This window comes from Rubrobacter sp. M3-4, assembly GCF_059772285.1.
Map to the genome: position 1 here is coordinate 114,317 of NZ_JCBAJP010000001.1, position 356,318 is coordinate 470,634.

At 66.4% G+C, this 356,318-nt stretch carries 349 protein-coding genes, 2 tRNA genes, 1 other RNA gene, 3 pseudogenes and 3 riboswitches (1 of these 358 cut by a window edge); of the genes and pseudogenes, 172 read left to right on the forward strand and 183 right to left on the reverse strand.

What is annotated here, in order from left to right:
- Positions 1 to 12: the 5' portion of a phosphodiester glycosidase family protein gene (locus AC6EKW_RS00515; protein ID WP_498513375.1), read on the reverse strand. 1,134 nt of this gene lie to the left of the window's left edge; only the first 12 of its 1,146 coding nucleotides appear in the window; its start codon is at positions 10 to 12; its stop codon lies beyond the left edge, outside the window.
- Positions 13 to 182: 170 nt separating this feature from the next.
- Between AC6EKW_RS00515 and AC6EKW_RS00520 the strand changes: the two genes are divergently transcribed.
- Positions 183 to 1,145 carry a cation diffusion facilitator family transporter gene (locus tag AC6EKW_RS00520; RefSeq protein ID WP_273888124.1) on the forward strand — a complete coding sequence of 321 codons (963 nt, stop codon included), beginning with the start codon at positions 183 to 185 and terminating at the stop codon, positions 1,143 to 1,145.
- Here the strand turns inward: AC6EKW_RS00520 and AC6EKW_RS00525 are convergent.
- The 3 genes from AC6EKW_RS00525 to AC6EKW_RS00535 are packed head-to-tail and all read right to left on the reverse strand — an operon-like array spanning position 1,142 to position 5,446.
- A complete protein-coding gene (locus tag AC6EKW_RS00525) occupies positions 1,142 to 2,743 on the reverse strand; it encodes a glycoside hydrolase family 10-like protein (RefSeq protein ID WP_498513376.1) in 1,602 nt (533 codons plus the stop codon). The genes AC6EKW_RS00520 and AC6EKW_RS00525 overlap by 4 nt on opposite strands.
- Positions 2,744 to 2,799: 56 nt before the next feature.
- Positions 2,800 to 3,975, reverse strand: a complete 1,176-nt coding sequence (locus AC6EKW_RS00530) for an acetyl-CoA C-acetyltransferase (RefSeq protein WP_273888126.1) — start codon at positions 3,973 to 3,975, stop codon at positions 2,800 to 2,802.
- A 31-nt stretch (positions 3,976 to 4,006) separates the two neighbouring features.
- Positions 4,007 to 5,446: a phytoene desaturase family protein gene (locus AC6EKW_RS00535; protein ID WP_498513572.1), complete on the reverse strand. Its 1,440-nt coding sequence runs from the start codon at positions 5,444 to 5,446 to the stop codon at positions 4,007 to 4,009.
- Between the two features lie 108 nt (positions 5,447 to 5,554).
- On the opposite strand from AC6EKW_RS00535, the gene AC6EKW_RS00540 reads away from it, so the two are divergent.
- The 3 genes from AC6EKW_RS00540 to AC6EKW_RS00550 all read left to right on the forward strand — a co-directional run bounded on the left by AC6EKW_RS00540 (position 5,555) and on the right by AC6EKW_RS00550 (position 8,707).
- Entirely contained in the window at positions 5,555 to 6,115 is a 561-nt protein-coding gene (locus tag AC6EKW_RS00540; protein ID WP_498513377.1) for a DUF421 domain-containing protein, read from the forward strand.
- Positions 6,116 to 6,187: 72 nt separating this feature from the next.
- Positions 6,188 to 7,798 (forward strand): acetate--CoA ligase, encoded by a 1,611-nt coding sequence (locus AC6EKW_RS00545; protein ID WP_498513378.1) that lies wholly within the window; start codon positions 6,188 to 6,190, stop codon positions 7,796 to 7,798.
- A 3-nt stretch (positions 7,799 to 7,801) separates the two neighbouring features.
- Entirely contained in the window at positions 7,802 to 8,707 is a 906-nt protein-coding gene (locus tag AC6EKW_RS00550) for a CoA transferase (RefSeq protein WP_498513379.1), read from the forward strand.
- On the opposite strand, the gene AC6EKW_RS00555 is transcribed toward AC6EKW_RS00550, so the two are convergent.
- From AC6EKW_RS00555 to AC6EKW_RS00575, 5 genes are all read right to left on the reverse strand, one after another.
- Positions 8,643 to 9,377, reverse strand: coding sequence for a helical backbone metal receptor (locus AC6EKW_RS00555; RefSeq protein ID WP_498513380.1), 735 nt, complete (start codon positions 9,375 to 9,377; stop codon positions 8,643 to 8,645). The genes AC6EKW_RS00550 and AC6EKW_RS00555 overlap by 65 nt on opposite strands.
- 23 nt (positions 9,378 to 9,400) lie before the next feature.
- Positions 9,401 to 10,357 carry a methylmalonyl Co-A mutase-associated GTPase MeaB gene (meaB, locus tag AC6EKW_RS00560; RefSeq protein WP_498513381.1) on the reverse strand — a complete coding sequence of 319 codons (957 nt, stop codon included), beginning with the start codon at positions 10,355 to 10,357 and terminating at the stop codon, positions 9,401 to 9,403.
- Entirely contained in the window at positions 10,348 to 10,845 is a 498-nt protein-coding gene (locus tag AC6EKW_RS00565; RefSeq protein ID WP_273888133.1) for an OsmC family protein, read from the reverse strand. The genes meaB and AC6EKW_RS00565 overlap by 10 nt, the downstream gene beginning before the upstream one ends.
- 79 nt (positions 10,846 to 10,924) lie before the next feature.
- Positions 10,925 to 12,199, reverse strand: coding sequence for a 2-oxoglutarate dehydrogenase complex dihydrolipoyllysine-residue succinyltransferase (odhB, locus tag AC6EKW_RS00570; protein ID WP_498513382.1), 1,275 nt, complete (start codon positions 12,197 to 12,199; stop codon positions 10,925 to 10,927).
- Between the two features lie 52 nt (positions 12,200 to 12,251).
- Positions 12,252 to 15,089, reverse strand: a complete 2,838-nt coding sequence (locus tag AC6EKW_RS00575) for a 2-oxoglutarate dehydrogenase E1 component (RefSeq protein ID WP_273888135.1) — start codon at positions 15,087 to 15,089, stop codon at positions 12,252 to 12,254.
- A gap of 288 nt (positions 15,090 to 15,377) precedes the next feature.
- Here AC6EKW_RS00575 and AC6EKW_RS00580 point away from each other — a divergent pair, with 288 nt between their 5' ends.
- The 3 genes from AC6EKW_RS00580 to AC6EKW_RS00590 are packed head-to-tail and all read left to right on the forward strand — an operon-like array spanning position 15,378 to position 20,869.
- Positions 15,378 to 17,540: a DUF6077 domain-containing protein gene (locus AC6EKW_RS00580; RefSeq protein WP_273888136.1), complete on the forward strand. Its 2,163-nt coding sequence runs from the start codon at positions 15,378 to 15,380 to the stop codon at positions 17,538 to 17,540.
- 21 nt (positions 17,541 to 17,561) lie between these two features.
- Positions 17,562 to 19,613 carry a hypothetical protein gene (locus tag AC6EKW_RS00585; RefSeq protein ID WP_273888137.1) on the forward strand — a complete coding sequence of 684 codons (2,052 nt, stop codon included), beginning with the start codon at positions 17,562 to 17,564 and terminating at the stop codon, positions 19,611 to 19,613.
- 50 nt (positions 19,614 to 19,663) lie between these two features.
- Complete coding sequence (locus tag AC6EKW_RS00590; RefSeq protein ID WP_273888138.1) at positions 19,664 to 20,869, forward strand: trans-sulfuration enzyme family protein; 1,206 nt, start codon at positions 19,664 to 19,666, stop codon at positions 20,867 to 20,869.
- Positions 20,870 to 20,879: 10 nt separating this feature from the next.
- On the opposite strand, the gene AC6EKW_RS00595 is transcribed toward AC6EKW_RS00590, so the two are convergent.
- Positions 20,880 to 22,931, reverse strand: coding sequence for a thioredoxin domain-containing protein (locus AC6EKW_RS00595; protein WP_273888139.1), 2,052 nt, complete (start codon positions 22,929 to 22,931; stop codon positions 20,880 to 20,882).
- A 174-nt stretch (positions 22,932 to 23,105) separates the two neighbouring features.
- On the opposite strand from AC6EKW_RS00595, the gene AC6EKW_RS00600 reads away from it, so the two are divergent.
- From AC6EKW_RS00600 to AC6EKW_RS00615, 4 genes are all read left to right on the forward strand, one after another.
- Complete coding sequence (locus AC6EKW_RS00600) at positions 23,106 to 24,134, forward strand: class I fructose-bisphosphate aldolase (protein ID WP_273888140.1); 1,029 nt, start codon at positions 23,106 to 23,108, stop codon at positions 24,132 to 24,134.
- Between the two features lie 204 nt (positions 24,135 to 24,338).
- Positions 24,339 to 27,077 carry a bifunctional acetate--CoA ligase family protein/GNAT family N-acetyltransferase gene (locus tag AC6EKW_RS00605; protein ID WP_273888141.1) on the forward strand — a complete coding sequence of 913 codons (2,739 nt, stop codon included), beginning with the start codon at positions 24,339 to 24,341 and terminating at the stop codon, positions 27,075 to 27,077.
- 93 nt (positions 27,078 to 27,170) lie between these two features.
- Positions 27,171 to 27,431, forward strand: coding sequence for a GlsB/YeaQ/YmgE family stress response membrane protein (locus tag AC6EKW_RS00610; RefSeq protein WP_273888142.1), 261 nt, complete (start codon positions 27,171 to 27,173; stop codon positions 27,429 to 27,431).
- Positions 27,432 to 27,543: 112 nt separating this feature from the next.
- Positions 27,544 to 28,068: a VIT1/CCC1 transporter family protein gene (locus AC6EKW_RS00615; RefSeq protein ID WP_273888143.1), complete on the forward strand. Its 525-nt coding sequence runs from the start codon at positions 27,544 to 27,546 to the stop codon at positions 28,066 to 28,068.
- Here AC6EKW_RS00615 and lipB read toward each other — a convergent pair.
- The 6 genes from lipB to AC6EKW_RS00645 form a co-directional block, all read right to left on the reverse strand.
- On the reverse strand, positions 28,065 to 28,721 hold the full coding sequence (lipB, locus tag AC6EKW_RS00620; protein WP_498513573.1) for a lipoyl(octanoyl) transferase LipB: 657 nt from the start codon (positions 28,719 to 28,721) through the stop codon (positions 28,065 to 28,067). The genes AC6EKW_RS00615 and lipB overlap by 4 nt on opposite strands.
- A 4-nt stretch (positions 28,722 to 28,725) precedes the next feature.
- Positions 28,726 to 29,694, reverse strand: a complete 969-nt coding sequence (gene lipA / locus AC6EKW_RS00625) for a lipoyl synthase (protein WP_498513574.1) — start codon at positions 29,692 to 29,694, stop codon at positions 28,726 to 28,728.
- Positions 29,695 to 29,799: 105 nt separating this feature from the next.
- Complete coding sequence (locus AC6EKW_RS00630) at positions 29,800 to 30,468, reverse strand: hypothetical protein (RefSeq protein WP_498513383.1); 669 nt, start codon at positions 30,466 to 30,468, stop codon at positions 29,800 to 29,802.
- Positions 30,425 to 31,840: a dihydrolipoyl dehydrogenase gene (gene lpdA, locus AC6EKW_RS00635; RefSeq protein ID WP_273888147.1), complete on the reverse strand. Its 1,416-nt coding sequence runs from the start codon at positions 31,838 to 31,840 to the stop codon at positions 30,425 to 30,427. Before lpdA ends, AC6EKW_RS00630 begins: the two co-directional genes overlap by 44 nt.
- Positions 31,841 to 32,722, reverse strand: coding sequence for a bifunctional DNA-formamidopyrimidine glycosylase/DNA-(apurinic or apyrimidinic site) lyase (gene mutM, locus AC6EKW_RS00640; protein WP_498513384.1), 882 nt, complete (start codon positions 32,720 to 32,722; stop codon positions 31,841 to 31,843).
- A gap of 2 nt (positions 32,723 to 32,724) precedes the next feature.
- Positions 32,725 to 33,453 (reverse strand): iron-containing redox enzyme family protein, encoded by a 729-nt coding sequence (locus AC6EKW_RS00645; protein ID WP_273888149.1) that lies wholly within the window; start codon positions 33,451 to 33,453, stop codon positions 32,725 to 32,727.
- Positions 33,454 to 33,586: 133 nt separating this feature from the next.
- Between AC6EKW_RS00645 and AC6EKW_RS00650 the strand changes: the two genes are divergently transcribed.
- The 3 genes from AC6EKW_RS00650 to AC6EKW_RS00660 are packed head-to-tail and all read left to right on the forward strand — an operon-like array spanning position 33,587 to position 34,842.
- Entirely contained in the window at positions 33,587 to 34,126 is a 540-nt protein-coding gene (locus AC6EKW_RS00650; protein WP_273888150.1) for a hypothetical protein, read from the forward strand.
- Positions 34,127 to 34,152: 26 nt separating this feature from the next.
- A complete protein-coding gene (moaD, locus tag AC6EKW_RS00655) occupies positions 34,153 to 34,401 on the forward strand; it encodes a molybdopterin converting factor subunit 1 (protein WP_273888151.1) in 249 nt (82 codons plus the stop codon).
- A 3-nt stretch (positions 34,402 to 34,404) separates the two neighbouring features.
- Positions 34,405 to 34,842, forward strand: coding sequence for a molybdenum cofactor biosynthesis protein MoaE (locus AC6EKW_RS00660; protein WP_273888152.1), 438 nt, complete (start codon positions 34,405 to 34,407; stop codon positions 34,840 to 34,842).
- 22 nt (positions 34,843 to 34,864) lie between these two features.
- Here AC6EKW_RS00660 and trxB read toward each other — a convergent pair whose 3' ends face one another.
- The 4 genes from trxB to AC6EKW_RS00680 all read right to left on the reverse strand — a co-directional run bounded on the left by trxB (position 34,865) and on the right by AC6EKW_RS00680 (position 38,965).
- On the reverse strand, positions 34,865 to 35,863 hold the full coding sequence (trxB, locus tag AC6EKW_RS00665) for a thioredoxin-disulfide reductase (protein WP_498513385.1): 999 nt from the start codon (positions 35,861 to 35,863) through the stop codon (positions 34,865 to 34,867).
- Positions 35,864 to 35,938: 75 nt separating this feature from the next.
- On the reverse strand, positions 35,939 to 37,198 hold the full coding sequence (locus AC6EKW_RS00670) for an adenosylhomocysteinase (RefSeq protein WP_498513386.1): 1,260 nt from the start codon (positions 37,196 to 37,198) through the stop codon (positions 35,939 to 35,941).
- 63 nt (positions 37,199 to 37,261) lie between these two features.
- Entirely contained in the window at positions 37,262 to 37,942 is a 681-nt protein-coding gene (locus AC6EKW_RS00675) for a TerC family protein (RefSeq protein WP_273888155.1), read from the reverse strand.
- Positions 37,943 to 37,945: 3 nt separating this feature from the next.
- A complete protein-coding gene (locus AC6EKW_RS00680; RefSeq protein ID WP_498513387.1) occupies positions 37,946 to 38,965 on the reverse strand; it encodes a sodium:calcium antiporter in 1,020 nt (339 codons plus the stop codon).
- A gap of 92 nt (positions 38,966 to 39,057) precedes the next feature.
- Here AC6EKW_RS00680 and larB point away from each other — a divergent pair, with 92 nt between their 5' ends.
- Together larB and thpR are read left to right on the forward strand one after the other, a co-directional pair.
- Positions 39,058 to 39,837 carry a nickel pincer cofactor biosynthesis protein LarB gene (gene larB, locus AC6EKW_RS00685; protein WP_273888157.1) on the forward strand — a complete coding sequence of 260 codons (780 nt, stop codon included), beginning with the start codon at positions 39,058 to 39,060 and terminating at the stop codon, positions 39,835 to 39,837.
- A gap of 2 nt (positions 39,838 to 39,839) precedes the next feature.
- A complete protein-coding gene (gene thpR, locus AC6EKW_RS00690; protein ID WP_273888158.1) occupies positions 39,840 to 40,394 on the forward strand; it encodes an RNA 2',3'-cyclic phosphodiesterase in 555 nt (184 codons plus the stop codon).
- Here the strand turns inward: thpR and AC6EKW_RS00695 are convergent.
- Together AC6EKW_RS00695 and AC6EKW_RS00700 are read right to left on the reverse strand one after the other, a co-directional pair.
- Positions 40,377 to 40,499, reverse strand: a complete 123-nt coding sequence (locus tag AC6EKW_RS00695) for a hypothetical protein (RefSeq protein WP_498513388.1) — start codon at positions 40,497 to 40,499, stop codon at positions 40,377 to 40,379. The two genes, thpR and AC6EKW_RS00695, sit on opposite strands and share 18 nt — an antisense overlap.
- A gap of 49 nt (positions 40,500 to 40,548) precedes the next feature.
- Positions 40,549 to 41,091: a hypothetical protein gene (locus AC6EKW_RS00700; RefSeq protein ID WP_273888159.1), complete on the reverse strand. Its 543-nt coding sequence runs from the start codon at positions 41,089 to 41,091 to the stop codon at positions 40,549 to 40,551.
- A gap of 60 nt (positions 41,092 to 41,151) precedes the next feature.
- Between AC6EKW_RS00700 and AC6EKW_RS00705 the strand changes: the two genes are divergently transcribed.
- From AC6EKW_RS00705 to AC6EKW_RS00720, 4 genes are all read left to right on the forward strand, one after another.
- Positions 41,152 to 42,033 (forward strand): diacylglycerol/lipid kinase family protein, encoded by an 882-nt coding sequence (locus AC6EKW_RS00705; RefSeq protein WP_498513389.1) that lies wholly within the window; start codon positions 41,152 to 41,154, stop codon positions 42,031 to 42,033.
- Between the two features lie 104 nt (positions 42,034 to 42,137).
- Positions 42,138 to 43,013: an ACP S-malonyltransferase gene (locus tag AC6EKW_RS00710; protein ID WP_273888161.1), complete on the forward strand. Its 876-nt coding sequence runs from the start codon at positions 42,138 to 42,140 to the stop codon at positions 43,011 to 43,013.
- Entirely contained in the window at positions 43,010 to 43,354 is a 345-nt protein-coding gene (locus tag AC6EKW_RS00715) for a hypothetical protein (RefSeq protein WP_273888162.1), read from the forward strand. Before AC6EKW_RS00710 ends, AC6EKW_RS00715 begins: the two co-directional genes overlap by 4 nt.
- Before the next feature lie 18 nt (positions 43,355 to 43,372).
- Entirely contained in the window at positions 43,373 to 44,071 is a 699-nt protein-coding gene (locus AC6EKW_RS00720; RefSeq protein ID WP_273888163.1) for an MgtC/SapB family protein, read from the forward strand.
- Positions 44,072 to 44,123: 52 nt separating this feature from the next.
- Here the strand turns inward: AC6EKW_RS00720 and AC6EKW_RS00725 are convergent, their stop codons facing one another.
- A complete protein-coding gene (locus AC6EKW_RS00725) occupies positions 44,124 to 45,227 on the reverse strand; it encodes a proton-conducting membrane transporter (protein ID WP_273888164.1) in 1,104 nt (367 codons plus the stop codon).
- A gap of 124 nt (positions 45,228 to 45,351) precedes the next feature.
- The gene (locus tag AC6EKW_RS00730; protein ID WP_498513390.1) at positions 45,352 to 46,398 is read right to left on the reverse strand and encodes an FAD-binding oxidoreductase; all 1,047 of its coding nucleotides are present in this window, start codon (positions 46,396 to 46,398) and stop codon (positions 45,352 to 45,354) included.
- Between the two features lie 254 nt (positions 46,399 to 46,652).
- Between AC6EKW_RS00730 and AC6EKW_RS00735 the strand changes: the two genes are divergently transcribed.
- The 6 genes from AC6EKW_RS00735 (at position 46,653) to AC6EKW_RS00760 (ending at position 52,633) form a co-directional block, all read left to right on the forward strand.
- Positions 46,653 to 47,285, forward strand: a complete 633-nt coding sequence (locus AC6EKW_RS00735) for a DoxX family protein (protein WP_273888166.1) — start codon at positions 46,653 to 46,655, stop codon at positions 47,283 to 47,285.
- A complete protein-coding gene (locus AC6EKW_RS00740; RefSeq protein WP_273888167.1) occupies positions 47,282 to 47,653 on the forward strand; it encodes a hypothetical protein in 372 nt (123 codons plus the stop codon). The genes AC6EKW_RS00735 and AC6EKW_RS00740 overlap by 4 nt, the downstream gene beginning before the upstream one ends.
- A 67-nt stretch (positions 47,654 to 47,720) precedes the next feature.
- Positions 47,721 to 48,962, forward strand: coding sequence for a glycosyltransferase (locus AC6EKW_RS00745; protein ID WP_498513575.1), 1,242 nt, complete (start codon positions 47,721 to 47,723; stop codon positions 48,960 to 48,962).
- 21 nt (positions 48,963 to 48,983) lie between these two features.
- Positions 48,984 to 49,865 carry a universal stress protein gene (locus AC6EKW_RS00750; protein ID WP_498513391.1) on the forward strand — a complete coding sequence of 294 codons (882 nt, stop codon included), beginning with the start codon at positions 48,984 to 48,986 and terminating at the stop codon, positions 49,863 to 49,865.
- Between the two features lie 18 nt (positions 49,866 to 49,883).
- Positions 49,884 to 50,741: a universal stress protein gene (locus AC6EKW_RS00755; protein WP_498513576.1), complete on the forward strand. Its 858-nt coding sequence runs from the start codon at positions 49,884 to 49,886 to the stop codon at positions 50,739 to 50,741.
- An 11-nt stretch (positions 50,742 to 50,752) separates the two neighbouring features.
- Positions 50,753 to 52,633: a heavy metal translocating P-type ATPase gene (locus AC6EKW_RS00760; protein ID WP_498513392.1), complete on the forward strand. Its 1,881-nt coding sequence runs from the start codon at positions 50,753 to 50,755 to the stop codon at positions 52,631 to 52,633.
- On the opposite strand, the gene AC6EKW_RS00765 is transcribed toward AC6EKW_RS00760, so the two are convergent.
- Both AC6EKW_RS00765 and AC6EKW_RS00770 read right to left on the reverse strand, forming a co-directional pair.
- Positions 52,602 to 53,861, reverse strand: a complete 1,260-nt coding sequence (locus AC6EKW_RS00765; protein WP_498513393.1) for a sensor histidine kinase — start codon at positions 53,859 to 53,861, stop codon at positions 52,602 to 52,604. The two genes, AC6EKW_RS00760 and AC6EKW_RS00765, sit on opposite strands and share 32 nt — an antisense overlap.
- Positions 53,862 to 53,882: 21 nt before the next feature.
- A complete protein-coding gene (locus AC6EKW_RS00770) occupies positions 53,883 to 54,560 on the reverse strand; it encodes a response regulator transcription factor (protein ID WP_498513394.1) in 678 nt (225 codons plus the stop codon).
- Between the two features lie 140 nt (positions 54,561 to 54,700).
- Here AC6EKW_RS00770 and AC6EKW_RS00775 point away from each other — a divergent pair, with 140 nt between their 5' ends.
- Genes AC6EKW_RS00775 through AC6EKW_RS00790 form a run of 4 tightly spaced genes read left to right on the forward strand, consistent with a single transcriptional unit; the run spans position 54,701 to position 57,902 of the window.
- Entirely contained in the window at positions 54,701 to 55,039 is a 339-nt protein-coding gene (locus AC6EKW_RS00775) for a hypothetical protein (protein WP_498513395.1), read from the forward strand.
- A gap of 42 nt (positions 55,040 to 55,081) precedes the next feature.
- Positions 55,082 to 55,948, forward strand: a complete 867-nt coding sequence (locus AC6EKW_RS00780; RefSeq protein WP_498513396.1) for an FAD:protein FMN transferase — start codon at positions 55,082 to 55,084, stop codon at positions 55,946 to 55,948.
- On the forward strand, positions 55,945 to 56,916 hold the full coding sequence (locus AC6EKW_RS00785) for a ferric reductase-like transmembrane domain-containing protein (protein WP_498513397.1): 972 nt from the start codon (positions 55,945 to 55,947) through the stop codon (positions 56,914 to 56,916). Before AC6EKW_RS00780 ends, AC6EKW_RS00785 begins: the two co-directional genes overlap by 4 nt.
- A complete protein-coding gene (locus tag AC6EKW_RS00790; RefSeq protein ID WP_498513398.1) occupies positions 56,913 to 57,902 on the forward strand; it encodes an alkaline phosphatase family protein in 990 nt (329 codons plus the stop codon). Before AC6EKW_RS00785 ends, AC6EKW_RS00790 begins: the two co-directional genes overlap by 4 nt.
- A gap of 4 nt (positions 57,903 to 57,906) precedes the next feature.
- Here the strand turns inward: AC6EKW_RS00790 and AC6EKW_RS00795 are convergent, their stop codons facing one another.
- The 16 genes and pseudogenes from AC6EKW_RS00795 to AC6EKW_RS00870 form a co-directional block, all read right to left on the reverse strand.
- On the reverse strand, positions 57,907 to 59,322 hold the full coding sequence (locus AC6EKW_RS00795; RefSeq protein WP_498513399.1) for a GAF domain-containing protein: 1,416 nt from the start codon (positions 59,320 to 59,322) through the stop codon (positions 57,907 to 57,909).
- A gap of 97 nt (positions 59,323 to 59,419) precedes the next feature.
- Positions 59,420 to 60,286, reverse strand: coding sequence for a universal stress protein (locus AC6EKW_RS00800; RefSeq protein WP_498513400.1), 867 nt, complete (start codon positions 60,284 to 60,286; stop codon positions 59,420 to 59,422).
- A gap of 23 nt (positions 60,287 to 60,309) precedes the next feature.
- Complete coding sequence (locus AC6EKW_RS00805) at positions 60,310 to 61,203, reverse strand: universal stress protein (protein ID WP_498513577.1); 894 nt, start codon at positions 61,201 to 61,203, stop codon at positions 60,310 to 60,312.
- Positions 61,204 to 61,221: 18 nt separating this feature from the next.
- On the reverse strand, positions 61,222 to 62,121 hold the full coding sequence (locus AC6EKW_RS00810; protein ID WP_498513401.1) for a universal stress protein: 900 nt from the start codon (positions 62,119 to 62,121) through the stop codon (positions 61,222 to 61,224).
- A gap of 256 nt (positions 62,122 to 62,377) precedes the next feature.
- Entirely contained in the window at positions 62,378 to 64,783 is a 2,406-nt protein-coding gene (gene ppsA / locus AC6EKW_RS00815; protein ID WP_498513578.1) for a phosphoenolpyruvate synthase, read from the reverse strand.
- 89 nt (positions 64,784 to 64,872) lie between these two features.
- A complete protein-coding gene (locus AC6EKW_RS00820) occupies positions 64,873 to 65,916 on the reverse strand; it encodes a zinc-dependent alcohol dehydrogenase family protein (RefSeq protein WP_498513402.1) in 1,044 nt (347 codons plus the stop codon).
- 127 nt (positions 65,917 to 66,043) lie between these two features.
- On the reverse strand, positions 66,044 to 67,051 hold the full coding sequence (locus tag AC6EKW_RS00825; RefSeq protein WP_498513403.1) for a hypothetical protein: 1,008 nt from the start codon (positions 67,049 to 67,051) through the stop codon (positions 66,044 to 66,046).
- Entirely contained in the window at positions 67,048 to 67,680 is a 633-nt protein-coding gene (locus tag AC6EKW_RS00830) for a cytochrome b N-terminal domain-containing protein (RefSeq protein ID WP_273888185.1), read from the reverse strand. Before AC6EKW_RS00830 ends, AC6EKW_RS00825 begins: the two co-directional genes overlap by 4 nt.
- Positions 67,677 to 67,859: a hypothetical protein gene (locus tag AC6EKW_RS00835; protein WP_498513404.1), complete on the reverse strand. Its 183-nt coding sequence runs from the start codon at positions 67,857 to 67,859 to the stop codon at positions 67,677 to 67,679. The genes AC6EKW_RS00830 and AC6EKW_RS00835 overlap by 4 nt, the downstream gene beginning before the upstream one ends.
- A 94-nt stretch (positions 67,860 to 67,953) precedes the next feature.
- Positions 67,954 to 68,532 (reverse strand): GNAT family N-acetyltransferase, encoded by a 579-nt coding sequence (locus AC6EKW_RS00840; RefSeq protein ID WP_498513405.1) that lies wholly within the window; start codon positions 68,530 to 68,532, stop codon positions 67,954 to 67,956.
- Entirely contained in the window at positions 68,516 to 69,040 is a 525-nt protein-coding gene (locus tag AC6EKW_RS00845; protein WP_273888188.1) for a pyridoxamine 5'-phosphate oxidase family protein, read from the reverse strand. The genes AC6EKW_RS00840 and AC6EKW_RS00845 overlap by 17 nt, the downstream gene beginning before the upstream one ends.
- A 192-nt stretch (positions 69,041 to 69,232) precedes the next feature.
- A complete protein-coding gene (locus AC6EKW_RS00850) occupies positions 69,233 to 69,622 on the reverse strand; it encodes an SHOCT domain-containing protein (RefSeq protein WP_498513406.1) in 390 nt (129 codons plus the stop codon).
- A 339-nt stretch (positions 69,623 to 69,961) separates the two neighbouring features.
- The gene (locus tag AC6EKW_RS00855) at positions 69,962 to 70,861 is read right to left on the reverse strand and encodes a universal stress protein (RefSeq protein WP_498513407.1); all 900 of its coding nucleotides are present in this window, start codon (positions 70,859 to 70,861) and stop codon (positions 69,962 to 69,964) included.
- Between the two features lie 172 nt (positions 70,862 to 71,033).
- Positions 71,034 to 72,317 (reverse strand): APC family permease, encoded by a 1,284-nt coding sequence (locus AC6EKW_RS00860; protein WP_498513408.1) that lies wholly within the window; start codon positions 72,315 to 72,317, stop codon positions 71,034 to 71,036.
- A gap of 56 nt (positions 72,318 to 72,373) precedes the next feature.
- Positions 72,374 to 74,823 (reverse strand): annotated as a pseudogene (locus AC6EKW_RS00865) (phosphoketolase family protein).
- A 2-nt stretch (positions 74,824 to 74,825) separates the two neighbouring features.
- Entirely contained in the window at positions 74,826 to 76,028 is a 1,203-nt protein-coding gene (locus tag AC6EKW_RS00870) for an acetate/propionate family kinase (protein WP_273888195.1), read from the reverse strand.
- Positions 76,029 to 76,383: 355 nt separating this feature from the next.
- On the opposite strand from AC6EKW_RS00870, the gene AC6EKW_RS00875 reads away from it, so the two are divergent.
- From AC6EKW_RS00875 to cydB, 3 genes are all read left to right on the forward strand, one after another.
- The gene (locus tag AC6EKW_RS00875; protein ID WP_273888196.1) at positions 76,384 to 78,921 is read left to right on the forward strand and encodes a plasma-membrane proton-efflux P-type ATPase; all 2,538 of its coding nucleotides are present in this window, start codon (positions 76,384 to 76,386) and stop codon (positions 78,919 to 78,921) included.
- Positions 78,922 to 79,048: 127 nt separating this feature from the next.
- Complete coding sequence (locus tag AC6EKW_RS00880) at positions 79,049 to 80,407, forward strand: cytochrome ubiquinol oxidase subunit I (protein WP_273888197.1); 1,359 nt, start codon at positions 79,049 to 79,051, stop codon at positions 80,405 to 80,407.
- 18 nt (positions 80,408 to 80,425) lie between these two features.
- The gene (gene cydB, locus AC6EKW_RS00885; RefSeq protein ID WP_498513409.1) at positions 80,426 to 81,478 is read left to right on the forward strand and encodes a cytochrome d ubiquinol oxidase subunit II; all 1,053 of its coding nucleotides are present in this window, start codon (positions 80,426 to 80,428) and stop codon (positions 81,476 to 81,478) included.
- Here cydB and AC6EKW_RS00890 read toward each other — a convergent pair.
- From AC6EKW_RS00890 to AC6EKW_RS00930, 9 genes are all read right to left on the reverse strand, one after another.
- A complete protein-coding gene (locus AC6EKW_RS00890) occupies positions 81,453 to 82,064 on the reverse strand; it encodes a hypothetical protein (RefSeq protein WP_498513410.1) in 612 nt (203 codons plus the stop codon). The genes cydB and AC6EKW_RS00890 overlap by 26 nt on opposite strands.
- 189 nt (positions 82,065 to 82,253) lie before the next feature.
- Complete coding sequence (locus AC6EKW_RS00895; RefSeq protein ID WP_498513411.1) at positions 82,254 to 82,655, reverse strand: hypothetical protein; 402 nt, start codon at positions 82,653 to 82,655, stop codon at positions 82,254 to 82,256.
- Positions 82,656 to 83,443: 788 nt separating this feature from the next.
- A complete protein-coding gene (locus AC6EKW_RS00900; protein WP_337958755.1) occupies positions 83,444 to 83,632 on the reverse strand; it encodes a response regulator transcription factor in 189 nt (62 codons plus the stop codon).
- 48 nt (positions 83,633 to 83,680) lie between these two features.
- The gene (locus tag AC6EKW_RS00905; protein ID WP_273888201.1) at positions 83,681 to 84,073 is read right to left on the reverse strand and encodes a response regulator; all 393 of its coding nucleotides are present in this window, start codon (positions 84,071 to 84,073) and stop codon (positions 83,681 to 83,683) included.
- Between the two features lie 76 nt (positions 84,074 to 84,149).
- A complete protein-coding gene (locus AC6EKW_RS00910; RefSeq protein ID WP_498513412.1) occupies positions 84,150 to 84,542 on the reverse strand; it encodes a hypothetical protein in 393 nt (130 codons plus the stop codon).
- Between the two features lie 15 nt (positions 84,543 to 84,557).
- On the reverse strand, positions 84,558 to 85,289 hold the full coding sequence (locus AC6EKW_RS00915) for an SDR family oxidoreductase (RefSeq protein WP_273888203.1): 732 nt from the start codon (positions 85,287 to 85,289) through the stop codon (positions 84,558 to 84,560).
- Positions 85,290 to 85,334: 45 nt separating this feature from the next.
- The gene (locus AC6EKW_RS00920; RefSeq protein WP_498513413.1) at positions 85,335 to 86,501 is read right to left on the reverse strand and encodes an FUSC family protein; all 1,167 of its coding nucleotides are present in this window, start codon (positions 86,499 to 86,501) and stop codon (positions 85,335 to 85,337) included.
- Between the two features lie 231 nt (positions 86,502 to 86,732).
- Complete coding sequence (locus AC6EKW_RS00925; RefSeq protein ID WP_273888205.1) at positions 86,733 to 87,563, reverse strand: PhzF family phenazine biosynthesis protein; 831 nt, start codon at positions 87,561 to 87,563, stop codon at positions 86,733 to 86,735.
- Between the two features lie 7 nt (positions 87,564 to 87,570).
- Positions 87,571 to 88,398, reverse strand: a complete 828-nt coding sequence (locus AC6EKW_RS00930) for a M55 family metallopeptidase (protein ID WP_498513414.1) — start codon at positions 88,396 to 88,398, stop codon at positions 87,571 to 87,573.
- A 94-nt stretch (positions 88,399 to 88,492) separates the two neighbouring features.
- On the opposite strand from AC6EKW_RS00930, the gene AC6EKW_RS00935 reads away from it, so the two are divergent.
- Entirely contained in the window at positions 88,493 to 88,741 is a 249-nt protein-coding gene (locus AC6EKW_RS00935; RefSeq protein WP_273888207.1) for a hypothetical protein, read from the forward strand.
- On the opposite strand, the gene AC6EKW_RS00940 is transcribed toward AC6EKW_RS00935, so the two are convergent.
- Both AC6EKW_RS00940 and AC6EKW_RS00945 read right to left on the reverse strand, forming a co-directional pair.
- A complete protein-coding gene (locus AC6EKW_RS00940; RefSeq protein WP_273888208.1) occupies positions 88,738 to 89,298 on the reverse strand; it encodes a hypothetical protein in 561 nt (186 codons plus the stop codon). The two genes, AC6EKW_RS00935 and AC6EKW_RS00940, sit on opposite strands and share 4 nt — an antisense overlap.
- Positions 89,299 to 89,387: 89 nt before the next feature.
- On the reverse strand, positions 89,388 to 90,779 hold the full coding sequence (locus AC6EKW_RS00945; protein WP_498513415.1) for an NAD-dependent succinate-semialdehyde dehydrogenase: 1,392 nt from the start codon (positions 90,777 to 90,779) through the stop codon (positions 89,388 to 89,390).
- Positions 90,780 to 90,910: 131 nt separating this feature from the next.
- On the opposite strand from AC6EKW_RS00945, the gene AC6EKW_RS00950 reads away from it, so the two are divergent.
- Complete coding sequence (locus AC6EKW_RS00950) at positions 90,911 to 92,620, forward strand: sialidase family protein (RefSeq protein WP_498513416.1); 1,710 nt, start codon at positions 90,911 to 90,913, stop codon at positions 92,618 to 92,620.
- Here AC6EKW_RS00950 and AC6EKW_RS00955 read toward each other — a convergent pair.
- From AC6EKW_RS00955 to nadA, 4 genes are read right to left on the reverse strand one after another with little or no spacing between them, the layout of a single operon-like run.
- Positions 92,587 to 93,774 carry a cysteine desulfurase family protein gene (locus tag AC6EKW_RS00955; RefSeq protein ID WP_498513417.1) on the reverse strand — a complete coding sequence of 396 codons (1,188 nt, stop codon included), beginning with the start codon at positions 93,772 to 93,774 and terminating at the stop codon, positions 92,587 to 92,589. The two genes, AC6EKW_RS00950 and AC6EKW_RS00955, sit on opposite strands and share 34 nt — an antisense overlap.
- Positions 93,767 to 95,239 carry an L-aspartate oxidase gene (gene nadB, locus AC6EKW_RS00960; RefSeq protein WP_273888212.1) on the reverse strand — a complete coding sequence of 491 codons (1,473 nt, stop codon included), beginning with the start codon at positions 95,237 to 95,239 and terminating at the stop codon, positions 93,767 to 93,769. The genes AC6EKW_RS00955 and nadB overlap by 8 nt, the downstream gene beginning before the upstream one ends.
- A complete protein-coding gene (gene nadC / locus AC6EKW_RS00965) occupies positions 95,233 to 96,105 on the reverse strand; it encodes a carboxylating nicotinate-nucleotide diphosphorylase (RefSeq protein ID WP_498513418.1) in 873 nt (290 codons plus the stop codon). Before nadC ends, nadB begins: the two co-directional genes overlap by 7 nt.
- Positions 96,102 to 97,043 carry a quinolinate synthase NadA gene (gene nadA / locus AC6EKW_RS00970; protein ID WP_498513419.1) on the reverse strand — a complete coding sequence of 314 codons (942 nt, stop codon included), beginning with the start codon at positions 97,041 to 97,043 and terminating at the stop codon, positions 96,102 to 96,104. The genes nadC and nadA overlap by 4 nt, the downstream gene beginning before the upstream one ends.
- Positions 97,044 to 97,169: 126 nt before the next feature.
- Between nadA and queG the strand changes: the two genes are divergently transcribed.
- Genes queG through AC6EKW_RS00990 form a run of 4 tightly spaced genes read left to right on the forward strand, consistent with a single transcriptional unit; the run spans position 97,170 to position 101,219 of the window.
- Positions 97,170 to 98,318, forward strand: coding sequence for a tRNA epoxyqueuosine(34) reductase QueG (gene queG / locus AC6EKW_RS00975; protein ID WP_498513420.1), 1,149 nt, complete (start codon positions 97,170 to 97,172; stop codon positions 98,316 to 98,318).
- Positions 98,319 to 98,331: 13 nt separating this feature from the next.
- Entirely contained in the window at positions 98,332 to 99,096 is a 765-nt protein-coding gene (locus tag AC6EKW_RS00980) for a J domain-containing protein (protein WP_273887338.1), read from the forward strand.
- A gap of 28 nt (positions 99,097 to 99,124) precedes the next feature.
- Complete coding sequence (locus tag AC6EKW_RS00985; protein WP_498513579.1) at positions 99,125 to 100,699, forward strand: M2 family metallopeptidase; 1,575 nt, start codon at positions 99,125 to 99,127, stop codon at positions 100,697 to 100,699.
- 1 nt (position 100,700) lies between these two features.
- On the forward strand, positions 100,701 to 101,219 hold the full coding sequence (locus AC6EKW_RS00990; RefSeq protein ID WP_498513421.1) for a cupin domain-containing protein: 519 nt from the start codon (positions 100,701 to 100,703) through the stop codon (positions 101,217 to 101,219).
- 60 nt (positions 101,220 to 101,279) lie between these two features.
- On the opposite strand, the gene AC6EKW_RS00995 is transcribed toward AC6EKW_RS00990, so the two are convergent.
- The 4 genes and pseudogenes from AC6EKW_RS00995 to AC6EKW_RS01010 form a co-directional block, all read right to left on the reverse strand.
- A complete protein-coding gene (locus AC6EKW_RS00995) occupies positions 101,280 to 102,713 on the reverse strand; it encodes a hypothetical protein (RefSeq protein ID WP_498513422.1) in 1,434 nt (477 codons plus the stop codon).
- A 101-nt stretch (positions 102,714 to 102,814) separates the two neighbouring features.
- Positions 102,815 to 103,186: pseudogene (locus tag AC6EKW_RS01000) on the reverse strand (permease); the annotation flags it as partial.
- Between the two features lie 126 nt (positions 103,187 to 103,312).
- Positions 103,313 to 104,161: a GNAT family N-acetyltransferase gene (locus tag AC6EKW_RS01005; RefSeq protein WP_498513423.1), complete on the reverse strand. Its 849-nt coding sequence runs from the start codon at positions 104,159 to 104,161 to the stop codon at positions 103,313 to 103,315.
- Between the two features lie 243 nt (positions 104,162 to 104,404).
- Positions 104,405 to 104,899, reverse strand: coding sequence for a quercetin 2,3-dioxygenase (locus AC6EKW_RS01010; RefSeq protein WP_273887331.1), 495 nt, complete (start codon positions 104,897 to 104,899; stop codon positions 104,405 to 104,407).
- A 108-nt stretch (positions 104,900 to 105,007) separates the two neighbouring features.
- Here AC6EKW_RS01010 and AC6EKW_RS01015 point away from each other — a divergent pair, with 108 nt between their 5' ends.
- Complete coding sequence (locus tag AC6EKW_RS01015) at positions 105,008 to 106,099, forward strand: LuxR C-terminal-related transcriptional regulator (RefSeq protein WP_273887330.1); 1,092 nt, start codon at positions 105,008 to 105,010, stop codon at positions 106,097 to 106,099.
- Here the strand turns inward: AC6EKW_RS01015 and AC6EKW_RS01020 are convergent.
- The gene (locus tag AC6EKW_RS01020; RefSeq protein WP_498513424.1) at positions 106,096 to 107,064 is read right to left on the reverse strand and encodes an aldo/keto reductase family protein; all 969 of its coding nucleotides are present in this window, start codon (positions 107,062 to 107,064) and stop codon (positions 106,096 to 106,098) included. The two genes, AC6EKW_RS01015 and AC6EKW_RS01020, sit on opposite strands and share 4 nt — an antisense overlap.
- A 205-nt stretch (positions 107,065 to 107,269) precedes the next feature.
- Between AC6EKW_RS01020 and AC6EKW_RS01025 the strand changes: the two genes are divergently transcribed.
- Positions 107,270 to 107,893: a redox-sensing transcriptional repressor Rex gene (locus AC6EKW_RS01025; RefSeq protein ID WP_273887328.1), complete on the forward strand. Its 624-nt coding sequence runs from the start codon at positions 107,270 to 107,272 to the stop codon at positions 107,891 to 107,893.
- A gap of 471 nt (positions 107,894 to 108,364) precedes the next feature.
- Here the strand turns inward: AC6EKW_RS01025 and gcvH are convergent, their stop codons facing one another.
- From gcvH to gcvPA, 4 genes are read right to left on the reverse strand one after another with little or no spacing between them, the layout of a single operon-like run.
- Positions 108,365 to 108,742: a glycine cleavage system protein GcvH gene (gene gcvH / locus AC6EKW_RS01030; protein WP_273887327.1), complete on the reverse strand. Its 378-nt coding sequence runs from the start codon at positions 108,740 to 108,742 to the stop codon at positions 108,365 to 108,367.
- A 12-nt stretch (positions 108,743 to 108,754) separates the two neighbouring features.
- Complete coding sequence (gcvT, locus tag AC6EKW_RS01035; RefSeq protein ID WP_273887326.1) at positions 108,755 to 109,831, reverse strand: glycine cleavage system aminomethyltransferase GcvT; 1,077 nt, start codon at positions 109,829 to 109,831, stop codon at positions 108,755 to 108,757.
- 2 nt (positions 109,832 to 109,833) lie between these two features.
- Positions 109,834 to 111,243, reverse strand: coding sequence for an aminomethyl-transferring glycine dehydrogenase subunit GcvPB (gene gcvPB, locus AC6EKW_RS01040; protein ID WP_273887325.1), 1,410 nt, complete (start codon positions 111,241 to 111,243; stop codon positions 109,834 to 109,836).
- The gene (gcvPA, locus tag AC6EKW_RS01045; protein WP_498513425.1) at positions 111,233 to 112,522 is read right to left on the reverse strand and encodes an aminomethyl-transferring glycine dehydrogenase subunit GcvPA; all 1,290 of its coding nucleotides are present in this window, start codon (positions 112,520 to 112,522) and stop codon (positions 111,233 to 111,235) included. The genes gcvPB and gcvPA overlap by 11 nt, the downstream gene beginning before the upstream one ends.
- Before the next feature lie 40 nt (positions 112,523 to 112,562).
- Positions 112,563 to 112,641, reverse strand: a riboswitch (glycine riboswitch).
- Positions 112,642 to 112,743: riboswitch (glycine riboswitch) on the reverse strand. It lies immediately after the preceding riboswitch.
- Between the two features lie 120 nt (positions 112,744 to 112,863).
- Between gcvPA and AC6EKW_RS01050 the strand changes: the two genes are divergently transcribed.
- Positions 112,864 to 113,505, forward strand: a complete 642-nt coding sequence (locus AC6EKW_RS01050; RefSeq protein WP_498513426.1) for a hypothetical protein — start codon at positions 112,864 to 112,866, stop codon at positions 113,503 to 113,505.
- Between the two features lie 85 nt (positions 113,506 to 113,590).
- Positions 113,591 to 113,932, forward strand: a complete 342-nt coding sequence (locus AC6EKW_RS01055) for a tRNA-binding protein (protein WP_420542027.1) — start codon at positions 113,591 to 113,593, stop codon at positions 113,930 to 113,932.
- Positions 113,933 to 114,118: 186 nt separating this feature from the next.
- Here AC6EKW_RS01055 and AC6EKW_RS01060 read toward each other — a convergent pair whose 3' ends face one another.
- The 26 genes from AC6EKW_RS01060 to AC6EKW_RS01185 form a co-directional block, all read right to left on the reverse strand.
- Positions 114,119 to 115,540: an NCS1 family nucleobase:cation symporter-1 gene (locus AC6EKW_RS01060; RefSeq protein ID WP_498513427.1), complete on the reverse strand. Its 1,422-nt coding sequence runs from the start codon at positions 115,538 to 115,540 to the stop codon at positions 114,119 to 114,121.
- Between the two features lie 66 nt (positions 115,541 to 115,606).
- The gene (locus AC6EKW_RS01065; RefSeq protein ID WP_498513428.1) at positions 115,607 to 116,896 is read right to left on the reverse strand and encodes a glycerate kinase type-2 family protein; all 1,290 of its coding nucleotides are present in this window, start codon (positions 116,894 to 116,896) and stop codon (positions 115,607 to 115,609) included.
- Complete coding sequence (gene gcl, locus AC6EKW_RS01070) at positions 116,896 to 118,650, reverse strand: glyoxylate carboligase (RefSeq protein WP_498513429.1); 1,755 nt, start codon at positions 118,648 to 118,650, stop codon at positions 116,896 to 116,898. The genes AC6EKW_RS01065 and gcl overlap by 1 nt, the downstream gene beginning before the upstream one ends.
- Before the next feature lie 11 nt (positions 118,651 to 118,661).
- Positions 118,662 to 119,555: a 2-hydroxy-3-oxopropionate reductase gene (locus AC6EKW_RS01075; RefSeq protein ID WP_498513430.1), complete on the reverse strand. Its 894-nt coding sequence runs from the start codon at positions 119,553 to 119,555 to the stop codon at positions 118,662 to 118,664.
- A 16-nt stretch (positions 119,556 to 119,571) separates the two neighbouring features.
- Positions 119,572 to 120,384 (reverse strand): hydroxypyruvate isomerase family protein, encoded by an 813-nt coding sequence (locus tag AC6EKW_RS01080; protein ID WP_498513431.1) that lies wholly within the window; start codon positions 120,382 to 120,384, stop codon positions 119,572 to 119,574.
- Between the two features lie 174 nt (positions 120,385 to 120,558).
- On the reverse strand, positions 120,559 to 121,332 hold the full coding sequence (locus AC6EKW_RS01085; protein ID WP_498513432.1) for an IclR family transcriptional regulator: 774 nt from the start codon (positions 121,330 to 121,332) through the stop codon (positions 120,559 to 120,561).
- Positions 121,333 to 121,399: 67 nt separating this feature from the next.
- Positions 121,400 to 122,386 (reverse strand): asparaginase, encoded by a 987-nt coding sequence (locus tag AC6EKW_RS01090; protein ID WP_498513433.1) that lies wholly within the window; start codon positions 122,384 to 122,386, stop codon positions 121,400 to 121,402.
- The gene (gene arcC / locus AC6EKW_RS01095) at positions 122,383 to 123,324 is read right to left on the reverse strand and encodes a carbamate kinase (protein WP_498513434.1); all 942 of its coding nucleotides are present in this window, start codon (positions 123,322 to 123,324) and stop codon (positions 122,383 to 122,385) included. The genes AC6EKW_RS01090 and arcC overlap by 4 nt, the downstream gene beginning before the upstream one ends.
- Positions 123,325 to 123,327: 3 nt before the next feature.
- Positions 123,328 to 124,347: an aspartate/ornithine carbamoyltransferase family protein gene (locus AC6EKW_RS01100; protein WP_498513435.1), complete on the reverse strand. Its 1,020-nt coding sequence runs from the start codon at positions 124,345 to 124,347 to the stop codon at positions 123,328 to 123,330.
- Positions 124,348 to 124,363: 16 nt separating this feature from the next.
- On the reverse strand, positions 124,364 to 124,777 hold the full coding sequence (locus tag AC6EKW_RS01105; protein ID WP_273887312.1) for a DUF3830 family protein: 414 nt from the start codon (positions 124,775 to 124,777) through the stop codon (positions 124,364 to 124,366).
- Positions 124,774 to 126,141, reverse strand: coding sequence for an allantoinase AllB (allB, locus tag AC6EKW_RS01110; RefSeq protein WP_498513436.1), 1,368 nt, complete (start codon positions 126,139 to 126,141; stop codon positions 124,774 to 124,776). Before allB ends, AC6EKW_RS01105 begins: the two co-directional genes overlap by 4 nt.
- Positions 126,142 to 126,143: 2 nt before the next feature.
- Positions 126,144 to 126,479, reverse strand: a complete 336-nt coding sequence (uraH, locus tag AC6EKW_RS01115) for a hydroxyisourate hydrolase (protein ID WP_273887310.1) — start codon at positions 126,477 to 126,479, stop codon at positions 126,144 to 126,146.
- Positions 126,476 to 127,348: a factor-independent urate hydroxylase gene (pucL, locus tag AC6EKW_RS01120; RefSeq protein ID WP_498513437.1), complete on the reverse strand. Its 873-nt coding sequence runs from the start codon at positions 127,346 to 127,348 to the stop codon at positions 126,476 to 126,478. Before pucL ends, uraH begins: the two co-directional genes overlap by 4 nt.
- Positions 127,345 to 127,866, reverse strand: coding sequence for a 2-oxo-4-hydroxy-4-carboxy-5-ureidoimidazoline decarboxylase (gene uraD / locus AC6EKW_RS01125; protein ID WP_498513438.1), 522 nt, complete (start codon positions 127,864 to 127,866; stop codon positions 127,345 to 127,347). The genes pucL and uraD overlap by 4 nt, the downstream gene beginning before the upstream one ends.
- A 109-nt stretch (positions 127,867 to 127,975) precedes the next feature.
- Entirely contained in the window at positions 127,976 to 128,545 is a 570-nt protein-coding gene (locus AC6EKW_RS01130; RefSeq protein WP_498513439.1) for a nucleoside deaminase, read from the reverse strand.
- Positions 128,542 to 130,521, reverse strand: coding sequence for a solute carrier family 23 protein (locus tag AC6EKW_RS01135; protein ID WP_273887305.1), 1,980 nt, complete (start codon positions 130,519 to 130,521; stop codon positions 128,542 to 128,544). Before AC6EKW_RS01135 ends, AC6EKW_RS01130 begins: the two co-directional genes overlap by 4 nt.
- 138 nt (positions 130,522 to 130,659) lie before the next feature.
- Positions 130,660 to 132,978: a xanthine dehydrogenase subunit D gene (gene pucD / locus AC6EKW_RS01140; protein ID WP_273887304.1), complete on the reverse strand. Its 2,319-nt coding sequence runs from the start codon at positions 132,976 to 132,978 to the stop codon at positions 130,660 to 130,662.
- Complete coding sequence (locus AC6EKW_RS01145; RefSeq protein WP_498513580.1) at positions 132,975 to 134,354, reverse strand: 8-oxoguanine deaminase; 1,380 nt, start codon at positions 134,352 to 134,354, stop codon at positions 132,975 to 132,977. The genes pucD and AC6EKW_RS01145 overlap by 4 nt, the downstream gene beginning before the upstream one ends.
- The gene (locus AC6EKW_RS01150; protein ID WP_498513440.1) at positions 134,354 to 134,821 is read right to left on the reverse strand and encodes a (2Fe-2S)-binding protein; all 468 of its coding nucleotides are present in this window, start codon (positions 134,819 to 134,821) and stop codon (positions 134,354 to 134,356) included. The genes AC6EKW_RS01145 and AC6EKW_RS01150 overlap by 1 nt, the downstream gene beginning before the upstream one ends.
- Positions 134,818 to 135,693 carry an FAD binding domain-containing protein gene (locus AC6EKW_RS01155; RefSeq protein ID WP_498513441.1) on the reverse strand — a complete coding sequence of 292 codons (876 nt, stop codon included), beginning with the start codon at positions 135,691 to 135,693 and terminating at the stop codon, positions 134,818 to 134,820. Before AC6EKW_RS01155 ends, AC6EKW_RS01150 begins: the two co-directional genes overlap by 4 nt.
- 137 nt (positions 135,694 to 135,830) lie before the next feature.
- Complete coding sequence (hpt, locus tag AC6EKW_RS01160; RefSeq protein WP_498513442.1) at positions 135,831 to 136,367, reverse strand: hypoxanthine phosphoribosyltransferase; 537 nt, start codon at positions 136,365 to 136,367, stop codon at positions 135,831 to 135,833.
- Between the two features lie 4 nt (positions 136,368 to 136,371).
- The gene (locus tag AC6EKW_RS01165; protein ID WP_498513581.1) at positions 136,372 to 138,198 is read right to left on the reverse strand and encodes an adenine deaminase; all 1,827 of its coding nucleotides are present in this window, start codon (positions 138,196 to 138,198) and stop codon (positions 136,372 to 136,374) included.
- A gap of 112 nt (positions 138,199 to 138,310) precedes the next feature.
- Complete coding sequence (leuS, locus tag AC6EKW_RS01170; RefSeq protein WP_498513582.1) at positions 138,311 to 140,743, reverse strand: leucine--tRNA ligase; 2,433 nt, start codon at positions 140,741 to 140,743, stop codon at positions 138,311 to 138,313.
- Positions 140,744 to 140,889: 146 nt separating this feature from the next.
- Positions 140,890 to 141,594: a DUF92 domain-containing protein gene (locus tag AC6EKW_RS01175; protein ID WP_498513443.1), complete on the reverse strand. Its 705-nt coding sequence runs from the start codon at positions 141,592 to 141,594 to the stop codon at positions 140,890 to 140,892.
- Positions 141,595 to 141,679: 85 nt separating this feature from the next.
- Entirely contained in the window at positions 141,680 to 142,132 is a 453-nt protein-coding gene (locus tag AC6EKW_RS01180; RefSeq protein ID WP_273887298.1) for a hypothetical protein, read from the reverse strand.
- Positions 142,133 to 142,144: 12 nt separating this feature from the next.
- The gene (locus AC6EKW_RS01185) at positions 142,145 to 142,483 is read right to left on the reverse strand and encodes a tetratricopeptide repeat protein (protein ID WP_498513444.1); all 339 of its coding nucleotides are present in this window, start codon (positions 142,481 to 142,483) and stop codon (positions 142,145 to 142,147) included.
- Positions 142,484 to 142,740: 257 nt separating this feature from the next.
- Here AC6EKW_RS01185 and AC6EKW_RS01190 point away from each other — a divergent pair, with 257 nt between their 5' ends.
- The gene (locus AC6EKW_RS01190) at positions 142,741 to 145,068 is read left to right on the forward strand and encodes an acyltransferase family protein (RefSeq protein ID WP_498513445.1); all 2,328 of its coding nucleotides are present in this window, start codon (positions 142,741 to 142,743) and stop codon (positions 145,066 to 145,068) included.
- Here AC6EKW_RS01190 and AC6EKW_RS01195 read toward each other — a convergent pair.
- The 3 genes from AC6EKW_RS01195 to AC6EKW_RS01205 form a co-directional block, all read right to left on the reverse strand.
- Positions 145,025 to 145,855 carry an ABC transporter permease gene (locus tag AC6EKW_RS01195; protein WP_498513446.1) on the reverse strand — a complete coding sequence of 277 codons (831 nt, stop codon included), beginning with the start codon at positions 145,853 to 145,855 and terminating at the stop codon, positions 145,025 to 145,027. The genes AC6EKW_RS01190 and AC6EKW_RS01195 overlap by 44 nt on opposite strands.
- Positions 145,855 to 146,649: a molybdate ABC transporter substrate-binding protein gene (gene modA, locus AC6EKW_RS01200; protein WP_498513447.1), complete on the reverse strand. Its 795-nt coding sequence runs from the start codon at positions 146,647 to 146,649 to the stop codon at positions 145,855 to 145,857. The genes AC6EKW_RS01195 and modA overlap by 1 nt, the downstream gene beginning before the upstream one ends.
- Before the next feature lie 157 nt (positions 146,650 to 146,806).
- Complete coding sequence (locus AC6EKW_RS01205; protein WP_273887293.1) at positions 146,807 to 147,217, reverse strand: hypothetical protein; 411 nt, start codon at positions 147,215 to 147,217, stop codon at positions 146,807 to 146,809.
- A gap of 210 nt (positions 147,218 to 147,427) precedes the next feature.
- Here AC6EKW_RS01205 and AC6EKW_RS01210 point away from each other — a divergent pair, with 210 nt between their 5' ends.
- From AC6EKW_RS01210 to dapB, 6 genes and pseudogenes are all read left to right on the forward strand, one after another.
- Positions 147,428 to 147,559: a thioredoxin domain-containing protein gene (locus AC6EKW_RS01210; protein ID WP_337958729.1), complete on the forward strand. Its 132-nt coding sequence runs from the start codon at positions 147,428 to 147,430 to the stop codon at positions 147,557 to 147,559.
- Between the two features lie 12 nt (positions 147,560 to 147,571).
- Positions 147,572 to 148,165 (forward strand): annotated as a pseudogene (locus AC6EKW_RS01215) (redoxin domain-containing protein); the annotation flags it as partial.
- 6 nt (positions 148,166 to 148,171) lie between these two features.
- Positions 148,172 to 149,158, forward strand: coding sequence for a CPBP family intramembrane glutamic endopeptidase (locus tag AC6EKW_RS01220; RefSeq protein WP_498513448.1), 987 nt, complete (start codon positions 148,172 to 148,174; stop codon positions 149,156 to 149,158).
- A gap of 45 nt (positions 149,159 to 149,203) precedes the next feature.
- The gene (locus tag AC6EKW_RS01225) at positions 149,204 to 150,433 is read left to right on the forward strand and encodes an aspartate kinase (RefSeq protein WP_273887290.1); all 1,230 of its coding nucleotides are present in this window, start codon (positions 149,204 to 149,206) and stop codon (positions 150,431 to 150,433) included.
- Positions 150,426 to 151,319, forward strand: a complete 894-nt coding sequence (gene dapA / locus AC6EKW_RS01230; RefSeq protein WP_273844532.1) for a 4-hydroxy-tetrahydrodipicolinate synthase — start codon at positions 150,426 to 150,428, stop codon at positions 151,317 to 151,319. Before AC6EKW_RS01225 ends, dapA begins: the two co-directional genes overlap by 8 nt.
- Positions 151,316 to 152,089 (forward strand): 4-hydroxy-tetrahydrodipicolinate reductase, encoded by a 774-nt coding sequence (gene dapB, locus AC6EKW_RS01235; protein WP_498513449.1) that lies wholly within the window; start codon positions 151,316 to 151,318, stop codon positions 152,087 to 152,089. The genes dapA and dapB overlap by 4 nt, the downstream gene beginning before the upstream one ends.
- 30 nt (positions 152,090 to 152,119) lie before the next feature.
- Here dapB and AC6EKW_RS01240 read toward each other — a convergent pair whose 3' ends face one another.
- The 4 genes from AC6EKW_RS01240 to AC6EKW_RS01255 form a co-directional block, all read right to left on the reverse strand.
- Positions 152,120 to 152,515, reverse strand: coding sequence for a hypothetical protein (locus AC6EKW_RS01240; protein ID WP_498513450.1), 396 nt, complete (start codon positions 152,513 to 152,515; stop codon positions 152,120 to 152,122).
- A gap of 22 nt (positions 152,516 to 152,537) precedes the next feature.
- Positions 152,538 to 153,818 (reverse strand): ArsB/NhaD family transporter, encoded by a 1,281-nt coding sequence (locus AC6EKW_RS01245; protein ID WP_273887350.1) that lies wholly within the window; start codon positions 153,816 to 153,818, stop codon positions 152,538 to 152,540.
- 132 nt (positions 153,819 to 153,950) lie between these two features.
- Entirely contained in the window at positions 153,951 to 154,277 is a 327-nt protein-coding gene (locus AC6EKW_RS01250) for a DMT family transporter (protein ID WP_273887287.1), read from the reverse strand.
- Positions 154,277 to 154,597 (reverse strand): DMT family transporter, encoded by a 321-nt coding sequence (locus AC6EKW_RS01255; RefSeq protein WP_273887286.1) that lies wholly within the window; start codon positions 154,595 to 154,597, stop codon positions 154,277 to 154,279. Before AC6EKW_RS01255 ends, AC6EKW_RS01250 begins: the two co-directional genes overlap by 1 nt.
- 82 nt (positions 154,598 to 154,679) lie before the next feature.
- Between AC6EKW_RS01255 and AC6EKW_RS01260 the strand changes: the two genes are divergently transcribed.
- The 3 genes from AC6EKW_RS01260 to AC6EKW_RS01270 all read left to right on the forward strand — a co-directional run bounded on the left by AC6EKW_RS01260 (position 154,680) and on the right by AC6EKW_RS01270 (position 158,684).
- Complete coding sequence (locus AC6EKW_RS01260) at positions 154,680 to 155,270, forward strand: TetR/AcrR family transcriptional regulator (protein ID WP_273887349.1); 591 nt, start codon at positions 154,680 to 154,682, stop codon at positions 155,268 to 155,270.
- Positions 155,271 to 155,378: 108 nt separating this feature from the next.
- Positions 155,379 to 156,785: an MFS transporter gene (locus AC6EKW_RS01265; RefSeq protein WP_273887285.1), complete on the forward strand. Its 1,407-nt coding sequence runs from the start codon at positions 155,379 to 155,381 to the stop codon at positions 156,783 to 156,785.
- 36 nt (positions 156,786 to 156,821) lie between these two features.
- Positions 156,822 to 158,684, forward strand: coding sequence for a S9 family peptidase (locus AC6EKW_RS01270; RefSeq protein WP_498513451.1), 1,863 nt, complete (start codon positions 156,822 to 156,824; stop codon positions 158,682 to 158,684).
- Here AC6EKW_RS01270 and AC6EKW_RS01275 read toward each other — a convergent pair.
- The gene (locus AC6EKW_RS01275) at positions 158,672 to 158,833 is read right to left on the reverse strand and encodes a hypothetical protein (RefSeq protein ID WP_273887283.1); all 162 of its coding nucleotides are present in this window, start codon (positions 158,831 to 158,833) and stop codon (positions 158,672 to 158,674) included. The genes AC6EKW_RS01270 and AC6EKW_RS01275 overlap by 13 nt on opposite strands.
- Before the next feature lie 46 nt (positions 158,834 to 158,879).
- Between AC6EKW_RS01275 and dapF the strand changes: the two genes are divergently transcribed.
- Positions 158,880 to 159,659, forward strand: a complete 780-nt coding sequence (dapF, locus tag AC6EKW_RS01280) for a diaminopimelate epimerase (protein WP_498513452.1) — start codon at positions 158,880 to 158,882, stop codon at positions 159,657 to 159,659.
- On the opposite strand, the gene AC6EKW_RS01285 is transcribed toward dapF, so the two are convergent.
- The 8 genes from AC6EKW_RS01285 to lysA all read right to left on the reverse strand — a co-directional run bounded on the left by AC6EKW_RS01285 (position 159,656) and on the right by lysA (position 166,870).
- A complete protein-coding gene (locus AC6EKW_RS01285) occupies positions 159,656 to 160,948 on the reverse strand; it encodes an ATP-binding protein (RefSeq protein WP_498513453.1) in 1,293 nt (430 codons plus the stop codon). The two genes, dapF and AC6EKW_RS01285, sit on opposite strands and share 4 nt — an antisense overlap.
- A gap of 35 nt (positions 160,949 to 160,983) precedes the next feature.
- Positions 160,984 to 161,817: an ABC transporter permease subunit gene (locus AC6EKW_RS01290; RefSeq protein WP_273887280.1), complete on the reverse strand. Its 834-nt coding sequence runs from the start codon at positions 161,815 to 161,817 to the stop codon at positions 160,984 to 160,986.
- Entirely contained in the window at positions 161,814 to 162,713 is a 900-nt protein-coding gene (locus AC6EKW_RS01295; protein WP_498513454.1) for an ABC transporter ATP-binding protein, read from the reverse strand. Before AC6EKW_RS01295 ends, AC6EKW_RS01290 begins: the two co-directional genes overlap by 4 nt.
- Positions 162,710 to 163,183: a GbsR/MarR family transcriptional regulator gene (locus AC6EKW_RS01300; protein ID WP_498513455.1), complete on the reverse strand. Its 474-nt coding sequence runs from the start codon at positions 163,181 to 163,183 to the stop codon at positions 162,710 to 162,712. The genes AC6EKW_RS01295 and AC6EKW_RS01300 overlap by 4 nt, the downstream gene beginning before the upstream one ends.
- A gap of 110 nt (positions 163,184 to 163,293) precedes the next feature.
- A complete protein-coding gene (locus tag AC6EKW_RS01305) occupies positions 163,294 to 164,310 on the reverse strand; it encodes an FTR1 family iron permease (protein ID WP_273887277.1) in 1,017 nt (338 codons plus the stop codon).
- Between the two features lie 137 nt (positions 164,311 to 164,447).
- The gene (locus AC6EKW_RS01310; RefSeq protein ID WP_273845058.1) at positions 164,448 to 165,056 is read right to left on the reverse strand and encodes a MerR family transcriptional regulator; all 609 of its coding nucleotides are present in this window, start codon (positions 165,054 to 165,056) and stop codon (positions 164,448 to 164,450) included.
- Positions 165,057 to 165,093: 37 nt separating this feature from the next.
- Entirely contained in the window at positions 165,094 to 165,522 is a 429-nt protein-coding gene (locus tag AC6EKW_RS01315; RefSeq protein WP_498513583.1) for a QcrA and Rieske domain-containing protein, read from the reverse strand.
- 91 nt (positions 165,523 to 165,613) lie between these two features.
- Positions 165,614 to 166,870: a diaminopimelate decarboxylase gene (gene lysA, locus AC6EKW_RS01320; RefSeq protein ID WP_273887276.1), complete on the reverse strand. Its 1,257-nt coding sequence runs from the start codon at positions 166,868 to 166,870 to the stop codon at positions 165,614 to 165,616.
- Between the two features lie 115 nt (positions 166,871 to 166,985).
- Between lysA and dapC the strand changes: the two genes are divergently transcribed.
- A complete protein-coding gene (gene dapC, locus AC6EKW_RS01325) occupies positions 166,986 to 168,149 on the forward strand; it encodes a succinyldiaminopimelate transaminase (protein WP_498513456.1) in 1,164 nt (387 codons plus the stop codon).
- Here the strand turns inward: dapC and AC6EKW_RS01330 are convergent.
- Positions 168,146 to 168,547 (reverse strand): hypothetical protein, encoded by a 402-nt coding sequence (locus AC6EKW_RS01330; protein ID WP_498513457.1) that lies wholly within the window; start codon positions 168,545 to 168,547, stop codon positions 168,146 to 168,148. The two genes, dapC and AC6EKW_RS01330, sit on opposite strands and share 4 nt — an antisense overlap.
- A 384-nt stretch (positions 168,548 to 168,931) precedes the next feature.
- Positions 168,932 to 169,264: a hypothetical protein gene (locus AC6EKW_RS01335; RefSeq protein WP_498513458.1), complete on the reverse strand. Its 333-nt coding sequence runs from the start codon at positions 169,262 to 169,264 to the stop codon at positions 168,932 to 168,934.
- Positions 169,265 to 169,490: 226 nt separating this feature from the next.
- On the opposite strand from AC6EKW_RS01335, the gene AC6EKW_RS01340 reads away from it, so the two are divergent.
- Both AC6EKW_RS01340 and dapE read left to right on the forward strand, forming a co-directional pair.
- Positions 169,491 to 170,297 carry a 2,3,4,5-tetrahydropyridine-2,6-dicarboxylate N-succinyltransferase gene (locus AC6EKW_RS01340; protein ID WP_498513459.1) on the forward strand — a complete coding sequence of 269 codons (807 nt, stop codon included), beginning with the start codon at positions 169,491 to 169,493 and terminating at the stop codon, positions 170,295 to 170,297.
- A complete protein-coding gene (gene dapE / locus AC6EKW_RS01345; protein WP_498513460.1) occupies positions 170,294 to 171,370 on the forward strand; it encodes a succinyl-diaminopimelate desuccinylase in 1,077 nt (358 codons plus the stop codon). The genes AC6EKW_RS01340 and dapE overlap by 4 nt, the downstream gene beginning before the upstream one ends.
- 269 nt (positions 171,371 to 171,639) lie before the next feature.
- Here dapE and AC6EKW_RS01350 read toward each other — a convergent pair whose 3' ends face one another.
- From AC6EKW_RS01350 to AC6EKW_RS01395, 10 genes are all read right to left on the reverse strand, one after another.
- Positions 171,640 to 172,506: an ABC transporter permease subunit gene (locus tag AC6EKW_RS01350; protein ID WP_498513461.1), complete on the reverse strand. Its 867-nt coding sequence runs from the start codon at positions 172,504 to 172,506 to the stop codon at positions 171,640 to 171,642.
- On the reverse strand, positions 172,506 to 173,408 hold the full coding sequence (locus tag AC6EKW_RS01355; protein ID WP_498513462.1) for an ABC transporter ATP-binding protein: 903 nt from the start codon (positions 173,406 to 173,408) through the stop codon (positions 172,506 to 172,508). The genes AC6EKW_RS01350 and AC6EKW_RS01355 overlap by 1 nt, the downstream gene beginning before the upstream one ends.
- A 6-nt stretch (positions 173,409 to 173,414) precedes the next feature.
- Positions 173,415 to 173,666 (reverse strand): hypothetical protein, encoded by a 252-nt coding sequence (locus AC6EKW_RS01360; protein ID WP_498513463.1) that lies wholly within the window; start codon positions 173,664 to 173,666, stop codon positions 173,415 to 173,417.
- Positions 173,667 to 173,679: 13 nt separating this feature from the next.
- Positions 173,680 to 174,294 (reverse strand): stage II sporulation protein M, encoded by a 615-nt coding sequence (locus AC6EKW_RS01365; protein ID WP_498513464.1) that lies wholly within the window; start codon positions 174,292 to 174,294, stop codon positions 173,680 to 173,682.
- A complete protein-coding gene (locus AC6EKW_RS01370; RefSeq protein WP_498513465.1) occupies positions 174,291 to 175,013 on the reverse strand; it encodes an ABC transporter ATP-binding protein in 723 nt (240 codons plus the stop codon). Before AC6EKW_RS01370 ends, AC6EKW_RS01365 begins: the two co-directional genes overlap by 4 nt.
- A 3-nt stretch (positions 175,014 to 175,016) precedes the next feature.
- Positions 175,017 to 176,606, reverse strand: a complete 1,590-nt coding sequence (locus AC6EKW_RS01375) for a hypothetical protein (RefSeq protein WP_273887268.1) — start codon at positions 176,604 to 176,606, stop codon at positions 175,017 to 175,019.
- Positions 176,607 to 176,976: 370 nt separating this feature from the next.
- Positions 176,977 to 177,324, reverse strand: coding sequence for an uberolysin/carnocyclin family circular bacteriocin (locus AC6EKW_RS01380; RefSeq protein WP_498513466.1), 348 nt, complete (start codon positions 177,322 to 177,324; stop codon positions 176,977 to 176,979).
- Positions 177,325 to 177,448: 124 nt separating this feature from the next.
- The gene (locus AC6EKW_RS01385; RefSeq protein ID WP_143528435.1) at positions 177,449 to 178,129 is read right to left on the reverse strand and encodes a YIP1 family protein; all 681 of its coding nucleotides are present in this window, start codon (positions 178,127 to 178,129) and stop codon (positions 177,449 to 177,451) included.
- 293 nt (positions 178,130 to 178,422) lie between these two features.
- Positions 178,423 to 179,016, reverse strand: a complete 594-nt coding sequence (locus AC6EKW_RS01390) for a response regulator (protein WP_498513584.1) — start codon at positions 179,014 to 179,016, stop codon at positions 178,423 to 178,425.
- A gap of 2 nt (positions 179,017 to 179,018) precedes the next feature.
- Positions 179,019 to 180,590 (reverse strand): sensor histidine kinase, encoded by a 1,572-nt coding sequence (locus AC6EKW_RS01395; protein WP_498513467.1) that lies wholly within the window; start codon positions 180,588 to 180,590, stop codon positions 179,019 to 179,021.
- A gap of 133 nt (positions 180,591 to 180,723) precedes the next feature.
- Between AC6EKW_RS01395 and AC6EKW_RS01400 the strand changes: the two genes are divergently transcribed.
- From AC6EKW_RS01400 to AC6EKW_RS01430, 7 genes are all read left to right on the forward strand, one after another.
- A complete protein-coding gene (locus tag AC6EKW_RS01400) occupies positions 180,724 to 181,209 on the forward strand; it encodes a nitroreductase/quinone reductase family protein (protein ID WP_498513468.1) in 486 nt (161 codons plus the stop codon).
- 60 nt (positions 181,210 to 181,269) lie between these two features.
- The gene (locus AC6EKW_RS01405; RefSeq protein WP_498513469.1) at positions 181,270 to 184,068 is read left to right on the forward strand and encodes an alpha-mannosidase; all 2,799 of its coding nucleotides are present in this window, start codon (positions 181,270 to 181,272) and stop codon (positions 184,066 to 184,068) included.
- Between the two features lie 2 nt (positions 184,069 to 184,070).
- On the forward strand, positions 184,071 to 185,372 hold the full coding sequence (locus AC6EKW_RS01410; RefSeq protein ID WP_273887260.1) for an extracellular solute-binding protein: 1,302 nt from the start codon (positions 184,071 to 184,073) through the stop codon (positions 185,370 to 185,372).
- 10 nt (positions 185,373 to 185,382) lie between these two features.
- Complete coding sequence (locus AC6EKW_RS01415; RefSeq protein ID WP_273887259.1) at positions 185,383 to 186,300, forward strand: carbohydrate ABC transporter permease; 918 nt, start codon at positions 185,383 to 185,385, stop codon at positions 186,298 to 186,300.
- Complete coding sequence (locus tag AC6EKW_RS01420; protein WP_273887258.1) at positions 186,297 to 187,163, forward strand: carbohydrate ABC transporter permease; 867 nt, start codon at positions 186,297 to 186,299, stop codon at positions 187,161 to 187,163. Before AC6EKW_RS01415 ends, AC6EKW_RS01420 begins: the two co-directional genes overlap by 4 nt.
- 2 nt (positions 187,164 to 187,165) lie before the next feature.
- Complete coding sequence (locus tag AC6EKW_RS01425; protein ID WP_273887257.1) at positions 187,166 to 187,795, forward strand: response regulator transcription factor; 630 nt, start codon at positions 187,166 to 187,168, stop codon at positions 187,793 to 187,795.
- A 92-nt stretch (positions 187,796 to 187,887) separates the two neighbouring features.
- Positions 187,888 to 189,348, forward strand: coding sequence for a pyridoxal phosphate-dependent decarboxylase family protein (locus AC6EKW_RS01430; protein WP_498513470.1), 1,461 nt, complete (start codon positions 187,888 to 187,890; stop codon positions 189,346 to 189,348).
- A gap of 13 nt (positions 189,349 to 189,361) precedes the next feature.
- Here the strand turns inward: AC6EKW_RS01430 and AC6EKW_RS01435 are convergent, their stop codons facing one another.
- The gene (locus tag AC6EKW_RS01435) at positions 189,362 to 190,480 is read right to left on the reverse strand and encodes an AI-2E family transporter (RefSeq protein WP_273887255.1); all 1,119 of its coding nucleotides are present in this window, start codon (positions 190,478 to 190,480) and stop codon (positions 189,362 to 189,364) included.
- A gap of 219 nt (positions 190,481 to 190,699) precedes the next feature.
- Between AC6EKW_RS01435 and AC6EKW_RS01440 the strand changes: the two genes are divergently transcribed.
- The 9 genes from AC6EKW_RS01440 (at position 190,700) to AC6EKW_RS01480 (ending at position 197,589) form a co-directional block, all read left to right on the forward strand.
- Positions 190,700 to 191,752, forward strand: coding sequence for an NAD-dependent epimerase/dehydratase family protein (locus AC6EKW_RS01440; RefSeq protein ID WP_273887254.1), 1,053 nt, complete (start codon positions 190,700 to 190,702; stop codon positions 191,750 to 191,752).
- A 164-nt stretch (positions 191,753 to 191,916) separates the two neighbouring features.
- Positions 191,917 to 192,594, forward strand: a complete 678-nt coding sequence (gene trmB, locus AC6EKW_RS01445) for a tRNA (guanine(46)-N(7))-methyltransferase TrmB (RefSeq protein ID WP_498513471.1) — start codon at positions 191,917 to 191,919, stop codon at positions 192,592 to 192,594.
- 79 nt (positions 192,595 to 192,673) lie between these two features.
- A complete protein-coding gene (locus AC6EKW_RS01450; protein ID WP_273887252.1) occupies positions 192,674 to 193,132 on the forward strand; it encodes a MarR family winged helix-turn-helix transcriptional regulator in 459 nt (152 codons plus the stop codon).
- Positions 193,133 to 193,179: 47 nt separating this feature from the next.
- Complete coding sequence (locus AC6EKW_RS01455; RefSeq protein WP_498513585.1) at positions 193,180 to 195,012, forward strand: MDR family MFS transporter; 1,833 nt, start codon at positions 193,180 to 193,182, stop codon at positions 195,010 to 195,012.
- 73 nt (positions 195,013 to 195,085) lie between these two features.
- Positions 195,086 to 195,535, forward strand: a complete 450-nt coding sequence (locus tag AC6EKW_RS01460) for a hypothetical protein (RefSeq protein ID WP_273887251.1) — start codon at positions 195,086 to 195,088, stop codon at positions 195,533 to 195,535.
- On the forward strand, positions 195,532 to 195,825 hold the full coding sequence (locus tag AC6EKW_RS01465; protein ID WP_273887250.1) for a hypothetical protein: 294 nt from the start codon (positions 195,532 to 195,534) through the stop codon (positions 195,823 to 195,825). The genes AC6EKW_RS01460 and AC6EKW_RS01465 overlap by 4 nt, the downstream gene beginning before the upstream one ends.
- Before the next feature lie 27 nt (positions 195,826 to 195,852).
- On the forward strand, positions 195,853 to 196,962 hold the full coding sequence (locus AC6EKW_RS01470) for an NAD(P)/FAD-dependent oxidoreductase (RefSeq protein ID WP_273887249.1): 1,110 nt from the start codon (positions 195,853 to 195,855) through the stop codon (positions 196,960 to 196,962).
- Positions 196,963 to 197,066: 104 nt separating this feature from the next.
- Entirely contained in the window at positions 197,067 to 197,267 is a 201-nt protein-coding gene (locus tag AC6EKW_RS01475; RefSeq protein ID WP_498513472.1) for a hypothetical protein, read from the forward strand.
- Between the two features lie 88 nt (positions 197,268 to 197,355).
- Positions 197,356 to 197,589 (forward strand): hypothetical protein, encoded by a 234-nt coding sequence (locus tag AC6EKW_RS01480; protein WP_498513473.1) that lies wholly within the window; start codon positions 197,356 to 197,358, stop codon positions 197,587 to 197,589.
- A gap of 5 nt (positions 197,590 to 197,594) precedes the next feature.
- Here AC6EKW_RS01480 and pgl read toward each other — a convergent pair whose 3' ends face one another.
- From pgl to AC6EKW_RS01520, 8 genes are all read right to left on the reverse strand, one after another.
- A complete protein-coding gene (gene pgl, locus AC6EKW_RS01485; RefSeq protein WP_498513474.1) occupies positions 197,595 to 198,323 on the reverse strand; it encodes a 6-phosphogluconolactonase in 729 nt (242 codons plus the stop codon).
- Positions 198,320 to 199,366 (reverse strand): glucose-6-phosphate dehydrogenase assembly protein OpcA, encoded by a 1,047-nt coding sequence (locus tag AC6EKW_RS01490; protein ID WP_498513475.1) that lies wholly within the window; start codon positions 199,364 to 199,366, stop codon positions 198,320 to 198,322. Before AC6EKW_RS01490 ends, pgl begins: the two co-directional genes overlap by 4 nt.
- On the reverse strand, positions 199,363 to 200,904 hold the full coding sequence (zwf, locus tag AC6EKW_RS01495) for a glucose-6-phosphate dehydrogenase (protein WP_498513476.1): 1,542 nt from the start codon (positions 200,902 to 200,904) through the stop codon (positions 199,363 to 199,365). The genes AC6EKW_RS01490 and zwf overlap by 4 nt, the downstream gene beginning before the upstream one ends.
- Before the next feature lie 10 nt (positions 200,905 to 200,914).
- A complete protein-coding gene (gene gnd, locus AC6EKW_RS01500; protein WP_273887243.1) occupies positions 200,915 to 201,835 on the reverse strand; it encodes a phosphogluconate dehydrogenase (NAD(+)-dependent, decarboxylating) in 921 nt (306 codons plus the stop codon).
- Positions 201,836 to 201,883: 48 nt separating this feature from the next.
- Positions 201,884 to 202,981 carry a transaldolase gene (gene tal, locus AC6EKW_RS01505; RefSeq protein WP_498513477.1) on the reverse strand — a complete coding sequence of 366 codons (1,098 nt, stop codon included), beginning with the start codon at positions 202,979 to 202,981 and terminating at the stop codon, positions 201,884 to 201,886.
- 355 nt (positions 202,982 to 203,336) lie between these two features.
- Entirely contained in the window at positions 203,337 to 203,891 is a 555-nt protein-coding gene (locus AC6EKW_RS01510) for a gamma-glutamylcyclotransferase (protein WP_273887240.1), read from the reverse strand.
- Positions 203,892 to 204,458: 567 nt separating this feature from the next.
- Entirely contained in the window at positions 204,459 to 205,103 is a 645-nt protein-coding gene (locus AC6EKW_RS01515; RefSeq protein WP_273887236.1) for a B3/B4 domain-containing protein, read from the reverse strand.
- Between the two features lie 288 nt (positions 205,104 to 205,391).
- Entirely contained in the window at positions 205,392 to 205,862 is a 471-nt protein-coding gene (locus AC6EKW_RS01520) for an Lrp/AsnC family transcriptional regulator (protein ID WP_498513478.1), read from the reverse strand.
- A 150-nt stretch (positions 205,863 to 206,012) separates the two neighbouring features.
- Here AC6EKW_RS01520 and AC6EKW_RS01525 point away from each other — a divergent pair, with 150 nt between their 5' ends.
- On the forward strand, positions 206,013 to 206,642 hold the full coding sequence (locus AC6EKW_RS01525; protein ID WP_498513479.1) for a LysE family translocator: 630 nt from the start codon (positions 206,013 to 206,015) through the stop codon (positions 206,640 to 206,642).
- 185 nt (positions 206,643 to 206,827) lie between these two features.
- Complete coding sequence (locus AC6EKW_RS01530; RefSeq protein WP_498513480.1) at positions 206,828 to 207,334, forward strand: GNAT family N-acetyltransferase; 507 nt, start codon at positions 206,828 to 206,830, stop codon at positions 207,332 to 207,334.
- Positions 207,335 to 207,441: 107 nt separating this feature from the next.
- On the opposite strand, the gene AC6EKW_RS01535 is transcribed toward AC6EKW_RS01530, so the two are convergent.
- The 6 genes from AC6EKW_RS01535 to AC6EKW_RS01560 are packed head-to-tail and all read right to left on the reverse strand — an operon-like array spanning position 207,442 to position 211,341.
- On the reverse strand, positions 207,442 to 207,846 hold the full coding sequence (locus tag AC6EKW_RS01535; protein WP_273844970.1) for a single-stranded DNA-binding protein: 405 nt from the start codon (positions 207,844 to 207,846) through the stop codon (positions 207,442 to 207,444).
- A 60-nt stretch (positions 207,847 to 207,906) separates the two neighbouring features.
- On the reverse strand, positions 207,907 to 208,821 hold the full coding sequence (locus tag AC6EKW_RS01540; protein ID WP_498513481.1) for a ComEC/Rec2 family competence protein: 915 nt from the start codon (positions 208,819 to 208,821) through the stop codon (positions 207,907 to 207,909).
- A gap of 45 nt (positions 208,822 to 208,866) precedes the next feature.
- On the reverse strand, positions 208,867 to 209,502 hold the full coding sequence (locus AC6EKW_RS01545) for a hypothetical protein (RefSeq protein ID WP_273887231.1): 636 nt from the start codon (positions 209,500 to 209,502) through the stop codon (positions 208,867 to 208,869).
- Entirely contained in the window at positions 209,499 to 210,320 is an 822-nt protein-coding gene (locus AC6EKW_RS01550) for an ATP-binding protein (RefSeq protein WP_498513482.1), read from the reverse strand. Before AC6EKW_RS01550 ends, AC6EKW_RS01545 begins: the two co-directional genes overlap by 4 nt.
- Positions 210,292 to 210,975: a DnaD domain-containing protein gene (locus AC6EKW_RS01555; protein WP_498513483.1), complete on the reverse strand. Its 684-nt coding sequence runs from the start codon at positions 210,973 to 210,975 to the stop codon at positions 210,292 to 210,294. Before AC6EKW_RS01555 ends, AC6EKW_RS01550 begins: the two co-directional genes overlap by 29 nt.
- 51 nt (positions 210,976 to 211,026) lie before the next feature.
- Positions 211,027 to 211,341, reverse strand: a complete 315-nt coding sequence (locus AC6EKW_RS01560) for a hypothetical protein (RefSeq protein WP_273887228.1) — start codon at positions 211,339 to 211,341, stop codon at positions 211,027 to 211,029.
- A 58-nt stretch (positions 211,342 to 211,399) separates the two neighbouring features.
- On the opposite strand from AC6EKW_RS01560, the gene AC6EKW_RS01565 reads away from it, so the two are divergent.
- Both AC6EKW_RS01565 and AC6EKW_RS01570 read left to right on the forward strand, forming a co-directional pair.
- Entirely contained in the window at positions 211,400 to 212,791 is a 1,392-nt protein-coding gene (locus tag AC6EKW_RS01565) for a circularly permuted type 2 ATP-grasp protein (protein ID WP_498513484.1), read from the forward strand.
- Positions 212,792 to 212,814: 23 nt separating this feature from the next.
- Positions 212,815 to 213,561 carry an SDR family NAD(P)-dependent oxidoreductase gene (locus tag AC6EKW_RS01570; RefSeq protein ID WP_273887226.1) on the forward strand — a complete coding sequence of 249 codons (747 nt, stop codon included), beginning with the start codon at positions 212,815 to 212,817 and terminating at the stop codon, positions 213,559 to 213,561.
- A gap of 46 nt (positions 213,562 to 213,607) precedes the next feature.
- Here AC6EKW_RS01570 and AC6EKW_RS01575 read toward each other — a convergent pair whose 3' ends face one another.
- The 4 genes from AC6EKW_RS01575 to accB form a co-directional block, all read right to left on the reverse strand.
- Positions 213,608 to 213,922 carry a rhodanese-like domain-containing protein gene (locus AC6EKW_RS01575; RefSeq protein ID WP_273887225.1) on the reverse strand — a complete coding sequence of 105 codons (315 nt, stop codon included), beginning with the start codon at positions 213,920 to 213,922 and terminating at the stop codon, positions 213,608 to 213,610.
- Between the two features lie 78 nt (positions 213,923 to 214,000).
- Entirely contained in the window at positions 214,001 to 214,834 is an 834-nt protein-coding gene (locus AC6EKW_RS01580; protein ID WP_498513485.1) for a DUF1385 domain-containing protein, read from the reverse strand.
- A gap of 59 nt (positions 214,835 to 214,893) precedes the next feature.
- Positions 214,894 to 216,270, reverse strand: coding sequence for an acetyl-CoA carboxylase biotin carboxylase subunit (gene accC, locus AC6EKW_RS01585; RefSeq protein ID WP_273887223.1), 1,377 nt, complete (start codon positions 216,268 to 216,270; stop codon positions 214,894 to 214,896).
- A 2-nt stretch (positions 216,271 to 216,272) separates the two neighbouring features.
- Positions 216,273 to 216,776 (reverse strand): acetyl-CoA carboxylase biotin carboxyl carrier protein, encoded by a 504-nt coding sequence (accB, locus tag AC6EKW_RS01590; RefSeq protein WP_498513486.1) that lies wholly within the window; start codon positions 216,774 to 216,776, stop codon positions 216,273 to 216,275.
- Positions 216,777 to 216,841: 65 nt separating this feature from the next.
- Between accB and mutL the strand changes: the two genes are divergently transcribed.
- The 3 genes from mutL to AC6EKW_RS01605 all read left to right on the forward strand — a co-directional run bounded on the left by mutL (position 216,842) and on the right by AC6EKW_RS01605 (position 221,050).
- Positions 216,842 to 218,647 (forward strand): DNA mismatch repair endonuclease MutL, encoded by a 1,806-nt coding sequence (gene mutL, locus AC6EKW_RS01595; protein ID WP_498513487.1) that lies wholly within the window; start codon positions 216,842 to 216,844, stop codon positions 218,645 to 218,647.
- A gap of 293 nt (positions 218,648 to 218,940) precedes the next feature.
- Positions 218,941 to 220,068: a glutamate--cysteine ligase gene (locus AC6EKW_RS01600; RefSeq protein ID WP_273887220.1), complete on the forward strand. Its 1,128-nt coding sequence runs from the start codon at positions 218,941 to 218,943 to the stop codon at positions 220,066 to 220,068.
- 253 nt (positions 220,069 to 220,321) lie between these two features.
- Positions 220,322 to 221,050: a DedA family protein gene (locus AC6EKW_RS01605; protein WP_498513488.1), complete on the forward strand. Its 729-nt coding sequence runs from the start codon at positions 220,322 to 220,324 to the stop codon at positions 221,048 to 221,050.
- Between the two features lie 13 nt (positions 221,051 to 221,063).
- On the opposite strand, the gene AC6EKW_RS01610 is transcribed toward AC6EKW_RS01605, so the two are convergent.
- The 3 genes from AC6EKW_RS01610 to AC6EKW_RS01620 form a co-directional block, all read right to left on the reverse strand.
- Positions 221,064 to 221,348 carry an Lrp/AsnC family transcriptional regulator gene (locus tag AC6EKW_RS01610; RefSeq protein ID WP_273887219.1) on the reverse strand — a complete coding sequence of 95 codons (285 nt, stop codon included), beginning with the start codon at positions 221,346 to 221,348 and terminating at the stop codon, positions 221,064 to 221,066.
- An 8-nt stretch (positions 221,349 to 221,356) separates the two neighbouring features.
- Complete coding sequence (locus AC6EKW_RS01615; RefSeq protein ID WP_498513489.1) at positions 221,357 to 222,433, reverse strand: hypothetical protein; 1,077 nt, start codon at positions 222,431 to 222,433, stop codon at positions 221,357 to 221,359.
- Positions 222,393 to 222,476, reverse strand: a tRNA-Leu gene (locus tag AC6EKW_RS01620). The genes AC6EKW_RS01615 and AC6EKW_RS01620 overlap by 41 nt, the downstream gene beginning before the upstream one ends.
- Positions 222,477 to 222,585: 109 nt before the next feature.
- Between AC6EKW_RS01620 and AC6EKW_RS01625 the strand changes: the two genes are divergently transcribed.
- The 7 genes from AC6EKW_RS01625 to pknB are packed head-to-tail and all read left to right on the forward strand — an operon-like array spanning position 222,586 to position 231,500.
- Entirely contained in the window at positions 222,586 to 224,148 is a 1,563-nt protein-coding gene (locus AC6EKW_RS01625) for a serine/threonine-protein kinase (protein WP_498513490.1), read from the forward strand.
- Positions 224,149 to 224,154: 6 nt separating this feature from the next.
- A complete protein-coding gene (locus AC6EKW_RS01630; RefSeq protein WP_273887216.1) occupies positions 224,155 to 225,003 on the forward strand; it encodes an FHA domain-containing protein in 849 nt (282 codons plus the stop codon).
- 2 nt (positions 225,004 to 225,005) lie between these two features.
- Entirely contained in the window at positions 225,006 to 225,491 is a 486-nt protein-coding gene (locus tag AC6EKW_RS01635) for an FHA domain-containing protein (RefSeq protein ID WP_498513491.1), read from the forward strand.
- 18 nt (positions 225,492 to 225,509) lie between these two features.
- Entirely contained in the window at positions 225,510 to 226,679 is a 1,170-nt protein-coding gene (locus AC6EKW_RS01640) for a Stp1/IreP family PP2C-type Ser/Thr phosphatase (RefSeq protein WP_498513492.1), read from the forward strand.
- A 3-nt stretch (positions 226,680 to 226,682) separates the two neighbouring features.
- Positions 226,683 to 228,005, forward strand: a complete 1,323-nt coding sequence (locus AC6EKW_RS01645; RefSeq protein ID WP_498513493.1) for an FtsW/RodA/SpoVE family cell cycle protein — start codon at positions 226,683 to 226,685, stop codon at positions 228,003 to 228,005.
- The gene (locus AC6EKW_RS01650) at positions 228,002 to 229,426 is read left to right on the forward strand and encodes a peptidoglycan D,D-transpeptidase FtsI family protein (RefSeq protein WP_273887212.1); all 1,425 of its coding nucleotides are present in this window, start codon (positions 228,002 to 228,004) and stop codon (positions 229,424 to 229,426) included. The genes AC6EKW_RS01645 and AC6EKW_RS01650 overlap by 4 nt, the downstream gene beginning before the upstream one ends.
- A 40-nt stretch (positions 229,427 to 229,466) precedes the next feature.
- Positions 229,467 to 231,500, forward strand: a complete 2,034-nt coding sequence (gene pknB, locus AC6EKW_RS01655) for a Stk1 family PASTA domain-containing Ser/Thr kinase (RefSeq protein ID WP_498513494.1) — start codon at positions 229,467 to 229,469, stop codon at positions 231,498 to 231,500.
- A gap of 12 nt (positions 231,501 to 231,512) precedes the next feature.
- On the opposite strand, the gene AC6EKW_RS01660 is transcribed toward pknB, so the two are convergent.
- A complete protein-coding gene (locus tag AC6EKW_RS01660) occupies positions 231,513 to 231,785 on the reverse strand; it encodes a hypothetical protein (RefSeq protein WP_273887210.1) in 273 nt (90 codons plus the stop codon).
- A gap of 122 nt (positions 231,786 to 231,907) precedes the next feature.
- On the opposite strand from AC6EKW_RS01660, the gene AC6EKW_RS01665 reads away from it, so the two are divergent.
- On the forward strand, positions 231,908 to 234,346 hold the full coding sequence (locus AC6EKW_RS01665; RefSeq protein ID WP_498513495.1) for an MBL fold metallo-hydrolase: 2,439 nt from the start codon (positions 231,908 to 231,910) through the stop codon (positions 234,344 to 234,346).
- Entirely contained in the window at positions 234,343 to 234,666 is a 324-nt protein-coding gene (locus tag AC6EKW_RS01670) for a hypothetical protein (RefSeq protein WP_498513496.1), read from the forward strand. The genes AC6EKW_RS01665 and AC6EKW_RS01670 overlap by 4 nt, the downstream gene beginning before the upstream one ends.
- Before the next feature lie 3 nt (positions 234,667 to 234,669).
- On the opposite strand, the gene AC6EKW_RS01675 is transcribed toward AC6EKW_RS01670, so the two are convergent.
- Positions 234,670 to 235,320 carry a hypothetical protein gene (locus tag AC6EKW_RS01675; RefSeq protein WP_273887207.1) on the reverse strand — a complete coding sequence of 217 codons (651 nt, stop codon included), beginning with the start codon at positions 235,318 to 235,320 and terminating at the stop codon, positions 234,670 to 234,672.
- A gap of 7 nt (positions 235,321 to 235,327) precedes the next feature.
- Positions 235,328 to 236,107 carry an SDR family NAD(P)-dependent oxidoreductase gene (locus AC6EKW_RS01680; RefSeq protein ID WP_498513497.1) on the reverse strand — a complete coding sequence of 260 codons (780 nt, stop codon included), beginning with the start codon at positions 236,105 to 236,107 and terminating at the stop codon, positions 235,328 to 235,330.
- 32 nt (positions 236,108 to 236,139) lie between these two features.
- Here AC6EKW_RS01680 and AC6EKW_RS01685 point away from each other — a divergent pair, with 32 nt between their 5' ends.
- Together AC6EKW_RS01685 and AC6EKW_RS01690 are read left to right on the forward strand one after the other, a co-directional pair.
- Positions 236,140 to 236,721: a flavoprotein gene (locus tag AC6EKW_RS01685; RefSeq protein ID WP_498513498.1), complete on the forward strand. Its 582-nt coding sequence runs from the start codon at positions 236,140 to 236,142 to the stop codon at positions 236,719 to 236,721.
- Between the two features lie 9 nt (positions 236,722 to 236,730).
- Positions 236,731 to 238,749, forward strand: a complete 2,019-nt coding sequence (locus AC6EKW_RS01690) for a S9 family peptidase (protein WP_498513499.1) — start codon at positions 236,731 to 236,733, stop codon at positions 238,747 to 238,749.
- Here AC6EKW_RS01690 and AC6EKW_RS01695 read toward each other — a convergent pair.
- Positions 238,738 to 239,238: an NUDIX hydrolase gene (locus AC6EKW_RS01695; RefSeq protein WP_498513500.1), complete on the reverse strand. Its 501-nt coding sequence runs from the start codon at positions 239,236 to 239,238 to the stop codon at positions 238,738 to 238,740. The genes AC6EKW_RS01690 and AC6EKW_RS01695 overlap by 12 nt on opposite strands.
- A gap of 149 nt (positions 239,239 to 239,387) precedes the next feature.
- On the opposite strand from AC6EKW_RS01695, the gene AC6EKW_RS01700 reads away from it, so the two are divergent.
- From AC6EKW_RS01700 to AC6EKW_RS01750, 11 genes are all read left to right on the forward strand, one after another.
- Positions 239,388 to 240,005, forward strand: a complete 618-nt coding sequence (locus tag AC6EKW_RS01700; RefSeq protein WP_498513501.1) for a response regulator transcription factor — start codon at positions 239,388 to 239,390, stop codon at positions 240,003 to 240,005.
- A 760-nt stretch (positions 240,006 to 240,765) separates the two neighbouring features.
- Positions 240,766 to 241,473, forward strand: coding sequence for a DUF2705 family protein (locus tag AC6EKW_RS01705; protein WP_498513502.1), 708 nt, complete (start codon positions 240,766 to 240,768; stop codon positions 241,471 to 241,473).
- Complete coding sequence (locus AC6EKW_RS01710; RefSeq protein WP_498513503.1) at positions 241,470 to 242,324, forward strand: hypothetical protein; 855 nt, start codon at positions 241,470 to 241,472, stop codon at positions 242,322 to 242,324. Before AC6EKW_RS01705 ends, AC6EKW_RS01710 begins: the two co-directional genes overlap by 4 nt.
- A 13-nt stretch (positions 242,325 to 242,337) precedes the next feature.
- On the forward strand, positions 242,338 to 243,279 hold the full coding sequence (locus AC6EKW_RS01715) for an ABC transporter ATP-binding protein (RefSeq protein WP_498513504.1): 942 nt from the start codon (positions 242,338 to 242,340) through the stop codon (positions 243,277 to 243,279).
- A 65-nt stretch (positions 243,280 to 243,344) separates the two neighbouring features.
- A complete protein-coding gene (locus AC6EKW_RS01720) occupies positions 243,345 to 244,115 on the forward strand; it encodes a hypothetical protein (protein WP_498513505.1) in 771 nt (256 codons plus the stop codon).
- A 568-nt stretch (positions 244,116 to 244,683) separates the two neighbouring features.
- The gene (locus AC6EKW_RS01725; RefSeq protein WP_498513506.1) at positions 244,684 to 244,917 is read left to right on the forward strand and encodes a response regulator transcription factor; all 234 of its coding nucleotides are present in this window, start codon (positions 244,684 to 244,686) and stop codon (positions 244,915 to 244,917) included.
- A 97-nt stretch (positions 244,918 to 245,014) separates the two neighbouring features.
- Entirely contained in the window at positions 245,015 to 245,632 is a 618-nt protein-coding gene (locus AC6EKW_RS01730) for a MauE/DoxX family redox-associated membrane protein (protein WP_498513507.1), read from the forward strand.
- Positions 245,629 to 246,234, forward strand: a complete 606-nt coding sequence (locus tag AC6EKW_RS01735) for a hypothetical protein (protein WP_498513508.1) — start codon at positions 245,629 to 245,631, stop codon at positions 246,232 to 246,234. The genes AC6EKW_RS01730 and AC6EKW_RS01735 overlap by 4 nt, the downstream gene beginning before the upstream one ends.
- A gap of 698 nt (positions 246,235 to 246,932) precedes the next feature.
- Positions 246,933 to 247,502, forward strand: a complete 570-nt coding sequence (locus AC6EKW_RS01740) for a hypothetical protein (protein WP_498513509.1) — start codon at positions 246,933 to 246,935, stop codon at positions 247,500 to 247,502.
- A gap of 15 nt (positions 247,503 to 247,517) precedes the next feature.
- Positions 247,518 to 248,306 carry a hypothetical protein gene (locus tag AC6EKW_RS01745; protein WP_498513510.1) on the forward strand — a complete coding sequence of 263 codons (789 nt, stop codon included), beginning with the start codon at positions 247,518 to 247,520 and terminating at the stop codon, positions 248,304 to 248,306.
- 378 nt (positions 248,307 to 248,684) lie between these two features.
- Complete coding sequence (locus AC6EKW_RS01750; RefSeq protein WP_273844893.1) at positions 248,685 to 249,173, forward strand: hypothetical protein; 489 nt, start codon at positions 248,685 to 248,687, stop codon at positions 249,171 to 249,173.
- 411 nt (positions 249,174 to 249,584) lie between these two features.
- On the opposite strand, the gene AC6EKW_RS01755 is transcribed toward AC6EKW_RS01750, so the two are convergent.
- A complete protein-coding gene (locus AC6EKW_RS01755) occupies positions 249,585 to 249,908 on the reverse strand; it encodes a DUF8011 family protein (RefSeq protein WP_498513511.1) in 324 nt (107 codons plus the stop codon).
- A gap of 80 nt (positions 249,909 to 249,988) precedes the next feature.
- Here AC6EKW_RS01755 and AC6EKW_RS01760 point away from each other — a divergent pair.
- Positions 249,989 to 250,061: transfer RNA gene (locus AC6EKW_RS01760), tRNA-Gly, on the forward strand.
- Between the two features lie 70 nt (positions 250,062 to 250,131).
- Here AC6EKW_RS01760 and AC6EKW_RS01765 read toward each other — a convergent pair.
- The 5 genes from AC6EKW_RS01765 to AC6EKW_RS01785 form a co-directional block, all read right to left on the reverse strand.
- Positions 250,132 to 250,950, reverse strand: a complete 819-nt coding sequence (locus tag AC6EKW_RS01765) for a succinate dehydrogenase/fumarate reductase iron-sulfur subunit (RefSeq protein WP_498513512.1) — start codon at positions 250,948 to 250,950, stop codon at positions 250,132 to 250,134.
- The gene (locus AC6EKW_RS01770; RefSeq protein WP_273887199.1) at positions 250,947 to 252,722 is read right to left on the reverse strand and encodes an FAD-binding protein; all 1,776 of its coding nucleotides are present in this window, start codon (positions 252,720 to 252,722) and stop codon (positions 250,947 to 250,949) included. The genes AC6EKW_RS01765 and AC6EKW_RS01770 overlap by 4 nt, the downstream gene beginning before the upstream one ends.
- A 16-nt stretch (positions 252,723 to 252,738) precedes the next feature.
- Positions 252,739 to 253,470: a succinate dehydrogenase subunit SdhC gene (sdhC, locus tag AC6EKW_RS01775; protein WP_498513513.1), complete on the reverse strand. Its 732-nt coding sequence runs from the start codon at positions 253,468 to 253,470 to the stop codon at positions 252,739 to 252,741.
- Positions 253,471 to 253,623: 153 nt separating this feature from the next.
- An RNA gene (gene rnpB / locus AC6EKW_RS01780) (RNase P RNA component class A) lies at positions 253,624 to 254,014 on the reverse strand.
- 24 nt (positions 254,015 to 254,038) lie between these two features.
- On the reverse strand, positions 254,039 to 254,422 hold the full coding sequence (locus AC6EKW_RS01785) for a hypothetical protein (RefSeq protein WP_273887197.1): 384 nt from the start codon (positions 254,420 to 254,422) through the stop codon (positions 254,039 to 254,041).
- Between the two features lie 120 nt (positions 254,423 to 254,542).
- Here AC6EKW_RS01785 and AC6EKW_RS01790 point away from each other — a divergent pair, with 120 nt between their 5' ends.
- Positions 254,543 to 254,830: a hypothetical protein gene (locus AC6EKW_RS01790; protein WP_273887196.1), complete on the forward strand. Its 288-nt coding sequence runs from the start codon at positions 254,543 to 254,545 to the stop codon at positions 254,828 to 254,830.
- Positions 254,831 to 254,847: 17 nt separating this feature from the next.
- Here the strand turns inward: AC6EKW_RS01790 and AC6EKW_RS01795 are convergent, their stop codons facing one another.
- The 9 genes from AC6EKW_RS01795 to AC6EKW_RS01835 form a co-directional block, all read right to left on the reverse strand.
- The gene (locus AC6EKW_RS01795) at positions 254,848 to 255,999 is read right to left on the reverse strand and encodes an NYN domain-containing protein (RefSeq protein WP_273887195.1); all 1,152 of its coding nucleotides are present in this window, start codon (positions 255,997 to 255,999) and stop codon (positions 254,848 to 254,850) included.
- A gap of 61 nt (positions 256,000 to 256,060) precedes the next feature.
- Entirely contained in the window at positions 256,061 to 256,471 is a 411-nt protein-coding gene (locus AC6EKW_RS01800; protein ID WP_273887194.1) for a hypothetical protein, read from the reverse strand.
- 4 nt (positions 256,472 to 256,475) lie between these two features.
- Entirely contained in the window at positions 256,476 to 259,034 is a 2,559-nt protein-coding gene (gyrA, locus tag AC6EKW_RS01805; protein WP_273887193.1) for a DNA gyrase subunit A, read from the reverse strand.
- On the reverse strand, positions 259,027 to 260,964 hold the full coding sequence (gene gyrB, locus AC6EKW_RS01810; RefSeq protein WP_498513514.1) for a DNA topoisomerase (ATP-hydrolyzing) subunit B: 1,938 nt from the start codon (positions 260,962 to 260,964) through the stop codon (positions 259,027 to 259,029). Before gyrB ends, gyrA begins: the two co-directional genes overlap by 8 nt.
- Positions 260,965 to 261,131: 167 nt before the next feature.
- The gene (recF, locus tag AC6EKW_RS01815; RefSeq protein ID WP_498513515.1) at positions 261,132 to 262,250 is read right to left on the reverse strand and encodes a DNA replication/repair protein RecF; all 1,119 of its coding nucleotides are present in this window, start codon (positions 262,248 to 262,250) and stop codon (positions 261,132 to 261,134) included.
- A 1-nt stretch (position 262,251) separates the two neighbouring features.
- Entirely contained in the window at positions 262,252 to 262,446 is a 195-nt protein-coding gene (locus AC6EKW_RS01820) for an RNA-binding S4 domain-containing protein (protein ID WP_498513516.1), read from the reverse strand.
- A gap of 14 nt (positions 262,447 to 262,460) precedes the next feature.
- Entirely contained in the window at positions 262,461 to 263,591 is a 1,131-nt protein-coding gene (gene dnaN, locus AC6EKW_RS01825) for a DNA polymerase III subunit beta (RefSeq protein WP_498513517.1), read from the reverse strand.
- Between the two features lie 544 nt (positions 263,592 to 264,135).
- Entirely contained in the window at positions 264,136 to 265,479 is a 1,344-nt protein-coding gene (gene dnaA / locus AC6EKW_RS01830; protein WP_273887188.1) for a chromosomal replication initiator protein DnaA, read from the reverse strand.
- 13 nt (positions 265,480 to 265,492) lie between these two features.
- On the reverse strand, positions 265,493 to 266,263 hold the full coding sequence (locus tag AC6EKW_RS01835; protein ID WP_273887187.1) for an ATP-binding protein: 771 nt from the start codon (positions 266,261 to 266,263) through the stop codon (positions 265,493 to 265,495).
- A 334-nt stretch (positions 266,264 to 266,597) separates the two neighbouring features.
- On the opposite strand from AC6EKW_RS01835, the gene rpmH reads away from it, so the two are divergent.
- The 7 genes from rpmH (at position 266,598) to AC6EKW_RS01870 (ending at position 271,333) form a co-directional block, all read left to right on the forward strand.
- The gene (gene rpmH / locus AC6EKW_RS01840; protein ID WP_273844858.1) at positions 266,598 to 266,732 is read left to right on the forward strand and encodes a 50S ribosomal protein L34; all 135 of its coding nucleotides are present in this window, start codon (positions 266,598 to 266,600) and stop codon (positions 266,730 to 266,732) included.
- Between the two features lie 32 nt (positions 266,733 to 266,764).
- Positions 266,765 to 267,130: a ribonuclease P protein component gene (rnpA, locus tag AC6EKW_RS01845; RefSeq protein WP_273887186.1), complete on the forward strand. Its 366-nt coding sequence runs from the start codon at positions 266,765 to 266,767 to the stop codon at positions 267,128 to 267,130.
- A 108-nt stretch (positions 267,131 to 267,238) separates the two neighbouring features.
- A complete protein-coding gene (locus tag AC6EKW_RS01850) occupies positions 267,239 to 268,081 on the forward strand; it encodes a YidC/Oxa1 family membrane protein insertase (protein ID WP_273887185.1) in 843 nt (280 codons plus the stop codon).
- Positions 268,078 to 268,857 (forward strand): RNA-binding cell elongation regulator Jag/EloR, encoded by a 780-nt coding sequence (jag, locus tag AC6EKW_RS01855; RefSeq protein WP_273887184.1) that lies wholly within the window; start codon positions 268,078 to 268,080, stop codon positions 268,855 to 268,857. Before AC6EKW_RS01850 ends, jag begins: the two co-directional genes overlap by 4 nt.
- Before the next feature lie 56 nt (positions 268,858 to 268,913).
- Positions 268,914 to 269,669: a 16S rRNA (guanine(527)-N(7))-methyltransferase RsmG gene (gene rsmG, locus AC6EKW_RS01860; RefSeq protein WP_498513518.1), complete on the forward strand. Its 756-nt coding sequence runs from the start codon at positions 268,914 to 268,916 to the stop codon at positions 269,667 to 269,669.
- Positions 269,670 to 269,700: 31 nt separating this feature from the next.
- Positions 269,701 to 270,462, forward strand: a complete 762-nt coding sequence (locus AC6EKW_RS01865) for a ParA family protein (RefSeq protein WP_273887182.1) — start codon at positions 269,701 to 269,703, stop codon at positions 270,460 to 270,462.
- Positions 270,455 to 271,333 (forward strand): ParB/RepB/Spo0J family partition protein, encoded by an 879-nt coding sequence (locus AC6EKW_RS01870; protein WP_498513519.1) that lies wholly within the window; start codon positions 270,455 to 270,457, stop codon positions 271,331 to 271,333. Before AC6EKW_RS01865 ends, AC6EKW_RS01870 begins: the two co-directional genes overlap by 8 nt.
- A gap of 3 nt (positions 271,334 to 271,336) precedes the next feature.
- On the opposite strand, the gene AC6EKW_RS01875 is transcribed toward AC6EKW_RS01870, so the two are convergent.
- The gene (locus AC6EKW_RS01875; RefSeq protein ID WP_498513520.1) at positions 271,337 to 271,561 is read right to left on the reverse strand and encodes a TOBE domain-containing protein; all 225 of its coding nucleotides are present in this window, start codon (positions 271,559 to 271,561) and stop codon (positions 271,337 to 271,339) included.
- Positions 271,558 to 271,884, reverse strand: a complete 327-nt coding sequence (locus AC6EKW_RS01880; RefSeq protein ID WP_273887179.1) for a PucR family transcriptional regulator — start codon at positions 271,882 to 271,884, stop codon at positions 271,558 to 271,560. The genes AC6EKW_RS01875 and AC6EKW_RS01880 overlap by 4 nt, the downstream gene beginning before the upstream one ends.
- A gap of 241 nt (positions 271,885 to 272,125) precedes the next feature.
- Between AC6EKW_RS01880 and AC6EKW_RS01885 the strand changes: the two genes are divergently transcribed.
- From AC6EKW_RS01885 to AC6EKW_RS02030, 30 genes are all read left to right on the forward strand, one after another.
- Entirely contained in the window at positions 272,126 to 272,590 is a 465-nt protein-coding gene (locus tag AC6EKW_RS01885; protein WP_420542029.1) for a (2Fe-2S)-binding protein, read from the forward strand.
- Between the two features lie 31 nt (positions 272,591 to 272,621).
- Positions 272,622 to 275,051, forward strand: coding sequence for a xanthine dehydrogenase family protein molybdopterin-binding subunit (locus AC6EKW_RS01890; protein WP_273887177.1), 2,430 nt, complete (start codon positions 272,622 to 272,624; stop codon positions 275,049 to 275,051).
- Positions 275,051 to 275,902 (forward strand): FAD binding domain-containing protein, encoded by an 852-nt coding sequence (locus AC6EKW_RS01895; protein WP_498513521.1) that lies wholly within the window; start codon positions 275,051 to 275,053, stop codon positions 275,900 to 275,902. Before AC6EKW_RS01890 ends, AC6EKW_RS01895 begins: the two co-directional genes overlap by 1 nt.
- On the forward strand, positions 275,899 to 276,828 hold the full coding sequence (locus tag AC6EKW_RS01900; RefSeq protein ID WP_498513522.1) for an AAA family ATPase: 930 nt from the start codon (positions 275,899 to 275,901) through the stop codon (positions 276,826 to 276,828). The genes AC6EKW_RS01895 and AC6EKW_RS01900 overlap by 4 nt, the downstream gene beginning before the upstream one ends.
- Before the next feature lie 10 nt (positions 276,829 to 276,838).
- Entirely contained in the window at positions 276,839 to 277,954 is a 1,116-nt protein-coding gene (locus tag AC6EKW_RS01905; protein ID WP_498513523.1) for a vWA domain-containing protein, read from the forward strand.
- Between the two features lie 102 nt (positions 277,955 to 278,056).
- Complete coding sequence (locus AC6EKW_RS01910) at positions 278,057 to 278,374, forward strand: XdhC family protein (RefSeq protein WP_498513524.1); 318 nt, start codon at positions 278,057 to 278,059, stop codon at positions 278,372 to 278,374.
- Complete coding sequence (locus AC6EKW_RS01915) at positions 278,374 to 279,192, forward strand: XdhC family protein (RefSeq protein WP_498513525.1); 819 nt, start codon at positions 278,374 to 278,376, stop codon at positions 279,190 to 279,192. The genes AC6EKW_RS01910 and AC6EKW_RS01915 overlap by 1 nt, the downstream gene beginning before the upstream one ends.
- A complete protein-coding gene (locus tag AC6EKW_RS01920) occupies positions 279,182 to 279,787 on the forward strand; it encodes a nucleotidyltransferase family protein (protein WP_498513526.1) in 606 nt (201 codons plus the stop codon). The genes AC6EKW_RS01915 and AC6EKW_RS01920 overlap by 11 nt, the downstream gene beginning before the upstream one ends.
- On the forward strand, positions 279,784 to 280,635 hold the full coding sequence (locus AC6EKW_RS01925) for an SRPBCC family protein (protein ID WP_498513527.1): 852 nt from the start codon (positions 279,784 to 279,786) through the stop codon (positions 280,633 to 280,635). The genes AC6EKW_RS01920 and AC6EKW_RS01925 overlap by 4 nt, the downstream gene beginning before the upstream one ends.
- A gap of 150 nt (positions 280,636 to 280,785) precedes the next feature.
- Entirely contained in the window at positions 280,786 to 282,705 is a 1,920-nt protein-coding gene (locus AC6EKW_RS01930; protein ID WP_498513528.1) for a PAS domain S-box protein, read from the forward strand.
- Positions 282,706 to 282,762: 57 nt separating this feature from the next.
- Positions 282,763 to 283,461 carry a response regulator transcription factor gene (locus tag AC6EKW_RS01935; protein ID WP_273887168.1) on the forward strand — a complete coding sequence of 233 codons (699 nt, stop codon included), beginning with the start codon at positions 282,763 to 282,765 and terminating at the stop codon, positions 283,459 to 283,461.
- Between the two features lie 106 nt (positions 283,462 to 283,567).
- Positions 283,568 to 284,032, forward strand: coding sequence for a response regulator (locus tag AC6EKW_RS01940; protein WP_498513529.1), 465 nt, complete (start codon positions 283,568 to 283,570; stop codon positions 284,030 to 284,032).
- Between the two features lie 18 nt (positions 284,033 to 284,050).
- Positions 284,051 to 284,305 carry a hypothetical protein gene (locus AC6EKW_RS01945; RefSeq protein WP_498513530.1) on the forward strand — a complete coding sequence of 85 codons (255 nt, stop codon included), beginning with the start codon at positions 284,051 to 284,053 and terminating at the stop codon, positions 284,303 to 284,305.
- Entirely contained in the window at positions 284,302 to 284,604 is a 303-nt protein-coding gene (locus AC6EKW_RS01950; RefSeq protein WP_273887165.1) for a PqqD family protein, read from the forward strand. Before AC6EKW_RS01945 ends, AC6EKW_RS01950 begins: the two co-directional genes overlap by 4 nt.
- 46 nt (positions 284,605 to 284,650) lie before the next feature.
- Positions 284,651 to 285,028, forward strand: a complete 378-nt coding sequence (locus AC6EKW_RS01955; RefSeq protein WP_273887164.1) for a lasso peptide biosynthesis B2 protein — start codon at positions 284,651 to 284,653, stop codon at positions 285,026 to 285,028.
- A 110-nt stretch (positions 285,029 to 285,138) separates the two neighbouring features.
- Entirely contained in the window at positions 285,139 to 285,333 is a 195-nt protein-coding gene (locus AC6EKW_RS01960) for a lasso RiPP family leader peptide-containing protein (protein ID WP_498513531.1), read from the forward strand.
- Positions 285,334 to 285,462: 129 nt separating this feature from the next.
- Positions 285,463 to 286,293 carry a hypothetical protein gene (locus AC6EKW_RS01965; RefSeq protein ID WP_498513532.1) on the forward strand — a complete coding sequence of 277 codons (831 nt, stop codon included), beginning with the start codon at positions 285,463 to 285,465 and terminating at the stop codon, positions 286,291 to 286,293.
- Complete coding sequence (locus AC6EKW_RS01970) at positions 286,290 to 287,465, forward strand: nucleotidyltransferase domain-containing protein (protein WP_498513533.1); 1,176 nt, start codon at positions 286,290 to 286,292, stop codon at positions 287,463 to 287,465. Before AC6EKW_RS01965 ends, AC6EKW_RS01970 begins: the two co-directional genes overlap by 4 nt.
- A gap of 62 nt (positions 287,466 to 287,527) precedes the next feature.
- A complete protein-coding gene (locus AC6EKW_RS01975; RefSeq protein WP_498513534.1) occupies positions 287,528 to 289,324 on the forward strand; it encodes an ABC transporter ATP-binding protein in 1,797 nt (598 codons plus the stop codon).
- 219 nt (positions 289,325 to 289,543) lie between these two features.
- On the forward strand, positions 289,544 to 290,086 hold the full coding sequence (locus tag AC6EKW_RS01980) for an LPXTG cell wall anchor domain-containing protein (protein WP_498513535.1): 543 nt from the start codon (positions 289,544 to 289,546) through the stop codon (positions 290,084 to 290,086).
- Between the two features lie 114 nt (positions 290,087 to 290,200).
- Positions 290,201 to 292,126 carry an O-antigen ligase family protein gene (locus AC6EKW_RS01985; RefSeq protein WP_498513536.1) on the forward strand — a complete coding sequence of 642 codons (1,926 nt, stop codon included), beginning with the start codon at positions 290,201 to 290,203 and terminating at the stop codon, positions 292,124 to 292,126.
- 93 nt (positions 292,127 to 292,219) lie between these two features.
- A complete protein-coding gene (locus tag AC6EKW_RS01990; protein ID WP_273887157.1) occupies positions 292,220 to 292,999 on the forward strand; it encodes a YveK family protein in 780 nt (259 codons plus the stop codon).
- A gap of 65 nt (positions 293,000 to 293,064) precedes the next feature.
- Positions 293,065 to 293,718 carry a CpsD/CapB family tyrosine-protein kinase gene (locus AC6EKW_RS01995; RefSeq protein WP_498513586.1) on the forward strand — a complete coding sequence of 218 codons (654 nt, stop codon included), beginning with the start codon at positions 293,065 to 293,067 and terminating at the stop codon, positions 293,716 to 293,718.
- A 91-nt stretch (positions 293,719 to 293,809) separates the two neighbouring features.
- Positions 293,810 to 295,141: an MATE family efflux transporter gene (locus AC6EKW_RS02000; protein ID WP_498513537.1), complete on the forward strand. Its 1,332-nt coding sequence runs from the start codon at positions 293,810 to 293,812 to the stop codon at positions 295,139 to 295,141.
- Complete coding sequence (locus tag AC6EKW_RS02005; protein ID WP_498513538.1) at positions 295,141 to 296,184, forward strand: phosphotransferase family protein; 1,044 nt, start codon at positions 295,141 to 295,143, stop codon at positions 296,182 to 296,184. The genes AC6EKW_RS02000 and AC6EKW_RS02005 overlap by 1 nt, the downstream gene beginning before the upstream one ends.
- On the forward strand, positions 296,181 to 297,413 hold the full coding sequence (locus AC6EKW_RS02010; RefSeq protein ID WP_498513539.1) for a glycosyltransferase: 1,233 nt from the start codon (positions 296,181 to 296,183) through the stop codon (positions 297,411 to 297,413). Before AC6EKW_RS02005 ends, AC6EKW_RS02010 begins: the two co-directional genes overlap by 4 nt.
- On the forward strand, positions 297,410 to 298,867 hold the full coding sequence (locus AC6EKW_RS02015; RefSeq protein ID WP_498513540.1) for an O-antigen ligase family protein: 1,458 nt from the start codon (positions 297,410 to 297,412) through the stop codon (positions 298,865 to 298,867). The genes AC6EKW_RS02010 and AC6EKW_RS02015 overlap by 4 nt, the downstream gene beginning before the upstream one ends.
- Positions 298,800 to 299,957, forward strand: a complete 1,158-nt coding sequence (locus AC6EKW_RS02020) for a glycosyltransferase (RefSeq protein WP_498513541.1) — start codon at positions 298,800 to 298,802, stop codon at positions 299,955 to 299,957. Before AC6EKW_RS02015 ends, AC6EKW_RS02020 begins: the two co-directional genes overlap by 68 nt.
- A 39-nt stretch (positions 299,958 to 299,996) precedes the next feature.
- Complete coding sequence (locus AC6EKW_RS02025) at positions 299,997 to 300,896, forward strand: sulfotransferase family protein (RefSeq protein WP_273887149.1); 900 nt, start codon at positions 299,997 to 299,999, stop codon at positions 300,894 to 300,896.
- Between the two features lie 121 nt (positions 300,897 to 301,017).
- Positions 301,018 to 301,854, forward strand: a complete 837-nt coding sequence (locus AC6EKW_RS02030) for a WecB/TagA/CpsF family glycosyltransferase (protein ID WP_273887148.1) — start codon at positions 301,018 to 301,020, stop codon at positions 301,852 to 301,854.
- Between the two features lie 5 nt (positions 301,855 to 301,859).
- Here AC6EKW_RS02030 and AC6EKW_RS02035 read toward each other — a convergent pair whose 3' ends face one another.
- On the reverse strand, positions 301,860 to 303,419 hold the full coding sequence (locus tag AC6EKW_RS02035; protein ID WP_498513542.1) for a right-handed parallel beta-helix repeat-containing protein: 1,560 nt from the start codon (positions 303,417 to 303,419) through the stop codon (positions 301,860 to 301,862).
- Between the two features lie 62 nt (positions 303,420 to 303,481).
- Positions 303,482 to 303,565, reverse strand: a riboswitch (cyclic di-GMP riboswitch).
- Positions 303,566 to 303,714: 149 nt separating this feature from the next.
- On the opposite strand from AC6EKW_RS02035, the gene AC6EKW_RS02040 reads away from it, so the two are divergent.
- The 8 genes from AC6EKW_RS02040 (at position 303,715) to AC6EKW_RS02075 (ending at position 314,202) form a co-directional block, all read left to right on the forward strand.
- Positions 303,715 to 304,710 carry an NAD-dependent epimerase/dehydratase family protein gene (locus AC6EKW_RS02040; RefSeq protein ID WP_498513543.1) on the forward strand — a complete coding sequence of 332 codons (996 nt, stop codon included), beginning with the start codon at positions 303,715 to 303,717 and terminating at the stop codon, positions 304,708 to 304,710.
- A 56-nt stretch (positions 304,711 to 304,766) separates the two neighbouring features.
- Positions 304,767 to 305,708 (forward strand): sulfotransferase, encoded by a 942-nt coding sequence (locus AC6EKW_RS02045; protein ID WP_273887342.1) that lies wholly within the window; start codon positions 304,767 to 304,769, stop codon positions 305,706 to 305,708.
- Positions 305,696 to 306,433, forward strand: coding sequence for a hypothetical protein (locus AC6EKW_RS02050; RefSeq protein ID WP_498513544.1), 738 nt, complete (start codon positions 305,696 to 305,698; stop codon positions 306,431 to 306,433). Before AC6EKW_RS02045 ends, AC6EKW_RS02050 begins: the two co-directional genes overlap by 13 nt.
- 166 nt (positions 306,434 to 306,599) lie before the next feature.
- Complete coding sequence (locus tag AC6EKW_RS02055; RefSeq protein WP_498513545.1) at positions 306,600 to 308,009, forward strand: right-handed parallel beta-helix repeat-containing protein; 1,410 nt, start codon at positions 306,600 to 306,602, stop codon at positions 308,007 to 308,009.
- Between the two features lie 71 nt (positions 308,010 to 308,080).
- Positions 308,081 to 310,966, forward strand: coding sequence for an Ig-like domain-containing protein (locus tag AC6EKW_RS02060; protein ID WP_498513546.1), 2,886 nt, complete (start codon positions 308,081 to 308,083; stop codon positions 310,964 to 310,966).
- A 265-nt stretch (positions 310,967 to 311,231) separates the two neighbouring features.
- Entirely contained in the window at positions 311,232 to 312,674 is a 1,443-nt protein-coding gene (wbaP, locus tag AC6EKW_RS02065; RefSeq protein WP_498513547.1) for an undecaprenyl-phosphate galactose phosphotransferase WbaP, read from the forward strand.
- Positions 312,675 to 312,686: 12 nt separating this feature from the next.
- Positions 312,687 to 313,685 carry a diguanylate cyclase domain-containing protein gene (locus tag AC6EKW_RS02070; protein ID WP_498513548.1) on the forward strand — a complete coding sequence of 333 codons (999 nt, stop codon included), beginning with the start codon at positions 312,687 to 312,689 and terminating at the stop codon, positions 313,683 to 313,685.
- Positions 313,686 to 313,728: 43 nt separating this feature from the next.
- Positions 313,729 to 314,202 carry a low molecular weight protein arginine phosphatase gene (locus tag AC6EKW_RS02075; protein WP_498513549.1) on the forward strand — a complete coding sequence of 158 codons (474 nt, stop codon included), beginning with the start codon at positions 313,729 to 313,731 and terminating at the stop codon, positions 314,200 to 314,202.
- Here the strand turns inward: AC6EKW_RS02075 and AC6EKW_RS02080 are convergent.
- Both AC6EKW_RS02080 and AC6EKW_RS02085 read right to left on the reverse strand, forming a co-directional pair.
- Positions 314,180 to 314,395 (reverse strand): hypothetical protein, encoded by a 216-nt coding sequence (locus AC6EKW_RS02080; protein WP_498513550.1) that lies wholly within the window; start codon positions 314,393 to 314,395, stop codon positions 314,180 to 314,182. The two genes, AC6EKW_RS02075 and AC6EKW_RS02080, sit on opposite strands and share 23 nt — an antisense overlap.
- Before the next feature lie 68 nt (positions 314,396 to 314,463).
- Entirely contained in the window at positions 314,464 to 315,330 is an 867-nt protein-coding gene (locus tag AC6EKW_RS02085) for a metallophosphoesterase family protein (RefSeq protein WP_498513551.1), read from the reverse strand.
- Positions 315,331 to 315,388: 58 nt separating this feature from the next.
- Here AC6EKW_RS02085 and AC6EKW_RS02090 point away from each other — a divergent pair, with 58 nt between their 5' ends.
- From AC6EKW_RS02090 to acs, 5 genes are all read left to right on the forward strand, one after another.
- Positions 315,389 to 316,267: a DMT family transporter gene (locus AC6EKW_RS02090; RefSeq protein ID WP_498513552.1), complete on the forward strand. Its 879-nt coding sequence runs from the start codon at positions 315,389 to 315,391 to the stop codon at positions 316,265 to 316,267.
- A 47-nt stretch (positions 316,268 to 316,314) separates the two neighbouring features.
- Entirely contained in the window at positions 316,315 to 316,920 is a 606-nt protein-coding gene (locus AC6EKW_RS02095) for a cysteine hydrolase family protein (protein ID WP_498513553.1), read from the forward strand.
- Between the two features lie 83 nt (positions 316,921 to 317,003).
- Positions 317,004 to 317,441 (forward strand): OsmC family peroxiredoxin, encoded by a 438-nt coding sequence (locus AC6EKW_RS02100; protein WP_498513554.1) that lies wholly within the window; start codon positions 317,004 to 317,006, stop codon positions 317,439 to 317,441.
- A 287-nt stretch (positions 317,442 to 317,728) separates the two neighbouring features.
- Positions 317,729 to 318,343, forward strand: coding sequence for an acetate uptake transporter (locus AC6EKW_RS02105; protein WP_420542028.1), 615 nt, complete (start codon positions 317,729 to 317,731; stop codon positions 318,341 to 318,343).
- A 69-nt stretch (positions 318,344 to 318,412) separates the two neighbouring features.
- Positions 318,413 to 320,371 carry an acetate--CoA ligase gene (acs, locus tag AC6EKW_RS02110; RefSeq protein WP_273887133.1) on the forward strand — a complete coding sequence of 653 codons (1,959 nt, stop codon included), beginning with the start codon at positions 318,413 to 318,415 and terminating at the stop codon, positions 320,369 to 320,371.
- A gap of 65 nt (positions 320,372 to 320,436) precedes the next feature.
- Here acs and fdhF read toward each other — a convergent pair whose 3' ends face one another.
- The 3 genes from fdhF to AC6EKW_RS02125 form a co-directional block, all read right to left on the reverse strand.
- On the reverse strand, positions 320,437 to 322,542 hold the full coding sequence (gene fdhF, locus AC6EKW_RS02115) for a formate dehydrogenase subunit alpha (RefSeq protein ID WP_498513555.1): 2,106 nt from the start codon (positions 322,540 to 322,542) through the stop codon (positions 320,437 to 320,439).
- Positions 322,543 to 322,634: 92 nt separating this feature from the next.
- Entirely contained in the window at positions 322,635 to 323,495 is an 861-nt protein-coding gene (gene fdhD, locus AC6EKW_RS02120) for a formate dehydrogenase accessory sulfurtransferase FdhD (protein WP_498513556.1), read from the reverse strand.
- A 249-nt stretch (positions 323,496 to 323,744) separates the two neighbouring features.
- The gene (locus AC6EKW_RS02125) at positions 323,745 to 324,569 is read right to left on the reverse strand and encodes a hypothetical protein (protein ID WP_273887131.1); all 825 of its coding nucleotides are present in this window, start codon (positions 324,567 to 324,569) and stop codon (positions 323,745 to 323,747) included.
- A 79-nt stretch (positions 324,570 to 324,648) separates the two neighbouring features.
- Between AC6EKW_RS02125 and AC6EKW_RS02130 the strand changes: the two genes are divergently transcribed.
- A complete protein-coding gene (locus tag AC6EKW_RS02130; protein ID WP_273887130.1) occupies positions 324,649 to 325,491 on the forward strand; it encodes an LCP family protein in 843 nt (280 codons plus the stop codon).
- Between the two features lie 3 nt (positions 325,492 to 325,494).
- Here AC6EKW_RS02130 and AC6EKW_RS02135 read toward each other — a convergent pair whose 3' ends face one another.
- A complete protein-coding gene (locus AC6EKW_RS02135) occupies positions 325,495 to 326,169 on the reverse strand; it encodes a DUF2225 domain-containing protein (RefSeq protein ID WP_273887129.1) in 675 nt (224 codons plus the stop codon).
- A gap of 132 nt (positions 326,170 to 326,301) precedes the next feature.
- Between AC6EKW_RS02135 and AC6EKW_RS02140 the strand changes: the two genes are divergently transcribed.
- From AC6EKW_RS02140 to AC6EKW_RS02150, 3 genes are all read left to right on the forward strand, one after another.
- Positions 326,302 to 326,502, forward strand: coding sequence for a hypothetical protein (locus AC6EKW_RS02140; RefSeq protein WP_273846964.1), 201 nt, complete (start codon positions 326,302 to 326,304; stop codon positions 326,500 to 326,502).
- A gap of 90 nt (positions 326,503 to 326,592) precedes the next feature.
- Positions 326,593 to 327,957 carry a UDP-glucose dehydrogenase family protein gene (locus tag AC6EKW_RS02145; protein WP_273887128.1) on the forward strand — a complete coding sequence of 455 codons (1,365 nt, stop codon included), beginning with the start codon at positions 326,593 to 326,595 and terminating at the stop codon, positions 327,955 to 327,957.
- Positions 327,950 to 328,909, forward strand: a complete 960-nt coding sequence (locus tag AC6EKW_RS02150; RefSeq protein WP_273887127.1) for a UDP-glucuronic acid decarboxylase family protein — start codon at positions 327,950 to 327,952, stop codon at positions 328,907 to 328,909. The genes AC6EKW_RS02145 and AC6EKW_RS02150 overlap by 8 nt, the downstream gene beginning before the upstream one ends.
- A gap of 1 nt (position 328,910) precedes the next feature.
- Here AC6EKW_RS02150 and AC6EKW_RS02155 read toward each other — a convergent pair whose 3' ends face one another.
- Positions 328,911 to 330,419, reverse strand: a complete 1,509-nt coding sequence (locus AC6EKW_RS02155; protein WP_273887126.1) for an N-acetylmuramoyl-L-alanine amidase — start codon at positions 330,417 to 330,419, stop codon at positions 328,911 to 328,913.
- A 161-nt stretch (positions 330,420 to 330,580) separates the two neighbouring features.
- Between AC6EKW_RS02155 and AC6EKW_RS02160 the strand changes: the two genes are divergently transcribed.
- Genes AC6EKW_RS02160 through rfbD form a run of 3 tightly spaced genes read left to right on the forward strand, consistent with a single transcriptional unit; the run spans position 330,581 to position 333,678 of the window.
- Complete coding sequence (locus tag AC6EKW_RS02160) at positions 330,581 to 331,507, forward strand: glycosyltransferase family 2 protein (RefSeq protein ID WP_273887125.1); 927 nt, start codon at positions 330,581 to 330,583, stop codon at positions 331,505 to 331,507.
- Positions 331,504 to 332,838 (forward strand): glycosyltransferase family 4 protein, encoded by a 1,335-nt coding sequence (locus AC6EKW_RS02165; protein WP_273887124.1) that lies wholly within the window; start codon positions 331,504 to 331,506, stop codon positions 332,836 to 332,838. The genes AC6EKW_RS02160 and AC6EKW_RS02165 overlap by 4 nt, the downstream gene beginning before the upstream one ends.
- A 15-nt stretch (positions 332,839 to 332,853) precedes the next feature.
- Entirely contained in the window at positions 332,854 to 333,678 is an 825-nt protein-coding gene (gene rfbD, locus AC6EKW_RS02170) for a dTDP-4-dehydrorhamnose reductase (protein ID WP_273887123.1), read from the forward strand.
- Here rfbD and AC6EKW_RS02175 read toward each other — a convergent pair.
- Genes AC6EKW_RS02175 through AC6EKW_RS02190 form a run of 4 tightly spaced genes read right to left on the reverse strand, consistent with a single transcriptional unit; the run spans position 333,675 to position 337,570 of the window.
- Positions 333,675 to 334,163, reverse strand: a complete 489-nt coding sequence (locus AC6EKW_RS02175) for a GtrA family protein (RefSeq protein ID WP_273887340.1) — start codon at positions 334,161 to 334,163, stop codon at positions 333,675 to 333,677. The two genes, rfbD and AC6EKW_RS02175, sit on opposite strands and share 4 nt — an antisense overlap.
- A 58-nt stretch (positions 334,164 to 334,221) precedes the next feature.
- Positions 334,222 to 335,109 carry a hypothetical protein gene (locus AC6EKW_RS02180; protein ID WP_273887122.1) on the reverse strand — a complete coding sequence of 296 codons (888 nt, stop codon included), beginning with the start codon at positions 335,107 to 335,109 and terminating at the stop codon, positions 334,222 to 334,224.
- Positions 335,109 to 335,807 carry a polysaccharide deacetylase family protein gene (locus AC6EKW_RS02185; protein WP_273887121.1) on the reverse strand — a complete coding sequence of 233 codons (699 nt, stop codon included), beginning with the start codon at positions 335,805 to 335,807 and terminating at the stop codon, positions 335,109 to 335,111. Before AC6EKW_RS02185 ends, AC6EKW_RS02180 begins: the two co-directional genes overlap by 1 nt.
- Positions 335,783 to 337,570 (reverse strand): MGDG synthase family glycosyltransferase, encoded by a 1,788-nt coding sequence (locus AC6EKW_RS02190; protein ID WP_273887120.1) that lies wholly within the window; start codon positions 337,568 to 337,570, stop codon positions 335,783 to 335,785. Before AC6EKW_RS02190 ends, AC6EKW_RS02185 begins: the two co-directional genes overlap by 25 nt.
- Before the next feature lie 161 nt (positions 337,571 to 337,731).
- On the opposite strand from AC6EKW_RS02190, the gene AC6EKW_RS02195 reads away from it, so the two are divergent.
- From AC6EKW_RS02195 to AC6EKW_RS02205, 3 genes are all read left to right on the forward strand, one after another.
- Complete coding sequence (locus AC6EKW_RS02195) at positions 337,732 to 338,352, forward strand: undecaprenyl-diphosphatase (RefSeq protein WP_273887119.1); 621 nt, start codon at positions 337,732 to 337,734, stop codon at positions 338,350 to 338,352.
- 124 nt (positions 338,353 to 338,476) lie between these two features.
- A complete protein-coding gene (locus AC6EKW_RS02200; RefSeq protein WP_273887118.1) occupies positions 338,477 to 339,571 on the forward strand; it encodes a sensor histidine kinase in 1,095 nt (364 codons plus the stop codon).
- Positions 339,549 to 340,247, forward strand: a complete 699-nt coding sequence (locus tag AC6EKW_RS02205; RefSeq protein ID WP_498513557.1) for a response regulator transcription factor — start codon at positions 339,549 to 339,551, stop codon at positions 340,245 to 340,247. Before AC6EKW_RS02200 ends, AC6EKW_RS02205 begins: the two co-directional genes overlap by 23 nt.
- A gap of 52 nt (positions 340,248 to 340,299) precedes the next feature.
- Here the strand turns inward: AC6EKW_RS02205 and AC6EKW_RS02210 are convergent, their stop codons facing one another.
- Positions 340,300 to 341,019, reverse strand: coding sequence for an acetate uptake transporter family protein (locus tag AC6EKW_RS02210; RefSeq protein WP_273887116.1), 720 nt, complete (start codon positions 341,017 to 341,019; stop codon positions 340,300 to 340,302).
- Between the two features lie 292 nt (positions 341,020 to 341,311).
- Between AC6EKW_RS02210 and AC6EKW_RS02215 the strand changes: the two genes are divergently transcribed.
- Positions 341,312 to 342,184, forward strand: a complete 873-nt coding sequence (locus AC6EKW_RS02215; RefSeq protein ID WP_498513558.1) for a sigma-70 family RNA polymerase sigma factor — start codon at positions 341,312 to 341,314, stop codon at positions 342,182 to 342,184.
- Between the two features lie 57 nt (positions 342,185 to 342,241).
- Positions 342,242 to 342,649, forward strand: a complete 408-nt coding sequence (locus AC6EKW_RS02220; RefSeq protein WP_498513559.1) for a hypothetical protein — start codon at positions 342,242 to 342,244, stop codon at positions 342,647 to 342,649.
- 8 nt (positions 342,650 to 342,657) lie between these two features.
- Here AC6EKW_RS02220 and AC6EKW_RS02225 read toward each other — a convergent pair whose 3' ends face one another.
- Genes AC6EKW_RS02225 through AC6EKW_RS02235 form a run of 3 tightly spaced genes read right to left on the reverse strand, consistent with a single transcriptional unit; the run spans position 342,658 to position 344,912 of the window.
- The gene (locus tag AC6EKW_RS02225; protein ID WP_498513560.1) at positions 342,658 to 342,891 is read right to left on the reverse strand and encodes a lipoyl domain-containing protein; all 234 of its coding nucleotides are present in this window, start codon (positions 342,889 to 342,891) and stop codon (positions 342,658 to 342,660) included.
- Positions 342,888 to 343,916, reverse strand: a complete 1,029-nt coding sequence (locus tag AC6EKW_RS02230) for an alpha-ketoacid dehydrogenase subunit beta (protein ID WP_273887112.1) — start codon at positions 343,914 to 343,916, stop codon at positions 342,888 to 342,890. Before AC6EKW_RS02230 ends, AC6EKW_RS02225 begins: the two co-directional genes overlap by 4 nt.
- 18 nt (positions 343,917 to 343,934) lie before the next feature.
- Positions 343,935 to 344,912 (reverse strand): thiamine pyrophosphate-dependent dehydrogenase E1 component subunit alpha, encoded by a 978-nt coding sequence (locus tag AC6EKW_RS02235; protein ID WP_498513561.1) that lies wholly within the window; start codon positions 344,910 to 344,912, stop codon positions 343,935 to 343,937.
- A 106-nt stretch (positions 344,913 to 345,018) separates the two neighbouring features.
- On the opposite strand from AC6EKW_RS02235, the gene AC6EKW_RS02240 reads away from it, so the two are divergent.
- Positions 345,019 to 345,189 (forward strand): hypothetical protein, encoded by a 171-nt coding sequence (locus AC6EKW_RS02240; RefSeq protein WP_498513562.1) that lies wholly within the window; start codon positions 345,019 to 345,021, stop codon positions 345,187 to 345,189.
- Here the strand turns inward: AC6EKW_RS02240 and AC6EKW_RS02245 are convergent.
- Positions 345,186 to 345,860 carry an undecaprenyl diphosphate synthase family protein gene (locus tag AC6EKW_RS02245; protein WP_498513563.1) on the reverse strand — a complete coding sequence of 225 codons (675 nt, stop codon included), beginning with the start codon at positions 345,858 to 345,860 and terminating at the stop codon, positions 345,186 to 345,188. The two genes, AC6EKW_RS02240 and AC6EKW_RS02245, sit on opposite strands and share 4 nt — an antisense overlap.
- Before the next feature lie 238 nt (positions 345,861 to 346,098).
- On the opposite strand from AC6EKW_RS02245, the gene AC6EKW_RS02250 reads away from it, so the two are divergent.
- Positions 346,099 to 346,506, forward strand: a complete 408-nt coding sequence (locus AC6EKW_RS02250; RefSeq protein ID WP_498513564.1) for an NUDIX domain-containing protein — start codon at positions 346,099 to 346,101, stop codon at positions 346,504 to 346,506.
- A gap of 59 nt (positions 346,507 to 346,565) precedes the next feature.
- The gene (locus AC6EKW_RS02255; RefSeq protein WP_498513565.1) at positions 346,566 to 347,552 is read left to right on the forward strand and encodes an NAD-dependent epimerase/dehydratase family protein; all 987 of its coding nucleotides are present in this window, start codon (positions 346,566 to 346,568) and stop codon (positions 347,550 to 347,552) included.
- Here AC6EKW_RS02255 and AC6EKW_RS02260 read toward each other — a convergent pair.
- From AC6EKW_RS02260 to AC6EKW_RS02270, 3 genes are all read right to left on the reverse strand, one after another.
- The gene (locus tag AC6EKW_RS02260) at positions 347,533 to 348,783 is read right to left on the reverse strand and encodes a lipopolysaccharide biosynthesis protein (RefSeq protein ID WP_498513566.1); all 1,251 of its coding nucleotides are present in this window, start codon (positions 348,781 to 348,783) and stop codon (positions 347,533 to 347,535) included. The two genes, AC6EKW_RS02255 and AC6EKW_RS02260, sit on opposite strands and share 20 nt — an antisense overlap.
- Positions 348,784 to 348,844: 61 nt before the next feature.
- Positions 348,845 to 349,900, reverse strand: a complete 1,056-nt coding sequence (locus AC6EKW_RS02265; RefSeq protein WP_273887105.1) for a glycosyltransferase family 2 protein — start codon at positions 349,898 to 349,900, stop codon at positions 348,845 to 348,847.
- A complete protein-coding gene (locus AC6EKW_RS02270; RefSeq protein WP_273887104.1) occupies positions 349,897 to 351,084 on the reverse strand; it encodes a UDP-sulfoquinovose synthase in 1,188 nt (395 codons plus the stop codon). The genes AC6EKW_RS02265 and AC6EKW_RS02270 overlap by 4 nt, the downstream gene beginning before the upstream one ends.
- A gap of 234 nt (positions 351,085 to 351,318) precedes the next feature.
- Here AC6EKW_RS02270 and AC6EKW_RS02275 point away from each other — a divergent pair, with 234 nt between their 5' ends.
- The 3 genes from AC6EKW_RS02275 to AC6EKW_RS02285 all read left to right on the forward strand — a co-directional run bounded on the left by AC6EKW_RS02275 (position 351,319) and on the right by AC6EKW_RS02285 (position 356,178).
- Positions 351,319 to 353,499: a DUF6541 family protein gene (locus tag AC6EKW_RS02275; protein WP_498513567.1), complete on the forward strand. Its 2,181-nt coding sequence runs from the start codon at positions 351,319 to 351,321 to the stop codon at positions 353,497 to 353,499.
- A 1-nt stretch (position 353,500) separates the two neighbouring features.
- On the forward strand, positions 353,501 to 354,703 hold the full coding sequence (locus tag AC6EKW_RS02280) for a mannosyltransferase family protein (protein WP_498513568.1): 1,203 nt from the start codon (positions 353,501 to 353,503) through the stop codon (positions 354,701 to 354,703).
- A gap of 230 nt (positions 354,704 to 354,933) precedes the next feature.
- Positions 354,934 to 356,178: an ROK family transcriptional regulator gene (locus AC6EKW_RS02285; RefSeq protein WP_498513569.1), complete on the forward strand. Its 1,245-nt coding sequence runs from the start codon at positions 354,934 to 354,936 to the stop codon at positions 356,176 to 356,178.
- Positions 356,179 to 356,318: the final 140 nt, after the last annotated feature.

Genomic DNA, 356,318 nt, shown 5'->3' on the forward strand with positions numbered 1-356,318 from the left:
TCCCCTCCGCAAAGCCTCCTCCCATCCGGGAATCGCTCGAACACCGAAGATGCTACCCGGCCGGGGTGAGATACCGCTGAGACGACGCTGAGAGATCGATGAGACACCCGACGGCGTGAAATCTTCGACCGATGTCCCGGACGTCCCCCCAGGATCGATTATCATTGTGTTTGGAGGACAGATTGCACGAAGAAAACGAAAACCACGGCGGCCACGAAGGCCATTCCCACACGATAGGACCCCAGGCGGACCGGCGCTACCTGACCATAGCGCTCTTCCTGATCGGGGGCTTCATGCTCGCCGAGGGCGTGCTGGGCTTCGTAGCCTCCTCCCTCGCGCTGCTCTCCGACGCCGGGCACATGCTCACCGACGCCGGAGCCCTCGCGCTCGCGCTCGTCACGATGCGCCTCGCGCAGAGGCCTGCCCACGGCATCATGACCTACGGCCTCAAGCGCTCGGAGATAATGAGCGCCCAGATAAACGGCGTCACCCTCCTGGTGCTCTCGGCGCTCTTCTACTACGAGGGGATAGTCCGCCTGCTGCACCCGCCGCGGGTCGAGGGCGGGCTGGTCCTCGTCGTCGGGCTCGCCGGCATCGGGGTCAACCTGCTCGCCACCTTCACGCTCGCGAAGGCGAACAGGGAGAGCCTCAACGTCGAGGGCTCCTTCCAGCACATCCTGACCGACCTCTACTCGTTCATCGCGACGACGATCGCGGGCGGCATCATCTACTTCACCGGCGGTTACTACCGCGCCGACGCGCTGGCCGCGCTCGTCATCGCCACGATAATGCTCCGGGCGGGCTTCGGGCTGGTGCGCGACTCGGGACGCATCTTCATGGAGGCCGCCCCCAAAGGCCTCGACCCCGACGAGATAGGGCACGTCATGATCTCACACCCGGGCATAGTCAACGTCCACGACCTGCACGTCTGGGAGGTCACCTCCGGCTTTCCGGCCCTCTCGGCCCACGTGCTGGTCGGACGCGACGAGGACTGCCACAGGCGACGCCGCGAGCTCGAAGAGCTGCTCGAGGAGAGCTTCGGGATAAGCCACACCACGCTGCAGGTCGACCACGAGACCCCGGAGCTCCTGGACATCCCCACGCAGGACGAGACCGAAGGAGCGCGCTTCACCCGCCCCCACTAACGCACCGTGATGACGGCCCGTCCGCCCGGCGGGCTCTCGTGGTGGAGCCGGTCCACCGCGCTCACGCAGTAGGTGTAGCGGCGCCCGGGGCGGGCCGTCCGGTCGAAGCAGGAACGCGTCCCGGAGCGGCCGGCCGGGACGACCTTGAGGATGTTGCGCCCGTCCCGCAGGTCGCAGGCTCCGGGCCTCCTCGCCCCACCGAAGCGGTAGACGACGTAGAGCGCATCATCCGGCCTCCCCCGGGCGTGCCACTCGAGCAGTACGCCCCGCCTGGTGTTCCTCGCCCGCAGCAGCACCGGGTGAGGCGGAGCACCGCCGGGCCGGCGCATCGCCGGGATCAGCGCGGGGTGCCGGTAGAGGTCGCGCGCGAGGCGGCCGCGGAATCCGAGCGGGTTCTTGAGCACGTCGCTCACGCTGAAGTAGACGTCGCCCCTCACCCCCGGATGGCGGCGGTCGAAGCGCACGTGCGAGGGCATCTCGTTTGGGTCGTCCCAGGCGCCGCCGCTCCCGATCTTGTACGCCGCCTGCCCGATGTACAGCTCCACCCCGCGACCCCGCACCTGCTCCGCCCACCACCGCACCAGCACCTCGTAGGGGGCGGGCCCGTAGCCGAAGTTCCAGTAGACCTGCGGGACGACGTAGTCGAGCCAGCCCCGCCGCACCCACCCGCGGCTGTCGGCGTAGAGGTCGTCGTAGGAGGAGAGGCCGCTGGTCGCCGAGCCCCGCGGGTCCTCCGAGCGGTTGCGCCAGATGCCAAAAGGGCTGATCCCGAACTTCACGTACCGCTTTTTGCGCTTTATCTGGCGGGAGAGCCCGCCCACGAGCAGGTCCACGTTGTTCCGCCGCCAGGCGGCCTTGCTCCGGAAACGCCCCCCGTAGCGGCGGAAGGTGCCGCCGTCGGGGAAGCCCTCCCCGGAGACCGGATAGGGGTAGAAGTAATCGTCGAGGTGGACGGCGTCCACGTCGTACCTCCCGACCACCTCCATCACCGAACGTTCGATGAGACGCCGCACACCGGGGATCCCCGGGTCGAAGTAGAGCCGGCCGCCGTAGCGGACGACCCAGCCGGGATGCTCACGCGCCGGGCTGCGCGGCGAGAGGCCGCGCAGGCTCGACCCGGTGCTCACCCGGTAGGGGTTGAACCAGGCGTGCAGCTCCAGCCCCCTGCGGTGGGCCTCCTCAACCGCGAAGGCGAGAGGATCGTAGCCGGGGCTCCTCCCCTGCCGACCCGTCAGGTAAGAGGACCACGGCGCGTACCTGGAAGGATAGAGCGCGTCCGCCGCCGGGCGCACCTGCAGGATGACGGCGTTCATCCCGAGCGAGCGCACGGCATCGAGGATATCGAGGAGCTCCCGCTTCTGACGGCGCGCCGGAAGCCCGGGACGTGAGGGCCAGTCTATGTTGGAGACGCTCGCGACCCAGACCGCCCGAAACTCCCGTTTGGGAACTTCAGGCCTGCCGCAGCGCTCCGGAGAAGCACTTCCCCCGCTCGCGGCTTCCACCGGCTTCTGCCACGCAGCCAGGTCGTAGAGCGCGAGACCGGCCACCCCGCCGCCCGCGAGCCCCAGGAAGCCCCGGCGCGAGATCGCATCCTGCATGGATTACCCCCTCCCTACGGTTGCAGGCTCATTGTGCCAGAGGGAGGGGGGCGGCGCTAGACCTCGACCAGCACGGCGTCCCCCTGGCCGCCGCCGGAGCAGATCGCGGCGAGCCCCCGCCCGCCGCCCCGGCGGCGCAGCTCGTAGAGGAGCGTCATCAGGATGCGCGCCCCGGAGGCGCCTATCGGGTGGCCGAGCGCGAGCGCCCCGCCGTTGACGTTGACGATCTCCGGGTCCACCCCGAGGATGCGCGCGGAGTGGATCGCGACGCCGGCGAACGCCTCGTTGATCTCGACGAGGTCGAGATCCTCCGCCCTCCAGCCGGCCTTCCTGAGGGCGAGCCTCGCGGCGTTCCCGGGCGCCGTCAGGAGGTCCGGCGGGCCCTCGGCGACCTTGGCGTGGGCGACGATCGTCCCGAGCGGCTCCAGGCCACGCTCCCTGGCGAACGTCTCGCTCGAGAGCACCAGGGCCCCCGCTCCGTCGGTGACGCCCGGGGCGTTCCCCGCGGTAACGGTCCCACCCTCCTCGAGCGGCGGCAGCTTCGCCAGCTTCTCGAGGGTGGTGTCGCGTCGGATCGGCTCGTCATGCTCCACGAACGTGGTCTGACCCTTTCTGCCGGGCACCTTCACCCCGACGATCTCCTCCGCGAGGCGGCCCTCGTCGGTCGCGGCGGCCGCCCTGCGGTGCGAGCGCAGCGCCCACTCGTCCTGCTCCTCGCGCGAGAGGCCGTAACGCCTCGCCCCTTCGGCTCCGAACCGGATCATCTGCACGTGCTCGAAGGCGTCGAGGAGCCCATCGTGGATCATCGCGTCCACCGCCTCGAAGTCGCCCATCCGCGCCCCCCAGCGCGCCTTCTCGAGCAGATACGGGGCGTTCGACATGCTCTCCATCCCGCCCGCCAGGACCACCCGGTAGTCCCCGACCCGGATCATGGTCTCCGCCAGGACCGCGCTCCTCAGGCCCGAGGCGCACACCTGGTTCAGCGTCTCGGTCGTGAGCGAGAAGGGGAGCCCCGCGTGCCGGTTGGCCTGCCGCGAAGGGATCTGGCCGACGCCAGCCTGCACCACGATGCCGAAGACCGAGTGCTCTATCTCTTCGTCCTCGACCCCTGCACGGTCGACGGCCTCCCTTATCGCCGCGCCGCCCAGCTCCGGCGCGCTCAGTGCAGATAGCGCACCACCGAGCTTGCCGAACGGGGTTCTCGCCGCCCCCAGGACCACGGCTCTCTCCACTTCGACACCTCCAGAGCGCCGCCAGCTACACCTACAGTCTACCCCGCCGCAGGTCTCGCAGCGCGGCGCGGGCGGCGAAGTAGCCGCACATACCGTGCACCCCGCCCCCCGGCGGGGTCGAGGAGGAGCAGATGTAGAGTCCCTCGGCCGGCGTGGCATACGGCACGGGGCTCGCCACGGGGCGGGTGAAGAGCTGCCCCAGGTCCATCAGACCCCCGTTTATGTCCCCGCCGACCAGGTTGGCATCCCAGCGTTCGAGCTCCGCGGCGTTCATCGTCGAGCGGGCGAGGATGCGTTCCATGAAGCCGGGGGCGAAGCGTTCCAGCTGCGCCTCCATCCTCTCCGTCATGTCGAAGGTCGAGCCGTTGGGGACGTGGCAGTATGCCCAGAGGGTGTGGTGCCCCTCCGGCGCCCGCGAGGGGTCGAAGAGGCTCGGCTGGGCGACGAGGACGAACGGCCTCTCCGGATGCTCCCCCCGCGCCACCGCGCCCTCGGCCCCGGCTATCTCCTCCAGCGTCCCCCCGACGTGTACGGTCGCCGCGAGGGCGCACTCCCGCGCCTCCCACGGCACCGGCCCCTCCAGCGCGTAGTCGACCTTGAAGACGCCCGGCCCGTAACGGTAGCGGGCGAGGCGCGCGCGGTAGCGGGCGGGCAGGCGCTCACCGGCCACCCCGAGCACCTGCCTCGGGGTCAGATCCAGCAGGACGACCTTCGCCGCCGGAAGCTCCGCCACGGAGCTCACGGGGCTTCCGACGTGGACCTCCCCGCCCAGGGAACGCAGGCAGGAGACGAGGGCGTCGGTGATCCTCTGCGCCCCACCCTTCGGGAACGGCCAGCCCGCCGCGTGCCCGAGCGCCGCGAGCACGAGCCCGAAGGCGGCCGAAGGCCTCTGCTCCAGCGGGAGGAACGAGTGGGCGGCGCAACCGGCGAAGAGGGCCCGGGCCCTCTCTCCGCGGAAGAGACCCTCCGCGAGAGCGCGCGCGGACCTCATGGCGTACATCCCGAAGGCGCCGAGCGCGAGCGGGTGCCGGGGTATTCGCGGCGGACCGAGGACGGCGCCCGCTATCTTCTCCCAGTCGTCGGCGATTGGGCCCATGATCTCGCGATAGGCTGCGGCGTCCTCCCCGAGGTTGCGGGCGGTCTCATCCACCGAGCGCCAGAGCAGCACGGCCTCCCCGCCCTCGAGCGGGTGGGCGAGGGGGACCGGAGGGTGGACCCACTCGAGACCGTGCTCCCCGAGCGGCAGCGTCCGGAAGAAAGGAGAGGAGTACCCGAGCGGGTGGATCGCGGACCCGAGATCGTGCACGAAGCCCGGGAGCGTCACCTCCCGCGAGCGGCAGCCCCCTCCAGGAACCTCCGCAGCCTCGAAGACCGCGACCGAGAGCCCCCGCCGCGCCAGCTCGACGGCCGCCGCGAGCCCGTTCGGCCCCGCCCCCACGATAACCGCGTCGCGGGATGCTCCGGCGCCCATTCCCCGGGCGGACCGCGTGGAGGAGTAGACACAAGTTCCGGGTGAGCCCATGACCCGCGTCATTATCCCAGAGTACCCCTGGCGTAGAATGAGCCACTGGAGCGTATGATGAGCACCCCCGCAGCCGCACTGATGGTGACCGGATCCCTCTCCGGCCACCTCTCGCAGATGCTCGGCGATCCGGCGACGATCCTCTTCACCGCCATCCGGGTTATCATCGTCTACCTGTTCCTGCTCCTGCTCCTCTACCTGGCCGGCAGGCGCACCCTGGGCCAGATGACGCCCTTCGACCTGGTCGTACTGCTCCTCGTCTCCAACGTAGTGCAGAACGCCATGATAGGACCGGACACCAGCCTGACGGGCGGCCTCCTCGGCGCGGCCACGCTCATCGGCCTCAACCACCTCGTGGCCCGCAACGCCTGGCTGAGGAGGCACCTGGAGCGCCAGCCGGTCATGCTCGTCTACCGGGGTCGGGTGCTCGAAGATCACCTGCGGCGGGAGGACGTGAGCCTGGCGGACCTGGAGGAGGCGATCCGGGAACACGGGATCGGCTCCACCTCCGACGTCGAGACCGCCGTACTGGAGATGGACGGGACGATCTCGATCATCGGCAAGCATCAGACAACCCCGAAGAGGGTCCGCCGGGTCAAATCCAGCCGCAACCGCTGATCCTTCGGCCGAGTCCATACGCCTCCCCTGCAGGTATAGAATGTCGCCAGGGGAAAGAGAGAAGGAGGAGCCGTGGCCAACATCGGTGATTACGCGAAAACCCGTGCAGGCTTCGCGTGGGAGACCCCCGAGCGCTTCAACTTCGGGCGCGACGTGGTCGACCGCTGGGCCGAGGACGAAGGACGCCCGGCTATGCTCTGGCTGGGCACGAGCGGCGGGGAGCGCCATCTCACCTTCGCCGACTTCGCCCGCCTCTCGAACCGCTTCGCCAACGCCGCCCGCGAGCTCGGCGTGAAGAGGGGCGACCGGGTGATGGTCGTGCTCGGCAAGGTCCCGGAGTGGCACGCGGTGCTCGTCGGGCTGCTGAAGCTCGGGGCGGTGGCCATCCCCTGCTCCCCGATGCTCCGGGCGGGGGATCTCGCCTACCGCGCCTCCCATTCGGAGGCGGTGATGATCGTCTCGGACGACGACGGCGCCGCGGAGGTGGAGAGGATGCGCCAGGATGCGCCCTCGATCCGGAACCTCGTGCTTCTCGGGGAAGGCCGCGAGGGCTGGGAGAGCTTCGCGGAGATCACCGGGGCCGCCTCCAAGGAGTTCTCCGCCGAGGACACCGCCGCGGGCGATCCGGCGTTCCTGCTCTACACCTCGGGCACCACCAGGCATCCCAAGGGCGTGCTGCACACCCACGGCTACACCCACGCCAAGCGGATGCAGTCCCGCTACTGGCTCGACCTGCAGGAGGACGACCGCCTGTGGTGCACCTCCGGGACCGGCTGGGCCAAGAGCATCTGGAACGTCATCCTCGGCCCCTGGAGCTGGGGCACCGAGATCTTCTTCCACGAAGGCCCCTTCGACCCGAAGGAGCGGATCGAACTGCTGCAGCGCCACGACATCACCGTCCTCTGCCAGGCCCCGACCGAGTACCGGCTTCTGGCGAAGACGAAGGAGCTGGAGGAGGCCGACCTCTCGAAGATCCGACACGCGGTCTCGGCGGGGGAGCCGCTGAACCCGGCCGTCATAGAGCGCTGGCGCGCGCTGCACGGGATCACGATCTACGACGGCTACGGGCAGACGGAGAACACGCTCATCGTCGGCAACTTCCCCGGCGTGGAGGTGAGACCCGGCTCGATGGGTTTGCCCTCCCCCGGCTGCGACGTGAGGGTCATAGACGAGGACGGGAACGAGTGCGCGCCAGGGGAGCCGGGGGACATCGCTTTGCGCCGGGGGATGCCCGCGCTCTTCAAAGAGTACTACCGCCAGCCGGAGGAGACGGCCGCCTCCTACAGGGGTGACTACTACATAACCGGCGACCGGGCCTACCGCGACGAGGACGGGTACTTCTGGTTCGTCGGCAGGGCGGACGACGTGATCATCTCGGCCGGCTACACGATCGGGCCGTTCGAGGTGGAGAGCACCCTGATCGAACACCCGGCGGTGGTGGAGAGCGGGGTCGTCGCCTCCCCCGACGAAGATCGCGGGAGCGTGGTGAAGGCTTTCGTGGTGCTCGGGGAGGGGTACGAGCCCTCCGAGGAGCTCGCCCGCGACATCCAGGAGTTCTGCAAACGCCAGAGCGCCCCGTACAAGTACCCGCGCAGGATAGAGTTCGTCGACGAGCTGCCCAAGACCGCGAGCGGCAAGATCCGCCGCGTCGTGCTCCGCCAGCGGGAGTACGCCGGGGCCTGAGACATGGAGGAGACGCTGAGGGGCACCACCCTCCTCACCCTGGCCACGAACGTGCCGGGGCCTGTCGCCGCGGCCCGTCTGCGCGACCTGGGCGCGCGCGTCATCAAGGTCGAGCCCCCGGGAGGCGACCCACTGGGGCTCTTCTGCTCGTCCTGGTACGAAGAGCTCGTCCGGGGAGAGGAAGTACTCCAGCTGGACCTGAAGCGGCGGGAGGACAGGGAGAGGCTCGAAGGGTTGCTCGCCGGGGCGGACCTCCTCCTCACCTCGAGCCGGCCCCCCGCGCTGCGGCGTCTCGGGCTCGGGTGGGAGGATCTGCACGCCCGACACCCGCGCCTCTCGCACGTCGCGATAACCGGCCACCCGCCCCCGGAGGAGGACCGCCCCGGCCACGACCTCACCTACCAGGCCTCCCTCGGGCTCCTCGATCCGCCGCACCTCCCGCGCACCCTGCTCGCCGACCTCGCCGGCGCCGAGAGGGCGGTGAGCGCGGCTCTCGCGCTGCTTCTCGAACGAGAGCGCGGCGGAGAAGGCGCGTTCTCCACCGTCCCGCTGCAGGAGGCGGCCGCCTCCTGCGCCGCACCGCTGCGCTACGGCCTGACCGCCCCCGGCGGGCTCCTCGGGGGAGCCTTCGCAGGGTACGGGCTCTACCGTGCGCAGGATGGGTGGGTCGCCCTCGCCGCACTCGAGCCCCATTTCCAGAGCCGCCTCGCAGGAGAACTCGGCCTCGAGGAACTGAGCCACGAAGCCCTGCAGGAAATCTTCTCCCGCAGAAGCGCCCGGGAGTGGGAGCGGTGGGCCGAGGAGCGCGACCTGCCGCTCTCCAGGGTGAGGGATGCTCCCGGCCTCATCGGCACAGTATCGCGGAGAGCTGCATCAGGGCCGGAGCCATCCGGGGACCGTACCAGGTGAGGAGCTTGCCGTCGAGCAGGTAGACGCGCCCCGAGCGGGCGGCGGGGACGTCCAGCGCGTAGAACTCCGGCAGGTCCGCGGCGGAGAAGGGATAGGGCTCGTCGGGGAGCAGTATCACCTCGGGTGAGGTCTCCTCTATCTCCTCCGGCGTCACCCGCGGGTAGCGCCCACGCCCGGCGAAGACGTTCTCGCCGCCGCACACCCGGATCACATCCCCCGCGTAGGTGTCGCCCCCCACGCTCATGTACGGGTTCTTCCAGATCGGGGCGAAGACCCGCCTGGGGCGCTCCGGGCGCGAGGATTCGAGCTTCTGGATTACGCGCTCAGTACGCTCCAGGAAGACGTCCGCGCGCGGGGCCTCCACCCGCCGCGCGAGCTCCCGCAGCATCGCGAGCGCCTCCGCGGCGGTCGCGGGTTCGCCCAGGAAGACCTCGACGCCGGCCTCCACGATCGCCTCGACGTCCTCCCGGCGGTTCTCCTCCCTCACCGCGACGACGAGGTCCGGCTCGAGCGAGAGGAGGCGGTCGAGGTCCACCCTTTTGGTCCCTCCGACCTTCTCCACCCGGCCGACCTCGCGCGGCGGCTGGGTGCAGTAGCGGGTGCGCCCGACGACCCGCCCGCCGGCGCCGAAGGCGAAGAGCGCCTCGGTCAGCGATGGGACCAGGCTCACTATCCGCCGGGGCGTCAGGGCCTCTAGACCTCCCGGAAGATCCGCTCGGAAGCCGAGATCGGATCGAGCCTGCGGGCGTAGACCTCCTCCATTATCTTTGCGTCCTCGCGGGCGAGCCGTTCTTTGACCTCCCTCTCCAGTCGTCCGGTAGCCCAGGAGACGACGAACTCCCGCAGCGAGGCACGCCTCCGCTTCTCCAGCTCCCCGCTATCCTCGAGGCGCCTCCGGTGCCCCTCTATCTCGGATTTGAGCTCCTCGATCCCCTCGCCGGTGTCCCCGCGGGTCATGACGATCGGCGGGATCGGGGCCTCCGGGTCGAGCTCGTGCCCGATCTCGAGCATCTGGCGCAGCTCGCGCTTGGCGAGGGTGGCCTGCGGGTGGTCCGCCTTGTTCACGCAGAAGACGTCCGCTATCTCCATGACGCCGGCCTTGAGCGCCTGCACCGCGTCCCCGGCGCCCGGCTGGATCGCGAGGACCACCGTCTCCGCGGCCGAGGCGACCTCGACCTCTCCCTGGCCGACGCCCACCGTCTCGTAGAGGACCACGTCGCAGCCGTAGGCCTCCATCGCCATCCCGGCGAGCCTCGAACCGGCGGCGAGTCCGCCCAGATGCCCCCGGCTCCCCATCGAGCGGATGAACACCCCGGGGTCGAGGAAGTGGTCCGAGAGCCGGATGCGGTCGCCCAGGATCGCCCCGTGCGAGAAGGGGCTCGAGGGGTCGACGGAGACCACCCCGACCTTCTTCCCCTCGGCGCGGTAGAGCTTTATCAGGCGGGCGAGCAGGCTGCTCTTGCCCACGCCCGGGGGCCCGGTGAACCCCACCGTCACCGCCCCCCCGGTATACGGGAAGATCTCGGAGAAGATCCCCGGCACCTCCGGGTCCCCGCGCTCTATCTTCGAGATCACCCGCGCCAGCGCCCGCCTGTCCCCGGCGAGCAACCTCCCGGCCAGGGTCTTCGTCCCGGCCCCCCCTACCCCCATCGGGTCTCTATACGGGGCGGATCGAGGAGCGTCTGCATCACCACGCAGTAGCGCTCGGTCTTCTCCCGGAGGGCGGCGAGCTCCTCCTCGGTCGCCCCCGGCGCGTCGATCTCGAAGCCGACCCGGATGCGCTCGAAGCCCACCGGCACCTCCTCCGAGATCCCCATCGTCCCGGCGAGGTCGAGGTCACCCTCCACCCCGACCTCTATGCGCCTGGCGTCGAGACCCATGTTCTCCGCGACCATCTGGCAGGTGAGCTGCGCGCAGGCCGCGAGCGCCCCGAGCAAAAGATCACCCGAGCAGGCGGCCTGCCCGCTCCCGCCCACCCCGGCGTGAGCCTCCGCCGCGTAGACCGCCCGGCCTATGTCCACCGAGCAGGAGACCGGCGTCTCCTGCCGGCTCGCCCTGGCCGAGAGCGTCACCTTCGAGGAGCCCGGCTCCTCGCGGTAGCGCTTCTTCAACGGCCTCTGCACCGACCTCAGGTCCATTCTCTTCTCCTCCTCTCCCAGAAAGGCGAGAGGGGCCCGGAGGGCCCTCTCGCCGCACCCCTCTGCAAACCCGTTCTCCCTACCCTTCCAGCAGCAGCGCCTCCGGATCCTCGATGAGCTCCTTGATCCTGACCAGGAAGCTCACCGCCTCCGCCCCGTCGATCACCCGGTGGTCGTAGGAGAGCGCCAGGTACATCATCGGGCGCACCACGACCTCCCCGTCGACGACGACCGGGCGCTCCTGGATCTTGTGCATCCCCAGGATCGCCACCTGCGGGGTGGTGAGGATCGGGGTGGACATCAGCGAGCCGAAGATGCCGCCGTTGGTGATCGTGAACGTCCCGCCGCGCAGATCCTCGAGCGTGAGCCTTCCCTCCCGCGCCTTCGTCGCGAGCTCCGCGATCTCCTGCTCTATCTCGGCGAAGTTCTTGCGGTCGGCATCGCGCACGACCGGCACCACGAGGCCCTCGTCGGTCGAGACGGCGACCCCGATGTCGTAGTACTTCTTGAGGACGAGCTCGTTGCCGTCGAGCTCGGCGTTGACCTGCGGGAACGCCTTGAGCGCCGCGACCGAAGCCTTGGTGAAGAAGCTCATGAACCCGAGCCGCGCCCCGGTGCGCTCCTGGAACGACTCCCGCCTCCTGCGCCTGAGCTCCATCACCGCCGTCATGTCCACCTCGTTGAACGTGGTGAGCATCGCGGCCTCGTGCTGCGACTGCACGAGCCGCTGGGCGATCGTGAGCCTCCTGCGCGAGAGACGCACCCGCTCCTCGGGGCGTCCCTCCGCGGCGGCAGGGGCCGGACGCGGCGCGGGGGCGGGCTCGGCGTGTCCATCGGCCCGCGGCGCCTCCTCCGGAGCGGGACGCGCCTGCTCCCGGATCACCCGCTCCACGTCCTCCCGGGTGATGCGCCCGCCGGAGCCCGAGCCCTCGATCTCCGAGAGGTCGACCCCGTACTCCCGGGCGAGCTTCCTCACCGCCGGAGAGGCCCGCCGGGCCCCCTCCTCGGCCTCCCGGTGGCCGTTGGTCGCCTCCTCTGTTTCGGCCGGCGCGGCCTCCGGCTCCTCCCGTTCCTGAGCTTCGGCGGTCTTTTCCTCGGCCGCGGGCTGAGCCCCGTCGCCCTCGGCGATCGTCCCGATAACCTCGCCGACGTTCACCGTCTCGCCCTCGCCCTTGGCGATCTTCTGCAGGACCCCGTCCTGCTCCGCCTCGACCTCGAAGTTGATCTTGTCGGTCTCGAGCTCCACCAGGGGTTCCCCGGCCTTCACCGCCTCGCCCTCCTTCTTCAGCCAGCGGCCGACGGTGGCGTCGGTGACCGATTCTCCGAGCTCGGGCACGTGTATATCAGCGGGCAATTCTCACCTCTCCTAGACTCTCGCTACCAAAAGACTCTCCGCCACGGGCCCCTCAGGCCCCCTGGGTGGTGCGGGCCTGGACGCCCCTGACCGCTGCCTCGGCCTTCCTTCCACCGTCCTCGCCCCGGAAAGCCCGGCTCACGATCTCGGCGTGCTCCCGGCGGTGGAAGTTCGCCGAGCCCTGCGCCGGACTCGGGCGGGCCGGCTTGCCGACGTAGATTATCGGGAGCTCCCCAGAGACCAGCTCGCGCAGCCTGGGCTCCATGAAGCTCCAGGCACCCATGTTCTTCGGCTCCTCCTGCACCCAGAGTACCTCGCGCAGGTTCGGGTACCCGCCGATCACCTCCCGCAGCTGCTCCTCCGGGAACGGGTAGAGCAGCTCCACCCGCGCGACCGCCGTGTCCTCGGCCTCGTCCCTGTACTCGCTCCCGACGAGCTCCGTGTAGAACTTGCCCGAGCAGAGGATGAGGCGCTCGATCGAGTCCGACCTCTCCCGCGCCTCCGCGTCGTCCAGCACCGGCTGGAACCTGCCGCTCGCGAGCTCCTCCAGCGTCGAGGCGGCCATCGGGTGGCGCAGGAGGCTCTTCGGCGTCATGAGGATGAGCGGCCTGCGGTTGTCGGTGAGCATCGCCTGCGCCCGCAGGATGTGGAAGTACTGCGCGGCTGTGGTGCAGTTGGCGACCCGGATGTTCTCCTGCGCGGCGAGCTGCAGGTATCGCTCGAGCCGGGCCGAGGAGTGCTCGGGCCCCTGCCCCTCGTACCCGTGCGGCAGCAGCATCACCAGCCCGGATGACTGCCCCCACTTGGCCTGCCCGCTGACGACGAACTGGTCTATCATCGCCTGCCCGACGTTGGCGAAGTCCCCGTACTGCGCCTCCCAGAGCACGAGCGCGTCCCGGGCGTAGACCGAATATCCGTACTCGAATCCCATCGTCGCGACCTCCGAGAGCGGGCTGTTGTACACCGCGAAGGAGGCCTTCGCCTGCGGGATGTTCTGCAGCGGCACGTAGCGCTCGCCGGTCTCCACGTCGTGGAGCACCGCGTGGCGCTGCGAGAAGGTGCCCCTCTCGGTATCTTCGCCCGTCAGCCGGATCGGCACGCCCTCCTCTACGAGCGAGGCGAAGGCCAGCGCCTCGGCGTGGGCCCAGTCTATCTTCTCCAGGCTGCCCCGGTTGCGCCGGAAGAGCCGCTCGAGCTTGGGGTTTGGGTTGAACCCCTCCGGCCTCTCGAGCATCGCCTCGTTGAGGGCCTCGAGCCTCTCGGCCGGGACGGCGGTCTCGGGGATCTCCACCAGCGGCGTGCGCGGAGCATCCCCCATCCCCTCTTCCTCGACCTTCTTCGCAGCAGGGCTCCTGTGTATCTCCTGCATCTTCGCGTAGACTTCCTCGACCAGCCGCTCGGCCTCGCCCTCCTCGATGATGCCCCGCTCTTCGAGCTCCTTCGCCCAGATCTCGCGCACCGAGGGGTGGTTCCTTATCTTCTCGTACATCAGCGGCTGGGTGTAGGAGGGCTCGTCCCCCTCGTTGTGCCCGTAGCGCCGGTAGCCCACCAGGTCGATCAGGAAGTCCTTGTGGAACCTCTGCCGGTAGGCATACGCCATGCTCACCGCCGCCAGGCACGCCTCCGGGTCGTCGGCGTTGACGTGGACGACCGGGATCTCGAAACCCTTGGCCAGATCGCTGGCGTAGGTCGTCGAGTAGGCGTCCTCCTTCTCGGTGGTGAAGCCGAGCTGGTTGTTGGTGATGATGTGGATCGTGCCGCCCGTCGCATACCCCCTCAGGCGCGAGAGGTTCAGCGTCTCGGCGGCCACCCCCTCGCCGGGGAACGCCGCGTCGCCGTGCAGCAGGATCGGCAGCGCGGCGTCCACGTCCTGCTCCGGGGCTCCGGGGTTCCCGCGATCCTCCTGCGCCGCGCGGGCCATCCCCTCGACGACCGGGTTGACGTGCTCGAGGTGGCTCGGGTTGGGGGCGAGCGTGACCTCGACCCGGGTGTCCTCCTCGCCCTCTTCGAGGTGGTAGCCCCGGATGCCGAGGTGGTACTTCACGTCCCCGACCCAGCCCTCTCCCGGGCTCTCGGCCACGGAGGGCTGCTCACCCTTCTCCGGCTGCTGGAACTCGGCGAAGATCTTCTCGTAAGGCTTGCCAAGGACGTGGGCGAGCACGTTGAGCCTGCCGCGGTGGGCCATCCCGAGGACCGCCCCCGGTATGCCGGAGTCGGCCGCGAGCTCGAGCAGCCGGTCGAGCATCGGCACGACCATGTCGTTGCCTTCGACCGAGAAGCGCTTCTGCCCGAGGAACGTCCGGTGCAGAAACTTCTCGAAGGTGTCCACCCGCGTCAGGCGCTTCAGGAGCCGCTTCGCCTCCCCGGCATCCAGCTTCCCGCCGAAGCGCTCGCTCTCGACCGCCTCGCGCAACCAGAAGCGCTCCTCGGGATCGTGGACGTGCCCGAAATCGTACCCGGTGGTCGAGCAGTAGAGCCGGCGCAGCTCGTCCGCGGCCTCCTTCGCCGTCGAGGTCCTCCCGGCGACCGGCCCGTCGACGATCGAGGAGGGCAGCTCCGCGAGATCCTCCTCGCTTATCCTGTAGAAGGACGGGTCGAGCGTGGGATCGCCGGGCGGCTCGCTCCCGAGCGGGTCCAGGTGCGCGGCCATGTGCCCGAAGTCCCTTATGTGCCGGATGAACTTGGTCGCCCCGACGATCTTCTCGACGTCCGCCGGAGCCGCGGCGACTCCGCCTCGTCCATCGAGCGAGACCTCGCGCGGCCTCCAGTGCTCGAACAGCCTGCGGGTCTCCTCGTCGACGGAGTCGGGATCTTCCCTGAACCGCTCGTAGAGCTCGAGCACGTATCCCAGGTTCGGCCCGTAGAACTCTCTCTCGGATATCTCAGACAAAGCGGATCACACCCTCACACGTCGTAAGATCTCTATGTTGTGCGGCATGAACTCTCGCCTAGCCCCGGCCGGGGCGCGAAGCCCATCCCGCGCCGTCTCGCAACCGCCCCGTTTCTCGAGGTAGACAGACAACAATTTGAACCTTCTTAATGATAACTCACATCCATGGTACGGTCTTTCGTCCGTAACGCACGCTCTCTCACATCGTATTATTACCCGGATGCGGTTCCTCCATCCCGGCTGGCCGTGCGATGGCGGCCGTGCGATGCTCCAGAGAGGCTTGCGAGGGTGAAGAAGGCTGTGGGCGAATCCAAGAAACATGGCGGAACCTGGCGGCTCCTGAACCTCTTCCTGCTGCCGCTCGCGGTGGCGTCCTGGGCGGTCGTGGGCCCGCTCCAGCAGACGCTGCACGAGCTGCCGATGCTCCGTTTCGGCGCCGCCCTGCTGCTGTTTTTGATTCCGGGGTACGTCATCTACGAGAGGTGGTTCTCGCAGGCGTTCGGCGGAGCAGGGGCCATCCCGGCCTCCTTCGCCTTCAGCGTCTCGCTCTTCGGCGTGCTCGGGGTCCCCTTCCTCATCCTGCACGAGAGCCTCTCCGCCTACCTCACCCTCTGCGGCGGGGTGGTGGCGCTCTCGCTCGCCGTCTCGCTGTTGGGGACCATTCTGGGCCGGCACCGTCCAGAGCCCGCGCAGAGGAGGCCCGAGGAGGACATCTCGGGTGCCGCACGGTGGCTCTGGGTCCCGCTCGCCGGCGGGGCCGCCGTGCTGGGGTACGCTGCCCACGTCAGATACCCCATGGTGGACGGGGACACCTGGGATTATCTGGCCTGGATCCGGGAGTACCTGAACACCCCGCACCTGGCCCTCTACGACCCGTATTTCGGGGAGAGGATCGCGGCCATCTCCCGGGTGAAGATAAACGGATGGCTCCTGGAGCAGGCGGCCCTCTCGCGGGTCGCCGGCATAGATCCGGTCACGCTGGTGTTGCACTATCTGGAGCCGACGCTCGTCGTGGTCGCCCTCCTGGCGTTCTACGCCCTGGGGGTCACCCTCTTCGGCAGCCCCCGGACTGCGCTCCTCGCCGCCACCCTCTACGTCCTGTTCCTGCTCGGACACCTCGAGCCCACCCCACAGAGCCTCGGAGGCGAGATAGTGGCGCGTGTCGTGCAGGACAAGTTCCTGACCCGTTACCTCTTCCTGCCGGTCGCGCTCGCGCTGGCCCTCTGGTTCGTCCGGACCCGGCGGGCTCGCTACCTCCTGGGCTTCGCGTTCCTGTGCTGGGCCGTCGTCACGGTGCACCCGGTCGGCCTCGCCGTGATAGCCATCTCGGTCGGCGGCTTCGGCATCGTCCACCTTCTGTACGGGTTGAGGGAGAGAAGGGCCTGGCTGGAGACCGCAGGCCTCGCGCTGCCTTTCGCGAGCATAGCGATCGGCCCCCTCCTCTACGCCATCTTCAAGGGCATCCCGCCGACGGCCAAGCTCTACGACGCCGACATAGGCGGTACTCCGCCGGAGGTGCTGGCGAACATGGTCTTCGTCCGCCCCGAGTGGCGGCACATCTTCCGGCTCGGCGACGGCCTCTACATCATGCACCCGTACCTGCTGCTCGTCCCGGCCATCGCGCTGGGCTACATAGCCGGCGTGCCCTTCCTCGTCCTCCGGCTCCGCCGGAGCCTCCCGGCCCGACTCCTCCTCGGCACCCTCGCCGTCTCGACGCTGGTGTGCTACCTGCCCCCCCTGGCCACCTTCGTCGGCAACGAGGTGATAGCCCCCGGCCAGCTCTACCGGATGGCCTGGCCGATCCCGCTGGCCACCGTGATGACCGACGCCTGGATGGCGGCCGTGCTCGTCCGGCGCCTCGCGGACAGCCTCACGCGGAGAGGCCTGCGCGGCATCTCGAGCGGTCTGCTCGCGCTGGTCTTCGTCATCGTCCTCGCCGGCTTCGCCGCTCCCCAGGCCTCAAGCGGCATCCGCACGCTGGACGACGGCCCGCCTCCGCTCGACCGTTCCTTCTTCTTCGACCCTATCTTCCGCTGGATGGGAACCCACATCCGCCGGCCGGCGGTCATAATGGCCCCCGACCACGACAACATCGCCATCCCGGCCTACTCCGCCCACCTGAACGTGGTCAGCTTCCGGGGCGACCCGATCCTGGAGCACCTGGATCAGCTCGAAAAGCTCTCCGATGACAGGATCAAGGTGCCCCAGCGCGACCTCGACGTGCACAAGTTCTATTCGGGCCCGACGATGCTCGAAGCCTACAAGATACTGCGCCGCTACCACGTGCAGTACGTCCTGGTCTACACCCAGACCCCCCTGAACGGGCAGCTGATGCACCTGCCGGGCTTCGTCCACATCCCCACCCCGAGCCAGCGGTACAGCCTCTTCAAGGTGGACTACCAGGAGTTCGCCCGCTACATAGGGATAAGGCCTCCGGCAGGAGGATCCTGATCCCCAACCCGGGAGGCTGGTTTGGTTGAGGATCTCACAAAGGCCATCCTGGCGGCGGTGCTGGTCGGGGTACTGCCGGGGTATTTCTGGGAGCGGCTCCTCTCCGGCAGCCGCGACGTCCCCGAACGCCTGGCCTACTCGGCGGCCCTCTCCTCCCTGCTCGTCCCCGCCGCGGCCCTCGCCCTCTCCTGGACCACGGGCGGCGGCGTGACGCTGCAGGTGGCCCTCGCGGCGGTCCTCTCCGTCTTCCTCTGCGGGCTCGGGGCGCGGCTGCTCCTGGGCCCGGCCATTTCGGAGGATACGCCGCTCCTCTCACCGCCACCGCCGTTCGGCCGGCTCTCCCTGACGGTCGCGGGGCTGGCGCTGGCGCTCGTCGCCACCTCCATGCTGGGCTTCCTCTCCCCAGCGACCTCGGCGCTACCCATCGTAGTGCTGCTGGTCGTCGCAGGGGTAGCAGCGAGCGGGGCTCTCGGTGGCGGACAGCCCGCTGGAACCTTCGAGAGCCCGCGGAAGCCGCTGCTCTCCGCGGGGCTCCTCTCGGCGGCGCTGCTCGTGACGCTCGCGCGCGGCTACTGGGGACCCGTGGTCCACGACTGGCCCTACCTGCGCGGCGGCGACCAGTTCTCCCACGCGGTGATGGCCGAGCAGATGCTCTGGCACGGCTCCTACTCCTCCTACCTCATCTACCCGCCCGGCTTCCCGACGCTGGTCGCGGTGATCTGCCGCATCGGCGGGCTCACCCCCCTCGAGTTCTTCCCGGTGCTCGCCCCGGCGCTCCCGGCGCTCGGATCGCTCGCCGCCTACGCGCTGGCCCGTCGTCTGTGGGGCTGGGAGTTCGGGGTGGCGGCGGCTTTTCTCTCGGGGGCCGTCGCGAGCAGCTCCTACGACGATTTCGCCCAGGCCCGCTACCCGAACTTCTTCTCGGCCTACTTCCTGATGGTGATGGGGGCCGCGGCCCTCCTCACGCTCTACCGGAAGCCTTCGATCCGCCAGGGAATGCTCTTCGCCGCCCTCGGCTCCTCTGTCGTCCTCTACCACCCGGTCGGGACGCTCTACACCGCCCTCCTCCTGGCCTGCGTCTCGGTGCTGATCGTGCCGTACCTGTTCCTCACCCGCCAGCGCAGGGAGGGCACCGCTCTATTCCTCTCCCTCTCGCTCACGGCCGCGCTCTCGGTGATCTGGGCCTGGAGGACTTATGGACTTCCGCACCTCCTGTTCGGCGGGAGCAAACCCGGCGGCACGGAGCAGGCCGTCGCCGTGACGATCGGCAGCCAGAGCCCGCCGCCTCCAGCCAGCATGCTCGCGGAGCTCTCACCCCCCGTCCTCTGGCTCGGCCTGCTCGGTCTGCTGCTCCTCGCGCTGCACGTGCCTTCCCGCAAGGAGATCCCCGCGCGGGCCACGCTGTTGTTGTGGGCCATGATCCTCTTCGCCGGCAGCCGGACCTCCCTCTCCGGGTTCCCGGAGCGCTTCGCCCGCGACCTCAGCATCCCGCTCGTCGCGGCGGCGTCCCTCGCTTCGGTCTCGCTCGTACGCCCGGTCTGGCGGGCCGGTCTACCCCGGCTGCTCCCGAAGACCGCCCTCGTCCTGCTCTGCACCGTCGTGGTGATCCAGGCCGCGCTCGACCTGGATGCCGCGCGGCTGCCGGGGCAGGCGGTATTGAGCCCCTCCCTGGCCCGCGCCGGCGCGTGGCTGCGGGAACACAACCGCGGAGGCAACATAATCTCGACCCCGTACCTGGGGCGGGGGATCTCCAACCGGGCGGTCCTCGCGCTGGGCGGCTACACCGGTCTGCAGTCCTACCGCGAGCACCGCATAGAGCACCCCCGCTCCCTGCCGACCGCCGGCAAGAGGCCCCTCCTCGTCTCGCAGTGGGTGCTGCACCACCCCAGGGGCGGGCGCACCGCGAGGCTCCTGCGGGAAAACGACGTGCGGTACATCGTCATATACAAGCGATACCCCGGCGTCAACTGGCGCGCCTTCGCGGACGCCCCGGATTACCGCAGAGTGTACGAGAACCGGGCCATCGTGATCTTCGCTCCGAAGAATGCCCAAACGCCAGGCGGCGTGGTTTAACATACGAATCCCCTGTCCGGAGCAGCATCGCGAGAGGAGAGTGACCCTTTTTGAGACGCTTCGAGACCAGAGCCGTCCACGCCGGCGAGCGGCGCGGCGGTGGTGGGCGGGAGCCCGCCACCAGCAACCCCATCTCGACGCCCATCTACGCCTCGACCACCTTCTGGCACCCGGACGTGCAGACCACCGACCGGGTGCTCGGCGGCGAGGAGGCGGGTTACAGCTACACCCGCTACGGCAACCCGACCGTCACCGCCTTCGAGGAGGCCGTCGCCGCCCTGGAGAGCCCACGGGGCGGGGCGCGCTCCTTCGCCTTCGCCTCGGGCATGGCCGCGCTGCACGCGGCGCTTCTCGCGGCCGAGCTCTCTCCCGGGGGACGCGTGCTGGCCGCCGAACAGCTCTACGGCTCGACCGCGACGCTCCTGGTACAGATCTTCGGTTCGAGCGGGGTCGAGGTGCGCTTCGCCGACTTCTACGATCTGAAGAGCCTGCAGAGGCAGGTCGAGGAGCTCACCCCCCGCGCGCTGGTCGTAGAGTCGATCTCGAACCCCCTGCTGCGGGTCGCCGACGTGCCACGCCTGGCGGAGCTCTCACGCTCCGCCGGAGCCGCCCTGATCGTGGACAACACCTTCGGAACCCCTTACCTGCAGCGCCCGCTGGAGCTCGGCGCGGACATCGTCGTCCACAGCGCGACCAAGTATCTCTCGGGGCACGGGGATCTGACGGCCGGTGTGGTCACCGCCGGCCCCCCCTACGACGCGGCCCTCGACCAGGTGCGCAAGCTCACCGGGGGCATCCTCGGCCCGTTCGAGGCCTGGCTCGCCCTGCGGGGGCTCAAGACGCTGCCGCTGCGCGTGGAGCGCCAGTGCGAGAACTCCCGCAGGCTGGCCAGCTTCCTCGCGGAGCACCCGAAGGTGCGCCGGGTGAACCACCTCTCGATGGAGGACCACCCGGACCGCGAGGTCGCCCGGCGTACCCTCTCGGGGCCGAGCGGGTTGCTCTCCTTCGAGCTGGACACCGAAGGGCGCGAGGGGGTCTTCCGGTTCCTGAACGCGCTCGAGGTGTGCGTGCGCACCCCGAGCCTGGGGGACGTCTACACGCTGGCCACCCATCCGGCCACCTCCTCCCACCGGGACCTCCCACCCTCGCGCCGGGAGCGCCTCGGTGTCGGCGAGAACCTGGTGCGCGTCTCGGTCGGCATAGAGCACCCGGAGGACATAAAAGAGGACATCGCCCGGGCCCTGGAGAGGGTCTGAGGCCGCCCGCCTACCCCCCGAGCTGCCGCAGGAGCTCGTCGGGATCGGTCGTCGGGCTCTGGCAGGCGTAGTTCCTGCAGACGTAGGCGGTGGCCCGCCCGCCGCGCGCCTCTCTCCCTTCGAGGAGCGGGCTGAGCGCGGCGGCTCGCTCGTCGCGGGGGGAGCGCCCGGCGACGACCCTGTGCGGCAGGTAGCGTGAGCCCATCGCCCGCAGAAGCTCCCTGGTGTCCTCCGCCCCTGGCTCCCCGATCACGGCGACCTCGTAGGGACCTGCCAGGTAGAAGTCCAGCACCGAGAGCAGCCACCCGAAGGCCCCGGGCACCTTCTCCATCGCGCCGCTCGTGGAGGAGAGGACCTTCTCCGCCTTCTCGCGATAATCCGGACGATCGAGGAGCAGGGAGAGCTCGAGGAGCACGCCGGTCGCGACCGAGTTGCCCGAGGGGGTGGCGTCGTCGTAGAGGTCGCGCGGGCGGGCTATGAGCTCCTGGTGGCCGGCGTGTGCGTCGTAGAAGCGGCCTTCGTCCTCCTCCCAGAAGAGCGCGACCATCTCCTCGGCGAGATCTCTGGCCTCGACGAGCCAGCGGGGCTCGAGCGTCGCCTCGTGCAGCGCCAGGAGTCCTTCCACGAGGCAGGCGTAGTCTTCCAGGTAGCCGGGCACCTCTCCCGCACGCCCGTCCTTGTACGAGCGACGCAGCCTGCCGTCCGGGCGCGTCTTTTCCAGCAGGAAGGCGGCGTTTCTCCGTGCGATCTCCAGGTAGTCCTCCCGACCCGATACCATCGAGGCCAGCGCGAACGAACGCAGCATGAGCCCGTTCCAGGCGACGAGGATCTTCTCGTCGCGCCCCGGCCGCACCCTCCGCCCGCGCGCGGCGAGGAGCTTCTCCCGGATTTCCTCCACGCGCCGCCCGAGCTCCTCCGGGGAGATCCCGAGCTCGCGCGCGACCTCCTCGGGGGGACGGGGCACGTGCAGGATGTTTTTGCCCTCGAAGTTGCCCCGCTCGCTCACGCCCCAGTAGACCTCGGCCAGACGTGCCTCCCCTGGGGGAAGGGCGTCGCGGATCTCGCGCACGCTCCAGACGTAGAACCTCCCCTCCTCGCCCTCGGAGTCCGCATCCTCGCTCGAGTAGAAACCGCCCTCGGGCGAGGTCATCTCGCGCGCGACGTAATCCAGGGTCTCTCCGGCCACGCGGCGGTAGAGGTCACGCCCGGTGAGCCGGTAGGCATCCAAATACAGCCGGGAGAGGAGCGCGTTGTCGTAGAGCATCTTCTCGAAGTGCGGCACGAGCCAGCGGGCGTCGACCGAGTAGCGGTGGAACCCGCCGCCGAGCTGGTCGTAGATCCCACCGCGCGCCATCGCCTCCAGCGTGAGCTCGACGCCGGAGAGCGCCTCCTCGCTCCCGGTGCGCAGGTGATATCGCAGCAGGAACTCCAGGTTCATCGGCTGGGGGAACTTCGGCGCGCCACCGAAGCCCCCGAGACGCCGGTCTATCTCGGAGGTGAGCTCCTCTCCCGCCCTCTCGAGCAGAGAAACCCCGGGAGTTCCCTCCGGCATCGCGACCTCGACGGACCGGCGCAGGTAGTCGCGGACGCTCCCGGCGCTCCTGAGGACCTCCTCGCGGCGGTTCTCGTAGGCGTCGGCGACGCTCGCCAGAACCTGCAGGAAGCCCGGCATCCCGCCCCGGGGTTCGCGCGGGAAGTAGGTCCCGGCGTAGAACGGCGCCCCCTCCGGCGTCAGGAAGACCGTCATCGGCCAGCCGCCGCTGCCGGTCATCGCCTGCACGGCGGACATGTAGAGCGAGTCGACGTCCGGGCGCTCCTCCCGGTCCACCTTGACGTTGACGAAGTGTTCGTTCATGAAGGCCGCGGTCGCGTCGTCCTCGAACGATTCGCGCTCCATGACGTGGCACCAGTGGCAGGCCGAGTAACCCACGGAGAGGAGTATGGGCTTGTCTTCCTCCCGCGCCTTCCTGAAGGCCTCCTCCCCCCAGGGGTACCAGTCCACCGGGTTGTCCTTGTGCTGGAGCAGATACGGGCTGCTCTCGCGGGCCAAACGGTTCGCCACTGTGCGCCTCTCCTGTGCTCGCCTGGGACTCTCCTCCAAAACGTATCACACGGTCGTGTATTGTCCCCGCGGAGAGTTTGGGATTGGAGTTTTGCCGGGGAATAAAATAGATTAGTCTATGAATTGCTTGGGCCTTCGAAGAGAAAGCGTTAGCCAGAAGAGAAGGAGGCGAGAGTGAACCTGCAGGAACTGGAGAAGACCGCCCGGGCCCTGGTGGCGCCGGGCAAGGGCATCCTCGCGGCCGACGAGAGCTTCGGTACGATCGAGAAGCGCTTCAAGGCGGTCGGCATCGAGTCGACCGAGGAGACCCGCCGCGCCTACCGCGAGATGCTGTTCACCACCGAGGGCATCGGGGAGTACCTCTCCGGCGTGATCCTCTTCGACGAGACGATCCGCCAGAAGGCCTCCGACGGTACCCCGCTGCCGAAGGTGCTCGAGAACCAGGGGATAATCCCGGGCATCAAGGTGGACAAGGGCGCGAAGGACATGGCGCTATCCCCGGGAGAGAAGGTGACCGAGGGCCTGGACGGCCTCAGAGACCGCCTCGCCGAGTACCGGGGGATGGGCGCGCGCTTCGCCAAGTGGCGCGCGGTCATCGCGATCGGCGACGGCATCCCGACCCGCCGCTGCATCGAGGCCAACGCCCACGCCCTGGCCCGCTACGCGGCGCTCTGCCAGGAGGCGGGCCTGGTGCCGATCGTCGAGCCGGAGGTCCTCATCGACGGCGACCACTCGATCGAGCAGTGCTTCGAGGTGACCGAGTGGATGCTCAAGACGACCTACCAGCAGCTCTACGAGCAGCGGGTCGAGCTCACCGGTACGCTCCTCAAGCCGAACATGGTCATCTCGGGCAAGGAGGCCCCGGTCCAGTCCGGCGTGGAGGAGGTGGCCCGCGCCACGGTGGAGTGCCTGCTCCGCAGCGTCCCGGCGGCGGTGCCCGGCGTCGTCTTCCTCTCCGGCGGCCAGGGTGACATCCAGGCGACCGAGCACCTCAACGCGATGAACCGCATCTACAAAGGCCGCCTGCCGTGGGAGCTCTCCTTCTCCTACGCCCGCGCCCTCCAGCAGCAGCCGATGGAGATCTGGGCCGGCAAGCCCGAGAACGTCGAGAAGGCCCAGAAGATCTTCCGCCACCGGGCGAAGATGAACAGCGCCGCCCGCTCCGGCAGCTACACCGAGGAGCTGGAGAAGGAGGCCGCCTAGAAAACACGTTCCATCGTCCGCGAGGAGGCGCCGGAGGGTTTCCGGCGCCTCCTCCCTTCCTGCCCGTTGAACGGTTCACGTCCCTCCCGAATAGTATGTATTAAGAATATAGGTGCAATCTGAAGATATAGTGTTCGTAGAGGAGGGTGCGTGCAGGAGTTAAATTTCAAGGGCTCGGGATCGGCACGAGACGGGAGAGAAGAGATGAGCAGGACGAAGAGTGGAGATCCGGCGCACGACGTACTCGGGTACGAGCGGCAACCGCTGGATGCGATCTTCCGTCCCGAGACCGTGGCGGTGATAGGGGCCACGGAGCGGGTGGGGAGCGTGGGGCGGACGCTGATGTGGAATCTGATCAGCAACCCCTTCGGGGGTACGGTCTTTCCGGTGAACCCACACCGGGAGAACGTGCTCGGGATAAAGGCCTATCCGAGCATCTCCGAGGTACCGGCACGGGTGGATCTCGCGGTCGTGGTCACACCTGCGCCCTCGGTCCCGGGGGTCATCCGGGAGTGTGCCGAGGCCGGGGTCGGCGGGGCGATCGTGATCTCCGCCGGGTTCAAAGAGATCGGACCGGAGGGAGCCGAGCTCGAGCGTCGGGTCATGGAGGAGGCCCGCAGGGGCCGCATGCGCGTCATCGGGCCCAACTGTCTCGGGGTCATGAACCCGCACACCGGGCTCAACGCCACCTTCGCCAAGGGGATGGCCCGTCCCGGCAACGTCGGGCTTTTGAGCCAGAGCGGGGCGCTCATGACCGCGATTCTGGACCGCAGCTTCCAGGAGAACGTGGGGTTCTCGGCCTTCGTCTCCGTCGGCTCGATGATGGACGTGAGCTGGGGAGACCTCATCCAGTACCTCGGGGACGATCCCCACACCCAGAGCATCGTCATCTACATGGAGAGCGTCGGGGACGCCCGTTCTTTCCTCTCCGCGGCGCGCGAGGTCGCGATGACCAAGCCCATCATCATAATAAAGCCCGGCCGTACGGCCGCCGCCGGGAGGGCCGCTGCCTCGCACACCGGCTCCCTCACCGGATCCGACGAGGTGCTCGACGCCGCCTTCCGGCGCAGCGGCGTGCTCCGGGTGAACGAGATCTCCGAGCTGTTCTCGATGGCCGAGGTGCTCGGCAAGCAGCCGCGCCCGAAGGGACCGAACCTCACGGTGCTCACCAACGCCGGGGGTCCAGGCGTGCTCGCCGCCGACGCCCTCATCGCCGGGGGCGGCAGGCTCACCGAGCTCTCCCCGGAGGCCAGAGAGGCACTCGACAGGGTGCTCCCCGCGGCCTGGAGTCACAACAACCCGGTGGACATCCTGGGAGACGCCGACCCCGAGCGCTACGCCCGGGCGCTCGAGATAGCCGCCGACGACCCGAACAGCGACGGCCTGCTCGTCATCCTCACCCCGCAGGACATGACCGACCCCACCGGCACCGCCGAAAAGCTCGCGCCGTACGCCAGAAAGACCGGCAAGCCTATCCTGGCGAGCTGGATGGGCGGCATCGACGTCGCCGCCGGCACCTCCATCCTCAACGGCGCAGGCATCCCCACCTTCGAATTTCCGGACTCAGCCGCCCAGGCCTTCACCAACATGTGGCGCTACACCTACAACCTGCGCGGCATCTACGAGACCCCGGAGCTCGCCGTGGATGTGGCGGGCGAAGAGATAGACCGTGAGCGGGTGCGTGAGGTGATCGAGGGCGTAAGGAGCCGGGGCAGGACGCTCCTCACCGAGTACGAGGCCAAGGAGATCCTCGCAGCCTACGGCATCCCCGTGGTGGAGACCCGTCTCGCCAGGAGCGCCGGAGAGGCGGCAGAGTACGCCGAGAGGATGGGGTATCCGGTCGTGCTCAAGCTCAACTCCGAGACGATAACCCACAAGACCGACGTGGGCGGTGTACGCCTGGACCTGCGCAACGCCGACGAGGTGCGCCGGGCGTACGAGGAGATGGAGCGGAGCATCCCCGAAGGCTTCGACGGCGCCACGGTGCAGAGGATGGTCGAGACCGACGGCTACGAGCTGATCGTCGGCAGCAGCATCGACCCCCAGTTCGGGCCCGTCCTGCTCTTCGGATCGGGCGGCTCTCTGGTCGAGGTCTACCGCGACCGGGCGCTCGCCCTCCCGCCGCTCACCACCACCCTGGCCCGACGCACGATGGAGAGGACCAGGATCTACCGGGCGCTCAAGGGCGTGCGCGGACGGGACCCGGTGGACCTGCCGGCGCTCGAGCGGCTGCTGGTGCGCTTCTCCCACCTCATCGTCGAACAACCCTGGATCCGGGAGCTGGACATAAACCCGCTGCTGGTCTCCTCCGAGATCCAGATAGCCCTCGACGCCCGCATCGTGCTGCACGACCCCGACACCGCCGAGGAGGACCTCCCGCACCCGGCGATCCGCCCCTACCCCACCCACTACGTCTTCCACGAGCAGACCAGGGACGGCGAGCCGGTGACCATACGCCCCATACGCCCCGAAGACGAGCCGCTCATGGTCAAATTTCACGAGACCCTCTCGGAAGAGAGCGTCTACATGCGCTACTTCCACATGCTCGGCCTCAACCAGCGCATAGCCCACGAACGCCTCACCCGCATCTGCTTCATCGACTACGACAAGGAAATGGCCCTCGTCGCCGAACGCCGCAACCCCGCGACCGGCGAGCGCGAGATCATGGGCGTCGGACGCCTGAGCCGCAGACCCTTCGCCCCTGAGGAAGCCGAGTTCTCGATCCTCATAAGCGACCGCTTCCAGCGCCGCGGCCTCGGCCGACTCCTGCTGCAGAAGCTCCTCGAAGTCGGCCGCGAAGAAGGCCTCGAGCACATCACCGCCGACATCCTCTTCGACAACCGCCCGATGCAGCGCCTCAGCAGAGACCTCGGCTTCAGACTGCACCGCGATACCCGGGAGATGGTCATGAAGGCCGACCTCGATCTGCGCCAGACCGTCTGACCCCGGCGGGCGCCCCGCCACGGGCGCCCGCCATACCCCCATATCCGGGCTATCATATGGCCTCATGCCCAAAACTACCCGAGGAGGAGACGGATGAGCATCGTCGCCTGGATAGTCTTCGGCTTCATCGTCGGCGTCATCGCCAAACTCCTCACCCCAGGCCGCGACCCCGGCGGCTGTATCCTTACCACCCTCATCGGTATAGCCGGCGCCATCATCGGCGGCTACGCCTACAGCCACTTCATAAACCCCGCCTACACCACCCGCTTCGACGCCGGCAGCATCGCCGTCTCCGTCCTCGGCGCCATCTTCCTCCTCGTCCTCTACCGACTGCTCTCCGGCCGCCGTCTCTGATCCTTACTGCAAACGATTCTCATAAACAAGAATAAGAACTGTTCTTGATTTTTCCCGAATCCCGGTTAGAATTGCTGCGTAGCGAGCCGAAGGAGAGAGCAGGAGGCGTCGGATGGCACCGATACTGGAGAGATTGGGTTTTGGCAGCAAGGAGATGACCACATCGGGGCACAACAAGGACTTCGTGCTGAAGGTGGTGCAGCCTTCGCTGGTTGGCCTGATGGACGGTTCGGTCTCGACGCTGGCTCCGATCTTCGCTGCGGCCTTCGCCACGCACGACAGCCGGTACACGCTCCTGGTGGGTCTGGCGGCGGCCGTGGGGGCGGGGATAAGCATGGCGTTCTCCGAGGGTCTCTCCGACGACGGTTCGCTGACCGGGCGGGGCAACCCGATGCTACGCGGGGTGATCACCGGCGTTGCGACCTTCATCGGGGGCATCTTCCACACGCTGCCGTTCCTGATTCCGCACGTGACGCTCGCGCTCTACGTGGCCTTCGGTGTCGTCGGTGCCGAGCTGCTCGTCATCTCGCTCATCCGCTACCGCTACTTCAGCATGAGCTTCTGGATGAGCGCGTTGCAGGTGATGGTCGGCGGTGGGCTGGTCTTCGCCTCGGGCGTCTTGATCGGGAACGCCTAGCGCAGGCCGAAGACCTCCCGGAAGCGAAGGACGATCTCCCGCTCGACCTCCGAGAGCGGGAGATCTCGTCCGAGCTCCCGCGCCAGGCTCGTCACGCCGTACTCGCGGATGCCGCAGGGGGTTATGCGGTCGAACCAGGAGAGATCCGTGTTCACGTTCAGCGCGAAGCCGTGAGAGGTGATCCAGCCGGAGGAGAACTTCACCCCGATCGCGCAGATCTTGCTCTCCCCCACCCAGACCCCGGTGTACTCCGGGTGCCGCCAGCCCGAAAGCCCGTAGCGGGCTATCGTGCGGATCACGACCTCCTCCAGGTCCCTCAGGTAGCGGTGGGTGTCGTGCACCTTCAGCCGGATTATGGGGTACCCGACGATCTGGCCCGGACCGTGGAAGGTCGCGTCCCCGCCGCGGTCGATCCAGAATACCTCCGCCCCTAAAGAGCGCAGGTATTCCTCCCCGGCCCCCAGGTTCGAGGCGTCCTTCGCCGCCCGGCCCACCGTGTAGACCGGCGGGTGCTCCAGCAGGAGGAGGGTGTCCGGGATCTCGTCCGCCCTCCTCTTCTTCACCAGCTCCCGCTGCAGCTCCCACGCCCCGGCGTAGGGCGTCAACCCCGGAAGCCGCCGGACCTCGAGCGCTTCCTCCCTGCTCTCGAGCACGGTCTCAGGCGCGGGCACCGAGCGCGCCGCGGCGCGCCCCCTCGGTCTGCTCGTGGGCGTGGTAGGAGCTCCTCACGAGAGGACCGCTCTCGACGTGCTTGAAGCCGAGCACGTCGAGCCCGTAACGTCTGAGCAGCGCGAACTCCCTCGGCTCGTAGTAGCGGGCCATCGGCAGGTGGTTCTCGGTCGGTCTGAGGTACTGGCCGATCGTGAGGATGTCCACCCCGTGCTCCCTGAGGTCGCTCATCGTCTGGTGGATCTCCTCCTCGACCTCGCCGAGGCCCACCATGAACCCGCTCTTGGTCAGGACGTCCGGGTCGAGCTCCTTCGCGTAGCGCAACACCTCGAGCGAGCGCTCGTACTTCGCCTGCGGGCGCACCGCCGGGTAGAGGCGCGGGACGGTCTCGATGTTGTGGTTGAAGGTGTCGGGCTTCGCGTCTATGACGGTCTTTATCGCGTCGCGGTCGCCCTTGAAGTCCGGCGTGAGAACCTCCACGGCACACCCGGGGATGGCCTTGCGGATCTCGCGGATCGTCGCCGCGAAGACCGACGCCCCACCGTCGGGCAGCTCGTCGCGGTTCACGCTGGTGATCACCGCGTGTTTGAGCCCCATCACCTTCGCCGCGTGGGCGACCCTTTTTGGCTCCTCCAGGTCGAGCGCCTGCGGTTTGCCGGTGAGCACCGCGCAGAAGCCGCACGAGCGGGTGCAGACGTTGCCCAGGATCATGAACGTCGCCGTGCGGTTGTTCCAGCACTCGCCGATGTTCGGGCAGCGGGCCTCCTCGCAGACGGTGTGCAGCGAGAGACCGCGCATGGTCTGCCTGATGTCCCGGTAGCCCGGGCCGTCCGGGACGCGCGCCTTGAGCCAGGCGGGACGTCCGTGCGCCCCCTTCTCCTGTCGGAACGGCAGGTACTCGGTGGGACGCCCGTCGGGCGGCGGTGCGACGGGGCGGTCCTCCCAGCGGTGGCGCACGGTGTAGGTGCGGGTCCCGTCCTCCAGGACCTTCAGCTCGACCTTTCTCCTTCGGACCACGGCTCTCCTATCCTCGCTTCGCCCTGCCTCTCTGCATATACTATCTCAGAGCTCCGGCCACAGGGTACAGGTCAGGGCGGACGAGAGCGGCAGGGGTACGATCCCCCACCCCTCCCGGCTGTCGAACCGGCCGTAGCGAAAGCGCCCGAAACTTTCCCCGCCCGTGCGCCGGAATACGATCTTCCTCTTTCGATCCTTCGGGAACTCCGGATCGTAGACGTAGACTAAAAGCTCACCTTCCGCCTCCTCCAGCCGGTACGGCACGACGGCGTGTGCCAGCGCGAGCCGCCCGAAGAAACCCCGCCCGGCGCGCGGCCCGAAACAGAGGATGTGCGGGTCGGGGTCCCCGGCGACCCTGATGCGCCCGGCCACGCGTTCGGGACGGCCGCCGCGCGTACGCACCCACCCCCGCACCACCCGCAGGACCGTCCGCGGGCGGAACTGCAGCAGGTGGTAGCGCCTGAGATCCCCGATCAGAGCAGGGTCCGGAGAGAGCCGGGAGAGCGGCCGAAGCCACCGGCGCTCCACACCGCAGAAGGCCGCGAGCGAGGCGGCGGACATCCCGAAGCACAGCCCCCGCCCGTACAGCAAAGACCCCAGCCGGCCCCCGGAGGACCCGGACGGGTTGGCGAAGCCGAACCCGTCGCGGGCCGGGTCGAAGGAGCAAGCGCTAGAAGTGGATCGCGTGTCCGTCGACCGCGAGAGCCGCCTCACCCATCACCTCGGCGAGCGTCGGGTGGGCGTGGACGGCCATCCCGATCTCCTGCGGGGTACCCTCGACCAGCTTGGCGAAGACCCCCTCCGCGATCAGCTCGGTCACGTGCGGCCCGATGGCGTGCATCCCCAGGATCAGATCGGTCTCCGCGTCGGCGACCACCTTGACGAACCCGTTGGGCTCGCCCTCGATGAGGGCCTTCCCGATCGCGCGGAAGGGGAACTTACCCTCCTTGACCTCGTAACCCTGCTCCTCGGCCTGCTCGCGGGTGAGACCGAAGGAAGCTATCTCCGGGCGGCAGAAGGTCACCCGCGGGATCATGTCCTGATCGAGCGGCATCGGATCCTCCCCGGCCATGTGCTCCACCGCGACGATCCCTTCGTGCCCGGCGGCGTGGGCGAGCCAGTAGCCCCCGATCACGTCCCCCGCCGCGTACACGCCGTCCTCGGCGGTGCGGTAGAACTCGTCGACCTGGATGATGCCCCGGTCGCTCACCTCGACCTTCGTGGCGTCGAGGTTGAGCTCTTCGATCGCGGTCTTGCGCCCGACGGCGACGAGGAGCTTCTCCGCCTCGAGCGTCTGTTCGCCGTCCTTGCCCTCGACCTTTATCTTCACCCCGTCGCCGCTCTTGTCCAGGCTACCTATGTCCGCCTTGGTCCCGGCGAGCACCCGGATACCCCGTCCCTCGAACTCTTTCTGGAGCTGGGCGGAGACCTCCGGGTCCTCGAGCGGGACGATCCTCTCGAGCACCTCGACTATCGTCACCTCGGTGCCGAAGTCGTTGAACATGCTCGCGAACTCCACGCCCACGGCCCCGCTGCCGAGGATGATGATCGAGGAGGGTACGCTCTCGTTCTCGGTCACCACGTCGTCGCTGGAGATTACCTTCTCGTGGTCTATCTCGAGGCCGGGCAGCGTGTTGACCTCGGATCCGGAGGCTATCAGGACGAACCTGCCCTCGAGTTCCTCCTCGCCGCCGTCGTTCAGAGCGACCTTTATCTTCTTCGGTTCGACGAAGCTGCCGACGCCGTTGTAGACGCGGACCTTGTTCTTCTTCATCAGGCCGGCGACCCCGCGCCGCAGCTGGTTGACCACCGCATCGCGCCGCTTGGCCACCTGCGGGTAGTCGAACTCCACCTTGCCGGCCTTTATCCCGAACTCCTCGCCGTTTTTGAAGTCGCTCAGCATGGAGGCCGTCTGGAGAAGGGCCTTGGTCGGGATGCACCCTACGTTCAGGCAGGTACCCCCGAGGTGTCCCCCCTCACGCTTCTCGACGAGCGCGACGCTCATCCCTAGCTGGCTGGCCCGGATCGCGGGTATGTAGCCCGCGTTTCCTCCGCCGATGATCACGAGGTCGAAGCTCTCTGCCACTTATCCCTCTCCTTCTCTCGACTCCACTTCCAATGGTAAACTCTGATCCCCCTTACCACCATCCTCCGGCTGACAGACGGGGCACAGGTACGTCCCCCGCCCCCCGACCCGCTCCCGCACGACCCTTCCCCCGCATCCCGGGCACTCCTCCCCCTCACGCTCGAAGACCCGCAGGTGGTTCTGGTGCTCCCCGGGACGCCCGAGCACGTCCCGGTAGAGCCGGACCGTCGTCCCCCGGTGCTCGATGCCGGCCGCCAGGTTCCTCCTTATCGCGGCGTGGAGCCTCGCCCACTCCTCCGCCGAGAGCGTGCTCGCCCTGCGTCGCGGGTGGATCCGGGCGTCGAAGAGGATCTCGTCGACGTAGATGTTCCCGATGCCCGCGACGACCTTCTGGTCGAGCAGAAGAGGTTTTATCTGCGCCCGGCGCGTCCCTATCCTCTCCCGCAGGTAGCCCACCGTGAACTCCTCCGAGAAGGGCTCGGGTCCGAGGCCGGCGAGCCGGCCCTCGAGCCCTTCGGGCCCGAGCAGCCGCGCCCGGCTGAACTCGGTCTGGTCGCGCAGGAAGAGGCGGCGCCCGTCGTCCAGATACAGCACGAGCATGACGTTCCTCGTCGGCTCCTCGACCGGCGGGACGAGCAAGAGCTGCCCCCCGATCTTGAGCTGGAAGACGAGAGCCTCCCCCGACGAGAGCTCGACGACGAGGTGCTTGGCCCGGCGTCTGGCGCCGGTGATCCGGACGCCCCCGAGCCCGCGGACGAAATCCTCCGGCGAGGGCTCCTCGACGAGCCGCTCGTCTCTCAGCTCCGCCCGCTCTATCCCCGCCCCGACGACGAGCCCGCGCAGGTCGTTCTTTATCGTCTCTACCTCGGGAAGCTCGGGCATCTCTACCCGGCCGCGCCCCTCGCCGTCCCGGTGAGGGGCACGGGCTCGCCGTAGACGGCCTTGTAGAGGCCGTCGAGCATCACCGACCGGGCGTCGAGCGAGCGCATCGTCCCCTCGCGCACCCGCCGCTGGCCCTCCTCGTCCTCCGCGTAGGGGGCCACGGCCTCCATCATGATCCTGGCGTGCTCGACGTCCATCGTGACGTGGGAGGTGAACATCTCGAGCGCCTCGTCGTCGAGACCGGCGGCCTTCTTGAGACCTTCGGCGATCCTGGCGTAGATCGGCGGGACCGGCCACTCGCTCGCCGGTCCCATCGCCCCGAGCCCCAGCCGGATGTCCGGGTTGCGGCACAAGTCGTAGTGGGCGCTTATGTAGAGCTCTATCTCGGGCAGGGTCGGCGGAGTCTCCCACTCCTCCTCGCTGATCTCCAGCGCCCGCATGAACCTGCGGTAGAGCGCGGGATGGGTCTCCTCGGGATCGAGGTTGCCGTACTCGTCGAAGAGCACCGAGGCCAGCGCGAGCTGCAGCGGCTCGTCGTCGCGGCAGTTCGAGATCAGAGCCGCGAGGTACAGCCGGCTCACCCGGACGTGACGGTAGTACTGGATCGCGAACGTCCTCACCCCCTCGGCGCTCACCTCCCCCTCCCCGAACCGCTCCAGGAACGGGTGCGTGAGCGCCGGGTGTCCTATGACCTCCCGCTTCAGACGCTCAAGAAACTCTCCCGAGTCCAACTCGACCTCCTGAAAGCCTACGCCAGCAAAAGTTTACTCCACCAGCCCACACCGGGGGCTCTAGCCACGCGAAGAGCCGTTTTTGCAGGACATTCACCGCTGTGATCCACTCCTCTGGAGGTATAATCTTTTTGTGAGAGAGAACACGGAAACCAAAGAACGCCAGGGTTGGCTCTCCGTCCCGCGCCGCAGCGAGGACGAGAAGCTAGACCCGCACGTCTACGAACGGGGTATGAACGGGCTGACGGTGGCGGAGGCGACCGAGCGGGCCTTCCCCCGCGTGATGGAAATCCTCCGCCGCAGCGGGGAGAGCTACTCGGAGTTCGAGGAGCAACTCGTCAGGCAGACGATCAGGGCCGCCCTGATCTCGCAGGTCAGCCGGGCGAACCTCTACCGCATCGCGGGCATCCTCGTCGCCGACCGCCGCGACGAGGGGGCCCACCGCGACACCTCGCTCGCCCTCGCCTACGTGAAGGCGCTGCGGGAGGCCTTCCTGCCCCGGCTCTCCGTCGGGGAGAGCGTCGAGACCCCGGCCGGGAGCGGCGAGGTATGCTACGTCTCCGGGGACGGCGCGAACGCGGTCGTGAGGCTCTTCTCGAACGGAAGGGAGCTGTGGCTGCCCGCATCGTGGCTCTCGCGTCCGGACCACGCGCCGGAGGCGAGGGCTTCCTGATCCTCACGTGCTAGCATTTGACGACCATGGGTGAGATAAGAGTGCTTCTGTTCGGTGCGGCGGCCGACCGGGCGGGGACGAGGGAGGTGCATCTCGAGACGCCGGAAGGGACCACGCTCGGCGAGGTCTGGGAACTTCTGGCCGGGCGCCATCCCTCCCTCTCCGAGATGGGTGAGACCCTCGCCTTCGCCGTAAACGGGGAGTACGCGGGCATGGACGAGGTCCTCTCACCCGGAGACGAGCTCGCCGTGCTCCCGCCCGTCTCCGGCGGATAGGCGATGATCGAGATCACCGAAGATCCCATAGACGTCGGGGGGGTCATCGACGCGGTGCGGCGCCCCGACTGCGGGGCGGTCTCGGTCTTCCTGGGCACCACCCGGGTCGACGAATCCGGGGGCGCGTGCGTCGAATACCTGGAGTACGAAGCCTACCGACCGATGGCCGACCGCAAGCTAGAAGAGATAGCCGAAGAGGTAAAAGAGCGCTGGGACGTGCGCGCGGTCTCCATCGTACACCGCCTCGGGCGGGTGGAGCCCGCCGAGCCCAGCGTCGCGATAGCCGTCTGCGCCCCCCGGCGCAGGGATGCCTTCGCGGCGAGCAGGTACGCGATAGAGAGGATCAAGGAGATCGTCCCGATCTGGAAGCGTGAGGTCTGGTCCGACGGCTACGTCTGGGTCGGGAGCCAGACCGGGACGCGCCCCTCCCCGAATGGATGAGGGGAGGGGCGCAAAAACTCGCTCAGAGGTTCGCCGGGTCCCTGTCCTTGGCCGAGTTCCACACGCCGGGATCCTCGGCCCCCTCGGCCTCGCCCTGCTCGGCGAGCCACCTCTCGGCGTCTATCGCGGCCCGGCAGCCGTCGCCGGCGGCGGTCACGGCCTGCCGGTAGCGCCGGTCGGCCACATCCCCCGCGGCGAAGACGCCGGGCACGCTCGTCATCGTGTGTTCCTTCTGCAGGATGTAGCCGCCCTCGTCCATCTCCACGCTGCCCTTGAAGAGCGCGGTGGCCGGGTCGTGGCCTATGGCGACGAAGAGGCCGTCGACGGTGAGCTCGCTCTCCTCGCCGCTCTTGACGTTCCTGAGCCTCAGGCCTTCGACGGAGTCCTTGCCGAGGACGTCGACGACGACCGTGTCGGTGATGAACGAGATCTTCTCGTTCTTCCTCGCCCGTGCGAGCATTATCCTCGAGGCCCTGAACTCGTCCCGGCGGTGGATGATCACGACCTCGGAGGCGTGGTTGGTGAGGTAGAGCGCCTCCTCCATCGCGGTGTCCCCGCCCCCCACGACGGCGACCTTCTTGTCTTTGAAGAAGAACCCGTCGCAGGTGGCGCAGCCGCTCACCCCCCGGCCCATCAGGCGCTGCTCGTTCTCGAGCCCGAGCCAGCGGGCCCTCGCCCCGGTGGCGATTATCACCGCCCTGGCGAGGACGGGCTCCTCCTCGCCCTCGGGCCACAGCCTGAAGGGCCTCTCGGAGAAGTCGACCCGCTCTATCTCGTCCGGGCGCATCTCGGCCCCGAAGCGGGAGGCCTGCTTCTCGAAGTCCTCCATCATCTGCGGGCCCATCACCCCCTCCGGGTAGCCGGGGAAGTTCTCGACCTCGGTCGTGAGCATGAGCTGCCCCCCGGCCTCGTATCCCTGGAAGACCACCGTCCGGAGGCTGGCCCTCGAGGCGTAGAGCGCCGCCGTGTACCCGGCGGGCCCGGATCCTATTACGGCCACGTCGTAGATCACATCCGCCACGATATAAAAACTCCCTCTCTCGCTTGACGCGTTCCCCCCTATTCTATACCCGCCCCGAAAGCGGCAACCCGCGCCCTATTCCCTCCAGCTCTCGAGGAAGTCCCGCTGCTCCGGGGTGATCTCGTCGATCCCCATCCCGACGGCTTCGAGCTTGATGCGGGCGACCTCGTCGTCTATCTCGCGCGGCAGCAGGTGCACGGAGGGGGAGAGGGACGTCCCCTCGTTGGCCAGGCGATGCGCGCAGAGCGCCTGTATGGCGAAGGTGAGGTCCATGATCTCGACCGGGTGCCCGTCCCCGGCGGTCAGGTTCACGACCATCCCCCGCCCGACGAGGAAGAGGCTCCTGCCGTCGGGCATGACGAACTCCTCGACGTCGCGGCGCGCCCGGCGGACCTCCGAGGCCGAAGCCCTCAGCGCCTCGACGTCTATCTCCACGTCCACCCCTCCGGCGTTCGCCAGGATCGCACCGTCGCGCATCCGCGCGAAGTGCTCACGCCCCAGCACCCCCCTGTTCCCGGTCGCGGTGACGAAGATCTCACCCGTCCCGGCGGCCTCCAGCGCCGGCAGCACCTCGAACCCGTCGGCGTACGCCTCGAGCCCGCGCACCGGATCGACCTCGCAGACTACGACCCGCGCCCCGAGCCCGGCCGCGTACCGGGCGATACCCCTCCCGCACCAGCCGTAACCCGCGACGACCATCCGCTTGCCCCCGAACATCAGGTTCGTCGCGTGCATGATCGCCTCGAGCGCGGACTGTCCGGTGCCGTAGCGGTTGTCGAAGAGGTGCTTGCACCTGGCGTCGTTCGCGGCGATGCAGGGAAACCGGAGCTCACCCCCGCGCTCCATCGCCCGGAGCTTCGCGACCCCGCTCGTCGTCTCTTCGGAGGCACCGCGTATGCGCGGCAGCAGCCCCCGGCGGGTGGTGTGCGCGATGCGCACCAGCGCCGCCCGGTCGTCTATCAGGAGCGCCTCGCCATCCGCCGTGGCGGCATCGAGCGCCCGTTCGAGGTCCCGGTCCGCCTCCTCCGGTGGGCTCTCGGAGGAGGCGAAGACCGTCACCCCGCGCTCCACGAGCGCCGCCGCCACGTCGTCCTGCACGACGAAGGGCAGCGGGGCGGCCACGGCCACCCGGGCTCCGGCCCCGGCGAGCACATCGGCCAGGCGGGCGGTCTTGGCCTCTATCGGCAGACAGATGGCGACCCCGAGATCCCTCAGCGATCCGTCCTCGAGGTAGCGCCCCCGCACGGCGTCCAGCACCGGGGAGTGCCGGGCGGCCCAGTCCATCTTCCTGTGCCCCTCGGGGGCCAGCGAAGGGTCTCTGATCGAGGACTCCATCAGCGATGATGTTACACGAACTTCCAGACCCGGGACCAGAGAACGGATCCCGCCGGCATTCCACTACCCGCCGTGCACCCTCTGCCGGAGCAGGACGATCCCGACGAAGAGCGCACCCGCGGCGACCGAGGCCGGCGTCTCGAGACCCTGCGAGAGCGCTCCGGCGTACCGCCGGACGATCTCGTCGCCCAGGATCATCTCCGCGGCCACGTAAGCCAGCAGCCCGGCGCCCGCGTAAGCCAGCCAGGGGAAGCGATCGAGGAGGGAGCTCAGGAGCGTTGCGCCCCACACCACGAGCGGGATCGTGAGAAAAAGTCCGAAACCCAGGATGAACAGGTGTCCGCCCGAAACCCCCACCAGCGCGATCACGTTGTCCAGCGACATCACCACGTCGGCGATGATGATGATCCTCACCGCCTGCCAGAGCCCGCCGCCGGCCCTGACGTGCTCGCCGGCTGCTTCCTGATCTCCCAGCGCGAGTTGCCAGGCGATCCAGAACAGGAGCAGCCCGCCCACCGCCTGCAGCAGCGGGATCTCGAGCAGGAAAGTCACCGCGACGGCGAAGACGATCCGCAGCGCCACCGCCCCGCCCGCACCGAGCAGCACCGCCCGCCGGCGGGTCGCGCCTTTGAGCCTCCGCACGGCGAGCGCTATCACCACGGCGTTGTCCCCGGAGAGCAGCAGGTTGACGGCGAGCACGCCGGCGAGCCGGGCCAGGGCCTCGCTGCTCGGCAGATCCGGCAAGGCTCAGAGCAGGGCCACGGAGACCACCGCCGCGGCGACGAAGATCGCGTACATCGCCCCGCCGCCGAGCAGCGGCCAGGCCCGCAGCGGCCGTTTGGTCGAGAGCAGCACGTAGAGCATCAGCCCCGAGAAGAGCGCGAGAACGACCGAGATGGTGCCGAGCAAACCGAGATCCCACTCGGTCAACACGAGCCCGATGGAGACGGGAACCGTGCTCTGGAAGACCATCGCGCCGGTTATGTTGCCGAGCGCCAGGGTGTCCTTGTCCTCGCGAACCCACAGGATGGAGTTGAACTTCTCGGGCAGTTCGGTCGCGAGCGGGGCGAGCACGAGCGCTATGAGCCCGGCCGGGATGCCCAGGGCGTGCGAGGCGCGCTCCATACCCTCGACGAAGAAGTGGGCCCCGAGCGCCATCACGACGAGCGAGCCGAAAAGCTGCACCGCCGCGGCCCACGTGGGCGGTCTGGAACCCCGTCGCCAGAGGGTGAGCCGCTCTGGGACCTCCTCCAGCATCGCTCCTCCAGAACGCAGGACGCGCTGCACGTAGAACGCGTAGGCGCCGACGAGCAGGACGGCCAGGACGACCTTCGCGTAGAGCGGAAGCGGTACCACGCCGGCGCCGGCGGCCAGGGCGAAGCAGACGAGGAAGAAGCCGAGATCCCTGCGCGTCGTGACCCGGTCTATCTCCAACCCCATCCCGTTCCCCCGGCGCCCCCTGAAGGCGATGACCGAAGCCCCGACGACGAACATCGCGAGCGTGGCGAGCAGGAAAGGGGCACCTAGGATGGCGCCTATGCCTATCTCCCCCGACGTGGCTGCATTCTCACCGGTGACGAAGGCCCCGAGGAGCGCGACGATCGGGATCATCGTCTCCGGCAGCGCCGTGCCGACCGCGGCGAGCACGCTCCCCACGGCCCCCTGTCCCATGTTGAGCCTCGACCCGACGATCTCCACGGCGTTGGTGAACAGGGAAGCCGCGAACAGAATCGCGACGAGAGAGAGTACGAGCTCCAAAGCGGTCATCCGGGAATGGTTCTCCTTCCTGTACCTGCACAAAAGACCCCGCCGGCCCGTGGTCGTGGTAGATTCTACATGCTTATGAGAGGAGAAGAGCTTTGAGCAGAGACGGGAGGATCACCGGAATCCTCTCCGCCGTGGCCCGTGGGGAGCTCTCTCCGGAGGCGGCGGAGAAAGAACTCGGCAAGTTCGAGGTGCGCTACCTGGACCCGTTCGCCGTGCTCGACGCCGGCCGCGCGTCCCGCAAGGGCGTCCCGGAGATCGTTTACGCGGCGGGCAAGCCCCCCCGGCAGACCTCCGCGATCTGCGCCGAGATCCTGCGCGCCCACGACCGGGTGCTGGTGAGCGCCGCCTCCCCGGAGCACGAGGAGAGGATCCGGCACGACCTCCCCGACACCCCACTGCGCCGGGCGGGCAGAGCCCTCGTCGTCGGCGACGGGGAGCCGGAGCCCACCGGAGGGCGGGTGGCCGCGATAAGCGCCGGGACCTCGGACATCCCGGTCCTGGAGGAGGCCGTGGCCGTGGCCCGGGAGATGGGGGTCGCGGTCAAGACCTTCAACGACGTCGGCGTTGCGGGGATACACCGCCTCGCCGGCCCCCTGGAGGATATCGAACGCCTGGATCCCGACTGCGTCATCGTCGCCGCCGGGATGGAGGGGGCGCTCCCGAGCGTGGTGAGCGCGCTGGTTTCGGTGCCGGTGGTGGGCCTTCCCACCTCGACGGGCTACGGGCTCGGAGGGGACGGCACCGCCGCGATAATGAGCATGCTGCAGAGCTGCTCGCCGGGCCTCTCGGTGGTCAACGTGGACAACGGTGTGGGCGCCGGCGTGGTGGCGGCGATGATCGCAAACCGGGCCGCGAGAAGGAGTCGCCGCTAGGGATGCGCCTGTTCGTGGCCGTCTTCCCGCCTGAGGAGGTGCGGCGCGACCTGATCGAGGCGGCCCGCACGCTGGAGGTCGCCGGGGACGTCCGCTGGATGAGGCCGGAGGGAGTCCACCTCACGCTGAAGTTTCTGGGAGATGTGCCGGAGGAGAGGGTGGACGAGGTGCGCCGCGCCATCGAGAAGATCGGCGGACGCCACGAGAGCTTCGGCGTGGAGATAAGCGGCTTCGGTGCGTTCCCCTCGCGCAGGCGGGCCCGGGTCGTCTGGGCCGGGGTGAGCGAGGGCGTGAAAGAGCTTGCGGAGCTGGCCGGGGACGTCGAGCACGCGATGCAAGGTCTGGGCTTCGCCCGAGAGCGGCGGCCCTACAGGCCGCACCTCACGCTCGGGCGTGCGCGCAAGAGACCGGTCTCGCTGGGACCCCAGGAGCAAGATCCGCCAGGAGAACGGCGTTTCACGGCTCGCAGAGTCGAGCTCGTCCAGAGCGTCCTGGGTCCGGAAGGGGCCACCTACCTCACCCTCGCGGCGGCGAGGCTCTCAGAAGACGGCGAGTAGAGGCCCCACGGACACGATGATGAAGAGGATCGTAAGGATCACGACCACGATCATTACGAAGTTGCTGGAGCTCATCTCACCACGCCTTTCAACCGAGTAGGCCACCAGTGAACTTTATTCTAGCCTCCACGAGGGGCGTCCGGGAAGCGGTCTCCTACAGCTCATCCGCGTAGAACACCCGGCGGAACGGGACGTGGGTTCCGGCCTCCAGAGCCTTCCGCCTCGCGGCCCCGAACTCTTCGACCTTGCCGGCCGCCATCCTCACCCCGGGATCCGGATCGGCCCGGAGCTTGAGGAGATCTTCGGAGGAAGCCCTCACGTTCACGCTCTCGACGATGTTTGAAGGCCGGGGCTCCCTGTAGAAGATCCGGCAGCGGTAGACGTCCTCCACCGCGTCGTAGAGCACGAGCAGCATCTCCGGCTTGACCGCCGACGGCGGGGTCTCTCTGGCCTCATAGAGCAGACGCCGCCGGCGATAGACCTCCTTCTGCCAGCGCTCACGGTCGGCGCGGGCGAAAGGACCGCTCCGGGAGCAGGCCTCGTCCCGCCGGCGCTCGGCGTCCGCCAACCACTCCGAGAGCCCATCCAGGTCCATACACGCGCCGCAGAGCGGGCACCTGAACCCGACCCCGGCCACCGGCCGCAGTCCCTCCAGATGCTGGCATCCCCCTCCAGATCCCTCCATGGCGGAGGCCATTTTACATCCTGGTGCCCCCCGGGCGCCAGCGGCAGCAGGATGCTATCCTCCGCAGACAGCGTGAACCGACAGGAAGTACATCTCGTACTGAACCCGGCGGCGGGGCGCGGGAAGGCATCCTCCTGCAGGGGGGAGGTCTCGCGCTTCCTCTCTTCCAGAGGGCTGCGGCCCGTCTGGCACGTGAGCGGCTTCCCCGGCGAGGCGACGAGCATCGCCGCGGGGCTGCCGGATCGTTCGTTGGTGGTCGCGGTGGGCGGGGACGGGACTGTGCGCGAGGTTGCCTCGGCGTGCGTCGGCACCGGTAAGGTACTCGGGGTCCTCCCGGCCGGGAGCGGAAACGACTACGTGAAGGCCCTCGGCGTGGGCACCGGGATGAGACGCGCGCTCGAGACCATAGTCGCCGGCAGGGTGAGCCCGGTGGACGCGGGCGAGGTCAACGGGGCCGTCTTCATCAACGGCGTCGGCATCGGCTTCGACGCCGAGGTCGCCGCCGGGGTGGTCAAGGCCCCCGGCTGGCTCGGCGGTTCCGGCCGCTACGCCTACTCCGTCCTCAGGCTGCTCACCGGGTTCACCTGCCACGAGGTCACGCTGCGCCTCGACGGCGAGCGAGAGATACGGACCAAGACCATACTCGTCGCCATCGCCCTCGGGACCACCTACGGGGCGCGTTTCCGCCTCGCTCCCCTGGCCCGCCTCGACGACGGGCTCTTCGACGTGGTCTTCTCCAGCGAGATAAGCCGCGGCGAGGTGTTGAGGCTCGTCCCCTCCGCGCTGCGCGGCACCTTCCTCAAACACCCCAAGGCGCACCTGGAGAGGGCACGCGAGGTGGAGGTGGAGATGCAGCATTACGTCCCGGCCCACGCCGACGGGGAGCTCCTCGACCCCACCCTCGCCTACCGCATCCGCATCCTGCCGGACGCCCTGCAAGTCCTCCGCCCGTAACACAAGCGCGGCGCATTTTGTGGTAGAAATATATTCTTAGGTTTCTCTCGGTGAGCGTCCCTGCAATCCAGAGAGAGGAAGAGCAAGACGGTTTCCGGAGGAAGATGAGAGCGTTCGTATTTCCCGGTCAGGGCGGCAGCGTGAGCGAACCGGCACGGGAGCTTCTGCCCAGGATACGCGAGATAGTCGGGGATCGGATACCCGATCAGGTCAAGCACTTCGTACGCGCCGCCCAGGACGCGGACGAGAGCCGCAGGCTAAACCTCGTCCCCGACGTGGTGGCCGGACACTCCCTGGGCGAGTACGCGGCGGCCTACGCCGCGGGTTGCTTCGACTTCGAGACCGGCCTGTGGCTCGTGGCCCAGAGGGATAGGTTCCTGGCCGAGGCCGCGCGGAAAACACCGGGAGGCATGATCGCGATCCTCAAGGCTCCTCCGGAAGAGGTCGAGCGAGCGCTGAAGGACACGCCGGGCTCGGTCGTCGCCAACTACAACTCCCCGCGCCAGACGGTCGTCTCCGGCCTCAAAGAGGCGCTCGGGGACGCGGTGGAGAAGATCCGGGGCCGCAAGGTGCGCCTGAACGTCTCCTTCCCCGCGCACTCGCCTTACATCGCCGCGGCGGGTGAGAGGATGCGCGAGGTGCTCGACTCGATCGAGTTCCGGAAGCCGGAGGTACCCATGGTCAGCGCCGTCGACGGCTCGGTCTTGACGAGCGCGCAGGCGGTCAGGGAAGCGCTCAAGGAGCAGATGGTCGCCCCGGTCCGGTGGGTGAAGGTCGTAGAGACGCTCACCCGCATGCGGGTCGAGGAGTGGGTCGAGCTGGGCGGCAGCGGCGTGCTGACCAGGATGCTCCGGGATTTCGACCTGCCCTCTCTGAAGGGCATCACATTCGAAGACCTCCGGGCCCGGCTCGGCCGGCAGGCCCAGAACCTGTTCCCGGGCGGCCCGCGGCAGGAAGACCCCGGCGACGAACGGCCGTGAACGTCTTCTTCGACGTGCAGGGCACCCTGATCTCGGAGGGCGGAGTCCGTCCGCACGTCAGGGAGGTCTTCCACAGGCTCGTGGAGGCCGGGCACAACGTCTACGTCTGGTCCGCAGGAGGAGCCCCCTATGCGGCGGCGGCCGCCGAACGCCTGGGGATCTCCGATCTGGTGAGCGGATGCTGCGACAAGAGCTTCCCCCCGGTCGAGGTGGACTTCACCGTGGACGACAGCCCGATCGTGGAAGGCGAGGTGGGCTACTTCACGATCCCTCCCTACCGGGGTGACCCGGATGACGACGCCCTCTACCTCGCCCTGGACGAGATACTGAGCCACGCCTAGAGGGGCGGGGCGAAGGATATGAACGCCACCATCTCCCACGCAGAGATCCTCCTGCGCCTGGTGGTGACGGTCGTCCTCTGCGGGGCCATCGGGTTCGAGCGCGAGGTGCGCGACCAGCCGGCGGGCTTCCGGACCCACATCATCCTCGGGCTGGGCTCGGCTCTCTTCACGATGGTCTCGGCCTACGGCTTTCAGGAGTTCTTCGGCGAGAAGACCGTGCGCTTCGACCCTTCCAGGATAGCCGCCCAGATCGTCTCCGGCATCGGGTTTCTCGGGGCCGGGGCCATACTGCGCCAGGGCATAACGGTCCGGGGCCTGACGACCGCGGCGAGCCTGTGGACGACCGCCGCGATAGGTATGGCCGTCGGGGCCGGATACCTCTTCGGGGCCACGGCGGCGACCGCCGGTGTGCTTGCGACCCTGCTCGCGCTCAGACGCTTCCGCTCAGCCTTCATCTCCCGGCTACGCCTGGAGGTCTCCGACCTCGAAGTCTCCTTCTCCCGTCCGGACGCCGACCCGTCACCGCTCATCTCCGTCCTCGAAGCGCACCACGCCACCGTGCGTACGCTGGACGCCGAGATAGAGGGCGGGAGGGCGACCTACCACCTGCAGGTGCGGGTGCGCCCGCCGCACGACCTGCACGCGGCGCTCGGCGAGATCGCGCGCCAGAGCGGCGTCGAGCGCGTGGCGGCCACCGGCCTCAGAGATCTGGAATAGCGAAACGGGGGCCTAGAGGCCCCCGCTCCCTTCTTTACCCGGAAGACGAAGCCTACCTGGCCGCCTCCGCCTTCGCCTCGGCCTCGGCGGCTTCCCTGGCCGCCGAACCACAGGAGATCGAAACCACCTCGTCCTCGACCGCGGTGACCTCCCCCTCGGCGCTCGCCCAGACGCCGATCGAGAAGCCCTCGTCGACCGGCTCGCCGATCTTCTGCTCGTAGGAGACGTGCTCGCCCTTGGAGACGAGCGGGGTGGCGGGCTTGAGGAACCGCCCCCCGAGCGGCACGTTCACCCCGCTGACCTTGCCGACCAGCGAGACCACACCGTTCTCCGGGGGCTTCGTCTCTATGTCGGCGAACTCCTTGCTCGGCACGCCCTTGGGGATCAGGAGGAACCCGTTCGTCGTGCGCCGGACGAAGCAGTCGCCCTTGCCGAGCTCCTCGATGCCCATCTCGTTGAGGTACGGGCCGCCGTCGATGACCGACAGATGCGAGGAGTTCTCCACGTCCACCCCGGCGATCTTCAGGATCTCCGTCGCGGAGGCCCCGAGCGGCGCCTCGAAGACCTTAAGCTCGAACTCCGGTCCGAAGACCTGCAAAAACTTCGTGGTCACCGGCTTGCCGAGGAAGAGCGCGTTGTAGATGTTGTGCAGCGTCTCGGTGTTGTTGACGATGATCCCCGCATCCAGCGGCAAACCCGGCCGCTTGGAGCCGTCCGGCATCTCGACCCGCCGCGGCACCTTCTTGTCCGTGGCGTGCTTGATCAGGGTCTTCTCCTCGCCCAGAGAGTACTTGTCCGGGACGTAGGCGATGTCGAAGAGACCGTCGGCGTGCTCCGCGTAGTCGGAGTACCACTCCCGGTCCTTCTCGTGCACCCCCATCCGGATCTGCTCGAACCCGAAGATCGCCTTCATTGCCTCGTACAGCTTCAGGAAATCCTCGATGTAGATCCGGTGGATCAGCTTGTCCGCCCAGTAGCCCGGCTCGCTCTCGGTGGAGTTGACCAGCAGCATCGGCTGCGGGTTCTTGTACTTGAAGTACGTCGGGAATCCTCCTCCCCCCGCCCCGACGATGCCGGCCTGGCGCATGATCTCGACCGCTTCGTCTTTGCTTAGCGCCTTTACTTCCTCGAGACTGCGCCGCTTCAACTCGACCACGACTTTTCCTCCGTGAGCTCCCCAGGTGCTTACAGTTACAATCTTCGCCTAAGCATTACAGGCAGTATACACTTTGATCCTTTGTGTGGCCAGTGGCGCGGCCACCGCTCCCGTGGAGTCGCCTTCAGGCGTAGTGGGTTCGCCCTCGCGAAGACTGGTGGCTCTGGAGGGCGAGCAGGAGGGCTTCTCCGGAGCGGGAGAAGGTGACCTGATAGGGATGCTCCTCCCTCTGCGGGAGCTTCTCTTCGAGTCGTGGGAGGGGCACGAACTCGCGGATCACGCTGGGAACAGGGGACGCGGGGGCGGCGGGGAAGAAGCGCTCACCCCACACCCGATGAGCCTCCGATGCTCCGAGCACCCTCCCCCCGCGCCGGGCGAGGCTCGCGAGCCAGGCTTCGACCTCCTCGCACGGGGCCTGGTACGCTCCGAAGAGCAGGTACGCCCCGCCGAGCTCGCGGGCTTCGGACATCCGCGGGTTGATGAGGACGAGGTGCCAGAGCGGAAGATCCTCCTCCAGCGCGCCGGCGGCGGCCTCGAGCGCCGGTCCGGCACCGTCGAAGGCCACCGCGAAAGGAACGTCGGCATCGGCCCGGCGGGTCCGGAGGCGGGCCCTGACTATGATCCCAGAGCTCCCGTCCTCGGAGCCCAGGATCTCGCCCAGCCGCTCCCCGGGGACCTCCCGCAGCTCGCCGCCGGGCATGACGACGTCGACCGAGGGAACGTTCTGGCGCAGCCTGCCGTAGCGGAAGGAGCCAACACCCACGCCGTCGGTCGCAAGCCACCCCCCCACCGTGGCCCGGGGGGCGCTGGTGGGGTAGACGGCGAGCCCCCTGCCGCGCAGGCGCAGCTCGTTGTCCAGCGTGAGCCACAATGCGCCGGGCTCCGCCTCGGCCCAGTCTTCGTCGCCCTCCGGTATGCGGGTGTTGCGCATCAGATCGAAGCGGATCACTATGCCCTCCGCCGGGTCGTCCGCGAGGGAGAGCCCGGCCCCGCGGGGTGCGAGCGGCACACCGTATTCACGCGCCAGCCTCGCCAGGTAACGCACGTCATCGGATCCTCCGGGCCAGACGGAGACGAGCAACGCAGACCCCGCAGCAGAACGGAGTTTGAGGCGGTCCCCGAACCGCTCGCTCAACGCCCTCACGAACTCTTCGCGACCCTTCTCCGTCATTTCCCGCGCACTCCAGACATCGGCCATTTTCAACTATAGCAGGATACGGATGCAGGAGGAGGACGGATTGATCCATTTTGCCCAAGATCTGGTCCAGATTGACCAACGTACAAGCAGCCTCCAGACGAAGATATGACCCCGCCTCTTCTTTGGTCAATCTTGCTCATCGGTATGGGCCATCTTGCTCAGGGCACGAGCGGTCCCCGCGGATACATTTCCTACCGTAGAGTACCAGAGCGGATCGGAGGGAAGAGATGAGCGCCGGAACGCTGGGCAGGGCCGCAGGGAACGAGATCCCCGAACCGAAGATCTCCCGCCTGCTCTTCTCGGACCGCAGGCTGGCTCCGGTGTGGCTTGGGATCCGGCTGTACGTCGGGGGGGAATGGCTGCGCGCCGGGTGGGAAAAGCTCACCGACCCCTCCGGCGTGTGGGTCGGGAGCAAGGCCGGGGCGGCGGTCACGGGCTTCGTGCAGGGGGCGCTCGCCAAGACCACCGGGGAGCACCCGGACGTCAGCGGGTGGTACGCGTCCTTCCTGAAGGACCTCGTGCTGCCCAACGCCGCCGCCTTCTCCTACGTGGTCACCTTCGGGGAGATACTGGTGGGGCTCGGCCTGATCTTCGGTCTCTTCACCGGGATAGCCGCCTTCTTCGGTGGCTTCATGAACGCCAACTACCTGCTCGCCGGCACCGTCTCGACCAACCCCGTCCTGTTCATCCTGGCGACCTGGCTGGTGCTCGCCTGGCGGGTCGCGGGGTACTGGGGACTCGATCGCTGGGTGCTGCCGCTGGTGGGGGTGCCCGGAGCGCCGGGGAAGCTCTTCGAGGGCCGCGCCGCCAGGAGGCCTGCAGAGGACCGACCGAGGGAGGAAAGGAGGAGCAGAAGATGACCGAGCGACATCTCCCCGGCGTAGGCTGGATACTGAAGAGCGTCGAAGGACGCATAGAGCAGTGGCGCAGAGAGGTAGCCGCCCGCGAGGCCGAGGTCGAAGCCAACAGGGAGAGGCTGTGGGAGGAAGCCATGAAGCGGGAGCGTCTGTTCGCGAGCGCCTCCAGGGAAGAGAGCGGACAGTCCCCCTCTGAGGCAGCCGAAGAAAGGAAGGTGGTCTTCGTAATCCACACCGCGGAGATGGCGAAGGCCCTCGACGCGCTCGCGCGAGAGAAGGCCACGCTCACAGAAGTGGTCCCCGCAGGAGGTGGCTTCGGGGCCAGCAGCGAAGTAGACGGCTCCTGGCTCGTCTTCGAGGCCGGAGAGTGAACCGCCGGAGCCTCCGGGAACGCGAAGCCGGCGGGACGCTTCCGGCGGATGGAGAGGGTGATCGGTGATGCTCGACTCAGTCTACGTCGGCAGACAGGAGATCGAGGCTTACGTCCCGATCACCGGCGAAGAGGCTATAGAAGAGGTGAGGAAGCTGGCGGCTGCCCTGCGAGGCAGCCGCATCCTGCACCTCAACGCCACCCCCTACGGCGGTGGTGTGGCGGAGATCCTGCGCTCCGAAGTGCCGCTGCTGCGCGACCTCGGGATCTCGGCCGACTGGAAGACCATAACCGGAGACAAGGAGTTCTTCGGGGTGACCAAGGCCATGCACAACGCCCTGCAGGGAGCCGAACGGGGCCTCACGGAGCACGAGAAAGAGATCTATCTGACCTACTCTACCCGCAACGCCCGCCTCCTGGAGGAAGAGTACGACCTCATCGTCGCGCACGACCCCCAGCCGCTCGCGATCCCCAGGTTCCACGGCCGCGGTGAGACGCGCTGGATCTGGAGGTGCCACATAGACACCTCCGAACCCCACCCCGGCCTCTGGGAGTTCCTCAGGCCCTTCCTCGACGACTACGATGCGGCCGTGTTCACCATGCCCGGCTTCGTCCCCCCGAGGTTCCCGATCGAGAGGACCGAGATCATCCCGCCCGCCATAGACCCACAGAGCCCCAAGAACTTCGAGCTCGGGACCGCGACCGCCTCCAGGGTGCTGAGGTGGATGGGCGTGGATACCGAGAGGCCACTTTTGACGCAGGTCTCGCGGTTCGATCCCTGGAAGGATCCCCTCGGCGTCATCGCGGCCTACCGCCTCGTCCGGGAGGAGGTCCCGGGGACGCAGCTCGCGCTGGTCGGATCGATGGCCCTGGACGATCCCGAAGGGTGGGAGGTCTACCGCCGGATAAGGGACGAGACCGCGAAAGAACCCGACATACACCTCTTCACCAACCTCACCGGCGTCTCAAACGTGGAGGTCAACGCCTTCCAGCGGCTCTCGGACGTCGTGATCCAGAAGTCCATCCGCGAGGGGTTCGGGCTGGTCGTCTCCGAGACGCTCTGGAAACGGACGCCGGTGGTGGCGGGCAGGGCCGGCGGCATCCCCCTGCAGATGGAGGGTGGTGCGGGGGGCTTCCTGATCGAGAGCGTCGAAGAGTGCGCGCGGCGGGCGCTGGAGCTGCTGCGCGACCCCGACAGAGGCAGAGAGCTCGCGAGCAGGGGACACGACCTGGTGCGCGAGCGGTTCCTCATAACCCGGCTCCTGAAGGACGAGCTCGCGCTCTACGCCTCCCTGCTCGACGCGGCGTAGAGGACAAGGAGGTTACGAGGCATGCAGCTGCAAAGAGTGCTCCTGGCGACCGACGGCTCCCAGGACTCCCGGCTCGCCGCGAGGGCCGCGGCGGACCTGTGCAAGAAGTCCGGGGCGGAACTGCACCTGGTGCACGCCTACCGCTACCCGCAGGACTACGGCTACCCCGGCGTGCTGAGCGAAGACTACGTCGAGGCGTGCGAGGAGAGCGCCCGCATGGTCGCCGAAGACGAGAAGCAGGCTATAGAGAAGCGGGGCTGCCCCGTCGCAGGAGTCCACGTGGAGGCCGGCCCCGCCATCGAGGTCATACTGGACGCCGCCGACGGGCTGAAGACGGACCTGATCGTCATGGGCAGCCGCGGGCGAGGGCCGATCCGGCGGCTCGTCGTAGGCAGCGTCTCCGAAGGGGTGGTACACCACGCAGACCATCCGGTGCTGGTCATGCGCGGCGGGGAGGAGGCCTGGCCCCTGCGGTGGGTCGTCATCGGCGACGACGGCTCGGAGGCCGCCCGCGGTGCCGGTGAGCTCGCCGCCACCATCGGGGGACACTTCGACGCCCGGGGAGAACTCGTCAGGGTCTTCCCAGAACTCCCCGAGCAGGATACGAAAGGCCGGGCCTTCAACCCCAGGCTCGTCGAGGACGCACTGCGCAGGGCGGAGCGGGCGCTGGGGGAGAGGGCAGGCGAGCTGGAACGTCCCCTCGGGAGACGGCCCGCCATCGTCGTCGCGACCGGAGACCCGGCGGAGAAGCTCGTACGTCTCGCGGCGGAGAAAGAAGCCCCCCTCGTGGCGGTGGGGAGCAGGAGGCTCGGCGCGATGCAGCGCCTGAGGCTCGGCAGCGTCTCGACGAACGTACTCCGGGCCGCGGAGGGGCCGGTCCTCGTCCATCCAGCCCGACGCTAAAGGGGCGGTCCCGTGTCCATGCCAGGCAGGATAGTCCTCGCCACCGACGGTTCCCGGCAGGCCTCCCTCGCCGCCAGGGCCGCCACCGACGTCGCGCGCCACTCGGGCGCGCAGCTGCACGTGATCCACGCCTGGAAGCCGGTGCCCGTGGCACACTTCAAGGCTCTAGTACGCGACGAGATGGAACGGGAGGCCAGGGAGATACTGGAAGGACAGCTCGCGGAGATAGAGAGGCTCGGTGGACGGGTCGCCGGGAGCCACCTGAAGATGGAAGCCCCGGTGGACGCCATCCTGGACCTGGCCGGAGAGCTGGGAGCCGGGCTGGTGATCATGGGCAGCAGGGGGATGGGAGCCGTCGGACGCCTCACGCTCGGCAGCGTCTCAGAAGGCGTGGTCTACGACGCCTCCATACCGGTGCTGGTCGTGCGCGGCGGGGAGGAGGCCTGGCCCCCGCGAAGGCTCGTCGTGGGCGATGACGGCTCGGAAGCCGCCCGCCAGGCCGGGGAGCTCGCGGCCTCGATCTGCTCACCCTTCGGCGCCTCCGGGCTCCTGCTACGGGCCTACCCGGAGCCCCCGGGAGGCGAAGAGCCGGCCAGGGTTCTCCGGGAGGAGATGCGTCGGGGCGCCGCAGAGCTCGACCGGCGCGCCGCAGAGATGGAGCGCCTGCTCGGCGGCAGACCAGAGATCCGGGTCGTCTCGGCCGACCCGACGCAGGCCATCCTCGACGCCGCGGAGGAAGGGGGCCGGTCGGCGCTGGTGGCGATGGGGCACCGGGGGCTGGGCGTCGTGCGCAGGGTGATGGTGGGTAGCGTCTCGGCAAAGGTGCTGAAGACCTTCGAGGGGCCCGTCTTGATCCACCCGCAGCCCGAACGATGAACCCGTCCAGGATGCGCGTCCTTCGCGAGCGGACGAAGTCTTTTGGGGCGTACGTGGGTCGGCGCCGGGAACGGCTGCTGGCGATCCTCATCCTCGGCGCGGTGCTCGTCGGCAGCATTCTCTACGTGACGGCTTCGCCGGAATCCGGCAGGCTCATCTGGGCCCTCGGCCTCGTCGCAGGACTCGTCCCACTCTCCTACTCGGTGGCTCGCAGCCTGCTGCGGGGCGACGTCGGGGTGGACCTCATCGCGCTGGTGGCGATGGCCGGCTCCCTACTTCTCGGGGAATACCTGGCCGGGGTCGTGATAGCGCTGATGCTGAGCGGCGGAGGCGCCCTGGAGACGGTCGCCGTGAGCCGGGCGAGGAAGGAGCTCACCACGCTGCTCGAACGCGCCCCGAAGGTCGCACACCGACGGCGCGGCGAGGACCTCGAGGAGGTGCCGGTCGAGGAGCTCGAAACCGGAGACGTCGTCGTCGTACGCGCCGGGGAGGTCATCCCGGTGGACGGCATCCTGCTCTCAAGGACGGCGGTGGTAGACGAGTCTGCACTCACCGGCGAACCGCTCCCCGTCTCCCTCGCCGCGGGGAGCACGCTCCGAAGCGGCGCGGCCAACGCCGGGGACGCGTTCGACATGAGGACGACACGTCCCGCGGCGGAGAGCGCCTACGCGCAGATAGTGAAGCTCGTGCGCGAGGCCGAACGGCAAAAGGCACCCTTCGTCCGGCTCGCGGACCGCTACGCGCTGTTCTTCCTGCCGCTCACCGCCGCGGTCGCAGGAGGCGCCTGGCTCATGAGCGGGGAACCGGTGCGAGCGCTCGCCGTCTTCGTCGTGGCGACCCCCTGCCCCCTGATCCTGGCCGCCCCCATCGCGCTCATCTCGGGGCTCTCACGGGCGGCGCACCACGGGATCATCCTCAAAGGCGCCTCCGCCATAGAGAAGCTGGGCAGGGCCCGCACGGTGATCCTCGACAAGACGGGCACGGTCACGCTGGGAACCCCGGAGATCGAGGACATAACCCCGCTCGACGGAACCTCCCCGCTGGAGCTCCTGCGGCTCGCCGCCTCCGTCGACCAGCTCTCGGCCCACGTCCTGGCGGAGGCGATCGTGCACGGAGCGAAGCGGCGCGGGCTGCGGCTCACACTCCCCGAGGAGGTGATCGAAGACCCCGGACAGGGCATCGAAGGCTACTTGGAAGGACACCGGGTCGCGGTAGGGAGCCCGGCCTGGCTGCGCGAGAGAGGCTACGGGGGAGGGCAGATCCCACACCCGTCTGCGGACGACGCCCCCGGAAGATCCAGGATACTCGTCGGGATGGACGGGCGGGTGGCCGGGAGCATAACCATGGGCGATCGTCTGCGAGAGGACGCCAAGGGGCTCGTCGGGCGGTTGCACGCGGCGGGGATCGAGCACGTGGTGCTGGCCACCGGTGACTCGCGGGAGGTCGCCGCGGAAGTGGGCGAGCGCCTCGGCGTGGACGAAATCCACGCCGGTCTCTCTCCGGAGGACAAGCTGAAGGTGGTGCGGGAGGCGCAGGAATCCCCCTCCCTCAGACCGGTGGTGATGGTCGGTGACGGGGTGAACGACGCGCCGGCGCTCGCGCTCGCGGACGTAGGCGTAGCAATGGGCTCGGCCGGGAGCACGGTCTCCTCGGAGACCGCCGACGCCGTGATCACCGTCGACCGCATAGACCGGGTGGTGGACGCGATCCTGATAGGCCGGCGCTCGTTCGGCATCGCCCGCCAGAGCGTGGTGGCCGGGATGGGGATGAGCCTCGCGGCCATGGTCTTCGCCGCCTTCGGCTACATCGAACCCGTCGAGGGAGCCCTGCTGCAAGAGGGAATAGACCTCGTCGTGATCCTCAACGCCCTGCGCGCGCTGCGGGCAGCCTGAGGCGGAAGATCGCGCCTTTGCCCGCCGCATCGTTTCCGGCGATGAGCTCCCCGCCCTGGGCGCGGGCGAGATCCCTCGCTATGGCGAGGCCGAGCCCCGCCCCGCCTCCCTCCCCGCCGCGGGAGCCCTCGGGACGGTAGAACCGGTCGAAGATGTGGGGCAGATGCTCTTCGGGGATACCACCGCCCGTGTCGGCGACGCTCACCTCGGCCTTCCCGTGACAGTGTGCCCCGCCGAAGATGATGCTGCCCCCGGGAGGCGTGTGTCTGAGAGCGTTGTCCACCAGGGCCGCGAGTATCTGCGAGGTCCTCGCTCGGTCTCCGACCGCCGGGAGCCCGCCGGGATCGCCGACGTCCAGCTCGATGCCCGCGGAGAGCGCCCGCGGCGCGAAGCGCTCGGCCGTCTCGTGCAGAACCTCCGAGAGGTCGAAGGGTTCGCGGGAGATCTCCAGCTTGCCGGCGTCGAGGCGAGCCAGAAGCAGCAGATCGGAGATAAGGTTCTTCATACGCTCGGTCTCGGAGACCAGGTGCTCCAGCGGCTCCAGGACCTTCCGATCGGTCGCGACGCGGCTCGCCAGCTCGGCGTCGACCCGGATGACGGTGAGCGGGGTCTTGAGCTCGTGGGAGGCGTCGGCCACGAAGGTACGCTGGCGCTCGAAGGCCTCCCTGACGGGACGCATCGCCCTCCCGGACATGTACAGCCCGCCCACGGTGGCGAGCACGAGCGAGAAGATCCCGATCGGGACGAGGACTTCCACGAGCTTCCCGACGGTGTTACCGATGGTCTCGCGCGACTGGGCGACCTGCACGACGCCCGCCACCCTCCCCGAGCGCACGACGGGCATGCTCACCACCCTGACGTCCCCTGCGGGGGTCTCTATGGTGGCCGCCAGCGGACGGTCCATCCTGACGGCCTCCCTGAACTGTCCCAGAGCAGGCAGACCCAGCGACGAGGCGTTGCCGGACCGGGCCGTGACCTCGCCGTCGTGGGTGAGGCGGGCCCACGCGAAACCCTCGACCCTCTCTCGCTTCCGCAGCGTCCCGCCCTCCTCACCACCCGCGGGGACACCCCTCTGCTCGCTCCTCGCCTCCCGCTGGAGCAGCTGGTCCTGACGGTACGTGAGCTGCCGGGAGAAGCCGAGCACCACGACCGCGCCAAAGATGGTGAGGATGAGGGCGAGTATCGCCACGTACCCGAGGGTGAGCTTCAGCCGGATCCTTCCGAACACCGAAAACGCCCCCTGGCCCCGCTACCGCTCTTCGAAGGCGTAGCCGACGCCGCGGACCGTACGTATGTGCGAGGGTTCCCCCTCCCGGTCGAGCTTGTTCCTGAGGTGCGAGACGTAGAGATCCACCACGTTGGCATACACCTTCGCGTCGGCATCCCACACGGTCTCCAGCAACACCGGGCGGGTAAAAACCTGCCCGGGGCGGCGCATCAGGGTGGCGAGCAGCGCGAATTCCTTGGCCGTGAGCTCGATGCGCTCTTTGCCCCGCCACACCGCGTGCCGCGCCGAGTCCAGCACGACGTCCCCGACCCGCAGCAGCGGCTCGGAGGGCTGGCTCCGCTGGCGACGGGTGAGCGCCCGCACCCGCGCCAGAAGCTCGGCGAAGGCGAAGGGCTTGGGCAGGTAGTCGTCGGCGCCCGCGTCGAGCCCCTCGACGCGGTCCTCTATCTGGTCGCGCGCGGTGAGCAAGAGCACGGGGGTCGCGACCTCCGCCGCCCTCAGGCGCCGGACGAGCTCCACACCGTCGAGCTCGGGGAGCATCCAGTCGACGATCAAAAGATCGAACTCCTCCGAGAGCGCCGCCTTCAGGGCTTCTCTGCCGGCGGCGGCGGTCTCGGCCGCATACCCTTCTTCCTCGAGCACCTGCGCGAGGCGGGAGGCGAGGTACGCTTCGTCTTCTACCACCAGGATCCGCTTCATCCACCCGGTAATGCTAGCGCACGCCGTAGATACAGAGGAGCTTTTCTGTCGAAAAGCTCATGCAGCGTACACACGGGCGAAAGGCTCGCGGTCCACACTACCCCTGCACCACGAAAACGACTTCGAAAGGAGCCTGGGAGATGACCGGGACGAGCAGCACAGCAGGTTCCGGCCGAGCCGGTGGCCGGGGGAGGGTCTCGCACCGCAGGGAGCTGGCGGTGGTCACCTTCACCGCGGTGGCCTCGATAGCCGGCATCGGGGGGTTCCTGGCGGCGCACCAGCCCGTCGCGTACACCCCGCAGACCGCCGTCCGCCAGACCCCGGCCGACCAGACGGCCCAGAACGCGGAGACCGGCGGAGGGGACGAGGGTCGGGCAGCCCTCGTGCAAAGGTCCCCGGGAGCGTCTCCCTCTTTCTCGAACGTATCCCGGGCCGCTCCCTCCGCCGTCAGCCAGGGGTCGGTCCCTGCGGGACAGTGATCGGCGGTGGCGCTCCACAGACGAACCCGGCAAGGACGGGCTTTGGGCACCGAGATCCGGCTGGTGGTCGTGACGGACGATCCCGGGACCGGTGACGAGGCGCTCCGGCGCGCGGTCGACGATCTGGAGAGCACCGAGCAGGCGCTCTCCCGCTTCCGTCCCGAAAGCGAACTCTCCCGGCTCAACCGGGAGGGGACGATGATCGCCGGCGGCCGGCTCCGTGCTGCGATCGAAACCTCCGTGCAGGCCTACGAGTGGTCGGGCGGGCTGCTCGACCCGCGTGTGATCTCCTCGCTCGAAGCCTTCGGCTACGCATCCTCCCTGCCCCGCAGCGACGTCGGCGTCGTCACCGCCCCGGGTGGCCTCGAGCCGGTGGAGATGCGGCGCTGGATCGAGGAGGACACCGGCAGGGTAACCCTCCCTCCGGGCGTCCGGCTGGACCTCGCAGGGGTCGGGAAGGCGCTCGCGATCGGGTGGGCGGCGATGCAGCTCGCCGGGCACGCCGGGCTGCTGGTGGACGTGGGGGGAGATATCGTGGCACTGGGCCGCGACGAGCGTGGAGACCCCTGGCGCGTCGCGGTGAAGCACGATAAGGTGGTGGGAGAGTTCTCGGGCGACTCTCTGGCCGTCGCGACCTCCACCACGACCCTGCGGGCGTGGAAGGCGGGCGGGCGCCGGGCCCACCACCTGATCGACCCGCGCACCGGCGCCCCGGTGGAGAGCGATCTGCTCTTCGCCACCGTCGCCGCACCCACGATCATCGAGGCGGACCTGGGCGCGAAGCTCCTCATCCTCGGCGGCATAGAGGCCGCGGCGGCGCTGGACGAGAGGTGCCGGGCGGTCGTCACCGACCGGCGGGGCCGGACCATCTCCCTCACCGGCCGACGGAGCGCGGAGCGAGCCTCGTGACGTTCGCCATACTCTCCGGGCTCTCGCTGGTGATGGCGATCACGTCCGCCGTGAGCGCGCTGTCGAACCTCAAGGGCGAGTCCCAGGTGCAGGGCTGGACGACCGCCGGGGCCGGGACGCTGGCGCTCGTCTTCGCGCTGCTCGGACGCTCCACCCGGCCCCTGGACCTCGCCACGGTCCTCGGCGTGCTCCTCTTCGGCGGCATCGCGGGCGCCGGGTGGGCCCCGAAGGGCAAGCGACACCTCCTCGCCGCGGGGGCGGCCGCCCTCTCGCTGGGTGTCGTCCCGCGCCTGCTCGCCACCCTCTCCGCACCCACGGGCGCACCCTCCTTCACCGGCCTCAGCCTGCCGTGGGCGGTGGCGCGGGCCGCGGGCTTCGTCGCCTTCGCGTGCGCCACCGGAGCCGTGCTCCTGGGTACCAGGCGCTCCGCCAGGCTCCCGGTCGGGGGCCTCCCCGCCCGGCTGCATTCGATGCACCGGGCTCTCGGCGCGGCGGCGCTCGTGGCGCTCTCCGTACACCTCTTCGCGCTGTGGACGGACAGCTTCGTCAGCTTCAGCTGGGCGCAGCTCCTGCTCGTTCCCTGGACCTCGAGCTACCGACCTCTCGCCGTAACGCTCGGGTTTCTGGCGATGGTCGCCATGGTCCTCACCGCCTCGAGCGGCCTCCTGAGGAGGCACCTTTCCGGCTGGAGGACGGTACATCTCCTCGCCTGGGCGACGTTCGCGCTGGGGCTCGTACACGGCATCCTCGCCGGGAGCGACACCGGTTCGCTCCCGGCTATCGGCTTCTACCTGGCCGCGCTGGTCGCGGTCGGCATCACCTGGCTGAGGCGGTTCGGGGAGAGACCGGCCGGGAGGGAAGACCCCTCGCCGAAAGACGCTCCCCCGGGGAGGTTGCCCGGTCACACCCGGACGGTTAGTATCCGGGAGATCCCGGAGAGGAGCAGGAAGAGCGGACGACACCGGTGAGAGAGAAGAAACCCCTGCTGACCTTCACCCTGCTGACGCTCCTGGCGGCCCTCGCCCTGGGGGCATGCTCTTCGGCCTCCGGCCCATCGCAGGCACACTCGCGGGCACCGTCCACCTCCCTCCTCGCGCGGCAGAAGATCTGCGGTACGCGCTCGTCCCCGCCCCGGACCTACCGGCACGTTATATGGATCTGGCTGGAGAACAGAAGCTACGATCAGGTGGTGGGGAGCGGGTCCGCACCTTACATGAACCGTGTCCTGATCCCCGACTGCGGCCTGGCTACCGACTACCACAACGTAACCCATCCCAGCCTGCCGAACTACATCGCGGCCACCTCGGGGCTGGGATACTCCTCGCTCAAGCGGTTCTCTTCCGACTGCGAGCCGCGCGGTTCCTGTACGACGAGCGCCCCCTCCATCTTCTCCCAGGTACGCTCGTGGAAGGCCTACGAGGAGTCCATGCCCACGAACTGCGCGAAGAGCAACTCCGGCGAGTACGCCGCCAAGCACAACCCTCCCCCCTACTACACCAGCCTCACCGGCTGCGCCTCGAGGGACGTTCCCTACGCCAGACTCGGGCACGACCTCAGGACGAACACCCTGCCAGCCTTCTCCTTCATCACACCCAACCTGTGCCACGATGCCCACAGCTGCCCCCTCTCCGCGGCCGATTCGTGGCTGCGCACTCAGATCCCGAAGATCGTACGTAGCAGGGCCTACAGGAGCGGAGAGACGGTTGTTTTCATCACCTTCGACGAGGGAGCCGAAGGGTTCGGCTCCAGCGACCGGTGCGCCTCGAACGCTGGCGACCCGGGCTGCCGGGTGGCGACCATCGTGATCAGCCCGTACACCCGGCCCGGGACCCGTTCGGGGGAGCCGTTCAACCATTACTCGCTCCTGCGCACCACCGAACAGTTGCTCGGCGAACACCGCTTCCTGGGAGAGGCCGCCCACGCCAGGAGCATGCGCGGCGCGTTCGGTCTGTGAACGTCTAGTCGGGGACGAGCCCGAGCCTGCGGGCGACGGCGAGGGCCTCGAGCTGCGAGTGTGCCCCGAGCGCCTGCAACAAAGAGCGGATGTGGTTCCTCACGGTGGCCTGAGAGAGGTAGAGCTCCTCCCCTATCTCCCTCGCGTTCTTGCCCTGCGCGAGCAGCCTCAACACCTCCAGCTGCCGTTGCGTGAGCTCGGGGGCTCCTTTCTGGTACGAGGCGGAGACCGCCGGCGACTTGCGGGCGCGCTCGATGATCTCGCGCACAAGCTCGGACTCCGGCAGGCGCAGCCGGCTGTTCTCCAGGGCCAGCGCCGTCACGTACGCCAGCCCCTCGGCCAGCGCGAGATCCTCCTCCCCGTAGCGGCGCTCTGGGCTGGACGAGGCCATCCCCAGGGCCCCCAGGATGCGCCCCCTCACCCTGAGCGGCACGCACAGGTAAGAGACCGGCTCCAGACGCCGCAGGATCTCGAGCTGCTCTCCGCTGCGCGCTACGTCCCTCAGGAGAGCGTCGTTCACCCGAGGGATCAACTCCGAACGCCCGCTCCTGAAGACCTCGGGCGTACCGTGGGAGACGCCGGCGCCGAAGGGGTAGTCGAACTCGTAACGTCTTGCGTCCTCCCCCTCGGGTCCGCCGGAGCGGACCAGCACCAGCCTGTGTATCCTCGCTTCGTCCTCCTCTACCACGTCGACGAAGCACCAGTCGGCCAGGTCCGGCACGACCAGGCCCGCCGCGCCGGTGAGCACGGCCCGGTCATCGGTTAGAGAGGAGAGCCGCGAGTTGGCATCGGCGAGGAACTCGAAGCGCCGCTCGGAGGCACGGGCCCTGGCGGCGCGCTCCTCGAACTCACGCTCGGTCTGTGAACGCTCCAGCGCAGCGCCGATGATGGTCGCGACCTCCTGCAGGAACCCGACTTCCTCCTCGCTGAAGGTGCGTCTGGTGGTGGTGTGGGCCCCGAGCACGCCCCAGGGCAGCTCGCCGAGGTAGATGGGGGTCGTGATGCCGCTCTTGGCCCCGTGCTCGGTCAGCAGCGGCGAGGCCCTGAAACGCACCTCGTTCTCCAAATCCTCGGACACGACGGGGCCTCTGGAGATCAGGGTGTAACCGGCCTGGGAACCGAGTCCGACCTCCACCACGGCCTCCCCCACATACCCCTCCCGCCAACCGTCCCCGGCCCACAGCAGCAGCCGGTCCCCCTCGGGTATGAGATGGACGATCTCGCAGTACTCGACGCGCAGCACCCTGGTGACGGTGCGTGCCGCCTGACTCAGGAGGTCGTCCACGGTGTCCCCGCTGGAGAGCGCCTGGAAGGCGAGCGCGCCCAGCGCCTCCTGCATCTCGAGCCGCCTCCGAAGGTCCCCGCCCGACGCGGGGTCGGGTGGAGGACCCTGTTCGTGCCGGTCGTCCGTCGTGCCCATAGCGATGAGTCCCCTCTTCTTCCAGGGGCCTTCCGCCCCCGCGAGAACGGGGATCTCATCTTATACCGGCCAGCGGGGCTCCGCAATCCGGTGAGCGTTACCGGTGGACCACCAGCACGGAACCGTGGGCGTGACGGACGACCGGGCCGGAGACGCTGCCGAGGAGGGCCCGGCGCACCCCTCCCAGCCCCCGACTCCCCACGACGATCAGGTCCGCCCCCAGGCTCTCCTCCAGCTCCGTTATCCCGGCATCCGCCCTCCCGAACTCCAGGTGCACCCGGGGCACCACCTTCTCCCCGGCTGGCCCCATCTGACCCTCCAGGAATGCGAGGATGCGACGTCGAACCCTCGCCTCGTCCACGTCCCACGCCATGGGCCCCAGACGCATCCCCTCCACGACGTAGACGGCGTGCAGCTCGCCGCCGGAGGCGGCACAGATCTCCGCCGCCATGCGGGCCGCTGCGGCAGATTCTCTGGAGCCGTCGACGGCGAGCAGGACCTTCTCGGGGAGGGAGTCGCCCCGCGCCACCAGCACCGAGCAACGCGCGTTGCGCACCACGCCCTCGGAGACGCTCCCGAGCAGGGTGCGGCGGAGCGCGCCGAGGCCGCGGCTGCCGACGACGATGAGCCCGGCTCCGATCTCCTCCGCGAGCGCCACGATCCCGGACTCGGGGTCCCCCGTCCCGACATGCACCCCGATCACGGCGAATCCCGCCTCCTCGAGCCTCAGGGCCTCCTCCCTGGCCCGCTCCTCCGCCTCCCGCCGCGCGAGCGCGACGGCTTCGAACTCCGGGTTCGGGTGCGGCGGTCCCCAGCCCGGCGACCCGTAACCTGCCGGCAGCCGGCCGACGCTCGCCACGTGCAGCTCCGAGCCGAGCGCCGCGGCGAGTCGGGCACCGAGCATCGCGGCGCGGCGTGCCCCCTCCGACCCGTCCACCGCCACCAGCATCCTGACAGGAAACATCCCGCTCCTTTACGAATAGAAGATCAACGTCTCCCCGGGCAGATCAGCACCGGTCCCTCGGCCGCCCGCAGGACCCTGGTAGAGACGCTTCCGAGCGCGATCCGTCCCAGGACCCCGAGCCTCCGGCTACCCACCGCCACGAGCGCCTTCTCTCCACCCCCGATCTCGGCGGCCACCCGCAGGATCTCCTCCGCCGCATTCCCCTCGATCAGCCGGGCCTCGGGACGTCGACCGAGCAACCCTCCAAGCTTCCATGCCCGCCCTTCGAGGGCCTGCTTCTCCCAGTAGAGGGCCTCCTCCCGTTCTGGGACCCGACCTTCTCTCCAGCCCCCTTCTGGCTCCGGAGGCCACCAGAAGGCACGAACCACGACCCCATCGGCGCCGAACAGGCCACCGATGCGCGCAGCGAGCTCACCGGCCATCGCGGCGGCGTCCGAACCATCGTCTCCGACGACCACCCGCTGTGGAGGCCAGGCCCCTTCCCCACCGCGTACGACCAGCACCGGGCAGGGGGCCTGGTGTATCACCTCTTCGGAGACGCTGCCGAGCGCGAGGCGTCCGAAGGCCCCGAGCCCCCTGCTGCCCATGACCAACAGGTCGGGCCCGAGCTCCCCGCAGATCTCGAGTATCCCGCCGACAGGAGAGCCCTGCACGAGGTGCGTCCCCGCCACCCCGCCGCCGGCTTTCTCCACCGCCGCGGCCGCTCTCTCGAGAACCTCATTCGCCTCCCTCTCGTAGAGGTAGGAGTAGTCGGTCCACGTCACGCCCGGGTAGGCGACGTGGGTGGGGACCGGGCGCCAAGCGTGCACCAGATGGAGGTCCGCCCCCGTACCCTTTGCTATACCGGCGGCCGCACGGGCGGCGAGCTCCGCGTCCTCGGAACCGTCGGTCGCCAGGAGTATCCTGTTCACGAGCACGTCCAACGACCGCCGACCTCAGCGTACGACGAGCACGGAGCAGTGGGCATGGCGCACGACCGAGTCCGAGACGCTCCCCACCAGGGCCCGCCTGAGCCCCTTCAGCCCTCGACTCCCCACGACGATCAGATCCGCCCCGATCTTTTCGGCGAAGCCGACGATCTCGTGGTCCGGACGGCCCAGGAGGAGGTGGGCCTCCGCCTCGACACCCCCTGACTCCGCCAGCTCTTTCGCCCGATCCTCGACGAACTTCCGCACCTCATCCTTCTCCCGCTCCAGGCTCCACTCGAACCTCTCGCCGATGAGCGGGTGTGTGTAAGGAAGCTGAGGATCGAGCGGCAGCGCACAGGCCACGTGCAGCTTCGAACCGGTCGCCCCGGCCACCTCGGCGGCCACCCGGCTCGCCGCGGCGGCCGCCTCGGACCCGTCCACCGCCGCCAGGATCTCACCCCCTGAGAACACCCTCTCCTCCCGTGCCCCGGGACGGACGACCAGCACCGGGCAGTGTGCGTGCCTCACCACGCCCAGCGAAACGCTCCCTATGAGCACCCGCTTGAGCGGTCCGAGGCCGCGGCTGCCGACGACGATGAGCCCGGCTCCGATCTCCTCGGCCAGATCCACGATCTCGTGGATCTCGGCCCCCAGCCTTATGTGGGTCTCGGCTTCGTCGGCGAGCCCCTGCTTTCGGAGTTTCTCCACCTCTTCCCGCAAGAGCTCGCCGGCCTCCCGACGGGCCTGTTCGTTCCATTCAGCGGCCCCCAGGTCCCGATAGGGGTACATGGCGGGCACGAAGCCCACGGTGGCGACGTGCAGCTCGCTGCCGGTAGCCTTCGCCAGCCTGGCGGCGGCGGTCGCGGCTCGCCTCGCGCTCTCCGACCCGTCCACCGCGGCCAGTATCTTCGTCGGGAACATGCTCATTCAAAGACCTCCTTCGATCCGGACTCCACGCGGTCCTTCCCGCTTCCTTCCTCGACGTCCGCCCCGGCTCTCCGGGGACCTTCGCCGCCACCTCGGACCTCCTCTTCCGCCCCTCCTCCCCATCGCTCACGCCGGTATTCTCCCCGCGAACGGACCTTTGGCCCTGAGCAAGTTTGACCGTCGTCATGGTCAAGATTGATCACGAACGACGATCGCCGGACGGGTAGAGGCTTTGCCGATCGAAGTCCGTCACCGCTCATCCCGCGCCCTTCCTCGCGGACCGCTCCACATCGAGCACCCGGAGCACCGTCGGGACCACCGCGTCGGGGCTCAGGCTGATCGAATCTATACCCCTCTCGACCAGGTAGGCCGCGAGCTCCGGGTAGTACGAGGGGGCCGGCCCGCAGATGCCGACCTTCCTGCCCGCCCGGTGAGCCTCCTCTATGAGCATCGCGCACATCTTCATGACCGCCTCGTCGCGCTCGTCGAAGAGCGAAGAGATCCGCTCGGAACCCCCATCCACCCCGAGAACGAGCCGGGTGAGATCGCTGGAGCCGATGCAGAAACCGTCGAAAAGAAGGGCGAACTCCCGGGCCAGGACGAAGTTGGAGGGGATCTCGGCCATCACGTAGACCTCCAGGCCGTCGTCCCCGCGCCTCAGCCCCCCTTCTTCCATTACCCTCAGCACCCGCTCGCCCTCTTCGGGAGTGCGGCAGAAGGGAACCATGACCTTGAGGTTCTTGAGGCCGAAGAGCTCCCTCACGCGCCGGACGGCCGCGACCTCGAGCATGAAGCCCTCCCGGTAGTCCGGGTGGTAGTAGCGGCTCGCCCCGCGCCAGCCGAGCATGGGGTTCTCCTCTCGCGGCTCGAAGAGTTCGCCGCCGAGGAGGCCGGCGTACTCGTTGGTCTTGAAGTCGGAGAAGCGCAGGATCACGGGCTTCGGCCAGAACGCCGCGGCGAGCGTCCCTATGCCCTGCGAGAGCCTGTCCACGAAGAACTCCCGCCTGTCCTCGCAGCCCTGGGTGCGGCGGGAGACCTCCAGCTTCACCCTCGGCGGCAGCGAATCGAAGCGGGTGAGGGCCAGCGGGTGTACACCGACCCAGGAGGCGAGCACGGACTCCATCCGCGCCAGCCCGACGCCGTCGTTCGGAAGCCTCGCGAGCCCGAAGGCCCGCTCGGGGTCGCCGACCTCCAGCATGATCCTGGTCTCGGGGCGTCCGATGGAGGCAGGGTCCACCTCCGTCTCCTCGTAGCGCAGGGCTCCCCGGTAGACCCTGCCCGTCTCGCCTTCCGCGCACGAGACGGTGACGGGCTCGCCGCCGGGCACCTTCCGGGTGGCGTCCTGCGCGCCCACCACGGCGGGGAGGCCGAGCTCGCGGGCGACGATCGCCGCGTGCGAGGCGCGGCCGCCCCGGTCGGTTACTACGGCCGCGGCGGTCTTCATGATCGGCTCCCAGTCCGGGTCGGTCATCCCGGTCACGAGGACCTCGCCGGGGCGGAAGCTCGCGATCTCACCCGGGTCCTGGAGCACCCGCGCCTCGCCGGAGACCACGGCATTCCCGACCGCGAGCCCCTCGGCCAGCACTTCCCCCTTCTCTTTGAGAGAGTAGAGCTTCACCTTCGGAGCCTCGCGGGCACCGTGCACCGTCTCCGGCCGCGCCTGGATCATGAAGAGGTCTCCGGTGAGGCCGTCTTTGGCCCACTCGATGGCCAGGAAGGTGCGCCTGCCGTGCTTCGCGCCGTAGTGGTCCTCGATCAGGACCGCCCATCGGGCGAGCTGCAGCACCTCCTCGTCGGGGAGGGAGAAGGTTTTTCTCTCCTCTACGGAGGTGGGCACGTTCTCCACCGCGCGGTGGCCGCTCTCGTCGTAGGTAAGGCGGGACTCCTTCGTCCCGAGCCGCCGGCGCACGAGCGGCGCGTAGCCCTCTCTCAGGGTCGGCTTGTGCACGTAGAACCCGTCGGGGACGACCCGGCCCCGCACCACGTTCTCCCCCAGCCCCCAGGTCGAGGCGACGTAGATCACATCGGGGAATCCGGACTCAGGATCGAGGGTGAAGATCACGCCGGAGGAGGCCAGATCGGCGCGGACCATCTTCTGTACCCCGACCGAGAGGCCCACGCCGAAGTGGCCGAAGCCCATGTCCTCCCGGTAGCCGATGGCCCGGGGGGTGAACAGGCTCGCGAAGCACCGTTTGATCGCCTCCAGAAGCTGTACCTCGCCGCGCACGTTCAGGAAGCTTTCCTGCTGGCCGGCGAAGCTGGCGGTGGAGACGTCCTTCGCGGTGGCCGAGGAGCGCACCGCGACGTCGGCGTGCTCCTCGCCGCAGGCGGCCGAGAGCTCGCGGTAGCAACGCAGGACCTCGACCTCCACGTCGTCCGGGAAGATGCCACCGAGGATCGCATCCTGTATCCTGCGGCTGCGGCGGACGAGATCCTCCACGTCCTCGCACCTCGACCCGGAGAGCGCCTCGCGTACGGGCCCTTCCAGATCGTTCTCCCGCAGAAAACGTCGGTAAGCCCCGGCCGTGATCGCGAACCCTTCCGGCACCCGGATCCCAAGGTTCCCGAGCCCGCGCATCATCTCTCCCAGAGAGGCGTTCTTCTCCCCGACCAGCGGCACGTCCTCAAGACCTATCTCCGAGAACCGGCGCACCCAGCGCAGCCGCGCCTCCATCGCCCGATCCCTCTATCGCTCCATCTTCCACACCCCCGGAAGAGCCGGCCGGCCTCTACCAAACCTCCATCCCGCGCTCAGCCGGCCGAGAGGACAACCTTCAACGCCTGCGTATGCGCGGCATCGGCGAAGGTGTCGTAGGCGTCCATGATCTCTTCCAGCGCGAAGCGGTGGGTGGCGAAGGGGGTCGGGTCCACCCGGCCCTCGGACACGAGCCGCAGCAGGGTCGGGGTGGAGAACGTGTCGACCAAGCCGGTGGTGATGGTTACGTCCCTGGTCCAGAGCTTCTCCAGATGCAGCGTCGCCGGGGCGCCATGCACGCCCACGTTGGCCACGTGCCCGCCGGGACGGACGAGCTCGGTGCACAGCTCGAAGGTCTCCGGGACGCCGACGGCCTCCACGGCGACGTTGGCCCCGAGGCCGCCGGTCAGCTCCATGACCCTCTCGACCGCGTCCTCCGTGGAGTCGTTGATCGTCACGTCCGCACCGAAGCGCCGGGCCTGCTCGAGGCGGGACTCGGCGAGGTCTATGGTGATGATCCTGCTCGGCCCGTAGAGCCTCGCGGTCAGCACCGCGGCGAGCCCTATGGGGCCGGCCCCCACGATCGCGACCGTATCACCGGGCTCCACGTTCCCGTTCAGCACCCCCACCTCGTAGCCGGTGGGGAGGATGTCCGAGAGGAAGACGACCTGCTCGTCGGAGAGCCCCTCCGGAACCCGGTAGAGGCTGTTGTCCGCGAAGGGGATCCGGACGTACTCGGCCTGGGTCCCGTCCACGAGGTGCCCCAGGATCCAACCGCCTCCCTGCAGGCACTGGCCGTACATCCCCCGCCGGCAGTACTCGCAGCGCCCGCAGGCCGAGATGCAAGATACGAGGACCTTATCCCCTTCCCGGAAGTTCTCCACCCCCGTCCCGGCGTCGACGACCGTGCCGACCGCCTCATGGCCCAGCGTGCGCCCCTCGGCGACCTCGGGGACATCACCCTTGAGGATATGCAGGTCCGTCCCGCAGATGGTCGTGGTGTCTATCCTCACGATCGCGTCCGTCGGACGCTCGATGGCGGGATCCGGCTTCGACTCCCAGCTCTTCTTCCCCGGACCGTGGTAGACGAGCGCTTTCACGTTTGTCCTCCTCTCCGTATCTTTTGCGCCCCAGTCTCGCTCCAGGGTGGAGGGGAGACATGATCAATCGTGACCATCTCGATGAGCCAGGTTGATCATGTTTCGCCTCCCTCCGGGAAAAGAGGGCTCATCCCCGACGGGCGGGTTCATCCTGCGCCCGGCTCCCCCTCTCCACGTCCCGGTAATATTCGCGCCAGATGATCCTGTAGATGCGCACAAGCCGCGGCAGGTCCCTCAGGCCCGGTATCCAGGGGACGAGCAGCAGGACCAGCGAGAGCGCGCCGATGGTGAGCATCGCCGCCAGGTCGGCGCTCGCGGCCCAGACGGTGGTGTACGGTGGTATCTGGTAGAGCAGGGTGTAGAGCCACAGCCACGCCTGACCTGGCCAGTTCCCCGTCTCGTTCATGACACCCCACTGGTTGCCCTGGAGGTTGTAGTGGGTGGCAAGGTCGTTGAGCGTCTGTGAGGCGGAGATGAAGAGCAGCGGCCGGGTGTAGTCGGCCTGGTAGAACCTGCCTCCCTCGCTGCCGACGAGACCGTCCAGAGCCCCGCTCATCCCCAGCTTGAGCTCCGCCTCCATCATCGCGAGGACGGGTCCGTAGTCACCGGGAGAGACGTGTATCCTCCCACCGGCGACGCGCGCCCCTTTCGCTGAGAGAGCCCTCTGCAGATTCCTCTCCCACGCACGCCGCTGAGATGGGCTCGCCGCGTCGTAGGCTTTGATGGCGCGCTCGAGCCGGGGGTTCGTGCGAGCGGCGGTCTTCAGGGGAGAGAGCACGAAGTCGCGCGCCGGGTTGATGGGCACCACGACGCCCGCCCACTTCTGAGGTGAGATGGGACCGAGGGCCTGAACCGAACCCGTACCGTGGTTGTAGGGTGGGCCGTAGGTGGAGATGTCGCTCGTACCGTCGAGGTAGCCGAGCGTGGTTTTGGTGAAGGAGAGCGGGTGCTGCTGGGCGGTACGCTTTATGGTTATCGCCCGCTCGTCCGGCGAGGAGAAGACGATGGCCAGGACGGTCGCCAGGGCGAGGACGCCCAAAACGGCGAAGAAGAACTCCTTGATCAGGTCGGACTCGATCATCGGGTAGCCGCGGTAGTACTCCTGCGGGCTCTGATGTCTTGCGGTCCCCCTCATCTCTCGTCCTCCTTCCGCTCCGCCCGCTGCGACTCCGAAAAGTTCGGCGGGTAAGGATGCACGACCCCGCGCATGCGCACCTGCAGCACATGCCCCGCGACGAGCAACACGATGATCAGCGGGAAGAAGAGGATGTGCAACCCGAGCATCTGCCCGAGGTCGAGCACGTTGAAGAGGCCGCCGAGCCCCACGGCGTTGAACGCGTCCTTCGCGGAGAGCCCGATCCACTGCGCGTCGAAGTTGGTCTGGCTGAGGTAGCCGGTGAAAGCAGCGGGGACCGAGACCAGAAACGCGAGCACGCCGGAGACCCAGGTCCACGCCCGCCCGTCGCGCCAGGCGCCCATGAAGTACTGCGCCCACAGGTGCAAGACCATGCAGAAGAAGAAGAGCTGCACACCCCAGAAGTGCAGGCTGTTGAAGAAGTGCCCGAGCGGGCTCGTGTGCCACCACTGCACCCCTCCGATCACCAGCACTATCCCGGAGAAGAAGATCACGACCAGCGAGGAGAGGGTCAGCACCCCGAGCAGGTAGACCGCCGAGCGGACGTAGGCCGGGAGCCGGTCCGGCAGGAGCTCCTCCGCGGGCAGCCGCTCGCCGAGCACCTGACGGGTGCGCCGGGTCCAGTTCACGGGCGCTCCTCCCGCCGCACGTCCTCATCGCCCTGCACGGGACGCCCGGACCCAGGATACGGGAGCACGAGCGCCGCGACGAAGGCCAGCACCATCAAGGCTATGACGATCGCGTTCGCCCAGGTGATGACGAGGAAGTGCCAGTGGATATAGTGCTGGGCCCCACCGAGGCTTACCAACCCCTCACCTCCTCGACGACGAGAGCTTTTCCTTCGCTCATGTATACGGCCGGGACGGCCGGCATCGCCTGGTCAAAATCGACCATCGAGCTGATCAAGATTGACCATCGACCAAAGGGGGAGTCTGAGAGGAGCGCCCTGGGGCCAGCTCTATCTCGACGTGCTCCACTCCGTCCTCGACCCACAGCCGCTCGGGCAACCCCAGGTCTCTGAGGAGGTTGAGCATGCGAGCGTTCTCGGGGAGCACGAGCCCCCAGAACCGATCGACACCCCTCTCGAGGGCAGCCTCGATGAGCCTGCGGGTGAGGCCGAGCCCGAGCCCCTTGCCCTGCCAGCGGTCCTCCACCAGAGCCGCGTACTCGGCCCGGCCGGTCCCGCCCTCCCTGACGTAGAGCACGACCGCCACTATCTCGTTCTGGTCCCCGGGGTCCAGGGCCACGAGAGCGAGCCCCGGTTCACCGTCCAGCCGGACGAAGCTGCGGGCCATCTTCTCGGAGAGTTCGGTCACGGCGCCGAAGTAACGCAGGTAGATCGAGTGCTTGCTCAGCCTGCGGTGAAAGCGTTTCAGCGCCGGAACATCCCCCACCCGGATGGGACGGAACGCCACGAGCGTCCCGTCATCGAGCGCCAGGTAGCCGACACCCAGATCCTGCCTCTCACCTGAAGCGTTCACCTCTCTCCTCCCCCGGCGGCTGCCACTCTTCCACCTCCCACGCACCGCCTCCCCCGCGAACGAGCACCGCAGGCCGAAGACCATAGGGCTCCGGGGCGATCTCCCGGGTCAGGTTCATCAGCTCGATCCTCTCGGGAACGAACCGTACGAGCACGTAGTCCTCGCTCTCGGGGCCCTCGGACCAGAAGGCCTCCCACTCGTCTCGCCAGTACCGCCTGCGCAGACGCACGTCCTCTTCCAGAGAGGCTGGACCGTAGAGCGCGACGTAGGCCATCTCCACCGAATCCAGGAAACCGAGCACGACCCCGGGGTTCTTTCGGATCTCGCGCACCTTGCGCGACCCCCTGCTGGTGCCGAAGCGGATCGTCAGGTCGTCCTCGGCTGTGAAGGGCTGCATGGTCCTAAGGTGGGGTGCGCCCTCCTCGCCCACCGTGGCCAGGAAGCAGTAACGCGTCCCCTCTATGGTGGACCTCACGACCTCCAACAACCCCCGTGCCGACGCCTTCAAAGCTCTCCTCCCTCGCTAGCGGGCTCGCTGGTGATGCTGTTCTTCGTAGCCCTCCATGGCTATGAAACGCCCGTGCCAGCCGTGGTACCAGACGCTACCCGCATCCCCGTGATCCTGCCGTCTTTCTTGTGACGACCGCCACCCCGAGCCAGGGGAGCCACCGTGCGCGGCGCCTGCCTTTAGAGCAGGCGTTCACCCGGGGATCTCCTTCCGGGGGTCCTCCTCCAGCAGGCGCAGGCGCTCCTCGTACTCTTCGGCGTCGATCTCACCCCGGGCGAAGCGGCGCCGCAGTATCTCCTCGGCGGATTCCTCCGGGGCATCCCGCCCGGCGTCACCGGGACCGGGCGACAAGAGTCTCAGCACGGCCCACACCAGCAGCACGAAGAGCCCGGCCGCGAACAGGAACGGCACCAGCATCCGCACGAAGGCCCACGCGCCGAAGCCGCTCCCCATCATGCCACCGGGCCCCCACCAGCCCATCATGCCGCCGTATCCCATGGCGGGCACGAAGAAGAGGCCGCCGAGCAAAGCCAGGACGAGTATGCCCAGAATACCGGTCAGGATCTTGCCTTCCCTTCTCATCTTTCGAACCTCCTCGTGAAATCGGGACCTGTCGACGTAGCACGCTCGAACCCGAGAAAACAGACCTCGCTGCGCTCAGGGCTTCTGCGGTGCGGACGGCCGCGGTAGCCGCATTTCATCCGACATCCCCATGCCTCTTCGCCTCCGCTCGGGTTCTCACCCGGTCAGAAGATAGAACGGCCGGGCATACTGTCCATGGTCAATTTGTCTCATTCGTCTGGGCACGATTGACCAAAACCCTCGACGGGATCCGATGCCCAAAATCGGCCACTTTTCGCATCCTCATGGGCGTAGAGTCGGGGTACGGACACCACGGTCCCCCGGCAGGCAAAGGAGCCCTCAGGCTCGAGCCCGCGGGATGCGCACGACGAGCACGGAGCAGTGGGCGTGCCGGACGACCGAGTCCGAGACGCTCCCCATGAGGGCCCGTCGCAACCCTCCCAAGCCCCGGCTGCCCACGACCACCAGGTCTGCCCCGATCTCTTCGGCGACCGCGACTATCTCCACATCCGGCCTTCCCAGGACGGGGTGAGTCCCCGCGACCTTCGCTCCCATCCCTTCGAGCCTCTGCGCCTGCTCGTCGACGAACGTTCGGGCGTTCTTCCTGGCCAGCTGGAGGATCGGAGGCAGCTCCTCCTCCTGCGGTACGTCGTAGGGCAGGACCAGAGGCTCCGGGGCAACGTGGATGAGGTGCAACTCAGAGTCGACCACCTTCGCGATCCCGGCGGCTATGCGACCCGCCTCGTCCGACCCTCTCGATCCATCCACCGCCAGCAGGATACTCCCGACCCGAGGAGCCTCGTCCCCTTCCCCACCCCTCACCACCAGGACGGAGCAGTGGGCGTGCCGGACGACGCTCAGGGAGACGCTGCCGACCAGAGCGCGGCGCAGCCCGCCGAGCCCCCGGCTGCCCACGACCACCAGGTCCGCCCCGATCTCTTCGGCGACCGCGACTATCTTCGCATCCGGCCTCCCGGCACCCGCGTGCGCCCCGGCCACCGTGCCGCCGGCCTGTTCGATCCTCCGGACCTCTGTCCGAAGCTTCTCGCCGGCCTCCTTCTCCGCCCGCTCGAAGACACCGTATCCCACGCCGTAGATACTCTCCGGGGCGGGCTCCACCAAAACCACGTGCAGCTCAGCCTCCATCCCCCTGGAAAGCTCCACCGCGAGACGCCCCGCACGATGCGCCTCCGAAGAGCCGTCCGTAGCCAGCAAGATCCTCTTTGGCTCTCCGATCACCGCCCGTCCTCCTCTCTCGAAGCCTTCGGACTCCGGCGTCATGGTGGGCCGGCCGTCCCCCTCACACCTGAGCAGAGAAGATCATCTACCTGATCAATATTGACCATCCCGGCACTCGGAGAGCCGGAAAACCGTGAAAAACCGCTTCAGAGCATGGTCAGAGGCTCCACCCTCACCGACCTCCTTCCCCCGCACGTATCTCGCCGCGGCCGGAGAACCTGCGGTAACCGGATTCGATCCCGAAGGCCAGCCCCACCAGAACGACCAGAACCACGAGCTGCCCCGGTGAATTCACAAATGTCTGCCACAGCAACGCGGCGAGCGCCAGACCGCAAGCCGCCACACCCGCCGCCGAGATCCAACGTCGTCCGCCGACCGAATCCGCGAGCCTGACGCCGGCACCGTTGACCGCTCCGAAGATGATCAGGAAACCGGAGCTGCCCATCGTAGAGATGCTCGATACATCGAAAAAGTTGGCGACCACGAGCGTCGCGCCCGAAGTCAGGAACAGCCCCGAGAGCGGCCTGTTCCAGATCTTCCGCTCCAGGAACGCCGGGAGCTCCCCGTCCTTTGCGATGATGTAGCTGAAACGGGCCGCGCCGTAGAGGGTCGCGTTGATCGCAGAGACGGTGGAGAGCATGGCGGCGACGGCTATCAACATGAACCCGAAATCCCCGAGAAAAGGTCGGGCGGCGGCTGCCAGAGCGTAATCTTTGGCCGCGACGATCCGGCTCACCGGCAGGTTCCCGACCGCGACCAGCGCCACCAGCACGTAGAGCACGATGACGAATCCCACTGCCGAGTAGAAAGCCTTCGGCAACGTCCGTGATGGGTCCCCGACATCCCGGGCGGTGTTGGCTATAAGCTCGAATCCCTCGTAGGCGAGGAAGATGATCATGCCACCCGCCACCAGCCGCAGCGGGGACTCCCATCCCGCTGGCGTCACCCGGTGGAAGTCCACTCCCCCAAGTCCCACCGCCACGAAGAAGAGCAAGATCGCCAGCTTCAGACCGACCACCCAGCTCTCGGCACGGCCGATGACGTCGGCAGAGAACATGTTCAGGGTAGTGATGGCGAGGATGGCGGCGCTCAACAGGACGTGTCTGCCCAGAGGTTGCAGCGCTTCCGGCAGGAAGGTGGCGCTGTAGCTGCCGAAAGCAGAGGAGTAAAGCGAGAGCATCACGATGTAACTCAGCCACAACAGGACGTTCAGGCCGCCGGTGAGGAGTCCGGGGCCGTAAGCCCGGTTCAGGAAAGCGACGGTTCCTCCCCTGCTCGGGTACCCGACGGAGAGCCGGGCGTAGGAGTAGGCGCTGAGCAACGCCACGAGGCCTGCGATCGCGAAAGCCACCGGCGCGCCACCCCCGGCCAGCTGGGTCGCCAGGCCGAGCACGGCGAAGATCCCTCCACCGACCATGCCACCGATGCCGATGGAGACCACGCCGAGATAACCCATCTTTCCTGCGGGCGCTCCGGAGTACGTGCGTCCCCGGCCCCCTTCCCCCGGTTGGTTCATGCGCTCCAGCGCCACCCGCTGATCTCGGGCATATCCTCCAGATGCTCCTGCGAGTAGGCGGTCGCCCGGTCGATCAGGTTCCGCAGTTCGGCGATGAGGGTGGGAGCGCGATCCCGCAGGCGGACACCCGGAGATTCCGCCACACGCCTCAACGCCTCGATCGCTAGGTGATAGCGGCTCATGCCGTTCATGACGACCATCTCGAAAGGCGTGGTGGTGGTTCCCTGCTCGCTGAAACCCCGCACGTGGAAGCGCTCGGCGTTGACGTGCCCGTGGATTATCTCGTGGATGGCGCGCTGGTAACCGTGGAAGGCGAAGACGACCGGCCTGTCCGCCGTGAAGAGCTCTACGAAACGCGAGGCGGTCATACCATGTGGATGGAACTCCCGCGGGAAGAGGGACATGAGATCCACCACGTTGACCACGCGCACCTTCAGCTGCGGAGCGTGCCGACGCAGCCAGTGGGCCGCCGCGATCGTCTCCAGGGTCGGGATGTCCCCGGCGCATCCCAGAACGACGTCGGGTTCCTCGCCCTCCGGAACATTGGACGCCCACTCCCAGACGGAGGCACCCCGGGCGCAGTGCTCGACGGCGGCATCGATATCCAGCCACTGCAGCTGGGGCTGCTTGTCTATGACGATCAGGTTGACATAGTTGCGGCTGCGGAGGCAATGGTCGGCCACCGAGAGCAGACAGTTCGCATCCGGGGGGAGATAGATGCGGGCCACCGTGCCCCGCTTCGAGAGCATCACGTCTATCAGCCCGGGCCCCTGGTGCGAGAAACCGTTGTGATCCTGGCGCCAGCAGGTCGAGGTCAGCAGGACGTTGAGCGAGGCGATGGGCTCCCGCCAGGGCAGCGTCACAGCCCTCTCGAGCCACTTGGTGTGCTGGACGATCATGGAGGCGCAGACCATCGCGAACGCCTCGTAGGTGGCGAACAGCCCGTGACGTCCGGTGAGCAAGTAACCCTCGAGCCAGCCCTCGCACAGGTGCTCGGAGAGCACCTCCATGACCCGACCATCGGGGGAGAGGTGGTCGTCCACGTCCACTCTCCTGCCGACGAAGCAACGGTCCTCGACCTCGAAGACGGCGCCGAGGCGGTTTGAGTTGGTCTCGTCGGGACAGAACAGACGGAAGTTGGCCTCCCGCTCGTTCCCGACGAAGGTGTCCCGGAGGAACTCCCCGAGCCGGCGGGTCGACTCGTGCCGAACGGTGGCGGGTCGTTCGACGGGCACGGAGTAGTCCCGAAAGTCTGGAAGATCGAGCTCGACGAGCATCCTGCCCCCGTTGGCGTGAGGGTTGGCGCCCATGCGCCTGTCCCCCACCGGCGCGAGCGCCGCGAGCTCGGGAACGGGATAGCCGTCTTCGTCGAAGAGTTCTTCCGGGCGGTAGGAGCGCAGCCAGGTCTCCAGAGCCGCGAGCTGAGCGGGATCTCTCCTGACGTCGGGCAACGGGACCTGATGGGCCCGGAAGGTGCCGGCGACCGGACGGCCTTCCACCTCCTCCGGCCCGGTCCACCCCTTGGGCGTCCTCAGCACGATGGCCGGCCAGCGAGGTCTCTCCGAGAGACCGTCCCCTCGTGCAACTCGCTGGATCTCTCTGATCTCCGCGTAGCAGTCCTCGAGCGCGGCGGCAAAATCCTGATGCACGCGGTTCGGGTCGTCACCCTCGACGAAACGGGGCGCGTAGCCGTAGCCTCCGAGGAAGTCCGCCAGTTCCTCGTCCCGGGAACGGGCGAGGACGGTGGGCCGGAGATCTTGTACCCGTTGAGGTGGAGCACGGGCAGGACCGCACCGTCGCGCGCGGGGTTGAGGAAAGCCACGGATTTCCAGGAGCCCTCCAGAGGACCCGTCTCGGCCTCGCCGTCCCCGACGACGGCGCAGACGAGAAGGCCGGGGTTGTCGAAGGCGGCCCCGAAGGCGTGCGCGAGGACGTAGCCGAGCTCTCCTCCTTCGTTGATGGAACCCGGGGTGGTGACGCTCGCATGGCTGGGCACGCCACCCGGCGTCGAGAACTGCCTGAAAAGACGCCTCATCCCCGCGGCATCCCGGGACACCTCCGGATACACCTCGGAGTAGGTCCCTTCCAGGTAGACGTTGGCCAGGACCGCGGGCCCGCCATGACCAGGGCCGGCCAGGAAGATGGCGTCCACATCCCGTTCCCTGATCAACCGGTTGAGGTGGGCGTAGACGAGGTTGAGCCCGGGAGAGGTACCCCAGTGGCCGAGGAGCCGCGGCTTTATGTGCTCCGGACGCAACGGCTCGCGCAGCAGGGGGTTGTCCTTCAGGTAGATCTGCCCGACCGTGAGGTAGTTCGCCGCCCGCCAGTAGCGATGGATGCGGTCCAGCTCCCGCGGCGAGAGCGGACCTTCCGCCGGGGTGGCTTGGGCCGTGGGGACGTTCTCGCCCTCGACCACGCTGGAGACTGTCACGTCGAAACGGTACATCTTCAGGCTCCTTCCTCCTCGACGATCCTTCTGGTATGCCGCGCTATCACGAGGTCTTCGTCGGTGGGCACCACGCGTACGGTGACCGGTGAATCGTCCGCGGAGATCACCGCCGAGTGGGAGGCGTTGCGCGCGGTGTCGAGCCGGACGCCCATGAACCGGAGCCCTTCACAGATCCGCTCCCGCAAGGGAGCCGCATGCTCGCCGATACCCCCGGTGAAGACGAGTGCGTCCAGGCCGCCCAAGGTGGTGGCCAGCGCGCCGATGAACTTCCTCGCCTGGTAACAGAAGAGCTCCAGTGCCTCCGCCGCCCGTGGATCGTGCGGCTCACGCGCCAAGAGCTCGCGCACGTCGGCGCTGGTCCCGGAGACGCCGAGCAGCCCCGACTCCTTGTTGACCAGCGTATCCAGCCCGGCGACGTCCATGCCCCGCCGGAGCAGGTAGAGGAGCACACCCGGGTCGAGATCTCCGGAGCGGGTGGCCATCACGAGCCCGCTGGTCGGGGTGAGTCCCATGGTCGTCTCGAGACACCTCCCGCCTCTGACGGCCGCCATGCTCGCCCCGCTGCCGAGATGAGCGATGATGGTGCGGCCTTCGTACGCTCCGGGATCCAGGGTGCGCAAGCGCTCCACGACGTACTCGTATGAGAGGCCGTGGAAGCCGTAGCGCAGGACACCCTGCCCGGCGAGGTGGCGGGGGAGCGCGTAGAGCCGCGCGACGCGGGGCAGCGTCCGGTGGAAGGCCGTGTCGAAGCACGCCACCTGCGGAACCCCGGGATAGACCCTCCCCAGCTCCTCCACGGCCCCGAGCGCCTGTGGCAGGTGGTCCGGGTCGAGCGGCAGGGCACGTTCCCTGAGGGAAGCCACGAGCTCTTCGGTGATGACCCTGGGCTCCCTGAAGCGCCCGCCGTGTACGATCCTGTGACCTATGGCTCCGAGGTTTCGATCCATCCCGCACCCCCGCAGATACTCGAGGAGCGCACGGACGGCAGCCGTGTGGTCGGTCAGAGCACCCTCGACCCTCCAGGCACGCTCCCCTTCCCGGCCCGACACCTCGAGGAGGCTGCCGGAGGAGCCGATACGCTCCACCACGGCACGCGTCTCCAGCCTCAGAGATCCTCCCTCGACGCCGTAGATGGCAGCCTTGAGGCTGGAAGACCCCGTGTTGACCGTAAGCAGGCGCCAAAACCCCGATCTCTCGCTCAACTCACCCCCGAACGCTGCGTACCCTCGGTCGCTTCCGACCGGGTCAGGATACGTGAGGGGGAAGAGGGCGGGTTGATCCATTTTGCCCCAAGATCTGATCCAGATTGATCAACGTACGCGTGCACCCGACGGAAGGGACGGGCTCCTCCCAACACCCTCTTTGATCAATCTTGCTCATCGGTATGGGCCATCTTGCTCAGGTCACGCCCGGCCTCCACGGATAAATTCGCGGCGTGCGGGGAACGCCGCCGGGGCCGCAGGAGAAGAAGAGGGCACCCGTCGACGAGGGCGCATGCCCCCATGAGAGAAGCCCCCAGGGTCACGAACGTGCAGCATCAGGGAGGGATGCGAGAACGTGCAGCCAGCAAAGAGCATCGGGAATCCGGCCGGTGAGAGGACGGGACCGGGCCGACCCGAGGAGATCGAACGCACCCCCACCGCAGAGCTCTTCGAGAAGCTCGGGAGCTCCAGGGAAGGCCTCACCGAGCAGGAGGCACGGACGCGCCTCGAGCGGTACGGGCCCAACTCGCTCGAAGAAGAGCGGAGGAACATCCTGCTCGAGTTACTCTCATACTTCTGGGGGCCCATACCGTGGATGATAGAGGTCGCGGCCATCCTCTCCGCGGCGGTCCGTCACTGGGCGGACCTGATCATCATCCTGGTGCTGCTCATCTTCAACGCCGCCGTGGGTTTCTGGCAGGAGTATCAGGCCACGAACGCCGTGGAGGCCCTGAAGAAACAGCTGGCGCTCAAGGCGCGCGTGCTCCGTGACGGGGAGTGGACCGAGATCGAAGCTTCACGTCTGGTCCCCGGAGACATCGTCCGCCTCAGGATAGGAGACGTGGTCCCCGCCGACGTGAAGCTGCTGGAGGGAGAGTACCTGAGCGTCGACCAGTCGGCGCTCACGGGAGAATCACTCCCGGTGGATAAACGCGCCGGAGGGGCAGCCTACTCGGGATCGACGGTCAAACAGGGCGAGATGGTGGCCCTCGTGGTGGGCACCGGCCAGCAGACCTACTTCGGTAAAACGGCCCGGCTCGTGAGCTCCGCCCGAACCGTCTCACACTTCCAGCGCGCGGTGCTGCAGGTCGGGGACTTCCTGATCGCGGTCGCCCTCGCGCTGGTCGCCGTGCTGATCATAGCCGAGCTGTTCCGGGGGGCACCGTTTCTGACGCTCGTACAGTTCGCCCTCATTCTCACAGTCGCCTCCATCCCGGTAGCCATGCCGGCGGTGCTCTCGGTGACCATGGCCACCGGCGCGCTCGCGCTCTCCCGGATGAAAGCCATCGTTTCCCGTCTGGAGGCCATAGAGGAGATGGCTGGCATGGACGTCCTCTGCTCGGACAAGACCGGCACCCTGACCCAGAACAGGCTCACGCTGGGCGATCCCGTCCTCTTCGGAGCCCGCGACGAGCGGGAGATAGTCCTGATGGCCGCTCTGGCCTCCACCAGAGACGGGCAGGACCCGATCGACCTGGCGGTGCTCTCCGGGCTGCAGGCGGGTGGGTCGGAGCTAGATAGCTACGCAATACGACGCTTCGTCCCGTTCAACCCGGTGGACAAGCGCACCGAGGCCGAGGTCGAAGACCCCTCGGGTACGGTTCTCAAGGTGACGAAGGGAGCGCCCCAGGTGATCATCGACCTGTGCAAACCGACGCCGGAGCTCCGGGCGAAGGCGAACGTGCAGGTGGACGAGCTCGCGGCCCAGGGCTTCAGAACGCTCGGCGTGGCACGCAGCCCCGACGGAGAAAGGTGGGAGTTCCTGGGGCTCCTGCCGCTCTTCGATCCCCCGCGGGAAGACTCCGCGGAGACCCTCGAGCGGGCCCGCGAGCACGGCATCCGGGTCAAGATGGTGACCGGGGACAACATGGCCATCGCCCGGGAGATCTCCTCCCGCCTCGGGCTGGGGACGAACATCGAGCGGAGCACCCTTCTGGAGAAGGTGAGCAAGAGCGTCCCGCCCCCGGCGGACGCGATCGAACAGGTCGAGGCCGCCGACGGCTTCGCCGAGGTCTTTCCCGAGCACAAGTTCGCCCTGGTAAAGGCTCTGCAGGAGCGGGGACACATCGTGGGGATGACCGGAGACGGGGTGAACGATGCTCCAGCCCTGAAGCAGGCCGACACCGGCATCGCGGTCTCCGGTGCCACCGACGCCGCCCGGGCTGCCGCGGACCTGGTGCTGACAGAGGCCGGGCTCTCGGTGATCGTCCGGGCCGTCGAGGAGGCTCGACGGATCTTCGAGCGGATGAACTCGTACACCATCTACCGCATCACCATGACGCTGAACATAATGCTGTTCGTGGTGGCGACGATGCTGGCGTTCGACTTCTACCCCCTGACCACCGTGATGATCATACTGCTCGCCCTGCTGGACGACGTCCCGATCATGGCCATCGCCTTCGACAACACCCGCCTCGACCCGCGACCGGTGCGCTGGCGCATGGCGCGGATGCTCGTCCTCTCCTCCGTGCTGGGCGCGACCGCCCTGATCCAGAGCTTCTCGCTCCTCCTGATAGCGCGGCACTTCCTGCACCTGGGCATCGGTCAGACGCAGAGCCTGCTGTTCCTGCAACTGGTGATAGGTGGGCACCTGATGCTCTTCCTGACCCGCTCGAAAGGCAGGTTCTGGTCCCGACCCTACCCGGCGCTCCCGCTGTTCCTGGCGATCGTGGGTACCCAGATCGTGGCCGTCGCGCTGGTCGGGTTCGGGATCCTGGTGGCCGCCGTGCCGTGGCGCTGGATCCTGCTGGTGTGGGTCTACGACGTGCTGTGGATGCTCGCCGTGGACCGGATAAAGACCTACACCTACAGGGTCCTGGAACACGAAGCGAAACACCACCTCAGGTTCCTGCAGGGCATGCAGCGGTCGTTCCACCACCATCGGGCCGGATGATCCGTGCTCCGGGAGGACATCTGGTCAAAATTGACCATTCGACTCATCAAAATTGACGTCGCCACAGGCGGGTGGTTCCCGGATCATGCCAACCCGTCGGGATCCGGATAGAGAGGGAGGGTCGAGCTTGAACGATCCGGTGCTGATCTCACGCCTCCAGTTCGCGTTCACCGTCATGTACCACTACCTCTTCCCCGGCCTCACGATGGGGCTGGCTTTCCTGATCTTCCTGTTGAAGAGCATCTACATGCGCAACGGGGACGAGCGGTACAACCGGGCGGTGCGTTTCTGGGGCAAGATCTTCGCCGTGACCTTCATCCTGGGGGTGGTCTCGGGGATACCCATGGAGTTCCAGTTCGGGACCAACTGGGCCGCCTTCTCCAAGTTCGCCGGGGGGATCATCGCGCAGACCCTGGCGATGGAGGGAGCGTTCGCCTTCTTCCTGGAGTCGGCTTTCGTGGGGGTCTTCCTCTTCGGAGAGCGGGCCTTCGGGCAGAGGCTGCACTGGCTCTCCTCGTTCCTCGTCTTCCTGGGAACCTGGGCGTCGGCGTACTTCATCCTCTGCACCAACTCCTGGCTCCAGAACCCCGTCGGCTACAAGCGGCTCCCCGGAGGGGGGATAGACATCTCCAACTACTGGCAGGTCCTGTTCAACCCCTGGGTGTTCGTGCAGTTCATCCACAACCAGGGGGCGACGGTCCTCACCGCGGCCATCGTGATGGCGGGGGTGGGGGCCTTCTACGTCCTCTCCCGGAGGGACGAGGAATACGGAAAGATGTTCGTCAAGGTCGGCGTGATCGTGGGCCTCATCATGAGCATCTGGCAGATTCTGCCCAGCGGGGACCTCGAAGGGTTGCAGGTGACCCACAAGCAGCCGGTCAAGCTCGCCTCGATGGAGGGGCTCTTCAAGAGCGAGCGCCCGGCGGGCATAGTCATCCTCGGCCAGCCGGACATGAACAAGCAGAGGCTGGACAACCCCATCGTCGTGCCCCGGGCCCTGAGCTTCCTGACCTACCGCTCCTGGAGCGCCCGGGTAAAGGGCCTCGATGCCTTCCCGAAGAAGGACTGGCCGGACAACGTCCCGCTCGTCTACTACAGCTACCACATCATGGTGGGGCTCGGGACGATCTTCGTCGCGATCATGGTGATAGCGGCCTTCCTGTTGTGGAGGCGCAAGCTCTTCGAGTCCAGGTGGATGCTCTGGATCCTGATGCTCACCATCCCCTTCCCCTCCATAGCGACGACGGCCGGCTGGATCACGGCCGAGGTAGGACGCCAGCCGTGGCTGGCCTACGGTCTCTTCCGTACCTCCCAGGGCGTCTCGTCGAGCGTATCCTCCGGCAACGTGCTCTTCACCCTGCTCGGGTTCGCCGGTATCTACCTGGTGATGGGGCTGCTCTACTTCATCCTGGTGGTGGGTATCGTGGGAGCCGGCCCGGAGGCGGAGGAGGCCGGAGAAGAGCCGGCAGAGGAACTGCCCGTCTGAAGCATAGAGAGAAGGAGGATGAGAACCGCCGTGCAGACGCTCTGGTTCATCCTGGTGGCCTTCATGCTCACGATGTACGTCCTGCTGGACGGCTTCGACCTGGGTGCGGGTGCCATCCACGTCTTCGTGGCGAAGGACAATACGGAGAGGAGGATGGTCCTGCAATCCATCGGCCCCGTGTGGGATGGGAACGAGGTGTGGCTCATCGCCGCCGGTGGGACGCTGTTCTTCGCTTTCCCAACCCTGTACGCCACGAGCTTCAGCGGTTTCTACCTGCCCTTGATGATCGTGCTCTGGCTCCTGATGCTCCGGGGACTCGCGATAGAGCTGCGCCACCGTCTGGAGAACCCACTGTGGGCCTCCTTCTGGGACGGGCTCTTCTTCCTCGGTAGCGCGCTCTTAGCCGTCTTCTACGGTGCGGCTCTGGGCAACGTCATACGGGGCGTTCCCATCGGCAGGAACGGATACTTCTTCGAACCTCTGTGGACCGACTTCAACCCCACCACCCCAAACCCCGGCATCCTCGACTGGTACACGGTCCTGACCGGGCTTCTGGCGCTCGTCACCCTCGTCGTGCACGGCTCAAGCTGGGTGGCGCTCAAGACCGAGGGCCCCCTGAACGTCCGCTGCCGCACCGTGGCGCTCAGGTTCTGGTACGCAAACCTCGCCCTCACCGCGCTCACCACGGTTGCGACCTTCTACCTTCGTCCCACCATGTTCTCCAACTTCGCCAGCCAACCCTGGGGTTTCGTCTTCCCCCTGATCGCCCTCGCCGGGCTCGCCGGGGTGGGGTACTTCCTCCGCAAGGAGAGGGACACCGCCGCTTTCTTCTCCTCCTGCGCCTACATCTTCGGGATGATGACCTCGACGGTCTTCGCCCTCTACCCGGACGTGCTGCCCGCGGTCGACCCGGCAAACAGCCTCACCATCCACAACGCATCGGCCTCCCACTACGGGCTCACGGTGGGGCTGGTGTGGTGGAGCATAGGTATGATCCTCGCCGCAATATACTTCGTCTTCGTCTACCGGCTCTTCCGCGGGAAGGTCAGTCCCGGCGGAGAAGGATATTAGGCCGCCGCCAAACAGCGGGCTCCCAGCGATCCACCGAAGCGGTCCGGTCTTCGCCAGACCAGCGACGCCCTACATGTCCGCCCGGCGCACCCTCCATCCACCCACCGAGGCAGGAGAGGGCCAGAGCCGCCGCGGCGACCGCGAGCGAGAGCAGCAGCGCGATGACGGCATCGCCAGCAAGCGTATGGCTCGCGAGCAGCCCCGGATAAGGTTCCATTCTCCCCATGCCCGCCGCCGTCCATCGCAGGAAAGGCGCGGCCGCCACGAACGCGGCGGCGCAGGCCAGGAAGGTCCCCGCCGCCGCCACCCAGAACATCGCGGCCGCCTTGACCAGGAGGTAGCGCGGGCGCGAGAGCCCCCGGATGAGCACGAGCGCCGGGTAGCGCCGCCTGCGGTCAGCCGCCAGGGAACCCGCCACCGTAAACCCGACGAACACCGGGACCGCGAAGACGAAGTCGTCCTGGGTGGCTTCGCGGCCGAAGGCCCCGAAGAGACCCTCCCCCATCCTGGCGCCCGGCACCATGTTCGACCAGGCTATCGCCGCCAGCACGAGCACGCCCGCCCAGAACGCCCACCGCCGCGCCATCCTCCCAGTCTCTATCCGGAAGAAGCGGAGCGCGGTCACGCAGGAGGCTCTATCCGTTTCTCCTGCGTCTCACGAGATAGTCGACCAGCGTCACCCCTACGATTATGACGAAGGCGAGAATCAGAGAGTTCAACCTCTCCGATAACTACCATTTCGCCTCCTTTAGACTCCGCAAGAGATCCATCATTCCTAAACTCGTCCGGAAGGCATCCAGTTCACCTTCCCGGGATCACATTCATCCGGCAGGCCATAACCCGCGGCCAGGAGACACTCTTCGAAGTCGGCCAGGATGATACTCGCATGTCCTTCGGGGTCCGGGTAGATCGAGCCATCGGGCTCGGGAGGGCCCACCGCATACGTCCCAAACCCGAACAGACAATCCGGATGGTCAGTCTCCCGAAACAGGATAACGAGACCATCTCCCTCCTCATCTCTCTCGAGCCGCACATCTTCTACGGAGATCTCGTAACGGCTTCCGGCGGGGAATGGTCTTCCATCCTCGATCAGGCGCTCGCGTACGTAACGCAGAACCTCCCGCTCGTACTCCTCGACCCGCTCTACGCGCCACTCGCCGATTGTGTTCTCCCTCAATGATCCGAAGTTAAGAATCTGTGGCCTCCAATAAAGGCCACAGATTCTTCCTATCTCTACTGAGTTTTACTCTGTGTGCACTCTACCGTATTCTGATCGAGCATTGTCTCCTTTCCGAAGGTCGCCTTTTTGCAGAGTACCCTATGCTAGGGTAGGCTCGTTCTAACGAACACGGTGGTGGATTCTTGCGGTTGGGTTTGCATCGCTTTACATCCATGTAGGCGGTGACGACGCCCAACATCTTGCCATCCGGGGTGTTAGTACGTCTATTATAGACTACCCGATATGGACACTTCCCGTTCTTATTCTTATACCATTTTACTCTCGTATAGCTGGTGCCAGCCCGCTCTATTAAGCGTCCCTGGCTAATAGTAGTACTTATACGCCTTGGATACCATCCGTGCTCCCCTCCAATTATGTGGCGGTAACCGAAACCCATAAATCTTTGTCTTTTCGAATTCCACTGATGGTATCCCCACCGTACCAGTATGGTCCCCCTTTTAGTAGCCAGGTATCTCTTTACATCCCAGCGGCTGTGTTCATTCGCAGCTGGTGCATACTGAGTATGTCTCATAGCCGCGAAAGAAAGCTGCGCGACCATAATTATGGTCAGCAGTATCAGTACTACCGCCATAACAATCGCTGACATCCTTGACCTCAACGCCACCCGACTCCCCCTTTGCTCGCTTTTCGGCGTCGAGGACAGGTTACCTCCCGCCGGACCACCGATACATCACTCCAAAGGTACTGTTTTTCTCGAACTTGCTCCGCACAACCTCGTTACGACCTCACGCTCCCCACGCCCTGTAGAGCTCCTTGCGCCCCCTGTAGCCGAGCTTGGCGAAGATGCTGCCGGCGTGGTTCTTGACGGTCTGGGGAGCGAGGTGAAGCCTCTCCGCTATCTCCTCGTTCGTAAGCCGCCGGACGATGAGCTCGAGCACGGTCAGCTCCCTGGCGGTGGGGCGTACTCCTTCCAGGTCCTCGAGAACTTCCTTCGTCTTCTGCTCCCGTCCGGGACCGGCGTACTACACGGGCTCTCCCCTGCACATGGCGCGCTTTATCTGCTGCAGCTTCCGGAGGTCAGCTCCTTTGTGGATGAAGGCGTCGGCCCCGGCGAGCCGCGCCAGCGCCACCTCGGCCGGAGAGCCGCGGCGGGTGTAGATGACTACGACGGGCGTCTCTGGCAGAGCCTTCAGCGCCCGGCAGATGCTCACCCCGCTCTCCTCCACACCGAAGTCATGGTCGAGCACCACGTACTCGGGCCGCAACTCCTCCGCCTGGCGCAGGGTTTCCTCCGCGCTCCCGGCCTCTCCGGCGAGCTCCGCTCCTTCTATGGCGTGCAGCACTTCCTCGAGTCCGGCCCGCACCATCGGGCAACCGTCGGCTATCAGGACGCCTGCTCTCCCGCCGCGACACATCCATCCCTCCCGGAACACGAACGGAACGTTCGTATGTTACGTGGTGTATGCCGGGCACACAACAGCCGTGGGAGGATCATCCGAAGACCCAGGTGAGGGCGCAGGGCGCGCCGAGGAGGAAGGAGATGGCGAAGCAGGTGGTGAAGAAGACGTTCTCCTCCGAGGTGTAGGTGTAGAGGCGGGCATAGTGAGCCGCGAGGAGCAGGGAGGAAAACGAGACGGCCCCGAGCAGGACTGAGGTCACCCTTAGAGTGTAGAGGATTCCTATCTGCCGGGCGACGCCGCCGGCGTTGAGGAGCAAAAGCCCGAACCAGTCGGCGGTGAGCATGGACGATGCGACGAAGAGGCCGAGCAGGGCCACGAACACCCTCCGGGGGAAGAGAGGACCGCGGACGTAGGCGTTGAGCTCGTCCTCCTTCTTCGCGAGGAGGACGGAGAGGAAGCGCCTGCAGGCGGGGGGCAGCCTCATGCTGCATACGTTATATCATCCGCGCAGGAACCCGCCCTCGGCGTGGATGGTCTGGCCCGTGATCCAGGCCGAATCCTCCCCCGCGAGGAACGCGACGACCTTCGCCGCGTCCTCGGGACGGCCCACCCTTCCAGCCGGGAACCTGGCGGCGAGATCCTCTCTCACCTCCGGCGACATCCAGCCGGTATCGGTCGGGCCGGGGTCGAGAGCGTTGGCGGTGATGCCCCTGTGCATGAGTTCGGCGGCGAGGGTGCGGGTGAACGCCTCGAGGGCGCCCTTGGTCGCGGCGTAGGCGAGCTCGCCGGGCATGGGCCCGAGCGACTGGCCGGAGGTGAGGTTTACGATCCTGCCCGATGTCCCCCGGAAGCGGCGGGCGAACCCTGCGCACAACAGCGCCGCAGCCCGCAGGTTCACCGCGTAGTGGGCGTCGAGCGTCGCGGCATCCAGGTTCTCGTAGCCGTCGCGCTCCGAGCGGGCGGCGTTGTTGACGAGGACGGAGGGCGGACCGATCTGCTCCTCCACCGCATCGAGCAGCCGCTCCGCCGAGTCCGGAGGCGCAAGGTCGATCCGCAGACATCCCGCGCGCACCCCGCATCTCTCGAGCTCCGCGCGCAGGGGGGACGGATCCTCTCCCTCCAGGCAGGAGAAGAACACGTCCATCCCCTTGTCCGCCAGCTCGCGGCAGACGGCGGCTCCGATCCCTCGCGGGTTTCCCGCCCCGGTGACGAGCGCGACGCGACCTTCCATCCGAGACCTCCCGCTCCGGTTACAGAGGAAAAGATTCAAAAGATTCTAACGGGCGGATTGCACCTCGCTGGTGCGCTTTATCGCGGCCTCGTCCAGCGCCTGCAGCGACTCGGTGTAGCTCATTCCGGAGGCCTGCAAAAGATCCACCGCGGTGGACCGGATCTGCCCGACGAGCATGCTCGTCTCGAGCTCCTTGCGCTCGACGAGGACGGCGGTCGCCCCGGCGGCGGCCTCGAGGGCGAGCGCGCGGGCCTCACCGGGGTTCTCCAGCCGCTCGAGGTAGACACCCAGAGCCCCCACCGACCCGGCGAGCTGCCGCACGGCGGCGGGAAGGCCCTGCGCCCGGGGATGCCCGCTCCTTATCAGCGCCCTCGCGGCCCGCGCCAGGACCCGCACGTTGCGCACCGCCAGGTCGAGCTGTCCTGCGGCGGTGGAGTAGAACCCGAGCTCTCCGAGCGCCCTCCGGCGCGCCGGGGAGAGACGGCTCGCCCCGTACCCGGAGGAGAGCGCCTCCCTGAGATCCTCGACCCTGCCGTCCATCGCCCGCGCCCGCCCGAGCGCCCTCTCGGCCCATTCGAGATCCCCCGCCTCGAGCGCCCCGGCCACCTCCTCCAGAACACCGGCGAGCTCGCCGAAGACCGGACGCGCCGCCTCGCGCACCTTCCTGCGCGGGTTCTCCGGGAAGACGGCGCGTACCGCGAGCGCCATCCCGCTGCCGATGAGCGCGTCCAGGAAGCGCCCGGTGAACGGCGCCGGGCTCGCCGGCACGAGCGTCACCATCAGAAGGGCCGAGACCGCGGCCTCCGTCACCAGGAGCTCGCTCTCCCCGATGAGGAGCGCCACCGCCGTCGCCAGCGCGACCACTACCCCGATCTGGACCGCCCCCGAGCCTATCGCCGAGACGAAGACGTCCGCTATGGCAAGCCCGCAGGCCACCCCGAGGACCAGCTCGACCGCCTGCCGCCCCTCCCTGCCGGCGGCGGCCCCCAAAGAGATGATCGCCGCGATCGCCGCAAACGACGGGTTCTGGTGCCCCAGCAAAACGTGCGCCACCCCCCACGCCACACCCGCAGCCACGGCCTTGCGCAGTATGAGCCCGCCGTTCGCCCGCAGCCGCCCCAACGCCCCCGCCATCCGGTAGCGGAGCGTCCGAGCACCAGCCCTGAACCACAGATCCCTGAACACACCCGCTCCCATCACGCCGGAGATCACCTCCCCTCTCTCGTTTGCCTGCAGCTTACTTTTCTCATATAAATGCTCCGCGCATATAGCAACCGGAACCTGGAAGTTAGCACACTTCGTGTATCTAGCAAGGGAGTTTGGGGCGAAAGCCCCCTGCGTTTACCGAAATGTTACCGGGGGTTCACCTGGAGGCGCGAGGCGTAGCTCTTCGAGGGGGGATCCCAGGGCGGGTTTCTCGAGCCAGCGCGCCGTCGATCCTCCTCACAGAAGCTCTCCCCGCGCCACCAGCTGCACCCTGCCGCCGACCGAGACCCGCATCGTACCGGCTTCGTCTCTTCCCGCCCGCAGGTGGAGCAGGGAGGGGCGTCCGATCTCGTAGCCCTGCTCGACCCGGAGGTCGACCGGGCCACCGCGGTGCTCGACCAGGTAAGAGGCGAGGCATCCAGCGGCGCTCCCGGTCGCGGGGTCCTCGGTGACGCCGATGCCGCCGGCGAACATCCGGGCCGAGAGGTCCCCCGGCCCGTCACCGTGCGAGCCCGGGCAGAAGGCGTATACGCTCTTCTCTCTCACCCCGAGAGGCCGGCAGCGCCGGAGGGCGTCCAGGTCTCTCAGGGGAACGATGACGACCGGGATGCCCGTCGAGACCGTCTCGACCGGCAGCTCCGGGTCCAGGTCGCGCTCCTTCAACCCGAGGGAGCGGGCCGTCTCCTGCCGGTCGTGCTCCCCCCCGAAGGCGGGAGGGAGCTGGTGCATCCAGAGCACCTCGCCGAAATCCACCGGGATGCGCCCGGCGGGCACCTCGAGCACCAGGCGACCGGCAGGCTCTTCCGGAGCCTCGTGCCGTATGACATACGCCGTCCCGAGCGTCGGGTGACCGGCGAAGGGAAGCTCTTCCCTGGGGGTGAAGATGCGAACCCGGTGGGCGTCCCTCTTCGTGGAGAGAACGAAGGAGGTCTCGGAGTAGTTCATCTCGGAGGCCACCCTCTGCATCTCCCCGGAGGAGAGGTCGCCGGCCTCCAGCACCACCGCGAGCTGGTTGCCCGCGTATTTCTCCTCGGCGAAGACGTCGACGATGTAGAAGGTGTGGCTCATCGGTTCTCTATCCGTAGTCCGGGTCGGTGCGGGCGAGGCGCATCACCCCGATGAACATCCTGAACGCCGTCTCGTAGTCCTCGTGCGTCCAGCAGACGCGCCGGTCGTCCAGCCGCTTCAGGCCGGGGAAGTACATCACGCTCTCGGCCGTGCTCGCGCTCGCGAACTCCGCGGTGAAGGTGTAAGGCCCCTCCGGAGAGTAGGGCGAGAGGTACTCCCGGCGGCTCACGGCCTCGAAGGCCGCCCGGCGGATGCGTTCGCGGGACGCTCCCGGCGAGAGGCAGCGGGCCGTGTAGCGGTCCACGGCGGTCTTGACGCAAGCGGTGCGGACGCCCGGGTAGAGGGCCTCGGATTCGGCGCAGATCAGATCGTCTCCCGTCACCAGGCCCACCGGGATGCCCGCGAGACCGGCGAAGGCGGCGTTCATCCGGCCCTCGCTGCACACCTCGCCGTTCAGCTCCAGCCTCACGAGCGTCGAGGGTCCGGTGAAGGTGTGGCTCAGGATGCCGCCCGTCCCGGCCGCCGAATGGTAGCCGACGAAGAAGACCAAGTCCGCCTCGTTGCAGCCCTCCATCATCGAGAGAGGCTTGCGGGAGCCCACGATCACCTCAGCCCCGGGGTCGAGGTCTTCCAGCAGCAGGTTGCGCATCCCGTCGTGCGCCTCGTTGACCAGGAACTCTCGCGCACCGGCCCGCCGCGCTCCCTCGATGGCGGCGTTCACGTCCGCGGTGAGGAGCCTCCTGAAAGCCTCGTAGCGCGGGCGCCCCGGGATGACGTCGTCCGGGTGGGTCACCCCAGTCACGCCTTCCATGTCCGCCGAGATGTAGACCCTCATACCATCCTCCCCTTACTTACCGGCTCATTCTGACAGCCCCGGTCGGGTCGCAGATGTGACCTGGATCAAATCACTGGTGTACAATTACGGTGGTATGGCAGAGTTCCGCTACGGTCGGTGGTACTTCGAGGAGGGCGAGTACGCCCTGCGCAAAGACGTGCGTCCCCGGGAGCGCAAAAACCCTGTCGTCGAGGTCGTCGAGAACCTGGGGACCACCGAGAATCCCTGTGGCAAGGCCGACTGCCGGGGCAACTGCCTGGAGTATCTGGTACGTCCGGTCAGGGGCCGCAGGAGCTACGGCCTCAACGAGTGCAAGCTCTCCCCGCTCGTCAGCATCCTCTAGAAGCCCTCGTAGTGCTTCTGCGCCAGATGTCTCCCCGCGGCGTACAGCCTGAGGAGAGGGCCGCCGCCTATGGGCGCGAGCAGAAGACCCGTGAACCCCGCCGGCAGAAGATCACGGGCGATGGCCCAGATCACGACGAGTGAGGGCTCTATCGGGAACAGAACGTTGCGGACCGAGGGGAACGGGTCGAGGATCTTCCCCGGCGGCAGCACGCCGGTGTAGTAGGCCCCGAGGATGATCAGGCCGGAGATGAGCCCCATCAGCAACGCGAGCAGCAAACTCAGGATGATGCGCATCGTGGGTCTCGGCTCGACGTAGGAGTCGCCGGCTCTGGAGCGCCGCAGCCGGAGCAGACCACCGAAGAGGGGACCCGCGATCAGCCCGGCGACGAAGCCCGCCGTTATGTAGAAGATCGAGACGAAAGCCAGGTTGCCCTCGCTGCTCTGGCCACCCTTCAGCACGAAGAGGATGAAGGGCTCCGGGAAGAGCGCCTTGACGAGCGCGAACGCGAAGCCGTAGAGCGCGCCGAGGCCTATGAACCTGAGCGTATAGTTCACAGGTTCCTCCCGACGCGCTCTCTGGCCTGCACGATCCTCAACGTAGCAGAGAGGTTATACTACCTCCCTCCCGGCCGGTGCAAGAGCTTTCACTCCACGGCGCCCGCCGCACTCCCGCCGTCCCCGATCCAGACGGTCTTCGCGTTCATGAACTCATGGATGCCGAAATGCGAGAGCTCACGTCCGTAGCCGCTGTTCTTCACCCCGCCGAAGGGAGCCTCGGGGGTGGACTCGGTCATCTTGTTCACGTAGACCATCCCGGCCTCTATCTCGTCTATGAAGCGCTCCTGCTCTTCGGGATCGTTGGTCCAGACCGAGGAGCCGAGCCCGAAGGACGAGTCGTTGGCGATGCGGATCGCCTCGTCTATGTCCCGCACGACGAACAGGGAGGCCACGGGGCCGAAGATCTCCTCCCGGTAGGCCGGGGATCCCTCGGGGATGTCGGTGAGGACCGTCGGCGGGTAGAAGTTGCCGGGTCCGTCGATGGGCTTGCCCCCGGTCAGGACCTTCGCCCCCATCTCGACGCTCTTCTTGACCTGGGCGTCGACGTCCTCCAGGATCTGGGGCATCGCGAGCGGCCCCATGTCCGTCTCCTCCTGCATCGGGTCGCCGACCTTCAGCGCCTGCATCCGCTCGACGTAGCGGCGGGTGAACTCGTCGGCTACGTCCCGGTGCACGATGATCCGCTTTGCGTTGATGCACGATTGGCCGTTGTTGAGCGTCCTGGCGGTCACCGCGGTGCTCACCGCCCGGTCGAGGTCCGCCGAGGGCATCACGATGAACGGGTCGGAGCCGCCGAGCTCCAGCACGCTCTTCTTTATGTTCTTCCCGGCCGCACTCCCGACGCTCTTCCCTGCGCCCTCGCTCCCGGTGAGGGTCACGGCCCTGACCCTCTCGTCCTCTATTATCTCCGCCACCCGCGAGGAGCCCACGAGCAGCGTCTGGAAGGCTCCCTCCGGGAATCCGGCGCGGCGGATGACGTCCTCTATGGCCAGGGCGCACTGCGGGACGTTCGAGGCGTGCTTGAGCAGGATGACGTTGCCCGCCATGAGCGCCGGCGCGGCGTGCCGGAAGACCTGCCAGAACGGGAAGTTCCACGGCATCACCGCCAGGATCGGGCCTATCGGCTGGTAGCGGACGAAGGCCCTGCCCTCGAGCTCTATCTCCTCGTCGGCGAGGAACCTCTGCGCGTTCTCGGCGTAGTAGCGGCAGCCGCGGGCGCACTTGTGCACCTCACCCTCGGCGGAGGCGAGCGTCTTGCCCATCTCGGAGGTTATGATGCGCCCGAGATCCCCGGCCTCCTCGTCGAGGATCTCCGCCGCCCGCAACAGCCTCTCGCGGCGCTCGGAGAGCGGGGTCCTGCGGTACTCCCGGAAGGCCCTGGCGGCCAGCTCGAGCTTCTCGTCTATCTGCCGCCCGTCGAGCTCCTCGAAGCGCTTGATCTCCTCCCCGGTCGCAGGGTTAACGCTGGCTATGGGCATCGATCCCTCCTTTGGTCTTCTCTTGCGCCCTAATATACCCGCCCGGGGCGCCGAAGACTCGGCTTGACCGGGGTTTCGAACGGCAATATGCTGTCCGGGTCGAACACCTCTTGGGGAAGGAGGAGAACTTAATGCATAAGAAGAGGAGATCGTACGCGCTCCTCGGGCTCGCCGTATTGGCAGGCGTACTCCTGGGAGCGGGGGTGGCCCTCGCCGCCGCCATGGACGCGCCGGTGACGGTTGGCAGCCCGCCGACGCCGTTCCCGCAAAACAAACAGAACGAACCCGCGGTGGCGATAGACCCGCTGAACCCCCAGGTCCAGGTCGCGGGCGCGAACGACGAGATCGACCTCGCCCCCTGCAAAGGCAGCAGCTGCCCGTTCACCCCGGGTGTAGGAGTCTCGGGGGTCTACTTCTCGTTCGACGGGGGGAAGAGCTGGACCCAGCCGACCTACCACGGGTACTCTGCGCGCGACGGCTCGCCCGGCCCCGGACCGATCGGCACACTCCCGAACTACTACGAGAACGGGCTCGTCTCCGACGGTGACCCCTCGGTCGCCTTCGGCCCACGCCCCGGCCCGAACGGTTTCTCCTGGTCCAACGGGGTGAGGCTCTACTACGCCAACCTGACGTCGAACTTCGACTCCACACGCGGTGAGCAGGCCTTCAAGGGCTTCGAGGCGATAGCCGTCTCCTACACCGACGACCTGCAGGGTGCCGCGGCCGGCCAGAACAGTGCCTGGAGCGACCCGGTCATCGTGAGCAAGCAGAACGCCGCCCTCTTCTCGGACAAAGAGCAGGTCTGGGCGGACGACGCCGCCACGAGCCCCTACTTCGGCAACGTCTACATCTGCAACGTCGCCTTCCGCAGCCGGGGCGGGGCGCCGGAGCCCGTGATCTTCAGCCGCTCGACCGACGGCGGCAAGACCTGGACCAACCGTCAGCTCACCAACGCGGCGAACACCGGCTCCGGGCAGGGACGCTCCGGTGGCCGGCAGGGGTGCACCGTGCGCACCGACAGCCACGGCACCGTCTACGTCTTCTACGAGGGCACCCTCAAGGGCAACAGCGTGCAGTACATGGTCCGCTCGACCGACGGCGGCAAGACCTTCGGACGGCCGCGCGCCGTCGCCCGGGTGGTCGACGTCGGCGCCTTCGACCCGGTGGGCGGGGACTTCACCTTCGACGGCGTCGCCGGAGCCCGCACCAACAGCTTCCCGAGCGTGGACATCGCCAACGGAGCACCGAGCGGGAAGAACGCCCCGAACACGATCGCGCTCCTGTGGCCCGACGCCCGCAACGGCCTGAACCACGAAGAGGCGCTGCTCGAGCTCTCGAACGATGGAGGGAAGACTTTCACCGAACCCGTAAACGTGGCGGCCAACGGCGACAGGCCCGACTTCCCGGCCGTCGCGCTCTCACCCGACGGTACCGACCTCTACGTCACCTACGACGCCTTCCTCGACCCGTACCGCCACGACACCTCCTCTCCGCGCCGGTTCCAGGGCGTGGTGCGCCACGCGGACCTCTCGGGTACCAGCCTCAGTAATCTGCAGACCGTCTACCGCGGCGCCGTGGGGGACGCCCGGGCTTCGAGCGCGAACGGACTCTCCACCGAATTCCTCGGGGACTACAACTACCTCGACGCCACCAACGGCGCTGCGACGGCGGTCTTCAACGACGCCAGAAACGGGTCCGACTGCCCGGCGATCGACGCCTACCGGCAGGCCCTCGCGAACGGGGACACCTCGGCGAGCGCGCCGGCCCCGGCGGCCGACTGTCCGGCCACCTTCGGCAACACGGACATCTACTCGGCGGCGCTCGCGGACCCGACGCCGTAGCCGGGAACATCTCGGGAGCTGGCCCGGAGAGCCTCCACGCTCCGGGCCAGCTCCTTTGCCGCCCGCAGGACATCCTCGCGGGTGGTGAAACGCCCCAGGCTGAGCCTGATGGAGGAGCGGGCCCGCTCCTCTCCGAGACCCATTGCGAGCAACACGTGCGAGGGACCGGGGTCGGATGAGGCGCAGGCCGAACCCGAGGAGGCCGCGACCGCGGTGAGCTCCGCCAGAAGATCCGAGGCGGCAACCCCGGGGAAGGAGACGTTAAGGGTGTTGGGGAGACGCCTTTCGGGGTCTCCGTTCAGAAGCACGTCCGGCACCCGCCCGGAGAGCTCCCGCCACAGCAAATCCCGCAGATCTCTCATCCGCCCCGCCTCCCCGGGCAGCGACTCCGCGGCGAGCGTGGCCGCCCGGCCGAAGCCTGCTATCCCGGGGACGTTGAGCGTCCCGCTCCTGAGCCCCCGTTCCTGACCGCCGCCGTAGAGGAGCGGCGCGGGGCGCACCCGCCGTGGACGGCGCCGGATGTACAGGGCACCCACCCCTTTGGGCCCGCAGCACTTGTGGGCGGAGAGGCTCATCATGTCCACCCCGAGCGCACCGACGTCGAGCGGGAGCTTGCCGAGCGCCTGCGCGGCGTCGGTGTGGAAAGGGACCATATGCTCGTGCGATACCTCCGCGAGCTCGCGCACGGGGTTCACGGTGCCGGTCTCGTTGTTGGCGAGCATGATGGAGACGAGGGCGGCCTCCTCCCCGAGAGCCTCGCGCAGCGCGTCGGGGCTCACCACCCCGTGACGATCGACGGGGAGCAGGACGACCTCCACCCCGCGCCGGGCGAGGGCGCGGGCGCTCTCCAGGATCGCCTCGTGTTCCGTCGGGGAGGTGACGAGGCGGTCTCCGGGCCCGAGCGTCCCGAAGAGCGCCCAGTTGTCCGCCTCGGTCGCGCCGCTGGTGAAGAAGATCTCTTCGGGGGAGGCGCCTATGGCGGCGGCGAGTTCCTCCCGCGCGGCCTCGACGGCGGCCTCGGCGCTCCACCCGTAGGCGTGGGTGGCCGAGGAGGGGTTGCCGAAGTGCTCCTTCAGATAGGGGAGCATCGCCTCGAGGACCCGCCCGTCGAGCGGGGTGGTCGCGTTGTAGTCGAGGTAGACGGGATCACGCACCGCGCACCCCGCTCCCCACCGGCGCGTCCTCCCTGTGGTGGCAGCCGCGGCTCTCGCCCTCGGCGAGCGCCCCTTCGAGGATGGCCCGGGCGACGAGCAGCGGTGAGCCGAGCTCCGTCCTCCCGTAACGCTCCCGCAGCTCCTCGAGCTCTTCGATTCCCCGCTGCAGCCCCGCGGCGGTGCGCAGGATGCCCCCACGCTCCCACATCACCTCCCGGAGCCTGCGCCAGGCCGCCTCTGGCGCTGGGGCGGGCGGGGCGATCTGGGGGAGAGGGAGCGGCGGCCGGGCGCACCCGGAGGACGCCGCGTCCCTGCCGGCGCGCCAGCCCCACACGAGGCCTTCCAGGAGCGAGGTCGAAGCCAGGCGGTTCGCGCCGTGCAGCCCGGTCCTCGCGACCTCTCCGGCGGCCCACAGCCCCTCCAGCGTCGTTCGGCCGTTCGCGTCCGCCTCCACGCCGCCGCAGGAGTAGTGGGCGGCGGGGACGACCGGGATCCTCTCCCGCTCCGGGTCTATCCCGATCTCGCGGCAGCGAGCGTAGATGGCGGGGAAGCGCGCCGCGAACCGACCCGGGGGGTGTCCGGTGGCGTCCAGGTAGACGCATGGAGGGTCGCTCTCGGCCATCGCGCTCCATACCGCGCGGGCTACCACGTCGCGCGGGGCGAGAGAACCGAGCGGGTGGTCGACGATCTCCTCGCCGTCTTCCCCGACGAGCACCGCCCCTTCCCCGCGCACGGCCTCGGAGACGAGGAAGCGCCGCTCTCCCTCCTTCTCGTAGAGCGCGGTCGGGTGGAACTGGACGTAGTGCAGGTCCGCGACCTTCGCCCCCGCCCGGAGCGCGAGCGCGATCCCCTCGCCGAGCGCTCCGGGCGGGTTGGTCGTGTGCCGGTAGAGCGCGCCGAGTCCTCCGGTCGCGAGGACGGTATGGCCGACGATGCCCAGGATCTCGCCCCGGTAGAGGGCCACGACCCCACCGCAACCTCCCTCCCCGGAGAGCAGCGAGAGCGCCCGCACCCCGGCGAACACCTGGACACCCTCCTGCGCGAGGACGGCACGGGTGAGGGCTTCCTGGATCGCCGCCCCCGTCGTGTCCCGGCGGTGGATGACCCTCGCGGTCGAGTGGGCCGCCTCGCGGGTGCGGTGCAGGGCCCCGCCCTCGTCCCGGTCGAAGGGGACGCCGAGCTCTTCTATGAGGAGGCGCTCGACCAGCTCCGGCCCCTCGGCGGCGAGGAGGCGGGCCGCCTCCGGCTCTCCACCCCCGGCCTCGAGGATGTCGTGGATCAAAAGCTCCCGGGGCTCGTCGGGGTCGGGGTGGATGATCCCACCCTGCGCGTAGCGGGTGTTGGACTCTTCGGGATCGGGGTGGCGGGTGAGGAGCGCGACGCGGGCACCCTCGCGGGCGGCGGAGAGCGCGGCGGCGCACCCGGCGATCCCTCCACCCACGACGACGAGGTCGAACCTCAGCACGGTACGACCTCGAGCGAGACGTCCGCCGCGGGCGCGGAGTGGGTGAGCGCCCCGATCGAGATGAGATCCGGCCCCGCCTCCGCGTAGGCGCGCACGCTCCCGAGGTCCACCCCGCCGGAGACCTCGACGACCACCTCCGGCCTCCTCCGCCGCGCGAGCGCGACGGCCTCCGCGACCTCCTCCGGGCTCATGTTGTCGAGCAGGACCGCATCGGCCCCGGCGTCGAGCGCCTCCTCGAGCATCGAGAGGTCCTCGACCTCGGCCTCGACCTTCAGCAGGTGCGGGGCCCCGGCGCGGGCGCGCCGCACCGCCTCCCCAACCCCGCCTGCGAGCGCGACGTGGTTGTCCTTGATCAGGATGCCGTCGTCGAGCCCGAAGCGGTGGTTGACCCCGCCCCCGGCCCTGACGGCCGCCTTCTCGAGCCGGCGCATCCCCGGTGTGGTCTTGCGGGTGTCGACCACGCTGGCCCCCGTGCCCTCGACCTCCCTGACGTAGCGGCGGGTGGTGGTGGCCACCCCCGAGAGCCGCATCAGCAGGTTGAGCGCGACCCGCTCGGCGGCGAGGATGGACCTCGCGGAACCTTCGACCACGGCCAGCCCCGTCCCGGCCACGACCTCCTCCCCCTCGGAGACGAGCGCGGAGAATCGCACCTCGGGATCGGCCTCGTGGAAGACGGCCCGCGCCGCCTCGAGCCCGAAGACCACGAGCTTCTCCCGGGCGACGAACCGCCCCGCAGCCCGCGCTCCTTCGTCCACGGTGAGCTCCGAGGTCACGTCCCCTCTGCCCGCGTCCTCCTCGAGCGCCCGCCGGGCGAGCTCGCGCAGCGGCGCCGGCGGACGCACCCTTCGCGCCGTCTCCTCCATCATCCGACCTCCAGCATCCGCTCGATGGGCCGGAGGGCCCTGAGGCGCAGCTCCTCGTCGATCTCTATCTCCGGGGAAAGCTCCCTCATGCACGAGAGGAGCTTCTCGAGCGTGTTGCGGCGCATGTGCGGGCACTCGCTGCACGCCTCGCACGCGGGCCCCTCTCCGGGCGCGCGGATGAAGGTCTTCTCCGGGGCGGCCTTCCGCATCTGGTGGATGATGCCGGGCTCGGTCGCCACGATGAACGTCTTGGCCGGGCTCTCGGTGACCCGCCGCAGCAGGCTCGAGGTGCTCCCGACGTGGTCAGCGAGCGCGAGCACCCGCTCCTCGCACTCGGGATGGGCCAGCACCTCGGCCTCCGGATGGCGTACCTTGAGCTGCCGGATCTTCTTCTCCGAGAACTGCACGTGCACCATGCACGTCCCGGGCCAGAGGACCATCTTCCGACCGGTCTTCTGCTGTACGTAGCGCCCGAGGTGCCTGTCCGGGGCGAAGACTATGGGAACGTCCTCCGGGATCGTCGCGATGATCTTCTCGGCGTTGGAAGAGGTGCAGATGATGTCCGAGAGCGCCTTGACCGCGGCCGAGGTGTTCACGTAGGAGACCACGGCGTGCCCCGGATGCCGCCGGAGGAACTCCTCGAACTGCTCCGCCGGACAGCTGTCGGCGAGCGAGCACCCCGCTTCGAGGTCCGGCAGGATCACCTTCTTCTCCGGGTTGAGGATCTTCGCGGTCTCCGCCATGAAGTGCACCCCGCAGAAGACGATCACGTCGGCGTCCGTCCGCTGCGCCTTCTGCGCCAGCGCCAGAGAGTCCCCGATGAAGTCCGCCACGTCCTGTATGTCCGGCTCCTGGTAGTAGTGCGCCAGGATGACCGCGTTCAACTCCTCCTTGAGCCGCCCGACCTCCTCGAAGAGATCGAGCCCCTCCATCACCCGCATTCCGCCTCCTTGTAACGTCAGCCTACCTGATTGCCACAAAATTTTGTTACAAAGTAAGCTGCTTGTAACTTTTCGTTATATTTAGTATCGCACGGGAAGCGGGCGGGGGCAAGTTAGAATCGGGGCATGTCGGAGGTACGGGAGCTGATAGAGGAGCTGGCGCGGGAGGCGGGCTTCGAGCTGGTGGGGGTTGCGCGGGCGGGGCGGCTAGAGGAGGGGGGTGAGCGGTTGCGGCGTTGGCAGGAGGCGGGGATGGCGGCGGGGATGGGGTACATGCGCCGGCCGGTGGAGTTGCTCTCGGACCCGAGGCGCCTGCAGAAGAGCGCGCGGAGCGTCATCTCTTTAGGGGTTTCGTACTACCCCGGCGATCATCCGGAGAACCCCGGAGGCGGGGGGAAGGTGGCGCGGTACGCGTGGGGAGAGGACTACCATCGGGTGATAAAGGGGCGCCTCTTTGGGCTCAGGGCGAGGCTGGAGGAGGCGCTCGGGTGTCGGGTGAAGGCGCGGGCGTTCACGGATGCGGTGCCGCTGTTGGAGCGCTCGGCGGCGCAGCGGGCGGGGCTCGGGTTCTTCGGGCGCAACTCGTGCCTGATAAACGGCGAGATGGGCTCGTACTTCTTCATCGCCGAGCTTCTGGTGGACCTCGAGATCGAACCGGACGAGCCCGGGGAGGGGACCTGCGGGCGGTGCAGGAGGTGCATCGACGCCTGCCCCACCGGCGCTATAAAGGCCCCCGGGGTGGTCGACGCGCGGCTTTGCATCTCGTATCTTACGATCGAGAACCGCGGTGAGATCCCGCGCGAGCTGCGTCCGCAGATCGGGGAGTGGGCCTTCGGGTGCGATGTCTGCCAGCAGATCTGCCCGTACAACCGGCGCAAGGCGAAGAGGAGCCGCTGGCCGGAGTTCTCCGCCGGGGCCGGGGCGGGGCCGTACCTGAAGATAATCGAGGTGCTCGGGATCCAGAGCGAGGAAGAGTTCGAGAGCCGGTTCGGCCACACCCCGCTCACCCGCGCCGGGCGGGAGGGGCTGCTGCGCAACTGCTGCGTCGTCGCGGGCAACCTGAAGCTCACCGAGGCCGTCCCCGCGCTCGCAAGGTGTCTGCGGGAGGACGGGTCCGCGCTCGTGCGGGGGCACGCGGCGTGGGCGCTCGGCGAGATCGGGGGCGAAGAGGCCGAGGAGGCCCTGCGGAGCGCGGCGGAGACGGAGGAGGATGGGTGGTGCCTGCAGGAGATACGCCTCGCGCTGGAGGCGAACCGGGAAGGTAGGGTGGGTTAGAATAGGTCGTAGCATGTCGGATCGGGTCAACTACTACGAGGTTCTCGGGGTCTCCCGCAACGCGTCGCAGGAGGAGATCCACGAGGCGTACCGCCGTCTGGCCAAGGAGCGCCATCCCGACCGGGGAGGGAGCCCGGAGGAGTTCTCGCTGCTGCAGGAGGCGCACGAGGTGCTCTCCGACCCCGAGCGCCGCAGGCGCCACGACGAGGAGCTCGACCTGGCCTACGCCGCAGACCAGCTCTCGGAGCTGGACTTCAGCCGCCTCGAGGACGAGCTCGCCGCCCGGCGCGAGGAGCGCGAGCGGTCCGGGCCCTCTCTCGGGGAGAGGCTCCGGGGAAGGTTGCGGCGCAAGGAGCCGCGGGTGCGGAGGCAGGGGCGCTACGTGGTGCGCGAGGCCCGCTGGTACGAGCCGCACCGCTTCGACCCCGAGCCGGCGACGTGGAAGAGCGGGACGATCACGTTCGTCCTCGCCTTCCTCGCGTTCATCGCCGCCGGTCAGCTCGGTTTGTGGGCGGAGGGGATAGGGCGGGGGTCGTTCACCTGGACGGCGGCGCTCGGGCCGTACATGCCGGTCGTCTACGCGCTCGTCGGCCTCATCGCCTCATATCTCGCGTTCCGGAGCGCGGGGTACATCGCGGTCGCGCTCGTCTTCATCGCCGCGCTCGTCGTCGGGCAGAGCGGGGGGCCGCAGGGGCTCCTGCAGTTCGCCGCGCTCGGGATAGTGGTGTTCCTGCTCTGGATCTACGCCGGAAGCCGCCGCGAGCGGAGCCGGCGCTAGGAGGGGAGATCTGCCCGTATCCTCCGAGATAGAGAGCTTTATCGCCTCGCTCGAAGAGCGGGCCGCGCCGCTGGAGAGGGCGGCGGACGAGGCGTGGTGGAGGCTCGAGACCACCGGCACCGGGGAGGCCCGCGCGGAGGCCGTGCGCGCGGCGAGGGCCCACGACGAGCTCTTCGCGGACCCGGCGGCCTTCGAGAAGATCGTCCGCTGGTACGGGGAACGAAGCTCTATCGAGCGCCCGGTGCTGCGGCGGCAGGTCGAGGTGCTCCACGCCGAGTTCGCCGCCAGGCAGGGAGATCGGAGGCTGCTCGGGCGCGTCGAGGAGCTCGAGGCGGAGGCGGGCGCGATCTTCGGCAACCACCGCGGGGCCGTGGACGGGCGAAAGATCGGGGACAACGAGATCCGGCAGATACTGCGTTTCTCGGAAGACGAGGACGAACGCCGGGCGGCGTGGGAGGCCTCCAGGAGCGTCGGGCGCGAGGTCGAGGGCGTGGTGCGCGAACTCGCCCGGCTGCGCAACCGCCTCGCCCGCGAGCAGGGCTACGAGAACCACTACGAGAGGGCCCTGAGGCTGCAGGAGATAGAACCCCTCTGGCTCGAAGAGACCATGCGCCGTCTGCAAGAGGCGACCGAAGCGCCCTTCAGAAGGCTGCGAGAGAAGATGGACGCCGAGACGCGGCGGCGCTTCGGGACGGGAGAGACCAGGCCCTGGCACCTTCCGGACCCCTTCTTCCAGGAGCCGCCGGAGGACCCCGACCTCGACGTGGACCGCTACCTCCAGGGGAGGAAGATAGAGGAGCTCGCGCTCGCCACCTACGACGCGATGGGGCTCGACGTGCGGGGGGTGCTCGCCCGGAGCGACCTGTACGAGCGCCCCGGCAAGAGCCAGCACGCCTTCTGCATCTCCATCGGCCGGGAGTATCCCTACGACGTCCGGGTGCTCGCCAACCTCCGCCCCGATGCGTACTGGATGGAGACGCTCCTGCACGAGCTCGGCCACGCCGCCTACGACCGCAACATAAACCCCTCCCTCCCCTACTTCCTGCGCTCGGTGGCCCACACCAGCACGACGGAGGCCGTCGCGCTGATGATGGGTGCGCTGGCCACCGAGGCCGGCTGGCTCTCCTCGATCGCGGGAGCGGAAGAGGCCGTGCGGGACCGGAAGAAACTCGAAGAGCGCGAGAGGGCCGCCCGGCTCGTCTTCGTGCGCTGGGCGCTGGTGATGTACCGCTTCGAGCGGGAGCTGTACGCAGACCCGGACAGGGACGACCTGAACGGGCTGTGGTGGGACCTCGTCGAGGAGTTGCAGCTCGTGAGGCGGCCGGAGGGACGCAGAGAGCACGACTGGGCGGCCAAGATCCACCTCGCCGTCTCCCCCGTCTACTACCACAACTACGTGCTCGGGCACCTCATCGCCGCCCAGCTCCGGCACCACCTGGAGACCTACGTCACCCGCGGCCACTTCTACGAGAGCCGCTCCGCCGGGCTCTACCTGGTCGAGGCGCTCTTCGGACCCGGAGCCCGCGAGAGCTGGCGAGCCACTGTAGAACGCGCCACCGGGGAACCACCGGACACCGCGAGGTTCGTGGAGGCGCTGGGGTAGGATGGACCGGCGGGTCGAAGAGTACCGCTTCGAGGACGACGGGCGCATCCCGAACAACCCCGAGCTTCCGCTGCTCTACTACCCGCGGGCGCTCGGCGAAGAGTACCGCGACCCCGGGCGCTGCAGGGAGCTCCTGCGCGAGAACGGCTGGGGTGGGGCCTGGGTCAACGGGGTCTTCTCCTACCACCACTACCACTCCGTCTCCCACGAGGTGCTCTGCGTCGTATCCGGGACGGCGAGGCTGGAGCTCGGTGGTCCCTCCGGGAAGACCTTCGACGTCGAGGCTGGGGACGTCATCGTGATCCCGGCCGGCGTCGGGCACCGCAACGCGGGCTCGGGCGGCTCCTTCCGCGTCGTCGGGGCGTACCCGCCCGGGCAGGAGCGCTACGACATCCGCACGGGGGAACCGGGCGAGCGTCCCGGGGTGCTCGAGAACATCCGCCGGGTCGCCCTGCCCGATACCGACCCCGTCTTCGGGCCCGAAGGACCGCTCGTGGAGCGCTGGGGTATCCGAAGGTAGCCGGCGAAAAGACAGCCGGGGCTGTAGAAAAAGCATCGCAGCCCCGGCTTTCCATACCCCTCAGTAAATACCCGGTCCCGAGAGCTGGGTGGCGATGCTGGTGTGATCATCCTGGGCGGTGTTGGATGGTTGATCGTCGCTGTAGACGATCGAGGCAAGGCCGGTCTTGGGGTTCGCGGCGACCCCGAAGTCGTCGTAGAGGTCGCGGTTTCCGGTGCAGGAGACGCCCTCCTCGCAGACCCCGCCCCGGTGGTTGACCGGCGAGGCCTGGTACTGGTGGATGGTCCTGCCGGAGCCGGCGGCGTGTCGGATCTGCGCCATGTAGACATGCCACTTCGCCGACGAAGGCGCCGTCTGCGGGTCACCTTTGTAGCTCGTGCCGTAGTAGACGACATCTACCTTGCCCGCGCTCCCGGCGATGCTCCAGGGGAAGATGGCGGTATTGGCCGGGCTAAAGTTGACCTTCTTCGGCTTCGACCAGTGCCTGCCCTGGTCGGTGGAGTAGCTGTAGAAGACGCCCCGGTCGTTGCTCCAGAAAGCGTAGACGTTGCCCGCGCGGTCCACGCTGACGTTGGTGAACTGGTGGTTGTAGCTGGCGCTCTTGGGGCCGACATAGACCCTGTAGTCCTTGAAGGTCTTGCCGCCGTCGGTGGAGACGGCCATCCACACCGCGTGGTAGCCGCTCTGGCCGGTGGTGCTCGTCACAGCCTCTGAGGCGTTGGCTATGCCGTTGAAGACCTGGTAAACGTTGTGGTTTCTCGGGTCTATTGTGAGGTTGCCGATCTGATTGTTGTCTATCAGGTAGGCGTGGCTGGCATCTATGGCGCCCGGCACGGCGTGCTGGGTGAAGGTCGCCCCCGCGTCGTAGGAGCAGTCCACGTCGATGTTGAACGTGGCGATGTCGTGGTAGGAGATGCAGACCTTCCTCGCACCGTCCGCCGCGATCCACTCCCGGTCGTCCACCGGGATCGTGGCGCCGAGCACGTTTTTGGACCAGGTTTTACCTCCATCCTTGCTGGTGCTCACGGTGACGTTGGCCAGGCTCAGGCTTGCGACGTAGACGTTGTAGTTGCCGGCGGCGTTCTTCTGCGGCGCGACCGCCAGGTCGGTGTCGCCGCCTCCGGGTGCGAATCCGGTGCTGTTCTGGCCCGCAGAGAGGATGTTAGGCGAGGCGAGCGTCCGGTAGTGCCGACCGCCATCGGAAGACTTCCAGGCCAGCGTCCCTGCTGTGAGCCCGTTCTCCGAAGAAGCGTAGAAGTTGCCCGCCTTATCCGCCCGGATCGCGGGCTCGGCGGCGTTGTTCTTGCACCTGTTCCCCGAGCCGGGACACACCGTGCCCACCGGCTGCGGCGGAGTCGCGGCGAGCTCGAAGTTCTTGAACCGCACGCTGGAGGACGCCCGTGCGCTCCCGTAGGCGGCTGGCAGCAGGCATAGAGCCGACACGACCGATGCCAGGAAAACGACCCACACCTGGCGGGGTACGAACCTGCTCATCTCCTTCTCCCCCTTTCCCGATGTTTCGACGGGTGTATTCTACAAGGAAGCCGAGACCCGTACGAGCAGAAAAGGGAAATCGAAGGTTCTTTACAGGATGTTTACAGAAAGGCCATCCCCAGAAGTCCCCCGACGACACCGGCGAGCGCGGTCAGCCCGGCGGTGAGCGCGAGCACCCGCTTCTTCGGGAAGGAGGTCCACACCATCGCGATAGAGGGCAACCTCACCGGGGCGAGCGTCATCAGGAGCGCCCCGGCCGGGCCGGCCCCGATGCCGTAGGAGAGCATGGTCTGGATTATCGGGATCTCCCCGGCGGTCGGGATGACGAACAGGGTCCCCGGACGGCGATCCCCACCACGAACAGGATGCTGTTGCCAAATCTCCGGTCCTGCGGCCGGGAAGAGAAAGGCTCTCGCGGCACCGAGCAGCATCACGATCACGACGTACTCCGGGATGATCCCGGCCGCGAGCCGCACCGGCGAGCGCTCCAGCTCACCGGAGACCTTCCAGGGCGCGGGCGGGGCTGCGGTCTGCCGCTCAGGAAGTGCACGCTGCCTCAACCCTTCGCGGGACTACCACAACGCGGGCGGGATGCCCTCCTAGGTCGCCAGGTAGGGTGTGGTCGCGTACTGGAGCATCCCGCAGGCGCCGGGGGCGGGCCCGAGCTCCATGCGCAGCCGATCGGCCCTTCCCTCAAAACCGAATTCTTCGAGCAGGGGGCGGGCTGTTTCCGGGTCTGGGACGATGAGTTCGACCGTAGCGTTCCCGGTGACCTCCAGAGCACGCGTCAGGAGTAATCGCGCCCCCCGCTCGTCCGAGGCGAGGAAGGGTCCGACTCTGACGGCACCGCCCGCGGCGGGGCTGAGGACGAGATACCCTTTCATGCCCCCCGCCGAGTCCCGGACGACCAGGCCCTTACCCGGGTGCCTTCGCAGGACGGCGAAGATGACCGCCGAGCGGTCGCCGCCGTATGACCAGTAATCCACCCCGTAGAGTTCCGGGAGGTCGGCGGCGAGGAGAGGACCGACCCGGTAGCGATCGTAGGATGGCACCTCCTTCGGCACCGGAGCTCCGGCCTCCCGCCTGTAGACGGCACGCCGGCAGACCGGCCTGAAGCCCAGCGTCCGGTAGAGGCTTTCGGCCTGCGCCGTCGAGTACAGGCGGATGGTTCTCACCCCGGCAGAGCGCAGATAGGACACCGCCCAACGGGTAAGGGCGGTCCCGAGCCCGGCTCTGCGCAGGTCGTCCCGCACGGCCAGGTGGCAGAGCACCCCCATCCTGCCGAGCGGCACGGCCCCGACCATCCCGGCGAGAGCACCGTCCAGGAGCTCGGCCACCGCCCAGCGGGCATCCCTCGTGCCGCGCAGAAGCTCGAAAGCCCTGGGATCGGCGGCCCACTGCACCGCCACGCGCAGCTCCCTTACGTTCTTCAGATCTTCGTCGTCCATCCGCCGGATGCGGATGCCGGATGCGTCTTGAGTCTTGAATGCTAGCAATCTACCCCCGAACGACCGAACGTCTTCTCAGCTTCTGCGTCAGCAAAAGCCCCGAGCGCGTCCCTAGCGGCGGGACGGCCGGGGCAGGGGCGGTCGGGGGAACCGCCCGGTGGAGGTGCCTGCGTGGAGTCCCGTGTGCCTCTCGTCCACGCGCTACATGCTACAACACCCCGCTTGCCGATGGAAGGCCCCGCGCTAGCGGGGAGACAGGATCTCGCATCCGTACCTCGCGGCGACGGAGACCAGCCGGGCGACGTCCGGCGGTCCCTCCGGCGGGAGAGGAAGCGTAAGCTCTCGCGCCGGCTCGCTCAGCTCGCGGAAGAAACCCTCGAAACCGGCCGGCGTGATCAGGTTGAGGAGCCTGACCTCCTCCGAGACGATCTCGAACCGGTGCGGCACGCCGCGCGGCAGGACGATGAGGGTGCCAGCCGGTGCGGGGACGACCCCATCTCCCACGTAGAAGGCCATCTCCCCCTCTATCAGGTAGAAAGACTCCTCCTCCCGCGTGTGGACGTGCAGCGGCGGCTCGGTGCTCAGCCCTTTCCGTCCGAGCTCCTCGACCAGAGCGTAGCTTCCCCCGGTCTCCTCGCCCGTAGCCAAAAAAGTCAGCAGATACCCGCCGTACCAGACGGCACGGCCTTCGCCCGCGCGGGCGGAGTGCGGCAGGGGTTCTCTCCGAGCTTCTATCATCGTGGCGTTCTCCCTTCTCTCGCCGGCCTCCATGCCATAAACTGTAGGCCAGCGAACGGGGATGGCATATGGCAGAAAACTGTCATTTCCCACCCGGAACGGGAGAGAATGAGCCCGGGCGGAGTCAAACAGGATCTGGCGCTCTCAGAGCTCAAACGCCTGTGCCACTCCGGGCGCGGCGGCCCGGAACTGCTGCGCGCGGTCGCGGAGAGGTTGCGGCAGCTGTCGCGCTCTGAAGCGTACTGCGCCTCCACGGTGGACCCGGGGAGCGCCCTGATCACCCACGCCCTCACCGGTGAGATGGGAGGGGAGCGGGAGGCCGCCGTCTTCCTCGACCACCTCTACTTCGAGCACGACCTCGACCAGATCCGGCGAATGACCCGGGAAAGGCGTCCCGTTGCGCGGCTCTCCGAGCTCTCCGGAGGTGATATCACCCGGTCTCCCCGCTACCGGGAGATGCTACGCCCGCTGGGACTGGCGCACGAGATGCGCGCCGTCTTCACCGCCGGAGGCCACGTCTGGGGCACCCTGGACCTGAGCCGCGAGGCGGGCCGCCCAGACTTCGAACCCCGCGAGGTCGCGTTCGTCAGGCGCCTCGCCCCACACCTCGGCGCGGGCCTGAAGGCCGCGGCGCTCCGCTCGCAGGCTCTCGCCGAAGGCCGAACCGGAACCGACGTCCCCGGCGTGCTGGTCCTCGACCACCGGGGCCGGGTGGCACACTACACCGCGGCGGCCGAACGCTGGCTGGAGGAGATCGAAGACCTCAAGCCCGGCTGGTCCGAGAGCCAGGATCTGCCTCCGGCGGTCCGGATGGTGGCGGGTGCGTTGAGGCGGGCGCTGAGACCGGAGAACGCAGGAGATCTCGACCTCCTTCCACGCCTCAACGTCCGGGCGCGCTCGGGGCGCTGGCTCTCGCTCTACGGCTCCCTGAGCGAGGGGCTGCCCGCAGAGGCGGTCATCGTCATCGGGCCCGCCGGACCAGGGGAGGTTGTTCGCTTCAACATGGCCGCCTACGGCCTTACCCCGCGCGAGGCGGAGGTCGCCACGCTCGCCGCGCAGGGAGCCTCGACCCGTGAGATCTCCGCCTCCCTATACATCTCCGGGTACACCGTCCAGAACCACCTCCGCAACGCTTTCGAGAAGGTGGGGGTGAAGAGCCGCAGGGAGCTGACCCGGCGGCTCTTCCTCGACGGCCTCTAGGAACCGGTCTGGATGACGCCGGAGAGGATGCCGTCTATCCTCTCCAGCACCTCCGGGGAGAGCTCGACGCCCGAGGCCCCCACGTTGTCCTCGACCTGCTCCGGGCGCGAGGCGCCGATGATCGCGCTGCTCACGTTCTCCCGCCGCAGCACCCACGCGAGGGCGAGCTGGCTCATCGAGAGCCCGAGGTCGGAGGCGACACCCCGCAGCTTCTCGACCGCCGAGAGGACACTCTCGTTCATCAGCTCGCGCATGAAGACGCTCTGCTCGGGGTTGGCGGCGCGGGTGCCCTTGGCCGGTGCTTCTCCAGGGCGGTATTTGCCCGTGAGCACCCCCTGCCCGAGCGGAGAGAAGACGACCTGCCCGACGCCCTCGACCTCGCACAGCGGCATCACCCGGCGCTCGATGTGCCGCTGGATCATGTTGTAGCGCGGCTGATTCGAGACGATCCGGTCGAAGCCCATCTCATCCGCGATCTTCAGGGCATCGGAGATCTGATCCGCGCTCCACTCCGAGACCCCCACGTAGAGCACCTTCCCCTGCCGCACGAGATCGTCGAGCGCCCTCAACGTCTCCTCGAGCGGGGTCTCCGTGTCGTAGCGGTGGCACTGGTAGAGATCCACGTAGTCCACCCCGAGCCGCCGCAAGGAAGCGTGACACTGCTCCACGATGTGCTTGCGCGAGAGCCCCCGGTCGTTCGGCCCCTCCCCCATCGGGAAGTAGACCTTGGTGGCCAGGAAGTACGACTCGCGCGAAAAACCCTTGAGCGCCCGGCCTACGATCTCCTCAGCGGCCCCCTGCGCGTAGACGTTGGCCGTGTCGAAGAAGTTGATCCCGAGCTCGTAAGCCCGGTGGATGCACTCCCGGGCCCGCTCCTCCTCCACGCTCCCGCCGTAGGTGAGCCAGCTCCCCAACGCTATCTCGCTCACCTTCACACCGCTTCTGCCCAGATGACGGTACTCCAACCAGATCTCCTTTCCGAAATCTCCGTGTACACGAAACCTACCCATACGTTACCCTACCGTCGGACTTTTCAAGCCGTGTAATGCGGCTTGCTTGCTGAGTTGTCTGCTGCTAAGAGCACCTTTATTGCAAGAGCGAACCATTTTGTTACAATGAGTTCACCAACGAGGGTCGGAAGAAAAGGAGCTGGAGAAAGTGCGAACCACGTTGCAGCCAGGTCTGACGAACAGGCTCACCAAGTATCTCAGGGTCACCCAGCAGCTCATAGAGGAGAACCGGGACGCGGTCTCGAGCAAGGAGCTAGGCGACTACACCGGCATCAACCCGGTACAGGTAAGGCGGGACCTCAACGCGATCGGTTTTTCGGGCACCCGGGGTGTGGGCTACCAGGCCTACGACCTGGTAGAGGCGGTGCGCAGCATCCTCGGCCTCAAACAGACCTACAACATCGCGCTCGTGGGGGCTGGCAACCTCGGGAGCGCCATCGCGAGCAGCACGATGCTCCCCAAGCGGGGCTTCGTCATCCACGACGTCTTCGACAACGACCCGGAGAAGATCGGACGCACCGTCGGCAACGTCGTCGTCAAGCACATAGACGAGCTCAAGAGGAGCGTCAAGGAGGCAGACGAGATCATCGGCATCATCGCCACCCCCTCCTCCTCCGCCCAGCAGGTCGCCGATCTGATGGTCGACGCCGGCATCAAGGTCATCCTCAACTACACCGACGTCCTGCTCCACGTCCCACCGGATGTCGACGTCCACCGTATAGACCCCACCGCCCAGCTCATGCACACCCTCTACTACCTGACCCAGGTGGGAGAGGCTTCCTAGAGAAACCGAGTCCTGGCCAAAGCCAGAGGCCCGGCGGCATCGCCGCCGGGCCTCTTCAACACGGCGCACAAAGAAAAGGAAGGGGAGCCGGGGGTGGGGGTGATAGGTGGGGAAAGGGAAAGGAGGAGTGGGGGAAAGGGAAAGGAGGAGTGTCCCCCCGGCTCCAAATGAAGAGCCCGAGGTGAACTTTAGGGGTGATAGGTGGGGAAAGGGAAAGGAGGAGTGTCACCCCGGGCTCTTCAATTGTGCGTCGGTTTAGCTTACGCACCAACCGACACCCGGAATGATACCCCGCTAGTCACACTTTGTAAAGGTCTTGGAACAGAGAATCTAGAAACTTTTTTAAAATATCTTCCCATTGCACATAGTGACCCCACAAAATACCTGCAAAACCAGCATTTTGAGGGCCATCTTCAACGAAGATGGCCCTCCATTCCCCTGTGATATCTTTCACTAGAGGTGTCGTGGGGGCTACTGTTCTTCCTCGAGGAGCCGCTGGTAGTCCTCTGGGGAGAGCAGTTCGGCCTCGCCGGAGTAGCGGAGGCGGATGATCCAGCCTTCCCCGTAGGGGTCTTCGTTGATCTTCTCCGGCGACTCCTCGAGGGAGGAATTGACCTCGGTGATCTCGCCGCCGAGGGGGGAGTAGAGGTCGGAGACGGCCTTGACGGACTCGACGGAGCCGAAGGAATCTCCGGGGGAGAGGCTGGTGCCGACCTCGGGGAGGTCGACGAAGACGACGTCTCCGAGTTCGTCCTGGGCATGGTCGGTTATGCCGATGGTGGCGATATCCCCCTCGATGCGGACCCACTCGTGGGTCCTGGTGTACTTGAGGTCCTGCGGTACGTTCAACGCTTCCCTCCTCTAGCTCTGCTTGCGGCGGTAGAACGGCAGCGGGACGATGCGGGCCGGGACGGTTCTCCCGCGGATGACGACTTCGATCTCACCTTCGGTCTGCGGGGGGACGTAGGCGAGGCCTATCGGGCGGCCGAAGGTCGGCGAGACGGTGCCGCTCGTCACGACGCCCCGTTCCTCGCCCCCGACCCGCACCGGGTGGCCGTGGCGGGCGACGCCCCGGCCCTCGAGCTCGAAGCCGACGAGTTTTTTCTTCAGCCCCTCCTCCTTCTCCTGGCGCAGCGCCCGCTGCCCGATGAACTCTTCAGGTTTGTCCAGGTGGACGGCGAAGGAGATCCCGGCCTCCAGCGGCGTGGTCTCTTCGTCGAGCTCGTTGCCGTAGAGGCACATCCCGGCCTCCAGGCGCAGCGTGTCGCGTGCCCCGAGCCCGGCAGGGGTGGTTCCGGCTTCGATGAGCGTCCTCCAGATCCCCGCGGCGTCCCCCGGGCGGAGGAAGATCTCGAAACCGTCCTCCCCGGTGTAGCCGGTGCGGGCGATAACGGCCGGCCTTCCGTCCACGGCCGTCTCGAAAAACCGGTAGCGCCCGATGGTCGAGAGATCTCCCCCGCAGAGAGGTTGGAGGATGCTCTCCGCCTCCGGCCCTTGCAGGGCGAGAAGGGCCCAGTCCTCGGTCTCGTCGGAGATCTCGACGTCGAGATCCGAGGTGTTGCCACGGAAGTGGGCGAGGTCCTTCTCGCGGTTGGCGGCGTTCACCACGACGAGGAAGTCCCCTTCGCGGCGGTAGACGATCACGTCGTCCACCGTGCCGCCGCTCTCGTAGCAGACCGCAGAATAGCCCGCCTGCCCGACCTCGAGCCGGGAGACGTCGCGGGTCAGGAGGCGCTGGAGCGCCCTCTCGGCGTCCGGGCCGCGGAAGGCGACCTCGCCCATGTGCGAGACGTCGAAGAGCCCGGCGCGGGTGCGTACCGCCTGGTGCTCGGCCTTTATCCCCTCGTACTGCACGGGCATCTCCCAGCCCGCGAACTCGACCAGCCGCGCCCCGAGCCTCTCGTGCTCCCCGTGGAGCGGGGTACGTTTCAGAGACATCCCTACCACCTCGCCTTCAGCCGGCGGGCGGCTCGGGCCTCGTCCACCCGGCGGACCGGTGCGTGGGTTGGGGCTTCCTCGAGCCGCTCGTCCTGCGCTATCTCGAGCATCGCGCCGACGAAGTCGTCGAGGGTCTCCTTCGATTCGGTCTCGGTCGGTTCGATCAGGAGCGCCTCCTTCACGACGAGGGGGAAGTAGATCGTCGGCGGGTGGAAGCCGCGGTCGATGAGGCCCTTGGCCACGTCCAGCGCCTTCACCCCTTTCGGGGGCTGCACGACGACCTCGTGCTTGCAGGGGCCCTCGTAGGGCGAATCGTAGGTGCCCTTCAGGCGGGCCCGGACGTAGTTCGCGTTCAGGACGGCGAGGTCGGAGACCTCCTTGAGATCGGGGCCGTGCATCCTGATGTAGCTCCAGGCCCGGACCATCTGGCCGAAGTTGCCGTGGAAGGCTCCGACCCGGCCGATGGACTTCTCCGGACGCACGAGGCGGTAGGTGCCGTCGCGCTCCTCGACGACCGGGTCGGGACGGAAGGGAGCGAGCCGCTCGGAGCAGGCGATCGCGCCCGAGCCCGGCCCGCCGCCGCCGTGGGGGGTGGAGAAGGTCTTGTGCAAATTGAAGTGCATGATGTCCGCCCCGGCGTCTGATGGGCGCATGCGGCCGAGGTTGGCGTTCATGTTCGCCCCGTCCATGTAGAGGAACGCGCCGGACCGGTGCAGGATGGAGGCGATCTCCTCGATGTTGCGCTCGTAGACCCCGCAGGTGTTGGGGTTGGTGATCATGAGCGCCGCGGTCGTCTCGTCCACTTTCTCTTCGAGCTCGCCGACGTCCACGCAGCCACGCTCGTCGAGCCCTATCTCCACGGCCTTAAAGCCGGCCATCGCCGCGGTCGCCGGGTTGGTCCCGTGCGCCGTGGCGGGGATGAGGACCGTGGTGCGCCCCTCGTCCCCAGCGTCCTCGAAGTACTTCCTTATCATGAGGATGCTGGTGAGCTCGCCCTGCGCCCCGGCGAGCGGCGCGAGCGAGACGGCGGGGAACCCGGAGACCTCGGAGAGGAAGGCTGCGAGCCGGTGCATCAACTCGAGCGCACCCTGCACCTGCTCCTCGGGTTGCAGCGGATGGAGCCGGGCGAAGCCGGGGATCGCCGCGGCGGCCTCGTTGGCACGCGGGTTGTGCTTCATCGTGCACGAGCCCAGCGGGTAGAAGTTGGTGTCTATCCCCCAGTTCTCGCGCGAGAGGTTGGTGTAGTGCCGGACGACGGTGGGTTCGTCGACCTCGGGGAGATCGGGCCTCTCTTTGCGGAGCGCCCCCTCCGGCAGGATCTTCTCGGGCGGCACCTCCGGCACGTCGGGGGCGGGAAGGGTGTATCCCCGCCTGCCGGGGCGGCTCTTCGCACGGATCAGACTAGCGGGCATCCACCACCACCTCCACGAAACGGTCGAGGTCTTCCTTCCTCCTCTTCTCCGTCACCGCGACGAGCATCGCCCCGTCACCGAGGTCGAGCCCACCGACGATGCCGCGTTCGAGCAGCGCCTCGTTGGCCTTCTCCACGTCCGGCATCTCGACGGCGAACTCCCAGAGAAACGGGGCTTCGGGATACCGCAGCGAGAAGCCGGCCTCCTGCAGCCTCCCGGCCAGGTAGTGGGCCTTGGAGATCGAGAGCTCCGCCACCTCCCGCAGTCCCTCCGGCCCCATCAGCGAGGCGTAGACTGTCGCGGTCAGAGCCGAGAGCGCCTGGTTGGTGCAGATGTTGGAGGTGGCCCGCGCCCGGCGGATGTCCTGCTCGCGGGCCCTCAGGGTGAGCACGTAGGCTACCCGGCCCTCCCTGTCCACCGTCTCCCCGACGATACGTCCGGGGAGCTGGCGCACGAAGCGCTCGCGGGTGGCCATGTAGCCGGCGTAGGGGCCCCCGAAGCCGAGCGGCATCCCCAGAGGCTGGGTCTCTCCCACCGCCACGTCCACCCCCAGGCCGCCCGGCGGCTCGAGGACGGCGAGGGCTATCGGGTCGCAGACCGCGACGCAGAGCGCCCCCACCCCGTGCGCCGCCTCCGCGGCGGCCCCGACGTCCTCGACGGTGCCGAAGAACCCCGGGCTCTGGACGAAGACACAGGAGAGGTCCTCCGGAAGCTCCGAGAAGTCGGTGGCCCCCTCCCTGAAGGGGAGATCCACGGTCTCTACGCCGTAGGTCTCGATGACCTCCCGGTAGCGGGGGTTCAGGTTCGCCGAGAGCGCGACCTTCGGGTCCCGCTTCGTCAGACGCGCGGTCATGAGCGCCGCCTCGGCGCAGGCGCTCGCCCCGTCGTAGACCGAGGCGTTCGCCACCTCCATCCCGGTGAGCTCGCAGACGACCGACTGGAACTCGAAGGTCGCCGCGAGCGTGCCCTGGCTCACCTCCGGCTGGTAAGGCGTATAGGAGGTCAGGAACTCCCCGCGGGAGACTATCGCGCCGATGGCGGCCGGCACTATCCTGTCGTAGGCCCCCGCGCCGAGGAAGACGGGCATCCCGGTCGCGTTCCTCGCCGCCAGCTCCTCGGCCTCGCTCAAGACCTCGTACTCGCTCGCCGCCGGCGGAAGGGCGAGCTCTCCCTCGAACTTCGGGGCGACATCGGAGAAGAGGTCGTCGACGGAGGAGACCCCGATCGCCTCGAGCATCTCCCTCACATCCTCTTCAGTGTGCGGTGTGTAGCGCGCCACGCGGCTGCACCCCCTATCCTTTCAGGGTCCGGACGTCTTTTCTTCCCGTCCTGTCCCAAAGGCCTGAGAGTGTTACCCCGTCGGCGCCAGCCCACGCAGGACCGGTCTCTCCAGGACGTCCTCCGGCCACGGTCCTTTCGCCTGAGAGATTCGGCCCCCACCCAGAAAGAGCCTTTCACCTTCGGCGGCCGCCCAGGGCGGCTCTCTCCCGCAGCCCTCATCGGACGACATAAGCCTAGCACAACCGTCCTCCTCGGACCTCCCCCAAGCGTTATCGAACGTTTTTTTGGTTGTAATCCAATCGTTATCCTGATCACTTAGCATTGTCCAAGAGGCGTTGGATGCGGGAGAAAGGAGATGGCATGAAGCGGCTCGTGGCTCTCATGGCGGTGGCCGGCGTGGCGCTGTTCGCGGGCTCTCCTGCTTATGCGGACGCCCTGGGGCGAAGTGGGGGCACGATCCCGATAGTCTTCCAGCTGACGCTGCACGGACGGGTACCCGAGGGAGAGAGCTTCTACCTGTTCACCGACCCGGGAGGCGAAGTTCCGGCGGGGTTCTTCTGCTCGACAAAGCCGGGAGCCGTCGGTCCGACGTGCCGGGACGGGGGGACCTATACGGTGAAGATACCCGTTCCCACCGACAAACCGGTCTCGTTCTCCTACGTACTCTCCCCGACGGGCAGCGCTCTCCAGACCATCGAGTCCCACTCCAAGCTGTTCACGCCCGGGGAGGTGGTGAGCACGAGCTACAGCTTCTCCGGCGCGGACTCCTCAGGCGATCCGCCGGCCGGCACCACCCCCGCATCCAGCGCGGCGAGCACGACCGCGGCGACCGACCAGTATTCGAGCGCGCCCCCGGTCTCCTCCGCGTCCTCTCCGGCGGTGGCCGTCCTCCCGAACACCGGCGGGACGTTGCCGGCGGCCCTCATCGGCGGAGCATCTCTCATAGGCGGCGGGCTGCTGATGCGGCGTCTGTTCAGATAGAAGTCCTCCTCTCCCGGGGCGGCTCCCGTGAGGGAGCCGCCTTTTTCGTATCCTTCCATCCAGCAGGCGAGAGGAAGGAGGAGCTTTGTCCGGTGTGATCTCCTGGGAAGACTTCGAGAAAGTAGACGTCCGGGTCGGGAGGATCGTCGCCGCCGAGCCCTTCCCGGAGGCCAGAAAACCCGCGATAAAGCTCACGGTGGACTTCGGCCCGGTGGTGGGAAAGAAGCGCTCCAGTGCCCAGCTCACCGGCAACTACACCCCGGATGTACTGGTGGGAAAGCAGGTCGTCGCGGTCGTCAACTTCCCGCCCAAGAGGATCGCCGGCTTCGAGAGCGAGGTGCTCGTTCTCGGGGTGCCCGACGAGCGAGGCGAGGTGGTCCTGCTCTCCCCCGACCGCGAGGTTCCCCCCGGCGGCAGGATGTTCTGAGAGAAAACCGTCTCCCCGGTATGTCGCAGACTGACCCGGAGCGGGTCCGGGAGGTCACTCTGGAAGAAACGCTTCACCCGGCGAAGGCAGGAGCCTGGGGCGCCTCTTCAATAAGGCGCCGACCGGCGAGGGCGCCGGGGCTCACGTTCTGCCGGGGCAAGGGGCTCCGAGGTGGGTTCGAGGGCACTATTCGGCCTCGGGCAGAGGTGCCGGGGCGCTCCGCATGAGCGCGTAGTAGGAGGCGCCGCCGATCACGGCTCCGATGAACCAGGAGAACGGGGCGGCCACCTTCAGGGCGGGGACGAGCGCCACGATGAGCGAGACGAAGGCCGCGATCGCGAACGCCCAGAGCGCCCGGCGATTGAGGCCTCCCCGGTACCAGTAGGGGGAGTCATCCCCTTCCCGGTAGAGCCCCTCCACGTCGAGCCTGCCGCGCCTCAGCAGGTAGTAGTCGGCGACGATGATCCCGAAGATCGGGCCGAGCAACGCGCCCAGCCCACCGAGGAAGTAGTTTATGGCGATGGGGCTCGAGTAGAGCTTCCAGGGCATCACGACGAGCGCGAGCACGGCGGAGATGATCCCACCCCGCTTGAAGTCTATGTGCTTCGGGAAGGCGTTGGCCAGGTCGTAGCAGGGTGAGACGAAGTTCGCGACGATGTTTATCCCCACCGTTGCGACGGCGAAGGTGAGCGCGCCGAGCGCGAGCGCGACGAAGCTCGGGATCCTCCCGACGAGCTCCACGGGGTCGGTTATGGCGGAGCCGTAGATCTCACGCGATCCCGCCGTCACCACGACCACGATGACCGAGAAGAGGATGAAGTTGACCGGAAGCCCCCAGAAGTTGCCCCACCTCACCATGCGCTCGCTGGGGGCGAAGCGGGAGAAGTCGGTGAAGTTGAGAAGCAGGGTGGAGAAGTAGTTGACGACCAGCGCGATGGCGGTGAAGAAGGCCAGCGTGGCCCCTCCGAAGGAGAGGCTCTTCGAGCCGAGGTTGAAGTCTATGCTGCCTCCGGCCTGGATGAAGATCCAGATCGCGAGCGCGAGCATCGCGACGTAGATGGCGGGACCGGCCCAGTCGACGAGGCGGCGCACCGACTCCATCCCGCGGCCGAGGACGAAGAGCTGCGCCGCCCACAGAAGCAGGAAGCAGATCCAGCCGAGGTACGAGAGCCCGAGGAACGAAGACCGAGCAAGCGGCTCGAGGCCCGGGAATATCTTGAGCGCCAGTATCACGACGGCCACCGAGGCGAGCCAGGTCTGGATACCGTACCAGGCGATGGCGACCGCCGCCCGGATCAGAGCCGGAACGTTGGCCCCGAAGACCCCGAAGCTGACCCGGGCGAGCACGGGATAGGGTATCCCGTACCGCTGCCCGGCCACACTCGTGAGGTTCATCAGGAAATAGACGACCGTTATCCCGCAGATCAGAGCAAGAAACACCTGCCAGCCCGTGAGCCCCAGAAAGAAAAGCCCCGCCGCGAACGTATAACCCCCAATGCTGTGCACGTCGGCCATCCACGTGCAGAACAGGCTCCACGTGCTCCAGTTGCGCTCCTGTGCCGGTGCCAGATCCTCGTTGTACAGCCGCTCGCTGTAGCCGCTCTCCATCTCTTCCCTTTCGTTGAACGAAAATTTTGTTTCGAAGCCCGAGCATACAGACACGTATCGGGGTCGTCAACGCCGGCGTACGAGGACGACGCGCAGGTCGTTGACGTTGGTGCCGGTGGGGCCGGTGATGAGGAGGGCGTCCGCGGCTTCGAGCGCCGGGTGGGCGTCGTTGCGGGCGAGGGCGTCGCGCGGGTCGAGGCCGGCGGCGCGGATTCTGGCTGCGGTTTCGCCGTCCACCAGGCCTCCGGCTGCATCGGTGGGACCGTCGGCTCCGTCGGTATCGACGCTCAGGGCGGCCCAGCCGTCCACGCCTTCGAGGGCGAGGGCGAGGGCGAGGGCGAACTCCTGGTTCGGGCCGCCGGTTCCTTCACCGGAGACGGTGACGGTGGTCTCGCCGCCCGAGACGAGCGCGAGGGGTGGCGGGGCGGGGTTTCCGCTCGCGAGCGCCTCCCGGACGATCGCCGCGTGCAGGAGGGCGGCGGCGCGGGATTCGCCGGTCACGTAGGTGGAGAGGAGGAGCGGGGTGTAGCCGAGGGCGCGGGCTTCCTGCGAGGCGGCCCGCGCCGTGGCGAGACCTCCGCCGATGACGAGGTTCGTGACGCGCTCGAAGACGGGGTCGCCGGGCTTGGGGGTCTCGGGGCCGTCCTGCAGGCGCCGGGCGATGCTTGCGGGCGGGTCTATCCCGTAGCGACGGAGGACGTCCCGGGCGTCCTGCAGGGTCGTGGGGTCTGGGACGGTGGGGCCGCTCGCGATGGAGGAGGGGTCGTCGCCGACCACGTCGGAGAGCAGCAGGGCGACGGTGCGGGCGGGGGCGGCGAGCCGGGCGAGGCCGCCGCCTTTGAGGGTGGAGACGTGCTTTCGCACGGCGTTGATCTCGTCTATCGAGGCGCCGCTGCGCAGGAGGGCGGAGGTGAGCTGCTTGAGCTCCCCGAGCTCTATCCCCTCCGCGGGGTCGGCGAGGAGCGCCGAGGCCCCGCCGGAGACGAGGGCGAGGAGGAGGTCCCCCTCGCCGAGGGGGGCGGCGAGCTCAGCGACGCGGCGGGCGGCCTCGAGGCCGCGTTCGTCAGGCTCCGGGTGGGAGGCGTAGAGGGTCTCAAGCCCCTCCGGTCCCGGCTCGTGGCCGTCTTTGGTGACGACGAGCCCGCCGGCGATCTTTCCGCCGAGGATTCCCGCGGCGGCGCGGGCCATCGGACCCGCGGCCTTCCCGGCGGCGACGACGAAGATCCGCCCGGGGCTGAGTCGCTCTCCTGAGACGAGCACCTCGTTCCCCTCCAGTCCGAGGTGGCGGCGCACGGCGTCCTCGGGGTCGGCGGCGGCGAGGCCGGCGTCCAGGATCTCCCTGAGGTCCTCCTCCACTAGCTCCCTTCCGCTGCTGCCTCGAGCGCCGGGAGCCGGTCCTCCACCGGCTCGTACTCGTTGATCCTGTCTATCGAGAGGCCCATCGCAGCGTTGGTCTCGCGCTCGCACATGATCTCCACGAGCGCCGGGACGCGCCGCTCCTCGCTCGCGCGCACCGCCCACTCCAGGGCCCCCCTTATCTCCTCGGGGCGCCGGACCCGGCGTCCCAAAGCCCCCATCGCCTCCATCATGCCGACGCCGTCGATACCGTACTCGCTCTCGGGACCCTCGTAGCCGAGGTCGACCGCGAAGTTCATGCCGTAGCCGAGCTCCGACTGACGGATGAGGCCCATGTAGGCGTTGTTGATCATCACCAGCACGTAGGGTACACGGTACTGCACCGCGACCGCCACCTCCTCCACGAGGAACTGGAAGGAGTAGTCGCCCACCACGCCGACGACGAGGTTGTCGGGGCGGCCGAGCTTGGCCCCGAGGCACGCCGGAACCTCCCACCCCAGAGGTCCCGCCTGACCGCAGCACAGGTAGTGGCGGGGCTTGTAGGTCTTCTGGAACTGACCGGACCAGATCTGGTAGAGCCCGATCGCGGTGACGAAGATGGTGTCCTCGTCGAAGAACTCGTTGAGCTCCCGGTAGACCCGCTGGGGCTTTACGGGGACGTCGTCGAAGTCGGTTTTGCGCAGCAGGGTGGAGCGCAGCTCCCCCACCCGCTCGACCCACGCCCCGGGTTCGCGCGGCGGGGTGGTGGCCCAGGCCGTCTCGAGCATCGCGCGCAGGGCGAGCTTCGCGTCGGAGACGATGCCGAGGTCGGGCGGGAAGACCCGTCCGATCTGGCGGGGGTCTATGTCTATGTGCACGAACCTGCGGTCTCCCCGGTAGACGTCGAGGTCGCCGGTGTGCCGCTCGGCCCAGCGGTTTCCGATCCCGACGACCAGGTCGCTCTCCAGGAAGAGGGCGTTGGCGTAGCGCTGGCTGGTCTGGATGCCGACGATCCCCATGTAGAGGGGGTGGTCCTCCGGGATCGCACCCTTCCCCATGTACGTGGGGCTCACGGGAATTTGCAGGTACTCGGCGAGCTCGACGAGTTCTTCGGAGGCGTCGGCGAGGATGATCCCGCCCCCGGGCATCAGCACGGGCCGCTCGGCGGCGAGGATCATCTCGATGACCTCGCGGATGGCCTCCGGGCTCGGCTCGGGGCGCTCGAAACCGAGCGGGCCGTCGCGCCGGGGGTCGAAGTCCACCTCGAGGGAGGACTTCTGCACGTCGAGCGGCAGGTCTATGAGGACGGGACCGGGCCGGCCCTCGCGCGCTACCCGGAACGCCTCCCGGAAGGTCCAGACGAGCTGCGCGGGCTCTTTGACCTGCACCGCCCACTTGGTCACCGGACGCGCGATCTCGACGATGTCCACCGCCTGGAAGGCCTCCTTGTGCAGGACGCCGGTGGGGGCCTGGCCGGTTATGCAGATCATGGGTATAGAGTCGGCCATCGCGGTGTAGAGACCCGTGATCATGTTCGTCCCCGCCGGCCCCGAGGTCCCGATGTTGACCCCGACCTTCCCGGTCACCCGGGCGTACCCGTCGGCGGCGTGCGTCCCGCCCTCCTCGTGCCGCACGGAGTAGTGCCTTATCCGCCTGGACTTGCTGAGCGCCTTGTACAGCGGCAGGATCGCCGCCCCCGGCACCCCGAACGCGACCTCGACCCCCTCGTCCTCGAGAACCTTCACCACCGCGTCCATCACGCCCATCCGGGCCATCTTCTCTCCTCCTATTCAGTCGTCCCGTCGCCGGAGAGGTCCTCTATCACCCGCAAGAGCGCCGAGTGGTCCTCCCCGCCCCAGCCCTTCTTCTTCATCGAGAGGAGCATCTGGTCCACTATCGCCGTGACCGGGAGCGCCACCCCGTACTCCCTGCCGGCGGCGAGCGCTATACCGAGATCCTTGTGGTGCAGCTCCGCCCGGAAGCCCGGCTCGAAGACGTGAGATAGGAACTTCTCCCTCTTGACCTCCATCACCCTGTTGCCAGCAAGACCTCCTGAGAGAACATCCAGGATCTTCTCCGCAGAGACCCCTCCCCTCTCCCCCAAAACCAGCGCCTCAGAGACCGCCTCTATGCTCAGCGCGACCACGATCTGGTTCGCAGCCTTCACGACCTGCCCGGCCCCCGAGGGACCAACATGGGTTATGGTCCTGCCCATCGCCTCGAAGAGGGGCCTTGCGCGCTCGAAGTCCTCCTCCTCTCCTCCGACCATGATCGAGAGGGTCCCCTCCCTGGCGCCCACATCCCCTCCCGAGACCGGGGCGTCGAGCATCGAGGCGCCCTTCTTCTCTACCTCCGAGGCGAGCTCCCTGGTCACAACCGGGGAGATGGTGGACATGTCGATGAGGAGAGAGCCCTCCCGGATGCCCTCGAGCACCCCCTCCTCTCCCTCGACGACCTGCCTGACGTCCGGGGAGTCGGGGAGCATGGTGATGACGACGTCGCTGTTGTTTGCGACCTCTCTGGGGCTCTCTGCGAGCTGTGCACCGGTGTTTTTGGCGAACTCTTCGGCCTTCTTCTTGGTGCGGTTGTGAACGGTGAGGTCGTAGCCGGCCTGCACCAGGTTTTCGGCCATGGGCCAACCCATGATCCCGAGCCCTATGAAGCCTATCCTCTCCGGCATCTCTACCTCCTTTTCTCTAGAGCCTGAGGTCCTCCGCCCGCACGTCGCCGCCGCGCAGCTCCTTCGGAAGCCAGGCGAAGCTCTCCTCCGTACGTTCGGTGGTCGGGTTGTACTCCAGCCCCACGTACCCACCGTAGCCGAGCCGCTCCAGCTCGCCGAGCACGTAGCGGTAGTTGATCTCCCCGGTCCCCGGCTCGCCCCTCCCGGGGGAGTCGGCGACCTGCACGTGCCCGATCACGCCGATGTGCTCGCGCACCGTGGCGGTGAGGTTCCCCTCCATCCGCTGCATGTGGTAGTAGTCGTACTGCAGCCTGACGTTCTCCCGGCCCACCCCCCGGACGAACTCTGCCGCCTCCCCGGTCCTGCTGAGCAGGTACGGCCCGTTCTCGAAGGTGTTGACCGCCTCGATCATTATCTCGACACCTCGCTCGGCCGCCCGGTCCGCTGCCCACGCCACGTTCTCGCGCGCCAGCCGGAGCTGCTCCCCCCGATCCATCCCCTCCAGCCGGTGACCGACCAGCGCGTTCAGCCTCCGGCACCCGAGCCTCCCCGCGAGCTCCAGCGCCACCGGCACGTTCTCCCGGAACTCCCCCACCCGATCCGGGTCGCTCAAGAGCCCCCTCTCCCCGGCCGGCATGTCCCCGGCGTCGAAGTTGAAGAGCGCCACCGTAAGCCCCGCATCCTCGACCGCCGCCTCAACCTCCCCGAGATCCTCGCCGGAAGGCCACCAGAACTCCACCGCCGAAAACCCCGCCGCCCTCGCCGCGGCGAACCGCTCCAGAAACGGTGCCTCCCTGAACAGGATAGAGACGTTCGCGCAGAACCTCACCACTCCTCCTCACATAGCAGAAGACTAATTTCGTTTTGCAGAATTCAGTATAAAGAGGAGCAGGAACCTGTGTCAAGTATCGCAGGCAGGATTTTTTATTCCTTCAGACGAAATATATGTCGAGATCCGGGCACGCGAAGCTGTTCGTGCCCGGATGAAGCCGGGGAGGAGGGATTAATTATCCGAGCTTATGCTCGCGGAGAAGGCGGCGCAGATCCTCTTTATGTGCGGGACGAGTTCCTGGACTCTCTCGGAGCTCAGCCTTCCGGCGGGTCCGGAGACGCTCATAGCGGCGAGGATCCTGTCGTCGGGTCCGAAGACCGGGGCGGCGAGGCAGCGGACACCCTCCTCCATCTCCTCGGAGTCGACGGCGTAACCCTGTTCGCGGATCTTCTCCAGCTCCGCCCGCAGACGCTCCGGATCGGTCACGGTGTGTGCGGTGAAGCGGGGCAGGCCGCTCTGGCGGAGGATGGCTTCGACCGCCTCCTCGGGCTGGTAGGCGAGCAGCACCTTTCCGGTGCCCGTGGCGTGCGGCGGGACGCGGTTTCCGGGTTCGGTGAACATCCGGACCATGCGCCGGGCCGGTACCTGGTCTATGTAGACGACCGAGTTTCTGTCCAGCACCGCCAGGTTGGAGGTCTCCTGGCTCACCTCCATAAGCTCCCGCAGAAAAGGCCGCGCCAGCGTCCCCAGGTGCTCCCGCGCCGCCGAAGCCAGAACCAGCGCCTTCGGCCCCAGCGTGTACTTGCGGCTCTCCCCCACCTGCCGGGCATACCCCCGGCGGGTCAGCGTCGCCAGCAGCCGGTGCGCCGTACCGTTCGGCAGCCCCACCGCTGGTCCGATCTCCGTGACCCCCAGCTCCCCTTCCGCCCTGCCCAGAAGCTCCAGGATGTCGAGCGCCCGGGCCAGCGACTGCACCTCCCCGCTGCGCGAAGACCTGACCGCCAAGATCTCACCCACCTTCCAGAAACACACTTTCGTATCACGAAATATAGCACATTCCCCCTGCGCTCTCTCAGAGCTCCAGGTGTGGTTCGAGGAGGCCGGGGAGAGGTTCTCTGGTCTTCCTGTTGGCGGCGAGGGCCGCCATGAGCAGGATGCGGGCCTTCTGGCCGCTGAGGTTTCCGCCGAAGAGGGCTCCGGCGCGCGCCAGGTCGTGGCCCGCGCCGTAGACCGGGGCGACACCGCCGAGCGGGATGCGGGAGACGACGAGGACGGGCACGCCGGAGGCGGTGCAGCGCTCCACCTCGCGCACGACGTCGGGGTTGGCGTTGCCGAGGCCGAGGGCCTCCAGCACGATGCCTGCGGCCCCGGACTCGCGGGCGGCGCGCAGGAAGGCGCCGTCCGTACCGGCGGCGAGCTTCACGAGGGCCACGTTGGGCTCTATGTCGTCGAGGGAGGCGAGGTTGGCGGGGCGGGGGCGGGAGCGGAAGATGCGCACCGTCCCGTCGAAGATCTCGCCGAGCTTGCCGCGGTCGAGCGAGGAGAACGCCTCGAGGGCGGTGGTGTGGACCTTGGTGGCGTCGCGGGCGGCGTCGATGCGGCCGGCCATCGCGATCACGGCCCCGAGGTTGCGGGCGGCGGGGCTTGTGGCGACGCGGGCGGCGTCGAGCAGGTTGCGGGGGCCGTCGAAGTCCCTCTCCGAGGCGTTGCGCTGGGCCCCGGTGAAGACCACCGGCTTCTCTCCGGCGTAGAGCAGGTCGACCAGGTAGGCGCTCTCCTCCATCGTGTCCGTCCCGTGGGCGACGACGAAGCCGGCGAGGTTCTCGTCGCGGTCGAGGGCGCGCACCCGGCGCGCGATCTCGAGCATGTTCTGGGGGGTTATCAGGCTGCTGTCGATGTTGAAGAGCTCGACGAGGCGGACGCGCGCGATCTCCGCGAGCTCCGGGACCGAGGCGAGGAGCTCTTCGCCCGAGTCCGCGACCACGACCTCGCCCGAGGGGAGGGGACGGGCGGCGATCGTGCCTCCGGTGGTGATGAGCGCTATCTCCGGGAGGCTCACGGGACGATGTGGGTTCCGGTCTCGCCGGCGAGGGCGCGGGGGATGTTCTCGGGGCTGGTGACGATCGCCTCCCTGCCGCCGCGCTCCAGGAAGCTTATGGCGGCGGAGATCTTCGGCTCCATGCTCCCCTTCGCGAAGTGGCCCTCCTCGCGGTAGCGCCTCGCCTCCTCCAGCGTGATCCTGGAGAGCGGCCGCTCGTCGGGCTTGCCGAAGTTCAGCGCCACCCGCTCGACGGCCGTCGAGATCAGGAACAGATCGGCGCCGATCGTGTTGGCCAGAAGCGCCGAGGAGTGGTCCTTGTCTATGACGGCGGCCACGCCGTGCAGCAGCCCCCGCTCGTCCTCGACGACCGGGATACCGCCGCCGCCGGCCCCCACGACCACGACGCCCGCTTTAAGGAGCGCCTCTATGACCGGGGCCTCGACGATCCTGACCGGGGCGGGGGAGGGGACGACCCTCCTCCAGCCGCGGCCAGCGTCCTCGACGACCGTCCAGCCCTCCTTCTCGGCCCGCTCTTTAGCGGTCTTCTCGTCCATGAACGAGCCCACCGGCTTGGTAGGGTTCTCGAAGGCCGGATCGTCGCGATCGACGACCGTCTGAGTGACGATCGCCGCGACCTGCTTGTCGATGCCCCGCAGGGCGAACTCGTTGTGGAGGGCCTTCTTGAACATGTAGCCGGTCGCGCCCTGGGTATCCGCGCCGCAGTAGTCGAGCGGGATCTCGTGCAGCTCGTGGCGCGAGAGCTCCGAGCGGCGCAAGAGGTAGCCCACCTGGGGGCCGTTGCCGTGGGTGATCACGACCTCCCACCCGCCCGAGATCATCTCGGCGATGTGGCGCATGGTCTCGGCGGCGGCCTCCTCCTGGTAGGGCATCGCCCGGTGGCTCTCGTCTTTTATGAGCGAGTTGCCCCCTACGGCGACGACCGCGACCTTCTCCATCTCCTACGCTCCCACGATCGCGGCGACGAGGGCCATCCGGATCGCGACGCTGTAGGCCACGGCCTCGAAGTACTGCTGGTGCGGGGTGTCGTCGATGCGCAGGTCCATCTCACCCGGACGGCGCGGGAGGGTGTGGGTGACCCTTATGATGCGCCCCTCGCTCTCCCGGACCTTCTCCAGCGTCTCGAGCCGGACGTAGTACTCGTCCATCATCTTCTTGAACTCCTCGGCGGCCTCGCCCTTGGGGGCGCTGCAGCCCGGCAGGTAGACGAGGTCCATCTCCGAGACGAGATCGTTGAAGCCGTCCTGGTCGAGGTCGAAGACCTCCCGCACCTTCGCCCCCTCGACTTTGCGCAGCCCCTCGATGACCTCCTCCGGTGCCCGGTAGTCTCTGCGGGAGGCGAGCGTCACCTCGGCGCCGAGCCGGGCGAGCCCGTAGGCCATCGAGTGGCCGGTGCGGGCGTGGACCATGTCCGGGGTGGCGACGACGACCTTCGCCCCCTCGACGCTGCCGTGGGTGCGCCAGAGGGTGTAGAGGTCCAGGAGCGCCTGGGTGGGGTGCTCCCAGTCGCCCCAGCCGCCGTTTATGACCGGGGCTTCGGCGTAGGAGGCCCCCTCGCGGGCGGCGACGTCGTCCGGGTGCCTGAGCACGATCACGTTGGCGTACTTGGAGATCGTGCGCATCGTGTCCGCGAGCGACTCCTCCTTGGCCGCCGAGGAGGAGACGAGCGGGTTCGCCTCGGTCACCACCGCCCCGCCGAGCCGGTGCATCGCGGTCTCGAAGCTCATCCGGGTGCGGGTGCTCGGCTGGAAGAAGAGCGTGACCATCACGCTGCCCCGGAGGAGGTCCACCGAGGATCGGTGGAAGGGCTCGAGCGCCCGGGCGAGCTCGAAGAGCGCGTAGATCTGGTCGTTAGTCAGGTCGTTTATGGAGTGGAGGCTTCTGCCCTCGAAGTCCACCGCTCGCACGAGCGAGCGGATAGAGGGCAATTTCGCCGCGTCCCTCAACGCCTCTTTCTGCATGCCAGCTCCTTTCCTCTCAGGCTTTCTCGAAGACGATGTCCTGCGCGCCCTCCCAGAGGACCTTCTCTCCCATCGGGCGCAGGTTCTCGTGACCCTCGGTCACGGTGAGCAGGTGGTTCCCGGCGATCACGCCGAGCTTGCTCTTGAAGACCGTCCCGTAGTAGGGGAAGAGGATCTCGGTCTCCGAGTAGCCGCCGGGGTAGAAGAGGATCTCCCCGGCCTGCGGGACGCTGGTGGCGTCCTCGAAGCCCACCCCGAGGTCGTAGTCCCCGAGGGGGATCCAGCAGGCCTCCCCGCTCCACCTCACGTGGATGATCTTCTGCCGGTAGGGCAAAAGCTTCTCGAAGGCCTCGCAGGTCCTGGGGCACCGCTCGCTCTCCCAGCGGGCGAGGAACTCGTAGGGCCCGACCGTGATCCTGACGTCGCTCATCGCTCTCCTTTCTCTCTCTGTGGTCTCACGAACCTCCCCGCGGGCTCCGGGGCGACCTTCCCCTCCGCGAAGACGGTCCTCCCGCGCACGAGGGTCCTCACCACCCGCCCCCGGAAGCGCATCCCGACGTACGGGCTGATCGGGTGCCGGTACTGGAGGTCTTCCTCCCGCAGGGTGAAATCCTCCCCGGGGTCCACGAGCACGAGGTCGGCGTCGTTCCCCTCCCCGATCCCGCCCTTCCCCGCGAAACCGAAGCGCCGGGCCACCGCCCCGGAGAGCAGCTCCGCGACCCTCTCGAGGGGGAGCCCCCGCCGGTGATGCCCCTCGGTGAGAATCGCCGCGAGCAGCGACTGGCAGCCGGAGATCCCACCCCACACCCGGAACATGTCCTCCCCGGCCTTCATGTCGGGTGGGCAGGGCGAGTGGTCGGAGGTGACGAACGAGACGTCGCCCGAGAGCACCGCCTCCCAGAGGGACTCCAGCTCCTCGCGCGGGCGCAGCGGCGGGGCGCACTTGGCGGCGGCCCCGATCCTCCCGGCGTCCTCGTCGGTGAGGAGGAGGTAGTGCGGGCAGGTCTCGCAGGTGACATCGACCCCGCGCGAGCGGGCCTCGGCCACGAGCGCGACCCCGCGCCCGGTGCTCACGTGGACGACGTGCAGCGAGCAGCCAACCTCGGAGGCGAAGAGGATGGCGCGGCTTATGGCCTCGAGCTCGGCTATTACGGGCCGGGAGTCCAGATAGTCGCGCATCGTGGTGCGCAAAGTCGAGGCGGCCCGGTGTGAGAGGGCGTCGGTGATCCGGCGGTTCTCCGCGTGGACGAGGACGGGAAGTCCGAGACGCGCGGCCTCGCGCATCCCCTCGTAGAGGGTGAGATCGTCTGCGGCCTCGAAGTCCGGGGTGCCGGTCGCGGACATGAACGCCTTGAACCCGGCGACCCCGCGTTCGGCGAGCTCCTCCATCCGGTCCACCTTGCCCGGCACGATCCCGCCCCACAGCGCGAAGTCCACGAAGGCCGCCCTCTTCGCCGCGGCGAGCTTGAGGTCGAAGCCCTCCGCGTCGGTCGTGGGCGGGTAGGCGTTGAGCGGCATCTCCACGCCGAGGGTCGTCCCCCCGGCGGCGAGCGCGCGGGTCCCGCTCGCGAACCCCTCCCAGCCGGTGCGCCCGGGCTCGTTGAAGTGGACGTGGGCGTCGATCGCGCCGGGGAGGACGTGGAGCCCCCGGGCGTCAACCTCCTCGCGGGCCCCGCCCTCCAGCTCCGGGCCCACGGCGGAGACGACGCCGTCGGCAACACCGACGTCCGCCACCCTGCAGCCGTCCCCACGCACCACCGTCCCGCCGCGCACGATGAGGTCGAAGGCCGCCAAGGCTAGCTCCCCCGGTAGGTGGTGTACGAGTAGGGGGAGACGAGGAGGGGGACGTGGTAGTGCTCCTCCGGCTCCTCGACCGAGAAGCGCACCGGGACCTCGTCCAGGAAGCCCGCCCCGCCGAAGTACTCCCCGACGTGGAAGACGATCTCGTAGGTGCCGCGCCCGAAGCGCTCCGGCTCGAGGAGCGGCTCGTCGGTGCGCCCGTCGGCGTTGGTCGTGAGGGTCTTCACGTGCTCCCGCGCTCCGCCCGCGAGGCGGAAGAGCTCCACCCTGAGGCCCCGCGCCGGGCGGCCGCGGGCGGTATCCAGCACGTGGGTGGTCAGATAACCGCTCAAGAGGACCTCTCCACGGCACCCTCGATCAGGCCGTAGGGCTCGGCGTCGGCGTGGAAGACGACGCCCTCGTTCTCGATCCCGAAACGCTCGAGATCGTAGAGGATGTGGTGGCGGTTGGGGAGCGAGAAGTGGATGCGCTCTATCTCCGGGAAACGCTCCAGCACCGCCTCGCCCATGCGGTAGAGGGTGTTCTGGACCGAGGGGCTGTAGTGGTCGGTGAGCGTCGCGAGGATCTGCTCTCTGACCCCGCGCCAGACGCCGGAGAAGTCCGCCTCGGTGGTGTTGTACTCCCAGTTCGCGGTGACGACGGTCGAGAGGATCCTGTCGTTCGTCTCCGGCAGCGTCGTGAAACGCTCGTGCAGGTATCCCTCCCAGCCGGAGTTGGTGGTCTTTAGCACGAGCAGGTCGTCGATCCCGGCCTCGACGTGCATCCGTCCGTCCTCGTCACCCTCGACCCGCGCCGTGCGCACCCCGGCGGCGCGGACGAAGGAGTGTTCGTGCGGCCTGCCATCGACCTCGATGCGCTCCCAGGGATGCTCGGTGAACTCTATCCGGGCGCGGCGCACGAGCGGCCCGGCTTCTATGAAGTGCTCGACGAGCCTCATCCCGAAGCGCTCTATCTCGTCCTTCTCCAGGTGATCCTTCGCCAGCGCGTAGACGGTATTGCGCATGGTGTCGGTGGCGAGCGCCCCGGTGTTGTCCCCGTCTCGGTAGATGCCCTCGAAATCGCCGAAGAGCATCACGTCGACGTGCACCTCGGTGAGGTCGTGCCTCTCTCCGTCCCGGAAGACCTTGACGAGCCGGATGTCCGACTTGCCGTAGTTGCAGGTGCCGAGCGCGACCTTACCGCCTTTCTTAGCCTGCGTCACTCTCCATCATCTCCTTCCAGCATGTCCCTGAGCCGCAGCGAGGAGATCTTGGCGATCTCCCCGAGCGCGTTCTCCATCTCCTCCTCTCTCTCGCCCGCGAGCCGCCGGCGGGCATCTTCGAGGATCGAGTCCTTGGTGTGCTCCCTGACGCACACTACATAGGGGAAGCCGAACCTCTCCCGGTAGGCCCGGTTGAGCCGGAGGAACTCCTTGCGCTCTCCCTCCTCCAGCCCGTCGAGCCCGGCCGAGCGCTGCTCGCGCTCCGACTCGGGGGTGAGATCGCCCTCGGGGACGGCGAGCTCGGGGTGCGCCCGGATCAGGGCGAGCTTCTCCTCCCGCGAAGCCTCCTGCACCGCCCGGCGCAACGCCGCCTCGAGCTCCGCCACGCTCCCGAACGGCCGCTCCTCCCACGCCCGCCAGGCCACCCAGGGCGAGTGCTCGAAGAGGGATCCGAACCTCTCCACGAACTCCTCGCGTGAGAGCGCGTTCACCTCCCGGAGCGTCGTCCCCCCAGACACTAGACTCCTTCTCCCATCTCTTCCCCTTCTTGAATTCCGTAATACGGGCAAAATATTTTGCTCATCGGACTATATAACCAGACCAGAGAGGCTGTCAAGGGTGGGGTGGTCACCGGCGGGCGTTGTAGATCACGCCGCCGTTCTCTGCGTACTCTTCAAGGACCGAGGCGGCCTCCGCGCGGCAGACGTCGCGGGCGATGGAGATCCCGCGGCGGGAGAGTTCTTCGGGCCAGTCGGGGACCTTGGGGCCTTCGTCGAAGCCTATGGCGCGGGCGTCTTGTTCGCGGGCGCCGCAGACGAGGCTCTTGACGCCGGACCAGATCACGCCGCCGAAGCACATGGCGCACGGCTCGGTGCTGGTGACGAGCTCGAGGGAGCCGCCCTCGCCCAGGTCGAAGCTGCCGAGGATCCTCTGGGCGACCGAGAGGGCGACGATCTCCGCGTGGGCGCAGGAGAGGTTCGCGGTGTAGACCAGGTTGACACCGGGGGCTATGAGCCGGCCGGAATCCCGGTCGAAGACGGCCGCGCCGAACGGTCCGCCGGTCTTCTGGCGGACGTTCTCCCGGGCGAGGGCCACGACGAAGCGCATCCGGTCCTCGCGGGTCGGGCAGAGGAGGCCGCTCCCGGCGGCCTCCTCCATCCATTCCGGCAGCTCGATGGTGACCGCCGGCAGGCTCAACTTTCGCTCCCGACCGTCACGCCGCCGGATTCCTCCACGATGTCCTCCAGCCGGTAGCCGGCGATCTTGGCGATCTCGACCATCGCCGCCATCCTCTCCTGTGCCGGGGAGTTCGCCAGGCGCGCCCGGCCAGCCTCGAGCACCTCCTGCTTGCTTTCGCGCTCGCGCAGCGCGATCACCAGAGGGAAGCCGAACTTCTCCCGGTAGGCCCGGTTGAGACGCAGGAATTCATCGTACTCCTCCGGGCTGAGGGTGTCGAGGCCTGCCGCGGCGCGGTCGCGCAGCGACTCCGGTCCGAGCACCCCGCCGGAGGCGGCGCTGGTGAGCACCTCGTACTCCGATGGGGTGAGCCCCAGTTCCTCGGCGAGCGCCTCGTCGGAGAGGTCTATTACGCCGAGCGGCGGGTAGGAGCGGATGAGGGCGAGCTGGCGCTCGGGGTCGGCCTCGAGCAGGACGTCCTGGAAGGCGGTGCGCAGCTCGTAGACGCTCGCGAACGGCCGGCGGTCGTAGGCCTCCTCCGCGACCCAGCGCCCCCCCTCGAAGAGACGGCCGAAACGCCCGACGAATTCCTCCCGGCTCATCCGGTTGACCTCCTCGAGGGTGAGCCTCCCCTGCCGTGAGCCTGCGGCCTCGCGGCCTTCGCCTCCACCAATCACGTTGAAGACGAAGTTCAGGACGAAAGCGCAGATGCTCCCGAGCGTGATGCCGCTCCCGAGCACCACCTGGAACGAGGAGGGGAAGTGCTGGAAGAATTGGGGGAAGACCACCGGGGTCAGGGCGAAGCCGATGCTCACCGCGACGATGAGCACGTTGCTGGTGCGGCTGAAGTCGACCCGCTGCAGCGTCTGGATGCCTATCGCCGCCACGGTGCCGAAGAGCGCGAGAGCCGCCCCGCCGATGACCGGCGTGGGGATCGAGGCGACGATCGCGGCGAGCTTGGGGAAGAGCCCGAGCAGGATCATGATACCCCCCGCCGAGGCCACGACCCACCGGCTCTTGACCGCCGTCAGCCGGACCAGCCCGATGTTCTCCGCGAAGCAGGTGTAGGGGAAGGAGTTCAGGATGCCGCCGATGAGCGTCGAGAGCCCGTCGGCCCGCAGCGCGCGGGCGATGTCCCTGGGTCCGAGGCGCTTACCGACGATCTCGCCGGTCGCGAAGGTGTCGCCGGTCGTCTCGATCATGGTGATGAGCATGACGATCACCATCGAGATTATCGCGGCGATCTGGAAGTGCGGCAGCCCGTAGTGGAACGGGGTCGTCACCCCGAGCCAGGCGGACTTCGAGACCTGGCCGAAGTCCGCCACCCCGAGCGCCGCCGAGACCGCGGTGCCCACCGCCAGCCCGATCAGGACGGCTATCGTGCTCAGGAAGCGGTCCCGGAAGACCCGGTAGAGGACGAGGATGAGGACGAGCACGAAGAGGGCGAGCGTGATGTTCTGCAGGCTCCCGAAGCTCGGGGCGCTCGGGTCCCCGCCCCCGGCGTCCTGGATCGCCACCGGCACGAGCGTCACCCCGATCACGGTGATCACGGTGCCCGTCACCACCGGGGGGAAGAAGCGGATGATGCGGCTGAAGTACGGGGCGAGCAGGAAGGTGAAGATGCCGGCGACGATGATCGAACCGTAGATCACCAGCAACCCCTTCACCCCGCCGCCGTTGGCCTTGCCGATGGCGATCATCGGGGCGACGGCGGTGAAGGTCACCCCCTGCAGCAGCGGCAGCCGCACCCCGACCTCCCAGAACCCGACCGACTGGATGATCGAGGCTATCCCGCACGTGAAGAGGTCGGCGCTTATCAGGTAGACGAGGTGCTCCTTGCTCAGCCCTATCGCCCCGGCGAGAAGTATCGGGACGATGACCGCCCCGGCGTAGAACGCCAGCACGTGCTGAAAACCGTAGACCGCGAGCTTGCCCGCGGGCAGTACCTCGTCCACGGGATGGCGGACGCGGGTGCGCCCGGCCGTAGTCTCAGACATCTTTGTCTCCCTTTCCCTCTCTCACCCTTCTTCCGGGGTATCCTCAGGAGGACCCCCGCCCTCCCCCTGCTTCTCTACGATGGATCTCCTGCCGGTGTCGTGCGACGCCACTATCACCTCCTCCCGCACATTCCGCCATCAGGACCCGCTCTTCTCACCGACGATGTGCTCGGGGCGCACCGGCACGCGGGTGAGCTCCCGCCCGGTCGCGTCGCGCAGCGCGGCGACTATCGCCGCGGTCGAGGAGATCGTCGGCGGCTCGCCGACGCCTTTGAGGCCGTAGGGGGCCTCCGGGTCCGCGAGCTCGAGGATCTCCGAGCGTACCGGAGGCATGTCCAGGATCGTCGGGAGCAGGTAGTCGGTGAAGGAGGCGTTCTGGATCCTTCCTTCCTTCACCTGGATCTCCTCCAGGAGCGCGAGCCCCAGCCCCTGGGCCACCCCGCCCTCGATCTGGCCCTCGACCGCCTGCGGGTTTATGGCCTTACCCACGTCCTGGGCGGTCGCGATCTCGACGACCCGCACCAGCCCGAGCTCGGTGTCGACCTCCACGACCGCCCGGTGGGCGGCGAAGGCGAACTGCAGGTGGGCGTCCCCCTGCCCCCGCTCGTCCAGCGGCTCGGTCGGACGGTGGTGGTACTCGACGGTCTCCTCGATCTCCTCCCCTTCGAGGAGGTCTGCGACCGGGACGAGCGCCTCCCCGTCGCGCACGACCCAGCCGTCCTCGAGCGCGAGGCACTCCGGATCCTCCCCGAGCTCCGCCGCCGCCCGCTCGAAGAGGCGTTTTCTGACCGCCTCGCACGCCAGCTTCACCGCAGATCCCGTCACGTAGGTCTGCCGGGAGGCCGAAGAGGAGCCCGCCGAGCCCACGCTCGTGTCGGCGTTCATGACCTCCACCCGCTCCACCCCGAGCTCGGTGCGCGCGATCTGGGCCTCCACCGTCACGAGCCCCTGTCCGACCTCGGCCGCGGCGGTGTGCACCCGCGCCAGCGGCTCTCCGTCCTCCGCGGCGAGGGTGACGCGCGCCGTGGAGTAGTCGTCGAAGCCCGCCGAGAACCCGATGTTCTTGAACCCGACCGCGTACCCCACGCCCCGAACGACGCCCTCCCCGTGGGTGACGTTGGAGACCCCGCCGGGGAGCTCGCGTACATCCCGGCCTGCAAACTCCTTCTCCTCCGGCAGGGGCATCTCCTTCACCCGCCTGAGGATCTCCGCGACCGGCGCCGGGTAGGGGACCTCCTGCCCGAACGGGAAGCGGTCGCCGGGCTCGATGGCGTTCTTGATCCTGAGCTCGACCGGGTCCATGCCGAGCTTTTTGGCGAGCCTGTCCATCTGCGCCTCGTACGCGAAGCAGACCTGCACGGCCCCGAAGCCCCGCATAGCGCCGCACGGCGGGTTGTTGGTGTAGAGCATGTAGCTGTCGACCAGGGCGTTCGGCACCCGGTAGGGGCCGCAGGCGAAGGTGCCGGCGTTCAGGCACACCGCGTTCGAGCTCGATGCGTAGGCCCCGCCGTCGAGGACGATGCGGGCCTTCACGTAGAGGAGGGTGCCGTCCTTCTTCGCCCCGTGCTCGTAGCGCATCCGGCAGGGATGCCGGTGGACGTGTCCGTAGAAGGACTCCTCCCGGTTGTAGACCATCTTCACCGGGCGCCCGGTCTCGAGCGCGAGCAGACACGCGTGGATCTGCATCGAGAGGTCCTCCCGGCCCCCGAACGCCCCGCCGACCCCCGAGAGCGTCAGGCGCACCCGCTCCGGCGGGAGCCCGAGCGACTCGCAGATCTGCTTCTGGTCTATGTGCAGCCACTGGGTCGAGACGTAGAGGTCCACCCCTCCCTGTCCGTCGGGGACCGCGAGCCCGGACTCGGGCCCCAGGAACGCCTGGTCCTGCATCCCGACCTCGTACTCCCCCTCGACCACGACCTCGGCCTCGGAGGCGGCCTTCTCGACGTCGCCGTGGACGATGTGGACGTGCTTGAGCAGATTGCCCGAGGGATGAAGCTTCGGCGCGTCCTCCCGCAGCGCCTCCTCCGCGTCGGTGAGGGGCTCGAGGACCTCGTAGTCGACCTCTATCTTCTCCAGCGCCCTCCGGGCGGTCTCGGGGTGGTCGGCGGCGACGAGCGCGACCGGCTCCCCGACATACCGCACCCTCTCCCAGGCGAGGACCGGCTGGTCGGGAACCTCCATCCCGTAGACCTTCCTGCCGGGTACGTCCTCGTGGGTCAGAACGGCGTAGACGCCCGGCACCGCCTCGGCCGCGGAGGTATCCACCGAGCGGATGATGGCGGAGGGGTGCGGGCTCCTCAGCGTCGCCCCCCACAGCATCCCCTCCATCCACAGATCCGAGGAGTACTCGAACTCCCCCTTCACCTTCGGGACGCCGTCGGAGCGGGTGGTGCTCTGCCCGATCTTCCCGGGAACCTGAGGACGCGTCCGGACCGGAACTGCACTCTGAAGCGTCATCTCCCTCGAACCTCCTCGAACCTCGCGGCGAGCCTGCGGCCCGCCGCGGAGAGCTCATTCGCCACCTCTTCTTCATCGACGGTCGTGATCTCCCCGCCCTCGACCACCGCCCGCCCGCCGACGAAGAGCGTCTCGACGCGCGGGGTGCGTCCGAAGACGAGCGCGGCGACGGGATCCTCGACCCCGGCGTGCCACAGATCGTCGAGCCTCCAGAGCGCGACGTCGGCGAGCTTGCCGGGCTCGAGCGAGCCGATCTCGTCCTCCCTCCCCAGGCAACGCGCCCCGCCCAGCGTGGCGAGCTCGAGCGCCTGACGGGCCGTGAGCGCCCCGGGGCCTCCCTCGAGCCGCGCCAGAAGGAGCGCCTGCCGCATCTCGCCCGCGAGCTCCCCGGCCTCGTTGGAGGCAGCCCCGTCCACCCCGAGACCGACCGGCACCCCGGCCCCGAGCATCTCCGCGACCGGCGCTATCCCGGCCCCGAGCCTGCCGTTGGACGAGGGGCAGTGCGCGACGCCGGTCCCCGCCCGCCCGAAGCGCCGCACCTCCCCGCCATCGAGGTGGACGCAGTGGGCGAGCCAGACGTCGTCGGAGATCCAGCCGAGTTCCTCCAGATACTCCGCGGGCCGCACGCCGTAGCGCTCCCGGCAGTACTCTTCTTCGTCGACGGTCTCGGCGAGGTGGGTGTGCAGCCTGACCCCTTTCTCGCGCGCGAGCCTGGCGCTCTCGGCCATGAGCTCACGCGTGACGGAGAAGGGCGAGCAGGGGGCGAGCGCGACGCGCAGCATCGAACCCGGCGAGGGATCGTGGTAGCGGTCCACCGCCTCCTCGCTCGCCGCGAGGATCTCCTCCAGATCCTCCACCACCCCGTCCGGGGGCAGCCCGCCCCGCGACTCCCCGAGGTCCATCGATCCCCGCGTGGGATGGAAGCGCAATCCCACCTCCCTCGCCGCCTCCACCTCGGCGGCGAAGAGATCACCCGCCCCGCGCGGGAAGACGTAGTGGTGGTCGGTCGTGGTCGCGCACCCGGAGAGCGCGAGCGCCGTAAGCCCGGCCGAAGCGGCCGCGTGCTCCACCTCCTCGTCGATGCAGGCCCAGAGGGGATAGAGCCCTGAGAGCCACCCGAAGAGGTCCTCCTGCTGGACCATCCCACGCGTCGCCCACTGGTAGAGGTGGTGGTGGCAGTTGACGAGCGCTGGTGTGGCCAGACGACCCCGACCATCCACCACCCGCGCCCCCTCCCGCAATCTCCCGGGGACGGGCCCTTCGCCGACCGCGGCGATGCGTCCGTCCTCTATCACGAGGTGTCCGCGGGCGTGCTCGGCACCCTCAGCGCCCACCGCGGCGATGGCGCACCCCTCGATGACGAGCCTTCCGGCCATCACACCCGGACTCTCTCCGCGGCGCGGCGGACGGCGTCGAGGATCTTCTCGTAGCCGGTGCAGCGGCAGAGGTTGCCCGCCAGGGCCTCCCGGATCTCGGCGTCCGTGGGCTCGGGGTTGCGCGAGAGCAGGTCGTGGGTGGCCACGACGAACCCGGGCGTGCAGAACCCGCACTGTACCGCCCCGGCCTCGACGAAGGCTTCCTGCACGGGGTGCAGCCCTTCCCCCTCCGCGAGCCCCTCGACGGTGACGACCTCCCTGCCTTCGGCCTGACCAGCAGCCACCAGGCACGAGCACACCAGCACCCCGTCGAGGTAGACCGAGCACGAGCCGCACTCGCCCTGCTCGCAGGCGTTCTTGGAACCGTAGAGCCCGAGGCGCTCGCGCAGGACGTACAGAAGGCTCTCCCCCTCCCAGACGCCCTCGACCTCGCGCACCTCCCCGTTGACCTCCAGACGCAGCCTCACCTGGCCTCACCTCCCCGGTACTCCTGCCAGACCCACGCGAGCTCCCTGCGGGCCAGAACCCCGACCGCGTGCCGGCGGTACTCAGCCGTCGAGCGGACGTCGTCTATGGGCCGCGCCGCTTCTCGCACGAGCTCCGCGAACCGGCCGAGTGCCTCCTCCCCTATCTCGCCCCGGCTCTCCCAGAGTCCTTCCTCGTCGAGCACCCCCTCGATGAAGCCCTCGGCTTCGCGTGCCCGGATGGGGGTGGGGCCCGCAGAGCCGATGCACGCCCGCACCTTCCTGCGCTCCACGTCGAGCGAGACGGCGAGCGAGCAGACCGCGATGACCATCGCGTTCCTCGTCCCGATCTTGGAGAACTGCTCCGGCCCCCGGGCCACCGGGACCACGACCGCAGAGATCAGCTCGTCCCCCGCGAGCGCGTTGCGCTTGGGCCCCCTCACGAACTCCTCGACCGAAACCCGCCGCACCCCCCTCACCGAGCAGACTTCCACCTCCGCACCGGCCGCATACAGCGGCGGCAGAGAGTCGCCCGCCGGAGAAGACGTCCCCAGGTTCCCCCCGACGGTGCCCCGGTTGCGGATCTGGGGCGAGCCGACCGTCCTGGAAGCCATGGCCAGGGCGGGGAGCCTGCCCCCCACCTCCTCTATGATCCGGGCGTAGCTGACCCCCGCCCCGATCCTCACCATGCCATCCTCCTCACCCCACTCCGAAAGCTCCGGAATGCGCGTGAGATCCAGCAGCGCCCCGGGCCGGTCCCGGTCGAAGTTGAGCTCGACCATCACGTCCGTGCCACCGAAGATGGGCCTCGCTTCGGGGTGTTCAGCCCTGGCCTCCAGAGCCTCGTGCCAGGTAGCCGGTTGCAGAAACTCCAACCCTCTCCCCTTTCACGTCTCTCGCTACTTCAGGGAGATAAGGCTAGGTGATCGCCTGCGCGGCGCGCCTTTTCCTCTCTCCTCACTTTCCGCAAAGCGGATTGTAAATTTTAACTCGTGGATTGTACAGCCCGTTCTCAGGGGCTGTCAAGGGCGTGGATGTCGGGGAGGTTGCGGTGGTAGCCGGCGTAGTCTATGCCGTACCCGACGACGAACTCGTCCGGCACCTCAAAGCCCAGGTACTTCACCTCTATCTCAACCCTCCTGCGGCTCGGCTTGCTCAGAAGCGCAAAGATCTCCAAAGACGCCGGGTTGCGCGCAAGCAGCGATCTTTTCAGGTAGGAGAGGGTCAGCCCCGTGTCGATTATGTCCTCCACGATGAGCACGTGCCGGCCGGTTATGTCCTCTTCGAGGTCTTTGAGGATGCGCACCACCCCGCTGGAGGAGGTGCCCGTCCCGTAGGAGGAGACCTCCATGAAGTCCACCTCGCAGGGGATGTCGAGGCGTCGGATCAGGTCGCTCAGCACCACGAACGCCCCGCGCAGGATGCCGACGAGGAGCAGGGGGTTCCTCTCGCGGTAGTCAGAGGTGATGCGGGCGCCGAGCTCCCCGAGCCTGCGGTCTATCGCTTCGGAGGAGACGAGGATCCGGCCCGGCTTCGGAACGCCGTCCATCGTCCTACGCCTCCTTCCCGGTAAACAGCGGCACGAGCCGGAACCCGCCCTCGTCCACCCTGACGAGCCCCCTGTCGGAGAGGTGCAGCTCCGGGAGAACCACGAGCGCCAGGAGCGAGAGCGTCATGAAGGCGTAGTTGAGCGTGCATCCCGCCGCGGCGAGCGCCCGGCCGACCGCCCGCGAGCGCTCCGCCACCGCCTCGAAGGGGTCGGGCGACATAAGCCCGGCGACCGGCAGCGGATGCACCACCAGCTCCTCCCCGCGGGCGACCGCGACGCCTCCCCCCGCCCCGACGACCGCCCTCGCGGCGCGGGCCATCTGCTCCTCGGAGCTCCCGATCACGAGCAGGTTGTGGCTGTCGTGGGCGACGGTGCTCGCGATGGCCGCCGGCTCCCGGAAGCCGACCCCGCAGACGAACCCGACGGCCTTCCAGCCGCCCTTCCCGTGTCGTTCGATCACGGCGGCCTTGCACACGTCCTGCTCCGGGTCGAGGTGCACGAGCCCTCCGGAGACCGGGAGCTCCACGCGCTCCTCCCGTGTCTCCACGTGGTTCTCGACCACCCGGAAAGCCCGCACCGGCACCCGGCCGCTCTCGACGGGCGCCTCCACGGCGAACGTCTCCTCCGTGACGGGACCGGAGACCCGCACCGAGTCGAGCGCGAAAGAGGGGTATTCGAACCGCGGGATCTCCGCGACCATCCTACCATCCTCCGCGACGACTTCGCCGGCCGCCACCGTGAGGCAGACCCTCACGTCGGCGAGGTCGCCGTCGAGCAGGATGATGTCCGCGCGGCGGCCCGGGGTCACGCTGCCGACGTCGTGTGAGACGCCGAAGCGTTCGGCGGTGTTCAGGGTGGCCATCTGGAAGGCGACGACCGGCCTCACCCCCTGGGCTATGGCGTGGCGCACGACGAAGTCCATGTGCCCCTCGTCCATGATCGACTCCGGGCTGCGGTCGTCGGTGACGAGCAGGATGCGCCTCGGGTCGAGCCCCATCTCCGTGTGCGCCTTTATCGTAGCGGCGACGTCGTGCCAGGCCGAGCCGCGCCGCAGCTTGGCGTACATCCCCTGCCTGAGGCGCCAGAGAGTATCCTCCGGGGTCGTCCCCTCGTGGCATCCGCTCACGCCGCTCGCGGCGTAGGCCGCGAGGCGTCGGTCGTCCGGCGGCCAGCAAAAGTGCCCGTCGGCGGCCCGCCCGGCCTTCAGGGCCTCCTCTATCTCGCCGTGCATCTTCTCGTCGCCGAAGACGACCCCGGGGAAGTTCATGACCTCTCCGAGCGCGATCACGTCCTCCCCCCAGCCCATCGCCTCGGCGACCTCCTCCGGGCCGAGGACCGCTCCGGGCGTCTCCAGGTCCGTCGAGGTCGAAGGGACGCAGGAGGCGACCTCGAGGTAGGCCGCCAGCGGCGTGGTGCGCGCCTCCTCCAGCATCAGCCTCAGGCCCTCGAGGCCGAACACGTTAGAGATCTCGTGCGCGTCGAAGAAACCGCCGGTGGTGCCCAGAGGGAGCACCGCCTCCGCGAACCGGGTGACGGTGAGCTGGCTGCTCTCGATGTGGCAGTGACCGTCGAGGAGCCCCGGCGCGACGTAGCGCCCCTCCGCCTCTATCACCCGGGTGTCCGGCCCGATGGTGTGCCCCGCGTCGGGGCCGACGTAGGCGATGCGCGGGCCCTGTACGGCGACGTCCATCCCCGGGATGACCTCGCCCGACGTCACGCTCACCAGCCTCCCGCCCCGGACGACGAGCGTCGCGGGAAGCTCGCCCATCGCGGTCGCCGCCAGCTCCCGGGTCATCTCGTAGAGAGGCCTTCTCCTGCCGGACTCCTCCATCACTCCACTCTCCTTCCGTCAGGCCCAGCGGCATACTACCCCACGGTACGGCGGGACAAAACGCGCCCGACGCCGGGATCGGCGTGGAAAGGGCCGCCTACGACCGTAGAGGCTAACCCACCACCAGATTCACCACGCGCCCCGGCACGTAGACGCACTTTTTGATCTCACGTCCCTCGACGTGCTGGCGCACCTTCGGGCTCTCGAGCGCGAGCCGGCGGGCGTCCTCTTCGGAGACGTCGGTCGGGACCCGGATGCGGTCGCGCAGCTTGCCGTTGACCTGGACGACGAGCGTGATCTCTTCCTCTGCGACCAGCTCCTCGTCCCACTGCGGCCAGCTCTGCTGGTGCACCGAGTACGGCTGGCCCAGCTCCGCCCACATCTCCTCGGCGTGGTGCGGGGCGAAGGGCGCCAGGACCAGCACGAAGTCGCGCAGGGCGGAGGTCCACTCCTCCTCATCCACCCGCCCGCGCACCGCGAGCAGGTAGTTGGTGTGCTCCATGAGCGCCGCGATCGCGGTGTTGAACCGGAAGGTCTCCAGGTTCTCGGTGACCCGCTTGACGAGCCGGCTCGTGCGGCGGGGAAGCTCCTTCGGGTCCGCCTCCGCCCCGGAGGGCTCGCCCTCGACCACCAGCGAGTGCGCCCGGCGCAGCCAGCGGGCGACGCCTTCGATCCCCTGTCCGTCCCAGGGACCGCCCTCGTTCCAGGGCCCGATGAACATCAAGAAGCACCGCAGCACGTCCGATCCGTAGCGGTCCACCCACTCCTGAGGGTTCACGACGTTGCCCTTGCTCTTGCTCATCCGGTTGCCGTCGGGACCGAGGATCTCACCCTGGTTGAAGAGCCTCAACATCGGCTCGTCGAAGTCCACGAGCCCCATGTCGCGCATCACCTTGGTGAAAAAGCGCGTGTAGAGCAGGTGCATCACCGCGTGCTCGACACCACCGGTGTACTGGTCGACCGGCAGCCACTTCCTCCCCTGCTCGGGATCGAAGGGCCCCTCGTCGTAGTGGGGCGAGAGGTAGCGGTACTGGTACCACGAGGAGTCGACGAAGGTGTCCATCGTATCGGTCTCGCGCGTGGCGGGGCCGCCGCAGCGGGGGCAGGTGGTATTGTAGAAGTCCGGGTCGCGTTTGAGCGGCGACTCCCCGGTCGGGGTGAACTCCGCGTCCTCCGGCAGCAGGACGGGCAGGTCCTCCTCGGGCACCGGCACCGTCCCGCACCTCTCGCAGTAGACGATCGGGATCGGGGTGCCCCAGTAGCGCTGGCGGGAAATGAGCCAGTCCCTCAGACGGTAGCTGACGGCGTGCCTCCCCGCCCCCCGCTCCTCGAGCCAGCGGGTGACCTTCTCCCGGCCCTCCCCGCTCGGGGTGCCGTCGAAGGGCCCTGAGTTGACCATCGTCCCCTCCCCGGCGTAGGCCTCCTCGAGAGGAGATCCATCCCACTCGGGCGGGGCTATGACCGGGCGTATCTCCAGCCCGTACTTCGTGGCGAACTCGAAGTCCCGTTCGTCGTGGGCGGGGACGGCCATGATCGCGCCCGTACCGTAGCCGAGGAGCACGTAGTCGGCGATGTAGACCGGGATCCTCTCCCCGGTGGCCGGGTTCGTCGCGCAGGCCCCGGTGAAGACGCCGGTCTTCTCGCGCGTGGTGTCGGTGCGGTCTATCTCGCTCATCCGGGCGGCCTCTTCGACGTAGGCGCGCACCTCCGCGGCGCGCTCGGGCGCGGTTATCCTCTCGACCGCCTCGTGCTCCGGGGCGAGCACCATGAACGTCGCCCCGAAGACGGTGTCCGGACGGGTGGTGAAGACCGTGATGGGGCCGTAGCCTTCGATCTCGAACTCTATCTCCGCCCCCTCGGAACGCCCGATCCAGTTCGTCTGCAGCGTCTTCACGCGCTCGGGCCAGTCTATCTTCGAGAAGTCGAGAAGCTCGTCTGCGTACTCGGTGATCCTGAAGAGCCACTGGGTGAGGTTGCGCTTTATGACCGGGGTGCCGCAGCGCTCGCACCGCCGGTCGGGGCCCACCACCTGCTCGCGGGCGAGCGTGGTGTTGCACGAGGGGCACCAGTCCACCGGCGCCTTCTTGCGGTAGGCGAGCCCCCGCTCGTAGAACTTGAGGAAGAACCACTGGTTCCAGCGGTAGTACTCCGGCTCGCAGGTCACGACCTCGGCGTCGAAGTCGAACATCGTGCCCATCTGCCGCAGCTGTCCCCGCATGTTCTCGATGTTCGAGTAGGTCCACTTCCGTGGGTGGATGCCGCGCTTTATCGCCGCGTTCTCCGCCGGCAGCCCGAAGGCGTCGAAGCCTATCGGGAAGAAGACCCGATAGCCGCGCATCCGCATGAAGCGCGCCCGGGTGTCGGAGGGGGTCATCGCGTACCAGTGCCCGACGTGCAGATCCCCGCTCGGGTAGGGAAGCATGGTCAACGCATAGTGCTTGGGCTTACCCGGATCCTCGTCGGTCTCGTAGAGGCCGCTCTCGGCCCACCTCCTGCGCCAGCGGCTCTCTATCGCACCGGGATCGTATTCTTTCTTTACCGACACCTCGCTCACGGTCGAAACTCCTTCGGGGAACGCTCGTGCGTGGTCCTTCTGCGGGTTCGAACGAGGGACAGAGCGCAGGCGTTATAGTCGGCCTTCGACCTCGCGATGCGCTCTGAAGCTCCTGCTTCCCATACAATGGAAATATATCATCCGGCCGCAGCCAGAGAAAGCCCCACAAGCGCGCCCACGAGGGTGCACGCGACGTTCGTCAGCTCGTTGCCGAGCTCAGGAAGGATCGCCCCGACGAGGCTGTCCGCGAGCATCCCGGCGAAGGAGGCCAGCGCGACGCCGGACGCCTCGGAGGGGGAGCCGAGGAGCCCGAGCGAAAGCCCGAACGAGGCGGTCAGGATGGCCGCACCCGCTCCGGCCAGGTTGCCCGGCAGCGAGACGGCGCCGTCGGTCCCGGCCGGGACCCTCTCGAGGGTGGTTATCCTGCGCGGCGCGGCGCTGAAGAGGGGTCCGACCTCCGAGGCCGCGGTGTCGGCGAAGGCCGCGCCCAGCGAGGCGACGAACGCCGCCGCAAATAGGTCCTGCCCCGACGTGGCGGCGAGCCCGGCACAGACGACCGCGACCGCACCGTTGGCGAGGGCGTTCCTCGCCCCGCGCCTCCCGCCGCGGCTCTCGGCCGCACCGCGTCCCTGCTTCATCCGGTAGCCGACCCTGGTCAGCGCCGCCCCCCCGACGACGAAGAGCGCGAGGACGGCGAACCCCCGCCAGCCCAAAGACGCGTAGATCAGCACCCCGACGACGAAGCCTCCCACGGCCCCCGAGAGACTCACCACACCGAGAGTGCGGGCGAGCACGGCGAAGGCGCCCGTGATCAGCACACCCGCGACGAGATCTTCCAGCAACCTTCCGCCTCCCAGCCCGGACCAACGCGTTCCCTCCGAGGAACCGGATCTTGCACGAAAACCCCGTCGTCCGGGGGCGAGGACCTCAGACCCTGCTCCCGAGACGCTCCAGGAGCCGCCGGGCGTAGGATTCCCCCTCCTCGGGGACCGCATGCAACAGCGCGGGCTCGACCGCTCCCGCTCTCACCCCCGTCGCGTTCAGCCTCTCCACCGCCTGGTAGAGCAGCGGACCCGCGAGCGGGCTCGGCCGCCCGGGCACCGCCACGACGACGCCGTAGAGCTCCGTCCCTGGGGAGACGGCCCCTACTACCTCCTCCACCGCCTCCGGCTCGTCCTGCCCGATCACGAAGATCCGCACCCGCGCCTCCCCGACGTTCTCCCGGAGACCACGCTCCCGCAGGCTCTCCCAGAAAGCCTTCGTTCGCGATCGACCCTCCCCGGCGGACGCCCGGGCCAGCCCGGACCATACGTCCCCGGCCACCCGACGGGCCAGCGGGCTCTCGTAGTCCACGAGTATGTTCACGCTGAGTTCCGTCATCGGCAGGTCGGGCTACCTTTCCTCCGACCTTTTCTGCAGGCGGCGCAGAAAGACGTCTATCTCCCTCACGGTCTGGAGGTCGCGGTTCCTCTCCGCCACCTCGCGGCCCTTCTCGAAGACCTCCCGGGCCTCCACATCCTGGCGCAGTTCGTAGAGCGTGCGGCCCAGCATCCTGTAAGCCACCGAATAGTCCGGCTTGCTCTCGATGGCCCTCCGAAAGCAATCTCCCGCCTCCGGGTAGTTTCCTTCCTTGAAGAGCTCTATCCCAAGCGAACAGAGGACCATGGGGTTGTCCGGGTCCCGCTCCAGCAGCCTGCGAAAGGTCTCGGCGCGGCTCTCTCTACCTTCCATGGTGTGTTTTTAGCACGAAACACACGATATCGCCGGGCAGGACCATTCCCGTGGCCGCCCCTCAGACGCTCTGATAAGCTTTCACCATCGCCTGCGCGACGAGGGAGGACGAAGCGGTAGTGGAACGCGAGAGAGGTAGCGCATGCACCGGCAGGCTTTCTCACCAGCGCGGCACACCGCCGTTCCCGCGGGGCCTTCCGCACCCGGGAACACCGGAGATCCGTGAATGATCCGGAACAGAGGCTGAAGGAGCCCTCATGCCCCGGACGTTCGGTCTTACCGGCTTCCGCAAGAGGATCGCAGGCGAGAAGGGCGGAGGCATCCTGAACCGCGGCGGAGAGGCGGCCTGGCTGGAGCTGGAGGGCCGCACCCACCGTCTGGAGGGTAGGGGCCCATGGACGATAGGGCGCTCGAAGAGCAACACCGTGGTGGTCTCCGATCCTTACGTCTCGCGGCACCACGCCTGGATCTCCCGCCGCGACGGGTCCTTCTACATAGAAGACCTCGGTTCCTCCAACGGCACGCTGCTGAACGGCCTCTACATAGACCGCGAACCCCTGAGAAGCGGCGACGAGCTCTCCTTCGGCCGCAGCCGGGCCCGCTTCGCGACCGGCTCGAGGGAGTTCTCGGAGCGGGAGGCCCACCGCGCGCGGAAGGAAGATCATCCCCAGCGCACCAGGGGCAAGGGGGGGACGCTCCCCTACCTGCCGGGCCTCGATGGGATAAGGGCAATCGCGGTGGCGGCGGTCCTCTTCTACCACGCGAACCTCTCCTGGATACCCGGAGGGTTTCTCGGGGTCACGGTCTTCTTCGTGCTGAGCGGCTACCTGATAACCTCTCTCCTGCTCTCGGAGTGGAACAAACGAGAGCGCGTAAACCTCGGCGCGTTCTGGGTGCGGCGGGCGAGAAGGCTGCTCCCCGCCCTGTACGCGCTGCTCTTCGTGACGCTCGCCTTCGCGGCGGTCTTCCTCCCGGGGGAGCTGGCGCGGCTGCGCTACGACGCTGTGGCGGCCTTCTTCTACGCGACCAACTGGTACTTCGTCTTCAGCCACCAGTCCTACTTCCAGTCCGTGGGGAGACCCTCGCTCTTCGAGCACCTGTGGTCGCTGGCGGTCGAGGAGCAGTTCTACCTCCTCTGGCCCGTCATCTTCTTCCTGGGGATGCGGTTCACGGGGAGGAGGGGGATGGCCCTGTTCACCTTTCTTCTGGCCGTAGCCTCCAGCATCTGGATGGGGCTCCTCTACAGCCCGGACGCGGACCCCTCGAGGGTCTACTACGGCACCGACACCCGCGCGGCGGAGATACTCTTCGGGGCGGCGCTGGCCTTCGTGCGCCCACCGGGGAGGCTCTACGAGCCGGGTAAGGCCCTCCTCTCGTCCCGGCGCCTGCGGGCCTTCTTCTCCCCCATCGCGTTGGACGTCGCGGGGCTCGCGTCCCTGGGCGTCATGTTCGCCTCGATGCTCCTAATCGGTGAGTTCGAGCCCTTCCTCTACCGGGGCGGGTTCGTTCTGGTCTCGTTGGCCACGCTCGGGGTGATAGCCGTCGCGGTCGAGCCCCGGGCTCGTTTCGGGGCCCGGATGCTGGGACGGGAGCCTTTGAGGTGGATCGGGCTGCGCTCCTACAGCATCTACCTCTGGCACTGGCCGGTCTTCGACATGACACGCCCCGCCCTCGACGTCCCGTTCGGGGGCTGGCCGCTGCTGGCGCTGCGCCTCGGGGTGACCGTGCTGCTCGCAGACCTCTCCTACCGCTTCGTCGAGACCCCGATAAGGCGTGGGGCTCTCGGGCAGGCGCTGGCCCGTCTGCGCGCGACCGGGGGAGCGAGGCGCCGCCGGCTGGTGGCGGGCTACGCGACGGCCTGCTCGCTCTTTCTCGGCTGCTGCCTCGCGCTGGTCTTCGCCGCGGCGAATGCCCGAGAGCCGAAGGCGCCCTCTTATCTCGCCGTCCGTTCGGTGCACACCGGCCCCGACGCCCCGGCCGCGGGCTCGGGACAAGGCACGCGGGACGGTACAGCGCCCCGGAGCGCCGAACGCTCATCCCCCGCGGCGCACGCGAGGAACCTCTCCCCCTCCCAGATAAGCGCCGTCGGAGACTCGGTGATGCTCGGCGCCGCCCCCGAGCTGCAGCGGCAGCTCGGCGCAGGCGTGCGCATCGACGCCATAGAGGGCCTTCAGGTGCAGAGGGCCATCTCAATCCTGCAGAACGAACGCACCTCGGGCACCCTGGGCCGCGTCGTGATAGTCGCCATCGGGAACAACGGCCCCATCACGCCGGAGCAGTTCGACCAGATCATGCGCATCGCGGGGCCCGGCAGGAGGGTCATCTTCGTGAACGACAAGGTCCCCCGCTCCTGGGAGGAGCCCAACGACCGGGTCATCGCCGAGGGCGTCTCGCGCTACGGGAACGCCTCCATGGTCGACTGGCGCTCCTACAGCGAGAACCGGCCCGCCCTCTTCTGGAGCGACGGGATACACCTCAGGCCGGCGGGAGCCCGGGCCTACGCCCATCTCCTCGCGCAGAAGGTCTACGGTCCGGGCGGGGCTAGCCGGCAGAGCGGCCCGTCAGGTAGCGCACGCTCAGGATGACCGCGAACGCGAAGCCCAACACCAGAACCGAGAGCGCGACCGCGGCGTTTATGTTGCTCTGGAAGACCGTGTAGATCGCGAGCGGCACCGTCTGGGTGACCCCGCGGAAGTTCCCGGCGAAGATGATCGTCGCCCCGAACTCCCCGAGCGCCCGCGCCCACGCCAGAATCGCGCCGGAGACGAGCGCGGGGAAGGCCAGCGGGACGCTCACCCTGAAGAACGCCCCGCTCTTCGTCGCCCCGTCCACGAGCGCCGCCTCCTCGGCGCTGCGCTCGACCCCGGCGAAGCCCGTGGCGGCCTGCCGGACGTAGAACGGCGCGGCGACGAAGACCTCGGCCATGACCACGGCCGCGGTCGTGAAGCTGAGCTCTATCCCGAAGGCGCTGAACCCACTCCCGAGCAACCCCATCCTCCCGAACGCCAGAAGCAGCGCTATCCCGGCGGCGGAGGGCGGCAGGACGACCGGCAGCTCCATCAGGGTGTTGAGCGCCCGGGCCCCCTTGAAGCGCGCCCGGGAGAGGATGTACGCCGCCGGGGTGCCGAAAAGGATGAGGATCCCCATGGAAATCGACGTCGTGCGGGCGCTGAGCGCGAGCGCCTGACGGGCGACCGGCGAGGCCATCGCAGACCACGCCTTATGGTCCACCGTCCATATCAGGAGGCTCACGAGCGGGATGCTTATGAAGCCGGCGAGCAGCCCGAGCGCGGCGACCGCGAGCCCCGAGGCAAACCAGTCGGGGCCCGCGAACCGCTTGCGCAGCTCCTTCCGGTGACTCTTCCCGCCCATCACCCGGAGGCCGGCATGAAGCCCCACTTCTCGAGCACCTTCTGCCCCTTCTGGCTCGTCACGAGATCCACCCACTCCCGCGCCAGCTTCTCGTTCTTCGACCCCTTGACCACGGCTATGGGATAGGTGGCGACGACGTTCAAGTTCTTCGGGATCTCGATGACCCTCACCTTGCCCCGGACGTCCGGGGTGACGTCGCTCGCATAGCAGAAGGTGGCATCGGCGTCACCGGTCGCCACCCGGCTCACAGCCGCCCGCACGTCCTGCTCCCGCGAGACGACGTTCGAGGTCACACCTTTTTCGAAGGAGGGCCCGTATGCGGGGTCCTTCGCCGCTTTATCCAGTATCTTCGTCGCGTAGACCGCCGCCGGGACTCCCTTGGCGGCGAGCACGAGCTTCACGCCGGGTTTGGCGAGGTCTTTGAACCCCCTTATGTGCGCCGGGTTCGACCTCGGCACGATGACGACCTCGCGGTTTCTCGCGAACAACCGCGGCTTGCCGGCAATGAGCCCCTTCTTTTGAAGTCTCCGCATCTGTTGGGTGTCGGCCGAGGCGAAGACGTCTGCGGGCGCACCCTGTTCGATCTGCGCCGCGAGCGTCGAGCTGCCGTTGAAGTTGTTGCGCACCCGAACGCCGGGGTGCTGACGCTCGAAATCCTTCGCCAGCTGTCCGAAGGCATCCGTGAGCGAGGCGGCCGCGAAGACCGTCAGCGTCGCTCCTCCCCGCCCACCACCGGAAGTGGAAGGCCCGCCGACGGCCCCTGCCCCGCCGCATCCAGCGAGGAGCGGGAGCACGAGTCCCAGGATCAGTAAAGAAGCAACGAGACTCCGCTTCGATTCCAGAACCAGCCTCCTCCGATACCGCCCTCGCCGGGCTCGCCGTCGTTCTCTTCCGCATGTTAGGCTGGCCTCAGGGAGACGTCTTCGGGCACACTGCACAGAATTACCGCCCTCACACGTCCGTCGTAGGGGATGTTTTATTGCGTTTCCTTATTGATTTTTTACGTTTTTGTACTACGCTCCTTGCTACGCTAAGATATCTGCGCTGAGATGCGTTAGGATACTGGACCAGCAGACGGGCGTTGCGAACGGACGTGAAAACGGAAGAAGAGGGAGGTCGTTTGGTGAGACGCGTCGCCTCAACGGGAATAAGGAAGATAGTTCTCTTGATCGGAGCGCTGATGCTCTCCGCCATGATCCTCGCCGCCTGCGGGAGTGGCGGGGGCGGGGCGAGCAGCGCGACGAGCAGCGCTGCGAGCAGCAGCGCCGCCAGCAGCTCCCCGGCGAGCAGCAGCGCTGCGAGCAGCTCCTCGATGAGCAGCTCCCCGGTGAGCAGCTCCGCGAGCAGCTCCTGATCTTTCACGGAAGATCATCCTCGCGAAAGGAGGCCGGGACCCTTCACGGGTCCCGGCTTTTTGGATCCGGAGCTTCGTCCGGCCCGGGGTCTGGCATCCCTGTGCTCTCCAGATCGGCGGTCGGACCCGCCCCCTTCCCCGGCTTCCCACGAGCACGTCGCGTGCGGTAAAACTATCCCCGAATCCCAGAGGGTGCAGCGCCGTCAGGAAGGAGAGAGATGTCGCGCATAGGGGTCGGGGAAAGGGCGCTCTGCTTCGAGCTTCCGGACCAGAAGGGCGAACCGTGGAACCTCTCGGGCCAGCTCGAGCGGGGACCTGTGGTGCTCGTCTTCTACCGGGGCGACTGGTGACCGTACTGCAACGGGCAGCTGGTCAGCTTCGCCAGGAAGTTCGGGGAGTTCGAGCGGCGCGGGGTGCAGCTCGCCGGGATAAGCGTCGATCCGCCGGAGCGGGGCGCCGGGATGGCTTCCAGACTCCTTCTTCCGTTCCCGCTGCTCAGCGACGCCAGGGGGGAGCTGGCGAGGCTCTGGGGACTTTGGAACGAGGAGGAGCACGTCGCCGTACCCTCCATCGTGGCGCTCGATGCTTCCGGAACGGTCCGCTACCTCTACGCCGGGGAGGACTTCGCCGACCGTCCGGAGGATGAGGAGGTCTTCGCGGCGCTGGACGACCTCGTGGGAGGCGGCAGCTACGGGGAGACGGAGCCCCGGGTCCGCCTCACGCCGAAGGAGGCCCGCGAGCAGAGCGTCCGCCCGGACCGTCCCGCGATGAGCCTGGAAGAGCTTTCGATCTACTACCGCGCCCTCCACTTCGCCACCGTCGCGCTCAAGCGCCGGTTCGGGAGGTGGGGCCCCGCAGGCAAGGAGGCGTTCAGAGAGGTGGACCGCTACCAGCGGATGGTCCGGGAGTACAGGGGCGCGATCCGGAAGACGCTGGAGATGAAGAAGACGGGGTAGCCGGTCGTGCGGCCGCTGGTGTGGATCTTTCTGGAGGGTGGAGGTAAAACCTCCCGACCGCGCGCGCTGTGGCGTCTCCTGCTGCAGTTCGTCCTCTGGCAGATCCTGGCGGGGGTCTTCGCCGGGATACTCTTCGTCTCCTGGAGGGCCGCCGGGGGCGGGGGGATAGGCCTCTCGCTCGTCGGCTTCGTCGCCAACCTGCCGGCGGTGCTCGTGAGCGTGTGGCTCTCCGGGCGGTTCTTCGACCGCAGGCGCTTCGAGGACTTCGGATTCCACCTGAGGCGCAGGTGGTTCTACGACCTCCTCTTCGGGCTCGCGCTCGGCGCCGCGCTCATCAGCGGCGTATTCGCGGTCGAGGACGCACTCGGCTGGGTGAAGGTACGGGGAACCCTCGAATCGCTGCTCCCCGGCCTCCCCTTCGCCACCGCGCTCCTTCCGGTCCTCGTGCTCTACCTGTGCGTCGGGATCTACGAAGAGACCTTCTCCCGCGGATACCAGCTCAGAAACCTGGCCGAAGGGCTCAACCTCCCCTTCATCGGAGAGCGCGGGGCGGTGGTGGCAGCCTGGGTGCTGTCCTCGGCCTTCTTCGGTCTCCTGCATCTGTTCAACCCCAACGCCACCGCCGTCAGCGCGGCGAACGTGGCGCTCGCCGGGCTCCTGCTGGGAACCGGGTACGTCCTCACCGGGGAGCTCGCGATCCCGATCGGCATCCACATAACCTGGAACATCTTCGAGGGCGTGGTCTACGGACTACCGGTGAGCGGCACCTCTCCGGTCGGGGCGGTCTTCTTCGCCAGCCGCGAGCGCGGGCCGGACGTCTGGACCGGCGGGGCGTTCGGCCCGGAGGGTGGGCTGCTCGTGACCGCCGCGGTGCTCGTCGGGATGGTGATCACCGCCGGGTGGGTGAAGCTCAGCCGGGGACGGCTCGGGATTCGAGAAGAACTCGCCCGGAGGCCGGGGGATGATGGTGCGAAATCCGACCGCATGCGCTAGGCTATCCGCCGGAAGAACATCCCGCGTCGGGAGGAAGAAACAGCCTTGGGGATCATCGTCCAGAAGTACGGCGGAAGCTCGGTCGCGACCGCCGAGCACATAAAAGCAGTGGCCGGGCGCGTCGCCCGGACGAGAAGGTCGGGGGTGGACCTCGTGGTGACGGTCTCGGCGATGGGCAAGACGACCGACAACCTGCTGCACCTCGCCTCCGAGGTGAGCGAGAACCCCTCCCCGCGCGAGATAGACCAGCTGCTGGCGACCGGTGAAGAGCAATCGGTAGCGCTCCTGGCGATGGCGCTCTCCGACCGGGGGGTCGAGGCCGTCTCCCTGACCGGCCCGCAGGCCGGGATGAGGACGACCGGCCGCTACGGCTCGGGGATCATCTCCGAGGTGCGCCCGGATCGAATAAAGAAACTGCTCGGCGAGGGAAAAGTCGTGATCGTCGCGGGCTTTCAGGGGATGAACTCTTTGGGCGACGTGATGACGCTCGGGCGGGGCGGATCGGACACGACCGCGGTCGCGCTCGCCGCGGCGCTCGGGGCCAGCCGCTGCGAGATCTACACCGACGTAGACGGCGTCTACACCGCGGACCCGAGGATCGTCCCCGCAGCGCGCAGGATACCCGAGATCTCCACCGCCGAGATGGCGGAGATGGCCTGGCGGGGGGCGAAGGTCATGCACCCGCGGGCGGTCGAGCTCGCCGCGCTCTACGGGGTGGAGGTGCACGTGAAGAGCTCCTTCGAAGAGGGTCCGGGCACGGTGATAAGGGGAGGTGACGTCTTGGAACACCTGGAGACGCGGGAGACGGTCGCCGGGATAGTCCACGACCTGGACGTCTCGCGCATCACGCTGCGTGGGATCCGCACGGGCCCGGGGACGCTAAGCAAGGTCTTCGAACCGCTCGCCGGGCGCGGCATCTCGGTCGACGTCATCGTCGAGAGCGCGAACCGCGAGGGCATCTCCGACGTGGCGTTCACCGTGCGGCGCGGCGACTACGAGGAGGCCAGGGAGCTCGCCGGGGAGGTCGCCTCCTCCCTGGGCGGCGAGGCCGAGGGCGAACTGGGCCTGGCGAAGGTCTCGGTGGTCGGGACCGGCATGCTCAACCGCCCCGGATACGCGGCCAGGATGTTCGCCTCTTTGGGTCGGGCGGGCATCCCGATCCGGATGGTCTCGACCTCGGAGATACAGGTAACATGTGTTATACCCGTGGAGAGGGTGGAGGAGGCGGTAAGAAGCCTCCACAGGGACTTCGAGCTGGAGGAGAGAGATGTTTAGAGGCACCTTCACCGCGCTCGTCACACCGTTCAGAAACGGCGAGGTCGACGTCGAGGCGCTCGAAGGACTGGTGGAGTTCCAGATCAACCAGGGCGTCGACGGCCTCGTCCCCTGCGGCACGACGGGGGAGAGCCCGACCCTCTCCGAAGAGGAGGACCGGCTCGTCGTCGAGACCGTGGTCCGGGTGGCGAACGGTCGGGTCCCGGTGATCGCGGGCACCGGCTCGAACAGCACCGACATGGCGATCCGCTACACGAAGATGGCCGAGGAGGCGGGCGCCGACGGCTCGCTGCAGGTCACCCCCTACTACAACAAGCCGACCCAGGAGGGGCTCTACCGCCACTTCGCCGCGATCGCGGAGAGCACCTCGCTCCCCCTGATCCTCTACAACATCCCCTCCCGCACGGGGGTCGCACTCTCGGCGGAGACAACCGCGCGCCTGGCGGAGATCCCGAACGTCGTCGGAACGAAGGAGGCGACCCACTCGATGGACCTCGCCGCCGACATCCGCCGGACGTGCGGGGAGGAGTTCGTCATCCTCTCCGGGGACGACTCGCTGACGCTCCCGATCATCGCGCTCGGCGGCGACGGCGTGATCTCGGTGGCTTCGAACGTCGCCCCGGCGGCCGTCTCGCGGATGGTCCGCACGCTCCTCTCGGGCGACTTCGCGCGCGGACGCGAGATGCACTACGAGCTCCTGCCCCTCTTCCGGGCGCTCTTCATCGAGACGAACCCCATCCCCGTGAAGACCGCAGCCTCGCTGCTGGGGCTCTGCTCGGACGAGATGCGGCTGCCGCTCTCGCCGATGGAGGGGGAGAACCTCCGCAGGCTGCAGGAGGTACTCGAGCGCCACTCCCACCTGCTCCCCACCCCCGAAGAAGTGTGATAAGAGCAGCGATCATCGGGGCGGCGGGCCGGATGGGCCGCGAGCTCTGTCGGGCCGTGCTAGAGAGCGAGGACCTCGAGCTCGCCGGAGGGGTGGTCCGGTCCGACTCGGAGCACCTGGGCGAGGACCTGGGCGAGCTGTGCGGGTGGGGCCGGGTCGGCGTCGCCGCCACGGAGGCCCCTCCGGAGGACGCGGAGGTCCTGATCGAGTTCACGACACCGGAGGCGACCGTGGAGCACCTCGCCTACGCGAAGCCCGCCGTGATCGGGACGACCGGGCTCTCCGGGGAGCAGACGGAGCAGGTGAGGGAGGCCGCCGGGAGGGTGCCCATCGTGCTCGCCCCGAACACGAGCGTCGGGGTGAACCTCCTGCGCGAAGTGGTGCGCCTGCTCTCGGAGCGGCTCGGCGGGTCCTACGACATAGAGCTCGTCGAGGCCCACCACAGGAACAAGCGGGACGCTCCCTCGGGGACGGCGCTGCTCCTGGCGCGCGCCGCCGCGGAAGGGAGAGGCGTGAAGCTGGAGGAAGTCGCCACCTTCGGCCGCGAGGGTGTGGCCCCGCGGAAGAAAGGCGAGATCGGGGTGCACGCCGTCCGTGGCGGGGCGGTCGTCGGGGAGCACCGCCTCCTCTTCCTCGGGGACGACGAGGAGGTGGAGGTGACCCACCGCGCCCTCTCCAGGAGGGTCTTCGCCACGGGCGCCCTCAAAGCCGCGAGGTTCGCCGCTACGGCGGAACCGGGTCTCTACTCGATGCGCGAGGTACTCGGCTAGGAGCGAGTCCAACACCGGCCCCTTCGTCCTCTAAACGCCGACCTCCAGGGCGAGGAACTCCGCCCCCTCCTCTCCCGGCCGGACAACGGGTGGCCCCCTGCGCACCAGAAGGCTCACACCGCCGACGTTCTCGAACAGTATCAACCAGCCGCGTCCGGGCACGAAGCAGCGCACGTAGCGGCACACGTACGTACCGGGCCGGACTGAGTCGGGGACGATCCCCTCGAGGCTCGCGACGACACAGGGCCGGCCGTCCTCAATGGTGTACTCGCGGCTCCGCTCCAGCAACACGATGCGGTTCCCATACGCCGCACCACCGAAGGTGGTCCTGTGGAATTCGACCATGACCGCCTCGAACTCCCTCTCCCACCTGAACCGGAGTACGGCACGGACCGTATCCCCGGGCGAGCAAGCGGTATTTCGCATCAGATCCATCATAGTCAAACCCTCACACGTAGTACCTCAAGAGCACGTAAGCCGTCGCCACGACGAGCGAAAGGACGGTCACCGGGATGCCATAGATCATGAACCGGAAAAAAGAGATCCTCCTGCCAGCCCGCTCGCTCATGCCGGCGACGACGACGTTCGCCGAAGCCCCGATCAGGGTGGCGTTGCCGCCGAAGTCCGCCCCGAGGGCGAGCGCCCACCACAGCGGCCGGATCTCGGCATCGGAGAGCCCCTGAGCCTGGGCCAGTTCCTTGATCACGGGGACCATGGTGGCCGTGAAGGGTATGTTGTCCACGATGCCGGAGGCGAACGCGCTGCCCCAGATGATCGCGACCGCCGTGGCGACGGAGGTGGGCTCCCCGATACCGGCCAGAAGCTGGGCGATCCTGCCCACGGCTCCGGTGGCCTGCAGCCCGCCGACCAGAACGAAGAGCCCGACGAAGAACAGCAGCGTGGGCCACTCGACGTCCCGCAACACCTTCTCCACGTCGCTCCTGGCGTAGAGCATGAGGACGGCGGCCCCGAACAGGGCCACGGTGGCCGCCTCGAGGTGCAGGAAGCCGTGCAGGAAGAAGGCCCCCACCACGGCACCGAGGACCAGGAGCGACTTGCGGAGCAGGACCGCATCCCGGATGGCCCCCCGGGCATCGAGCCTCTGGACGTCCGCCTCCGCACCCTTGCTGTACCGCAGGTCCCTGCGGAACACCACGTACAGGTACGTCAGAACCACCGGAAGGGAGAGGATCACCACCGGAGCGAGGTTCGAGACGAAGTCGGTGAAGGACAGCCCAGCGGCGCTCCCGATCAGGATGTTCGGCGGATCGCCGATGAGCGTGGCTGCGCCACCCACGTTCGACGCCATGACCTGGGCGAGCAGGAAAGGAACCGGCGAGACCCTCAGGGTGTCGGCTATCAGGAACGTCACCGGGACCATGAGTATCACCGTCGTCACGTTGTCCAGGAAGGCGGAGAGGACGGCCGTCGTCACGCTGAGCAGCACCAGTATCCTCCCAGGCCGGGCCTTGCCCCACTGGGCGCTCTTTATGGCCAGGTACTCGAACAGGCCGGTCTGGTTCAGGATCGCGACCATCACCATCATCCCCGCCAGGAGACCGATGGTGTTCCAATCTATGAACTTGACCGCGGCCTCGTGCTGCCCGACCACGCCGAAGGAGATCACCACGGCCGCACCGAGGAGGGCCGCGACCGTGCGGTTGACCAGCTCGGCCGCGATGACCAAAAGTACCGCGACGAAGACCGCTACTGCAAAAACTTCCGCCATCAAAACCGCACCATCTCCGAATCCCCGCCTCCCGTCGAGACCGATAAACCTTCGTTTGCATAGCTTGTCATCGAAACCTGGGAGCGAATTAGGAAGAACATTAGAGTTTTCTCACAGAAGCTCCCCCGGCCCCTACCCGCGCACGCCCCCCAGGTTGAGCCCGATGACCCCGGCGATTATCAGCAGAAGCGAGACCATCTTCAGCGCCGTCACCGGCTCCCGGAACCACAGCACCCCGACCAGCGCGATCATCGCCGTCCCAACCCCGCTCCACACCGCGTACGCCACGCTCACGTCTATCTTCTTGAGCGCGAGCGTGAACAGATAGAGGCTCACCCCATACAGTACGAGGATCGCCGCCGAAGGGCCCGGCCGCGTAAAACCCTCCGAAAGCTTCATAGCACTCGTCCCCGCGACCTCGAGCACTATCGCCACGACCAGATAGAACCAGAAGAGCACTACCCGACCTCCGTCAGCCTCAACACGACGACCCCGGCCAGGATGAGGGCTATCGCCCCGACCCGCAGGAGACCCGCAGGCTCCCCGAGAAACACTATCCCGAACGCCACCGTCCCCGCCGCCCCGATCCCGGTCCATACCGCATACGCCGTCCCCACCGGTAACCCCCGCATCGCCCACGCCAGCAAAGAGAAGCTCATCGCTCCCGAAACCACCATCCCGACCACCGGCCAAGGCCGCGTGAACCCCTGCGAGAGCTTGAGCCCCAGCGCAAACCCAACCTCGAAAAATCCCGCCACTACCAGAAGCAACCAGGCCATGCCCCTCCTTTACGTTTTATTTCGGATGATCGTTATAATATATTTCAGCGGGGAGACAAGCTGGAGGTTCGAATTGCCGAGGGTGGTGGATCACGAGAGGCGGAGGAGAGAGATAGCGGAGGCGGCGTGGCGGGCCGTGGCGAGGGGGGGGCTGGAGGCTGCGACGGTGCGTGAGATCGCCTCTGAGGCCGGGTATTCCACGGGGGTTCTGGCGCACTACTTCGAGGACAAGGACGCGTTGCTGGTACACACGCTACACGTCTCGGTAGAGAGAGCCGTGGGACGCTTCGAGCGTGGGATCCGCGGCAAGGTGGGGATCGAGGCGCTCAGGGCCGTGTTGTTGGAGGCGCTGCCGCTGGACGAGGAGAGGGCCGAGGAGATGCGCGTCTGGCTCGAGTTCTGGGCACGGGCGGCGCGGGACGAGGCGCTGAGGGCCGAGCAGAACTACTGGTACTCGCTGTGGCGCGGCGTGGTGCGGGCGCTGGTGGAGGAATCCCAGCGGCGGGGGGATCTCGGCTCTACGCTGGACCCCGTGCGGGAGGCCAACTCGCTCGTCGCGCTGGTGGACGGCGTTGGGATGCAGGCCGTCTTCGAACCCGGGAAGTGGCCGCCGGAGGAGCAGAGGGCGCTGCTGGACGCACATCTGGAGAGGCTGCGTGGGGCGGCGAGATAAAATCCCCGCGGGGTAGGGTGCGCTGGTAGGATGATTTGAGGGCCGCGCGGGCGCGGCCGAAGTTCGGCCGGCGGCATCCCGCCGGCCCTGACCGGGAGGTTCGGCCGGGTGGTTCAGGGTGTCCGCAGGCTGCAGCGAGCCGTGCACGGACTGCTCGCGAGCAACCGCCGGCGGGTGCTGTTGCTGCTCTTCTTCGTGGTCGCTCTCGACTACGCCGAGCGCGGGCTCATAGGGGCCATAGGCCCCACGCTCAAGCACGCCTTCGGGATAGGAAACTTCCGGCTCGGGATGCTCTCCACGGCGCTGCTCTTCGTCAGCGCCGGGGCCGCCGTACCGCTCGGGATGCTCGCCGACAGGGCCCGGCGCACGTTGCTGCTGGCGGGGAGCTTCGTGGTATGGGCGGCGGCCATGGGTGCGCTCGGAGCCTCGACCGGCTTCTGGATGTTCTTCGGGACGAGCTTCGCCCTCGGGATGGCAGCGGCGACCTCCGGCCCCGTGATACCTTCCCTGATCGGGGACATCGTCCCGGCGGCGAGGCGGTCGCGGGCGCTCGGCATCGTCAACGCGGGCGTCCTGATCGGGCTGGGCATAGGATACGTGCTCCCGCCCATCCTCTCGCGGGTGGCCTCCTGGCGGTGGAACTTCTGGCTGCTCGCCGCGGGCGGGGCGGCTCTCGCGCTCGCCCTCTGGAGGGTCGGGGAGCCGGAGCGGGTCGGGGCCGAAGGCCCGGAGGAAGGGGGCGAGGAGAGCCTGGTGCGCAGGCTCGTGCGCGAGCGCGGCGTCGAGCCGAGCCCGCACGGGCTGCTGGAGCACGACCCCTCCGAGATGTCCATGTGGGAGGCGGCGAAGTACACGGTCGAGGTGCGCACCGACCTCATCGTGCTCGTGGCCCGGTCGGTGGGTGACTTCTTCTTCCAGGCCATCGCCACCTTCGCCATAGTGTTTGCCACCGGCTGGTACGGCATCTCGCAGGGCGAGGCCAACCTCGCGATCCTCGTCGTGGGCATCGGCGCGGTGGCGGGGGTGGTGGCGCTCAGCCGACTGAGCGACGCGCTGCTGCGGCGCGGGGTGGTGAACAGCAGGATCCTGGTGGGTTCGGTGAGCTACGTGCTCTCGGTGGTCGCGCTCTACCCGGCGTTCATCTCGCGCTCGCTCTCCGTCTCCATCCCCTTCTTCGCCGCCGGGGCGTTCTTCCTCGCAGGGGCGAGGCCGTCGCTCGACGCGATCCGGGTCGACGTGCTGGTGGGTCGTCTGAGGGGGAGGGCGGAGTCGATCCGGCAGGTCCTGCGCTCCGGGGCCGAGGGGCTCGCCCCGGTCTCCTTCGGGGCCCTCTCCGCCGCTCTCGGCGGCGGTTCGCTCGGGTTGGAGAGGGTCTTCCTCGTCCTCCTTCCCCTGCTCGTATTGAACGGTCTGATCCTGTTGCTCGCGCTGCGCACCTACCAGCGGGACGTTGCCGCCGCGATCGTCTCGTCCCAGAAGAGCCCGGGGGATCACTCCGGTACCGAAGCGCGTTAAACTCTCACCCGGTTTCCCGGCGAGAGGAGGAAGAAGATGCCGCACGAAGAGCGTGTCCCGCTCATCCCCCGAGAAGTCCTCTTCGGCAACCCCGAGATGACCTCCCCACGCCTCTCCCCCGACGGCACCCTGCTCTCCTACCTCGCCCCGAAGGACGGGATTCTCAACGTCTGGGTCGGTCCGGCCGGATCGAAGCCGGGCAGCGAAGATTTCCGGCCGGTGACCGACGACGAGAAGCGGGGCATCCGCGCCTACTTCTGGGCCGAGGACGGAGATCACCTCCTCTACCTGCAGGATGAGGACGGAGACGAGAACTGGCGGATGTACGCCGTGAGGCCGAAGGCTGACGAGGTGGCCGCCCGCTCCCTGACACCCTTCGAGAACGTGCAGGTCCGCCCGCTCGAGAAGAGCCGCCGCCACCCGGAAAAGATCCTGATCGAACTCAACCGCCGCAACCCCGAGCTGCACGACGCCTGCGCCCTCGACCTTAAGAGCGGCGAGCTCGAGCTCCTCGCCGAGAACCCGGGCAACGTAGCCGGCTGGCTCGCCGACGCCGACCTGCGCGTGCGCGGCGCGGCCACGGTCTACCCCGACGGCTCCCTCGGGCTCCTCTTCCGCGAGGACGAGCAGGCAGAGTGGCGTGAGATACTCCGCTGGAGCGCCGAGGACGGGCTCTCGAGCGGCCCCGTGGGTTTCTCCGGCGACGGACGGAGGATCTTCCTGCGCGACTCCCGCAACGCGGATACCGCCCGGCTGGTGGAGCTCGACCCCGAGACGGATGAGATCCAAGTCCTGGCCGAAGACCCCCGCTACGACGTCTCCGGGGTGCTCGTCCACCCCGAGACACGCGAGGTGCAGGCCGTCGCCTTCGCCCGCGCCCGCACCGAGTGGGAGGTGCTCGACGAGGAGATCCGGGAGGACTTCGAGGCGATACGCTCGCTGCACCCCGGGGACTTCTCCGTCGTGAGCCGCGACCGGGGGGACCGACGGTGGATCGTCGCCTTCACCGCCGACGACGGCCCGGGCTCCTTCTACTCCTACGACCGGAAGAGTAGAGAGGGCACGCTACTCTTCCACGACCGTCCGGCGCTCGCGGATTACACTCTGGCAAAGATGGAGCCCATCTCGTTCACCTCCCGCGACGGGCTCCGGATCGAGGGGTACCTCACCCTCCCGCCGGGGGCGCGGAAGCCGCTCCCGATGGTCCTCGACGTCCACGGCGGGCCCTGGGCCCGCGACGAGTGGGGCTACGACCCGGAGGCCCAGTGGCTCGCCAACCGCGGCTACGCCTGCCTGCAGGTCAACTACCGGGGCTCGACCGGATACGGCAAGCGTTACCTCAACGCCGGCAACAAGGAGTGGGGCGGCAGGATGCACGACGACCTGGTCGACGCCGTGCGCTGGGCCGTCGAAGAGGGGATCGCCGACCCGGAGAGGGTCGCGATCTACGGCGGATCCTACGGCGGGTACGCCGCCCTGGTCGGGGCGGCCTTCACCCCCGACCTCTTCCGCTGCGCGGTGGACATAGTCGGTCCTTCGAACCTCATCACGCTCATAAACACGATCCCGCCGTACTGGAAGCCTTTGATCTCCACGTTCACCGAGCGGGTCGGCAACCCGAAGACCGAGGAGGAGTTCCTGAAGAGCCGTTCGCCGCTCTTCCGGGCGAAGGACATAAAGATCCCGCTCCTCATCGCCCAGGGCGCGAACGACCCGCGGGTCAAGCGGGCCGAGAGCGAGCAGATCGTCTCGGCCCTGAAAGAGAACGGCGTCGAGCACGAGTACCTGCTCTTCGAGGACGAGGGACACGGCTTCGCCCGGCCGGAGAACCGCCTGAAGTTCTACGCCGCGGCCGAGCGCTTCCTGGCCCGCCACCTCGGCGGCCGCTACGAGGAGTAGTCCTGCTCCTCGGGCTCCCACATCGAGACGAGCGCCTCGACCCAGCCGGGATCGACACCCATCCTCTCGGATATCTCCTGCGGGTCCATCCCCGAGCGCCACAGCCGCTCGGCCTCGGCCTCGAGGCAGACCCCTTCTCCGCCCTCCACGCTCTCACCTCGCTTCCCGTCTCCCGCCTGTATACTGCTTCATAGCATGCGCTTCACCAAGATGCACGGGGCCGGGAACGACTTTCTCATCTTCGATCCGGAAGAGGTCGAGGGCGTGGACCTTCCCGCCCTCGCCCGCCGGGCCTGCGAGCGGCACTTCGGGGTCGGGGCCGACGGGATCCTCGTCGCCGCTCCCTCGGAGCGGGCGGACGTCAGGATGGTCTACCTGAACTCCGACGGCTCTCTCGCCGAGATGTGCGGCAACGGCATCCGCTGTCTCGCCCGCTACGCCCGCGACCGGGGCCTGGTCTCCGGCGACGCGCTCCTGGTAGAGACGGCCTCGGGCATGAAGAAGGTCGTGCTGAACCCCGACGGCTCCTCGCGCGTCGAGATGGGGCGCCCGTCCTTCGGCGGCGAGGCGAATCTGCACGGCTACACCTTCCTCCGCGTCTCCATGGGCAACCCGCACGCGGTCGCCTTCCTGCCCTCGGCGGAGGACGTCGAGGAGATCGAACTGCGCCGGATCGGCCCGAAGGTGGAGCGGGACCCGCTCTTTTCCGGGGGCACCAACGTCGAGTTCGCCTCCGCCGGCGGCGGAGGCTCCGTGCGGATGAGGATCTGGGAACGCGGCGCGGGCGAGACCCTCGCCTCGGGTTCGGGCTCGTGCGCTACGGCGGCGGCCGCCCTGCGGGAGGGTCTCGCCCGGAGCCCGGTCCGGGTGCAGCTGGACGGCGGGGTGGTCGTCGTCGAGTGGGACGGCGGGGAAGGCCCCCTCTACATGTCCGGCCCGGCGGAGTACGTCTGCGAGGGCAGGCTTCTCCTCTAGCGCTCCTTCAACCCGGCCTCGAGCCCGTCGACGAATTGCCGGGCGGTGCGCCCCGAGCGTCCGGGGTGCCAGCGCTCCCAGAGCAGCGCCCTCTCCCGCAGCTCCTCCTCCGGCATCGCCAGGCCCCGCGCCCGCGCGAGCCCGAAGACTATCTCGAGGTAGCGCTTCTGGTCCGGCGGCGGGAACGTGACGCGCAGCCCGAATCGGGCGGCCAGGGAGAGCTTCTCCTGCATGGTATCGTGGGCGTGCACGTCGTCCTCCTCCCGGTCGGAGAAGCGCTCGCGCACCAGGTTGCGCCGGTTGGAGGTCGCGTAGAGCCGGACGCTCTGCGGGGGTGGGGCGACGCTCCCCTCGAGCAGCGCCTTGAGCGTCTTGTACGAGACCTCGTCCTCCTCGAAGGAGAGGTCGTCGACGAAGACGATGAAACGGGCTCCCCTCCGGCGCAGCGCCTGCATGAGCTCGGGAAGCCGGCCGAGATCCTCCTTGGGTAGCTCGACCAGCCTCAGCCCGTCCGCGGCGTAGGCGTTGGCGAGCGCCTTGACGGTGGACGACTTCCCGGTCCCCGGAGGACCGTAGAGCAGCGCGTGGTGGGAGGGCAGCCCGGCGAGCAGCCGCTCGGTGTTTTCGATCAGGGGCCGCCGCTCCTCCTCGTAGGCTACGAGATCCTCCAGGCGCACCGGGTCCGGGCTCTCGACCGGTACGAGTCCCCCCTCCCGCCAGCGGAAGGCCCTGTAGCGCCCGAGCGTCCCCGCCCCCTGGCGGGCGAAGTGCCCGGCGAGAAGCTCCGCGCACCCGCCCCAGTCGGGCGCGGCGGCGAGCTTGCGCGCGATCTCCTGCCTCGGAGAGACGTCCCCGCCGGCCCCGGGATGGACCAGCGGCTCCCAGAGCCCTCCGAGCTCCGGGAGGCGCTCCTCGACGAGCGCGAGCAGAGACCTGGTCCCAAGCCCGAAGAGCCCCTGCAGCACCGGGAGCTCGCGCCGGGCCTGCCCCAGGAGAGCCGGGGGAAGTTCCCCCGTCTCGGCACCGAGGCTGAAGGGGTTCTCGTCGTCGAGGATGCTCCCGAGAAAGTGCGCCTGCCAGGCGTCGGGGAGCAGGGGATCGCGGGAGGCGGCGAGACCCGCCCAGAGCCCTCCCACTACCCCGGCCACCTCCCCGGCGTCCGGCCTCTCCCGCGCCAGCAGGCCGAGCAGGGACAGCAGATCCCGGGCGGGCCGGGTGCCGAGCACGCCCCGGAAGAGCGCGAGACCCCGCGCCCGGACCACGAGCCCGGCGAGTTCTTCGTTCCGCATGGAAACGAACTCTAGCACCGCCCCGGACCACTCGTCTACGTGTAGACGTCCCTCCTGCCGAACGCCAGGGCCGCCAGCACCACGAGAAGCAGGGCGGAGGCAGAGAGCAGGGCGAAGTTCGACCAGTCGATCCCCTGCCGGATGGCGGCGCCGTAGTAGTGGAAGGCCGAGAGGTAGCGCAGGTCCTCGATGCTCCCGACGCTCCCGGCGAGCGCGTTGAGGATGTACATGAAGACGAGCACGGCCCCGGGGATGCCCACCGCCGGGGCCCGCCGGTGCGTGAGCGCGGAGCACAGCATCGCGAAGCCCCCGAAAAGGGCGGACATCGGCCACAGGTTCAGAAGCGCCTCCGCCAGTCGGGCCGGGGAGAGATCGACACCCACCACGAGGGCGGCGAGTTCCATCAGCACCCCCATGACGGCCAGGATGATCGCCAGCGAGAGCATGCTGGCTACGAAGCTGCCGACGACGAGCTGCCACCGTGCTATGGGGTTGCTCATCACCACGTCGATCTTCCCGTCCTCCTCCGCTCCGGAGAGCGCGGAGGCGGAGGCGAGGATGGCGAAGAAGGCGAGCGCGAGCGGCGCCATGAAGCCGAGCAGCTCGGTGGCGAGAAGAGCCTCTATGGAGCCGAACCCGGCGCCCGCACCGAAACCGAAGAGGCTCCGCGCCGCACGCGGCAGCCTGCCCACGAGGCCGTTCAGAAGCTCCCGCTGGTCCGCCAGCGAGGGGTAGAGCGCGACGTACGCGATGCCGAGCGCCGCCAGATACACTCCCCAGACGAGCGCACCCCTGTACCGAAGCCTGAGGGAGCTTCCGGCCAGCACGACGATCCGGGTCGAGGCAGAAGGAACCTTCGCCCCCCTCATCTCTCCTCCCCTTCCTCGCCGTAGTACGCCAGGAAGACCTCTTCGAGCGAGGGACGCTCGACCTCGATGTCCACGACCGTGTGCCCCGCGGCGAGCTTGACGACCGCGTCGAGATCGCCGTGGACCCGGAACGAAAGCACAGCACCCTCCTGCTTCAGCTCGTCGACCCCGGGGAGCGCGGCGAAGGGGGCCGGGTCGGCGGGCGAATCGAAGGTCAGCCTCACACGCCGGAAGGACCGGCCGGGCAGCCTCCCGACCTCCTCGACAGCGGCGAGCGTACCCTCCCGGATGATCCCCACCCGGTCGCAGACGCGCTCGACCTCGGCCAGGTTGTGCGAAGAGAAGAAGACCGTACGCCCCTCCTCCTTCACCTCACGTATCATCCGCAGGAATTCCTCCTGCACGAGGGGGTCGAGCCCACCGGTCGGCTCGTCGAGGATCAGAAGCGGCGGCCGGTGGAACATCGCCTGTACGATCCCGACCTTCTGCCTGTTTCCCCGGCTGAGCCTGCGCACGGGACGGGTGAGGTCGGCATCAAGCCTGTGGGCGAGCGCACGGGCGTAGGAGAGATCATCCACCCCACGCAGCCGGGCGGAGAGCCGGATGATCTGCTCACCCGTCATCCGGTCCTCGAAGGCGAGCTCCCCGGGCAGGTTCCCGACCCGCAACCTCACCTCGACGCTCTCCCGCCACACGTCGAACCCGAAGACCTCGGCCCGCCCCTCATCCGGCCGCAGAAACCCCATGAGCGTGCGGATGGTGGTGGTCTTCCCGGCCCCGTTGGGCCCGAGAAAGCCGAAGACTTCACCCTCCTCGACCTCGAGGTCGAGCCCCGCCACCCCCCGCCTCCCACGGTACGTCTTGGTGAGACCCGCCGCCCGTATCACGACGCTCATCCGCCTTCTCCCCGCTCCCGGACCCAGCGCTCCAGCAGCCGGGGCATCTCCCGCTCCAGATAACCGTAGAGGCTCCTGACCTCCTCGAGCGCCCGCCGGGAACGCGGGCTCGCCCCCTCCATCACCCGGAGTCCCCGCTCGGCGAGGGACCGGAACGTCGCGTACGTCCCGGCCTGCTGCCGCACCAGCTCGCTCCAGTCCGCCCGCGCCCTGAAGTAGTCCTTCCTCTCCCCCGGCCGCCTGCCCCGCTCCACGATACCGAGCCGTACGAGACTGCGCGTCGCCCCGCTCACCGACCCCCGGCTCACCCCCAGCGCACCCGCGATCTCCTCCGCCGTCCTCTCCGGCGGGTCGGAGACCAGCAGAAGCCCCATCACCCTCCCCTGCACCCGCGGCAGCCCGAATCCAGCCCAAAAAGTCGCAAACTCCTCGACGTACTCCCGCCGCTCCTCGTCCAGCGAAACCTTCATACAACCCATCTTATTCGACATTTTCGAAAATTTCAATATTTTTTGAAAAAAGCAGGCAAAAGGAAGGGCCGCGCGAGCGGCCCCGGTGGGGTTTCAGCGGGTGGGATCCATCACGCCTCGCGGGTGCTCTGGCGGAGGGTCATCTCGCGCCCCTCCTCGCGGGCCTTCTGGCGCGGGCGCCAGACGCGGGCGTACTCGGCGCCGAGGTAGGATCCGATGACCAGGAAGGCGGCGACGGCCTGGGCGAGGAGTCCTTCGAGGGTGGGGAAGACGGCGAACCACATCCCCATCCAGCCGGGGATGGGTATCGGGAGGGTGGTGGTCGGGAGCCAGTGAGCGAGCTGCATCTCCTGCACGCTCTCGCCGACCATGACGACGAGCACGAGCCCGAGCATCACGCCGGTGACGATGAGCATCTTCTTGTAGGGGAGCTTGTGCTGCATGGAGAAGGTTAGCGCGGCGACGCCGAGGGTGAGCACGAGCCCGATGGCGGTCCCCAGAAGCACCTCCTCGGAGCCCACCTTAAGCCTCAGGTTCTGCAGGAAGAGGACGACCTCGAAGCCCTCCCGGTAGATGGCGGAGAAGCCGAGCAGGGCGAGGCCCCAGAATGCTCCGGAGAGCGCGCCCCCCGAGCGCTCCATCACCTGGCGGCGCCGGCGGTGGTGCATCCCGATCCAACCGGTCCAGTAGATCTTGTGGAAGAACCAGTTCATCACCACGAGCAGGACCAGTATCGCCAGGAGCCCGGTCGCGGCCTGCACGTCGAGCGCCGGTGCGTTCACAGCGGAGATTATCGCGACGACGATGAACCAGGTGGCTATCGTTGCGGCGAAACCCACCCCCGATCCGGTCGCGACCGGCTTCCAGAAGCCGCTCTTGCCGCGCATGAGCCCGGCGGTTATCGCCGAGAGGACGAGTATCGCCTCGAGCCCCTCGCGGAAGACGAGTATGCCGCTGTTCAGGATCGCCGAGGCCGGGCTCAGGTTGCGCGCCTGGCTCGGGTCCGGCGGGTTGCCACCCCACTCGACCGCCTGCCACACCATGATCCCAGCGACCAGCGCCGCTATCAGCGCCACCGCGAAGGACCAGGGGTTCAAGAGGCGACGCAACCTGAAGTTCTGCAGCATGAAAACCTACCCCCTCCGGCTCCCGGCCGCTTCGGGCACATACAAATGACAATCATTCGCAACAACCACACCGGCAAGGTACCGCCGAACGAGCCGGGCGTCAAGGAATCCGGCGGGATGATGTGAGCCAGATCAAATCACCCACCGAAGAGGCGGCGGAAGAAGCCCCGGCGTTTTTTGAGCGACTCGAGTTCGGCTTCGAGGCGGGTACGTTCTTCGGCGAGGGCGGACTTCTCTTCGACGAGCCTGATGCGTTCCTGGATGAGGCGCTCGCGCTCGGCTTCGAGGCGGGACTTCTCCTCTTCGAGGGTGGAGATCGTCTTCTCCTGCAGCTCGCGCTGGTACTCGACGAGGTTGAGCCGTTCTATCTCGGACCAGAGGCGGTCTATCTCGACCCGGGCGGCGTCGCGTTCGCGCCTTATCTCCTCGAGCTGGCGGTTGCGCTCCTCCAGGCGCGTCTTGTAGTCCTGCCCCTGCTGCAACAGGCGCTCGTAGCGTTCGAACGGGACGGCGGGGAGCCGGGAGGAGCCTTCGTCCCCTATCACCTCGCCCTCGAAGATCTCCTCTTCCTCCCTGAGTTCCCGGGCGAGACGGCGCACCTCGGAGAGGGCGAAGGAGTATTCGCCCTCCTCCGAGCGTGCGGCCTCCAGGCGACCCTCCTCTACGTGGCGGCGGACCTCATCGGTGGAGCACCCCAGGATCGCCGCCGCGCCCCCCAGCCCGATGCGCTCCTCTGAAGGATCCATACCGGCATTCTACTTTAGCTTCGAGCCGTCTGGAACCTCAGGTCTTCAAGACCTCTCCGCCTTCTATCTTCACCGGGATCTTCGGGAGCGGCCGCGGGGCCGGGCCGCGCAGGACCTTCGCCCCGTGGGCCGGGTCGTAGACCGAGCCGTGGCAGGGACAGACGAGATCCCCGCTAGACTTCTGGTAGGCGACGGTGCATCCCATGTGGGTGCACACCGCGGAGTAGGCCACGAACCGTCCGCTCTTCAGGTGGATCAGGACGGCCGGCTGACCGGCGTCGGTGAACTTCACGGCCGAGCCCGGCGGCACGTTCGCGGCCTTCGCTATCGTCTTCTTCGTGGAAGAGCCACCTTTCTGCGCGCCGGCGCTGCTCCCGGCTCCACCACAGGCGGTGAGCAGCGCCCCAGCGGCGGCTCCGGAACCGAGTGCCGCCCCGAGCCGGATGAACCGCCCGCGGGAGATCACGTTCTCCAAAACTCCCTCCTGTCCTCGCTAGCCGGTATCGTCCGCGTACATATACGACGTCGCGGCCCTCTCAGTTCCGGGAGAGGATGGATTACAGGAAGGCCGGTACGAGCTCCCCTTTTATCAGGTCGGCGTAGTGTTCGCGCTCGCGCACCACGGCCCAGCGGTCACCCCGCACCAGGACCTCCGCCGGGCGGCGGCGGGAGTTGTAGTTGGAGGCCATCGAGAAGCCGTACGCCCCGGCGCCCATCACCGCCAGCACATCCCCCTCGCGCGCGTCGGGGAGTTCGCGGTCGCGGGCGAGGAAGTCCCCGCTCTCGCAGACCGGGCCGACGAGGTCGGCGTGTACCGTACCCCGGCCGTCCTCGAGCGGGAGCACCTCATGGTAGGCGTCGTAGAGGCTCGGGCGGAGCAGGTCGTTCATCCCGGCGTCGGCGACCAGGAACGTCTTCTCGCCCCCCTGCTTGCGGTAGAGCACGCTCGTCAGAAGGACCCCGGCGTTGCCGGCGATGTAGCGGCCCATCTCGCAGAGTATCGTGGCCCCCGTCGCGGCGAGCGAGGATCTCAGCGCCTCGACCAGTTCCTTGGGGGTGGGTGTCTCCTCGTCGTGGTAGCGGATGCCTAAGCCCCCGCCGATGTTGAAGTAGCGGATGTCGTGTCCGGCGTCCCTCAGGTCCTCGACGAGCGCGGCCGTCTTCTCGACCGATTCGACGTAGGGGGTGGTCTTGAGCAGCTGGGAGCCGATGTGCTGGTGGATCCCGATCAGGTCGACACACCGGTACTCTTCCATCCTGCGCGCGAGCGCGGCGGCCTCCTCGAGGGGGATGCCGAACTTGGCGTAGGAGTGCCCGGTGGCGATGTGCGGGTGCGTCTCGGCCTCGACGTCCGGGTTGACCCTGAGCGCCACCCGGGCCCGCTTGCCGTGCATCACCGCGAGCCGCGAGATGCACTCCAGCTCGCCCGCCGACTCGACGTTGAACATCAGGATGCGCTCCCCTAGACCACTCACCAGCTCGTCCTCCGTCTTCCCCACGCCGGAGAAGACGACCTTCTTGGGGTCGAAGCCGGCCCGCATCACCCGGTAGAGCTCCCCGCCGGAGACCACGTCCGCCCCGGCCCCGAAAGAGGAGAGCGCCCTCAGGACGGCCAGGTTGCCGTTCGCCTTGACCGCGTAGCAGATCATGTGCTCCAGCCCGGCCCCCGAGAAGGCCCCGTCCAGCTCGCGGTAGGCCCGCTCGAGCGCCGCGTGGCTGTAGACGTAGACCGGGGTCCCCGCCTCACGGGCTATCTCGGAGAGGGGTACGTCCTCGCAGAAGAGAGCGCCCCCCTCGCTGTGAAACTCGTCCAACGGAAGTTACCTCCTTCTCGCCCTTCCACCTCATCTCACGGCGATCTTCCCGCCCCCTCACAAAGTCGACCCTACAGGGAATATACTCCTCCCCGGAACCAGACGCGAGGAGAAGATGGAACACGAAACCCCGGTGAAACGGCTGATCCTGAACCCCGCGCTCGAATCCGGCGGGGATTACCCCCTCCTGCGGCTCGACGAACGCCGCCGGGAGCTGGAGCAGCGGGGCGTCGAGCTCTTCGACTTCGGCACCGGTGATCCGCGCGAGCCGACCGACGAGAGGATAAGGCAGGCCCTTACAAACGCCGTCCCAGAGGTGAGCCGGTACCCGACCGTGAGCGGCTCGAGGGAACTGCGCGAGGCTTTCTGCGGCTGGATGCGGCGCCGCCACGGCGTGACGCTAGACCCGGAGACGGAGGTTATCCCCGCGAACGGCTCCAAGGAAGCGATCTTCCACCTCCCGTTCGCCTTTCTGCACCACTCCCACGTCCGCAAAGGCGTCGCCTACGGCACGCCGGGCTACCCGGTCTACGAGCGCGGGACCGCCTACGCCGGGGGGGAGCCGCTGCCGGTGCACCTGCGCCGCGAGGATGGTTTTTTGCTACCGCTCGAGGAGGTAGACCCGGAGAGGACCAGGATGCTCTGGATCAACTACCCACACAACCCGACGGGCTCCTCCGCCCCCCGCGCCTACCTGGAGGAAGTGGCCGCCTTCTGCCGCGAGCATGACATCCTGCTCCTCTCCGACGAGTGCTACAACGAGATCTACTCCGGCGAGCCGCCGCCTTCGATACTGGAGGTGAGCAGGGAGCGCACCCTGGCCGTCTGCTCTCTGTCCAAGCGCAGCGGCATGACCGGTTACCGCACGGCGATGATCGCCGGGGACGCGGAGATGATCTCCGCCCTGAAGAGGATGCGACCCTCCGTCGGGGTCGCGACCCCCTACTTCGTGCAGGCCGCCGCGACCGCCGCCTGGTCCGACGACGCCCACGTCGAGCGCCGCCGGCGCATCTTCGGCGAGAAGCGCGCGCTCTTCACGGAGTTCTTCGAGAGGACGGGCATCCCCTACCTCCCCACAGAGGCGAGCTTCTACCTGTGGGTCGCAGCCCCCGGCGGGGACGACGAGGCGTACGCCCTGCGGCTGCTCGAGGAGGGCATCATAGTCGCCCCCGGGCGCTCGTTCGGCCCCGGAGGAGAGGGCTACGTAAGGGTCGCGCTCGTCCCCTCGATCGAGGAGTGCCGCAGGGCCATAGGGCGCTGGGAGAGGATCGAAGGTTAGCCAGCCGGCGGTAGGACGACCCGGATCTCCGCCAGTTGCCTGTCTTCGCGGTCTCTCGGGACGAGCGTGAGCGTCCCGGCCAGTGGAGGAGGTGAGGGTCTGAACATCACCTTCCCCTCGAACGCCGTCTCCCCGCCGCCGAATTCCGCCCCGGCGTAGCCGTATACCGTTCCCGCCTCATCGCGGGCCTCCCAGCGTCCGGCCAGCACGCTGGAACTGAACCCTTCGTCCCTGGCCCTCTCCATGAGCTCCCTCATGCTCAGGTCCCGGCGCAGGTGAGGCGGGGGCGTCGTGTACTCCCCCGCGTAGCGGACGACCAGGACGTTATCCCACGCCTCGAGCGAGGAGACCACACACCTCACGCCCTGAGCCTCGAACTCGTGGACCACCGATACCACGAACCGCAGAGGAAAGCGCGGGAACTCCGTTTCGTCTCCGTCCCCACGATCAGGCGGCCCTGTACCTTCTGGGTACGGTCTGAAATGCATCTCCTGTGCTCCTATTTTGTGATTCTGTTTTGACCCTCGGGAGCACCTTCGCAGAACCCATCACGTGTATAAGCCCTAAGGTCGACTATACCTTCTACACGCCCTACCCCAGTGTGGAAATCGCCCGTGTATCTCTCCCAGTGACGCCGTGGTGGATGAAGGGGCTTGACTTTCGAGTCAAAATGATAATATTTCCCATTGTCTTTGTTGCGCCAAGACCAAGAGTATTCGCGTTCGTAAGCTGTCCGATTGAGTGTAAAGCCGAAGTTAAATGCGGCATCCCCTCGGCGATGATTAGACATAGAAGAAAGACATGCCGCAATTACCGTAAAGATTGCCCTGGGGCTTGAACTCTCCATACTTGTGAAATGTCATCGGAGCACGTACTACCGTAGCCGTAGTAACTGAAGAAGGATCTTTATCGCCATGACGGCGAGCAAGTGCCTGAGCTTTTTGACGGCTGAGGTGTTGTATTTTGTATGGATGGAACGTCATCGGAGCAAAGTTTTTGCCTTCAGCATTCTTCGGCTTAGCTCCAGAAGAGGTCTGCGCAACGGAAGTCCTGGCGAGGATTACCGCAATCACAGTTAGCAAAAGGGTGGTAACCAATACACCAGAACGCTTCATCAAGCTCTCCTTCCCCCTAACGCCGTTTCTGGCTGGCGCCTGCCGATATGAAGTATAATGAACCTCTTACGGAAAACAACAAGTGAGTGATGTTGACAAAGCATTAGCAGTGTAACTGTACTTGTCGATAACGAAATCAAATTCACTCAAACAGCCTCCCGGCCTCCATCTTGCTAAACTGCTCCCGGTCCGGGAAGAGGTGTTCGAGGATACCGGAGGGAAGCCTTTGAGAGAGAGGATAGAGGCCGCCTATCGAGACCGCGGTCTGCTCGAGGAAGAGGAGTACAGGCAGGCAGTCTTCGACGCCATCGCGGCCCTGGACCGCGGTGAGCTCCGGGTCGCCGAGAAGCACGGCGGCGAGTGGCGCTCGAACGCCTGGGTGATGCAGGCGATAAACCTCTACTTCGTCGTAGCCGAGATGCGCACGATAACCTCGGGTCCCTTCGAATACCGCGACAGGATCCCGACGAAGAAGAACCTCGCCGAGGCGGGGGTGAGGGTCGTGCCGCCGGGGACGGTGCGTTACGGGGCCTACGTCGAGCCCGGGGTGGTCGTGATGCCCGGCTACGTCAACATCGGGGCCTGGGTCGGGAGCGGGACGATGGTCGACACCTGGGCGACGGTGGGTTCGGGCGCCCAGATCGGACGCAACGTCCACCTCTCCGGCGGCACGGGAATAGGCGGGGTGCTCGAGCCCCCCGGCGCCATGCCCGTCGTCGTCGAGGACGGGGCGTTCATCGGATCTCGCGCCATCGTCGTGGAGGGGGTGCGCGTCGGGGAGGAGGCGGTGCTGGGTGCGAACGTGGTGCTCACGGCCTCCACCCCGATCATCGACGTGACCGGCGAGGAGGAGCGGGTCTACCGCGGCTACGTCCCGCCGCGCTCGGTCGTCGTCGCGGGGAGCCGCCCGCGCGAGTTCCCGAGCGGCACCTACCAGCTTCAGGCGGCGCTCATCATCGGCAGGCGCCGGGAGTCGACCGACCGCAAGACCTCGCTCAACCAGGCGCTGCGCGAGTTCGGGGTGCCCTCTTGAGGGAGAGGCTGCTCGAGGCGCTGCTCTTCTTCCTCGAGCGCCCGAGCGTCACCGGAGAGGAGAGGCGCCTCTGCGACGACCTCGAGGCGCGGCTGGCAGGCTCCGGGCTCTGGAGCGTCGGGCGCACCTCCAACAACCTCGTCGTCCGACGCCGCACCCCCGACCCTTCGCGCCCGAAGCTGGTCTTCGCCGGCCACCTGGACACCGTGCCGGAGCCGGAGGGCGGTATCCCGGTGCGGGTGGAGGGAGATGAGGTCTACGGCCGCGGGGCCTCGGACATGAAGGGCGGGGACGCCCTGATGCTCGCCCTGATGGAGAACCTGGACTGGGATGAGGCGCGGGTTGACCCCCTCTTCGTCTTCTACGAGCGGGAGGAGGGGCCGCACGAGGAGAACGGTCTCGGGAGGGTCTTCGAGGAGTATCCGGAGGTGCTGGAGGCGAGGCTCGCGCTCATCCCGGAGCCCACCGCCGGGGCGCTCGAGGCCGGCTGTGCCGGGACCGCGCAGGTCGAGGTCGTCTTCCGGGGAAGATCCGCGCACGCCGCGAGGCCCTGGCTGGGGGAGAACGCGATCTCGAAAGCCGGTGGGTTCCTCGCCGCGCTGCACGAGAGGATGCCGGAGGAGGTCGAGGTCGAGGGCCTCGGGTTCTACGAGGTTCTCACGCCAACCCTCGCCCGCGGCGGGGTCGCGACCAACGTCGTCCCGGACGAGTTTCGTATCAACGTCAACCACCGCTTCGCGCCGGGAAGGGGCCGCGATCACGTGGAGCGGACCTTCGCGAAACTGGCGCGCGAGCACGGGTTCTCCTTCGAGGTGAAGGATTTCGCCGCCGGGGCGCCCCCCGCGCTCGGTGACCCTCTGCTGCAGGAGCTCGCCTCGGAGACCGAGGTGCGGGCCAAGCAGGGCTGGACCGACGTCGCCCGCTTCGCCGCGGCCGGGGTCCCGGCTGCGAACTACGGTCCCGGCATCCCCGAGCAGGCCCACCAGGACGAGGAGCACGTCAGGCTCTCCGTACTCGAGGGATGTTACCGGCGTCTGAAGGATTCCCTCAGCGCCATCCGGAGGGCGACATAGCCTGTCATCCCAGCAGGAGCAGGGACAGCCGGCGGCGATCCCCCATCACCGCGACGAAGCCTGCGCGCCCCTGAGCACCATGCAGAGCGCCAAGCTCAAAGAGTAATGACTCGCAGACTTACAGCAGCAGAAATACCGCCAAGACCAGCAGCTGGATCTGGGAAGCAGGGAAAGACCCGCCATACCGGCCCCGCGGTGGGCAAACGAACGAACACCTCTCGGGCATGTACTGAGAAAGCTGCTCCAGTATCGCCCATGCAGGTTGAAGTTCAGGATGTGACCTCTCGCCGGGTGAAGAAGAGCGCGGAGAGCACTACAAACCCTGTCAGGTAGGCTGCCAGCACGAGCGCGGCCTGCTGAGGTTCTACGGGCTCTGCAGGGAGAGGCCCGGACTGCGGAGCCAGAGCGCCCTGACCGAAAGCTGCCGCGAGGTCTGTAGAGTTGCGGCCGGGCAGCGCTCCAACAAAGGTCTCCAGGCGATCGTTGAAAGCCGCAAGGCCGGTCAGAAGGCCCTCCACGACGAGCAGGCAGACGAGCCCGGTCCCAACGCTCAGGGCGCCGCTGCGAAGCAAGACGGCGAGGAAGAGACCCATGTAGGCGTTGGTGGCGAGGATCAGCCAGCCCGCCCCGAGCGCTTCGAGCCACCGGCCTGCAGACGGCCAGCTTACGGGGGCTCCTTCGGCGAGGGAGACCGAGTAGCTGCACAGGGCACCGAGCACCAGGCCGGCGGCAGCGCCGACGAGCACTACGACCCCGACCGCGGTTACTTTGCCCGCGAGCACAGAGAGCCTGCCCGGACGCTGCGTCAGGACGATCTTCAGGGTATCCCATCCGTATTCGCCGCTGACAGACAGCGCGCCGAAGATAAGGGCCACCCCTGCGCCGATCCCTCCGAACGACCGCAGGGTGGTGGCCAGCACGTTTCGCGGGTAGAGCTCGGCGACAGCGCCCTTTGCCGCGACCGGTGCATCCTGCCGGGGTCCCTGCGAAGAAGCCCCGCCGTCCAGCGCCGTGAGCAGCAGATATGTAAGCAGATACCCCAAAAGCACGATCGAGAGCCCGAAGATCGTCCAGAGGATCCACGTCGCCGGGCGCTTCCTGAGCTTGAGCAGCTCCGCCGCGAAGCTCGCGAGCATCAGACCACTTCCTCTGCGGTGAGTTCCAGGAAGACCTCCTCCAGCGACTGCTCCGCCGGCCTGAGCTCGCTGACGTCCAGGCCCGCTGAGACGAGCCTGCGGTTTATCTCGGCGGCGCGTCCCGGGTCGGTGGTGAGCCTCAGCAGGCCGCCCGAGACCTCGACTTCTTCGACGCCCACGAGCCCCTCCGCTATCTTCGCGGCGTCCTCCAGCGGCGCGGCGCGCACGAGCAGGCCTGCTTTACTGCGCAGCTCGGCGACGGTGCCCTCGGCGACGAGGTGGCCCTTGCGGATCACGCCGACCCGGTCGCAGATCTGCTCGACCTCCCCGAGGAGGTGGCTGGAGAGCAGCACGGTCCTCTCGCCGCGACCGAGCCTCCTTATCAGCTCGCGCATGTCCGCCATCCCCTTCGGGTCCAGCCCGTTGGTAGGCTCGTCGAGGATGAGGAGCTCCGGGTCCTTCAGGAGCGCCGCGGCCACCCCGAGCCGCTGCTTCATCCCGAGCGAATATTTCTTGAACCTGTCTTTGGCCCTCCCCGAGAGCTCGACCGTCTCGAGCATCTCGTCCACCCGTGAGGGCGGCGCACCACAGTAGCGGGCGATCACCCTGAGGTTGTCCCTGCCTGAAAGGTAGGGGTAGAAGGCGGGGGACTCCACCAGCGCGCCCACCCTCTTCAGGCCCTCAGGAGCCCCCGGCTTCCCGCCGAGCACGCTCGCCGAACCGGAAGTCGGGCGGACCAGGCCCAACAGCATCCTGAGGGTGGTGGTCTTGCCGGCGCCGTTGGGGCCGAGGAAGCCGTAGACCTCGCCCCGGCGCACCGTGAGGTCGAGGCCGTCCACGGCATTTATCCGGCCGTAGCGCTTGGTCAGATTTCGGGTCTCGACTATCGCATCAGCGTGCATGCAGGATCATCCTTCCAAGAACATCACCACAGTCGATATTAAGAGGAGAGCGAAGCCGCCGGCGGCTATGAACCTCAACGTCTTCGAGTCCCGAAGTGGTCTGGCGACAAAGGCCGCGCAAGGTCCGCCAAAGAGAAACAGCAGCACGAGCCTGGGATCGAAGAACGAGACGACGAGAGCGGAGATCGCGCTGGCGGGTATGGCCAGTACCAGCAGCTTCTCCGATGTGTCCAGATCTCTGTCTCTCCCCTCTCGCATCAAGTTCTCCTCCTCAGAACGCTTCCATAAGCACGGGCGTCACGTACGCCTCAACGGGCGCAGCGCAGATTATCAGCAGAGCCGCAAGCGCCAGGCCGACCAGGCAGTCTCCGAACGGGTTCTCCACTGACTTGCCTTTTATCGTCGCCAGACACCAGTGCAAACCCTTGAAGCCAACGACACCAGCGAGCAGCAGACCGGGTATCTCCAAGAGACCGTGGGGCAGGACCCCCGCAGAGATCTCCGCCAGGGACCAGCCCTCGTTCAGCTTTGCGCCGACTGCTATACCGGCAACCATCCCGTTGCCGAACAGGAGAAGCGCCGCGAGGACGCCGAAGGTGACAGAGCCGAGCGCCACCAGCACGACCGCTACAAGGTTATTGCTGGCGATCCCGAGCGGGTCGCCCGGTGCCCCAAACCGATCTGCACCGACCACATTACCACCCGGGACACCAATCACGGGCACCACGCCTCCCGCAAGAGCGCCGGCAAGATAGCAACCCAGACAGAGAGCGAAGAGGATCGCATTGCGCCGCAGGAAACGTCCCGCCAGGCAGGCGCCGGGGTAGAACACTGACTCCAACGGCCCGGGGGTGGTCCTGCTCTGTGACGGGTCGCGCTCGCTCAAGATGAGCCCCCGGATCGATCCATCGCGTTCAGCACCGACCGCTCGAAACCGGTCGCGTCTCCGTCGGTCTCGCGCTCAAGGATTATCCTCCCGTCGGATATTATGCTCACGCGGTCGCAGAGGCCGTGGGCAAGCTCTAGGATGTGGGTCGACAGGAAAACAGCTCTCCCAGCGTCTGCGAAGGAGCGCAGAAAGTCTTTCATGAACCGGGAGCTTGGCGGGTCGAACCCGGTCAGAGGTTCGTCCAGAACGAGCACGGTCGGCCCCTGCAGAAGTGCTCCGGCCACGGCCAGCTTCTGGCGCATACCGAACGAGTACGAGCCGATCACGTGTTGCGCGCGATCTGCGAGGCCAAACCGCTTCAAACCATCCTCGACGGCCTTTATCTTCTCATCCTCCGGAAGACCCCAGAGATCGGCGACGAACTCCAGATACTGCCGCCCGGTCAGGTACCTGTAGAGGAAGGGCGAATCCGGTACGAAGCCCACGGCCCTGCGTGTTCGCCGTGGAGCGTCTCGCACGTTCAGACCCGCGATGAACACCTCTCCGGAGTCCTGCGGGACCAGCCCGGCGATGATGCGCATGAGGGTGGTCTTGCCGGCACCGTTGGGGCCCAGCAGGCCGTGGATCTCCCCTGCCCGCACCCGGAGCGACACTCCATCCAATGCCCGCACCTCGCCGTAAGACTTGGTGACCCCGTCTAGCTCTATCGGAAACACGGATCAGGCTCCTCCCCAATGCCGGTGCCCGCGCTGCCGGACCAACAGTACCAATCCAAAAGTAACCAACGCGGCCGACAGGAGCACACCTGCTCCGGTGGCAAGGAGCATCGTGTCCTCTTCCAGGTAACCGAAGTAGTGCAGGATGCCGCATATCGCCGCGGCCTCCAGCGCCAGCGTCAGGTAGAGGCCCGAAGCTATGCTGGAGAGCGTCGAGGCGCGTGGAGAGTTGCCGATCTCCCGGTGGTGCTCCCAGTCGAACCTGGGATAGACCGCGCTGCTCCCCACCTGACTCACCCCACACGCCAGCGCGGACGCGATTCCGATGCACAGCGCGGCACCGAACAACGCTGACGGATACCGCAAGAAGGCGTGAGAGGAAACCAACAAGGTTGAGCAGAACACCGTAAGGAGCACGACCTGAAGGGTCGCCTTAGCCGCGAAGATGCGCATCAGCGGCACCGACGCCCGACGCAACAGATCTATGGCTTCACCCTCCGCGTCGATCGCCGTCACGGGAAGCAGAGCCTCCCCGGCGAAAGAACACAGCGTATAAGAGAAGATCAGAAGAGGAAAAACAGCCTGCCACGAGTGAGCCTGGTAGGCGCCTCCGACACCGAGCCCGACCACGAAGCCGATTAAGGTAGCCATCAGGAACAGCATCGTCGAAAACCGTCGACGCACCACCGGAGTTGCCCGGGATAGAGCGCGAAGGTCTTTGGCAAGGATGGGACCAAACCTGCCAGCCACGGCGGACACGCCAGAGGCGACAAACCGGGTAACCCCGCCCTCCCGCATGGATCGCTCGTAGCCCCACTGGGAGCCCATCGGTATGAGGCGCGCAGTCGCCCACATGACAATGATGGCGACGGGAACGACAACCACGTACGCGAGGACAGTCCACCAGAAAGCCGACACGGCCCGTCCGGAAGCCGCGTCCGCCAGCGAGAAGACGAACCAGTTAGAAGGAAGCCAGGCCCGTTCGGCGAAGGTTTCCACGCTGCGGCTCGCTAGAAAGGTTCTGATCGAAGCCACAACCTCCTGCGCCCCTCCCAACAGACGCGTAACGAGTAACGCAAGGACGCCGGCAAGCCCCGCGGCGACCCCGCAACCCAGCGCGATGCCGGCTGCAGAGGACCCGAAAGCCGCGTGCGTGGAGCTTTTGATCCTGTACCCGACCACCCCCCATGCGCTCCGAAGGGTGACCACAGCCGCCAAGAAGGGTGCGTACAGGGCCGCCCAGGCCAGAAATGCGAGCGGGGAGTTTCCGAGGATCCAGATAGAAGCGGCTACAGCGGGGCCGACCACGAAGAGCCATATCGAGGTCGAACGCACGGCAGCGGCGAGCAAGAAGCGGCACAGCACGAAGGCGCTCGCTGGTACAGGGCTCCGGTAGAGAAGCTCGTAGTCCTCCGGATGAGCCGCCCGCTCCAGACCCTTGACAGCACCTCTGGTCTCTCCCAGCAACACCGTGACCACGGCGATGGCACCTATCTCCTTCAGGTCCGCCATTCCCGCCCCCACCGCGATTTCGATGGCCTCGAAAACGGCGTCGAAGAGCGCGAACGCAACCGTCGCGATGAGCGCGGCCACGGCCAGCCCGACGATGAACCACCCGAGAGGTCGAGTCCGGAACGAACGTTCCCTGAGCGACGATTCCAGGGTCCCGGGAAGGGCTTCGAGCAGTCGATTGTACGCTCTATGGAAATCCACGAGCGACAGCGCGAGCGCCGCCCTCCAGGCACCGTCCCCGCCGAAACGGTGAGCACCACCAGCCGGGCCTCGTCCCGCGATTCGCTCAGCGGGCGAACCCTTCCGGAGAACTCGCTCAATACTCCGAAGCTCGATCCTTGGTTTGGGACTCACGGGCCAATCTCTCTTCTCTGCGCTGCAGATCGGGGCTACGACCTAGCCGGCCGAGCCTCGATCTGCCGTGTACGCAATCGGCGACCCCGGATACCCCCTACCAGGCTGCCGCGTACCTCTCGCCGTAACGCAGCGCCAGCCTCTTGGCAATGGCGACGATGCCGGCAGTAAAGATGCCCGCTCCGACAACCGAAGCCAAAAGCGAGAGTATCAACGCTATATTGGAGAAGGTCACGATTATATCGATGGCCTTTTTGGCCGCGTAGTAGCTGATGCCGAGGTTGGTCGCAAGATCGGCTATGCCGGCGGAGAGACCGTTCGTATTTCCTATAGAGGGCAGGCTTCCCGACGCGACCATGAAGTAGGTGATCGCCATCGCCACGACCAAGGCCAACGCAGCGACCAACCTAAACGCTAAGCCTCTGCTTAACTGCACAAACTGCACGTAATCTCCCTTCTTCAGTCATGTCCGCTCACATCTTCGGGATCACGCAACCGCGCCTGATCCACGTTCACCAACTCACCTCATGCGACCACCTCCTTCCTCAACTCCTCCCATGAGACTCCTTCTATACAAGCGCCCCTTGTGCAGCAGTTAGGGCAGCACTCATTGCCCAGCCGACTACGAATATTGAGAACGAGATACCAAAGGCTCTGACAATTGAAAGACCGTGAATCTTGGCGAGTCCCATCCCTAAGAGCAGGGCGGCCCATAGAGAAAAAGGATCAAATAGGGTGAGCAGCGCTCCACCGGAGTAGACGCCACCCGTGGTGAGTGGAACATTCTCTGCACCCAAGAGAAATGCCAATACAGCCACTGTAATTGCTTTGAAACCGCTAGGTATCATTGCAAGGGCATAGCATGCCACCGAGCAGTGCGCATCGGCCGATCCACCCAACAGGCGAGCTACCGCATGGGTGATCAGCCCGGCGACGAGCGTAAAGACCACAACCTGCACCAACCCGAAGACGCCACCTAAGCCCAGGACCAGCCACACCAACCGAGGTGTGGCCTCTATCCCGGCACGCTCGAGTGCCTCTAGAAGGCGGGTCTCGAACGCCGAACCGAGGGCGATGTACATGACGAGAGTCGCAATCACCACGAACAGCAGAGGAGGAAGTATCCGAGGGTGCTCAGCCACCCGCGAAAACGCTCGACGCGGGTTGATTATCGTGTCGAGCGCACTATCGATCAGGCCGAGATTTCGATGCGTTTTGCGTCGTACCACGTGCCCTGCAGTTCCACCCACGGATTATCTACCTCACTGACTTCGGCTTGCACGGACACTCTAGAGGAGGTTGTGGATCTCAAAACCTCTCTCCGACCGCCTCCTCGATCCTCCGTGCCAGAGCACCGTACGCCGCACATCCGGCGTCGTAGCCCAGAACGAGACGCCTGCCCCTCATGCTCTCTCCCCCTTCGCTCCTCTCTCTTCCGCATCCCGTACAGAGAGCACCTTAGAGCAGGAGCCTCATGGGCACATCATCCTTGAGGTATGATTTTCGGTATGAATTTTTCTCATACCCTCTACTCGCTCTCCTATCAGAGACGCTCTTCTCCGTCTCCCGGAAGGAGATCCCTCCTGCTCGAAGCCCCAAGCTTCTTGAGGATGTTGGTGACGTGGGTCTTTACGGTAGGGAGACTCACGCCGAGCTCTTCTGCTATCCGACGGTTGGGGTGGCCGAGCAGCAGCTGCTCGTAGACCTCCCGCTCCCGCTGCGTTAGCGCGGCGGGGCCCTCCTCGCCACGCTGCTCCCCGAGCAACCACACCCTCTTGCCGGCGCAGGTCTCCCGGACGGCCTCCCGGAGCCTGTCCGGATCCTCACCCTTGTGCACGAAGGAGTCGGCCCCGCAGAGCATGGCCTCCCGAACTTCTGCCGGGGCGTTGTACGCGGTGTATACGAGGACGTACGGCGGATCGGCAAGACATTTCAGGCTGCGGCACAGCGGGAGGCCGTCGCCTCCCCTCAGGCGGAGGTCCAGGAGCACCAGGTCGGGACGCAGCTCGGAGGCGAGCCGCAGCGCTCCGGCGGCGTCCGGGGCCTCTTCGACGATCTCGACGCCACCCTCCAGCCCGAGCGCCGTCCTGATGCCCAGCCGCATGGCCGGGTGGTCCTCCACCAGCAGGATACGCATCCTCACCCGCGCTCGAACCTCAACTGCACGGTGGTTCCTCTGCCGGGGGAGGAGATCACCTCCAGCTCTCCCCCGGCCCTCCGGGCCCTCTTGCGCATGATGGCGAAGCCCGTTCCCCGCCGCACCGCGCCCTCCGGAAACCCCCGGCCATCGTCTCTGACCAGCAGGATGAAGGTGGGTCCCACGCGCCGGGACTCCAGCCAGACGTTCCTCGCTCCGGAGTGCCTGGCGGCGTTCCACAGGGCTTCGCTGGCCACCCGGTAGGCCGCGGCCCGCTCCTCCGGACCGAGCTCCGAGAGATCGGCCCGCAGATCCTCGCGGGTTGCGATCGCGAAGTGCTCCCTGGTCTCACAGAGCCTCTCCCGGAGCATGCCGACGACGTCCAGCTCGCCGCCCTCCCCGCAGCGGGCCTGGATCTCTTCGATCGAGCGCCCGACCTTGTGGCTGGCCTCCCTGGAGGCGGCTACGGCCTCGTCGAGGATCCTCTCGGCGGCCTCCTCGCCCTCCTTCTCGCGCACCTCCCTGTAGGAGCCGATGAGCAGCGCCGCGGCGTGCACGTTCTGCTTCACGGTGTCGTGCAGCTCCTCCGAGATCCGGGCCTGCTCCAACCGGCCTATGGCCCCGTCGCGCTGGCGGCGCAGGCGATGGACAGCGTAGGCGAAGACGGAGATCCTCACGGCCAGGTAGAGCGCAAGCACGGCCCCGGCGAACGCGACGAATCGGGGCACCGGGGGATGCAGGGAGGTCCAGAGAAAGACCACAGCGAACTGCACGGCCGGGGAGAGCGGCCCGAACCAGAAGGCCGCCTGGCGCCAGGGGTGGACGCCAAGTTCCAGCGGTGAGCCCTCGAGCGCCGAGGAGCGCCGGGCGGCGAGAGAGACGAGGACGGGACCGCAGAGCCAGAGGAGATGCTGCCACAGGGCCGGCGGACCACCGCCGGAATGGCGCACGCCCAGAAGATAGGCGAACTCGGCTGCGAAGAGCGCCAGCAACCCCAGAGCCAGCGGCCGCGCGAACGGCGGGCCCCCGTCCACCCCGACGAGCACGAGCCCCAGGTAGAGCAGCGCGGCCCCTGCCACCGGCTTGCAGAAGTCGGCGAGCGTCTCCGGCCAGCCGTAATCGGCCGCGAGCTCCGCTGGAGAGGACACGAATACCGAGAAGAGCACCCCCAGCGAGAGCCCGACGGCGAGCGCGTCGGCCCAGGCCACGTACCCCGCCCTCCTGCTGACCGCGAAGATGCCCAGCAGCAGCGCCCCGAACAGCAGCAGGACCCCGGCCGCGTGGCACACCGTCGAGAAGGGCAGGCCGGGCTCGCGGGCCGGGCTCCACAGGGGACTCCCCACGAGGTAGAGGAGAAACCCGGCGCACATCGCTCCCCAGAAAAGCCTCCCGGCCCCCCGGGACCCCGTACAGGCCCCGGCAAGCGAGAAGGCAACCAGGAGTACGACAGGAAGATACAGAACCGCCAGCGGCAGATCCCACCCGGCAAACCCGCCCCTCGTCCCGGCCAGCACGCCGGCGACCGCCGCACTCCACAGGGCGAGTGCGACCAGCGCCCGGCCATACACCGGCATCGAAAAGGCATTCCTGCCGTGCAACAAAGCCGCAGCCTCCCGAAGACGAAGCTCCCCGCCGGTTGCAAGAACAGGCTAGGCCATGCGGCGGGCCGGGTCAAGGTACAATGCTTCCCGGAAGGGGTGAGGAATCGTGTTTGCAAAGGACCTGGCCGAGAAGATCGGGGGCAGCCGCCTCTTCGCCGCCGTCGCCTCGAAGGTGGCGCCGCCGGCGGATCGGGCGCTCTACCGGTGGCTCGGGGGCAGGACGCTCGGCGCCGGCCCCCCGACCCTGCTGCTCACCACGTTCGGCAGGAGGACCGGCCGGCAGCGGACCGTCCCGCTGCTGTACGTGCGGGACGGGGAGCGTCTGGCGGTCGCCGCGAGCAACTGGGGGCGGGGGCGCCATCCAGAGTGGTCCGAGAACCTTCTGGCGAACCCGCGGGCGCTCGTCCGGCCTGGCGCCGCGCTGGAAGAGCGCCGGGCACGCCTCGCTACATCCGAAGAGCGCGAGAAGCTCTGGCCGCGTTTCATCGAGTTCTGGCCCGCCTACGCCGCCTACCAGCGGCGCTGCGGGAGGGAGATAAGGATCTTCCTCCTCGAAGACGCGCGATCCTCCACGGCGAACCACCCGTGCTAGGATAAATTCAACGCTGGCGAATCAGATAGGGGAAGCGTTCCGATCTAAGAACGGGGAGTCATGAGCACCGCCAGGGAGATCGCCGAGCGCAGCGAGGAAGCCAGAGAACCTCTGGACATCGTCGTCATCCCCCACTCTCACTGGGACAGGGAGTGGTACGCGACCTTCGAGGAATTCCGCTTCTACCTGGTCGAGTTCATGGACGAGCTGCTGGAGCTCCTCGACGAGGACGAGGGCTTCAGGACGTTCCTGCTCGACGGGCAGGTCTCGCTGCTCGACGACTACCTGGAGGTCAGGCCCGAGAAACGGGAGGAGCTGAGGCAGCTGGTGCGGGAGGGGCGGCTCGAGATCGGACCGTGGTACGTCCAGCCCGACGAGTTCCTCGTCTCCGGGGAGGCCCTGGTCCGGAATTTGCTGCTCGGCGACCGGCGGGGCCGGGAGTTCGGGCCGGTGATGAAACAGGGGTACGTGCCGGACACCTTCGGCCACGTCCAGCAGCTGCCGCAGATCCTGCGGGGTTTTGGGATCGAGACCTTCTACTTCATGCGCGGGCTCGGGGAGGACGTGGAGGAGCTGCGCTCGGAGTTTCTCTGGGAGGCGCCGGACGGCTCGCGCGTCCTGGCCCACTTCCTCTCCGAGACCTACTCCAACGCCGCCGTTCTGGGCCCGGACCCCGAGAGGATCTCGTTCCGCCACGACCGCATCTCGGAGCCGTCGAGCTACTTCGTGAGCTACGACTCGCTCTACGAGCTCAGGGACCGGCTCGCCTCGCGGGCGGCGGGAAGGGCGATACTCCTCCTGAACGGCAGCGACCACGTCACCGTCCAGCCCCGCTTCTCCCGGTACGTCTTCGAGCTGAACCGGGCGATGCGGGACCGCGTCTTCAACGGCAGCCTCGCGGACTTCGCCCGCAGCGTGCTGCGCAGCCGCCCGGAGCTCAAGGTCTACCGGGGAGAGCTGCGCCAGCCCCGCTACCAGCCGGTGCTCAAGGGGACCTACTCCTCCAGGATACCGATAAAGCAGGAGAACGAGCGCAACCAGCAGCTCCTGGAGGGGCTCGCCGAGCGGGCCGCCGCGGTGGTCTACTCGATGGGTGGAAGGGACTACTCGCCGTTTCTCAAGTACGCCTGGAGGACGCTCATCGCCAACCACGCCCACGACTCGATCGGGGGGTGCTCGGCGGACGCCGTCCACCGGCAGATGTTCGGGCGCTTCGACACCGCGACCCGCGTCGGGCAGAAGATCGTCGAGGAGTCGCTCGACTATCTGGCCGCCAGGGTCGCCCCGCCCTCCGATGAGGGTTCGATCCCGATAGCCGTCTTCAACCCGAGCCCGTGGGAGAGGAGCGGGCGGGTCGCGGTCGAGGTCTCCCTCGACATAGACGTACCCTTCCGGCGCAGGATCTTCGACTGGATCGGCGAGAAGCGCCTCGATCTCAGGCATTCCGTGCTCGTGGACGGTGGGGGGAAGAGGATCCCGTTCACGACCAGGGGCGAGACGCTGCACATCGAGGACGCCCTCTACCGGCGCAAGGCCGTCAGGAGGGCGACGGTAGAGTTTCATGCCTCGGGCATCCCACCACTCGGGTACAAGGTCTACCACCTCAGGTCCGGGGTCGGCCAGGAGAGCGTGGAGGAGCCAGCCGAGCCCCCGTGGGAGGTCGAGCTGGAGAACGAGAACCTCAAGGTCACGGTCGAGGGCGACTTCACGCTGGGCGTGCTGGACAAACGGTCCGGCCGGTTCTACAGGGGCATGAACCTGCTCATGGACGAGGGGGACGCGGGTGACGAGTACAACTTCTCGCCGCCGAGGGAGCAGGAGACCTTCTACTCCTCGGAGACCGACTGGGAGATCGAACGCGGAGAGGACCAGCAGAGCCTGGTCCTGCGTGGAGCCCTGAGGCTTCCCCGGGGCCTCTCGGCCGGGCGCGCCTCCCGCTCGGAGGAGCTGGTGCGCTGCCCGGTCAACGTGCACGTCCGCCTCGACCCCGGCTCCCGCAGGGTAGAGGTGAAGACCGAGTTCTACAACCGGGTCAAGGACCACCGGCTCCGGGCCTGCTTCCCGAGCGGGATGGAGGCGGAGGAGTCCATAGCCGAGAGCGCCTTCGGCGTCGTGCGCCGCCCCACGCGGGTCGAGCAACACCACGACTGGCGCGAGCTGGAGAGCACCACCTTCGCCCAGCGACGCTTCGTGTGCGTCGAGGACGGGCAGGGTGGGCTCGCGATCCTCAACAAGGGGCTGCCCGAGTACGAGGTGACGCCGGAGGGTGAGATAAGGCTGACGCTCCTGCGCTCGGTCGGCTGGCTCTCCAGGAACGACCTCGCGACCCGCCGGGGGCACGCGGGGCCGGCCCTCCCCACCCCCGAGGCCCAGTGCCAGGGTCGCCACGTCTTCGAGTATGCCATAGTTCCATACACCGAAAGCTGGCTCGACGCGGAGATCTTCCGGGAGGCAGAGGAATACTGGCTCCCGCTGGAGGCACGGGCCGCGCAGCAGCGGGAGGGCCGCGAGGAGGAGTCAACCGGCGGGGCTCCAGGCTCCTTCCTGAAGGTCGGCGGCAGGGGCATCGTGCTCTCGGCGCTCAAGAAGGCCATAGACAAGGAAGCCCTGATCCTGCGGCTCTTCAACGCCTCCGACGAGCCCTCCAAGGCCACCGTCCGGTTCGGCTTTCCCATAGCCTCCGCCTACCGGACGAACCTCGCCGAGGAGGTGGAGGAGCAGATAGCACCCCGCGGCGACAGGTTGAACGTGACGCTCGGGGCGGGCAAGATACAGACGCTGATGGTCAAGCTCGACCGTCCCGACAGGTGGGCGGAGAAGGTGAGGAGAGCTTCCCGCTGGAGATGGAGGGAGGAGTAGAGATGTCCGGGAACGTGAGCCGCAAGGACTTTCTAAAGCTCGGGGGGACGACGCTCGCGGGGGCCGCGCTCTTCGGCGTCGCCGGCTGCGGCGGCGGCAACCAGCAGGGCCAGGGGTCGAAGGGCACGCTCCAGTGGCAGGCCATCCCCACCTACTCGACCGAGCAGAACACCGACCAGAAACGGGTCGACTACCTCAAGGGAGCCATCTCCGACTGGGAGAAGAAGAGCGGCTGGAACGTGAAGCCGCTCGTGAGCTCCTCGGACATAACCGCGGCTAACGCGAAGCTCCTGCAGCAGGCGCAGCAGGGCCGGGCGCCGGACATCTCGCAGGTCGACTCCTACATCTTCCCCCGCTTCTTCCAGTACGCCCAGCCGCTCGACGACTATCTGGGCAACCTCTCGCTCGACGACTGGTTCCCGTTCGCCAGGGCGCACATGGTGAGCGGGGGCAAGGTAAAAGGGCTTCAGTTCACGACCGACGTGCGGGTGCTCTTCTACCGCAAGGACCTCGTCCCGACACCGCCGAAGTCCTGGGACGAGGTGCTCTCGACCGGCCAGAAGCTCAAGGGCAGGGTCAAGAGCCCGTTCCTCTTCCCGGCCGGTCGCGACGAGGGGACGATGACGACGACGCTTCTGCCGTACTTCTGGTCGCAGGGCGGGGAGCTCACCGATGCGAAGGGCAACCCGACCTTCGGGCAGGGCAAGAACCGTCAGGCGATGCTGAACGCCCTGAGCTTCATAGACCGGTGCGTGAAGAGCGGGATAACCCCGAAGAAGGTCTCCCAGTACGGGCTCGAGACCGATCTGGACGGGGACGTGGCCTCGGGGGACGTGGCGATGTTCCAGGGGGCCAACTTCCAGGTTCCCCTGCTGCAGCAGATAATGGGCGACAAGTTCACCTCGCAGTGGGAGGTCTCGATCATCCCTTCCAAGAGCGGCACGAACTTCGTCACCTCGGCCGGGGGCCAGATGTGGGGCGTGTTCACCAAGGACAAGAAGAAGCAGAAGGCGGCGGTGGACTTCCTCAAGGCGGTCTTCGTCGGAAACGAGGGGATGGCGAAGTGGTGCAACGTCGGGGGGTACCTGCCGGTGCGCAAGTCCGTCTACGACGTCAAGACGTACAAGGGCAACAAGTACACCGGCACCTTCCGCGAGTACCTGCAGAAGTACGCCCGCAACCGCCCCGGCGTGGACTCCTACCAGAACATCTCCACCGCGCTGCAGGTGGCGGTGACCCAGGTGGTCTCGGGCCAGAAGACCCCCGAGCAGGCGCTCGCGACCGCGGTGCAGACCGTCTCCTAGAGAGAGGACGATGGCGAGCCAGGTCAGAGCGGTGCGGGGCCGGTCGTGGGCCGAGAGGCTCGCCGCCTCGCCCGCCCCCTGGCTGGCTCCGCTCGGGCTCGTCCTGGCGATCACTTTTCTCTACCCGATCGTCGAGATAATCCGCCTGAGCTTCACCAACGCCTCCCTTACGGGAGGGAACTACTCGTACACCCTTGGCTCCTACGCGAGGCTCTTCGGCTCGCCGTACTTCGCGAGCATGGTGCGGGTCACCGTGATCTTCGTGTTCTTCAGCGTCGTCTTCCAGATCCTGCTCGGGTTTCTGATCGCGCTCGCCGTGGACCAGGGAGCGAGGAGGGGGATGCGGGCCTCGATCGTCACCCGCACCGCGGTGCTCTCGGCGTGGGCGATACCGGGGGTGATCATCGGGATCATCTGGGGCATCCTCTACCAGGAGTCCGGGGCGGGGGTGCTCAACTACCTGGCGCAGCTCCTGGGCTTCGGGCAGATACCGTTCCTCTCCAGCCCCAGGGCGGCGCTCGCCTCGGTGACGGTGGCGAACATCTGGCGCGGGACGGCCTTCTCGATGATCCTGCTCTACGCCGGCATCCAGACGCTCCCGGCCGACGTGCTCGAGGCGGCGAGGGTGGACGGGGCGAACGCCTGGCAGCGCCTCACGCGGGTAGTCGTGCCGCTTCTGGCCCCGATACTGCTCGTCACGCTGGTCATCGTCTCGATAGACACCTTCAACACCTTCGACATGGTGCTCGCGCTCACCGGCGGAGGACCGGGGCGGGCGACCGAGGTGATCGCGCTGAGCATCTACGACCAGATCTTCCAGCAGTTCGACCTCGGGCCCGGCGCTGCTACCGCCGTCGTGCTGCTGGCGATAAATGCGATCATGACCTTCGTCTACCTGAGGCTCGAGCGCCCGGAGGAGCTCTCGTGAGTAGCCCGTACAAACCCCGCGCGAGCCGGCGTCGGACCGAGCGCCTGACGCGCTTCTGGCTCTACGCGGCCTACACCGCGATAATCGTCTTCTTCCTCTTCCCGATCTACTGGGTGCTCTCGATGTCGCTGAAGACCGTGCCGCAGCTCTTCGCCACACCCCCGGTGTGGTTCCCGATCCCGCCGCAGTTCTCGAACTACTCCTACGTCTTCGAGAACACCCCGATTTTGCGCTACCTGTTCAACTCGGCGGTGATAGTGGCGGCGACGGTCTTCTTCGCGCTGCTCATCGCGACGCTCGCGGCCTACGGCTTCTCGCGGTTCACCTTCCGCTACAAGCGGCCCTCGCTGCTCGCGGTCCTGGCCTTCCAGATGATCTCGCCGGTCGTGATCGCGATCCCGCTCTACCGGACCTTCGCCGCGCTGCACCTGCTCAACAACTACGCCTCGCTGGTTCTGGTCTACGTGGCGGTGGTGCTCCCGTTCATAACCTGGTTCCTCAAGGGATACTTCGACACGATCCCCTACGAGGTGGACGAGGCGGCGATCGTCGACGGCGCGACCCGCTGGCAGGTTTTGACCAGGATAATCCTGCCGGTGAGCGCCCCGGGGATAGCTACGGCGGCGATCCTGGCGGCGGTCCTCTCCTGGTCGCAGTTCGTGATCCCGTTCATCCTGATCGACAGCCCGGGGATGTTCCCGGTCTCCGAGGGCCTCGTCAACCTGCAGTCGAACACCGAGAGCATAACGCTGCACTACCTCTCGGCGGCGAGCATCGTCGCGATAGCCCCGGTGATCTTCATCTTCGTCCTACTGCAGCGCTACATCGTGAGCGCGCTCACGAGCGGCGCGATCAAAGGCTAGCCATGGACGAACGCCCGAAAGTCAGGATCTCCTGCGGCGACTCGGTGCTGGAGCTCGGGCTGGAGAGGGCCCTGGAGGACCACTTCCGGCTGCTCACTGCCGGCGAGCCGGACGCCGACTGCGTGGTCCTGTGCATCACGGGTGACGCCGCAGAATCCGAAAGGAGGGTCGCCGAGGCGCGGAGGAAGTTCGGCGGCTCACCGGTGGTCGTCTTCGCATCCGGCGAAGACCTAGCCCTCGCAGAACGGGCCCTCAGAGCCGGAGCCAGGGGCTTCGTCCACGCCGGCATGCCCCCCGCCCAGGTGGTGCGCGCCATCAAAGTCGTCCTGGATGGCGAGCTCGCAGCCCCGAGGGCGCTGCTCGAATACCTCATAGAGGGTGAGAACGCCCCCGACCTCAAGGCCCTCTCCCCCCGCCAGCGAGAGGTGCTCACCCTCGCCTGCGAGGGACTCTCCAACGCCCAGATAGCCTCCCACCTCTACCTCTCGGAATCCACCGTGAAACAACACCTCAGAGGCGCCTACAAGGTCCTCGGCGTGCGAAACCGAACGGAGGCTGCCCACCTCCTGCGGACCGCCGCGAACCTCCCGCCCCGCAGCCAGAATACCCCCCTCGAACCCCACCATCCTTGACGCCCCCCGACATTCTGGATACATTATTCATTGTCGTCTGAGGGGGGTGGCGTTCGACGGAGACCAGTGGGGTATTCTCTGGTGATGAGATCATGAACGAAGGACGAGAGGCGGGGCGGATGGGGTCTGCCCCGCAGCACGAGCAGGTCGATCTTCCGGCGCTGGCCAACCGCGCGGGGGTGCTCTCCGACCTCGGTCGCGTCGTCGCCGAAGCCTGGGCATCTTTCGATGCGCCGCGGCCGCGGGAGCCCGAGCTCGACGAGGAGCTCGTGCGGCGGCTCGGGGAGCCGCTTCCCGAGGGTGCCGGGGATGCCGAGAGCGCGCTCGCGGACGCCGCGCGCGTGCTGGACGCCAGCGTCTCTCCTTCCAGGCCGCTCTTTCTCGGGTACATAGGCTCCACGGGGCTCGAGATGGGGGTTCTCGCCTCTGCGCTTTCGGCCACCTACGACGTCAACCTGGCCACCGCCGCCGGGGGGGCGGATCTGGTAGAGGAGCAGGCCCTGCGCTGGCTCGCGCAGTTCGTGGGGTTCCCGCTCGCGGAAGGGGCGTTCACGAGCGGGGGCATGGCCTCGAACCTGACGGCGATGCTCGCCGCGCGCGAGCGGGCGCTTCCCGGCTCGCGCGTCGAGGGCGTCGGGGGGCACCGGGCGGCGGTCTACTGCTCCGAGGAAGCTCATCACTCGGTCGTGCGGGCGGTGGAGATCTGTGGCCTCGGGAGCGGCGCCGTCCGGCGCATCCCCGTGGACGGGCGGCACAGGATGGAGACCGGGGCGCTCGAGGAGGCGCTCTCGAGGGACATCTCCTCCGGGGTCGTACCCGTCGCGGTGGTCGCGACCGCCGGCACCACGCTCACCGGCGCCGTCGACCCCATCGCAGAGATCGCCGAAGCCTGCGGTCGTTACGGGGTATGGCTGCACGTGGATGGGGCGTACGGCCTTCCGGCCGCGGCAGCACCGGAGACGGCCCCGCTCTTTTCGGGGGTGGAGCTGGCGGATTCCGCCACCGTGGACGCCCACAAGTGGCTCGGGGTACAGAAGAGCTGCAGCGCGGTCCTTTTGCGGGAGGACGGAAGGCTGCGGGCAGCATTCGGCCACGAGGAGAGCTACATGCCGCACGCGGGCGACGTAGCCCACCCGGTGGACCGGACGCTCGAGTACTCGCGCCCGCTGCGCTCGCTCAGGCTGTGGATGGCCTTCCGGGTGCACGGGGCCGCGCAGTACAGGGTCTGGATCGGTAAGACGCTGGAAAACGCCCGGCGTCTGGCGGATCTGCTACGTGAGGACCCCGAGTTCGAGCTGCTGCACGAGCCGATGCTCTCCGTGGTGTGCTTCCGGCACACCCCAGCAGGGGTCGAGGATCTCGACGAACACAACCTCGACCTCGCCCGCGCGATGCAGCGCGACGGCAGGGTCTACCTCGCCCCTGCGAACCTCGACGGGAGAATCTGCTTGCGGGTCTGCTTCGTCAACTTCCGCACGACGCCCGAGGAGGTCGCGCGCGTGCCGGAGGTCGCCGGGGAGATCGGCCGCCGCCTGGCCCGACGAGGAGGGTGAAGCACCGGATCCCTCAGGGCTTCACCCGCTCCTCCGTCTCCTCGACCTCCTCCTCGTCGAGCTTGAGGCGCAGCCAGAAGAAGTCGAAGAGCACCCGCAAAACGGCGAGGATGGGCACGGTGAAGATCACCCCTAAAAACCCGCCGATCTCCGCCCCGGCGAGCACCGCCAGCAGCACTATGATCGGGTGCACCCGCAACGCCTGCCCCTGGATGCGGGGGGTGAGGATGTGACTGTCGAGCTGCTGGATGATCGCGTAGGCCAGACAGACCAGAAAAAACTTGGTCGGCGATTGCAGGAAGGCCAGGACGACGGCCGGGATGGCTCCGATCACCGCGCCGACGTAGGGGATTATCGCGGTTATCGAGATCCAGACCCCGAGGGCCACCGGATACGGTATGCCGATCATCCACATGGCGATGCCAGCCAGGAAGCCCTCTATGGCCACCGTGAAGAGCAGACCGCCGAGGTACCGCGAGAGCGAGACCCCGAACGCCTCCCACAGCTCCCGGGCGTCCCTGCGGTAGCCCCTGGGCACGAGCTTCAGGTAGACGGCTTTCACCTTGCGCACGTCTATCAGCAGGTAGACGGCGACGAAGAGGATGCCGAAGAGGGTGACGGCCGCGCTGAAGAGACCAGAGGCGAAGCCGGTTATGCTGCCGAGCAAGCCCTCGGCGATCCCCTGTATCCTTCCCACGAGGTTCGAAGTGATCCCGGAGGAGAGGTTCTTGGGCAACATCTGGCTCAGGGGGCTGTTGCGGTAGAGCGGCTGCAGGCGATCGTTGAAGAAATGCCGGGCGTTGAAGACGATCTCCGGGGCGACCTTGGCGAGCTGGCCGACCTGCTCGACGACCAGCGGGATGAGGAAGAAGATCCCGAGCGAGACGGCGCCTATCAGGATCAGGAAGGTAGCCAGGATGGCCAGTTTGCGGGGCATCAGCCGCGAGAGCAGCCTGACCGGGTAGGAGAGGATCACCGCGACGGCCGCGCCGCCTATCGCCACCACGGCGACGGTCGGCGCCCTGTAGACGATCCAGGCGAGCGCGACGAGGACCATCGCCACGATGGCGAACATAACCCGCCGCGAGACCGGTATGGGGGTTATAGAGACCCGTTCCCTACGCTGCGCCATCCTGCGGCCGAACCTCAGCCTGGCCCCGGCGACCTTGATGATCCATTTTCGCAGAGTTCTCTCCAGACCTCTCCAGCTCTCGCTCCTCCTGACCTTATTCTAAGTCCCCCGGCGTCCCGGCGCGCCGTCCGGTGACGACTTCCCCGTCCCCAGGCGACCCTGTGCTAGGATTTTCGTTCTGCACGAGCGGCGATCCTGTCAAGATCACGGGAGGCGTAGATGACGGAAGATGCGAAGAAGGTGCTCGTCACCGGCGGGGCGGGCTTCCTGGGGATCAACCTGATCCGCCACCTCCTGAAAGGTGGTTACGCGGTGGCCTCGCTGGACATCGCGGAGTTCGATTACCCCGAGAGAGACCGGGTCGAGGTCATAAAGGGGGACATCCGCAACCGGGCGCTCGTGGAGAGGGTGATGGAGGGGGTGGACTTCGTCGTTCACACCGCGGCCGCGCTCCCACTCTACTCTCCCCGCGACATCTACACCACCGACGTGGTGGGCACGCGCACCCTGCTCGCCGCGGCCCACGAGCACGGCGTCGAGCGCTTCGTCCACATCTCCTCGACGGCGGTCTACGGCATCCCGGACCATCATCCGATCCACGAAGACGACCGCCTCGAGGGCGTCGGTCCCTACGGTCAGGCCAAGATACAGGCCGAGATGATCTGCCTGGAATATCGCGCGAAGGGTCTCGTCGTCCCGATAATCCGCCCGAAGTCGTTCGTCGGCCCCGAGCGCCTGGGGGTCTTCGACCTGCTCTACGACTGGGCCTACACCGGGCACAACTTCCCGATGATCGGCAGCGGGAACAACCGCTACCAGCTCCTGGACGTCGAAGACCTCTGCGACGCGATAGAGCTGTGCCTGACGCTCCCGGAGGAGAGGGTCAACGACACCTTCAATATCGGGGCGAAGGAGTTCACCACGATGAAGGAGGACTTCCAGGCCGTACTCGACGCGGCGGGCCATGGAAAGCGGGTGATCGGCTTCCCGGTCGAGGCTCCGGCCATCTGGGCCCTGCGGGCGCTCGACACCCTGGGCCTCTCCCCGCTCTACAAGTGGGTCTACGAGACGGCGGGCAAGGACTCTTTCGTCTCGATCGAGAAGGCCGAACGACAGTTGGGCTTCTCCCCGAAATACTCGAACAAGGACGCACTGCTCAGAAACTACGCCTGGTACGTCGAGAACCGCCCGCGCTTCGAGAACTCCTCGGGGGTCTCGCACCGCGTGCCCTGGAGCCAGGGCGCGATAGCCCTCCTGAAGAAGGTCTTCTAGCGCAGGGTGATCCAGTAACCCCACCGGCCGCGTAGTAGTGGGTTGAGAGGAGCGGACCGGAACATGGCAGAACCGTTTTCTTCAAACCATCTGCTCTCACTCCTTCATACCGCCGCCCCGAAGGGCCCACGGCCCGCTCCTCCACCCCGTCCGTCCTAGAAGAGATGCCGCGCAGAAAGCTCGGCAGGATGCGCGTCTCCCCTCCGGACGAGCAGACCGCCCGGAGATACCTGCGCTGGATGCCCGGCAAGAGGCTCTACGAGAACCCCGGCTCCTTCCCGCAGATCTCCTCCCCCTCACTCTTCGGCGACCACCGGCCGCTGGAGATAGAGGTGGGCTGCGGCACCGGGGAGTTCCTCTGCCACCTCGCCTCCCAAAACCCCGACGCCAATTTCGTGGGCTTCGACATCCACAAAAAATCCCTCTACAAAGCGGTGCGAAACGCCGCTTCTAAGGACCTGCCGAACATCCTCTTCGTGAGCGCGGACTTCCGCCTCGTCTACCCCCTCCTGCCGGACTCCTCGCTACGCGCCATCCACCTCCGCTTCCCGGACCCGGGCATGAAACCCCGCGAGCGCAAGAAACGCCTCTTCGACCGCCGCTTCCTCGACGAATCTTTCCGCTCCCTCCAGCCTTCCGGCAGACTCCTCGTCGTAACGGACCACCAAGAGTACTTCGAACAGATGCTCGCCCTCTCCATCGAAGACGGCCGATGGCTCGCCTCCCACGGGGTGAAAACCCACTCCCCCGACGAAGAACGCCCCGTCTCGCGCTTCGAGCGGTTGTGGACCAGCAGAGGCCGCCCCGCCTTCTGGCTCACCCTGCAAAAGCCCGCCGTGTGAACCCTCTCACATCGATTGATTGACGGCGCACGGATTCGTGGCAGAATGCGTGCGCGATCAACGATTGATGAGGCAACGAATGGAAACGGAAAACGGTGTACAAAAAGAGCGGGTTCTCGAGGCCGTAGAGGAAGTAAATCCGATTCTGGCGCCGCTCGCGCTGGCGTCCAAGCGGATAATGGCTTCCATCGAGCGGGACACGGGCGTTGCGGCTTCGAGGTGGTTTCTCCTGGCCGTCCTCGGGCACGAGGACGGGATGAGCCAGGGTGAGCTGTGCAAGCCCTTCCACCTCGATCCCTCGCGCATCAGCCGTTTGGCCAAAGCCATGGAGGAGGAAGGGCTCGTGCGGCGCGAGCGCGACCCGGAGGACAACCGGGTCGTCAGGGTCTACCTCACCGGGAAGGGGCGGGAGTTGCTCGGGTCGCTCCCCGAGCAGCGCGAGAAGTTCGAACGGCGCGTCCGCGAGGTTCTCGACGAGGGAGCCCTCGAGCATCTGAGGGATTCTCTGTACGCGCTCGCCGAAGGTTTCAAGGAGTAGGAAGAGGTTGGTGCGATGAAGGCTGGAGGTAGAGCGAGTTGTCGGTGATGACGCGCGGGGTGACGAACTCCCGCGGCGGGGTGAGCCACAAGAACATCATCTTCATCGGGGTGGCGCTCGGCATGCTCGCCGCGGCCGCGGCCCAGACCATAGTCTCTCCGGCGCTGCCGATCATAGTCTCCGACCTCGGAGGCACGGCGCACTACAGCTGGGTTGCGACCTCGGCGCTGCTCGCCTCGGCGGTCACCGTCCCGATAGTCGGCAAGCTCTCGGACATGTACGGCCGGCGCGGCTTCTACATCGCCGGGCTCGTGATCTTCATGCTCGGCTCGAGCGCCGCGGGGGCATCGCAGGACTTCTGGTGGCTCGTAGGCTCGCGGGCGGTGCAGGGCCTCGGGATGGGCATGCTCCTGCCGCTCTCACAGACGATAATCGGGGACATCATAAGCCCCAGGGAGCGCGGCAAGTACGTCGGATACCTCGGGGCGGTCTTCGGCGCCGCTTCGATCCTCGGCCCGCTGGCGGGCGGGTGGATCACCGACCACTTCTCCTGGCGGTGGCTCTTCTACATCAACCTGCCCATCGGCATCGTCGCGCTCGCCTTCATCGTGCGCTTCTTCCACTTCCCGCACGTGGCGAAGAAGCACGACGTGGACTACGTGGGCTTCGTGACGCTCGCCGCCGGGCTCACCGCCGTGCTGCTCGCCACCACGCAGGGTGGGACCCAGTACCCCTGGGGTTCGGCCCACATCATCGGCACCTACGCCGTGGGCGCGGTCCTGCTGGCGATCTTCCTCTTCAACGAATCCCGAGCCAAGGAGCCGGTGCTTCCGCTCAGGTTGTGGAAAAACTCCGTCTTCACCCTCTCGAACATCTCCAACATCGCGATCGCGATGGGAATGTTCGGGGCGATCTACTACATCCCCGTCTTCGCCCAGGGCGTCCTGGGGGTGGACGCGACCAACTCCGGCACTATCACCATCCCGCTCATGATCGCCGCGATCCCGGTGAGCGTCGTCGTCGGTCGGCTCATCACCCGCACCGGACGCTACAAGGTCTTCGTCCTCGCCGGGATAATCGTGATGGGGATCGGGTACCTGCTCCTCTCCAACCTCGGTTACGACTCGACCCAGAACGACATGCGCCTGGCGATGGTGGTCGTCGGCCTCGGGCTCGGCGCGGTGATGCAGACCTTCACACTCATCGTCCAGAACGCCGTGACCCGCGAGGATCTCGGCGTGGCCACCGCAGCCTCCCAGTTCACCCGCTCGGTCGGCGCCACGATCGGCATCGCGATCATGGGAACGATCATGACCAGCCGGATGAAGACCGAGATCCCCAAGCATCTGCCGCCGCAGGCGCTGCAGGGTCCCGACGCCTCCAAGCTCACGAACGGAAGCTCGGCGCTCGGCCAGGTGCTCGGTGGGCACGCGCTCTCGCGGCTGCCTGCACCGATCGTCCACGGCATCCAGCAGGGGATGGCGGCCTCGCTGCACCCGGTCTTCGTCACCGGCCTGCCGATAATCGGGGTGGCGCTCCTGGCTGCGCTCTTCGTGAAAGAGCTGCCGCTGCGCACGATCGCCTTCGCCGATATGGACAAGAACGGCGGACAGCAACCCGGGCTCACGCGGCCCGACGACGAACGCGGCAGGCTCCTGCTCTACGGGATGGCGCTCTACCTCATCAGCAAGCGCCTGGAGAGCGCCGACGGAGACTTCCCGGCCCTCTCCCGCGCCGCGGCGCGCCTGGTACGTTCGAACGGGGCCCTGAGCGAGCACGAGCGGGCGGCCAAGGCCAACGAGGAGGTGCTCAAACCCCTCGCCAGAACCCTGCTCGTGAGCGCCCTGGCCGCAAGGAGAAACGGAGAGAAAGGCGGCTAGGGAAACACCTCGTTCGGCCGCAGAGGTCGTAGGTCTTTCTGGAAGCTTACGAAAACGACAGGAGGAAGAAAGTATGACCAAACACGTCGTGGGAATGGTCGGGGCCGTACTGGGATTTCTGGGCGGGCTCTGGCTGATCCTGGCCCCCTTCGCCCAGGGTTATCAGCCCTCCGGGGCCTCCTGGGCCGACGCTACGGTGAACGACTTCTGGGTCGGGATAGGCCTGGCGCTGGTCTCCCTGATCGGGTTCGCCGCCTACGCCCTCAGCCTCAGGGAGGAGATGATCGCTCGCGGCATCCTCGAGCGACGCGAGCGCAAGGAGGAAGCCGCCCCGGAGCCCCAACCGCAGGAGCAGCCAGCCTACGCCGGGAACGCCTCCATCGAGCAGGCGATAGTCCCCCTCCTGAACGAGATGCTCAAGGACATGCAGCGCCAGCGTCAGCAGGAGGGACACGAGGAGCGCCCCCACAACGACAATCCCTACCAGCAGGAGCAGCACGGAAGGAGCTCTGATAACGTATGAGAGATCGCAGCATGAGGAGCCTGCTGATAGCCCGGGCCACCACGTTGCTCACCTTCTTCGTGGGACTGTGGCTGTTCTTCGCCCCGTTCGCGATCGGCTACCAGAAGATCGGGGCCCACTGGACCGAGGCGACTAAAAACAGCCTGTGGATCGGAGCCGGGCTGGTCTTCTTCTCCGGTCTCACCCTGATCCTGCACGGCTCCTTCGCGCTGCGCGACGCGGCGCAGGCGGCGCAGGCCCGGGTCGAGGCAGGTGGTGAGGACGGAGGAGAGCAGACGGAACGTAGCTGACAATATCCAGGGGGAGGAGCGTTCCCGGTGAGCCCTTCGCGGGTCGTGATAGTCGGCGGCGGTTACGGCGGCGTAACCGCCGCCAAGCTGCTCGACAGAGACTTCGAGGTCGTCCTCGTGGAGAAGAAGGACACCTTCTTCCACAACATCGGCGCCCTGCGGGGGTTGGTCGACCACGGGTTCCTCGAAGAGCTCTTCATGCCCTACGACAACCTGCTCTCACGCGGCAGCGTGGTGCGCGGGGAGGCACAGGACGTCGAGCCAGGCACGGTCGTGCTGGGAGACGGGCGCAGGATCGCCTACGACTACCTCGTTCTGGCCAGCGGATCGAGCTACCCCTTCCCCGCCAAGACGCCCTTCGACGAGAAGGCGCCCTCCATCGCGGCGATAAGGTGGGCCGGCAGTCAGCTCGAGGAGGCCGACGGAGCCCTGCTCTTCGGCGGCGGGCCCGTCGGCATAGAGCTCGCCGGGGAGATAAAGAGCCGCTACCCGGAGAAGGGCGTCGCGCTCGTACACAGCCACAAAGCGCTCATGGGAGGCTGGTTCAACCCTTCGCTCGGCGGGAAGCTGCTCGAGAAACTCGAGGCCAAAGGGGTCCGGGTCATCTTCGAGGAAGCCGTACTGCCCGAGGATGAGAACGACCCCGAGACGACCTTCGTAACAGACAAGGGCACCACAATAGAGGCCTCTCTCCTCCGCCCGCACCCGCTCTCCGGGGTGATGGGGTTCATCTGCTTCGGCGTGAGGCCCAACACCTCGTTTCTGCGCGGGAGGTTCCCGCTCGACGAGGCCGGTCGCGTGCGGGTAGACCGCTACCTCAGGGTGACGGGGTACGACAACGCATTCGCGATCGGAGACATAACGGACGTCGAGGAACCCAAAACCGCCTACCTGGCGCAGAAACACGCCGAGGTCGTCTCCAGGAACATCCGGGCCACCGAAAACGGGCGCAAGAGGGCCCTAAAAGCCTACGCCCCCAACCCGAACCCTCCCGTGGTGGTGCCCGTCGGACCCGACGACGGTGTGACGCAATTCCCGGTCGCGGGTGGTCTCGTCGTGGGGAGGCGCACCACCAGGCTTCTGAAAGGTCGGGATCTCATGGTCGAGCGGTACCGCAAGATACTCGGGCTGCGGTGATCATGCCGGAACCTGTTGTCCCGCTCACCGATGGTCCGCGAGGAGGGTGCGATACTCCTTTACCCGGAAGCACGAATAGCCCGGAAGGAGGCGAGGCAAACCACTTGGAGACCGAGAGCGCCATACAGCGCCGGCAGCTCGAGGAGGCCGGCTGGGAGCCGGTCGAAGACGGCGAGGGCCCCATCGTCTGGAGAAACCCAAAGAGCGGCCGCCTCTACCCCCAGGAGGTCGCCGTGAAGCTGGTGAGAAACGGCACCCTGCAAAACCCTCCGTCCACCCAGGATGACCCGGACGCCGTCTCCTGATACGCGCGGAGAACGCTGCGCCCTCTGCGGGCGGGAGGTCGAGAGGATAACGCGACATCACCTGATCCCGCGCTCCCGGCACAGGAGGTTGCGCAAGAGGAAGCGCGGCGGCAGGGCGTACCGCAGGGAGGAACTGGAGCGCACCGTCCCGCTGTGCGGGCCCTGCCACCGTCACGTGCACACCGTCTTCTCGGAGAAAGAGCTCGAGAGCGATTACAACACCGTCGAGGCGCTCGCCGCCCACCCGCAGGTGCGGCGTTTCGTCGATTGGATCTCGGACAAGCCGCACGGGACGATCCCCTTCAGCAGGCGCTCCGGGTAGCGGCTCTACGACGCCGTTCTTTCGAGCAGTGAGGCTGCAGCCCGATCTACCATCCAGATGAGCTCCCCGGCGGGTCTCACCAGCCTGGCCGGATACTCCGCCGGATCGGCGTTCTCCTCGAGCACCATCTTCAGCGCCTTCGCCTTGCCCTCCCCGGCGACGAGGAACATCACAGCCCGGGCGGCGTTTATGACGGGGAGGGTCAGCGTGATCCTGGTGGTAGAGAGCTTCTCCACCGGGTTGGCCACGACCCACCTGCGGCGCTCCCGCAGCGCGGGCGTCTTCGGGAAGAGGCTCGCCGTGTGTCCATCGTCCCCGAGGCCGAGCAGGATGAGATCCATCTCGGGCGGCCTCCTTCTCACGCCGAAGAAGCGGTGCAGCTCGGCCTCGTACAGGGCGGCGGCCTCCTCGGGCGGCTTCTCCCCGCGGATGCGGTGCACACCCCCGGCCGGAACCCGCGAGAGCAGCGCCTCGCTCGCCATGCGGTAGTTGGAATCTTCGCTGCCCGGGGGAACGCCGCGCTCGTCGCCGAAGAAGAAGTGCACCCGGCTCCACTCGACCATCGTGGCGTACTCCTCCGCGAGCCGGCGGTAGGTCTCCCGCGGGGTCGAGCCACCGGCGAGAGCCACCGTGAAAGAGCCCGTCCGCTCCACGGCCTCCCGCGCCCGGCGGGCGAACTCCTCGGCCGCGGCCCCGGCGAGCCGGTGCGGGTCCTCGAAGACAGAGACCTTCACCGCTCCACCATCCTCCCCACGACCTTGAGGGCATCCAGCAGGTTGCGGTCGTCGCCCCGGTGCTGGAGCTCCTCGCCGAGGATCTCCTCCACGCTGGAGTAGCCCAGATGCACCGTCCGCCCGGCCAGTATCTCCCCCCCGCGTTCGACCTCGGCCCGGAACTCCGCCGCATCCCGGCACCGGCTGACCCGGAAGACGAGATCCCGGACTGAGATCTCGACCCGGCGCAGCGGCGCACCCCTACTTTCCTCGAAGAGGACTTCGATCCCGCCCCCAGGCCCGGAGAAAGAGCCTCCCTCCTCAGGCTCCCACCCGAGCGAGGCGGCGAGCCAACCGGCGAAGAGCAGCGCACGCGCCCTGCCCTCGCCCCCGCCGTCGTGGACCATCCGGACACGCTCTATCTCATCCAGCATCCCCGCCCTCTCGGGAGGCGAGAACATGTCCGCGAGAAGAGCCCGCCAGGGCGAGAGCGCCACCCATTCGAGATCCCCGAGGTCGGGAACGCCGGGCTCCTCCGCTAATAATGCCACCCGGCGCAGGAAACCCTCCGGGTCGGACGCCCGCCCGGAGTCGACGATGAGCCGGTCCGCGAGCGAGACCATGCTCCCGAACTCTCCGGCGTCCGGGTCGAATTCATCCGGATAGAAGAGGAAGACCGGAAGGTCCGGGATGAGGAGCGGCTCGGCGAGGCTCTCCAGGTGCCGCGCCGGGGCCCCACAGGCGTGGATCGTGATCTGCTCGGCGCACACCTGCCCGCCCCCGCGCGTGCTGCAGAAGGCCGCCAGCCCCACGTCGAAGTCGTCGTGGGGCGCCTCCGGCTCGGAGATGAAGACTATCGCCCGGCACGGGAAACGCCCCGAGAGCCCGGAGACGAGCTCCGTCACCGCGGGGGCCGCCTCCTCCGAGGTCACCACGACGAGGTTCAGCACGCTCGCCCTCAGGCCGATGGTCCCGTCGTCGTTCATCCTGAGCCGGGCGAGCTCGTGCTCTATGGCGCCGACGCTCATCCGGCCGGAGGCGTCCGAGGCGCGCGTCTCGGTCACGGCCGCCTCCAGCGCCGCCCGTCGCGGGCCAGGAGCACTTCGGCCTCTTTGGGCCCCCAGCTCCCGGCCGGATAACGGGAGACTTCGCCCTCCGACCAGGCCTCCAGAACCGGTTGCAGGATGCTCCAGGCTCCCTCGGCCTCGTCGGCCCGGATGAAGAGCGTCGGGTCGCCGAGCATCAAATCCAGGAGCAGTCGCTGGTATGCGTCGGGCACCTCGGTCATGAACGCGGTCCCGTAGAGTAGGTCCATGTTCACCGAGCGTACCTCGAAGCCCGTCCCGGGGACCTTCGCCCCGATCTTGAGCGAGACGCCCTCCTCGGGCTGGATGCGGATGACCAGGAGGTTGGGCTCGAGCTGGCGGGTGTCGCTGCCGGAGAACGGGGTGTGCGGGGTCCTGTGGAACTGGATCGCTATCTCCGTCACCTTCTTCGGCAGCCGTTTCCCGGCCCGCACGTAGAACGGCACCCCGGCCCACCGCCAGTTGTCTATGAAGAGCTTGAGCGCGACGTAGGTCTCGGTCTCCGAATCCGGTGCGACCCCCTCCTCCTCGCGGTAGCCCGGCACCTCCTCACCGAAGATCCAGCCGCGATCGTACTGCCCCCGGACGGCGACCTCCCCGACCTCCTCGCGGCGGATCGGCCTCACGGCCTTCAAGACCTTCACCTTCTCCTCGCGCACCGGGGTCGCATCGAAGGCCACCGGCGGCTCCATCGCCGTCAGGCAAAGAACCTGCATCAGGTGGTTCTGCACGATGTCCCGGAGAGCACCCGCCTCCTCGTAGAAGGCCCCCCTGCCTTCGATACCGATGTCCTCGGCGACGGTGATCTGGACATGATCGACGTAGTGCTGGTTCCAGACCGGCTCGAAGATGCCGTTGGCGAAGCGCAACGCCAGGATGTTCTGGACCGTCTCCTTGCCCAGGTAGTGGTCTATGCGGTAGATCTGATCTTCCCTGAAGTAGCGCTGGATGTCCGCGTTGAGTGCCCGGGCGCTCTCGAGATCCCTCCCGAAAGGTTTCTCGACGACGAGGCGGGCGTAGCCGCCGTCCTCCTCCCGGTTCATCCCGGCCTCCCCGAGGTGCTCGACTATCGCGGGGAAGAGCGAAGGGGAGGATGCCATGTAGTACGCCCGGTTGCCCCCCGTCCCCCGCTCGCGGTCGAGCTTTTCAAGGAAGTCCTTTAGCTCCCGGTAGGTCTCGGGCTTCTTCGAGTCTCCGGGCAGGTAGAAGATCCCCTCGGAGAAGGACTCCCACACCTCCTCGCTCACCCGGCCGGGCCGCTGCTCTTCGAGCGCCCTGCGCAGCCGCTCGCGGAACTCTTCGTGGCTCATCTTCGTGCGGGAGATGCCGACCACCGCGAACTCCATCGGGAGCCGCCTGGCCGCGGCGAGGTCGTAGAGGGCGGGGACGAGCTTGCGCGATGTGAGATCCCCCGAGGCGCCGAAGATGACGATCACGCCGGGCTCGGGGGTCTGCGGCAGGCGCGTCTCGTCCCTCAGGACTTCCTGAGGCCGGCTCTCGCGGGTCGTCAGGGCCATCCTCCTGCTCCTACCCTTCCCCGCCGCGGGCCCCGGCCTCCTTCACCGCGTGCCCGCCGAACTCGTTGCGCAGGGCCGCGAGCACCTTCGCGGCGAAGGAGTCGTCCTGCCGCGAGGCGAACCGGGCGAAGAGCGCGCCGGTGATGATCGGGGCGGGCACGTCCTCGTGTATCGCCTCGAAGACCGTCCAGCGCCCCTCACCGGAGTCCTCGACGTAACCGGCTATCTTCTCGAGATCCGCGTCCTTGGAGAAGGCGTCCTCCGCCAGCTCCAGGAGCCAGCTGCGCACGACGCTCCCCTGGTTCCACAGGTGCGAGATGGCCCTCAGGTCGTAGTCGTAGCGGCTGCTCTTGAGGATCTCGAACCCCTCGGCGTAGGCCTGCATCATGCCGTACTCGACCCCGTTGTGGACCATCTTGGCGAAGTGCCCAGCGCCGGCCTCCCCGAGGTAGGCGTAGCCGTCGGGCGGGGCGAGCGTCTTGAGCGCGGGCTCGACGTGCTCGAAGGCGCTCCGGTCGCCGCCGACCATCGTGCAGTAGCCGACCTCGTACCCCCAGATGCCGCCGGAGATGCCGGCGTCGAGGAAACGCAGGCCCTTCGCCTCGATCTCCTTCGCCCGCCGCACCGAATCGCGGAAGTAGGAGTTGGCCCCGTCGACGATGATGTCGCCCTCGTCGGCGAGCTCGGCGAAGCGGTGGAGCATCTCTTCGGTGACCTCCCCGGCCGGGAGCATCGACCACAGAACCCGCGGTGGCGAGAGCTTCTGCACGAACTCCTCGACCGAGTACGCCCCCTCGGCCCCGTGCTCGACGGCCTCGTCGACCTTGCCGGGCGAACGGTTCCCGGCCACCACCCGATGATCTCCCTTGTCGATGAGGCGCCGCACCATGTTGGCACCCATCCTCCCGAGCCCGTAGATCCCTATCTCCATGTCCCCTGTGCTCTCCTCTCTTTTTGGTGTCCCGGACCGAACCCAGCGCTACCGGCGCGCGAGCTCCCCGCTCTTCTGCTCTATGACCTCGATGAGCTCCTCGAAGGAGTCCGAGAACTTCTGGACGCCCTCTCTCTCGAGCGTGGCCGTCACGTCGTCGTAGTCCACCCCGGCCTTCTCGAGCTCGGTGAAGAGGGCGCGCGCCTCCTCGACGCCTTCCTCGATGGTCGGCCGGATCTCGGCGTGATCCATGACGGCCTCGATGGTCTTCTTCGGCATGGTGTTCACGGTGTCGGGGCCGACGAGCTCATCGACGTACTTGACGTCGGAGTACTCGGGGTTCTTGGTCGAGGTCGAGGCCCAAAGCGGCCGCTGCTTCCTCGCTCCTCGCGCCTCGAGCTCCCTCCACTCGTCCGACCCGAAGATCTCCTTGAACTCCTGGTAGACGAGCTTGGCGTTGTCCACCGCGAGCCGGCCCTTGAGGTCCGGACGCCCGACCTCATCGAGCCTCCTGTCGGTCTCGGTGTCCACCCGGGAGACGAAGAAGCTCGCGACGGAAGCGACCGTCGAGGGGTCGCCGCCACCCTCGACGAACCTCTTCAGGCCGTCGATGTAGGCGCGGGTCACCTCCCGGTAGCGCTCGATCGAGAAGATCAGGGTGACGTTTATCGGGACGCCGCGCGAGATCATCTCCTCTATCGCCGGAAGGCCCTCCCTGGTCGCGGGGATCTTGATGAACAGGTTGGGCCGGTCGACCATGTCGTGCAGCCTCTGGGCCTCTTCGATGGTTCCTTCGGTGTCGTAGGCGAGGTCGGGGGAGACCTCCAGAGAGACGAAGCCGTCGAGGTGGTTCGTCTCCTCGTAGACCGGGGCGAGGATGTCGCAGGCGTCCTGGATGTCCCGCTGGGCGACCCGGAAGAAGATCTCCTTTGGGTCGTCGAGCTCTCTGGCGAGCTCGGCGAGCTGCTCGTCGTAGAGCTCGGAGTTCGAGATCGCCTGCTGGAAGATGGTGGGGTTGGAGGTCACCCCTACTATCCCCTGCTCGACGAGCTTTTTAAGCCCTCCTCTTTGGGTGTCCTCGCGCGAGATCTCATCCACCCAGGGGGCCTGTCCGATCTTCCGCATCCTGCGCAACCGTTCGTTCATCGTATAACCTCCATAGGGTACCTCACTCGCAGGGGTCCACCCCTTGCCATCACCGGCTTTTATACCCCCGCAGCCTACCCGGTAAAAGATTATTCGTGTGCACGACTACATTGAACTCGGATAGCAACGGGGGCGCCCTGCGGCGCACCCGGTTCTGTCCGCTTTTGCGTTCTATCTTTTAGAACGGCAAGTCATCCTTTGACCACGGTAGCCAAGCCTAGGCGAGAGGTGGCAAATGATCGCTCGAAGCCCCAAGAGCCTATGAGCGATTCTCCTGAGAACCCATCGCGTGAACACCAAAGAGCGGAGAGTCCATACAACAGGATGTTGGCACGAAATGAATATCTGAGGACACCTATTGGGACACAGATGCAGATCTCACAGCTTTCCAAAACTCTTCTACATACGGATCGTCAATCCCGAGTGCCAATAGTTTGGCTCGAAAATTCTCCACGTACTTAGCACACCGTCCGCTCACACCCGACGCAATGCTCGCCATCCGTGCACGCTCTTCGAGGCTCTTGTCCCCAATGTAGACCTCCTTCGCATAGAGATCTACAGCATATTCGTTTATAGGGACAACTGCTTGAACGAAATCATCGCTACTGAGGTGAATGCGTTGTTGTCTCAGGCTGAAGCTCCTACCTTCTCGTTCCCCTAGGTACAAGAGAACCTTCTCGGAAAGATCCCCATTGTCAGGGAACCCAAATGCTATACCCTGGCAACTGCTCCCAACCTCGGGCCTTAAACCAAGTGTTGGACACTCAACTTTATTGGTTCCCCAGAATTTTCTGGAGGCTTTATTGAAATCTCTTCGGAAATCCTGAAGTTGAGCCCTCTCGCGGCAGAGGCATCCGAACTTCTCTTCCCAACCGTCATACATTAACGAACCATACGTGAAGACCCACATATTTTCTCCCAATCTAGAAGATGGCCAGCATCACGCTGCACTACTGGATAGCAACCTGACCACAGAGCTACGGTGTTGGAGTTCGGTAGAAAATTCTGGGCATATAGACAATCAAAGCTCTATTGGACCTCCTTCCTCGCGGGAATCTTGTCCTTCCCACAATTCTTTGCCCCTGTCACCAAGTCCGGCGCTACCTTGCTCTGGCATGGCAAGTGTCGGCATAAGAATACAAGCGATGTCGGAAGTGCCCGGTCGACATAATCCCAATCGTGCCCACCCGGGAATTCGTTGTATTCGTGCGCTATCCCATACTCGAGTAGCGCACGATGTACATTCCTGTTCATACGCACCACTCTCTCGTAATCGTCAAGCCCAACATCTACGTATACCCGGATAGAAAAGCTCCGATCGGTATTCTGGATCAGCTCATAAGGATGCAGAAGCTCCTCCACAATTCGGTTGCGATACCAGAAAAGTCTCACGGCTTGCGAAACCCGAACCCCATATACGTCGAAGAATTACCCCCTCAAGCGATATTTGAGGTTGCACCACCATTTCGACCCTGCATCAGGTAGAACGCTCGAGAATCTCCCTCGCACATTCATCCAATGCAGAGTCAACCACCGCAGGCTCTACTCCCTTCATTCCCCAGCTGAAGATAAGCACACTTTTGGTCTCGGACGTGATCATAGTCCGCGCGGAATCACGCGACCCGACCGCCGAGAAGACGCCCTCTGAGTCCTTGAGAACCGGTGTTCCCGAAGCTAACTTGATCGGCTCGTTCTTGCCAATGGGGATCATCTGATGATCGTCTGTCGCCAGAGTCAACTCCACTTTGCCACTGATTTTGTCGAGATCGAACAGACCGATAGGCACCAGGTACTCGACTGAAGCGATGTTTCCGGCATCAACCACGGAGTTGATGCGAGGAAACCGTCCCCGGAGCAAACCCCGTCTGAGCAGCGCTTCCGCAGCAGGGACGGATTTCTTTGGATCCCCTCCCATTTGCTGAGTTAATCGCCGGTAGATCCGGATATGGGGGTGGGAATCCAACTTTTGCTCTGGGGTTCCTTCCCACCTGGTGGCGATAGCCCTGATTCGTTCCTCCTGGGCTTCCCCGCTTTCCTCGACCCGCACACTACCCAAACTGCGGGTTCTCACAAACAGCGTGGGGACCCTATCCCGCACCGCTTCATCAACGATTATGTCCAACTGATCTCCCCTACTTTCCATTACCATCAAGCCTCAATAAGGCAAGGCGTTTTCACGCACTCATCCGTCCTGCGTTGGACTCTAGGCAAACTCGATGGTAACGAAGATTCGATGTAGAGGATTGCTTTTATGCCACCCAAGCAGTCAATTTAAGCAACAATATTTTAATAATTGGTCGCAAGGACGCTACTTACGTTCAAGGCTATCAGAAGCGAGCTGCCGCCGGGGCCGGAAGAGCTGGCTCTGGGAGAGAATAAAGTGTGCTTACACTTTGTGGACAATCGATTTCTAGTCCAGCGGAAGCTTTGTTGAGTACTTCACCTGCTTCATCGCGATCACCGACTTGATGTCGTCAACATCCCGGATGTGGGTGAGATGGTCCATCAGAAAGCGTTGGTAGGCGTCTATGTCTTCGACCGCCACCCGCAAGAGGTAATCCGAGTCACCCGTGATCAGATAACACTCCAGCACCTCGGGTAGTTTCTTGACCTCCGCTTCAAAGCGGTCTATCACCTCCCGCGTCTGCTTCTGCAGGGTTACTTCCACGAAAACGTGGAAGTTCCGGCCAACCGCCTCGTGATTGAGGAGCGTCACGTAGCCGTCGATGAGCCCCATCTCTTCCAGGCGCTTGACCCGCCTCAGGCACGGCGCCGGAGTCAAAGAGACCGCATCCGCGAGCTCGGTGTTGGGAATGCGGGCATTATCCTGCAGCACCGAGAGGATCTTCTTGTCGATTGCGTCTAGCGAAACCCTTGACATTCTATATCCTATTTTATCTGTTTATTGACAGTTTGTTGCTCAACAATAGCATTTCCGAGCCACGAATGCAATCCTACAAGTCGGTCTCTTGCTAATATTGGCCCCTACAAGGCGCGCGAGATATCGACCGCTGAATGAAGGAGGCTTTTGGTGCTCGAGACCGCACAGATGAGCTGGTTTCTCGTGGCTTCATTGGCTTTGATCGCGATTCCGGGTCAGGACAACATCTACATCATCACCCGCGGGATCGCTCAGGGGAGAAAGGCTGCGCTCGTCTCAGCATGGGGGGTGGGTTTGGGGCTTCTTATCTACACCTCACTCACGGCCCTCGGACTCTCTGCGCTCTTGAAGGAATCCAACCCGGCTTTCGCGGCGGTGAAGTACGTGGGGGCGGCTTATCTGACCTACCTTGGAGCAAGGATGATCTTGAGCAAAGGCAGCCTCACCATCTTGGGAGAAGAGAGACCCGAAGTAAGGCTCAGGGCCATCTTTTTCCAGGGTGTTGCCTCGAACGCGCTCAACCCCAAGGTGGCACTCTTTTTCCTGGCTTTCTTGCCGCAGTTCGTGAGTCCAGAGGAGAATCCTACCTGGCAGCTCGCGGTGTTGGGCAGTATTTTTACGCTGCTCACTCTGGTCATTACCAGCTTGCTCGCCTACTTTTCGGGATCTTTGGGTGACTGGTTGCGGCGCAAGCCGGGCTCCGCGAGAGTATTGCAATGGCTTGCGGGTAGCGTGCTCATCGGCCTCGGAGTGCGCCTTGCTCTGGCAACTCAAGGCTAGCCAGCCCAACCGGGCGTGGATGTGATCCGCCTTATTAAACCGTCAATCCGCGATTTCTACGGTGGTCTCTAGATGGTCACGGTCAGGCCCGAGGGAATAAGCAGCAAGTTCTTCCGCGAATCGACCACTGCGGTTATTCCAGTGCCTGCAAACCACGAAGTATCGCATCGAAAAGGAGAAAGTTTGTGAGCCGTATAGAAATGAGATGGTCTCTTCCTGAGGACAAAAACCGGATAGCGGACTTGCTGGAGATAAGTGACTTGCCTCGCTGGTTGGCAGCTAGAGAGAATTTCCTGGTTGCTGAGCGAGACGGCGAGGTTCAAGCTGCGCTCGAATATCGAATGGCTTGCGGACAGCTTGTGTTGGGCATTTTGGTCTCCGACTTGTTCGTGGATCATCCCAGTATGGCGAAGGCTCTCTATACCGAGGCGTATGCGATGGCTTGGGGAATGGGCGTTGAGAAGATAAGAGCTCTACCCACCATGAACGGAGAGTACCCGGGAGAGGTCGGATATAGTCGCTGGAATAGCTGCTGGCGGCTGAACGTAGAACGGGTTCCCCGGTTAACAGAAGAGACCTCTGTAAACTACCGGCATGAGCGACTCAACTGGCAGTGCTTATACACGTTCTTCTCGCGAGCATCCCGTGTTTTAGGCTTTTCGCGGCTTCTCCGCGCAGGACATTGGATGTAAGATCTTAGATCAGCCCGGGTTGTAATTCCGGGTTCTTTCGACCTTTAAGCCAGACTCCCTGAAATTTCAGGGAGTCTGGCAGCCCAACACTTCTCTAAACTGATCGGTCAGAACGGGATGTCGTCGAGGTCTTCCTCGCTCATCTCTGGCACGTCGTCCGCCGTGCGGCCTCCCCGCTCGCCGCCCGAGTCGCCTCCGCCGCGGCCGAGGAACTGGACGTTGTCGGCGACCACGTCGACCTTGCTCCTCTTGGTCCCGTCCTGGGCCTCCCAGGTGCGGTACTGCAGCCGCCCCTCGACCAGGACCGGGTCGCCCTTCTTCACGTAGTTCGCCACCCGCTCGCCGAGGTCGCGCCAGGCGGAGACGTCGAAGAAGTCGACCTCCTCGTTCTTGGAGTAGACGCGGTTCACGGCGAGGCCGAAACCACAGACGGGCACCCCGGACTGGGTGAACCTGAGCTCCGGGTCGCGGGTGAGGTTTCCGGCGAGTATCACCCTGTTGAAGCTGACCAACTTCGCATCCTTTCTCGTTTCGCTACCTCTGTCTCTAGTCTAAAGGACGGCTCCCGCTTCTCAAGGTCTACTCACGGCCACCTCCAGCTCGTCGTCTTTTATCGTGGCGACTACGTCCCCATCCTCGTCGGTGCGGAAGATCTTCGCTCCCGCGACCTTCAGGCGACGCAGGGTCTGTCGGGTGGGATGCCCGTAGGGGTTGTCCGCCCCGACGGAGATGACCGCCACCCTGGGACGGAAGCGGCTGAGGAAGAGCGGGGTGGTGCTGTAGCTCGAGCCGTGGTGGTCGACCTTGAGGATCGTGAGCGGCCCGGCGTAGGGCCCGAGGCTCATGTAGCGCTCCTCCTCGGCCCCGGCGTCCCCGGCGAGCAGGATGCGTGCGGCACCCCGACTGATGAGCAGCGCGACGGAGTTGTCGTTCTTCTCGGGGAAGAGACCGCCCTCGGAGTCGGGTGGCGGGCCCACGACGGTGACCGGGGTGCCGCCCCAGTCGAAGTGCATCCCGGCCCGGCTCTCGACGACCCTCGCTCCTTCTTCCTTAACCCCGCGCAGGAAGGTGGTGAAGGTGGTCGTCGCGCTGGTATCCCCGGAGAGGTAGACGGTGGAGACGTCGAAGGCGTCGAGGACCTGAGGAAGCCCGCCGACGTGGTCGGCGTCAGGATGGGTGGCGACGAGCCCGTCGAGCCTCTTCACGCCGCTCTTCCGCAGAAAATCGACCACCTCCGGACCCGCCTCGGGCCTCCCGCCGTCGACGAGGTAGTTCCTGCCGCCGGACTGCACCAGGATGGCATCCCCCTGCCCGACGTCTATGAAGCTCACCACGAGCGCCCCCGCGGGAGGTGGATGCTCCCCGAGCGCCGCCCGCGGCGCGGTGCAGCCGGAGCAGAGGGCCAGCGCGAGGAGCACCCCGCATACAAGAGGCATGATCCGTCCGGGCGGCGCCCCGGCATGCCTCTCCCCCCACGCCTCACGCACACCATCCATCCTTCAGATGGTTATCGGAGAGGCGGGAAGAAGGCTTTAACCCCGCTCCTCCGGAGGGGTGAGCCGGTCGATCCACTCGTCCGCCTCGGCGCGGGTGAGCTCCGTCAGGGGCTTGCCGATCCTGCTCTCCAGCCTCGCCACCCCGTTCTCCCCCCGCAGTTCCTCGGCGAGCGTCCTGAGCAGGTTCACCTGGCTCGGCCGCGCCTTCTGGGAGGAGTCACGCGCCGGGTGTTCCCCGTTCTCCCGGGACCGCTGGGACGCGGTGGCGTCCCTGAGATGCGCCCTGGAGGGGCGCGGGCGCCGCTCTTCCTGCCGCGCCGGCACCGGGGGAGCATCGTCCCCGTCGGTGAGCTCCTCGAGGGCCGTGGCCCCCACGTTCACCGCATCACGCAGGGCGCGGGCCTTCGCGCGGGTCTCGGCCATCCGGATCAGGTGCGAGGCGATGTTGCGCGAGACGTTCTCGGGCGAGGCATCGCCGAGCCCGCTGAAGGTGCGCCCGTCCTCCATCTCGACCGTGGCCTTGACCACCGCGACGTGCCCGTTGCTCTCGTCCGGCACCTGCAGAAGCTCGGTGTCGATGCTCTTGAGGCCCCGCGAGTGGGCCTCGTCCAGAAGCCCGGCGAACAGCACGTACTGCCTGCCGCCCCTCGTGATCATGAACTCTTCCCTCATAGCCTCCTGCGGGCCTCCAGCTCCCTGTAGTCTTCTCCTTCGAGCGAGATCCACTCGCACATCGCGATGATCCGGCTCGCCGTCCTCTCGCCGAGCTGAACGGCGAGATCCTTGGGGCCGATGTTGGAGGTGAAGATGGTCGGCAGAGCCTCCCGGTAGCGGTGGTTGACGACCACGAAGATCCGCTCCTGCACCCACTCGGTGGGGCGCTCGGAGCCGAGGTCGTCGAGCACTAGCAGTTCTGCGTTCTTCACCGATTCCATCCATTCGTCGAGGTTGCGCCCCGGCTCGTTGTAGGCGCCGCGCAAATTGTCGAGCAGCTCCGGGACCGTGACGAAGAGCGAGGGCACCCTGCGCCGCTCCATCAGCTCGTTCATCACCGCCACCGCCAGGTGGGTCTTGCCGGTCCCAACCCCACCGCAGAAGTACAGCCCCCGCCCGGCCTCGCGGTTCTCCTCCCAGTTCTTGAGGTAACCCTCCACCTTCTCCGCCGCCCGCGTCGCACTGGGGCTGACGTAAGGCTTGAAGCTCGCGAAGGTGTAGCCCCGCATCCGCTTAGAGAGCCCGCTGCGCTCCTTCAGGGCTTCGACGCGCGCCTCGCGCCGCATCATCTCCCACTCGCGCCGCTCGTTCTTGGCCTCGCACTCGGGGGTGCAGGGATGGTAGTACCACTCTCCGTCTTTGCCGTACTTGCGTTTCAGGGCGGGGGGAAACTCGACCCACTCCACCTCGAGCTCTCTCCCGCAGTGGGGGCAGACGTTGTCGTCGAGCCTGAGGGCTTTCCTCTCCCTACCCCTCTTCGCCGAAGAGCCACTCATAGCCCTCCCGGCGTCGGGCAGCAGACTGTCTATCCGTTCCACCGCTCACCCCCTCTCCGACGAGCCTGAGCCTGCGGTCCTGCTCGAAGCGTCTGACGTCTTCAAGGGTCTTCACCCCACGCTCGACCCACCGCTCCAGGATGCTCCTGACGTAGCCGACGCGGCGGGCGTCCCGCTCGCTGGCGATCCTGAGCGCCTCGCGCACGGCGTCCGGCTCGAGCCCGTCCCGCTCGCAGTAGCCGTTGAGGAACTCCAGGATGTGCGGGGCGGGCAGGGTGCCCATGTACCGGAAGTAGTCGTCCGGGGTTATACCCTCCGGCTCCGCGCGCACGACCTCTATATTACCCCCTGCATCCGGTCCAGGGCGGCTGGAGGGGGGGTGTTCCGCCACCTCGAGCCATCCGTCGCGTTCCGTCACGAAGCCCGCCCTTACGAGCCTCCCGAGAGCACCTTTCGTCCTCTCGGGCGTCGTGCCGAGAAGCTCCGCGAGCTCTTCGAGCTCTGGCTCGTCGAGCCCTACCTCGGGCAGGATGCGCAAAAGCTCGTAGAGAGCCACGGCCTCGGCCCCGAGGTGGGGCATCCAGCGCACGTAGAGCCGGGCACGCTCTCCGCGGGCCCGTCGTTCCCCTGGTGGTGTCAGCCGGATCTTCTCCACGCCAGCTCAGTATACTGGCCCGATGCCCGGCTCTCTACGCCGGACGAAGTCCTACCGCGAGACGAGTATTAGGCCGGGCAGGTTCAGACCCGCCACCCAACCCCGGCTCGCCACGAGCACGAAGGCGAGCACCACGAGAGAGACGGCCACGGTGGCCGCCCCGAGCCTCCTCGCCCCGAGCCCGTAGCCTATGAGGCCGCATATCATCCCGAGAGCGTACGAAGAGACGCTCAGCCGGTCGCCGAAAGTCACCATCGCGAGCCCGGCCAGGAGGAAGAAGATCCCGAGCCCGCACACGGCCTTTCCCCACGCTGGACCCGCGCCGCTCCCGTAACCCCCGCGCCCCGTGCTTTCGTCCTCACCCAAGATGCCCCTCCTCGTTAGAGAGAGCCCACCGCAACAATCCTAGTATAATCCCCGTTTTGTGAGGTTCGTACGAGAATTACCCGGTCCCAACGAAGTCTTCCTCCCCGACGGCACCCCGAGACCGATCTACCGCCCGCTGATCGAGGAACTGGAGAAGGTGGGGCCCGACCTCTGGGCCGAGTGCTGCCGGCTGGCGCACGAACTCTTGCTCGAGGAGCAGCGCTCCTTCGGCGTGAAGGGTGAAGACAAGACCCATCCGACCGAGTGGGTCCCCCGGATCGTCACGCCCGGAAACTGGGAGAAGCTCGAGCGAGGCCTGACCCAGCGCCTCAGGGCGATAAACGAGTTCCTCAGGCGCCTCGAGCAAGGAAAAGAGGAGGTCGTCCCCGAAGAGGTGCTGAGGACGAGCATCCTCTACGATGTCTCCACCCCGAACCGCTTCGGCCCGGTGCCGGTGCGTCAGATCGCCTTCGACGTAGTAGCGACGGGAGACCCCGAAGACCCCGAGTTCCTCGTGATAGAGGAGAACGCCAAGATGCCCGTCGGGCTCGCCCCGATGACCCGCCGGCGCAGGATGACCTCCGAGGTGATCTTCCCCGAATCCTACAAATCGCTCGGGGTGCGGACGCTCGAGGGCTGTCTGGAGCGACTTGGGCATTCTCTGCGCGCGGCTTCCCCGAAGGGCGACGAGGCGACGCTCGCGGTCGTCTCGGGAGGCCCGGCCGACCAGTTCTACCTCGACCACCACATCTACGCCAGAGCGATGGGCGCAATCCTCGCCGAACCGAAGGACCTCGTGGTGGACGGAGAGGGATGCCTGGTACACCGCTCCTCCGGCCGCAGGATAGACGTCGTCTACGAGCGGGTGGACGAGGACAGGCTCTACGCGGAGGTTCCGGGGTTGCTGGAGTGCCACCTGCAGGGCAGGGTGCACGTCCTCTTCGCCCCCAACTCCGAGGTCATAGACGACAAGGGCGTCTACGTCTTCGTGCCGGAGATGATCCGGCGCTACCTGGGCGAGGAGCCACTGATCGACAACCCTCCGACCCTCTCGCTCGCCGTCGAAGCGGATTACCGATACGTGATGGAACACTTCGGCGAGCTCGTCATCAAGAGCCGCGGCGGCTACGGCGGCAAGGAGGTCATGATCGGGCCGGAGGAGAGCAAGGAGAAGGTGGAGAGCTTCCGACGGAAGGTCGAGGCGAACCCGGTCGAGTACATCGCCCAGGAGATCATAGATTTCTCGACACACCTCGTCTGCGAGACGGACGAGGATGGACTCCTGCTGCGCGACTCCTACGCGGACTACCGCGTCATCGCGCTCGCACCCGACCCGGAGACGGTCGAGGTGGTCCCCGGCTCGCTCACCCGCGTGGCGGCGCCGGGCAGACACCTGGTCAACATCTCCAGCGGCGGCAGGATGAAGGACACCTGGGTACTGGAAGGCTGAAGGAGGGAAAGGAGCTCGCAACTATGTCCCGTCTCGAGGGAAAGGTGGCCGTAGTGACAGGAGCCTCCAGCGGTATCGGCGAAGCGACCGCGGAGGCGCTCTCGCGTGAGGGAGCGGCCGTCGTCGCCGCAGCCCGCCGCAAGGAGCGGCTCTCCTCTCTGATCGAGCGTATAGAGAAGGCGGGAGGAAGAGCGATCGCCGTCCCCTGCGACGTCACCGACGAGGAGCAGGCGCAAAAGATGATCCTGCGCGCGAAGGAGGAGTTCGGACGGGTCGACATCCTCGTCAACAACGCCGGGGTGATGCTCCTCTCCCGCGTGGACAAGGGCCTCACCGATCAGTGGCGCCAGATGTTCGAGGTGAACGTGATGGGGCTGCTCTACGCCACGAACGCCGCCCTCCCGATGATGAAAGAGCAGGGCTCTGGACACATCATAAACATCTCCAGCGTCGCCGGACGCAAGGTGCGCCCGACGGGCGCGATCTACTCCGGCACCAAGTGGGCGGTCAACGCCATCTCCGAAGGCCTGCGGCAGGAGCTCCTGGAGGATGACATCCGCATCACCGTGATAGAGCCGGGCGCCGTGGAGACCGAGCTCGCGAGCCACATAACCGACGAGGACGCGCTGGCCGAGCAGCGCCGCAGGTTCGGGACCATAGAGCCCCTGCAGGCGGAGGACATAGCCGCGGCCATAGTCTACGCCGCCACCCAGCCATCCCGGGTGAGCGTGAACGAGGTCCTGATCCGCCCGACCCGCCAGGCTAACTAGACGCCCGAAAAAGGGGGGCATCGCGGCCCCCCTTCATCTCCCCGGCTTACTTCTTCTCGACCGGAAACCCGGCCCTCTCCCAGGCGTTCATGCCCCCGGTCAGGTTGCGCACGTTCCCGAACCCCATCTCCGCCAGCTGCTTCGCCGCCCGGCTGCTGCGGCTTCCACTTCGACACACGACCACTATCTCCTTGAACCGCCGCAGATCCCCGGCCCTCCGCGGAAGCGAGGACGAAGGGATCAACTTCGCCTTGGGGATGTGCCCCTCCCGAAACTCCGAAGGCTGCCTCACGTCGACGATGATGGTCCCGCTCTTGTTCAGCTTGCGCCTCAACTCCCCCGGCGATATCGAAGACGCCAAATCATTCACCTCCACCAATTCACCATATAGCAATATAAGAACACAAAGATTATATCCGGATGGGGGTGGGGCTCAAGGCTAGTAGCGGGCCGACATCCTCATGCGGGTTCCTATCCGGGTATCCGGGCTCCCGTCCTCTGCTTCGAGCAGGCGGTTTATCGAGGCGACGGCGACCTCGAGCTCCCGGCGGGTGGGCTCCGAGGTGGTGAAGTAGCGCTGCAGGAAGTTACCGACGGCTATGGAGGGTCGGCTCTGGCCGAAGGCGAACCACAGTTCGGAGATGAGGATGAACTGGGCGATCGAGTACCACCACCAGGGTATGAGGGGTTCGAGGGCGGCGGCGATGATGATGTAGATGAGGATGTTCGTACCGCAGCGGGGATGGATGCGGCTGCTGACCCGGGCCTTCTCCATGGTCACCTCGCCGTACTTCTCGTAGGCGGCGACCGCCTTGTGTTCGGCGCCGTGGTAGCGGCCTATGGAGGTGAGCTTCATCGCCGCGAAGAACAGCACCAAGAGCGGCAGCATCGGGAAATCGGCGAGGAACCCCAGGAACCCGCCGAGAGATCCCAGGCCGCTGCCCAGCTCCAGCGCACGCACCAGGAGCCAGAGCGCGGCTATCGAGCCGACGAAGTAGGCGAGCGTCCACACCGATCCTCCGACCTGCACCAGGAGCTGTCCCCAGAAGAAGAAAGAGCGGATTATCGGCCAACCCGAGGCGCGCCGGAGCAGGGGGTTCTGGGGCTTCCAGACTTTCACCGGGTCTATGCGGATGAAGATCTCGCCGCTCTTCTTGCGGTACGCCGTGCTCATGTAGTGGGGGCCGAAGAGGTCGAGCCCGTCCCAGCGGGCCATCCCGCCGAGGAGCAGAGAGTCGCTGCCGGCCTTTCCCGCGGTGGACGTCTCAGCCACGCCGTTCTCCTTCCGAGCCATACGACACCCAAAAGGTTAGCACCGCCCAACGGGGGTGGCTACGCGGTGAGGGTGGAGAGCTTGAGAACGCCGTCCTCGCTGGCCAGCCGTCGTTCGGCCAGGAAGCCAGTGTAGACGTCGCCCTTCACGAACCCCTCGTCCTCCAGCACGGCCAGGTGCAGCGGCAGGGTCGTCTCCAGCCCGGCTATGGCGAACTCGTCCAGCGCGCGCACCCCGCGCCGGACCGCTCCGTGTCGGTCGTTAGCGTGAACGATGAGCTTCGCCAGCAGCGAATCGTAGTGCGGCGGGACGCGGTATCCGGGGTAGAGGTGCGAATCGACCCGCACGCCGGGGCCTCCGGGCGGGTTGTAGAACTCGACCTGTCCCGTCTGGGGGATGAAGTTCTTCCGGGGATCTTCGGCGTTGATCCTGAACTCCATCGCGTGGCCCGAGGCGGTGGGCCTCTCGGGGACGCTCATACCCTCACCGGAGGCTATCCGGATCTGCTCGGAGACCAGGTCCACCCCGGCCACCATCTCGGTCACCGGGTGCTCCACCTGCAGGCGGGTGTTCATCTCTATGAAGTAGAACTCGCCCCCCGAATAGACGAATTCCACCGTCCCCGCCCCCTCGTACTCCAGCGAGAGAGCGAGTGAGGCCGCCGCGTCCATCATCCTGGCGCGCACCTCGTCGGGGAAATTCGGGGCCGGAGACTCCTCCAGGAGCTTCTGGTGGCGGCGCTGGATCGAGCAGTCCCGTTCCGGGAAGGCCGCCACCCGCCCCCGGCCGTCGGCGAGCACCTGTATCTCGACGTGCCGCAGCCGCTCCAGGTAACGCTCGACGTAGACCGAGCCGTCCCCGAAGGCCGCCTTCGCCTCCCGGCTCGCCGCCACGAAGGCCGCCTTCGCCTCCCGCTCGTTCTCCACGACGCGCATCCCCTTCCCCCCGCCGCCCGCGGCGGCCTTGATCAGCAGGGGATATCCCACCTCCGCCCCGACCCGCATGACCTCCTCCGCGCTGGAACAGACACCTTCGCTGCCCGGAACCACCGGGACCCCGGCCCGAGCCGCCGTCTCACGCGCGGCCGACTTGTCTCCCATACGCGCTATCGCTTTCGAGGAAGGACCGATGAACCTGACGCCGCTGCGCTCGCAGATCTCGGCGAAGCGCGCGTTCTCGGAGAGGAAGCCGTAGCCGGGGTGGATGGCCTGAGCCCCGGAGACCTCCGCCGCGGAGATTATCGCCGGGATGTTCAGGTAGCTCTCGGAAGCCGGCGGAGGACCTATGCAGACTGACTCGTCCGCCAGGATCCGGTGCAGCGAATCGGCGTCGGCGGTCGAGTAGATCGCGACGCTCCGGACGCCCAGCTCCCGGCAGGCCCGTATGACCCGCAGCGCTATCTCGCCCCGGTTGGCTATGAGGACCTTGCCGATCATCACTACCCCTCCGGTCGGAGGTAGAAGAGCGGCTGGTCGTACTCGACCCCGGAGGCGTTCTCGACCAGCACCTCGACCACCTCACCCGAAACGTCGGCCGGGATCTCGTTCATCAGCTTCATCGCCTCGATGATACAGAGGGTCTGTCCGGCCTCGACCCGGTCCCCCACCTCCACGTACGGAGGATCGTCGGGGGACGGAGACCGGTAGAAAGTGCCGACGACCGGCGAGCGCACGGCGTGCAGCCCGTCGCCCTCCACCGCCGGAGGCTCCTCGGGGGCGGGGGGCTTCGCCCTCTCGGGTTCGTCCGGTAGGGACGGCGGGGCCGCCTGGACCGGAAGCCCCTCGCTCCTGGCCTTGACGGTCACCTCCAGGTCTCCCTGGCGGACGCTTATCTCTCCGATCCCGCTCTCCCGCAACAGCTCCACGAGCCGGCGAAGATCCTCGTGGGGCAGCATCTGCCGTCCGGCACCTTCAGCCTCGATCTTCTCTCTTCTCTCCTGCATGACCCGCGATTCTACACTCCCTGCGTTTGGAAAACCTGCCCCCGGTTGTACAATGCCCGAAGGCCATGGCAGCGCGAAAGACGATCCGGATACTCGACCCGCTCGTAGCCCAGCAGGTCGCCGCGGGGGAGGTAGTCGAGAGACCCGCCTCGGTCGTCAAGGAGCTCATCGAGAACTCGCTCGACGCCCACGCCTCCCGGATAGAGGTGGAGATAGAAGACGGCGGCACCTCCCGCATCCTGGTACGAGACGACGGCGAGGGCATGTCCGAGGAGGACGCCAGGCTCTCGGTGCTGCGTCACGCGACCTCGAAGATAAGCTCCGTCTCCGAGCTGGAGGCGGTGAGCACCCTGGGCTTCAGGGGCGAGGCGCTGCCCTCGATCGCGAGCGTCTCCTCGTTCGAGCTCACCACCTCCGATGGTTCCCCCGGAAGCGGCACCCGGGTCCGCGTGGAGGGGGGCTCCGAGGCAGAAGTCTCGGCAGCCCCGCACCCGAGGGGGACTACGGTGATCGTCGAGCGGCTCTTCTACAACGTTCCGGCGCGACGGGCCTTTCTGCGGGGCATCCGATCCGAGCGGGCAACCATAATGGACGTGGTGACGCACCTGGCGATCTCCCACCCGCAGGTCGCCTTCAGGCTCTCCGAGGGGGGGCGAGAGCACCTCTCGCTCCCTGCGGCGAAAGACCTCCTGGAACGGCTCGCCCAGATCCACGGCGTGGCCCGGGCGCGGGCCTTCAGGGAGGTCTCCTACGAGTCCGGGGCTTTCAGGATCGCGGGGTACGCCGCACTGCCGAGCGTCACGCAGAGCAACCGCAACTCGTGCCAGACGATCTCGGTGAACGGCCGCTGGGTGCGCTCCGAGAACCTCAACCGGGGCCTCGACGACGCCTACCGGGCGACGGTGCCGGCGGGCAGGTATCCTCCGGTGGCGCTGCACGTCGAGGTGGACCCGAGGAGGGTGGACGTCAACGTCCATCCCGCCAAACAGGTCGTGCGTTTCTCGGAAGAGCGGGCGGCGCGCGAGGCGGTGGCCTCCGCGGTGAGGCTCGCCATAGAGTGGCGCCCGCACCCGCCGACGGCAGCGCCCGAACGTCCGCTCCGCCCCACCGTCCAGCAACCCCTCGCGTCCGCACCGCGCCGGGAGGCACCCCCTTCCACGCGCCAGATCCCCCTGCAGATCGCGGAGGAGCGGAGGAGCTACCCGGAGGTGGACCTGAAGGAGGCGCAGCGCAGGGCCTCAGAGGCGGCGCGCGGGCCGGAGGAGTTCGCCCCCCCGGAAGCGCCCGAGCGGGGTGCGCTGCCATCACTGGAAGAGGTGCGGGTGATCGGCCAGCTCGCCGCCTGTTACATCCTGCTCGAAGATCCGTCGAGCCTGTGGGTCGTCGACCAGCACGTGGCCCACGAGAGGGCGATACTGGACCGCCTCACCGGCTCGGACGGGCCGCCCCAGGTGCAGGATCTGCTGGTGCCGGAGGTCGTGGAGCTCTCACCCTCCGAAGCCGAGCGTGCGGCAGAGAGCCTGGAAGAGCTCGCACTCTACGGGTTCGGGGCCGAGCCCTTCGGGCCCCGCTCGGTGCGCGTGACTTCGGCTCCGTCCATCCTCGCCGGCAAAGACATAGCCGGCGCGCTCTCCGACGCCCTGGCCGCGATAAGCGGCACCGAACCCGGACACCGGCGCGAGGACCGCATCCTGGCGACCATGGCCTGCCACGCGGCCGTGAGGCTCGGCGACAGGCTCTCCCAGCGAGAGATGGAGAGCCTGATCGAAGACTGGCTCACGAGCCGGCTTCCCGCGACCTGTCCGCACGGTCGCTCCATATGCTTCCGGATCGGAACACGGGAGATAGCCCGCAAACTCGACCGCCACTAGCCGTGCCGTCCCCTCTTTCACATCGGAAGCGAGCAGCGTGCAGCCTTCCCTGTAGCCATTTTCCTCCGGAACGGGTAATATGTCTTCCAAGCTGGTTACGCTGACTGTAGAAGAGGTCCGGTAGAGAATGTCCGCAACTCCGCATCGGGCGGAGGGTCGCCGGAACGCCCGGCGGCTGCATGTTTCCCGTTGTCCCGCATGTATCCCCTGGCTCCGGGCCGGAGGGTCGCCACGCACCCCGCGGCAAGTTTCGCCCTCACCCCGGCCCTAGACACCGGATGGGAGGAGAGACCATGCCCCTCGAGTTCAACAGCACCGGCGAGAGAGAGTACACGCTGGGCGTAGAAGAGGAGCTGCACATCGTGGACGGCTCGACCGGAGAGCTGGTTCCCAAGGTGGAGGAGATCATGCGCCGCCTCCCCGAGGAGCTCTCGGAGCACGTCTCCTACGAGCTCTTCCAGTCGGTGCTGGAGATAAAGACGCCCGTGTGCCCTTCCGCCCCGGAGATCCGCCAGAAGCTGCGGGAGCTGCGAGGCCGGGTGGGGTCGTGGGCGGCCGCCTGCGGGGCTTCGATCGCCTCGGCCGGCACCCATCCCTTCAGCCGCTACAAGGACCAGAAGATCACCGACCAGGAGCGCTACCGGGAGGTGCTCGAGCGGCTGCGCTGGATAGCCGAGAGAGAGGTGATCTTCGGCCAGCACGTCCACGTGGCGGTCCCGGGCCCCGAAGAGGCAATAGAGGCGCACAACCGGCTCTCCGAGGAGGCCCCGCTCCTTCTGGCCCTCTCGGCCAACTCCCCGTTCTGGCAGGGCATGGACACCGGGTTCGAGTCCACCAGGATCAAGATCTTCGAGTCCTTCCCCCGCTCCGGGCTGCCGCCGGCGTTCGAGGATTACGCGGCGTTCGAGGAGTACGTGGAGCGGATGGTGGACTCCGGAGCGATCGAGGACTACACCTTCTGCTGGTGGGACGTGCGCCCCCACCCGAAGTTCGGGACGATAGAGCTGCGCATCCTCGACGCGCAGACCAGCCTCAGGGCGGCAACGGCCCTGACGGCCCTCACCCAGTGCCTCGTCGCCCGCGCCCTCGACGGGGCGCCGAGGGGCCCTTACGACCGGGAGATTACGCTCGAGAACAAGTGGCGCGCCTCGCGGCACGGGATGGACGCCACCTTCTACGACCCGGTGGGGAAGATCCCCGTCCCGGCGCGCAAGATGGCCCGATCGCTCGTGGAGGAACTGAGGCCTTACTCCGCCTCCCTCGGATGCGAGGAGGAGCTTCTGGACGTACTCTGGATCGTCGAGAACGGGACCGGCAGCCAGCACCAGCGACGGATCTACGCGGAGAGCGGGGACTTCCTCGACGTGGTCGCCTTCCTCATAGAGTGCACCCGCCCGGCCCTGGCCGGGGAACCCGGCTGATCCGGTCCGCCGGGAGAACTAAAGAGGCGCCCCTGGGAGCTCATCGGATTCTCACGTGGGATTCATACGTCTCTCACCATCGCCTCATCCCCCTCTCATCCCCGCAACGGATAATCCCGGACAACCTGGCGGAAGAGATTGGATGACGAGTGCGAAGAAAAGAAGGAAGACCATCCGGAAATCCGGGAGCGCGTGGCGGACGTCGATCGCGGACGCCCGGGCCTCGTTCGAGGAGAAAGGGCGGTAGCTCGCTTTGATCGGCATACTGACGGCGGTGGTAAGCTGGGCCCTCGGGGTCATCCAGACGATGGGCTACCCGGGGATAGCCATCATCGTAGGGCTCGAGAGCACCGGCCTGCCCCTTCCGGGGGAGACGACCCTCCTCGGCGCCAGTTACCTAGCCTCGACCGGGCGATTCTCCCTGCCGCTCGTGATCGGATCGGCGGCCCTGGGTGCCATCCTGGGCGACTCTTTAGGGTACCTGATCGGGTACAAAGGCGGGAGGAAGCTCCTCGAACGATACGGCAGGTGGGTGGGCATCACCCCCGAGAAGCTGGGCCAAGCCGACCGTTACTTCGAGCGGCACGGGGCCAAGACCGTTTTCTTCGGCCGGTTCATAGCCGTCCTCCGGGTCCTCGCGGGGCCGCTGGCCGGGGCTTCCAGAATGCCCTACAGAAGGTTCCTGCTCGCCAACGTAACCGGTTCGATCACCTGGGCCTCGACCATGGGCGTGCTGGCCTACTTCTTCGGGAAGCCAGTGGCACACCTGTTGAGCGCGATGGGGATATGGGCGCTCGTGGCCATCTCGGTCTTCTTTCTCTTGCGATTCTCGCTCAAGAGCTGGAAGCGGCACCGTGAAAAACGGCTCTCCAGGCGCCTCGCCGGGTACGAGACCGACGCGCCTTCCACCCAGGCTGCTCCAGAGCGCGAGGAAAGCCCGGACGGGCGGACTCTCCCTCGCAGCGGCGTGTCCCCCGAATGAGCGACCGCCGCGCCTAGCGCTCCTCGAACCCCAGCGACCACATCCGGTCGAGATCGTAGTTGGAGTAGGTCCGGAAAGCGACCATCGTCTCGGTGCGGGCGACCCCGGGCACCTGGGCTATCTTCTCCGGCACGATCTCGGCCAGCCGCTCGAAGTCGGGGATGCGCACCATGACCACGATGTCGTACGGTCCGGTCACCGAGTAGGCTTCGGTGACCCCTTCGATCTCCAGCATCGCCTGGGCGGCCTCCTGCACCCTCTCCCCCTCGGTCGTGACGAGCACAACAGCTGTTACCAACTCTCCTCCTAGATTCCGAAGGTCAACTTCCCTGCGAGCGTGTTGTTCTCGGTGTATCGCTCTCCTCTCACAGGCCCCGCCTCCACCCTGACGTCGTCCGTCTCGTTCACCAGGCCGGGTCTGAACCCGTCGATCGTGACGGTGACTGAACCTCCGGGCGGGATCCGCCGGATGCGGGCCGTGTGGATCTGACGCCCGGTCTCGCCCTCGAGGACGACCTCGACCGGCACGCCGGTCTCGGCTGCCCGTCCTTCGTTCGCGACCTCGACCGCGAAAACCGGTCGGTCGGCGCCCTTCAGGACGACCGTCCCTCCCGCATAGAGCGGCCGCCCGCCGACCCTCACCCCGGAGATCGCGACCCCGTGAGAAGAGCCACCACCTCCCCCGAAGCCCAAGGCCCCGTAGTCCACGAAAGGTTCGGGGCGGTAGATGATCGCGGCGTCCTCGTTGATCTGACCCTCCTCGCGCAGCACGTCCTTGACCGCGGGCATGTAGTAGTCGGAGATCACGGCATCGCTCATCCTGTAGCCCGCCACGCTGTTCGAAAGGACACGGCGGAGACGCGCCTTCCCCTCCGAAGCGGCGCTGGCGAGCCTCTCGGTCTCCCGGGCCCTCATGCCCAGGGCACTCTGCAGGTAGTGGTGGGCCCGGACGAAGCGCCGGGGGACATCCTGGGACAGGAGCGTCCTCTCGTAGAGCTCCCGCGAGCGGGCGGCCGCCTCCCGCAGGTCCTCGCGGTCCCGGGACGAGAGACGTCCCGCCGTGGCATCCTTCAACGCCCGCTGCAGACGGCCGCTGCCGAGGCGTCGTGACTCGGTCAGAATGGAGTCAGAGGTCGCGACGTATTTCCTGATCCCGGTCGCATGCTGCGTCGCGACGCAGCCGCGCACCACAAACAGGATCACGCCCGCGGCGAAGATCAACAGGAGGGCGGATACAAGAACCGAGAGCGAGGGGGGCAAAGACCGGCGCCCCCTCTTCCTCCCGCGTCGGACGGGGCTCCTGTAGGCCTCCCGCTCTACGCTGCCCTCCCGGATCGGACTGTGGGCGAGGGGGGACTCGAACCCCCACGTCCTCTCGGACACTAGACCCTGAACCTAGCGCGTCTACCAATTCCGCCACTCGCCCGCGCTGCCTGACGCCCCGACGACGGGGCGTGCTGATTTTATCAGGAGCCGCCCCGGAAGACCACGGCCCATGAAACTCCGGTTCGCAAAGGCTATACAATACTGTTCCAATGGCCGAGGCACGGGTCATCGAGGGTCAGGGCCGCTACGTACTCGACGAGATCGTGGGGCGCGGCGGCTTCGCCACCGTCTGGCGCGCCCGGGCGCGCACGGGCGAGGTGGTGGCGATAAAGGTCATCCCCATCTACAGCGCTCAGGAGCGATCCAGGGCACTCAGGGAGGGGCAGATCGCCGAGGGGCTGCGCCACCGCAACATAGTCGAGACCATAGAGGTCATCCCGGGTGATACCGAGGTCTATCTGGTCACCGAGTTCGTCGAGGGACTTCCGCTGGACGAGGCGGCGAGGAGCTACACCCCGGAGGAGATAGAGGACGCCCTCTCACAGATACTCGAAGCACTCTCCTACGCCCACGCCCAGGGCATCGTCCACCGGGACATAAAGCCGCAGAACGCGCTCGTCGACCGGCGCGGCACGGTCAAGCTCACCGACTTCGGCATCGCCTACCGGGCCGGGGACACCCGCCTCACGCGGGTCGGATACGCGGTCGGCACGCCGGGGTACATGGCCCCCGAGATCATGAACGGCGATGCGGACCCGAGCGTGCTCACCGACATCTACGCCGTCGGGGCGACCGCCCGCACCCTCCTCGCCCGCCAGCCTTACGAACCCCCGGAACGCCTCTCGGAGTTCATAAGCCGCACCACCTCTCCCAACCCGGCCCACCGGCCCCAGAGCGCCCGCGAGGCGCTCGTGTTGCTGAGGGGCGAGAGGATCCCCCCACTCTTGGAGAAGGTCCTCGGAGGCACCCGTCAGGCGAAGATCCCCAAGAGGTACGCCGAGCACGTGTTGCGGGGGGCGAATGGGGCCGCGGCGGGGTGGCTCGGCTACTACGCCGCTGGCCTGCTCTTCAACGGAGCCCAGAGCCTGGGGATGGCCGCCGGGTTCGCCGTCCTGGGGTATCTGCTGCCCCGTCTCGCCGCGCTGGGAGCGATGGTGGCGCTCGCCGTCGCCCTGCTCAAGAGCGGGCAGATCGGGGCCGGGCTGGCGGGGGTGCTTCCGCTCGCCGCGCTCGGGTGGGTGGCGGCCGGGGGCAGGAGCAGGAGCCTCGGATGGCTGCCGCTCGGTCCGGTTCTCTCCGTCCCGCTCTCCTGGGTCGGGCTCGGGGCCGGGCTCCCGCTCTTTCTCGGCGCGCTGATGCGCCCCGTCGGGGCGGCGATCTCCGGGGCGGCGGCCGGAGCGGTGCTCGTCTGCTACGAACTCACCCTGGGGGACGGAGCCATCCCCTATACAGGGCTCATCTTCCAGAAGCTCTCCTCCGGAGCCAGCCTGCAGCAGGCCGTCGCCTACGGTCAGGCGGTGTTGCAGAGCAGCTACCACCAGCCCCTCTATCTGGTGGCGCTGTGGGGAGCCATGGCGGCGGTCGTGGCGGCGGCAGAGCGTCTCGGGTGGTGGGTAGCGGGGCTCGTGGTCGCGGTCGCCGGCGGCGTCCTGGGGTACGCCCTGCTCGTCTCCTTCGGTCCCGAGGCGCTCACGAGAGCGATGTCGTCGCTGGGGCTCGCCGGTATAATATACGCTGTGTTACGGTACCTCGGCGTCCGCGCGGGAAGGTAGCTTTTCTTGGGTTTTCTTAAGGAAATAGAGAAGCGCATGGAGTCCCTCGTAGAGGGGGTGTTCGGCAAGGCGTTCCGGCGGCAGATCCAGCCGATAGAGATCGCCAAGGGTCTCACCAAGCAGATGGACGAGGGGAGGATGGTCTCCGTCTCGCGCACCTACGCCCCGAACGATTTCACCGTCCACCTCTCGAAGGAGGACGCCGAGCCCATAGAAGCCTACCAGGACGCCCTCAGGGAGGAGCTCATCCAGTACGTCTCCGCCCACGCGGCCGATCACGACTATCACCTGATGACCCCGCCGAAAGTGCGCTTCGTCGTCGAAGATTCGCTGAGCTACGGGGAGTTCGGGATAACGGCGAAGCTGACCGGTCCCACCGACCGGCCGCGCGAGAAGGGGGCGCCGCAGGACACCTCGGGGAAGACCAGGATCTTCCGCACCGAGAACATCCGTCAGGAAGAGCCCGGGCAGAACACCGCCGCCATCTCCGCCGAGGAGGCGAAGAGCTTCGGTCTCTCGCGCGAGGTCGTCCAGCTCGTCCTCGACGGCAAGACCTACCCGCTCGAAGGGCAGGGGCCGTGGACCGTGGGCCGCTCGGCGGAGAACGACGTCGTCCTCTCGGACCCCAACGTCTCGCGCCACCACGCCCGCATCTCCCGCCTGGAGGGCGGGTTCGTGATCGAGGATCTGGGCTCGACCAACGGGACGCTGCTCGACGGGGTGCCCATAGACCGCGAACGCATAGACAACGGAGACGAGCTGACCTTCGGGCAGAGCACCGCGCGTTTCGTCCGACGCACCGAGACCTCCGGAGGCTCTCCGACCCCGTTCGGGCGCAGCGGCGGGAGGCGCTAGGCTTGGACCTACAGATCCCGCTTCTGGCGGCGAAGGCCCTCATCCTCCTGCTCCTCTTCGCCTTCGTGTACGCCGTGGTGAGGCGGGGGATAGGAGACCTGAGGGCCGTCCCGGAGGACGAGACCTTCGTGCCCGGCTCCTCCAACCCGATGAAGAAGCGCCCGGCCAGACACAGGATAATTTCGAAGGGCATCCCGGAGCTCGTCGTCGAGGGATCGGACATCTTCGAGCGCGACACCCGCTTCCAGATCGGGGACGGGACGATGACGATCGGGCGTTCCTCCTCCAGCGACATCGCGCTGAAGAGCGACGATTACGTCTCCTCCCGGCACGCCAGGATCACGCACCACGCCGATCTGCTCTACGTGGAGGATCTCGGCTCGACCAACGGGACCTTCGTCAACGGGCGCAAGATAGTCGGCGCCACGCCGCTGCGCTCGGGTGATACGATCCAGATAGGCTCGACGACCTTCCGGTACGTGGAGTAAGCTATCCGCTATCTCATGTTGTCTCTGCGACACTTCGGCGCCACCGACACAGGCCGGGTCCGGCAGAACAACGAGGACTCCCTGCTCGACGGCGAGGGCCGCGACCCCACGTTGCTCGCGGTCGCGGACGGCATCGGCGGATTCGAGGCCGGTGAGGTGGCCAGCTCCATCGCGATAGACGTCCTCAAGGAGCTCGAGCCCGGGAAGCCGTTCACCGAGGCGATAAACGAGGCCAACCGGCGCATCCTCACCACGGCACGCGAGGACAACCGCCGGGCCGGCATGGGCACCACGCTCGTCGCGCTGCGCATCTCGAGCGGCGACGCCCCGGGTGTCGAGGTGGCCCACGTCGGCGACTCGAGGGCATATCTGCTGCGCGGTGCGGAGCTCGTGCGGCTCACCGAGGACCACTCGCTGGTCGCCGAGCTCGTGAAGAGCGGAGACCTCACCCAGGACGAGGCGGCCGAACACCCGCACAAGAACCTGATCACCCGGGCGCTCGGCGCCGAGGAGGAGGTCGAGGCCGACGTGAGGACCGTGCCGGTGCAGGATGGAGACAGGCTGCTGCTGTGCTCCGACGGTCTCTCGGACATGGTGCCCGACGAGAAGATCCGCGAGGTCCTGGCCGGTACCAGGGGGGATCCGGAGACGGCGTCCCGAGACCTCGTCTCCGAGGCCCTCGACGCCGGAGGGCTCGACAACGTCACGGTCATAGTCGCCGACGTGGAAGAGCGTCCCGAGGAGGGCCGCTCCTCGGACACCACAGAGCTCGGGTTCGTCGCTCCCGTCGGGGGGACGAGCCGTGCCGAACCGGAGACGGCGGTGCTCGAAGCAAAGCGCGCCAGGGCCGTACGCTCCAGGAGGCGCAAGAGGCGTCGCCGGAGGATGCGGCGCACGATCTCAGCCGCGGTGCGTGGGATGGCGGCGATCATCGTCGTCGCGGCGCTGCTCACCCCGGGCTACCTCTGGGCCAGCAGCCGCTATTACCTGGGCTTCGAGGGCGGGAGGGTGGTGGTCTACCAGGGGCTGCCGTACAGCGTCGGCGGGGTGAAGCTGAGCAGGGTCTTCCAAAAGACGACCCTGAAGAAAAAGGAGATCAAAAAACCCTACAGGGCCCAGATCCAGGAACATCGGCTCTACTCCCGGCGCGAGGTGCAGCGTATCCTGAGCGGTCTGAGGAGCAGTTAGAGGATGGCCCGCCGCGCCACGCTGCCCATGATCCTCGCGCTCGCGATCACCTTCGTGGGCTTCTCCACCCTGATCTTCGTCAAGGGGATAACCAGCCCGCCGCTCGCCTACGGTGCGGCCTACGCCGGGGTGCTGCTGGGACTCTACATCCTGGTGCGGATCATGCTGCCCCACGCGGACGCCCTGCTGCTCCCGATAGTGACGCTGCTCACCGGAGTGGGGCTCGTGATGATCTTCCGCCTCACCTACGACGTGCGGGGGATAGAGAACCTCGCCACCACGCAGGTGGGCTGGATCCTGATCGGCAGCGCCGCGATGCTCCTGGTGATCCTCCTCTTCCGCAACTACGAACGGTTGCTCGAGTACAAGTACCTGATCGGGATCGTCGCCATACTGTTCATGGCCTCGGTCGCCACCCCGTTAGGCTACGAGGTCAACGGTGCGCGGCTGTGGCTGCACCTGGGTCCGGTCAACATCCAGCCCTCCGAGTTCGCCAAGATAGCGCTCATCATCTTCTACGCCGGGTACCTGGCGGACAAGCGGGAGGTGATGGCCGCGACCAGCCGCAGTTTCCTGGGGATGCAGATCCCGGCGCTCAAGTACTTCGGGCCGGTGGCGGTGGTGTGGGGGGCCTCGCTGCTCCTGCTCGTCGTCGAGAACGACCTCGGCGACAGCCTGCTCTTCTTCGCCGTCCCGCTCCTGATGCTCTACGTGGCGACCGGCCGGATGGCGTACATCGTCCTCGGGGGCATCCTCTTCGGCATCGGGGCTTACGCGGCCTACAACCTCTTCGGGCACGTACAGCTGCGGGTGATCGCCTGGCTCAACCCATGGCCCCACGCCCAGGACCAGTGCTGCTACCAGGTGGTCCAGAGCCTCTTCAACATCGCCGACGGAGGCATCACGGGCACCGGGCTCGGAGAAGGGTTCGCCCAGACCATCCCCGACGTACAGACCGACTTCATCTTCGCCTCGGTCGCGAGCGAGCTCGGGCTGCTCGGGGCGAGCGCCCTCCTTCTGGTCTTCCTCGCGTTCGTCTACCGCGGGATCAAGATAGCCATGCTCGCGACCGATCCCGCGGCCAAGCTCCTGGCCTTCGGGCTCACCGCGATGTTCGCGCTGCAGACCCTGATCATCGTCGGCGGGGTCACCAAAGCCATCCCGCTCACCGGCGTCACCCTCCCGTTCGTCTCATACGGGGGGTCTTCGATCGTGGGCAACTTCATACTCACGGGGCTTCTGCTCGTGATCTCCGAACACGCCGGCAAGCAACACGCTGCAGCGCGGGATGAGTACTACGCCGGGGGGGAGGAATACGCCGGGTGAACAGGCACTTCAGACGCATCTTCTACGTCTTCTGCTGCGGGTTCGTGGCGCTGGTCGGGGTCCTGGCCTACTGGCAGGTCTACGCCAAGCAGAGGCTCGCGGACAACCCCAACAACGGCCTGCAGAGCAAGCGGGAACTGCAGGCCCCCAGGGGACTCATCCTCGCGCGCGACGGGCAGACGGTGCTCGCGAAGAGCGTGAAGAGCGGCAAAGACTACAAGCGGGTCTATCCTCAAGGGGCGCTCTACTCGAACGTGGTCGGTTACTGGAGCCAGCGCTACGGGGCGACCGGCATAGAGCTCACCGAGAACTCCAACCTCTCCGGCAACGCCGAGCCCAGGACACTCGACGAGCTCCTGAACCAGCTCTCCGGTGGTCCGCAGCCGGGCGACAACGTCGAGCTCACGCTCGACCCCAGGCTGCAGAAGCTCTCCTACGACCTGATAAAGAACAGCAGCAGCGGCAAGGGCGCGATCGTCGCCATAAACCCGAAGACCGGTGAGATCCTCGCCCTGGCCTCCTACCCCTCCTACGACCCGAACAACATAGACCAGAACTTCAAGAAGATCCAGAAAAACCCCAACGACCTCCTGCTCGACCGCGCCACCCAGGGGCTCTACCCACCGGGATCGACGATGAAGGTGATCACGGCGGCCGCGGCCCTGAAGAAGGGCGTCAAACCGACCGACGTCTTCAACGACCCCGGCTACTATTACCCGATGGGAAGCGGTTACGCCGTAACCAACTACAAAGGAGCCTCCTACGGCAACGTCACCTTCCAGAAGGCGCTCGACCTCTCGATAAACGTGATCTTCGCCAAGGTCGCCGTGGAGTACGTCGGCGCGAAGGCGCTCTACGACATGGCTAAGAACTTCGGCTTCGGCGACTCCTACAACGACCTGCCGCTGCAGATCACGCCGAGCAGCGTCGGACCTCCGCCATCGAAGTGGGACAAAAACTACCTCGCCACCGCGGCCTTCGGGCAGGCGCAGGTGCAGGCCACACCGTTCGAGATGGCGATGGTCGCGGCGACCGTCGCCAACGATGGGGTCATGATGAAGCCCAGGATCATAAAAGAGGTGCGCTCCCCGGAGGGCGTGCTCCTCGAGAAGACACATCCCTCCGTAGACCACCGGGTGCTCGACGCAAGTACGGCCCAGACCCTCAACCAGATGATGCAGTCGGTGGTCACCCAGGGCGACGCCGGCGCGGCCAAGATCCCCGGCGTAACGGTCGCCGGTAAGACCGGGACCGCCGAGACCCCCTCCGGCGCCCCCGACGCCTGGTTCATCTCCTTCGCTCCGGCGAACGACCCGAAGATAGCCGTCGCCGTCCTCGTCCACAACGGCGGGGACAGCGAGACGAACGCCGTACCGCTGGCGCAGAAGGTCATGCAGCAGGCTCTGAAAGAGAACCTCTAGTAGCAAGCCTTCCGCGCGTTATCTGTATAATGTGCCGAGTATGCAGCAGCTCGTAGACAACCGCTACAGGATAAAGAGGCTTCTGGGCAGCGGTGGTATGGCGGATGTCTACCTCGCCCACGACAACGTCCTCGACCGCGACGTGGCGCTGAAGATAATGAACGAGCGCTACGCCAAGGACGAGGAGTTCGTCGAGCGCTTCCGGCGCGAGGCCCAGAGCGCCGCGGCGCTCTCCCACCCGAACATCGTCTCGATCTACGATCGCGGAGCCACCGACGACGGCACCTACTACATCGCGATGGAGTACCTCCCCGGAGGAACCCTCAAGGACCGCATCGCGAACAAAGGCCCGCTGCCTCCGAAGACCGCGGCGAAGGTCGCGTTGCAGATAGCGCAGGCCCTCGAAGCGGCGCACAAACGGGGCGTGGTGCACAGGGATATAAAGCCGCACAACATCCTGATCACCGCCGATGGAGACATCAAGGTCACCGACTTCGGCATCGCGCGGGCCGTGACCTCCTCGACGATGACGAAGACCGGGCTCATCCTGGGCACCGCCCACTACATCTCGCCCGAGCAGGCGATGGGCGAACCGGTCGGTCCGGAGAGCGATCTCTACTCGCTCGGGGTAGTCTTCTACGAGATGCTCACCGGAGAGCTCCCCTACGACGCTGACACCCCGATCGGCATCGCCATGAAGCACGTGAACGGCCCGCTCAGGCCCCCTCGCGAGCTCGATCCCAGGATACCCGGAGGGATCAACGCGATAGTCGTCAAGCTACTCGCCAAGGATCCCAAAGACCGCTACGCGAGCGACGCCGAGCTCATAGAAGACCTGGGTCGGGTGATAGACGACAGGATGCCGGAGAACGCCACGACCCAGGTACTGGAAAGCCCACAGCGGAGAACGCGCCAGGGCGACACGCTGGTGTATCCGGCCAGAGCCGAGCGGAAGCGCCGCAGGAGGAGAAGATCCCTTCCGCTCGTGATCGGCGTCCTGCTCCTGATCGCGGCCCTTATAGTAGGGATAGCGTACAGCCTGTTCGGCACCTCGCCGCAGGCGAGCGGGCCGCAGATGGCCGCCGTCCCCGATCTCACGGGGATGAAGCTCGCCGCGGCGAAGGTCCGGGCGAAAGACAGCGGCTTCAAGGCCGTGGTCGCCAGGAAGGTCAGGAGTCGAAAGCCCGTCGACACTGTCGTCGGGCAGGATCCGTCGGGAGGGAAGGCGAAGAAAGGTTCCGAGATAAAGCTCACGGTCGTAGGGAGCCAGCTCGTGAGCGTCCCTGACGTGAGGGGGCGCCCGGCGTCCGACGCGGAGAGCACCCTGCAAAACGCGGGCTTCAAGGTCTCCGTCAAGCAGACGGAGAGCTCCCCGGAGCAGGCCGGAAAGGTGATCTCCCAGTCGCCGAGCGGTGGATCCGAAGCCGTGCAGGGCTCCACCGTCGAGATCACGGTGGGGACCGGCCCCAAACTCGTCACCGTTCCCGACATCCCATACGGCTACACCGAAGACCAGGCCCGGGCTCTGCTGGAGCAGGCCGGGCTGAAGCTGGGCAGCGTCGTCTCCCACTACAACGACCAGATCGGGAAGGGAGGCGTCATAAACCAGGATCCCAAGCCCGGCGCACAGGTGAAGCCCGGCACCGCGGTGAACATAACCTTGAGCGCGGGCCCGAAGCCGGTGAAGAAGGTCGCCGTACCCGACGTGGTCGGCAAGAACGTGAGCGAGGCGGAGAGCGCGCTCATACACGCAGGGCTCGGATACAAGCTGGTACAGGTTGAGAGCAACAAACCGGCGGGCACCGTCGTAGACACCAACCCCAAGGCCGGCAGCAAGGTTCCCGAAGGAACCTACGTGACGCTCGACTACAGCTCGGGATCGGCGGGCGGTTCCAACTCCCAGTCCTCCAACCCGGCCGGCGGGTCGAACGGGAAAAACTCTTCCGGGAGCGCCTCCTCCCACCCCGGCGGATCCAACCCCAAGCCGGGCGCCGGATCAGGGGTGATCAAGAAGAAGGGGCCGGCCGGCGGGCAGAACAGCAATCCCCCCGGCAAGGGCAAGAACAACGGCTGACGACGCCTTCCGCTAACGCTCCGTATCCTCGGAGGAAGCCCGGAGTCGCTCCGCGTAACCTCCGAGTCCGGAGATGGAGACCTCGTCCGGAGGGTTGAGACCCACGAAGCTGTGACGCCCGATGGCGTTCTCGATCAACCACTCCTCGCTCACGCGCTTGGAGAGCCCGGGATCGTAGCCGGTCTCGAAGTAAAGGGTCCGCAGCTCCCCGGAGGGGAAGCGCGCGACCAGGATGGGGAATCTTCCAGGGGAATAAGCCATTATCTCGACGCTCTCAGAGCTCATGTTTTTAGTTTAGGGAAACCGACGGCGGATTGGAAGGCCGTGGGAAGGGCTTCAAAACCGCCATGATAGAATTTTAAACATGAGTAAAGAAGGAAAAAATCGCACATTCGGAGGGAGTTGGTATGTCAGATTCCATGTCGCGAGGAGGAATTGATCCTGCCGAGAAAGAAGATGCAGAGAACCGGTCGCAGAAGAAGCTTCCTCCGGAAGCGCTTCCCGAGGAGCTTCTCATACGGCGGCTCGGCAGGCTCGACACCAGGCGGGCTCTGGCGAACCTCTGCAAGAGCGTGCCGGGGCTCGACGAGATCCTGCTTCCCCGGGGCATACAGGCCGACGCCCTCACGCGCAAGGCCGGGGGCAGCACGCAGATGCTGCGCAGCATCGCACGCAGGGTCATGCACGACGAGGCTGCCTGGGACGCCTTCCGCACAGCGATCTCCGAGCAGATACCGCCCGAGACCTCGGAGGCGGTAGAGAACCTCGACCGGGAGAGGCTGGCGGAGCTGCGTCAGGCCCACACCACCGAAGGACTCCTCCTGGCCACCCTGAGCTCCGAAAAGGAGCCCGATCCGGAGCTCGTGCAGGAGCTCATCGCCGCCTGGCAGAAGGAGAACGAGAAAGCCGAAGAGGAGGCCTCGAAGGACGCCCGGGTAAAGGAGCTGGAGCAGCGGCTCGAGGAGCTGAAGAAGGAGAACGAGCGGCTGCAGTTCATCTCCCGGACCGCCCGGGAGCAGGCCACGGCGCTCGGGCAGGAGGTCGAGGTACTGCGCGCCGAGCGAGAGAGCGCCGCGACCCAGGTCAGGAGAGCGGAAGAGCGTGCAGCTGCCGCGCTGGAGGCTCACAGCAAGATAAAAGAGCGGCTTTCGGAGCTCCACCGGCGCAACGAACACCTCGAGCGCACGCTGGAGAGCGAGCGCTCGGCGTACGCGACGGCCGCCCGGCGGGTGGAAGAGCTCTACGAGGAGCTCGGTAGGACCCGTGAAGAGAGAGACCGCGTGAAAGACGCGCTGCAGAACGCCCGTTTCACGGACCCGGGGTTCGGGGCGTTGCTGGTGCGGGCGGTTAAGAACGAGGTCGGCGCGATGCCTGAATCGCTCGAGTCCGCCGACCGCACGGCCCGGTTGCTCGAGTTCATGGGCAAGGTATTGCAGGCGCACACCGAGTTGCGAGAGGCATCCGCGGGGGAGGGAGACACCCCGGAAGCCCCCGCGGAGGAGAACGACCAGGACCCTTCCCCATCGAAAGAACGTCGCAGCGCGCACGAGGTCGTGGTGGGCAACGGGAGGCCCACCCTCTCCTTCAGGGCGCTCGGTGGAGCCGGTGAGGTCGGCGGGAGCAGTCACCTGCTCGACTTCGGGCGCAGCAGAGTACTCATCGACGCCGGGATAAAGCCCGACGGGCACGGCCCCGTGGCCCCGGACTTCAGCGGGCTCGACGGTCTGAGCGCCGCGGTGATAACCCACGCCCACCTCGACCACTGCGGGGCGCTGCCTCTGCTGGTGCGCGACAGGCCCGATCTGCCGATCTACTGCACTCCTCCCTCGGCAAGGCTCATCCTGAGCGCCCTCAACGACCACGCGGCGATGGGCGGGGGGCTTCCCGGAGGGGCCCCGCTGCACGAGGTGAAGAAGCGGCTCACCACGGTGCCCTTCGGAAAACCGTTCGACGTGGGGGGCGCCAAGATCACCCTCACCGAGAGCGGGCACATCCTCGGGGCGGCGAGCGTTCTCATACGGTCGGGAGCGGCCACGGTCTTCCACACGGGAGACATCTGCATGGAGGATCACTTCTCGATCCCTTCGGCCCGGCTCCCGCAGGTGCACGACATAGACCTGCTGGTGATGGAAGCCACGCTCGCAGACCAGAAGCCCCAGCCCTTCTCCGAGTCGATAAAGAAGATGGTCCACGTGATCAACGAGACCACCCAGGAAAGGGGTGGTATCGTCCTGATCCCGACCTACGCGCTCGGCCAGGCGCAGGAGATAATCCTTGGCCTCAAGCGTTACGGTGAGGAGTACGGGCTCGACAGGGACGTGTTCATCTACGTCGACGGGTCGGTCGTGACGACCTCCGAGCGGCTCTACGCCGAGCAGCTGGGCTACATGAAGCCCTACCTGCAGCAGACCGACCCGAAGGAGCTGTTCTTCTCGGACAACATCCGGGCCGTGGACAACGACGACCGGGCGCGCGAACGCATTCTGGCCAACCCCTGTGCGATCATCGCCTCTCCGGTGACGATGCAGGGCGGGGCTTCGGCCTTCTACCGCAGGAGGCTGCAGAAGAGCCCGAAGAACGCCGTCATCCTCCCGTCCAACGCGGCCTCGTCCTACGGCGCGCACCGGGCGGCCGGAGAGAAGGAGAACTGGCGGGTCGAGCGGGTGAGCTTCGCCGCCCACTGCACGCAGGACGAGCTGCTCAGCATCACCGAGCGGCTCAACCCGCGTCAGATCATCCTGATCCACGGCTCCCGGCGTCGGATAAGCGATCTGGCCTACCGGCTGGCGCCGAACCACAAGATACACACGCCGGCCGTGGGGGAGACGGTGCGTACGGTGCTTTGAGCGGAGAGGAACTCCCGGAGGTCATCCTGCTCGCGGACGGCCGGGGAGAGCGGCCGGAGAACGCGGCGGGGGCGGGAGATTTCTGGTACGAGCCGGAGATCTGGTCCTCCCCCCTCTCCCCTCTCGCCCGGGTCCTATACGCCGGGCTCTGCTCGTTCGCCGGCCACGGCGAGATCAACCGGCAGGATCTGCGCAACCTGCTCAAAGGCGCAGGCGACGGCGAGATACTTCGGGCCATCGGGGAGCTGAGCGAGGAGGGGCTCCTCGAGCCGGTCCCCGGCGGATACCGCATCCGCTCCGTGCGGGAGCGTGGTAGCTGAAGCCTACCGCTGAGCGCGCTCCACGTGTCGGGGCAGCCGCAGCGCGGTCGGGGGTCGCTTGCTCCTCTGTCGGTGGTCGAGCAGGGTGTAGGAGTCCTCGGCCCACCGGCGCCCCACCCCGCCCGTGAGCGCCGCCAGGTCGATCAGGCGCCCGGTGATACGCAGGCAGAACCCGTTGAGCACCTCGTCCGGGTCGTCCGTGCGGCCCCGGGCGCGGGCGACGAAGATACCCTTGGTCTTCCACAACCCGTCGCGGTAGACCGCGAAGGTCTGGCAGGCCTCCTCTCCTATCTGCTCGGACCAGCCGAGGATGCGCCCGGAGTAGCCGGAGGGGTCGAGGCTGTAGCGGGAGAGCTCCTCGTGCATGAGATCCTCGTCGGTCTCGGCGGCCGCACCACGCACCAGCGCGAAGGCCACTTCGGCCTCCGAGCCCGGGGCGGCCTCCGCGTGCATGGTGAAGATGCCGCGCTCGCTCTCGGCGGTGATGTCGAAGCCGGCCTTTCGGCCGAGCTCCGCGGTGTACTCGAGCCCGGCGAAGAGCCGCTCGGCGAAACCGCGTGCCACCTCCTCGGTCTCGCGGACGAGCGAGAGCGCCCGGTCGGCCTCCTCGCGCTGACCCCGCAACCGCGAGAGGGCTACGTCCTCGAAGCTCATCCCCCCCTCACCTCGCCCACATCCCGAGCACCCGGTCGGTGAGGCCGGGTGCGAGCCCGGTACCGAGGACGAAAATGCGATCCATCCGGGTAACGTACACGTCTCTTCCTCCCCTCTCCGCGGCCTGGACTATCCTCTCCGCCACCCGCCCAGGCGAGACGCCGGGAGGACGCCAGCCACGCTTCTCCCCGCCGGTGCGCAGCGAGTTCTCCCTGAACGACGTGCGCGTGGTGCCGGGGTAGACGGTGGTGACGGTTATCTTTCTCTTCGCCACCTCGACGCGCAGGGCGTCGGAGAGCGCCCCGAGCGCGGCCTTGCTCGCGCAGTAACCCCCGACGTTGGGGATGGACCTCCTGCCGATCACCGACGAGACGTTGATGATCCTCCCACCTTCCGGCATGTGGGGAAGGACGGCCTGCACGAAGTTGAGCGCCCCGATCACGTTGACGTCCATCACGCGGCGCAGATCTTCGGGGCGCAGCTCGGCGATCCTCCCGGAGAGCCCGACCCCGGCGTTGTTGACCAATACGTCCACCCTCCCCCACTCCTCGACCGCCAGACCGACGGCCTCCCGCACCGAGGAGGCATCGGTGACGTCGCAGGGAGCGGAGACCGCCTCCCCTCCGGAGGAGAGGATCTCGCGCACGATGGCCCTGAGCCGGTCCCGGTTGCGGGCGCAGAGCACGACGCGGGCTCCGCGCCTCGCGAACTCCCGCGCGGTCGCTTCCCCGATGCCGCTCGAAGCCCCGGTGACGATGGCGGCCTTCTCTCTCAGGTTCATCTCCATCGAGACGTATATTAGCCGTATATACTGGTCGTGTGGAAGGGGCCGGAAAACGCATCCTCGTCGGTGTCACCGGCGGTATCGCGGCGTACAAGGTCCCCGGCGTGATCCGACGGCTGCGCGAGGCGGGGTTCGAGGTCGAAGTCGTCGCCACGCCGGGCGCGCTGCGCTTCATCCCGGAGGAGACGCTCGCGGTCGCGGCGGGGCGGAGGATCCACACTGAAGAGAGCTGGTGGGAGGCGACCGGGGGGATAGAGCACGTTCGCCTCGCCCGCTGGGCAGATCTCGTCCTCGTCGTCCCCGCCACGGCAGACGCCATCGCCCGGGCGGCGATCGGGCTCGGGGACGACCTGCTCTCGGCCATCATCCTCGCCGGTGCGCAGAAGGTGCTCTGGGCCCCGGCGATGAACCCGGAGATGTGGAAGAGCCCCGCCACCCGGCGCAACGTGGCGACGCTCGCGGGCTGGGGGCATTCTTTCGTCGGTCCGGAGGAGGGCAGGATGGCCTCCGAGGAGGAGGAGCCGGGGGTCGGAAGGCTCGCCGGGGAGCAGGAGATCGTGGCCGCCGTAAAGGCCGCGCTCAGCGGAGCACCGGACACCGGACGCGCTCCGGGCTAAGATCGTGTCATGCCAGACCACGACGGATTCACCGTAGAAGAACTCCTGAAGCTGCCCCGCCTCGCCGGGCTCACGCTCTCGCCGGACGGCGAGCGTCTCGTCACCTCCGCCTCCCGCCCATCTCGCGACGTAAAGAAGATGCTCTCCGCGCTCTACGAGCTCGACCCTCGGGGGGCATCCGCCCCGCGTCGCCTCACCCGCTCCCGGGAGGGAGAGTCCGGCGCGCGGTTTGCTCCGGACGGCTCGCTCGTCTTTCTCTCGCCTCGCAGGGATCCCGAAGCAGACGAGGACGACCCCCGCGGCGAGAGGAACGCCCTCTGGGCACTTCCCGCAGAGGGCGGCGAGGCCCGGCTCGTCACCGGCCCACCCGGCGGCGTGGAGAGCTTCGCCGTGGCGCGAGGGAGCGGAACGGTGGCCTTCGCCACGGGGATGTTCCCCGGCACGTCCGGCCTCGAGGAGGACGCCGCCCGCGAGAAAGCCCGCAAGGACGCGGGCGTGGAGGCGCAACTCTTCACGGATTATCCGATCCGGTTCTGGGACCACGACCTCGGCCCGAGAGAACGCCACCTGCGCCTGCTGGAAGACCCCCAAAAGGAGAGATCCGAAGGAAAAGACCTCGTTCCCTCCCCGGGCCGCTCGCTAGATCTGGCGACCTTCGACCTCACCCCGGACGGCTCGAAGCTCGTCACGGGACGCAGGCGCGAAACCGACGCGTTGCTCCGGCGTGACATGACGCTCGTCTGCGTGGACACCCGCTCCGGGAAGCAGCGCGTCCTCGCCGATGACGCCGCGGACTACGGATCACCCGCCTGCAGCCCCGACGGGCGCTGCGTCGTCGCCGTCCGGAGTGCCCGCTCGACCCCCGATGCACCCGGCGACCACACGCTCTTCCTCTTCGACCTGGAGTCCGGCGAAGGCAGGGACCTCCTCCCGGGATTCGACCGCTGGCCGGAGGATCCCGTGTGGTCGCCCGACTCCCGCTTCGTCTACTTCACCGCGGACGACGACGGCAGGCTCCCGGCCTACCGGGTCGAGGTGTCAACCGGCGAGGTAGAGCGTCTCACCGATGAGGGCTCCTTCGGCGACCTCTGCCCCTCACCGGACGGTAAGACCCTCTACGCGCTGCGCTCGAGTATCCTGGAGCCGCCGCACCCGATCGCCCTGGACCTGAAGAGCGGGGAGGTACGCAGGCTCAAGAGCTTCCCGGAGCTGGAGGAGCTGAGCCTCCCCTCGCGCCTGGAGCGGATCGAGGTGCGGCGCGACGGCCGGCGCATCCCATCGTGGCTCGTCCTACCAGAAGGATCCCCCGAGGGCGGCCCGGCCCCGCTCGCCGTCTTCGTGCACGGTGGTCCACTCAACTCATGGAACACCTGGCACTGGAGGTGGAACCCGCACGTCTTCACCTCGGAGGGGTGGGCCGTGCTCCTGCCAGACCCCGCGCTGAGCGTCGGGTACGGCCTCTCCAGCATAGAGCGCGGCTGGGGGCGCTGGGGTAGCGTCGTCTACGAGGACGTGATGGCCGCGGTGGAGGACGCCGCCTCGCGCGAGGGAATAGACGGCGAGAGGGCGGTCCTCCTCGGTGGATCCTTCGGTGGGTACATGGCCAACTGGGTCGCCGGGCACACCGACCGCTTCCGGGCCATCGTCACCCACGCGAGCGTCTGGGATCTCGAGTCCTTCCACGGAACGACCGACCTCGGAACCTTCTGGGAGCGGGAGTTCGGCGACCCTTACGAAGACCCTTCCCGCTACCGCGAGAACAACCCCCGTGCCCACGTGAAGAGCATCACTACCCCGATGCTCGTAATACACGGGGCGCGGGACTATCGGGTCCCGGTGAGCGAGGCCCTCACGCTCTGGACCGATCTCAAACGTCACGGCGTTCCGGCAGCATTTCTGTATTTCCCGGACGAGAACCACTGGATCCTCAAGCCGAACGACGTACGCCTCTGGTACCGGACCGTGCTCGGCTTCATCGCCCACCATGCCCTCGGCGAAGGGTGGAAACCTCCCGAACTACTCGCCTAGGTAATCCCTGAGCGCTTCCTTCGTACTCGGAAACGCGAGCTCTTCCCACGGGATCTCCGCCGGGGCGAAGCTCTCGACCAAGAGCACCTCGTCCCCGGGATGAGCCCTGCCGCCCGTGGCCCGACCCTCGAAGACGGCGATCGCGGGGAGCTGCCCCTCGTAGGAGTAGAGCCCGAGGATCGGTCCCACCTCCACCTCGATCCCGGTCTCTTCGGCGACCTCCCGCCGGGCCGCCTCCTCGGCAACCTCGCCGCGCTCGACGTACCCGCCGGGGAACGTCCACCTCCCGTAGCCCGGCTCTATGCCCCGCTTTATCAGGAGTATCCCTCCGTCCACCTCGAAGATCGCCCCCGCGACCAGCTTCGGACCCAGGTAGAAGACGAACCCGCACTCCCTACATACCAGCCGCTCAGGTTCCCCCTCCTTCAAGACGCGGCTCTCCAAATCACCCCCGCACCTCGGGCAGAACCTGTATTCGAGCTGGTCCATGGCCCAAGCGTATCACGCCACACCTGAGGATAATGGGCGGTCTGTTGCGCCGAGCCTTCCTCAGCCGTGCAAGACAGAACTTGCAATATTTCCCACTTCAGGGTAGGGTGGGAATTAAGCGGTAGGGAAAGGCACAAAGAGGAAACGTCGTGGCAGAAGCCTCGCCACACATCATCACGCATCAGGATGTCTCGCCCCGGCGGAGAAGCGAGCGAGAGGGACTCGTCCTCTCCGTCCTGTGCGGCGCATCCTCCGTCCGTACCGCCTTCGAGCGCGAGCTTGCGGCAAGGGGCTTCCGGGTGAGCCCCGAAGCCCGCATGAAGCTGTTGCTCGACGTGCCGCGGGCCTACGCCGTGCGCGCCCTCGAAGAGCTGGACCGGTCGGGCTCGAAGGTGATCGTGGTGACGTGGAACACCTGTCCGGAGTACCTGGAGGACCTCCGGGAGCTCCGCCCCGAGGCCCTGTTATCCGACGAGTTCTTCCTGAGGCAGGACCTCGACGACGCCCTCCTGAGGGGGTTGAGCCTGGTATCCGAAGACGAGACCTACAGCTTCACCCCGGGACCGAAGACGGCGCTCACCCGGTCTGAGCGGGCGGTGCTGCGCTACGCGGCTTACGGGTGGAGCAACCGGCGCATAAGCCGCAAGCTCTGTCTCTCAGAGCAGACGGTCAAGAACCGCCTCCGGAGCGTGTACCGCAAGCTCGGACTGTGCAACCGCGCTCAGGCAGCACTTTACTACTGGGGCATCATGCAGCCTCCTGATTAGCTCCTGCACCGCCATAGGCCGTATCCCCGGGATTGGGTACTTTGGTGTCTGGTGGTGACCGCAGGTTCTCTCTATTATTCAGGCAGTCATGTTCAGTTTATGAAGATGAGGAGAAACAGTGGCACCAAGCCTGAGGCTGATAACGATAGTCATGGCTATGGTGGTAGCTCTTCCAGCAGTGGTCGCTACACAAGTGTCTTTTGCGCAGGTGAATAAAGTATCGTCCAGTGTTGCACGCGGGAGCAGCGCTTCACCAGCAGTCCAAGGAAATAGCATTACTTATAGTTATTCTCCCGCTCAATACCGTACCCGTATAAGGTTCGATTGCATTGTTCCCCGTTTTGGTTCCGGTGAGTGCGGGCCAGAGTTCTTTGTTAATGGGGGAAGGACCCTCCGCGTTCATCTCAGTTACTCGGGCCACAAGCGGGTAGATTTCACAGCGTACGATGTCCACACAGGAGACAAGCTTGGTTACACGAGATTCCTGTATCCGGGCGAAACGAAAGATATGTACAAAAACCGCGGCAGATTCCGCAAATATGTTTACGTTAGGGCCAGTTCCCCTGCTCCAGTTCGGGTGCAGGCTATAGGAAGCTACCTCAAGTAGTACGTTGCCCAAACGCGTATTATTACTGGCTTCGAACAGATGAAGGACAATAGATTGTCCTTCCTCTCCTCTTTTACGCTGATTGCCCGCCTTTTTCGGATAGAGGTAGGGAGGATGGCGCGACGATGGGCCTTCTGGCTTGGAGTGTTGGTGTTGGCTGCCATAGCCTGGTCGAACATGGTACTGGGTGCTGCTTCTCAGCAGAAGATTCCCGGGGCCTTCAGTTACTCTGCGATCCAGGATAACCTTTTGTTTGTCCTTCCCGTGTTTGTTGGAGTGGCAATCGCAGGCTCTTTAGCAGCGGACCGGAGACGGGGATATCCTCCTCTCGTGCTCGTCCGCGGTATTTCCCGCACGTACTATCTCCTGACCAAGGCAGCGAGTATGTTCTCGGTAGCGATGTTCGGAACCTTCCTCTCCTGCGCACTCGCCTTTGCGGTGGCGGCATTTTTCCTCCCGTGGGGAGCGACAGCACCGTCCGAGTACGCAAATCGGGGATCTATGGGACCTTATCCAGGGCTGTTGGCAAATCACCCCTTCACGAACGATGTGGTCCTCGCAGCGTTGTTCTCATTGGGAGCAGGAGCGCTAGTGTTGAGCGGACTGGCGTTCGGGGCAGCCGTGGCTAACGAATACGTGGCCGCGGCGGTACCATTTGTGCTCTTCGCAGGTGGCATCTTTGTGTTCCGAGGTGCACTGTTGTTCCTGGGACCATATACTCAACTCGACCTCATGAGCAGCTACACTTATAGCCTGCCGCAATGGGCTTGGTCTTTTACTGAGCCAGTTTACTGGTGCGTATTCTCTTTCTCGTGCGTAACGGCAGCAGTGGTGCTGTTTCTAAAGAAGGAAGAGATTTGAATTCTGTATCGAGCAGGGTATTAGGCATTGCCTTTTTCGATTCGTATCGCTCCCTTTACACATGGCGGTGGCTTGCGGTGCCACCAGTTTTTATGGTTGGAGGGTGGCTCGGGGCTGATCACGCTGACTTCATCATGACGGTGTTGAACCGGTCTACAAGGCAACCCAATGTCTGGGATGGAGCCTTGATTCTGCCGACCAATAAGTTGGCCTTAGTCTTCGCCTTTGTACTGGGCTTCGTGCTCGTCATCGGTGATCTCTACGTGCGTGACCATTCCCAGGGCACCGCTCATCTTACTCTGTTAAGATCAGGCTCCAGGGCTACCTGGTGGGCAGGCAAGATCCTCTCCCTCGCCTCACCGGCACTGCTCTACTCAGGTCTGGCTTATCTCTTTGCACTACTCGGAAGCGCCATGCGGTTGCCCGTTACGCTTGGAACCAGCGGCGCAGCAGAGATCCCCTGGGGTGGGGAGCGAGCGGCGCTGTATCCCCGCTTCGGAGATATACCGATGCCGCTGTTTTTCCTGCTCGTAATCTTGTACACCGCGTTCGCGTTGTGGGCGGTAGGCTCAACGGTGTTGGCTGTCTCTGCCCTTTATCCACGCATGGTGGTACCGCTCGCGGCGGGTTTGGCTCTTGTCCTTATCGGCTCTGGCCTTAGAGAGCCTTTCTTCTACGAGCGAGGAGCGGCACTCTTTAACCCCGTCTACCACGTCACCTACGTCAGCAGCTTTGCGGTAGGTAAAGGCTTCCAACTCGCTCCCTGGCTCTGGGCGGTGACGGTCCTCGGCTGCACTTTGTTACTGGCCTTCGGAGGGGGGATGCTGTGGGTGCGCCGGACGGACTTATGAGAGGAGATTCCGCATGAGTTCGCAAAGTAGAAGACAGGATGAAACCCACTCAGAAACACCCGTTGTCAGGCTGCGCGGGGTTGGGAAGAAGTACGGTAGGCACCGAGCACTTTCTGGTGTGGATCTCGAGTTATATCCGGGAGAGGTAGTGGGCTTTATCGGACCCAACGGGGCGGGAAAGACGACCCTGATCAAACTCCTTTCGGGCCTCAGCCGTCCAACGGAGGGTGAGATCGAAGTGCTCGGTAAGAATCTTGCGAAAGAGGCTCTGAGCCCGGAGGGAGTGGGCCTTGTTACCGAAGCGCCGAACTTCATCCCCTATCTCTCTGGCAAAAAGAACCTCAAGCTCCTGGCGGACATTCGCAAGGTAGCCACGGAAGCAGACATAGAAGAGACGCTCAGGGTCGTGGGACTCGATCCCTCAGACCATCGCCCGGTAAGAGCATACTCTCTAGGAATGCGCCAGCGGCTCGGGCTCGCGCAAGCTTTGATGGAAAAACCAAAGCTTCTGCTCCTCGACGAGCCCACGAACGGGCTCGACCCGCAGGGGATTATCGAGCTGCGCTCTCTGATCCGGCGTCTCGCCGGGAGTGGGGTGGCGATCTTTCTGGCCAGCCACCTCCTTACCGAGGTCGAGCAGGTCTGCGATAGGGTACTCCTGGTGCGGGAGGGCCAGGTGAGAAAACATCTGGATCAGAAACGCGTGACGAAGTTGGCGCTCAGGCTCACCATCTCTTCGGAGACAGATCTCGATCTGCTCCGAGAGTGGGCTCGAGAGATGGCGGTACACATCGAGTCTGTGGAGGATTCGCCGCTTTCGGTAGAGTTCGCTACGGAGAAGTCTACTCCTCAGGTGGTGCGCGAGCTTGTCGAAGCCGGGGTGAATATCGAGGAGGTCAGAAAGGTCCGCCGCTCGTTAGAACAGGAGTTCATGGAGTTGGTGGAAGGGAAGTGATGACAACCGGAGTACTGCGACTTGTAGCCTTCAATGCCTTACAAGCTGTGGGAAGCTGGCGATGGTTGGTAGTGCCGCCGGTGTTCTTCGTAGCTGGTTGGCTCGGAGCGGAAGATGCCTCGTACGACTACACCACCCAGACACTTCGCCACGCCAACTTCTGGGACGCACCCTTGACCATGATGACCGACCCTTCCGCAATCTCCTTCGCCTTTGTACTGGGCTTCGTGCTCGTTACCGGTGATCTCTACGTGCGTGATCGTTCCTCGGGGGCTGCTGCGATGACGGTACTGCGCTCCCGCTCGCGAGCAGGCTGGTGGGTAGCAAAGGTGTGCGCCCTGGGACCGCTCGCACTTCTCTTCTCCGTTCTAGCCTTTTTTTCAGCGCTTCTGGCGGGTGCCTTCAGGCTGCCCGTCTCCTTGCAATGGAGTCCAGCATCGCGGATTCCTTGGGGAAATGAGGGTGCCATTCATCCTGGATTTGGAACTCTGCCTGCGCCACTGTTCTTACTGCTCGTCGTGCTATACACAGCGGTTGTGCTCTGGGCAATAGGGGCTGTGGTGGTTGTTGTTTCCACGCTCTACCCACACCTGATCACACCTTTGGCAGCGGGACTGGCATGGGCACTTGCGGGAACGCCGTTGGTAGCCCCCCTCGTCTTTCGCAGAGGTGTCGGAACGTTAGACCCCGAGTATCAGCTCACCTATGTAATCCACTTTGGTAACGACCGGGGGGTCTCTGCCACTCCCTGGTCTGTCTCATTCGTAGTAATTGCTGTGACCTTGGCTCTTGTACTCGCGATTGGAGCCTGGCAGTTGCGGAGGGTAGATCTTTAGTGAGATACACAAAGCCCTTTTTATTTGATGAGGAGGTTTGTCCTGGACTGCGAAGACAATGTCGATGTTAGCTCCCAGGTGGGAAAGGTTCCGCAGGTCACGGATTTCAGGAGGTTGGCAATGGACGGAAAGTTGGCCATAAGCAGCAAAATCGCATTGCCAGTGGCCCTAGTAGTCGTAGGTGGGTATGCCCTAGGATATGCCCATGGTTACCAAGACGCACTGGGAACTATTTGGAATCTTCGCGGTGTTGCAGAGTGTTTAGATCCTTCCGCACGAACCAACGAGAACCTAAGCGAACAGGAAGAAGGCACCTCTTCCCGGGGCCAATGGGTTTGGAAAGTCGGTCATCACAAGGGAGAACCGGTGAACAATTGGTCACATACAGTATTCTCAAATCCCTTCCGAGGGATACCTCTTCTGGAAAGTTTGGGCAACCGTTTGGAGTCTTACTGCACGATAGATGCAGCGAATTGGCGTCCCCCGAGTTACTGAGAACGACAGCTTAGCAGCATATTCGCTTTCACAGAAAATCGGCAGCCGGCGGGCGACGGACGGTCGCTGGTTCATGGATCGAACCTCCCCAGTAAGTGGACGGCTTTGCACGGCACTCACCGGTTCTGAGCGGGCGGTGCTGCGCTACGCGGCTTACGGGTGGAGCAACCGGCGCATAAGCCGCAAGCTCTGTCTCTCAGAGCAGACGGTCAAGAACCGCCTCCAGAGCGTGTACCGCAAGCTCGGACTGTGCAACCGCGCTCAGGCAGCACTTTACTACTGGGGCATCGTGCAGCCTCCCGAATAGCTCGTCGGCCGCACTCCCGGAATAGGGTACCTTCGTACTCGATAGCGGGTACTTTGGGGTCTGGCGGTAACCGCAGGTTCACCTTAGGCTTCTTCTCATGGGTGGTTTCGGTGCAGCTGTTTCGCTGATCGGGGAGGGCGTACGTGCGCTGGGCGAAGAGCCCGGTTACAGTATTGCAACGCTTTTCCTTGCCCTCATCTTCGTGTGGAGCGGCCTTGTGAAGCTGCGGCGACCGGCCCTGGCCGCGATGGCCATGGTGGACTTCAAGGTGGCCCGGCGGGTCCGCCCTTCTCTGGGGTTCGCCCTCGGCGCGGGGGAGCTGGTCCTGGCGTTGGCTCTGGCACTCGGGGGACCCGCGTCGCGGTTCATCATTGCCATCGCCGCCGCGCTGCTGTGGGTCTTCACCTTGCTGATAGCCCGCAGCCTGTGGTCGGGCGAGCGCTTCGCCTGCTTCTGCTTCGGGGATACAGACTCGGTACTATCCCGCTGGACCCTGCTGCGCACGAGCGCGCTCGCTTTGCTCGCCTCAACACTTGCCATCTTGGCACTCCCCACGAACTCCTACCGCGAACCGGGGGCGGCTCCGGTTCTTGAGCTCGTGGTGGCAGCAGCGATCCTCGGAACAGTCGTTCTTCTAGGCCGCGTGCCGGACCTGTGGAAGTGGAACAGAGACCTGCTCGAACGTAATGCACCGGGACCGGAGGAGGCCACATGAGAGGACTAGAGATCGCCGCGCTCGCCGCCGCCTGTATCTGGCTGGGGGCGCTGACGCTGGTCCTGATGCTGGTGATACGCCAGATCTCGCTGCTCACGCTGCGGCTCTCCGGGGTCGTCCATGCAGTCCCCCAGCAGGCGGAGGACGGCTTCTCCCTCGCCGACGACGGACCGGAAGTAGGCAGCGATGTTCCTGATGAGGTAGCCTCGATCCTGCCAGAGCTGCGGCGCCAGAAGTGTTTCCTGGTACTGATGTCCGCCACCTGCACGCCGTGCCGGGAGCTGGCAGCCGAACTCGGCAGGAGCCGTCTGGAGCTGCCGATCGTGGCCTTGGTGCCGGGTTCGAGGGCGGCGCTCCTGGACGCTCTCGTCGATCTTCTCCCCTCAGGTATAAGAGTTCTGCGCGACCCCGAGGCGACCCGGCTTGCAGAGGAGCTAAAGATCCAGAGCACACCTTTCGCCGTCGCGGTCAGCGAAGGGAGGGTAGTTGGGAAATCGTACCTGTATAGCAAGGCAGACCTCGTAGCTCTGGCAAAAGACGTGCATGAGGAGCAGCAGAAGTCCAACGCCAGCCGGATCTTTCCCTCTATCTCGAGGAGGTAACCCATGCCCGAGGAACTCAAGCGACTGATCGAAGGCGACGAGGAAGAGCAGGAAGCCATACGTTTCGGCCGCAGCCGCTTCCTTCGCCTTGCAGGTGGTGCGCTGTTCGCGAGCGTTGCCTCGCTGATGCTGCCCGAAATTGCACACGCCGCAAATCCTTATCCGTGTGAAGGGTTTCCACTCTGTTCCAGGTGCTGCGGGTGTGGCGGGGGTTGTCATAGACCCAGCTATAACACATGTGGTAATGGGACATGTTGGTACACTTATGCAAACGGATGCACCTACAGGTGCTGCGATTGGGTTCAACCGAATGGGGAATACTGCATAATGCGTACGCGGCTGAGTCCGTGTCCACAACACCCTCCAGCTAACGTCAAAGGCATTGTACCAGCGGGGACGCGTCCTTCGTAGCCCTCAATTAACCAACGCCCGGACAGTTTCGGTATTAACGTAAACGTCAAGGAGTTGGGAGCTTGGTTCTCGGAAAATTGCTAGGCATAAGATCAGTGTTTTCAGCCTACATGTGGGCTTGGTGTGTATTGGTTGCCGCTGGCGTAACGGTGGGGATGCTCGCGCGAGGCTCGCAACCGGGAGCGTGGATATTCTGGCTAGTCTTGTTCTCCGCCGCCTGCGTGGGTATTCTTCAGCAAACCTTGCCCTGAGGCCCGAACGCGATCTTCGGGATCGCGAGTTCCGCCGTGGAGCGGAATCAGGCAGGACGAAGCTGGATCGCCAAGGCACTCCTCTTTTCGGTGTCTGCGTCCTTTGCTGGCATGCTGAGTGGTGCGGCGCTCGGTGCGGCGGGGATCCTGCTGCCCTTCGAAGTCCGGGTAGCCGTGGCCAGCCTGCTTGCTTTGGTAGCGCTTGCTATCGGTAGCCTGGAGTTGCTGGGCAGGAAGGTTCCGTTACCGCAGTTCGATCGTGAGACGCCGCAGAGATGGCTCCACAAAGGAGCTCTCACCTGGGCGCTGTTGAACGGTTCGTTCTTGGGCGTCGGGGTTACCAGCCGCATCGGCTTCTGGCTGTGGTACGTCGTCCCGCTAGGTGCTTTCCTTTTTGCAGATCCAGCCTTGGGTGCCGCCATCTACGGGGCCTATTCCGTGGCCAGAGGTGCGGCGGTCTGGGCGATCATCCTGGGTCTGAACATCGGGCTGCTAGGAGACGACTGGCAGGAGCGCTTTATCGCGCGTTTTCCTGCAGCACAGACTATTGCCGCCTGCCAGCTCGTCCTCGTCGGTCTGGTAGGTACAATAACGATCGGATTATGAGGAAGGTGGTTAACGGTGCGGGCTTCGAGCAGCGTAGCGATTGCGGTGGTCCTGGTTTTGCTGGTACTAGGCTTGGCGGGCTGCGGGCAGCAGGAGCAGACCTCCGGCAAGGAGACGGGAACCGCACAAGCCAGCCAAACATCTGGCTCTGCGGCGAGATCGAACAGCACCGAGGGATCCAAGACACTCGCAGTTCGGCCCTACAAGCCACTGGGCAGGGTGGTGGTGACAAGCGATGCTCAGAAGCTGCCCGCAGGCTGCAAACCACGCCAGATGGCCGGATTGATGACTCATTTCGTCGCGGCTTTCAACAGAGGCGACCAGGAACAATTGCGCCGCTTCTTCCCGGCCAGAGCAGGACTAGAGCCCTGGCTTTATAGTATGGATAGATTTTTGACGTACAACAGAGAAGACCTCCTCCGCTACTTCGCCAGGAGACACAGGCATCACGAACGTATGCGGTTGCTCTCGATTCAGGTCATCCCCAACGGCTTTATCAGCGATGGCAAAAAGGTTCCCAGCGGTAGTCAAGCAAGAACAGCCACGGGTAGTCGGCCATTGGGAGGCATCACATTCCTGCTGGCCCGGCGCGCCGACGATCTGAAGAAAGGTCCGGAAGGACCCGAACGGCCTACGGTCGGCAAGGGCGTTGTCGATTGCCGCAGGCAAAAGATCTTGCGTGCGTCAATTGGAACGCTACCGGCCAAACCGAAGAACACTTTTGATTCTGTCCGCGTGTGTCGGAAGCTGGACGGCCCGAACCAGGGCGGGACCATCGTGGCTTGCACTGGCTCCAGCCGATAAACCGTCATACACGCATCTGGCGAAGATCCGACTATCGCAGCCTACCAGCTCTTCCTTATCGGCCTGGCGGGTACAATAGCGATCGGGTTGTGAGGAAGGTGGTTAACGGTGCGGGCTTCGAGCAGCGTAGCGATTGCGGTGGTCCTGGTTTTGCTGGTACTAGGCTTGGCGGGCTGCGGGCAGCAGGAGCAGACCTCCGGCAAGGAGACGGGAACCGCACAAGCCAGCCAAACATCTGGCTCTGCGGCGAGATCGAACAGCACCGAGGGATCCAAGACACTCGCAGTTCGGCCCTACAAGCCATTGGGCAGGGTGGTGGTGACACGCAATGCTCAGAAGCTACCTCCGGGTTGTGGCCCGCGCCAAGCTGCAGGGCTAATGACGCACTTCCTTGAGGCTTACAACAAAGGCGACCAGGATCGATTGAGTCGCTTCTTCGTAGCCAAATGGGAACAGACACCTTGGCTCTACGCCATGTCCCGAGGCAGAAAGGTAGAGGTCGGGGTTGATAACAGAAAAGACCTGCTCCGCTACTTCGCCCATAGGCACGAGCAACACGACCGGATGCTGCTGCTCTCCATCCAGGTCATCCCCAACAGCGGCATCAGCGGTGGTCAACCAAGAGGAGGTATAGCCTACTCTTTAGCACGGCGCGCCGACGATCTTGAACAAGGCTCGGTGGGGACCGAACGGCTCGTGGAGGGCAAGGGCGCTATCGACTGCCGTCGGCAAAAGTTCACGCTCTTGACCCTTACAACGCTCCCCGTCAAACCGAAGTACACGCGCGCCTCTACCCTTCAGTGTCCCAAGCCGGACGGTCGGAACCAGGACAATGCCATCGTGGCTTGCACTGGCTCTAGCCGATAGACCGTCATACACGCATCTGGCGAAGATGCAGGCAATGGGGCATCGCGCAGCAGCCCTCAGTTTGGGCGATCATTCTGGGGTTGAACGTCGGGTTGCCAGGAGACGACTGGCAGGAGCATTTTATCGCGTGTTTCCCGGCAGCACAGACTATTGCAGCCTGCCAGCTCGTTCTCGTCGGCCTAGCGAGTACGATAGCGATCGGGTTGTGATGGTGTGATCATGGAAGTCTTCAGGGTGGTGGATGCGCATTGAGAAAGACGGCGGTCGGTCTGGTGGTCCTGGTGGTACTTGCCTTAGCGGCCTGCGGCTCGCAGCAGAGCGCTTCTGAGAGCAAGCCAGATCCAACCAGTGTCCCAGGCCGGTCGGACGGCATCCCGAAGACGCCCTCATCGCATGCACCGGGAGATGATCTCAGCCGCCCGGAGAGATGACCACCGCCGCCAGCAGGACGACGGCGGCGAGCAGACACAGGAAGCTCCCCGCCCGGAGCAGCGCGGCCAGCGCCCTGGCCTTTCCAGGCACGAGCTCCGCACCACCGAGAAGCACCAGGAAGAGGCCGCAGAGGGCCATAGCCTCCACCCCGCTCGTCGGGTCCGAGGCGAAGGAAGAGCCCCGCAGCGCGTAGAGGTAGAGCGAGTAGAAGAGGTCCATCACGCCCACGGAGAGGAGGACGAAGTAGATCACCCCGCCCCTCGGCTCGTGCAGGAACACGCGGTTGAAGAGCTTCCTGATCATCGCGATGCCCGGGATTATACGTCCCCGATGCAGGAAGGGGCAGCGAATCGCCTCTCCGTCATGATAAAATACGCCCGGTCGCGGACGTAGCTCAGTTGGTAGAGCGCCAGCTTCCCAAGCTGGAGGTCGCGGGTTCGAAGCCCGTCGTCCGCTCTTTTTTATGCCGCAAGAAAAGAGGCGGGGCAATACCCCGCCTCTTCCGGTGAATGCTTCCGCTCCGAGGCTAACCCGCGGCCCGATCTCCGTTCCTGCGGCCCCGGATCTTGCGCATCAGCCACTTGGCCGGGTCGTAGTACTCGCCCGCGACCCGCTCCTTGAGCGGGATGATCGAGTTGTCCGTGATGTGGATTCCGACCGGGCAGACCTCGGTGCAGCACTTGGTGATGTTGCAGTATCCGATGCCGTTCTCTTCCTTGAGGTCGTGCAGACGGTTCGCCTCGTCCAGCGGGTGCATCTCGAGCCACTGGTTGCGCACGAAGAAGCGCGGCCCGGCGTACTCCGGATGCTTGTGGTGGGTGCGGAGCACGTGGCAGACGTCCTGGCACAGGAAGCACTCGATGCAGCTCTTCGGCTCGTAGAGGCGCTCGACGTCCTCCTCGTAGAGCGTGAAGGGAGCCTTCTCGCTCGTGGTGAAAGGCGTTATCCCCTTCGACACCTCGTAGTTCCAGGAGACGTCGGTGACGAGGTCCTTTATCAGGGGGAAGGCCTGAAGCGGCCCCACGTGTATATCCTTGCCCTCGTACTCGTCGATGCGCGTCTTGCACATCAGCTTCGGCATCCCGTTTATCTCGGCGCTGCACGAGCCGCAGTGGGCTGCCTTGCAGTTCCAGCGCACAGCGAGGTCGTTCGCCTGGTGGGCCTGGATGTAGAGCACAGCGTCCAGCACCACCATCCCCTCCACGTAGGGGATCTCGTACTCGACCTCCTCGCCGCCCCCGGCGTCGCCGCGGAAGATGTTCAGCTTTATCGTCCGATCCGTGCCGCCGAGCTCCTCCTCGCCAACCGGCGCGTGAGCCCGGGACGTGACGTCTCCCTCGCTCATACCTTGGTCTTCTCCTTCTTGAACAGCGCGGCCAGATGCTCCGGCATCGGCGGGATCTCACGCCGCTCGATGACCGGCTCCCCCTTCTCGTTCTTCTTCACGACGAAGTTGATCTTCCCGTACTCCTCGACCAGCTCGTCGCAGTCGAGCCGCCACTGGGCTCCCCGCTTCTCCTTGCGCTCGAGCGCGCAGCGGATGATGATCTCCGAGATGTTCGCCATGTAGCGGATGTCCTGCGCGGCGTGCCAGCCGGGGTTGAAGAGCCTGCTGCCACCGACCCTGACGTTGGGGATGCGCTCCTTGATCGCGAGCACCTTCCTGAGCCCTTCCTTGAGGGAATCCTCGTCCCTCATGAGGTTCGCGTGCTGCATCATCGCCTCCTGCAGCTCCTCCTGCAGAAGGTACGGGCTCTCGTCGCGGTCGCTCGGCTTCTTCGTGAGTGGCTCCAGCACCCGCCGTATCTCCTCCTGCACCTCCTCGTCGGGGGCTCCGGCGGCGTGCGTGCTCTGCCCGACGTACTCAGCGGCTCCTTCTCCGGCCCTGCGTCCGAAGACGAGCAGGTCGCCGAGCGAGTTGCCACCGAGACGGTTCGCACCGTGCAGACCGCCCGCGACCTCCCCTGCGGCGAAGAGCCCCGGGATCGTCGTCGCGCAGCTCTCGGGTTCGACCTTGAGCCCGCCCATGTTGTAATGGACGGTAGGGAAGACCTCCATCGGCTCCTTCGCGATGTCCACGTCGGCGAGCTTGAGGAACTGCTCGTGCATCGTCGGCAGCCGCTTCATGATCTCGTCGTACCCGAGGTGTGTGATGTCCAGGTAGACACCGCCGTGCGGCGTACCTCTTCCCTCCTGCACCTCGGTGTAGTTCGCCCGCGCCACCACGTCGCGGGTGGAGAGCTCCATCCGCTGGGGATCGTAACGCTCCATGAAGCGCTCGCCGTTGGCGTTTCTCAGGATTCCACCCTCGCCGCGCACGCCCTCGGTCACCAGGATGCCGCGCACACCGGGAGGCCAGACCATCCCCGTGGGATGGAACTGCACCATCTCCATGTCCACGAGCTCCGCACCGGCGTCGTAGGCCAGGAAGATGCCGTCTCCGGTGCCCTCCCACGAGTTCGAGGTGACCTTGTAGATGCGGCCCCATCCTCCGGTCGCCATGACTATCGCCTTGGTCTTGAAGAGGATGAACTTCCCCGACTCTCGAGTGTACGCGAGGGCTCCAGATATCCTGCCCTGAGAGTCCTTGAACAGCTTGGTCACCGTGGTCTCCATGTAGACCTCGGCGTCGGTGGTCAGGAGCTTCTCCTGCAGGGTCCGGATCATCTCGAGCCCGGTGCGGTCGCCGATGTGGGCGAGCCTGCGGTAGGTGTGCCCTCCGAAGGGGCGCTGGTGGATCTTGCCCTCCTCCGTGCGGTTGAAGAGCGCCCCCCACTGCTCGAGCTCTATGACGCCGGCCGGGGCTTCCTTTGCGTAGATCTCGACCTTGCGCCAGTTGTTGATGAACTTGCCGCTGTTCATCGTGTCGATGAAGTGCTGCTCCCAGCTGTCATCGGGATCGACGTTGCCGAGGGCCGCGGCTATCCCACCCTCGGCCATGACGGTGTGCGCCTTGCCCAAGAGGCTCTTGGTGACGACCCCCACGGACATTCCCTTCTGGGCCACGGCGATCGCGGCCCGCAGACCGGCGCCACCGGCCCCGATGACCAGAACGTCGTGCTCGCGCACCTCGTATTCCTCGCGGGCAGTGCTCCCGGAATGTCCGTTGCCTTCCACCTGAGTTCCCCTTTCGCTAGACGATCCTTATGTCGGTTATAACGCCCGCTATGAGCAGCCTGATGTAAATGTCGGCGATGAGAACCGAGAACAGGCTGAGCCAGGCCCACAGTGAGTGCCGGGTGTTGAGCCGACTCACCCACCCGTAGGCCTTGCGGCGGGCCATGCCGCCCCTTATGCACGTGTAGCAGTCCTTGCCTCCCCCGATGAGGTGCCTGAACGAATGGCAGGACCCAGTGTACATGGATAGGAGTATCACGTTTATGAGGAGTATGAGCGAACCGATGGAGAAACCGAACGATCCGCCGGGGAAAAATGCCCTTATCGCGTCGTACCAGAGAAACAGGACGACGATGCTCGAGGCGTACAGGAAGTAGCGGTGGATGTTGTTCCACACGAAGAAGCCCCGCTCACCGTTGTAGCTGTGCCTGGGCTCCAGATTCTGGGCCCGGGCCACGCAAGCCGGCGGGTCCCAGAAGAACGCCCTGTAGTACGCCTTGCGGTAGTAGTAGCAGGTTATCCTGAACCCGAGCGGTATCCATGCGACGAGCATCGCCGGCGAGAGCCAGCTCACCGGCGAATTGACGTGGGGAGAGTAGAACGGAGACAGCAGATCGTGGTAGCTGCTGTGCTGGGCGAAGACCACGACGATGAACGAGTAGATGCCAAACCCCGCCAAAACGACGACCACGGTCATCGGTTCGACCCACCAGGGTAACTTCTTCCAGGCAGCTGCTATGCTCGACACCTCTTCTCCCCTCTAGGCGACTTCTGAGCGAACATCATGACACCCGTGCAGTATAAAGTACCGTTCGCCACCAGGCTGTGAACGCATTTTCCGGTCTTCATCCCAAACGGTGACCGGGATACCGCCACCTCTCGCCTCTCCGCCGAAGAAAGGGGACCGGGCCGCCTCGTAAGCCGGATTCTGTTCTAACCCGCCATCCATCTCCGGAAGGGAACTTCCCCCTCCGGGCCCCTCTGGGAGGGGCCGCGCCTACCATGCCCGGAATAAACCGGACAAATTTGGCTTGCTCGCACCGGTGGTTTACCTGGCCGGCACCCTTACGGGTTACCGCCGGTGGGCTCTTACCCCACCCTTTCACCCATCACCTGTGCCGGGAGGTTCCGATACCCCGGCCATCGGCTGGTCTACTCTCTGTTGCACTTGACGTGACGGTGGGCTTGCGCCCACCGCCCCCTGGGTTGTTAGCCCAGGCGGCCTCTGCTACGAGTCCGGACTTTCCTCTGCATCCGCCCGTCGCGGACACAGCGGCGGGTCGGGCGGCCCGACCCCTCTGGAAAAATTATATACCTCAGGTACGGGTGGTGCGATTACTCGCCTTCTTCACGAGCACTATCCTGCTCGGCGTGACGCGGACCTCGACCTCCCCGGCCTCCTCCCAGACATCCTTCCATCTCTTGTCGTCGGCCACGGCCGGATCGAACCATACCCCCACCCGCTCCGGGGGCCCCGCTTCCCTCTCGAGAACCCCTTCGTACTGGCTGTACTCCCTGGGAGCATAGACCGTCGAGACTATCTCCCTCCGGTAGATGGCGTTGCGGGACCTGAAGGACTGGACCGACGAAGCGCTCGTCCCGAGAGCACTGGCGATCCACTCGTCCGACCTCCCCTCCTCCACCCACCTGCGTATGTCATCTTTGAACTTCCTGAGCGAAACCCTCTGGTTTATTCCCATCTCGACAGACCCCTCAGAGAAGACTCCAAACGCGGTGACTCCTCAGATTACACAAGACATCCGGATTTTTCCAGTAACCTCTCACCTTTGATGTAAGCACTTTGGTATAGAATGTGGTTCATGGAGATGATCCTGAGCATACTGAACGGCATATCGCACTTCGTACCGTTCGCGATCGCGTTCTACGTACCGGCGCTCTTCGGGATGGCGATCTGGCGGGAGAAGACCCGGGGATACATGGTCAAGGCGGGGCTGTGGTTCGTGATCGGCTTCGGCCTCATCCTGGCGTTCCGGCTCATGCTCGACGCCAGCGTCCTGCAGGACATCGAGACGTTCGCCCTCTCGCTCGCTCAGATGGCCGTGGCCCTGTTCTTCGCGAACCTCACGGTCTACCGGCTGGCGGACTGAGCCCTGCGGTAGGGGTCTCAGGCCGCGCTCTTCAGGATGTTCTTCACCTCTTTGAGGTCTTTGTTCAGCCTGTAGAAGTTCATGCTGGAGAGGGCGGCTCCGTAGGGCTTGGCCCGGACCTTCTCCAGGTAGCCGGCCTCCAGAAGAGCCTCCACGACCTCTTCGATCTCCTCCTCCGAGAGCTCCAGCTCCCCGCGCTCGTCCAGCTCCCGGATGCTGCCGACGATCTCGACCATCGAGGCCCTCTCTCCCAGATCGTCCACCCGCTCACAGATGGTCTTGAGCTCATAAGGCGTGAGGTCCTCGTAAAGGTCCAGCCCCTCCCTCTCGATGTCCCGCTCTTCGGATTCCTCCTCGCGATCGTGCTTGTCACCGTCATCCTCGGGACGTCCGCCCTGCTCGGGAAGCTTCTCACCAGGCAGGTAGACCTGCAGTTCCATGTCCTGGTCCACGGTATTCACCAGCCCCCGGCGTTCGGCCTCGACCACGAAGTCCTTGAACTTCTTGAAGCCCGCCTCGCGCTCGTCGAACGATCCGAGCTGCACGATCATCTGCTGCTTGACCTGCCCGAGCACGCGCGCCTTGTTCCCCTTCTTTAGCGCCTCGACCGCGCGCACGAGCTCCTTGAACGGGTCGAACTGCTTCTTCTTCTCCCGGTCGCGGGCTTTGGCCGCCCGCTCCTCCTCGAGCAGCGAGGCGTAGGAGATGAAGTGGTCCGCCGACTCGATCAGGTGGTAGGAGGCCGCTTCTGAGACCCCGATCACGACCACCGTCTTGCCCTGGCTCCGGAGCAGGTTCACCAGCGGGATGAAGTCCCCGTCGCCGGTCACGAGCACGTAGGTGCCCACCTGCGGGTGGTTGTGCAGAAAGTCCGAGCACTCCACCGCGAGCATCACGTCTATCGAGTTCGTGCGCCGCTTCGAGGACTTTCCACCCGGGAAGTAACGGGCAGAGATGTAGCGCGGTGCGATCCCGTTCGAATAGAGCGTGGGCGGGGCGTTCCTGAAGTCCCCGTCGGTCCAGTCGGCGTAGGCCGTCGCGGAGACTATCCTGCCGAACTCCCGCGCCTTCTCCAGGATCGCCGAGACGTTCGGCTTTGCGTTGTACTCGGTAACCGTGGAGATGTAGATGTTCTCCCAGTCGATGAAGATTGCCAGATCCTCGGGCATACTTTCCCTCGCTATATCGAAACGGAGAGACCCGCCGGAGCGGACCCTCGCGTTCTCTTTCTCATACGCTGTACCTCTCGCGGACCGGGAGCGCCGTCTGCGCCACGGTCTCGCCGTCCAGCACGGCCTCGATCCAAAGCACCTCGTCCTCCCGCTCGAGCCCCTCGGGAAGATCGAAGGCGGCAACTACCGTGGCGGAGTTCTCCGGTCCGTCGAGCCAGATGTCGAACTCGTCCGACTCCTCTACCATCGACCCGTCATCGTCGGTGACGAGGATGCGAGACGTCCGCCTCTCTCCCCCGGCGTGCTCGCACCCCTCGAATTTGGCGTAGACGACGAAGGAAGCCGACCCGTCGGGCCCGGTCACGATCTCATCCAGTACCCCGAAGAGGGTCAGACGGCCATCGAACTCCGTGCAGCTCTCGGCAAGGACGAGGGCCGTGCACTCGACGACGCCGTCACAGCTCTCCATCTCTCTACTCCTCCGTTCGATCGGCCTCGGGAGGTCCCGCTTCCGACGCTCCCCTGGGCTCCTCGCCGACGATCTCTTCCAACGAAAGCTCGTCGCTGGCTCCAGCCTCCCCTCCCGAAGCGCTGCGGGAGGCGACCACCTTCGCCACGGCGCTCACCGAATCCCCGGCGTGCAGGTTCATCACCCGCACGCCCTGGGCGCTGCGCCCCTGCCGGGAGACGGAGCCCGCGTCTATGCGTATGGTCGTCCCAAGGTTAGAGACTATAACGAGCTCGTGCAAGTCCGGTTTGACCACCCGCACGCCGGAGAGGCGGCCCCTCTCTTCCCCGGTCTTCATCGCGATCACACCCTGCCCTCCCCGGCCCTGCGTCCTGAACTGGGAGAGCGGTGTGCGCTTGCCGTACCCCTTCTCGGTGATCAAGAAGAGATCCGCGGCATCGTCGGAGATGACGTCCATCGAGAGGAGGGCATCGCCCTCCTTGAGGGTTATCCCCTTGACGCCCGCCGTGGCCCGGCCCATCGCCCGCGCCTCGTCCTGGCGGAACCTGAGCGCCTTGCCCTCCCGGGTGACGAGGATGACCTCGTCGCCCTCGGAGGCGTGGCGCACGTCGATGAGCTCGTCGCCCTCCGCGAGCTTGATCGCGATGATCCCCTCGTTCTTCAGCGGCGTGTTGTACTCGGAGAATTCGGTCTTCTTCACGATCCCGCGCCGGGTCGCGAAGAGCAGGTACTCCGCCTCGCCGAAGTCCCTGGTCGCGATGACCGCGGCTATGTGCTCGTCCTGCGAGAGCGGCAGCAGGTTGGCCACGTGGCGTCCGCGGGCCGTCCGGCTCATCCGGGGCAACTGGTGCACCTTGAGCCGGTAGACCTTGCCCTTGTTGGTGAAGAAGAGCATGTAGTGGTGGGTCGTGGTGATGAAGAGGTGCTCGATGAAGTCGCCCTCCTTGAGCTCCATCCCGTTGACCCCGACCCCGCCGCGGCCCTGCTTGCGGAAGGAGTTGACCGGGACGCTCTTGAGGTAGCCGGCCCCGGTGATCGAGATGACCACCTCCTCCTCGGCGATGAGATCCTCTATCTCGAAGTCCGCGTCCTCGGAGAGCGTGATCTGGGTGCGCCGCTCGTCGCCGTAGGCGGCCTTTATCTCGAGCAGCTCGGCCTTGATGATCTCGTAGACCTTCGACTCGTCGGCGAGCACGCCCTCCAGGTACTCGATCTTCTCGACCAGATCCCGGTGCTCCCGCTCGACCTTCTGGCGCTCCATCCCGGTCAGCCGCTGCAGCCTCAGGTCCAGGATCGCCTGCGCCTGCCGCTCCGACAGGCGGAAACGGCGGATCAGGTTGTTGCGGGCGCTCTCGACGCTGCGCGAACGCCGGATCGTCTCGACGACCTCGTCGAGGTTGGCGAGCGCGACGAGCAGACCCTCCAGGATGTGCGCCCGGGCGCGGGCGCGCTCGAGCTCGTAGCGGGTCCTGCGGGTCACGACCTCGAACTGGTGGTCTATGTAGTGCTTTATGGCCTGCTTGTAGGAGAGCGTGCGCGGCACACCGTCCACCAGCGCGACCATGTTCACCCCGAAGCTCTGCTGCAGCTGGGTGTGCTTGTAGAGGTTGTTCAATACGACCTTCGGGACCGCTTCGCGTTTGAGCTCTATGACGATGCGCATCCCGTTGCGGTCCGACTCGTCGCGCAAATCGGAGATGTCGGTGATCCTGCGCTCCTTGACGAGCTGGGCGATCTTCTGCAACAGCTGCGCTTTGTTGACCTGGTAGGGGATCTCGGTGACGACGATCTGGGTGCGGTTGCCCCGGATGTTCTCGGTGTGGGCCTTGGCCCTCACGCGGATCGAACCCCGCCCGGTCCTCACCGCCTCCCGGATCCCGGAGGTGCCCACTATCACGCCGCCGGTCGGGAAGTCGGGCCCCTTGATGTACTCGAGGAGCCTCTCGTCCTCCATCTCCGGGTCGTCTATGAGCGCCACCGTGGCGTCTATGACCTCGCCCAGGTTGTGCGGCGGGATGCGAGTCGCCATCCCGACCGCTATCCCGTCGGCGCCGTTCACGAGCAAATTGGGGAAGCGCGCGGGCAGAACCTCGGGCTCGCGCTGCTGTTCGTCGAAGTTGGGGACGAAGTCGACCGTGTCGGCGTTTATGTCCCTGAGCATCTCGGTCGCGATGCGCGCGAGCCGGGCCTCGGTGTAGCGCATCGCCCCAGCCGAGTCTCCGTCCACGCTCCCGAAGTTGCCCTGCCCGTCGACGAGCGGATACCTGAGCGAGAAGTCCTGCGCGAGCCTGACCAGCGTGTCGTAGACCGCCTGGTCCCCGTGCGGGTGGTACTTACCGATGACCTCGCCGACGACCGTCGCGCTCTTGCGGTAGCGCCGGTTCGGCTGCAGCCCCAGGTCGTGCATCGCATACAGCACCCGCCGGTGCACCGGCTTGAGCCCGTCGCGCACGTCCGGCAGAGCCCGCGCGACGATCACGCTCATCGCGTAGGAGAGGAAGGACTCCTTTATCTCGTCCTCTATGGGGTGGGGCTGGATGTTCCCCGAGAACGTATCAAGCATCTATGTTCTTCGCCTCCCTGGCGTTGGCCTCGATGAACTCGCGTCTGGGCTCGACCTTGTCGCCCATGAGCGCCGTGAAGAGCTCGTCGGCCACCGCGGCCGAGTCTATCGTCACCTGCAAAAGCGTCCTGCGCGACGGGTCCATCGTCGTCTCCCACAGCTGCTGGGGGTTCATCTCCGAAAGCCCCTTGAACCTGCTGACCTCGGCGTTGCCGTTCGCCCCCAGTTGGTCCAGCAGCACCCTGAGCTCGGCCTCGTTCTTGACGTAGTAGTCCCGCCGGTTGTGGGTGACCTTGAAGAGCGGCGGCTGGGCTATGTACACGTAGCCGGCCTCGATGAGCTCCGGCATGTTGCGGTAGAGGAAGGTCAGGACCAGCGTCCTTATGTGGTTGCCGTCCACGTCGGCGTCGGCCATGATCACGATCTTGTGGTAGCGGGCGTCATCGAGGTTGAAGCTGTCGCCGACCCCGGCGCCGATCGCGCTGATCATGGCCTGTATCTCGGCGTTCGAGAGCACCTTGTTCATCGTGGCCTTCTCGACGTTCAGGATCTTGCCGCGCAGCGGCAGGATGGCCTGGAAGTTGCGGTCCCTTCCCTGCTTGGCCGACCCCCCGGCCGAGTCCCCCTCCACGATGTACAGCTCGCTGCGCGCAGGGTCCCTGGAGGAGCAGTCGGCGAGCTTGCCCGGCAAGGTCGAGCTCTCCAGATATCCCTTGCGGATCGTGTCACGCACCTTGCGCGCCGCCTGCCGCGCCCTCGCCGCCTGCAGCGCCTTCCCGACGATCGCCTTCGCCTCGCCGGGGTGCTCTTCGAGGAACTCCGCGAGGGCACGCCCGAGCGTGCTCTCGACGAGCCCTTTGATCTCGGTGTTCCCGAGCTTGGTCTTGGTCTGTCCTTCGAACTGCGGCTCCCGGAGCTTGACCGAGATGACCGCCGCGAGCCCCTCCCGGATGTCGTCCCCGGTGAGGTTCTCCTCCTTCTCCTTGAGAAGGTTCTTCTGCCGGGCGTAGTCGTTTATCGTGCGCGTGAGCGCCGAACGGAAACCCGAGAGATGCGTCCCCCCCTCGTGGGTGTTGATGTTGTTCGCGAAGGTGAAGACCGAGTCCTGGTACCCGGAGTTCCACTGCAGCGCGATCTCCACGTCCCCCACCTCGTCTTCGCGGTGGCAGTAGAAGATCGTCTTGTGCACCGGGTCCTTGGACTGGTTTATGTGCGCTACGAAGTCGCGTATCCCGCCTTCGTAGCGGTAGGTGACCTCCCGCCCCTCTTCCCGCTCGTCCACCAGTCGTATCTCGAGCCCCCGATTGAGGAAGGCAGACTCCCTGAAGCGCCGGCTCAGGGTGTCAAAGGAGAACTCCACCGTCTCGGTGAAGACCTCCGGATCCGGCTTGAATCGCACGCGCGTCCCGGTCGGCTCCCCTTCCTTCAGCCCCCGGACCTTCTCCAGCCCGCTCACAGGGAAACCACGCTCGTAACGCTGGCTCCAGACGTGACCATCACGCCGCACCTCGACCTCGAGCCACTCGCTCAAGGCGTTCACGACCGATACCCCGACCCCGTGCAGACCACCGGAGACCTTGTAGCCCTGCCCACCGAACTTGCCACCGGCGTGCAGCGTGGTCATCACCACCTCGACCGCCGAACGCCCGTACTTCTCCATCACCCCAACGGGCATCCCGCGCCCGTCGTCGTCGACGCTCACGGAACCATCGGGGTGTACCCTCACGTCTATCCTCGTGCAGTATCCGGCCAGCGCCTCGTCTATCGAGTTGTCCACTATCTCCCAGACGAGGTGGTGCAATCCTCTCGGCCCCGTGGAGCCGATGTACATCCCCGGCCGACGTTTTACGGCCTCCAGTCCTTCCAGAACCTGTATGGAACTGGCATCGTATTCGCTCTTGGCATTTTTCAGGGCAGGATCAACCGTCAAAAGAGATCCCCTTCCTTCTGCTTACCAGAACCGCGAGAGTCTTCGTGGTGGGCCGGACCCTGTACACATAGCTTTGCACTCGTGGATTGTAACATAACTTGTACGCTTTCCCAACACCCGACACGAGGCTCTTTGCAGCATTCGAAAGCGGTTTTAAACGCCGTTTTTCAACACGAGAGGTCCTCTCTCGTAACTTCCGAGGCCTTCCCTCCACACAAGCGCACCACCCTGGAACGCTCGATCATCTCCTCCTCGAAGTAATCGAGGTTGGTCGTGGAAACGACCACCTGCGTGCTCCCGAGGAAGTACTCTGAGAGATACCTCCGCCTCGACTCGTCGAGCTCGCTCATCACGTCATCGAAGAGCAGGATCGGATCCTCGCCCGCGATCTCCCTGACGAACTCCCTCGCCGCGAGCTTGAGCCCCAGCGTGGCGAGCCTCTGCTGTCCCTGCGACCCGTAGGTCGTGAGGTTCACCCCACCGAGCAATACCTCCACGTCGTCCCGGTGCGGCCCGACGGAGGTGCTGCCGCGTTCTATGTCGGCCTCGTGAGCTTCTCTGAGAGCCTGCGCGTACTCTTCTGGTGTCGCACTATAGGAGTAGCGCACGGCGGCCTTCTCGGGGCCATACAGGGCCCTCAGAGAGCGTGTGAAGTGTTCGGCGAGGGCGGGGAAAGCTTCCGAGCGCTCTTTCAGTAGGGTGCGTCCGAGCTGCACCACCTTGCGATCCCAGGTGGAGAGCGTTTTGCGGGAGGAGAGCCCGTCGCGTATGCGACGCAGGAGCTGGTTGCGCTGCTGAACGGCCTTCGCGTACTCGGAGGCGGCGCGGGAGTAGGACGGCTTCAGGGTGGAGAGCAGCGCGTCGAGGAACTCCCTGCGGTCCGAAGGAGCTCCCTTTACGATCCTTATGTCGTCGGGGAAGAAGGTTATGACGCGTATCCCGGCGGCGCCGGCGGCATACTCCGCGAGAGAACCCGTCGGCGATCCGTCGACGCTCAGTCGTTTCTTCTGTCCCGGCGCATACCCGACGGAGACGCGCCGCTCTCCGCCGGATCCGAGAGAGACCTTCATCTCCACGCGGGCGAATTCCTCCCCCCAGCGCACCACCTCGGAATCGTTGGACGTGCGGGGAGAAGAACCAGAGGCGGCGAAGGCCAGCCCCTCGAGCAGGTTGGTCTTCCCCTGCGCGTTCTCGCCGAATACGATGTTGAGCCCGGGGGAGAGCGTGACGCTGGTGTCGACGCAGTTCCGGAAATTCACCAGCCTTATGGCCTCGATGTACCGCATTTCAGCGGAATTCTATGCGCCGTCCGGCGACCTCGACGACGTCCCCGGCCTTCATCCTGCGCCCGCGCCGGGTCTCGACCTCCCCGTTGACCCTCACCCCCCCGCTCTGGATGAGCACCTTTGCCTCTCCACCGCTGCCGACGACGTTCGCCGCCTTCAGGGCCTGACCGAGCGTCATGCCGGAAGGCAGATGCACGGGCTATCCCAACCTCAGACGCGCGCCGGATCGCGCATCGGCATGATCAGGTACAGGAAGTTATCCTCCTCGTCGTCGCCTCCGGGCACGATGAGCGCCGGCTTGAGAGACTCGTTGAACCTGAAGAGCACCCGCTCCGAGTCGACGGCGGAGACCCCGTCGAGCAGATATCCGGGGTTGAACGAGATCTGGAACTCCTCCTCGCTCGTGGCGGGTAGCTTCTCGTGCGCCTCGCCCAGCTCCTGGCTGCGAACCGACACCTCCACCTCACCCTCGGCGAAGGAGAGCGTCACCGGAACGGGCGGATTCTGGCGCTGCGTGAAGAGGCTCACCCGCCGCAGCGTGCCCACGAGCTCCTCCCTCGGAACGTAGACCTCCCTCTCGAACCGTTCGGGCAATAGCCTGCGATACTCGGGGAAGTTCCCCTCTATGAGGCGCGTCCCGAACAACACGTCACCTATCCGAAAGAGCGCCTGATTCTCCCCGAGCACAACCTCGATGTTCTCCTCGCCGGAACCGGAGAAGATCCTCCCAACCTCCTGCATCGCCCGGGCCGGGATGATAGCGTCCCGCTTCCCCTCGAAGTTGGTCACGATATCGGTCTCTTTTATCGAGAGCCGGTAGGAGTCGGTCGTCACCATCCTGAGCCGGGCACCCTCGAAGCTTATGAGTATGCCGGTGAGGACCGGACGCGTCTCGTCCCTGGAGTACGACCTCGAGACCTTCTCCACGGTCTCGACAAGGACCTCCCCAGAGATCGCGAACGCGTCCTCGGCCGTGAATACGGGTAGCTTCGGGAAATCTTCCACGGCGTAGGACCTTATCCGGTATTCGTTCTTCCCCGCAGCCAGACGCACGGTGCCCTCTACCGACTCGTGCTCCAACACCAGCTCCCCGACAGGCAGCGACCGTACGATGTCGTTGAAGATTCGGGCCGGAATGACCACCCGCCCTTCTTCCTCGACCTCGGCCGGCGAAGAAGTCTGGATCGAAACGTCCATGTCGGTCGCAGAGAGCCGTAGCTCGCCTTCGGTGCCTTCGAGCATTATCCCACCCAACACGTCCACCGAAGATCTGGTTGATACCCCCCGCGAGACCAGCGCGAGCTTCCTGCCAAGTTGTTCCGTGTTACAAACAGCCCTCATGCGACCTTCCTCTCGACCTTATTATTATTAAACTAACCTTATCTTATTTAGAATAATAATATTAATAAGGGCTGTGGATAGTGTGGATAACTCGGGAAATCCCTTTACTCAAGCGGGAAACCAGCCAGGGCGCCTGTGGATAAATCTGTGGATAACTCCCCCCACCCTGTGGATAGCCTGTGGATAACTCGCGAGTTATCCACAGGCCGGACTTATCCACATTTTTATCCACAGGGTTATCCACAGCTTTGACCCCTCTTATCCACAGGGTTATCCACAGGTGTGTAAGCAATGTATGTCTGCATCTTGTGATATATACGATCAACGGTATTGAGTTATCCACAACTCACCCCGGTTATCCACAGTTTTTGTGGATAACTCGACGCTGGCTGTGGATAACCCGGCCGGGTTATCCACAGGGTTTCGGTCGACCTGTGGATGGATTGTGGATAACTAAAGAAACGTGCGTTTCTTTTTCGGTTACAAAATACCACCCTGGGGTATAGGGGTATGAGGGTAAATGGGGGTGGTTTGGTGGTTTGGATCATCTCTTTGACTTTATCTGTTGGGTGAGGTCGTGGATCTGGTTGAAAGCGTCGCGGTCGTTGTTTATCAGGTTGGCGATCTTGTTGGTTGCGTGCATGACGGTGGAGTGATCGCGGCCGCCGAAGGCCTTACCTATCTTGGGCAGGGATTCGTCGGTGATCTCGCGGCACAGGTACATGGCCACCTGTCTGGGGTAGGCGAAGGTTTTGGAGCGGCTCGATCCTATGAGGTCTTGTCGGGCTATACCGAAGTAGCGGCACACCTCGTGCTGGATGAGCTCTATGGGTATCTCGCGGTAGGGCTGGTCTGGAAGTATGTCCTTGAGGACTTCTTCGGCGAGGGCCACGGTGACCTCCCTTCCGTAGAGGGAGGCGTAGGCGAGGATGCGCACCAGGGCCCCTTCCAGCTCGCGGATGTTCGTCGAGACCTTCGATGCTATGAAGGTCAGTACGTCGTCGTCCACCTCGAGCTTGTCCATCGCCGCCTTTTTGCGCAGGATGGCTATCCTGGTCTCAAGATCCGGTGGTTTTATGTCGGTTACGAGGCCCCACTCGAAGCGCGAGACGAGCCGGTCTTCGAGCGTCTGGATGTAGCGCGGGTGGCGGTCGGAGGTGATCACGATCTGTTTGTTCTCTTCGTAGAGGGCGTTGAAGGTGTGGAAGAACGCCTCCTGGGTCTCGACTTTGTTCTCGAGGAACTGGATGTCGTCGATGAGCAGAACGTCGTTCTCCCTGTAGCGCTTCTGGAAGCCGAGCGGGTCGTTCTCGCCTATCGAGTTGATGAAGTCGTTCGTGAACTGTTCGCAGGTCACGTACCGGACGCGCATGCTGGGGTCCTGCTCTTCGACGTACTGACCGACCGCGTGCAGCAGGTGCGTCTTGCCGAGGCCCACCCCGCCGTAGATCAGGAGCGGATTGTAGACCACGCCAGGGGATTCGGCGACGGCCATCGCCGCGGCGTGGGAGAACCTGTTGCCGGCCCCGATGACGAACGTGTCGAACGTGTACTTGGCTTTGAACGGTCTAGGGGTCCTGGCGCTGAGGACGTGCTCGACACCGCTGCCGCGTTCCGCCCCGTTCTCCTTCCCGGTGTTTCCGACCAGGACGTCTACGGAGCTCCCTTTCCGACCGAGAATGTGATCCAACGCCTCTTCGAGCGTCGGTCGAAAGCGGCTCTCTATGTACTCCTTGGCGAAGGAGTTGGGAACGGAGATTTCGAGCCTCCCGTCATCGAGGGACACGGGGACTATGCTCTCGAACCATACCTTGAGCGAGGATTCGTCGATCTCCTCGGCGATACGGCTGAGAACCTCCGCCCATACCTCCTCTATCCTGCGCGCCACGACCGTCTCCCCCTTACACCCAACTGGAGATTATTGTCCGAACGAGGTCGCGTCCGAGCGGTGAGATGAAGCGCTTGCCCGACTCGTCGCAGAGGAGCAGACCCTGCTCCTCCAAAACGGAGAGGTCACGGTAGGCCGTGCTTACGCTCACCTCAAGAACCTCGGCCACGGTGGATGGACCCGCCTCTCCTTCTTCCATGACCGTTATGAGGGCTTTCTGCTGTCTCTCGGAGAGGTTTATCTTCGGTACGGCATCCGGGTAGCGCGGCCGCGTCGGTTGCTCCTTCGCCCGCGGGCTTTCTCCTTTCTCCTTTATGGAGATGGTCACCACGGTTCCGGTGCCGATGTTGTCTTCTATCTCCACCGTGCCACCGGCCTTGGCCACCGCCTCCCGGGCTATGCCGAGGCCTGCACCCACCCCTCTGATATGACTCAGTACCTCCGGACGGGCTCCGCTGAACCCGAACTCCATGGCTTTCGATTTGTCCTTTATCCCAGGCCCTCTGTCGGAGACCCTTACGGTCCTCCCTCCATCCAGTACCGAGACGACAACACCCCTGTATTCGGCGTGGATCAAATTCTGGATTATCTCGCGCAGGGCTTCCTCCGGGAAGCCATCCGCTACGTGCTCCATGATCACGCGCGTGAACTTGGGCGTGGCGGCACGCGGCCCGGAGGCGGAGACTTCCATGATCTCGGGCCCGCCGCCCTCCGGATAGACGACCACCCTGATGCCTAACTCAGCCCGCCCCGGCTCGCCCGATGTCTGCTCTGCACCGATCATCCCCGCCACGGAATTTAACGCACCATCACTCCTCATGCCAGAATCAGGGATTAAAAAAACCCGTTTTGCAGGTAATTGGTCTATTTATCCACACAGTTATCCACAGGCTGTGGATAACTGTGTGGATAAAACCTCGTCAGGGAGTTCGGCGTGGGCTTCCATGGCGGCGTCAAATCATGGTGTAAACCTGGTTTTGCAGGACTTTCTTTATAAAAACGTGCGTATTGTAGGTGGGTTTTCGATCCTCTGTTACTCCTGGATGCCGTCGTGCCGTTTGGATATACTCCTGGGCAAAAGATCTTTTGACGGGCGTAACGAGAAAGGAAGTGCTTCCATGAAGCGTACTTATCAACCCAACCGGCGCAAGCGTGCGAAGACTCATGGTTTTCGCCGTCGGATGCGCAGCGTCGGTGGCCGCAGGATCCTGGCTGCTCGACGCCGGCGTGGCCGCCGCAGGTTGACCGTCTGATCCACCACCACACGCTCTCCTGTGGCGCGGGTTTGACGCGGGCTCGGAAGATGCGCCTCACCGATTCGCGGGACTTCGAGCGCGTTTACCGTGAGGGGAGCGTCTACCGCGGGAGGCTGCTCTCCGTCCATGCCTACCCCAACGGGTTGGAGAACCCCCGCCTGGGCCTGGCCGTCTCCAAACGCGTGGGGTCTGCCGTGATCCGTAATAAGCTGCGGCGAAGGATCAGGGAGATATTCTTCTGGCGTCGTTCGAGGATCGATGGCAAGGGATATGACCTCGTGGTGTCGGCGCGTCCCGCGGCGGCTTCGGCGAGCTTCGGAGAGCTCGAGGACGAGTTCGACCGTGCCCTCGAGAAGCTTGTGAACGGGACTGGTGAAGGGCGGGGTGACGTATAGGGGACTGGTTCGGGCCGCGAGCGGTTATACTGCATTGTGTCGGAGGGCGAATCCCGAGCCGTGACGTCCTCCGGCCGAACGGAATGAAGTTGGGACGAAGAACGGAAGATGACTGATCCTACCTATATTCTCCTGGCGTCGAGCCCGACCAACAACGGCATAGTACGCTTTTTCGAAAACGTGCTCAGCCCGCTGATAGGCCCCCTGGGCGATGGCTTGAAGTTCTTTCATTCTCTGGGCCTTCCGTGGTGGTTGAGCATCGTCGTGATTACCGCCATAGTTCGCTTTCTGCTCTTCCCTTTGACCATAAGACAGGTGCGGAGCATGCGGGCTCAGCAGCAGCTGCAGCCGGAACTAAAGCGGATCCGTGAGCGGTTCAAGGACGACCCGCAGAGACAGCGGGAAGAGCAGATGCGCCTCTTCCAGGAAAGGGGCGTGAACCCCCTCAGCGGATGCCTGCCGGCGCTCATACAGCTCCCCATCTTCCTCAGCATCTACTACGTGATCAGGGAGTTCGGAGGATACTTCGGCCAGCCGCCGCAGGTGCCGAGCTTCAGGACGGGTGGCTTCTTGTGGTTCACCGATCTCTCTCAGGCAGACCCCTACCACATCCTCCCCATAGTCTCCGCCCTGACCATGGCGGCCGGCATGGCGATCACGATGAGGGAGAACCCGGCACCGGCCCAACAGCGAATCCTCATGCTGATCCTGCCGTTCGTCTTCATGATCTTCTTGTGGAACTTTCCTGCCGGACTCTTCATGTACTGGATCACCACGAACGTGGTGACGATAGTTCAGAACTACGCTATCTACGGATACGGTATCGGTGGTACCGGCCACAGGTCGTCCGATCAGGAGAATCCACAGCCCGAACGGCGGATGACTCAGGAAGAGGCCGCTGCACACGCGAGAAAGGTAGCCAAGAGGAAGCGGAGAAAGAAGAAGAGATGAGCCGATCGGTGGAATTCAACGGAGCAACGGTTGATGAAGCTGTCGAAAGGGCCTGTTCTGCTCTGAGCCTGAAACGGGAGAACCTGCACTACGAGATCCTCGACGAGGGATCTTCTGGTTTTCTCGGTATAGGCGCCAGAGACGCGAGGATCTTGGTTAGAGTTCCCGAAGAGGAACCCAGCGGGGAGGCTGGCAGCGAGGAGGCGGCCATCTCTCTCAACGATTCCGTCCCAGAGGAGGACTTCAGCGAAAACGGTCGGCCTTCTTCTACTCCGAACGGCACTGAAGGAGAGGTTCCAGAGGAGATACTTCGGGATATCAGGGATTATGTCTCGAACGTCATCTCGCAGATGGGTATAGATGGAAGGGTCGACGTCTACGATGCAGGCGATTACATAGCCGCTGACGTCAACGCCGTCGAAACGGGTCTCTTTATCGGACAAAAGGGGGAGACCATCGACTCCCTCCAGTACCTGGTAAACGTTACGATGGCCAAGCGACACGGGTTTACGAAACGGATCATCCTCGATTCGGAGGGTTACCGCCAACGCAGAATAGAGGCCCTGCAGGGGATGGCGCACCGCAGCGCTCGTAGAGCCTTGCGAGAGCGCCGGACGATCGAACTGCCGCCCATGAGCCCGGCCGAACGCCGGATAGTGCACCTCTTCCTCCGGGACGACGACCGGGTCACTACCTTCAGCGAAGGGTCGGGCGAAAACCGCCGGGTGAAGATCGCCCCGGCCCGCCGACGCGTTTCACGTGAAACGCGTCGGTAGACGACAACGGTTTGTAGTGACAAACATCTGTCGCTGGTTCTCTGGGTGGCGGAGTTTTGGGTATCGTTTCACGTGAAACGGAGAAGGAGCGGCTAGGGTTCCTCATCGAGGAGCAGTTGTCGAGTTGGGGGAATGAGGTTGGGTGGGATCGGGTAAGGATGCTCATCCGTTACGCCGAGCTTCTGGGTAGCTATGAGAAGGCCAATGTAATCGGGGACAGGGGGCTCGAGCGTATAGTCAAGCGTCATGTCCTGGACTCGTTGTCTTGCTCGATCGGTGATCGTCTCGCGGGGGTGCGCGATATAGCCGACATCGGGAGTGGTGGCGGGCTTCCCGGCATACCGCTCGCGATCCTCCTGCCGGCGGTGAAAGTTTTGCTCGTCGAATCCGCGCGCCGGAAGGTTACGTTCCTTCACCGCGCATTACGGGAGCTGGATTTGCCGAATGTTCGTGTGTGGTGTGGGAGGGCCGAAGATCTCGGGCGTTCTCCGGAGCACCGTGAAGCCTTTCAGGTGGCCGTCAGCCGGGCGGTGGGGCGGCTGGACGAGGTTATGGAGTATTCCCTACCGCTGGTGGAGCGTGGAGGATTGATGGTCGCCATGAAAAGAGAAATTTCCACCGAAGAGATCCAGAAAGGCGAAAGAGCCGCCGCGCGCCTCGGGGGAGGAGAGCCGGTGTTCGAAGAAGTAAGGTTTCTCCCGGAGGTGGGGAACGCGGGTCATGGGATCGTCACCGTGAGCAAAGTCTCCGCGACGCCACGAGAGTTTCCGCGAGCTCCGGGGAAGGCCCGGAAAAAGCCGCTCGGGGGGTAGCTGTGTCGCGGGCCATGTTAAGATGCAGCCGGTGAAGCGGGTAATAGCCATAGTCAACCAGAAAGGCGGCGTGGGGAAGAGCACCACGGCCATAAACCTGGGTGCATACCTCGCCAAGATGGGGGAAGAAGTACTCGTAGTGGACATGGATCCCCAGGCCAACGCCACGAGCGGTCTCGGGGTGACGCCTGGTGAAGGAGCCTGCATGTACGACGTCCTCCTCGAAGAAGCGCCGCTGGAAGACGTCGTGGTAGCCACTGGTATCGAAGGCTTACATCTAGCACCCGCCAGCGTTCACCTCGTAGGAGCAGAAGTCGAGCTCACCTCCGCGCTGGCACGAGAATTCAAGCTGAAGAAAGCCATAGAGCAGTTGCCGGAGGAGAAGTACGGCAGGATCCTGCTCGATTGCCCCCCATCTCTCGACTTTCTGACCATAAACGCCCTCACTGCCGCCGACGAGGCCCTCATTCCCGTGCAGTGTGAGTACTATGCTCTCGAGGGGCTCAACCACCTGAGGGAGACGATAGACGAAGTACGGAAGTATCTGAACCCCCGGCTGGAGATAGGCGGGGTCCTGCTGACGATGTTCGACGTACGCACCAACCTCGCCAAGCAGGTTGCGGAAGACGTCCGCGCCTTCTTCGGGGACAGGGTGTTCAGGACCGTGATCCCGCGCAACATCCGCCTCAGCGAGGCACCGAGCTTCGGGCTACCCATAATCCTGTATGCTCCGAAGAGCAGTGGAGCCGAGGCCTATGCGGCGGTGGCCGAGGAGGTGAAGAGCCGTGGGTAGGAGGGGGCTTGGCCGCGGGCTCTCCGCGCTGATAGCGACGGGTGAGAGCGTCGCCGGTTTCAGGTTCGAAGAGCTCCCCATTACGGCGATACGTCCCAACGCTCGTCAGCCGCGCCGGGATTTTCCCCAGGAAGGGATACGAGAGCTGGCGGCGTCCATAAAAGAGGTCGGGATACTCCAGCCTCTGGTGGTGAGGCCTGCCGGGAGCGGGTTCGAGCTCATAGCCGGAGAGCGAAGGTTGAGGGCCGCGCGCGAGGCCGGGCTGGAGAGAGTGCCGGTGCTCATACGGCAAGCAGGGGAAGGAGAATCCGTCGAGCTGGCTCTGGTCGAGAACATTCAGCGGGAGGATCTGAACCCGCTGGAGACTGCCGGAGCTTACCAGGCCGTGATGGACAGCTTCGGCCTCACCAAGGAGCAGCTCGCGGCTCGGCTCGGGAAGAGCCGAGCCGCGATCTCCAACACGCTACGGCTAATGCAGCTACCCGACGCCATAAAAGCGCTGCTCGTAGAGCGAAAGCTCTCGGAGGGGCACGCCCGGGTCCTGCTCTCCCTTCCCGACGAGCAGAGGATGAAAACGTTGGCGGAGCAGGTGATCAGAGAGAAGCTCTCGGTGCGAGCCACCGAGCAGCGAGCCCGGGAGATGCTGCGCGCGGGAGAGGACCAGGATCCGAAGGGCGATCGAAGAGCCGGGAGGAGTCGCCCTCCGGAGCCGTACGAGAGAGCCTCCCGCGACATACAGCAGGTGCTGTCGATGCCCACACGCATCCGACCCCTCAAGCGGGGAGGGAAGATAGAGATCCGGTTCTCCAGGCCGGAAGAGCTTGAGGCCTTCCGCTCCCTCATCACCTCCCTGAGAGAGCAGGGACGGTAGCCTTCAGAAGCTCTCCCCTCCGTCCTCCGAGAGGATCATCACGTCCGTAGCCTTTATAAGGGCGGTAGCGTGCTGGCCGACCTGGAGGTTGAGTTCCTCGGCGCTCTCGGTGGTGATGAGGGCCACCATATGGTTGTCGCCGACCTGAAGCGACACCTTCGTCGCGGCCTTGCCCTTGACGACCTCCGTTATGACGCCGGGCAGCTTGTTGCGGGTACTGGCCTTCATCGCTTCCCTCTCCTTTCTCTCGACACTGCCAAGATCCCGAGCTGGAGGGCCAGCCGGGCCGACGGGTCCTTCAAGTCTAGCCCCGTCAGTTCGCCGATGCGCGCCAGACGATAGATCATGCTGTTACGATGGAGGAAGAGCCTGTCCGCGGCCTCGCTGGCGTTCGCGTTCGACTCGAAGAACACCCGGAGGGTACGAACCAGGTCGCTGTTGTGATCCTCGTCGTAGGAGATGAGCGGCGAGATCAGCTCCCTGAAGGGGAGGAGGGCCTCCGAAGCGGAGAGGTCTTCCAGGAGCGCCAAATAGCGGTTCTGCTCGGACATCCGTGGAGGATTGTATTCCGATCGCGCCGCAGAAGTAAGGGCTCTCTGCGGATTCCCATATGTACTGGGAAAACACCCCGTGCTAAACTGGGGAACGCTTGGTGGAGCGAAAGGAACGACGCGAAAGCACGGGTCAGGGAGAACGAGGGATGCGCCGCGCGAGCCGATCGCTTCGCCCCGTTCGTTTGCTCCAGGCAGAGCGAAAAGTCGGGAAAGGAGGAAGCTTTTGCGAAGGATACGGATGACCGTAGACGGCCGACCCCATGTGGCGGATGTAGAACCGAGGCTTCTCTTGCTGCATCACCTGCGGGAGAACCTCGGCATAGGAGGCGTCCACTGGGGGTGTGACACCACCAGCTGCGGAGCCTGTACGGTGCTCATCAACGGAGAGTCGGTGAAGAGCTGCACGGTGCTCGCGGTGCAGGCCGACGGGTGTGAGATCACCACCGTACGCGGAATCTCCAGCGATGGTGAGTGGCATCCGGTCCAGAAAGCCTTCCACGAGAATCATGGATTACAGTGCGGTTACTGCACGCCGGGGATGATCATGGCCTCCGTGAGCCTCCTCAAGGAGAATCCGGAGCCCAGCGAGCAGGAGATCCGGGAAGCGCTCGAAGGGAACCTGTGTCGGTGCACGGGATACGAGAACATAGTCAAAGCCGTACAGCAGGCGTCCCGCGAGATGCGGCAGACGACGGCGTCCTGAGCAGAGAGAAGGTGGAAGGAGGAGTGCTCAAGTGACCCAGGCACCGGAGAAGTACGTCGGCGGCGGCGTGCTGCGCAAGGAGGATCCCGCGCTCGTAACCGGGCGGGGCACCTACGTGGACAACATGCGGCTGCCCGGCATGCTGCACGCGGCGGTGCTGCGCAGCCCCTACGCCCACGCGAAGATAAAGTCCATAGACACTTCGGCAGCGAAGGAGCAGCCGGGGGTGGTCGCCGTCTTCACCGGTGAAGAGCTCGCCGGAGAGTGGGCCTCGCCGCTGCCGTGCGGATGGCAGGTGACCGAGGATCTCAGGATCCCGGATCACTGGCCGCTCGCCAAGGACGAGGTCAACTACGTCGGGGATGCCGTCGCGGTCGTGGTGGCGGTCGACCGCTATCGGGCCCGCGACGCGGTCGACATGATCGAGGTCGACTACGAACCGCTGGACGTGGTGACGGACATGGAGGAGGCCCTCAAGGACGGCTCTCCCGTGGTGCACGAGGACCTCGGGACCAACGAGTGCTACACGTGGCCCCTCGAGGTGGGGGATGTAGAAGGGGCCTTCGAGAAGGCCGATGTGGTCGTCAAGGAGCGGTACATCCAGCAGCGGCTGATCCCCAACGCCATCGAGACCAGAGGAGTGGTGGCGCAGCCCGACCCCGTGACCGGCGGGTTCACGGTCTACTCCTCGACGCAGGTTCCACACCTGCTCAAGATCACGCTCTCCGCGGTTTCCGGCGTGCCCGAGAACAAGCTGCGAATCGTCGCCCCCGACGTCGGCGGTGGGTTCGGCTCCAAGCTGAACATCTACGCCGAGGAGGCGCTCGCGCTCGCGCTCGCCAGGAAGCTCAACACCCCCATAAAGTGGGTCGAAGACCGCTCGGAGAACTACCTGGCCACGATACACGGCCGGGATCAGATACAAGATATAGAGGTTGCTGCCACATCTGATGGCAAGATTCTGGGCATGAGGGTCAAGATCCTGGCGGACATGGGGGCATACCTGCAGCTCGGGACCACCGTGGTGCCGCTGCTCGGTGCGTTCATGTATCCGGGTGTCTACAACTTCGACGCGTACTCCTTCACCTGCACGGCCGTGTTCACCAACAAGACCCCGACCGATGCCTACAGGGGAGCCGGGCGTCCCGAGGCGGCCTACGCCTGCGAGAGGATCATCGACGCGCTCGCCCGCAGGCTCAATATGGATCCGGTCGAGGTGAGGCGCAAGAACTTCTACGAGCCGTTCGACGAGCCGACGACGACCCCTGCGGGTATCCAGTACGACTCGATGAACATGCAGGGGGCGCTGGACAAGCTGCTCGAGATCTCCAACTACGAAGAGCTGAGGGAGGAGCAGCGGCGCCGGCGGGAGCAGAACGACCCGGTACAGCTCGGGCTCGGTTTCTCGACGTACACCGAGATCTGCGGTATAGCGCCCTCTCAGGTCGTCGCCTCGCTCGGCGGCGGTGGCGGTGGCTGGGAGGCAGCCTCGGTGCGCGTGCTCGCCAGCGGCAAGGTGGAGGTCGTGACGGGCACCTCGCCGCACGGCCAGGGACACGTGACCAGCTGGTCCCAGATAGCGGCCGACGTTCTCGGCGTCTCCCCGGACGACGTCGAGGTGATCCACGGCGACACCGCATCGGCACCCTGGGGACGCGACACCTATGGATCGCGCAGCCTCCCCGTCGGGGGCGTGGCCGTATATCTGGCGGCGCAGAAGGTGGTCGAGAAGGCCAAGAAGATCGCCGCCCACATGCTCGAGGCCGCCGAAGGCGACATAGAGTTCGAGGGCGGGAGATTCTCCGTCGTCGGATCTCCGGACAAGTCCGTCTCCATGCAGGAGGTGGCCGGGAGAGCTTACCTCGGTGTCGGGCTCCCCGAGGGGATGGAGCCGGGGTTGAGCGAAGAGCAGTTCTTCGACCCGCCGAACTTCACCTTCCCGTTCGGGGCGCACCTGTGCGTGAGTGAGGTGGACACCGAGACCGGGAAGGTCAGGATCCGTGACTACTTCGCGGTCGACGACTGCGGGCCGATCATAAACCCGCAGATCGTCGAGGGGCAGCTGCACGGGGGAATCGCGCAGGGCATCGCGCAGGCCCTCTACGAAGAGGCCGTCTACGACGAAGACGGGAACCTTGTGACGGGATCGATGGTCGACTACCTCGTGCCGGCGGCACCGGAGCTCCCGAACTACACCCTCGAGCGTACGGTGACGCCCTCGCCTTCCAACGCGCTCGGTGTCAAAGGCGTGGGCGAGGCCGGGACGATAGGCTCACCGCAGGCGGTGATCAACTCGATCATCGACGCGCTCGCGCCGTTCGGCGTCACCCACATAGACATGCCGGCTTCGCCTTGGAAGGTGTGGCAGGCCATACAGGAGGCCCGCGGTGGAGAGGCTGGCGACCGGGAAGCGAATCTCTCGGGCAGACCGGCCCAGACCGATCAAGGAGGTGAGGCGTAGTGATACCGGTGGCCTTCGAGTACGAGGTTGCCGAGTCGGTAGACCACGCGATAGACCTTCTCCGTCAGAACGGGGAGGACGCGAAGCTGCTCGCCGGCGGGCACAGCCTGATCCCGATAATGAAGCTCAGGCTGGCGGCGCCCTCGATGCTCATAGACCTCGGCCGCGTGGACGAGCTCAGGTACGTTCGCGACGAAGGGGATCACATCGCCATCGGTGCGATGACCCGCCACTGTGAGGTGGAGAGGGACCCGACCATCAGGGAGCATTGCGGGCTCCTCTCCTACACCGCCTCGCTCGTCGGAGACCCGCAGGTGCGCCACCGCGGCACCATCGGGGGCTCCATCTCGCACGGGGACGCGGCCTCGGATCTGCCGAGCGCGCTGCTCGCGCTCGACGGGGAGCTGAAGATAAAGGGTCCGAACGGCGAGAGGATCGTGAAGGCCCAGGACTTCTTCAAAGACTACCTGCAGACCGACCTCGCCCCGGACGAGGTGCTCACGGAGATCCGGGTTCCCAAGCTCGGCTCCGGAACCGGCTGGGATTATCAGAAGTTCAACCGTCGGGCGCAGGACTGGGCCGTTGTCGGCTCGTGCGTGGTCGTCGAGCGCTCGAACGGCTCCATCGGGTCGGCCCGCGTGGCTCTGACCAACATGGGAGCCACACCACTCAGGGCGCGGGCCGTGGAGGAGGCGCTCGCCGGGGCGGACACGAGGTCCCTGGAGGAGGCCTGCCGGGTCGCGGACGAAGGGACCACGCCCTCTTCCGACCTCGCGGCCTCGGCCGAGTTCAGGCGCCATCTGGCGCGCGTACTCACCCGGCGGGCGGTGGAACAGGCCCTGCAGCGGTGAGCAGCGGTGCGAACGGACGCCGGGGGGCATTGCCTCCCGGCGTCACGAATGCCGTGGAGCTGCAGAAGAAGCTCATGGAGCACGACTATCTGGCCGACGAGGGGCTCTCCACCGCCATCTACCTCACGCTCAGGCTCGGGCGGCCGCTGTTCCTCGAGGGCGAGGCCGGTGTGGGGAAGACCGAGGTGGCAAAGGTCCTCTCCCGCATCCTCGACACCCCGCTGATAAGGCTCCAGTGCTACGAAGGCATAGACGTCTACCAGGCGGTCTACGAGTGGGACTACGCGAGACAGCTGCTGCACATCCGGGCCACCGAGGCGCTCGGCGGGGACAGAGAGAACCTGGAGCGTGACCTCTACAGCCGGGAGTTCCTCATCAGCCGGCCCCTGTTGCAGGCGCTGGAGCACGAAGGAGAGAACCCGCCGGTCCTGCTCATCGACGAGGTGGACCGCTCCGACGACGAGTTCGAGGCGTTCCTGCTCGAGATCCTCTCCGACTTCTCGGTCACGATACCCGAGATAGGTACGATCCGGGCCGAGAGACCACCCATCGTCGTCCTCACCTCCAACCGCACCCGGGAGGTGCACGACGCCCTGAAGAGGCGCTGTCTGTACTTCTACATCGAGCACCCCGGCTTCGAGCGAGAGGTCGAGATAGTGCGCGTGAGGGTGCCGGAGGCGGAGGAGCGGCTGGCGAGACAGGTCGCCGCCGCGGTAGGCAGGATGCGTCAGATGGACCTCTACAAGCCGCCTGGGGTGGCGGAGACGATAGACTGGACGCGGGCCCTCGTCGCGCTGGGGGCCAGAGAGCTCGACGAGCGGCTCGTCGAGGCCACGTTGGGCTCGGTCTTGAAGTACCACGAGGACCAGCAACGCGCCTCGTCGGCGGGCCTCGCCGCGCTAGTCGCGGGGGGGATGGGTGCCTGAGGGCCCGTCCATGTTGGACGCAGCCGTCGCCTTCGGGCGGGTGCTGCGCGGGGCGGGTCTCAGCGTTGGACCCGACCGGGTGATGGAGTTCGCCCGGGCCCTGGAGGAGCTCGACGCCGGGAGGCGGGAGGATGTCTACTGGGCCGGGAAGGTCACGCTCACCTCCCGACCGGAGGACGGCGAGACTTATGATCGGGCCTTCGAGATATTCTGGGAGAGAGGCGGGGAGTACAGGCAGAGACCGGTGCCGAAGGTGCGGTTCAGGATACCTTCCCCGAAGGACTCCGTGCTCCCGGCGAAGAAGACCGTAAGGCCTGACCGCGAAGGAGACCAGGAAGCGGTTACGCTCCGCTACAGCCCCGTCGAGGTCCTGCGGCGCAAAGACTTCTCTGAGTATACGCCCGAGGAGTTCGAAGAGCTGGACGAGCTCCTGAGCGAACTGCGGGTCGGAGGGGCCCTCAGGAGGACGCGCCGCTTGGAGCCCGCCAGGAGAGGTCTATACGACGCACGCCGGACGATGCGCGGGGCGATGCGCACCGGGGGTGAGGCCGTGCGGCACCGGTTCAGGAGGGCGCGGAGCGAACCGAGGCGGGTCGTGGTGCTGTGCGACGTCTCGGGTTCGATGTCTCCCTACAGCCGGGCTCTCTTGAGGTTCCTGCACGCCGGCGTGATCTCCGGCCTCCCTTTCGAGGCTTTCTCGCTCGGCACCCGGCTCACGCGGCTCACCAGGGAGCTCGCCACGCGCGACCCGGATGTGGCGCTCCGGAGGGCGGCGGATGCGATGGAAGACTTCTCCGGAGGAACGCGGCTCGGGGATGCCATGAAGGAGTTCGTGGACCGGTGGGGACAGAGGGGGATGGCTCGCGGTGCGATCGTCGTCATACTCTCGGACGGGTGGGATCGCGGGGAAGTGGACGTCCTCGCCGAGCAGATGAGCCGCATCCACAGGCTCGCCTACCACGTCATCTGGGTCAACCCGCTCAAAGCCCGTCCGGGGTACCGACCGCTCGCCGCCGGGATGGCCGCCGCTCTGCCCTACGTCGACACCTTCCTCTCCGGGAACAACTTCGACTCGCTGCACCGCCTCGCGCGAGCCATCGCCGAGGCGGCGGGACATCACCGGTAGCAGCTTCGCCCTTCCGGCCGTCGAGCGACGGAGGTGTCTCGGAGGTTACCGGTGGAGAAGGAGAGCGGATAGAATAGAGGTAAGAAGGGCAGAGGAGGCCAGATGCGGAACCCGGTCATAGACAGAGTGGCAGGCTGGAGGGAAGAAGGAAAGAAAGCCGCGCTCGCGACGGTCGTCAAGGTAGAGAAGTCCGGTCCCCTCGGTCCGGGAACCTCGATGGCCGTCAGCGAAGACGGGGAGGTGGTGGGCTCGGTGAGCGGGGGATGTGTCGAGCCCGCCGTCTTCGAGGAGGCGATGTCCGTGATCCGGAGCGGGAAGCCCAAGCTTCTGACCTACGGCATCTCCGACGACGAGGCCTTCGGGGTCGGGCTCACCTGCGGAGGTACGATCCACATCTTCGTCGAGCGGGTGGACTTCTGATGGGCGAGCTGCTCGCGCGCTGGAAGGAGGCGCTCGAGGACGAAGTCCCCGTCGCCGTCGCGACCGTCATAGACGGTCCGGAGGAGTATCTTGGCGGGAAGCTACTCGTCTTCCAGGAAGAGCACCTGGGGGGTACGGGCAACGAGGACCTCGACCGCGCGGTGGTCGAATCGGCACGCGGGATGCTGGCGAGCGGGGTCACGGGTACCCGCCACTTCGGGCCTCGAGGGCAGCGCCGGATGGATGACGTGGGCGTCTTCATCCAGGCGTTCGCTCCTCCTCCGGCGATGTACGTCTTCGGGGCGATAGACTTCGCCTCCGCCGTGGCGCGCATCGGGAAATTCCTCGGCTACAGGGTCACGGTGTGCGACGCGAGGCCCGTCTTCGCAACCCGGGAGCGTTTCCCGACGGCGGACGAGGTGGTCGTGGCCTGGCCGGACGAATTCCTCAAGAGCGCTCCCGTGGACAGGCGCACCGTCATCTGCGTGCTCACGCACGACCCCAAGTTCGACGTGCCGGTGCTCAAGGCCGCACTCCAGACTGAGGCCGGGTACATAGGGGCGATGGGCAGCCGCCGCACCCACGACGAGAGGACGGCGCGGCTCAGGGAGGAGGGGGTCAGCGATGAGGAGCTCTCCCGCATCTCGAGCCCCATCGGGCTGGATATAGGGGCCAGGACTCCGGAGGAGACGGCGGTGGCCATCGCAGCCGAGATCATCGCGCTCGAGACCGGACATCGTGGCGGGAGGCTGGCGGAGCGGAAGGGGCCGATACACCTGCAGCGCTACGAGGAGGCCACCACAGAGCGTGCCGGGTGAGACGGTGGCCGCCATCGTGCTCGCCGCCGGGGAGGGGAGCCGGTTCGGCGGCGGGAAACTCTTCGCCGACTTCGGTGGGAAGCCGCTCGTGTGCGCCGTCGTCGAGGAGGCGCTGAAGTCGCCGGTGGATGAGGTGATCGTCGTCGTCGGATACGAAGCCGGGAGGATGCGCGGGATCTGCGGGCATTACGGGGTGCGGATCGTGGAGAACCGTGACTGGCGGGAGGGTCAGTCCACCTCGGTACGGGCAGGGCTGGCGGCGTGCGGCCCGGAGGTCGGTGCCGCCGTCGTGATGCTCGGAGATCAACCCTTCGCCGGGGCCGGGGCCGTGCGGAGGCTCGTGGAGGCTTACGAGCGCGGTGCAAGGGTGGCTGTTGCCACCTATGGCGGGGAGCGGCGCAACCCGGTACTGTTCCGCAGGGACGTGTGGCCTTCCCTCGAGATGGAGCTCTCCGGCGACAGGGGGGCGAGGCCTTTTCTGCAGCGGCACCCGGAGATGGTCTTTGATGTAGAGTGCGGGGAGGTCGCCAGCCCGGAGGACGTGGACACCGAAGAAGACCTTGTGAGGCTATCGAAAGAGGAGGAGAGAAGATGAAGATAGAAAACCAGTTCACCGTCGGCGTGCCGGTGGAGCGAGCGTGGAAGGTGATGCTCGATCTCGAGCGGATAGCGCCGTGCCTTCCAGGGGCCTCCATACAGGAGCAGCAGGAGGATGGCACCTACAAGGGCACGATGAAGGTCAAGATCGGTCCGATCACGGCCAACTATAGAGGGACAGTCTCCTACAAAGAGAGAGACGACTCCGGCCACCGGGCCGTGCTCGAGGCGACGGGGCGGGATTCCCGCGGGCAGGGCACCGCTTCGGCCACGATAACCGCCACCCTCGAAGAGGCCGATGGAGGCACGCGGGTGAACGTGGAGACCGACATGCGCCTCACGGGCCGCGCGGCCCAGTTCGGCCGGGGTGTGGCGCAGGACGTCGCCTCGAAGATCTTCGAGCAGTTCGCAGACTGCCTCGAGCGCGAGATAGCGGGCGGAGAAGAGAGCAGCGAATCCGAAGCTGACGGTGGCTCCGGGGCGTCCTCGAGCGGCGGCGCGGGGTCAACCCCGGCGGGCGGCGAGGCCGCCGGAGCGTCCGTCGCCGGGGCTTCGACCCTCGGGAACGTCGTGAGCGAAGACCCCATGGTGACGGCCGGGAGCTCGCTCGGCGCGGTCACGGTCGGGTCCGTCGTCTCCGAACAGGCTGCCCGGGAGGAGGAGAGGTCCGGGGAGCGGCAGCGCTCGACCACCCGTGAGACCCCCCGGCGCGAGCCCCCCGAGGAGCCCGAGCCGCTCGACCTCGGTGCGGCGAGCCGGGAGGCCCTCATGAAGCGGCTCGTTCCGGTCGCCGCCGGGATCGGTGCGATCGCGCTGATCGTCCTGATCCTTCGCGCGAGGAGGTAGGCGTCTCCCCGCTGGCGCGGGTTCGTGGCGGAGGTTAGAATGCCGCCAACCGGCGGAGGGGTGGCCGGGCGCCGGAAGGGAAGAAGGTGGCATGATCCGACACGACACCCGCGCTTATTATGCGACATCGAAAGACGGAGGATGGTCCGGATGAGGCGGTTGCGCGTGCTCGTCGCGGGCTCCTCCGTTGAGAAGGCCGGGGTTCTCACGGATGAGCTTCTCGGCGCCGGATACGAGGTCTCAACCGACCGGGTTGCGGGGGGAGACGTCGTGGAGGCGGGCTCGGATTTCGACATCGTCCTCGTGGGGAACGAGGCGGATCTGCGGGGGTGGTTGAAAAGACGAGTCTGCGGGTGTCCTGTCATCGCCTTCGGGGAGGAAGCCGGGGAGGATCCCGCGGTCGAGGCCATGAGGGCCGGCGCCGACGACTACGTCTCGCTGCAGAGGCCGGAGCGCGTGGTAGGTGCGGTCGCGAGGGCGCTGTCGGTCGACGACACCAGAAGGCGCAAGGAGCGGGAGGAACTGTACCACCACGTGGTGGAGCAGGCGGCGGAGGCCATGTTCCTCGTCGAGCCAGAGAGCTGGGAGGTGATCGAAGCCAACCCCGCCTGCGAGCGCATGCTCGGCTACGGTTCTGGGGAGCTCTCCGGCGTCCGTCTGGAGGAGATCGTCGACCCGGAGGACCTCGGTCCCGTCGTCAGGCTCGCCGGGGAGAGCCTGAGGGTCGAGGCGCATTTCCCGATAAGCTACGCGCACCGCCGTTCCGACGGCTCTGCCAAGAGGGTCGAGGGGAGCATCAGCGTGATCTCCCACGCCGGGCGGGACATACTCTGCTTCGTGGTCTACGACGTCACCGAGAGAAAGTGGGCCGAGGATCAGCTAAGGCACAGCGTGGACGCCCTGCTCGCGATCTACGAGGCGAGCCAGCTCCTGAGCTCCACGCTGGAGTTCGAGGAGATAGGGACCAGGCTGCTCAAGATAATGCGCCGCATCTCCACGCTCACCACGGCCGTCATCAGCGTGCCCGCGGAGGACGGGAGGCTCAAGGTCTGGCGCGCGATAGGTTTCGAGAGCCTCTGGAGCCGGGCTCGCTACACGCCCGAAGCCCAGCGGGCGCTCTACGAGGTCCTGCGCAGCGGAGAGCACCGGCTCATCGAGTTGCGCCATCCCGAGAACCGCGAGGAGAAGCTGAGCACGCTCTATCTGCCGCTGCGGATACACGAGCACACCCTGGGAGTTCTCGAGGTGTACGGCCCGGACGACCTCACCGAGGGCCGGATGGTGGAGATCCTCATCAGCCTGGCCAGCAAAGCGGCGAGCGCTCTGGAGAACGCCCGACTCTACGGAGAGCTCGCCGAAAGGGAGAAGCAGCTGCAGGATCTGGTCGGCAAGCTCTTCACGGCGCAGGAAGAGGAGCGACGCAGGATCGCTTACGAGGTGCACGACGACCTCACCCAGATAGCGGTCGCCGCCTACCAGCACCTGCAGGCTTACGCGGCGCTCCCAGAGGGAGCACCGGGGAGACGGGAGCTTCTTGAGCAGGTTATCGAGATGGTGCACAAGACCATCTCCGAGTCCCGCCGGGTAATCGCGGAGCTGCGCCCCACCGAGCTCGACGACTTCGGGCTGGCTGCCTCGATCCGGCTCCGGGTGGAGGCTCTGCGTGAGGAGGGATGGGATGTGTCCTACGATGAGAACCTCGGTGGTGAGCGGCTGCCCCCCACGGTCGAGACCGCGCTCTACCGGGTCGTCCAGGAAGCGCTGACCAACGTGCGCAAGCACGCCGGAACGAATAAGGTGCGGATAGGCCTCTGGCGCGAGGGGGACGACGTGGTGCTGCGGGTGAGGGACTGGGGATGCGGGTTCGAGCCGGGGGCCCTGGTGGGGGAGGGGCCGGGTGAACGTGTCGGGGTCTCCGGGATGCGGGAGCGGCTCACGCTGCTCGGTGGGAGGTTCGATCTCTTGAGCAGAAGAGGCTGGGGTACCGCGATAACGGCCCGGGTTCCCGTGGCTTGGGGAAGGCCGAATCCGTGGGGAGGGACCCTCGCCGCCGGGCGTACGGGGCGTTGAGGCTTTCAAGCCGCGGCTGCGCGGAAGGATCTTTTCGTAGAGTGGGGGGATCGTAGATTGGAGAAGACATCGGATAGACCGGCCAGGCTGGTGGTGGTGGACGACCACGACCTCGTACGCGCCGGGCTCAAGGCCATGCTCTCCGCCGAGCCCGACTTCGAGGTCGTCGGGGAGGCATCTGACGGGCAGGCGGCCCTCGAGGTGTGCCGCCGGGAGAATCCGGACCTGATGCTGATGGACGTCAGGATGCCCAGGATGGACGGGCTCGCCGCGACCCGGGCCATAAAGCAGCGATACCCGAAGACCAGCGTGCTCATACTCACCGTGCATGAGAACCAGGAATACATGTTGGAGGCCATAAGGGCCGGAGCCTCCGGCTACGTTCTGAAGGATTCCCCCCGCGAACAGCTCACGACCGCGATAAGGAAGGTCCTCGACGGCGAGGTCTCGCTCAACCGCAAGCTCACCACCGCGCTCCTGCAGCAGCTGGCCAGGAACCCCGAGAGGACCCGACCGGTGGACCTCAACCCCGAACGAGAGAGGATCATGCAGCTTCTCACGCCGCGGGAGATGGAGGTGCTCGGGCTTCTTATGAAGGGCTACACCAACCCCAAGATAGCCGAGACCCTCTACATAAGCCTCGGGACCGTCAAGAACCACGTAGAGCACATCTTCGCCAAGCTGGAGGTCTCGGACCGTACCCAGGCCGTGGTCAAGGCGTTCGAGCTCGGGATAATCTCCCCCGCCGACATCTGAACGAACAGCGGAAGGCTCGCAAATGTGCCGGCCGGGTGGCGCAATATGCGCCACCCGGCCGGTATTCAGAACACCGATCTTTGCCCATCATTAGTTTCAAATGATCTTGTCGGTAGGAGTTGATCCTCGCGAGAGGCTTAGACAGGGGTCTGATGAGAAAATGGTAGGAAACCCTGGCCGCAGACCTGCGGAAATCGCCGTGATCTATGGGGACCCCGTCGTGGGGCAGACCCTTGCTCTGCTTCTCGCAGGAGCCGGGTATCAGGTCAGCGAAGTGTCGCTGGTTTCGGTACAGGACCGTGCGCGGATGGAGAGGATGCTGGAGGGCGTGCTCGTCATCGTACTCGCGCCCGGGCTCGAGGTTGGTCTCCGGGATACTTTCCTTGGCAGCCTGAAGAGGGAAGAGCGGTTCTCCCACATACCGGTGCTGGAGCTGGGCACCCAACCAGAGGGTGCCCGATATTCTGCAGACTACACCTCCATGTGGCCGGGCAGAACGGAGGACCTGGTGCGCAGGATAGAGAAGATATTTCTCGAGCAGCGAAGAGGGTTCAACATGAATCAGGCCTGAACGATCTGGAGGTGAGGCATGGTCAGGGTCGTCGTGGAAGCCACAAGAGGACGCGAACGCGTGTGGGTTGCGGTGAGAGACACAAGCATCCGTGAAGCCATTGAACGCGTGGTTGCACGCTATCCCTCCGGGTGCGTGCGGTTGGTGCTCCCTATCGATGCCGAGAAGTTCTTCGAGCGGGGTGCTGCGGGATTGCGGGAGATGGGTGAAGCTCCGATCAGGATGAGGGCTGAGGTTCCTCTCCCTGTGGACGGAAAGGCGGGACGGCGATGACCAGGATGTTGTCGAAAGGACACAAGATGAACCTCGCTGGTGACGTGGTGTCTAGCGAGCTCGGAGATGGGGTCGCGCTCCTCGATCTCCGTGGTGGAGTCTACTACGGGCTCAATCCCGTGGGGGCTCGGGTGTGGCGGCTGTTGGAGGAGAAACCGAGGAACTTCTTCGAGATCCGCGAGGTCCTCCTGGACGAATATGATGTGTCGCCCGACGTCTGCGAACGGGAGCTCGAGCTTCTGCTATGGGATCTCCTGGAGAGGAGATTGATCTATGTCGAGGATGAAAGCCGCGTTTGAGAGGTTGCGGTTTCTTTGCGCTCTCCGCCCACCGGGCAGGAGGCTGGTGGTCGAAGCGGCCGTCTGCATGGAAGGGACCAGGCTGGTGGTACACCTGGTCCCTTTGAAGCACCTGAAGGCCGTTCCCGCGCTCTTCGGAGGACGATTGTTTCGAGGAGAGCCCCACGAGGTGGAGGATGTCGTTCGGGCGCTCGATCTGGCCGGAAGCCTTTTCCCCGGCGGAAAGACCTGCCTCGTTCGAGCCATCGCGGCCCAGGCGATGCTCTCCCGACACGGACATCCCTCGCTGGTGCGCATAGGAGTCGCGGGAAGTGACTCCGGTGGAATCGAGGCCCATGCCTGGGTGGAGTACGGAGGGCGGGCTATCGTAGGTGGTTACGATCTGGAGCGTTACAGGGTCATAACCTCGTTGCCCGCCGGATGATTCCGTAGTTCGGCCGACCAGGAAATGGGCCGGAAGGGGGATTCGTCACACCACGACCGTGGCTATATTGAGGGCGTGATCGGACTCTTCGGAGAGGAGGTGAGAGGCAAATGGGCAAAAAGAGATATGAGGCTCCGCGCCTGATGGTATACGGCAGGGTGGAGGAGATAACCCTGCACGGACGCGGCCATCCGCCCTTCGGAAACTCGGGACCTCCGGGATGCAACCCTTCCGATGGGTGTGTAGCGCCCGGCCTGGGTTCTCAGATAGGCAACATCTACAACAACCCGCAGCACAGGCCCTAGCTGCTCTGCGGGAAGCCGGGCTTTGCTCCCCGCCCCGCGCGGGGAGCATTCTATCGACAGGAGGAGAGGATTTTCTCCTACACGGCATATGGCCTGAGGATAAGTTCGGAGATCGACCTGCCGGAGCTGATGCCCGGCGCCGGCGGGCGAGCCGATGTCTCGATCCGGCTCGGCCGGATCGACCGGATACCCTCTGAGGCGGTTGACCGCGGCTACTGCCGGGATGGCAAAGAACGGGCGCATCTTTTCTGGCCCCATGTCGGGTCGTTCTCGTGTGTCGAGGGGCGTGAGATACTCGCCGATCCTGTACCGGGCGTCGAGGACAACCTGTTTCGTACCTTTCTTACGGGGCCTGTACTGGCCGTCCTGTTGCAACAGAGGGGGCTCTTCGTCATGCACGCGAGTTCGGTCGCCACGCGTGAGGGGGTCGTCGCCTTCATGGGGAACAAGGGGTGGGGTAAGTCGACCATGGCGGCGGCCTTGCATGCCAGAGGGTACGATCTGGTCGCCGACGACGTCACCGCCGTGAAGGTGGAGGACGGAGAGGTGAACGTTCTTCCGGCATTCCCGCAGATCAAGCTGTGGCCCGAGTCGGCTTTTGCTCTCGGTATGGATGCGCAGGAGATGGACCGCATCCACCCGGACTTCGAGAAGCGCCTCCGGAAGGTTTCCGGTGATTTCGCGGGCGGTCCGCTGCCTCTGATCCGGGTCTATCTGCTGGGAGTGTGTGGGGGGGATGGGGAGGAGATAGTCCTGGACGACCTGCCGCCACACAGGGCTCTCGTCGAGCTCACGCGGCACACCTTCGGGGCGGAGGTCATGCTGGGGGTGGGGGAGAAGGAGCATTTCCTCCAGTGTGTGCGGCTGGTGAACCGGGTGCCTTTCAAGGTGCTCGTACGCCCGTGGTCGCTCGCCGGTCTCTCTGAAGTGGCCAGTCGTGTGGAGGACGATCTCCTTTGATCCGGGCGCTTGGGGACCTCGAGGAGAGGCTTCTGTTCTCGTGTTTGCGGGGTGCGTCAGACGAGGTCGGAGACATCCTCGAGGGTGGTGGCCTCTGTTGGGAGGAGTTCGTACATGCGGTTCGAGGGCACAATGTGGCTCCTCTCGTCCTGAAGAAGCTCGAGGAGGTCGGTCTAGAGTACGTACCAGGGGACGTCGTACGAAGCCTGCAGGAGGTCAGGTGGGTCTCCGTGACCAATTCCCTGTACATGAGCGGGGAACTGATCAGGCTGCACGAAATCCTCCGAAGTGAAGGAATATCCGCCATCCCCTACAAGGGGCCGGTCCTCGCACAGCTGGCCTATGGAGGGCTCGGGATGCGGCCTTTCGGTGATCTCGACCTGCTGGTGGACCGGGAAGAGGTCCCGTTGGCGCGGGACCTCCTCCTCTCTTCGGGTTACAGGATTGAATCCGAGGTGGAAGGAATCCCTCAGCGAACATGGCTCGACCGCGAGACCGAGCTGGTCTTCGCTCGCTCGGATGGGCGCTGTGTCGTCGAGCTGCATTGGGAGCTCACGGACAGGTGTTTCCCGCTGCCGCTCGATCTCGGAGCGATGCGGGGCCGGCTGCAGCGGGTGACACTCGCTAGCGGTGTGGTGCCGACGCTGTCGACCGAGGATACCCTGCTCGTGCTCTGCGCTCACGGGGCGAAACATCTCTGGCAGCGTCTCCTTTGGGTGTGCGATGTGGCCGGTCTGGTCCGGCGCTCTGCGCCCGACTGGGACATGCTTCTCGAAGCGGCCGGGGAAGCCAGGGGGAGGCGCATGCTGGGGCTCGGGCTCCTGCTCGCGCACACCCTGCTGGGAGCCGAGCTTCCCCCGAAGGTCTGTCGCCTCCTCGCGGAGGATGACACGCTTCATTCCCTGGCCGGGAAAGTCTACGACAACATGATGGGGGGAGGAGACGTCCCCGATCTTTTGCGAGATTCCTCGTTTCAGCCGCTGCGCCTCGAACTTCTGGACGGCGTTGCCGACAGAGTGCGCTACTGCCTCGCGTTCGTGACGGGATATTCCTCCGAAGACTGGCGGTCGGTGAGGCTTCCCGAGCCTTTGATCCCGCTCTACGGACTTCTGAGGCCGATGCGGCTGGCTGGTAAATACGGCCGACGTTTATCGAGAAGGTTGGGCGATTGATGCTGCGAAGGCGCGGAAAAGAGAATGGTTCAGAGGCGCGCGGAATCATCGAGGAGAGCCGGATGTTCATCTCGGTGCTCTTCGGGTTCGCCTCCTGGAGGGTGTTGGCCGTCCTGGTGCTTACGCTGGTCATCACGCTGACCCAGGGAGTTCAGCTTCTACTGTTGGTGCCCATGATGAACTTCGCTGGTCTGGACGTCCAGCAGGGGGGGACCGGGATGCTCTCGAAGGCCGCTTCGGCCGTCTTCGGAGTGATGGGAGTGCGGCCGACTCTGGTGCCCGTGCTCGCCGCATACGTCATCCTCACCACCCTGCAGGCGCTCGTGAGCCGCCAGCAGGCCATCTCCTCCCTCAGGCTCGAGCAGGACTTCGTCTCTTCTCTGCGCCGGAGGCTCTATCGAGCCGTAGCCGACGTCGACTGGCTCACCTTCGTGCGTAGCCGCCCCTCCGACTTCACTCACGCCCTCACCACCGAACTGGACAGGGTCGGTGGTGCTCTGCAGAGTATGCTGGCCGTTGCGTCCAGCTGCCTCGTGCTCTCCATATACGTCCTGTTCGCACTCAGGCTCTCGGTCGAGATGACCGTGATGGTGTTCTTCTGCGGCATCTTGCTCATGGTGTTGTTGAGGAGGAAGACGAAAGAGGCCCGATGGTCCGGCGAGGATATATCTCTGGCGACCAACGGTCTGTATGCCGCCACCACCGAGCACCTCGGCGCCATGAAGACGACCAAGAGCTATGGAGCGGAGCGTCGAAACACGGAGCTGTTCTCCGGGCTTGCGGAGCAGGTCGCCCGAATGCGTCTGGATGCGGTGCGTATCTACTCCGCCGCCGGGTTCTGGTTCCAGGTGCTCTCGGTGCTCGCCCTGAGCATCATCCTCTACCTGGCTTTCGAGGTGATCTCCCTTCCCGCGGCCGGGCTTCTTCTCTTGCTGTTCATCTTTACCCGGGTGGTTCCGCTCTTCGCCGGCGTCCAGCAGGGCATACAGCACTACCTGAACAACCTCCCCGCCTTCTCCGGCGTCATGAGGAAGGTGGCGCTCTGCGAAGATGCCGCCGAACCCGTGCTCCCGGAGAGCAGGGAAGTAGGGTTGGACCAGCGGATCAGGTTCGAAAACGTCTCTTTCTCATACGAAGAAGGCGAGGACGAGACCCTGCGAGGGCTCTCCCTTACTATCGAAGCCGGGAGGACGACGGCGCTGGTCGGCCCGTCGGGCGCCGGCAAGAGCACCCTTGCGGACCTTGTGATGAGGTTGATCTCTCCCCGGCGGGGGGACATCCTGGTGGACGGGGTGTCTCTCCGGGAGATCGACGCCCGGCTCTGGCGCCGGCGCATCGGATACGTGGCGCAGGACACCTTTCTCTTCAACGACACGGTTCGAGCCAATCTTCTCTGGGCCTGCCCGGAGGCCGGTGAGGATGAGATGTGGCGAGCCCTTAGGGATGCCGCGGCGGATGGTTTCGTGGCAGCTCTCCCCCGCGGGCTGGACACCGTGCTCGGAGATAGGGGGATACGCCTCTCTGGAGGAGAGCGTCAGCGCCTCGCGCTCGCTCGCGCCCTGTTGCGGAGACCGAGGCTTTTGATCCTCGACGAGGCGACCAGTGCCCTCGACTCCGAGAACGAGAGACAGATACAGCGGGCCATAGAAAGACTCCACGGAGAGACGACCATACTCCTGATAACCCACCGGTTGTCGACCGCCCGCAACGCTGATGTCATCCACGTGCTCGACGATGGATCCCTGGTGCAGTCCGGTGAATGGAAGGCTCTGCTCGAGGATGACAACGGACGCTTCCGGGCCCTGTGCGCTGCGCAGGGAATCTCGGGGGCTGCGGATGCCGTCGCTGGTCCCGTGTGAAGCCGGCGCCTTTCGGCAGAAGGCTCGCACCCGGGGTTGATCCCTCAGGAGGTTAGAGAGGACTGCAAATAGCGCTTCTGGCTGCGGACAAATGTGCCGACCGGCTGATGTACCCCTACCTCCGGCCGCCTAGTATGTGACGGAAGAACCCAGGCGACCCCTTGGAAAGAGAGGAAGTGTATGAGAGGAGCACGGCACACGGATCCTGGTGGCTACGGGATGGCAGCCGCTATTATCGTCGTGGTCGCAGCGTTCGCGTGGGGGGCGCTGGCTCTGGCGCAGAGCGCAGACTATCAATATGCCAAACCGTCCTCTCCGGCGGGAGCCGGCGCGGGCGCTTCCTGTTCCACCGGGGGAGAGACGATGAGCTTCGCGGGCAACCTCACTGCGGCGCCCGGAGCTTCGGTCGTTTTGCAGGATGCCGACGGTACACAGGCCACGTTCGTGGACGGCAAGAACGCCAGAATCACCTCTCGTGACGGAATCCTCCGGGTAACCGTAACCGGTGCCCCGATCAACGTCTCCGGAGGTGACGGCGTCTTCGAGCCGTCCTCGTGCAGCGCCCTCATCGCGACGACCGGGGTTTCCAGCTCACGAGTGACGGAACACTCTTCTGATGCGACGGTGCATTCCTCGTCCGAACCAGGCCTGACGTCCGGTGTCCTGCCCAGCACTGGTGGGCCAGCCCTCGCGATCCTCGTCGGTGGGGTGGCCGTACTGGGCAGCGGGATAGCGGTATTCCGCCGGCGTTCCAACCGATAGCGTGGGAGGAACGAACCGGGTTGGAGTGAGACGTCCGAAGCGCCGCCTGCACGAGCGCAGGCGGCGTTCCTGTTCTGCTTGACACATCCGGAGAAGAGCGTCGTGGGAATGAAATTGAAAGAGAGACTGGCCCCCACCCTGGCCCTGTCTTCGGTGGAGCTGCTCGCTTCTCTGATGGGCAACGACCAGGGAGGATACTTCACGCTCGGATGGGTGCCGGCGGCGTTCGTGCTGGTAGCGATGGTTTTCGCCGTCTCGATCGCCGGTGCGGGCAGGGCTTTGAGGGGCCGAGCCGGTCTTCTCGCTCTCGGCCTCTTCTGTGCTTACGTTGCCTGGACCTTTGCCTCCATCTTCTGGGCTGCCGACAAGGGGTCTGCCTGGTTGGGAGCCGGGCAAACCATGCTGTACCTGCTGGCTTTCTGGGCTGCGCTGGTGTTGATCTCTCTGGATGCTTCACGCCGGTTTGTTCTCGTGGCGTCTTCCCTCGGACCTGCCGTGATCGCGGCCTTCACCCTCCTGGCTCTCCAGAGCAGGGTGGGTGGTCTGATGGAGGGCGGATGGCTCGTCGGGACTGTGGGATACCACAACGGTGAGGCGGCTTTTCTGCTCGTGCCGTTCTGGGTTTCCATCTACCTGGCGGGATCACGGATGGTGAATCCCCTGATCAGGGGGTTGGTCATCGGTGGGGCCACGCTCTGCACGCAGCTCGCCGTACTGACCGAATCGCGCGGGGCGATGGTGGCTATATTTGGGTCCCTCTTGATCTTCTTCTTGATCTCCGGGGCTCGTTTGCGAGGGGTGGTGGCGCTTTTGCCCGTCGTCGCCTCGCTCGGGATCAACTTCCATGGTTTGAACGACGTCTATATCGTGTCTTCTGGGGGTGGCAACCCCGCGGCGCTGCTCGAGTCCGCGCTCCCGAGGATCTGGCTGCTTTCCGCCGGGAGCGCGCTCTACGGGTTGACGTGGGCGGTGATCGACCGGGGCTGGACCCCACCTCGTCGGCTGGTCCGCGCGGTTGGTGCGGTGGTGCTCGTCTTTTGCACGCTCTCCGTCGTTGCGGGGGGCGCCGTGGCCGTGGACCGTTACGGGAACCCGATCGATCTGGCCCACGAAAAGTGGGTGGCTTTCAAGACCAACGACACGTCTGGGGCTGGACAGAGCCGCTATCTGAGCGCTTCGGGGAGCGGACGTTACGTCCTGTGGCAGGTGGCGTGGAAGGACTTCGAGGCTCATCCCCTGCTGGGGGTGGGAACCCAGAACTACGAGGCGACCTACTACAGGTTGCGTCAGAGCGAGGCGGGTTCGGTTCGCCAGCCACACTCCCTCCCTCTGGAGGTGCTCGCGGAGAGGGGGGTCGTCGGAGCCGGTTTGTTCTTCGGTTTCCTCTTCGTTTGCGTCGGAACGGGGCTGTGGAGGCGTTTCCGCAGCCTGAGCCCGGAGGGCAGGGCCCAGGCCGGGGCGCTTTCGGCCTCCGTGGCCTACTGGTTTTTTCATTCCAGCGCGGAGTGGTTCTGGCAGATCCCGGCGATAACCATGCCCGCCATCGTTTACCTCGCGCTGCTGGTCTCCCCTTGGGGGAACCCGGAAGTGGTGAGGGTCCCCACCCGCGGATGGCCCATGCGGCTCACGGGGGCCGGCGTGGCCGCGCTGGCTGCCGCCGTGCTGGTCCCGTTGGCCGTCTCCGCCTACTATCTGCAGCAGAGCAAGACCGCCGTTACGCCGGAGAAAGCCCTCGTGTTCGTGAACCGGGCCGAAAGGTTCAACCCGCTGGATTCTCAAATCCCGGACGAAAAGGCCCGTATCGCCCTCGAACTCGGCCGCTGGAAGACGGTGGTGGAGGCGTACAAACGGGAGATCCGGCTGAACCCCGAAAACTACGCCCCGTACATGTATCTGGGTGATTACTACGCCAGGCGGGGAGATGACACGTCGGCGCGCACCTATTACCGAGAGGCGTTGCACAGGAACCCGCTCGACGTCGAGCTCGAACGCAAAGCGTCCAGCATGGTGAGGGACAAGACAGACCATTCGGCGGGTTGATGAATATGCCGAACGGCCGATGTTCGTCGTCGGAGGCTTTTCTAACATTCCCTTGGGCGGCTACGTGGCAGCGAGAGAAGTCGGAGGAAAACTTTGTATAACTCGAAGCCGGCGGTGCACCACATAGAGCCGGAATACGGGATGTCCGAAGAAGCCGCTGGAGGGTACGGAGAGCCTCTCTCCTTCAAAGAACTCCTCGGGGTTTTGAGGAGGCGCGTGCTCGTGATAGTTCTCGTCTCGCTCCTGATGACCGGGATCGCCGTGGGCCTCAGCATGATGCTCCCCCCCGTCTATCAGGCGGATGCCGAGATACTCGTGGGGATGAGCCAGAAGTCCAACGCCGTGAACAGCCTGGCCGGGGACGTACAGGGGCTGCAGGGCGTGACCCAGACCGTCGCCGCCGCCATACCGAGCCGATCCATAGCCAGAGAAGTCATAGACAAGATGAACCTCAGGACCACCCCCGAGGCGTTCTTGAATGGTCTGAGCGTGCAGCAGATCTCGTCGACCCAGCTCATCGACATCAGCTATAGAACATCCAACCCTGTCCTGGCCCGAGACATAGTGAACACCGTAGCACAGGTCTCGTCCGACAAGATCGCCCAGATCAGCCCCCAGGCGGGTGATATAACGGCCACGATCTGGGAACCGGCATCCAAACCACAGGCGCCGGTCAGCCCGAACCCCGTGCGGAACGGGGCGCTCGCCCTGGTGATAGGCCTCATGCTGGGTGTCGGTCTGGCGTTCGTCCTGGAGTACCTGGATGACAGCTGGCGTTCTCCCGAAGAGGTGGAGCGGGTCTCCGGAGTACCCACCTTCGGCATCATCCCCAACTATAAAGTACCCAAAGCGCTCAAGAAAGGGGCCAGATGATGTTCGAGCGAGATAAGATCCCGTCCCAGCCGGAGGAGACCCCTGCGGAGGAGCCTTTGAAGCTGGTGAGCATCGAGGACCCCATGGGGCCGGCGGCCGAGGCCTACCGTACCCTGCGCACCAACCTGTTCTACGCTTTCGTCGACGATCCTCCCAGGGTCATCGTCATCACGAGTCCGGGGCCCAAAGAAGGCAAGAGCCTCACCTGCGCCAACCTTGGAGTGGTCCTGGCACAGGCCGGGAGGCGTACCCTGATCGTGGACTGTGATCTTCGTCTTCCCTCCATGCACCATCTGTTCGGCCTGCGTAATTTCCAGGGGGTGGTGGATCTTCTGGCCGGGGGGTATGAGATGCGGGAGCTGTGGCACGAACCGGTTCCCGGGCTCAGAGTACTCACTTCCGGCCCGCTCCCTCCGAACCCGGCCGAAACCCTGGGCTCCAGACGCTTCGCCGAGCTGCTTGCGAAGGCCAGGGAGGAGTTCGATTATGTCCTCCTCGATGCTCCGCCGGTCGGTGCGGTCTCGGATCCCGTGATCCTGGCTACCCAGGGAGACGGGGTGCTCATCGTTCTCGACGCTCAGGGTACCCGCAAAGGCTCGCTCCGCCAGAGTCTCCGTAGCCTGGAGGCCGTCCGTGCCAACGTGCTCGGGACGGTCGTGAACAACGTCGATGCCTCCAAGAAGAACTACGCGACCTATCAGCTTTACACGGCCGGATAGAGGTCTCGATGGTAGGGGTGGGCTTGCTGAGCTCGGGGAGCGGGCGGTGGCGCAAGGGGGACGGTTGTGCACCTTGCCGGACGGCGTGTTGATGTTTGAGAGGTCTGGCATCTCCGTTGTGCAGCGCGTGATGAACCGCGCCTGGGAGCAGCGCGGTTTGTTGGAGAAGGGTTTCTGGGCGCTGATGGACCAGGGGTTGTTCGCCACTTCGAACTTTGCCCTCAACATAATGCTGGCACGCTGGCTCACTCCCAGGGAGTACGGGGCTTTCGGGATAGCGTTTGCCGTCTATCTTTTCGTTGGTGTCCTGCACACGGCGGTCCTGATAGAGCCGATGCTGGTTTTCTGTCAGGGGCGCTACCGGGAGAGGATCTCTGGCTACCTCGGGGCCATGCTCTATGGTCACATCGGGTTCTCCATCTTGTGTGCCCCCGCGTTGTTCGGTGTCGGGGTGTGGTTCGTGTGGCGGGGGCAGGGGGAGATCGCGATCTCCCTGATGGCGCTTTCGGTCGCGTGTCCGTTTACGCTCCTGCTCTGGCTCGTGCGGCGCGCCTGCTATGCGCGCCTCGAGCCGCGCATGGCCGCCTCCGGCGGTGCTTTGTACATGGTGCTCATGCTCGTGGGAGCGTTCGGAGTATACGAGATGGGTGAGATCTCGCCCGCCGCGGCACTGGGGGTGATGGCGATCAGCAGCCTCATCTCCAGCCTGTGGTTGATCCTGCGGCTTCGCGTGGAGATGCCGAAGGTGAGTGATCCGCTGGTGAGGGATTCTTTCAGGAAGCACTGGGAATACGGACGCTGGTCGGTGGGCAACAAAGCCCTCTCGTGGATCCCCAGCAACATCTTCTACCTCATACTCCCGCTCTGGGGAGGACTCGGGGCGAGCGCCGCTTTCCGGTCCCTCATGAACCTTTTGATGCCCATGTTGCAGGCCAACTCTGCCCTTACGGTGCTTTTGCTTCCCGGGTTCGTGCGGGCGCGGGAGCAGGGCAGGTTGCCTTCCCGGGTGCGGCTCTCCCTCGTCGCTTACGTGGTTCCCCCGCTCGTCTACTGGTTGGTGCTCGGCGTCTTCCACGAACAGGTGATGTCGCTCGCGTACGGGGACAAGTATGCGGGGTATGCGGGCCTGCTCTGGATCCTCGGGTTCGCTCCGGTGCTCGCCTCCATGAAAGAGGTCCTCTCTCAGGCGGTCAGAGCGCTGGAGCGACCCGACTGGCTCTTTTTGGCCTATGCGGTATCGACGGTCGTTCTCGGCACCCTGGGGGTTCTGGCGACTTACCTGTGGGGGATCGGAGGCGCCGGTGTGGGGATGATGAGTTTTCAGGCTGCAACCACGGTCGTGGTCTCCTGGACGCTGCTCGTGATCTATAGGAGGTCTTCGCGCAATTCCGAGGCTTTGGCCGGTGAAGGAGACGGAACCTGATGGAGGTCGATTGGAACGTTTTCTTCCCTCCCGGGACCCGTGTGATCGCCCTGCCCGGCTGGAGGAACCCGCGGCTCTACGTGAGGGCGGAGTCCTACTGGTGGCGTTGGTGGGGGAGCGACTTTTACCCGGCCTACAGGCTGAGGGCGAGGTTATATCGCAGGATGGTCCGGGCGCGCGCCGCCGGCGGATTCTTCAGGAGCCGCACCGCCGGCGGTGCGGACCATTATTCGCTTGCCGGGCACCTGGAGAATTTTCTCCCGGGCGCCGGCGTGCTGGCCGTGCTCGTGGGGACGGAGGGACCGACCTGCAAGATCACGTTGCAGCTTGCCGGCAAGGACAGGATCGTCGGCTACGCCAAATACGCACCGGAAGGGCGGGCTGTGGCCCGGCTGGCCAGAGAGCACCTGATGCTCTCTTCCATCCCTGCTTTTGCGGGGCCCCGGTCACTCGGTTATGTGAGGCTGGATGAGGGAGCCATGCTCGTGACCGGAGCGCTGGATGGAAGGCGGGTCAAAGCCTCTCTGCCTCCCGATGGGCAGGTGAAGGGCTTTCTGGAACACCTCTCGGGGGACAGCGGGATCGAGGTCTGGGAGCACCCCTGGTTCCGGGCCGTGAGGGAGGACGCGAGCCGGGATATGGACTTCGACCGCTGTATGGAGGTTCTTTCGGACAGGAGATGGCCGGTGGCCATCCAGCACGGTGATTTCGCTCCATGGAATCTCCGGGTTCATCGAAGGGGCGGGCTCACTGCGTTCGACTGGGAGTACGGCTCCATGGAGGGATTTCCTCACCTCGATCTGGCCTATTACGTGTTGCAGACGGCCGCCCTCATACACCGCTGGTCTCCCGAACGCGCCGCCCGCTGCGCCGCCGACTGTCTTTTGCAAGCTTACGGAGATCGGCTGAGGGCTGTAGAAGCGAGGACCTTGGTGCGCCTGGCCGCCTACAACGCCTACCTGGAGTCTGCGCGCGACGGGCAGAGCGAGCATGACGTCCTCCAACGCTGGCGGCGGAGCGTGTGGGATGGGAAGACGGGATGACGAGGCTCAAGGTCCTCCTTTCCGCGTTCGCCTGTCGGCCCAACGAAGGATCCGAGCTCGGGCTGGGGTGGAACATGATCAGGGAGATCGCCCGGCACCACGAGTTGTGGGTGCTGACCCAGGACAGGCATCGACCTTTCATAGAGGAAGAGGTCTCCAGGCGTCCCATGCCTGGTGTCCGTTTCGTATATTACCGGCTGCCCGGCGCGGTGGGATGGTGGCGGCGGGGGCAGAGGGGGATACAGACATATTATTACCTCTGGCAGATCGGGGCTTATCGGCTCATGCGTGCCCTGCAGGAGCGCGTGGGTTTCGACGTAACCCACCATGTCACGTTCGCCGGTTACTGGAAGCCCAGCCTGCTCTCCTTGCTTCCCGTTCCTTTCGTATGGGGACCCGTCGGCGGTGGAGAAGACGCCCCCCGGAGCTTCCGAACGAGCTTCGGTGTTCGAGGCCTCGTCTACGAGGACACGAGGGACGTGATGCGGTTCGTGGGTGAGCATGACCCTCTCGTCCGAATCACGGCCCGAAAGAGCCGGGTCGCGTTTGCTGCGACCGAGGAGACCGCCTCCCGTCTCGAGGCGCTCGGGGCCCGGGACGTCAGGTTGCTCAGCCAGGTAGCGCTGAGCGGGGAAGAAATAGAGATGCTGAGAGGGCTCGGGGTGAAGAGAGAGGCGCCGTTCAGGTTCGCCAGTTCCGGCCGCCTGCTGCACTGGAAAGGATTCCATCTCGGCCTTGCGGCCTTCGCTCGAGCGGACATTCCGGGATCGGAGTATCTGATCTTCGGTGATGGGCCCCACAGGAAGCGGCTGCAACGGCTGGCTGTCGATCTGGGTCTCGCAGAGCGCGTGAGGTTCATGGGCGGGATGCCCCGGGAGAAAGCTCTGCGGATGCTGGGGAGTTGTCAGGTGTTCGTGCATCCCAGCCTGCACGAGTCTGGAGGATGGGTGTGTGCGGAGGCTATGGCGATCGGACTCCCCCTCCTTTGTCTGGATATCGGAGGTCCCGCGAGGCATGTCGTGAGCGGGCTAAACGGCTACAAGGTCGCTGCGGGTAGCCCGAAGCAGGTGGTCGACGATCTCGCCGAGGCCATGCGGCTGCTCTGGAGCAAGCCGGAGGTATTGCAGAGCATGTCCCTTCGTGCTCGTCGGAGGGTGGGAGAAGACTACGACTGGCGCGACAAAGGAGAGTACATAGCCGGGGTTTATCGAGAGGTGGTGGGCCGATGAGCAACCTGTTTCTGTTCATGAGCGATCCCGTGACCCTGGCGTTGCTGATCCTGCTCTTCGCCACCCTCTTCGTACCGGCTATCATCCTGACGCTCGGCAAAGTAGCGAGCCTGCCGGTGCACACCGCTCCGTTTCGGACGTTGTACTTCGCCTGGGCGGCCCTGCTGGCCGGCAGTTCCGTTTGGAACCTCTCCAGAGAGGTGCGCCATTCCATAAACCAGGCCGGCGTAGACAACTATGTGCGCCTGCTCTTTCTGGTGGTTGGCCTGATGACGATACTGTTTCTCGCTACCCGCTACAGATTCGGTTTCGCCTCCGGCCTGATCCGGGGGGTCATAGGGATCTACTTCGTATTCGCTTTGTGGGGAGGGCTTTCGACCTTCTGGTCCGTGTACCCGGGGAGTACCCTGTACAAGTCTTTCGAGTATCTGGTCATGGTGCTGCTCTTCGCCCTGAGCGCGTTCATGGTCAGCGAGGTGGTGCGGGGACCTTCGAACAGGATGCTCGCGTTGAAGAGCATCTTCGATTGGAACTGGTTTCTGGTCTTTGCCTCTTTGGTGATGGTCTATGTCGGGGTCGCGGTATGGCCGAGCTATGCCCTTATGCCCAGTAAGGGGGTTCTTCCTTTCTCCCTGCAGGGGGCTCTGCCCGCCATCGCGGCGAACGGGGTGGGGCAGCTCTCCGCCATCCTGGGGGTGGTCGCGTTGGCCAGGTTGATCATGGGGAAATCGAGGCTGCTCTACGGACCGCTTTTCGTTTTCTCCGTGCTGACCATGCTGCTCGCGCAGAGCCGCTCTCCGATCCTGGCGTTCGCTCTGGGGGCGTTGGTGGTCATGATCGCCGGCCGGAAGTTCGTTCTGCTGATCGTCTCCGCGGTCCTGGGTGCGGGGGTCTTGCTCTCGGCCTACGCCGGCACCATCTACGCTTACATGGACCGGGGACAGAGCACCGGGGAGCTGGATACCCTTACGGGAAGGACCGTCTTCTGGAAGGCCAGCCTGGAGGCCGCCAGACATAGATGGCTCACCGGATACGGGGCCAACGCCGGGGGCAGGTACATTCTCGACAACAACCTGAGCATATCCGATATATCCACCGTGCACAGCACCTACGTCGAGACCCTGATAGACACCGGGGTGATAGGCAGCGCCATATTGCTGGTCGGCCTCGGGGTGGTCTGGGTGTCGATCGTCAAGCTCAGGCGCACGGCGGCGATGAGCCCCATCAGCAAGGCCCTTTGGGTGGAGTGTCTGGGCGTGATGATGGTTCTCAGCGTGCGTTCGATCTTCTCCGTCGTCTTCGTGTGGTCTTCGACGGTTTTGATCTTCGGGGTCGTGCTGGTTTTCGTGACGGTGATGGGTAGAGAAGCAGGCAGGAGAAGAGCAGATGCGAATAATCATGCTGCACAACTACTATCAGCACAAAGGCGGCGAAGATCAGGTGTTTACCGCTGAGGCCGGGCTGCTGGAGGAGAGAGGCCACTCGGTCAAAAGGTATACGCTGCACAACGACCAGGTCGATGGCATGAGCGGGGCTTCTCTGGCATCTGATACGGTCTGGAACCGTCGGGTCCACCATGATCTGCGGGCCCTGATCCGTGATGTGAAGCCGGACGTCGCCCACTTTCACAACACCTTTCCCTTGATCTCGCCTGCTGCCTACTATGCCTTCCGGTCGGAAGGGGTGCCTGTGGTGCAGACGCTTCACAACTACCGGCTGTTGTGCCTGAACGCGCAGTTTTTCAGAGAGGGAGAGGTGTGCGAGGATTGTCTCGGCCGACGGGTGCCGTTGCCCGGGGTATTGCGTTCGTGTTACCGTGGCGAGCGCGTCGCGAGCGCCGGGGTCGCGACCATGCTGACGACCCATCGGATTTTGCGAACCTGGTCGAACGTCGTGGATGGCTACATAGCCCTCACGAGATTCGCCAGGGACAAGTTCGTGGAAGGTGGACTGCCGCCGGAGAAGATCTTCGTCAAGCCCAACTTCGTCGAGAGAGACCCCGGGATGGGCGGCGGAGGTGGTGGGTATGTCCTGTTCGTCGGGCGACTCTCCCGGGAGAAGGGAATCGAAACTCTCCTGCGGGCGTGGCGGAGGTTGGGGCGGCGGATCACCCTCAAGATAGCGGGTGACGGCCCGCTCTCCGGGGAGGTCGGTCGCGCAGCGAGGGAGACCCGCGGAATAGAGTGGCTGGGGAGGGTTCGGGAGCGTGAAGTTGTGGGTTTGATGAAGCGGGCGGAGTTTCTCGTTTTGCCTTCCCTGTGGTACGAAGGGTTTCCAATGGTCGTCGCCGAAGCGTACGCGAGCGGGCTCCCGGTGCTGGCGAGCGACCTCGGGAGCCTGTCTACCCTGGTGATATCCGGCAGGACCGGGTTGAAGTTCAGCCCGCGGAGCGCCGGTGACCTGGAGGACAAGGCCGAAGCTCTGCTGGACGACCCGGCGCTGTTGGAGAGGGTGCGCCTTGGGGCCAGGGAGGAGTTCGAGACACATTACACGGCGGATCGGAATTACACGCGCCTGATGGAAATCTATGCGCGGGTTGCGTGAGGGCACGCTGGGTCTTTAGGGAGGGAGGCAGGGAACATCGTGAGGTTGCCAGATTTTCTCGTGGTCGGCGCGGCGAAATCCGGTACCACGGCCATCCATCATTATCTCGGGCAGCATCCTCAGATCTTCCTTCCTGCCCAGAAAGAGACGAACTTCTTCGCCTTCGTGGGGGAGGAGGTCCGATTCGAGGGGCCGGGCGACGAGGAGATGGCCCGGGTGACGATCACCGACTTCGAGGAGTACGGCAGCTTGTTCGCCGGGGCGTCGGAGGATCAGGTGTCCGGCGAGGTCTCCCCCTGGTACATGTACTTCGAGCGGTCTGCTGCAAACATAAATACGCTGATCCCCGGAGTGAGGCTGATCTTCGTGCTGCGAAACCCGGTGGAGCGGGCTTTCTCCAGCTACCTTCACGTCGTGCGTCACGGCCGGGAGAAACTTGGTTTCAGGGAAGGGATCCTCGCCGAAGAAGAACGAATCTCCCGGGGATGGGAGCCGATATGGCACTATCTGAGCGCCGGGAAGTACGCGGAACAGATGGAGCCGTTCCTGAAGCTTTTCGGCCGCGAGCAGGTTTTCATCGGGCTCTACGATGATCTCAGGAACGACCCCGAAGGGTTTCTATCCGACCTGTACGGATTTCTCGGGGTCGATAGGGGCTTTCGAGCCGATCTCAGCCTCAGGCCCAACGTCACCGGGGTACCGAGAAACAGGGTCGTCGGGCACCTGCTGTTCAGACCCAACCCCTTCAAGGAGATCGCCAGGAAGATGATCCCACAAGGGGTGCGCTACCCGATCTCTCAGGAGCTGGGGCGAAGGATGGTGGTCAAGCCTTCGCTCGATCCATCTCTCCGGAGAGAGTTGGTCGCGTATTACAAGCCGGAGATACTGAGCCTGCAGGATCTCATCGGACGAGATCTCTCCCACTGGTTCGAGGCCTGATCGCTGGCTCCAAAACCGGGCCGGTCGGCCGGTCTGAAACCGGCTGTGTGGCTGATGTTGCGCCTTTTTCGGCCGCCTAGGCTGTCATCTGCATACGGCGGTCTGCAGGAGGTGCACGGTCTTGGAGCTTACCAATCGGAGCGGCGCTCCCATCGAGCTCGATTCGGAGTCTGAACACCGGTATATCCTCGGCATGCGGGTGGATGCGCTCACCCTTCCGAGGGCGAGCGAACGGATCGTCTCCTGGGCGGAGCGGGGCGAGTCCCGTTACGTTTGTGTGGCCAGCGTGCACATGGTCATGGAGGCTTTCGACTCCGAACCTTTCCGTCGGATCGTGAACCAGGCGGATCTCGTCACACCCGATGGACGGCCTCTGCTGTGGACCCTGGATGGCCTGGGCGTCAGGTCGGCGGATCAGGTCCGGGGCACGGATTTGACGGTGAGCGTGCTCGAGCATGCGGCTCGGCGTGGGGTGCCCGTGGGTTTGTACGGGGGTACGCCGGAGTTGCTCGATTCGTTTTCGGAGATCGCCCGAGCCCGGCACCCCGGCATACGGATAGTGAGCAGGATCGCGCCCCCGTTTCGTCCCCTGACCGCCGAAGAGGACGAGCTTTTCACCGACGAGCTGATGAACTCGGGCGCCCGCATCATCCTGGTCGGAATAGGCTGTCCCAAACAGGAGAGGTGGATGGCGGCCCACAAGGGACGGCTTCCGGCCGTGATGATAGGAGTCGGGGCTGCCTTCGACTTCTATACCGGCAGGATGCGCCAGGCTCCTCGTTGGATGCAGAAGAGTGGTCTGGAGTGGACCTTCAGGCTGGCGAGCGATCCGGGGAGGTTGTGGAAACGCTATGCCAGGCACAACCCCAGATTTCTCGCACTGTGCGCCATGCAACTGGGCCGGATGCCAGAGGCGACCTGGCATCCGGCCCGAAGGCGGCACCGTTCGGTGGGATGATCTTTTCAATGAGCGGGGGGCCGTACGGGGATTCCCAACGAAGAGGTCAGCTGGCGCTCCCGGGTATTGCTCAGGTAGCGGCCGTCTGACTCTCCGGGCGTTCGGTTGAACGCTGCCAGATGCAGCAGGACGCCGTGGTTCCCGTGACCGATCGGCCCCCATCTGTACCGCAGGTCCGTGCTCCAGTCGCTGATGCTGGATTTCTCGGGGCTCGGATACCAGTATCGGTCGTTCTGGCCGCTGTTGTGCGAGCTCGGATCGTACAGCACCCCGCCGCTCCATCCCCCTTGTTGTATCCAGGCCAATGAGTAGCCGTTCTTCGCGAAGAACAGGTTGTGTCTGATCTTGATGTTCTTTACCTTGTTCCAGGTGGGGTTTCCCCGGTCCATCGAGATGACCGAGAGCCCGCTCGCGTTCCAGGCCAGTGTGTTGTCACGCGCGGTGACGTTGCTCGAGTTCGAGAGGACGATCCCCGCGCTCCAACTCCTCCCGGCATAATGCCAGCCGTTGTTCCAGATCACGTTGTGGGAGATCAGAGCTCCCCGGCTTATCTCGAACAGTATCCCCGGCCCTGCGTTATCGAAGATGCGGTTGTTTTTGTAAACCGCGCCGGAGCAGTTTATGTCGCACCATACCCCGACGCCTTTGTTGTCGTAGACGGTGTTGCCGATGAACCTCAGCCCTTTGACCTGGTAGGCGGCTTTTATGCCGCCTGCTTCCCAGAAAGGATCGAAATGCTCGGTGTTGTTGTCGTGTATTCGGTTGCCCTGGACCAGGTTGTAGTTTCCTCCGAGGTGGATGCCGAGTTGTCCTCCCCGGTAGATGTTGTTGTCGATGATCTCGTTGTGGTTGCCTTTCACTACCAGGTCTGCCGCCGCTGCGTCGGAGAGTTTGTTGTCTTCTATGGTCCAGTGGGAGTGGTAGTAATTCGGGTCGTTGACATCCGCGTTGGTGAGGGCACCCATGTCTCGTTCGTTGGCTGCATCCCGCATCGTGAAGCCTTTTATCGTGACGCCGTCGGCCGCGCCGACCACCCATTGGCGTCTTACCGAGACTTCAACCACGTGCCCTCTGGGGTCGTCGGCCAGAACCACGTAGCGGGTGCCGGAGCCGTCCTTTACGGCGAACTGCCCTGGGTGGGGATTTTCTGCCACCTGCCGGAGCGGTCTGCCGTCGAGGAAGACCTGCTCGGGCCACAGGCAGCGCCGGGTGCCCGACGCGCACTCTCCCGAGGATGAGAAACGCGGCAGCCCTCCGTGGATCCAGTATCGCCCCTCGCGTCTCCAGCCGCGCCAGACGTCGCTTCCCCGGATCTCCGCACCGGGACCCGCTATCAGCGTGAGCGGTTTCGTTATCACCACGGTCTGCCGGTAGATGCAGTGCCCGGCCGTGTGGACCGTTGATCCCGGGCTGGCGGCGTCGATCAGGGCCTGCAGCGAGCCTCTGCAGTCCGGTTTGACGCCCTGCGTGGAGGCAGCGGCTATCCGGTCGGTCGAGATCATGCAGAGCAATGCCGCCAGGATCGCCGTGAGCCCGAGGAACTTTCTCAGGTCTTTGGCCTCCATCTGGTCCCCCCCTTCTCCTCATGTTCCATCCGAAGGCGGGGCAGACCAGAGGTTGGCCTTGCAGCGGCAACCCGGCCACCTCCCGACTTGTGGGAGGTCCGTCGGCTTTGCGTCCCCACCTCGCGATGGGTTTGCCTTTTTCAGCTGTCTCCGCTTTTATCGTTACGAACCCTCTGGTTCTTTAGCGGCTCCTCTTCCGGTCATCCGGACGGTTCGAATATGTGTCGCCCGGCCGATGTGTACGTCCGGGGGGACCCTCTAAGATGGCTCGTAAATCGCGGTGAAGGAGATGAGCATGACTAAACGGGCACTGGTTACCGGAGCGGGGGGCTTCATAGGGCACCACCTGGTGAAGTACCTGGTGGAGAAAGGCTATTGGGTGCGGGGTGTCGACATCAAGCACCCGGAGTACGAAGAGAGTGACAGCCACGAGTTCGAGATCCTGGACCTCCGCCGGTTCGACAACTGCCTCATCGCGACCAGGGGCATAGACGAGGTCTACCATCTGGCGGCCGACATGGGGGGTATCGGCTACATCACCGCCTTCCACGCCGAGATAGCCCGTAACAGCGCGATGATCAACATCCACATGCTCGAGGCCTCCCGGATCAACGCCGTCGAGAGGTTCATCTTCTCCTCTTCGGCGTGCGTGTACCCGCAGTACCTGCAGAAGAGCCCGGACGTGACCAACCTGAAGGAGGAGGACGCCTATCCGGCGGAGCCCGAGGAGGGCTACGGTACCGAGAAGCTCTTCATGGAGAGCCTGTGCAAGTACTTCTACGAGGACTACGGGCTCGAGACGAGGATAGTGCGCTTCCACAACGTCTACGGGCCGCTGGGTACCTACGAGGGCGGCAAAGAGAAGGCTCCGGCGGCGATCTGCCGCAAGGTGGCTCTCACGCCGGATGGAGGCGAGATAGAGGTCTGGGGAGACGGGGAGCAGACACGCTCTTTCATGTACATAGACGATTGCGTTGAAGGCATCTACCGGATAATGCACTCCGATCACCCCGGTCCCCTCAACCTGGGAACCGACGAGCTGGTGACCATAAACGGGCTCGTGGACATGATCTCCGAGATCGCCGGCAAGCGCCTCACGAAGCGGCACGATCTCACCAAGCCTCAAGGGGTCAGAGGCCGTAACAGCGACAACACCCGGCTCCGCCAGGTGCTGGGATGGGAACCGAGGATCTCTTTGCGAGAGGGGCTCGAGCCCACGTACCGGTGGATAGAGGCGGAGCTGAGGAAGTCTGGTCGGGGGGTCGAGACCGTCGCCGGCACGCTCTCCTGAATCGTTCTCATGGCGAACGAGGGACCCGAGGTCGTAGGGATCACGCGTTGACCGACATGCACGCTGCCGATGTGACGAAGGTCTTCAGGAGGCCAAACTTCCTGATCATAGGGGCCGCGAAGTCCGGCACCACATCGCTCTGGCACTACCTCGACCAGCATCCTCAGGTCTACATGAGCCCGAGGAAACACACCCGGTTTTTTTCGTTCACCGAGGCGAACCCCAGTTTCTGCGGTCCACCGCTGGAGAGAGAGGCCACTCCGTACGCCGTGGTAGACCACTCGGATTATCACGAGTTGTTCGCTGGAGCGAAGGACGAGGTGGCCGTAGGTGAGGCCTCTCACTCCTACATGTACCAGCCGATCGCGGCCCGGAGGATAAAAGACTACGATCCGGACATGAAGCTCGTCGCCGTGCTGCGCCACCCGGCTGAGAGGGCTTTCTCGCACTACCAGCAGATGATCAGGGATGGCCGCGAGGACATCCCTGATTTTCTGCAGGCGCTGAAGATCGAGCCCCTACGAATCGAGAAGCGGTGGTGGCCGGACTTCCACTACGTGCGGATCGGACTCTACCACGAGCAGCTCGCACGTTACTACGAGCTTTTCGACCCCGGGCGGATAAAGGTTTATCTGTACGAGGATCTGAGCGGAAACCCGCTGGAGGTCGTGCGAGACCTGTTCGGTTTCCTCGGTGTCGATGAAGACTTCGTTCCGGAGACGTCTTTGCGTTACAACGCTTCTGGGATTCCGAAGAGCCGATTTCTGCACACCCTCTTGCAGGAAGCCAGGACTCTGGCACCCGTCGTGAAGACCCTCCTGCCCGAGAGGCAGACCCGCCGGCTCATGCGCCTGGGTAGCGCGTTGCACAATCGCAACCTCACCCGACCCAGGCTGGAGCCCGAGGTGCGCAGGTTGGTGACGGAACGCTACTTCCGCCGAGACATCCTGCTCCTGCAGGAGCTCATAGACCGGGATCTCTCCAGTTGGCTGGCGTGAGAGACAACCCTCTGCGGGTTCCCGGCAATGGTCATGGTGGTGTCGGGATGAGGGGATTCCTCGGGCGTTCTCCCAACCTCTTCCGGCTTCTCTACGGTCTCAAGGGAGAAGAGAGGGTCGTCGGTAAAGATACTCGGATCGTCATAGAGGGATTTCCCCGATCCGCCAATACGTTCGCGGTCCTGGCTTTCGAACAGGCGCAGCCTCGAAAGGTCAGGATCGCTCACCACATACACTCCCCGGCTCAGGTGCTGCTCGCGAGCAGGTGGAAAATCCCGACCATGGTCCTCATCCGCCGACCACAGGATGCGGTGGCGTCCTGGGTTATCTGGGATGGACACGACATAGCATGGGCTCTGCGTTACTACACATATTTTTACAGTACGGTTGCCTATTGTAAGAACGATTATCTGCTGGCTCCTTTCGAGGAGGTCACCGAAGATTACGGTGCCGTGATCCGGCGTATGAACGAGAAGTTCGGGACCGACTTTCATCCTTTCGAGCACACCCCCGAGAACGTGCGAGAGGTTTATTCACGGATAGAAGATCTGCACCGGCGCAGGAACGGGGGAAACGTATACGAGGTCAAGCTGGCCCGTCCGACGAAGGCGAAGGATCTCCCGAAGCGGGAAGTTTTGCGGTGGCTGCGAGCGCCCAGATACGGCCGGTTGCTCTCCGAGGCCACCGCCGTATACGAGGAGCTTCTCGGGAGCCGGAAGATGTAGGCAGCGTTTGGAGAGGGTATCAGGTTGCGTAGAGGGCGCGGGAACCCGCGGTGGATGGGCTGCCCTTGTTTTGTTGGGGTTGTGTTTGGTGCTGGTCGGGGGATGTGGCGTGTTCAAGAAGCACTCCTCTACTCCCCGGCCGCATACTGGAGCCTGTGGGAGATCCTTGCAGGCCGAGATAGAAAGAACGCCTCCCGGCGCCACGCTTCTGGTCGCTCCCTGTGTCTACAGGGAGCAGATCGTCGTAGACAAGCCGCTCACGCTCAAAGGGAGACCCGGAGCGGAGATAACGGGGACGGACGTCTGGCGGCGGTGGCGGAAGATGGGGCGTTACTGGGTGAGTGAGAGGAGCGTTCCCCGGTTCCCTCAGACGGCCGTCAGGTGTATGCCGGGCACCCGGCGCTGTCTGTGGCCCGAGCAGGTCTTCCTCGACGGCAGACCGCTCCGGCAGGTGGCAGAAAATCCCCACCCAGGGCAGTTCGCCCTGGATCCGGGTCGGCGGGTGTTGCTGGGGGATGACCCCGACGGACACCGGGTAGAGGTGACCGTGAGGCGTTACTGGGTGCTGGGAAAGGCCAGCGGTGTAACCATCGAGGGATTCATCATGCGTGGAGCGGCCAACGGAGGACGGACCGGAGCCCTCATGAACCGGATGTCTCCAGGAGGAAAAGGATATGCCGACTGGACCGTCAAGGACAACAAACTCTCCGATGCCCATGGTGCCGTGATCAGCCTGAGTAAAGCCCCGGGGCTCAAGATACTCGACAACGACATCTACCGTGGCGGGCAGATGGGCATCCTGAATACCGGTCGGGGTGAGCTCATAAAAGGCAATGCCGTGCACGACAACAATACGGAAGGTTTCGATACGGGGTGGGAAGCCGGGGGGATGAAGACCTCTCACGCAAGCGAGGTGATCCTGACGTCCAACACGTTCTATCGAAACGAGGGTAGCGCGGTCTGGTTCGACATAGACTCCACGCACAATACCATCTCCGGAAACCGGATCTACGACAACACCGGCTTCGGCATCCATTATGAGATATCCAGTCACGGCGAGATATCTGGCAACGTCTTGTGGAACAACGGGTGGGGTACTCCGAGGTGGGTCTTGGGATCGGCCATCGCTTCGAGCAACTCGAGCGTCGTGGATATCCACGACAACATGCTGGCCTGGAATGCCGATGGCATCTCCGTCATCGGGGTGGATAGGGGTAGACAGACGTGGAACGACGTGCATGACGTCCGCGTGCGGCGGAACGTCATCGTGATGGGCCGCCCTCGCCGGGGTGTTGTCGGAGACCGTTTCGCGCTTGCCTGGTTGCAGGGAGATGTCCGCGGGATGTTCAGACCCGGGAGCGGGAACCGGGGAGAAGACAACATGTTCTGGCTCGCGAACTCTGGGGAGCATCCCCCCCTCTTCGGGTGGGGTGGGAAGAGGTACGGCAGGCTCTCAGAGTTCGCCCGCACCCCGGGTGGTCTGGGTTCGAGATATCTCACTCCTGCCGAAAAAGACTCCGCGTTAAAGAAGATTGGGCCTGTGGGAGGCAAAACGGGCCGGTCGACCCATTCGTAGGGAAGCCCTCTTTTGTATGTTGGAAGAGAGTCGGCGCAAAGACGCTAAGCGGCGGAGAAGAGGAGCTTTCCGTGAGATTTGGAGCGGGATCGGCGGTCTACCGGTACGAGGAGAGGATGCTCGTCGGTTTCGGCGCGCTTTTGGTGGCCCTGTTGGTCTACCTGGCGTTTGCGACACCCGCTCGTGCGGACATCGGGAGTACTCCGGACCCGAGTTCGATATCCACCAACGGCCGGGTATCGACGATACTGAAGGTTGGAGATACGGTCTACATAGGTGGGTCTTTCACCCAGGTGAACGGCGTGGAGCGCGACCATCTCGCTGCCATAGACGCCTCCACCATGCAGCTTACGGGGTGGGCTCCCAGTGCCAACAACAATGTTCTCGCCCTCGCGGCTTCTCCGGATGGCTCGACTATCTATGCTGGTGGAGCCTTCACCCGTGTGAACGGGGTCGTACAGAATCGAGTCGTTGCCCTGGATGCGCGCAGTGGTGCGATCGAAACCTGGCGGGTATGGACCAACTACAACGTCCGAGAGCTCCTTGTCTCCGGAAACCAGGTTTATATAGGAGGCGACTTTACGATCATAAACGGTCAGTCGCAGCCGTATCTGGCGCTGGTCAACGGCGCCGGGGTGAGTAATCCGGGGGCCCTGGTCGGGGGGTGGTCGGCTTCGCTCAACGGAAGGGTGTGGTCGCTTGAGCTCTCTCCCGGAGATGGGCTTCTCTACGTCGGTGGAGACTTCACCTCCGTGAGCGGGCAGCCGTATCCCTATCTGGCGGCCCTCGACCCATCGACCGGTGCGCTCTACCCCTCCTGGAAGCCGCCGACGCCCAACGGCAGGGTCTTTCAGATAATAGCCGCCAACGGCGAGGTCTATACCGCTCAGGGGGGCCCGGGCGGTATGGTGGGAGCCTACGATACGGGTACGGGTGCTTTGATGTGGAAGAAGAAAGCTTTGGGTCCCGTAGCCGTATACAGGAAGAAGCACCCCAACAGCCTCAGGCTTCCGGCGGGGTGGACGACCAAGGGGGATGGAGACGTACAGGCCATCGCTCTGATGGGCAGCAGGCTTTATGTGGGCGGGCACTTCATTCAGCTCGCAGGACAACCCCGACGCTACTTCGCCGCCGTAGACGCGGGCAGTGGCGCTCTCGATCCCAACTGGGCTCCGATGGGATACGGGGATGCGGGAGGGCTCGGTGTATGGGCGTATTACGCCGATCCGGTGAGCGGCACCCTCTATTCTGGTGGAGATTTCACGAAGATAGGTAACGTTGCTTATCCTCACTTCGCCAGCTTCTCCGATCCGAACCTTACGGTGCCACCTGCGAGCACGCCTCCGGATACGAGCATAGACTCTGGCCCCAAGTCCCTGACCAACGAGACTTCGGCCAGCTTCACGTTTTCGTCTTCTGCGCAGGGGGTGAGTTTTGAGTGCAGCCTGGATGGTGGGGCGTACGGAGCGTGCAGTTCACCGCAGAAGTACACGGGGTTAGGAGACGGCACGCACACCTTCTTGGTGCGGGCCGTTGATTCTGCGGGCAACGTGGATCCCTCCCCCGCGGAGTATGACTGGACGGTCGATACGGTAGCCCCCGATCCGCCGGTGATCTCTGCGCCTGCGAACAACGCTTTGATCGGAAGCAGTAACGTCGTGCTCTCGGGCACGGCCGAGCCGGGCAGCACCGTAGAAGTTTATGATGGTGGCGGTCCCACCCCATCGGCCAAAACGACGGCCGGAGGTGGTGGGGATTGGAGTATTACTCTGAGTGGTGTCGCCGATGGTTCCCACACCTATTCCGCAGTAGCGGTGGATGCGGCCGGGAATGTTTCTTCACCTTCCGTTCCACTCACCGTCACGGTGGACACCACACCGCCGACGACCAGCATACAGACGGGACCATCCGGGACGGTGAGCGGCGACTCGGCGACGTTCACCTTTTCTTCTTCAGAGTCAGGCTCCAGTTTCCAGTGCAGCCTGGATGGAGCGGCCTTCAGAGCCTGTTCTTCACCTCAAACGTACAGCGGCCTCTCCGGAGGGCAACACACTTTCAGAGTGCGGGCCGTTGATGCTGCGGGCAACGCCGATCCAAGTCCACCCAGCTGGGTCTGGACGGTCGACGTACCGGCGCCTCCGGATACGAGCATAGACTCTGGCCCCAAGTCCCTGACCAACGAGACTTCGGCCAGCTTCACGTTTTCGTCTTCTGCGCAGGGGGTGAGTTTTGAGTGCAGCCTGGATGGTGGGGCGTACGGAGCGTGCAGTTCACCGCAGAAGTACACGGGGTTAGGAGACGGCACGCACACCTTCTTGGTGCGGGCCGTTGATTCTGCGGGCAACGTGGATCCCTCGCCTGCCTCCTATACCTGGAGCGTAGACACCAGAGCCCCCGACACGTCCATAGTGGCCGGACCGAAAGGTTTCAAGAAGTTCAACAGGGCGGTGTTCAGATTCACCTCGACCGAGGCGGGATCGAGCTTCCAGTGCAGCCTGGATGGTGGGGCGTACGGAGCGTGCAGTTCACCGCAGAGGTACACGGGGTTAGGAGACGGCACGCACACCTTCTTGGTGCGGGCCGTTGATTCTGCGGGCAACGTGGATCCCTCCCCCGCGCGCAGAAGCTGGGTCGTGGATACACATGCCCCATCCATTCGTCACCTTTATCCGAGGCCCGGATCGATAGTGAGTAGTAGGGTGCCGTACATCATGGCGAGGGTGACGGATAGGGGGAGTGGGATCACCAAGCGGGGGATTATGCTCAGGGTCGACGGGAGGTTGGTCCCCAGGCGCGAGTTCACCTACGCTCGAACGGGGAAAGTTTTGCGCTATCCGAACCGGATGGTTCGCAGCTCGCCTTTGCTTCGCAGAGGGAGGGCTACGGTTAAGATCGTGGTGAGAGATCGAGCGGGCAACGTTTCCTCCAGAGTGTGGCACTTCAGGGTGCTGTGGTAGTGTGGCGGGACCCCAGGATGGGTGTCCTCCGTTGATTTCTCTCCAGGAGCGGTCCTCTCTTTCCTGGAAGGTCCTGCCCAGCCGCTGAGCATCCGGTGAAATAGGCCGTCTGGCTGGTGTCAGGATGTGTCCCGCAGCCGATGCTCTGCTCAGGAGAGCTATCTAGGATGAGAGGGCGGTCGGATGCCAGCGTTGGAAACGGGGCAGAGGTATGCAGAGAACCATCGACTCTGAAAAGACGCCTGCTCTGAACGGCCTTGGGGGAATGACGCCTCTGGCCGGAGAGATCCCCGCGAAAAGCTTGGCCGGGTTTCGCGATCACCTTGGCTCGCTCATCCTTCTGGGCACGGATGCGGTATTGGCGGTCGCGGTGTGGGAGATCGCTGCTTTGTTCAGGCAGATCGTGGGCAGAGGGGGGATCTCAGAGATGTCCGTGGCGGCCGTCGCCTCGAGCCTCGGCGTCTGGATCGGGGTGCGCTGGCTCCTGGGGCTCTACCCGGGATACGGGATGGGACAGATCGAGGAACTGCGCCGGCAGACGCACGCCGTGCTGGCCACCATGGCGATCACTGCCATCTTCGCTTTCTCCTTCCAGGTCGGAGATACCATCTCGCGCCTGCTCCTGCTCGCCGGTTTCGCCGGACTCGCGATACTCGCACCTCCCGTGCGGCATCTGACGAAGCTTTCGTTGAGGAAGGCGAAGCTGTGGGGCAAGCCCGTGGTGGTGCTCGGTTTCGGAGACGACGGAAGCCGGGTGTTGCGTGTCCTGCAGGAGGACTGGACGCTGGGCTTGAAACCTGTGGGGGTTTTCGACGGGAAGCAGGCTCCGGTGAGTGGGGAGATCGAGGGAGTGCCTTACTGCGGAACCCTCATGGACGCCATGGTGTATGGGCGCAAACTAAGGGTCGACACCGCGATTTTCGCCATGCCGCACACACGCCGGGAACACCTGGTCAGGCTCGTGGAACGGGCCCGGACGAGCTTCCGGCAGGTGATCATAATCCCCAACCTGGAAGGGGTGACCAACTCCGCCGTCGTAGCCAGAGACCTGGCTGGCATCTTCGGTGTGGAGGTCCGCCACAACCTGCTGGACCGCTGGAGCCAGCGGGTCAAGCGGACCATAGACGTCACGGTGACCGTCGTCGGCGGAGTGTTGCTCCTCCCGCTTTTCGCGGTGCTCTGCCTGCTGATCCTCCTGGAATCGGGGAGGCCGGTCTTCTACCGGGCCGAACGGATGGGCAGGGACGGCAGATCGTTCGGTTGCCTGAAATTCCGCACCATGATCCACGGGGCCGAGGATGCCCTGGAGAGGCTCCTGCGGGAGAACGAAGACCTGAGAAGAGAGTACGAGCTGTACCACAAACTGCGTGAGGACCCCAGGGTGACCCGGGTGGGGAAGTTGCTTCGCACCACGAGCCTCGATGAGCTGCCGCAGCTCTGGAACGTCCTCAAAGGGGAGATGAGCCTGGTCGGGCCTCGACCCTATCTTCCGAGGGAGTCCCCGGACATGGGCGAGGCCGAGAAGACGATACTGCGCGTCACCCCGGGTATCACGGGGCCGTGGCAGGTGGGAGGTAGGAGCGGCACCTCGTTCAAAGAGCGGGTCAGGATGGACCTCTACTACATAAACAACTGGTCCATATGGCTCGATCTCCTGCTCCTGGCGCGCACCTTCCGGAGCGTCCTGTTCGACCATGGGGCTTACTGAGCGAGCGCGGTCGTGAACGGATCTTTCGACGAACGCCTCGTCTGCGATCTTCGTCCCCCCAGGGAGGAACTCGCGGAGCTCGAAGATCCAGGTGTCTACGCCGGGTTCTGGCGCGGGCTCTGGCGCAGGGTCAGCCGTTTGGTGAGGAGGCAGACGGGCGAACGTGAGCCGTATTGCGAGCATGCCATGCTGGCCCGGCTGGTCTTCGAGTCGCCGGACGTCGTGCTTTTGCTCGACGAGCGCGGGTTGGTGATCTACGCCAACCCGGCTGCCGGGGCGATGTTCGGGTGTGACCCGGAAGAGCTGGCCGGGGATCCTCTCCCCGGAACCCTGCAGAGGTACGGGTCCCGGCGCCGGGCGATTCACCGGCGTGACGCCTGGATCGAGAACTTCAGGTTGCAAGGTCCCGAGGGGAGCCACAGATACCTGGAGGCCTTGAGAGTGGATGTCCAGGGGTGCAAAGCATACTATCTGAGAGACATCACGGAGCGCAGGCTGCGCGAGGACGACCTCGTACGCCGGGCGTTGCACGACCCACTGACTGGGCTCGCCAACCGGGCTCTGTTCATCGACCGGCTGGAGAGGGCTCGCGCCCGCTCTTCACGCAGCGGTGAGTCCTTCGCCGTGGTCTTCCTGGACCTGGACGGGATGAAGCGGATCAACGACCTCATGGGGCACGAAGCAGGCGACAGGTTGCTCGTCGCCGTCGGGGGGAGGCTGCGGTCCTGCCTCAGGCCTTCTGACACGGCCGCCCGGCTCGGCGGGGACGAGTTCGCGCTGCTCCTGGAGGATGTCGAGGGATCGAGCGTGGGGCCGGTCGTCGAGAGGATACTGGATGCGCTGCGCGAGCCGGTGGAGACAGGTGGGTACAGGATGCGGGTCACCGCCAGCGCCGGGGTGGTGGTGGAGAGCGGTGGCCGGAGGGAGGCGGGTGATCTGCTCCGGGCGGCAGACGGGGCGATGTACCGGGCCAAGAGCGGAGGGCGGGACGGGTATCTCATCCTCCGGTAGCGAGCGACCGCACCGGGGCTTCCGTGGTAAGCTCCCTGACGCCATGAGAGATGTCCTCTTCGTGTGCACGGCGAACATCTGCCGCAGCCCGATGGCCGAGGCGATCTTCAACGCCCTGGCCGGGGACGCGGGGCTGGACTGGCGGGCGCGGAGCGCGGGCGTCTTCGCCGCCGAGGGCTACCCGATGGCCCCGGAGGCGGAGAAGGTGCTCTCCGAGGCCGGGGTCCCGGTGGGGAGACACCACTCCCGCCCTCTGACCGGGGAGATGCTTCGGGAGGCCGACCTCGTGCTCGCGATGACCCCGGCGCACGTCGAGGAGATGAGCCGCTCCTTCGGCGAGCTGCCCGACAGCGTGCACGTCCTGACCGAGTACGTCGGTTCCGGCAGCGGGGGAATATCTGACCCTTACGGGCTCAGCATGAGCTCCTACCGGGCCTGCGCCCGGCACCTCTTCGAGTGCATCGAGCCTCTGGTGAAGAAGCTCGGGGATGGGACTACTGCTTCTTCGTCTCCCTGAGGATGGCGAAGATCTCGGAGATCAGAGCCTCCCTCTTTTCGGGCGGGAGGTCCCTCGGGTGGATGGTCTGCTTGTCCGACTGGAGGTTGCGCTTCACGGCCTCCTCGGCGAGATACTGGTCGATGAGCCTCACTACGGCATCCACCTTCTCCCGGGGAAGACCATCCCCGCCGCGGGTAAGCCTGCTCCACATCTCCCTGAACACCTTCTCCTCTCGGGGGTAACGACTCGAAGATCATTATAACCCGCGCTCCGTGCCCTCTAGCGGTCCTTCCGCGCGCGCCGCGGAAAGCGGTGCTCTCCTGCGGGGACGAAATCGCCGGCTTTGGTGTTCCAGGCGTAGATCGTGATGCTCAGGGAGTCCTCCTCCACCCGCACGAGGTTGAAGCTGGAGGGGTGCCCGGACCTTCTGCGGCTCGAGATGGTGCCGGCCGTCGAGATGACGAGCCCGGTCTCGCTTATCTCCACGCTGTGGACCGCCTCCTGGTGGTCGTGACCGCAGAGGACGAGCTCCGCTCCCATCGAGGCGAAGGCGCGCAGCGCTTCCTCGGTGTTGGCGAGCCCGTGGCGACCGGAGATCTGCCCGCGAATGAGGTTGTGATGGATCATCACGATCCGGGCCGCTTCCGGCGGCGCTTTCTCGAAGGTGTTCCTTACGTGCGCGAGGTCGTCGCCGCGGACGTGGCCGATCACGCCGAGGTCGCGCAGCCGGCGGGTGAGCGAACCCCGGGTTATGCCGTGGGCCGTGTTCAGCCCCGCGATGACGACGCCCGGCACCGTGAGCGAGGGGCTGAGATCCTCGGAGATGTACCGTTTGTAGCGGGAGTACTTGTGCTCGTGGGCGCGCTGTCCGATGAAGCCGACTATCCCGAGGTTGCGCAGCACGGCCCCGAGCCAGCGGATGTCGTGGTTGCCGGGGACGACGATGTAGGGGGCTGTCCGGCCGATGTTGTCCAGGTAGGCCCGGGCCTTCTCGAACTCGGACCTGGAGCAGCGCTGGGTGAGGTCCCCGGAGACGGCCACCGCATCGGGAGAGAGCCTCACGATGGCCTCGAGCAGGGAGTCGAGCTGTTCCGAGACGGCCGGCCTGCCGAAGTGCAGGTCCGAGACGTGTACGAGGGTGGTCACGGATCCTAATATTACATCAAGAGGCCGAGCCTTCCTCCGGAGAGTACAATAGCCTGCCGTGAGGTTCCTCTACACGCTCATCCTGCTCGGCGTGACGGCCGTGTGGGGGTGGACCTTCGTGGTCGTGCAGGACGCCATCTCCGTCTACGGCGTCATGCCTTTCCTTGCGGCCCGTTTCCTGCTCGCCGCCTGCGCACTCGTCCCCTTCACGCTGCGGCGCATCACCCGCAGGACGCTCGTCGCCGGGGCCGGTGTGGGGCTGGTCCTCGCCATGGGCTACCTCTTCCAGACGCTCGGGCTGCTCTACACCACCCCGACGAACTCCGGTCTGATCACGGGGATGTTCGTCGTCTTCGCCCCGCTCTCGGACCGCCTCCTCTTCGGGGTGCATATCCCCCGCCCCGTGCTCGTCGCGGTGGTCCTGAGCTTCGCCGGGATGGTGCTGCTCGCCGGAGGCAACCCCGATGGGGTGAACTTCGGAGATCTTCTCACCCTGATCTGCGCGGCGGCTCTGGGGCTGCAGATCGCCCTCCTGTCCCGCTACGCCGCAGGACACGACTCGCTGGGGTTCGCCTCGGTCGAGACGTCCGTGATGGCGCTCCTTTTCGCGGCGGTCTGGGTCCTCTCGGGCGACGTCTCCTTCCCACCGCGCAGCGTCTGGATGGCCCTGATCGTCACCGGTCTTTTGGCCTCCGCCGCCGCCTTCTGGGCCCAGACGTTCGTCCAGCAGCGCCTGCCCGCGGCCCGCGCGGCGGTGATCCTGACGATGGAGCCGGTCTTCGCCGCGCTCTTCGGCTACTGGCTCGCCGGCGACCGGCTGGACGCGGTGCAGATAGCCGGGGCCGTCCTCATCCTCTCGGCGCTCTTCGTGGGGGAGATGCTGCCCTTCTTCTCCCGCAGGAGAACAAAGAAGGGGCTGCCCTCCGATCCCGTATAAAATCCCTGCCGTAGGCAGCATCGTCAGTCTCGGGAGGAGTCTTCTCTATGTCCGGCCGCAGAGAGGTTGCCGTACCGGAGTACGAGGTCAGGGAGAGCGTGCGGGTGGACCCCTCGCGCACCGCCCTCGTCGTCGTCGACATGCAGAACGACTTCGTGAAGGAGGGAGGAGCGCTCAGGGTCCCGGACGCCGAAGGGACGATCCCCGCCATACACCACCTGCTCGAGGTGGCCAGGGACTCCGGTATGAAGGTCGTCTTCACCCAGGATACCCACACCGAGGGCGACCCGGAGTGGGAGATCTGGGGCGAACACGCCCGCGAGGGTTCCTGGGGCTGGCGGATTGTGGACGAGCTCTCCCCGCGCGAGGGTGAGCTCGTGATCCGCAAGGTCCGCTACGACGCTTTCTACGGCACCCACCTGGAGCACTTCCTGCGCCTGTGGGGTACGAAGACCCTGATCGTCTGCGGCACCGTGGCCAACATCTGCGTGCACTACACCGCGGCGAGCGCCGCCCTGCGCTGGTTCGAGGTCGTCGTGCCCCGCGACGCGGTCTCCGCGCTCGACCCGTTCGACCTGGAGTCCTCCCTGCGCCAGACGGCTTTCCTCTTCGCCGGCACCGTCACGCGTAGCGGGGGCATAGAGGCGGCGTGATCCGGATCATCCGCGAGGGTTAGCCAGACCCGGCAGCGGGTATATGGGCCTCACCTGGAAGACTCGGTGAACGGAGGTGGAGTATGCCCTCTGCACAGCGGCGCGCGGAGGTCAGATGGAGAGGAAGCCTGACGGGAGGTTCCGGGAGCCTGAACCTGGCGAGCAGCAGGGTGATGGAGGAGACACCAGTTACCTGGGCCTCGCGCACCGAGAGCCCCGACGGCAAGACCTCGCCCGAGGAGCTGATAGCCGCCGCACACGCCAGCTGCTACGCGATGGCCCTCTCCAACGTTCTCGCCGAGAGCGGACACGAACCCGAGGAGCTCGAAGTCAGCGCCGAGGTCACCTTCGATGTAGGCCAGGTCAGGATAACGAGATCCGCCCTCGAAGTGCGCGGACGCGTGCCGGGGCTGGACGAAGCCGGATTCAGGGAGGCCGCGCAGAAGGCCGAGGGTGGATGCCCGGTCTCGAACGCCCTCAGAAACAACGTCGAGATAACCCTGGACGCCTCCCTCCTCTGACTCGAAGGTCAGAAAACGAGAATCCCCTACCGAACCCCGGTCCGTACGGACCGGGGTTCTCGTAGAGAGGGCCGTTTCACCAGGCGTGACGAACATATCTTTTGAGTGACATATAATGCTACAATTGAATTTCGGTGGGTGCGTTGGAAACCATTGGTGGAGCAAGGAGGGGTATCTGGGGATAGAGGCATGTTCGTTGTGGCTTCTGGCAGGGGATTCTCTTTTTTGGAAAGGAGGAGCAGGGTATGGCTCAGGTAGACCCCGAGCTGCGTGAAGAGATAAGGAAGATGGTGCGGGACGAGACGGCGGGACGCACGGCGCGGGAGAACCCGCCGGCGGCCCCGATCGGGGATCCCGCGCCGCTCGGGCTCGCTGCGTTCGCGCTCACCACGTTTCTGCTCAGCCTCGTCAACGCGGGGCTCCTTCCCTCCGGAGGGGTGCAGGTGGTCCTGCCGCTCGCGCTCTTCTACGGAGGAATGGGCCAGCTTCTGGCCGGGATGTGGGAGTTCAGGAACAACAACACCTTCGGGGCCACGGCGTTCAGCTCTTACGGAGCGTTCTGGCTCGCGTTCGCCGCGCTGGAGACCTTCTACGCGGGCAAGATCCCTGCGTCCGACCTCTCGCTGGTCGTAGGGTGGTTCCTCATAGCGTGGGGCATCTTCACCGCGTACATGTTCTTCGGTTCCATGCGGGTTACCACCGCCGTGATGGTGGTCTTCCTTCTCCTGACGCTGACCTTCTTCCTGCTCGGCATCGGCGAGCTCGCGGGCTCGGCCGGCATCTCCAAAGTCGGCGGGTACGTGGGGATTCTCACGGCGATAGCGGCCTGGTACACCTCGGCGGCGGGGGTCGTCAACTCCGTCTCCGGTCGTGTAGTGTTGCCCGTGGGACCCAGGACCTGAGCGGGGTCCGGTGATAAGAGGTTGCGCGGCGGGGTAAGAATGGACTGGTAGAGAAAGGAGGAGCCGGAGATGACCGAAGAGAAGACTATAGAGGCATTACTGGAAGAGAGGAGGACCTTCCCCCCGCCGGAGGAGTTCGCCGCGCGGGCCAACGTCAACGACCCCGCGGTCTACGAGCGGGCCGAGCGTGACCCGGAGGGCTTCTGGGCGGAGTTCGCCCGCGAGCTGCACTGGTTCAAAGAATGGGACAAAGTCCTCGACGACTCGGAGGCCCCCTTCTACAAGTGGTTCGTCGGGGGCAGGCTCAACGTCTCGTACAACTGCCTCGACTACCAGGTCGAGCGGGGCCGGGGGGACAAGCGGGCGATAGTCTGGGAGCCGGACGAGCCCGGCGAGGAGGGACGCGCGCTCACCTACTCCGAGCTTCTCGCCGAGGTGAAGAAATTCGCCAACGTGCTCAAGAGCCTCGGGGTCGGGAAGGGGGATACGGTCGCGATCTACATGCCGATGATCCCCGAGCTCCCGATCGCCATGCTCGCCTGCGCCCGCATCGGCGCCCCGCACTCGGTGGTCTTCGGCGGGTTCTCGGCCAACTCGCTGCGCGGCAGGATCAACGACTGCGAGGCCAAGGTCGTCATCACCGCCGACGCCGGGCGCCGAGGCGGCAAACGTGTCCCGCTGAAGGAGAACGCGGACAAAGCCCTCGAGGACGCCCCGTCCGTCGAGCACATGATCGTCGTGCGGCGCACCGGGGACGAGGTTCCGATGCAGGAGGGGCGGGACCTCTGGTACCACGAGCTCATGGCCGAAGCCGACCCCGAGTGCCCGGCGGAGGAGATGGACGCGGAGGATCTCCTCTACATCCTCTACTCCTCGGGCTCGACCGGGCGTCCTAAGGGGATCGTGCACACCACGGGCGGCTATCTCACCTTCGTCTACGCCACGACCAAGTGGGTGATGGACATAAAGGACGACGACGTCTACTGGTGCACGGCGGACATCGGATGGGTCACCGGGCACTCGTACATCGTCTACGGCCCGCTCGCCAACGGGGCGACGAGCCTGATGTTCGAGGGGACGCCCACCTACCCGGCACCGGACCGCTACTGGGAGATAGTCGAGAAGTACGGGGTGACGATCTGCTACACCTCCCCGACCACGATCCGCTCGCTGATGAAAGAGGGTAGGCAGTGGCCCGAGAAGCATGACCTCTCCTCGCTGAGGCTGCTCGGGACGGTGGGTGAGCCGATCAACCCGCGGGCCTGGGTCTGGTTCCACGAGTTCGTCGGCGGCGGGCGCTGCCCGATCGTGGACACCTGGTGGCAGACGGAGACCGGCGGGCACATGATCACGCCGCTGCCCGGCATCACCACCACCAAGCCCGGCAGCGCGACAAAGCCCTTCCCCGGCATAGGAGCCGACATCTACGATGAGGAGGGACGGCCGATAGAGGGCTCCGGCGGCGGTTATCTGGTCCTCACCCGCCCCTGGCCGGGGATGTTGCGCACCCTGTACAAGGACCCGCAGCGCTACCAGGAGACCTACTGGTCGCGCTTCCCGGGGGTGTACTTCACCGGGGACGGGGCCAAGCGCGACGAGGACGGCTACTACTGGATCATCGGCCGCGTCGACGACGTCATAAACGTCAGCGGGCACCGCATCTCCACCTGGGAGGTCGAGAGCGCGCTGGTCTCCCACGAGAAGGTCTCCGAGGCCGCCGTCGTCGGGCGCCCCGACGAGCAGAAGGGGCAGGCGATCTTCGCCTACGTCACGCTCGAGGGCGACCTGGAGGGCTCCGACGAGCTAAAGAAGGAGCTGCGCCAGCACGTCCGCGAGGTGATAGGCCCGATCGCCACCCCCGACGACATGGTCTTCACCAGCGCCCTCCCGAAGACGAGAAGCGGCAAGATCATGCGCCGCATCCTGCGCGCCGTCGCCCAGGGCTCAACGGACTTCGGGGACACCACCACGCTCGCCGATCCGGGCGTGGTGGAGGAGCTGCGCAGGCAGGCCAACAGCCAGACCTGAGGAGCCCCGAAACGGAAAAAGGGGGCGGCGGGGGTTCCAACCCCGCCGCCCCCTTTCACGCCCGCTCAGTCTCCAGCGGGCTCCACCCGGACCGCGCAGGCCTTGAGCTCGGCCGTCCCCGACTGCGGGTCGACCGCGTTTATCGTGAGCACGTTGGTCGGGACCTGATCCGCGAAGCTGAAACCCAGAAACACGAGCCCCCGGCTCACCCGGTCGGTCACCCGGGCCTTCACCCTCGGGACGGTGCCCCTCCGCGAGCTCACCCGCACGAAGTCCCCGTCGGAGACGCCGAGGGCGCGGGCGTCCTCGGGGCTTATCTCCAGGAGCTCCTCCGGGTCCTTGACCTTCTTGTAGCTCTGGGTCATCGTGCCGGTGTTGTGGAAGGCGAGGCGTCTGCCGGTGGTGAGCTGGAAAGGGTACTCCTCGTCCGGGGGCTCGACCGGGCCCTCGTGGTCGACCGGGGTGAAGGGAGCCCGCTTTTCCACCTCCTCGTCCCACAGCCAGGCGTGGAGGAACTTCGTGCCCGGACGTCCGTCGTACTCCTCGCTCCCGGTGTAGGGCCACTGGATGCCGTCGTAGCGCTCCAGCAGCTCGTAGCTCATCCCGCTGAAGTTGGGGGCGAGGAGTCGGATCTCGTCCCAGATGTCCTCGGCGCTCTCGTAGTGCCAGTTCGCCCCGAGCCGGTTGGCCACGTCCTGCAGGATCCACTCGTCCGCCCGCGCCTCGCCGGGCGGGTCGACGATCTTGTGCACCCGCTGCACCCTGCGCTCGCTGTTGATGAAGGTGCCCTCCGTCTCGCACCAGCTCGCCGCCGCCGGCAGCACCACGTCCGCCAGACGAGCGGTCTTGGTGAGGAAGATGTCCTGCACCACCAGGAAGTCCAGGCTCCGGAAGAGCTGGTCGGAACGGTTCTCGTCGGCGTCGGACTGGCAGGGGTTCTCCCCGATGACGTACATGCACCGGATCTCCCCGCGCTCTATCGCGTCGAGCATCTGAGCCTGGTTCTTGCCGACCTTCTGCGGCAGCGGTACCCCCCAGACCTCCCGAAAGCGCCGGTGGGCCTCCGGGTCGTCCCAGCTCCAGCCGCCGACCAACCGGTTCGGCAGGGCCCCCATGTCCCCGCCGCCCTGCACGTTGTTCTGCCCGCGCAGCGGGTTGAGCCCGCTGCCGTAGCGGCCGACGTGCCCGGTGAGGAGCCCGAGCGCGATGAGCGCGAAGACGGCCTGGGCCCCGTTGTGGTGCTCGGTGATGCCGAGCGTCCAGTTGAGGATCGCCCTCTCCGCCGTCGCGTACATCCGGGCGACCTCGCGGATCTCCTCCGCCGGGACGCCGGTCACCCCTTCGGCGTACTCTGGAGTGTAACCCGCGACCTTCTCGCGGTAGGCCTCGAAGTTCTCGGTCGCCCGCTCGACGAACTTTCGGTCGTAGAGACCCTCCTCGATGATGACATGGCCCATGGCGTTCGCCAGGCAGATGTCGGTGCCGACGTTGACCCGGAGCCACCTGTCGGCCTTCCTGGCCTGCTCGGTTTTGCGCGGGTCTATGACGACCATCTTCGCGCCGTTTTTCACGCCGCGGCGCATGTGGTTGTAGATGATGGGGTGGCACTCCTGGGTGTTCGAACCCCAGCAGACGATGAGGTCGGTATCCTCGAACTCGTCGTAGGAGGTGGTGGAGGCCCCCGCTCCGAACGTCGCCACCAGACCGGTGACGCTGGCGGCGTGTCAGGCGCGGTTGCAGGAGTCTACGTTGCTAACCCCCATCACCTGTCGGATGAACTTCCCGGCCAGGTAGTTGAGCTCGTTGGTCGAGCGGGAGGAACTGAAGAGGCCGAAGGCGTCCCCGCCGCTCTCCTCCTTTATCTGGCTCATGCGGCTCGCGACGAGGTCTAAAGCCTCCTCCCAGCTCGCCGGGACGAGTTCGCCGTTCTTACGCACCAGCGGGCGCGTCAGGCGCCGCTCGCTGTAGATGTGGCGCCAGCCTTCTCGCCCCTTGATGCACGCCTCGCCCTTGCTCGAGGGGTTGGACTTGCGGCCCGTGACCTTGCTGATCCTGCCCCCCTCCACCTTTACCTCGAGCCCGCAGCCGACCCCGCAGAAGCCGCAGATCGTGTGCCCGAGACGCGTGCCGGCCGGGCCGACCCTCTCCTCGCGGGTCTCCGTAGCGCTCACCTCGAAGAACACCCCTTTCCCGCACAAAGATCGCTATATTACATGTGCGGATTATATCCTCGCGGACGCAGTGATGTCCACGCGCCGGTGCCCTAGGCGAGGATGCGCTCGAATCCCGAGTAGACGTTGAAGCGGCCCTCGCGCAGGAAACCCACGAGGGTCATGTCGAACTCGCGGGCGACGTCCACGGCGAGGCTGCTCGGGGCGGAGACGGCGCAGACGATCGGAGTCCCGGCCGCGAGCGCCTTCTGCATGATCTCGAAGCTGCTCCTTCCGCTGACCATGAGGATGTCCTCTGAGAGGGGGATCCTGCCTTCGAGCAGCGCCCAACCCACGAGCTTGTCGGTCGCGTTGTGCCTTCCTACGTCTTCCCGCAGCGCGAGCAGGTTGCCGTCGGCGTCGAAGAGCGCGGCGGCGTGCAGCCCCCCCGTCTCCTCGAAGAGGCCCTGCGACGAGCGCAGCTTGCCTGGGAGGCTGCAGATCACCTCCCGGGAGACCCGCAGCCCGGGCGGTAGCACCCGGCAGCCGCGCACCTCGAGCTGCTCCAGGCTCGCCTTGCCGCACACACCGCAGGCGCTCGTGGTGTAGAAGTGGCGCTCGAGGGAGGAAGGATCGTACGTGAGGCCGGGGCGCAGCGTGACGTTGACGATGTTGTACTGCTGCTCGGCGCCCACCTCCGAGGAGAGGCAGTAGCTCATCTTCTCGATGTCCTCCCTCGAGGAGACGATCCCCTCGGTGAACAGGAAACCCGCCGCGAGCTCGAAATCCGCGCCCGGCGTGCGCATGGTGACGGCGACCGTCCTGCGCTCCCCCTCCGAGATCACCCGGATCTCCAGTGGCTCCTCGGTCGCGAGCACGTCGCGGCTCGACGTCACCCAGCCTTCCTCGACCCTCCGAAGCCTGATGCGCGTCTTGCTGGTGCGCCGGGCGTTGCTCGGGGTCTCTCTCAGCATGATCCTGCAGGCCTCCGGTCCTCTCGGCTCTCTTGCCTCCTCGAACGAGAGTGTAGCACCGGCCACGGGACGCAGGACACTAAAAAGGGAACTCCTCCTTTCCCTGTCCCCTGGAGTTCCCTTTCCCCTCGCCCAAGCCGTAGTGTGAACAAATTACCAAAATTCGTCCGATGGAGCAACGGCTCTGGTATTAAGTTTGGTTAAGCGGCGAGAATCGCCGGCTGCGCATCCGTTGGAGCATAGGGAGGCTCAGCGTCGCCGGTTCAGCGCGGCCCGAATGTACCGGACCTCTTCGTAGTCTCGCAGGGCATCGAAGAGCTTGCCTTCTGGTATGGTCTGTGGCCAGCGTTCCGTCCGATAGCCGTAGCGGCGCTTGAGCTCCTGTACGGAGTCCAGAGTGTAGCTCAGCGCGAAGAGGAGCCTCTGGGTCTTCCCGGCCTGCCGGGGCAGAAGTCGCTTGCGGCTCTCGGTCCACCAGGAGATCCTCGGAGCCGGGGACCGGCTCTGCTCGAGGATCAGGACGGCCTCCCACTCGACCCTTAGGGCGCTCATCTCGAAGGTGCCCGGTCGGACGTTGAGTGGGGCGAGGGAGAAGGAGTCGTCCGGATGAAAGCCGAAGGTGCGCTCGAGCAGCCGGCGGAACCTCGGGTCGCGCGAGCGCTCGTACCTGCTGCGCAGGGCGAGGAGCTGTTCGTCGGAGTAGGCCCTGAGTCCCACCAGCGTGGGCCGCTGAGGATCCAGCCCGCCGCGCCGCAGGATGCCGGCGAAGGAAGAGTACGATCTGAGGCTGCGCGCGAGCCACACCCCGTAACCGGCGATCGACAGGAAGATGCTCGTGGCCAGGGAGACGTAGAAGGTCCTGTAGGGCGACGCGGCCAGCTCGCCGAGCGCGTACCGGATACCGAAGACGCTGTAGTAGAAGGTGAGGAGGGTCGAGGTCAGGATGAAGAGCAGGACACCGATCCCCGCGGCCGCCGCCAGCCGGCGTACGGGCGAGACGCACGAGGAGGCGAGGCCTTCCCAGGCTGCCCGCTCATCCCCTACCTCGAGAGACGGTCTCTCAAGACCCTGCATGACATCAGTATACTCTCATACGTGACCCGGGCGGTGTGTCCGCGATCGCTGGGTGTGGCTATAATCTCCTTCCATGTCGATGAAGGTCTACAGGGCCGGAGAGTTGCCCGGAGATCTGGGCGGCAGACGGCCGAACTACGCCCGGCGGCGGATGCTGCTCGCGGTCGTATCGATCGTCTTGCTGTTCCTCGGCTATCTCCTGGTTCCCATCGGGGACCAGCGGGTGCTGCTGCTGGGCAGCGACACGCGGGGAAATGGTGCCCCGGCGCGCACCGACACCATGGTTGTCTTCCGGGCCACGGGCGGGATGCTCTCCATCCCGCGCGACTCGCTGGTCAAGATAGAGGGCTACGGCTGGGGCAAGGTCAACTCGGCCTACACCTACGGCGGCGCCGACCTGACCCTCAAGACGCTCAAGGACGACCTGAACGTACCGGTGGATCGCTACGTGCTCGTCAAGTTCACCGGGGTCAAAGACGTCGTGAACGCCCTCGGAGGGATCACCATAGACGTCAAGGAGCCCATAAACCTCGGTATAGAGGGCAGGGTGTACAAGATAGACCCCGGCGTGCAGAAGCTGAACGGCGGACAGGCGCTGGCCTACGTCCGCTGGCGGGACGACCCGCAGGGAGACATCGGGCGCGAGGAGCGCCAGCAGCAGTTCCTCGACCAGCTCGTCGCGCAGGCGACCTCGCCGGCCAACCTGCCCCGCCTGCCCGCGGTGATCGGGGCGATCCTCAAGAGCACCAAGACGAACATGAACCCGGTCTCTCTCCTGCGCTTCGCCCTGCAATACAAGCTCTACGGGGGAGGAGGGAAGGCCGCCCTCTATCCGGGCCACCCGCAGTACATCAACGGGCTCTCGTTCTGGATCCCGGACAAGAAAGCCGCCAAGAAGACAATCCAGGAGACCATAGGCTGAGGCTCAGGCCGCCTGCGACTCGGCGAGCTCGCGCTGGCGGGAGATGAGGCGTTCCAGCCACGCCAGAGACGGCTCGGAACCGCCCTGCATGGTGCGCTCGGCGTTGACGTACCAGTTGAGCGCCTCGCGGTGGTTGCCTAGCCGCCGGTTGAGTTCGCCCACCAGGTAGGCGGTGAGGGCCAGCTCCCTCCCGTAGAGGTCCTCATCCTCCAGCGCGCGCAGGAAGTGGCGGATCGCCCGCAGCTGGAAGGTGCTCTCGAAGGGCTGCTCCCTCTCCTTGCGGCACACCCACGAGGCCCTCAGGCACAGATCACCGAGCTCCCGGTGGGTGGCTCCGAGCTCCCTGCCGCAGATCTCCGCGGCGTGGAAGGCGAGCCAGGGGGGAGGACTGCTGCGGAAGACCTTGAGGAGCCCATCCTCCCTCAGGAGCTCCTCGAGCTCGTAGCGTTCGTCGAAGGAGAGGTCGAGCTCGCTGAAGTCCGAGGGGGAGGCGAACGAGCATGCCGGGCACATCGTCACCGCGCTCTGCAGGAGGAGCGAGCCGTCCGAGACGCGCCCGGGGAACTTGGGGCACAGGTCGGTCTCGCGGCCCACGGTGACGTAGGTCCCGGGGTGAAGGGTGGGAAAGATGTGCTCACATACCGGACATCTGGCGTAGACGCGTCTGATCCTGCCCAACACTCACCCTCGTCGAGAGCTTTTCGCCTTGCGCGGTGCGGTCTTCTCTGCGGGAACCAAGATAAACCAAGTGTACCACAGACCGGGCGGGCTCCTGTACAATTGATCTCCCGGCGAGAGGAGGTGGACCCGATGGAGCAGCCGAGGAAGAGCGACGCGGAGGTGGCGCTCGAGCTTATGCGTCTGGTCCTGGAACAGGCGGGCAACCGCAGGCTCTCCCCGACGCGCACGCTCGCGCTCTACCACCTCTGCCGGGAGGCCGTCTCTTACACCCCCGACGGCTCCGTCTCCGCGGAGTACCTCGAAGAGGGCCTGAAGCGGCTCCTGCAGTAGAAACCCTTACTCCTCGCGGGTCGGGGACGGAGTAACCCGTCGGTCCCGGGTATATCCTTGGGGCGTATGCCCGAAGATTTTGGGAGAGAGGTGGTTGCACCCCGGCGGGTGGCCGTGGTGGGTGCCGGCCACGTCGGGCTGGTGACCGCGGCGTGCCTGGCGTACCTCGGCTGCGAGGTGACCGCCGTCGACTCTGACCTGAGGAAGGTGGAGGCGCTCAGACGGGGGAACCTCTACCTCCACGAGCCTCACCTGCGCGATATCCTGGACGCCTGCCGGGAGCGGGTGCGCTTCACCACCGACCTCGAGCCGGTGGTCCTCGCCTCGGAGGTGCTCTTCGTCGCTGTGGGGACCCCGGGCCGGGCCGACGGCTCGGTGGATCTCTCGGGGGTGGAGGGGGTGGCGCGGGGTGTGGGCCGGGTTCTCGGGGGCGCCGGCAGGGAGCGCCCGCTCGTGGTGGTGAACAAGAGCACCGTGCCGGTGGGAGGCGGGGACTACGTCTCGCGCCTGCTGCGCGAGGGCGGCGCCGGGGAGGGAAGCTTCCGGGTCGTCTCCAACCCGGAGTTTCTGCGCGAGGGGAGCGCCGTCTTGGACACGCTCTTCCCGGACAGGGTCGTGCTCGGCGGGGAATCGGAGGAGGCGCTCGAGATCATGCGCGAGCTCTACCGTCCGATCGTCGAGCAGAGCTTCCCGTCCCCGATCGAACCCAGGCCGAAGCGGGAGGTCCCGCTCATCGTCACCGACCTCGCGAGCGCCGAGACGATAAAGTACGCCGCCAACGCCTTCCTCGCCACCAAGATCAGCTTCATCAACGAGATCTCTCGTTTCTGCGAGCTGGTGGGCGCGGACGTCGGGGAGGTGGCCCGGGGGATCGGGCTCGATCACAGGATAGGTGGGGCGTTCCTCGAGGCCGGGATCGGCTGGGGAGGTTCGTGTTTCCCGAAGGACGTGGCGGCGCTCAGGGCGATGGCCGGGGACCAGGGTCTTGGGATGCCGCTCCTCGCGGCCGCGGAGGAGGTGAACCTGGCGCAGCGGCGGGAGGCCGTGTGCCGGGTGCGCTCGGCGCTCGGTGGGTCGCTGGAGGGGGAGCGGGTCGCCCTGCTCGGGCTCTCCTTCAAGCCGGGGACGGAGGATCTGAGGGGCTCCCCGGCGCTCGAGATCGCCGCGCTGCTCATCATGGAGGGGGCGCGTGTGGCGGGATACGACCCGGTCTCGGCGAAGGAGGCCGCCCGCCGCGTGCCCGGCCTCGAACCCTGCCACGACCCCTATTCGGCGCTCGAGGACGCCCGGGCCGCCGTCGTCGCGACGGCGTGGGAGGAGGTTCGCGCCCTGGACCTCGTGCGCGCCGCCGCCATCATGCGCGAGCCCCGCCTTCTCGTGGACGGGAGGAACGCCCTCGACCCTGAGGAGGTGCGGGCGGCCGGGCTTCTCTACTCGGGTTTCGGCCGTGGCTAGGAGGCGCGTCGCGCTCGTCACCGGCGGGGCGGGCTTCGTCGGGAGCCACCTCTCCGAGAGGCTCCTCGCCGAAGGTTGCGAGGTCGTCTGCGTCGACAGCTTCATCACCGGCTCCCCGCAGAACGTCTCACACCTCGGGGGGAGGTTCTTCCTGCTCGAGCGCGACGTGCGGCGCCCGATCCGTATCCCCGGCAGGGTGGACGAGGTCTACCACCTGGCCTCCCCGGCGAGCCCGAAGTCCTTCGGGCCCCTCGCGATCGAGATCCTGGAGAGTGGCTCGGCCGGGACGAGGAACGTTCTCGAGCTGGCGCGGAGCAAGAATGCCCGCTTCCTCCTGGCCTCGACCTCCGAGGTCTACGGCGATCCCCTGGTCCACCCCCAGCCCGAGGACTACCGGGGCAACGTGAGCACCACGGGGGTGCGCGGCGCCTACGACGAGGCCAAGCGCTACGCCGAGGCGCTCACATCGGCCTACCGCCGGCGCCACCGACTTCAGACCCGCATAGCCCGCATCTTCAACACCTACGGGCCCCGGATGCGCCCCGACGACGGCCGGCTCGTCCCGAACCTCGTCCGGCAGGCCCTCGCGGGGGAGCCCCTGACCGTCTACGGGGACGGCACCCAGACCAGGAGCCTGCAGTACGTGGACGACCTCGTCGAAGGTCTCCTGCTCCTCATGCGCTCCGACGAGGCGCAGCCGGTGAACCTGGGTAACCCCGAAGAGCGGAGCGTGCTGGAGATAGCAGAGCTCGTCTCCCGCCTCGCCGGGGGCGAGGGCCGCATCGTCCACCTGCCGCCGCCGGAGGACGACCCGAGGCGGCGCTCCCCGGACATAAGCCGGGCTCGCGCCTCTCTCGGGTGGGAGCCCGTGGTGGACCTGGAAGAGGGCCTCGCGCGCACCATCCGCTGGTTCGCGGCCGGGGCGGGCGCTCGGAAACGAGCCGCGAGATGAACTACCTGTAGCGCCGGATCATGACGGCGTCGGCTATCACCCAGCCGCGTCCGCTCGTCCAGCGGGAGATCTTGATCGCCCTCTTATTGCCCTTGGGCATACGGAAAGTGCCGAGCTTCACCCACCTTCCCCCGTGGCGCCGCTGGTTGACGACGACCTTCTCAAAGCCCGAGGTCGTCCTTATTAGAATCGGGGTGCGCGAGTTGTAGCTGCTCGAGGCCGGCCAGCGGGCGTAGACGACGTAATCCGCCGTGACGGGGACCTTCATGTAGAAGTTCGCCGGGTCCGAGACGGCCTTCGGGCGGGCGGCGCGGTAGTTTCTGCCGTACTTCGCCTTGTTCCAGGTGTTGTAGTACCAGTTTTTAGAGGCCTGGAAGCGGCCCGAGGCGTTGTCCACCACCTGCTGGTAGACGAGCTTTCTCTTCGCCCCGGCGTAGTGTCGAACGTAGCGCATGTACTTCTTCCAGTTCCAGTAGGGTCCCGGGTCCCGGTGGTCTGCCCCGGGAACCTGGTTGTGCCCGATTATGTGCTTGCGGTCGATCGGGATGTGGTACTTGCGGCACAGGTGGGCGACCAGCCTCGCCGAGGAGCGGTACATCGCATCCGTGAACCACTTGGGGTCGTTGATGTACCCCTCGTGCTCGATGCCGATGGAGTGCTGGTTGTAGTTCCAGTTGGCCGCGTGCCAGGCGATGTTCTTCTCCCTCACCGACTGGGCGACGTAGCCATCCTTCGAGCGGATGACGTAGTGGGCCGAGACCTGGGCGTTCGGATCTTTGAACCAGTTTATCGCCGAGGCCCACGAGCCCTGCGTGACGTGGATTATTATCCTGTTTATCCTCAGGTCATGAGGCCGGTTCGCGGGGGTGAAGTTGTTCCCGTTGGTCCCGTACCAGCGGGCCCGGGCGTAGTCCGCCCGCACCGCCGAGGGAGCGTAGGAGGCCTGGGGTGCCCGTGCCCCCGGCGTCCGGGGGACGACGACCCTCTCGCCCGAGGAAGTCCTCGTGCTCGCTCCCTGTCTGAGCGTCTGGTAGACCTGCTCGGCGTACGCCTCGCCGCCCCCGTAGCGCGCCACGGCTCCGCGCCAGCCGTTTATGTTCTGCGGTCCCGGCTTGCCGGCATAGTGAGCGAGGACCGCCGCGGCCCCCATCACGTTCGCCGCCCGGTTCTGCTCGAGGCGCTTTTGGGAGATCCCGGTGATCCTCGATGCCAGCCGCAGGGTGTGCTGGTAGGGGTTGTCGGCGAGCTGCATCACCCCGAAGGTTCCCCTCGCCTCCGGGTCGCCCTTCCGGTACGGGCTCGGCGGCGGGGTCTCCCATCGGGTGTTGACGTAACCCATCGCCAGAAGCAGCCTCTCCGGCACGCCGTAGCGGTGCGAGGCCGCGCTCACCTCACCGGAGATCGTCCGGGCCGCGGCGCCCTGCTGCCGGGCCCCGACCGGGTGGCTGCCGGCGGCGAGGCATACGACCGCCGCACAGAGAGCAAGAAGGATGGATGTCTTCGATCGCATATTCCCCCTCCGAAACATTGCGAAGTACTGGAAGAATTATCGGACAAAAGCGAACGAAACTTAAGCCCCGAGAGCCGTCTTCCGGTGTGAAATCCACACCGGGAGGATAGAATGCCTCCCTGATGCGTGGCCGCGATGCCCGGGGGGGGGCGTGATCCCCGGTGAGAGGAGAGGTCTCGGTGGTGGTGCTCACCCGCAACGCCGGACCGGGCTTCGGGCTGCTCCTCGAGAGGATGGCCGCGCAGAGGGGAGATTTCGTCGTCGAGGTCGTCGTGGTCGACTCGGGCTCCGACGACGGCACGGTCGAGACGGCCCGGAGGTTCGGGGCGCTGGTGCACGAGATCCCGCCGGGGAGCTTCGACCACGGGGCCGCGCGCAACCTCGGGGTCTCGCTCTCGCGCGGCGAGTACGTGGCGTTCGTCGTGCAGGACGCGCTCCCGGCGGACGGCGGCTGGCTCTCCGCGATGGTCGAGGATCTCGAAGGAGACCCTTCGGTCGCCGGGGTCTACGGCAGGCAGCTACCGCGTCCGGAGGCCACCCCGCTCACCCGGGTACTGGCGCGAGGCTCCCTCGCTTCGTCGGAGAGGCGCAGGGTGCAGCGGGCCCCGCGGGGACTCGGGGCGCTGACTCCGGCCGAGCGACGGCTCGCCGCCGCCTTCGACGACGTGAGCTCCTGCATCCGGCGGTCGGTCTGGGAGGAGATCCCGTTCGAGGAAGGCGGCTTCGGGGAGGATCTCCGGTGGGGGCGGCGCGTCGTCGAGGCGGGATACGCCCTCGTCTACGAGCCGCGCTCCGTCGTCTACCACTCGCACGAGCGGGGATTTCGCTACGACCTGAGGCGACGCTACACCGAGGCGCGTCTTTTGCGGGAGCTCTTCGGGGTCGAGGTCTCCCCCCCGGCGGCCCTCCTCTCGGGGGCGGCGGATCTGGCCCACCTCCTGCGCGGGCTCTGGTGCGAGGCGGGGCCCCTCGGGGCGCTGCGGCACGCGCCCCGGGCCGCCTCGTACGCCGCGGCGAACGGCCTCGGGACTCTGCTCGCCGCGTCGGACGGCCCGCGTCTGGAGCGTCTGATCGGGGGCGGTCTGTGAGGATACTCTTCTGCGCCCATCAGTTCTTCCCGGAGAGCTCGGCCGGTGTCGAGGTGGTGACGCTGAACCTGGCGCGCGAGCTGCGCTCCCGGGGGCACGAGGTCTTCGTCCTGGCGGCACGGCGCAGCGCCCCGCACGGCGACATCGAGCCCGGGGAGGTGCGCGATTACGTCTACGAGGGGGTGCCCGTCCGCAGGGTGGGCCGGCCCCGGGAAGGGCTCTCCCGCCCCTACCGGCTCAACTACGAGAACCCGCATATGACGGAGGTGGCGCGCGCCTGCGCCCGGGAGTTCGGACCGGACGTGGTGCACGCGATGCACCTGCAGGGACTCTCGGCCTCCGTCGTCCCGGCCTTCAAGGGGCTGGGGATACCGGTCGTCTTTACCGCGGCGGACTTCTGGAGCATCTGCCCGGTGGTCGACCTCTACCGCCACGACGGGGTCCTCTGCCGGGGACCCGAGCTCCACCACTGCCTGAGGTGCCTGGCCTCGCGCAGCCCGGACGGCGGGCTCTCGCGTGCGGTGGGGCTGATGCCGGACGCGGCCCTGCGGGCCGTGGGGCTGGCCTCGCGCACCCCGCTCGCCAGGAGGATCTTTCCTCTGGGGCAGGTGCGCGACCTGCGGGAGCGGGCCGGGTACGTCCGGCGGCAGCTCGCTCTCGTCGACCACATCCTCGCCTACACCCGGCTCACGCGCGAGCTGCTCGAGGCCAACGGCCTCGGGCGGGGCAGGATCTCGGTCTCGGTCTACGGGATAGACACCGGCGGGATAGAGAAGGTCCCGCCGCGCGAGGTGCCCCCGCTCCGGGTCGGGTTCGTCGGGACGCTCGCGCCGCACAAGGGCCCCGATCTCCTGATCGAGGCGTTCCTCCGGGCGCCGGATCTGCCGGCCGGGCTGAGGCTCCACGGCTCCCCCGGCCCCGACGCGGGGTACGTGCGGAAGCTGCGCGAGCTCGCGGCCCCGGACGGCAGGATCGAGCTCGCCGGTCCCTTCGTGCGCCGGGAGATCGGGAAGGTCCTCGCGGGGATGGACGTGCTCGCGGTTCCCTCCCGCTGGTACGAGAACGCCCCCGGCGTCGTCTTCGAGGCGTTCGCCGCCGGGATTCCGGTCCTCGCCGCGGACCTCGGCGGGATGTCCGAGTTCGTGCGTCCGGGAGAGAACGGCCTCCTCTTCGCGGCGGACGACGCCGAAGACCTCGGCCGGCAGCTGCGCCGGCTCGCCTCCGAGCCCGGGCTGCTCGCGAGGTTGCGGGAGGGGATAGGACCGGTCAAGACCACCAGCGAGTACGCCGCCGAGCTCGAGGCGCTCTACGATTCACTCGCCGGAGGCTAGAGGAGGAGAGACGGGATGAAGGTGCTTCTTACCGGTGCAGCGGGACAGCTCGGGCGGGAGCTCGCCCGCGTCCTGCCCGAGGAGGGGAGGGAGGTCGTGCCGTTCTCGCACGAGGAGCTCGACGTGGCGGACTATCCGGCGGTCGAGGCGGCGCTGAAGGAGCACGCCCCGGAGCTCGTGATCAACGCCGCTGCCTACACCAACGTCGACGGCTGCGAGACGGAGCGGGAGCTTGCCTACCGGGTGAACGCGCTCGGGCCGCGCAACCTGGCCCAGCTCTGCGAGCGGCGGGGGATCGAGCTCTTGCACGTGAGCACCAACTACGTCTTCGACGGAACCTCGGAGAGCCCCTACGAACCCTTCGACCCGCCCAACCCCTTGAGCGTCTACGGGAGGACCAAGCTCGCCGGGGAGGAGTACGTGATGCGTCTGTGCCGCCGCTGGTACGTGGTCCGCTCCGCCGGGGTCTACGGCGAGGGACACAACTTCGTGCGTACGATGCTGCGGGCCGCGGGGGAGGGAAGATCGCTCAAGGTGAAGGACGACGAGTACATCTCCCCGACCTACGCCCGCGACCTCGCCGGGGCGATAGCGGAGATCGTCTCGCGCGGCCTCTACGGGCTCTACCACGCGACCAACTCCGGGTCTTGCTCGTGGTACGACTTCGCCCGCGAGATCTTCACCCTCGCCGGGATCGAGGCCGACCTCTCCCCGATCAAGAGCTCCGAGTACCCCCTCCCCGCCGCCCGGCCCGCCAACGGCGTCCTGTCCTCGCCGGACGGGCCGGCGATGCGCCACTGGCGCGAGGCGCTCTCCGATTACCTCTCGAGGGAGCTCTAGCGGGAGCTCCGGCAGGGTGGCGTGGTGGCTTCCGGCAGGTCCGGCATCCGTTCGCCCCGCGGGCGCTCCCGGAAGACCACGTAGCGCAGCACTAGAAAGCTCAGGGTCGTCGCGACCACGCTCGAGGTGACCTTCGCCGCGTCGCCGACGACGAGGGAGGGCAGGTTGGTGTCCGCGAAGAGCAGCGAGGAGACGCCCCAGATCACGCCGCCCGCCACCAGGATGTTCAGGGCGGCCTGACTGGAGAAGAGCAGGAGCTCTCTCGGGGAGCGGTCGCTGCGGCCCCGGAAGGTCCAGCGGCTGTTCCAGACGTAGCTGTTCGCGTTGGCCAGGATGAGCGCGACGACGTTGTAGGAGGCGAGCAGGACCGGGTGGCGGGTGGGAAAGAGGAGCATGAGCAGGTTCAGCGCTCCGTAGTCCACGACGCCGTTGGAGAGCCCGACGAGCGAGAACCGGGCGTAGCTGGCGAAGAACTCCCTTCTCATCCGTGCCACGCCGGGATTTTCCCTCTCTTTCTTGAGAGGTTCGTGAGAGAAATGCCTTTCAGGGGACCTCCAGCTCCTTCGAGCCGTCCGCGGAGAGCACGAGCGTGCCGAGCAGGGTGAGGAAGACGCCGAGGCCGAGCACCGCCTGCAGGAGCGGGCTCGACGGCCACCGCTCGTCGAAGAGGAAGGGGGCCGCGGCTATCGGGATCACGGTGTGCAGCGCGAGCACGACCGGGGTGACGACCGAGGCGTGGACGTGGCGCAGCGATTTCATCTGCGCCTCGAAGGCCAGCACCCCACTCGCGAGCATCCCGGCTCCGAGCAGGGCGAGCGGGAGGGCGAGCCCTCGCGGATGGTCCGGGCTCGCGGAGAAGAGGGGGGCTCCGGAGGAGAAGAGGTCCACCGCCCCCTTGGTGAAGATGCCGCTCGTCGCGAAGGCCACCCCGGCGAAGACGGCGCCGAAGAGGCGGGAGGCCTGGGGCCGGCCGAGCGCCCGGAGCACGTAGTAGCAGAGGGCGACCGGCACCACCAGCGCGACCATCACCCCCCATTCCCAGGCGGCGGGTGCCGCCCCGCCGTAGCGGGGCGGTGAGATGCCGACCGCGACCACCCCGACCCCAACGAGCGCGGCTCCGGTGAGCTTCGTCCGCCCGAGTGGTTCTCCGAGCATCCTGCCGCTCAGGGCCAGGAGCATCCCGAGCCCGGCGGAGCTCAACACCCGGACCAGCGTGAGCGGGATGAGCGCGAGCGCGGCGGCTTCGAGCACCCATCCGGAGGCGTCGAGCAGCACCCCTCCCACGCCGCTGGTGTCCCTGCCCGCCTCCAGCACGAGCGGCTTGCCCCGCGAGCGGCGGCGGGCCGCCACCGCGAGCAGCACCGCCGAGCCGTTGTACGCGAAGGTGGAGGCGAGCGCGAGCGCGATGCCCAGAAGGAGGCTGGTATGCACTAGCTCGACCTCCCCACCGGCCCCGCCCCGATGCCTCTCTCGGAGAGTTGTTCCAGGAGTTCCGGCAGCGCGGCCAGCGTGTTGCGCCAGGAGCCTGGTGCGGAGTAGCGGTCGGCGTCGTGCAGCAGCACGATCTCTCCTGCTTCCGGAGATCCGAGGTTGCGCAGCACGCTCGACGGTGTGGCTCCCTCTTCCCAGTCCTTCCCCCAGCGCGACCAGAGCACCCGGCGGTAGCCCCTCCTGCCGCACCACGACCACGAGGCGGCGTTGAAGACCCCGTAGGGTGGACGGTAGAGTGCGACCCGCCGGCCGAGGACCTCTTCGATGATCCCGGCCCCCCTTCGCAGGTCCTCGAGCGTCGCCTTCGGGCCCAGGCGCAGGTGGTTGCGGTGCCGGTGGCAGTGCAGTCCGATCTCGTGCCCGCAGGAAGCGATCTCCTCGAGGATGCCCGGGTTGGCCTCGACCTGCTCTCCGACGACGAAGAACGTGGCCCGCACCCCGCGCTCCTGCAGGACTTCCAGGAAGCGTTCCGTGGAGTGAGCCGGACCGTCGTCGAAGGTCAGCGCCACGCGGTTCCCCTCCACCCGGGTCAGGGGTCGGAAGAGGACCCCGGCCGGCGGAAGCCGGAAGGCTGCCGGGGCGGCGTAGGCCGCGGCGAGCGCCAGCCCGGCCCCTACAGCTTTCCGAGCGGCACGCACTCGAGACCTTTCGTCTTCGCCTGCGCCATCGCGTCCCGCAGCGCCTCCCTCGCCGCCCGGGGGCTCATCCCCGAGGCGTCTATCACGACGAGACCGTTGCCCACCATGCCCGGCTTCTCCGGGGCCACGGGCCGCATCCCCCGCGGGGCGGTGGCGAGCGAGGCCAGGTTCGTCCTGGGGACGGGGAGGAGATAGCGCACCCGGATGCCCCGCTCGCGGCGGAGCTTCTCCGCCGTGCGCTTCAGCGCCGCCCGGCTGCGCCAGGGTGATGTGATCCCTTCCCCCCTCCTGGCGATGAGCCCGAAGTTCACCCCGCGCGCCGGGACGAGACCCTCCCCGGCCTTCCCTCGCACGAAGATGGTGAGCGGGAGACCGTGCCGCCGGGCGAAGCTCTCTGCGGCGCTCGCCGTGGCCGGGTTCGAGGTCTCTATCCCCAGGGCCATCTCGCCGGGGGGCGGGTCGTACCCCGGTATCTTCAGGTGCAGCGTCTCGACGGCGAGCGCCGCGCCGGGGGAGGCGAAGACGAGCCAGACGAGCATCCCGAGCGCGAAGAGGGGGGCGAGAACCGGGCGCAGGGGCGTGGAGCCCGCGGTGGGGAGTGGGCGCTCCCGGGGGATTTCGCGGAGGACGTCTTCGGGATCCGTGTTTCGGGAGGGTTCCGGTGCCCGGAGCTCACGGTAGGCGCCGCTCTCGAGGATCGAGACGAGCTCTTCGGCCGTGCGGGGCCAGAGGGCGGCTCCGGCCCGCTCCATCGCGAGCGCGTTGAACTCGCCGTGGCCGGGCACCGGGTCGAACATCACTATCGGGAGCCCGGCTTCCCTTGCCTCCAGGCAGGTCATCCCTCCGGCGTTCTGCACCAGGACGTCCGAGGCGGCCATGAGCAGGGGCATGTCCTCGCGCCAGCCGAAGACCGTGACGTCCCGCCGGCCGGAGAATGCCCGCCCGAGCCGCTCTTTGAGGGCGGTGTTCTTGCCGGTCACCACCACGGTGTGGACCCCGCTCCCGACCACACACCGGGCGGCGGTCTCCAGGTCCCCTATCCCCCACGCTCCACCGACGATCAGCGCCAGCCTGCCCTCCGGGGGGAGTTTCAGCGTCTTCCGGGCCTCCCTCCGGTCGAGGTTCTGGTGAAGATCCGGTCTCACCGGGAAACGCACCACCTCCGCCCGACCCCCGGCTTGCCGGACGAGCTCGGCCGAGTGCTTCGAGACGACCAGGTGCAGGTCCACGTCCGGGTGCACCCAGAGCGGGTGTACGCCGTAGTCCGCGATGGCCGCGATCACCGGTGGAGCCAGGTTCCGGCGGCGCAGCTTCCCGAGAGCCTGGGTGACGAGGGGATACGTCGAGATCACCATCTCGGGCCGGTGGACGAGGAGGAGGCGCCGCAGCCGGCCGGCGTACAGCAGCCCGCACAGCGTCCGGACCACCGAGACGCAGGCCCGCTGCGAGGTGAGGCCGAAGATGAACGCCAGCATCCGGCCGCTGCCTCTCGCCTGGTTCATGTACCCGCGCCGCAGCAGGACCTCAAGCGCGGGACTCATCGCCCGCAGACCATCCTCCACCGTCACCACGAGCCCGGACTCCTCCAGCCTCCCGCCCAGCGCGCGGGCCGCCGCATCGTGCCCCCCGCCGACCGAGGCGCTGAGCACGAGCACCCTTCCGGGGAGAGGCACGAAGTCCTCTGCGGTGGCCGCCCTCCGGAGCCTCGCCGCGGTGAGAAGCCAGGCGAAGAGGGCCGCGAGCGGGATGACGTACCAGATCATCCCTTTCCTCCCGCCGCCGACTGTCGCTCATCGTACATCAAAACATGAAGAATATAGCGGTTTTGTTTGAGATTCTTTTAAGAGCTTTCTCAGCCGCTTCTCATAGAGACGGGCGAGAATTTAATATTGCTTTAACGGAACCCGGCTGTAAGGAGAGAGGCTTGGACTACAGGATAGAGCGTCTGATCAACGCTCCGGCCGGAAGCCATCCCCTGGTCGACGCGATCATGGTGCACGCCGCCGGATGGGCCGTGGCGATCTTCGTGGGGCTGATCGCGGTGTGGTTTTTGATCGGGTGGGTGGCGGGACTCGAGCGTGAGCGCCGCGGCGCGATAACCGCGCTCATCGGGGCCGGGGCTGCGCTGCTCGTGAACGTGATCATAAGCCACATATGGTACCGGCCGCGTCCGTTCGTCAGCCATCCGGACACCGTTCACCTTCTCACCCCCCACCCGGCGGACGCTTCTTTCCCCAGCGACCACGCCTCGGCGGCTTTCGCGATCTCGTTCGTGCTCCTCGCCTTCCATCGCCGCCTGGGCATCCTCGCGCTCCTCTACGCCGCCCTGATGAGCTACGCCCGGGTCTACGTGGGCGAGCACTACCCGGGGGACATCGCCGGCGGGTTCGTGGTGGGAACGGTCGTCGCCGCGGTGCTTATCCTCTGGCTCGAGCCCGCCATGCGGGCGCTGAGCCGCCTCGCCGACCGGGTGATACTCGCCCTGCACCTCCCGCTGCCTGGGGCCAAGAGGGACTCCGGAGGGCGGCGCATCTCGCTGCGCTAGGAATCCCCTCCGGGACGCCTTCTCCCGTCCTGCCCCGCTTCGCTTCCGGCTGCGGCTATAATGCCGGAGGACCGCTCCCCGGTGGGGATTCGAGAGAGAGGACGGAAGACGGGGGATGTACTAGTTGATCCGGGAGCTCTTCGAGTCGCTGAGAGAATCCCTCGACGATCTGCTGCCGGGTCGTTCCCGACGCCTGCTCGAAGAGAAGGAAGAGACGCTCGAAGCCATCCTCGAGAACATGAGCGAGGGCGTTCTCGCCACCGACCTCAAATGCCGGGTGATGTTCGCCAACCCGGCCGCCCGCGGCATCCTGGGGGTGGAGGGCGACGAGTTGCTCCAGCGGCCCGTGCCGAGCCCGTTCGAGGACTTCGACCTGAGGAGGGCCGTCGAGCGCTGTGCCCGCGTTCTCCAGTGTGAGGGAGGATACGCGCACGCCGGAGAGACGGCGGTGCAGGTCGGGCTCAAACACCTGCCCAAGTTCGACGACCACCGGGGCGGGGTGCTCGTTCTGCTGCGCGACCTCTCCGAGGAGCAGCGGCTCGAGGCGAACCAGCAGCGTTTCATAGCCAACGCCGCCCACGAGCTCAAGACGCCCATCACGGCCATCCTCGGCGCGACCGAACTCCTCCTCACCGGCGAGCAGGACCCCGGGCGCCAACGACGTCTGCTCGAGGACGTACGGACGGAGGCCGTGCGGATGCAGCGCCTCTCCGACACGCTGCTGCGCCTCGCCCGCGTCGGAGCCGAGAGAAGGGAGCCCCACGTTCGCCGGACCGACCCTGCCGGGGTTGCCGGGGAGGCGGTGGAGAGGATGGAGCCCATCGCTCAAGGCGCTTCGGTCGAGCTCCGCCTCGAGGTCCGTGACCGGAGGCCGGTCCTCGCGGACCCGGAGCACCTGGAGCAGGCGCTTCTCGTCCTGCTGAGCAACGCCGTAAAGCACTCCCCGGAGGGACGGCGGGTCCTGGTGTGGATCGACGGCGGGCGGATAGCCGTCGAGGACGAAGGGGAGGGGATAAGCCCCGAGGAGCTGCCGCGCATATTCGAGCGGTTTTACAAAGGTCCCGGCTCCGGTGGCTTCGGGCTCGGGCTCTCCATCTGCAGGGACCTGGTGGAGGGGATGGGGGGGACCGTGCGCGTCAGCTCCCGCGAAGGCGAGGGGTCCACCTTCGAGATAGAGCTCAAGGAGATGGATGAGGATGCCCAGGGTACTGGTCGTTGAAGACGACGCGGCGGTCAGGAGGGTCGTCGAGTACGCGCTCGGCGACGAGGGTATCGAGGTCGAGACGGCCTCCAGCGGCAGGGAGGCCACCGAGCTTCTGGAGGGCGAGGGGCCTTTCGACCTCGTGATCCTCGACTGGATGCTCCCGGACACCGATGGGATCGCGCTGTGCCGCAGGATACGCGCGAGCGGCTCCGGGATGGAGAACGTGCCGATCATCATGCTCAGCGTCCGGGATGACGAGACGAGCATCGTGGTTGGGCTCGAGGTCGGGGCGGACGACTACGTCACCAAGCCCTTCAGCCCGCGCGAGCTCGCGAGCCGGGTCCGGGCGCACCTGAGACGCCGGCGCTCCAGGGCTGCTCCCCAGAGCGAGACGCTGAAGTTCGACGGCCTCGAGATAGACCTCTCGCGCCGCAGGGTCTTCCGTGAGGGGGAGCCGGTCCGGCTGACCAACCGCGAGTTCGAGATACTCGCCTTCCTCGCCTCCCGCCCCGGTGAGGTGTGCGACCGGGAGCGCATCCTCAGGCACATCTGGGGAGGGTGCTTCTACGGAGAGCCGCGGGTGGTGGACGTGCACATCCAGCACATCCGGCACAAGATAGAACCCGACCCCGAGAACCCCCGCTACATACAGACGGTCTTCGGGGCCGGATACAGGTTCACCGAAGAGTGAAAGGAGAGGCCCCGCTCGAAGCGGGGCCTCTCCGACGGTGGGCCTGCCGGTACTACTGGCCTCGCTTCACGCCGGGCTCGCCGAACCCTGCGCTGAACTCGGCCTTCTCCCTCTCGCGTCGGCTCAGCCCCATCGGGAACATCGGCTTGCCCATCCCGGCGGCCATCAGCGCGCTCCCAGAGTACCAGGCGGCTATGGCCGAGAGGATCAGCAGATACCCGGCGATCACCACCCAGAAGTGGGTCGCGGTGAGGAGCCCCACGGCGAGCGCGCCGGCGCCGAGCCACAGCGTGTGCAGGACGAACGCGAGGGCGATGTTGTCGGTGCCGATGATTATGGCGCCCATGAAGGTCACCGCGGTCAGCCCGATGAACCAGTACCCGAGACCCAGGTCGAAGGCTCTGCCGGTACTGACCATGCCCCTCGCCACCATGTACCAGAGGATGCCGTAGCCGATCCAGAACGCACCCCACGTCGAGTGGATCCCGGCCGCCACCGCATCCCGCGCCTTGAAGGACCACATCCCGGCGGCGAACTGCGCTATCCCGCCGAAGGCGAACGCGAGCGGGAACAGGAACACCGGCTCGGAGGAGCTGCCGTACCACCCGGCCAGGTTCGCCGCGACCATGAAGGTCGAGACGGCGAAGCCGAAGAGCCCGACTATCGAAGGGGCGGCTATCGGCTGCAAAAACGTGCGGGCCGGGGAACGCCCGTTGGACGCGGCTTCTCCCCCTGCCCCTCTCCTTTCTGTCCTCACACTCTGATCACTCATCCTGACACCTCCTTGTGAGAGCTTCGGTTCTCGCCGGCCGGCTTCTCTTCTAAGCATAGCTCCATGCCTGTGAACCTCCAGTAAAGCTTTCGTAAAGAGGTGTTAAGCGGGCAAAGTCGGCGTTTTTGGCGGATCATGCATGGTTTTGTTAAGCGGTCCGGGGGAGAGTTTGAGAGTTCTTTACGGCTTTCTAACCGCTCTTTACTGAATCCTTGAAGACCGCGGGAATAAAACGTGGTGAGAAGAGGAACCCTCTTCGGGGACGAAATCCGAAGCGTCGAGAAGGGGAGTGATGAGTCTGATCGAGAACGTGGCGGAGCAGGAGATCGGTGCTCCCGGTCTACTCGAGGGCTACATGGAGCGGATCAGCCGCCTTCCGCTTCTGACCCACGAGGAGGAGGTCGCGCTCTCCCGGCGGGCGAGAGGCGGGGATACAGAGGCGCGCGCGGAGCTGATAGAGCGCAACCTCAGGCTTGTGGTCTCGGTGGCCAAGAGGTATCGGGGGATGGGGCTGCCGTTCGAGGATCTCATCCAGGAGGGCAACATCGGGCTGATGAAGGCGGTCGAGAGGTTCGACCCCGAGCGGGGCTACCGCTTCTCGACGTACGCCACCTGGTGGATCCGCCAGGCGGTCGGGCGGGCGATCTCGGACAAAGGCCGGGTCGTCAGGATCCCGGTGCAGATGGGGGAGAAGATCCGCAAGGCGATCCGGGCCCGCGAGGAACTCTCCTTCGAGCTCGGGCGCGACCCGCGGGAGGCGGAGATCGCCGAGAGGCTCGGGTGGAGCGTGGAGGAGGTCGTCTTCGCCCTGAGCGCCACCCCCGAGGTGACGAGCTTCGACCGGCCGATCTCGGAGGATGATCCGGGGGCCGTGGCCGGGGATTTCGTCGAGGACGGGGAGAGCTCAGACGTCGCCGGCATCGCCATGAGCAGGGTGGAGAGCGTCTGGCTCAGGGGGGCGCTGCGCCGGATGCCGGAGAACCTGCACTATGTTTTGGTCAGGAGGTACGGTATCGACGGCCGGGAGCCGGCGACGCTCACCGAGCTGGCCCGCGAGCTCGGCTGCTCCCGCGAGCGGGTGCGCCAGCTGCAGACCCAGGCGGAGCGGTCGTTGAGGGTGGCGAGCCGGCGGATGGCCCGGCGGCCTCTGGCCCCTGCATCCTGAAGGAGGTGGGCCTTGCAAGAGAAGTCCGGTGGTCTTTGGCGTTTTATGGCGCGAGGCTTGTTTGGGGTCGTGGTCTTCATCATGGACCTTGCCGTCTCCCTCGGTCGCAGGAGGACCCTGCGTCGCCTGCGCCGGGCTTCGGTGGGACGGATAGCCTCCGCCTCGCCGTACGAGGAGGCCCGGCCGGGCGTGGCCGAGACGAGCCGCAACGTGGCGGAGCGAGCCGCGGAGATGGTGAGGACCCTCCGCGGCTCGCCCTCGGAGATCGAGCTCGAGATGTGCGCCCTCGGCTACCAGCGCTGCACGGAGGACGTGCTGAGGCTCGCTCGGATGGTGGAGGAGCAGAGAGCCCGCTGCGGGGTCCTGCGCCGCCTGCTGCTCGAGCTGTATATGATCCGTGCCTCAGCCGCCCTCTGCCGGGTGCGTGAAGCCTTCCCGGAGAGCGCCGAGCGCATCAACCACTAGCGCGAGGGCTACTCTATGCGGGCGATCACCTCTCCCTGACGGACCACTTCTCCCTCGGAGACCACGAGCCGGATGGTGCCCGCCCCTTCTGCGTGGACGTCCTCGGAGGACTTCTCCACCTGGACCTCGCACAGAAGCTGACCCTCCCCGACCTCCTCGCCGTCGCCGACGAACCAGGTGGCGAGCACCCCCTCGGCGTCGGGCTCGCTCTCGTTGAGTAGAGGGAAGCGGACCTCGATCAAGCGCCCACCAGCCCGCGCGCTGCCTCCTCTATCCGCTCGGGGGTGGGCAGGACCGCCCGTTCGAGCGGCCTCGCGTACGGGATGGGCACATCCGGTACCGCCACCCGCGAGAGCGGGGCCTTGAGCAGCGTGGGGTCCTCCTCGGCGATCGTCGCGGCGATCTCGCCGGAGAGACCGAAGGATCGGTAGTCCTCGTCGACGACGAGCACCCTGCCGGTCTTGCCGACCGACTCCAGGATCGCCTCCCGGTCGAGCGGGACCAGGCTCCTCAGGTCGAGGACCTCCAGCTCTATGCCCTCTCCCGAGAGCCGCTCGGCCACGTCGAGCGCGTGGTGGACCGAGAGCGAGAGGGTCACGACGGTGGCGTCTGTGCCCTCGCGGGCCACGCTCGCCTTGCCTATCGGGACCTCGTACTCCTCTTCGGGTACCGGGCCGACCGAGCGGGCGTTCTTGGCCATCCAGGCCAGGCCCATGATGCCCTTGTGGGTCATGTAGACGACGGGGTTGTCGTCCCGGATCGCGGAGATCATGAGCCCCTTGGCGTCGCGCGGGTTGGAGGGGACGACGATCTTCATCCCCGGCAGGTGGGCGAAGGTGGCCCACAGGCATTGCGAGTGCTGGGCCCCGTCGGAGTAGCCACCGCCGACCGAGGTCATCAGGACCATCGGCACCTTGACGTTGCCGCCGGACTCGTAGTGGATCTTGGCCATGTGGTTGTAGATCTGGTCCATGCACACGCCGAAGAAGTCGACGAACATCAGCTCGACGATGGGGCGCATCCCTTCGATGGCGGCCCCGACCCCGGCGCCGATGAACCCGGTCTCGCTGATCGGGGTGTCCATCACCCGCTCGGGACCGAACTCATCGAGGAGCCCGGTGGTGGTGCCGAAGATGCCACCGTAGGCGCCGACGTCTTCGCCCATGACGAAGACCTCTTCGTTGCGGCGCATCTCCTGCGCGATGCCCTCGACCATCGCCCGCGCGGTGGTTAACCGCCTCTCGCGGGTCCTCTCTGCGGTCGTCATCTTCCTTCCTCCTTTCCCTCAGGCGAAGACGTGTTCCAGCGCCTCATCGGGCGCGGGCTCGGGGCTCTCTTTGGCGAACCGGATCGCCGCCTCGACCTCCTCTTCGGCCTCGGCCCGGATCCTCTGGGCCTCTTCCTCGTCGAGCAAGCCCTCTTCGATGAGCGTCCTCCGGTAGGTCGGGATCGGGTCGCGCCCCGGCACGTCTTCGAGCTCACTCTCGCGGTAGCCCTGCGCGTCGCCCTCGAAGTGGCCCCAGAGCCGCAGGGTGTGCACCTCGATCAGCGACGGTCCCTCGCCCCGGCGTGCCCTCTGTACGGCGCGTCCGCACGCCTCGTAGACGCCTTCCACCGAGTTGTCCTCGACACGCTCGCCGGGGATGCCGTAGGCCTGGCCCCGGTCGGTGGCCGAGAAGTTGCTCGTCGAGGCCGAGCGGGGCACCGAGATACCCCAGTCGTTGTCCTCGACGACGAAGATCACCGGGAGCTTCCACAGCGCGGCGAGGTTCAGCGACTCGTGGAAGCCGCCCTGGTTTACGGCCCCCTCCCCGACGACGGCGGCCGCTACCTGATCTGTACCGCGTTTCTTGAACGCGAGCGCCTGCCCGCAGGCGGTCGGCATGCCCTCCGCGATTATCCCCGAGCACCCGAAGTGGACTTCCGGGGCGAAGAGGTGCATGTGACCGCCCTTGCCGTGGCACAGGCCGCTCTCGCGCCCGAAGATCTCAGCGGTCATCCGCTTCATGTCCACCCCGTGGGCGAGCGCGATGTGGTGCGGGCGGTGGGGACCCGTGAGGGCGTCGTCGGACCTCAGGTGGGCGCACAACCCGGCGGCCACCGGCTCCTGGCCCGCCGCGAGGTGCATCTCGCCCGGTACCGGGCCGGCCCCGATGTCGAAGACGGGCTGCTTGCCCACGTAGTACTCCCGTCTTATCGCCTCTTCGAAGGCCCGGATGCGGACCATCGTCCTGTATAGCGAGAGGCGTGTGCTCGTATCCATCACTCCTCCTTTCCTGTAGTACACGAATTGTCGCACAAACAGCCAGATCCGGGAAGGGAGCGGTGGGTAGCTCGAGGCCTTCGCCGCGAACGTCCGGCAGGAGGACGTGGCGCGGATGATCCCCTGCGGGCCGGACTCACGGGGGATCGTCGAGGGCGTGAGGGAGATCGCCGGGGTCGGCTTCAGACGGGTGACGCTCATCCAGATGGGCGAGCGCCAGAAAGAGTTCTGCTCCTTCTACGAGCGCGAGCTGGCGGGGGCGCTGAAGGGGCTCTAGGGGCCGGTGTCTGCGGGCTCTACGCCTCCGCGGCGGCGAGACCGGGAGGCGTAGGACTCGACCGCCCGCTCCAGGTCCGCGGCGGTGAGCTCCGGCCACGGGCGGCCGGCGGCGTAGAATTCGGCGTAGGCCATCTCCCAGAGCAGGAGGTCCGAGAAGCGCGGGCGGTCTCCGGCGTAGACGATCAGGTCCAGATCGCAGGCGGCGGGAGCGGCGAGACGTCCGGAGATGGCGGCCTCGTCGATCTTCTCGGGTGGGACGCCCTCCGCGGCGAGGGACTTCACCGCCGCGACGATCTCCGCCCGGCCGCCGTAGTATCCCGGGGTTATGCACACCTCCAGGCCGCGGGCGCGGGCCGTCAGGCTCTCCGCCCGCGCGGCTTCGCGCCGCAGCTCCTCCGGGAGCTCCTCCGGGAGGCCGCAGAACCGCAGGCGTACCCCGAGCCGGAGCGCCTCCTCCGCACCGACTTCGGAGATGACGCCGCCCTCGCCGCCGGGCGGCGGACAGATCATGAGCGTCCTCATCCCGAGTTCTCCGGCGGCTTCCAGCAGGGGGACGAGGGGTGGGGCCTCCCGCGGGCCGCTGCGTTCGGCCACCAGCGCCACGTGGGCCGGCGAGGCCTTGGGTCTCCTGCGCTTGCTTCGTGTGGGCTTTCTCCGGATCAGCTTCAAGAAGGGCTCACTCCTTTTCGCGCTCTTCCGCCAAGCCCTTTGATACCAGCATGATCGTGCGGCTACCTTAAGTTTTCTTGAGAATCGGGTAACAGATCGGTAACCTCCGGTGGAGACTCCGGCTTTGCTAGAATCGGCTCCTGGCTACGAGTAAGGAGGGAGCTCTCTGCCACCGGCCAGGTTCTTCTACAGAAACCCCGGCGCTCCGCGCCCCAACCGCCCGATAATGGTCGGGGTGATGGCGCTCATCGAGCGCGAGGGGCGTCTGCTCCTGGAGCGGCGCAGCGACTGCGGACGGTGGGGGATGGTGGGCGGGGCCGTGGAGGTCGACGAGCCGCTCGGGGAGGCGCTCCGGCGCGAGGTGCGCGAGGAGACCGGGCTCTCGGTGAGCTCTTCGGAGCTCTTCTGCGTCTTCTCCGATCCGTCGAAGATCGTCGCCTACCCCGACGGGAACGTCGTGCGGGTGATCTCGTTCGCCTACCGGGTCTCGGTGGAGGACTTCTCGGATCTCCGGCGCAGCCCGGAGTCGCTCGATCTCGCGTTCTTCAGTCGGGAGGAGATCGAGGAGCTCGACGTCATAGAGACCGGAAGACCGGTGCTCGCGGCGTACTTCTCCGGGGCTCGGGGGCCGGTGGTGCTCGAGTAGAGCCCCGGTGGTAAACTCCGCCACCGTGTCGGATGGCTCAGAGTGAGAAGGGGGCTTCCTTGAACTGGCTCATCACCGGGGGTTGCGGTTTCATAGGCTCCGCGCTCGTGAGGGCGCTCGTCTCGGAGGGGGGACACTCGATCAGGGTCCTCGACGACCTCTCGGTGGGAAGCCGGGAGGATCTCGCCGGGGTGTGCGGGTTCTCGGAGACCCCGGCAGAAGAGGTCGGGGAGATGGCGGGGGAGGGGGTGGAGCTCGTCGTCGGGGACATCCTCGACGATGAGCTCGCGCTGCGAGCGGCGCGGGGCGCTGAGGTGGTGGTGCATCTGGCGGCGAACACCGGCGTCGCCCCTTCGGTCGAGAACCCGCGCAAGGACTGCCTCGCCAACGTCGTGGGGACGCTCAACTACCTGGAAGCCGCCCGTCACGCGGGGGCGGGGAGGTTCGTCTTCGCCTCGAGCGGGGCCGCGGTCGGGGAGGTCGAGCCCCCGATACACGAGAACCTCGCCCCGCACCCGGCGAGCCCCTACGGGGCGAGCAAGCTCGCCGGGGAGGGCTACTGCTCGGCCTACTTCCTCGCCTACGGGCTCGAGACCGTCGCGCTGCGCTTCGGCAACGTCTACGGCCCGGGCTCGGGGCACAAGGTCCTGAACGCGGTCCCGCGCTTCATCAGCCGGGCGATGCGGGGCGAGCCGCTCGAGATCTACGGCGACGGCACCCAGACCCGGGACTTCATCTACATAGAAGATCTCGTGCGCGCGGTGCGGCTCGCGGCCGAGAGGCCGGGCGTGGGTGGTGAGATCTTCCAGATCGCGACCAGCTCGGAGACGACTGTGCTGGAGCTCGTCGAGAAGCTCATCCCGGTGCTCTCCGACTTCGGGATAGAGGACGTGGAGATCCAACACGCCGCGCCCAGACCGGGCGACGTGAAGCGCAACTACTCGGACACCTCTAAGGCCCGCCGGATGCTCGGATGGCAGGCCGAGGTGAGCCTGGAGGAGGGCCTGAGGCGCACGGCGGAGTGGTTCATTCGCGGGAGCCGCTGAGCAGGTAGAAGGCGACCTGGAAGAGCGAGACGGCGACCATCCCGGCGAGCAGCGCGAGAGCGACCCGGCTCATCACCCCGGCGCCCGAGAGCGCGAGGGACGCGCCCGCGACGGGCAGCCCGAGCACCCAGGCGAGCGCGGCGAGCCTGGTCAACCCGCGGGCGAAGAGCGCCTGGTTCAACATGTCGCAGATCAGGTAGAAGGCGGCCAGGGCGGCCAGCATGACCAGCAGCCCTCTGCTGGCGTGGAAGTCCGAACCGGCGAAGAGCCGCACCGCCCACTGCCCGAGCGGCCAGGTCCCGGCGACCATGAGCAGCCCGACGAGCGCCACGAGGCCGAGCGCCCTCCCGACGAAGCGCTCGAAGGCGGCGCGGCCCTCGGAGGCGAGGATACGGCTCGCGTGCGGCAGCAGGCTCTCGACGGCCGGGCTCAGCACGTACTGCGGGATGCGGGTCAGGATCAGGGCCGCGGCGAAGACGCTGACCTGCGGGAGGGTGCCGCCGAGCAGGCTCACCAGGATCACGCCGCCGTTGGCGAAGGCCTGCGCGACGGCCATGCAGACGAGCACGGGCGCTGCGAAGCGCGCCGCCCGCCCGGCGGAGAAGGGCTCGCCCTCCCTCTGCGGCGGGTCGGCCAGGGTGGGTCTCACGGCGAGCACCCCGATGATCGGGGCGAGTACGATCGCGACCGCCGCCCCGAAGACGCCCATCCCCGCGGCGAGCAGCACCACGGCTATGACGAGCCTGCCGGTCTGCTCGGAGACGAGCTGGGCCCCGAGACGGGAGAACTGGCGGTGGCCGTTGAAGATGCCGCGCCGGAAATACTCCGGCGCGTAGGCGACCACGGCCGCTATGAAGGCCCAGCTCAGCCAGGCGTGCCCCTGGAAGACGCGTTCGGTGAGGATCGGACTAGCGGCGGCCGCCAGGATGACGAAGGCGGCGGCGAGCCCCGCCTGCCAGCGGCGCACCGAGGCGACCACGGGACGCCAGTCCTCGCCCCGGGCGGCCCGCTCGGAGACGTAGCGCCCGAGGGTCTGGGTGCCGGCGATCCAGAGCACCTGCACCGTGAGGAAGGTCGCGGACCAGAGCAGCGCGAGCGGCCCGTAGCCGCTCTTGCCCAGGGTGTGGGCCGCGAAGCTCTGAAAGGCGTAGGTCAGGACGCCGGAGATGCCCAGGGAGACGATCATGTAGGCGCTGCCCGCGCCCACACCCTGCTGACGGGTCTTGAGCACGCTCCGTAGGGAGGAGAACATCACGCAGATGAGGGTAGCACGCCGGGGGACGGACGGCGTGCTACCGCAGCCAGGTCTGTATGATCACCCGGAAGACGCCGAGCGGGTAGCGCAGCTTCGGGGGCTTCTTGCTCACGCCTTCGGCACGCTTGAGCATCGTCACCGGCACCTCCTTGAAGCGCAGCCCCTTCTTGAGCGCCTCGAGGATGAGCTCGGTGGCGTTGAAGCGGTCCTCCCTGAGGTCGAGCTTCGGGAGCATCGAGCCCCTTATCGCGCGGAAGCCGTTCGTCGAGTCGGTTATCTTCTTGCCGGTCAGGAGCGAGATCATCTTCGAGAAGAACACGACGCCGATGTGCCGGACGCTCCCGGCCTCCTCGTAGAAGCCCATGAAGCGCGAGCCGAGGACGAAGTCCGCCTCGTCCTCGATTATCGGGACGATCAGACGCTCCATCTCCTCCGGCAGATACTGGCCGTCGGCGTCGAGGTTTATGACCATGTCGGCCCGCTCGAGCCGGGAGATGGCGAAGCCGGTCCTCAGCGCGTCGCCCTGCCCGCGGTTGACCACGTGCGAGACGACCGGGTAGCCGAGGTTGCGGGCGATCTCCTCGGTGGCGTCGGATGAGCCGTCGTCGACGACGACGGTCCTGACCTCGTAACCCATGAGCTCTTTGGGTACCCGCGAGAGGACCTGGGCGATGCCCCCGGCCTCGTTGTAGGCGGGGACGACGATGAGGATCCTGCCGCGCGCCCCCTCGGGCAGCGGCTGCGGCGGGTCGTAGCGCTCCTTGTACTGCCTCACGGCGAGCGCGGTCACGACCTGACCGTTTCTGCGGCTCACGTCCTGCACCTTGCCGATCAGGTAGACCACGAGCGCGAACAGAACCAGCACCGCGGCGACCAGAATGGCGAAGCCCCGGTTCTGGAGCTGGAAGACGTAGAGCAGTACGTTGCCGACCTTCGGGAAGACCGAGAAGACCGCGACCCCCGCGGCCACGACGAGGGCGAGCAGCAGGTCGAACCGGCGCCACCTGCCTCCTCTGTAGGCCAGGATGCTCGCCGCCGCGATTACCGCGGCGACGAGTATCCCGGCGAACCTGATGTGGTCGAACGCCATCATACCGCCGAAGGCGCCTTTCTCTCCTTACGCTGGCCCTCCCGCCAGGAGACCTTGGGATCTATGGCGTCGGGCTCGACCCTCTCCTTGTAGCGCATCGCTATGTTCAAAAGGGAGTCGAGCAGGCTCTCCTTGAGGTAGTGCGGCTCCAGACCGAGGTCCAGAAGCTTGGTGTGCTTGGCGTTGTAGTAGTGCTCCTCGGCCTCGACCCTGGGGTTCGGGAGGTTCTCGATCTTCGCCTCTATCCCCAGCTTGGAGGCGGCCTCCTTGACCATCTTCGCCAAATCGAGGATGCTGAACTCCTCGGTGAACTGGTTGAACACCCGGAACTCCCCGGGCTCGGCCGGATGCTCTATGGCGAGCTCTATGCACCTGACCGTGTCGCGGATGTCGAGGAAGCCCCTCGTCTGTCCGCCCTTGCCGTAGACCGTCATCGGATGGCCTATCGCCGCCTGGATGCAGAAGCGGTTCAGGGCCGTGCCGTAGATCTCGTCGTAGTCGAAGCGGTTTATCAGCCGCTCGTCACGCTCGGTCTGCTCGGTGACCGTCCCGTAGACGACCCCCTGGTTGAGGTCGGTGGCTTTCAGATCCCAGATCTTGCACGCGAAGGCTATGTTGTGCGAGTCGTGCACCTTGCTGAGGTGGTACCAGCTGCCGGGCTGCTTGGGAAACGGCAGAATGTCCTTCCTGCCGTTGTGCTCTATCTCTATGTAGCCCTCTTCTATGTCTATGTTGGGCGTGCCGTACTCGCCCATGGTCCCCAGCTTGACCAGATGGCACTCCGGCGCATGCTCCTTTATCGCGAAGAGCAGGTTCAGCGTGCCTATCACGTTGTTGTGCTGGGTGTAGACCGCGTGCGCCCGGTCGATCATCGAGTAGGGCGCCGCCCGCTGCTCGGCGAAGTGGACCACCGCGTCGGGACGGTAGCTCTTTATCACCCCGGAGACGAACTCCCAGTCCAGAAGATCCCCTACCTCGACGGCTATCTCCTGGCCGCTCACCTCCTTCCAGGCCCTGACCCTCTGCTTGAGGGTGGCTATCGGGGTGAGGCTCTGCACGCCGAGCTCATGGTCTATCTGCCGGCGCACGAAGTTGTCTACGATCACCACCTCGTGCCCGCAGTCGGAGAGGTGTAGCGAAGTGGGCCAGCCACAGTAGCCGTCCCCGCCCAGAACCATCACTCTCATCTTCTCTTTTCGCCCCCTTTTCTCTCTCTTCTTTCTGGGATGTGTGAGGCCAGTCGCAAATTGTATCCGCTATGATCGCATAATGAAAGATCAAAAAATTTCCGTCAACGGGCAATAATTTAATTTTTTTTAAAAAAGAGTCTCCGTGAGGCGGGACTCGACGGGTGGCACCGTTCCCGGCGCCTGATATGCTAACGCCATGCACCGCTCCCACGAGAACGGAGGCTTCGCGGGGTGATCTCGGATCTCGTCCGCGTGGTACCCGTTGCTCTGGCGCTCGTGCTGGTTCCCGGATGGTTCTGGGCGCGGTGGCTGACCCGGAGCACGGACCTCGCGGAGCAGGTGATCCACGCCGTCGCTTTCTCGATGGTGCTGGTCTCCGCGGCGGCTCTGGTCGAGGTACGCCTGACCGGAGGGGGGCTGACGCTGCCTCTGGCGGTGATCGCGCCGGCCGCCGTATTTTTGGCCGGGGCCGGGCTCTTCGTGTGGTCCGGGGCGGCGGGGAAGCCCGAGAAGAGGCCGGTGGCTGGATTCCCCGTGCCGCTCACCGCGCCTTCTCTGGTCCCGCTCGCGCTGGCGGCGGCGCTGGTGCTGGCCGGGGACTTCCTCTACCAGGGGCTCTTCTGGGCTGCGGGCTCGTGCTGGGGCTGGCCCTCCCCGGCCTGCACGGCGAGCGGCGAGGCGCAGAGGTTCATGCTCCCGGTCGCGGCGCTCGTCGTGCTCGCCGGGGCCGTGCAGGTGTTGAGTTCCCGCCGGCTTTCCTGGGCCGGATCGGGTGAGGAAGCCGCGGGAGAGCGAAGCGTGGACTCCGGCGGCCGGACGAAGAAGGTGTTGCTCGGGCTGGTCCTGCTCGCGGTGCTCGTGCGCGGTTACTCGGGACCGGTGCTGCACGACTGGCCGTTCATCCGCGGGGTGGACAACTACTCGCACGCGGTGATGGCCAACCTGATGCTCTCCACGGGCAACGACTCCTCCTACCTGATCTACCCGCCGGGATTCCATCTGCTGACCGCGGAGATCTCGCGCCTGAGCGGGGTCGAGCCGCTCGACACCTTCCCCGTCGTGGCCCCGCTGATGATGCTCGGCCCCACCCTCGCCCTCTACACGCTCGGGCGCAGGATGTGGGGGTGGGAGGTAGGGGTCGCCGCGGCGTTCTTCGGCGGTTTCCTCGCCGGGGGCATCTACTACTACTTCGACGACGCGATGTACCCGAACCTCACCGCCGCTCAGATCCTGCTGGTCATGACCATCGGCGCGCTGGTCTCGCTCTACTCCCGTCCCGGCTGGCGCAGCGGGCTCGCGTTCGCCGTCCTCGGCTCCGGGGTCGTCCTCTACCATCAGGTCACGTCCCTGTATCTGGTCGTGCTGCTCGCACCCGTAGCGGTCTTCGCCCTGGTCTACCTACTCCTCACCAGCCAGAGGAGGGCAGCCGCGACGCTCTTCTTCAGCCTCGTCCTGCTGGCGGTTCTCTCGGTGGCCTACGCCTGGGACACCTACCACATCCCGCGTCTCATCGCCCACCTCATGGACGGGGCCTTCGGCACCGGCAAGACGGCGAGCGCGGTCGAGATGGCGATAGGCACCCAGCCCACTTACGGCTACGCGGTGATGGTCGGTACCACCATCTCCCAGCCGATAGCCTGGCTCGGGCTCCTCGGGCTGGTGGTGAGCACGGGTTCCCTGTTCGTCGCCCGCAGACGCGAGGGTGCGGCGGTGCTCTCGAAGGTGACGCTGCTCGTATGGTTCCTGGTGATGCTGGCGGGTAGCAGTACTTCGCTCTCCGGATTCCCCCAGCGCTTCGGGCGCGACATAAGCGTCCCGCTCGCGCTGTTCGCCGCCTTCGCGCTCGTCATGCTGCTGAGATCCCTGCTGTGGCTGCGCGGGCCGCTCCCCGTCTACGCCGCCTCCGTGGCGGTGTTGCTCGTCGGTGGGCTCGTCGGGCTGCGCGCGGTGCAGAGCATAGAGCAGGCCGCCGGCCCCAGCCCGGAGGTCACCATGACCCCGCAGATAGCCGCCGCGGGCGAGTGGCTCAAGGAGCACAACACCGGCGGCAACATCATGGTCAGCCCGCAGTCCAACCAGGTCCCGAGCCGCATGATGCTCGCGATGGGCCACTACAGCGCGCTGCAGTCGTTCACCGCCGGGCAGGTCGCCCATCCGAGAGACCTCCCGCCCCACCCACCGCAGCGCTACTGGAACGTGCTGTGGGTGATGACCCATCCGCAGGGCCAGAAGACGCAGCAGATATTGAAGGAGTACGACGTGCGCTACATCGTGCTCTACAAGCGGGAGCCCGACCGGCCGGTGGTGCCCTACTGGACGCTCTTCAAGCAGTACCCGAACCTCTACCGGACGGTCTTCGAGAACCAGGACGTCCTGATCGTCGCGCCGCGCCGCTTCTCCGGTACGGGATAGGATGGGCCACAGGGAGGCCGCCGGGCGCACGCTCCCCTTCGTCCTCGGCGTCTACGCCGCAAGCCGCCTCCTCTACTTCGCCGCCGGGGCGATCATGGCCCGCACCCTTCCCATAAGCTCCTTCCAGAGGCGGACCTCGGACGTCCCCTACGGCCGACTGAACACGTGGTCGCACTGGGACGGCGAACACTACATCCACCTCGCCGCCTCCGGCTACCTGAACCCACCCTACGACGAGTCACCGGCCTTCTTCCCCCTCTACCCGCTGCTGGTGCGCGCCCTCGACTCCCTCTTCGGCGGTCCCGTCTCCCTGCCCGCCCTCGGGGTGTGGGGCGTTATCGTCTCTCTCGCCGCGCTGCCGTTCGCACTCTACTTCGTCTACCGCCTGGCGGAGGACGCAGGAGGTCCGCGGACGGCGCGGGCCTCCGTGCTCGTGCTCGCGTTCTTCCCGACCGCGTTCTTCCTGAACGCCGTCTACACCGAGAGCCTCTTCCTCGCGCTCTCGGCGGGCGCGCTGTGGGCCGTGAGGGTGAGGAAGAACCTCCTGCTCGCCTGCGTTCTGGCCAGTCTCGCCTGCGCCACCCGCAACGTGGGCATCTTCCTCCTCGTGCCTCTGGCCCTGGAGTGGCTGCGCCGCCGCCGTGAGTACGGCCTGCGGGGTGCCGCCTGTCTCGCTCTCGCCCCCTCCGGACTTCTCCTTTACGCCGCCTACCTCTGGTGGCGCTTCGGTAACCCGCTCCTCTTCTACACAGGACAGAGGCGTTGGGGAAGGGAACCCACCGGACCTCTCCACGCCCTCGTAACGGCGTTCGAGCAGGCCGGCCGGGGGCTCGCGCAACTCTCCGGGATGCGCCCCGGAGCCGGCTCCGGGAGCCTCATGGACCACCTGGCCGCTACCAACGAGACCTACAACCTGCTCTTCCTGCTGCTCGCCCTGACGCTCCTCGTGGCGGGGGCGCGGAGCCTCCCGCCGGGGATGAGCGCCTACGCCTTCCTGCTCGTCGCCGTCCCCGCGCTCTTCGGTACCCCGCAGGACCCGCTCATGGGGATGCCGCGCTTCGTCCTCGTGGCCTTCCCGATCTTCATCACGCTCGGTGCCCTCGTCGGGAAGAGAAAGGTGGCATTGCGCCTCTGGCTCGCCGTCAACATCGCTTTCTCGCTCTTCCTGTGCGCTCTGTTCGTCAGCTGGCGGTTCGTCGCCTGATGTTCCCCCACGGAACCCGTTCGTGAAGCCCCCTTAAAAAGTGACAGACAAAAAGATTGCCCCGTTCATCCTTGGATCCAACCCCATTCAACATCCAACAAGCTTTCTCACATCTCCTGTCGATGACAAATGTTGATATTGACCCGTAACGTGCCGGGAGATAACATAAATGAAACGAGTTATTCTGGCCTGTGAATGAAGTGGGCCGGGTTGGAGTGTGGGGGTGAGCTTTGGCGGTCAGCAGGGGGGCGCGCAACCTCCGGCGGCACAACAGGAGCCTGGTGCTCAAGGTGATCAGGACACACGGCCCGATCTCGCGGTCCGGGATCGTCGAGGCGAGTGGGTTGAGCATGGCGGCGGTGGTGGAGATCTGTGAGGAGCTCATGGAGCGGGGGCTCGTGCGGGAGGCGGGGGTTGGGGTCTCCACGGGTGGGAGGCCGCCGGTGTTGCTGGAGCTCGTCCCGCGGGCGTACAGCGCGGTGGGGCTCGAGGTGGGGCCCCGCCGGCTCACGGCGGTGGTCACGGATCTCAACGCCGGGATCCTCGTACGTTCTGCGGCTCCTTCGGGGATGGAGCGGGGGCCTGAGGAGCTCTGGCGGAGGGTACGGTCCGTACTGGAGAAGGTGCTCGGGGAGGCCGAGGGGCTAAAGAGCGGAAAAGTGGCCGGGATAGGGCTCGCGCTGCCGGCCCCGGTTTTCTCCTCCGATGCGGCGGGGTTCAGCCCGCCGAGTTATCCCGGCTGGGGCCGCTTCGAGATCGTGGAGAAAGTCCGGCAGGAGTACGGGCTGCCGGTGGTCGCGGACAACGACGCCAACGCCTCCGCGCTCGGGGAGCACCTCTTCGGGGCGGGCCGGGGAGTAAGGCAGATGCTCTACGTCATCGTCCATCGGGGTGTGGGCGGGGCGGTGGTCGTAGACGGGGCGCTCTACCGGGGGGCGAACGGCGGGGCGGGGGAGCTCGGACACACGCTCGTGGACATCGATGGGCCCAGGTGCGGTTGTGGCCGGTACGGGTGTCTGGAGGCTCTGGTGGGGAGGGCCGCGATAGCCCGGCGGGCCGCACGGGCGCTCAAGCTGGCGGGAGGGAGAGAGCTGGCGGGAAAAGAACCCGAGCAGGTGACGGCCGGCGACGTGATAGAGGCCGCCCGCGCGGGCGACGGGCTGGCGCGCGGGGTGCTCGAGGAGGCCGGCAGGTATCTCGGGATCGGCATCGCCAACGCGGTCAACCTGCTCGACCCCGAGCTCGTCGTCGTGGGTGGGGCTACGATGAAGGCCGGGTCCCTCATACTGGAGCCCGCCCGCAGGACCTTCGAGCGTCGGGTGCTCTCTGAGATGGCGCGCAGGGTACGCATCGTCGAGGGGGAGCTCGGGGACGACGCCGGGGCCATAGGCGCCGCCTCTCTTGTGCTCAGCCGGCTCTTTCGCGGCGGTGCCCCGGAGGAACTACGGGAGGTGATCGGAGGAAGAGCCGTGTAGTCGTTGACAGATTCCTGGCGTGGGTTGATCATGCAGGTCGAAGGAACCTTGGTGGGTAAGGAGGAGAAAAGCAGATGAGCACCGGCAATCCGGAAGGACAGGGGATCTCGCGGCGCAAGTTCCTCGGTGGTGGTGCCGCG

What these genes read in the sequence shown, in the direction of transcription:
- AC6EKW_RS00915 (WP_273888203.1), bottom strand. Translation starts at nt 85,289, where the DNA reads ATGGAAGGTCGCGTCGCGCTCGTCACCGGGGCGGGAAACCCGCGAGGG.
- AC6EKW_RS01050 (WP_498513426.1), top strand. Translation starts at nt 112,864, where the DNA reads ATGCGGGAGAAAGGAGATGGCATGAAGCGGCTCGTGGCTCTCATGGCG.
- AC6EKW_RS00775 (WP_498513395.1), top strand. Translation starts at nt 54,701, where the DNA reads ATGACCGGGACGAGCAGCACAGCAGGTTCCGGCCGAGCCGGTGGCCGG.
- gcvPB (WP_273887325.1), bottom strand. Translation starts at nt 111,243, where the DNA reads ATGCCCGCTAGTCTGATCCGTGCGAAGAGCCGCCCCGGCAGGCGGGGA.
- AC6EKW_RS01135 (WP_273887305.1), bottom strand. Translation starts at nt 130,521, where the DNA reads ATGTCTGAGACTACGGCCGGGCGCACCCGCGTCCGCCATCCCGTGGAC.
- AC6EKW_RS01190 (WP_498513445.1), top strand. Translation starts at nt 142,741, where the DNA reads ATGCCCCGGACGTTCGGTCTTACCGGCTTCCGCAAGAGGATCGCAGGC.
- AC6EKW_RS01795 (WP_273887195.1), bottom strand. Translation starts at nt 255,999, where the DNA reads ATGCCCGAGGATCTGGCAATCTTCATCGACTGGGAGAACATCTACATC.
- AC6EKW_RS01885 (WP_420542029.1), top strand. Translation starts at nt 272,126, where the DNA reads ATGACCGTAGACGGCCGACCCCATGTGGCGGATGTAGAACCGAGGCTT.
- AC6EKW_RS00610 (WP_273888142.1), top strand. Translation starts at nt 27,171, where the DNA reads ATGAGCATCGTCGCCTGGATAGTCTTCGGCTTCATCGTCGGCGTCATC.
- hpt (WP_498513442.1), bottom strand. Translation starts at nt 136,367, where the DNA reads ATGGACGGCGTTCCGAAGCCGGGCCGGATCCTCGTCTCCTCCGAAGCG.
- AC6EKW_RS01015 (WP_273887330.1), top strand. Translation starts at nt 105,008, where the DNA reads ATGAGCCCGGGCGGAGTCAAACAGGATCTGGCGCTCTCAGAGCTCAAA.
- nadC (WP_498513418.1), bottom strand. Translation starts at nt 96,105, where the DNA reads ATGATGGAGGAGACGGCGCGAAGGGTGCGTCCGCCGGCGCCGCTGCGC.
- AC6EKW_RS01725 (WP_498513506.1), top strand. Translation starts at nt 244,684, where the DNA reads ATGGATCGAACCTCCCCAGTAAGTGGACGGCTTTGCACGGCACTCACC.
- AC6EKW_RS02040 (WP_498513543.1), top strand. Translation starts at nt 303,715, where the DNA reads ATGACTAAACGGGCACTGGTTACCGGAGCGGGGGGCTTCATAGGGCAC.
- AC6EKW_RS01950 (WP_273887165.1), top strand. Translation starts at nt 284,302, where the DNA reads ATGACCAGGATGTTGTCGAAAGGACACAAGATGAACCTCGCTGGTGAC.
- AC6EKW_RS02075 (WP_498513549.1), top strand. Translation starts at nt 313,729, where the DNA reads ATGAGAGATGTCCTCTTCGTGTGCACGGCGAACATCTGCCGCAGCCCG.
- AC6EKW_RS00730 (WP_498513390.1), bottom strand. Translation starts at nt 46,398, where the DNA reads ATGACGGAGAAGGGTCGCGAAGAGTTCGTGAGGGCGTTGAGCGAGCGG.
- recF (WP_498513515.1), bottom strand. Translation starts at nt 262,250, where the DNA reads ATGCGGTACATCGAGGCCATAAGGCTGGTGAATTTCCGGAACTGCGTC.
- AC6EKW_RS00850 (WP_498513406.1), bottom strand. Translation starts at nt 69,622, where the DNA reads ATGAGAAGGGAAGGCAAGATCCTGACCGGTATTCTGGGCATACTCGTC.
- AC6EKW_RS01410 (WP_273887260.1), top strand. Translation starts at nt 184,071, where the DNA reads ATGTCCGGGAACGTGAGCCGCAAGGACTTTCTAAAGCTCGGGGGGACG.
- arcC (WP_498513434.1), bottom strand. Translation starts at nt 123,324, where the DNA reads ATGGAGAAGGTCGCGGTCGTCGCCGTAGGGGGCAACTCGCTCATAAAA.
- AC6EKW_RS01695 (WP_498513500.1), bottom strand. Translation starts at nt 239,238, where the DNA reads ATGGACCAGCTCGAATACAGGTTCTGCCCGAGGTGCGGGGGTGATTTG.
- AC6EKW_RS02105 (WP_420542028.1), top strand. Translation starts at nt 317,729, where the DNA reads ATGGTGCGGGACGAGACGGCGGGACGCACGGCGCGGGAGAACCCGCCG.
- AC6EKW_RS00760 (WP_498513392.1), top strand. Translation starts at nt 50,753, where the DNA reads ATGCGCGTCCTTCGCGAGCGGACGAAGTCTTTTGGGGCGTACGTGGGT.
- AC6EKW_RS00720 (WP_273888163.1), top strand. Translation starts at nt 43,373, where the DNA reads ATGAACGCCACCATCTCCCACGCAGAGATCCTCCTGCGCCTGGTGGTG.
- AC6EKW_RS01245 (WP_273887350.1), bottom strand. Translation starts at nt 153,818, where the DNA reads ATGGCGGAAGTTTTTGCAGTAGCGGTCTTCGTCGCGGTACTTTTGGTC.
- AC6EKW_RS01785 (WP_273887197.1), bottom strand. Translation starts at nt 254,422, where the DNA reads ATGGGAATAAACCAGAGGGTTTCGCTCAGGAAGTTCAAAGATGACATA.
- gcl (WP_498513429.1), bottom strand. Translation starts at nt 118,650, where the DNA reads ATGGCCCGGATGGGCGTGATGGACGCGGTGGTGAAGGTTCTCGAGGAC.
- AC6EKW_RS01430 (WP_498513470.1), top strand. Translation starts at nt 187,888, where the DNA reads ATGAACGAAGGACGAGAGGCGGGGCGGATGGGGTCTGCCCCGCAGCAC.
- tal (WP_498513477.1), bottom strand. Translation starts at nt 202,981, where the DNA reads ATGAACGAACGGTTGCGCAGGATGCGGAAGATCGGACAGGCCCCCTGG.
- AC6EKW_RS01660 (WP_273887210.1), bottom strand. Translation starts at nt 231,785, where the DNA reads ATGAGCTCTGAGAGCGTCGAGATAATGGCTTATTCCCCTGGAAGATTC.
- AC6EKW_RS01850 (WP_273887185.1), top strand. Translation starts at nt 267,239, where the DNA reads ATGACTGATCCTACCTATATTCTCCTGGCGTCGAGCCCGACCAACAAC.
- AC6EKW_RS00660 (WP_273888152.1), top strand. Translation starts at nt 34,405, where the DNA reads ATGATCGAGATCACCGAAGATCCCATAGACGTCGGGGGGGTCATCGAC.
- AC6EKW_RS02000 (WP_498513537.1), top strand. Translation starts at nt 293,810, where the DNA reads ATGTTTGAGAGGTCTGGCATCTCCGTTGTGCAGCGCGTGATGAACCGC.
- AC6EKW_RS01060 (WP_498513427.1), bottom strand. Translation starts at nt 115,540, where the DNA reads ATGGAGAGCGGCTACAGCGAGCGGCTGTACAACGAGGATCTGGCACCG.
- AC6EKW_RS00755 (WP_498513576.1), top strand. Translation starts at nt 49,884, where the DNA reads ATGCCAGGCAGGATAGTCCTCGCCACCGACGGTTCCCGGCAGGCCTCC.
- AC6EKW_RS01665 (WP_498513495.1), top strand. Translation starts at nt 231,908, where the DNA reads ATGTCAGATTCCATGTCGCGAGGAGGAATTGATCCTGCCGAGAAAGAA.
- AC6EKW_RS01755 (WP_498513511.1), bottom strand. Translation starts at nt 249,908, where the DNA reads ATGATCAGGAAGCTCTTCAACCGCGTGTTCCTGCACGAGCCGAGGGGC.
- AC6EKW_RS00710 (WP_273888161.1), top strand. Translation starts at nt 42,138, where the DNA reads ATGAGAGCGTTCGTATTTCCCGGTCAGGGCGGCAGCGTGAGCGAACCG.
- AC6EKW_RS01350 (WP_498513461.1), bottom strand. Translation starts at nt 172,506, where the DNA reads ATGCTCGCGAGCTTCGCGGCGGAGCTGCTCAAGCTCAGGAAGCGCCCG.
- nadA (WP_498513419.1), bottom strand. Translation starts at nt 97,043, where the DNA reads ATGCGGGTGATGGAGGGGCTCGATCTCTTCGAGGAGGTCGGGCGGCTC.
- gyrA (WP_273887193.1), bottom strand. Translation starts at nt 259,034, where the DNA reads ATGCTTGATACGTTCTCGGGGAACATCCAGCCCCACCCCATAGAGGAC.
- AC6EKW_RS01945 (WP_498513530.1), top strand. Translation starts at nt 284,051, where the DNA reads ATGGTCAGGGTCGTCGTGGAAGCCACAAGAGGACGCGAACGCGTGTGG.
- AC6EKW_RS01270 (WP_498513451.1), top strand. Translation starts at nt 156,822, where the DNA reads ATGCCGCACGAAGAGCGTGTCCCGCTCATCCCCCGAGAAGTCCTCTTC.
- thpR (WP_273888158.1), top strand. Translation starts at nt 39,840, where the DNA reads ATGCGCCTGTTCGTGGCCGTCTTCCCGCCTGAGGAGGTGCGGCGCGAC.
- mutM (WP_498513384.1), bottom strand. Translation starts at nt 32,722, where the DNA reads ATGCCCGAGCTTCCCGAGGTAGAGACGATAAAGAACGACCTGCGCGGG.
- AC6EKW_RS02205 (WP_498513557.1), top strand. Translation starts at nt 339,549, where the DNA reads ATGCCCAGGGTACTGGTCGTTGAAGACGACGCGGCGGTCAGGAGGGTC.
- AC6EKW_RS00905 (WP_273888201.1), bottom strand. Translation starts at nt 84,073, where the DNA reads ATGTGTCGCGGCGGGAGAGCAGGCGTCCTGATAGCCGACGGTTGCCCG.
- AC6EKW_RS00745 (WP_498513575.1), top strand. Translation starts at nt 47,721, where the DNA reads ATGCTCGACTCAGTCTACGTCGGCAGACAGGAGATCGAGGCTTACGTC.
- AC6EKW_RS00740 (WP_273888167.1), top strand. Translation starts at nt 47,282, where the DNA reads ATGACCGAGCGACATCTCCCCGGCGTAGGCTGGATACTGAAGAGCGTC.
- jag (WP_273887184.1), top strand. Translation starts at nt 268,078, where the DNA reads ATGAGCCGATCGGTGGAATTCAACGGAGCAACGGTTGATGAAGCTGTC.
- AC6EKW_RS00860 (WP_498513408.1), bottom strand. Translation starts at nt 72,317, where the DNA reads ATGGGTTATCTCGGCGTGGTCTCCATCGGCATCGGTGGCATGGTCGGT.
- gnd (WP_273887243.1), bottom strand. Translation starts at nt 201,835, where the DNA reads ATGGAGATAGGGATCTACGGGCTCGGGAGGATGGGTGCCAACATGGTG.
- AC6EKW_RS00540 (WP_498513377.1), top strand. Translation starts at nt 5,555, where the DNA reads ATGAGCACCCCCGCAGCCGCACTGATGGTGACCGGATCCCTCTCCGGC.
- AC6EKW_RS01835 (WP_273887187.1), bottom strand. Translation starts at nt 266,263, where the DNA reads ATGATCGGTGCAGAGCAGACATCGGGCGAGCCGGGGCGGGCTGAGTTA.
- AC6EKW_RS01765 (WP_498513512.1), bottom strand. Translation starts at nt 250,950, where the DNA reads ATGAGCGAGGGAGACGTCACGTCCCGGGCTCACGCGCCGGTTGGCGAG.
- AC6EKW_RS01285 (WP_498513453.1), bottom strand. Translation starts at nt 160,948, where the DNA reads ATGCGGAACGAAGAACTCGCCGGGCTCGTGGTCCGGGCGCGGGGTCTC.
- AC6EKW_RS02020 (WP_498513541.1), top strand. Translation starts at nt 298,800, where the DNA reads ATGCGAATAATCATGCTGCACAACTACTATCAGCACAAAGGCGGCGAA.
- AC6EKW_RS01435 (WP_273887255.1), bottom strand. Translation starts at nt 190,480, where the DNA reads ATGGCGCAGCGTAGGGAACGGGTCTCTATAACCCCCATACCGGTCTCG.
- fdhD (WP_498513556.1), bottom strand. Translation starts at nt 323,495, where the DNA reads ATGCTGAGAGAGACCCCGAGCAACGCCCGGCGCACCAGCAAGACGCGC.
- AC6EKW_RS01390 (WP_498513584.1), bottom strand. Translation starts at nt 179,016, where the DNA reads ATGCGTATCCTGCTGGTGGAGGACCACCCGGCCATGCGGCTGGGCATC.
- AC6EKW_RS00935 (WP_273888207.1), top strand. Translation starts at nt 88,493, where the DNA reads ATGGCAGAGTTCCGCTACGGTCGGTGGTACTTCGAGGAGGGCGAGTAC.
- AC6EKW_RS01075 (WP_498513430.1), bottom strand. Translation starts at nt 119,555, where the DNA reads ATGCCGGAGAGGATAGGCTTCATAGGGCTCGGGATCATGGGTTGGCCC.
- wbaP (WP_498513547.1), top strand. Translation starts at nt 311,232, where the DNA reads ATGACGCCTCTGGCCGGAGAGATCCCCGCGAAAAGCTTGGCCGGGTTT.
- AC6EKW_RS00980 (WP_273887338.1), top strand. Translation starts at nt 98,332, where the DNA reads ATGTCGGATCGGGTCAACTACTACGAGGTTCTCGGGGTCTCCCGCAAC.
- AC6EKW_RS02080 (WP_498513550.1), bottom strand. Translation starts at nt 314,395, where the DNA reads ATGTGGAGCAGGCTTACCCGCGGCGGGGATGGTCTTCCCCGGGAGAAG.
- AC6EKW_RS01600 (WP_273887220.1), top strand. Translation starts at nt 218,941, where the DNA reads ATGCCCCTCGAGTTCAACAGCACCGGCGAGAGAGAGTACACGCTGGGC.
- AC6EKW_RS01300 (WP_498513455.1), bottom strand. Translation starts at nt 163,183, where the DNA reads ATGAAGGTTTCGCTGGACGAGGAGCGGCGGGAGTACGTCGAGGAGTTT.
- AC6EKW_RS01915 (WP_498513525.1), top strand. Translation starts at nt 278,374, where the DNA reads ATGGGCGAGCTGCTCGCGCGCTGGAAGGAGGCGCTCGAGGACGAAGTC.
- dapC (WP_498513456.1), top strand. Translation starts at nt 166,986, where the DNA reads ATGGAACACGAAACCCCGGTGAAACGGCTGATCCTGAACCCCGCGCTC.
- AC6EKW_RS01310 (WP_273845058.1), bottom strand. Translation starts at nt 165,056, where the DNA reads ATGGATCCTTCAGAGGAGCGCATCGGGCTGGGGGGCGCGGCGGCGATC.
- dapA (WP_273844532.1), top strand. Translation starts at nt 150,426, where the DNA reads ATGTTTAGAGGCACCTTCACCGCGCTCGTCACACCGTTCAGAAACGGC.
- AC6EKW_RS00995 (WP_498513422.1), bottom strand. Translation starts at nt 102,713, where the DNA reads ATGAGCAGGTTCGTACCCCGCCAGGTGTGGGTCGTTTTCCTGGCATCG.
- AC6EKW_RS01240 (WP_498513450.1), bottom strand. Translation starts at nt 152,515, where the DNA reads ATGCGAAATACCGCTTGCTCGCCCGGGGATACGGTCCGTGCCGTACTC.
- accC (WP_273887223.1), bottom strand. Translation starts at nt 216,270, where the DNA reads ATGATCGGCAAGGTCCTCATAGCCAACCGGGGCGAGATAGCGCTGCGG.
- AC6EKW_RS01925 (WP_498513527.1), top strand. Translation starts at nt 279,784, where the DNA reads ATGAAGATAGAAAACCAGTTCACCGTCGGCGTGCCGGTGGAGCGAGCG.
- AC6EKW_RS01415 (WP_273887259.1), top strand. Translation starts at nt 185,383, where the DNA reads ATGGCGAGCCAGGTCAGAGCGGTGCGGGGCCGGTCGTGGGCCGAGAGG.
- AC6EKW_RS01465 (WP_273887250.1), top strand. Translation starts at nt 195,532, where the DNA reads ATGAGAGATCGCAGCATGAGGAGCCTGCTGATAGCCCGGGCCACCACG.
- AC6EKW_RS02140 (WP_273846964.1), top strand. Translation starts at nt 326,302, where the DNA reads ATGGAGCAGCCGAGGAAGAGCGACGCGGAGGTGGCGCTCGAGCTTATG.
- AC6EKW_RS00615 (WP_273888143.1), top strand. Translation starts at nt 27,544, where the DNA reads ATGGCACCGATACTGGAGAGATTGGGTTTTGGCAGCAAGGAGATGACC.
- AC6EKW_RS00770 (WP_498513394.1), bottom strand. Translation starts at nt 54,560, where the DNA reads ATGAAGCGGATCCTGGTGGTAGAAGACGAAGCGTACCTCGCCTCCCGC.
- queG (WP_498513420.1), top strand. Translation starts at nt 97,170, where the DNA reads ATGTCGGAGGTACGGGAGCTGATAGAGGAGCTGGCGCGGGAGGCGGGC.
- AC6EKW_RS01730 (WP_498513507.1), top strand. Translation starts at nt 245,015, where the DNA reads ATGGGTGGTTTCGGTGCAGCTGTTTCGCTGATCGGGGAGGGCGTACGT.
- AC6EKW_RS01195 (WP_498513446.1), bottom strand. Translation starts at nt 145,855, where the DNA reads ATGGGCGGGAAGAGTCACCGGAAGGAGCTGCGCAAGCGGTTCGCGGGC.
- AC6EKW_RS02100 (WP_498513554.1), top strand. Translation starts at nt 317,004, where the DNA reads ATGCCCTCTGCACAGCGGCGCGCGGAGGTCAGATGGAGAGGAAGCCTG.
- AC6EKW_RS01290 (WP_273887280.1), bottom strand. Translation starts at nt 161,817, where the DNA reads ATGAGGGGGGCGAAGGTTCCTTCTGCCTCGACCCGGATCGTCGTGCTG.
- AC6EKW_RS01790 (WP_273887196.1), top strand. Translation starts at nt 254,543, where the DNA reads ATGGAGATGATCCTGAGCATACTGAACGGCATATCGCACTTCGTACCG.
- pknB (WP_498513494.1), top strand. Translation starts at nt 229,467, where the DNA reads ATGCAGCAGCTCGTAGACAACCGCTACAGGATAAAGAGGCTTCTGGGC.
- AC6EKW_RS02230 (WP_273887112.1), bottom strand. Translation starts at nt 343,916, where the DNA reads ATGACGACCGCAGAGAGGACCCGCGAGAGGCGGTTAACCACCGCGCGG.
- AC6EKW_RS02125 (WP_273887131.1), bottom strand. Translation starts at nt 324,569, where the DNA reads ATGCAGGGTCTTGAGAGACCGTCTCTCGAGGTAGGGGATGAGCGGGCA.
- AC6EKW_RS01800 (WP_273887194.1), bottom strand. Translation starts at nt 256,471, where the DNA reads ATGGAGAGCTGTGACGGCGTCGTCGAGTGCACGGCCCTCGTCCTTGCC.
- AC6EKW_RS00565 (WP_273888133.1), bottom strand. Translation starts at nt 10,845, where the DNA reads ATGGACCTGAGGTCGGTGCAGAGGCCGTTGAAGAAGCGCTACCGCGAG.
- AC6EKW_RS00605 (WP_273888141.1), top strand. Translation starts at nt 24,339, where the DNA reads ATGAGCAGGACGAAGAGTGGAGATCCGGCGCACGACGTACTCGGGTAC.
- AC6EKW_RS01450 (WP_273887252.1), top strand. Translation starts at nt 192,674, where the DNA reads ATGGAAACGGAAAACGGTGTACAAAAAGAGCGGGTTCTCGAGGCCGTA.
- AC6EKW_RS01355 (WP_498513462.1), bottom strand. Translation starts at nt 173,408, where the DNA reads ATGCACGCTGATGCGATAGTCGAGACCCGAAATCTGACCAAGCGCTAC.
- AC6EKW_RS01010 (WP_273887331.1), bottom strand. Translation starts at nt 104,899, where the DNA reads ATGATAGAAGCTCGGAGAGAACCCCTGCCGCACTCCGCCCGCGCGGGC.
- AC6EKW_RS01185 (WP_498513444.1), bottom strand. Translation starts at nt 142,483, where the DNA reads ATGGAAGGTAGAGAGAGCCGCGCCGAGACCTTTCGCAGGCTGCTGGAG.
- AC6EKW_RS01905 (WP_498513523.1), top strand. Translation starts at nt 276,839, where the DNA reads ATGTTGGACGCAGCCGTCGCCTTCGGGCGGGTGCTGCGCGGGGCGGGT.
- AC6EKW_RS01165 (WP_498513581.1), bottom strand. Translation starts at nt 138,198, where the DNA reads ATGGAGGAGTCCGGCAGGAGAAGGCCTCTCTACGAGATGACCCGGGAG.
- AC6EKW_RS00700 (WP_273888159.1), bottom strand. Translation starts at nt 41,091, where the DNA reads ATGGCCTCCGCCATGGAGGGATCTGGAGGGGGATGCCAGCATCTGGAG.
- AC6EKW_RS01305 (WP_273887277.1), bottom strand. Translation starts at nt 164,310, where the DNA reads ATGCTGCAGAACTTCAGGTTGCGTCGCCTCTTGAACCCCTGGTCCTTC.
- AC6EKW_RS02175 (WP_273887340.1), bottom strand. Translation starts at nt 334,163, where the DNA reads ATGAGAAGGGAGTTCTTCGCCAGCTACGCCCGGTTCTCGCTCGTCGGG.
- AC6EKW_RS00750 (WP_498513391.1), top strand. Translation starts at nt 48,984, where the DNA reads ATGCAGCTGCAAAGAGTGCTCCTGGCGACCGACGGCTCCCAGGACTCC.
- AC6EKW_RS01455 (WP_498513585.1), top strand. Translation starts at nt 193,180, where the DNA reads ATGACGCGCGGGGTGACGAACTCCCGCGGCGGGGTGAGCCACAAGAAC.
- AC6EKW_RS01510 (WP_273887240.1), bottom strand. Translation starts at nt 203,891, where the DNA reads ATGTGGGTCTTCACGTATGGTTCGTTAATGTATGACGGTTGGGAAGAG.
- AC6EKW_RS01460 (WP_273887251.1), top strand. Translation starts at nt 195,086, where the DNA reads ATGACCAAACACGTCGTGGGAATGGTCGGGGCCGTACTGGGATTTCTG.
- AC6EKW_RS01750 (WP_273844893.1), top strand. Translation starts at nt 248,685, where the DNA reads ATGACGCACTTCCTTGAGGCTTACAACAAAGGCGACCAGGATCGATTG.
- AC6EKW_RS02005 (WP_498513538.1), top strand. Translation starts at nt 295,141, where the DNA reads ATGGAGGTCGATTGGAACGTTTTCTTCCCTCCCGGGACCCGTGTGATC.
- accB (WP_498513486.1), bottom strand. Translation starts at nt 216,776, where the DNA reads ATGCAGGAGAGAAGAGAGAAGATCGAGGCTGAAGGTGCCGGACGGCAG.
- AC6EKW_RS01520 (WP_498513478.1), bottom strand. Translation starts at nt 205,862, where the DNA reads ATGTCAAGGGTTTCGCTAGACGCAATCGACAAGAAGATCCTCTCGGTG.
- AC6EKW_RS01965 (WP_498513532.1), top strand. Translation starts at nt 285,463, where the DNA reads ATGCCCGGCGCCGGCGGGCGAGCCGATGTCTCGATCCGGCTCGGCCGG.
- AC6EKW_RS01545 (WP_273887231.1), bottom strand. Translation starts at nt 209,502, where the DNA reads ATGAGGGAAGAGTTCATGATCACGAGGGGCGGCAGGCAGTACGTGCTG.
- AC6EKW_RS01980 (WP_498513535.1), top strand. Translation starts at nt 289,544, where the DNA reads ATGGCAGCCGCTATTATCGTCGTGGTCGCAGCGTTCGCGTGGGGGGCG.
- AC6EKW_RS01960 (WP_498513531.1), top strand. Translation starts at nt 285,139, where the DNA reads ATGGGCAAAAAGAGATATGAGGCTCCGCGCCTGATGGTATACGGCAGG.
- AC6EKW_RS02130 (WP_273887130.1), top strand. Translation starts at nt 324,649, where the DNA reads ATGAAGGTCTACAGGGCCGGAGAGTTGCCCGGAGATCTGGGCGGCAGA.
- AC6EKW_RS00680 (WP_498513387.1), bottom strand. Translation starts at nt 38,965, where the DNA reads ATGACCGCTTTGGAGCTCGTACTCTCTCTCGTCGCGATTCTGTTCGCG.
- gcvT (WP_273887326.1), bottom strand. Translation starts at nt 109,831, where the DNA reads ATGTCTCTGAAACGTACCCCGCTCCACGGGGAGCACGAGAGGCTCGGG.
- moaD (WP_273888151.1), top strand. Translation starts at nt 34,153, where the DNA reads ATGGGTGAGATAAGAGTGCTTCTGTTCGGTGCGGCGGCCGACCGGGCG.
- AC6EKW_RS01675 (WP_273887207.1), bottom strand. Translation starts at nt 235,320, where the DNA reads ATGAGCTTCGAGGACGTAGCCCTCTCGCGGTTGCGGGGTCAGCGCGAG.
- AC6EKW_RS02155 (WP_273887126.1), bottom strand. Translation starts at nt 330,419, where the DNA reads ATGCGATCGAAGACATCCATCCTTCTTGCTCTCTGTGCGGCGGTCGTA.
- AC6EKW_RS02215 (WP_498513558.1), top strand. Translation starts at nt 341,312, where the DNA reads ATGAGTCTGATCGAGAACGTGGCGGAGCAGGAGATCGGTGCTCCCGGT.
- AC6EKW_RS00795 (WP_498513399.1), bottom strand. Translation starts at nt 59,322, where the DNA reads ATGGGCACGACGGACGACCGGCACGAACAGGGTCCTCCACCCGACCCC.
- AC6EKW_RS01100 (WP_498513435.1), bottom strand. Translation starts at nt 124,347, where the DNA reads ATGCAGAAAGAGGCGTTGAGGGACGCGGCGAAATTGCCCTCTATCCGC.
- pucD (WP_273887304.1), bottom strand. Translation starts at nt 132,978, where the DNA reads ATGACGCTTCAGAGTGCAGTTCCGGTCCGGACGCGTCCTCAGGTTCCC.
- AC6EKW_RS02010 (WP_498513539.1), top strand. Translation starts at nt 296,181, where the DNA reads ATGACGAGGCTCAAGGTCCTCCTTTCCGCGTTCGCCTGTCGGCCCAAC.
- AC6EKW_RS02035 (WP_498513542.1), bottom strand. Translation starts at nt 303,419, where the DNA reads ATGGAGGCCAAAGACCTGAGAAAGTTCCTCGGGCTCACGGCGATCCTG.
- AC6EKW_RS01975 (WP_498513534.1), top strand. Translation starts at nt 287,528, where the DNA reads ATGTTCATCTCGGTGCTCTTCGGGTTCGCCTCCTGGAGGGTGTTGGCC.
- AC6EKW_RS02235 (WP_498513561.1), bottom strand. Translation starts at nt 344,912, where the DNA reads ATGGATACGAGCACACGCCTCTCGCTATACAGGACGATGGTCCGCATC.
- AC6EKW_RS01210 (WP_337958729.1), top strand. Translation starts at nt 147,428, where the DNA reads ATGTCGCGCATAGGGGTCGGGGAAAGGGCGCTCTGCTTCGAGCTTCCG.
- AC6EKW_RS00910 (WP_498513412.1), bottom strand. Translation starts at nt 84,542, where the DNA reads ATGAGGCTGCCCCCCGCCTGCAGGCGCTTCCTCTCCGTCCTCCTCGCG.
- AC6EKW_RS01910 (WP_498513524.1), top strand. Translation starts at nt 278,057, where the DNA reads ATGCGGAACCCGGTCATAGACAGAGTGGCAGGCTGGAGGGAAGAAGGA.
- AC6EKW_RS00930 (WP_498513414.1), bottom strand. Translation starts at nt 88,398, where the DNA reads ATGAGGGTCTACATCTCGGCGGACATGGAAGGCGTGACTGGGGTGACC.
- AC6EKW_RS01550 (WP_498513482.1), bottom strand. Translation starts at nt 210,320, where the DNA reads ATGAGTGGCTCTTCGGCGAAGAGGGGTAGGGAGAGGAAAGCCCTCAGG.
- rpmH (WP_273844858.1), top strand. Translation starts at nt 266,598, where the DNA reads ATGAAGCGTACTTATCAACCCAACCGGCGCAAGCGTGCGAAGACTCAT.
- zwf (WP_498513476.1), bottom strand. Translation starts at nt 200,904, where the DNA reads ATGGCCCTGACGACCCGCGAGAGCCGGCCTCAGGAAGTCCTGAGGGAC.
- AC6EKW_RS01395 (WP_498513467.1), bottom strand. Translation starts at nt 180,590, where the DNA reads ATGCCGGTGTATGGCCGGGCGCTGGTCGCACTCGCCCTGTGGAGTGCG.
- AC6EKW_RS01875 (WP_498513520.1), bottom strand. Translation starts at nt 271,561, where the DNA reads ATGAAGGCCAGTACCCGCAACAAGCTGCCCGGCGTCATAACGGAGGTC.
- AC6EKW_RS01145 (WP_498513580.1), bottom strand. Translation starts at nt 134,354, where the DNA reads ATGGCCGGAAGGCTCGTCATCGAGGGGTGCGCCATCGCCGCGGTGGGC.
- AC6EKW_RS02265 (WP_273887105.1), bottom strand. Translation starts at nt 349,900, where the DNA reads ATGATGGCGTTCGACCACATCAGGTTCGCCGGGATACTCGTCGCCGCG.
- AC6EKW_RS00550 (WP_498513379.1), top strand. Translation starts at nt 7,802, where the DNA reads ATGGAGGAGACGCTGAGGGGCACCACCCTCCTCACCCTGGCCACGAAC.
- AC6EKW_RS01335 (WP_498513458.1), bottom strand. Translation starts at nt 169,264, where the DNA reads ATGAAGCGTTCTGGTGTATTGGTTACCACCCTTTTGCTAACTGTGATT.
- AC6EKW_RS01425 (WP_273887257.1), top strand. Translation starts at nt 187,166, where the DNA reads ATGGACGAACGCCCGAAAGTCAGGATCTCCTGCGGCGACTCGGTGCTG.
- AC6EKW_RS02210 (WP_273887116.1), bottom strand. Translation starts at nt 341,019, where the DNA reads ATGAGTGATCAGAGTGTGAGGACAGAAAGGAGAGGGGCAGGGGGAGAA.
- AC6EKW_RS01930 (WP_498513528.1), top strand. Translation starts at nt 280,786, where the DNA reads ATGAGGCGGTTGCGCGTGCTCGTCGCGGGCTCCTCCGTTGAGAAGGCC.
- cydB (WP_498513409.1), top strand. Translation starts at nt 80,426, where the DNA reads ATGAGAACCGCCGTGCAGACGCTCTGGTTCATCCTGGTGGCCTTCATG.
- AC6EKW_RS01105 (WP_273887312.1), bottom strand. Translation starts at nt 124,777, where the DNA reads ATGAGCGACGTCAGGATCACGGTCGGGCCCTACGAGTTCCTCGCCCGC.
- AC6EKW_RS00800 (WP_498513400.1), bottom strand. Translation starts at nt 60,286, where the DNA reads ATGTTTCCTGTCAGGATGCTGGTGGCGGTGGACGGGTCGGAGGGGGCA.
- AC6EKW_RS00890 (WP_498513410.1), bottom strand. Translation starts at nt 82,064, where the DNA reads ATGGCGCGGCGGTGGGCGTTCTGGGCGGGCGTGCTCGTGCTGGCGGCG.
- trmB (WP_498513471.1), top strand. Translation starts at nt 191,917, where the DNA reads ATGCCGCGCAGAAAGCTCGGCAGGATGCGCGTCTCCCCTCCGGACGAG.
- AC6EKW_RS00950 (WP_498513416.1), top strand. Translation starts at nt 90,911, where the DNA reads ATGCATAAGAAGAGGAGATCGTACGCGCTCCTCGGGCTCGCCGTATTG.
- AC6EKW_RS01440 (WP_273887254.1), top strand. Translation starts at nt 190,700, where the DNA reads ATGACGGAAGATGCGAAGAAGGTGCTCGTCACCGGCGGGGCGGGCTTC.
- AC6EKW_RS01715 (WP_498513504.1), top strand. Translation starts at nt 242,338, where the DNA reads ATGAGTTCGCAAAGTAGAAGACAGGATGAAACCCACTCAGAAACACCC.
- AC6EKW_RS01880 (WP_273887179.1), bottom strand. Translation starts at nt 271,884, where the DNA reads ATGTCCGAGCAGAACCGCTATTTGGCGCTCCTGGAAGACCTCTCCGCT.
- AC6EKW_RS00925 (WP_273888205.1), bottom strand. Translation starts at nt 87,563, where the DNA reads ATGAGCCACACCTTCTACATCGTCGACGTCTTCGCCGAGGAGAAATAC.
- AC6EKW_RS02190 (WP_273887120.1), bottom strand. Translation starts at nt 337,570, where the DNA reads ATGATCTGGTACGTCATCCCGCTCGCGGCCCTCTTCGCCTGGCTTCTC.
- AC6EKW_RS01295 (WP_498513454.1), bottom strand. Translation starts at nt 162,713, where the DNA reads ATGAGCGTCGTGATACGGGCGGCGGGTCTCACCAAGACGTACCGTGGG.
- AC6EKW_RS01255 (WP_273887286.1), bottom strand. Translation starts at nt 154,597, where the DNA reads ATGGCCTGGTTGCTTCTGGTAGTGGCGGGATTTTTCGAGGTTGGGTTT.
- AC6EKW_RS02015 (WP_498513540.1), top strand. Translation starts at nt 297,410, where the DNA reads ATGAGCAACCTGTTTCTGTTCATGAGCGATCCCGTGACCCTGGCGTTG.
- AC6EKW_RS00945 (WP_498513415.1), bottom strand. Translation starts at nt 90,779, where the DNA reads ATGCCCATAGCCAGCGTTAACCCTGCGACCGGGGAGGAGATCAAGCGC.
- AC6EKW_RS00825 (WP_498513403.1), bottom strand. Translation starts at nt 67,051, where the DNA reads ATGAGGGGGACCGCAAGACATCAGAGCCCGCAGGAGTACTACCGCGGC.
- rfbD (WP_273887123.1), top strand. Translation starts at nt 332,854, where the DNA reads ATGAAGGTGCTTCTTACCGGTGCAGCGGGACAGCTCGGGCGGGAGCTC.
- dapF (WP_498513452.1), top strand. Translation starts at nt 158,880, where the DNA reads ATGCGCTTCACCAAGATGCACGGGGCCGGGAACGACTTTCTCATCTTC.
- AC6EKW_RS02270 (WP_273887104.1), bottom strand. Translation starts at nt 351,084, where the DNA reads ATGAGAGTGATGGTTCTGGGCGGGGACGGCTACTGTGGCTGGCCCACT.
- AC6EKW_RS01680 (WP_498513497.1), bottom strand. Translation starts at nt 236,107, where the DNA reads ATGGAGATGAACCTGAGAGAGAAGGCCGCCATCGTCACCGGGGCTTCG.
- AC6EKW_RS00990 (WP_498513421.1), top strand. Translation starts at nt 100,701, where the DNA reads ATGGACCGGCGGGTCGAAGAGTACCGCTTCGAGGACGACGGGCGCATC.
- AC6EKW_RS01360 (WP_498513463.1), bottom strand. Translation starts at nt 173,666, where the DNA reads ATGCGAGAGGGGAGAGACAGAGATCTGGACACATCGGAGAAGCTGCTG.
- AC6EKW_RS00670 (WP_498513386.1), bottom strand. Translation starts at nt 37,198, where the DNA reads ATGGAGTCCTCGATCAGAGACCCTTCGCTGGCCCCCGAGGGGCACAGG.
- acs (WP_273887133.1), top strand. Translation starts at nt 318,413, where the DNA reads ATGACCGAAGAGAAGACTATAGAGGCATTACTGGAAGAGAGGAGGACC.
- AC6EKW_RS00810 (WP_498513401.1), bottom strand. Translation starts at nt 62,121, where the DNA reads ATGAGCATGTTCCCGACGAAGATACTGGCCGCGGTGGACGGGTCGGAG.
- meaB (WP_498513381.1), bottom strand. Translation starts at nt 10,357, where the DNA reads ATGGGGGTAGGGGGGGCCGGGACGAAGACCCTGGCCGGGAGGTTGCTC.
- mutL (WP_498513487.1), top strand. Translation starts at nt 216,842, where the DNA reads ATGGCAGCGCGAAAGACGATCCGGATACTCGACCCGCTCGTAGCCCAG.
- AC6EKW_RS01625 (WP_498513490.1), top strand. Translation starts at nt 222,586, where the DNA reads ATGGCCGAGGCACGGGTCATCGAGGGTCAGGGCCGCTACGTACTCGAC.
- AC6EKW_RS00735 (WP_273888166.1), top strand. Translation starts at nt 46,653, where the DNA reads ATGAGCGCCGGAACGCTGGGCAGGGCCGCAGGGAACGAGATCCCCGAA.
- AC6EKW_RS02045 (WP_273887342.1), top strand. Translation starts at nt 304,767, where the DNA reads ATGCACGCTGCCGATGTGACGAAGGTCTTCAGGAGGCCAAACTTCCTG.
- AC6EKW_RS01645 (WP_498513493.1), top strand. Translation starts at nt 226,683, where the DNA reads ATGGCCCGCCGCGCCACGCTGCCCATGATCCTCGCGCTCGCGATCACC.
- AC6EKW_RS02095 (WP_498513553.1), top strand. Translation starts at nt 316,315, where the DNA reads ATGTCCGGCCGCAGAGAGGTTGCCGTACCGGAGTACGAGGTCAGGGAG.
- AC6EKW_RS01405 (WP_498513469.1), top strand. Translation starts at nt 181,270, where the DNA reads ATGAGCACCGCCAGGGAGATCGCCGAGCGCAGCGAGGAAGCCAGAGAA.
- AC6EKW_RS00525 (WP_498513376.1), bottom strand. Translation starts at nt 2,743, where the DNA reads ATGCAGGATGCGATCTCGCGCCGGGGCTTCCTGGGGCTCGCGGGCGGC.
- AC6EKW_RS01180 (WP_273887298.1), bottom strand. Translation starts at nt 142,132, where the DNA reads ATGACGGAACTCAGCGTGAACATACTCGTGGACTACGAGAGCCCGCTG.
- AC6EKW_RS01570 (WP_273887226.1), top strand. Translation starts at nt 212,815, where the DNA reads ATGTCCCGTCTCGAGGGAAAGGTGGCCGTAGTGACAGGAGCCTCCAGC.
- AC6EKW_RS00535 (WP_498513572.1), bottom strand. Translation starts at nt 5,446, where the DNA reads ATGGGCGCCGGAGCATCCCGCGACGCGGTTATCGTGGGGGCGGGGCCG.
- AC6EKW_RS01690 (WP_498513499.1), top strand. Translation starts at nt 236,731, where the DNA reads ATGCCAGACCACGACGGATTCACCGTAGAAGAACTCCTGAAGCTGCCC.
- AC6EKW_RS02280 (WP_498513568.1), top strand. Translation starts at nt 353,501, where the DNA reads ATGGGCCACAGGGAGGCCGCCGGGCGCACGCTCCCCTTCGTCCTCGGC.
- dnaN (WP_498513517.1), bottom strand. Translation starts at nt 263,591, where the DNA reads ATGAGGGCTGTTTGTAACACGGAACAACTTGGCAGGAAGCTCGCGCTG.
- AC6EKW_RS01735 (WP_498513508.1), top strand. Translation starts at nt 245,629, where the DNA reads ATGAGAGGACTAGAGATCGCCGCGCTCGCCGCCGCCTGTATCTGGCTG.
- AC6EKW_RS01005 (WP_498513423.1), bottom strand. Translation starts at nt 104,161, where the DNA reads ATGGACGACGAAGATCTGAAGAACGTAAGGGAGCTGCGCGTGGCGGTG.
- AC6EKW_RS02250 (WP_498513564.1), top strand. Translation starts at nt 346,099, where the DNA reads ATGGCGCTCATCGAGCGCGAGGGGCGTCTGCTCCTGGAGCGGCGCAGC.